The following is a 461,373-nucleotide window of genomic DNA, read 5'->3' on the forward strand; positions in this document are numbered from 1 at the left end:
GTTGCGCTGGCCGCGCGCGGGCGCGGTCTGCTCGCGCTCGATCTCTTGCCGATCTTCGTCAATGCGGCCTTGTGCCAGCTGTTCGCGCAAACCTTGTTCGGCGCGCGTGCGCCCTTGATCGCCCGCATCATCGAGGTGCTGGAAGGCAGCGAGCGGCTGACGCAGCCGCGCGTCGCGTCCTATGCGCGATACCTGACCCTGGCCTGGGCGGTTCTGTTCGGGCTGCAAGCTGTGGCGCTGAGTGTGCTGCTCCTGTGCGCCGTACCGGACGGCCTGCTCGCCGCATTCGGTCTGTCCGCGCCGATCGCGATAGAGGGTGCGGCTTGGCGCTGGTATCTGCACGTCGGCAGTTACGTGTCGGTGCTCGCCTTCCTCGTCGCCGAGTATGCGTTCCGCCGCGTCTACCTCGCGCATCTGCCGCATGCGCCGTTCGGCGTGTTTCTGGCGCAACTGGCGCGGCGTTGGCCGGCGCTGGTGCACCGCGTCGCTGACGAGCGATGAATGCGTCGGCGGAGGGCCGCGAATCCTTTCGCATCGATGCGCAGCATCCGTGCCTGCCCGGCCATTTCCCGGGCGCGCCGGTGGTCCCCGGCGTAGTCCTGCTCGATACCATCGCCGCCGCGCTCGAACGCGCCGGTGCCGGCACCTTCGCGCGCATCGCGGTGATCAAGTTCGTCTCGCCCTTGTTGCCCGAACAGGACGCGCAACTGCACTGGACTCGCGACGGCGCGCGTGTGCGCTTTCGCATCGAGCGTGCCGGATCGACGATACTGTCGGGCGAGGGGACACTGGCATGAACGAACACTGGAGCCGGCGCAAAGAAGGCGGCGGCCGCTTCGCGCTCTGGCTGATCCGCGCGATCGCCCTGAATCTGGGGCGCGGCGTCGCGCGCGCGGTGCTGTATCCGATCACGCTGTACTTCTATTTCCGGCGGTCTTACGAGCGGCGCGCGTCGGCCGCGTTTCTCGCGCGCGCGTTCGGTCGCCCGGCGAGCATCTGGCAGGTATTGCGCCACATCCATCGGTTCGGCGGCACCTTGCTCGACCGCATCTTCCTGCTCGCCGGCCGCTTCGAGGCGTTCGATGTGCGCATCGACGGCCTCGAACACCTGATCTCGCGCCTGCAGCCGCAGCGCGGCATGCTCCTGCTCGGCGCGCACGTCGGCAGCTTCGAGGCGCTGCGCGCGTTGGCGCAGCGGCCCGAGGCGCCGCGCGTCTGTGTGGTGCTCGACACGCAGAAGACGCCGGCGCAGACCGAGCTGCTGCACGCGCTCAATCCCGAACTCGCGCGCAACGTGATCGACGCGTCGCGGCCGAGCAACGAGATCGTGCTGGCGATGCACGAGGCGGTGCAGTCCGGCGCGCTGGTGACCTTGCTGGCCGATCGCGCGCGCGAACACGAAGCGACCGTGGTGGTCGATTTCATGGGCGCGCCGGCCGCGTTTCCGGTGGCGCCGTTCCTGCTCGGCGCCTTGCTCAAAGTGCCGGTCGTGTTTTGCTTGGGCTTGTATCGCGGCGGCAACCGCTACGATCTGCATTTCGAAGCCTTCGCCGACCTGCTCGAACTGCCGCGCCAGGGACGCGAAGCGCAGCTGCGCGCGATCGCGCAGCGCTATGCCGCGCGGCTGGAACACTACGTGCGGCAGGATCCCTACAACTGGTTCAACTGGCATGATTTCTGGAATCTCGAAGGTCTGCGCGAGTCTCGCTCTGCTCGCCGCGACGACGGCGGCAGCGAGCGCGCCGCCCACCGCGCCGCCTGATCCGTCGCTCGACGCCACGGCGATCGTCGGCCGCCTCGCGCGCACGCCGCCGGCGCGCACGCCGTATGCCGAAGTGCGCTATTCGGGCTTGCTCGAGCGTCCGCTGATCCTGCGCGGCGAACTGGAATACTTGGGTCCCGGCCGTCTCGGCCGTCGCGTCGACGAGCCGTATCGCGAGCAGACCACGATCGCCGACGGCAGCGCGACGGTGCGCCGCGGCGAGCGCGCGCCGCGCACTTTCTCGCTCGGCCAGGCGCCGGAACTCGAAGGCTTCCTGCGCGGCTTTTCGGCCCTGCTCGGCGGCGACGCGGCGGCGCTGCAGCGTGATTTCAGCTTGAGCGTCAGCGGCGACGCAGCGCATTGGCAGCTGCGGCTGAAGCCGCGCGACGAACGTCTCGCGCGCCGCGTGCGCGCGATCGAGGTCGACGGCAGCGACAGCACACCGCGCTGTTTCCGCACCCATGAAGGCGATGACGACCTGGTCTTCCTGTTGGTCGATGCGCTGGCCGCGACGAAGCTGACGACGCGCCCGGCGAAGGCGGAACTCGACGCGCTCTGCCGCGGCGCGTCCAAGCCGTGAACCACACCGGCGCGGAGCGCCGCGGTCTGGCGCGCCCGATCCTGCTGGCGATCTGGCTGCTCGCACTGGCGCTGCTGGCCTTCTTCGCGATCAGCCATTTGCGCATCAGCACCGATCTGCGCAGCTTCATGCCGCCGCCGCAGACGCCGGAGCAGAAACTCCTGCTCGAGCAGATCGGCGAAGGACCGGGTTCGCGCCTCTTGCTGCTCGCGATCGAAGGCGCGCCGGTTGCGCAGTTGGCCGAGCTGAGCCGCGGGCTGGTCGGCGCGTTGCGCAAGGACACCGTGCAGTTCGAGCAAGCGTTCAACGGCGCGTTCGATCCGTCCGCGCTCGACGACGCGCTCTTGCCGTACCGCTATCTGCTAGCGCCGACGCTGGACACGCAGACCTTCGACGCCGCCTTTCTCGGCGAACAGTTGCAGCAACGCGTCGAGGAACTCGGCTCGCCGGCCGCAGCTTTGTTGAAACCGCTGCTACCGCGCGATCCGACCTTGGAAATTCTGGCCTTGGCCGAGCGCTGGTCGCCGCCGAAAGCGCCGGCGCTGCGTGATGGCGTCTGGTTTTCGTCCGCAGGCGCTGCGCTCTTGCTGGCGCAGACGCGCGGCGCCGGTTTCGATCCGGCCGCGCAAGGCGCCGCCATCGACGCGCTGCGCGCCGCATTCGCCGCCTTGCCCGAACGCGGCGCGGCGCGCTTGACCATCAGCGGTCCGGGTTACTTCACTGTGTCGATCAACGCACAGACGCGCGCGGAAGCCGATCGCCTCGGCGCGATCAGCACGGTCGGTTTCGTGCTGCTGCTCTTGTTCGCCTATCGCAGTCTGGTCGCGCTGCTGCTCGCTGCGCTGCCGGTGCTGAGCGGAGGACTCGCCGGCGTCGCCGCGCTCGCATTCGGCTTCGGCCACGCGCACGGCATCACGCTCGCGTTCGGCTTCACCTTGCTCGGCGTCGCGCAGGAATATCCGATCCGCCTGCTCAGCCATCGCCGCGCCGGCGAAGACGCGCTGGTCAGCGCACGTGCGTTGTGGCCGTTGCTGGCGACTGCGATCGTCTCCGCCGCGATCGCCTATCTCGCGTTTTTCGCCTCCGGCGTGACCGGCTTGCAGCAGCTGGCCGTATTCACGATCGCCGGTCTCGTGGTCGCCGGCCTGTCCACGCGGTATCTGTTGCCGCGCGTGTTGCCGTTGCGCGTGCGTGACGTCGCCGACTCACCCGCGCTGGCGCGGGCGACGCGCTGGCTCGACCGCCTGCCGCGCCCGCGCTGGCTGCCGTGGGCGTTGTTGATCGCAGGTCTATTGGTGCTGTGGCGCGCGCCCGGGCCGCTGTGGCAGAACGATCTGGCCGCGCTGACGCCGCTGCCGGCCGATCTCCTGCAGCGCGACATCGAGCTGCGCGGCGAACTCGGCGCACCCGACGTGCGCTATCTGCTCGTCCTGCACGCGCCCAGCGCCGACGGCGTGCTCGCGCTGTCGGAATCGCTCGAACCCGAACTCGCCGCGCTGGCGCAGCGCGGGGCGCTGGACGCGGCCGAGCTGCCGAGCCGCTATCTGCCGAGCGCGGCGACGCAACGCGCTCGGCAAGCGAAGCTGCCACCGAGCGATGCGCTGGCCGCGGCGGTGGCGCAGGCGCAGCAGGAGCTGCCGTTTCGCGCCGACCTGTTCGCGCCCTTCCTCGCCGACGTCGAACGCGCGCGCACGCTGCCGCCGCTGGCGGCCGAGACGTTCGCCGCATCCCCGTTCGGCGCGCGGCTCGCCTCGATGCTGCTGCCGCGCGAGGACGGCTGGCTCGGCCTCGCCACCTTGTCCGGCGTGCACGACGCCGGCGCGCTGGCCGCGTTCGCCGAGTCGACGCAAGGACGCGCGCGGCTGCTCGATCTGAAAGCCGCCTCGGAATCGCTGGTGATCGCCTACCGCGAACGCATCCTGCAAGCACTGGCGCTGGCGCTGGTCTTGCTCGCGTTGACCGTGATCGTCGCCTTGCGCAGCCTGGCACGTGCCTGGCACGTGCTGGCGCCGATGTCGCTGGCGACCGTGCTGGTGTTCGTGGTCGAGCGCGCGGCCGGTCTTTCGCTGTCGCTGTTCCATCTGGTCGCGCTGACTCTCGCCGCCGGCCTCGGCCTGCACTACGCCCTGTTCTTCGAACGCCCGGTCGCCGATGCGGCCGAGGCGCGCCGCACCTTGCACGCGACCTTGGTCTGCGTGCTGTCGGCTCTGCTGGTGTTCGGCGTGCAAGCGTTCTCGTCCTTGCCGGTGCTGCGCGCGATCGGCCTCACCGTCGCGCTCGGCGTCGGTTTTCACTTCTGCCTGTCGATCCTGATGGCGCGTTCGGCGCGCCGAGCGGCGGACTAGCCGTCGAAGCCGTCGGCGAACAGCGCATCGGTCGGCAGCGGCGTCAGCACGAAGCTGACCACGCCGCCGTCGGCATCGCGGCCGCTGCCGACGATGACGCCGCTGGCGTTGATCGCCGAGGCGCTTTGGAAGCGCACCAGCGGACCCGGATCGTCGACGGCTTCGTACAGATCCTGCACCGTGCCGTCGCGCCAGACCCAAATCTTCTGCCCCGGCGCGCAGCCGCTGGCGGTGCCGATGCCGGCGCTGCCGACGATGACGCCGGCGTCGTTGATCGCCGAGGCGCAGCCGTTTTCCTGGTCGAGCGTGGCGCCGGCGATCTCGCTGAACGAACCGTCCGCGGCGAACACGACCGGCACCAGCTCGGGCGCCGCGACGGCCAGCCCGAGGCCGACCACGGTGCCGCCGGTGTTGATCGCGGCGGCGACGCTCGGGAACTCTTCGCTCATCGCGCCGAGCGAGAGGACCGCCGGCGTGCCGACCTGGCCGCCGATCGCGTGGATGGTCGAGGAGTGCACGTTCCACAGGCCGACCAAGCGGCCGGAGGCGTTCACCGCCAGCCATTGCGCCTGCTGGAATTCCACCGTTTCGTCCTCGACGCCGTAGTCGACCAGGCCGCCCGCGGCGGTCCAGACGAAGGCACGGCTGTGCGCCGGCAAGCCGAAGCCGCCGACGACCACGCCGGCGTCGTTGATGTCGGCCGGCGCGATGTTGACGCTGGCATCGTCGCTCAGGCGGCTGACCTGATCCGGCGTCGCCGCGTCCCACAGCACGCCGACGACCGGGTTCACGTAGTCGAAGAACGAACCGACGATCTGGCCATGATTGTTGATCGCCGAGGCATAGATGTCGCCGGTGCCCAGCACGCCGAGCGGGTGGGCGACACCGGCGGCGTCCCACACCACCGAGCGGCCGTTGAAATCGGCGTCGAGGTAGCTGCCGACGATCTGGCCGGCGTCGTTGATGTCGACCGCTTGGATCGAACTGCCGCCCGGCACCGTCAGCACACTGAGGTGATAGGTCGGGGTGCCGGCATAGGCGCTGCCGGCCCACAGGGCGATGGCGAGGGCGGCCGTCAGCCGGCGCGGCAGGAGGCGGGTCAGGGCAGGATTCATGGTCGGTCTCGGACGGGAGCGGGCCGCTCGCGGAACGCCGAAAGTCGGCGAACGCGCGTCGGTGCGCATGTAAAAAGCGTGTATCGGGCGTTGTGCGGACTTGTCGCGGCGGTTCAGCGGCGCGTCGCGACGACGTCGCGCACGCTGCGCTCGCCGGCCAGCCGGCGCGCACGCTCGATCGCGGCGGCCGCCGCGGCGTCGCGGCCGAGCGCGCTGTAGACCAGGGCTTCGCTCCAGGCGGCGCGCATGTCGCGTTCGGCCCACGGCGCGATACGGCCGTTGACCGAGGCGGCCTCGTCGCTGCGCCCGGCGGCGATCAGCTCGCGCACGTAAGGCAGGCCGACGCGGACCATCTCCTCGGGAATGCCGCGCGCGGTCGCGCGCGCCATCGCGTCGGCGTAGCGGCGCAGCGCGTCCTCGCGTTCGCCGGCGGCCGCGGCTTGCTCGGCCTCGGCCAGCGCCAGCAGCACCGCGGTGCCGGCATCGGGCACCGCCGCCGCCGCATTCCACTGCCGCAGCTGCGCGAGCTCGCTCGCGGCGGCGGTCAGATCGCCGCCTTGTTGCAGCGCCCGCACGCGCACCAGTCTCGCTTGGGCGTATTGCTCGCGATTGCGCGCCTCCAGATCGGGCGTCAGCGCGGCGGCCGCGAGTTCGGCCGCCCTGGCCGTGTCGCCGCGTGCCAACGCGATTTGCGCCGACAGCGAGTCGCCGAGCGCGCGCGCGAGCGCGTCGGCGCGCGCATCGCTGCCGTCGCGCAAGCCGGCGAGCAAAGCATCTGCCTCGCTCAGGCGGCCGACGCCGAACAGCGCAGCGGCGCGCGCGAAGGTGTATTGCCAGCGCTGGCGCGGATTGCCGGTGGCGGCCGCGGCCGCTGCGAAATGCTCGCTGCTGGCGAGCGCGTCGGCGTGGTCGAGCAGGGCGAGCTGCGCTTCGACCAGGACGATCTCGGTCGCCGCCAGCGCGTCGGCCGCGGCGTAACGCTGCAAGCGGCTGCGCACGTCCAGCAGCAGGGGCAGCGCGGTCGCCGGCTGCCCGCGCTGCATCGCGTTGATGGCGAGATTGAGGTCGACGGTGGCGACCCCGAACGGATCGTTGCCGAGCTCGTACAAGGTGCGGGCGCGGCCGTAGTCGGCCGCCGCACGTTCCAGCTGCAGGCGCTCGGCGGCGACATTGGCCAGACCCATATGAGCGGTCGCGAGCACCTCGGGCTCGGCATCGACCGGCAGGCGCGCCGCCTCGGCGAAGGCGGGTTCGGCCGCGTCGAAGCGGCCCTGGCGCATGGCCGCCGCGGCCAGCGTGTTGAGCGTGCGAGCGCGCAGGCCGGGCGGCGCGTCGGCCGGCAGCCGTTCGAGCAGGCGCTGTGCCTGCTCGCGGCAGCCGTCGTGGTCGCCCGAGAACAGCGCGACGCGCGCCCGCGCCAGCGCGATTTCCGGGCTCGCTTGTAAGGCCGGCGGCGCCTGTTCGATCACCTGCCGGGCGATGTCGAGCTGGCCGCTCAGCACGGCCGCGTTGACGCGCTGGCGCAAGGTGGTGGCGACGCCGCGCTCGTCCGGCGGCGGTGTGTGGCCGAGTTTGATCAGGAGTTCATCGGCCGCCGCGCGCGCGGCTTGCAGCGCATCGTCGGCATGCGTGACGACCTCGAAACTGCGTGCCGTGCCGGCGGCACGCAGGCGCACGGTCCACACCTCGTGCGCCAGCTCGGCGGTGGCGCGCACGCGCCAAGCGGCCGGCAGCGCGTCGGGCGCGTCGTCGGCGCCGCGTCCCTTCAGCAGCGCGACCACGGTTTCGCTCGGCGTCGTCGCCAGGCCGCCGCGGCGCAATTGCGTGGCGAGCAGGTCCATCAGGCCCAGGCGCAGCCAGGCCGATTCCTCGCCGGCCTCGATCGTCACCGGCAGCACCAGGGCCGACAACGGCGGTACTTCGGCGAGCGGCACCGGCGGCGGGCGCAGCCGCCACGTCGCGAGGGCGATCAGCGCGAGAGCGGCGAGGAGTGCCAGCGCTACCGCGTAGCGGCGGCGACCTAGCGGCGGCCGCGTCGCTGGTGCGGGCGCGGCGTGATCGGTCGGTTCGGCGGCCGCCGTCGCGGCCGGCTCGTCTTCATGCGCATCCAGCGCCATCACCCAGCGATAGCCGAGCCGCGGCACCGTGCGGATGTAGCGTTGCGCATTGCCGTCGTCGCCGAGCGCACGGCGCAGGCGCATGATCGCGTGGCTGAGCGACACCTCGCTGACGTCGACGCGGCCCCACACCGCGGCCGCGAGTTCGTCGCGTCCGACCGGGCGGTCGCGATGACGGATCAGATGGATCAGGCAGTCGATCGTGCTGAGCGGCAGGTCGATGCGTTGCCCGCTCTCGAACAATTCACGCGCGTGGGGGTCGAGCCGGAACGCGCCGAATCGAAAGAGCGATGTCGCCATGCGGTTAGGTTACCCGCAGGTTCGCCCGGCCGCATAATCGGCGCTGCTGTCTGCGCTGCCCGCCATGCCGACCGAAGTCCGCCCCGCATCGCCACTGCCCAAGTCCGAATGGGCCGCTTTGATCCCGCACGCCGGCGCGATGTGCCTGCTCGACGAGGTGGTCAGCTGGGATGCCAAAGGCCTGCACGCGCGCAGCGCCTCGCATCGCGCCGCCGACCATCCGCTGCGCAGCGACGGCCGCCTGCGCGCGCTGCATTTGTGCGAGTACGGCGCGCAGGCGATGGCCGTGCACGGCGGCCTGCGCGCGCGCGCCGCCGGCGAGACGGCCGAACCGGGTTATCTGGTGTCGCTGCGCGAGGTCGAGTTGCACGCCGCGCGCATCGACGATCTGCCCGATCCGCTCGACGTGCACGTGGAGCGCCTGCTCGACGGCGGCGGCAGTTGGCAGTACGGGTTTCGCGTCGAGCATGCTGGTGTGACGCTGGCCAGCGGGCGCGCGGCGGTGATGCGCGCTGCATCGCTTGCATCCGGCTAGAAGACGGCTCGGCGCACGGCTCGCCTCACGCGACACCAGCGGGGATAGATAGCCGAGCCATCGCGCAAGCGCAGCATGCGTTGCATGCGCCGTGCGCGCTACGCTGCACGCTTCTTCATGTCTGGGGCATTGCCGATGTCTTCTCCGCTGCTTCGTTCCGCCACGCTGTCCGTTGCGCTCGCCGCCGTGCTCGGCGCCTGTGCGCACTCCACGCGCCCGCCGGCGCCGCCGGCCGATTCGGTGGCGCCGGCGGCAACGGCGGCCAAGCCTCAGCTCGGCAGTTTCGGCTTCGACCTCACCGGGATGAACCGCAAGGTCGCGCCGGGCGACGATTTCTTCGAGTACGCCGACGGCGGCTGGGTCGAGCGCACCGAAATTCCGGCCGACCGTTCCAGCTACAACAGCTTCACCGTGCTCGCCGAGCAGGCGTTGCAAGACACGCGCGCGATTCTCGACGAGGCCGCTTCGGCCGGCGGCGCAAGCAAGATCGGCGACTACTACGCGGCTTTTCTGGACGAAGCCGGCATCGAGGCGAAGGGCGTCGCACCGGTGAGGGACGAGCTTGCGGCGATCGGCGCGATCAAGAACAAGCAGGCGCTCGCACGGACGCTCGGCGCTTCGCTGCGCGCCGACGTCGATCTGCTCAACGCGACCAACTACTACACCGATCACTTGTTCGGCTTGTGGGTGACGCCGAACCTGCGCCGACCCGATGCGTACGCGCCCTATCTCGTGCAGGGTGGTCTCGGCCTGCCCGATCGCGATTTCTATCTCGAAGGCGGCCGCATGGCCGAGCTGCGCACGCAGTACGCAGCCTACATCGCCCAGCTGTTCGAGTTGGCCGGCGTTGCCGATGGCGCCGCCAAGGCGCGGCGCATTCTCGCGCTGGAAACCGCGATTGCGCGCGTGCACGCCAGCCAGGTCGAGACCAACGACGTGCGCAAGGGCGCCAACGAATGGGCCGCGGCCGATTTCGCGCGTCGCGCGCCGGGGCTCGATTGGGCGGCCTTTCTCGACGCCGCCGGACTGAAAGAACAAGCGGCCTTCATCGTGTGGCAGCCGAAGGCGGTGTCCGGCATCGCGGCCCTGGTCGGCCAGCGGCCGCTGGCGAGCTGGAAAGAATATCTCGCCTTCCACGCGCTCGACCGCGCCGCACCGTACCTTCCGAAAGCATTCGCCGATGCGCACTTCGCGTTTCACGGCACCGCGTTGAACGGCACGCCGCAGCAACGCGAGCGCTGGAAGCGCGCGGTGGCGGAAACCAACCAAGCGCTCGGCGAAGCGGTCGGCAAGGTCTACGTCGAGCGGCATTTCCCGGCCGAGACCAAGGCGCACATCGAGGCGATGGTGAACAACGTCGTGGCCGCGTTCGGCCGTCGCGTCGACGCGCTGGAGTGGATGGCGCCGCAGACCAAGGCGCGCGCCAAGGCGAAGCTGGCCGGGCTGCGCGTCGGCGTGGGTTATCCGGAGACCTGGCGTGACTACAGCGCGCTGGAGGTGCGTCGCGACGACGCGCTCGGCAACGCGCAGCGCGCGAGCCTGTTCGAGTATCGCCGCAATCTGGCCAAGCTCGGCCGGCCGATCGACAAGGGCGAATGGTTCCTGCTGCCGCAGGAGGTCAATGCGCTGAACGTACCGATCGAGAATCGCCTGATCTTTCCGGCCGCGACCTTGCAGCCGCCGTTCTTCGATCGCGCCGCCGACGATGCGCTCAACTACGGTTCCATCGGCGCCACCATCGGTCACGAGATCAGCCACAGCTTCGACAACAGCGGCGCCTTGTTCGACGAGAGCGGCAAGCTCGCGAACTGGTGGACGCCGGAAGACTTCGCGCACTTCGAGGCCACCGGCAAGGCGCTCGCCGCGCAGTTCAGCGCCTACAAACCGTTTCCCGATCTCGCCGTCAACGGCGAGCTGACGCTGGGCGAGAACATCGCCGACGTCGCCGGCCTCGCCGCCGCCTACGACGCGTATCACGCGGCGCCGTCGGGCGTTGCGTCGGGCAAGCTCGACGGCTTCACGCCGGACCAGCGCTTCTTCCTCGGATGGGCGCAGGCTTGGCGCGGCAAGGCGCGCGAGCCGGCTCTGCGCAACATGCTCTTGACCAATGTGCATGCGCCGGGGCGCTATCGCGTGCAGACGGTGCGCAACCTCGATGCTTGGTACGGCGCCTTCGAGGTCAAGCCCGGCCAGTCGCTCTATCTCGCGCCGGAGCAGCGCGTAAAAGTCTGGTAGCCACCGCGCGGCGGGCGGCGCAAGGCCGCCCGCTGCGCATCATTCGCGTTCGAAGCGGGCGAGTTCGTCGAGCGCGGCTTGCGCGCGTCGGATGCCGCCGCCGGCGGCGTTGTCGTCGAGCCGGCGCCCGAAGGCGGCGCGGCGCGGCTGATGCGCCCAGCGGTGGAACACCCACGTTCCGACCAGGCCGACCACACCGATCGCGAGCTGGCCCCAGATCACCGACGGTGCGCGGTCGAGAATCGCGCCGCGCGTCAGCACGACCAAGAGCGGTGCGGTCAGAAACCACCACGGCAATCCGAGCAGCATGCCGCCGATGAGATAGGTGCGGCGCAGCTTGAGCAGCTTCTGCTGAATCGCCAGTACCGGCGCCGAGTAATTCACGCCCGCGATCAGCCCCTGCATGATTCCGCCGAGCACGATCAGGCCGATGCAGTAGGCGTGCAGAAGAACGCCGCAGACCTTCACCCACAGATCGTGCGTCGACGCCGGCGTGGTCCACAGCGGCAGCAGCCAGAACATCGCGACCGCGCCGATCAGCATGCCGAGCGCCTGCCCCAGCACGAGCGGGCGCAGGCCGCGGCGCATCGTGTCCAGGCGCTGCGTCTTGAGCAGCTCGAAGCCGAGCGCGTTCTGCTGCTGCAGGCGGCGGTCGAGGGTTTGCCAGGCGTGCTTGAGGTCGTCGAGTTCCATCGCAGGGTTCATCTCATTCACCGAGTTGTTGGCGGATACGATTCTTCAGGCGGCCGATCTTGGTCGCGACATTGCTCTCACCCAGGCCCAGCACATCGGCGATTTCGCGCAGCGGCCGCTCGTCGAGATAGAGCAGGAGCAGGGCGCGATCGAGCGGATCGAGCGCGGCGATGCAGCGGTGCAGGGCGCGGATGCCGTCGTCGCTCTCGCGTTGTGGGTCGAGGTCGACCGACGGCTCGGCGTCCAGCTCCTCGAGCGTCAGCGTGGTACGGCGCGCGTGACGGCGGACGTAGGAGATCGCGACGTTCAGCGCGACGCGGTACAGCCAGGTCGAGAACGGCCGCGCCGCATCCCAGGAAGGAAACGCCTGCCACGCCTGTGCGCAGATCTCCTGCACCAGGTCCTCGCGATCCTCGACGCGCCGGCCGTAAGTGTTGGCGACCTTGAACACGATGCCGCGATGGCTTTCCAGCAGTTGCTGGCAGCGCTCGCGCAACAGGCCGCGCGGTTTTCCGATCAGCACGCCTTCCACCTCGCCGCTCCCGCTCTCCGATACGGAACCATGATTCGCGCGAGCGTGCAAAAAATCACAGCCGGTCGCGAACCTCGCGCGGCACTGGTTTAGGATGGCGCCATGGCGTTCTTTCGGATCGGAATCGGCTTGCTCTTCGCTGCGCTGTCGGCGCCGGCCTGCGCGGCCGCGACGACGGACGACACGCGTTTCAAGTTGACGCCGTCTTGGTACGCCGACAGCGACGGCGACGACGCCTGGGATCTGAACCTGCGCGCGGACTTTGGCGATCAGAAAGCCTGGCTCGGCCAATATCGGGACCAGCGCGACTTCCGCCAGACGCGCGCGGGCTACGAGTACGACCCCGACTTCGGCTGGGTCAACCTGTCCTTGTCGGCACAGGCTGCCACGCGCGGCTTTCTCGGCGGTTCGGTGCAAGCGAACGTCGGCGGCGACCACTACGTCATCATCGGCATCGGCCGCACCAATCTGCGCCCTTACTACAACCTCAACTTCGATCCGAACGATGCGATCACCTTCGGCGTCGGCTCGAGCACCTTGCTGCCCCATGGCGAGATCTCGCTGTACCAGGTGCGCGACGATCGTCTGCACACCGGACAGCAGAACACGCACGCGCTGCTGAAGCTGCATCTGGGCGAGCGCTCGCGTCTGACCGTCGACGCTTCTTACAAGCGCGGCCGCGCCGACGACGGCGTGATGGTGCACGGCGGCGGCCTCTCGCTCGAGTACGACTACGGCCAGCTCTTCTGCAAGCTCGCGCGCGAGCAGGCGGTCAACTTCACGCACGTGGATCAGACGCGGATTTCGCTCGGTCTGCGCTTCTGAGCGCGACGCGCCGTGCGCGATCGGAGTATCGTGCCTCGCTCTTGCTGCCGCGGTGGACGCGCTCGTGTCGGAACTGTCGGTCCGGACGCTGCTGAAGACGCCTACGCTCGCGATCCGCGACGTCGTCTGCAGCGGTCATTGCCGTCATCGCAGCGCCGAAGAATGCTCCAGCCAAACGCACCTGGTGTTTCCGTATCGCGGCGTCTACGTGCGCCATCTCGGTAGCGACGACGCCGTCGCCGAGGCGAACCAGGTGCTGTTCTTCAACCAGGACGAAGGCTTTTCCGTCAGCCATCCGCTCGCCGGCGGCGATGCGTGCCTGGCGCTCGCGCTGGAAGAACCGTGGCTGCGCGAACTCATGCCGGCCGGCCGCTTGCGCGAAGGCGGCACGCTCGCGTTCCGGCGGCAGCGTTTGCGCATCGATCCGCGCGCGCAAGCCTTGGTCGCGCTGCTGCGTCACAGCCTCGAGCGCGGCGTGGCGGAAACGCTGGAAGCGGAAATCCTGGCCTTGACTCTGTTGCGCCGCGCGGTCGGCGAGCGCACCTCGCACGCAGCCGCTGCCAGCAGCGGTCGGCAGAAGCTGGTCGATCGCGCCAAGCTGGTGCTGAGTTCGGATCTGGCGCGGCGTTGGACCTTGGCCGAGATCGCCGCCGAAGTGGGGGTATCGCCGGTCTATCTCACCCAGGTCTTTCGCCAGGTCGAGGCGATGCCGTTGTACCGTTATCAACTGCGCTTGCGGCTCGCGCGCGCGCTCGACCTGCTCGACGAGTACGACGACTTGACGCGGCTGAGCGTCGATCTCGGTTTTTCCAGCCACAGTCATTTCAGTTCCGCGTTCCGCCAGGCCTACGGCCGCACCCCAGTGGAGTTCCAACGCGCCGTGCGTCCGCGCTGAACGCAACTCGCTAAAGTTTCCGACAGCGGCGACTGCCACCTGCATGGTCTCCTGTGCATGCCCGATCTGCGGGCGCATGTGGAGAGAGAAGGTGAACGAGAAGACTTGTGCGACTCACGACGGCCGTCGCAATGCGCGCGAGGCGCGGACATGCAATGGCACCCAGCGCCGCAGCGGCCGCAGCTTCGGTCCGTGGCACGGATTCCGCTTCGATCCCTCGCCGTGGCGTGCGGCGCAGCCGTTGTTCCGCGTCCGTGGCTGAGCGCGTCGCTAAAGATTTTGACAGCGGCGGCGGCGTGGAAAAGGTTTCCTATCCACACCCGGTTTCCGGGTCCATCAGGAGTGAGAATCATGACCGCAAAAACGTGTGCCGCCTGCGACTGCGAGTTGGATGCCGGCTCGATCAAGGTCGAGATCGCAGGCAAGACGGTCGAGGTGTGTTGCGAGGAATGCGCACAGGCCTTGAAGGAAGCGCATGGCGCCGCACGGGCGTCGAGCTGAAGGAAGATGTGGCGATCGGGGCGTGGTGTCACGTCCCGATCGCGAGTTTCACCGATCAGGCGGCCGATCGAGTATCGACGCGCAGCGCATCGATCCAATGTTCGAAGGCATCGAGCAATCGGCGCAACGAAGTTTCGCTCGCCGCATCGGTCAGGACGCCTCGTGCATCGAATGCTTGCGCGGCATCGCGTACGAACAGCATCGGCGCGGGCAGTACGTTGGATTCGCACGCCGCCAGCGTCTGACGCAAAGCCGCTTGCGCCAAGCGCGTGCCCCAGCGGCCGCTGCTGGCACCGAGGATCGCCGCCGGCTTGCCGGCCAGCACTTCGGTCGGAGCGGGCCGCGACAGCCAGTCGATCGCATTCTTCAGCACACCGGGAATCGACTGGTTGTATTCGGGGGTCGCGATCAGGAGCCCATCGGCGCGCTCCACCGCAGCGCGCAGCGCACGGACACCGGCAGGGCCTTCGGGATGGTCGCGTTCGAGATCTTCGTCGAACAGCGGTACTTCGCGCAGATCGAGCAGTTCGATGCGCAAGCTCGCCGGCGCGATGCGTGCGGCGTGTTCGAGCAAACGGCGGTTGTGACCTTGGCGACGCAGACTGCCGGGAATCGCGGCGATGCGCAGCGGCGAACGAGGGGACATGAGCTTCTCCTGAGAAAGATCAAAACGGCAGCAGGGCGTAGGCGCTGATCATCAGCGCCAGGCCGAAGCCGCGATCGAGGCGGCGGCGCGCGGTCTCGTTGCGCAGCAAGCGGCCGAGCAGACGGCCGCCGGCAGCCCACACCAATAAACAAATCGCGGGAATCGCGAGCACCAGCGGTACCAACCGCAGCCAGTGCAGAGGGGAGTCGTCCGGCAACGCGGCGACGAGGGTCAGCATCATGACCCAGCCTTTCGGATTGGCCAGCTGGAACGCGACCAGCGCCGGCCAGCGCTGCGGCAAAGCGTCGGAAGTGCTCTCGCCGTCGCGCGGCAGCACGAGCCGGAGGCCGAGCCAGGCGAGATAGAGCGCGCCGATCAACGTCACCGCGTCGCGCAGTGCCGGCACGCTCGTGAGCAGCGTGCCGAGGCCGGCACCGGCGATCGCCAGCACCAGCAGGCTGCCGAGCAGGATCGCGCCGATCGCAGGCACGGCGTCGCGCAGGCGCTCGCTCGCGGCGCGCATGACGATGAAGTTGTTCGGTCCCGGTGTGATCGCGGCGACGACCAGGGTGGCGGCAATGGCGACGATGGGATGCATGGATTTCTCGATGGCTGGGTGGTCTAGGAATGGACCGTTGCTGTTTCATAGCGGTCGATGTGAGCGCATTTTCTGCGCCGAAGACGGTGCGTGCCGGCACCGATCGGTCTAATATCCAGACCATGAAGGAGCTTCCGCTCAACGCGCTGCGCGCGTTCGCGCTGGCGCAGGCGCACGGCGGCGTGCGCGCCGCCGCACGCGAACTCGGCGTCGCGCATTCCTCGGTCAGCCGGCATCTGGACGAACTGTCGCGCTGGCTCGGCGTCGCCCTGTTCGAGCCCGGCGTGCGCCGCGGCTGGCAGCCGACGCCGCAGGCGCGTGCGCTCGGCGACAAGGTGCTGGCGTCCTTGCGCGAGATCGAGGCCGCCAGCGCGGCCGTGCGTGAGACGCGTTCGCCGTTCGCGGTGACGATCTCGACCACGCCGTCGCTGGCCGCGCGTTGGCTGCTGCCGCGGCTGCCGGCGCTGGCGCGCGCGCATCCGCGCATAGAAGTTTCGGTGCTGGTCGGCCAGCGCCTCGACGATTTCACGCAGGGCGAGATCGATCTGGCTCTTCGCATGGGCGCAGGCCCGTGGCCCGGCTTGCGCTGCGAGCCCTTGATGGACGATGCGCTGGCGCCGCTGTTGAGCCCGGCGCTGTGGAAGGGACACGGCAGTCCGCGCGATCCGGCGCGGCTGCAGGACCTGCCGCTGCTGCACGATCGCGACCCGCAGACCGGCTGGGAGCGCTGGCGCGAAGCCTTCGGCCCGCAGCGCCTGCCGCTGCAGCGCGGGCCGCGCTACGCTTCGTCCGACCTGGTGCTGCGCGCGGCCGTGCAGGGACAAGGCGTCGCGCTCGCGCGCTTGCGCCTGGCGATCGAAGAGATCGCGGCCGGCACGTTGCTGCGGCCGTTCGGCGCGCGCGAGGTAGCGCTGCCGCAGGCGTACTGGATCGTGCGGCCACTCGGCGTCGAACGTGTTGCGGTGGCGACGGTGGTGGACTGGCTCAAGCGGCACCTCGATTGAGCCGCAGCGGAAGGACCGAAAACGTAAGGACCGAAAACGTAAGGACGACAGACATGCAGACTCCCACGCGGCGCGCCCTGGTCACCGGCGGCAGCGGCGACATCGGCGGCGCGATCGCGCAAGCGCTGGCCGCCGACGGCTACGAAGTACTGGTGCACGCCAACTCGCAGCTGGCGCGCGCCGAGGCGGTCGTTGCGGCGATTCGCGCTGCCGGTGGTGCGGCGCAGGCGCTGAGCTTCGATCTGGTCGACGGCGCGGCGACGCGCGCGGCGCTCGATGCGCTGCTCGAAAGCGGACCGATCCCGCTGCTGGTGCACAACGCCGGCATCCACGACGACGCGCCGCTGGCCGGCATGCGCGAGGAGCAATGGCGACGCGTGATCGACGTGTCGCTGCACGGTTTCTTTCACGTGACCCAGCCCTTGCTGCTGCCGATGGCGCGTTTGCGCTGGGGGCGCATCGTCTGCGTGTCGTCGGTCGCGGCCGTGCTCGGCAATCGCGGTCAAACCAACTATGCGGCGGCGAAGTCGGCGCTACACGGCGCGGCGAAATCGCTGGCGCGCGAGATGGCGTCGCGCGGCATCACCGTCAACGTGGTCGCGCCCGGCATCGTCGCCGGCCGCATGAGCGCTGCTGCGTTCGGCGAAGCGGAGATCAAGGCGCTGGTGCCGGCCGGCCGTGCCGGCACGCCGGAAGAAGTCGCCGCGCTGGTGCGCTTCTTGTGTTCGGACGCGGCCGCCTACGTCAACGGTCAGATCATCGGCGTCAACGGCGGCATGGCGTGATGCACGGCACACTCGAGCAACGCCACGGTCACGGATGTTTCATGCGCGCGCGGCAAAGTCGATCGCGAAGGGGGCAACATCATGCGCGGCGCGAACGACGCACCGCGCGGGGAGTTCGCCATGCGCACGTTTTCCATCCTGCTCGCGATCGGTTTCGCCGCCGTGTCTAGCCTCACGGTCCATGCTGCCGATGGCGCGGAGGACTTGAGCAGCCGTCCGATCCGCAATGAGCCGCTCGTCATCGGCCATCGCGGCGCCAGCGGCTATCGGCCCGAACACACGCTGGCTTCCTACGAGCTGGCGATCGATCTCGGCGCCGACTTCGTCGAGCCGGACATCGTCTCCACGCGCGACGGCGTTCTCGTCGCGCGCCACGAGAACGAGATCGGCGGCACCACCGACGTCGCCGACCATCCCGAATTCGCCGCACGCCGCAGCACCAAGACGATCGACGGCAACGCCGTCACCGGCTGGTTCACCGAAGACTTCACCCTGGCCGAGCTGAAGACGCTGCGCGCACGCGAGCGTTTGCCGGATGTGCGCCAGCGCAACACGCTGTACGACGGCCGCTACGAGATCCCGACTCTTACTGAAGTCATCGCGCTGGTGAAGGCGAAGCAGCGCAGCTTGCGCCGCACGATCGGCCTGTATCCGGAAACCAAGCATCCGAGCTATTTCCGCAGCATCGGCCTCGGCCTGGAGACGCCGCTGGTGCGCACGCTGCACGCGGCCGGCTATCGCAGCGCGCAGTCGCCGGTGTTCATCCAGTCGTTCGAGGTGGGCAATTTGCGCGACCTCAGCCGGATGACGCGCTTGCCGCTGATTCAGCTGATCGACGCCAGCGGCAAACCGTACGACTTCGTCGTCAGCGGCGATCCGCGCAGCTACGCCGACCTCGTCACGCCGGCCGGCCTGCGCGAAGTCGGCCGCTATGCCAGCGGCGTCGGCGTCAACAAGAACCTGATCGTACCGCGCGATGCGTCCGGCGCACTGCTCGCACCGACCACGCTGATCGCCGACGCGCATGCGGCGCGCTTGCTCGTGCACGCCTGGACCTTCCGCAACGAGAACACCTTCCTGCCGCTCGATTTTCGCGCCGGCGACGCCGCCAATCCGGTCTACCCGACCCTGTACGGCAAGGCGTTCGACGAATACGCGCTGTTCTTCGGCCTCGGTCTCGACGGCGCTTTCAGCGACAACCCCGACACCGCGATCGCGGCGCGCGCGGCACTCGATCATTGATCGATCGGACGACCGGCACAGGGACGTGCCCGCGGCGCCGGCGGCGATAGCCGGCGCGCCTAGCTCAGCGGCGGGTCGATCACCAGCGGCGGCGTCGCGTGCGAGCGGCGATAGCTGTCGACGACGTGGCCGTAGTGGATCACGCGGCCGACCGTGTACAGCGTGATGCGGGTGACGTCGCGCACCGGGCGGAAATGGCTGCCGCGGAATTCGCCCTGGTAGCGCGACTCGATCGGCACCGAGACGATGCCGAGCTTCTTCTCGCGCGCCGCGGCGATCAGCAGCGCGGCTTCGAACACGAAATCGTCGGCTTCGAGATCGGCCAGTTCGAGCGCGCCGAGCGGGTAGTAGCGCTGGCCGCTCTGGGTGTCGGCGACCGGGATGCCGCAGCCCCAGGAAATGCCCCAGTCGGCGACCGCGTTGGCGCGCCGGCGCGCTTTGGGCTGATGCTCGCGATTGCGCAGGCGCGCGCCGACCACGATGTGCTCGGGGTAGCGCTGCGCGGCAGCGAGCAGGCGCGGAATGTCGGCGGCCAGGTGCTGGCCGTCGCCGTCCATCGCGACGACCGCGTCGAAACCGAGTTCGCGCGCCTTGCGGAAACCGTCGCGCAGGCCCTGGCCCTTGCCGAGCGGTCGCGCATGACGGATCACGGTGATCGGCAGATCGGCCACGCGTTCGAGGGTGGCGTCGGTGGAGCCGTCGTCGATCAGGATCACGTGCGGGCAGATCGCGAGTACCGATTGCACCACTTCGCGGATCGCGCGCTCTTCGTTCAGCGCGGGAATCACCACGGCGATGCGCGCGGCGTCGGTGGCGCTCATGGACATACCTCGACAAGCAGCGAATTCGCCGCGCCAGCCGGCAGGCGCAGCGTGGCCGTCTGCTTGCGCGCGAGGGTGCGCAGCAGCGGCAGCGCGAGCGCGACGGCCGGCGCATCCGAGTCGGTCGGCGTCGGCGAGGCTTCGCAGCGCAGACGTAGCGTCGAGCGCGTGCGCGCGTCGTCGCGCTCGGCGTTCAATACGAAGGCCGCGCCGAGCGTCGTCTGCGCGTGCACCACTTCGGCCAAGGGTCCGCTGGCGCCGACTTCGTAGGCGGCGAACAGCACCGGCCGGCCTTCGGCGCAGGCCTCCAGCGCCGCCTCGAGCAAGCCGGCGGCGAAGCTGCCCGCTCCGGCGGCGAGCGCGGTCGACGCTTCGCGGCAGCCGGTGGCGACGGTCCAGTAGCCGGCCGATGCGTTGTGCACGGAATTGTGGAAGCGCGTCGGCGAGACTTCGTGCGGCGCGCGCGCGAGCGTGGCGCAGATCGCGTCGGCGGTACCGACGTCGCCGTGCATCGAGGCGAACACGCACGGCAGTTCGGCCGGCGCACGTTCGGCCGCGGCGCAGGCTTGCGCGGCGACTTCGCAGGCGAGCAGGACCAGGTCCGGGGCGCGGCGGCGCTCGCCCGGCGCCAAGATGGCGGCGGTGGGCTTGGTCGCGTTGGCCGGCGCCGTCTCGATCTCGCCGCGCAGATGGCGTTCGGCGCTGGCCCAATCGGGCCATTGCGGCGACCACCAGCCGATGCCCTCGATGTGTACGCTCAAGGTTTCGTCCATGCTCAGTGGATCGCGCCGCGGCCGAACGCGAGGGTGCAGTTGTTGCCGCCGAAGCCGAACGAATTGCTCAGCGCGACGCGGATCGCGCGCGCTTCGTTGTCGAACGCAAACGCCGCGCTGCAGGCCGGATCCGGATTGGCGTTGTTCAAGCAGCCCGGCACCAGCTCGTGCTCCATCGCGAGCAGGGTCAATACGCTTTCGAGGATGCCGGCCGCGCCGAGCGTATGCCCGGTCCAGCCCTTGGTGGCGCTGACGCGGGTCGAGGCGTCGAACACGTCGGCGATCACCGCGGCTTCGGCGGCGTCGTTTTTCGGTGTCGCGGTGCCGTGCAGGTTGACGTAGTCGACCTCGCGCGGCGTCAGGCCCGCGCGCATCAATGCGTCGGCCAGCGCGCGGCGCGCACCCAAACCTTCCGGATGCGGCGTCGACATGTGATACGCGTCGGACGATTCGCCGTAGCCGAGCAAGCGCGGCACGTTCGCCTCGCCCTCGCGTTCGAGCAAGGCGAAGCCGGCGGCTTCGCCGATCGAGAGGCCGCGCCGGTCGGCGTCGAACGGTCGGCAGGCTTCCGGCGCGACCAGTTCGAGCGCGTTGAAGCCGAACAGCACGCTGTCGCACAGCGTATCCACGCCGGCCAGCACGACCGCATCGGCGACGCCGAGACGAAGCATGCGTTCGGCTTTGGCGAAGATCTTCGCGCTCGACGAGCAGGCGGTCGCCACCGTCAGGCACGGCCCGCGCGTGCCGAGCACGGCTTGCAGAAACGCGCCCAGCGAATGCGGCGTGTGCAGGGTCGGCGTGCGCAGCGGCGCGGGAAAGTGACCGTCGTCGAGCTCGCGATAGGCCTGTTCGGTCGCGCCGATGCTCGCGGTCGAGGTGCCGACCACGAGCGCGACGCGGCCGGCGCCGTAGCGCTCGATGCAAGCGCGCGCGGCGTCGAGGAAGTCGTCGGCGGCCAAGCCGAGCCAGGCGAGCCGGTTGTTGCGGCTGTCGTGCTCGGCCTGCGCACTCGGCAGCGGCATCTGCTCGAGACCGTCGACGCGACCGATCGCGCAAGTCAGCGCGTGCGTGGTGAAGTCGTTCGCACGCAGACCGCTGCGACGCGCCTGCAGCGCCGACAGCTGTGCCGCCCGCCCGCGACCGAGCGCGGAGGTTGCGGTGTAGGCGGTGATGGCGAGGGGGCGGATCGGGCTCGGCACGTGGCGACGGAGCGGTAGGAGTGCAGGAATTATGACACGCCGCCGTCGGCGCCTCGCCGCTGCGGCGTCGCGACGCGTCCGAGTCGAGCGACGCCCCTGCTACGATTCCGCTTGCCGTTTTCGCCCGAGTCCGTTGCGTGAGCGCCTCCGTTCCGACTTCCCGCCTCGACCAGGTCGCCGCGTTTCTCGGCGATTTGCAGGATCGCCTGTGCGCGGCGCTCGAACGCGCCGACGGCGGCGCGGCGTTCGTCGAAGATCTTTGGCAGCGCGGCGAGACGCCTGCGACGCCGGCAGAGGGCGCCGACCAGCGTCCGCCGACGGCCGCGCTTTCGCTCGGCGGCGGCCGCTCGCGCGTGCTCAAGCAGGGCGCGCTGTTCGAACAGGCCGGCGTCGGTTTCTCGCGTGTGGGTGGCGAGCGTTTGCCGCCGGCGGCGAGTGCGCAGCGCCCCGAACTTGCCGGGCGCGCTTGGACCGCGCTCGGCGTGTCGCTGGTCGTGCATCCGCGCAATCCGTACCTGCCGACCACGCACATGAACGTGCGTTACTTCGAAGCGCAGGCCGAAGGTCAGGCGCCGGTGTGGTGGTTCGGCGGCGGCTTCGATCTGACGCCGTTCTATCCGTTCGACGAAGACGTGCGTCACTGGCATCAAGTCGCCCACGATCTGTGTGCGCCGTTCGGCGGTGAGGTCTATCCGCGCTACAAGCAGTGGTGCGACGAGTACTTTTATCTGAAGCACCGCGGCGAGACGCGCGGCGTCGGCGGCTTGTTCTTCGACGATCTGAACGCGTGGGAATTCGAGCGCTGCTTCGCCTTCATGCGCGCGGTCGGCAACGGCTTCTTCGACGCCTATCTGCCGCTGGTCGAGCGCCGCAAGGCGACGCCGTACGGGGAGCGCGAGCGCGAATTCCAGCTGTATCGGCGCGGGCGTTACGTCGAGTTCAACCTCGTATTCGATCGCGGCACCTTGTTCGGCCTGCAGTCGGGCGGCCGTACCGAGTCGATCCTGATGAGCTTGCCGCCGCGCGTGCGCTTCGAATACGGCTACCGGCCGGAGCCCGGCAGTGCGGAAGAGCGGCTGGCCGACTATTTGCGACCGCGCGACTGGCTCGACCGATAACGCGGCGGAACTCGATCGCGCTCCGGCCGGTCTGGTCTGGATCGTCGGGGCGGGAGAGCGGGATGCGGGTACGGGGCTTCATGTTTTTCGCGGCGGTGATCTGGTCCCTGTGCGGCGCGACCGCGGCCTTCGCCGCGACGGCGGATCCAATGCGCGCCGCCGTGAAGTCACCTGAACTCGACCGCTTGATCGCCGACGTCTGCGCCAAGCCGGTCGTCCTGCTCGGCGAGGACGCCAATCACGGCAGCGGTCGCACGCTCGAACTGAAAGTGCAGCTGGTGCAGCGTCTGGTCGAAGAGTGCGGCTTCTCCGCGGTCTTCTTCGAAAGTCCGATCTACGACTTTCTCGATTTTTCACACGCGCTCGAGACCAAGACCGCCACGCCCGAACGCCTCGCCGATGCGCTCGGCGATCTGTGGTCGACGCCGAAAGAGATCGATCCGCTGGTGACGTTTCTGCACGAGAAGGCGGTGGCGGGACAGATCCGGCTGGCCGGTCTCGGCCCGGGTCTTGGTGAGGCGACGGCGCTGTATGCGCGCCGCCGCATGCCGGCGCAGCTGGTGCGCGAACTGCCGGCGCCGCACCGCGGCGAATGCGAATCGGCGCTGCTGCGCTACGCCAATTGGGAGTACGACGACGCGCATCCCTACGGCCCTGCCGTCGAGGCGCAACTGAAAGGCTGTGCGCACGACATCGAGGCGTCGGTGGCCAAGCGCCGTGGCACCGATGCGGCCGAAACGCGCCAGATGGCGATCAATGTCTCGCGCTATTTCCAGATGAGTTCGGACGGCGGCAAGAATCTGTGGGAGCAGCGCGATCGCGCGATGGCGGAGAACTTCCAGTGGGCGCGTGCGCGTCTGCCCAAGAACGCCAAAGTGCTGGTCTGGTGCGCCACGGTTCACGCGGCCAAGCAACTGCCGCCCGATTCGAAGCGACGCAATCCGATGGGCTCTTACCTGCATCGTTCGCTCGGCGACGCCGCGGTGGCGATCGGCTTCACGGCATTGTCGGGGCAGATCGAGCGGATGGGCGCATCGCCGCTGACGCTGGCCGACGCTGCGTCCGATTCGCTCGAACGGCGTGTGCTCGGCGCCGGCAGCGACGAGTTGCGTTATCTCGATCGCCGGCAGCTGGCGGCGTTGGGCACGCTGCCCGCACGGCCGCTGGATTATTCGAACGTGCAATCGGCGGACTGGAGCCGCGTGCTGGACGGCCTGATCGTGCTGCGACAGGAGCGAGCGCTCGAGCGTGTGCGCGCAGTCAAGCCTCAACAAGGCGAGTGAAGCGGAGCTGGGGCCGCGCGCGCGAGCGCGGCTCTTCCTCAAGCCCCGGCAGGGGCTTTCAATTCAAGCGACGCGTCACTTCCACTCGTACAGCGTGAAATACACCGGCGACACCGGCCCTTCGTGGTCGTCGCGCATCAACCGGCCGCTGCCGTCATCGTCGTAGAAGGTTTGCACCGGACCCTGCGGCTGGCGGATCTTGATCATCCACAGGCGGCCGTTCTGGCGGTATTCCTCGACCGTATCGTCGCCCTGTTTGCGCGTGGTCATCTCACTGGCGGCGACGCGTTCCGCGTTCGCCGCGCGATCGCGCGAGGCTTTGTCGCGCACCAGGCGCGTGTCGGGTTTGGGCAGCGGCGCCAACGGGTCCTGTACGGCCGGCGCCGCGTCCGGCGGCGGCGCGCCGTTCGGCTCGGCGGCCTGGGTGGCGACGCCGGGGTCGTTCAGGCCGGGCGGCGGCGGCACTTCGGCTTTCGGCTTGCGCTCGGCCGCATTCGCGGTGGCAAGGCCGAGGGCGCCGGCGACGAACAAGGCGGCGAACAATGGGCGAAGTCGGGTAGTCATCACGGCGCCTCCTCAAGATGCGGCGAGCCTAGCAGACCGCCGTGGATTTCGTTTGTGCACGGCGCACACGCATGCGGCGGCTCTATTCATGCATGGCGGCGGCGGTGGAGACTTGCAAGCGTGGTCGGGTCGGATTTGCGCACTCGTTTCGCGTACGGCCAGGAAGCGCGGCAGCGCGGGTCTGCGTGCAGCGCCACTCGCGCTGCCCATCGGCGTCGCGTACGGCGATAGAAGCGGGCAGCGGGCTAACGCGCGAGGTTTGTGGCGCCGCGCCGCGATCACCGGCGTATCGAAAGACGCCGCGTTGCAAACATGGCGGCCGCGCGCCAAGCTGCGGGCCCGCCGCCGTCCCGCACTGTCATGTCCGCACCGCGTCCGCGCCTCGTCCTGATCGACGGTTCCTCCTACCTGTATCGCGCCTTCTTCGGCTTGCCGCAGCTGACCAATGCGGCCGGTGAGCCGACCGGCGCGCTGTTCGGTGTGGTCAACATGCTGCGTGCGATCCTCAAGCAGAAGCCCGCCTATGCCGCTTTCGTGCAGGACGCGCCCGGGCCGACCTTCCGCGACGAGCTGTATCCGGCCTACAAGGCGACGCGGCAGGCGACGCCGGAGGATCTGATCGCGCAGGTCGAACCGATGACGGCGATCGTCTCCGCGCTCGGCTTTCCGATCTTGCGCGTCGACGGTGTCGAGGCGGACGACGTGATCGGCACACTGGCCAAGCGCGCCGTCGCCGCCGGCATCGACGTGACCGTTTCCACCGGCGACAAGGATTTCGCCCAGCTGGTCGAGCCGGGCATCGAGCTGGTCAACACGATGACCAACACCACGCTCGACAGTGCCGGCGTGATCGAGAAGTTCGGCGTGCGGCCGGAACAGATCGTCGACTACCTCGCGTTGATGGGCGACAGCGTCGACAACATTCCCGGCGTCGAGAAGTGCGGGCCGAAGACCGCGGCGAAGTGGCTGGCCGAATACGGCACGCTCGACGGCGTGATCGCGAACGCGGACAAGGTCGGCGGCAAGATCGGCGAGAACCTGCGCAAGGCGCTGACGCAACTGCCGTTGTCGCGCCAGCTGGCGACGATCAAGACCGACGTCGAACTCGATCGCGCTCCGAGCGAACTGCATTTGCGCGAGCGCGATGTCGATGCGCTGCGTGGGTTGTACAAGCGCTACGAGTTCAACGCGGCGCTGAAGGAGCTCGATGCGGCCGCCGCGGCGGCGCCATCGGCGCCAGTGCCTGCGTTCACCGAAGCGGGCGCGCAGGTCGATTCGGATTCCGGCGCACACAGTAACGACGGCGCGGCGGTCGTCGCCGACGGCGAGTTGACCGGCCCGGGCGTCTACGAGCTGGTCCTGACGCAGGCGCAGCTCGATGCTTGGGTCGAGCGTCTGCGCCGAGCGGAGCTGATCGCCTTCGACAGCGAGACGACCTCGCTCGATCCGATGCGCGCGGAGATCGTCGGGCTGTCGTTCGCGGTCGCGCCGAAGTCGGCCTGCTACATCCCGCTCGGCCACGACTATCCCGGTACGCCGCCGCAATTGCCGCGCGAAGAGGTACTCGCGGCCTTGCGCCCGATCTTCGAGGACGCCGGCCGGCGCAAGCTCGGCCAGCACGCGAAGTACGACGTCAACGTGCTGTCGGGTGCCGCTATCGCGGTACGCGGCATCGCGCACGACACGATGCTCGAGTCGTACGTGCTGCATTCGACTTGGCGGCACGACATGGACACCCAGGCCAAGCGCCTGCTCGGCTACGACACGATCCACTACGAGGACGTCGCCGGCAAAGGCGCCAAGCAGATTCCGTTTTCGCAAGTCGACATCGACACCGCCTGCCGGTATGCCGCCGAAGACGCCGACATCACGCTGCGGCTGCATCTCGCGCAGTGGCCGCAGCTGGAAGCCGAGGCCGGGCTGCGCTCGGTTTACGAAACGATCGAGATGCCGCTGGTGCCGGTGCTCGCGCGCATGGAGCAGCGCGGCGTGCTGATCGATGCCGTCGCGCTGAAACGGCAGAGCCACGAACTGGCCAAGCGCATGCACGAGCTGACCGAGCAGGCGTACGCGTTGGCCGGGCGCAACTTCAGCCTCGATTCGACCAAGCAGCTCGGCGCGATCCTGTTCGAGGAGCTGAAGTTGCCGGTGGTGGTGAAGACGCCGGGCGGACAGCCGTCGACCAACGAAGAGGCGCTCGAAGCGATCGCCGACCAGCACGAACTGCCGCGCGTGATCCTGGACTATCGCAGCCTCGCCAAGCTGCGCAGCACCTACACCGAGAAGCTGGCCGAAATCGCCAATCCGCGCACCGGTCGCGTGCACACCAGTTACGGTCAGGCGACCGCGGCGACCGGGCGGCTGTCCTCGACCGATCCGAACCTGCAGAACATTCCGATCCGCACCGAGGAAGGGCGACGCATCCGCCAAGCCTTCGTCGCACCGGAAGGCTGGCGCGTGGTCGCGGCCGACTATTCGCAGATCGAGCTGCGCATCATGGCGCATCTGTCCGGCGACGCCGGCTTGCTCGCCGCGTTCCACGGCGGCCAGGACGTGCATCGCGCGACGGCGGCCGAAGTGTTCGGCTTGCCGCAGGAGCAGGTCGATACGAATCAGCGCCGCGCCGCCAAGGCGATCAATTTCGGCTTGATGTACGGCATGAGCGCGTTCGGTCTCGCGCGTCAGCTCGGCGTGCCGCGCGGCGAAGCGCAGGACTATATGGCGCGGTACTTCGCGCGTTATCCGGGCGTGCAGCGATTCATGGAAGAAACGCGCGAGAAGGCGCGCCGCGACGGCTACGTGGAAACGCTGTTCGGTCGTCGCTTGCATCTGGACTACATCAACTCGCGCAATGCCGCGCAGCGCGCCGGCGCCGAACGCGCCGCAATCAACGCGCCGATGCAGGGCACCGCGGCCGACATCATCAAGCGCGCGATGATCGCGGTCGACGCCTGGCTGCTTGAAGAGGGCGAGGGCGCACATATGCTGATGCAGGTGCACGACGAGCTCGTGTTCGAAGTGCGTGCGGATCGCATCGACGCCATCGTCGCCGGCGTGCGCGATCGCATGGCGGCGGCGGCGGAGTTGGCGGTGCCGCTGGTCGTCGACGTCGGTGTCGGCGCGAATTGGGACGAGGCGCACTGAGCGGCGCACGCGTCTAGGCCGGAAGTCATGCGTTTCACAGGCATGAATGCTGGCTAAACGCGACCGACGCGACTCTGGAAACTTTTCAGCCGAATGCCCATCTATGTTTGCGGGCGCACGCAACGGCGCCCCTGGTTCACTCACCTCCCTGAGTGCAACCCCCGCGAAGGCCGGTCCCTCCCCAGACCGGTTTTCACCGCCCCGAGGGCTCCCCCTGGCCCTCGGGGCTTTTCTTTTTGCGGATTTGTTTTTGCGATCCATCCAGGATCGCTGTGATCTACAAATTTCTCGTGAGTCGTGAGATGGGTTGCCTTCGTGGCAGTCCAACCGCGGCCATCCATGGCCGCACTTTTCAATAAAAGCATTATCCAATCGTCGCTTAGCGCGATTGGAAAAGAAGTGCTTGCCATCCGTTCGTCATTCCCGAGGACGCTAGGGTCTGTGGGTTTTGCAATGTGAAACGCGGCTAGATGTCCGGCCGTTACGCGGCGACCGCGGTGGGTTCAATCGCCGCGGAGCGCGGCGAGGACGGCGGCGCGTGGGAGCTTGCCGGTTTCGTTGCGCGGCAGCGCGTCGAGTTTGCGCAGCGGGCGAGGGAGGAAGACCGGATCGACTTCGGCGCGCAGGGCGTCGAGCAACTCCGCCTCCGAACGATCCGGCGCGACCACCAGTGCGGCAATGCGTCGCACGCCGATCGCGTCGGGGTCCTCCTGCTGCAACACGATCGCGTCGCGCACGCCCGGGATCGCCAGCAGACGCCGCGTGAGATCGGCCAGCGATGCGCGCTTGCCGGCGATCTCGACCAGGTCGGCATGACGTCCGCGTAGGCGGAACGCGCGCGGTGCGTGCAGTTCGACCAAGTCCTGCAGCACGACCGGCTGATCGAAGTGCGGCGCTTCGACCAAGGTGCCGTCTGGTTGCGGGCGCAGATGGATGTCTGCGTAGAGATGCCAATCGGTTTCGCGCGCGGTGCGGCGGTGCGCGATCACGCAGGTTTCGGTCGAGCCGAACAGTTCGAGCACCGGCGCGCCGTAGCGTTTCTCGGCCGCCGCGGCGAGTTGCGCTTCGAGCGGCGCCGTCGCCGAGGTGATCGCAGCCAGCGCGGGCAGATCCGACGGATCGCGCAGCAAGGCGCGCAGATGCACCGGCGTCGTCACCAGTACTCGCGGTGCCGGCACTTCGGCCAAGGCGGCGGCGACATCGGCCGGAAACAGCGGTTGGCTCGCGTGCACGGCGAAAGGTCCGAGCAGCGGCAGCAGAACCGACAGCTCGATCCCGTACATGTGTTGCGGCGGCACCGTGGCGACCACGTGCGCGGTCGCACCGGGTGCCAGTGCCAGCGCATCGGTCAGAGCTGCGACGTTGAGCGCCGTGCTGGCGCGGAACGCGGCCCAGCGTTTCAGGTTCGCTTTCGGCTGGCCGGTGCTGCCCGAGGTGTAGCCGATCGCCGCGACGTGCTCGCTCGCGATCTGCGGCACCCGGCTCGTGCTTCCGCCGCGGAATGGCGGCAGCGTCACGAACGCGGCGAGCGCCGGTGTCGGCGCGTGTTCGCCGAGCGCATAGCTGCCTGGGTTGGCGGCCAGCACGTCCTCGATCGCCTGCGGTGCGCGCGAGGGCGGCAGCAGATTGGTTTGGCCGCGACTGAGCACCGCGCAGAACGCGACCAGAAAGGCGTAGCGATCCACGCACAGATTGACCGCGCCGCCGGCCGACGGCAGTACGGCCGCGACAGCGGCGACGTCGCTCAGAAATTCCTCGACGCGGATCGTGCGGCCGGCACGAACGGCCAGCGGGCGTTGCGCCTGGGCGAGGTCGAGCAACGGCAATGCGCGCGGGTTGCGTCCCGTGCGCGCGATGACAGCAACCATTGAACCCTCACCCCGAACTCAGTTTCGAAGAATCGCCCCGCTGATAGCGTCGCGGATTGGCGTCGGCCGCTCAAGTCCCCCGACGTTCTCGTTCAGGATCGCGTCGAGGCTGTCGCCGAAACGGGCGCGCACGTCGTCCGCGCTGCGTGCGGGCGCTTCGCCATGCCGGTTCGCGCTGGTGGACACCAGCGCTGCGCCGAACGCACGGCAGAGTGCGGCGGCCGGAGCATGTGCCGTCACGCGCACGGCGATGCCGGCATGCGCGCCGGCGACCCAGGCCGGAACCGAGGCGGCGCGCGGGAAGATCCAAGTGTTCGGGCCGGGCCAGCTCGCTTGCGCGCGCGCCAGCGCTTCGGCCGGCGTTGCGGCGAGATCGATGTAGGGTGAAAGCTGTTCGAAGTCGGAACCGATCAGCAGTACGCCCTGAGTCGGCGGACGCTGCTTCAGTGCGAACAAGCGCTCGAAGGCGCGTGCATCCCGCGGATCGCAGCCGAGGCCGAACACGGCTTCGGTCGGGTAGGCGACGACGCCGCCTTCGCGAAGCGCTGCAGCGCAGCGCTCTAAGTTCTCGCGGAAGTCCATTACGAGGTCGCCGTGATCGGATCGGGCGCGGTTCGTTCGAGGGTGAGCGACGTCGAGGGCAAATGTTCCCTCCTCTCCCGCGAGCGGGAGAGGAGGGAGGGGAGCTCGCATAGAGCGCTCATGCGCGCTTCGCAGCGGCTTTCTTGGCAGGGGCCTTCTTGGCCGGCGCTTTCTTCGCCGCGGCTTTCTTGGCGGGCGCCTTCTTCGCCGCGGCTTTCTTCGCGGCCGGTTTCTCGGCCGTGGCGGTTTTGGCCGCCTTGCCCTTGCCGAAGCGACCGCCGCCGCGCTTGGGCCGGTTCGGCGCCGCGGCGAGCAGCTCGACGCATTCGGCCTCGGTCAGCTCGCGCGGCTCCTTGTCCTTGGGAATGCGGGCGTTCTTGTCACCGTCGGTGATGTAAGGACCGTAGCGCCCGTTGAGCACCTGAATGCCGTTGCCGAAGTCGCGGATGATGCGGTTCGCCGCCGCTTCGATCTTGGCGCGGATCAGTTCCAGCGCGCGCGGCAGCTCGATCGTGTACGGATCGTCCTCGGGCTGCAGTGAGGCGTACATCGCCCCGTGTTTGACGAACGGGCCGAAGCGGCCGACGCCGACCGTGATCTCCTCGCCGTCCTCGGCCTTGCCGAGGTTGCGCGGCAGCTTGAACAGCTCCAGCGCCTCCGCCAGCGTGATCGTGTGCATGCTCTGGCCGGGGCGCAGCGAGGCGAACTTCGGTTTGTCCTCGTCGTCCTTGCTGCCGATCTGAGCGAACGGTCCGTAGCGGCCCAGTCGCACCTGCACCGGCTTGCCGCTCTTCGGGTCGGGTCCGAGTTCGCGCGCGCCGGTCGCTTCGGAGCGGTCGACGGTTTCGTTCTTGTCGTCGACGGTCGCCTTGAACGGCTTCCAGAATTTCTCCAGCAGCGGCACCCAGTCTTCCTCGCCGCGACTGACCGCATCGAGCTCGTCCTCGAGCTTGGCGGTGAAGTCGTAGTCGACGTACTGCGCGAAGTGCCCGGAGAGGAACTTGCCGACCGCGCGGCCGACGTCGGTCGGTCGAAAGCGGCGCGATTCGAGGATCACGTACTCGCGATTGAGCAGCACCTGGATGATGCTGGCGTAAGTCGACGGACGGCCGATGCCGTACTCCTCCAGCGTCTTCACCAGCAACGCTTCCGAGTAGCGCGGCGGTGGCTCGGTGAAATGCTGGTCGGCTTCGATCGCGGCCAACGGCACCGCTTCGCCGATCGTCATCGCCGGCAGCTTGCGGCCTTCGTCCTCGTCCTCGGCGTTCTTCGCGTCGCGGCCTTCCTCGTACACGGCGAGGAAGCCGGGATCGATCACGGTGGTGCCGCTGGCGCGGAACATCGATTCGCCGCCGGCGTCGAGGTCGACCGAGACGGTATTGAGCGTCGCGTGCTGCATTTGACTGGCCAGCGCGCGCTTCCAGATCAGCTCGTACAGCTTTCTCTGCTCGTCGCTGAGGTAGGACGCGATGTCCTTGGGCCGGTGCGCCGCGGAGGTCGGGCGGATCGCCTCGTGCGCTTCCTGCGCGTTCTTGGACTTGTTGCGGTAGAAGTGCGGCTGTTCGGGCAGCGCGCGCGGACCGTAGTCGCGGCCGATCACCTCGCGCAGTTCGGTGATCGCGTCGGCCGACAGTGAAACCGCATCGGTACGCATGTAGGTGATCAGGCCGACCACGCCTTCGTCGCCGAGCGCGACGCCTTCGTACAGGCCTTGCGCGATCTTCATCGTGCGGCTGGTCGAGAAGCCGAGCTTGCGAGCGGCTTCCTGCTGCAAGGTCGAGGTGGTGAACGGCGGCGACGGACGGCGCTTGCGTTCCTTCGATTCGATGTTGGCGACGACCAGGCGTCCTTGCGCCGAGCGCAGCAGCGCGTCGCGGGCGGCGTGCGCGTCGGCTTCGTTGGTCAGGTCGAACTGTTCGAACTTCTTGCCGCGCAAGCGCAGCAGGCGCGCTTTGAAGGCCTGATCCGGATGCGCGCAATCCGCTTCGATGGTCCAGTATTCGCGCGCCTTGAACGCTTCGATCTCTTCTTCGCGCTCGACGATCATGCGCAGTGCCGGCGACTGCACGCGGCCGGCCGAGAGCCCGCGCTGCACCTTGCGCCAGAGCACCGGCGACAGGTTGAAGCCGACCAGGTAGTCGAGCGCACGACGTGCCTGCTGCGCGTTGACCAGGTCCATCGACAGCTTGCGCGGGTGCGCCACCGCTTCCTTGATCGCGCGCGGCGTGATTTCGCTGAACACCACCCGATGCAGGTCGCGCCCGTCGAGCAGGCCGCGCGACTTGAGGATCTCGGCGATGTGCCAGGAGATCGCCTCGCCTTCGCGATCCAAGTCGGTCGCCAGATACAGGGATTCGGCCACCTTGGCCGCCTTGGCGATCGCGTCGACGTGCTTCTCGTTGCGTTCGATCACCTCGTAGTTCATTGCGAAGGCACGATCGGGATCGACCGCGCCTTCCTTCGGCACGAGGTCACGTACGTGGCCGTAGGACGCCAGCACGTGGAAGTCCTTGCCGAGGTATTTGTTGATCGTCTTCGCCTTCGCTGGCGATTCGACGATCAGGAGATTCTTTGCCATGACAGTCCTTGATCGGCGCCGGCCTGAGGCGGCCGGGCGAGCGCGCGGATCATGCGCGGATGCGGTAAAAACCAGGTGACGAACGCGTCGCGTTCTTCGCCGTTCCTTTTCTAGTGGATACATGCGGCCGCTGAGGTGTCAAGCGAAGCGGTCCGCGGCAGGCCGTCCCGGGAGGGGTGTGCCTGAGATATAACTATTTGTTTTTGTGAAGGAAAGATCGCGCGCGGTCAGCCGGCGACGCGCTTTGCATAAGCGCCGCCACCGGCCGCGACGACCTCGCCCTCCAGTTCCAGCATCAGCAGCATCGAGGACAGCGCCGGCACCGACAGGCCGGTGCGTGCAGCGAGCTGGTCGATGCCGAGCGCGTCCTGACCGAGCGCGGCGAGCAGTTTGGCGTATTCGGGGTCGTCCGCCCGCCCGGGGCGGGCGGGTGCCGGCGCCGGGGCGCCGGCGGGCGCTTCCGCCAATCGCTCGCGCAGGCGCAGGCCGAGGCTGCGTGCCAGCGGGGCCAGCTCGGCCACCACTTCCTCGACCGTTTCGACCAGCTTGGCGCCGTCGCGGATCAGCCGGTGGCAGCCGCGGGCGAGTGGGTTATGGATCGAGCCCGGGATGGCGAACACCTCGCGCCCGGCCTCGCTGGCGTGGCGTGCGGTGATCAGCGAACCCGAGCGCAGGCTGGCCTCCACCACCAGCGTCCCGAGCGCGAGCCCGGCGATGATGCGGTTGCGCCGCGGGAAGTGCAGGGGACCGGCCGGCGTTCCGGGCGGGAATTCGCTGGCCAGCGCGCCGTGCGCGAGGATGCGCGCGGCCAGATCGCGATGCCGCGGCGGGTAGACCAGATCCGGTCCGGTGCCGAGCACGGCGATCGTGCTTCCGGCCGCATCGAGCGCGGCGGCATGAGCGGCGCCGTCGATGCCTTCGGCGAGACCGCTGGTGACGACGAACCCGGCGTTCGCGAGCGCACGTGCGAATGCCGCCGCCGTGGCGAGACCGCCCTGGCTCGCATTGCGGCTGCCGACGATTGCGACCTGCGGCCGCCACAGCAGGTCGGCGTCGCCGGCGACGAACAGGGTCGCCGGCGCAGACGGCAACTCATGCAGCAGGTGCGGAAAGTCCGCGCTGTCGCAGGTCAGCAAGCTGTGGTCGGGTGCGGCCAGCCAGGCCAGGTCGGTCGCGATCGTGGCCGCATCAGGGCTGCGCAGCCAGTCGCGTGCGGCGGTGTCCAGCGGCCGCGGCAGCTCGCCCCGCCGTGCGGTGGCGAGCGCGGCGGGCGCCGAGCCGTACCTCCCGACCAGCTCACGCAACGTCGCCGGACCGATACCCGACGTGCGCAGGAGGATCAGCCAGGCTTCGAGTTCGGCGCGATGGGTTTCGACGTCCATCGCAGCAGTCTAGCCGCGGCCGGAGCGGCCACCGCGCGAAGATCCCCGAGCGAGATGTAGGAGAAGCGCCGGACCGGAGCGGAGAATCGACAGCGACGATCCCCCGCTTTTCCGAATCCCCAATCCCGGCCTTAAGGCGTCTTATCCGGATCGTGCAAGAAATCGCCGATGTGAATCGGCTTGACCGCATCCATGACCAGACCGTAGCTGACGCGCGGGAAGGTGCGGAACACCATCACGTGGCCGGTGAACTCGGGCGGTAAGGTGACTTTCGAATCGCGCGGATTGAAGAACTTGCGGAAGCTGCCTTCGGTGTAGTCGGTGCGGTCGACCACCTTCTCGCCGGGGTGGTAGATGCTGAAAGTGGTGCCGTTGTCGATTCCGTCTTCGCTGCCGCGCGAGAGCGCCACGACCTGACGCGGGCCGATCGCGTTCAAGGCATCGCTGAACGCGATCACGCGCATGTTTTCCGGCATCCGCGCCGGCGGATGCGGCCAATACTGGTCGTCGTAGGGCTTTTCGTCGATCGGCAGCACGTAGTCGCCTGGACGCACCTCGAAGTCGGAGTAGGTCACCAGAGCGGAGGAAACGTCCGCGCTGCGCGTCACTTCGACGATGCCAAAGTCGATCATTTCGTAGCCGAGGAAGCGCACGTTGCCGGCCAGGGTGCGTTCGATCGGGCCGTGGCGCCACAGCATGGCCGGGCGGCCTTCGCGCTCGTCCGGCGTCTGCCGGTAGACCTCGCGCGGACGACCTTCGTCTTCCGGTGGCATGTCGTAGTAGCGGCCGGTCGGCCGTACCAGCGCCAGTCGCTGGCCCGGCTGCGCTGCGAGGCCGCGGATGTAGATCAGCTGGCCGGCGCTGCCGCGCAGCTGATCTTCCTCGATACCCACCACGTGCGGCGCGTTCTCGTAGTCGTTCTCGCCGACGATGCGAGTGTGCTTGAGCCACTGCTTGAGCGCGGACAGCGGGATCGCCGGAATCGCGGCGTCTTCCTGGGTCGCACGCGCATGCGGACCGATCGAGCCGGCGCCGTGGCCGACGCGGCCGTCGTTGAAGACCAGTACGTCACCGGGATAGATCAGGTGCGGATTGCGCACCTGCTGGTTGTCCTGCCAGATCTCCGGCCAATGCCAAGGCTTCTTCAGGAAGCGTGCCGAGATGTCCCACAGCGTGTCGCCCTTCTGCACCACATAGCGGTCCGGGCGATGATCGGCCCATTGGCCAGCCGCCGCGTAGACGGTAAGGGTCACCAGCAGGCCCGCTGCAACCGCAAGCAATTTTTTAAGCATGGTCGCTAAACCCCTGTTCCCCCGTCGCTTGGGAAGTGTATATGAAAGGTTAAGCACGAAAAAACGACGGCCATCGCAAATCGTGCGTACCGGCCGGCGGCCGCACTGGCGCTAGAATCGCCGTCTCGACCCGCCTTGCGCGCGACGGCGACGGACCGCATCTGTGTCCGTGGCCTCATCGACGAGCAAGAAAATCAGGAAGCGAGCCTCCCGCCCGCACTTTCATCTATGTCCAAGCTGACCATCCTCGAGTTCCCCGATCCGCGCCTGCGCACCGTCGCCCAGCCGGTAACCGTGTTCGACGCCGCGCTCAAGCAGCTCGTCGCCGACATGTTCGAAACCATGTACGCGGCGCCCGGCGTCGGCTTGGCCGCGACCCAGGTCAACGTGCACAAGCAATTGCTCGTCGCCGACATGTCCGAGAACGGCGACGAGCCGCTCGTGCTGATCAATCCACGCATCCTGGAGAAGGGCGGCGAGCAGGTTTACCAGGAAGGCTGCTTGTCCTTCCCCGGCATCTTCGCCGACGTCGATCGCGCGCTGCGCATCAAGGTCGCCGCGCACGACGTCGACGGCAAGGAATTCACGCTCGAGGTCGAAGGTCCGCTCGCGGTCTGCATCCAGCACGAGATGGATCATCTGGTCGGCAAGCTGTTCGTCGACTACTTGTCGCCCCTGAAGCGCTCGCTGCTGCTCAAGCGGATGGAGAAAAAGCGCAAGCAAAGCGCTTGAACGCAGGGGTCGGGGAGGCGGGATTGGGGATTTGGAACAGCGTCGAGCGTGTAAGCTCTCGCGCCCATCCCATCTGAAGTTCCGTTTTTCTATGCGTCTAGTCTTCGCCGGCACCCCCGACTTCGCCGTGCCCGCGCTGCGTGCCTGCCTCGCCAGCGGCGCCGAAGTCGTTGCCGTCTACACGCAACCCGATCGCCCGGCCGGGCGCGGGCGGCGGCTCGCGCCGAGTCCGGTCAAGCAAGCGGCGCTCGAAGCAGGCATTGCGCTCGAGCAGCCGGAAACGCTGCGCGCCGCCGCCGCGCGCGAACGCTTGAGCACCTACGCAGCCGACCTGTTGGTCGTCGTCGCCTACGGCCTGATCCTGCCCAAGGCTGTGCTGGCGCTGCCGCGGCTCGGCTGCTGGAACGTGCACGCTTCGCTGCTGCCGCGCTGGCGCGGCGCGGCGCCGATCCAGCGCGCGATCCTCGCCGGCGACAGCGAAACCGGGGTCGACCTGATGCAGATGGAAGCCGGCCTCGATACCGGCCCGGTATTGCTCGAACGACGCACGGCCATCGCCGCCGCCGACACCGGCGGCAGCCTGCACGATCGGCTCGCTGCGCTCGGTGCGGACGTACTCGCCGAAGGACTCGCACGCGTGCAGCGCGGCGAGGCGCTCACGCCGACGCAGCAGGCCGCCGATGGCGTCACCTATGCACACAAGCTCGACAAGGCCGAGGCGCGCCTGGATTGGAACGAGCCCGCCGTCGCGCTCGCGCGCAAGGTGCGCGCGTTCGATCCGTGGCCGGTCGCGGAGGTGGAAATTCACGGTGAGCGCGTGCGCATCTGGTCGGCCGAGGCGATCGCACAAGCGAGCGCGGCCGCGCCCGGCAGTCTGGTCGCGACGCATCGCGACGCGATCGACATCGCCAGCGGCGACGGTCTGTTGCGCATCCGCGAGTTGCAGCGCGAAGGCGGTCGCCGCGTCGCCGTGCGCGACTGGCTCAACGCGCGCCGCGACGTGAAGCAATGAACCGCCCGCCGCCACGCAAGACGACGCGAGCGCGCAAAGCGGCGCCGCCTACGCCGGGAGCCGCGGTGCGCGCCGAGGCTGCGCGTGCGCTGGCTCGTATCGTGTTCGACGGCGCTTCGCTGCGCGCCGCGTTGAGCGAGGCGAACCCGCGCATCGCCGATGCGCGCGATCGCGCGTTGTTGGCGGCGTCGCTGTTCGAGGCTTCGCGCTGGTGGCTGCGTTTCGACGCTGCGGTCGCCTTGTTGACCGACAAACCGTTGCCACCGAAGGCGCGCGAAGTGCGCGCCTTGCTCGCGGTAGGCCTGGCCCAGCTGGCCGCACTCGGACTCGCCGACTACGCCGTGGTCGCCTCCTGCGTCGACGCGGCGCGCGTGCTGGGCCAGCCGCATTACGCCGGCCTGGTCAACGCCGTGCTGCGGCGCTGGATGCGCGAGCGGGCAGAACTCGAGCTGCGCTTGGACGCCGATCCGGTCAGCGCCAGCGCGCATCCGCGCTGGCTGATCGAAGCGATCGGGCGCGATTGGCCCGAGCAGGCCAAGGCGATCGTCGCGGCGAACAACCTCGAGGCCGCACTGACGCTGCGCGTGAATCGCCGCCGCGGCACGCGCGCCGACCTGCTCGAACGCTTGCAGGCCGCAGGCATCGAAGCCGCCGCGCACCCTGAGCTACCCGATGCGATCGTGCTCGCCGCCAGCGCCGACGTGACGCGCTTGCCCGGTTACGCCGAAGGCGCGTTCTCGGTGCAGGACGGTGCCGCGCAGCGAGTCGCCGAGCTGCTCGATTTGAGCGATGGTCAGCGCGTACTCGACGCTTGCGCGGCGCCGGGCGGCAAGGCGGCGCATGCGCTCGAAATCGCCGATGTGGATCTGCTCGCGCTCGACAACGACGAAACCCGCCTCGCACGCGTCGGCGAAAACCTGGCGCGTCTGGGCTTGCGTGCGGAGCTGCGCTGCGGCGACGCAACCCTACCCTCGACCTGGTGGGACGGCCGCCGCTTCGAGCGCATTCTCATCGACGCGCCGTGTTCGGCCAGCGGCATCATCCGCCGCCAGCCCGACATCAAGCTGCACCGGCGCGGCGCCGACATCGCGCCGTTGGCAGCGATGCAACAGCACCTGCTGCGCGCGCTGTGGCCTTTGCTGGCGCCGGGCGGGCGGCTAGTCTATGCCACCTGTTCGTTGCTGCGTGCCGAGAACGAAGCGGTGCTGGCCGACTTCCTCGTCGCGCATGCGGACGCCTCCGCGGCGGTGCTGCCGGAACATTTCGGACGCAGCGCCGGCGTCGGACGTCAGAACCTGCCGGGCGAGGGCGGCATGGACGGTTTCTATTACGCCGTACTGGAAAAGCACGCAGCGGAAAAGCATGCGTAGCCGAATCGGGCTCGCGCTGCTGCTCGTCTGCGCGCTGGCCGGCTGCGAGGTGATCCGTCAGCAGCAACCCGGCAGCCTGGTCGTGCGCAGCGCACGCCTGGTCGACAACGCCGGCAGCGCCGCGTTGGAACTCGGGCTCGACTGCCGCCTCAGCGGACCGGTGCAAGATGCGCTCGAGCACGGCATCCCGATCACCTTGCAGATCGATCTCAGCGCCGGCCGCTGGCCGCGTGCGCAGACGCAGCGGCAGCGCGTCGAGCTGCGTTACTTCCCGCTCTCGCGTCGCTACCAATTGCGCGAAGCCGGCAGCACCGAGCCGCGCAGCTATCCGACGCCGGCGTATCTGGTCGCCGCGCTCGGCGCGCTGCGTTTCGAGCTGCCGGCGAGTTTCGCCGCCTTGCCGCCGTCGACGCCGCTGACCGTGTCGGCCCGGCTCGATCCGGCCGCGCTGCCGGGCGCGCTGCGGTTGCCGGCCTTGTTCGAACCGGCTTGGCAACTGGCCGCAACGGACTACGCATGGACGCTCGCGGCGCGCTGAATTTCTTCTTCCGCCGCGTGCTGCCGGCGCTGGCCGTCGCGGCATTGCTGCTGGCGTCGTTGAAATTGGCCGAGGACGCGGCCAGCGACAGCGTGCGCTTCGCCGCCCACTACCGCTGGGTGCTGGGCGCGGCGATCGTGGCGCTGGCGGTGCTGGTGTTCGCAATCGCCCAGCGCCTGTGGCGTCTGCGCGGGGACATCCGCCGCGACACCCCCGGCGCGCGCCTGAACCGGCGACTGTTGAGCATGTTGATCTTGCTCGCGGTGCCGTCGATCGTGGTCGTGTACGGCTTCGCGCTGCGCTTCCTCGACGCGACGGTGGAGAACTGGTTCAGCGTGCGCCTCGAGCAAGGACTCGACGATGCGCTCGAGATCGGCCGCATCGTCGTCGAAGAGCGCTTGCGCGTGGCCGAAGCGGCGAGCGCGGAACTGGTCGCTCGGCTCGCGAGCGAGCCGAGCGAATCGGCGCAAGCGGCGCTCGACGCCGACATCGACCGCCTCGGTGCGACCCAGCTGACGGTGTTCGGCGACGACGGCCGCGTGCAGGCGACCGCGAGTTCCGATCCGCGCCATCTCGATCCGCCGCTGCCCGACAGCGCGCTCTTGATGCGCGTGCAGGGCGAACGTCGTTACGCCGCCGCCGAACCGATCGGCGATGCGCTGGTGTTGCGTGTGGTGCTGCCGATCGCCGCCAACGGCGCGATCGGGCGCAATCAAGCGCGGCTGTTGCAGGGCCTGTTCCCGTTGCCCGATCGCTTGCAACCGCTGACGCGCGGCATCGAGAGCGCCAGTTTCGATTTCCAGCGCCTGAAATTCCTGCGCGGCTCGCTCAAGCTGACCTTCGCCCTGATCCTCACCTTCGTGCTGCTGCTGTCGGTGCTGGTGGTCGTGCTGGCCGCGTTCGGCGTCGCGCGGCGCCTGGTCGCGCCGGTCGGACGCCTCGCCGCGGCGACGCGCGCGATCGGCGCCGGCCGCTACGACACGCCGCTGCCGCCGGCGAGCGACGACGAGCTGGGTTTTCTGGTGCGCTCGTTCGCCGAGATGACGCGCGAGCTGGAGTTCGCCGGCGCGCGCGCGCAAAAGAGCGCACGCGAAACCGAACAGCAGCGCGCCTGGCTCGAAGCCGTGCTCGAACGTCTGTCGGCCGGCGTGCTCGGTTTCGATCGCGACGGCCGCCTGCGTGTCGCCAATCGTGCGGCGGAGGCGATCCTCGGCGTGACCTTGGCGCGCTACGTCGGACGCGATCTGCTCGAACTGAAAGGAGCGCGCGCCGAACTCGCCGCCTTCGTCGATCCGCTCGCGCGGCACTTGCGCGAAAACCTGCGCGAGTGGCGCGAGGAAGTCGTGATCGACACCGTCGCCGGTCGCCGCATGCTGATGCTGCGCGGTGCGGCTCTGCCCGAGCAGGCCGGCTACGTCGCCGTGTTCGACGATCTGACCGTACTCAACCGCGCGCAGCGCGATGCGGCCTGGGGCGAGGTCGCGCGCCGTCTCGCGCACGAGGTCAAAAATCCGCTGACGCCGATCCAGCTCGCCGCCGAACGTCTGCGCCGGCGATTCTTGGGCCGCCTGTCGCCGGAGGAAGGCGAGCTGATCGACCGCGCCACGCACACGATCGTGAGCCAGGTCGAAGCGCTGAAGACGATGGTCAACGCATTCGGCGATTACGCGCGTCCGCCGCAGCTGGCGACGCGACCAGTCGGCCTGCATGCGCTGCTCGGCGAAGTGCTCGATCTGTACGAGAACGATCAGCGCATCGGTCTCGCGCGCCGCTTCGCGCCGGGCGAACCGCAAGTGCGCGTGGACGCCGTGCGCCTGCGCCAGGCGCTGCACAACCTTCTCAAGAACGCGCTCGAAGCGATCGGTGAAGCGCGCAAGCCGCAGATCCGCGTCACCACACGCCTGGTGCATGCCGACGAGCAGGATTGGGTCGAACTGGCTGTCGCCGACAATGGCCCCGGCCTGCCGGCCGACTTCGGCGAGCGCTGGTTCGAGCCGTACACGACGAGCAAACCGAAGGGCACCGGTCTCGGTCTCGCCGTGGTCAAGAAGATCGTCGAGGAGCACGGCGGCAGCGTGCGCGCCGGCAATCGCGCCGAGGGCGGCGCGGAGTTCGTATTGCGGCTTCCGCTCGACGGCGCGGTCGCACGAGCCAATCCGACGCCGTAGCGTCGGCTCGTTTCGGCCTCAGGCCGAGCGCGCGAGATCGTCGACCGCGGCGACCAGGCGGCGGCGGAAATCCGCATCGTTGCGCTCGTACCAGGCGCGGGCGTGATCGCTGAGCGATCGGCGCGCGCCGGCATCGAGGGCGAGAAGACGTTCGATCGCCGTTTCGAGCGCGGTTTCGTCGACGAAGTAGGTGGTCGCCAAGCGTTGCTCACCGGTGTGGCTGTAGGCCACGAGCGCGCCGCGTTCCGGCCGGATCAGTTCGTTCATCGGCGGCGCGTCGGTGGTCAGCACGATCGCGCCGACGCTGGTCGCTTCGACCAGGTGATGACCGAATCCCTCGGTCTCCGAGGGGCAAAGATGGAACAGATGCCGGTTCTGCAGATGGCGCAATTCCGCGTCCGGCAGATAGCGCGTCACGTAGTGCAGGTTGGCTGCCTGCGGCAACGGCTGGGGCAGTTTCTCGCGCTGCACGATGGTCAGCGCCGGCCACTGCGGGTGGCGCAACCACAACTCCACCAGCGGCTGCGTGCCTTTGTTGCCGCTGCGGCCGGCGAGGTGGAAGAAGATCGGTTCGCGCGGCACGCCGGCGAGCATGCGGTCGCCGCTGCTGAAGCCGACGTAGTCGGTGCGGCGGCCGAGCGCTTCGAAAATCGGTACGGCGTGGCGCGTCTTGGCGAAAACGCGATCGACCGCGCCGAAGTACGGCGCGTATTCGGGCTTGAACCATTCCGGATTGGGGATCAGCGCGCTGCGCCGAGCCAGCAGCGGATATTTGCGCCAAGCGCGTTCGAGCATGATGTTGACGTCGAAACGCCCCTGCGCCGCGCCGCCGCGCCAGCGCGCCAGCGCGAGCTTGGCGCGCAATTGCAGATGGCGCAGCTGCCGCCGCGCGCCGCCCTGGCCGATCGCGCTGATGGTGACGTCGAAGCCGGCCTCGCTGAGCGCGCCGGCGAGGATGCCGAGATCGCGCGACAGGCCGGCGCCGTTGTCGCGCGCGGCGACGTGGATGCGGCTCATGCGAAGCGCTCCGCCGGCGCGGTCGCGCCGCGCAGGTCCGGCGGGGGCGTGGTGAATTCGTGCGCGTGCAAGTCGAGTCCGCGTTCGCAGCGCACGCGTCCGCCGTTGCGTGTCTCGTGCAGGATGCGATTGTTCGGCATCGACAAGTCGTTGGGGTCGGGGGGCGCGCGCGAGGTGTGGTGCAGATGCACGGCGAGTCCGGCGAATTTCAGCTGCTTGCGCAGCACGCCGGCGTTCTCCAGCCGCGCGCCGAGTTCGAGGTCTTCGCTGCCATACCCTTCCATCGCCTCGTCGAAGCCGTTGACGCGTTCGAGGTCGCGGCGCCAGAAGCTCATGTTGCAGCTCATGATGCGGCCGCGCCGGCCGCGCGCCTTGCGCCGCGCCAGCCACGGCCAGCGCAGCGCGTGATAGCGGCGGAAGTCGTATGGCGCATCGAATTCGCCTTCCATCCAGGGCCAGAACACCGGCGCCGCGCCGTCGAGCAGGCGCGCGGTCGCGCGCTCGGTCGCGCGCAGGCGGCCGCCGGCGAGAAAGCGATCCGTCTGCGCAAAGGCCAGATGGTCGGCGAGGAAACGAGGATGCAGCAGCATGTCGCCGTCGACGATGACGACGTACTCGCCGCGCGCCGCAGCGATGCCGCGGTTGCGCGCGCGTGCGGCGCGAAAGCCGCTGTCCTCCTGCCACAGATACGCCAGCGGAAGCGGAAATCCACGCGCTTGGCGTTCGACCAGCGCGCGCGTGTCGGCGGTCGAACCGTCGTCAGTGACGATGACCTCGTCCGGCAGGCGCGACTGCCGCGCGATGCTGGTCAGAGTCTGCGCCAGCGCGCGCGGCCAGTTGTAGGTGAGTACGATCAGGCTGACGCGCACGCGCGGGTTCCGGGTCGGTGAGCTGCGAGGACGGGATAGGAGGCCTTTTCGTCGCGCACCCTAGAGGCGGCCGCCGTGGCCGAGCAGCCACAGCTTGATGAACTTCTGCCGCACGTAATTGGCCTTGACGTAGGCGTAGACCAGACCGCGCCAACCGTCGAGAAAGCCGGCGCGCAACACGTAGCCGCGGAAGAAGCGCCAGGACGGGTTGAACACGATGTTGGCCAGGCTCGCGCGACGCCCCTTCGCGTGCATGTGCTCGGCCATCATGCGTGCGTAGCGTTCGAGCCGGGCGAGCTGATCGGCCATCGAGCGATAGGACAGGTGTTCGAGATCGCCGGCCAAGGTCGCCACCTTGCCGTCGACACTGGCGTGCTCGTGGATTTCGCGCGCGCCGCGCCAGCCGCCGTGGCGGCGGTCGAATAGGCGCAGCACGCGATCGGGATAGGCGTTGCCATGGCGCAGCGGTGCGCCGAAGTATTCGCTCAGGCGCGCGAAGCGATAACCGGCGTGGCCGGCGAAGCCGGCCTCGCGCGCGCGTTCGATCGACTCGCGCAGCTTCGGCGTGACGCGCTCGTCGGCGTCGAGGCAGAGTACCCAGTCGTGGCGTGCAGCCTTGACTGCGTAGTCCTTCTGCGAACGATAACCGTCGAAGGCGCGTTCGAGCACGCGCGCGCCCTTGGCGCGGGCGCGGGCGTGCGTGTCGTCGGTCGAACCCGAATCGATCACGACGATCTCGTCGCAGAACGCGAGGGAATCGAGACAGGCGTCGATGCGGTCGGATTCGTTCAACGTGATGATGCAGGCGGAGAGGCCGGGTCTGGCGGACATGGGCAGGCGCGGATCGGAAAGGTGTGAGAAATGCGGCCATCGATGGCCGCGCTGGACGACAAGAGGAAATCGGCGCGCCCGCAGCACTCTCCTTCCCCCACGAGAGCGAACGCGGACGATCGCATGACAGACTCCATAGGGTAGCGAACGGCGATGACGCCCGCATGTGGGGCTTTTGTTCGCGCGGTGGAGGCTACATCCTAGGCTCGAAAGCCGGGGATGCGCCCGAGCCGCGAGCGGATTTGGGCGATGTGCAAGGACTGACGTGTCTCGATATCTGTTGTTTGCAACCGAACTGTACGCACTGCCGATTCTGCGGCCGCTCGAGGCGGCGATCCGCGCCCGCGGCGACGAAGCGGCCTGGTTCCTGCCGCAGGCCGCCGCCAGCCATCTGAACGGCGGCGAGCGTCGATTGGACGATGCGCGCGCCGTCGCGGCGTGGGCGCCGCAGGCGGTGCTGGCGGCGAGCAATTGGGCGCCGCATTTCTTTCCCGGCGCCAAGGTGCAGCTGTTCCACGGCTTCAATGTCGAGAAACGTGCCGATGAGCGCGGGCATTTCCGCATCCGCGGCTTGTTCGATTTGTACTGCACGCAAGGTCCGGCGACGACGGCGCCGTTCCGCCAACTCGCGCGCGAACACGGCCATTTCGCCGTGGTCGAGACCGGCTGGCCGAAGCTCGATCCGCTGTTCGCGCCGGATGCGAGCGCAGCGGCACAGTTGCGCTCGCCCGATGGGCGGCCGGTGGTGCTGTACGCGTCGACTTTTACCGAAAGCCTCAGCTCGGCCGCGCTGCTGTACGAGGAGATCGCGCGCCAGATCGCGCGCGGCGAGCACTATTGGCTGCTGACCCTGCACCCGAAGTCCGATCCGCACTGGGTGGCGCAATACCGCGCCCTGGCCGGACCGAACGCACGCTTCATCGAGGCCGATGTGCTGGTGCCGGCGCTGCGCGCGGCCGACGTGCTGGTGTGCGATACCTCCTCGGTGGTGTCCGAATTCGTCGTGCAAAGAAAGCCGGTAGTGACCTTACGCAACCGCGCGCCCAAGCCGCACATGATCGACATCGAGGCGCCGCAGCAGCTCGAAGCCGCGCTGGCGCAAGCGTTCGCGCCGACCGCCGCGCTGCAGGCCGAACTCGCCGCGTACGCCGACGCGATCCATCCCTGGCGCGACGGCCGTTCGAGCGAACGCGTGCTCGAGGCGGTCGCCGATCTGAATGCGGGACGCCTTGGTTCGCTGGCGCGCAAGCCGGCCAACTTGTGGCGCAAGTGGCAGATCCGTTCGCGTCTGAAGCGGTTTTGAGGTGACCTGCGCGGGCTCGCCTGCGCTATGCTCCGTGTCTCGTTTTTGCAACATGCGAGCGGAGAGAGCATGACGGGCGCACGCATCCTCGTCGTCGACGACGAGCCGGACATCCGAGCCACGATCAAGGACATTCTCGAAGACGAAGGCTATGCCGTCGATCTGGCCGAGTCGGCGGCGGCCGCGCGCGAGGCCCGCCGGCGCCAGCAGCCGGACGTGGTGCTGCTGGACATCTGGATGCCCGATCTCGACGGCATCAGCCTGTTGCGCGAGTGGAGCGAACGCGGCGGCCTGCCCTGTCCGGTGGTGATGATCAGCGGTCACGGCACGGTCGAAACCGCGGTCGAGGCGACGCGGCTGGGCGCCTGGGATTTCATCGAGAAGCCGATTTCGCTGACCAAGCTGCTGCTGGTGGTCGGGCATGCGCTCGAAGCCGGCCGGCTCAAGCGCGAGAACGAAGGCCTGCGCCGCCAATTGCCGGCACCGGCCGAGCTGGTCGGCACCGGCCGCGCGACGCAGGCGCTGCGCGGACAGATCGACAAACTGGCCGGGCACGATACCGGCGTGCTCGTGCACGGCGAGCCCGGGACCGGCAAGGAAACCCTGGCGCGCGCGCTGCACGAGCGCAGCGCGCGGCGTGCGGGTCCGTTCGTGACCGTCGCCGCCGGCGCGATCGCGCGCGAGCACGCGGCGTTGGCGCTGTTCGGCGCCGAGGACGCGAACGGCTTGCAGCAGGGCCTGATCGAACAGGCCAGCGGCGGCACCTTGTTCCTCGACGAAGTGGCCGATCTCGATCCGGAATTGCAGTTGCGCCTGTCCAGCGTGATCGAACGCCGCCAGCTGATCCGCTGCGGCGGTCACGAGCCGATCGCGATCGAAGCGCGCGTAATCGCGGCGACGGCGCACGATCTCGAAGCGCTGGTCGCGGCCGGGCGCTTCCGCGAAGAGCTGTACTACCAGCTCAAAGTGGTGCCGTTGACGGTACCGCCGCTGCGCGAGCGCAGCGACGACATTCCCGAGCTCCTGCGCTACCACGCCGACTGGTTCGCCAATCGCGACAAGCTGCCCTACCGCCATTTCCCGGTCGCGGTGCAGAACCGGCTGCGTCACTACGCCTGGCCCGGCAATCTGCGCGAGCTGCGCAATCTGGTGCAGCGCCTGTTGGTGCTCGGAAGCGGCGGCGAGGTCGGTCTCGACGAAGTCGAACGCGCGCTCGGCCAGAGTGCGCCCGTCGCGGCGACGGCGCCCGCCACGAACGCACCGGCGATCGACTTCGGCCTGCCCTTACGCGAAGCGCGCGAGCAGTTCGAGCGCGCCTATCTCTTGCATCAGCTCGACGTCGCCGGCGGCAGCGTCGGCAAGCTGGCCAAGGCCGTCGGTATGGAACGCACTCACCTGTACCGCAAATTGAAGGACCTGGACATCGACCCGCGCGCGACCATGCGCACTCTGGCCGACGCCTGAGATGAAGAGGCCGCCGACCGCTCGTTCAGCTGCCGTTTGCTGCAGTGCGGAACTTCGCTGTCATCGGGCGGTCACAGGAGGCAGCTTCATTTCACACTCCCATTAGCGCCGTCATGTACGGCGCTTTTTTTTTGATTTGCTGGGGCGATCGTCCGTGATCGCCGGTCCAATAGTCCGGCGCGTTCGCCTCAGGCCAAGCTTTCAAATTTTTGCATTCCCAAGCGATATGTTTGACGCAAATCCTTTTCGCGGCGGCATGCTCTTGTAGTCCCAAGGGCCTGCCGCATCTCTCGACTTCGCGGCGTCGTGCCGCACCAATGGAAGGATGAATCATGCGACTCGACGGCAAAGTGGCGATCGTGACCGGCGCGGCCAGCGGCATCGGCAAGCGCATCGCCGAGGTTTACGCGGAGAACGGCGCGGCGGTGGCGATCGCCGACATCAACCTCGATGCGGCCAACGCGACCGCCCAAGAACTCGCGGCGAAGGGCGCCAAGGCGCTCGGCGTGAAGATGGACGTGACCAGCGAGCAGGAAGTCGACGACGGCGTCGCCGCCGTGGTCAAGCAGTTCGGTCAGGTCGACATCCTCGTTTCCAATGCCGGCATCCAGATCGTCAATCCGGTCGACAAGTTCGCCTACGCCGACTGGAAGAAGCTGACCGCGATCCATCTCGACGGCGCGTTCCTGACCACACGCGCTTGCCTGCGCGCGATGTACGCACGCGGCAAGGGCGGCGCGATCATCTACATGGGTTCGGTGCACTCGAAAGAAGCCTCGAAGCTGAAGGCCCCGTACGTCGCCGCCAAGCACGCGCTGGTCGGCCTGGCCAAGGTGGTGGCGAAGGAAGGCGCCGAGCACGGTGTTCGCGCGAACGTGATCTGCCCCGGCTTCGTGCGCACGCCGCTGGTCGAGAAGCAGATTCCCGAGCAAGCCAAGGAACTCGGCATCTCTGAAGCAGAGGTGATCAAGAACGTCATGTTGAAGGAGACCGTCGACGGCGAGTTCACCACGGTCGACGACGTCGCCGCGGCCGCGCTGTTCTTCGCCGGTTTCGAAACCAATGCGCTGACCGGCCAGAGCTTGATCGTCAGCCACGGCTGGTTCATGCAATGAGCGCGTCGCGGCGCTCCCGCGGAGCCAGCACGCGCCGCGCCGCCGGCGAGCGCGCGGCGCGCGAGCCGCTGGCGGCGCGCCGCAGCGCAGCCAAGCCGAAGGAAACTCCGGCCGCTCACGCCGAGCAATACCAGACCGTCGCCCTGGTTCTGCAGGGCGGCGGCGCGCTCGGCTCATACCAGTGCGGCGTGTACGAGGCGATGCACGCGGGCGGCATCCGCCCGAACTGGTTCGCCGGCACCTCGATCGGCGCGATCAATGCGGCGATCCTGGCCGGCAACGCACCGGAAGACCGGGTCGAGCGCTTGCGCCAGTTTTGGCAGACGATCTGCGAACCGGCCGGCTCCTACGCGCCGGCGACGGCCTTCATGCGCAGCGCATTCGCCTGGCTGCCGGCCAGCCAGGCGCTGTCGGCATGGACGAACACGCTCGGTGCGCTCGACGCTCTGGTGCAGGGGCAGCGCGGTTTCTTCAGTCCGCGCACGCAGTCGCCGTTCCTGTTCGCCGACGGCAGCGCCAAGGCGACCAGTTTCTACGACACCTCGCCGTTGAAGACCACGCTCGAGCGCTTCGTCGACTTCGACCGCATCCATGCCGGCGGCGTGCGCCTTTCGGTCGGCGCGACCAATGTCGAGAACGGCAATTTCCGCTACTTCGACTCGGCCAAGGAGCGCATCGGGCCGGAGCACATCATGGCCTCGGGTGCGCTGCCGCCGGCGTTTCCGGCCGTGGCGGTGGGCGATGAGCAGTACTGGGACGGCGGGCTGGTCTCCAACACGCCGCTCGACTACGTACTGACCAGCACGCCGCGGCTGGACAGCCTGGTGTTCCAGGTGGATTTGTGGAGTGCGCTCGGCGACCGGCCGAAGACCTTGATGGAAGTGCTCGAGCGGCAGAAGGACATCCAGTTCTCCAGCCGCACGCGCTTCACCACCAACACCGTCGCGCGCATCCAGAAACTGCGCAATGCGATCGGCGAGCTGCTGCGCGAAGTGCCGAAGAAGAAATTGCGACCGGAGCTGATGGAAACGCTGGAGCCGTGGATCTGTGATCGCGTGTTCAACATCGTGCACTTGATCTATCAGGCCAAGCCGTACGAGGAACAGTTCAAGGACTACGCGTTCGGCCTCGGCACCATGCAGGAGCACTGGGCTTCGGGGCTGGCCGACATGCAGCAGACGCTGGAACACCCGCATTTCTTCGCCCGGCCCGAATCGGAATCGGGCGTGGTCACGCACGACGTGCACCGCATCGCGGCGGCGAGGCGGCGGCGCAAGTCTTGAAGGTGGAACCGACGCCGTCGCATGCGATGATCGGGTCATGACGACGGATTTCATCGCACGCCTGCGTGCGCAGATCGGCGGGCCGCGCGACGGCGCCTTGTTGCGCTTCTCGCTCGGCCAGGCCTTGCTCGGCCACGGCGACGCCGTCGGTGCGGCGGGCGTGCTGCGCGAGGCGGTCGCGTTCGATGCCGACTATTCGGCGGCGTGGAAATTGCTCGGTCGCGCCTTGATCGAGAGCGGCGACGCCGACGGCGCGATCGTCGCGTTCGAGCGCGGTATCGAGGTCGCGCAAGCGCGCGGCGACGTGCAGGCGGCGAAGGAAATGCGGGTCTTCCTCAAGCGCCTGGAAAAGACCGGCTAACCGTTTCGCTGCGCCGCCAGCAGCTCGTCGACGAGTTTCGTCGGCCAGCGTTTGTACGACCACTGGTACTGCGCGAATGCGAGCCCGACGCAGGCCTCGACGCCGCGATTCAAGGCGGCGCACGCACGGTCGAGATCGGGGTCCATCAGTTCCGGCGGCGCCGGCAGGAAATGCAGGCGAAAACCGATACCCCGCGGCAAGCGCTCGACGAAACTGAACAGCACACAGGCGCCGGTACGCTGCGCCAGGCGCGGCAGCAGCACCATCGTCGCCGCCGGAATCCCGAACAGCGGCGCCGACACGCCCTCGCCGCCGCGCGGCTGCTGGTCGGGCAGGATGCCGACCACGCCGCCGGCGCTCAGGCGCTTGTACAAGGTGCGCACGCCGGCGCCTTCCGCGCGCACCTGCTCGACCGGCAAGGCGCCGCGCACCTTCAGCAGCAAGGGTTCGGCAAAGTCGTGGCGCGGCGCGCGGTACAGGATCGCCAGCGGCGTCTGGCTGGCGAGCCAGTAGTTCAAGAGCTCCCAGCAACCCAAATGCGGAGCGGCGACGATCAGGCCGCGGCCGGCGGCGAGCGCGTCATGAAAGAGTCCTTCGTTACGGGTTTCGCGGATCAGCCCGAGCGCCTGGGCGGGGTCGTTGCCCCAGATCTTGGCGATCTCGCAGAACGACTTGCCCGTCTCGATCGCCGCTTCGCGACCGCGCGCGTGTCTGGTTTCTGCGCTCTGTTGCGTTAATACCAGGGCGAGATTGCGTTCGATGATGCGACGCGTGCGCCCCGGAATCCGCCAGAGCAGGCGCCCGAGCAGGGTGCCTGCGGCATGCAGCAGCGGCAGCGACAGGCGGCCGCCGAGGCGCAGGCTGGCATGCAGCAGCGCCGCCGGCCAAGTGAGCGAAGAGGGCTTCATGAGGACAGCGATTGTAGCGATCGAGCCGGAGACATTGACCGCGTGCCGCCGCGCTTGTGAGGATGGGCGGCCCGATCCAGGAGTTCGGCATGATCGCCCTGATCCAGCGCGTCAGCGAAGCGCGCGTCGACGTCGACGCGCGCACGGTCGGCGCGATCGGTGCCGGCTTGCTCGCCCTGATCGGTGTGCAGCCGGGCGACGGCGAGGCGCAGACGCAGCGTCTGCTCGAGCGCGTGCTCGGCTATCGCGTGTTCGCCGACGCCGAAGGGCGCATGAATCGCTCGCTGGCGGACGTCGGCGGCGGATTGCTGCTGGTATCGCAATTCACCCTCGCCGCCGATACGCGTTCGGGCATGCGGCCGGGATTTTCCACCGCCGCCGCGCCGGCCGAAGCCGAACGCTGGTTCAACCGCCTGGTCGAGCTCGCGCGGACGCGCCACCCAGGGGTGGAAATCGGGCGCTTCGGCGCCCACATGCAAGTGCACTTGGTCAACGACGGACCGGTGACGTTCCGCCTCGAGGCGAATTGAACGGATTGCCGCGACAGGGACGCCGCAGCGCCCGCCATCGACAGTCGCAAACGCAACGAATGGTGACACCGCGGCAGCCGCCGCGCAGGAACCACGTAACCAAGCTCCAGCAATGACTTAAGCCGACCTTGACGCGGCTCCTATACTTTCTTTCCTTTGCCGTACAGAGCTACCGGAACCCCACACATGGCCGCCGAACACAACCAGGAGCAGCAGTCCGAGATCAAGACCCTGATCATCAAGGGCAAGGAGCAGGGCTACCTGACCTATGCCGAGGTCAACGATCACCTGCCCGACGACATCGTCGATCCGGAACAGATCGAAGACATCATCGGCATGATCAACGACATGGGCATCGAGGTGCACGAAGTTGCGCCCGATACCGAAACGCTGCTGCCGGAAACGCCGGTCGCGACCGACGACGACACCGCGACCGAAGAAGCCGTCGCCGTGCTGAGCGCGGTCGACGCCGAAGTCGGCCGCACCACCGACCCGGTGCGCATGTACATGCGCGAGATGGGCACGGTCGAACTGCTCACGCGCGAAGGCGAGATCGCGATCGCCAAGCGCATCGAGGAAGGCTTGAACCAGGTGCAGTCCGCACTGGCGAGCTTCCCGTGGTCGATCCAGCTCTTGATCGAAGAATACGACCAGCACACCGAGGGCAAAAAGCGCCTGTCGGAAGTGCTCGCCGGCTTCGCCGATCAGGAGCAGCCGGAAGTCGTGATCGCCGAAGCCGCCGCCGATGGCGATGGCGCGGAGGAAGAGGAAGAGGACGCCGCCGAGGGCGAAGCGGAAGAAGCCGGGCCCGGCGATACCGGTATCGACCTCGTCGAAGTCGCGCGCCGCATGGACGAGCTGCGCCAGTTCTACGCGAAGTTCCAGAAGACCGCCGACAAGTACGGCGCGGCCGATCGCAAGTCGCAGAAGCTGCGCGACGAGATGGCCGAGGCCTTCCTCAAGCTCAAACTGCCGGCGATCATGATCGACAGCTTCGTCAAGAAGCTGCGCGACGTGGTCAACAACATCCGCCAGCACGAGCGCGTGATCGGCGATCTGTGCATCAAGCACGCGCGCATGCCGCGTAAGGATTTCCTCAAGCTGTTCCCGTCCAACGAGACCAATCTCGAGTGGGCGGACGAACTCGCGCGCAAGCGCCAGAAGTGGTCGCCTGCGGTGAAGGTGCAGCGCGACGCGATCGTCGGCGAGCAGGAGAAGCTGATCTCGATCGAGACGGCGCTCTATCTCGGCGTCGCCGACATCAAGGAGATCAACCGCGCGATGTCGATCGGCGAAGCGAAGGCTCGCCGCGCGAAGAAGGAAATGGTCGAGGCCAACCTGCGCCTGGTCATCTCGATCGCGAAGAAGTACACCAACCGCGGCCTGCAGTTCCTCGACCTGATCCAGGAAGGCAACATCGGCCTGATGAAGGCGGTCGACAAGTTCGAATACCGCCGCGGCTACAAGTTCTCGACCTATGCGACCTGGTGGATTCGCCAGGCCATCACGCGCTCGATCGCCGACCAAGCGCGCACGATCCGCATTCCCGTGCACATGATCGAGACGATCAACAAGCTCAATCGCATCAGTCGTCAGATGCTGCAGGAAATGGGTCGCGAACCGACTCCCGACGAGCTCGCGATCAAGATGGAAATGCCCGAGGACAAGATCCGCAAGGTACTCAAGATCGCGAAAGAGCCGATCTCGATGGAGACGCCGATCGGCGACGACGAAGATTCGCATCTCGGCGACTTCATCGAAGACTCGACCATCGTCTCGCCGGTCGATTCGTCTACCAACATCGGCCTGATGGAAACCGTGCGCGACGTGCTCGCCGGCCTGACGCCGCGCGAAGCGAAGGTGCTGCGCATGCGCTTCGGCATCGACATGAACACCGACCACACGCTGGAAGAGGTCGGCAAGCAGTTCGACGTCACGCGTGAGCGCATCCGTCAGATCGAGGCGAAGGCGCTGCGCAAACTGCGTCACCCGAGCCGTTCGGAACAGCTGCGCTCGTTCCTCGACCTCGAGTAAGCGCGCTATCACGCGAGCGAAAAGGGCGGGCCAGTGGCCCGCCCTTTTCGTTTCAGCACGCTCTAACCGACGTTGTAGAAGAACTGCTCGCGCACGATCTTGCCTTCGCGCACTTGGTACACGCAGATCTCTTCCATGTTGATGCGGCCGCGGTCCTTGAACGTCGCATCCATCGTCATCACCAGCGAGAACCAGTCGCCGGCCACGATCGGTTCGCCGACGCTGCCGCCGTGCACCGCTTCGATGCCGTCGTTGAACTGGCGGCTCTTTTCGCGAATCGCCTCCATGCCCTTCGCGTTGCCGATCGAACCGGGCGGCAAGCCGTCCATCTCGATGCTGACGGCGTCGTCGGCGTAGAGTTCTTCTTGGGCTTGGTCGTATTTGCCTTCGCGGCACAGCTCGACCAGGCGCTTGGCAACGGCTTGCGTGTTCATCGACGTACTCCTTGTAAGGGAGCGGCAGCGTAGAGAGGGGCTGCTGACAACGGACTGTCAGCAGAGAGCTGCAGCTGGCGGCTGCGCGATGCCTCGCCTATGATCGCGGCACGGGCCTATAGCTCAATGGTTAGAGCAGGGGACTCATCGAAAGGTGTCGCCGCGGCGAAAGCCACGGACGAGAACGGGATGAATTCAGGGAAACCGCAGCGGCAGCTCGCATCGATGCTGGCCGGCGGCAATCCTGAGCCAAGCCGGCGGTACACCGCCGGAAGGTGCAGAGACTACCTGAGGGCTGCAGCGCCCTTGATCACAGGCTAGAGCGTCCCGCACCCCACCAGCACGCGCTGCGGGTGAAGAGATAGTCCGCGCCGGACGGAAACGACCGGGTCACGCGAATCCCTTGGTTCCAGGTTCGAGTCCTGGTGGGCCCACCACATCAAGGCAAACGCTCCTTCGGCACCGACGGACGATCAAACATAACTTCGCATAGCCTGATAATCCGAGACGCGGGCTCCTCGAAGCGGAATGGTGGCCGGTAGCTCCTCTTCTGCAAGGCTGTCGGCAAATCGTTGGCCCTTACACGGGCGATCACTCGCTCGCCTACCCGACGGAAGTAACCGATCCGTCTGCCGATATCCGCCTTCAATGCCCCGAACGAAGACTCACTCCTCCTGTAGGAGAGCCGCGACCGCAATTGGCCCTGAACGTTCTAAGCAAATTGTTCACTTGCGCAACGCGCCGCTGCCAAAGAAACTAAACGCTGGGGTTCTTCTAGTTCGCTGAGATAGGGGAAAGCTGGGGTATTTAGGCTGCGCAAGAGGAATCGAAGCTGCGCCTATTGAAGAGGAGTCAGAGTCTAGCCAAGAGGGGTCTTGGTCGACGAGCTGACTGCGCCAGGGGTCCAAAACCCTTTACTGCGTTATTTTGGGGAGCCAATCGGCGAGCGATCACATTGGATCGGTCGCGCGCCGCACAGCACGAACTCAGTACGTCTACACGCTAATCCATCTCTGGAAGGAGAGGCGGCGCCTCTTCTATTTTTGATCCTCCTACGTCGATGCTCGTCGGGCTTGGTCATCAAGCCCTCCGGATTCGCTTGGCCAAAATAAGGGGATTTCGAGTGACTTTTGTCTTGAAACATTCATTCCCGTGCTTCTCGATCAAACGAAAGAAGCCTGTGCCCGTGGGCTTTTTAAGAATGGTATTGTCCGCTGCGGTGGCGATGACTTCGAGTGTCGCCTTTGCCCAGCTGTCCTCAAGCGACAACGACATACCCAATCGAGGCGTTGCTCCAACACAGCCCGATCGGCTGCTTTCGGCGTCCGTGCCCGCGTTCGTCGAGTACGAAAAGAAGCTCCTCTACGGAGAACAAGTTAATCCGCTGAGTTCGGATTTGTTCGGCGATGTGGTGTCACCGTACTTGGGGCAGACCGATTTCAGTGTCGTCGACATCGATCTTCCCGGCAACAGCCCGTTACCTGTGCAGCTGCGCCGCCGATTCGCCATCTCCATGCTGACCAAGGAGGCTCTGCGAGATCCCCGCGGAGGGGTGGGCAATCCGTATGGAGGTATCGGCAACTGGGACGTCGAAGTGCCCTACATCTACGGGACGTTCGACCTCAACAAGAAATGGCACTCCACGGAACCAGGTTATGTCGGGCGTTGCAGCACACCCGATGTTGCTCGGGGCGATCCGGGGTACACCTCGTTAGAAATCTGGTCGGGAAACAAGGTGCATATCCCCGGCCAAGGCGAGCTGGGCATGATGCGCGTGGATCCCACGTGGCCACCGCTCAACATTCGGCAAGTGGGTCAAGGCTGGACCACCAGCCGATTCGATGCCTTCGCCTGCATTCCCTCGACCAACGGTGAGGGGTTCAAGATGACAACGACGGACGGCATCACCTATACGTTCGATGTCTATCTTGAACGATGGTATCCCGCCGTTGTGCATTCGCAAGGGCCGGGCGGCGCCAATGCGCGGCTGATGATCTTCCTCTTGGCCAGCAAAGTCGAAGATCGTCATGGCAACAAAGTCGAATACTCCTACGACGGCGCAGGCCATCCCTGGAAAATTTCCTCAAACGACAACCGCGAAATCATCCTCAAGTACAACCCGAGCGACGCCAGTCTGCTCGACAGAGCGGAAGTGACTCTGAGTACGCCTGCGGAGACGCGAGTATGGAAGTACGGCTATCAGAACAGTCCGAGAGACGGCCTTCCGCAACTGACGTCGGTGACGCTTCCGAACAACACGCAGTGGACGTACACGTATTCCAATACCGACTACCTCTACGTCGGCTACGACCAAGACGATACACCGGGTCTGGAATGCAATCCGCTTTGGTTCAACTCGGGCGGAGACTTCAAGCTCGGCATCACTCACCCCTACGGGTCCCAAGCGACGTTCGAGTTCGATTTGCTTCGCCACAAACGAAATCTTCCTTCGTCGGGCGCTAACTGTGCACAGGGGCAATACATCCATCCCCCTTACATCGACACCTTTAGCCTGACGGCCAAGACTATTTCGGAGTCAAACAACACGTCTAGCACGTGGCGCTATAGCTACAACGACAACTTCTGCCAGGGCGCGGGGTGCAACACGGCGGTCAATCGCGTGACGCAGCCGGATGGCAGCGTGATCGAGTCGAAGTATTCGACGATGTACGAGGCCACAGGCCCCTTCGTGCCGGCTGGCTCCGCCATTGCAGGGCAGCTGCTCGGCGTCGAGTACAAGCCCGCTCTCGGCCAGCCGTCTTTGAGATCGGAGATTTATCAGTACGTCACAGGGATCGATGTAGATAGGCAGCCCTTTACCGGTTACCCCTTTCCGTCCCGCTACGGGGAGACATGGGGATCGGATGATGCGGCTTCCGGCAGTGTGCGCCCTTTGAAATCCCTGACGATCACTCAGGACGGCGTAACGTTCACTCGCACTAACGAAACCTTCGATGCTGTCGCGCGCCCTCTTAAGGTGACGCTCTCGAGCAAGGACACCGTTTCAGGCACGTTGAGAGATTCGAGGACGGAAACTACGGCCTACGAGGACAACAAACCGCTGTGGGTCATGGGTCAGATCAAGTCAGTGACGGAAGGGCCGACGGGATCGGGCCCACAAATGGTCTTGAATGCGTACGACTCGGCGACGGCAAACCTCTTGAACGTTCGCGAGTTCGGGGTGCTTAAACGGAGCATGACGTACAAGCCCTCGAACGGGACGCCGACGGCGGGCACGCTGTCGACGATCAACGATGGGCGATACACGACGACACTGGGAACATTCAAGCGAGGAATCCCGCAGAGCGTGAGCTATCCCGACGGCACTTCGGTCAGCGCGGAAATCGACGACGCTGGAAACATTCGTTCGACGACGAACGAGCTGAACAGCACGACCGAGTATGGCTACGACGTCCTCAATCGATTGACATCGATCACCTATCCAGATGGCGATAACGACGGGTCGAATTGGAACTCGACTTCGATCGCCTATCAGATGGTGGACAGCTCACCTGAGGTAGGTCTCAGCTGGAAGCATTTGCGACGGACACGCACGACCGATCAGGCCGTCCAAGTCACGCACTACGATCATCGTTTGCGCCCGATCCGGACGTGGGAGTACGACAACAACAATCAAACCGAGACGAAGCGCTATACCGCTCGGTCATACGACTTTGCCAACCGCGAATTGTTCGCTTCCTATCCGTCCAAGACCCTCAATCCCACCAATGGCATTACGACGACGTATGACGTACTCGGCCGAGTACGGACAACGACGCAGGCCTCTGAGTTGGGGGCACTGTTGACGAAAACCGACTACGTAACGCCCTTCACAAAGGTGGTCACCGATCCGAGCAACAACCGGGTCCAGACGACCTTCCAGGCTTTTGACGCGCCCGGCGAGGATGCGCCGAAGACGATCATCGAGTCGGTCAGTTCCACCGAAAACGTGACGACGACCATCGCGCGGGACGTATTCGGCAAACCGTTGAGCGTACAACGCCAGGGAACGTATAGCGGAGCCAACGTGTCGCAGACACGAACTTATGTCTACGATCCAGGACAACGCCTATGCAAGACGATCGAGCCGGAATCGGGCGCCACAGTGCAAGACTATGATGCCGCCGGCAACGTGGTCTGGGACGCACGAGGGTTGACGCTTCCCAGTACGACCGACTGCAGTCGTACCAGCGTGACGGCAGCCGACAAGACGACGTATCGGTACGACGAGCGCAATCGTCTAGCCGACTCGACGTTCCCTTCGGGCACCTCGCCGATCAATCGAACGTACCGGGATGACGGTGTGCTCAAGACGATCCAGAGCAACGGGGCGAAGTGGACCTATGACTACAACCAGCGCAAGCTGCTGACGAGCGAATCGCTTGAGTACGACGGCCAAACGTTCTTGCTGGACTGGTCCTACGATGGCAATGGATCAGTGAAGCAGCTGATGTATCCCGACAACTCGCTGATCGACTTTGCGCCAAACGCGTTGGGCCAACCGACCCAGGCGGGGACGCTTGCGACGGGGGTGAAGTACTTCCCGAATGGAGCGATGAGTGAGTTCACATACGGAAACGGGATCGTTCACACTTTGACGTCGAATCTCCGCCAGCTGCCCGCGCAAAGCAAAGACGTAAAACCCGCCGCTCCAGCGGTGACCAATCTCACCTACACCTACGACAAGAGTGCCAATGTCGAATCGATCGTCGATGGCCTGCCGTCGGCGACCGAATCGCGTGTCATGACCTACGACGGACTGGACCGTTTGAAGACGGCCAACGCCACAGGGATGTGGGGAGCTGCCAGCTTCGACTACGACCCCTTGGACAATCTTCGCGTCAGCAAGGTCGGAATTCGTAACTGTACGCATGCGATCGACGCCATCACGAACCGCCTGAATTCGATCTCGGGGCCGAATTGTTCCACCAAGAACTATGGATACAACACCCGCGGCAGCATGACCTCGAGCGGCACGCAGGAGTTTGTCTTCGACCGGGCAGAGCGTCTGATCGCGGCGACGGGCAAGGAGACCTACGAGTACGACGGCCTGGGCCGTAGAGTGGGGATCACGCGCTTGCCCGGAACTAACAAGGAGTATCAGGTCTACAGCAAAGAAGGGCAGTTGCTGTTCAGTTGGAACGCGGCTACCAACAAGCAGATCACCTATGCCTACCTCAACGGCTCCTTGGTGGCTCGACAAGAAAACGTCCCGGCGCCGCGCGTCCCGATCAATCTGGGGGCGTCTCCGAATCCCTCCACGTCGGGAAACTTCACGATCTCTTGGAGTAGTTCCGCCGGGGCAACGAAGTATCTGGTAACCGAGCGCAACACCGACGACAGCGTCTCGACGTTCGATGTGGGGACGTCCACCAATTGGTCGCCCTCCTCCCCAAGAGCGGTGGGGCGGTACACGTATCGCGTTCAAGCCTGCAATCAGGAGTGCAGTGACTTCAGCGACCCGATCACCGAGTGGGTTCGGCTGCGAACGCCGACAGGCCTGTCGGCGTCCCCCAATCCCAGCTTCACGGGCGAATTTGTGCTGACGTGGAATGGAGTACCCGATGCGGACGGCTATGAAGTCGAAGGAAAAGAAAGCACGGGTACAAACTGGACCCGGGTTTGCCGCGATACCACGAACAGTTGCGCAATGACGGTTGCCGTGGGAGGCACGTACTCGTATCGCGTCCGAGCGACCCATCCCACCGGCGCTAGCGACTACAGCACTTCGGTAGCGGTAACGGTAACCGCGGTCGACGTCGTCACCGTGGAGCCTTCTATTCCGACATGGGCCGTGGATGGAAACTACACCGTCAGCTGGACGCCGGTAGCAGGAGTGACCAGCTACAAGCTCGAAACCAATGTTCCTGGGGGCTGGCACGTGATCTCGACGCAGCCTGGAACAAACTGGATCAAAACCGACGATCGGGACTACGGTCGCAAGGAGTTCCGGGTGAGTGCGTGCACGACCCCAACGGTTTGCACGCCTCCGAGGTACAGCCGAACGGTGGTCGTACCGGAGCTGCCGTTCCCGCCAGCGTCTCTCGCAATCAGTTCGTGGAGTGGTGGTGGGGTGACGGGCGGGCGGCTGACGCTCACCTGGCCAGCAGTGGCAGACGCTCGAGCGTATGAGGTGCAGGAGCTGAGCGCCGACGGGGAGTGGCACGCCCTCGCAATGGTCCAGTCCGGCGTGTCGTACGTCGTCACCCGCGACAAGGGAACATACAGCTACCGGGTGAGAGCCTGTGGCGGAACTTTGTTCTTGTGGCCCGGAAAAGCGTGCAGAAATCTGTATTCACCCACCCGCACGGTCACGGTGACGCAGCTTGGGTCCAGTCGGACTCCGGAGATCGTCACCACATATGTGCACACAGACGGACTGCGTAGTCCCATCGTAGAAACGGACAAGGATGGCGGAGTGACAGCACGCTTCCTATACGAACCCTACGGAGCGCCGACGAACGCCACGTACTTCCAAGGGCCGGGATATGGTGGGCACGTCATGGATACGGCAACGCAGCTGGTCTATATGCAACAGCGTTACTACGATCCGATTGCGGGGAGGTTCTTGTCGACAGATCCGATGGCCGCAAACCCTGGAAGCTTCAATCGATATTGGTACGCCAATAACAACCCCTATAAGAACATTGATCCCGATGGGCGGCAGTCTTCGTTAAAGGATCATCCTTCATTGAGGGATGGCGTGAGGACGTACAATTTCAATGTTCCCCTTCAGCACTCCGATAAATTACCGCAGAAGATGTTGGAGTCTGCATATCGAGACCTTGAGGGGAAAGGTAAGGACGGCAAAGAGCGAGGAACCGTCGGATACCTCGACGATGGAGTGTATAGTTCTAAGGAGATGCCATCAGTCAGCAGGGGCGAGATTCCATGGACATTTACTAAGGGAGATCCCACAGTTTCCTACTTAAGTCATACGCATGGAGACGCGGTGGAATGGTATGAGGATTATTTCTCTAGAGACGATACAGCAGCCGCCAAGCAATATGCATTGCCTGTTTTTCTTTGGACAAGACATGATGAGTTCAAAGTATATACGTCTGATATGAAGACTGGCGGAAAGGTTCCAGGTGGTAGAAAACTAGCGCCTGACCAAGCTGTCGGAATAACTCTCTGCAAATCTCCATGCAATTAGTTGGAATTGAGCCATGAGACTATTTATAGTGTTCACGGTGATTAATTTACTATCCTCCACGGTTCTAGCTGATGAACTAGTAAATTTATCTGAGCTAAGTGTAGGAAAGCGTGTCGTGCTGTCCGGAGAGGCGCCGGAGTTCGTAAGAAAAATTAAGCTACCTTGTTCTGTCGCATGCGATGGGGTCGCTGACCCTAAGAATATAGATGGGGCCATAAGTCAGTTAGAGCATGGATTCGATGATTACGTACTGAACGTCGCTATTGATAAACTAAAGATGGCGTGTAAAAAATTGGGGCCCGAGTGTCGCCCGCAAAATAATATTCTGTGGGCTAACTTTTATGAGTCGCTCAAAGAGGTAGAGATTGAGCCGGACCATAGTTTTGGTGAGTATTTTAGCCAGCTTAATTACTCTCTGGCAGGCGCCTGGAATATAGAAAGAAAATGCTCATATGAAGCCAAATTGTGTGATTGGTTCTTTGTTCGCGTGCGAGCTTCTCCTTATATGATTTCGGAAATGATTGTTAGGGGGCTATTATTGAATATATCCGGAATTAAATATAGATTCGCCGACATCGTCCACAGCATGGGCGACTTGGTTGAGGTTAAGCCTCATATAAAATGAACTATCTGAGTTAATCGAGTGATAGTGGCGATTAGCCAATATATTCAAGCTTAGATGAATGATGCGAGATAAGGTTTAGAAATTTATTATGTACATACAAGCCCGGTTCCGGCTTATGTCCCGGCGCCGGGTTTTTTTGTTACACGCAAAATTGATCGAAGAGGAAACATTCTCGCGAAGGCTATAGGCAGCACTTCGTGGGTCTTAGGTATTTCGCTATGGCGCTTCTGCCCTCTCTTGAAACGCTGCCAAACGATGTTCCGGAGTACATCCGGCTCATAGCAGCTAATGAATGAAATTGAATAAAAATTTGGATCGCGGCCCAACTGTGCTTTCCAACCGCGTCCAAACTATCCTTTCACCCACACGTATGGGTGAACGCAGAGTTTGGCCGCAGAGAGCCCGACTCACGGACCAGCAAAGATTGCTGCTGCCCCATGCCTGCAAGCGGCGGTATCGGTGTCAGCTGAGATACCTAGCCGAGGCGCGCCTAGGACTGAAGTTCACGAACTCGGCCCGCTGAGAAGCGCCTCCGCCACAAGACTCGTTTGAACGTACAGACGACTCACCGCGCAACGGAATCCTGCTTCATCCAATACGACACCACTCGGATCTTGCCCGGACTTTTCCAGTGGATCGTCAGCGTGAAATCGGCCAGTTCCCAGCTATGGATGTCGTAGCGGCCGACACGGGTCGGTGCTCCCATCTTTCTCACGGCATCGTCCACCGTGTCGGAAAAACGCAGATCGTTCCACAACGGCCCCTTGTAGCTCTCGTATTCGGCCTCGTGCCCCCAGAAGCCAAAGTCCGATAGCAGGAGCGGTGCCTTGTCAAATTCCGGATACTCCTTCTCGAGCACCAGATGGGCATTCTTGGCAGAGAGGCTCAGACCCAGGGGCAGTGCCCCGATGGTGTAGATCTCCAGGTTCTTGTCGAGCTTGACGCCATCGGACCGGGTGATATCGAAAGGCATCAACACCTTTCTGCCCGGATCGCTGTCGAACGGTTGCGCGATGGCGGAGACGAAGTCCTGCGCATCCGGGTATCGATCAGGCACCTTCATGGGCTCGTTCCTTTGGGCTTGTGGATCACTTGCTTTCGATGATGCCGAAACGGCCGATGGTTGGCGCCACCACCCAACATCGGCTCGCATGAACTCCAATCCAAGCCTCAGAAGTCTTGACCGTGTCCGCCGCCCATCGCGGCGCCAACGGCCTTCGCTGCAGCTCGGCACCCAGAAGGTGGCTCACTGCGAGGAAGGCTGTCAAAGGCGACAGCCCGGCCTCTGCTCTAACGAGCGCGGCCTAAGGCCCGTCGGATTAGCAAAGTGGGAGAGGCCAGCAATTCAGCCTGCTTCCCAGCCGAGGTGCGTGCCTATCTCGGCGTGACCGTCGACGAGCAAGTCGGCCGGAAGAATTCCCAAGATGCTTTTCGGAGGCAGTCAGTGATGCGCGCCGGCATCGAGACACAGCACCTCGCGGTAGGCGCAGAGTGCGTCGATCAAGGGTTTTTCGTCGGCCAGGATTTTGGCCTTCTCCGTCGCGCCGACGAGTTGAATGATGTAGCTCTGCTCGGCGTTGCCTTGTTTGTCGATGAACGGGTTCAGCAGACTGGCAGGATCGTTGAGATTCGGGACCGCGCCGATATCCGTGTTGCTGACGCCTGGTGCGTAATACATGAAGTGCGGCATCACCATGGTGTGCACGCGCATGTCGGGCGGACCGATGTTGCGCATGATGGGCGACACCATGTACGACAAGCCGGCCTTGCTCGGGACGCGATAAGTCTTGTTGTTGAATCGGGCTGCGATCTTCTTTTTCAGCTCGGCCGCCGTCAGGCCTTGAGCGCGCAGCGCGGCGGCGTCCATGATGGCGCGAAGGTAGTTGGGAACGCCCGCGGCGTCGTAGCACAACGGGATGTAGATATCGTCGCGGTAATCATTCAACTCCCACCCGGTGCGTTCGACGATGCACTCGATGCCGTTGCTGGTTTCGCGAGCGCGCACGTAACCGGTTTTCGGATCGAGCAGGTACACGCCGGCCTTCTCGCGCAGCGCCGGCGGCAACGCGCTCAGCGCGTACTGCGTTTCCAGTTGCGCAGGCATGGCGGAGATCGTCGGCTCGGACGCTTCGGTAGTGAGCGGCACGACCGAAGCACCGACGGCGATCGTCATGGAGAGAATGGTCAGTAAGCGCGAAGCGTTCATGAGTCGGTCCTTGTGCAATCGTGGATGTATGAATCGGATTCGTGAGTGTCGCCAACTCACCTCGATGCCCTATTTGGAAATCGATTGCGGGGCTTGAGGAACGCTGCTTTTCGACGGTCCGGAGAGAAACGGCTCGGCCGCATCCAGCAGTTGCGGCGACGAAGAAATTTCGTAGTGCGTCACGCCCGGCAAGATCGCCAGGCGGTTCTTTGAAACCCCCTCGCGCTGCCATCCGCCATCACGTTTGCCGCCTCCGAGCAGTTGATAGAAAGCGATCTCGCTTTCGGGGCGGAACAGGTCACTGTCGCCGTAGACCAGCATGACCGGGCCTTGCAACTTCGGTACGTCCGCTGACCAATCGAATGGGCGCGACAGAAAACCGCCGATGGCGTCGAGCAGGCGCGGGAAGTCGGCAGGTTTGGGTGCCACCGCGACGTAAGATTCATAGATCGGAGTGCCCTTGAAGCCTTCGGCGGCGCTGGCGTTGATGCCCTTCTGTTCGCCGCCGATCGCGGGGTAGAACGCATCGTTGGAGTACGAAGAAGACACCAGCACCAACTTGCGCACGCGCGCAGGTTGTTGGACCGCCATGCGCAATGCGACGCCGCCGCCTAGCGAATAACCGAGGACGTCTGCGCTGTCGTAACCCAGGCGTCGAACGAGCGCGCCCATATCGTCGCCCATCCGTTCGACGCTGAATGCCCTGTCGCCCAGCGCAGTGCGGCCGTGACCCTGCAGATCGACCAGGATGACGGTGTGTCGCTTGGCCATTGCGTCCGCTACCGGCCCGAACATGGCGCCGCTGCCGAGTCCGCCGTGCAGCAGCAGCAAGGGTTCGCCCTGACCATGCAGCTCGTAGTAGTAGTCGACGCCATTGATCGGAAGAACGCCGCTGCGTGCCACCGCGGCCGCAGTGGTTCCTGTTTGTGCCGACGCAGTCCCACTGGATATTGCGGGAGGCGCAGCGAACGCTGAAGGTGATAGCGCGGCGAAGAGGCAGGTCAATAACAGGGAAGAGCGCATGGAAAACTCCAGAGAGTAGGTTGTGGACGAGCTTCGGCTTGGGCTTCCCTTCAGCAACGAACGGCCGCGATCCGGATCGACATCGCCAAGAAGAAAATCTCGGGACGTTTATTCGACTCCCGCTCTTTCAGGAGTGCGCTTCAGTAGGCGTAAGCAAGGAGTGTCCGGTGCAAGAGGGCATGACTACCCAACGCGCGAGCGTCGATTGCTCTCATCCATCGCGAGCCTTCCCCAGAGCTGTCCATCGAGGTGCCGGCATTCCCAGCAGCCACAGCTTTCGCACAACGATCGAAAGTCGCCTGCGCGGTGCTTTCGATCTAAGAGCAGGCAGCGCGCCACATCGCTTGAGGCTCGCTCGGTGCACTATCAGAAGCGGCAGGATTAGATTACCTTGACGATCAAGATAATTGCAAGAGGTGATGCCGTGCTCTCCGATCTCATCCCCATGACCCTCGATCCCGTCATCATCTGCTTGTCCGTGACGACTCTGGCCGCAGGCTCGTTACTCGGCGGTGGCGCCTATGAAATGCGAGTGCTCGATCCGGTGTGGCCGCGCCGAATCGACATCGTCCAGCCTCAACACGGCGGAATGTCGCGCAAGCGCTTTTGGATACCGGCGCATATCGTGTTCGAAAGTTTGCTCATTGCGTCGCTGGTTCTGACGTGGGAGTCGCCGCAAGTCAGGGACTGGCTGCTGGTGAGTCTGATCAGCCACGCCGTGATGCGCATCTGGTCGGCGTTCGACTTCATTCCCAAAGCCCTGGCATTCGAACGGGGCGATGTCACCAGCGACCGCGACGAATCGTTCAAGAGCTGGGTCCGGCGCAGCAAGTGGCGTCTGCCGTTAGACTGGACGACCTGCGGCGCGCTGGTCATCGCCTTGTCTCGCGTCAGCGGCACCTCGTGACCGGGCGTCAATCACTCCAACAGAGCCATGACCAAGCGAAGCAAGGCCCCATCGCCTCCCGATCCGTCCTTGGTTGAGCAGGTGGGCTTGTGCGTCCGAAAAATGGGAGCGCAAAGCGTTCTTACGAGCCAGACCATCGCAGAAATCTTCGCGATGCATACGACTGATCTCGAAGGGTTGGATCTCATTTTTTTGAGGAAGCAGGTATCTGCCGGACAGCTCGCGGAAGCGACCGGCCTGTCGACGGGATCGGTCACCGCCTTGATCGACCGACTGGCATCGGCGGGTTACGTGGAGCGAACCACGGACCCTTCGGATCGGCGCAAGGTACTGGTGTCGGTACGCCCCAAGGCGATCGAGCCGATCAAGGCGGTGTATGTCGACATGAAAAAGCGCATGACCGCGCTTTGGTCCGGCTACTCGACGAGCGAACTCGAACTCGTCTGCGATTTCTTGACGCGCAGTACGGCGCTCCAAGTCGAATGCGTCATCACCATCCGCGCCGACGCCGCATCCAAGCGCTCCAAGCGGAAATCGCCGCGAACTCGCACGGCGAATCCTGACGCGTGACGCTTAGATCATCGAGGTGCTTGAAGAAACCGGCGGATCGCTTGCATGCGCTCCATTGGAGCGGCAAGTTTGGTGACGCGATTCAGCTGAGCTCGCCGCGATCCCGCAACCAATCGAAGATGATCCGATCGACCGGCGCGCATCGCTCACTGTCCGCATACGTCAACCACGCGTACTCTTCGATCTCCGCGCTCGCGCGCAGCTGCCCGTCGTATTCGGCCGCGTAGCAAGCCATCCGTATCGTGACTCCGGCGGCCATGCCGTGCGCCTGCGCTTCGAAGGTGCCAAGGCTGCGAAGCGTTCCTGGTTTGAGACGGACGTCCAGCTCCTCGCCGATTTCTCGGCACAAGCACGCTTCATCGCTTTCGCCTGGCTCACGTTTTCCGCCCGGCAGGTAGTACGTATCCTTGCGCCGCGATCGCGTGCTCAGCACTCGGCCGTTTTGCGTGTATACCCACGCGACTTTATCGACGATTTTCATAGCCGCCGAATTCTACGCTCCTACTTGTCGCGCGCCATCCGACCAGTCGGCTCGACGCCTGGCCAGCGGCCTTCACGGCCGCTGTCATCGGAGGTCTCGGCTCGCCGCAGCGAAGGGCGAAATACGCGTCAGTCCGGCGTCGACGCCGACACGTAAGCTTCCTTCAGCTTGGTCGCACATTCCTCGCAGCAGACTTCGACCGTCCTGCTGCCGAGCTTCACCTTGATCAGGTTGTCGTCGAGCGGGCAGTCGCAAGCGGCACAGGTCTTCGGGATCACGGCAGTACTCCTCGGTAACGATGGGTGTAGGAATTTTGCATCAGGGACGAGGGCGGCGCTGTCGGATTCTTTAGCAATCCCGTCGTTCGCCACTCAGGCACCACGCGCGGCCAAACGGCGCCGCTCATTCTCGACGCTCGTCGCGCGGCCTCTTCCGTGCGATCACCGCCTCGCGGAATTCCGACGGCGAGCGGCCGTAGACCTGCTGGAAGGCCGCGCTGAAATGGCTGTGGCTGGAGAAGCCGAGTTCGAGCCCGAGTTGGCCGAGGTCGTCGATCTCGCCGAGCAAGTCGAGCGCGCGCGCCAGCCGCAGGCGCAACTGATAGCGATACAGCGGCAAGCCTTCGACCTGCTGGAACACTTGTGTGAGATAGACCGGCGACACGCCGATCTCGGCGGCGATATCGGCCAGCGTCCAACGTCGAGATAGATCGCCGGCGAGCACCAGCTTGACGCGATCGGCCAGACGCTGCCGGCCGATGGTCGAGCCGGCCGCGTGCGCGGTGCGCGGCCCGAGCGCGCGCTGCACCATGGTGAGGGCGAGACTTTCCGCTTCGAGCGGTTCGGCGAGCTTCTCGCGCAGGCTGTGACGCACCATCGCGACCAGCGCCTGCGCCCGCGCGTCGATGCGCAGGCGCAGCGGTTCGAAGTGGAACGCCTCCATGTCGCGCAGCAACGCACGCGGCGTCACTTCGCGCAGCATCGCCTCTTCCACCTGCACCACCAGGCTGGCGTCGCCGCCGCGCACCGGATGATGCGTGCGGTAGTGCGCCTGCGCGTTCGACAAGAGCACCTGCCCCGCCTCGGCCACGCACAAATCCTCGCCGTGGTGGCGCACGAACAGCCCGCGGTACGGAAAAAGAAGGTGCGCGGCCGCACTCCACGGCGCCGGATCGAGGTGATCGCCGTCGCCGTCGCAGGTTGCATCCCAGACGACGACGAGGGGGGTCTGCAGCAGTTGCTCGAAACGGAAGCCGCTCATGCGCGCATCCTGGCACAAGGCGCGGGCGCCGGTTCAAGCGTTCGCATAGGTCGCTTGCGCCAGCGACTGCAGCTGCCGCATGACTTCCGCATACGGACCCGGGCCGTGACTCACGCGTGCCACGCCGCAACGCGCGAGCGTGGCGAGCGGCGGCGTCGCCGAGGTCGCCATGATGTTGAGCGGCAGCGGCGAGGCCGCGGCGAGCGTCTCGATCAGTCCGGCATCGGCCAGTCCCGGCGCGAACAGTCCGTCGGCGCCGGCGTCGGCGTACGCGCGCGCTCGTTCGAGCGCGTGCGTGACCGCCGCGGCGTCGTGCGGCACGCCCTTCTGGAAGAACACGTCGGTGCGCAGATTGATGAAGAAGCGATACCCGTGCGCATCGGCCGCCGCACGCGCGGCACGCAGTCGCCGCTGCATCGCCCCGATCTCGCGCAGCGTGCCGTCGGCCGGATGGCTGTCCTCGAGGTTGCAGCCGATCGCGCCGGCCTCGATCGCGCCCACGATCGCAGCCGCGGCCGCGTCGTCGCCGTCGCCGTAGCCGCTTTCCAGGTCGACGCTGAGCGGCAGCGGCGTCGCGGCGGCGATGCGGCGCAGCTGCGCGAGGGCGAGATCGAACGGCAGTTGCTCGCCGTCGCCGAAGCCGTTCGCCGAGGCGATCGACCAGCTGCTGGTCGCCAGCGCCGGTGCGCCGCCGGCCGCGACCATGGCCGCGCTGCCGGCGTCCCAGACGTTGAGCAGGACGAACGGACGGCCGCGCACGTGCAAGGCGTGGAAGGCGTCGGCCTTGCGCTTCGTTGAATTGCTGTCGGAACGATTCATGCTCGTCTCCCTCACGCCGCGGCCAGCCAGTGAGCGCGCAGTTCGTCGTTGAATTCGCTCCAGCGCTCCTCCGGGAAGAAGATGCGCGCGCCGTCGAACTCGACGCGCTTGCGCGTGCCGGGAATCGTCTCGGCCAGCCAGCGCGACCAGGCCACGTCGAAGTAGATGTCGTCGGTACCCCAGGCCACCAGGGTCGGCGCGCGCAAGGTGCGCAAGCCCGGCTCCATGCGCAGCGTGTGCACCGGATCGAACGCGGCGAGGAAGCGTTCGAGATCGCGCGTGCGCTGCGCGTTGCGCACATGCGGCTGGAGATAGACCTCGATCGTCTCGTCCGACACCAGCGCCGGGTTCTCGTAGGCGGGACCGAGCGCTTGCTCGGCGCGGTAGACCGCCTTGTCGGCGAGCATCGCCGCGAGCACACCGGGCAGGCCGCCGGCTGCGGCGAGGTCGAGCACCGGCTTGAACGCCTGCGGCGGCCAGTTGTCGTGCGCGTCGCAGTTGGTCAGGGTCAGGCTGCGCACGCGCTCCGGCCAGGTCGCCGCAAAGATCTGCGCAATGCCGCCGCCGCTGTCGTTGCCGACCAGGTCGACCTGCTCGATACCGAGTGCATCGAGAAACTCGCGCAGCATGCGTGCGTTCGCCGTGACCGAGACGTCCTGCTCGGCTTCGATCTCGGTGTCGCCGTGCGCGAGCAGGTCCGGCGCGATGCAGCGGCGCAGGTCCGACAGCTGTTCGAGCTGGTGCCGCCACAGATGACCGTTGAGCAGAACACCGTGCACGAACAAGGCGACCGGGCCTTCGCCCTGTTCGGTATAGGCGATGCGGCCGGACGGCGTCTGGATGAAGTTTTTGCGGGAATGGCTCATGGCGTGGTCCTCGAATGGAAGGGGAGGCGGCGGCATCGCCCGGAACGATCGCGAAGCGCGTGATCCGGTGCGGGCCGACGCGTCGCAGTGGACCAGCCGCGGCGCTGCGGCCGCTATCAGGTTCTTTAGCGATCGCAGCGAGGCGGCACGGCGCCTTGCCCGGAGCCGTTCCGTTGGGGCTCGAACTTCACCCGGGGGAAGGTTCGATCGTCCGCGCCTAACGCTGGAGCGGGCGCTCGTGCGCGCGTCGATGGCGCGTCAGCGAGCGGGCCGGCTCTAGTCGTTACGGCGCAACGCTCCGTGCAGCAAGGGCACGAGCGCAAAGAGCACTTTTTTGGAGGAGATCGAAGAAGCGGTGTCACCGTGCATCTAACCGTGATGCCGGCATGGGCATCACGATCCTTGTGAATCACCGCGTCGCGTGACTGGCCGAACTATCCTTTCATCCACGGTTCGCCCGCTCAGTCGTCGAAGCCGTCGGCGAATATACGATCGAGCGGTTGCAACAGACCGTAGACGTCGACCTTGGTCGAGCCGATGCCGTCGTCCGGAAACGAGGCCATGTACACGCGGCCGCCGACCACGGTCGGTGGCGTGAACTTGGGCCAGTTGCCCATGCGGTCACGCGGGGCGTCTTGTTCGGAGTTCCACAGCTCGTGGCCGAGGTCGTCCGCGTCGAACGCGCGCAGGATGCCGGGATGAATGCCGCTGTTCGCGCTCGAGGTGCTGAAGGACATCGACGACCAGACGATGCCGGAGCCGGGTGTCGAGCCGTTCGCCGACAGCGTCAGTACGCCACCGGCCGAGGTGTTGGAGAAGACGGCGCTCTGCGAAACCGGCGTCGTCGTAAAGGCGGGTGTGCTGGGGCCGTAGTCGGCGTTGAATCGGTACGCGTTGAGCTTGCTGTGGCTGTCGGCCCACACGTACATCCAAGGTCCCACGCCGCCGTTGCGGTTCCAGTACACCGGCCCGCCTTTGATCTCTTGGCCGCCGTTGGAGAACGTTTGCACGATGTTGCTGTTGTCGATGTCGACGCCGAGCTTGCCCAGATCGGAGGTCTTGGTGACGTAGAAGGTGCCGCCCTTGCCGGCGCCGACGATGAGTTCCGTTCCGGGAATCAGGATCGGCCCTGAACCACCGAGGTCGACGTCGCCGGCGTTGAGGTCTTCGAATTCATTCGGCGTGAACCAGTCGAGCAACGGCGTATCCGGCGTCGCTCCGAACTTGACGAAGGATTCGCCGAAGTTGTCGACCCCATCGAACGGCCCGTTGCCGACGATGAAATAGACGTTGCCGTTGCGATCGATCGCCGGCGCACGGCCGGCCATCCAGATGCCGCCGCCGAAGTACTTCGAGCCGGACGGCGCCGGCGACCAGATCTTGGTCTGCTGCAAGGTCGCGGCGTCGTAGACCATGATCCAGCCGTGGTATTCGAAGCGATCGCTGTGCCCGGCCCAGGCGATGAACACGCGCCCGTTGGCGAGCGCGAGACTGGCGCGCTGATGCGCAATCTTCGGATCGAAAGTGACAGTGCCGCCGACGCTGCCGCCGCCGTTCCCCGGCACGCTGCCGCCGAGCACGACCGGGCTGCCCGCCTTTTCCATGAGCGTGCGGATATCGAGTGCGTGCAGACGCTGGCAGTACTGCGCGTTCGGCGTCGGAATCGGCCCGGGGTTGGGCGGAGTGCAGCCGTTCTGTTCGTAAGTGCGCGCGACCAGGTACATCGTCGAGGTGGCGAGATCGATCTGCGGCGTGCTCTCGATGCCGACGTTGCCGATGATGTTGTCGTTGAAGCCAAGAATCTCGAGGATCGTGTTCGCGCGCGAGCCGGCCACTTGGCTCGCGAGATTGAGCGAAAGCAGCGGGAGGTCGTTCTGCGAATCGGCGTCGAACGCATAGACCCAATCGTTCATCGTGACGACGTACAACACGTTGCGCTTGCCCTTTCCGGGAATCTCGACGTCGCGCACGTACAGAGGTTGCGCGAAGACCGAGCCGCTGACGGTGTAGGACCACAACTTGCCGAACGTCGCGACGTTCACGTTGCCGGCGGTCAACCGGGTTTCCGCCAGGTTCGCGCCGAGACGCGCATGGTCGTAGCGCTCGGTGATGACATCGATCTGCGCGAACGCCGGCCCGAGCGCGACGGCGCCGCAAAACGCTGCGATACAGCGCAAGGAGCGCAGCTGTTTGCGGCGCTGAGCGATGGCGTGGCTGCGGGCGCTCGCATCGTCATCACGGATGCGGCGTCGATCGGACAGCCATTGGATAGTCGTTCGCATTGCGGCTCCTTGATGAGTTTCCGTGACGATGGATCTGTCTTCCGACGGCGCGACCGGCATGCGCGGAAATCGTTCCTGCCGTGAGCGTTACTTGCACAGAGCGGATCGGCTCGCGGTCGCGCTCATTGTCATTGGATTGCGATGACGGAAAAGTCGACGTTGGGTTTCGAGCAGTAGCCGACCGGACAACGAGTTGAGACTGTTCAGTGCGCGGCTGGACGTCGCACTCTTCCTGCGCGACGGCTCTCGATGCCGGTCGTCGCGCAGTCATCCGGCGCAGTAAGGCGGCAGCGCAAGCAATCGGCCACTGCTTCTACGTCGCTTTCGACCATCTAGGGAGACGTCCGGCGGATGTCTCTCAAGCCTTCCGCCCCATCGCGATCTCTGCCGGCGACTGGCTCGGTCGGCGCGAGAAACGCCGAATCGCTCAGCGAAATTCCGATCTGCCGCGGAATGTCGCACTCTCCGTCTGCGGCACTTCGCGTTACCTGCTTCCCATCCGTCGCCTTTCCGTGGCCGCGGATGATAAAGGGACTTCGGCGAGCCAAGCTAGAAGCCGGTCGCAGGTTTGCGTTGCGAAACGTCCCGCGTCGCAGGGACGCGCGTCCCTCGCAGTGAGCGAGCGGCCGAGGGCTCTCTATCCGATCGGCCGGACCGGCTGTCGCAGGATCGTCCTGAGCCTCGACGGTTCCGTCTTGCGCGGATCGCTCAGATAGATTTCATGATGCAGGCCATCGAAAGTCATGCCCTTGCCCGGCATGACCTCGCGGTGAAGGCGAGCCAGAATCGGGCCTTCCTCGTCGTAACTTCCCACGTGCAGCGTCTGCAGCGATAAACCTTCCGCGTAGAGTTCCAGCCGGAGACTTTCCGGCGCGGGACCGAGTTTCTTGACGGTCTTCGCCGCCGCATCATCGAACAGGGCGCGAGGGACGAAGTCGGGGGCCATGATCATCATCGTCCAGCGCCAGCGATCCTTCTCCCGCGTGATGAAGGTGTTCGGATCCTCCGCCCACCACAGGCCTTCCAAGGGCGGCACCACATAGTCTTTTCCAAGCGCGGTTTTCGCGGCGAACTTCAGCGCGTAGCTGATCCCATACAGCCACGTGATCGCCGAGCGATAGGCGGGAGCCGAGTTGGGATCGCCTTCGCCGTCGATCTTGACGAACGGCATCTCCGGTACGTCGACGATGACGAATTCCGCAGCGGGCGGGCTGTAGAGCGGTTTGTGCAATTTCTTGAAATCGATTTTTTCCATGACCCACGCTCCGTCCGGAGTGGAAGTGCGTCTGGCAGGCGCATTTATCGGGCCGCCTAGTTTGGTCGAAGCGTAAGCCGCTTCGCGAGCGCAGAGGCGCGTTCGGCGAAGACCGAGAGCGCAGTGCGCGGCGCTATACTGCCGAGCCGGACGGGGGTAGTCGCAATGGCTCAGTTCTCGCTGGCGCTGGAAGAGCGCGAGCTGTTCGAACGCGCCTTGGGGGAATCGCGCGAACGGCGCTCGGCGTTTCTGGATCGGGCCTGTGCCGGCCGCGAGGAGCTGCGCGAGCGCGTCGAAAAGCTGCTGCGCCTGGCCGAGGGCAGCGACGGCTTTCTCGACCGCGGCGTGATCAAGTCGCGCGCCGCCGATGCAGCGCAGGAGAGCACCTACGCAGCGGGCCGAGCGATCGGGCCCTATCGCCTCGTGCACTGGATCGGTCGCGGCGGCATGGCGGAAGTGTGGCTGGCCGAGCGCAGCGAAGGCGGCTTCAAGCAGCAGGCGGCGATCAAGTTCCTGCGCGGTGCGCACGGCTCGCTGGGCCGGCAGTTCTCGACCGAACGCGAAGTCCTCGCCTCGCTCGAGCACCCAGGCATCGCACGGCTCTACGACGGCGGCGCGACGCCGGACGGCGCGGCCTACATGGTGATGGAGTACGTCGAAGGCGAACACCTGATCGAGTACGCGAACGCACGCCGGCTGCCGCTCGGCGAACGTCTCCCGCTGTTCATCCAGATCTGCGAGGCGGTCGCTTACGCGCACACCCGCCTGGTGATCCATCGCGACCTCAAACCCGCCAACATCCTGGTCAACGCCGAAGGCCGCGTGAAGCTGCTCGACTTCGGCATCGCCAAGGTGCTCGACGCCGAGCCGATGGAACGGGTGACGCGCACGGTGCATCTGTCGCCGGCCTATGCCGCGCCCGAGCAGCTCGCCGGCGGCTACATCGGTACCGCGACCGACGTGTACGCGCTCGGCGTGGTGCTGTTCGAACTCTTGACCGACAAGCTGCCGTGGTCGAGTGAGGCTTCGGCTCTGGCGACCGCGGTCAAACGCTTGCTGGACATGGAAGCGCCGGCGCCGAGCCGCGCAGCCGGCGCGGATTCACCGGTGCCGCTGCGCCAGCTGGCAGGCGACCTCGATGCGATCGTCGCACGCGCGTTGCGCAGAGAGCCGGCCGCGCGCTACCCGGATGCGCGCGCGCTGGGCGAGGACGTGCGCCGCTATCTGCAACACCGGCCGGTGCAGGCACGCAGCGGCGCGCGCACGTACGTCGCGCGCCGATTCGTGCGCCGCAATTGGCTGCCGCTCTCAACATTGATCTTGCTGTTCGCCGCCATGGCCGCCGCCACCGTCGCCATTGCGTGGCAAGCGAACAAGGCACGTGAAGCCGCGCGCCGCGCCGAGCGCGAAGCGCGCACGGCGACGGCCGTGCAGGAATTTCTCGGCGAAATCTTCCACGCCAATTCGAGCGCGCAAAGCGATCCGGTCAAGGCGAGGCAGACGACTGCGCGCGAATTGCTCGATCTGGGTGCGAAGAAGATCGAGACGGCGATGGCCGATGCGCCGGCGGCCAAGCTCGGCGTCTTGCAATTGCTCGGCGACCTCTACAAAGACCTCGCCATGCGCGAGGAGCGCATCCGCGTACTCGGCCAGGCCGTGGTTCTGGCGCGGAACGACAGTGCAGCCGGCTCGCCCGAGCTGGCCGCCGCCTTGATCGATCTGGCCGACGCTATGTACGGCTCGAGTGCAAACGAGGAAAGCGAGGCTTTGCTGCGCGAAGCGCAAGCCATCCTCGATCGCGATCACGACGACCATTCCGCTCTCCGCGCGCGCCTCTTGGCCGCGCAGGCGCAGTACTACCGTTTCGTCGACCCGCCGCTCGCGGACGACTACGCCGGCCGTGCCGTGCGCTTGTACGAAGCGCTTCCGCCGTCGCGCGATCTGGCCGATGCGCTGCAGCTGCAGGGCGGCGTGCAATGGGTCAGCGGCCGGCGCGAGGCGGCGATCGTCTCGATGCAGCGCGTGATCGAGGTGCTGGGCACGTTGCCGGAAGAACGCTTCGGCCTGGTCAACGCCTACAGCGATCTCGCCACGCTGCAGTACGAGCTGGTCGACGCCGCCGGCGCGGAAAAGAATGCGCGCCTCGCGTTGGCGACCGCCTTGGCCGTCAACGGCGAGCAGCACGTCGGCACGATCCTGGAGAAGACCTGGCTCGGCGGCACGCTGTTCGCGCTCGGCCACACGAAGGAGGGCCTCGATCTGCACGCGCAGGCGAAGCGGCAGATGCTCGCTTTGCCCGGAACGGAAAATCAGACCGAGATCGCCAGCGTGCTGGAGAACCGCGGCGCCGACCTCGCCGAAGCGGGCAATCTCGATGCGGGAATGACCGACTTGGACGCGGCGCTGGCGATCCGTCGGCGCGGTCCGAGAAACCTGGTGCTGGCGACCACACTGGACAACGCCGCCATCGTCCTGGCGGAGCTGGGGCGCTACGACGCGGCGCGCAAAGCCTCGGTGGAGGCCGCCGACATCCGCGCAACGACGGGCGGCGCGAGCGCCGTGACGTCGACCTCGGTGACCGACCTGCGTGTGCTGCTGCCGTTGCGCCAAGGCCACCTCGCCCAGGCGCGCGAGGCGCTCGCGAGCTATACCGTCACGAACGTGTCCGGGCAGCATTTGTCGCGCTCCGCGCTGCAGCGCTCGCTCTACGCTGCCGAGATCGAATTGCGTTCGGACGACTTCGATGCGACCGCTGCGGCGACGGCGAGCGTGCGTGCGACGATTCGAGCCGCTGCGCTCGACGCTTCGTTCAAAGGCGTGCTGGCGAGCGCCGACCTGTTCGACGGAATGGCCGAGTTGCAGCGGGGCGATGCTGCCGCCGCGCTGCCGCTGTTGCGCAACGCGTTGGCGCTGCGCGAAGGCGATTTGTTGTTGCCGATCAGCCCGAAAATCGCCGAAGCGCAAATCGCCCTGGCCGATTGCCAACTAGCACTCGGTCGAGTGATGCAGGCACGCGAACTCGCCGCCAAGGCGCAGGCCATCCATGCGCAGCACAAGGAGCTCGGCGAACATTACCGTGAACCTTTGCGCCGTCTGTTGCGACGCTTGGCCGCTAGCGCAGGCAACGCCAAAACGGCTTAGACGGCGTGGCTTTCGATGCGATCGTCGTCTTCGCTTGCATGGAGACGACGGCAGTGAAGCCGGCGCTAGGTTCCCAACGCCTCGTACAAGAGGGCCTTGGCCATCGTCCAGTCGCGCTGCACGGTGCGTTCGGCGATGCCCAGAGCGAGTGCGGTCTCTTTGTCCGAATAGCCGGCGAAGTAGCGGCACTCGACCACGCGCGCCAGTCGCGGCGAGGTCTGTTCGAGCGCGCTCAACGCTTCGTCGAGCGCGACGATGCGCTCGTCGCTTTCGGCCAGGATGTCGACCGACTCGATGTCGAGCGCCGCCTGTCCGCCGCCGCGCTTGTCGCGCAGGCGCGCGCGCGCGTGCGAAACCAGCGCGTGACGCATCGCCAGCGCCGCCGTGTTGAGAAAATGCGCGTGGTCCTTGAACGCCTCCTGCCGCGCCAGCTTCAGATAGGCCTCGTGCACCAGCGCGGTCGTACCGAGCGTCGCGGCCGGGTTGGCGAGGCGTCCGCGCTCGTGCCGCGCGATGCGCTGCAGGTCGGCGTAGAACAGCTGGACCAGCAGCTCGACGGCCTGCTCGTCGGACGGGGGGAGTGCACCCTGCATGGATGGATTGTGCAGGAAATCGGCTACCCCGGCATGTCGCGGGGAAGGAAGCAGGGAGGGGCAACCGAACGTATCCATTGGCCACTTCGCATGGGCGGTCGGCGCGGCGCTCGTCTTGGGCGCTTGCGCCGTGCGAGCCGCACGCTTCACTCCATCGCGGCAAGTTCGACAACGGCCGCTACGCCGTACGCCCGACCCCCTGCGTCAGCGAAAGCGCCAAGGCGCCCGCCGCTGGGCCTCAGCCGTCGAAGCCGTCCGCGAACAGCGGCGGCATGTACGGCAGCAGCCAGCGCATCTGCGGCGCGTCGACGCTGAAATTCGCCGTCGGTTCCAGCGTGAACTGGTAGTCGTCCCACCAAGGCCCGGCCGACCACCAGGCCCAGCCGAGCCAGACGTCCGCGTTCGTGCGCAGATGGTTGAGCGCGCTCTCGATCGTGGATTCGCAGTCGCTGTTGTCGCCGCCGGCGGTCTCGGCAAGGAAGCCGCGCAAGCCGTGCGCGCGCAGCCACGTGCTCATGTCTTGCAACTGCGCCGCGCCGGAACCCGGTTCGCAGGTTCCGAGTTCGCCGCCGTGGTCGTCATCGAAGTATTGATGCACTTCGAACGCATGCGGACCGGCATCGACGATCGACAGCATCGCCACGGCGTTGGGCGTGCCGTACCAGTCGTCGTTCCAGCTCCAGGCACCGGTCCAGCCGTTGCCGGGCACCAGGATCAACTGTTGCGCACCGGTCGCGCGGATTCCCGCGATCGCCGCGTTGGCGGCGGCCACCCATTGTTCGGTAGGTAGGCTGTTCGGTTCGTTCATCAGGCCGAAGACGACCTGGTCGTTGCCGGCGTAGTGCACGGCGAGGCGCGACCAGAAGTCGGCGAAGCCGCTGTTGGGCACGGCGGCCGAACCGATCACGTCTTCGTAATAGCGGGCGAAGTTCTGCGGATTGAGGATCGTGTGCACACCGACCGCGGAAGCGTGCTCGACCAGGCCGTCGAGCGCGGCCAGATAAGTTGCGTCGAACTCGCCGTTGAGCGTGGGCTGCAGACGCTCCCACATGAACGGGATGCGCACGATGTTCATGCCGCGGCTGCGGAAGTAATCGATCTCCTCGTTGGTCGGCCAGATGTAGTCGACGCCGAGTTCGCCTGGCAGCGGGACGCCGAATTCCGCGCCCGACAGATTGACGCCGCCGTAGCGATTGTTCGCCTCGGCCAGGCCGCCGATGCCGAAGCCGAGCAGCAGCGCCAGCGCGATGCCTTGGGTCGATGTGCGCATGTTTCGTTCCCCTTCCGTTGCGACGATGACTCTTGCAAGACCGCGCCTCAAGGCGTGATCTCGAGACGATTGGCGGTGCCCGCGAGATCGCGGTTCAGGGTGATCCACAATTCGCCGGCAGCGCTGCGTATCGACGGCAGATAGTCGGTGTCACGCCCCAGCGTCACCCCGTTGAGGCGCACGGCCGACGGCAGTGCGCCGGTATAGGCACGCACGATAAGCAGGGGATGTTTCAGCGTGCCGCTGCCGATCGCGATGTTCGCGTCGAGCCGGTTGCCGGCGGCCTGGAACGTCAGCGCACCGTAGACCGCGTCGTAGCCGGCGGGCTGATAGTTGCGCAGCGTTGCATCGGCGATGCCGGCTGCGCCCTGCGTGACGACGCTGCCGACGCTCGCGCTGAGAACGAGGCTCTGGATCGTTTCGACTTCGCGCACCTGGCCGCCTACCGGGTCCGAGCTGTGCGAACCGAGCACCACATAGACGGAATAACTCTTCTTCGGCCAGCCCGGCGCCATCGGATCGCCGGGCAGGGCGGTGCCGTTGTCGCCGCCGCCGTATTCGGCGTTGCCGCGGATGCGGTAGTGCTGCTGGCCGAGGAAGCCGAAGTTGGTGCCCCAAGCTAGGCGCGCGTTCTGGGTCGGGCCGTCGTACAGCTCGTAGTTGACCGACTGGAACGGCCAGTTGTAGTCGCACGGCATCGAGTAATTCGCGCCGGGGTCGCTGCAGCCTTGGCCTTGCGCACTGGTGCGGCCCCACAGGTCCTGGCCCCAATAGCCGCCGGCGTCCTGCTGGCGGATCGTCTGCGTCTGCACGGTACCCATCGTCGCGTCGACCCCGGCGGTCCAAAGTTTGACGAATGGAATCGTGTTCGGCTGGATCCAGCTCCAGCCGCTCGAGAAGGTGACCGGATTGGACGAGCTGGTGAACGCGTAGTAGTCGCCCCAAGCCACGCCGGCGATGGTCGCGCGCGCGTCGTCGTCGGCGGCGCCGTCGATGCGCAGCTGGCCGTAGGGTGCGCGCGAATCGTCCTCGAGCCGGTTCGCCGGCACGCCGGAGAGGTCCCAGGTGATCGACCACAGCGGGTTGTCGCGGCCGTCCGCGAACACCCAGTCGATCGTGACCGGCACGTCGTAGCGCTGCGCCGGCGCTGCGGTGGTGCAGTAGCGCGGATAGTTCTGGGTGAAGCGCAGGATCGCGTGGTGGCGCCCTTCGAACAGGCGTTGAAAGCGCACCGGCGTGAAATGCCCCAGGCTCGAGGAATCGCCGCCGCCGGTGCAAATGTCTTCGTGTGCGGTGTGCGAGACGACGTAACCGAAACCGCCGTAGCCGTCCGCGGTCGCCTGCACCACGCGTGTCGCCGCCGCGACCCGATAGCGGAACTCGCGCAGCTCGCCGCCGCGCGAACCGCCGCTGCCGCTGCCGCTGTGCGCGAGGACGGCCGCGCGCGGCAAGTTGGCGCTGTCGCGCCAGCCGAAGCGGTCGCCGTTGAGACCGTCGATCGGCACGTCGTGCGCGATGGACAGCAGCGCACCGCCGTCCAAGCCGTCGGCAAAAATCAGGTCGTCGGCGCTGTCGCTTCGTCCGGCCTGGTCGAGGTGCGGCGCCGGCTGCGCGTCGGCGATGCGGCCGTTCAATGCGATTGCGGCGAGCGCGAGAACGACACGAAAAGCAAAGGCGGCACGCGGCTGGTGCTGGGTCACTACGTTCTCCCTCGATCGAGAAGGGTGAGGCTGGGACTTGCGGCGTTTCCGGCGCGAGGCACGTGCGACGGTCGTACGCTACCTACGTCGTTTCGCGGCGACATCCGCCATCGTCGTTCCGACGCCTGCGTCGACGGCAGCCGGTCTGCGCACGGCGGTCCGAGCGGCGCATCGCTCTGTCGGGCTGGCTAGTTCGCCGGAAGCTGCCGGCCGCTGCTCCAGATACGGACGAGATTTCCGCAATCCCGCGTTCCGCGTAAAGCACGGCTTGATCGGGCGGCGCCGCCAACTGCCGATCTGTGCGGCAGTTCCTGCGTGGGATCGGCGCGACGGTTTTACTATAGAAGTACATTTCTTTTGCGGTCTGGAAATCCGAACGCCGCTGAAGCGCGAGCGGGAACTTCGTGACGGGGGAATGGATGCGATACCCACGATGAAAGCGATCTTCATGACCGCCGGCTCCGATGGCGACGTGCATCCGCACCTCGCGCTCGCCGGTGCGATGCGCGAGCGCGGGCACGAGGTCGTGTTTCTGTCGACCTACGAATATGTCGCGGCTGCTCGATCGCTTGGCTTGCGCTCGTTGTGCATCCTCGAAGACGAGGAGAAGCGCCAGTTCGCCGAAGAAGTGCGCCGCATGCGGCCGCTGCAGTGGATACGCGGCCATTTGCGCTTCTTCGCCAAGAAGGTCGCCGACTGCGCGCGTCTCGCCGCCAACGAGATCGACGGCGACACCGTGATCGTCAGCCCGCTCTCGGTGTCGGGTGTCGCGCGGCTGCTGCACGACCGCTACGGAACGCCGTACGTGTCGACGATGCTGACGCCGGCGGACCTGGTCTCCTTGCGCGAGCCGCAGTTCTACAAATCGCTGCGCCTCGTGCTCGGCTTGCCGCCGTGGTTGCGCGGTCCGACGTTCGCGGCGGTCGAGCGCTCGCTGATCGATCCCTTGTGCCGCAGCCTCCTGCGCGACGCGGCGCGCGAGTTCGAGCGCACGCTGCCGCGCCGGATGTACAGCCGCTGGTTGTTTTCGCCGCAGCGCATCGTCGGTTTGTTTCCCGAGTGGTTCTGCAAGCGTCCGCCCGATTGGCCGGCGCACCTGACGCTGAGCGGGTTTCCGCTGTATCGCAGCGCCGATACGACGCGCGAGTTGCCGCAAAGTCTGCTGCGATTCCTCGACGCCGGGCCGCCGCCGGTGGTGGTCGCACCAAGCACGGCAGAAATCAAAAGCCGTGCCTTCTTCGAAAACAGCATCGCCGCTCTGCAGGCCGCCGGCCAGCGCGGAATCCTGGTGAGCCGGCTCGCCGATCAGCTGCCGCCTTTGCCGGACGGCATCACGCACGAATCGTATCTGCCGCTCGACTTATTGCTACCGCGCGTCGGCGCGTTCGCGCATCAGGGCGGCATCGGCATGGCGGCGCTGGCTTTGTCGGCCGGCGTGCCGCAGCTGATGCTGCCCAAGTTCACCAACCAGTGGGACAACGCGCGCCGCGTCGCCGCGCTCGGATGCGGCATCAGCCTGGAGCGGAAACGCGATGCCGCGACGATTGCGACGGCGCTGCGCGAACTGACCAGTCCCGCCAGCATCGAGCGCTGCCGCGCCGTGCAACAGCTGGCCGAGCCCGGATCGGTCGGTTGCGCGCGCGCGATCGACGTCATCGAGCGTGCACAGCACGATCGCTAGATGAGTTCGTGCCAGTCCACCGGATCGTGCCGCGCGGTCGTCGGCCGGAGCGTGACGGTGCTTGTGGTCGGGTTCGCCTCCGATCGCTCGCTGCCGATGGCCGCGCATCGGTGCAGGGTATCGGTCAAGGCGCGCCCTAGCGCTTCGACTTGCTCGCGTGGCAGACAGGCCTCATCGCCGATGTAGGTGAAGTGCAGCTGCCCGTGCAGGGTATGGGCGGCGATGTCGAGCATCTTGAAGTAGAACGAATGCGCGTACGGAAAGAAGCTGTGCACGCGCAGCGGAGAGGCCGCCGCGTCGAGCGTGATGTTGCCGAGGTTGGAGAGCGAAATCCGGCTGCGCCCGCGCTTACGGCTCAAGCGATCACTCAGTTGCGCGATCCAGTTCAGTTTCCGGGTCGACGGCGGCGTCAGCATTTCGCAGAACCGGTAGTTGGCGGGAAGGCCGGCGATGCTGGCGTCGATTTTCCGCTGCATCTCTTCCGCCATCGCGCGCGCGCGTACCCAGAAATCGCGGCGCGTATCCTGTCGCGCAGCGACGCGGAAGGCGCTGCCGCCGAAAAACAGGCGGTCCTTCTTCAGCACGCGCGGTCGTCCGCGCCGCGCGCTGATCGGGCTTTCGATCTGCGCGGGCGCGCGCTTGCCGAGCACCGACAAGGCTTCGCCGAGCGCGACCAGCATCGCGGCATGCAGCGGCACCTCTTCGCTGGCGCAGCGTCGCCTCAGGCGCTCCGACGCTTCGGGGCCCATCGTCCATTGCAGATGCAGTTCCCGGTTGCAGGGAGCGCGGCTCGACGATGGAAGCAAGGCGAGCAGCGCATTGACCGCACGCGCCGCCAGCTTCCGTTTCCACGCGTGCCGCTCGGACAGATCACCGATAACGTCCTGCACGGTGAAGGCGGGATAGGGCGTCAGCGGCTCGTCCGAGTGCAATCCCTGCAGCAGTTCGCGGATGACGACGAACATGCTCAAGCCATCGCAGACGCGGTGCGCGCTGGTGATCAGCAGTTCGTCCTTTGCGTCGAGAACCTCGTGACCGCGTCGCAGCCAGACCACGCGCAGCTGCGGCTGGTCGTGCGGGAATGCCGCACGCACTTCGGCCTCACACTCTTGCGTGTGCTGTTGTTCGGAAACCCAGCCCACCACGCGCACCGGAATCGGCCCGGCCGCCTCGAGTTCGTACGACAACTCGCCGTTTTCCTCACGCATCAGCATGCGCAGCGCCGGATGCTTGCGCTGCAAACGGTCGAGCGACGCGCGCAGCCTTTCCGCCGTGATCTCGCCTTCGAGTGCGATGCGATAGCAGAGATTGGCTTCGATCAGGCGTTCGAGCGTGGACAGTTTGCGTTTCATGGTCCGCTGCGGCGTGCGCCTATTCCGCGGTGATGGTCGGCGCGCTGTCCGGCGCCGCCGTGTCGGTAGCGGTGCCGGTGCAGAACGAGAAAATCTTCGGATGCAGGCTTTCGAAGGTGCCGAGCTTGCCTCGCCGGCCGTCCAGGTAGCCGCAGAAGATCGCGGTGATCTTGCGCAGCCGCTGCGGTTCGAACAGCAGCACGCACAGTGCTTGATGGAAAGCCAACAGGCCACTCAGCCGATGCAGACTCCAGTTCGATTTGTACAGCTTCAAGGCGTGCACCGCATTGCGCGCGCCGTAGTAGCGGCGCCAAGCCGGATGATGTGTGGTGAACAGCTTGCCGTGGCGCACGATGCGCCCGGTGGTCTGGCGCATGGTCACGGCTGCGTTGAGATAGACAGGCACGCCTTGGCTGGATGCACGCAGGCCGTATTCGATGTCGATGAACTCGATGAAATAGTCTTCGCGGAATTCGCCCAGCCGGCGATAAGCGGCGGCGGAAATGGCCGAGCCGGAGGAGATGATGAAGAGCGTGGGGAACAGGCCCTCGGTTTCGTGATCGATGCGCTTGGGCTTGGGGAATCGCGGTCCCGGCGGAAAGATCGGCATGCATTTGCCGAGATTGATCTCGTGGATCTTCGGGCCGATCAGGAACGCGTCGGTGTCGAGCTGCGAACACGCCTGCATCATCTTCTCGAAGAACGCGGCGTCGATGTCCGAGTCCTGATCGAGCAGGAAGATCACTTCGCAGCCCCTGGCCAAGAGAACCTCGGCGCCGCGGTTGTAGGCGCCGGCGAGGCCGCCGCGGTTGCGGTTGAAGATCACGCTGGCGCCGTCTTGCCGCAGCACTTCGTGCAAGCCGAGGTCGGCTTCGGAGGAGTTGTCGACGGCGACGACGTGCGGGCACAACGCCTGCGCCTTGCGCAGGTTGCCGACGAACTCCGCCGAAGGGTGGTAGAGCACGAAGATCAGGCCGAAGCGGTTCGCGTTCATGCGATCTCCTTGGTCGGAACCGCAGCTGACGGCGAGGGGATCGCCGGTTCGCGATCGGCGATCGTTGCGGCCGGCCATAGCGCGCGTTCGCGCAGGGTCGTCATGACCGCATCGCGGACCGCGGCGGCCCGTTCGCGCGACAAGCACTTCTCGTCGGCGACGAAGGAGATGTCCAGGCACTCCGCGAAACGGCTGACCACGACCAGCGGACTCGGCATCAGCCGCGCCGAAGGGCTGTGCGCCGCCTCGATGCGGAACTCCTCGTAGTCGCGCGCCAGATCCAGCCGCCCGAGATAGCTCAGAGTCGGATTGAGCAGCGGGCGGCGCGAACGGGCGATCGCGAGCATTTTTTTGTAGACCGGATGCAAATGTTCCATCCCGAAAAGAAGGCGGCGAAATTTCGCGCCGAGCAGTTCGATCTTCTTCCACATGTCAGCTTTCAGGGTTTGGGCGAGGCGCCAGAACTCGGCGTCGCCGACTTCGCCGCTGCGCGGCGTTTCCAGCGGCAGAGTAACGGTAGGCGCGATCGGGAACAGTTGATCGGTCTGCAAGTTCGAAAGGAACTTGCGCGCGTCCACCGGCACGGTGAACTTGCGCACCGCGCGCGCTCCGCATACGTGGCGGAAGCCCAGGACGAACGCCACGCACAGCGCGCCGAACACGCTGATGCCTTCGGCTTCGCAGCGTCGCGTCAGCGCCTGCAATGTCGCTGCATCGATCACCCAGCGCAGCGTGTAGCGGTCGTCGTAGGTCAGCGCCGGGCCGGTCGGCACGCAGCGGATAAAAACGCGAAACAGCGCCGCCATCCAACGCGTCCGGCGCTGCAGGGTACGATCGTTCAGCACCGAATCGGGCAGCAGCTCGGCGATCGCGTGCAGGGAATCGTCGCGGCCGATGTCGCGTTCGGGCGTATCGTGCAGCAGCAGCAATTCGCGCAGGAGGGTGACGATCGAACGGCCGTCGCAGAGACAGTGGTGGCAGGTCAGCAGCAGTTCGCTCGCCATTTCGCCGCGCAGCCAGGTCAAGCGCACCAGCGGTTCGCCGGGGTCGAACAGGCGCGCTTCCTCCTCGCCGGTTTGCGCGAGCCAGTCGTTCGCACTGGCGCGCGCGAGGATGCGCAGCGCAATCGGCGGCGGCGAAGACTGCTCTTGATACCAAGGCCGGCCGTCCCGGTAGACGATCAGACAACGCAGCAGCCGATGCTTCTGTTGCAGCCGCGCCAGCGCGTGACGCAGGCGCGGCTCGGACAGGCGGCCGCGGATTTCGATCGGCAGCACGTTCGCGATCGGATCGCGCCCGTCCAGATACATGCCGCGTTCGGACAGGGTGAGCGGCCGCGCTTCCAGGGCGAGTGCGTTGTGCATCAGGCCGCGTCCCGCCGCGCCGGCAGCTGTTGCGTGCTGTCGTGCAAAAGTCCCCAGTCGCGCAAGCAGCGAATCGCTTCGCCGACGCCGTCTTCGGCTTGTACGCGACGGCCGAGCCGCTGCGCGGCCTCCTGCATCGAGGGGCGCGCTGTTTGTGCGAGCGCGGCGGCCAAGTCGTCCGGCTGCATCCGCTTGCGATCGAGTGCCGCGGGAGCGGTGCCCTGGTTGTGCAGACAGCGCGCCCAGAACGGCTGATCGCCGTAGAAGGGAACGATCACCGACGGAATCCCCGCGCGCGCCGCCGCCGCGGTGGTGCCGGCGCCGCCGTGATGCACCGCCGCCGCCATGCGCGGAAACAGCCAGTCGTGCGGCGCGCTGCGGATGAAGAAGGTGTTCTCGTCGCGCGCGCCTTCCGCGCCGTCCAGACCGCCCCAGCCGGTGGCGAGGACGGCGCGTTGGCCGCTCCTGCGCACGCCTTCGAGCACGGTTTCGGTGAACGCGCCGGCGTCGCCGCTGACCATGCTGCCGAAGCCGAGATAGATCGGCTTGGGGCCGGCTTGCAGAAAGTCGCGCAAGGCCGCGGACGGTTGCCATTGTGGCTCCTGCAAGAACCAGTAGCCGGCGATCTGCGCGCTGTGCGGCCAGTCGGCCGGCCGCGGCACCACGTGGCGGCTGAATCCGTAGACGACGCGGTTGAGCAGTTCGCGGCCGCGATCGAAGTAAGGGCCGGCCCAGGAATGCGCGGGCAACCCCAACTGCGGACGCACGATGTCGTTGATCGCCGGCTTCATCACGCGCCATACCAGCAATCGCAGCAGGTGATAGAGCGCGCGGTTCAACGCCGGCGGCAAGGAGCGACCGGAGCCGGCCAAGACCATCGGCGCAAGAATTCCGGAAGGCATCAGTGCCGGCTGCAGCTGCATGCTGACGAACGGCAGCGCGTGCGCTTCGGCCAAGGATTTGGCCAGCAAGGTGCTGTTGCCGACGCCGATCAAAAGACCCGCGCCTTCGATCGCCGCGCGCCCTTGTGCAACCCAGTCCACCGCCCAGCCGGCGTAGCAATCGCGAAAGATGCGCGCCATCTGACGCAGGTTCAGGCCCTTGTCGGCAATGCTGCGATCCGCGTCCAGGAACTGCTGGAAATCGCTGGTGAGCGGAAAGAATTCGAGCCCGTTGGCGCGGACGAGCGCGGCGAAGCTGGGATCGGTGACGATGCGCACCCGATAGCCGACGCGCTGCAGCCCCAGCCCTAACGCCACGCACGGGCGGATATCGCCCTGCGTGCCGACGGTGAAGATCGCGACCGCTGCGTTCATGTCGACGCCGCCGTACCTCAGCCGAATGCCGTAATCGGTTCTTGCCACGCCGCCGGAACCGGCATCGGGGCCATGCTCGGCGCCGCGCTTTGCCGATCGTTGAAGCGGCGCCGCAGGACGCGGCCGATTTTCGCCGCCGGTGCCGGATCCAGCATCGACTGATGGTGGCAATCGATCTCGTGCACTTCGAGGCGCCCGCCGATGTAGGAACGCCACGCCGCCGGGCTGTATTGCAGCAGCCCGTCGACCGCGCCGCCGTGGCGCTGGTCGGTAGCGCGGAAGAACACCACGTTGGCGTCGATCCGCGGCGGCCGGTAGCGGCGCGCCAAGGCCAGGTTGTTGCGCGTCACTTCGGTGACGTGCTCGAGCATGCGCGGATCGCGCTTGAGCAGGCTTTGCACCAGCGGCTGCGAGTGCACGCGGTATTCGCGATAGAGCAGTTCGGCCAGCGCGTCCATGCACGGCGGCGGATCGGTGTCGGCATGGCAGTGGAAACCGAGAAAGCGCAGGGCGGCCTGCACTTCCTGCGCTTCGTCGGTCGCGGTGTCGGTGGCGAAGAGATAGGAATCCATCATCGCCAACAGCTCGACGCTCTCGCTGTCGGCTTCCAGCTGCGCGACGATCGCGTGCCCGATCAATCCGCCCATCGACCAGCCGAGTAGTCGATACGGCCCCTGCGGCTGGACTTGCCGCATCTGCGCGAGATAGTCGGCGGCGATCTCCTCGATGCTGCCCGGCAAGGCCGCGCTGCCGTGCAGGCCGTGCGATTGCAGGCCGTAGATCGACAGATCGTCGTCCAGATGCCGCAACAGGCTGGTGAAGCCCCAGCTGAGGCCGGTCACCGGATGCAGGCAGAACAACGGCCGTCCCGGCGACTGTTCCTGCGTGGTCGCGCGCAGCGGCAGCATCGTCGCCAGCGGGTCGTCGTCCTGTTGTGCGCGCTGCAGATAGATCGCCAGCTGCGCGACGGTGGAGGCGTCGAACAAACTCGCCAGCGGCAGTTCGGTGGAGAAGAATTCCGAGGAGCGCGCGACCATCTCGGCCGCGGTGAGCGAATCGCCGCCGAGTTCGAAGAAGTTGTCGTGGATGCCGACACGCTCGAGATTGAGCACGTTCTGCCACAGCGCGACCAGCTTCTTCTCCACTTCCGTCACCGGCGCCACGTAACTCGCGCGACGCACCAGGTCCGGTGCCGGCAGCGCCTTGCGATCGAGCTTGCCGCTGGGTGTCAGCGGCAGCGCTTCGAGCAGGGTGAAGCTGGATGGGATCATGTGTCCCGGTACGCGCTTGGCGAGGTGAGTGCGTAGCGCATCCGGATCGAGCGCGGCGTTGAATTTCGGCACCAGATACGCCGCCAGCTGAGTGCTTTCCTCACTGTCGCGATGCACCGTGACCACGGCGGCGGCGACGCCGGCGCAGCCGAGCAACTGATGCTCGATGTCGCCGAGTTCGACGCGATGGCCGCGGATCTTCACTTGTCCGTCGGCGCGGCCGATGAATTCGATCAGGCCGTCGTCGCGCCAGCGCACCAGATCGCCGGTGCGATACATGCGGCTACCGTCGGCGGCGTAGGGGTCGGGGAGGAAGCGTTCGCCGGTCAGCTGCGGGCGATTGAGGTAGCCCTTGGCGACGCCGTTGCCGCCGATGTAGAGCTCGCCGACGCTGCCGGTCGGCGCCAGCCGGCCTTCGCCGTCGAGCACGTACAAGCGCGTGTTGAGCAGCGGCCGGCCGATCGGCGCGGGAATGCCTTCGAGCAGACCCTGCAGATCCTCGTCGGAAATCTCGTAAGCGCTCGACCAGATCGTGGTCTCGGTCGGCCCGTACATTTGGGTGACGCGCGCCGCTTCGCGCTTGAGCTTGACGGCGAGGTCCGCACTCAACGCTTCGCCACCGACGATCGCGTGAATCGAATCCAGCTGCATCTGCGGGCAGGTCAAGAGCACCCGCCACAGCGACGGCGTGGTCTGCAGATGAGTGGCGCCGCTCTCCTGCATCAGACGCGCGAGCAGCAGCGGGTTGTGCACGTCCTCGGTGCTCGCGATCACCACGCGCGCGCCCATGCGCAGCGGCAGGAACAGCTCCATCGCGGCGATGTCGAAGATCGTCGTCGTCACGGCGAGGAAACGATCGCTGGTCTTCAGACCGAACACGTCCTGTGCGCCGATCAGGAAGTTGTTGAGGTTGCGATGGCTGACGACTACGCCTTTCGGCCGACCGGTGGAACCGGAGGTGTAGAGGATGTAGGCCGCGGCGTCGGGTAGCGCGAAGTCGGGTTCCGCTTCGGTAACGAGACCGAGCGTTGCGCTGCCTTCGTCCTCCGGTACGAACATCAGCAGATCGGGCCGCGCCAGTCGCTTGCAGGTTTCGGGCTCGGCGACCAGCGCGATCGGAGAGGCGTCGTCGAGCATCATCGCGATGCGCTCGGCGGGCGCGTCGAGATCCAGCGGCAGATACGCAGCACCGGTCCGCATGATCGCGAGCAGCTCGATCAAAAGCCGTTCGCCGCGCGCCAAAGCGACCGCGACGACGTCGCCGGGCTGCACGCCGTCGGCGAGCAGGCGCCGCGCTTCGCGCACGCTGCGCTCGTGCAGCTCGCGATAGGTCAGCACGGTTGCGCCGAAAACGGCGGCAGGAGCGGTGGGCGTGCAGGCCGCATGGCGCGCGATCACGGCGGGCAGGCTGGTGTCGAGATCGAGTCCGGCTACGGCGCTGTCGTTCCATTCGACCAGCAACCGGTGACGCTCGCCGTCGCCGAGCACGTCGATCTGCCCGAGCGCCCGCTCGGGATCGGCCAGCACGGCATCGATCAGGCGCATCAGCCGCCGCCGATGTTCGTCGAGTTCTTCGATCGAATAGAGCGCGGGGTTGGCGTCGAACATCACGCAGGGATCGCTGCCGTTGCTGCGATCGAAGACGAAGACGATCAGGTCTTCCTGCGTGGTGTTGGAAAGATTGTGCGAGACGGTGCGCGCGCCGCCGAAGTCGAGTTGATAGTCGAACGGTTCGATGTTGATGCCGAGCCGGACGATCTGCTGCCCGCGTCCGACCAGGCCGAAGTCGCGGCGCAGATCTTCGTAGCGATATTGCTGATGTCGCAGCGCCTGCTGCACGCGTTGCGCCGCCTGCGCGAACAAATCGAGCGCGCTCATGCCGGGCCGGAAGGCGAGGCGGATCGGCACCAGGTTGGCCACCATGCCGGGGGAATGGCGCAGAACGTGATTGACGCGCCCCGACACCGGCATGCCGAAGACCAGGTCGTCGGCGCCGGTGGCGCGGTGGTAGTAGGCCGCGATCAGGGCGATCAGCACCTGCGGCAGGCTGGCCGCCGCGCGCTTGCCGAGTTCGGTGAGCGCGTTCGCCGTGGCGAGTGGCAGATAGCCGCTGCTTTGGCGCAGGCCGCCGGACTGGCGCGGAGAGCGGCGCGAAAGCGTGACCGCCTCGGGCAGGTCGGCGAGCCGCTCGTGCCAATAGGCGCGATCGCGACGCCGGCGATCCGAATCGCGATAGGCCGCCTCGGCTTCGATGAGTTCGGTCAGGCTGCCGAATTCGCGCGGCTCGGGCGCCACGCCGGCGACGTAGGCCGTGTACAGCTCGGCCACGCGCCGCGACACCATGCCTCCCGAGTAACCATCGAACGCGACGTGATGCGCGCGGTGATACCAAAAATAGTGATCTTCGGCGAGCTTGAGCAGGGCGCTGAAATACAAGGGATCGCGCGCCAGATCCAGAGGAGCGCTCAGATCGCGCTGCATCCACGCTTCGGCCACCGCGCGAGGATCGCTCTCGGCGCTGAAGTCGACGAAGGGAAACTCCCACTCGTAACTCGGGCGCACGATCTGTTGCGGCTTGCCGTCGCGTTCGACGATGCGTACGCGAATCGCCTCCACTTCAGCGGCGACTTGGCGCAGGGCATCGAGAAAAAGCGCAGGGTCGACCGCACCGAAGATCTCGATCGCCTCTGCAATATTCATCACCGCATCGCTGGCGCCGCCCCTTTCTCCCATCCAAGCTCCGCGCTGCGCGGTGGTGAGCGGGAGGCTGTTTCCATCGGGCCCGTTCATAGGCTGAATCCCTCGAAAAATTCCTTTTAAAAAGGAACAAGCTCCCCCTGCCGCCATCGCGCGTCGGCGCGTCAGCAACATTCTCTATACTTGGAATTGTTTATTTATCTTGCGAAATTTTATTGAGCGATTCTGTGAAGCCCCCGTGATACCCCCTTCACGGTTGTCTCGAATGCATCACAGAATCGGACAGGCGAATGGATCGATTCCGCATTTCCACATGTGGCGCGAGCATTAGTGCCGCGAGACTCGCCGAATGTGTGAGGAAATTCGCATAAGCAGGGAAATCGATTCGCGCGAATCCATCGTGAAAATATCGCGATGAATGGCGAAGCCTGGTGGCGTTTTTCGCGGCATGTTCGCCGCGGACGCATGAGCGTGCCGTCGAGGCTGCGCTGCGATTTTCGGTGACGGCGTCGACACTCCATCGCGAAGCGTCGTGCATCGAATGGCTGCGCCGTCGAGATCGCCGGCGGCGAATCGATCAGCCGTTCACGCTACGGATTCGGCGTGTATCGCGATCAGCCCGCTTCAGGATTTAGCACCACGAAAGCGACGGCGTGCGTACGCTCGTTTTACGATTATGTGACGGAGGTTCGATTGCGGCAGTTACGGCCGCTGTCGCCATGCGCGGTGAGGCGATCGAGATGCGAGGTCTTCATTGACCACCCAAGAAATGTGATCCGATCGAGATAAGACTCGATCGAATCGCGACGTTCGGCAGAAGACACCGCGAGCGCGTGCAAGCATGTGCCGCACGCGTTCCGTGGCGAGAACGAACGATCAAGCGCGCGCCGGCGGCGGCGACGGCAGCAAGCGGCCCGTGAACAGCAGCCACAAGGTTCCCGCGGCGATGCCGAGCACGAGCACGTTCGCCAGCACGAATAGCGCCGGTGCGAGTGCCGTCATCGCGCTGCCGGGGTCTGCGCTCGAAATCCGAATCGCGGCGCCCGCCAGTGCGGTGGCGCCGAAGGTGAAGGCCCAATGGCTGGCGCCGAACGGCTGCTCGGCGATCCAGCGGCCCATGCGGATCAGCAGCAAGGCCTGCAGCAGCGCGTAGCCGATCAGCATGTGCGCGATCAGATCGGCGTGTCCGCCGTTGACCGACAGATAACAGACGCAGCCGACGGCCGGCGGCGCGAGTTGAATGCCGAGCGTCGGGCGCAGCGCGGGCGGCAGCGTCGGCCCCGTATAGAGCCGATGCAGCAGTACCGACTCGATCGCCAGCCAAGTGAAGAACGCCGCGCCGAAAGCGAGCTGTCCCCATTGCGGCCAGCCGAGCGCGGCGGCGACGATGCCGGTGACGAATCCACCCGCACCGAGCGGCAGGTAGAGCACCGGCGTGGTCGCCGCGAGATCGCGCTCGCCGCGCCAGAGGATGCCCGTGCGCCACAGGGCGAAGCCGAGCGTGAAGAGGGCGCCGGCGAAGAACAGAGTGACGGCCGCGGCGTGCGAGTACGGCTGGATTGCCTGCGCGACCAGCATCGTCGCGACGCCGGCGAGGCCGATGAAGCAGCACTGCACCGGGTGCGCGACTTCTTCCTTCGCGGAGGTGTAAGCGGTCACCCATTTGCTCGCGTAGAGCACCACGATGATCAGCCAGGCCAAAGCCGCCACGGCGACCAGCGCCTCGCCGATGCCGGCCGGCAACGACCAGACGGCGTGCGCCACGCGCCAGTCGCCGGCTAAACCGGCGAGGCCGAGCACGATGCCGAAGAACGACGCCGGCACGCGCGGGAAGGAAGGGGTCGTCATCGGTTCACCCATGTTCGACGAGGAAGGCCGCAGCGCGGTCGAGCGCGCGGCGCGCGCTGAGCAGCTGCTCTACGTTGAGCTGGAACACGTGGTGCATGCCTTGCCACTCTTCCAGCACGACCTCCGATCCCGCGCCGGTCGCACGTTCGGCCAGTCGCCGCGAATCGTCAAGCAGCACTTCGTCCGAACCGACCTGGATCAAGCTGGGCGGCAGCTTCAAGTCCGCATCGAACAGCGGCGATGCGCGCGCATCGGTCGCCGGCGCCGATCCCAAATAAGCCGACGCCGACGCGCGCAGATAGTCGACGTCGAGCAAGGGATCGCCGACCGCGAAGTCGCGCGCACTGGCGCCGCTCAGGCTGAGATCGGTCCACGGTGAGAACGCGACCAGCGCACGTACCGGAATGCCGCGCCGCCGCGCTTCGAGCACACTGGCGAGCGACAGTCCGCCGCCGGCGGAATCGCCGACGACGGCCACCGAGGCGAACTGCGAACTCAGCCGTGCCAGCGTCGCCAGCGCGAGTTCGAGCGCGACGCCGACAGTCGCTTCGGGCGCCAGCGGATATTCGAGCGCGAAGACAGGAATGCGCGAACGCGCCGCGATCTGGCTGGCCAGGCCGCGATACGCGGCGGCGTGACCGAGCCCGTAGCCGCCGCCGTGGACGAACAGAATCGCGCGGTCCGGCACCGCGTCGGCGGGTTCGCACCACCAACCCGGTCCCGGATCGCTGTGCGCCTCACGCGTCGCGATGCCGGCGGCGATCGGCGTGGCGCCGATGAACTCGTCGTAGATGGCGCGAAACTCACCTTGCGCGGTCGACCAGAACCGCGCGAACTCGACGCGCAGCGCGCGCGCCGGCGCGATGTCGGCGTCGTCGATCGGAATGACGCTCATCGGCGCAGCGCTCCGGCGACCTGGCCCATCAAGACGGCGAACGGCATGTCGATCGCCGCATAGACGTCCATCGCCTTCGCGTCGGCGTTGTCGGCCATGATCTCGACCATCAGGGTCGCGTAGTCGGACACTTCGATACCGAGCGCGGTCAGGCGCGCGAGGCCGGCTTCGCGCTTGGCGGCCGAGAAGGTGCCGCAGGCGTCGATCGCGATGACGGGTTGGAAGCCTTCGTCGCGACACGCGATCGCCGGCAGCGAGGCGCACACCTCGAACGAAAGTCCGGCGAAGATCAGGTGATCGCGGCCGGTCGCCTTCACCGCGGCGACGAACCGCGCATCGTCCCAGGCGTTCACGGCGGAGCGATCCATGATCTCGCCGCCGCCCAAGGCCTCGACCAGTTCGGGCACGGTCGGTCCCCACATGCCTTCGCGCGCTGTGGTCACCGCCAGCGTCGGCAAGCCGAGCACGCGGGCGGCCTTCGCCAGGCCGACGAGATTGTGCTTGAGCTCGGCCACCGGCATGTCGCGCACACCGGTCAGGAGACCCACCTGATGATCGATGAAGAGAACCGCGGTGTTGTCGCGCGTCATGCGGGTGCGTCGGATCGTCATGGTCGTTACCGAAAGAAGAATCCGCCTATTCCGACAGGCGCGCCGCGCTCGGACAAGGAAGTGAAATGGGAATCAGCGTCCAATGCCTTGGACGATCGGCATAATGTGCGGCCCCGCGGCACCGGCGCACAGGAACGGCCATGCGCGATCTCAACGACTTCTATCTGTTCGTGCAGATCGTCGATCGCGGCGGCTTCACCGCGGCGGGGCAATCGCTACAAATTCCCAAGTCCACTTTGAGCCATCGCATCCGCCAGCTCGAAGCGCGCTTGGGCGTGCGGTTGCTCAACCGCAGTTCGCGCCGCTTCGGCACCACCGAGGCCGGCATGGAGTTCTACCGTCACGCGGCGGCGATGGTGCGCCAAGCCGACGTCGCCGAAGCGGCGATCCGTCTGCGTCTGGACGAGCCGGCGGGCTTGGTGCGCGTCACCGCCGCCGTCGCCACCATGCAGTTCGGCCTGCGCCGGATGCTCGGAAGCTTTCTCGAGCGCTATCCGAAAGTCGATCTGCACGCGCATGCCACCGATCGCTACGTCGACATCGTGGGCGACAACTACGACGTGGCGATACGCGCGCATTCCGAACCGCTGCCCGATTCCGGCTTGATCCAGCGCGTGCTGGCACCGACGCCGTGGTTCCTGTTTGCCGGCGCCGGCTATCTCGACCGCCACGGCGCGCCGGCGACGCCTGCGGAGCTGGCGCAGCGGCCGTCTCTGTTCATGATGCGCCGGGGCGTGGCGCCGCTGTGGCGCTTGCGCCATGCGGCGGGGGAGCATCCCGAAGTAACCGTGCCGCTGTCGCCGCGCGTGGTCAGCGACGACATGGTCAGCCTGACCCAGGTGGCGGTCGAGGGCTGCGGCATCGTCGCGCTGCCGGCTTACGTCTGCCGCGACAAGGTCGCTGCCGGGAGCCTGCGCCGGGTGCTGCCCGATTGGCTCGCCGGCGACGGCACGCTCACCGCGCTGCTGCCGTATCGGCAGGGCCTGCTGCCTTCGGTGCGCGCCTTCGTCGATCACCTCGCCGTCGAATTTCCGAAGGTGGTGCAGTTGTAGAGCGGCGACGCCGCTCTCTCGGGGGAACGGTAGCGGCCAAGCGATCGGAGCCGGCGCCGCGCGCGGCACATGAAATGTATATTTTTACGCTGTACGCTAGGGTCTCTAGGCTGGCTTAGGGGGCTGGCCGACGGGGAACGATCGGGGGATCGATGAACAAGTCGACTAGAGCGGCCTTTGGCGTGCTCGCGGGCATGCTTTTGGCTGGAAGCGGGCTGTTGCATCCTGCGCGTGCCGCGCACGTGGCCTATGAATTCACCGCGCCGACATCGATCGACGAGATCAAGGGGAGAGTGCCGCCACGGCCGCAGTCTTCCTCGAGTCCAGCGCGGGCGGCCACGCCCTATATCCCGTTCGGACAGGGCTACGGCGGCGAAGTCGAGCCGAACAACACGACCGCGCAGGCCTCTCCGATCGTCGGGACGAATACGGTGGTCCGCGCCAATCTGTATCCGAACGGCGACATCGACTTCTACAGCTTCTCCGCCAATGCCGGCGACCGCGTTTACGCAGCGACGATGACCTCGGCTTCCGCGGGCAGCAGCACCGACAGCCAGTTGACGCTGTTGGCCTCCGACGGAACGACCGTGATCGAATTCGACGACGACAACGGCAGCTTCGCCGCGCTGTCCTCGTCCATCGCCGGCGCGACCATCCCGACCACCGGCACCTACTTCCTCAAGGTCAACGACTTCACCGCCGGGACGACGACCGAGCGCGGCTACGAGCTGCATTTCCGCCTGCAGAGCGGTGCGCCGACGCCGGAAGTCGAATCCAACGACACGCCCGCCACGGCCAATCCGTTGCCGGCGAACGGCTGGGTCAGCGGCACGCGCAATCCCGCGGCGGCGACCGAGCAGGACTGGTACAGCATTCAACTCAATGCCGGCGACACGGTGTACCTGTCGCTCGATCTCGACCCCGAGCGCGATGGCGTGACCTGGAACGGCCGCCTCGGCTTCGGCCTGTTCGGCGACGCCAGCAATCAGATCCTGGTCGTCGACGACGCCGGTACCGGTGACGTGGCGCCCAATCCGAACGTGCCTTCCGAAGCGATGTTCATGACGGTGAAGCAGGCCGGCACCTACTTCGCCTTCGTCGATTCCGCCAGCGCCGCCGTCGGCGGCCCAACCGCCACCTACAACCTCAGCGTCAGCGTGCATCCGGCGGTCGACGAAGGGGTCAACTGCACCACCTACACCAGCACCGATGTGCCGAAAACGATTGGTCCCGGCACCGGACTGACCACCTCGACCCTCGTCGTGCCGGGCAATCCGCGCATCGCCGACGTCGACGTCAGCATCGTCTTGAACCATGCCTTGATGCAGGACGTCGACGCGCATCTGGTCTCGCCCGCCGGCAGCAACGTCGGCCTGTTCACTGACATCGGCTCCGCCGCGGTCGGCGGCCAGACGCAGATGGACGTCACCTTCGACGACGAGGCCGCCCTGCCGCCGTCCTTCACCGCGCTCAAGGGAACCCAGCTCAAGCCGGAGAACAACGCCACGGCCGGCACCGCCAGCACTTCGGGCGCGTATCGCCTGTCGTGGTTCGACGGCCAGAACGCCGGCGGTCAATGGACCTTGAACCTGTACGACGACACCGCCGGCGCCAACGGCGGCACGCTGACGTCCTGGAGCATTCGCGTGTGCGAGGCGCCGCCACCGCCGGCGTGTCCGCCCGGCTTCGGGCCGACCACCGTCTACAGCACGGACTTCGAGGCCGGCGCCGCGGGCTTTACCCATTCCGGCGCGCAGGACGAGTGGGAACTCGGCCTGCCGGCAACCGTGGCGACCACCACCGCGAACCCGATCGCGCCGTTCAATACCTGCAACAGCGGCGTCAATTGCTGGAAGACCGATCTCGACAATACCTACGACGCGAGCAGCAATCAGGACCTCTATTCGCCCGACATCAACTTGGCCGGCTTGTCGCCGCCGGTGATCGTCAGCTGGGCGCAGCAGCATCAAGTCGAGACGGCCAACTTCGATCATTTCTTCGTCGACATGGAAGAGGTCGGTGGCGGCGGCACGACGCGCCGTTTGTACGAATGGCTCGATCCGACCCCGATCGGCGCCAGCGCCGGTACCGGCAATCCGCAGAACAACATCGGCACGGCGATCGGCTGGGGCGTGCAGCGTGCGCGGGTCGATGAACTGGCCGGCCTCAACACGCGGCTGCGCTTCCACCTCGACAGCGACACCACGGTCCAGTTCGGCGGCGTCGCCGTCGACGACGTGTCGGTGACCGCCTGCCGTGCGCTGTCGGCGGATCTCGCGATCACCAAGACCGACGGCGTCACCACCGTCGTACCGGGCGGCAGCGCCACCTACACGATCACCGCCAGCAATGCCGGGCCGGACGCAGCCACCGGCGCGACGGTAGCGGACACCTTCCCCGCGAGCCTGACCTGCACCTGGACCTGCGTCGGCGCCGGCGGCGGCACCTGCACCGCGAGCGGCGCCGGCAACATCAGCGGCACGGTGAACATGCCGGCGGGCGGCAGCGTGACCTACACCGCGAGCTGCACGGTCTCGGCCGCGGCGAGCGGAACGCTGAGCAACACGGCCACGGTCGCCAGTTCGATCACCGATCCGTCCCCGGCCAACAATTCGGCGACCGACACCGACACGCTGACACCGCAAGCCGATCTCGCGATCACCAAGACCGACGGCGTGACCAATGCGACGCCAGGCGGCTCGGCGACCTACACGATTACGGCGAGCAACGCGGGCCCGAGCAATGCCGTCGGTGCGACGGTGGCCGATACCTTCCCGGCCGCGTGCGCGAGTCCGACCTGGACCTGCGTCGGCGCCGGCGGCGGCACCTGCACCGCGAGCGGCGCCGGCAACCTCTCCGACACGGTCAACTTGCCCGCGGGCGGCAGCGTGACCTACACGGCGAGCTGCCCGATCAGCGCCAGCGCGAGCGGTTCGCTCAGCAACACCGCGACGGTGGCGACGCCCGGCGGCGTGACCGATCCGACGCCGGCCAACAACTCGGCCACCGATACCGACACGCTGAACCCGAGCACGGATCTGTCGATCACCAAGACCGACGGCGTAACCGGCGCGACGCCGGGCGGCTCGGTCACCTACACGATCACCGCGAGCAACGCCGGCCCCAGCGACGCCAGCGCGGCAAGCGTGGCCGACACCTTCCCGGCGGCGTGCGTGAGTCCGACCTGGACTTGCGTCGGCGCCGGCGGCGCCAGCTGTACCGCCAGCGGCATCGGCGACATCGCCGACAGCGCGGATCTCCCAGCCGGCGGCAGCGTCACCTACACCGCGACCTGCCCGGTCGCCGCGAGCGCGAGCGGCAGCTTGAGCAACACGGCGACGGTGACGGCACCGGCCGGCGCGACCGATCCGACGCCGGCCGACAACTCGGCCACCGACACCGACACCTTGAGCGCGACGGCGGATCTGTCGATCACCAAGACCGACGGCGTCACCAGCGCGACGCCGGGCGGCTCGGTGACTTACACGATCACCGCCAGCAACGCAGGTCCCAGCAGCGCGACCGGCGCGACCGTGGCCGATACCTTCCCGGCGGCCTGCGCGAGTCCGAGCTGGACCTGCGCCGGTGCCGGCGGCGGCAGTTGCACGGCGAGCGGCAGCGGCAACATCGCCGATACGGTGAACCTGCCCGCGGGCGCTTCGGTGACCTACACCGCGAGCTGCGCGATCGGCGCCAGCGCGACCGGTTCGCTCAGCAACACGGCGACCGTAGGCGCACCCGCCGGCGTGACCGATCCGACGCCGGGCAACAACTCGGCCACCGACATCGACGCCTTGGGCGCCGCGGCGGATCTGTCGATCACCAAGACCGACGGCGTCACCAGCGCGACGCCGGGCGGCTCGGTGACCTACACCATCATCGCGAGCAACGCCGGCCCCAGCAGCGCGACCGGCGCGACCGTGGCCGATACCTTCCCGGCGAGCTGTGCGAGTCCGACCTGGACCTGCGCCGGTGCCGGCGGCGGCACCTGCGCGGCGAGCGGCAGCGGCAACATCGCCGACACGGTGAATTTGCCCGCGGGCGGCTCGGTGACCTACACGGCGGCCTGTCCGATCAGCGCGAGCGCAACCGGTTCGCTCAGCAACACCGCGACCGTAGCGGCGCCGGCCGGCACTACCGACCCGACGCCCGGCAACAACTCGGCCACCGATACCGACACGCTCGGTGCGACGGCGGATCTGACGATCAGCAAGAGCGACGGCCTGGTGAGCGTCCTGCCGGGCGCCTCGGTGACCTACCTGATCACCGCCAGCAACGCAGGCCCCAGCAACGTGACCGGCGCGACGGTGGCCGATACGTTCCCGGCCGAGTGCACCAGTCCGACCTGGACCTGCGCCGGTGCCGGCGGCGGTACGTGCGCGGCGAGCGGCAGCGGCAACATCGCCGACACGGTGAATCTGCCGGTGAGCGCCAGCGTGACCTACACGGCGACGTGTTCGGTCAGCGCCAGCGCGAGCGGCAGCCTGAGCAACACCGCGACCGTGGCGGCGCCGGCCGGCACCACCGATCCGACCCCGGCCAACAATTCCGCAACCGATACCGACACGCTCGGTCTGGCGGCGGATCTGTCGATCACCAAGAGCAGCGATGCGGCGACGGTGCAGCCCGGCAATGTGTTGACCTATACGATCGTCGCAAGCAACGCGGGACCGAGTGCGGTCAACGGCGCCACCGTGGCCGACGCGTTCCCGGCCGCCTGCGCCAGCGTGAGCTGGACCTGCGCAGCCACCGGCGGCGCTACCTGCACGGCGAGCGGCAGCGGCGACATCGGCGACACGACCGCTCTGCCGGTGGGCGCGACGGCGACCTACACGGCGGCCTGCACCGTCGCGGCGGCGACGCCGAGCGGTACCAGCATCAGCAACACCGCGACGATCCAGCCGCCGGCGACGGTGACCGATCCGACGCCGGCCAACAACAGCGCGACCAGCGTCGCCAGCGTGGTCGCGCTCGGCACCGGCGTCAGCGCGACCAAGACGGTGGCGGGCAGCTTCACGCCCGGCGGTGCGATCACCTACACGATCGTGATCGCCAACCAAGGTCCCGGTGCGCAGGGCGACAACCCGGGCGACGAGCTGGTCGACGTGTTGCCGTTGCAGCTGAGCCTGTTGTCGGCCAGTGCCAGCAGCGGCGTGGTGACGGCGACCACCGCCACCAATACGGTGAGCTGGAACGGCGCCATCGCCGCCGGTGCGAGCGTGACCATCGTCATCCAGGCCAGCATCCTGCCGACGGCCGCGGGCGAATCGATCAGCAACCAGGCCAGCGTCCACTACGACGCCGACGGCAACGGCAGCAACGAAGCGACGCTGCTCACCGACGATCCGGCCGTCGCCGGCGCTGCCAATCCGACCGTCATCGCCGTCATCCCCGGCGCTACGGAAGCCCAGCCGGTGCCGGTGCTGAACTGGCTCGCCTTGCTGGCGCTCTTGTTCGGGCTGGGCTGGATCAGCGCGCGGCGGCTCGGTTCGCGTTCGCCGTGATCGTTTGCGCGTCCGCCGGCTGCCGGCGGACGCGCGCTCACTTCGCCGCCTGACGAAAGGCGGGTGGAATGCCAAGGTGCGAGGGCCGGGCGAGATGCGCTCGGCCCGGTTCATCGGGCGCAGGTCTCGCCGTGAGGCGTTGACGAGCCGGGCCGCGTACGGCTCGGGCGATACCGTTCCGATACCTATTCGATGACGATCCGTGCCGACTTCCCGCCGCGGCCGCACTAGCCTGCGACGAGTTTCCTAGAGCGGCATCCGAACGCAACGGCGCAGCGGTCGACTGCAACAACGACGGCGCGCGCGCTTATTCCCTGTTGGCATGTTCCATCGGGGAGCCGAAGGCGAGATCTCCTTTCAAAGCCCGGCTTGGATGTGTGTCTCGACCCGCGCGGTCGCGACTGCCGCTCATCCCTCAATTCGTCGGAGTTCCAAGCGCCATGCAACCGTGGGCCGTGTTCGCGTCTGTCTTTCTTTCTGCAACGGCGTCCGTCGCCGTCGCCAGTTCCATGTCCTACGGCGTCAATCGAGTCGATACCGGCCCGATGCTCGAAGCCCGCTTCGGCCACAGCGCCACCCTATTGCGCGACGGTCGCGTGCTCTTGATCGGCGGCTCCGGGGTCGATCCAGACGGCACCATCGTCCCGCTTCGCAGCGCGGAGATTTACGATCCGGCGACGGATCGATTCACCGCGACCGGAGCGCCGTCGTTCTCCCATATCGGTCACGACGCGCGCACGCTGCTTCTGCACGACGGCAGCGTGCTGATCTGCGAAGGCACGGAAGAATCGCTGGACAGGGACTTGGGCGGCCCACGCATGGAGCGCTACTACCCCGACAGCGGAACCTTCCTGTTGGAGCCGCCGATGTCGCATCCGCGCACGAATACGACGACGGCACTGCTGCCCGACGGTCGCGTGCTGCTCGTCGGCGGTGATGCGCCGATATTTCAGCCGGCCGAGTGGACCAGCAAGGCGGAAATCTACGATCCGGTCGGCCATCGATTCGACGAGGTCGGCGAAGCCGGGTTCTATCGGACCCAACATTCGGTCACCACACTCCAAGACGGCCGCGTTCTCATCGCGGGCGGCGGATGCTCCAGTCGTTTCGACGGCGACGGCGATTTCGATTTCTGCTCCAGCGCAGAGCTGTACGACCCACAGACCAATACCTTCGCGCCGACCGGCTCGATGACGGTGCCGAGATACGCGCACCGAGCCACCCTGCTTGCGGACGGCCGCGTTCTGATCACCGGCGGTTACGACAACCACTACGGCGAAGACGAACACTCGTCTTTGGCGGCGGAGATCTACGATCCGGCGACCGGAACCTTCCGCAAGATCGCCAATGTGCTGTCGACGCCACGCGCCAATCACACTGCAACGGCGCTACCGGGCGGACAGATCTTGCTTGCCGGCGGCAATACCGGAACGGTGGTGCCGTCGGCCTCGCCGCTACTCGAAGCCTATGACGACACCGGCGAGCGCTTCCTCCGGGTCGGAAAACTGCTGCCCGAAGTGGGCGGCGTGCTGTTCTCGACTGCCACCTCGTTGACGGACGGGCGCGTACTGATTGCCGGCGGCTACTACCCATCTCGTCCGGGCTCACCTCTGCCCGGTGCGGTGAACAAGGCCGGCCTCTACGATCAGACCGTGCTCGATTCGATCTTCGGCGACGGCTTCGACGACTGAGCGGGCGGCGGCACCGAGGTTCCCAGGCCAGCGCCGGGAGCGGGAAACGGCGGATTCGGTGCCGAAATGGCGACCTCAGCGCCCTTACTTCGGCAAATTCGCCCGCTTCACCCCGGCCCCCGCCACGCGCCCGCGGCCGATCGTGTAGAATCCGCCGCCCAATCAGGCAGGCTCGAGCGTCCGGCCGTTATCGGCGGACTGGCCGTCGGCACGTCATCACGCCTACTTCGCCGCAGCGCATCGTCCTGCGGCGCGGGCGGCGGTGGCGTTGCGCCGGTTACGCGGCTTCGACAACGACAGGCACGAAGACCGGGCGCGCAGCGCACGGGCGTCGCGTTCGTCGCTTCGAATTCCACTCGCCCGATGAAGCGCAGCGGCGGCGACCGGGCGCTTGCGAACCCCGACACTTTTCGAGAGGCGGCACCATGGCAAGGCAGAAGGAGCTCAAGCTCTATCGCAACATCGGCATCATTGCGCACATCGACGCCGGTAAGACGACCACGACCGAGCGCATCCTGTACTACACGGGCAAGAAGCACCAGATCATCGACGTCCACGACACCAAGGACGGCAAGGGCTCGACCACGACCGACTACATGGAGCAGGAGCGCAAGCGCGGCATCACGATTCAGTCCGCCGCCGTCTCCGCCGAATGGAAGGGCTACCAGGTCAACGTCATCGACACGCCCGGGCACGTCGACTTCACGATCGAAGTGAATCGCAGCCTGCGCGTGCTCGACGGTGCGGTGGTGGTGTTCGACGGCGTCGCCGGCGTTGAGCCGCAGACCGAGACGAACTGGCGCCTGGCCGACCAGTACAACGTGCCGCGCCTTTGCTACATCAACAAGATGGACCGTATCGGCGCGAACTTCAAAAACGCCGTCGACGGCATCCGCAATCGCCTCGGCGCGAACGCGGTCCTGTGCGAAGTGCCGCTCGGCAGCCACGACGACTTCATCGGCTTCGCCGACCTGATCGCCAACTGCGGCTACATCTGGCAGGGCGACGACAAGGACAGCAAGTGGGACACCATCCCGCTCGATGAGCTCGCCAAGCATCCGCGCGTGCAGCAGTTCACCACCACCGCCGACACCGAATGGGTGGCGAATCTGGCCGCGCTGCGCGAGGCGAGCATCGAAGCGGCGGTCGAGATGGACGACACCGCGATGGAAGCCTACCTGGGCGGCGAGACGCCGTCGCTGGAAACGCTCAAGGCGTGCATCCGCAAGGGCTGCGTCACCGGCAAGCTGGTGCCGGTGTTCTGCGGTTCGTCCTATCGCAACAAGGGCGTGCAGCATCTGCTCGACGGCGTCATCGACTATCTGCCGTATCCGGGCGAGACCGGCGGCATCTCGATGGTGGACGAGGACGGCAACGTCGTCGGCGTGCAGGAAGTGAAGGACGACGCGCCGGCGCGTGCGCTCGCGTTCAAGGTCATCAACGACCAGTTCGGTACGCTCACCTTCACCCGCGTCTACTCCGGCGTGATCAAGAAGGGCGACACCCTGCTCAACTCGACGCGCGACAAGAAAGAGCGCATCGGCCGCATCGTCGAAATCCAGGCCAACTCGACCAAGGAAATCGACGAAGTGCGCGCCGGCGACATCTGCGCGTTCGTCTCGATGAAGGAAACCGAGACCGGCGACACCTTGTGCGATCCGGCCACCCCGGTGCTGCTCGAGCGCATGCGCTTCCCCGATCCGGTCATCAGCGTCTCGGTCGAGCCGAAGTCGCGCAACGACATCGACAAGATGTCGACCGCGCTCTACAAGATGGTCAAGGCCGACCCGAGCTTGCGCCTGGAAGTGGACAAGGAAACCGGCGAAACCGTGCTCAAGGGCATGGGCGAGCTGCACCTGGAAATCACCATCGACCGCATGCGCACCGAACTCGGTGTCGAAGCCAACATGGGCAAGCCGAAGGTCAGCTTCCGCGAGGCGTTCGGCGGTCGCGTCGAACACACCTACACGCACAAGAAGCAGTCCGGCGGTTCGGGTCAGTTCGCCGAAGTGAAGATGATCTTCGAGCCGGGCGAGCCGGGTTCGGGCGTCGAATTCGTCGATGAAATCGTCGGCGGCCGCATTCCGCGCGAGTACATCCCAGCGGTGCAGTTCGCGATCAAGAGCGAATCGCGCCAGGGCCAGATCGCCGGCTACGAAGTGGTCGACTTCAAGGCACGCCTGATCGACGGCAAGTACCACGACGTCGACTCGTCCGCGCTGGCGTTCGAAATCGCCGGCAAGCAGATGTTCCGCGAAGCGCACAAGATGAGCCGTCCGAAGCTGCTCGAGCCGGTGATGAGCTTGGAAGTGGTGACCGAGCCGGATTATCTCGGCGACGTCATCGGCGACATGAACCGTCGTCGCGGCTCGGTCAGCGAACAGGGCCAGCGCGGCCCGCAGGCGTTCGTGAAGGGCTTCGTGCCGCTGGCGGAAATGTTCGGCTACATCAACTTCCTGCGTTCGGCCACCAGCGGTCGCGGTACGTTCTCGATGACCTTCGACCACTACGAGGAAGTGCCCTCGAACCTGGTCGACAAGCTGATGGAAAAAGAAGCGAAGTAAGCGTTCGCTTCGAGACTCATCGCGCCGGCGCCGCATGCGACGCCGGTCGCGACGGCCGCCGGCGGCGCTTGTCGCGTCCGCCCGGCGCGCCTATAGTCATTCGTAAGAGATACGATCGCACGCGGCGTCACGGGGCGACATCATGGCCGAATCACCGGTGAGCGAGACCGGTCCCAGGCAGGCCGATCAACTGTTCGCGCTCGTCTACGAAGAGCTGCGCCGCATTGCGCGCAGTCGGCGCCGCCAGGCCGGCAATCCGGCCACGCTCGACACCACCGCGCTGATCAACGAAACCTGGCTCAAGCTCGCCTCCGCGCGTGAAGCGAAGGGCTATTCGCGCACGCATTTCCTGTCGCTGGCCGCGCGCGCGATGCGTCAGGTGCTGGTCGATCACGCGCGCAATCGCGGGCGGCAGAAACGCGGCGGCGACCTCGCGCCGGTCACGCTCGACCTCAACCAATCCGATCCGCACGGCGACCTGTTCGAAGTGCTCGCGCTCGACGCCGCGCTGGCGCGGCTGTCGACGCTGGATGCGAGTTTGGGCCAAGTGGTCGAGTGGCACGTGTTCGGTGGCCTCAGTCTCGACGAGATCGCCGACCTGCAAGGAGTCAACGTGCGCACCGTGTTCCGGCGCTGGCGCGCCGCGCGTGCGTTCCTGATGACGCAATTGGGAATCGCGAACGGGCAGGGCGATGGACAGCGTACGCTGGCAGCGGATAGCGGCGATCTTTGAACGTGCGGTCGAACTGACTCCGGCCGAGCGCAGCGAGCTGCTCGAGCGGGAGTGCGGCGACGACGCCGTGCTGCGCCGCGAAGTGGAACTGTTGCTCGCCGCCGACGCCACCGGCGACACCTTCGATCGCCACGCGCAGAACCTGCGCGGCAAGGCGGCGATCGACTGGGTCGACTGGAATGCCTCGTTCGACGGCCGCTTGATCGGCCCCTGGCGCGTCGTGCGCGAACTCGGCCGCGGCGGCATGGGGCTGGTGTTTCTGGTCGAGCGCGCCGACGGCCAGTTCGAACGCCGCGCCGCGCTCAAGCTGATCAAGCGCGGCATGGACAGCGAAGCGGTGCTCACCCGCTTCCTGCGCGAACGCCAGATCCTGGCGCGGCTCGAACATCGCAACATCGCACGTCTGTTCGACGGCGGCATCGGTGCCGACGGCCAGCCGTACTTCGTCATGGAATACGTCGACGGCGTGCCGATCTCGCAATACTGCAGCGAGCACACGAGCGATCTCACCCAGCGCCTGGGCCTGTTCTTCGGTGTCTGCGCCGCGGTGCAGTTCGCGCACCGGCAGCTGGTCGTGCACAGCGACTTGAAGCCGTCGAACGTGCTGGTCAACGCGCACGGCGACGTCAAGCTGCTCGACTTCGGCATCGCCAAACTGCTCGCCGGCGACGGCGCCGCCGCCACCCAGACGCGCGATCGTCCGCTGACGCCGGCTTACGCCGCGCCCGAGCAGATTCGCGGCGAACCTTTGACCACGGCGGCGGACGTGTACGCGCTCGGCTGCCTGCTGTACGAGCTTTTGACCGGCCAGCGTCCGTTCCGCCTGCACGACGAGCCGAGCTTCGAAGAGCTGCGGCGCATGCTCGATTCGACCGGTCCGGTCGCGCCGAGCCAGCTGCGCCTGGCCGATGCGCCGGTGCCGCCGCAGCGCCTGCGCGGCGATCTCGACACCATTGTGCTGAAGGCGCTCAAACGCGAACCCGATCGCCGCTACGTCACCGTCGACGCGCTGGCCGAGGATCTCAAGCGCTTCCTCGGCGGCCTGCCGATCGCCGCGCATCGCGACAGCCGGCTCTATCGCACGCGCAAATTCGTCGCGCGGCACTGGCTCGCCACCACCATGTCGGCGCTGGCCGTGCTCGCGCTGAGCGCGGCGATCGCGGTGGCCGCTTGGCAGGCGCGCGAGAAAGCGGCCGAGGCGCGCGCGTCGAACGAAGTGGCGGGATTTTTGGTCGGCCTGTTCGCCGCATCCGACCCGACCCACACGCGCGGCGCGATCGTCAGCGCGAAAGATCTGCTCGACCAGGGCGCGACGCAACTCGACCAGCGACGTCTGGCCAATCCGCTGTTGCGCGCGCGCTTCCTGCAGGCGATCGCGACCAGCTACGCGGCCTTGGGCTTGTACGACCGCGCGCTGCCGCTGGCCGAGCAGGCTCTGGCCTTGCGCCGCGAGCGTCTCGCCGCCGACGATCTCGCGGTCGCCGAAAGCCTCGACAGCGTCGGCCAGATCCGCGCCTTCATGACCGACTACGCCGACGCCGAGCCGCTGCTGCGCGAGGCGCTGACGGCACGCCGCGCCAAACTGCCCAAGGATGATCCGGCGGTGATCGAAAGCCTCGGTCACATCGGCAAGCTGCTGCAGGATCGCGGCGAGTTCGAAGCCGCCGATCAACCGTTCCGCGAAGCGCTCGATCGCGCGGAGCGCCGCTACGGCGCCGACGCGGTGGAAACCGCGCAGAGCCTCGACGACTACGCCACCAACTTGCAGAACATGGGCAAGCCGGTCGATGCCGAAGCGATGTTTAGGCGCGCGCTGGGGATCCGCGAGCGCCAGCTCGGCGAGAACAGCCCGGAAGTCGCCGCCTCGCAGCACAACCTCGGCGTCATCCTCACCAACGCCGGCAAGTACGTCGAAGCCGAGGACATGCTGCGGCATGCGCTGACGACGCGGCGGCACGTGTACGGCGAGACGCATCCTCTGGTCGGCTTCAGCGAGATTGAGCTCGCTTTCCTGCTCGAACTGCGCCGCGACCTCACCGCTGCCGAAGCGGCGGCACAACACGCGCTGGCGATCTTTCGCGGCAGCCTCGACGAGGCGCATCGCAGGATCAGCGACGCGTTGAACCTGCTCGCGATCCTGCGCGTGGATCAGCGCGCCTACGACGAAGCGGCGACGCTGTTTCGCGAGGTGGCCGAGCGGCATCGCCGCACTCTCGGCGCCGAGCATCCCGACACGCTGGTCGCCGAAGACAACCTCTCCACCAGCCTCTACTACGCCGGGCGCTTCGCCGAGGCCGAGACATTGCAACGCGAGCTGATGACCAAGTTCCGCGGCGACGCCGGCAGCGGCGCCAACGTGAAGAACCTGCAGCACCTCGCGCGCACCCTGGAGCAGCAAGGCAAGGGCGGCGAGGCGATACCGGTGGCGCGGCGCGCACTAGAACTGCAGCGCGAGCTGAGCGGCGAAAAGTCGCGACCCTACGCCTTGGTGCTGCGCGAACTCGCTCTGGCCGAATTCGCCGGCGGTGAGGAGAAAGCGGCCGAGGCGCACTATCGCGAAAGCGTCGCCTTGGCCGAAGAACTCGCCGTCGCCGGCGGCTTCGGCACCTACGGCTGGAAGATTCCATTCGCCGATTTCTTGGTCGGCGCCGGCCGTTGCGACGAAGCGACGCCGTTGCTGCAAGCGGCCACGCAGGAGCTGGACAAGGCCAGCAACGCCAATCCGATCTGGCGTCCGCAGGCGAATCTGCTGATGGGCATGTGCCTGCAACGCGCGGGCCGCTCGACCGAAGCCAAGCCGCTCATCGCCGCGGCGCGCTCGGGTTTGCGCGCGCTGCCCGCGATCGAACGCGATCTGTATCCGGCGGTGCGCCGCGAATATGCGGTCGCTGGCGCGCCGCAGCGCGACTAGAGGGCGATCGCTCCAAGCACGCGACGCAAGCGTGTCATGCATCCTGGGCCGGCGCGCAGATGCGCGATCGACCCGATCCCGCCCCTCAGTGGACCGTCGGCGGATCCATCGGCTTGGTGCCGCCTTGCGTGCTGCCGCCACCGCCTTCGTCCTTTGGCGGATTGTCTTGGGTCGGCGGCGTCGGATCGGGCGCGGCGCCCTTCTTGTTGCTGCGGCTGCCCGACTGCGCCATCAGCGTAGCGAGCGGCTGCCGGCGCACGGAGCGAGAGTCGGCGTCGTACATCGGTGGGGTCAACGTGGTGTTCATCAGGGAATCCTCTGGAATGTGCGGAACCGCCGGACGCGTCCACCGCGGCCGGGCACTAGGGGGATACGCGAAAAGGCCCTGTGAAGCGACATTGTGGCACTGTAGAAAAATCGCCGCAGCAGGCGCCGCGGTGCCGCGCCGACGTCGACCGCCGCCAGCCGATGCCTGCGACGCGCCAGCCGGCAGCCGTTACTTGGCCGGGAAAACGAGCTCGACGCGCAAGCCGCCGCCGGCCGCCTCCTCGAGCAGCAGCCGCGCCCGATGCAGCTCGGCGATGCGCGCGACGATGGCGAGGCCGAGGCCGCTGCCCTCGCCGGCGCCGCCATCGCCGCGGCGGAAGCGTTCGAGCATGCTCTGGCGGCGCGCCGCGTCGATGCCGGGACCGTGGTCGCGGATGGCGACGCGCACGCCGCCGGCCACGGCACTTGTGGCGATTTCGATGCGGCCGTGCTCGCCGCCGTAGCGCAGCGCATTGTCGAGCAGGTTGCGCAGCAAGCTGCGCAGGCCCGGCTCCCAACCCGCAACGAAACGCGCCGCCGGATCGAGCGCGACGGTGATCTCGCAATCGCGTTCGAGCGCGGCGCTGCCCAGTTCGGCCAATTCCTCCTCGATGCAACGGCCGAGGTCGACGCGTTCGAACGCCGGTGCCTGCGCCGCGTCCCAGCGCGCCAGTTCGAGCATCTGGTCGACCAGGCGGCGCAGCCGTTCCAGCCCGCGCGCGGCGTGTTGCAGCGATACCTCGCGCGCGGCCGGCGTCGCCGCAGCTTGCGCGTTCTCCAGCTGCAACAGCGCGCCGGCCAGCGGCGTGCGCAGTTCGTGCGCGGCGTTGGCGGTGAATTCGCGCTCGCGCTTGAGCTGGGCGCCGGCACGGCCGAACAGGCCGTTCAGCGCGGCGACCAAGGGTTCGATCTCGCGCGGCAAGGCGGAGCCGCCGATCGGCTCGTTGTCGTCCGCGCGCCGCGCGGCGACGCGCTCGGCCAAGACGCGCAGCGGCGTCAGGCCGCGCCGCACCGCCCAACCGACCAGCAGCGCCAGCAGCGGCAGTCCGACCAAGAGCGGCGCGATCGCCTCGACCGCCAGCGCGCGCGCGATCTCGCGCCGGCTGTCGTAGCGCTCGCCGACGCGAATCCAATGCTGGTCTTCGCCGAGCAGGGTGAACACGCGCCAGTGGCGTCCCTTGATCGGAATGTCGGCGAAACCGGCCGGCGCCGCATCCAGCGGAACCTCGGCGAAGTTCTCCGAGTGCAGCAGCGGCTGCTGCTGCGCGCCGCTCCAGTACTGGAAGCCGATCTGCATTTCGTAGGGATGGCCGCGCACGGTCAGCGGCTGGCGGCCGTGCTCGCGCCGCCACGCTTCGATCTGCAGCGGCGCGCTCGCCGCCAGCGCCGGTGCGCCGGCGGAGCCGACCAGGGCGCTGATCGTGCGCGCGTTCTGCGCCAGGCGCGCGTCGCCCAGTTCGTCGATTTCTTCCATCGTGAAGCGGTAGCTCAGCGCGACCAGCGGCAGCAGCACCGCGGCGAGGCAGCCGAGCACCAATGCGCCGATGCGCCGCTTGAGCGAGCTCATGCCGACTCCTTCACCAGCAGATAGCCCAGTCCGCGCACGGTGCGGATCGCGGCGGGCGACAGCTTTCGCCGCAAGGCGTGGATGTGCACTTCGAGCGCATTGCTCTCCACGCCCTCGTCGCCGTAGACCGCGCGTTCGAGCGTCTCGCGCAGCACCACGCGCCCGGCGCGCTCGGCCAGGGTGCGCAGCAGCAGGAACTCGCTGCGCGACAGTTCCAGCACGCGCCCGTCGTAGTGCGCTTCGCGCGTCTGCGGGTCGAGGCGCACTGCGCCGGCTTCGATCAGATCCTGCGCCAGCCCTTGCGCGCGCCGATGCAACGCGCGCAGGCGCGCGGCGAATTCGTCCAGATGGAACGGCTTGACCAGATAGTCGTCGGCACCGGCGTCGAGCCCTTCGATGCGTTGCGCCAGCGCGTCGCGTGCGGTCACGATCAAGACCGGCAGACGCAGCTTGCGTCGGCGCAACGTTTTCAGCACGTCGAGGCCGTCGATCTTCGGCAAGCCGAGATCGAGCACGACCAGATCGAACGTACCGTCGCTCGCCGCCGCCAGCGCGGCTGCACCGTCGCGCACCCATAGGCAGGTGTGCGACCAGCGCATGAGCGCGTCGCGCATGCCGGCGCCGAGCAGTTCGTCATCTTCGACTACGAGTACGTGCATGGACCACGGCCGTGAGAACAGCCGGCAGCGTAGCGATGCCGGCTTAGGCCAAGCTTAAGCGCGTCGCCGCGTTCAGTCCGATGCGACGCCGCCGATCCAGCTGCGCCGCACGCTGAAATCGCGTTCCAGCTCGACCAAGTCCGCACGCAGGCCGGGCGCGATGCGTCCGTGCGACTGCGAAAGGCCGAGGAAGTCGGCCGGATAACTCGCCGCCATGCGCGCCGCCTCGTCGAGTTCGAGCCCGAGCGTGGCGACCGTGTTGCGCACGGCCGCCGCCATGTCGAGAGCGGAACCGGCGAGCACGCCGTCGGCGCTGACGCAGCGGCCGTCGCGGCAGGTGATGGTTTCGCCGGCGAGTACGTAGCGGTCGCTGTGGCCGCCGACCGGCGGCATCGCGTCGGTGACCAGCAGCAGCTTGCCGCGCGGTTTGGCCGCCAGCGCGACGCGCAGCGCGGCCGCGTGCACGTGCTCGCCGTCGACGATGAGGCCGCACCAGCTGGCGCGATCTTCGAGCGCGGCGCCGACCACGCCGGGCGCGCGTCCTTGCAGCGGCGACATCGCGTTGTACAAATGGGTGAAGCCGCGCGCGCCGGCGTCGAGCGCCGCGCGCGCCTGCTCGTAGCTGGCCGCGCTGTGGCCGATGCAGACGAGGATGCCGCGCGCGGCCAGTTCGCGCACGCGTTCGAGCGCGACGCGTTCGGGGGCCAGGGTCAGCACGGTGACGCCGTTACGCAGCGAGCCGACCAATTCGATCTCGTGCGCGTCGGGCACGCGGAATTTGGCCGCATCGTGCGCGCCGCGGCGCTCCGGCGCGATGTAGGGTCCTTCCAGATGGATGCCGAGCACGCCGGGCACGCCGTCGGCGATCGCCGCGTCGACCGCCGCGATCGCGGCGCGCATGACCTCGACGTCGTCGCTGATCAAGGTCGGCAAAAAGCCGGTGGTGCCGTAGCGCCGATGCGCGGCGCCGATGCGGCGGATCGTCTCCACCGTCGGCGCGTCGTTGAACAGCACGTCGCCGCCGCCGTTGACCTGCACGTCGATGAAGCCGGGCAAGAGCACGTGGCCGCCGAGGTCGTAGCGGTCGGCGTCGCGTACGCGCGCGTCGCCGGCGTCGAGCAGGGCTTCGATGCGGCCATCTTCGAGCAGCACGGCGAGATCGTCGCGGAAGCCGTCCGCCGTCAGCACGCGGCCGTTGAGCAGGGCGGTCGTCATCAAACCGTCTCGGTGACCTTGTTCAGATGCGGCGGCGTATCCGGATCGCGCCCGCGCCGCAGCGCGAGCGCGTTGGCGGCGGCGTAGAAGCGATGCACGGCGACCAGCGGCGCGCAGACCGGATCGAGCGGTGCCGGCAGCGGCAAGGTATGACCGTAGTCGCTGCCGGCAACCCACACGCGCGCGCCGCGCGCACGAAACTTGGCCGCGACTTCGAGCGTACCCTCGCGACTGTCGTCGTCTTGCGTGAAGAACAGCACCGGAAAATCGCGCTCGACCAGGGCCATCGGCCCGTGCTGCACCTCGGCCGCGCTGAACGCTTCGGCGTGCAGACCGCAGGTTTCCTTCAATTTGAGCGCGGCTTCTTGTGCCGCGGCGAGGCCGAGGCCGCGGCCGACCACGAACAGATGCTGCGCTGAGACCAGTCCGTCGACCAGCGCCGACCAGTCGCTCGACCAGGCCGCATCGAGCGCCGCCGGCACGCCGGCGAGCGCGGTGCGCAGCGCTGCGTCCTGCTTCCATTCCGCCACCAGGTGCAGGAGCGCGGAGAGCGAACACAGAAAACTCTTGGTCGCCGCGACGCTGCGTTCGGGCCCGGCGCGCAGCGGCAGCGGGAAATCCGCCAGCTCCGCCAGCGGCGAATCCTCCACGTTGACCAGCGCCACCACGCGCGCGCCGGCGCGCTTGGCCGCTTCGGCCTGCTTGAGCAGATCCGGGCTGCGGCCCGATTGCGAGATCGCCAGGAACAGCGCGCCTTCGAGGTCTTGCGGCGCGGCGTAGATCGACTGCACCGACGGCGCGGCTGAGGTGGTGGTCACGCCGAGGCGCGTCTCGAACAAGTACTTCGCGTAGGTCGCCGCATTGTCCGAGCTGCCGCGCGCGCCGGTCGCGATCAGGCGCGGCGGCTCGGCGCGCAGTGCGGCGGCGAGGCTGCGCACCAGGCTCGCATTCGCTTCGAGTTGATGCGCGATGACGGCGCCGCTCTCGCGTGCCTCCTGGTACATGCGTGTCGTTTCCGGCGCGCGTGGGGCGGCGAGGGTCATGTCAGTCGCTCTTCAGTTCGGCGACGAAGTCGTAAGCATCGCCGCGATAGTGGGAATGGGTGAGTTCGACCACGCGGCCGTCGGCGAGAAAGCCGCGCCGCTCGATCAGAAGACCGGCGCTGCCGGTTTTCACGCGCAGCAGGCGCGCCGCTTCGTCGTCGAAGGCGACCGCGCGCAGCCGTTGCAAAGCGCGGCGCGGGCGCAGGCCGCGGCGATCGAGCGCCGCGTACAACGAATCGCCGACCTCGCGCGCGTTCGGCAAGGCGAACGCGGGCAAGACGCTGCGTTCGAGCGCGAGCGGCTGGTCGCCGCCGAAGCGCAGGCGGCGCAAGCGGATCACGCGCGTGCCCGGCGCCAGGTTCAGCGCCATCGCCTCGTCCGGCGTGGCCGCGCCGGCTTCGCTCGCCAGCGTCTCGCTGCGCGCGGCGATGCCGCGTGCGCGCAGTTCCTCGGAAAAGCTGGCCAGATGCGAGAACGGCCGCACGATGCGCGCGCCGACGAAGGTGCCCGAGCCGTGCCGCTGCACCAACAGCCCGTCGGCGACCAGGCCGGCGATCGCCTTGCGCACGGTGACGCGCGACACGCCGTGGCGCTCGGCCAGTTCGCGCTCGCCCGGCAGCGGTTGCCCCGGCACCAGCGCGCCCTGCTCGATCTGGCGTTGCAGCGCGCCGCGCAGATCGAGATAGGCGAGCGGACGGGTGGCGGCGGCGGTCATGCGGCGACTATACCACTTCAATACCAGTTTGTTCCGGCGCGCGCGCAACCTTTCGCCGAAGCGCTGCATCCAAGCGCAGCGGCGCGACCGTCCGTTTTCTTCTGGGAGTTTTTTCGATGCGTGCGAAATCGAGCCGGCGGCGTGCGGCTTTGCTCGGCCTGGCGCTGGCCTCGCTACTCGCCGCGATGCCGGCGGCGGCGACGTATTCGATCGTGGCTTGCGACCGCGACGGCAATTGCGGCGCGGCGGTGGCGACCAACAATCTCGCAGTCGGCGCCAGCGTGATCTACGCGCAGGCGCGCGTCGGCGCGTTGGCGACGCAGTTTGAAACCAATCCGAACTACGGCGCGAAAGGACTCGGCCTGCTCGCCGCCGGCACGGCGCCCGAAGCGGTGATCCAGCGGCTGCTCGACGGCGACGGCGGATTCGACGGCGGCACGATCGAAGAGCGTCAGCTCGGTCTGGTCGACGCCAAGGGCCGCTCGGCCGCGTACACCGGCGCTGCCGCGCAGCGCGCGAACTGGGCCGGTGCCGAGCACGGCGAGGGCTATTCCGCGCAAGGCAACGGGCTCGCCGGCGCGCAGGTGGTCGGCGCGATGCGCGAGACCTTCGGCCGCACGCAAGGAACGCTGGCGCAGCGCTTGTTGACCGCGTTGGAAGCGGGCGAGCGCGCCGGCGGGCAGAGCATCGGGCGCATGTCGGCGGCCTTGCTGGTGCGCACGCCCGAGGGCGCCTGGCAGGACGTCGACCTGCGTGTCGACGGCGCCGCCGAACCGATCCGCGATCTGCGCCGACTGTTCGATCAGCGCAGCGCGCACGATGCGATGCTGCGCGCCGAGCGGTTCGCGAAGAAAGGTGCGCGGCCCGAAGCGGACGCGGCGATTTCCGAAGCGCTGCGCTTGAGCCACGGCTGGGATCGGATCTGGCGGCGCGCGGCGCGATTGGCGATGACGCTCGGCGAGCGCGAACGCGCGCTCGACTGTCTCGGCGTGTTCGTCTCGATCAATCCGGCTTGGGCGCGCGAAGAAATGCGCGACGCGCTGTATCAGCCCTTGCGCGAGAACGCGCAGTTCGCGGCTTGGAATCGCTGATCGCGCTCAGGCCGCAACCGCTGTCGCCAGCCACGGCGCGACCAGGCGGAGCACAAGCTCGGCGTCCTCGCGATGCGGGACGTGACCGCAATCGGGCAAGAGTTGCATCGTCGAGCGACCGCGGACGCCGTCGGCGATGCGCTGCGGATGCCGCGCCGAACCGTATTCGTCGTGGCCGCCGTGCAAGACCAGGGTGGGGCAGGTCACCGCGTGCAAGTCTTCATCGAGATTCCAAGCGGCGAAATCCGCGGCCAGCCAGGTGTCGATCCACGCGCTGAGCACCCATGCCGCTTTGTCGCCGTGATATTTGCGCAGTCGTTCGATCTGGCCGGCGTGCGCGAACGAGTGTTGCGCCGCGCGGATGCCGGCGAGCGTGCGGTCTTCGACGAAGGCTTGCGCCGATTCGGTGATCAGCGCGCGGCACGCATTCGGATACGCGGCCGCGGCTCCGACCGCCATGCCGCCGCCGACGCTGTGGCCGAACGCGACGAAGGCGTCGAGCTGCAGCGTCTCGACTACGCGGCGGAAGTCGGTGCGCGCTTCGGCGTGAATGAAATCGCGCTTCAATCGATCGGGATGCGCATCGGAGCGGCCGAAACCGAGGCGGTCGTAGGCGATCACGCGAGCGCCGCAGGCGAGTGCGAGGCGCGCGGGAAAATCGCGCCAGAGTTCGCTGCAACCGAGCGAATCGTGCAAGAGAACGATCGGCGGCCGCGTCGCGTGCTCGCCCGCGGGAGTCCAGCACCGCGCGAACAGGCGGCCGCCATTGCCCTCGATCGAGACATTGCCGTCGATCCAGACATCGTGCGACTCGACCGACGGCATGGAGTTGCGAGCGTGCTGTATCAGGTCGACGCGGCGGTGCGCACGCGCGCGGTCGAATCGCGAATGACCAGTTGCGGGCTGAAGCCGCGATTGGCCGGCGGCGCTGCCGCGGCCGACGGCTTCAGTTCCGCGATCAGGCGCAGCGCGGCGTGGCGCGCGATGTCTTCGGTGGCCTGTTTGGCGGTGGTCAGCGCCGGCCAGCTTTGCTTGGAGAACGGGCTGTCCTCGAAGCCGGCGATCGACAACTCGTAGGGCACGTCGATGCCGTTCGCCTTGGCCGCGGCGAGCACGCCGGCGGCGATTTCGTCGTTGGAGCCGAAGATCGCGGTCGGGCGGTCGCGCAGCGCGAACAGCCGGCGCGCGCCGCGGAAACCGTCTTCGAAGGAATAGTCGCCGGGAATCACCAGCTTCTTGTCGAGCGGAATGTCGTAGGCCTTCAGCGCGGCCTCGTAGCCCTTGAAGCGCTCGGGGCTGGAGCGGTGTTCGACGCCGCCCCAGAGAAAGCCGATGCGCTGATGGCCGAGCTGGATCAGATGCTCGGTGATGTCGTAGGCGGCGTCGCGATCGTCGACGTAGACGCAAGGGTAGCCGTCGTTCGGATCTTCGGCCGCGGAGAGGATGCGCACCAGGCGAACGTCGTTCTCGGCCAGAAGACGAATCAGGTCCATCCGCTCGGACATCGGCGGCGCCAGCACCAGACCGGCCAGGCGCGCGCGGCGCACCAGGTCGAGCAACTCGTCGGCGAGGTCGGGCACGCGCGAGTCGCAGGGATGGATCTGCAGGCCGAAACCCTGCTCGCGACAGGCCGACAGCACGCCGTTCTGCACGCTGATGACGTAGTAAGGGTTGGGGTTGTCGTAGACCAGGCCTAGCGCGTAGGAGGTCGCGCTGCGCAGGCTGCGCGCGGACTGGTCCGGCTCGTAGTCGAGTTCGTCGATCGCGCGCTGCACGCGCTCGCGCGTGGCCTCGCGCACCGACAGCTCGTTGTTGATGACGCGCGAGACGGTTTTGAGCGACACCTTCGCGCGGCGCGCGACGTCCTTGATCGTGGGTCGGTTCACCGCGGTCCGCCTTGCACTGGTTGCGGCCATCCTAGCGGCCGCGCCCGGATCGTGAAACCGGTCACGTGCCGTCGCATAGGGTTTTTCCTAGCTAGGCCGCGGCCGTTTGGCCTGCGAAGCTGAAAGCATCGTCCGCAAGCTCGGGTGGTGCCATGTCCGCGATCAACGCCTACGACTCCACCTCCCGGCTGTCTTCGCTGCCGCCGCCCGATCCGCCGCGCTCCCAGCTGCAACCGCAATCGCAGCAGCCCGCGCCGGTCGGCGACGGCCGCTTCAGCGCCCAAGTCGGCGGCAAGGCGCCGCAGCAGCAGACCGATCTGCAGCTGGCGCAGATGGCGAACGACTCCTACACCCTGCCCAACGGCACCACGCACGCGACCGGCACGCAGTCGGAAGCGGAACTGAAGGCGGCCGGCTGGACGCGCCTGCAGCCGGCGCCGGGCGAGAATCCCGATCACCTGGTCGACGGCAACGGCAACCGCGTCAACATCGATCCGGCCGCGCTGGAAGATCCTTCGACCGGCTTCCGCGCCGCGATCTACCAGAACCAGCAGGGCCAGTACGTCGTCGCCTACGCCGGCACTGATCCGTCGCAGCTGCCCGACATCGGCGCCGATGCGACCCAGGCATTTGGTCTGGAGACCAAGCAGTACAACCAGGCGATCAGTCTGGCCAAGAAGGCCGAAGTCGCGTTCGGCGACGGCAACGTCGTGTTCACCGGCCACTCGCTCGGCGGCGGTCTCGCTTCCGCCGGCGCGCTCGCCACCGACGCTAGCGCGGTCACCTTCAACGCGGCCGGCCTCAGCAACGAAACGCTGCGTGGCCTCGGCTTCAATCCGAACGCGGTGCGCGACCAGGTCGCCGACAGCGGCCAGGTGCGCCGTTACACGGTCAATTCCGATCCGCTGACTCTGGCGCAGCAGGACATCCCGGCGATCCCGATTCCGTTCACGCCGCTGACCATCTCGCCGCCGAACGCGGTCGGTCACGAGCTGCGCATCGCGCTGCCGGAAGGCACCAAGCCGATCATCGGCGCGCACGGCGGCAGCGGCGACGGCACCTCCTACGTCGAAGCGCTGCGTACGCGCACGCCTTACGACGCGACCAATCCGGGCCTCTTGTCCAACACCGTACAGAACGTCAGCGAGTTCGAGTTCAACACGATCGGCAGCCTGATCGGCGGCGTCAAGAACGTCGTCACTGACGGCATCGACGTGGTCAAGAACACCGCCGGCGATATCCGCGGCGTGGTGCAGAACGAGTTCGCCAACGGCAAGTTCATCGAAGGCACCGCCAGCATCGCCGGCGACGTGGTCGACGGCGGCTTGGATCTGGCCGGCAAGGTCGTCGCCGACGGCGTATCGACGGTCGGCAAGGTCGCGCAGAACGTGACCGACACCGCCGGGCAGTTCGTGCGCGACGTCGGCAAGTCGGTCGGACTCGAAAAGCCGGCCAATTTCGTCGCCGGCCTGATCGAAGGCGGCGGCAACCTGCTCAGCAAGGGCACCGACGCGCTTGGCAAGGGCGTGTCCTGGCTCACCGACAAGGTCGGCGACGGCCTCGAATGGGGTCTCGACAAAGCCGGCGACGGCCTGCAGTGGGCCGGCGAGAAGACCGTCGAAGGCGCCAAGTGGCTGGGCGAGAAGACGGTCGAGGGCGCCAAGTGGGTCGGCGAGAAGACCGTCGAGGGCGCCAAGTGGGTGGGCGAGAAGACGGTCGAAGGCGCCAAGTGGGTCGGCGACAAGGCGGTCGACGGCGCCAAGTGGGTCGGCAATACGGTTTCCGACGGCGCCAAATGGGTCGGCGAGAAGGCGAGCAAGCTGCTGCCCTGGAACTGGTAAGTTCGCGCCATCGGTCTGATCGGGCACATCGGTTTCGTTATGCTCGCAGCCTCGCGCCGCGGCGCTTCGTTACGCCTTGATTCGGATCGATGACCCTGCGCCTCGCTTCCCTCGGGTTTTCGCGCGCGACTCGCTTCGCGCGTTGGGCCTGCCTTATGCTCCTCGTCTGCGGCGCCGCCTGCGGCCAATCGGGATCTCGTTCGATGACCACTCAACAGACTTTCACCGAGCCTGCGGCGGCGGCGCTGGCCGACGCGGTCAAGGCCGGCGACGAGCTGCGCATTCGCAAGCTGGTCGCCGACGGCGCCAATCCGAATGCGCAGGGCGCGCGCGGCCTGCCGCTGCTGCAATGGGCGATGTTGAACCAGAGCCGGCGCGGTTTCGAAGCGCTGCTCGCGGCGGGCGCCGATCCGACCCGCGGTGACGCCGGCGGCACCACCGCCGTGCATCTGGCGGCGCAGGCGGACACGCCGTATTGGCTGGAAACGCTGCTCGGACGCGGCGTCAGCCCGGATACGCCCAATACGATCACGCAGGCGACGCCGCTGATGGCCGCGCTGATGGCCGAGCGCGCCGAGAATGCCGATCGCCTGCTGCGTGCCGGCGCCAAGCTCGACCTCACCGATCGCCAGGGCGACACCGCGCTGCACGTCGCCGCGCAGATCAACGAATCGGGCCGCGTGCTGCAGTTGCTCGAGGCCGGCGCGAATCCGACCTTGAAGAACGTGCAGGGCGTGACCTTTCAGCGCTACCTGTTCATGACCAAGGACGCCGTGCTCGCCGCCGACGTGCGCCGCCAGCGCGATGCGGTGAAGACCTGGCTGCAGCAGCACGGCGTCGCGCTCGAAGGCGCGCACTGAGAGAGTTCACCTCTCCCGCGAGCGGGAGAGGTCGTCGCGCTTCGCGCGACGGCTGAGAGAATCCTCGCAACGTTCCACAAAGCTTCGCATCAGCCTTCCGCTCGAAGGCCGATGTCGTTCCCGCGCGCGGTGGAGACGTGTATCCCGTGCGTATCCGCTCTAGCGATGTCCGGCGCGATACCCGCGCAGCGCGTAGTACAGGATGTACAAGTAGCTCGGCAGCATGATCGCGATGAACACGAGCTGGAAATCGTGCTTCTCGCGCAGCAAGGCGAACAGCTGCGGCACCAAGGCGCCGCCGGCGATGCCCATGATCAACAGCGCCGAGCCGGTTTCGGTGAGCCGGCCCAGGCCCGCGATCGCGAGCGGAAAAATCGCCGGCCACATCATCGCGTTGGCGAAGCCGAGCGCGGCGACGAAACCGACCGAGACATAGCCCTTGCTGAAGAACGCGCCGAGCGAGAACAGCGCGCCGAGCACGGCCGACAAGGCCAGATAACGCGCCTGCGAGACGAAGCGCGGAATCGCGACCAGGCCGGCCAGATAGCCGGCCAGCATCGCCGCCAGGGTGAACGAGGTGAAGAACTTGGTTTCGTCCGCCGGCAGACCGAAGCTGCGGCCGTAGGTGCCGATCGCATCGCCGGCCATGACCTCGACGCCGACGTAGAGGAACAGGCACAGCACGCCGAGCCACAGGTGCGGATAGGCCGATAGGCCCTTAGTGTCGGCGCCGCCGTCCTCGCGTGCGCGGTTGACCTCGGACGCGCGGATCTCGGGCAGCGGCGAACGCACGATCCACAGTCCGAGTACAGCCAGCACGACCGCCATCGCGACGTAGGGCAGGTGGATGCGCGCGGCGAACGCATCGAGCAAGGCGGCCTTGGCGGTGGCGTCGGCGGTTTGCATCTGCGTCTTCAGATCGCCCAGGCCATGCAATACCAGCGCGCCGAGCACGACCGGCGCGAGGATGCCGGCGACCTTGTTGCAGATACCCATGAAGGCGATGCGCTGCGCCGCGCTGTCGATCGGACCGAGAATGCTGATGTAGGGATTGGCCGCGGTCTGCAGCAGAGCGACGCCGGCACCCATCACGAACAGGCCAAGCAGCGCGCCCGGATACCAGCGCTGCACGGCGAATTCGCCGAACGCGAGCGCGCCGGCCGCCATCACCAGCAGGCCGATCGCCATGCCTTTCTTCATGCCGGTGCGGCGCAGCAGCCACGAAGCCGGCAGAGCGAAGAAGAAGTAGGACAGGTAGAACACCATCAGCACCAGAAACGCGTTGACGGTGTTCAAGTCGAAGGCGAGCTCGACGAACTGGATCAGCGGACCGTTGAGCCAGGTCACGAAGCCGAAGATGAAGAACAGAAGGCCGATCACCAGCATCGGCGTGAGCGTGTCGCGCGGCTTCGAAAGAGCGGCGGCTGTCATTGTGCGGTTCTCCCCGTCGAGCTCCGTCGCGGCCGCCGTGCGGAGGCGCTTTCGGCCGCGGCGGAGACAGCGATGTATCAACGTTGTCATCGCGGCGTCCGATCGCCGCGTCGGCTGAAAAATCCGGCGCCTCTCCCTGGCAGGAAACCTCCGGCAGGCGCGCTCGTCCATATCCCGCGGGCGCGTCGACCAGCCCGGAACTTACCAGGTTTCCCATTTTGGTCATTTTGCAGTGCAAGATTGACAACGTTGTCATCGCATTCGAGACTGCCCTCCGCACGATCGCCGACGGGGCGGTGCGGCGAAGCGCGACGGAGAGGGAGACGGGTGAGCGGCGAACTCGGACAGCGGGTCCTTGCGCAGTCGGCGCGGTTGATCGCGGCGGACGTCGGCGGCACGCATGCGCGCCTCGCCCTGATCGATGCCGGTGCCGGCGGCGCATTCGCGATGCCGCACTACGAGAAGTACGCCTGCGGCGACTTCCCCAGCCTCGCTGCGATCATCGCGCGCTTCCGCGACACCCACGTGCATGCGCCGATCGAGCGCGTCGCGCTGGCGATCGCCGGTTACATCATCGACGACGCGGTGGTGAATCTGAGCCTGCCGTGGCGCGTGTCGATTTCCGCGCTGCGCGACGAGCTGGGCTTGGAAGAGCTCGCCATCGTCAACGATTTCGAGGCCGCCGCGCATGCGCTCGGCCATCTCGATACGAGCGAAACCAGCCTGCTCAGCGGGCCGCCGCAAGATGCGGCCGGACCGGTTCTCTTGGTCGGGCCCGGCACCGGACTCGGCGCCGCGGTACGCATCGCCCACCCTCGCCAAGGCCGCCCGCACGACGTGCTGGTGCTGGCGACCGAAGCCGGGCAGGCCACCTTGGCGCCCGACAGCGAACTCGAATTCGCGTTGCTGCAAGAGCTGCGCCGGCGCGGCGCGCGCGTGCTGATCGAAGACGTGATGTCGGGCACCGGCCTTGCGAATCTGCACGCCGCCGTGCGCGCGTTGCGCGGCGCCGAAGCGAATGCGTGGACGCCGGCGCAGATCACCGCGGCGGCGCTCGCGCGCAGCGATGCGCACGCGGTCGAAGCGGTCGAGGTGTTCTGCGGCTGGTTCGGCAGCGTGCTCGGCGATCTCGCCTTGCTGTACGGCGCCAGCGGCGGGGTCTACCTCGCCGGCGGCGTACTGCCGCAAATGAAACCGCTGCTGCTGCAAAGCCGCTTCGTTGAGCGCTTCCTCGACAAGGGCGTGATGCGCGAAGTGCTCGCGCGCACGCCGGTGCGGCTGGTCGAACACGCGCGCCTCGGCGTCATCGGCGCGGCCAGCTGGTTCTTCCAGCGCGGCGGCGGCGACTCCGAACACACCGATTGGAATACACGTCGCGCGAGCGACGCGGACAGGCCCGCGGGGACCGCGGCGCTTTCGAGCAAGGACCGGCAAGAACCGGCGAGCGGCGTGCAGCGAACGCGCCAGCAGACCACGACCTGAGGGGAACGAAGATGAAGTGCAAGAGAACGCTGTTGTCGGCGAGCATCCTCGCCGCATTCGCGCTCGCCGCCGTCGCGCACGCCGGTGAAGCGGTCGAGGCCGCGGCACCGGAAAGCCCGGGCGCCGATGCCGCACCGGCCGACGCGCCGGCCGGGCAGGAGATGGACACCATCGTCGTGCACGGCATCCGCGAGAGCCTCAAGCGCTCGCTCGAGACCAAGCGCGACGCGGACGCGATCGTCGATGCGATCACCGCCGAGGACATCGGCAAGTTCCCCAACACCAACGTCGCCGAAGCGATGGTGACGATTCCAGGCGTGACCATCGATCGCCGCTTCGGCCAGGGCGAGCGCGTCAGCATCGACGGCACCGATCCGAGCTTGAACCTGTCCTTCATCGACGGGCATCCGGTCGCGCAGGCGATCTGGCTGTACGGCGAGCAGCCCAACCGCGGCTTCGACTACACCTTGCTGGCGCCGGAAATCCTCGGCCGCCTGGAAGTGTTCAAGTCGCCCGAAGCGCGCCTGCCGGAAGGCAGCCTCGGCGGCACCGTGATGATGCACACGCGCCAACCGCTCGACCTCGAGGCGAACACGGTCTCGGGCTCGATCGGCTACAACTACAACGACCAGGCCGGCAGCGGCCGCCCGACCGGTTCCATCCTGTACAACTGGAAGAACCAGGAAAGCACCTTCGGCTTCAACGTCGCCGCGCAGCGCTACGAAGAAAAAGTCGATCGTCAGGGCATCGAGATCTTCAACTATCACAAGGTGTCCGAATACGCCGAGCACAGCACGGGCGTGGCCGGACAGGTCGCCCGCGGCGAACTCGATCCGAACGCGCTGGTGCCCGACGAGATCAACGCGGCCTACTTCCAGCAGACGCGCAAGCGCGACAGCGCGGTGGTCAACCTGCAGTTCAAGCCGAACGATCAGTTCGACGGAACCTTGAGCGGCATGTGGATTCGCGAGAACTTCGACAGCTACAACCAGTCGGTCTACAACTTCATCCACTGGAACGCCGGCACGATGGCGGCGGTCGACCATCTGACCCAGGGCAACAACGGTCTGGTCGTCGCCGGCCATTCCTCCGGCCCGAACGCCGGCATCATCTACGACAACCAGCTGCGTCAGTCCGAGGTCACCACCAAGGGCGCCGACCTGCGCTTGAACTACCACGGCGAAGGCTGGGGCTTGAGCGGCCAGGCCGGCGTGAGCAAGTCGGAGAACCCGAAGATCGGCCAGTACCTGCTCGAGCCGGTCTACTACGGCGACTTCAGCTGGACAATGCGCAACGGCTATACGCTCGACGATCCCGCGTCGGGTCGCGATCCGTCGCGTTGGGGCGGCGGCTGGCTCGGCAACAACGGCATCTTCTCCGCGAGCGCGAAGGAGACTTACGGCCAGCTCGATTTCAGCAAGGACCTCGGCGGCTTCTTCAACCAGCTGCTGGTCGGCGTGCGCTACAACAAGCACGACGAAGACTACGCATTGAACGTCTACGGCGGCGTCAATCCGGGCACGCTGGCCGACGTCGGCACGATCGGCTTCACCGACATCCTCGGCGAATACCCCGGGTTCTCGCCCGACCACGGACGTCACATCCAGGTCGGCCGCGGCAACATCCTGCGTTGGATCCGCAACAGCCCGCTCGATCGCGACCATCCCGATCCGGGCAGCTACCTCAACAACACCTGGGCGCTGACGCAGAAGAACACCGCCGCCTATACGCAGCTGAACTTCGGCGGCGACGGCTGGCGCGGCAACATCGGTCTGCGCTACGTGCACACCAAGACCGACGGCTCGGGCTTCAACCTGCCGGGCAGCATCGCGCCGACCCTGCCGGCGCAGCCGGGCTGGTGGCAGACCAAGAGTTCGACCCACAACAACGTGCTGCCGTCGTTCAACCTGGTCTACGACCTGCGCAGCGACGTCGTGCTGCGCTTCGCCGGCGCGCAAGTGATCGCCTGGGCGCCGTACAACCAGATGGTCAACAACACCTTCCTCAACGACACCGTGCTGACCGGCACCGGCGGCAACGCCGGCTTGAAACCGTACAAGTCGACCAACTTCAACTTGTCGGCCGAGTGGTATTTCGCCGAGCAGTCGGTGCTGGCGGCGTCGGTGTTCTTCAAGCACGTGCTGAACTTCATCGACACCACGCCCGCGAACGAGCGTCACTACAACTCGATCCGCGATACCGATCCGACGCAATGGGCGAGCATGGTCGGCAGCGGCGGCTGCACCGCCGACGGCTTCTGCGACTATCAGGTCTCCCGTCCGCACAACGCCGGCAGCGGCAAGATCAAGGGCGTGACCCTGAGCTACCAGCAGGCGTTCGGCGAAACCGGCTTCGGCGCGGTGGCGAACTACACCTATGCCGACGGCGAGACCAGCCAAGGCAACCCGATGCCGTACCAGTCGAAGAACTCGGTCAGCATCGGTCCGTACTACGAGAAGGGTCCGTTCAGCGCACGCCTGAGCTACAACTGGCGCAGCCATTACCTGGCCGGCGGTTACGTCGCGGGCGCGCCGCCGGCGGTGGTCGACGACTACGCCGATCTGAGCGCGAGTCTCGGCTGGCGCTTCACGCCGAACCTGATGGTCACCTTCGATGCGATGAACCTGCTCAACGAGAAGTACCATCAATACGCCGTCGGCAACAAAGACCAACTGTTCGCCAACTACACGACCGGCCAGCGCTACATGGCGAACCTGCGTGTGAACTTCTGATCTCCAACGCGATTGCGGGCCGGCGGAGTGCCGGCTCGCTTTTTTTTTGCGATCGTCCGTGATCGCGTCAGTCGGGTTGGGTGATGCGGTCGTCGGAATGTGCGGCTGCGGCTGGTCTACCCGCGGCCATCCCTGGCCGGAGGTTTGTTTTTGCGATCGTCCTTGATCGCTTCGATCGGGCTGGGTTGCTGGAGCCTTTGAAATTTACGGCTGCGGCTGGTCTACCGGCGGCCATCCATGGCCGCACTTTTCAAGAACAGCACATGTATTTGGGGTCCGGCATGAGCACAAAAAGAAAAGGGATGCGTGCGGTGCTGGTGGCCTTGTTCGCCGCGAGCCTTGTCGTTGGCTGCGCGAAGCGGGCGACGGTCGCGCCGGATGCGAAGTCGGCTTTGCCGCTGCTGCCGGTTCCGGCCGAGGTCGAGCGTCGGCCCGGTCGGTTCCTCGTGCGCGATGGCATGCCGCTGCTCGTCGATGCACGCGACGCCGAGGCGCTCGGGATCGCGCGTCGCTTCGCCGCCTTGCTCGCCGATACGCGCGGCTTGCGTCTCGACGTGCGGTCGGGGGAGGCCGCCGCCGACGGCGCTATTACGTTCCGCCTCGACGCCGACGCGCCGGCCGGTGAAGGCTACGAACTGCTGGTCGATGCGCAGCGCGTGCAGGTGCGGGCGCGCGAGACGCGCGGGCTTTTCTACGGCGGCGTCACGCTGTGGCAGCTGCTGAGCGGCGACACCGCACGGGCGAGCTCGATCGAACTGCCGGCGCTGCGCATCGTCGACGCGCCGCGCTTCGCCTGGCGCGGCGCGATGCTCGATTCCGCGCGCCACTACCAGCCGCCCGAGTTCATCGAGCGCTTCATCGATCAGCTCGCCCTGCTCAAGCTCAACACCTTCCACTGGCATCTGACCGATGATCAGGGTTGGCGCGTGGAGATCCGGCGCTATCCGCGCTTGACCGAAGTCGGCGCCTGGCGCCGGCCGGCCGGTGCGGCCGGCACCGACGCGAACGGACAGCCGGTTCGCTACGGCGGCTACTACACGCAAGAACAGATCCGCCGCATCGTGCGCTACGCGGCCGAGCGCAACGTGACGATCGTGCCCGAGATCGACATGCCCGGGCACATGCAGGCGGCGATCGCGGCGTATCCCGAACTCGGCTCGGCCGGCGATACGCCGGTGGTGTCGCCGGATTGGGGCGTGCACAGCTATCTGCTCAACGTCGACGAAGCGACCTTCGTCTTCATGCAGAACGTGCTCGACGAAGTGATCGAGCTGTTCCCGAGCCGCTACATCCACATCGGCGGCGACGAGGCGGTCAAGGATCAATGGCAGGCGTCGCCGCGCGTGCAGGCACGGCGGCGCGAACTCGGCGTCGCCGACGAGGCGAAGCTGCAAAGCTGGTTCGTCGGACGTTTGCAGCAACACCTCGCCGCGCGCGGCCGCCGCCTGATCGGCTGGGACGAAATTCTCGAGGGTGGTCTTCCCGCCGATGCGACGGTGATGTCCTGGCGTGGCGCGCAGGGCGGCATCGACGCCGCGCACGCTGGGCACGACGTGGTGATGGCGCCGAGTCCGGATCTGTATCTCAATCATTTGCAGAGCGATGCTGCGGGCGAGCCCGGCGGCCGCTTCGCGGTGCGCAGCTTGGCCGATATCTACGCCTTCGAGCCGCTGCCGCAGGCGCTCGAAAAAGAAGCGAGGGCACACGTGCTCGGCGCGCAGGGCAATCTGTGGACCGAGCATCTGCGCACGCCGGCCTTCGTCGAGCACGCCGCGTTTCCGCGCTTGGCCGCGCTGGCCGAAGTGCTGTGGTCGCCGCCGGCGACGCACGACTGGAACGCCTTCGTCGCGCGGCTGCTGCCGCAGATGCGGCGCTGGCACGCGCTCGGCGTCAACGCGGCGGACAGCGCGTTCGAGGTGCGGGTGGCCGAGCAGAGTCAGGCGCCGGCGGGCAGGGCGGGGATCGTGCTGTCGAGTCAGTCCGGTTTGCCGATTCGCTACACGCTCGACGGTCGCGATCCCGACGCCGGCTCGCCGGCGTATCGCGAGACGCTGTCGCCGGCGGCGTCGGGTGAGCTGCGTGCGGCGACCTTCCTCGGCGCCGAGCGCGCAGGTCCCGTGCAGCGCTTCGAGTTGAGCGCGGCGAGCCGGTTGCATCGCTCGGGCGATCGCCTGCAGCAATGCCGCGGCAAGCTGACCCTGCGCGTGGAGGACGACGCGCCGCGCGAGGGTTCTCGTGCGTTCTTCGACGTCGACCTGTTCGATCCGTGCTGGATCTGGCCGGCGGCGCCGCTGGACGGCGTCGCTGCGATCACGGCCGTGGTCGGGCAGCTGCCGTACAATTTCCAGTTGTGGAAAGAAATAAAAGACGTGGTGCCGCGGCCGCGGCCGATGTCCGCGCCGGGCGAGCTGCTGATCCGGCTCGACGGTTGCGAAGGCCCGCTGTGGGCGGCGTTGCCGCTGGCGGCGGCTGCGTCCAATCCGGCGTTGAGCACGCTGTCGGCGCCGCTGCCGCCGCGCAGCGGACCGCACGATCTGTGTTTCCAGTTCAGCGGCGAGGGCCACGATCCCTTGTGGGCGATCGACGAAATCCGCTTGCTGCCGGCGTCGTCCGCGACGCATTGAACGTCGGCGTGCGCAGCGGTCGCGATCTCGTCTTCGGCGAAGTGTGATCCCCTTCAAGCCTTTCGCGCCGTCTATGGCACGAAACTTGATTCACCTTTCGCGGAGCCAGGACGGCCGGCTGGCGAAAAGGACTTGATCCAAGCCGCAGTACGGATTTGGGCGGCGAACCGCAGGCGGGAAGGTGTTCCATGACGCGCTTGAACAAGCCTCACCTCGTCAGTGAGCGACAAATCACGGCAGTTTTTTCGACCGGCGCGGTGGCCTCGTCGACGCTCGCGGAGCGTGCGGCGGCCGCGCACAAAGGCGTGTGCGACACCGCGCGCGTCGACGTCGAAAGCTGGCACTCGCGTCGCTACTGGTCCGAACGTTTGGGTGTCAGCGATACGCAGCTGGTGCGCGCGGTGCGCGCGGCCGGGCCGGCGATCGTCCAGATCGAGCACTACTTGGCCGAACGTCGCGAACAGCGCAAACGGCGCCGGCGCGAAACGGTCGAGGGTTGATCGCGATCGCAGTCGCATTTCGGTGCGCTGCGCTATAGCAAGGCGGTCACCAAATTCCCGATACTGTACGGATCGGTTTCGGGAGTTTCGCTCATGCGCAGTCGGTCTTCGTTCGCTCTTTCCGCCAGCGCGCTGGCTTGCGTAGGCCTCGCCGCCTGCGCCACTTCGAGCGGTCCTCTCACCGATGCGCCGACGCGCGTGGAAGCGGCGCGCACGCCGACGATTCGCGCGCAGCGCGAGGAGACTCCGGCGAACTGGTTTCGCGACGGTGCCGCCGCTGCGCACGCCAACGCGCCGGCGCGCGCGCATGCTAAGAACGTGATCGTCTTCCTCGGCGACGGCATGAGCATTCCGACCATCACCGCGGCGCGCATCCTCGACGGCCAGCGCAAAGGCGGCAGCGGTGAGGAGAACCGCCTCAGCTTCGAGAATTTCCCCGCGACCGCGCTTTCCAAGACCTACGAAACCGACCAGCAGACCCCCGATTCGGCCGGCACCATGACCGCGATCATGACCGGCGTGAAGACGCGCGCCGGCTTCGTCGGCATCGATCAGATACCCAAAAGCTACAGCTGCGCCGACAGCAAGGGACACGAACTGGTCAGCGCGCTCGAACTCGCCGCCGTCGCCGGGCAGTCGACCGGCGTGGTCACGACCACGCGCATCACCCACGCGACGCCGGCTGCGACCTATGGCCATCTGTCGGAGCGCGATTGGGAGGTCGACGCCAAGATCCCCGAAGCCCAACGCGCCGCCGGCTGCATCGACTTCGCGCGCCAGCTGATCGAGTTTCCGTTCGGCGGCGGCGTCACCGTCGCGCTTGGGGGCGGCCGCACCGAGTTCATGCCGCCCACGCAGCGCGATCCGGAATACGCCGACCTGCCCGGCAAGCGCCTCGACGGCCGCGACCTGATCGCCGATTGGAAGAAGATGCCCGGCGCCGCCTACGTCTGGAACGCGCAGCAGCTCTCCGCGATCGATCCGGCCAAGACGCGCCATCTGCTCGGCTTGTTCGAGCCCGAGCACATGAAGTACGAGATCGAGCGCGCGACCGACCCGGCCGGCGAGCCGAACCTGGCCGACATGACGCGCGCGGCTTTGTCGATACTGCAGAAGAATCCCAAAGGGTATTTCTTGATGGTCGAAGGCGGCCGCATCGATCACGCGCACCACGCCGGCAATGCGCATCGCGCGCTGACCGAAACGATCGAGCTGTCCAAAGCGGTCGCGGTCGCGAACGAGATGACCTCGGCCGCCGACACGCTGATCCTGGTCACCGCCGACCACAGCCACACGTTGAATTTCGTCGGCTATCCGGCGCGCGGCAATCCGATCCTCGGCAAGATGCATTACCCCGAAGACGACGGCACGCCGAACAAGGAACTCGCGTCCGACGCGACCGGCCGGCCCTACACGACGCTGAGCTATGCCAACGGTCCCGGCTACACCGGCGCCAGCGCCAGCCAGCCGGAAGGCCCCAAGCGCTATCCGCACGACGGCAAAGGCTACCAACCGGCGCGCAACGGCCGCCCGGACCTGACCCAGGTCGACACCGAAAGCCCCGACTACCAGCAGGAAGCGCTGGTGCCGATGTCGGCGGAAACGCACGGCGGCGAAGACGTCGCCGTGTATGCGCGCGGCCCCGGCGCCTCCGCGGTGCGCGGTTCGATGGAGCAGAACGCGCTGTTCCACGTCATGGTGCAGAGCGCCGACGCCTTGCGCGAACAACTGTGCAAGCTCGGCTCCTGCGACAAGGACGGCGTGCCGGTCGAACAACCGACACGCGTGCACCTGCTCGAAGCCGCGGCGGCGCGCCGCGGCTCGTAGCGACGGCTCGCCGCGCTAGGGATCGAAGCCGTCGGCGAAGATCGCGTCGGCCGGCAGCGGCGTGGCGATGAAGCTGCCGACGTCGAAGTCGCCGACACGGCCGCTGCCGGCGATCACGCCGTGGTCGTTGATCGCGCTGGCCTTGAGCAGGTACGGATAACCGGCGTCGTCGTCGCTTTGCTGCAACAGGTCGTAGGCGACGCCGTCGACGTAGACGAAGGCCTTGAAGCTCAGGGTGGCGAAATTCTGCGCACGCCCGACGATGGTGCCGTCGGCGTTGATGTCGTAGGCGCCGCCGCTTTCGAGGCCGAGCAGGGCGCCGGGAATCGCGCTGGCGACGCCGTCGCGAAAGATCACCGGCACGGCGCTGCCGCTGCCGTCCACATCCATTTCGCCGACCGCGGTGCCGTCCTCGCCGATGTTGTTCGCCATGCTGGCGACCTCGTCGACGCCGGCGGCGATCGGCAGGATGCCGGGCGTGCCGAACTGGCCGGTGGTCGCGTGCGAAACGGCGAAGATCGCGTTCCAGCCGCCGACCATCGTGCCGGCGTTGTTGATCGCCGACCAATAGGCTTGGGTGTCGGCGCCGTTGGGCGGTACGCCGTCGTCGACCAGGCCGCCGGCTGCGCTCCAGCTGAACGCACGGAAGGCGCCTTCTTGCGAGGCGAGGCCGACCACGATGCCGAGGTCGTTGATGTCGGACGGGTTGAGCTTGTTTGCCTGGTCGTCGCCGATGACCAGGTAGTCGTTCGGCGCGGCGACGTTCCATACCAGCGCGGTGGTCTGCGCGCCGTCTTCGGTGATGGTGCTGGCGTAACCGACAATCTGGCCGGCATTGTTGATCGCGGTGGCCATGGCCTCGTCGCGGCCGGGCGGGCGCGGCAGGGTCACGACCTGGCCGCCGTCGAACAGGAAGGCCTGGTTGCTGCCCTGCTCGCCGATGTAGTAGCCGACGGCTTGACCTGCTTCGTTGATGTCGTTGACGTAGACGCCGCTGGCACCGGGAATGAGGATCGGCGTCAGGTGATAGCGCGGCGCCTCGGCCGCGTGCGCGGTCAGCGCCGGCAGGCTCAGCAGGGCGGACAGGGCGAAAGCGGAACGCAGCATGTCGGCAAACTCCTCAGGTCGTGGCGTCGCGGCGGACGGGGCTGCGCAGCCTGCGTCGTGTGCGTTGCGGCGGCATTCGGATCGCGCTCGGATCGTGCTCGGATCGCGTTCGCGCCGCCGTTTCAGGGCGGCGGCACGCCGAGCGCGCGCGGAATGGCGCGTTCGCCGGCCAGCCGGCGCGCCGTCTCCAGCGCCGCCGCCCAGGCCTCGCGCCGCCCCTGCGCGCGGGCCAGTGCGAGCTGCACCAGCGCGGCGTCGTAGTCGCTCGACGCCCACAGCGCGACCTGATTGGCGATCGCGGCGGCGTCGTCGACGCGCGCCTGCGCGAGCAGGAAGTCGACGTAGTCCTGCGCTACGCGCAGGATCGTCAGCGGCACGCCTTGGCTCTGCGCCAGCGCGAAGGCGGCGCCGAACGCGCGTGCCGCGTCGTCGTGACGCGCGGCGGCCCAGGCGCGATTGGCAGTCGCAGCAAGGCGGATCGGCGTGCGCGCGTTCGGCGCGGCGGTCGGATCGGGCGTGTCCACGGCCGTCGCCGCCTCGCGGCCGAGTGCACGATCGATGCGCGCGCGCAGCAGTTCGATGTCGGCACGGATCAAGTCGCTGTCGGCCGACGCCAATGCGCCGACCGGCACCGGCGCCAGTTCCGCCAGCGCGGCGTTGCCGTCGCCGCGGCGCCAGGCCAGTTCCGCGCGCAGCAAGCGGATGCGCTCGTTCTCGGCGACGTCGGCGGGGCGGCCGTCGTTGGCCGGATCGTCGAGCAGTTCGCTCGCTTCGTTGTGGCGACCCTGCTGCAGCAGCTGCTGCGTGCGGTAGAGGCGCATCGACAGGCGCGAGTACGGGCTCGGCACGCGTGCGCGCTGTTCCCACGAGGCGTCCATTGCTTGCCAGGCGCGCTCGTTGTCGAGCTGCGCGCGGCGCGCTTCGAACAACAGCTGCAGCTCGCCGATGCGCTCCTGCACCAGGCCGAGCGCTTCGAAGCGCGCGATCGCGGCGACCAGGTAGGGTTCGGCTTGCGCCGGATGCGCGCGCAGCAACTCCATCGCGCCGATGTTGCCGTCCACGCGTGCGACGCCGCCTTCGTCGCCGGCGCGTTGGAACGCATCGCGCGCGATGCCGTAATCGAGCAGCGCCGCCGGGTAATCTTCGAGTGACGTGCGGCTGACCCCGCGGCCGTTGTGCAGGCGCCCGCGCAGCTGCGGTTCGGCGGCGTCGCCGATCGCTTCGATGCCGTCGGCGAACCAGCGCCCGGCCGCCGCGTATTCGCCCGAGCGCACCGCGACCAGGCCGCGCACGGCATACAGCTGGCCGCGGAAAGCCGGCTCGCCGCCGCCGGCGTCGATCATCTGTTCGAGCGCGACGCGTGCCTCTTCGAGACGGCCCGCGCGAACGTCGACTTCGGCCAGTTGCAGGCGCAGTCGCGGCGCGTCGTGCGCCAGGCGCGCGTCGGCCAACAGGATCGAGCGCGCGGTGTCGGTCTGGTTGGCCAACAGCGCCGCCTGCGCGCGCTGCAGCGTCTCGGCCACGCTGTCGGTGTCCGCTGCCGCCGGCACGCGCCCGAGCGCGGCGACCAGGCGATCGGCCGCGCCGCGCACGGCGCCGATCGCGCTGCTGTCGTCGTGGTTCGCGATCGACGCCGGCCGGCCTTCGCGCGTGGCCTGCACACGGGCGAACCAGCGCGTCTGACGTTGCTCGATCGTGCCTTCGACCAAGGTCGCCGCGGGCGCGGCGCGGCGCAACGCAGCGGCCGTATCGCGCGCCACTGCGGGATCAGCCTCCTCGAGCGCGCGCAGTTGGCCGACCGTCTGTTCGCTCGGCTGCACCGTCAAGCCGCTGCGGCGCAGACGATCGGCGATCAGATCCATGCCGCCCAGGCGCAGCCACTGCTCGTCGCCGTCGCCGGCGGCGAGCGGCAGTACGACGATGCGCTCGGCGCTGGCTGCAGCGGGCGCGCTCGGTGTCTTTCGAAACACAGCGAACCCGATCGCGGCGATGACGAGCACAGTGCTTGCAGCGAGGCCGGCCAGAATCCATCCGCGGCGTGGACGTTGCGCCGGCGTCGTCGCGACGGCCATCGACGCGTCGGCGGGCTCGACGATCGGGGGCGGTGTCGGTGCCGGCACGTCGTCGACGCTCGTCGCCGCGGCCCATTGGTAGCCGAAACCGGCCACGGTGCGGATCGCCCATTGGCGCTGGCCGTCGTCGTCGAGCGCGCGCCGGCATTGCACGACGAGCTGGCCGAGTTGCACGTCCGAGGCGGCGCCGTGCCGCCACAGCGTGCCGATCAGTTCGTCGCGGCCGAGCGCGCGTCCGCGCTGCTCGATCAGCATCAAAAGACATGCGAAGGCGCGCGGCGGCAGCGCGATGCGCACCTCGTCTTTGCACAGCTCACGCGTCGCCGCGTGCAGCGAGTACGCGCCGAAGCGATAGACCGGAGCTGCCATGCCGGACGAGCCTACAAACACTCCAGCGCGGCGACCGACCGCATCAGGCGCGGCGCGAGGTAACTGTGCGAGCCGCACGGCAGCAAGCCGGCGGCGACGAACGCTTGGCGATACCAGGTCGGTGCGCGGGCGATGTAGCCGCGCGTATCGCCGCCGACGCGATCGCGCGCGGTGAACACTTCGATGAAGGCGAGGCCTTCGAGCAGATCGGCGAAGCCGCCGAGGCCGCGACGCAGTTCGGGCGCCGGCACGTAATGCAGCATGTCGGAGCAGACGATCAGGTCGAAGCGCGTGTCGAAGCGCAATTCGCCGAGCTGGCCGAAACGGGCCAGGCCGATGTTGCGCGCGCGGCCGTAGCGTTGCACCACGTATTCGCTCGAATCGAGGCCGCGGTAGTCGATCTTCGGGCGCAGGCGCTTGAGTTCCGCGCGCCACGGCGCCTCGCCGCAGCCGACGTCGAGCACGTTGCGCAGCGGCCGGCCGAGGTAGTACTCGGCCAGATGCACGGCCATCGCGGCCTTGCGCGCGAGTTCGCCGCGCGAACCGACGCGATCGCGCTCGCTGCGGTACCACTTGTCGAAGTAGGCGCGGTCGTAGATTTTGTTCATGCGGGGTGTGGCGATCGCGGAACGCGCTCGAAGATCATGCGGGTACGGGTAAGGAATCGGCGTTCATCGCGGCGCACGCCTCAGTGCCGCAGTCACAGCGCTGCCGCAGCGTTTCGCGGTGAACGCAGCCTGCGACCTTGATCGAAAGGTGACGCTTGCGCAAGCGGCGCTGCGGCAGCGTCACTTCGGCCGCGCGCGCGTCCGCGGCGGCGGGAACACGTTGCGCGCCGGCTCGATGCGGCCGGCATCGCTTGGGTCGTAGCCGGGCAGGCGCGCGATCTGTGCGCGCAGCTCCGGCTGGCCGAGTGCGAGCAGGAAATCGCGCATCACCGGCTCGTCGAGCAGCTCGTCGCGGCAGAGGAAGAAGTAGCGCTCGCTCAACAGCGGCACGAAGCCGAGGCCGAAGCGCCGCGCCGGCACTTCCAGGCCGAAACCGGCGTCGGCCATGCCGCTGCCGACGTAGGCGGCGACGGCGGCATGGGTGTATTCGACGTTCTCGTAGCCGTCGATCGCACGCGCGTCGACGCCGGCGCTTTGCAACGCCAGGTCGAACGCCAGCCGCGTGCCCGAGCCGGGCTGGCGGTTGACGAAGCGCAGGCCGCGCCGCGCCAGATCGGGCAGGCCGCGCACGCGCTTCGGATTGCCGGGAGCGACGATCAAGCCCTGGCGCCGGCTGGCCAGATGGATCAGATGCCAGTCCGCCTGGATGCGTGCGGCGTAGTGCGCGGCGGCCGCCGCTTCGAGTTCGCCGATCGGCAGGTGCAGGCCGATCAGATCGCATTGGCGGTCGATCAGTGCGGCGAGCACTTCGTCGGAGGTGCGGTATTTGAGGTCGATCGGGATTTCGTGATCGATCAGGAACTGGCGCAAGGTCTCGACCGCGAAGCCGTGGCTCGCCTGCAGGCGCAACACGGCCTGCGCTTGCGACAGGGCGCGCTCGATCTCGGCTTCGACTTCGGAGGCGAGGCTGTCGAGCATCGGCGCCAATCGCGCGGCGATGCGCTGGTCGGCCCAGGCCAGGCGTTCGCCCAGTGCTGTGAGGCGCGCGCCGCGTCCACGCTGGCTTTCGACCAAAGCTCGGCCGAACGCGCGCTCGCCCTCGCGCAACAGCCCCCATGCGTAGCGATAGGTCAGTCCGGTCGAACGGCACGCCGCCGCCAGCGTGCCGCCGCGCTGGATACCGACCAACAGCGCGGTCAAGCGCGGCACCAGCGTGGCGCCGTCGGTGCGGCGCAACTGCCAATGCGTATCGATGGCGACCTTGAACATGCGGACGGCGCCTGAGAGGCTGTCGAGAGCCTATTGTAGAGTTCCGGGGGCTGCGGCAGAGTCCACAGCGCAATCGAGATCGGGGCGGCGATAGGCTGTTGCAAGCCGAACCGGCGCCGGCGATTCCGCCTCGACGCTACGCCGTCCGCCGCGCTTCAAACACATGGCAGCCCATCCGCTACCCCTCAATCCTCCGCAGCGCCCCGGCGCCGGACTGGCACCGGCGATCGCGCAAGCGGTCGACGCCGCGCTCGCCGCCCATCGCGATCGGGCCGGTGCGCTGCTGCCGATCCTGCACGCTGTGCAGGACGCGCTCGGTTACGTGCCGCCCGAATCGCTGCCGCGCATCGCGCAGGCGCTCAATCTCACGCGCGCCGAAGTGCACGGCGTGGTCAGCTTCTATCACCACTTCCGCTCGACGCCGCCGGGGCGGACGATCGTGCGCCTGTGCCGCGCCGAGGCCTGCCAGGCGCTCGGCGCGCGCGCGCTCGAAGCGCATGCGAAGCGCACGCTCGGCATCGATTTCCATCAGACCACCGACGACGGCGCGATCACGCTCGAGCCGGTTTATTGCTTGGGCAATTGCGGCTGCGGCCCTGCGCTTTTGATCGGCCACGACGAGCTGCATGCGCGCGTGACGCCGGACGTGTTCGACCGGCTGGTGGCAGTGGCGAGGGCACCGGCGTGAGCGCGCCCTCGCGCGTGAAGGTCTACGTGCCGCGCGACGCGACGGCGCTGGCGCTCGGCGCGGAAGCGGTCGCGCGCGCGATCGCTGCGGAGGCGCAAGCTCGCGACATCGACATCGAGCTGGTGCGCAACGGGTCGCGGGGGATGTTTTGGCTCGAACCTCTGGTCGAGGTGGAAGCCGGGATTGGGGATTGGGGATTGGGGATTCGGACGGCCTACGGACCCGTAGCGGCTGGCGATGTCGGCGGGTTGTTCGACGCGGGATTTTTGCAGGGCGGTGCGCATGCGCAGCGCTTGGGCGCGGTCGAGCAGATGGACTGGTTCAAGCGGCAGGAGCGCCTGTGCTTCGCGCGCGTCGGCGTGACCGATCCGCTCAGCGTCGACGACTACGTCACGCACGGCGGCTATCGTGGCCTGCGCAAAGCGCTGGCGCTGAGTGGCGTCGAGGTCGTACGCCTCGTGACCGACTCCGGCTTGCGCGGCCGCGGCGGCGCGGCGTTCCCGACCGGCATCAAGTGGAAGACGGTACTCGACGCGGCCAGCTCTTCCCAATCCCAAATCCCAAATCCCCAATCCCGGCCCTTCATCGTCTGCAACGCCGACGAAGGCGATTCGGGCACGTTCTCCGATCGCATGCTGATGGAGGGCGATCCGCTCTGTCTGATCGAAGGCATGACGATCGCCGGCGTCGCGCTCGGCGCGAGTCAGGGCTACATCTATCTGCGCAGCGAGTATCCGCATGCGCAACGCGCGCTCCACGCGGCGATCGCGAACGCGTATGCCGCGGGCTGGCTTGGCGCCGATATCCAAGGCAGCGGCCGGCACTTCGATCTCGAACTGCGGCTCGGTGCGGGCGCCTACATCTGCGGCGAGGAAACCTCCTTGCTCGACAGCCTCGAAGGCAAGCGCGGTCAGGTGCGCTTCAAGCCGCCGCTGCCGGCGATCGCCGGCCTGTTCGGACGGCCGACCGTGATCAACAACGTGATCTCGTTCGCTTCGGTGCCGATCGTTCTCGACCAAGGCGCCGAGTTCTATCGCGACTACGGCGTCGGCCGTTCGCGCGGCACCTTGCCGATCCAGCTCGCCGGCAACCTCAAGCGTACCGGCCTGGTCGAAAAAGCCTTCGGCGTGAGCTTGCGCGAACTCTTGTACGACTACGGCGGCGGCTCCTATTCCGGCCGGCCGATCCGCGCGGTGCAGGTCGGCGGTCCGCTCGGCGCCTATCTGCCCGCGTCGCAGTTCGACACCGTGCTCGACTACGAAGCGTTCGCCGCGGCCGGCGCGATGCTCGGTCACGGCGGTATCGTCGCCTTCGACGACAACGTCGACATGCTGGAGCAGGCGCGCTACGCGATGGAATTCTGCGCGGTGGAATCGTGCGGCAAATGCACGCCGTGCCGGATCGGCTCGACGCGCGGCGTCGAAGTGCTAGACCGCATCAAACGCGACCGGAACGGCGCCGAGCGCGCGCAGAACTTCGCGCTGCTCGACGATCTGTGCCACACGATGCGCCACGGTTCGCTGTGCGCGCTCGGCGGACTGACGCCCGATCCGGTGGTCAGCGCCTTGAAACATTTTTCGGAAGACTTTGCCTGATCGTTCTCGTGCGAGAAGAAGGCAAGGCTGGAGCAAGACCATGCTGTCGATCGTCGAACTCGATTTCGGTACACCCAAGTCCAAAGCCGCGCAGACCGTCACGCTGAGCATCGACGGGCGCGAAGTCCGCGTCGCGGCCGGCACCTCGGTGCTGCGTGCGGCGGCAGAGGCCGGCATCGCGATCCCGAAGCTGTGCGCGACCGAGCTGCTCGATGCATTCGGTTCGTGCAGGCTGTGCCTGGTCGAGATCGAGGGGCGCCGCGGTTATCCGGCTTCGTGCACGACGCCGGTCGAGGCCGGCATGAAGGTGACGACGCGCTCGGCGCCGCTGCAGAAGATTCGGCACGGTGTGATGGAGTTGTACCTGTCCGACTACGCGCCCGGCGACGAGCGGCTGCCGACCGAAATGCGCGCGATGATCGACGCGATCGGCGTGACGGAAGTGCGCTATCAAGACGGCGCGAAATCTCAAGTCGAGCAACGCGAGTCAGGCGACCTCGCGCCGGCGCAGCCCGACCGCTCCAATCCGTACTTCAGCTTCGATCCCGCCGCCTGCATCGTCTGCTCGCGCTGCGTGCGCGCCTGCGACGAGCAGCAGGGCACGCTGGCGCTAACGGTCGAAGGGCGCGGCTTCGCCTCGCGCATCGTCGCCAGTCAAGACGAAGGCTTCATGCAGTCCGAATGCGTCTCGTGCGGCGCCTGCGTGCAGGCTTGCCCGACCACCGCGCTGAGCGAGAAATCGCTGCTGACGCTGGGGCCGGCGCAGACCAGCACGATCACGACTTGCGCGTATTGCGGCGTCGGCTGTTCGTTCCGCGCCGAGATGCGCGGCGAGGAACTCGTGCGCATGGTGCCGAACAAGGACGGTCATGCGAACCACGGCCACTCCTGCGTCAAGGGCCGCTTCGCGCTCGGCTACGCCACGCACAAGGATCGCATCGGCAAGCCGATGATCCGCGCGAAGATTTCCGATCCTTGGCGCGAAGTCTCGTGGGCGCAAGCGATCGACTACGCCGCGCAGCAGTTCAAGCGCATCCAAGAACGCCACGGGCGCGACTCGATCGGCGGCATCACTTCGAGCCGCTGCACCAACGAGGAAACCTATCTGGTGCAGAAGCTGGTGCGCGCCGGCTTCGGCAACAACAACGTCGATACTTGCGCGCGCGTCTGCCATTCACCGACCGGCTACGGCTTGAAGCAGACCTTGGGCGAATCGGCCGGCACGCAGGATTTCGATTCGGTCATGCAGGCCGACGTGATCTTCGTCATCGGCGCGAATCCGACCGACGGTCATCCGGTATTCGCCTCGCAGATGAAGCGGCGCCTGCGCGAGGGCGCGAGGCTGATCGTCGCCGATCCGCGCCGCATCGATCTGGTGCGCACGCCGCACGTGCAGGCCGACTTCCATCTGAAACTGCGCCCCGGTACCAACGTCGCGCTGTTGACCTCGCTCGCGCATGCGATCGTGGATGAGGGCCTGGTCGACGAAGAATTCGTGCGCGCGCGTTGCGAGGGCGAATCGTTCGAGAAATGGCGCGCCTTCGTCGCCGATCCGCGCCATTCACCCGAAGCGATGGCGGAGGCGACCGGCGTGCCGGCTGCGGAGGTGCGTGCCGCCGCGCGGCTGTACGCGACCGGCGGCAATGCCGCGATCTATTACGGCCTCGGCGTGACCGAACATTCGCAAGGTTCGACCGCGGTGATGGCGATCGCCAATCTGGCGATGGCGACCGGCAACGTTGGGCGTATCGGCGTCGGCGTGAATCCGCTGCGCGGACAGAACAATGTGCAGGGCTCGTGCGACATGGGTTCGTTTCCGCACGAGTTTCCCGGCTATCGCCACGTCAGCGACGCGACGGTGCGCGCGAGTTTCGAGCAGGCTTGGGGCGTGCCGCTGCAGGACGAGCCGGGCTTGCGCATTCCGAACATGTTCGAGGCAGCGCTCGAGGGCGAATTCAAGGGTCTCTACATCGAAGGCGAAGACATCGCGCAATCCGATCCGAACACCCAGCACGTGACCGCGGCGCTGACCGCGATGGAATGCGTCGTGGTGCAGGATCTGTTCCTCAACGAGACGGCCAAGTTCGCGCACGTCTTCCTGCCCGGCTCTTCGTTCCTGGAAAAAGACGGCACCTTCACCAATGCCGAGCGCCGCATTTCGCGCGTGCGCCGAGTGATGTCCCCGCGCAATTCCGACGGCACGCGCGGCTACGCCGACTGGGAGATCACCCAGCTCCTGTCGAACGCGATGGGGTATCCGATGCGCTACGCGCACCCGTCCGAGATCATGGACGAGATCGCGCGGCTGACGCCGACCTTCAGCGGCGTCAGCTACGCCAAGCTCGATCAGCTCGGCAGCTTGCAGTGGCCGTGCGATGAGATGGCGCCGGCCGGCACGCCGACCATGCACGTGGATCAATTCGTGCGCGGCAAGGGCCGCTTCATGCTGACCGAATACGTGCCGACGACGGAAAAGGTCAATGCGAAGTACCCGCTGATCCTGACCACAGGACGCATCCTCAGCCAATACAACGTCGGCGCGCAGACGCGGCGCACCGAGAACAGCCGCTGGCACGGCGAGGATCGGCTGGAACTGCATGCGCAGGATGCCGAGGACCGCGGCATCGCCGACGGCGACTGGGTCGGCATCGAGAGCCGCGCCGGGCAGACCGTGCTGCGCGCGACGATCAGCGAGCGCATGCAGCCGGGCGTGGTCTACACCACCTTCCACTTCCCGTTCTCGGGCGCCAACGTGATCACCACCGACAACTCCGACTGGGCCACCAATTGTCCGGAGTACAAGGTCACCGCGGTGCAGATCACGCGCGTCAGCCAGCCGTCCGACTGGCAGCAGCGCTATCGCGCGTTCAGCGAGAAGCAGCAGGCGCTGTTGGCGGAAGCGGTGGCGGCGAAATGAGCGTCGAGGTCTCGCGGCGCGAAGGCGGCGCGGCATGACTAGCACCTCCGACCCGCCGTCGTTGCCGCCCGGCGCCGCCGTGCGCGAGGTCGAGCGCCATCGCGACGAGAGCGTCGAGCGCTGTCGCGACGCGCTCGCCGAAGAAGTGCCGATCGCCTTGCTCTACAACGATCGTCCGCACGTGGTGATGATGGCGACGCCGTGCGACCTGGCCGACTTCGCGCTCGGCTTCAGCCTCAGCGAAGGCATCATCGACACCGCCGCCGAACTCGAAGAAGTCCACACGCAGGCTCTGCTCGAAGGCATCGAACTGCGTTTGCGCGTGCCGCCCGCTCGCGCGGACGCACTCGAAGCGCGCCGGCGCAACCTGACCGGGCGCACCAGCTGTGGCCTGTGCGGCGCGCAGGCGCTCGAAGACGCGCTGCGCCAGCCGGCGCCGGTTCGCGGCGGACCGCGCATCGATACGGCGACCCTGCGCCGCGCGTTGGCGCAGCTGCAGCAGCGCCAGCCATTGAACGCGGCCACCGGCGCCACCCATGCCGCCGCGTGGGCGAGTACGGACGGCGAGATCGCCTTGCTGCGCGAGGACGTCGGCCGCCACAACGCGCTCGACAAATTGATCGGCGCGATGGCGCGTGCGGGCACCGACGTGCAGCAGGGGTTTCTGATCGTCACCAGTCGCGCCAGCTACGAGATGGTGCAGAAGGCGGCGACGGTCGGCATCACCGTGCTCGCGGCGATTTCGGCACCGACCGCGCTGGCGATACAGTTGGCCGAGAGCGCCGGCTTGACCTTGATCGGTTTCGCGCGCCGCGAGAGCCAGGTCGTCTATGCGCAGCCGCAAAGAATCGCGCCGCGGCCGGAGCAGAGCGCATGAGCAGCACCGACCGCCTGGTCAAGATGGCCAACGACATCGCCGACTACTTCGCCTCCGAACCGGACCGCGCCGCCGCGATCGGCGGCGTCGCTGCACACCTGCGCCGGTTTTGGGAGCCGCGCATGCGCCGGCGCATCCTCGATCATCTGGCTGCCGGCGGCGATGGGCTCGGCGAGTTGGCGCGCGCCGGCGTGCACGAGTTGGCGGCGCTGGAGCGCGCTGCGCCCCGGCTCTAGGGCTCTAGTGCGAATCTAAGGCCCGAGCGCGAACGGACAGAGGTTGTTCCAGATCTGCCCGAGCTGCTGCACGGTGTAGCTGTGGCCGCCGGCGAACGCGGTATAGAAGAGGGTCTGGCCGCTGACCCAGCCGCCGTTCTGGAAGCGCACCGGATCGCCGGCGGCGGTGTAGGGCGGCGACGCCAGCGGATCGCTGTTGCCGAGATGGATGTCGACCGGAATCTTCGGCTGCGTGCCGGCCAAGAGCGCGGCGCAAGTCGGTGGAAACGAGCCGTCGTCGGTACACGCGTACTGTTCCAGCGAGCCCGCGCTGACGCCGTACGCGGCGAAGAAGTCGGTGTTGTTCAACGCTAGCGCATGGCCGTAATGGGCTCCGGCCGAGAAGCCCCACAAGTACACGCGGCTGCGCTCAATGTTGTAGGCGGCGAAGGCGTCGTCCAACGCGGCGCTGACTTCGGCGCCGTCGTTGGCGGCGCCCCAGCCGCCTTGGGTCGAAGTGCCGACCGTGGCGAGCACGACGAAGCCGCGGCTGTCGGCCGCGCTCGACCAGTCGCTGCGCACTTGCTGCGCGGCGGCCGCCATCGACGCCGGCGCCGCCGCGCCGCGCAAGGCCAGCAGCAGCGGCCACGATCGCGCCGGCGTGTAGTTCGGCGGCAGATGCAGGTAGTAGCTGCGATTGCCCGCGCCCGTCACGGTGACGGTGCGCGTGACGTTGCCGGGAAAGCTGCCGCCGCTGCCGTTGGAGGGGTTGTGCGGGATCGCGCCGGCTTGGTCGAAGCCGTCCACGAAGATTCGATCCGAGCCGGCGCACATGTCGGCCGGCAAACGCACGGTGCTCGCCGCGTGGGCGGCAGCCAGTGGGAAGAAGACGGTGATACCCAGGAGGAGGCGATGCATCCGGCCGATGATCGCGCGCACCGAGTTAGCGCCGGGTTAGATCGCGGTTAGCGGAATTGTCCGATACCGGCTCGACCGTGCTGCGGCGTAGGGTCGGAGCGCGCTGTGACGCCAAATGCCGCAGCGCACGATGATGGATCGGCGAATTTGCAGCTAAGATCGTTGCCTATTTGTTATAAACGCGCAAAGTGCGTTTGGAGAAGGAGTGTCTCATGCAGCGTAACCCCCGTCGTCCTCGGTTTGCCCCAGCGCTGGCCACGCTGCCTTTGGCGCTGGCAGCCGCTCTTGCAGGCCACGAGGCGCAGGCCAGTGCGTTCCAGTTGAAGGAAAACAGCACGCAGGGCCTCGGCCGCGCGTTCGCCGGCGAAACCGCCGCACCGGGCGATTGCGCGGTGGTGGTCAACAACCCGGCGGCGATGAGCGAACTGGGCGACGGCAACTGCGCGCAGGCCGACTTCAACATCATCAACTTCGAAACCAAGTTCAAGGGCAGCGGCAGCGACTTCCTCGGACGCCCCTTGACCGGCAGCGACGGCGGCGACGGCGGCGTGACCAAGCCGGTGCCGGCGACCTTCTTCACCCATCGGCTCAACCAGGACTGGGTCGTCGGCGCAGCGATCTACGCGCCGTTCGGCTTCGAGACGGAATACAAAGACGCTTGGGTCGGCCGCTACGAAGCGCTCAAGTCCAAGCTGCAGTCGATCGACCTGACCTTCTCCGCCTCCTACAAGCTGACCGACAGCTTCTCGCTCGGCGCCAGCTTCATCGTGCAGAACACCGCCGCCGAGCTGACCCAGGCGATCGACTTCGGCACCATCCTGGCGACGCCGACCGGCGGCGCGCTGCTGCCGCAGGAAGCGGACGGCTTCGGCGGCCTGAAGGGCAACGACTGGGGCTTCGGCTTCGGGCTCGGCGCATTGTGGAAGCCGACCGAGTCCGATCGCATCGGCATCAACTACCACTCGCAGATCGATCACACGATCGACGGCGACGGCAAGTTCAAAGTGCCGGTGAACCTGCGTCCGCTGCTCGGCAACGCCTTCGTCAACAGCGGCGGCAAGGCCGATTTCGATACGCCGTGGTTCGTCAACGCGAGCTGGTGGCACACGGTCAACGATCGCTTGAGCCTCGGCGTCAACCTCGGCTTCACGCATTGGTCGAGCTTCAAGCAGCTGGTCGTCGACTACGACAATGCGGCGCAGCCCAACTCGGTGTCCGAGTTCAAGTGGGACGATTCGTGGTTCTACTCGATCGGCGGCGACTATCGCCTGGACGATCGCTGGACCCTGCGTGCCGGCGTCGCCTACGACGAGACGCCCACCATCGACTCGACGCGCACCCCGCGCGTGCCCGATGGCAACCGCACCTGGGGTTCGATCGGCGTCGGCTACCAAGTCAACGATCGCTTCAAGATCGACGCCGCCTTCCTGCACATCTGGGTCGACGACGGCAAGGTCGACCACGAAGCCGCCACCTTCAGCACGCTGCAGGGCAAGTTCGCGAGCAAGGGTAACGTGCTCAGCGTATCGGGCCAGTATCGCTTCTGATTTTGCGGTTTGGGGAGAAGCGGCGGGCGCCTTCGGGCGCCCGCTGCCTTTTGCGAGTCAGCATTCCCAATAGCCGCTCAGCATCACGCTCGGGGCGCGGCCGCAGCCCGATACGCAGGTCAGTCGGAACTCGGGATCGCCGCGTTCGCACACGCTGTTTTTGACCGGCCGCATTTCGTAAACGGTCCCGGCCAATGGCGAATGCCCGCTCGCCGCGCAGACCAAGGCGCCGTACGCGTCCGCGTGCGGATGCGCAAGCGCGGGGTGCACCTGGCGGAACTCGCAAGGCTCCTGGTACAGCATCTGCGGATTCGCGAAGTCGCCGTCGCGCCACAGGCGGATCGTGGAGGGCTCGTCGAAATCCAAGTTCCAGCCGTCGCGGCTGCGGCCGCTGGTGGTGCCGTAACCGTCGGCTTGCGCCGCAGAGGAGAGGGCGAGACAGCAGGCGGCGGCGATGGCGGCGATACGCACGGCGATTGGACCTTGCGAGGACGATCGGCGAAGGATGCGCGCGATGGCTGACTTTTCCCTGCGCATCCCGAGGATTTCCCACGGCCGATCGTTTCGCCGCGCGCTCGAACCACGCTGTCAATCCTCGAAACCGTCGCGGAACAGGAAATCCCAGCTCTGATTCTCGTACGCACCCGGATCGCTGGCGCCGAAGCGCGCGCGCGGCCTGCCGTCGAGGTCGGCAAAGAACGGCGGCTGCGGCAGCGGTATCGCAGCCAGCCCGAGATTGATGAAGGGCGAATCGTCGCGCAGGCGATAGTCCTGGTTCGCCGCGTCGACGAAGCGCGGATCGCCTTGCAGCGCGTGGCTCGCGTTCAGCGCCAGATTGCCGCTGACGCGGCCGATCAGGCTGTAGTCGGCGTGCGCCTCGCCGTCGCCGAGGCCGATCACACTCATGCCTTCGATGTTGAGGTCGGAGATCTGGTTGTCGAAGAACAGGCTGTTGAGCACGTCCAGACGCACGCCGGCAGGCAGGCCGGCGCTGACGCCGCAACCGCGCGAATCCTGGCCCGGACAGCGGCCGCCGACGAAGCTGCTATTGGCGAGGATGACCGCCGCAGCGGCGCCGGCATCGTTCGCTAGCACCGTGGTCGAGAGGTGTCCGGTGGCGACGGTTTCCGAGCGGTTGTCGGCGAACAGGCTGTTGACGACGCGGATCACGCCGTTTTTGACGTACAGATTTGCGCCGCCGCCGAAGTAGCCGCTGTTGTTGGCGAGGATCAGGTTGTCGAGGCGGATTTCGCTGTACTGCTCGCCGTAGCTGCTGATGTCGAGACCGCCGCCGCGTTCGAAACGGCTTTCGTCGCCGCGGCCGTTGCGCAGGCTCAGGTTCTGCACGAACACGCTCGGCGCGCGCGTGGCGCCGTCGGCGGGCAGGTAGGTGATGCGCAGCACCGAGCGCTGGCCGGCGCCTTCGAGCACGGTGCGCGCGGCGTTCGCTTCCTGCCGCACGCAGTCGACGCCGTCGACCGTGACCCAGCCGCCGCTGATCGTCAGCCAGCCGGTGGTGCTGGCGGTGTAGCGGAAGCTTTGCGTGAACGTCGTATAGGCGCCCTCGCGAATCTTGATCTCGTCGTCGTTCGCCGAGGCCGCGGCGGCGTCGAGCGCCTGCTGCAGCTCGTTGCCGTCGCGCACGCAGTAGATCGCGGCGCCGGCGTGGCCGGCGGCGGCCAGCGCGAACAACGCGGCGGCGCAGCGGCGATGGATCGTTTTCATGCAGGCCTCTCACTTCGTTGCGATGCCTGTCGATACGCAAAACGAAGGGGAAAACCTCAAGCTCGGCCGACCCGGGCGCCGCGGCTCAGGTTTCGCGCCAGCGCCGCTGGAAACGCCGCGACTTGGCCGTGTTGCCGCACATGCGCATGCTGCACCAGCGGCGCGTCTGGTTCTTGCTCACGTCGTAGAACAGCCAGCCGCAGCCATCGGGCGCCGGGCATTGCTTGAGCCGTGCGAGATCGTCGTGCGCAAGCAGGTCGGCGGCCGAGACCAGCGCCTGCCAGGCCGGCAGCTCCAGCGCGTCGGCGTCGCGCCAGGCCCAACGCCAAGTCGCGCCGGCCGGCTGCAACCGGCGTTGCGCCAACGCGGCCTGCAGTTCGCGATCGAGTTCGGTGAGGTCGATATGTGCCGCCGCCTCGCCGCGCGCGACGCCGGCCAGCACGCGATACAGCCGCTCGCGCGTCGCACGCGCCTGCGCGAACGCGCTCGCGGCACGGCGCGGGTGCGCGGCCGCCTCGCTGCGCAGGCGCGCGGCGCCGGCCGCGTCGAAACCGTCCGCGCAGCCGCGCATCCAGCGCAGCAGGCCGGCGTAGTCGTCGAAGTATTCGCGCGCGTCGGCGGCGAAGTGCGAGCTGCGCGAGTTGACGAAGTCCAGACAGAGGCGGCCGCCGACCCGTTCGATCGAGTCGAGTTCGTCGCTCATGCGAATCGATTCCATGTAACCACTGAAGCTATCTTGACAGGTTGCATGCGGAAATGCACATTAACCATCGAATTGCATTTAGAGGGTTGATGTGATGCCGCTCTACGATCGCTTGGCCAGCCCGTCGCGCCGTCGCCTGCTGGGAGCGGCGTCCGGATTGCTCTGTCTGAGCGCCGCCGGCTTGCGCGCGGCGCCGCCGCCGATCGGGCTGCTCGGTGCGCCGTCCAATCTGGGGTTGCGTCCGTTGCGCGCCGGCCATGTGCCGGGCGCCGTGCATGCGCCGCGCGTGCTGCGCGAACTCGATCTCGCACGCCGGCTCGGTGCGGTTGACCACGGCGATGCGGCCGCGCCGGCCTATGCGCCGGCGCGCGATCCCGCCACCGGCTACCGCAACGGCGCCGCGCTCGCGGCGTACACGCGCGAACTGGCGCAACGCATCGGCCACGTGCTCGACAGCGGCGCATTCGCGCTCGTGCTAGGCGGCGATTGCAGCGTGGTGCTCGCCAGCACCTTGGCGCTGAAGAAGCGCGGCCGCTACGGCCTGCTCTTCATCGACGGTCACAGCGATTTCTATCTGCGCCCGTTGCAGGAAACCTCGTCCGCGGCCGGCACCGACCTCGCACTCGCCACCGGCCACGGCCCGGCCGGACTGGTCGACATCGACCACGCCGCACCCTACGTGCGCGAGGACGACACCGTCGTGTTCGCCTATCGCGACTACGGCGAGCCGGATCGCGCGGCGGTGCGGCGTTTCGAGCGCGCCGGATTCGCCCGTTTTCCGCTGGCGCAAGTGCGCGCTCGCGGCATCGCCGCGGCGATGAGCGATGCGTTGCCGCGACTGGAAAACTCGGCGCTAGAGGGCTTCTGGATCCATCTCGACGTCGACGTGGTCGATCCGGATTTGCTCCCGGCAGTCGATTCGGACGATCCCGGCGGCTTGCGCTGGAACGAACTCGAAGACCTGCTCGCGACCGCGCTGAGTTCGCCGCGCGTGCGCGGCATGGAAGTGACCATCTACGACCCGGATCTCGATCCGGACCGCCGCTACGGCCGCCAGTTGGTCGACTCGATCGCGCGCGCGTTCGTGCGCGCCGGCCGCGTGCAAGCAGGGAGTGCCGCATGATCCCGTCTCGTTTCGCGCTTACCTCGATCGCCGTCTTCTTTCTCGCCTTGAGCCAGTTTGCGTCCGGTACTCTCGCGGCGAAGGCGCCGTATGCGTCGGATCGGCCGATGCCGGAGGCGCAGGTGTTCGCGCCCGGCGTCATCTCCGGCGGCGACTACGATTCGCACCCGGCGTTCACGCCGGACGGGCGCACGCTGTATTTCATGCGCAGCGCGCCGAACTTCCGCTTCTACGCGATCCTCGTCTCGCACTACGAAAACGGCCGCTGGAGCGAGCCGAGCGTGGCGCCGTTCTCGGGCCAGTACGACGACGCCGATCCGTTCATCACCGCCGACGGCGAGCGCCTGTTCTTCGTCTCCAAGCGCCCGCACGGCGACGGCAAGCCGCGCGAGGATTTCGACATCTACGTGATGGAACGCACGCCGAAGGGTTGGAGCGAGCCGCGCAATCTCGGCAGCGGCGTCAACAGTCCCGAGGACGAGCTGTATCCGACGCTCGCCGCCGACGGCAGCTTGTACTTCGGCTCCGAGCGTAAGGGCGGCTACGGCGAGGCCGACCTTTATCGCGCGCGGCGCGACGGCGCCGGCTTCGCACCGCCGGAGAATCTCGGCAGCGCGATCAATACCGCGCAGGACGACTACGAACCCTACATCGCGCCGGACCAGAGCTTTCTGATCTTCATGGCCTGCGCACGCTCCGACAGCATCGGCCAGTGCGATCTGTATCTGAGCCGCAACCAGAACGGCGCTTGGAGCGCGCCGCGCAATCTCGGCCCGAAGATCAACTCGGCCGGCACCGAGTACTCGCCGAAACTGTCGCCCGACGGGCGCTATTTCTTCTGGGCCAGCGCGCGCAACCGCTTCACCGATCGGCCGCTGCCGCAGCGTCTCGACTACGCCGGTCTGATGAAGCTCTATCGCAGCGCCGGCAACGGGCTGTGCGATATCTTCCAGATCGACGTGTCGGAGATCGGGATCGATCCGCCCGCGCCCGTGCCGCAACGCTGACGCCGCGCGGACAACCTTCGCACGAGTCCGATTCCGACGCGGCCGCGGCGCTGCTACAGTCCTCGCATTGCGCGGTCATAGGGCGGTGAGGGCGATCGGATAGGATCGCGCTCGAGCGCAATCGGCACGAGCCGCAGGCGACGCCGTCGCGAGTTCGCACCGATTCCCGCTCGTCCGCTTCCGTTCCGAAACACGAGGTCCGTGCGTGGCATCCAGCCTGCTGCTCCTGCTCGACGACATCGCCGCGGTGCTCGACGATGTGTCCATCCTGACCAAGGTCGCGGCGAAGAAGACCGCCGGCGTGCTCGGCGACGATCTCGCGCTGAACGCGCAACAAGTCGCCGGCGTGCGCGCCGAACGCGAACTGCCGGTGGTGTGGGCGGTGGCCAAGGGCTCGATCGTCAACAAGGCGATCCTGGTGCCGGCCGCGCTCCTGATCGGCGGCCTGCTGCCTTGGCTGGTGACGCCGCTGTTGATGATCGGCGGCGCCTACCTCTGTTTCGAGGGCGTGGAAAAACTCGCGCACCGCTTCCTGCACAAGAAAGACCACGAAGCCGACACCGCGCAGCACGAGCGCGCGATGGCGGATGCGTCGGTCGACGCGGTCGCGCTGGAGAAAGAAAAGATCAAGGGCGCGGTGCGCACCGACTTCATTCTGTCGGCCGAGATCATCGTGATCGCGCTCGGCACCGTCGCCGGCAAGCCGTTCGGCGTGCAGCTGGCCGTGCTGTGCGGTATCGCCGCGCTGATGACGGTCGGCGTGTACGGCTTGGTCGCCGGCATCGTCAAGCTGGACGACGCCGGGCTTTATTTGAGCCAGCGCGAAGGCGCCGCGGCGCGTGCGTTCGGCCGCGGCATCCTGGTGGCCGCGCCGCTGTTGATGAAGGCGCTGTCGATCGCCGGCACGGCGGCGATGTTCCTGGTCGGCGGCGGCATCCTCGTGCACGGCGTGCCGGCGATCGCGCATTGGGTCGAAGCTTTGGCGGCGAGCGCCGGCGGTGTGCTCGGCGCCTTGACCTCGGCCGCGTTCAACGCGGTCATCGGCATCGTCGCCGGTGCGCTGGTGCTGGCGGTGGTCGAGCTGGGCAAGCGCGCGTTCGCGAAAAAACACTGACGCCGGCAGCGGCCGGCGTCGTGCGAGTCGCGCTATCTGCGGAAGGTCTCAGCGCGTGCCGACGGCGGTCGCCGCTTCGACGATCAGCGCCGACACCTCGTTAGGACGCGAAGCGAGTGAAGCGTGGCCGGCGTCGAGCGTGATGATCTTGCGCGCGCCGAGCCGGTCCGACATCCGCTGCTGATTCTCCGGCGCGATCATGCGGTCCTGGCTGGAAATCTGATACCACGACGGCTTGTGCTTCCAGGCCGGATCGGTCACCGGATTGCCGAACGTGGCCGCCAGCGGCGCCTTCTGCGTGACCGCCATGACGCGGCCTTCGTCGGCACTGAGATCCTGGCAGAAGCTTTCGTGGAACTTGTCCGGCTTCAACCACAGATAGCCGTCGCTGTCGGGCGCGAGATTGGGCGCGGCGACCGGCGCGTGCTGCTGGGTGATTGCGCCGGGACTTTCGCCGGCGTCCGGCGCGAACGCCGCGATGTAGACCAGACCGACCACGTTCGGCTGGTTGCCGGCTTCGGTGATCACCGCGCCGCCGTAGGAATGCCCGACCAGAAGAACCGGGCCGCCGACCTGCGCGACCATCTTGCGCGTGCGCTCGGCGTCTTCGGCTAGCGACGTCAGCGGCAACTCGACCGCGCGCAGGTCGTCGTAACCCAGGCGCGTCAGTTCGACGATGACCTTGCTCCAATGCGCGGCACCGCCCCAAAACCCGTGAACCAGCACGATCGTCGGCTTGCTGCTCATGACCTTCTCCGTCGGAAAGGCCGACCACGGTTGGTGCCAGCCGGTCGGCTCGGCTGCCCCAAGCGAGCAGTATGACACCGCCGAGTGACGGCTCTGCGGCCGCCGCCTCTCCCGCTTGCGGGAAAGGCCCGGGCGCGCGGCGTCCGGGCTGAGGGAGAGCTCGCGACGACATCGCGAGCCTTCCTTATCCGGCCGTGCAGGTCATTCTCAAAACACGCGCGAGCGCTACTCGCCCAAGGTCAGCAACGACGCGTTGCCGCCCGCCGCCGTGGTGTTGATCGTCAGCGTGCGCTCGGTCGCGAAGCGCAGCATGTAATGCGGACCGCCGGCCTTGGGGCCGGTGCCGCTCAAGCCTTCGCCGCCGAACGGCTGCACGCCGACCACAGCGCCGATCTGGTTGCGGTTGACGTAGCAGTTGCCGACGCGCGCGCGCTTGGTGATGTGATCGATGGTCGCGTCGATGCGGCTGTGGATGCCGAGCGTGAGGCCGAAGCCGGTCGCGTTGATCGCATCGATCACCGCGTCGAGCTGATCGGCCTTCCAACGGATCACGTGCAGCACCGGACCGAACACCTCGTGCGTGAGCAGCGACAGCGACGGCAGTTCGTACGCGCGCGGCGCGAAGAAGGTGCCGTGTTCGGCGTCGGCGGCGAGCTTGACCTGGGCGATCTTCTTCGCCTCGCGCTCCATCCGCTCGGCGTGATCGCTGAGCGCCTTCTTCGACGGTTCGTCGATGACCGGGCCGACGTCGGTCGAGAGCAGGGCGGGGTCGCCGACGACCAGTTCGTCCATCGCGCCGGCGAGCATCTTGACCACCTTGTCCGCGATGTCTTCCTGCACGAACAAGACGCGCGCGGCCGAGCAGCGCTGGCCGGCCGAATCGAAGGCCGAGGCGAGCACGTCCTTGACCAGCTGCTCGGGCAGCGCGGAGGAGTCGGCGATCAGCGCGTTCTGGCCGCCGGTCTCGGCGATCAGCGCCGCGATCGGCGCATTGCGCGCGGCCAGCGTGCGGTTGATCGTCCACGCCGTTTCGGTCGAGCCGGTGAAGCAGACGCCGGCGATCTCCGGCCGCGTCAGCAGCGTATTGCCGATCATCGAACCCTTCGCCGGCACGTACTGCAGGACGGCCTCGGGGACGCCGGCCTCGTGCAGCAGTTTGACCGCGGCGTGGCCGATCAAAGTGGTCTGGTCGGCCGGCTTGGCGATCACCGCGTTGCCGGCGGCGAGGCCGGCGGCGACCTGGCCGGTGAAGATGGCGAGCGGGAAGTTCCACGGACTGATGCACACGAACACGCCGCGGCCGCGCAGGAACAGCTGGTTCGATTCGCCGGTCGGTCCCGGCAGCTGCTCGGGCTGGCCGAACAGCTTGCGCGCGATGGCGGCGTAGTAGCGCAGCAGATCCGCCGCCTCGCGCACTTCGGAAATCGCGGCCGACAGCGTCTTGCCGGCTTCGTGCACGCACAGCGCGATGAACTCGGCGCGGCGTTGTTCGAGTAGGTCGGCGGCGTGCTCGAGGATCGCCGCACGGCTCGCCGCCGGCAGCGCGTCCCAGTCTTCTTGCGCGGCGACCGCGTTGGCCAGCGCTTTCTCGATCGTGGCGGCGTCGGCGTTGCGGCTCTCGCCGATCACGCGGCGGCGGTCGGCCGGATCGGTGACCAGGCGCAGTTCCGCGGTGCTGTTCGCGCCCGGCACCAAAGGCGCCGCTTTCCAGCCGGCCTTGTTCGCGTTCACCGCCTCGGCGAGGGCCCTCAATTCGTTGTCGTTGGCGAGATTGACGCCCATGGAATTCTTCCTGCGAACATAGTTGGGAGTCTGCGCAAGCGCAGAATCGTCACCGAAAAGACCGACCGGCAGCGGAATGCGCGGATGCGGTTTGGAGGGGAACGCGCGCACCGTTTCGCACGGGTCGGCGACGAGGTCGCGAATCGACACGTCTTCGTCGACGACTCGGTTGACGAACGAAGTATTGGCGCCGTTTTCGAGCAGGCGGCGCACCAGATACGGCAGCAGGTCTTCGTGCGAACCGACCGGCGCGTAGACGCGGCAGGGCACGTTGAGATTGTTGGTGCCGATGACTTCGCCGTAGAGATCCGCGCCCATGCCGTGCAGGCGCTGGAATTCGAACGGGCGGCCCTGCGCGTAGTGGTGGATCGCCGCGATCGTGTGCGCGTTGTGGGTGGCGAACTGCGGATAGATCGCGTCGCTGCCGGCGGCGAACAGGCGCTTGGCGCAGGCCAGATAGGACACGTCGGTGTTCGGCTTGCGCGTGTAGACCGGATAGCCGGACAGGCCCAGTTCCTGCGTGCGCTTGATCTCCGAATCCCAGTACGCACCCTTGACCAGGCGCACGCACCAGCGGCGCTTGGCCTTGTGCGCGGTTTCCGCCAGCCAGTCGATCACGAACGGGCAGCGCTTCTGATACGCCTGCACGGCGAGGCCGAAACCGTTCCAGCCTTCCAGCGACGGATGCGCGAACACCGCGCCGATCACGTCGAGCGAGAGTTCGAGGCGATCGGCTTCTTCGGCATCGACGGTCATGCCGATGCCGTTCTTCATCGCCAGCTGCGCCAGTTCGAGCAGCTTGGGCGTCAGTTCGGCGTGGGCGCGTTCGCGCTTGGCCACTTCGTAGCGCGGATGCAGCGCCGACAGCTTGACCGAGATCGACGGCGCATCGAGCAGGCTCTTCTCGTTCTGCTTGAGAGCGGCGCTGCGCTTGCCGAGTGCGGCGATCGCGTCCTTGTACGCCTGGTGGTAGCGCTCGGCGTCCGGCTGCGTCAGCGCGGCTTCGCCGAGCATGTCGTAGGAATAGCGATAGGCCGCGTTGTCCTTCTCGGCCGAACGCTCCAGCGCTTCCTCGATCGTGCGGCCCATCACGAACTGGTGGCCCATGATGCGCATCGCCTGGCGCACGGCGAGACGGATCACCGGTTCGCCGGCGCGGCCGACCAGGCGCTTGAGCGCGCCGGTGAAGTCGCGCCGTGTTTCTTCGGCCAGGTTGACCAGCTGGCCGGTCAGCATCAGGCCCCAGGTGGAGGCGTTGACGAAGACCGAGTCGCTGCCGCCGAGGTGTTTCTTCCAGTTCGCCTCGCCGAGCTTGTCGCGGATCAGCTTGTCGGCGGTGGCCTTGTCCGGAATGCGCAGCAGCGCTTCGGCCACGCACATCAGGAGCACGCCTTCCTCGCTGGAAAGATCGTACTGGCGCATGAAGGATTCGACCGCGCTCTGGTCGCTCGCCTTGCTGCGCACGCGCGCGACCAGCTCGGCGGCGCGCGCCAGTACCAGCTCGCGCTCGGTCGGCGGCAGGGCGGCTTGTGCCAGCAGTTCGTCGACGGCCTGGGTTTCGTTGCGCGACCAGGCGGCCGTGATGCGCGCGCGCGCCGGCTCGGTCGTGGCCGGCAGCTCGGGGTTGAAGAGTTCGCTCAAGGCGGTCGTACTCGCGGAGACGGAGGCGGCGCCAATCGGCGCCGCGGAGTCGCGTAGTGTAGTGACGCAACAGGCGGGAACCAAGGTCGAGCGCGCCCCTCCGGGCGCGCGAGGGCGGGTTGGAGCCGAGCGGGTTGCGCTCCAAGGACGGCTGCTTGGCTCAGTCTCCGGGCGTAAGAGGGCGAGGCAGGTCGAGCGCGCGCCTTGGGGAGCGCGAGGAGCGAGCTGCGTGCCCGGGATTGGCTGCTCGGCTCAGTTCTTGGGCGGGGCAGGGCGAGGCAGTCCGATCGCTCAGCGGGCCGCAGCGCCCGCCGGACCGCTTCGGCGCCCCTGCATACATCGGTCGGGGCGATGCGCGGAGCTAGCGGCCCAAGTGCCGAGGTCTCGGCGGAACGCAGCAGGCCAGCAAATCCGCAGCCGCCTGCGACATTTTCCCTCGCCGCGCAAGGGTGGCCGCAGGTTGCCGCTGTCGCGCACGGTCCACTATGATCGCTGGGTTTTCCTGCCGAAGTTCGGCGCGCCAGTGTCCGATCGACGCTGGCGACGCGGCGTCGGCGTCGCTGCGGTACGGCGGCACATCCGGGTTACTCGAGACAAGGTGATGGCGATGATTTCATCCGGTGTACGGCGCGCCAGTCGCGTCTTTGCGGCGTTCGCGTTGCTGGCGAGCGGCACGGCCTTCGCCAATCCGGAGCCGTGGCAGCTCAACATGACGCGCGGCGTCACGCCGATCTCGCAGCGCATCCACGACGTGCACATGATCGCGCTGTGGGTCTGCGTCGCCATCGGCATCATCGTGTTCGGCGCGATGATTTACGCGATGGTGAAGTTCCGCAAATCCAAGGGTGCGGTGCCGGCGAAGTTCAGCCACAACTCGACGCTTGAAGCGATCTGGACGATCGTGCCGATCATCATCCTGGTGGTGATGGCGTGGCCGGCGACCAAGCTCCTGGTCGACATGGCCGACGTCGAGAACTCCGACATGACGGTCAAGGTCACCGGCTACCAGTGGAAGTGGCGCTACGAGTACGTCGACTACTTCAAGAAGTCGACCGCGGTGAACTTCATTTCGAGCCTGGACGCCGAGTCCAACCGCGTCCGCCAGCCCGGCTCGGGCCTCGACCCGCATTCGGTCAAGGACGGCAGCTACGACAGCTATCTGCTCAATGTCGACAAGCCCTTGGTGGTGCCGACCGGCGTGAAGATCCGCTTCGTCATCACCGGCGACGACGTGATCCACTCCTGGTGGGTGCCGGCGCTGGGCTGGAAGCAGGACGCGATCCCCGGAATCATCAACGACCAGTGGACCCGGATCGAAACCCCGGGCGTCTACCGCGGCCAGTGCGCGGAACTGTGCGGCAAGGACCACGGCTTCATGCCGATCGTGGTCAAGGCGGTGCCGAAGGCCGAGTTCGAGCAGTGGCTGGCGACGCAGGAAGCGGAAGCCGCCGCGGCGAAGGCTCCGGCGACGGCGCAAGCCGCCGTGCCGGGCGCGACGCAGGGCTGATGTTCGCGCGAGCGGAATCACGACGCGGCCTCGAACGGCCGCAATCTTCGAAGACTTGAGGTTCAGGCCATGGCCGCTGCCAATCCCGCCATCCACGACGCGCACGACGACCACGATCACAAGCCGTACGGCTTCCTCAATCGCTGGCTGTTCACGACGAACCACAAGGACATCGGCACCCTGTACCTGGTGTTCGCGCTGCTGATGTTCTTCATCGGCGGCTCGATGGCGATGGTCATCCGCGCCGAGCTGTTCCAGCCGGGCCTGCAGCTGGTGCAGCCCGAGTTCTTCAACGAAATGACCACGATGCACGCGCTGATCATGATCTTCGGCGCGGTCATGCCGGCGTTCGTCGGCCTCGGCAACTGGATGATCCCGCTGCAGATCGGCGCGCCGGACATGGCGCTGCCGCGCATGAACAACTGGTCGTTCTGGATCCTGCCGTTCGCCTTCTTCCTGCTCATCTTCGAAATCTTCCTGCCGGGCGGCGGCCCGCAGGGCGGCTGGACCATGTACCCGCCGCTGTCGCTGCAGGGCGGCATGAACGTCGCCTTCATGATCTTCGCGGTGCACCTGATGGGCATCAGCTCGATCATGGGCGCGATCAACATCATCGCGACCATCCTCAACATGCGCGCGCCCGGCGTCGATCTTTTGAAGATGCCGCTGTTCGTGTGGACCTGGCTGATCACCGCGTTCCTCTTGATCGCGGCGATGCCGGTGCTGGCCGGTGCGGTCACGATGCTTTTGACCGACAAGTTCTTCGGCACCAGCTTCTTCAACGCCGCCGGCGGCGGCGACCCGGTGATGTTCCAGCACATCTTCTGGTTCTTCGGCCATCCCGAGGTCTACATCATGATCCTGCCGGCGTTCGGCATCGTGTCGGAGATCATCCCGACCTTCAGCCGCAAGCCGCTGTTCGGTTACCAGGCGATGGTCTACGCGGTCGCCTCAATCGCGTTCCTGTCGTTCATCGTCTGGGCGCACCACATGTTCTCGGTCGGCATGCCGCTCGGCGGCGAGCTGTTCTTCATGTACGCGACGATGCTGATCGCGATCCCGACCGGCGTGAAGGTGTTCAACTGGGTCTCGACCATGTGGCAGGGCTCGATGACGTTCGAGACGCCGATGCTGTTCGCGATCGCGTTCGTCATCCTGTTCACCATCGGCGGCTTCTCCGGCGTCATGTGCGCGATCGTGCCGGCCGACTTCCAGTACCAGGACACCTACTTCGTCGTCGCCCACTTCCACTACGTGCTGGTCACCGGCGCGGTGTTCTCGATCATGGCGGCGGCGTACTACTGGCTGCCGAAGTGGACCGGCAACATGTATTCGGAGAAGTGGGGCAAGATCCACTTCTGGTCGAGCACGATCTCGGTCAACGTGCTGTTCTTCCCGCAGCACTTCCTCGGCCTCGCCGGCATGCCGCGCCGCATTCCCGACTACAACGTCGCCTTCGCCGACTTCAACATGATCAGCTCGATCGGCGGCTTCTGGTTCGGCGCCAGCCAGCTGATCTTCGTCGGCGTGATCATCCATTGCGTGTACTTCTCCAAGCAGCGCGCCACCGCGCAGGTGTGGGAAGGCGCGCGCGGTCTGGAGTGGACGGTGCCCTCGCCGGCGCCGCACCACACCTTCACCACGCCGCCGGTGCTCAAGCCGGGCATGCTGGCGCACGATGATGTAAGTCATTGATGGGTGCGAACGATCCCTGATCGCCGCTCGATCAGGGATTGCGCGAATTGAAGTGTCGAGTACGAGCGGGATCCACAAGCGGCCATCCATGGCCGCACAGTTCAACTAAGAGCAACTTTCTAGCGACGTTTCCCAAAGAGTCATGGAGCCGACCACCACCGCCAACCGCAACGCGAGCGTGCTGAAAACCGGCGCGGTCGTGGTCGCGTGCGCGTTCCTGTTCGGCTTCGCGATGGTTCCGGTGTACCGCATCGTGTGCGAGCACGTGTTCGGCATCAAACTCGCCAACGGCGCGAGCGGGCCGACCAGCGTCGCCAACCTGGTCGAAGACACCAGCCGCACGATCACGGTGCAGTTCGTCACCAGCGTCAACAGCAAGCTGCCGTGGTCGTTCGCGGCCGAGCGCACCAGCGTCGACGTGCATCCGGGCAAGCTGATCGAAGTCTGGTTCGACGCGACCAACACCGGCCCGCAGGCGATCGTCGGCAATGCGGTGCCGAGCGTGGCGCCGAGCAACGCTTCGCTCTATTTCAACAAGACCGAATGCTTCTGCTTCACCGAGCAGGTGCTCAATGCGGGCGAGACGCGCCGCATGCCGGTGCGTTTCTTCGTCGATCCGCAGCTGCCCAAGGGCGTGCGCGAGTTGACGCTGTCCTATACGTTCTACCCGAACGAAGTCGCCACCCAGCGGCTTTCCGAAACCGGCTCGCCGCTTCCGGCGGCCGGTTGATCCGAATTCATCGCACGAGGCCCGCCGCCATGGCGCAAACACAAGGTGCTTACTACGTCCCCCACGGCAGCCACTGGCCGATCGTCGGCTCGTTCGGCTTGCTCGGCACGGTCGGCGGCGCGGCGATTTGGCTGAACGAGTCGACCATCGGCAAGCCGATCATGGCGGTCGGTATCGCGCTGCTCCTGATCATGATGTTCGGCTGGTTCGGCACGGTCATCCGCGAATCGGTCGGCGGCCTCTACAACAAGCAGGTCGACACCTCGTTCCGCATGGGAATGATGTGGTTCATCTTCTCCGAGGTGATGTTCTTCGCCGCGTTCTTCGGTGCGTTGTTCTACGCGCGCGAGCTGGTGGTGCCGTGGCTCGGCGGTTCCGGCAAGGGCGGCCTGACCAATTACTTCCTGTGGCCGGGCTACTCCGCGGCTTGGCCGACCAACGGCCCGGGTGAGGTCGGCGGTACGTTCGAGACGATGACGCCGTGGGGCATCCCGCTGCTCAACACGATGCTGCTGCTGACCTCCGGCGTCACCATCACGATCGCGCATCACGCGCTGCGCGCCGGCCATCGCGGCCGTCTCTTGGTGTTCCTCGCCTTGACCGTGCTGCTCGGCGCGATCTTCCTCGGCTTCCAGGTGTACGAGTACGCGCACGCCTACGGCCATCTGAACCTGACCCTCGGCAGCGGCATCTACGGCAGCACGTTCTTCATGCTGACCGGATTCCATGGCCTGCACGTCACCCTCGGCGCGATCATGCTGGCGGTGATCTGGTTCCGCTGCGCGAAAGGCCACTTCACGCGCGACAACCACTTCGGCTTCGAAGCGGTCGCCTGGTACTGGCACTTCGTCGACGTGGTCTGGCTCGGGCTGTTCTTGTTCGTCTACGTACTGTAAGAGCCGGGATTCGGGATTAGGGATTGGAAGAAGCGTCGGTTCGCACGCTACTCGCTTACCGAATCCCCAATCTCCAATCCCGGCCCTTTCAGCCGCCAATGCCGTGCGGGCGGATCAGTCCGGTCGCGATCGCGATGATCACCAGCACGATCAGCAGCACCGACAGGCCGATGCGGCGGGTCAGGGCTTTCAGGACGCGGTCGCTGCCGCTCTTGTCGGTCATCATGAAATAGAGACCGGCGCCGAGGTTGTAGATGATCGCCGCCAGAAAAAGCAGGACCAGGATCTTGCTGAGCATCTCGAAGGGTTCCACGCGGCCGCACGCCGCGGCGGCGCGTCGGAGTATACGCCGCCATGAGCACTAGACGCTGGCACCGGCCGCGCGCTTTCGCGTGGATTCTGACCCTGTTCGGCATCGCGTTCTTCCTCGCCCTCGGCAGTTGGCAGTGGCGGCGCGCGCAGGAAAAAGAGCAGCTGTTCGCCGCGTTCGATCGCGGTGCCGCGCAAGCGCCGGTGCCGTTCGAGCAAGCGCGGCGAGATACGGTCGGTGTGAGCTATCCGCACGTAAGCGTGCGCGGCCACTACGCAGATCCCGGCTACGAATACGAGCTGGAAAACCAGGTGCGCGAAGGCCGTACCGGCGTCATGGTCTACGCCCTGTTCGAACCGGCGGGCGGCGGCGCGCCGCTGCTGGTCAATCGCGGTTTCCTCCCCTACACGAACGATGCGGTGCGCTATCCGGCCCTGCCGCCGTTGCCGAGCGGTGAAGTCGCGTTGTCGGCGCTGTATGCGCCGCCGCCCGGTTCCGGCCTGCGTTTGGGCGGTAACGAACTCGGACGACAGAAGTTTCCGAAGAAGGTCATCTACGTCGATCTCGCCGAGATCGGTGCCGATCTCGAACGCCAGCTCGACCCGCGCGTGCTGCTCGCCTTGCCCGACGCCGCGCCGAGCGCGGGCTTCGTGCGCGAATGGCGGCCCGAAGTGTTTCCGCCCGAACGCCACTACGGCTACGCTCTCACTTGGTTCACGTTCGCCGCCGTCGTTGTCGCGACCTTCGCGATCCTGCACTGGCGCAAGGATCCCCAATGACTCCGCTCGCGCGCAAACGCCTCGGCTTGCTCCTGATCATCGCGCTGTTTCTGGCCCCTTTGATCGGCGCCTACGTGCTCAACGCGTTCGACTGGCGCCCCGAAGGCACGCGCAACTACGGCACCCTGATCGAGCCGCCGCAGGATCTCTCGGCCGCGCGCTTCGTGCTCGCCGACGGCCAGCCGCTGCAATGGAAGGACGCCGAATGGTCGTGGACGGTGTTCGCGCTGACCGGCCCGACTTGCGCGGAGAACTGCCGCGCGCGCATCGACGAATTGCGGCGTGCGCGCCTCACCTTGAATCAGAACGCGTATCGCGTGCGCGTGGTCGCGCTCGATGTCGATCTGACGGCGGAGCAACTGGCGCCGCTCAAGCCGGTCCAGCTCGCACGCGATGTCGATGCCAAGCTCGCCGCGTTGCGGCCGAACGGCGCCGATGAAGTCGCCGTCGCGTTCGCCGATCCGCACGGCTTCCTCGCCCTGCACTACGCGGCCGGCTACGACGCGAACCGCCTGCGCAAGGATTTGGCGCGGCTGGTGAAGCGATGAGCGCACGCGCCTTGCTGAGCCCGGCGCGCATCGCCGCGTTCGCCACCGCGTTCGCCTTCGTCGTCATCGTGTTCGGCGCGTTCGTGCGCCTGTCCAACGCGGGCCTGTCCTGTCCGGACTGGCCGACCTGCTACGGCAAGGCGACCTGGCCCGGGCACGAACACGAGATCGAGCACGCCAACGCGAACTTCCCCGAACGCCCGGTCGAGACGCACAAGGCTTGGCGCGAGCAGGTTCACCGCATGATCGCCGGCACGCTCGGCCTGCTCGTGTTCGCGCTCGCCTTGATCGCGGCATGGCGCCGGCGCGCGCTGATGGCATTGCTGCTGGTCGCGGCGCTGGCCGCGGCGCTCGGCGTCGTTCTGTACATCAAGCAGATGTACGCCGCCTCCGCGCTGCTTTCGGCGATCGCCATCGCGTTGCCGCTGACGGCGGCGTTGCGGCTCGATCGCGCCGCGCCGTGGCGCATCGCGGTGATCACCTTCGCCGTGATCATCTTCCAGGCCATGCTCGGCATGTGGACGGTCACGCTGCTGCTCAAGCCGGTGGTGGTGATGGCTCATCTGCTCGGCGGCCTCTTGACCTTCTCCCTGCTCGGCTACGTCGCGTTGCGGCTCAGTGCAACCAAGACACCGACGCCGGCGCAAGCGCGGCTCGCGCCGATGGTGGTCGTCGCGCTGGTGCTGCTGACCGTGCAGATCGCGCTCGGCGGCTGGACCAGCGCGAACTACGCCGCGCTCGCTTGCGGCATCGACTTCCCCCAATGCGCCGGCAGCTGGTGGCCGATGACCGACTTTCGCGAAGGCTTCGTGCTGTGGCGCGGCATCGGCGTGAACTACGAGGGCGGCGTGCTCGACCTGCCAGCGCGCGCGGCAATCCAGATCGCGCACCGCATCGGTGCTGTGCTGGTGTTCGGTCACGTGCTCGCGACCGTGGTGCTGGCCTGGCGTCGCGGCCTCAAGGGGCAGGGCGCACTGGTCGCGGCGCTGCTCGGTACGCAGATCGCGCTCGGCATCGCCAACGTCAAGCTGCTGCTGCCGCTGCCGGTCGCGACCGCACACAACGGCGTCGCCGCCTTGCTGCTGTTGTCCTTGATCGCGCTGCTGGTGCGCACGCAGCCGCCGTTGCCGGTCGCCGCATCCGTCCGAGCTGCGGCATAGTAGCGCCGTGAAGCCACGCTCCCGCGCCAGCCAGTATTTCGAGTTGACCAAGCCGCGCGTGGTCGCGCTGATCGTGTTCACCGCGGTGATCGGCATGCTGCTGGCGGTGCCCGGCGTGCCGCCCCTGCGCCAAGCCATCGCCGGCAGTCTCGGCATCTGGCTCGCAGCGGCTTCGGCGGCCGCGCTCAATCATCTGATCGACCAGCGCATCGACAAGCTGATGGCGCGCACCTCGCAGCGGCCGCTCGCAACCGGCAGTTTGACGCCGACCCAAGTGCTCGCGTTCGCGCTGATCTTGGGCACCTTGTCGATGGCGATCCTGATCGCGCTGGTCAATCCGCTGACCGCGGCGCTGACCTTCGCTTCGTTGATCGGCTACGCCGTCGTCTACACCGCCTACCTCAAACGCGCGACGCCGCAGAACATCGTGATCGGCGGCGCCGCCGGCGCCGCGCCGCCGGTGCTCGGCTGGGCCGCGGTGACGGGCGGCGTGCACGCCTATGCGCTGCTCTTGTTCCTGATCATCTTCATCTGGACGCCGCCGCATTTCTGGGCGCTGGCGATCTTCCGCCGCGACGACTACTCGCGCGCGCAGGTACCGATGCTGCCGGTCACGCACGGCGTCACCTACACGCGCTGGCACGTCTTGTACTACACCGTGCTGCTCTTGGTGATCACCGTACTGCCGTACCTGACCGGCATGAGCGGACTGTTCTATCTCGGCGGCGCGCTCGTGCTCGGCGGCGGCTTTCTGTACTACGCCATTCGCCTGCTGAACCCGCCCGACGACTTCTTCGCCATGCGCGTGTTCAACTACTCCATCATCTATCTGATGGCGCTGTTCGCGTTCCTGCTGATCGATCACTACTTGCCGATCGACCGGTTCGATCAAGGCGTAATGCTGCTGCGTCAGGTCGGTTGACCGTACTCGCTGCGCCGCGCGTAGCGCTGCGCCAGCACGGCGCAGGCCATCAGCTGGATCTGGTGGAACAGCATCACCGGCAGCACGAACATACCGAGCGCGGGATTGCCGGCGAACAGGATCTTCGCCATCGGCACGCCGCTGGCGAGGCTCTTCTTCGAGCCGCAGAACACGATCGCGATCTCGTCGGCGCGCGCAAAGCCGAGGCGGCGGCTGAGCCAAGTGGTCGCGATCAGCACGATCGCCAGCAGCAGCACGACGAAGGCGAAGGTGCCGAGCAGCGCCGGCGGCGGCACCTGCTGCCACAAGCCCTCGGCGACCGAGGCGCTGAATGCGACGTAGACGATCAACAGCACCGTGCCGCGGTCGGTCAGGCTGAGCACGCGGCGCCAGCGCTCGACCGTGGCACCGACCCACGGCCGCGCCAGATGGCCGAGCACGAACGGCACCAGCAGCTGCAGCACGATGTCGCCGATCGCGCGCAGCGGCGAGCCGCCGTCGCCGTGCGTGGACAACAAGAGCGTGACCAGCACCGGCGTGACGAACACGCCGACGAGGTTGGACAGCGAGGCCGCGCAAACCGCCGCGGGCACATTGCCGCGCGCGATCGCCGTGAACGCGATCGACGACTGCACCGTCGAAGGCAGGCAGCACAGGAACAGCACGCCGAGGTACAGGTTCGGCGTCAGCACCAGCGCAGCGAGCGGCTTCGACGCGAGGCCGAGCAGCGGAAACAGCGCGAAGGTGCTGGCCAGCACCAAGAGATGCAGGCGCCAGTTGGTCAGTCCCGCGAGGATCGCCTCGCGCGACAGGCGCGCGCCGTGCAGGAAGAACAGCACGGCGATGCCGGCGATGGTGAGGTAGTCGAAGGCGAGCGCGACGCGGCCTTCGCACGGCAGGAAGGCTGCCAGCGCGACGGTCGCGATCAGGGCGAGAGTGAAGCCGTCGAACAGAGTGCGCAGAAGTTTCATGGAAAGATTCGTGGAGTCCGAACGCGGTTACCTCTCCCGCGAGCGGGAGAGGGAGCACAACGCTAGCGTTCGTAGAACCTATTCCCCGATCAGATGCTTCTGCCAGAAGAGCATCGTCGCCGCGCGGAAATAGTCGACGTTCGTCTTCTTGCGGAAGCCGTGGCCCTCGTCCTTGAACTGCAGGAACCAAACATCACCGCCGTTGCCGCGCACGGTCTCGACGATCTGTGCCGCCTCGCTGGCCGGCACGCGCGGGTCGTTGGCGCCTTGCGCGACGAACAGCGGCTTGGTGATCGCCTTCGCGTTGGTGGTCGGTGAAATTTTCTCGAGGAAAACCTTCATCTTCGGTTCGCGCTCGTCGCCGTACTCGGCGCGGCGCAGATCGCGCCGGTAGCTCTCGGTGTTGTTCAAGAAGGTGACGAAGTTGGAGATGCCGACGATGTCGATGCCGGCGCGCAGGCGCGCGTCGTAGTGCGTCATCGTCGCCAGCACCATGTAGCCGCCGTAGGAGCCGCCGTAGACGGCGACGCGCTGCGCATCCAGCTCGGGCTGTTTGCCGATCCAGTCGAGCAGGGCGCCGATGTCCTTGACCGAATCCTCGCGTTTGAAGCCGTTGTCGAGCAGCAGGTAGCTTTTGCCGTAGCCGGACGAGCCGCGCACGTTCGGCACCAGCACGGCGATGCCGAGTTGGTCGACCATGAACTGAATCTCCGCGCTGAACGTCGGCCGCGCCTGTGCCTCGGGACCGCCGTGGATCTGAATCACCACCGGCAGCTTCTTCCCCGTCGCCGCCTTCGGGCGGTAGTAGAACGCCGGAATCTCGCGCGCTTTGCCGCGCACCTTGTCGAAGCTGGCAAAGCGCACCAGTTCGGGCGCGCTGAATTTCGCCGCGTCCAGACCGCCGACTTCGCTTTCGGTCCAGCGCTGCACCGTCGCGTCCGGATCGACCGTGTAGACATCGCTCGGCGACAGCGCCGAGTTCAGCGAGAACGCGATGCGGCGGCCGTCCGGCGCAAACTCGACCCCGCCGATCACGCCCTTTGGCAGCGCCGGCAGCGGCAGTTCCTTGCGTGTGGCCGCGTCCAGCAGATGCAGCACGCCGTAGCCGTCCTCGTTGCTGACGAAGGCGATGCGGCGGCCGTCGGGCGACAGCGCATAGTCCTCGACGTCCCAGGCGATGCCGGCGCTGAGCGTGGTGACCTGGTTGGTCTTGAAGTCGTGGAAGCGCAGCGTTCTGAACTCGCTGTTCTCATCGGAGGTGAAGTAGGCACCGCTGCCGTCGGGCGCGAAACGGAACGCGCCGAACGAGGCCTTGCCGCCGTCGACCGGAAACAGCGTCAGCTTGCCGCTGTCGAGATCGACCACGCCCGGATGCACTTCGTTGATCGAGACGTACTTCTGCACCAGGAGCTTTTTGCCGTCCGGCGAGAAGTCACTGGCGCTCCAGCTGCCGCCTTCGGTCACCAGCGGCTTGCGCTGGCCGCCGTCGACGTCGAGCAGCCAGACGTCGGTGTCCTTGCCGTTGCGTTCGGTGCTGCTGTAGGCGAGATGCTTGCCGTCGTGCGACCACTGCGGCGAGTCGTTGCGCGACTTGCCGTCGGTCAGCAGCTTGATCGCGCGCGTGTCGAGGTCGAACCAGTACAGCTGCCAGAACTCCGAGCCGCCGACGTCCTTGCCGAACACGAAACCGTTGCGCTTCGGATTGACCGCGACCGAGGCGATCGGCTCGTCGTAGAAGGTCAGCTGTTCGCGCGCAGCGCCGGGGCTCTTCACGCGATGCACCTGGGTCGTGTTGGCGAAACGCGTGCTGATCAACAAACCCGAGCCGTCGGCGATCCAGCCGCCGAGCCCCGCGCTGCGCGTGTTGGCGTAGCGCTGCAGGCGCTCGTTCAGCGCGGACGGAAGCTCGGGAATGTTCTGCGCGATGCGGTTGCCGCCGTCGGCGTGCGGCGCGTCGGCCGCAACGGCCGGCGCGACGGCGACGGCGCACGCGAGGGCGAAGAAGGAGAAGGCGAGCGAAGGCGCGCGATACATCGAGGTCTCCCGACCGGGCATGGAACGCGCAGCGTAGCGTGTCCGGGCGCGCCGGCAGAAGTCCGCTGCGGTTCGACTCAGGTGCCGCTCGGGCGTCGGCTCGGAGGCACGGCCCACAATACCTCGCCGCGGTTGCGCTTGCTCAGGCTTATGAGCCATATCGTACGAATCCTTTCATATGATTTGGAACGTCGTTACTATGCGGCGCAGGCGGGGTGCCGGCGACGGCACGTGACTTTGCAGCAGATTGCCATCCGGGAGTCATGCCATGGGGCGGATGCGAGCGAGATGGATCGCCGCGGCGACGGTATTGCTGTCGATCGGCGCGCAGGTGCGCGCGCAAGAAGCGCCGCCGGCGGAAGGCGAGAGCAAGGCGACGACCACGCTGCAGCCGATCCAGGTGCTCGGCTCGCACATCCGCAAGGTCGACGTCGAAACCCAGCATCCGCTGCTGACGATCGAGCGCGCCGAGCTGTTGCGCACCGGCCTGACCGATATCGCCGACATCCTGCAGACGCTGACCGCGAACGGGCAGTCGCTCAATCGCAACATCAACAACGGCGGCAACGGCGAGCTGCGCGTGAATCTGCGCAGCCTCGGCAGCCAGCGCACCTTGGTCCTGCTCAACGGCCAGCGTTGGGCTGCCGCGCTCGACGGCGGCGTCGACCTCAGCGCGATACCGCTCGCCCTGATCGAACGCGTCGAAGTGCTCAAGGACGGCGCCTCGGCGATCTACGGTTCCGATGCGATCGCCGGCGTGATCAACATCGTCACGCGGCGCGAATACAAGGGTGGCGAGCTCGGCATCTATCACGGCCAGTACGACCAGGACGACGGTCAGCGCCGCTCCTACGACCTGACTTTCGGTCACGGCGGCGAAGGCTGGAACGCAGCGATCGGGCTCGAGTACGAACACTACGATCCGGTGATGGCCGGTAGTCGGCAGATATCGAGCACGCCGTTCCCGAACTTGCCCGCCGCCGCGACCGGTTCCGCCGTCACGCCCTACACCAGCCTCACGCCGGACGGCTTCGATGCGGCTCTGCGTCTGATCGACGGCCGCTCGGGCCGCTCGCCGGACGATTTCCGTCCGTTCGATCCGCGCTACGACACCTACAACTATCAGACCACCAGCTACCTGCAGACGCCGTCGGAGCGCAAGGCGGTGTTCGCGCAAGGGCGCTATGAAATCCATCCCGGCCTCGCCCTGGTCGCCGACCTCTTGTACAACCGCCGCGAATCCTCGCAGCAGCTGGCGGAGCCGGTCTTGCAGTTCTCGCCGTTCGCGAGCGGACCCGAATCGCTGCTTTCGATCGCGCCGGACAATCTCTACAACCCGTTCGGCGTTCCGGTCATCGCGGCGCAGCGTCGCGTAGTCGAGGCGGGGCCGCGGCGCTTCGAGCAGAGCGTCGACACCAAGCGCGCGCACGTCGGCCTCGACGGCTTGTTCTCGCTCGCTGGTCGCGACGTGGCCTGGGGCGCGGATCTGACCTGGATACGCGCCGCCGAGCGCTCGGCCACCGATCCGTACTTCGACAACCGCGCGCTCGCGCTCGCGATCGGGCCGTCGTTTCGCGACGCCGCCGGTATCGCGCGTTGCGGCACGCCGAGCGCGCCGATCGCCGGCTGCGTGCCGCTGGATCTGTTCGGCCCGCCCGGCTCGATCACACCGGAAATGCTCGACTACATCGAGCGCGTCACGCACGCTCGGCGCCAGGCGGAGCTGCGCGACTTCAATCTGCACGCAAGCGGCAATCTGTTCGAGCTGCCGGCCGGAGCGCTCGCCGTCGCCGCCGGCTTCGAACACCGCAGCGAGCGTGGCTACGAGCAGATCGATCCGTTGATCCGCAGCGGCAACGCGAACGGCAGCGGCGGCGGTTCGCTCGAATCGACGCGCGGCAGCGATCGCGTCAACGAGGCTTACGTCGAGTTCGACGTGCCGCTGCTGCGCGAGCAGCCGTTCGTGCGCAGCCTCGATTTCTCGCTCGCCTCGCGCTACTCGCGTTATTCCGAATTCGGCAGCACCACCAATTCGCAGTTCGGCTTGCGCTGGAAGCCGTTCGAAGATCTGCTCGTGCGCGGCAACTATTCCGAAGGCTTCCGCGCGCCGAGCCTGTCGGAGCTGTTCGGCGGCGCACAGGTGTTCACCGGGCAGTTCTTCGATCCCTGCGTCGCCGCCAACCAGTCCAGTCCCGCCGTGCTCGCGCGTTGTCGCGCGCTCGGCGTGCCGGCCGACGTGGCCGATGCGCCGACGACCGAGGTCGTCGGCGGCGGCAATCCGAACTTGCAACCGGAGACGGCGACGACGCGCACGCTCGGCCTGGTCTATTCGCCGGGTTGGTTGGAGGGATTGGAGACGAGCTTGGACTGGTATCGCATCCAGCTGCGCGGTTCGATCCAACCGGTCGACGCCGGCTCGGTCCTGGACGCCTGCTACCAGCGCGCCGATACGCCTCGCTGCAGCCAAATCGTGCGCGCCGCCGACGGCAGCCTGCTCAGCATCCGGCAGATGCCGCTGAACCTTCCCGGCGGCTTGGAAACGGAAGGTTTCGATTTCGCCATGCTGTATCGCCGGCCGACCGCGATCGGCGATTTCACCCTGCGTTGGGAAAATTCCTACGTCAATTACTTCGGCGAGATCGGCCAGCCCAAACGGCTGACGCCGCTGGCGGACGGCTCGCTCGCGCAGGGCAACGCGGTCGGCCAGAATTCGTCCGCCTACGGCGTGATCTGGCGCTTGCGCTCGGTGCTCTCGCTCAACTGGCAACGCGAGAGCTGGAGCGCGAGCGCGGCCGCGCGCTACTTTTCCGCGATCCAGGAAGATTGCAGCGCCGTTTTGTTTTTCGCCCAGCGGCTGCGCGATCCGTCGGTCAGGCAGCTCTGCTCGGAGCCCGATCGCCTGGTCGATCTCGACGGTTCCGGCGTCGGCCAAGCGGCGCCGCGCAATCGCGTCGGCAGCACGACCTTCGTCGATCTCGATCTCGGCTGGACCGCGCCGTGGAAAGGCCGCTTCGCGCTCGGCGTGCGCAACGCGCTCGATCGCGGCCCGCCGATTTCCTACTCGGCCGGATTGCGCGGCTTTTTCGCCGACTACGACCTGCCGGGCCGGTTCTGGTACGCGAGCTATCGACAAAGTTTTTGAAGCGCGCGCGCCGACGGCGGAGCTTGCTCGCCGGCCGCTCGATCGCACTGGAGGAAAAACGATGACGACCCGACGCGATGTTCTGGCCATGGCCGCCGCAGCCGGCGCCGCCGGCCTGCTCGCCCGCAGCGGACTCGGCCGCGCCGCTGCCGCAGCGGCGCCGTGGCGGCCGTATCGCGACACCGTCGCGATCGACGGCGAAGGCGCGCTGTTCATGTTCTTGTCGGAAGGCGAGAACCCGACCGACGCGAACGAATTGGCCGCCGCGCGCGCCAGCGGTCTCAGCGGCACCTTGCTCACGGTCGCACCCAATTCGCGCTTCCGCTACGACCTTGAGGCGTTCGAGAAAACCAAAAAGATTCTGGCCAACACTCAGCGCAAGATTGCCGCGCATCCCGATCGCTTCCTGCTGGTCGACAAGGCCGCCGATCTGGAGCGCGCGCGCAGCTCGCAAAAGCTCGGCGTGATCCCGCGCTTCCAGGGCTGCGAGCCGCTCGGCGAGCATCTCGATCGAGTCAAGCTGTTCCGCGAGCTGGGCGTGCGCGTGATCCAGCTGACCCAAGCCAAGCGCAACCTCGCCGCCGACGATTGCATGGAGCCCAATGATGGTGGTCTCAGCGCGTTCGGGCAGGGGCTGGTGGAGGAGCTCAATGCGCAAAAGGTCGTCCTCGATCTCGCGCACGGCTCGCCGCGCACGATCGCCGAGGGCGTGCGCGCATCGAAGGCGCCGATGCTGATCAGCCACACCGGCTGCCGCGCGCTCGCCGACGTGCCGCGCAACACCAGCGACGAGAACCTGCGCGCGATGGCCGAGCGCGGCGGCGTCGTCGGCATCATCTTCTGGCCGTACTTGCGCACCGACCGCCAGCCGACCGCGCTCGATCTGATCGCCCACATCGAGCACGCGATCAAGGTCTGCGGTGAGGACCACGTCGGCCTCGGCACCGATTGCGCGATCGCGCCGGTCGATCGCGGCGGCGACTTCGAGCGGGAGAACCGCGAGAACATCAAAGGCATGATCGAAAGCGGCTACTTGAAGCAGAAGAGCCCCGACGGCGTGTACCTGTTCATCACCGAGCTCAACATGGCCAATCGCTTCGAAGTGCTGGCCGGCATGCTGTCGGCGCGCGGCCATTCCGATGCGCGCATCGCCAAGATCCTCGGCGGCAATTTCGCGCGTGTGTTCGCCGAGGTTTGGGGGTAGTAGACTCAAACCCTCTCCATCGCCGGCCGCGGGGCGAAATCATGACCACGATTTACGATTTCAGCGCGAACAGCATCGACGGCGACGAGCGTCGGCTCGACGCCTACCGCGGCAAGACCCTGCTGATCGTCAACGTCGCCTCCAAGTGCGGCTTCACCCCGCAATACACCGGGCTGGAAGCGCTGTACGAAAAATTCCAAGGGCAGGGCCTGGTCGTACTCGGCTTTCCGTGCGATCAGTTCGGCCATCAGGAGCCGGGCGACGAAGCCGAGATCAAGAACTTCTGTTCGCTCAACTACGACGTCACCTTCCCGCTGTTCGCCAAGGTCGAGGTCAACGGCGCCAACGCGCACCCTTTGTACAAATATCTGAAGAAAGAAGCGAAGGGCCTGCTCGGCAGCGAGTCGATCAAGTGGAACTTTACAAAATTCCTGGTCGACAAGGACGGCAAGGTGGTGCGCCGCTACGCGCCGACCGACACGCCCGAAAGCATCGGCAAGGATCTCGCCGCTGCGTTGTGAGGTCGACTTGCGCGCGTCGCGACGACGCGATGCGCATGCAAGCCGCCATCGACCGTGATCGCGTGCGCCGCCGCCGCGCTACACGGTTGACATCTTTTCATCGCTGACGCACTACGCCGCGCATGACCTCGGTCCCCTATCGCTTCGGCGCGTTCCAGCTCGATCCCGCGGCGCGCACCTTGCTGCGTGACGGCGTGCCGACGCTGCTGCCGCCCAAAGCGCTCGATCTGATCGTCTATCTGATCGAACGACGCGAGCGTGCGGTCGGTCGCGACGAATTGATCGCGGCGGTGTGGGGGCGGGTGGACATCACCGACAATGCGCTCGGCCAAGTCGTCTTGCAGGCGCGGCGCGCGCTCGACGACGGCGGCGAGACCGGCCAGCGCAGCATCGTCACGGTGCCGCGCTTCGGCTATCGCTGGGCGGCGCCGGTGAGCCTCGACAACGCGACGCCCGCCGCCGAGCCGATCGAAGAAATCGACCGCGCTGTGCCGGCGCCGCCCGCGCCGTCGGCACCGTCCGCCGCGGAGCTGCCGGCGACGAATGCGCCGCCGCCGCGCCGCTGGTTGTGGCCGGCCGTCGCCATTGCCGTGCTGGTCGCACTGGCGGCGACAGCCCTCGTTCTGCGCGGCCTGCAGCGACCGGCCGATGCGATCTCGGCGGCGGTCGTCGTGCTGCCGGTGGTGGTCGAGGCGCCGCCGGCTTCGGCCTGGGTGCGTCTGGGCGTGATGGATCTGGTCGCGCAGCGCCTGCGCGCGGCCGGGCAGGCGGTGGTGCCGAGCGACAACATCGTCGGCTTGGCCGCACGGCACACCGACGCGAACGGCGCGCTCGACGTCGACGCGCTCGCCACGGCCGCCGGCGCCGGCCTGGTCATCGACGCCAACGCGCGCCAGCTCGGCGAGCGCTGGCAAGTCGTGTTGCAGGCGCGCGGGCGTGCAGCGCGAGGCGAGGGTGAGGACGCCGACGTGATCGTCGCCGCACGTCTCGCCGCGGATCGGCTCGCGCTCGCGCTCGGTCTGCAGCCGGCCGGCGCCGACGCCGCCGGCGGCAGCGCGCGGCTCCTGCAGCAAGTGCGCGCGGCGATCCTGTCCGAACAACTCGATCTCGCGCGTCGCCTGCTGCTGGAAGCGGGCGCCGACGCCAGCGTGCAGCCGGCGGTGCGCTTTCATCTGGCGGAGATCGATTTTCGCGAGGGGCATTTGGAGGAGGCGCAGCGCGCGCTGACCGCGCAGCTCGCCGACGGCGGCGCGGACGAGCCCTCGCTGCATGCGCGCATCTTGAACACGCTGGCGAACATCGCCTACCAGCGCAACCAGCCCGGCCAGGTCGAGGAATACGCCGAGCAGGCGCTGCGCTGGCTGGCCGATCACGACGATCCGGAAGAGACCGGCCGCGCCTGGCTCGGCCGCGCCGGCGCGCGTACCGCGCTGCATCGCTACGACGCCGCCCTGGCCGACTACGCGCAGGCGCGTGTCGCGTTCGCGGCGGCCGGCGACCGCCGTGCCTTGGCGCGGGTGGATACCTACGTCGCCCTGCTCGACATCAACCGCGACCGTCCGGTCGAGGCGCTGCCGCTGTTGCGCGACGCGGTCGAGCGCCTGCGCAGTTTCGACGCGGTGGTGGAAGAGCTGCACGGTCGCGTCGGCATCGTGATGGCCGAATTGGCCCTGCTCGATGCGGCGGCCGCGCTGGAACAGTGCGCGCGGCTCGACACGTTGATCGCGCGTGTCTCCGATCCGCGCCGCAAGCATTACGCCGGTCTGGTCTGCGTCGATGCCGCCTTGGCCAACGGCAAGCTCGGCGAGGCCGGCGCGCGTCTGCGCGCGATCCGCGAGCAGGCACGCGAGCCGGGAGCCAGCTTGATGCATCAGTCCGAATTCCAGCTGCATCGGCTCGGCGCCGAGCTGGCCTATGCGATCGACGACCGCCAAACCGCCGCCAGCGAAGCGGCCGCGGCGGTGGCGCTGCCGCTCGGCTACGATTCGGCCGGCGCACGGGCGCGCACGCTGCTGTTGGCGATCCGCGTGCAACGCGCGCTCGGCAACGCCGCGGCCGCAGCGGAAACCGCGAACGCGGCGCGGCGCCTGGCCGCGGACAAATCCGACGAAGCCGATCAGCAGGTTTACATCGCCCTGGTCGAAGCCGAGCAGGCGCTCGGTCGAGGTGATGCGGCCGCGGCCGAGGCGGCCTTCGCCGATGCCTCCCGCGCCGCCGATGCCAGCCGCGTCCCGGCCAACGTGCTCGCTGCCACCCAGGCGCACGGCAGCTGGCTGATCGAGCGCGGCGAACTCGAGCGTGCCGGCATCGTGGTCGGCCGCATCGCGCGCTGGGCGACGCTGAGCTATGAGGCCGCCTTGCTGCAGGTGCAGCTGTACCGCGCGCTGGAGCAGCAGGCGCCGTGGCAGGAAGCGCTGCGCCAGGCCGCCGCCCTGGCCGGCGAGCGCGTGATTCCGCCGCGGCTGCGCACGCCGCGGCCCGCGTTACAACTGGATAACGACTCCGTAAACGGCGAACAAACGCCCCGCTAACGGAAACCGCATGCCGAGTCGCCGCATTCGCGCGATCTTCGGCCTCGGTCCATGGGTGCGCGGATGAGTCGAAGCACGGGCGGCGATCGCTTCCCCGAGCGCGTCGTTCGCCTCTCCTCCTCCTCCAATGCGGCGGCGCCTTCGCGCCCCCATGGGCCGGAACGGTCTTGGGGACCGTTCCTTTCTCATTCGCTTCGGGAGATGGTGGGAATGTCGGGTTCGGGCCACGGTTTCCTGGCGCGCTTTCGCCGCGCCGCATTATTCGCTTTGATCGCAACCGCTCCGGCGGCGCAGGCCGACGGCGGCTTCCTGCAGGTGGGCGACATGGCGTCGGCGCGTTCGCTGCACGGTGCCGCCGCGTTGCCGAACGGACGCGTGCTGGTGGTGGGCGGCATCGCCGACTTCGGCGCCTTCGTCGGTATCGCCGAGTTGTACGACCCGCTCACCATGAGCTTCGTCGGTACCGGCCTGCCGAACCGAGCGCGCATGCGTCCGACCACGGTCAGCCTCGCCGACGGCCGCGTCTTCGTCTACGGCGGGCAGGGCAACGGCGGCTACTACACCGACGCCGAAATCTACGACCCGGCGACCGGCACGTTCACGCCGACCGGCAGCACGGCCACGGTCCGCTACGTCACCACCGCGGTGCTGCTGGCCGACGGCAAGGTGCTGCTCGCCGGCGGCTTCAATCGTGACGACGGCCCGCTGTCGAGCGCCGAACTGTTCGATCCGGCCACCGGCACCTTCAGTCCGACCGGCAGCCTCAGCCGGCCGCGCATCCAGGTCAACGGGGCGGTGCGGCTGCAAGACGGCCGCGTGCTGATCGCCGGCGGCAACAACGAAGAAGACGGCCAGCTCGCCAGCGCCGAACTGTACGACCCGGCGACCGGCACGTTTTCGCTGACCGGCGCGATGCCCGAGCCGCGCGACGATCACGATGCGGTCCTGCTGCAGGACGGCCGCGTGCTGATCGTCGCCGGCGATTTCGGCACCGAGCCCTCGGGCTTTCCGCACTACCTCGCCGAGGCGCTCTTGTACGACCCTGCCAGCGGCCAGTTCAAGCCGACCGGCAGCCTCGCCCACACGCGCGTCTTCCCTGCCACCAGCCTGCTGCCGGACGGTCGCGTGCTGGTCGCCGGCGGCAACCGCGTCAGCGGCAATGCCGGCAGTACCACCGTCGCCGAAGCGGAAATCTACGATCCGGCGACCGGCAGCTTCAGCGAAGCCGGCACGATGGCGATACCGCGCGACGAACCGGTTGCGGCGCCGTTGCAGGACGGCTCTATCCTCTTGGTCGGCGGCTGGGCTTTCGGCGGCAATACCGTCGGCGACATTCCGAGCGCTACGGCCGAGCGTTTCGTGCCGTCGACGCCGGACAAGATTTTCGTCGACGGTTTCGAAGGCTTGCTCGATCGGCGCAAGTAGCCGCAGCCCGAGCCGGCAGGGTGCACACCTTGCCGGCGCGCCGCGCGTTCGTGTGAGAATCGCGCGATGACGACGGCGAACTACGACGCGATCCTAATCGGCGGCGGCCACAACGGCCTGGTCTGCGCGACCTATCTGGCCAAGGCCGGACTGAAAGTGTTGGTGTTGGAACGGCGCGAGGTGGTCGGCGGCGCCGCGGTGACCGAGGAATTCCATCCCGGCTTCCGCAATTCGGTCGCCGCCTACACCGTCTCGCTGCTGCAGCCGAAGGTGATGCGCGAGCTCGAGTTGGAGCGGCACGGCCTGCGCATCGTGCTGCGGCGCGCGAACAATTTCCTGCCGCGGCCCGACGGCAGCTATCTGCTGACCGGCGCCGGCCGCACGCATGCGGACGTGGCGAAGTTCTCACAGAAAGACGCCGACGCGTTGCCCGAATATGAGCGCCGCCTCGATGCGATCGCCGACGTGCTGCGCGCGCTCGCGCTGGAGCCGCCGCCGAACGTCAGCGACGGCGGCTGGTTGCGCGCGCTGCCCGAACTGGTGCGCGCGGGACGCCTGGGCAATCGCCTCGGTGCGCTCGATGCGACCTTGCGCAACGACTTGCTCGATCTCTTCACGATCTCGGCCGCCGAGTATCTCGATCGCTTTTTCGAGAGCGAACCGATCAAGGCCGTGCTCGGCTTCGACGGTGTGGTCGGCAACTACGCCAGCCCCTACACACCCGGCAGCGCCTACGTGCTGCTGCATCACGTATTCGGCGAGGTCAACGGCGTGAAGGGCGCCTGGGGCCATGCGATCGGCGGCATGGGCGCGATCACGCAGGCGATGGCGAAGGCGGCGACGGCGGCCGGTGTCGAGATTCGCATCGGTTGCGGCGTGCGCGAAGTCGTGGTCGAGAACGGCCGCGCGGTCGGCGTGGTCACTGCCGGCAGCGACACCTTGCGCGCACGCGCGATCGTCGCCAACGTCAACCCGAAGCTGCTCTACGAACGCCTGCTGGCGCCGGCGGTGGTGCCGGCCGCGACGCGCGAGCGCATGCGCAACTGGCGCTGCGGTTCGGGCACGTTCCGCATGAACGTCGCGCTTGATCGCCTGCCCGATTTTTCGTGCCTGCCCGGCGAGGGCGACCATCTGACCGCCGGCATCATCCTCGCGCCGAGCCTGGACTACATGGACCGCGCTTACCTCGACGCGCGCGCACACGGTTGGTCGCGCGAGCCGATCGTCGAGATGCTGATTCCTTCGACGCTGGACGACTCGCTCGCGCCATCGGGTCAGCACGTCGCCAGCTTGTTCTGCCAGCACGTCGCGCCGGTGCTACCCAACGGCGCCAGTTGGGATGCGCATCGCGAAGAAGTCGCCGACCTCATGGTCGCGACGGTCGATCGCTACGCACCGGGCTTCAAAGCCAGCGTGCTCGGTCGCCAGATCAAATCGCCGCTCGACCTCGAACGCGACTTCGGCTTGCTCGGCGGCGACATCTTCCACGGCGCGTTGAGCTTGAACCAGCTGTTCAGTGCGCGGCCGATGCTCGGTCAGGCGAATTATCGTGGCGCACTGCCGGGCTTGTACCTGTGCGGCGCCGGCACGCATCCGGGCGGCGGCGTCACCGGCGCGCCGGGCCACAACGCAGCCAAGGCGATCGCCGCGGACCTGCGCTAGCGGCGGTTTTCTCGATTCAAATCGCCGCGCCGCGCTTCATTCGTGTGCGGCTTGCGTGCGCAATGCGATCGTTGCGGCGATCGGTGTCGTCGCAGCGGGTGTGTAGGTGCTTTCCGTGGTCGCGGACGGAGTCGGCGCTGGCGTCGTATTCGGTGCCGCCAAGAACGACACCGTGATGCCGAAGCCGCGTCCGTCGAGGCCTACACCGGTGGCGACGACGGCGCCGTGCGAAGCCGCGATGCGTGCGACCAGCGAAAGCCCCAGTCCGCTGCCGCGCTGATTGCTGCCGGCGACGCGAAAGAAGCGATCGAAGATGCGTTCGCGATCGGCCGCGGCGACACCGGGACCGTCGTCGAGCACCTGCAGCACGGCACACGCGCCCATGCGCGTGCAGCGCACCGCGATGCGTCCGCCGACCGGCGTGTAGCGCACCGCGTTGTCGACCAGGTTGCCGATCAGGATGCCGAGGTCGTCGACGTTGCCGACGATCGCGCAGGGCTCGGCGTCGAGCGCGATCGACTGGCGCTTGTGCGCGGCGATCGCATCGATCTCGTGGGTGACGACGGCGACGATGTCGGCCAGTTCGAGTGGCGCACGCTCGCCGGCGTGGGCGGCGTCGAGGCGGGCGGAATCGAGCAGCTGCTGCGACAGGCGCGCGCTGCGTTCGACACCGTGCACGAGCTGCTGCAGGGGTTCCTTCGCTTCCTCCAGCGTTTGCGAGCGCTGCGCCACCTGCGCATGCGTGAGCAACGCGGCCAACGGCGTGCGCAACTCGTGCGCCGCTTCGGAGAGGAATTGGCGTTCGTTGCGCAGCGCGCGGTCGAGCCGCGCCAACAGCTGGTTGAACGACTCCACCAGCGGGCGCACTTCGTCGGGCAAGCGCTCGCCCGGCAGCGGCGCGAGATCGAGCGGGTCGCGCAGCGCGATCGCATCCTGCACCTTCACCACCGGCTGCAGCGAGCGGCGGATCACCCAGCGCATGGCGAAGGCGAGCACCAGCAGGAGCGGTACCGAGATGGCGAGTCCGACCAGCACCCAGCGGCGCAGTTCGGCGCCGAAGTCGCGCGCCGGCTTGGCGATCTGCACCTGCACGTCGCCGTCCGCGCTGGACAGCGCGTACACGCGCCACTCTTCGCCGCCGATGTTCTGGGTGGCATAGCCGTCGAGGTAGTCGGGTTTGAGCGGCGGCGTCGGCGCCTCCGGCGAACGCACGACAATCTCGCGTCGCGACTTGACCCACACCTGAAAGACGAAGCGGCCTTTGTAGCCGGTCTTCTCCGGGCCGTTGCCACCCACGCGCAAATTCTCAGCGCCGGAAAGACTGGCCACGTCGCCCGGCATCGACAGCAGCACCTGGCCGCCGATTTCCGCCAGCATGCGATCCCAAAGTCCGGTCTGCTCGCGCGAAACCTGCACCCCCACGCACGCCAGCGCGATCGCCCAGGCGGTCGCGAAAATGCCGAGCAGCACGATGAACAAACGCGTTCGCAGCGATTGCATCAGGATTCCTCGCCGAGGCGGTAGCCGTAGCCGTGCACGGTCGCGATCACCTCGTCGCCGAGTTTACGCCGCAGCTGATGCACGTAGACCGCGATCGTATTGCTTTCGATCGCACCGGCGCCGTCGTAGATCAGATCTTCCAGGCGATCGCGCGCGACCGCCTGGCCCTGGCGCTCCATCAGCGCCAGCAAGGTGCGGTATTCGTGCGTGCCCAATCGTACCGGCAGGCCGTCGCGAGTGACCGCGCGCCGCGTCGGATCGAGCACGATGTCGCGATAACGCAAAAGCGGCGCGACGCGGCCCTGGCTGCGGCGCAGTACCGCGCGCAGGCGCGCCAGCAGCTCGTCGATCTGGAACGGCTTGATCAGATAGTCGTCGGCGCCGGCGTCGAGACCGACGATGCGATCGCCGAGGCGGTCGCGCGCGGTGATGATCAGCACCGGCGTGGTGTCGTAGCGGTCGCGCATCGCGCGCAGCACGTCGAGCCCCGAGCCCTGCGGCAAGCCGAGATCGAGCAGCACGGCCGCGTAGGCGTGATCGGTCAGTGCGATGCGCGCGGTCGCCGCATCGCGCGCGCAGTCGACCGACCAGCCGTCCTGGCGCAGCGCCGCGGCGATCGCGGCGGCGAGCGGAGAGTCGTCTTCGACGAGCAAGAGATGGGGCAAGGCGGCCTCGCGACGATCGCGGTTCGACGACGGCGAACCTTGCCGTGGCGCGTTTAAAGAATTCTTAAATCCGGCTGCGCAGACTGCGCCGCATCGGGCACCGCCCGAACGCTGTCCCGCTCGCACCCGCCCAATGGGACCCATTCCCCGATGGGACGAAGGAACCCCGGCACGAACGGGTCGGGGTTCCTTCGGCTCCCGCCCGTGTGCGGGGCTCGATGCGGCGCGTCTGATCGCAACCGAGGAGTTCGAATGTCGTACGGTGTCGGCCACCTTATCACGCCCCTTCGCAGTCGTCCGATCGCCGCCGCGGTCGTTGCGATCGCCATGTCCGCCGCGCCTGCCGCACGTGCGCAGCAGGCGGACGCGGCGCAGGATCGAGGTTGGAACACCTCGCTGTCGATTTCCGACACCGAGCAGTCGGATGCGGACTTGGATACGGGCGGCGAACTCGGTGTTTCGCGCGCCGCGCTGGCGCTGTCGGCGCGGCGTCAGCTCGAGTCCGGGCTCGGCCTCGGCGTGGGTGTGCGTCTTTCGCGCGAGCGTTGGGATTTCAGCGATCCGCTCGCGTTCGGCGGCACGGCACCGTGGAAGGATATTCGTCGCGCCGGCGTGAGCGTCCTTCTGCGCGGCCGTCTCGACGAACGCTGGCAATGGCTGGTCGCGCCGACCGTGCAGTACGCCGGCGAAGAAGGCGCGAAGTCGAGCGATGCGATGAGCTACGGCGCCGCCTTCGGTTTTTCGCGCCGCTACGGTGCGGATCTCGATCTGACCTTCGGTGTCGCCGCGCTGCGCGACATCGACAAGAACCGCTTGCGCCCGTACGTGGCGGTCAATTGGAAGATCGACGAACGCTGGCGCATCGGCAGCCCCGAAGCGGCGACGCCGACGGGATTGGGCGGCATCGAGTTGGCGTACCGGCGCAATCCGGCCTGGGACTTCGGCGTCGGCTTGGGCGTCAGCGAGTACCGCTTCCGCCTCGACCGCGACGGTCCGACCGCCGGCGGCGTCGGCGAATCGCGTTCGCTGCCGTTGTACGGCCGCGTTTCGTTTCGGCCGAATGCGTCCATCCGTCTAGACGCCTATGCTGGCAGCAGCTTCAACAACCGCGTGCGACTGGAATACGGCGGCGGCCGCAGAATCTCCGAAGAGTACGACGCGGCGCCGCTGTTCGGCCTCGCCGTGAGCGTCTCGCCCTGAGGTCGCCGGCACGATGAATACCTGGCTGGTATCCAGCGGCCTGATGGCTCGCAACGATCGTTCGATGTATCTGCGTTCCTGGCTGCGCGATCCGCGCCGGATCGGCGCGGCGTGGCCGTCCGGACGCGCCCTGGCCGAGCTGATGACGCGCGAGCTGCGCGCGACCGACGGTCCCTTGGTCGAGCTCGGCGCCGGCACCGGCACGTTCGCGCGCGCGCTGATCCGACGCGGCGTGCCGGAGCGACGGCTCGCTCTGGTCGAGGCGAATGCGGAGTTCGCGCGCACCTTGCTGTTCCGCTTCCCGCAGGCGCGCGTGCTGCGCATGGACGCGGCCGCGATCGGCGAGGTCGATTCGTTCTTCGGCGGTCAGCGCGCCGGCGCCTTGCTCAGCAGCCTGCCGCTGTCGATGCCGCTGCGGCGACTGGTCGGCTTGCTCACGACCGCATTCGATCGCCATCTGCGCCACGGCGGTGCGTTCTATCAGTTGTCCTACTTGCCGTGGTATCGCTTGCGTGCGTCGACGCTGGATCGCCTCGGCTTGCAGGTGGAGCGTGTCGGTTGGACCGCGGCGAACCTGCCGCCCGCCTTCGTCTATCGCTTGCGCCGTAAGCACTGAGCATGATCGAACTGATCGTCAACGGCTGCACGCACCGGCTCGGCGCCAATCCGGCGACGCCGCTGCTGTATGCGTTGAGCGAGCACGTCGGCGTGACCAGCCTGACCTTCGGTTGCGGCACCTCCGCTTGCGGCGCTTGCGCGGTCCATGTGAACGGACGCGTCGTGCGCGCCTGCGAGGTCGCCTTGTCCACGGTCGCCGGCGCACAAGTCGTCACCATCGAGGGCTTGGCCGCCAGCGAAGGATTGCCGAGCGGCGTGCTGCATCCGGTGCAGCAGGCCTGGATCGACGCCGGCGTGCCGCCGTGCCGTTGCCGCCATTCCGGTTTGATGATGGCCGCCGCCGCTCTGCTCGCACGCCAGCCCGATCCCAGCGATGCCGACATCGACGCGGCGCTGGCTGCCTGCTGCCCGTGCGAGACGCGGCGCGAAGTGCGACATGCGATTCGCCTGTTGGCACAGCGTCTGGCGACCTGGTGAGCGGCGCATCGCGATGCGAGTGCGCTGAGGCATAATCTGGCGCGATTCGGATCGCATCGGAGTCGCTGTCGCAGCCGCATGAATGCCATTCCCGTTGCAGCCGCGGTACCGGCGGCCAATTCCACCCGGCGCGTGCTGTTCGCCAGCCTGATCGGCACCACGATCGAATTCTTCGACTTCTACATCTACGCCACCGCCGCGGTGCTGGTGTTTCCCAAGCTGTTCTTTCCGGCTGCCGATCCGACCTCGGCCTTGCTGTCCTCGCTGGCCACCTTCGCGCTCGCGTTCTTCGCGCGCCCGATCGGCTCGGCCGTGTTCGGCCACTACGGCGATCGCATCGGGCGCAAGGCGACCCTGGTCGCGGCGCTGTTGACGATGGGCTTGTCGACGGTGGTGATCGGCCTGCTGCCGACCTACGACACGATCGGGCTGCTGGCGCCGCTCTTGCTGATGCTGTGCCGCGTCGGTCAGGGCCTCGGCCTTGGCGGCGAATGGGGTGGGGCGGTGCTATTGGCGACCGAGAACGCGCCGCCCGGCAAGCGCGCCTGGTACGGCATGTTTCCGCAGCTCGGCGCGCCGATCGGCTTCATCTGTTCCAGCGGCGTATTCCTGCTCCTGACCGACTGGCTCGACGACGCGCAATTTTTCGCCTGGGGCTGGCGCGTGCCGTTCCTGGCCAGCGCGCTCCTGGTCGGCGTCGGCCTGTACGTGCGCCTGAAGCTGACCGAGACGCCGGCGTTCCTGCGCGCGATCGAGAACGACGAGCGAGTGCAGCTGCCGATCGCAACCGTCTGCGCGCAGCATTGGCGGCCGCTGGTGCTCGGCACGTTCGCGGCGTCGACGACCTTCGTACTGTTCTATCTGATGACCGTATTCGCGCTGTCGTGGGGCACCAGCGCGCTGCACTACGCGCGCAACGAGTTCCTACTGCTGCAGATGCTGGCGATGCTTGCGTTCGGGCTCGGCATCCCGCTGTCGGCGCTGTTCGCCGATCGACGCGGCCGGCGTGCGATGTTGTTGATCGCGACCGTGGCGATCTTGGCGTTCGGTTTCAGCATCGCTGCGTTGTTCGTCGCCAACGACCCGCTGCGGGTCGGCCTGTTCCTCGCCGGCGGTTTGTTCTTGATGGGGCTGACTTACGGCCCGCTTGGTACGGCATTGGCGGAGCTGTTTCCGACCGCGGTGCGCTACACCGGCTCTTCGCTCGCGTTCAATCTGGCCGGCATCCTCGGCGCTTCGCTGGCGCCTTACGTGGCGATGTGGCTGGCGCGCCAGTACGGCCTGTATGCGGTCGGCGGGTATTTGAGTGCGGCGGCGCTGATTTCGCTGCTGGCCTTGCTCGCGATCCGGCGCGGCGAGAGCGCCTAGCGCGCGCCCTTGTTCGCCAGCAGTTCGCGCAGTTCGCGCTTTTCGTTTTCGTCGAGCGATTCCTGCGCTTGCTTGCGTGAAAGCTCTTCCAGCCGCTGCTGCAGCATCTGCCGTTCGAGCTGGCGCAGCGCGCCGATGAATTCCTCGCGCGCCTCGTCCTCGCCGCCGGGGAAGTCGACCACGGCGAGCTTGCGCAAGGCATTGGCTTCTTCGCGTTCGGCGTAGTGTTCCAGCAGCGCGCCGGTACTGAGATCGGGGCGCGCGCGGCACATGCCGATCAACTCGATCAGGAGCGGAATGCCGGGCTGACGCAGCTCGGCGAACGTCCACGGCGGTTCGAGCGTGCCGGCGAGCTGCGGCCGCTGCACCAGCAGGGTGATGGCGGCGCGTACGAGCGAGCGTTGTTGCGGCTTGGCCGGACGGTTCGCGCTGGTCGGCGCGTTGGACCCGGGGCCTTGCACGGCGGTCTTCACGCCACTGAGGCGTTCGAGTTCGGCGTACATCAGGTCGCGAAACGCGCCGTCGGGAATCTGCGCGAGCAGGGGACGCGTGCGTTCGGCCAGGCGTGCCTTGCCGTCGAGGCTGGCGAGGTTCACGTCCTTGCTGTTCTCGGTGAAGAAGAATTCGCTCAGCGGCGTCGCATTCTTCAGGCGCAGTTCGAAGCCATCCAAGCCTTCCTTGCGCACGAGCGAGTCGGGGTCCTCGCCGTCGGGCAGGAACAGGAACAGCGCTTGGCGGCCGTCGCGCATGCGCGGCAGCACCGATTCGAGCGCGCGCCAGGCGGCTTGGCGTCCGGCGCGATCGCCGTCGAAGCAGAAGTAGACGTCGGCACACTGGCGGAACAGGATTTCGGCGTGGTCGCTGGTGGTCGCGGTGCCGAGCGTGGCGACCGCCTGCGTGAGGCCGTATTGATGCAGGCTGATCACATCCATGTAGCCTTCGACCACCAGCAGGCGCGGAATCTTCACGTGCGCCTCGCGCACCTGCCACAGGCCGAACAGCTCGCGGCCTTTGTGGAACAGCGGCGTTTCGGGTGAATTGAGATATTTGGGGCCGGGTTCGCTTTTGCGTGCGTCGGGCGCGCGAGAGTCGGGAGCCGGCGATCCCGCGCCGGACTTTTCGACGGCCGCAGAGTTCTGCGGGACGTCCGCATCGCTCGGCGCCGCCGATTTCGCTTTCGGGCTGGTCAGGATTCTTCCGCCGAACGCGATCGTGCGGCCGCGGCGATCGAGGATCGGGAACATCACTCGATCGCGGAAGCGGTCGTAGCGGCTGCCGCGATCGCCGCTGGTGAGCATGCCGGTCTTTTCCAGCGAGGCGATGCGTGCCGCGCTGGTGCCGAGCGCGTTCTTCAGCGCATCCCAGGCATCGGGCGCGTAGCCGAGCTGGAAGCGCGCCAGGATCGCCGGATCGAGTCCGCGCTGCGCGAAATAGCCGCCGGCTTTTTCGTTCGCCGCGAGCTGGCGCCGATAGAACGCCGTCGCCGCGTCGAGCAGGTCGTACAGATCGCCGACGTCTTCGCGCGGCGCGCTGCGGCCACCTTCGTAAGGCACTTTCAGGCCGGCGCGATTGGCCAGCTCTTCCACCGCATCGGGAAACTCGAGGCGGTCGTAATTCATCAAGAAGCCGATCGCGCTGCCGTGCGCGCCGCAGCCGAAGCAGTGATAGAACTGCTTGGCCGGGCTGACCGTGAACGAGGGCGAGCGCTCGTCGTGGAACGGGCAGCGCGCCGACCAGTCGCGACCGGCCTTCTTCAGCGGCACGCGCTCGGCGATCACGTCGACGATGTCGACGCGGGCGAGCAGTTCGTCGATGAATTTTTCGGGGATGCGGCCGGCCATCGAACGCTCAGCTAGATCGTCATTCGGAGCGGCGCCGCGAGGCTAGTCTTCCTGCGGGATCAGCAACCACAGCAAGAGATAGACCAGGATGCCGGGAAACGCGGCGGACAGAATCGAAACCAGCACGTAGACGATGCGCAGACCGCGCGCGTTGATGCCGAAGTGCTGCGCCAGACCGCCGACCACGCCGGCGATCATGCGGTTGCTGCGCGAACGGCGCAGGGGCGAGTTCGTCATCGAGGCGGCTCCGGGTGGCGGCGCCGCATTGTAGCGCCGCCGCCCGCGGCTCAGCCGCCGAGCTTCTGCTTGACCAGGGCCGAGACCTTGCCCATGTCGGCGCGGCCGGCGACCTGCGGCTTGATCAGGCCGACCACCTTGCCCATGTCCTTCGCACTGGCCGCGCCGCTGTCGGCGATCGCCTTCGCCACGATCGCCTCGATCTCGGCTTCGCCGAGCTGGGCCGGCATGTAGGCCTGGATCACGCCGACTTCGAACTCTTCCTTCTGCGCGAGATCCTCGCGTCCGGCGTCGCGGAACTGGCTGATCGAGTCGCGCCGCTGCTTGAGCATCTTCTCGATCACGACCAGCACCTGGGTGTCGTCGAGTTCGATGCGCTCGTCCACCTCGCGCTGCTTGATCGCCGCGTTGACCAGGCGGATCACGCCGAGGCGATCCTTGTCGCCGCCCTTCATCGCGGCCTTCATGTCTTCAGTGAGTCGGGCTTTGAGCGTCATTGCGGGTTCCTCGACACAAAACCAAAAAACCGGCAGCGCTCTCGCACTGCCGGTTGATGAACAGCCTCATCTTGAACGCGGCCCGAGCGGACCGCATTGCGAGAATCAGTACAGGCGCTGACGCTTGGTCACGTCGCGCGAAACGCGGCGAAGGTGACGCTTGACCGCGGCGGCGCGCTTGCGCTTGCGCTCCTGGGTCGGCTTTTCGTAGAACTCGCGCTTGCGCACTTCGGCCAGCACGCCGGCCTTCTCGCAGGTGCGCTTGAAGCGACGCAGGGCAAACTCGAACGGTTCGTTTTCGCGAACTTTGACGCTGGGCATACCTTCTCCGATCAAAACAAGCCCGGGGCTGTCGGGCGAGCCGTGTATTCTATCGCGATGAATCAAGACTTTGCAAAGGCGGTCCGGAGCGGTCCCGTACTCGGGGTCGAGACCTCGTGCGACGAGACCGGCGTAGCCGTCTACGACGCCGAGCGCGGCCTGCTCGCCCATACGCTGTACAGCCAGATCCGCATGCACGCCGACTACGGCGGCGTGGTACCGGAATTGGCCTCGCGCGACCACGTGCGCAAGCTGCTGCCGCTGGTGCGCGAAACCTTGACCCGGGCCAAGCTCGGCACTGCCGACCTCGGCGGCGTCGCCTACACGGCCGGGCCGGGCCTGGTCGGTGCGCTCCTGGTCGGCGCCACCGCCGCGCGCGCGCTGGCTTGGGCGCTCGGGCTGCCGGCGATCGGCGTGCATCACATGGAAGGGCATCTGTTGGCGCCGCTGCTGGAGGCCGACCCGCCGCAGCCGCCGTTCGTGGCCCTGCTGGTCTCGGGCGGCCACTCGATGCTGATCGAGGTGGCCGCGATCGGCCGCTACACCCTGCTCGGCGACACCCTCGACGACGCCGCCGGCGAAGCCTTCGACAAAACCGCCAAGTTGATGGATCTGCCCTATCCGGGCGGTCCGGCGCTGGCGCGGCTGGCCGAGCAGGGGCGTCCCGGCGCATTCCGCTTCTCGCGGCCGATGACCGACCGGCCCGGGCTCGATTTCAGCTTCTCCGGATTGAAGACCCAGGTCCTGTTGGCCTGGCAGGCCAGCGACAAGACCGAACAGACCAAGGCCGACGTCGCGCGTGCTTTCGAAGAAGCGATCGTCGAAACCCTGGCGATCAAGTGCCGTCGTGCGCTGGCCGCGACGGGCGCGAAAGCGCTGGTGGTCGCCGGCGGGGTCGGTGCGAACCGCCGTCTGCGCGCTCAATTGGCCGAAGCGGGTGCGCGCGAAGGCTTCCGCACCTATTTCCCGCGTCCGGAATTCTGTACCGACAACGGCGCGATGATCGCTTTGGCCGGCAGCCTGCGCCTGGCCGTCGGGCAGCACGAAACGCCGGCGATCAAAGTGCAGCCGCGCTGGGCCTTGGAGAGCTTGCCGGCGGTGTAGCGTTGGCCGCGCGCGGATGCGCGCGCACGAAGGCGAGCACGTCGTCCAGCACCGGCGCCTCTGCGCGCTGCGAGGGTGCCAGCGCGAACAGCACGCCGGAATGATCGATGCCGGGGTAGAGCTTGAGTTCGACCTCTTCTTGCTGCGCGCGCAGCGCCTCGGCCAGGAGGCGGCTGTTGGCCGGATCGACCTCGTCGTCGTCGAGGCCGTGCAGCAGCAGCATCGGCGGCTCGGCGCCACGCACGAAGCTGAGCGGCATCGAGCGTTCCTGTGCGCTCTGGTCGTCGCCGAACACGTCGAGCATCTGGTCGTCGTCGGAATCGGCCGGCAGGAACAGATAGACGCCGGCGAAACCGATGCAGCCGGCCAGATCGCGCGGCTGCAGATCGACCGCCGCCAGCCATTGCGGATCGGTCGCGAGCAGAGCGGCGATGTGGCCGCCGGCCGAATGGCCCATCACGAAGAGATCGTTCGCATCGCCGCCGAATTCGGCGGCATGCGCGCGCGCCCACGCCACCGCATGGGCGGCGTCGGCCATGAAGCCGTCCGGCGCGACTTCCGGCACCTTGCGATAGTCCGCGATCATCGCGACCAGGCCTTGCGCGGCGAGGGCGCGACCGACGAAGCGGTACCAGGCGCGCTCGCCATGCGTCCAGTCGCCGCCGTAGAAGAACACGATCACCGGCGCCGCCTCGGCGCGCGCCGGCCGATAGACGTCCAGCGCGAGGCGGTGCTCGGCGTCGAAGATCAGATCACGTCCCTGCTCGATGCCGGCCGGCGCGCGCGCGGAATTGAGCGTGGCGAACAGCACGCCCTGGCAAGCCGCCAGCGGCAGCCACGCACAGAGCATGGCGAGGCGGGCGCCAGTTCTCGCCCACTTCGCGATGCCGCTTCGCCGTTGCGCGTGCGCGCTCATCGGTGAAGTATGCCTTGCCGTCGGTCAAGGCTGTCGCCGCGAACGGAAAGCGGCGATCATCTGCTTGCGCTGTGCGACTCATCCTTCGGATGGGTTCCGTCGGCGCCTCCTTTCTCGTTACCGCCCACCTTCCGATTTCCGCCCCTATGGACCGCGTTTTCATCGAAGACCTGCGCATCGAAACGATCATCGGCATCTACGATTGGGAGCGCACGACGCGGCAGACCATCGCGCTCGATCTCGAGATGGCGTTCGACAACACCCAACCGGCGGCGACCGATCGCATCGAGGACACGCTGAATTACAAGGCGGTGTCCAAGCGTTTGATCGCGTTCGTCGAGGCGGCGCAGTTCGAGCTGGTCGAAACCTTGGCCGAGCGCTGCGCCGAGATCGTGCGTGACGAATTCGGCGTGCGCTGGCTGCGCCTGAAATTGTCCAAGCTCGGCGCGGTGACCGGTTCGCGTGCGGTCGGCGTGATCATCGAGCGCGGCGAAGCGTGAGCGTGCGCCATCGCGCCTGGCTCAGTCTCGGTTCGAATCTCGAGCCCGCGCGTCATCTGCGTGCGGCGCTGGCCGAATTGCGCGCGCGCTTCGGCGAGCTGGTCGTGTCGCCGGCCTATCGCTACGCCGCGGTCGGTTTCGACGGTCCCGATTTCGTCAATCTCGCAGTCGGCTTGGACAGCGACCTCGATCCGCATGCGCTGAACGACTGGCTGCACGCGCTCGAAGATCGCCACGGCCGCCGCCGCGACGTGCCGCGCTATTCCAGCCGCACGCTCGACGTCGACATCGTGCTGTTCGACGATCTCGTCCTGAGCGGAGCGGGCCACCTGGAGATTCCGCGTCGCGAGCTGGCCGAGGCGTTCGTGCTGCGGCCGCTGGCCGAGATCGCGCCGGAAATACGCGAGCCGCGCAGCGGCAAGACCTTGCGCGAGCTGTGGGCGGAAGCCGCTACTGGCGATGCCGGCGCGCCTGTCCATCTGGAAATTCCCTAGCTTACGCCGCGACGCCTGCCTGTGTTAAAGATCGCTACGGTCGCGCCCAGGGGTGTTCGACGCGCATGGGTTGGAGGAGGAGTCGTGGCACGTCTGCTCGAATACCTGTTCGCCACCGAGCCTGTGACGATGGCGTCTCCGCGCCGCGCGGGCGCGTCGGCAGCCGATGTGCCGGTCCGTTTCCGGCCGCGGCTGATCGCCGAATTGCTGCACGATCACGAGACTTTGCGCGCGCTGCTGCGTTCGCTGTTGAACGTCTGCCGCGGCCGTGACGAGGACGCCTGCATCACCGGCTTGCGTCAGGTCGCCGCGGCGTTCCGCCATCTGAGCCTGGCCAAGGCGACGCAGCTGTATCCGTATCTGCGCTGGGGCTTGGAAAACGATCGCTTCGCCGCGCGCCAGTTCAATGCGGTGCAGGACGAGGTGCTGCGCGCGGTGCGCCGCGTCGAGACGATCTTCGAGGACTACCTCGACGGTCCGTGGCTGGTCGAACAGCGCCAGCGTTTCGTCGCCGACGTGGTGCGGGCGGCGCGGCTTTTGGCCGGCGCGCTCAAGCACGAGGAGGCCGGCGTGTTTCCGTTGTATCTGCCGCCGGGCCAGTATCGTCACGTGCGCAATCACGCGGTGGCGTGAGGCGGCTTCGTTTCAAGAATTGAGGTTGCGGCCGCCGTCGACGCGGATGATCTCGCCGGTCACGAAGGCGGCATCGCGCAGCAGCCACAGCGCGGTCGCGGCGACGTCCTCGGGCGTACCCATGCGTCGCAGCGGCGTGCGTGCGATCAAAGCTTGCTGTTCGTGCGGCGGCTTACCCGCGTCGGGCCACAACACCGCGCCCGGCGCGATGCCGTTGACGCGCACGGCGGGCGCGAGTTCGAGCGCGAGTGCGCGCGTCGCCATCGCCAGCGCGGCCTTGGCCATGCCGTAGACGCTGTGCTGCGGCAGCGGGCGTTCGGCATAGACGTCGATCAGGTTGACGATCGCGCCGCGTTGCGCAGCGAGCGCGGGCGCGGCCGCCTGCGCCAGGAACAGCGGCGCGCGCGCGTTGGCGGCGAACAATTCGTCCCATTGTGCCGCGGTGATCGTGCCGAGCGGTGTCGGATAGAACGCCGAGGCGTTGTTGACCAGACCGTCCAGGCGCCCGAAGCGCGCCAGCGTGGCCTCGACCAGGCTCGGCAGACTCTCGACCTCGGCCAGCTCCGCCTGCAAGGCCAGCGTACTGTGTGGGCGCGCGCGTTCGAGTTCGGCGATCAGCGCATTGAGTTCGCTGCGCGAGCGGCGGCAGTGCAGGGCGACATCGTAGCCGGCCGCGTGCAGCGTGCGCGCGATCGTCGCGCCGATGCGGCGCGCAGCGCCGGTGACGAGCACGACCGGATGCGGATTCATCGTTGTGTTCTCCCGGCCGGTCGTTATGCTGGCCGCCTTTCGAGATTGCCGCAGAACGCAGCGCCGGACCAGCCTTGAACCCCGCCTTGCCCGAACCCGATGCCGACGAACGCGCGCATTCGGAGCGTCTCGCCGCCTCGATTCGCGCCGAGATCGCCGCCAACGGTCCGCTGCCATTCTCGCAGTACATGAATCGGTGCCTGTACGCGCCGGGACTCGGCTACTACAGCGCCGGCCGCACGAAATTCGGCGCAGCCGGCGATTTCGTCACCGCACCGGAACTCGGTTCGCTGTTCGCACGCAGCCTCGCGCACGCGCTCGCGCCGACTCTGCGCGAGCTTGGCGCTGCGGCCGATTTCGTCGAGCTCGGCGGCGGCAGTGGCGCGTTCGCGCTCGCCGCCTTACGCGAACTTGCAGCGCTCGATGCGCTGCCGCGGCGCTATCGCATCCTCGAACCGAGCGCCGACTTGCGCGAACGTCAGCGCGAACGCGCGACGCGCGAGCTGCCGCAAGAACTCGTCGCGCGCATGGAATGGATCGACGGTCCGCCGCCGCGATCCTGGCGCGGCGTGCTGTTCGCCAACGAGGTGGTCGACGCGCTGCCGGCGACGCGTTTTGCCGTGCTCGGCGGCGAGGTGTTCGAGGAGCACATCGGACTCGAGGGCGAGCGCTTCGTGCGCCTCGATCGTCCGGCCGATGGTCTGGTTACGGGCGCTGTGCGTGCGGTGGAGCGTGCGCTGGATGCGCCGTTCGCCGACGGTTATCGCTCGGAAATCCTGCCGCAGCTGCCGTACTGGATGCAGGCGATCACCGCCACGCTCGAAACGGGCGCGATGCTGTTGGTCGACTACGGCTACGTGCGGCGCGAGTTCTATCTGCCCGAGCGCCGCGACGGCACCCTGGTCTGTCATTACCGGCATCGCGCGCACGGCGATCCGCTGTTGTGGCCGGGACTTTCGGACATCACCGCCTTCGTCGATTTCACCGCGCTGGCCGAGGCAGGCGTCGGCGCCGGCTTCGATTTCGTCGGCTACGCGCCGCAGGGAACGTTTTTGCTCGCCAGCGGTTTGGCCGAGTTCGGTGCCACGGAAGAAGGCGGCACCGATCTCGAGCGCTTGCGCAGCGCGGCCGAGATCAAGCGTCTGACGCTGCCGGGGGAGATGGGCGAGCGCTTCCAAGCGATCGCGTTCGCGCGCGGTGTCGAGGGCGTGCTGCCCGGGCTACGCTCGGTCGATCGTTCGCGGCGGCTCTGAAGGTCACGCAGTATTCGATCGGCGCGCGGTCACCTCTCTCGCTTGCGGGAGAGACGACAGCGTCATTCCGATTTGAGTTTCTGCTTCACACCGTCGATAGCACGCACGCGCGCTTCGCGCACTGCCGCACCGATCGCGGTACCGGACAGGCCTTGCGCGACGAACGGCGCCGCCGCCACCGCGTCCGCCGCGGCGCGCGCGGCGCGCAAGTAGTCGGCCTGCGGATAGGTGCTTTCGGCGTGACCGAGGCGGCCGCGTTTGTCCGCTTCGCAGGCGAGCAGAAAGCCGCGCAGACGCTCGGGCCGGCGAAACGCGTCGAGTTTTTCCAGCAGCTCCAGCACCGTCGCCGCACGCAATTCGAATGCGCGATGCGCTTCCAGATGATGGCGGCAGACCAGCTCGGCCAGCGCGGCATGCTCGGTCGGCACCTTCAGCCGTGCGCACAGCGCGCGCAGCGGTGCGACGCCGTTGTGTTCGTGGCGCAGATGGCGCGGCAGCTCGTCCTTGGGCGTCAACGCCTTGCCCAGATCGTGGGTCAGCGCGCACCAGCCGATCAAGTCGTCGCCGGGCGCGAGCCGCGCGGCCATGTCGAGCACCAGTTCGACGTGCGTGCCGGTGTCGATCTCGGGATGGAATTCGGCGCGTTGCGGCACGCCGTAGAGCGCATCGACTTCCGGAAACACCACGCGCAGGGCGCCGCAATCGCGCAGGGCGTGCAGGAATGCCGACGGCATCGGTTCGGCCAGCGCCTTGCGCGTCTCGGTCCATACGCGTTCGGGGACCAGATGATCGATCTCACCGTCGGCAGTCATCTTGCGCATCAGCGCCAGCGTTTCGTCGGCGATGCGGAAACCGAGCGGCGCATAGCGCGCGGCGAAGCGCGCCACGCGCAGCACGCGTACCGGATCTTCGACGAAGGCCGGCGACACGTGACGCAGCACGCGCGCGGCGAGGTCGCGTTTGCCGCCGTAAGGATCGACCAGGTTGCCTTGCGCGTCCGCCGCCATCGCGTTGATGGTGAGGTCGCGGCGTTCGAGGTCTTGCTCCAGCGTGACGGTGGCGTCGGTGTGGAAGGCGAAGCCGTGATAGCCGCGGCCGGTCTTGCGCTCGGTGCGCGCGAGCGCGTACTCCTCGCCGCTGTGAGGATGCAGGAACACTGGGAAATCCTTGCCGACCGGCTTGTAGCCTAGGCGGCGCATGTCCTCCGGCGTTGCGCCGACGACCACGTAGTCGCGATCGACGACGGCCTTGCCGAGCAATTGGTCGCGCACCGCGCCGCCGACGAGATAGATCTGCATGCAGCCATTATGCGGCGTACGCATTCGACGCGGGAGGCGCTGCTGGCCGAATCGAGACGCAAGCCCTAGCATGCGCGACCGCACCGGACGGAGTTCGCATGCAACTACGCGCCTATCAGGATTCGGACTGGCCGCGATTGTGCGAGATCCACGATCGCGCGCGCCCGTCCGAGCTGCGCGCCGCCGGTTTGCTCGATGCGTTTCTCACCTTGGAGCAAACGGCGCAGAACGAAGGCTTGTTCGACGGCGTAGTCACGGTCGCGGTCGTCGACGGCATCGTGCAAGGCTTCGCGGCGATCGCCGGCGGCGAACTCACCTGGCTCTACGTGCATCCGGAGGCGTGGCGCCGCGGTGTCGGCCGCGCGCTGCTGCGCGAGGTGATCGACGCCAACCCAGGCCGCTTGTCGGCGGAAGTGCTGGTCGGCAACGAAGCCGCGCTCGCGCTTTACCTCGCCGAGGGTTTCCGCGTGATCAAACGCTCGGACGGCCGCTTGGCCGGCAACGAGAACTACGCCGCATCCGGCTACGTGTTGCAGCGCGAATCCTGAACCGAATCGGCGCGCGCGCCGCGTCCCGATGGCGGCTCCGCGATCAGCGGGGTTGCGACGGCGATCGTGCCACGATCGGCGCGAGCAAATTCGGCACGATCGTATCCATCGGCGTCGCGACGATGCCGAGTGCTGCCAGGCCGTCGTGGCTGCCGACCGAATCGAGCTTGAGCGAGCGGAAGTTGTCGCGCGAAATGGGCTTCCCGGGCAGCCATTCGCCGACGCGTGCCTGCAGCGCGCCGAGCGCATCGGGCAGCGGCAGCACCAGCCGGCGCTTGCCGATCATCCGTGCCGTCCAGTGCACCAGCTCGCCGAGCTCGATCGTGCGCGGACCGAACAGCTCGTAGAGGCGGCCGTGCGTGGCCGGATGCGCCAGCGCGCGCGCATACGCTTCGGCGACGTCGCCGACATAGACCGGCGCGAACTTCGACTGCGCGCGCGCCAACGGCAGCAACGGCAACAGGCGCAACAGAGCGGCGAATCGAAAGAACAAGCCATCGCCGTCGCCGAAGATCACCGACGGGCGAAAGATCGTCCACGCCAGCTTCGACGCTTGCACGCGTGCCTCGGCCTCGCCGCGACTCTTGAGGTAGTAGCTGTCGCCTTCACCGGCGCGCAGCGAACTCATCTGCAGCAGGCGGGGCACCTTCGCCTCGCCGCACGCGGCGATCAACGATTGCGTCAGCTCGACGTAAACCTTGTGAAACGCGCGGCCGTCGTCGCGCGGCTCGTTGAGAATACCGACCAGATTGATCGCGGCGTCGGCGCCGGCGAGCTCGCGCGTCAGCACCGCGTGGTCGTGCACGTCCGCGTTGACGACGCGCACGCGCGGCAGCACGCCCAGTTCGCGCCGTCGTTCGCGATTGCGTGAAAGCAGTTTGATCGTATGGCCGTCGCGCTGCAGGCGCGGCACCAGATGGCGGCCGACGAAGCCGGTGCCGCCGAGGATGACGATCTGCTGCGGATTCATCGGCGGCGCTCCGGAACGAGAACCTCCATTTAGCGCGTTTCGCCGCGATCTGCAAAGCGCAGTAGCTGCGGTTGCATGCGTCGCACCGAGCGAGCCTCAGCTCGTTCCGTTGCGGCGGCTCGGTGTATTCACGGTGAAGCGGCGCTCGCAGCCGGCGACTCCGGCGCGATGCAGGCGACCGCCTTGCGCGGCGTCTTCTCATCCGGCGCGCGATAAGCCTGGCCGATCTTGGGCAAGCGTGCGGACAGCGGCAGCGCCTTGCCGTTCATGCGCCAGTCGTAGATCACGCTGAAAACGAGCACGCGTGCGACGTATTCGCGCGTTTCCTTGTATGGGATCGTTTCGATGAAGAAATCCGGTTCCAGCGCCGAGCGCGCTTCCAGCCAGCGCCCTACCGGCGTGCCGCCGGCGTTGTAGGCGGCGCTGGCCAGCCACGGACTGTCGTCGTACTTGGCCGCCATCTGGCCGAGATAGCGCGTGCCGAGCTGCAGGTTGAGTTCCGCATCGAACAGGCTCTGCGCGTTCGCGTACGGCAGCCGTTCGGCCTTGGCCAGCTGTTTGGCCACCGCGGGCAGAAGCTGCATCAAGCCGTAGGCGTTCGCGTGCGAGCGAGCGTCGGTCATCCAAGCGCTCTCGGCGCGGATGATCCCGTAAACCCAGGCCGGATCGAGGCCGGCGCTGCGCGCTTCGCGTTTGACCTGCTTTTCGAGGCCGAGCGGGAAGCGCTGTTCGTATAAGCGCTGCGTTTCCGGATCTGCCGAGAAGGCGAATACCGCGCGGTCGTACCAGCCGCGGCGATAGGCGAGGTCGGCGGCGAGCCGGCGCTGGTTGACGTCGAGCTTGTCCATCGCGAAATCCCATTCGCGCCGCGCCTCGGGCAACAGGCCGAGTTCACGGAATTCGTAGGCGCGCTCGAGATCGGTCTGCTTGGCCAGCGTCGCTTCGGCGCTGTCGCTGCCGGCCAGTTTGCTCGGACAGATCGCGTAGGGTTGATCGCTCCAGTCGGCGGCGAGGAAGCCGTAGAAATTCGCTTCGCGCGCGAGGCTGGTGTAGATCGGCGCCGCTTCGGTCTTGCGTCCGAGCTTGTCGAGCAGGCGCGCGCGCAGGTAGCGCCAGCGCGGATCGGCTTTTTGCGTTTCGTCGAGGCCGTCGACCGCGGCCAGCGTTTCCGCATAGTCGCCGCCGCTGAGGGCGATGCGCACCTGCCATTCGCGCGTGGCGTCGTCTTCGGCTTCTTCCGGCAGCGCCTTCAGACGCGCGAGTGCATCGGGCGAATAGCTGGTCGAGCGATACAGCGCGATCGCGTGCAGGATGCGGTTCTTCTGCGCAGCCTCCCATTGAAAGCGCGTCTGCAGCTCGGCCCAGGCCGTTTCGGCGGCGGCGCTGTTGCTGCGCGCGAGGCGGGTGAAGGCGTAAGACACCGCATCGCGCGTGTGCGCAGTGTCGGCCCAGGTCTTCGCTTTGCTCAGCGTGCCGGATGGATCGCGCAGCGCGGCGACGATGCGATCGGCATCGGCGCGCTCGGCACCCTCGAGCAGGGGCGCGATCTCCGCTGCCGCTTCGGCATTGCCGGCGACGGCGGCGCGATCGAGACGCTCGCGGATGCGCGTGTCGCCAAGCACGCCGCTGCGATGCGCTGCGGCGAGCACCGGATCGCAGGCCGCGGGCAGCGCGCGCGAGCCCTGCCACAACGCGTCCAGATCGCGGGTGAAGTCGAGCTTGTCGCCGCCGGCCAGGCGCGCCTGCAGCGCGTTGCAACGCAGGTTGCGATCGGTGCTGTCTTTCCACAAAGCGCGAAACGCGGTCCAGTCGCCGCGTTGCGCCAGTTCGCGCAAGTACGCTTCACGCAAATCGCGTGCGGCGAGCGTATCGGGCCAGCGCTTGAGGAACGCCTCGATTTCGCTGCGTTCGATCTTGGCGACGCGCGGCTTCAGCGCCGCGAGTTCGATGTAGGGAGCCAACGGATAGTGCGCTTCTTCGAGCGCGGCGGCATACCGCTTCCAGCCGCTGTCTTGCGGCTTGGCGGCCAAGGCCAGCGCGGTGCGGAATTGCGCGCGTTGTTCGATGCGGTCGGCCGCGTGCAGCGGCGTCGCCGCCAGCGCGGCGAGAATCCAGGCGAAAGGGTGCAGCGCGAGTCTTCGAAACGGGGATAGAGGCATTACGCAAGCGGGCCGGCGACAGAGAGCGCGCCAAGTGTAGCGTTGCCGGCCTGGCGCCGATGGGCCGGCGGATGTCTCCGTGGAGGCCGAAATAGGGCGGGTTTGGCAGTTGAGGTAACGGTCGGTAGCAATATCGGATTCATTGTTTTACATTTTCTTTACGCTGCTCGGGGAGCCCGGCGGCATGCCAGGGGTGTTCTTTCGTACGGGAGAGATACGATGAAGTCACACCGATTGAAGCCGATCGCGTTCGCGCTGACCGGGTTGGTTGTGTTGGGGATGCGTGCGGCGCCGGCGCTGGCGCAGGAAAAAGGCGGCGACGACACGCAGGTGCTGCAAGCGATCGAAGTCACCGGATCGCGCATCAAGAAGGCCGAAATCGAAGGCCAGACGCCGGTAATGACGATCACCTCCAAAGACATCGAGGCGACCGGTCTCGGTTCGATCGGCGATGTGATTCAACGTCTCTCCGTCAGCGGTTCTTCGCTGAACACGAAATTCAATTCGGCCGGCAACTTCGGCTTCCCGCCCGACGGCGGCGGTGTCGGCTCCGGTTCCACCACGATTTCGCTGCGGAACCTCGGCGCCAAGCGCACCCTGATCTTGGTCGACGGCCTGCGTTGGGTCAGCGAGTCGTCCGCTTCGGGTGTGTCGGCCGCGGTCGACCTCAACACGCTGCCGGCCAGCGCGGTCGATCGCATCGAGATTCTGACCGACGGCGCTTCGTCGCTGTACGGTTCCGATGCGATCGCCGGTGTGGTCAACATCATCACCAAGAAAACGCAGGAAGGCGCCGCGGCGCGGCTCTACTACGGCGACTACTCCACCGGCGACGGCTCGACCCGCCAAGGCAATCTCTCCTTCGGCGGCAAGGGCGATCGCTTCGACTTCTTCATCGACGCGAGCTACTACAAGCAAGACGGCATCAGTTCGGCCGTGTGGGATCAGTCGCGCTATCCGACCGCCGGTATCGGTGGCCAGGTCAATCCCAATACGTGGAGTTCTGGCACGCCGGGCGGACGTTTCGTGTTCGCGCCGCCGGATCCAACTCAAACTTACGGCGGGCTATGCCCAATTGACCCAGATACGGGCCGTTCATTCTGCAATCTCGCCGGCACCTTCGGCGGCAACAATCCGAATCTGGGCAATTTCAAGCCATGGAGCAATGCGGATCGCTTCAATTTCGCTCCGTACAATTTGCTATTGACGCCGTCCGAGCGCAAATCGCTATTCGCGCAAGGCTCCTACAAGCTGACCGATCGCATCAGCTGGAACATCAAGGGAACCTATACCCGCCGCGAATCGGTCAACCAGGCCGCGCCCGAACCGATTTTCCTGGGTTCGGAGGGAGGCACCTACGGACTCGCCGATCGCGTCTCGATCGACGCGACCAATCCGTTCAACCCGTTCGGCGTGACGATCACTCCGGACGGCACTCTCATTGCACGCCGTCCGCTCGAAGGCGGTCCACGCGTCTTCAGCCAGGAAGTCGACACCAGCTACTTCAGCACCGGTCTGAAGGGTGACTTCAACATCGGCGAGCGTCTGTACTTCTGGGACGTCAACTACGTCACCGCCGAGAACAAGGCGGAGCAGACGGTTCGCGGCACCTACAACATCGCGCACATCCAGCGTGCGGTCGGCCCGATCAGCGAATGCACCGCGCCGTGCGTGCCGTTGAACCTGTTCGGCGGCGCCGGCTCGATCACGCCGGAAATGCTGAACTACATCCTGTTCAACGAGCATGACCGCAGCAAGCAGAAGCTGACCGACTGGACCGCGAACATCTCCGGTGATTTGTTCAATCTACCGGCCGGAGCGTTGGCCGTCGCCGCCGGATACGAGCATCGCAAGCAGAGCGGCTCCTACACGCCCGATGCGCTCGTCACCGCGGGCGAAGGGAACGGCGTGCCGTCCGCGGCGACGCGCGGCGACTACTCGGTCAACGAGTACTACCTCGAGCTCAACGCGCCCCTGCTGGCCGACAAGACCTTGGTCAAGCGGCTCGATTTCAGCGCCGCCACGCGCTATTCGGACTATTCGAACTTCGGCGGCACCACCAACAACAAGTTCGGTCTGCGTTGGCAGCTCAACGACGAACTCACTCTGCGCAGTACTTGGGCCGAAGGTTTTCGCGCGCCGTCGATCGGCGAGTTGTACGGCAGCTTCGCCCGCTTCGACGCCCAGATCACCGATCCGTGCAACCACGCGACGGGTCAGTTGGGGGCGAATTGCGCCACGCTCGGCGTGCCCGATCCGGCCAACTTCGAGCAGGCCAACTCGCAGATTTCCGTGGTCACCGGCGGCAACGCGAAGCTGAAGCCGGAAGAGTCCACCAGTCTGACGATCGGCACGGTCTACAGCCCGACTTGGGCGGAGAACACCTCGTGGTCGAGCAAGCTCGACTTCGAGCTGACCTACTATCGCATCCGCATCAACAACGCGATCCAGGCGTCGGACGCGCAGACCTTGCTCGATCGCTGCGTCGCCACGCTCGATCCGGTGTTCTGCGACAACATCGGCCGCTCCTCCGGCGGCAACATCAACCGGTTCAACAACACGTTGTTCAATCTCGGCAAGATCGACACCCGCGGCTACGATCTGGGCGTCAACTGGGTCGGCAACGAAACCGGAATCGGCACCTTCGGTGCATCGTTCCAGACGACGTTCCTGGACAAGTACGTCGCCATCGCGGTCGATTCGGGCTTGGCCGAGCCGCGCACGGTCGGCATCGAAGTCGCCGACAGCGGCATGCCGAAGTGGCGCAGCACGGCGCGTCTGAACTGGAACATGGGCGCCTGGTCGGCGGGCTGGACCGCACGCTACTACTCCGATCTGACCGAGAGCTGCGGCTCCGCAGCGGATTTCCCGATCTGCAACGGCCCCAACAGCACGCATCATCTGGGCGCGACCACCTATCACGACCTGCGCGCGAGCTGGACTCTGCCGATCGACGTGAAGATGACGATTTCCGCCGGCGTCAACAATGTGTTCGGCAAAGATCCGCCGGTCTGCCTGAGCTGCTCGTTGAACGGCTACGACGCGTCGACCTACGACTTGCCCGGCCGTTTCAGCTACGTGGAGCTGAGCGCGAAGTTCTAAGGCTGCGCGTTCGGAATCACCCAAAAAGGGCCGCCTCGCGCGGCCCTTTTTCTTTCAACTCCACCGGAGTCGGAGAATGCGGCGAGAGTCTTGATATACTTAGTGCCTTGTATATCAAGACGGAGGCGGCCATGCGGGTTTCCAAGTGGGGCAACAGTTTGGCCATCCGTTTACCCGCGGCGGTGGTCGAGGCATTGGAGCTGCGCGAAGGCGACGACGTCGAAGTGCGGATCGCCGAGGCGCGTGCGTTCGAGCTGAAGAAGAAGCCGGGCAGGGCGGAATTCCTCGCGCGGCTGCGCAAATTCCGTGGTCGCCTGCCGGCCGATTTCAGCTTCGATCGCGCGGCCGCCAATGAACGACGCTGAGGCTTTTGTCGACGGCAATGTGGTGCTGTACTTGCTGTCGGCCGACAGCGCCAAGGCCGACCGCGCCGAGGCGCTGATCGGTGCAGGTGCCGTCATCAGCGTGCAGGTGCTGAACGAGGTTGCGAATGTCGCGCGGCGCAAGCTCGGTATGTCGTGGGCGGAAACGAACGAGTTATTGGCTTTGGTTCGTTCTATCTGCTCCGTACGGCCCTTGACGATCGAGACACACGAACGCGCACTGCACGTCGCCGAGCGTTACGGCCTCTCCTTCTACGACGCATCGATCGTCGCATCGGCCTTACTGGCCGATTGCAAAACCTTGTACTCGGAAGACATGCACGACGGGCTTCTCGTCGATCGCCGCTTGCGCATTCGCAATCCGTTCCGCAGCTCTTCGACAAGCGAAGCGCCGCGATAAAGTCGATCAGACCGGCGGCGTACGTACGAGCGCAGCCGGCAGCCGCACACTCGCCGCGATCGGCAAGTGATCCGACACCGGATAAGGCAGCGCCCACAAGCGTTCGACCTCGAGCGCGCGTGAAACGAGGATGTGGTCGAGCGCGCGCGTCGGCCGCCAGCTCGGAAAAGTCGGCGGTGCTTGCGCGGGCCGCACCAGCGAGGTGCGCGCGTACAGCGTTTCGAGTTCCGCGCTGTCGGCCGGTGTGTTGAGATCGCCCATCAGGATCGCGTGCGCATGCGATCCGATCAGTTCGGCCAGAAAGCCGAGCTGGCGCGCGCGCGCGATCGCGCCGAGCGAAAGGTGCGCGACGACCACGATCAGCGCATCGCTGCCGTGGCCGAAGCGTGCCCACAGCGCACCGCGGCCGGGAATGCGGCCGGGCAGCGGATAGTCGAGCACTTCGTCGGGCTGGCGCCGCGCGAGCAGGCCGTTGCTCGAGGTGGCCAGGCGCGACACGCGCCGGTTCGGCTGATGGCTCCAGAACGGGAAACCGGCGGCTTCGGCGAGGTACTGCGTCTGGTTGAGAAAACCCGAGCGCAAGCTGCCGGCGTCGGCTTCCTGCAGGCCGACCAGGTCGAACTCGCCGATCACGCGCGCGAGGCCGTCGAGGTTGGCGCGCTTGCCGGTCGGCAGCACGTGTTTCCAACTGTGCGTGACGTAGTCGCGGTAGCGCTTGACGCTGCCGCCGGCGAGGATGTTGCAACTGAGCAGACGCAGCCGCGGTGCGCCGTCGTCGACGGCGGGCGCGGCGACGGCGGGCGCGGCGGAGGTCATGAGCGCAGGCTAGTCAGCGTGGATGACGCTCGCAAGCGCTGGCGGTCACGGATTTCAGGCAAGCGCGTTTATTTCTTCTTCGCAGCCTTGCCCGGCTTGGCGGTCGCGGCGTGTTCCTTCGCGACCAAGTAGTCGACCAGTTCGATCAGCTTCGGATAACCGCCGGCCGATTGCGCCGTGGCGCGGTACTTGCCCGCGACGATGATGCTCGGCGTACCGTCGACACCGAAATTCTTGATCAGCTCACGCGCGCGGCTGAGCTTGCTTTCGACCTCGAACGAACCGGAGGCGGCGAGGAACTTCGCTTTCTCCACGCCGTTCTGGGCGTAGAAGCCGGCGAGGTCGTCGATCGAGCGCAGCGGCAGATGGTCGCGGTGCAGGGCGTCGAACAGCGCCTGATGCGTCTTGTCGAGCACGCCGAGCGACTGCGCCGTGTAGTAGGCGCGCGCGAACGGCTCCCATTGCGCGTTGAACACCGCTGGCATGTAGCTGAAGCTGGCATAGGCCGGCAGCGAGGCTTTCACTTGCTCGGCATACGGCTGGAAGCTCGCGCAGTGCGGGCAGGCGTAGGAGAACACCTCGAGCACTTCGATCTTGTCGCCGCTGGCGGTCGGCTGCGGCGGATCGATCGCAAAGTAGTTCTTGCCCGCTTCCCAGTTCGTGGCCGGCGTCGCTGCCGGAGCGGCGGCGGTTTCGGCAACGGCGTTTGCGGCGAAGATCAGAACTCCGGCGAGCAGCAAGCCCAGGTGCTTCAGCATGGCTGTGGTCCTATTTCTTTGCGATCGTCCGTGATCGCTGAGTTGGTAACTTCGGAAGTGGATGTAGCGCTGCGCAGTGCCGGAATCCAGAAGCGGCCATCCATGGCCGCACTTTCAAAGGGGTTCTTGCGATCGTCCATGATCGCCGAGTAGGTGGCTTCGTTCGAGTATTCAGCGCTTGGCAGCGCCGGAATCCAGAAGCGGCCATCCATGGCCGCACTCTTCAATCCTTTTTACTTCTTGGCCTTCTTCGCTTCCTGCGCGACCAGGTCCTTGACGATCTCGACCATCTGCTCGAAGCCGACACCGGCCTCGCTGTTGATCGCGACGCGGTACTTGCCGTTGATGATCAGGGTCGGGGTCGAATCGACGCCGTAGGCCATTTCGCGTTGGCGGATCTGGTCGAGCTGGCCTTCGACCACGAACGATTGCGAGGTCGAGAGGAAGTTCTGCTTGTCGGCGCCGTGTTCGGCGTAGAAGTCGGCGATCTGGTCGATCGTGTTCAGCGGCAGGTTGTCGCGATAGATCGCATCGAACATCGCCTGATGCGTCTTGTCGAGGATGCCGAGCGACTTGGCGGTGTAGAAGCCACGCGCGAAGGTGACCCAGCGCGGCTGGAAGTCGGCCGGCATCAGGGTGAACTCGGCGTTCTTCGGCAGCGCCGCCTTGATCTTGTCGGCGAACGGCTGGAAATGCGCGCAATGCGGGCAGGCGTAGGAGAACACTTCGAGCACTTCGACCTTGTCGCCGGTGCTGGTCGACACCGGCGGATCGATCACGGCGTAGTGCTTGCCCGCTTCCCACTTCGGCGCGTCGGCCGCAGCAGCGACCGAGGCGATCAGGAAACCGGCGGCGAAGATCAGCGAACGCGCGAACATGGGCGGTACTCCTTAAGAGAATGGGCGCTGAGCGGACGGGGCGCGGCTACTTCTTCGCGGCGCTTTCCTTCTCGATCAGGAACTTGATCAGCGGAATCACCTTGTCGATGCTGCCGGCGGACGCCGCGGTCAGGCGATACTTGCCGTTGACGACCAGGGTCGGCGTCGAATCCACGCCGTAGGCCTTGATCATCGAGTCGGCGCGTTTCATCTTGGTGTTGATCGCGAACGAATTGGCGACGCCGACGAACTCGTCCGCCTTGATGCCGGCCTTGCTCGCGTAGAACGTGCCGACGTCCTCGATCTTGGGCATTTCCTTCACCGGCCGGCGCGTCTTCGGATCGCTGATGCGCAGCGTGCCGTCGTCCTTCCAGATCGCATCGAAGGTGGCGTCGTGGACCTTTTCGGCGATGCCCATCGCCTGCGCCGCATAGAACGCGCGCTGGAACACCGGCCAATCTTCGTCCGGACGAAACGCGGCCGGCAGATACACCAGCTCGGCATTCGCCGGCAGCGCCGCCTTCACCTTCGTCATCGTCGGCTGGAACATGTTGCAGGCCGGGCAGGCGTAGGAGAACACCTCGACCACTTCGATCTTGTCGCCGCTGTTGGTGGCCTGCGGCGGTTCGATCGGGAAGTAATGCTTGCCGGCCTCGAAGCTCTCTTCGGCGGCGTGGCCGAGCGCGCTGAAGGCGAGGCCGAGCAACAGGACGGACATTCTCTTGAACGTCGGGCGCTTGAACATGAAGCTCTCCGGAATCGATGGGCGGCGCGCGCAGGCCGCGAATCGGCACGGCGCAGTTCGGATCTTCGTTGCGATCGTCCCTGATCGCGGCGGCCCGTCGAGACTGCGGCTTAGGCAGGCATTTCGGATCGTCCAGCCGCAACCGTCCGTGGCTGCATTTCTCTCAAGAACGCGCCGCTGACGGCGATGGGACGACCGCGGCGGCGCCTTCGATCACTCGGAGGCGGTAGAGGTTCCCGCATTCGCCGTGTGCAGACCTTCGACGTAGGAGGCGACGGCATTGATGTCGGCCTCGGTCAACGCGGTCGCGATCGCCGGCATGATCTTGGCGTTGTTGTCCTCGCCCCAGCTGGTGCCGCCCTTCCAATCTTTCAGCTTGGCGGTGACGTAGTCGGCCCACTGGCCGCTCAGCTGCGGGTAGCCGGTGCCGGCCATGCCGCGTCCGGACGGACCGTGGCAGGCCATGCAGGCCGGCACGCCGAGCTTGGCGTCGCCGCCGCGGTAGAGCGCCTGGCCGCGCGCGAGCAGCTTGTCGTCGGCGACGCCGGGGAGGGCGGTCTTGGTCGCGAAGAACGCGCCGATGTCGTGCATGTCCTGCGTCGACAGCGTGGCGACGAAGCCGAGCATGATCGGGTTCTGGCGCTTCTGCGACTTGAACGCGTCGAGCTGGCGCGCGATGTAGGCCTCGTTCTGGCCGGCCAGCTTCGGATACTGCTTGTCGGTCGGATTGCCGTCGGCACCGTGGCAGGCGGCGCACACCGCCGCCTTGCCTTCGCCGGCCTTGGCGTCGCCGAGCACCGGCGCCGCCGTCTCGGAGGCTGCGGCCGCGCCGGCCATCAGCAGCGTCGCCAGCGCAAGCGCTTGTCGAACATGGGCGCGCGGAAAGCTCATACACTCGACTCCAAAAAAGGGGATCACGCAGGTCCTCGTCGCGCAGCCGCTTGCGGCGTACCGGCGGAAACCGCGGAATTATCTCCGTGACCCAAGAGGCGGTCAAACCGCCGCCAGCCAATTGCGAGCCCGATGCCCACCCATCCGTTCCGCCAGACCCGCTTCCTCACCAGCGCCAACCGCATCGAGCAGCTGCCGCCCGACGACGGTGCCGAGGTCGCTTTCGCCGGCCGCTCCAACGCCGGCAAATCGAGCGCGCTCAACACGATCTGCGACCAGCAGAGCCTCGCGCGCACCTCCAAGACGCCCGGCCGCACGCAGCTGTTGAACGTGTTCCCGGTCGGCGACGAGGCGCACCGGCTGATCGATTTGCCCGGTTACGGCTACGCCAAGGTGCCCGAAGCGATGCGCCTGCATTGGCGCGGCGTGATCGACCGCTACCTGCGCGAACGCGCCTCGCTGAAGGGGTTGGTGCTGGTGATGGACGCGCGCCATCCGCTGAAGGAATTCGACCTCGACATGCTCGCCTTCGGCGCCGCCAGCGGCCGCGCCTGCCACTGTCTTCTGACCAAATCGGACAAATTGTCGCGCAGCGAAGGCGCTCGCACTTTGGCGGTGGTGCGCAAGACCTTGGCGGCGGATTTTCCGAACGCGAGCGCGCAGTTGTTCTCGTCCCTGGCCAAGAGCGGCCTGGACGAGGCGCGCAGCACCGTCGCCGGCTGGCTCGGACTCGGCCCGGCAGCCGCCTGAGTCCGGCGCAGCTCGCGCCCTTTCAACTGCACAACACTAGCCCCATAGTGCGGGCTCTCCCGTTGAGGCTGCGTCGTGTCCGGACCTTCCGCCGTCAAAGAAACCCCGATTTCCGGTCGCGCCGAGCTGGTCGACTACCTCGCCTCCGGCGAGAAGCCGATCGACGCCTGGCGCATCGGCACCGAGCACGAGAAGTTCGGCTTCCGCCTGGCCGATTTGCGCCCGCCGACCTGGGAAGGCGAGCAAGGCATCGGCGCGCTGCTCGAAGGCATGACGCGTTTCGGCTGGCAGCGCGTGACCGAGCACGACAAGCTGATCGCGCTGCTGCGCGACAACGCGTCGGTTACGCTGGAGCCGGCCGGCCAGCTTGAACTGTCGGGCGCGCCGCTGGAAACGATCCACCAGACCTGCGCGGAAGTGTCGCAGCACCTGCGTGAGGTGAAAGAAGTCGCCGATGCGATCGGGCTCGGCTTCCTCGGCATGGGCTTCCAGCCCAAGTGGCGGCGCGAAGAAATGCCGTGGATGCCGAAGGGGCGCTACAAGATCATGCGCGAGTACATGCCCAAGGTCGGCAAGCTCGGCCTCGACATGATGACGCGCACCTGCACCGTGCAGGTCAACCTCGACTACGCCAGCGAAGCGGACATGGTGCAGAAGTTCCGCGTCGCGCTGGCGCTCCAGCCGGTCGCGACCGCGCTGTTCGCCGACTCGCCGTTCACCGAAGGCAAGCCGAACGGCTACCAGAGCTATCGCTCGCACATCTGGACCGACACCGACCCAGACCGCACCGGCATGCTCGATTTCGTGTTCGAGGACGGTTTCGGCTACGAACGCTACGTCGACTACCTGCTCGACGTGCCGATGTACTTCAGCTACCGCAACGGCGAATACGTCGACCTCGCCGGCAAGTCGTTCCGCCGCTTCATGGCCGGTGAGCTGGCCGAGCTGCCCGGCGCCAAGCCGACCCTGCGCGACTGGGCCGACCACACCACCACCGCCTTCCCCGAAGTGCGCCTGAAGAAATACCTCGAGATGCGCGGTGCCGACGGCGGCCCGTGGGGCCGGTTGTGTGCGCTGCCGGCGTTCTGGGTCGGCCTCTTGTACGACCAGACCGCGCTCGATGCAGCCTGGGACCTGGTCAAGGATTTCACCCGCGCCGAACTCCACGCGCTGCGCGACGGCGTGCCCAAGCACGCACTCAAGCTGCCGTTCCGCAGCGGCACGGTGCGCGATCTCGCCGACGAAGCCTTGAAGATCGCCGCCGAAGGCCTGCACCGCCGCGCGCGCCAGACGCCCTCGGGCGCCGACGAACGCATCTTCCTCGACACCCTGCTGCAGATCGTTGACGCCAATCAAACCCCGGCCGAGCGCAAGCTCGAGCTGTTCCACGGCGCCTGGAACGGCAGCGTCGATCCGCTGTTCCGCGAGTTCGCCTACTGATTGCGGCGCGCGTTCGCCGGGCCGCGATACCGGATTGGTCCGGCCGCGGACCGGACGCAACGCGTCTCTCGCCCCTTCGATCATTCCGGCGCCTCAGTTCGAGCGCGCTGCGTTCTCGTGCGAGAGCGTGGCCCGCTTCCGCACGATCTCCCGCGTAGCTATCGCGGTGCCGCCAGTCGCCGACGTCCGTCGGCCGGCGGTTCCGCATCTTTCCTACGCAGGAGGAACCCCATGAAATCGTGTATCCGATCCCTTGCTTTTGTCGCACTGGCGAGCGCGACGGCCGGCGCGTTCGCGCAGGAACGCGCGCCGCGTACGCTGGGCGACGCGCTCGTCGCCAGCGGCATGACCAAGGTCGACGAAGGCCTCTACGCCAAAGTCAGCGACAGTGACGATGCGCATTCCCAATCCTACGTCGCGGTCGGCGCGGCCGGTCAGCGCGCGCTGTTGTCCGAGCTGATCGCGCTTCGCGCGGCGCATTCGGGTGACGACGGCTCGGCCGATTCGAAAGCCGCCCTGATGGAGTCGGTCGACGAGTTGATCGCGACCCTGAGCGATACGAAGGCGGCGACGCGTGTGGTGCTCGACGGCGGCCCAGGCGGCGGTCGCGGTCCGTATCGCGGCGATTGCAACGGCGTCGACCAGACCAACAACGAGTCCGACCCGTTCTACTTGCAGGCATTGGCAGGCGGCGGACCCACCGGCTTGGGCGGCGCCAGCGCCGGCGTGTGGAATGCGAACCCCGCGCTGTACACGACGAACGTGGCCAAGGCGAAGGCGATCGACGCGGTCGGCGATCCGATCCACGAGCAACAAGTGGTCACCACCTATGGCACCGCTTCGGCCGTCGCTTCGCAGCTGTACGCGAACGGCTGCGCGGGAGTGTCCAGCGCGACCATTACCTGCCCGGGCCACACGCAGCCGTCCATTTCCGCTCTCGCCTACGGCTTCAGGAACAGGCCGGGCTGCAATAACTAGTGAGCGGGCAATTGCCGGCCCTGAAAGGCGAGCGGTGTCGGGAGAGGGCGCTGCCGTCTCTCGACATCGCTGCGCGGCTGCGCGGCGAGTGCGCGCCGCGCGGCCGTCTTCTCGCCGCGCAAAGGTGGCCCGCTTCGGCGTGATCTTCCGCGTCCTTATTCCGGTGCCGCCTCCGGTGCCGCTTCGATTCGCTGCGACGGTCTGCCTCGGCCGTCCGGCCTGGCATCGGCGCGGAGGCGGTTCCTCCCCTTTCCACATTCAGGAGCATTGCCATGAAATCGTTAGTGAGGAACGTCGTCGCGGTCGCGTTGTTGGGCGTACTGGCGAGCGCAAGCGCCTACGCGCAGAGCCGCGCAGCGCAGAACTCGGACGATGCCTTCGTGCAGCAGGGCATGACCAAGATCGACGAAGGCTTGTACGCCCAATTCGTCGATACGCCCCAATCGATCTCGGAAACCTATGTCGCCGTCGGCGCCGCCGGTCAGCGCGCGATGCTGGCCAAGCTGATTTCCATCCGTGACAGCCGCGCGAGCGCCGACATCGATGCGAAGCTCGCCTCCAAGAACGCACGTCTCGATCCGCTCGACGACCTGATCCAACGCCTGAGCGGCGCAGCCGCCAACGGTCCGGCACTCGACGCATTCGTATTCGGCGACTGCAGGGGCCCCGACCGTACCGATCCGCACAATCCGAGCGATCCGTTCACCGTCGAAGCGCTGGCCGGTGGCGGCCTCACCGGCTCGGCGGGAGCGAGCGCCGGTGCGTGGAATACCGATCCCTCGATCAATACCACCAACTACGCCTACGCCAGCGCAACCGGCGTCGACGGTCCGATCACTCCGCCGGCGAGCAATCCGGAATCGCGCACGACCCATGGCACGACGCCAGCGGTCGTCTCGCAGCTGTATCCGAATGGCTGCGGCGGCGCGTCGAACGCAACCATCACCTGTCCGGGAGCGCAAGTGGCGGCGATTTCGGTGTATGCGCACGGGACGTCGCTGCGGCCCGCCTGCATCAACTAGCCGCTGAAGCCTGCGGCTGCATAACGCGTACGCGCAGCGCCGCCCGTTCGCCGATTTTTTCGGCACAGCAGAGTGAAGAGACAGCCGGCCCGCACGCGCGGGCCGGCGTTCGCGGCGCGTGCTGCATCCGCGCCGCTGCGGGCAGCTGCTACGCTCTTCAGATGGCGGAACGCTTCCAATTCGGCGACTGCACGATCGACGTCGGCCGACGCACCCTGCTGCGCGACGGCCACGCCGTCGGCCTGCCGCCGCTGGCCTTCGATTGCCTGGTCTATCTGATCCGCCAGCGCGAGCGCGCAGTCGGCCGCGACGAGCTGGTCGCCGCGGTGTGGGGCAAGCTCAGCGTCAGCGATGCCGCGCTCGGCAAGACGATCCTGACCGTGCGTCGCGCGCTCGGCGACGACGGCGAGCAGCAGCGCCTGCTGCGCACGGTGCCGCGCTTCGGCTATCGCTGGAGCGCGCCGACGCAACAGCTCGACGTGACGTCCGAGCCCGCAGCGGCGGACGTCGCGGAGCCGGAACCTTTGCCGCTCGCGCCGCCGGCCGCGCCGCCGCGCGTGAGGCGCTACGCGTTATTGATCGGCGTTGCGGCGCTCGCTGCACTGGCTGCGTTCGGTATCTGGCGTCTGTTCCCACCAAAGCCGATCGCACCGCCGCCACCCACTGCAACCGCGACGACCGAATGGCCGAGCGGCGTGCTCGCGGTGCTGCCGGCCGAAGTCATGGCAGCGGCCGACGACGCCTGGCTGCGCCTGGGCGTGATGGACATCCTGGCCACGCGTCTTGGCGCCAGCGGACTCAAGGTATTGCCGAGCGACAACGTCGTGCGCCTGCTGCCGGCCGGCGTCGACCGCGCGCAAGCGCTGACGGCGCTGCGCGGCGTGACCGAACGCGGCCGCCTGATCGCTCCTCTGGTGCGCCGCTCCGGCAACGAGTGGATCGTGCGCGCCGAGCTGATCGATGCCGATGGCGATACGCAGGTGGTGCAGGCGCAGGCCGACAGCGCGATCGCCGCGGCCGGCGCGGCGGCCGAGCGTTTGCTCGAGCTGCTCGGCCAGCGTGCCGCGGCGGCACCCGCGACCATTGCACGCTTGTCCGAAACGGAACTGCTGCAACGCGTCGACGCCGCGCGGCTGGCGCGTCAACCGCAGCAGGCGCTGGCCTTGATCGAGGCGGCCGCGCCGATGTTGCAAGAGAGCGCGCCGGTGCGCCTGCGGCGTGCGCAGATCGCGGTCGATCTGGGCGACAGCGACGGTGCGCGCACTCAACTCGAAGCGCTCGTCGCCGGCGTTTCCGCCGAAGCCGATCCGGTGCTGCTGGCGCGCGCGCAACGCAGCTTGTGCGTGGCGCTGTCGCGCCTCGATCGCGCCGACGCCGCGCGGCAGGCCTGCGATCGCGCGATCGAATTGTTGGAAGGGCGCGAGCTGCCCGACGATCTCGCCCGCGCCTACAACAATCGCGGCGTGGTCGGACTGACGCGGCAACGCTACGACGAAGCGACGCAGGATTTCGCGCGCGCCAAGATCGCCGCGAATCTGGCCGTCGATCCCTTGCTGCTCGCGCAGATCGAAGGCAACGAAGCGAACACGCAGGCGCTGCAAGGTCGCTACGCCGAAGTCGCCGACACGCAGCAGCGGTTGGGCGAGCGCTTCCGCAAGCTCGGCCTGATCGATGAATACGTCATCGCCCTGATCAATCAGAGCAACGCCGAGGTGACCTTGCTGCGTCCGGCGCCGGCGCTCGAGACCAGCGGCCGCGCGCTGGCGCAGTTGCCGCAGGTCGAGCACGCCGGCACGCGGCTTTTGGCCTACCTCGAACGCGCCAACGCGTTGGAATTGAACGGACGTTTCGACGAAGCGCGCGGTCTGCTCGATCGCGTCGGCCGCGAGGCGACCGACGCCGACCTGGCGCAGGAGCGCGGGATCGGCCTCGGCATCGGCGCGCGGCTCGATCTCGCTCAGGCGCAGCCGGAAACCGCGCTGGCACTGGCGCGGCAAGCGCTGGCCGCGCTGCCGGCGCAGAGCGCCAACGTGCACCGCGCCGACGCCTGGCACAGCGTCGTCGCCGCCTTGATCGCGTTGCGGCGCGGCGCGGAAGCGAGCGGCGAAGTGCACGCGTTCGCCGCCTGGGCGGCCAGCTCGAACGATCCCTACGTCACTCTGCTGGCGCGCCTGACCGGCGCCGAGCAGTCCGCCGCCGCAGGCGACGCCAGCGCGGCGCGTGCCGCCTATGCCGACGCGCTCGAGCGCGCCCGGCGCTGGAGCACGCCCGACCTCTTGTGCGAGGTCGGCGCCGCCTACGGCCGCTTTCTGATAGGGCAGGGCGATCTCGACCAGGCCAGCACCGTCGTCGGCCAGCTCGCACGCTACGCCGAGGTCGACTTCGACGCCGCCGTCGCGCAAGCCGAGCTGTACCGGGCGCTCGGCCGCGAAACGGCCGCCGCCGGCGCGCTGGCCCAAGCGCGCCGCCTCGCCGGCGAGCGGCCGCTGCCGGCGTCGCTGACCGCGGCGGCCGCGGTTATCGCAAAGTCACCGTCCGGAAAAGATTCGGAAACGGACGCGCAATAGCGGCAACGGCAGCGACATGCGAGCGCCGCCGCGGCCGCCTAGGCTCGACCTCGGCCGCGTATCCGCCGCGCCGTCTTCCTTACTCCACCCGGAACCCCGATCCTCATGCGCAAGAGCTCGATTGCCCTCGGTCTCGCGGCCGCGTTGTCCGCCGCCGCGACCGTCTCCAGCCACGCTGCCCCGTCCGCGCCGCCGCGTGCCTCGTTCCATCCTCTCGCCACGGCGCAGCCGGCCGGCGGCAGCGCGATCCTGTACGGCCAGAGCGGCGACTACGACAGCGCGGTGTCGGCGATGACCTCGACCGCCGGCAACCCCTCGTTCGCGGCCGACGACTTCAGTGTCGGCGACGTCAACGGCTGGACCGTCAGCGCGTTCCATTTCGCGCTTTCGTATTCCAACAGCTTCTTCGGCCCGACCCACTTCACCTACACCGTGCACGTCTATGCCGACGCCGGCGGCAAGCCCGACGACAGCGGCGCGCCGCTGTGCGCAGCCGACGATCTCGACGGCACGCTCGACAATCCGCCGCCGTTCGCCACGCTCGGCGTGACCTTGCCGGTGCCGTGCTTGCTGCCGCAGGGGCATTACTGGGTGATGCTGCAAGCCAACTCGAACACCGATTCCTCGATTCCGTTCAGCCCGCAATCGGCCTGGCGCAGCTACGCGGCGACCCCGCCGCCGGGCGATCTGCCGCAATGGCGCAATCCGAGCGGCAGCACCTGCCCGAGCTGGGGCGCGACCACCGTTTGCGGCTGGCCGACCGCCAGCGCGCTCGGCTTCGAGGTCGTCGGCACGGTCGGCGGAGGCGGCGGCAACGGCCTCGAGTTGACGCTGACGGTGGCGCCGGACAACGGCGATCCGACTCAATGCGGCAGCGCCACCAGCCTCAGCGCCGTGGTCGGCGACAAGCTCAACCTCTGCTACACGATCAGCAATCACACCGGCGTCCAGCTCGACTACCACGGCCTGGTCGATTCGCTCGGCGGCCAGCTGTTCTCGATGCAGAACGAGCCGCTGGCCGACGGCGCCAGCCGCCAGTTCAACCGCCTCGTCACCGCCGAGCACGCCGCCGACGGCACCCTCACCAGCACCTGGACCGCGCAAGACGGCCGTCTGCCCGGCTACGACTACGACGACAGCGGCGCGTCGAACTTCGTCGACATCCGCGCCACCGGCACGCCGGTCGCCGACGATCTCGGCAACGACAGCACGCGCGGCATCGATATGCCGTTCTCGTTCAACTTCTTCGGCACCACCACCAATCAGCTCGGCGTCTCCAACAACGGCGGCCTGTTCGTCGGCATGGTGCGGCCGCTCGATGCGGTCAACACGGCGCTGCCGAACGCAGGCCTGCTCGGCCCGGTGCTGCTGCCGCTGTGGGACGACTTCGACGCCAGCAGCGGCGGCGTGGTCTACCAGACGCTCGGCGATGCGCCGGCTCGCCGCTTCGTCGTGCAGTGGTACGACCGCACCCACTACGACGGCGCGCAGAACAGCGACGGCGCGACCTTCGAAGTGGTGTTCGACGAGGCCAGCGGAACCTTCTCCTACGAATACGACGACGTCGACTACAGCGCCATCGGCGGCGGCGACGATCCGGCCAGCTGCAACGGCGGTCTGTGCGCCACCGTCGGCTTGCAGCAAGACGCGACCTACTACACGCAGTACTCGTTCGACACCGCCTCGCTCGCCGCCGGCAAGTCGATCGTGTGGCGGCCGCGCACGATTCCGGCGCCGTTCGCAGCGTCGGCGCAGATCACGCTCGACATCGGCGCGCCGGTGGTTTCGGTGGCGCCCGGCGCACTGGTCGCTACGGCCGCGCGCGGTGCGGTCGCGACCACGCAGTTCACGCTCGGCAACGTCGGCGATCGCCGGTTGGACTGGAACGTCGATCTCGCCGGCAGCGACGGCGCCGACGCGCAGGCGCATTTCCCGCCGATGGCCTACCACGCACCGGCGGCGACGCCCGCGAAGATCGCCGCGCTGACGGCCGCGCCCACGGCGATGGCGGATGCGGCGCGCGTCGAGCGCGCACCCGGCACGCTCGGTGGTTCCGCGTTGGCGGCAGCCAGCGTGCCGGCGTTCGCGCTCGGCGGTTACGGTCCGACCGGCGGCATCAATCCCGCCTACACCGCCTTCATCTCCTTCGATGCGGTGTCGCCCGATGCATTGAATCTGCTCAACGGCATGCCGCTGTGGCCGTACGCGGGCGGCGCGTTCGCCGACAACGACTTCAGCCACGAATACGTGATCGATCGCTACGGCAACGTCGACTCCATCGACACCACCACCGGCATGCGCACGGCGGTCGGATCGAACGGCGGCAGCGGCGTGTGGTTCACCGATCTGGCCTGGGACGCCGCCACGCACACGATGTACGCGACCGCCTGGGATCCGGTCGCGACCACGATCAGCTATTTGTATACGGTCGATCTGGTCAGCGGCACGGCCAGCCAAGTCGCGCGCGTCGACGGTGTCTATCTTGCCGGCGCCACCTTCGATCCGACCGGACATCTGTATGCGATCGATCCGCTCGGCGACCAGCTGATCGCCTTGGACAAGCGCAACGGCCTCTGGCGCGGCATCGGTCCGATCGGCTTGGACGTTTCCTCCACCGCGAACATCGACTTCGATCCGCGCACCGGACTGATCTGGTACGCCGGCCATCCGCTGCCGCCGAGCCCGGCGGTGCCGCCGGCGCCGGCGATCTACACGATCGACAGCGCGACCGGCCGCGCCGGCGAAGTCGGGCCGGTGGTCGAAAGCATCGATCTCGTCGCGTTCGCGCTGGCAGTGCCGTACGCCGGCTGTTCGCAGGCGAGCGAGGTGCCGTGGCTGACGATCACGCCGGCCAGCGGCACGCTCGAAGGCGGCAACGGTGCGCGCGTGACCGCCACGTTCGATGCGAGCGATCTCGCGGCCGGTGTCTATCACGCGAACCTGTGCGTGCGCAGCAACGATCTCTCCAACCGCATCGTCGGCGTGCCGGTCACCTTCACCGTCAGCAGCGGCACGCAAGGCGACACCTTGTTCGAGGACGGTTTCGAAGCACGCTGAGACCTGCGACCGGCGCAGCCGAACGCTGCGCCGGTCTCGCACGGTGACTTCTGGCGCAGGCGCGGACGCTTCATCCGTGCAACAAAGCGTTCAGTTTCCGTCCCGGAGGTCTCATGCCGCTGCGTCGTTGTCTTTCCCTTGCGATCCTCGGTGCGCTGGTCGCGCCGAGCGCGTTCGCCGGCACCAAATTGCTGCGTTTCCCCGATGTCTGCGGCGACAAGGTCGTCTTCACCTACGCCGGCGATCTGTGGACCGCATCCACGCAAGGCGGCACCGCGGTGCGTCTGACTGCCGGGCCCGGGCTGGAACAATCGGCGCGCTTCTCGCCCGATTGCTCGACCATCGCCTTCACCGGCGAGTACGGCGGCGACGATCAGGTCTACACCATCGCGGCCGGCGGCGGCGAACCGAAACAGCTCACGTTCTATCCGGCGCGCGGCCCGCTGCCGCAGCGCTGGGGCTTCGACAATCAAGTCTACGGCTGGACGCCCGACGGCAAGTCGGTGCTGTTCCGCTCGTGGGAGCAGTCGATCAGCGAATCCAATCCGCGCCTGTACACGGTGCCTGCGCTCGGCGGTCTGCCGACCGCGCTGCCGATGCCGGTCGCCGGTGTCGGCCGCTATTCGCCCGACGGCAGCAAGATCGTCTACTCGCCCAAGTACCGCGACTTCCGCACCTGGAACCGCTACGTCGGCGGCTGGGCACAAGACCTCTACATCTACGACTTCGCGGCGAAGTCGGCCAAGAACATCACCAACGATCCGAACACCGATCGCGATCCGGTCTGGATCGACGATGCGGTGTATTTCCTCGCCGACCGCGGCGAGCATCTGAACCTGTATCGCTACGACACCGGCAGCGGCGAGACCAAGCAGCTGACCGACTACAAGAACGTCGACGCGCGCTGGGCCAGCGGCGACAGCAAGGGCCAGGTCGTGTTCGAGGTCGACGGCGAATTGCACGTCTACGACACCAAGGCGAACAAAGACAGCGCGCTCGACATCACCGTGCCGAGCGATCTGGTGCGCGCGCGTGCGCAAGAACGCAGCGTCAAGGACAAGATCGAGGACTACGCGCTCAGCGCGAACGGCAAGCGCGCGCTGTTCACCGCGCGCGGCGAAGTGTTCAGCGTGCCGCTGAAAGACGGCATTACGCTCAATCTCACCCACACGCCCGGCGCGCACGAGCGCCAGGCGGAGTGGTTGGCGGACGGCAAGCGCGTCGTCTACGTGTCCGACCAGAGCGGTGAGGAAGCGATCTGGGTGCGCGACGCCGACGGCACCAACGCCAAGCAGCTGACGCAGGAAACCTTCGGCCGCCTGTATTCGCCGCGCTGGTCGCCCGACGGCACGCGCATCGCGTTCGTCGACAGCGCCAACAACCTGCGCATCGTCGCCGCCAGCGGCGGCCCGGCGCCGGTGATCGCGCACGAGCTGGCCTATACGCGGCGCGACCACACCTGGTCGCCGGGCGGCCACTATCTCGCGTACTCGCTCAGCGACAAGGACGATATCAAGCCGCGCCTGTACGTCTACGATCTCGCCGCCGGCAAGAGCGTGCGCGTGGGCGACGCGCGCTTCGATGCGTACTCGCCGACCTTCTCGCCCGACGGCCAGTACCTGTACTTCCTCGGCAACCGCGAGTGGGCGCCGCAGCTGTCCAACATCGAATGGAACTTCGCCGCCAATCGCAACAGCGGCCTGTTCGCGTTGGCGTTGCGCAAGGGCGTGGCCAATCCGTTCGCGCCGCGCAACGACAGCGCCGCGGCCGAAGATAAGAAGGAAGGCGAGGGCGACAAGAAAGACGAAGGCAAGCCCAAGAGCGCCGCCGAGATCAACGACCGCATCGACTTCGACGGCATCGACGCGCGCCTGGTGCGCTCGCCGATCGGCCCGGACAATATCGACGGTTACGAGATCACCAAGAAGGCGATCCTCTACGTCGTCAGCGACGCCAACTACTACGGTCGCGACGGTGCGTTCAAGAGCAAGCTGAAGTCGTGGTCGTTCGAGCAGCGCAAGAGCGAAGACGTGTTCGAAGGCGTCGACGGCCTGGCGGTCTCGCGTGACGGCAGCACCGCGCTGATCAAGAACGACGGCGCCTACAAGTGGGTCGACCTCAACGCCGGCAAACCCGAACCCAAGGACGTCAAGACCGACGGTCTGTTCGCCCTGGTCGATCCGAAGGCCGAATACGCCGAGATCTTCCGCGAAACCTGGCGCCGCTACCGCGACCATTTCTACGTGCACAACATGCACGGCTACGACTGGAACGCGATCCGCGCCAAGTACGAGCCGATGCTGACCTGGGTCGGCGACCGCAGCGATCTGAACTACCTGCTCGGCCAGATGGTGGCCGAACTCAACGTCGGCCACGCCTACGTCAGCGGCGGCGACATCGGCCTGCCGCCGAAGCCGAACGTCGGCCTGCTCGGCGCGCGCTTCGAACTCGACGCGGCCAGCGGCCAATACCGCATCTCGAAAATCCTGCAAGGCCAGAACGACGAGGAGCGCTACCGCTCGCCGTTGACCGAGCTCGGCACCGAGGTGAAGGAAGGCGACTACGTCGTCGCCATCAACGGCCAGCCGCTCTCCGCCAACGACAGCCCGTTCCGTCTGCTGCGCACCGCGCCGGGCCAGCTGGTGCAGCTGACCGTCAACGGCAAGCCCGGCAGCGAGGGCGCGCGCACCGTGCTGGTCAAGCCGATCGAGAGCGAGGAGTCGCTCAACTACTACGCCTGGGTCAGCCACAACCGCGAGTACGTGGCCAAGGCCAGCAACGGTGAGATCGGCTACCTGCACATTCCCGACATGGGCGCCGACGGCATCCGCGAATTCATCAAGTGGTACTACCCGCAGCTGCGCAAGCAGGGCTTGGTGATCGACGTGCGCGACAACGGCGGCGGCAACGTCTCGGCGATGGTCATCGAGCGCTTGTCGCGCAAGGTGCTCGGCCTCGACTACGGACGCAACGTCGACTTCACCGGCACCTATCCGAACGAGACCTTCCTGGGTCACCTGGCGGCGCTTTGCAACGGCACCACCGCATCGGACGGCGACATCTTCTCCTACATGTTCAAGCGCTCCAAGCTCGGACCCTTGATCGGCGTGCGCACTTGGGGCGGCGTGGTCGGCATCACCAGCTGGGGTCCGGTGATCGACGGCGGCGACGTCTTCGTGCCGCAGTTCGCCAGCGCCAGCAGCGAAGGCCAGTACGTGGTCGAGGGCCACGGCGTCGACCCGGACATCGTGGTCGAGCAGGACGTCGCCGCGCAGCTGCAAGGCAAGGACCCGCAGCTCGATCGCGGCATCGAGGAGTTGCAGAAGGCGATCCAGGCGGCGCCGGTCAAGCTGCCGCCGCGTCCGGCCGATCCGATCAAGGCGCCCGACAGCATGCGCGCGAAGGACGCGGCGCCGAAGTAACGCGATGCAGGACGCGTCCCGGCAGCGTCGCCCTCAACGGCGACGCTGCACCGGGCCGCACAGCGACGCGCTGCGCCGGAGCGCGACGTCGTGCGAATTGTCACCCAGGCAGTCGAGGTATTTCTTTTCCTCTTCGCGAGTCGCGGCCACGGGACCGGCTCCGACGTGCTCGATCGTCCTCGCGCCGATCTTCCAATCGATCGTCACCACGCCTTGCGCCTCGACGGGTACGCCGTAGCGCTCGCCCGGCCGATACGTGTAGGCCAGCGCGGCGGCGACCGAGGCGTCATCCAGGGACGGTGTGCCACTGGATCGATGAACGCGGGCATCGACCGGCCGTCCGTCCGCGGCGATCGTGACGACGACGTCGACGCTACCCTCTTGGCCGGCTCGAAATGCCGCCGCGGGATAGTCCGGAATGACTCGCTGTTTGACGCGCGGCGAGCGGAAGCGAGGACCCGTATACGTCCCGTTGCCGCGCAGGGCGAGCGAGGCTTGCGCGGCGTCTCCGCTCAGGCTCGCTGCGGTGGCGTCCTGCGATTCTCGGCCGACTTCGATCGGCGCACTGGCCGCGGGTGCGACCACGCTTTGCCTGGGTTGTCGGTCTGCCGTCCGGCGCGGCGAAGCGGCGACGCTCCTGTGCGGAGCGGCCGGTCGCCGCACGACCGGAGTCGCGGCCGGTCGTTGCGGCAATTGCTGAGCGAGCGGCGGTTCCCACAAATGGACCAGGACCATGCTCGCCGTGATCGGCAGGTCCGGTCGGCTCCAACCCGCGCTCAGCAACCAGAGGATCAGCGACGCGTGAACCAGGACGTCGACGATTGCTGCACGCCAGTCGAGCGGCGTGCGCCCGAAGCCGATCGATGAGCTGTAACCCAGCACCATGTCGACGCTCCCTCGACGAAGGACGCGTCGATCATAGACCCGCCGGCGCTGCCGCGCAGAATCCGAGGCGGTCTCAGGCGGAGCTGACGTCGCGCAGCGTCCAATGCTTGCCGATGAGCAAGGTCATGCGGTGCTGGATGATCGCGTGCGCCAAGGTCGTGATGACGGTGACGCTGACGTGTACGTCGGACTGATGCGCTTCCACCGTTGCCGCCGGATCGTTCTGGCCGAGTGCGGGATCGACCGCATCGGGATCGGCCTGCATCGCCTTCCAGCGCTGCCACAAGGTCGGCTCGCGCAACGATTGCTGCAACAACGTCGCGAAGCTTTCCGCCGAACCGCCGCTGAAGGAGAGTTCGTGCGATTCGCCGCGGGCCTTGGGCAGGTCGTCGATCGAGAAAATGAAGCGCTGTCGGGTAGCCATGGCATTCCTGCGTGGGGAGTGCCCGCCAGTTTATCAGCGCCGTGTCAGTGCGGTGACATCCAACATGTTCGGCGCGTGCCCGGGCGCGTACTCCAGCACGCCGAGCAGCGGCGCATCGAGGCGCGCGCGCAAGGTGGCGAGATTCTCCTCGGCGTGCGACATCGCCGGATCGATGCGGTTGGCGATCCAGCCGAGCAGGCTGCAGCCGTCGGCGCGAATCGCGCGTGCGCTCAGCAGCGCGTGATTGAGACAGCCCAGGCGCAGGCCGACCACCAGGATCACCGGCAGCTCGAGCGCCTGTGCGAGATCGGCCTGCATCAACGAATCGGACAGCGGCGCCATCCAGCCGCCGACGCCTTCGACCACCACGCAGTCGGCCTCGCGCGCGAGGCGCGTGTAAGCCTGGCGAATCGGATCGAGACGTACCTCCGTGCCGGCTTCGCGCGCGGCGATGTGCGGCGCGATCGGCGGCGCGAACGCGTACGGATTGCATTCGGCATAGGCCGGTGCCGGCGCGCTCGCCGCGATCAAGGCTTCGGCGTCGTCGTTGCGCAAGCCCTCCGGCGTCATGCGGCAGCCGCTGGCGACCGGCTTCATGCCGCTCGCGCGCGTATCGTGCGCACGCAGGCTCGCCAGCAGCGCGACGCTCGCATAGGTCTTCCCCACACCGGTGTCGGTGCCGCTGACGAACACGCCCCGTGTCATGCGCGCTCCGCAGTGGCGAGTGCGCGCTGCACGCGACGGCGCAACAGGATCGCGGTCGGTATCAGCAGCAGATAGCTCAGTCCCGGCAGCCAGATCGTGCCCGGCCGTTGCGCGAACGGCAGGGTCGCGGCGAGTGCGGCGGAGAACAGCGCGATCGCGGCGAACGCCGCATTGCGCAGGACGTGCTGGCGCGTCGTCAGTGTTTCGACCGGGTCCAGACCGATCGCGGTGCGCAGCGCGTAGGCGTGCCGATAGAGCAGCGCCAGCACGACCCAGATCGCGAAATAGCCCAAGCCGAACACCACGAACGCGGCGCGCAGCTCGAATTCGCTGTCGATGCCGATCGCGCGCTCGGCCAGCCAGCCGCCGCTGAGTCCGGCGAACATCAGTGAAAACAAGAGTCGCAGCGGATAGACGAAGATCAGCACCAGCAACACCAACAGCAGGCTGAGCGAGACCGCGCGGCCGTCTTCGAGATCGTAGTGGCGGCTCCAGTCGCGATGGCTCTTCCAGATGCGCGCGATCAAGAGGAAGCAGATCGCGAACGTCGGCATGCCGCGCAGCGCGTCCAGCATCTGCGGCACCGACTCGGGCACGTGGCCGACCGAGATCACCACCAGGGTCACGGCGAACGCGAACGAGGCGTCGACGAAACCTTCCAGCCGGGTCGGCTGGTGACGGCGCACGGTGAACACACTCGCAGCGGAAGCCATCGGCGGCGGACGGAACGGCGCACGCGATCCGTGCCGGCGCAGCATAGGCAATACCGTCGGGGCGGCAAAGGGTAGAATGGCGGTCTTTCCACCGTCGCCCGTTCCGATGTTCACCGCCACTGCGCCGCGCACCGACGACAAACCCGCGCTGTATGCCGAACTCGGCCAGCAGATGAGCGGCCTGTTGCACGGCGAGCGCGACCGTATCGCCAACGCGGCCAACTTCGCCGCGCTGGTCTGGCACGCGCTGCCCGACATCAACTGGTGCGGTTTCTATTTCTTCGACGGCCAGGAACTGGTGGTCGGGCCGTTTCAAGGCAAACCGGCTTGCGTGCGCATCGCGCTCGGCAAGGGTGTCTGCGGCACCGCGGCCGCTACGCGTGAAACGCAAGTGGTCGAAGACGTGCATGCGTTTCCCGGCCACATCGCTTGCGACGGCGCGTCCAATTCGGAGATCGTGGTGCCGTTGTACGATGGCGATCGTTTGATCGGCGTGTGGGACGTGGACAGTCCGAGCCTGGCGCGCTTCGACGCCGACGATCGTGTCGGCATGAAAGCTTTGTGTGCGATCTTCCTGCATTCGATCGCATGAGCCGGCGCTGGAGCAAGAACGCCAACTGGGGATGACGACAATGAGCAGTCGCGACACCAAGATCCGCAACGTCGGCCCGAAGTCGGCCGCCTGGCTGCGCCAGGTCGGCGTGCGCACGACCGAGGATCTGGCGCGCATCGGCCCGGTCGAAGCGTTCCTGAAGGTCAAGCGCGCCGGCTTCCGGCCGAGCCTGAACCTGCTCTACTCGATGGCCGGCGCACTCGCCGACTGTCACTGGGCCGAACTGCCCGAAGCACACAAGCAGGAACTGTTGTCGACCTTGGAGTCGGCCGAATCGGCCAATCCGATCCGCACGCGCTGGGAAAAGCAGAAAGCCGCGAGCGAGCCGGCGGTCGTGCGCAGCCACGGCAGCAGCGACGGCGAAGCCACCGAAGAGACGGCGAGCAGCAGCTTGTTCGACGATCCCGATCGCGACGAAGGCGGCGCGCACGCCGAGGTCGAACGCGACATCAGCCGCTTCGACTAGAAGCCCGTCCGGCTAAACGCCGCGCACGGCCGCATAAGCGCGCGCGTCCTCGCGCCAGCGCGGCGTCGCGCGGATGGTCGGCAGCACGTCTTCGACGCGTTCGACCAGCGACCACATCGCGAGATGATCGCGATTCATGAAGCGCTGCTCGACGATCTGCTCCATGAAGCGCTGCAAGGGCTGGTAGAAGCCGTTGACGTCGAGCAGAACGATCGGATTGAAGTACAGCCCGAGCCGCTTCAAGGTCAGCGCTTCGAACAATTCCTCCAGCGTGCCGCTGCCGCCGGGCAGCGCGATGACCGCGTCCGATCCGGTCAACAGCCGATGCTTGCGCTCGCGCATGTCCTCGACCACTTCCAGATTGGCCACGCCCGGGTGCTGCCATTCGACCTCGATCATGAAGCGCGGAATGATGCCGACGACCTCGCCGCCGGCGGCGAGCGTGGCGTCGGCCAAGGCGCCCATCAGCCCGATCGCGCCGCCGCCGTAGACGACCGTGCAGCCGGCCTCGGCCAAGCTGCGGCCGAGCGCGGCGGCGGCATCGTGGTAGACGCGATCGCAGTGCGCGCTGGAGGCGCAGTAGACGCAGACGCGCATGCAAACTTCTCCGTCGAACGGCGCCATAGCGTAGCGGGTCGGCGCCGCGATTCCACGCCTGCGAGCGTGCGCGAATCGACAATCGACCGTCATCCGCCGCGGCTATAGTGCGCGCGCGTTGCGTACGCACTGTCATTCGGGGAGACACCATGAAGAAGCTGCTTTCCGTCGCGGGCGCGCTGGCGCTCGCGTCCGCCGCCGTGCCGGTACAGGCCTGGCAAACCACCATCGTCGGCGGTCCTTCCTTTCAGCAGAATCTGGCGCCCGGCGCCGCGCTGGTCGCCGATGCCGGCGGCAAGGTCTGCCTGCTCAGCAACGACCGCGATTTCAGCACGATGGGACTGGCGCACGTCTACGGCTTCCAAGCCGCCGACGGCACGCCGGCGCCGTGGCAAACCTCGATCGGCTCGCGCGAGCTGACGACGTTCGGGATCGACTGCCGATCCGGCACGCCGATCCTCGGCTACTCGGCCTATGACGACTACGACTTGCGCCGCTCCAGCCGGCTGATCGGTTTCATGCCGATCGCCGGCAACCTCGGCCCGAGCTTTCCCTTGCCCAGCCTCGGCGCGATCGAGCCGGTGCGCGTGGGCGTGGACGCGGCACGGCATGCGGTGATCCAACGCGACAAGATCGGCGGCAGCGCGATCGATCTGCAAGCCTACGATCTGAACACCTTGTCGCCGTTGTGGCAGGCCAACATCGCGACGATACCGCTGTCCTATCCGCGCGTGCGCGAGATGCAGGTCGCGGCCGACGGCTCGATCACTTTGATCGGTACGGGCGATGAAATGAACACGCCGCGCATGGGTGTGTTTCTACTCAAGTACGACGCCAACGGCGTAACGATCGGGCCGGCCTTCCAGTTCGGCGATCCGGTCTTCGCGCAGGTCGGCGAGATCGCGCTGTCGCCCGGCGGCGTCGGCTACGTCGTGCGGCGCGATCGCGAATTCCTGCGCGATCAGTTGCTGCGCCTCGATGCGCAGATGCCGTGGGGCATGCCGCTCGACATCGGCTGCTGCAATGCGCGCAAGGTGCATGCGATCGCGACGCTGCCCGACGACGGCGTGCTCGCCGCATCCGCCGATGCCTTCGGCTGGGGCAGCTTGCTGTCGCGTTTCCGTGCCGACGGTTCGTTGCGGTGGAGCACCTATGGCGTTCCGCTGGATTTGCCGGGCATGCAGCTGGTCGGTCTGGTCGGCGATCGCGCCGGTCGCGCGCTCGCCGTCTTCACCGAGCCGACAATGCCCGGGCCGCCGCAGGCGCTGCGTACGCTGCGCCTGCGCGCGTATTCGGACACCGGCGTGGAAATCTGGACGCGCACGATCGACAACGTGCGCTTCGATGCCGGCACGCCGCTGCGCGCGGCGGTCAGCTCCGACGACATCGTCGTGCTCGCCGTCAACGTGTTCGACTACAACGCCGCCGCGTCGGGCATCCTCGTACAAGGTTTCAGGCTGGACCAGAGCCAGCCCTGATCGCGCCGGCTGTCGGAAAGAGCGGCGTTGCGCCGCTCTTTCCGGTACCGCTTATCGCTCGGGACAGTTGGGAACCGGGCAGACCAAGCGGCAGCACGCCGAGGTCGAACCGGGATTGTTGAAGCACTCTTCGCAATCGCTGGGCGAGCAGCACGGCAGCGCGAACGCGCTGCTGATGCCGAGCCCGAACGCGAACGCGCAACCGGCCAACAACAAAGCCAATCTATAGCTCGCTTTCATGCGGAACTCCTCCACGGTCGAAGTGAGCGCGGCGGCCGCTCCGTCGGCCGGCGGGCCCGTGAGTCGAATCGGCATGTCGTCGTTCGGCTCGTTGCGGCCGCGCTCCGTTCGCGGCCGATCCTGCTCGCGCGAGGTCGGTCAACGACGCAGCGCGGCCAGCGATTCGCGCATGAGGTTCTCGCGAAAACCGACGATGCGTTTGTCGCCGATGAAGATCTGCGGCACGCCGCCGCCGCCGAGCGCGTCGAACTGCGCTTCGGCCTCGGCCGACTGGTCGACGACGAAGTCTTGGAAATCCACGCGCTCCTGCGTCAAGAGTTCGCGCGCCTTTCGGCAGTAGGGGCAGGTCGAGGTCGAGAACATGACGACTTGCTTGCCGCTGTGGCGGTACAACGCGTCGTAGTTCCCGCTCGTGTAGGCCGCTTGCGGAAACAGGGTGTCGTAGGCGCCGCGCAGTTTCGGTCCGAGCCAAAATCCCGCGCCGAGAAACAAGGCGAACAGGGCCACGCCGAGCGCCGATTTGAGCGCGGCGGCGATCCATCGGCCGCCGGAGGCGGGTGCGTTCCCGGGCGCTTCGCCAGGCGATGAAGACCTATCCATTTCTTCTCCGCGCGTTGCAGATGCTGGCCGGTTGCGGCGCCTACGATCGATGGCGCGATCGCGCGGCATGCCTTACGACGCGGCCCGCGTCGGCGACGGTACGACGATCGATCGCAGCGGAATGGGAACGGCGACGCAGAATCGCGTGCCGCGCTGCAGCAGGCGCGGTGTCGTGTCGGCGCGGCTGAGGGATCGGGATTGCCAGTCGAGAATGGCGGCCCGCGAAAGCGGGAATCGCTATGCCCGCGTTCGCGGGCATAGCGTCGGATGGAGTGGCTCGGCGTTGCGCTGGCGCCGCCATGCGGCGCCCGATTCGCAGCGAACGCTCGATCGCCTCAGTCGAAACCGTCGGCGAAAATGCGGTCACGGCAGGCGAACACCTGCGCCGGATCGACCAGCACGTTGAACTCGGTGCCGAGCGGCATGCCCTCGTAGGCGAAGATCGTCCAATGGCCGTCGCTGGTGTAGGCCACGTCGTAGTGGCCGGCGACCGCCGTGCCGTCGAACAGGCGCGTCACGATCGGCCGCGCGCACGGCGTGCCGTCGAGCAGCGGATGATCGAGGTACAAGGTGGCCGAGCCTGGCCGGTTCGCCGGCGTGGCGGCAACGCGGAATGCGTTCGGGCTCGCTTCTTGCGCGTACACGCTGAAGCCGGCGCCGACCGGTATCGCGCCGCTGTCGGCGAGGTCGATATTGGCGAGGAACCACGAACCCGGCCCGCCGAAGGCGAGATAGAACACGCCGATCGGATGCGCGTTGTAGGCGCCGCCTGCGCTGAAGTTCTGCGTCGCCAGCACGATGCGATCGGGCAGGTTGTTGACGCTGCCGTCGTCGAGGCGCGAGGTCCAACCCGAAATGCTGTCGGCGCTGGCGCGGTGGCGGAACACGCCGCTGCCCGGCGCCGGCACGAACACGTTGAAGTGCGCGCCGAGCGGCATCGCGTTGGCGGTGTCCTGATTGAACACGCTCCATTCGCCGCCGGAGTACCAGGTGCCGAACGGATGATCGTAGGCGGTGCCGCCCGGCACGCTGCCGGCGTTGAAGTTCGGCGTGACGAACAGATCGGCACTCGGCGTGCCGTCGACGGCGGCATCGGCGAACCAGCTGATGTGACCGCCGACGTTGCTGCTGTTCGCCGTGTGCAGGAAGCCCATGTCGCCCCATTCGTAGGCGCCGATGTCGGCGCCTTCGCGCTTGAAGCGGCGCAGGCCGTCGGCGTCGGTGACCGGCAGCGCGTTGAAGATCAAGCCGAGGCCGAGCGTGCTGCCGTCGGCGGCATCGATCGCCGGCGAGGCCGCGCTCAGTCGCGGATATTCGTCGCTGACCAGCGCCGCCGGCGCGGTGATCGTGTGCGCGCCCGGTGTCAGATTCAGCGTGGTGCCGTTGAGCAGGTTGTAGTCGTTGTCGAGGCCGGTGGCGATGCCGGCATTGAGGTATAGCGCGCGTTCGGCGCGCACCAGATTGTTCTTGACCAGACCGTCGACCTGCGGAGTGGTCGCGCCGTCCCAATTGCTCGCCAAGATGCCCGTGCGTACGCGCGTGACGGTGTTGTTGATCAGCTGTACGTCGATGTGACCGTTGTTGGGCACCAGGCTGATGCCGGTGCCGCCGTCGCCGCCGTTGCCGACCACGACGTTGCTGTAGACGCGCGCATCGAAGCTCACCGCCGTGCTGCTGAACAAGCCTTCGGAGAGGAAAATGCCGGCGCGCGCGAAACTGCCGCGCACTTCGTTGCCGTGCAGCTTGACCGTGCCGCCCGAGCCGGCGCCGGCGTAGTCGACCAAGATGCCGGCGCCGTCGACCCAATCGCCGCTGCCGGTGCTGGCGATGTGGTTGTAGTACGCACTCGCATCGAGCATGCCGCCGCGCGCGGCGAACGTCACCAGGCCGTCGTTCAACGACGCCGGCAAGCCGCTGATGCGGTTGTCGTACAACATCGCTTCGACCGTGCCGCCGTTGGCGACGATGCGGATGCCGTTGCCGGTTGCGCCGGGCGCGCGCGTCAGCACCAGTTCGCGCAAGTCGACCGTGGCCGTGCCGCTGCCGTAGTTGTTCAGCATGACCCAGCCGTTGTCGAAGCGGAGGCGGCTCAGCCGCAGCGTGATGTTCGTGCCGCCACCCGCGTCGTCGGCGAGCACGCCGGCACCGAGGAATCGCGGTTGGTAGCCGTCCGCTGCGGCCAGCGTGAGGCGGCGGCCGCGCATCGCGACGCTGTCGGTGATGGGTGTTTCGGTCGTTATTTCGATGCGATCGTCGTCGGCGGCCGCGTCGATGCAGGCTTGCAGGGTGCCGTTGCAGGGGGCAGCGCCCGGCCAGGTGCGGGTTGCGGCCGCGGCCAGGCCGGCATGGATCGCGGCGAGCGCGAACAGATAACGCAGGAACGACATGGAAGCTCTCTCCCTCGGGGCTTGGCCGTGCTAGCGCAAAACGGCGGCGGGAGAGGACAGGGCTCAGGACAAACAGTCAGCGCAAGGTGCGGCTGGCGACGCTCAGCTCCTCCGGTGCGAACGGCAAGGCCGTGACGGCGGACTGCGCGGTGTGCACGGCTTCGTCGGCGCCGTCCGCGCGCGTCGCGCGCAGGCAGCGCGCGCGTTCGACTGCGAGCCAGGCGCGATCGACGCGGCCGGCCGCACCGGCGCCGGCGAGTTCGCGCTCGGCCGCCGCGAGCTGCGGCAAGGCGCCGGCGCAGTCGCCGCGTGCGGCAGCGATGCGCGCCGCGACCAGGCGCAGCTTGCCCAGGCGCGGATGTCCGGCCGGAAACGCGCGCTCGCCGGCGGCCAGCGCCGCAGCGGCCTCGCGTTGTGCGGCGTCGAGCTGGCCGTTCTGGCGCAGCGCTGCGGCGAGCGCGGCCTGCGCTTGCACGCTGTCTTGATGCTCGGCGCCGAGTTTGGCCGCGAGCAGTGCGTGTGCCGCGCGCAGCTCTTCCAGCGCGGCGTCGCTGCGGCCGCGCTCGGCCAGGGTATTGCCGAGTCCGAGCTGCGCGATGCCGACGAGGTAGTGCTCGGCACCGACTGCGGTGATCGTCGTCGCCACCGCCGCGCGCGCATTCGCTTCGGCCGCCTCGTAGCGGCCGGCGCTGCGTTGCATCGCGGAGAGGTTGTTCAACATCGTCGCGACGGTCGGATGTTGCGCGCCGTAGGCCGCGCGCGCGACCTGCAAGGCCTCGTCGAGGCGTTCGATCGCAGTGTCGAGATCGCCTTGCTCGTAGGCGATCACGGCGAGCGAATTGAGTCCGTTGGCGACGCTCGGATGATTCGGTCCGAGCGCGGCTTTCTGCAACGCGACCGCGTGCGTGATGCGCGCGGCGGCAGCAGCGAGGTCGCCCTGCCGGCGCAGCGCGGTGCCGAGATTGAATTCGCTGTCGGCCGCATCCGGATGCTCCGGCCCGAGCAGCTCGCGCCGCGTCGCCAGTGCTTGCTCGAACAGCGTCGCGGCCGCTTTGGCGTCGCCTTGCTGCAACACCACCACGCCCAGATCGTGTTCGACCGCGGCGGTCTGCGTGTGCAGCTCGCCGCTGCGCGCGCGACGCAGGGCGAGCGCTTCGCGCAAGGTCGTCGCTGCGCCGTCGAGATCGCCGGTGCGGAAGCGGATGCCGCCGAGCGCGGCCAGCGCGCGCATTTCGGTTTCCGCATCGTGCCCGCGTGCGCGCTCGAGCACCGCTTCGGCCAGCGTGCGCGCATCGGGCAAGGCGCCGCGCTCCGATTGCACCTCGGCCAGGCGCAGCTCGATCTCGCCGCGTCGCGGCGGCGAGAGCGCCAGCGCGGCGCGCAGCTCGCCCTCGGCCGCTTCGTACTGGCCTTGTGCGGCCAAGGTGCGGCCGCGTTCGAGCAGAGCGGCCGCGCGCGTCGGTGCATCGCCGGCGTTGGCGAGCGCGCGCCGGCTCAACTCGTCGGCGCGTGCGTACGCGCCGAGCTGGCGATAGGCGCCGGCCAAAGCGGTCGACAATTCCGCTTCCAATTCGGGCTGCGTCGCCAAGGTTTCCGACAGCCGCAACGCGCCGCGATCGAGCAGCTCGCGGGCCGACACCGTGCGGCCCTTGCTCTCGTCCGGGGTAACGCCGCCGAACAAGGCCAGCATGAAATCGCGCGCGGCGTCGGCGCGCTCGGCTTCGGCGCGCGCGACTCTCGCCTGCCACGCCGTCGCGCCGAGACCGGCCACGATCGCCAGCGCGAACGCGCCGGCGAGCGCCAAGCCGATGCGGTGGCGGCCGACGAATTTCCACGCGCGATAGCGGCGCGACGGCGCGCGTGCGCGGATCGGCACGCCGCGCGCGTGACGTTCGAGGTCGGCCGCAAGTTCCGCGGCGCCGGCATAGCGCTGGGCCGGATCGCGTTGCAATGCCTTGGCCACGATCAGATCGAGTTCGCCAACGAGGCGCCGGCGCAGTGCGGGCGGATCGCTCGCGCGCGCTTGCGCCGGCGCAGCCGCCGCGGCGCCGGTCAGCGCGGCCGACGGCGCGCGCAGGCTCGCATCGCTGCGCCAGTGCGGGCGGCTGCCGGTCAGGAGCTCGTGCAGCAGCACGCCGAGCGCGTAGACGTCGGTGGCGGTTGTGATCGCGCCGCCCGCGCTTTGCTCGGGCGCGGCGTAGGCCGGCGTCAACAGGCGCGCTTCGGTGCGCGTCGCCTCGTCGCCGTCGTCGAGCAGTTTGGCGATGCCGAAGTCGAGCAGCTTGAGCGCACCGTCGCGGCGCACCAGGATGTTCGAGGGTTTCAGATCGCGATGCACGATCAGGTTGCGATGCGCGTAGTCGACCGCCTCGCAGACCTGGCCGAACAGGCGCAGGCGCGCGCCGAGATCGAGCCGCTGTGCGTCGCAGTGGTCGGTGATCGGCTCGCCGTCGACGTATTCGAGCGCGAACCAAGGCACGCCTTGTTCGGTCAGCCCGCCGTCGAGCAGGCGCGCGATGTAGGGATGATCGAGCCGCGCCAGAATCGCTCGCTCGCGCGCGAACCGTTCGCGCGCATACGCCTCGTGCAGACCGTAACGCAGGATCTTGATCGCGACGCGCTGCGCATAGGCGCCGTCGGCGCGCGTCGCCGCGAACACGCTGGCCATGCCGCCCGCGCCGATCGGTGCGCCGACCTGCCAAGCGCCGAGGCGCTGTCCTTCCAGCCCCGGTTCGCTGCCGATCAGCGCCGCGGCGAGTCCGCCGCTGCCGCGGTCGAGCGGCGTCGCCCGTTCGGCGCGTTCGAGCAGTTCGCTCAGCGCGTCGCGCAGTTCGCTGTCGTCGATGCCGGCGAGAAAGTCGGCGCGCTCGCTGCCGTCGAGCTCGTAGGCACGATCGAACAGCGGCCCGAGTTCGAGCCAGCGCCGCTCGATCGCACCGGCGCCGCTCATCCGATCGCTTCTTGCAGAAACACGCGTGCGCGCGCCCAGTCGCGCACCACGCTGCGCGCGACGATGCCGAGCGCGGCGGCGGTTTCCTCGACCGAAAGACCGGCGAAGAAGCGCAGCTCGACCACGCGCGCGAGGCGCGGTTCGAGCGCATCGAGCCGATCCAGTGCGTCGTTCAGCGCCAGCATTTCGGCGGCGGCGTGCGCGACCGGGATCTCGACCGCGTCCAGATCCAGCGGCGTCTCGTTGCCGCCACGCTTTTGCGCCAGGCGCCGGCGTGCGTGGTCGACCAGAATGTGGCGCATCGCGGTGGCGGCGTAGGCGTAGAAGTGCGCGCGGTCGTTGAAGCCGGGCACGCCGTCGGCGAGATTCAGCCAGGCCTCGTGCACCAGCGCGGTCGTGTCCAGCGTCTGCGCCGCGCGCTCGCCGGCGAGCTGGCGCCGCGCCAGCTCGCGCAGGCGCTGGTAGACCTGCGGCCGCAAGGTCGCATCGAGGTCTGCCCCATCGTCGCGCGGGGGCGTGACCGGATCGGGATCGCGCATGAGGGCTCCGTTGACGGGCGCATGCTAACCCAGGCGGGCACCGGCCGCGGCGCGGCCTCGTCAGCGCGGGCTGCGTTCGAACGCCGCCAAATCCTGCTCCAACCGCCATTGCAGCCGCGCTTTCGGATTGGCGTTCAGAAACCGCATGCACGCCGAACTCGGAATATCGATCGAGGCCGCGCAGGCGGCGACGCGCGCACCGCCCGCTTCGGAATCCCATAAGCTCGCCCCTGCGAGAAACGCGTACTGCAGGCTGTCGCGCGCGATTCGCTTGAGGTCGAGGTAGCGCAGGCCGTGCTGCTCCGCGGCGCGCTGGTATTCGTGGGTGAGGTCGCTGCGCAGGATGCCCTGGTCATCGGTCGACAGCACGATCGGAACGCCGGCCTGCCGATACAGCGCGAGCGGATGGCGCGTGCCCTCGACGCCGAGGATGACCGCATTGCTGCTCAGGTTGATCTCGACCGCGATGCGTTCTCGCGCCATACGCTGCAGCAAGGCCGCCGCGTCGGTTTCGTAGCCGATGTCGACACCGTGGCCGATGCGGCGCGCGCCGGCGACGGCGACGGCGTCGTGGATGTGGAAGCGCAGGTCGGGCGGCGCGACCAGGCCCAGTTCCAGCTCGCCGGCGTGCAGCGACATCGGCACCTGCGGGTACTTGGCGTGGAAGAACGCCAGCATGCGCATGTGCAGGGCGTAGTCGCGCAGCGAGATCGGATCGTGCTCGGCGCCGGCGATGTTGACGCCGACGAAGCGGCGGTCGGCCTGCACCAGCGCGAACGCGAAGGCGAGTTCGGCGAACACGCGCGCCGGCGGCTGGTTGCGGCGCGCGGCGGCTTGGTAGCCGAGTTCGACCGCGCACGATGGCGCCGGCGTCGCGGTGCCGCAGCGGCCGAGCGTGGCGATCTCACTTTCGTAGCGATCGAATTCGGCGCGTCCCTGCGCGAGGGCGCCGGGTAGGAGCGGCGCGATCTGCGTGAACGCCGCGGCGAAGTCGATCGCATCGTCGGCATCGGCCGCAGCGAGCAGCGGCTGCGCCGTGCGCGGCTTGGCCATTACTTCGACGTAGGCGACGCGGTCGCGTGCCGCGCTGTCGCGCACGGCGGCGAGCGCACGACCGCTGTTGCCTTCGGCCGCTGCGCGAAACCCCTCGAACGCGGCGAAGAAACGCTCGTACCCGGGAACCGACGCGGCCGCGCCGCCGCGCTCGAAACCGCGCGTCGACAGCGCGTCGACGGCACGCGCGTACAGCGTCGGGTTGGCGGCGAGATCGCGTGCCGGCACGCGCGCCGGCGCGGAGCACGGCGGCGCGACGATGTACGCACGCTCGGTCTCGATGCACAGCCCTTGCTCGGCGGCCCAGCGCAGCCAGTCCTCGGCGTAGACCGAGCCGCCGATGTGGCTGTGCAGGTAGGCGCCCTTGGGCATCGCCTGCAGGAACAGCCGCAGCGCCGGCGCGTTGCCGACGATGCGATCGAAATAGGCGGCGGTGCGCGCTTGGGCGTCCGGCGGAGGCGGCTCGGCTGCGGCCGTCGCGCAGGCGAAGGCGAGCAACACAGCGCACGCCTGCCTGCGCGCGTGCGCCATCTCAGCGCGCTTCAGGCACATGTTCGGCATAGCGCGGCCACTGCCCGGCGAGTTCGTGCACGACCTTGCTGCCGACTCGATACGCCGCTTCGTACGCCGGCAGGCCCTTGCCGGCATGCGTGGCGCTGGCCGAAGCGAAGCTGCTGCGTCCGGGCGGCGCCATCGTGTAGTTCGCCGCCGTGCGCAGCACCAGCACGCGCTTCGCGTCCGCCGCACCCATGCGATCGAGGCGCGCCATCGCAGCCATGATCGAGGAATCCTCCATGTCGCTGACCGTGAAGGTGGCCGTGCCGCCGGTGTACAAATGCACCCAGTCGCGCGCCCACTGCGTGTCGGCTCGGCCATGCCAATACTGATTCGAGGCGAGGCTGGCGCCGAGGCGCACGCGCGGCGATTGTTGCGCGGACGGGAATCCGCTCCAAGCGGCGCGCACGCGCGCCATCTCGGGCGAGTCGTACAAGGCGACCTCGTGCGTCAGCGCCAGCGCCCATCGCGTCAAGCCGGGGTTCGCCGGAAACACTTGCGCGTAGCGTGCGAGCGGGCCGTAGTCGAGCTTTTCGTCCGGCAGGCGGCCGGCCTGGGACGAACGGAACGGATAGCGGCCGTAGGGCCAGTTGGCCGGCGCCTCGCGCGAGTCCATCGATCTGGCCAGATCGTTGACCACGGTGTCGACCCACACCGCATCGCCGATCGCGCCGATTTTAGGGTCGATGCCGGCGACGCCGGCGACCAGCCAGTACGCCTTGCGCACGTCGAAGCGCGGATCGAACGCGAGCGCCATCACCGAGGCACCGGCGTTGACCAAGCCCATGCCGCTGACCATCGCGACGATCGAATGGTCGGCCGTGCTGCGCAGCGGGCGCACGCCGCCGGGAAAGTCGATGCGTTCGCTCAGCGGCTCGCGCTCGACCCACAGCTGCAGTTCGCCCGGCGCATCGCCGCTGTCTTCGCCGTTCTCGTAGGTCGTCACCACGACGACGCGAACCGGCCACGGCGCGTTCGCCGCGGCCGCGGCGATGCCTGCGTTCGGCGCGATCGAACTCGCCGCGAGCCAGGCGAACAGCAGTGCGAATCGTGCGGGCGGCATGGCGATCCTCGTCGGTTCGCGGCGAAGCGCGGCGGCGCCCACGCAGCGCATCGGCGCAGGATCGCATCAGCGGATAGCAGGATATGACAGCAGCATTTTGCGTCGGCGCTACGGCAATTGCGCGCTCGCTGCTCGAATGACGCTGCGACGCGCTCCGCTACGCCGCTGCGCTCGTACGGCGCGCGCACGGCTTGCGCGCACACAGCGCCACGCCGTCTTCGGCGATGCGCAGCAGCCGGTTGTACTTGCTCATGCGCTCGGCGCTGCGCACCGAGCCGACCTTGATTTGACCGGCGTCGGTGCCGACGGCGAGATCGGCGATGAAGTCGTCCTCGGTTTCGCCCGAGCGCGCCGAGACGATGGTTGCGTAGCCGTAGGCGCGCGCCGTGGCGAGTGCTTGCAAGGTGCCGCTCAGGGTGCCGTTCTGGTTCGGCTTGATCAGCACGGCATTTGCGGCGGCGCCGAGGAAGCCGCGCTCGATCCGCTGTGTCTGGGTCGCGAAAAGATCGTCGCCGACCAGTTGCGCGTGGCCGGCACGTGCGGTGAGTTCCTGCCAGCCGTCCCAATCGTCTTGATGCAGCGCGTCCTCGATCGAAATCACCGGATAGCGGCGCAGCCAGTCCTGCATCGTCGCGATCATCTCTTCGCGCGACAGTTCGCGCCCTTCGCGGCGCAGCTGATAGCGACCGTCCTGGAACAGCTCGCTGGCGGCGACGTCGATCGCGATGGCGAGATCGACGCCGGGCTCGTAGCGCGCGCGGCGGATCGCCTCGACCATCAGCTCCAGCGCCTGCTCCGCGCGGGCGAAGCCGGGGCTGAGGCCGCCTTCGTCGGCGAGCAAGGTGCTGAGGCCGCGTTCGGCCAGCAGCGTGCCGGCCGCCTCGCGGACTTCGAGCACCATCCGCAGCGCTTGCGCGTAGTCGGCCGCGCCGAGCGGGACGACCAGAAAATCCTGCACGTCCATGCTGCGCCCGGCGTGCGCGCCGCCGCTCAGGATGTTGACCATCGGCAGCGGCAGACTCGGCTGCGCGGTCTGCGACAGCTCGGCGAGGTAGCGGTACAGCGGCAGCCTGCGTGCGTGCGCGGCGGCGCGGCAAGTCGCGAGCGAGGTCGCCAGCACCGCGTTGGCGCCGAGCCGGGCGAGATTCTGGCTGCCGTCGGCCTCGCGCAGGCGCGCATCGATCGCCGCTTGTTCGGCGCCGTCGCGGCCGGCCAGGCACGCGGCGATCTCGCCGTTGGTCTGCGCTACCGCCTTGCTCACGCCGCGACCGCCGTACGCGGCTGGGTCGCCGTCGCGCAGTTCGCGCGCTTCGTGGCGGCCGGTGGAGGCGCCGGCCGGTGCGGCGGCGCGGCCGCGCGCGCCACCGGCGAAGGTCACTTCGACTTCGATCGTCGGGCGGCCGCGCGAATCGAAAATCTGTCGTGCGTGAACGCTTTCGATGCGGGTCGTGCTCATGCGTTTGCGCCGATCGATAGGAAGGGAACCGCTGCCGGTTCGCGCACGAGCGCGGTAGCGAAGGATTTCACGTCGGCCAACGGCAGCTCGTCTCGATACTCGACCGGCGAGTCGCCTTCCAGCCGCGCCAGCAGCAGGCAGCCGAGCTGGCGCACGAAGTCGGCGTCGAGCACGGCCGGACCGTACTCGCGGTAGCCGGCGAGAAACCGCAGCGCGGCGGTGTGAAACAGCGCCGCCGGCGCGCCGCGCCGATACGATTTCAGCAGCAGGTGCGCGAGGCAGAACGCGACGTCGAAGCGCGCGTCGCCCCAGTGCGCGACTTCGCAGTCGAGCACGACCACTTCACCGCCGTCGACGAGCAGGTTCTTCGGGCTGTAGTCGCCGTGCACGAGCGCGTTGCGCGTGCGTTCGAGCTGCGCGATCGCCGCGGCGATCTCGGCAGCGAGCGCGGGATTGCGTGCGGCGACACGTTCGAAGAACGGCTTGATGCGCAGCTCGACGAAGATGCGGCGGTCGTCGAACTCCGCCGCGAAGCGCACATCGCGCGCGGAGCGCGTGTGCAGCTGGCCGAGCAGGATTCCCGCCGCGTGCGCGCTGGCGCAATCGATGCGGCCGGCGAGCAACTGCTGTTTCCAATTCAAGTAACGCGGCGCGATGCGTTCCATCGCGAACTCGTGTTTCGCCTCGTCGCACCAGAGCACGCGCGGCACATGCGTGGGGCCGAGCAGCTCGGCCAATGCGCGCAGGCCGCGCACTTCGGTAGCCGAGCGCGCCGGATCGCAGAACCAGTCGGCCTGCACGCGCAGCTTCGGCAGCGCGCGCTTGACCACGATGTCGCCGTCGGCGCCGTGCACGATGCGGATGTCGCTCGACACGCCGCCGGCGAGCGCGTCGATGTCCTCGCCGGTGCGAGCGGCGCCCGGGCTTCGCGATCCGGACGCCGTCTCTTGCTTCGATGCGGCGCTGCGATCGTTCAAGGCGTGACGTCGGTCGAGACGACCACGCGGCCGAGCACGTTGCTGCCTTGCACGATCTCGATCGGCACGATCGCGCGTCCGAGCTTGGGGAAGCCGGCCAAGGACAGGGTGCCGTTGACCGTGCTGCCCGCGACGGCCGTCACGCTGACACTGCCGTAGTCGCTGCGGAAGGTGATCGCACCGCTCGGCGCACCGGCGGCGGCGCCGTTGACCGACACCGCGATCGACAGCGCCGTGTTGCGCACGACGCTGGCCGGCGCACTCGCCGCGAACGCCGGCGGCGCGGCGACGCTGGCGCCGGTAATGCCGCTGCCGTCGAGATAGACCGGATCGGGGCCGAGGCTGAGGGTGACGAGGCCGGCCGTCGGCGTCAGCGTGGTGACGCGACCGTCCCAGCGCGTCAGGGTGACCGCGGCCGTGCTCGACAGCGCGAGTGTGGTGTTGCCGGCCGGCGCCCAGGCGATGCGGCGGCTGGCCGAGCCGTTGGCGAAGCGGATCGAATAGACGCCGCTGCCCCAGCTGTCGCTGCTGGCGTAGCTGTAGCCGGCCAGGCTGCGCGCGAGCACCGAGTAGGCGGTGAAGCCGGGTTTGGGCGCGACGATGCCGGCGCCTTCGCCGATCTCGTGCAGCATGCCGAAGCGGCACAGGCCGTTGCCGGCGTCGGCGCAATCGTCCATCAGATCGTAGAACTGGTATTGCGTCAGGCCCGCGCGCAAGGCCAGCGCCGCGTCGCGCACGACGTACTGCGCCTGCTCGACTTCGGTGACGATGCCGGTGAAGGTCGGCCAGCCGGTTTCACCCAGCCACAGCGGCATCGTGCTGCCGCCGGGATAGCTCGCGACCAGGCTGCGGATCGCGTTGATAGCGAGATCGTTGTTGCCTTCCGGCGGCGTCACCACCGGCCAGGTGTAGTTGTGGAACGCGAGCGCGTCGATGTAGGCGAGCGCGCCGAGGTCGAGCAGGCGCTTGAGCCAGTTGTACGAATCGGGCGTGCTGCCGGTCCAGTCCTGGGTGAAGCCGCCGGTGGACGCGCCGATCACGCGCGCGCCGGGTACGGCGGCGTGGATCGCGTTGGCGGTCGGCACCAGCAAGGCGTAGTAGCAATCCGCGCTGGTACCGCAGGCGCTCGTGTTGGTGGCGGCGACGTTGAATTCGTTGAACACCTCGTAGTCGACCTTGCTGCCGAAGTGACTCGCGGCCGCGGCGGCGTAAGCGGCATAGGCGGCGAGGCCGCCGCTCGTGCTCGGCGTGAGGCCGCCGTCGTAGAGCGGGTTGGCGTAGCCGAGCACCATCACCGGGCGAATGCCGGCACCGACGAAGTAGCCGACCAAGGCGTCCTCGGCCGCATCCCAGGTGTACACGCCGGCGCTCTTTTCGACCTGCTCCCAGCGCAGGTCCAGACGCACGTTGGCGAGGCCCCCCGCGGCAGCGGCGCCGACGTGCGCAGAAGTCGCGCTCCACGGATGCATGGTCGCGCCGAACGGGTTCGGCTTGGCGCTGTTGTTGATCCAAGCATTGTTGACGACGCTGAAGGCCGAATCGGCCGCGGCGCCGCTCGGCGTACTCAAATGCAGCGAATACCAGCCGGGTCCGACCGATGGCAGCACGATCGTGCCCGGACCGCCGCCGGTGCCGACCGAGCCGCTGCCGACGCTGACGCCGTTGAGATCGGCCGCGACCCAATTCACCGTCGACGCGGTCGAGGCGACGCTGAGCCAGGCACCGCCGGCAGACAGCACGGTATGGCTGGGCGAGAGCAGGGTGATCGAATCGGTCGAGGTTTCGAAACCCGCGTTGGCGAGCAGATTGGTGCTGGTGCCGTCGCGCACGACGATGAGATCGTCGAACCACAAGGTGCCGACGTTGACGCTGTAGAAGCCGAGGCTGAGAGCCGGCTCGCTCGGGCCGGTGGTGTAGTTCCAGTTCATCTGCTGCCAGCCGTAGGTGCCGGTCGGCGCGCAGGTGAGGGTAGCGAAATTCTGGTTGATGCCGAAGCAGTTGCTGATGCCGGCGGCGACGCCGCTGCCTTTGACCCACGCCGAGAGGTGGTACAGCGTGGAGGGCTGCGCCGGCACGGTCTGGAAGTAGCCGCCGTTGTTGGGCGCGAGCGAGGTCGTGTTGACGAACTTCAGCGACTGCGCGCCGCCGTGGAAGGTGCTGGTGTCGGCGGTGAGCGTCACGTCGGCGCCGGCGGCGTACGGCGTCCAATTCGGAAACACCTGCGATTGCGCCAGCGTCGCCTGCGCGAACGGACTCCACAGGCCGCCCGCGGCGAGCGCGAGTACCGGCAAGAGGCGCGCGGGAAACACGGTGCCGGCGCGAGGACGTACAGCCTGCATGCGAAGCATGAGCGACTCCTTCGAAATGGGCCGCCGAGCGGCGGGGCGCGATTAGGTCATTGCGCGGCGCTCGCAGCCACGCGCCAGTTGATGCCGATCAGATGGCGGCTTGGCCGGCGCGCTCAGCCCTCGCCGCGATAGAACTCATAGCGCGTTTCGTGGCGATACGATTCGCCCGCGCGCACGGTGATGTCGGGGAAATTCGGCTGGTTGATCGCGTTCGGAAACGCGTGCGGCTCCAGGCACAAGCCGCTGCGCGCGCGAAACGGAATCGGCGCGGCGGCGTCGAGCTGGTTGCCGGAATAGAACTGCAGGCCGCGCTGGTTGGTGCGCAGGCGCAGGCCGAGCGCGGTGGCCGGACTGTAGAGATCGGCGGCGACGGTGCCGACGTCGAGGCCGCTCCGATCCAGCCCGCTCGTATCCAGCCCGCTCGTATCCAGCACGTAATAGTGATCGTAGCCGCCCGAAATGCGCAGCTGCGCATGGCCGTCGTAATGCGCCGCGCCGATGGCTTGCGCGCGGCGGAAATCGAACGGCGTCGCCTCCACGTTGAGCAAGCCGCCGGTCGGCAGGCGGTCCGCGCCGAGCGGCAGGATGTGCGCGGCGGCAATGCGCAATCGGTGCGAGTCGATGCTGGCGTCGGCATCGCCGTCGAGGTTGAAGTAGGGATGCAAGGTCAGGTTCAGCGGCGTATCGGCGTCGCTGCGCGCTTCGAGCACCACACGCAGCGTGCAATCGCCGATCAGGGTGAACTCAGCTTCCACCGCGACCTCGCCCGGATAGCCGTCTTCGCCGCGCGGCGAGCGATGGCGCAGCCGGACCGTAGGCTCGCTATCGTCCGTGCTGGCGGCGACCTGCCACAGGCAATGGCTGAAGCCGGTGACGCCGCCGTGCAGATGATTGGACTGCTCGTTGCGCGTCAGCGGCAGACGCGACTGCGCATCGGCCGCGGTGCGGCCGGCGACGCGGCCGATGGTGGCGCCCAGATACGCGTTGCCGCGGGTGTAGTCGGCCAAGCTCGGATACGACAGCACCGCATCGACCAGGCGGCCGTCGCGCGCCGGCACGCGGATCGCGCGAATCGTCGCGCCGTATTCGAGCACCTCGACCGCGAAGCCGCTGCGCTCGTTGCACAGCACGTGGCTGCCCACGCTGCGGCCGTCCTGCAGACGGCCGAACGCCTTACGTATGACCGGCATCCCTTCGGGCTCCTCGCGTGCGTGCTGGCCGGTCGTGCCGCCGGCCTCGTGCACGCTAGGAGTCGCGCGTGTTGCGCGCTACACGATTTTTATCCATACGCCGACTTTGGTTTTGCATCGGCGCGCGTCAAACCGGTACCGCCGCGGCGTCAAGTGAGTGCTGTCGGCGTCGTCGCCGCGTTCTTAGCATGAGCGCACTTCGGAGGGCGCACATGAGCGGCAAGCTTGCGGGAAAAACCTGTCTCGTCACCGGCGCCGGCCAGGGCATCGGCCGCGCGATCGTCGAGCGCTACGCGGCCGAGGGCGCGCAGGTGATCGCCGGCGACATCAACGCCGACAGCTTCGGCCAGCTGCCGCCGGGCGTGCGCGGCGAACGTTTCGACGTCACCGACGCTACGGAGATCGCCGCCGTCGCCGCGCGCCATCCGCACATCGACGTACTGGTCAACTGCGCCGGCTACGTCGCCGTCGGCGACGTGCTCGAATGCGAGGCCGACGACTTCGCGCGCAGCCTGCGCATCAACGTCGAGTCGATCTACCTGATGATCCGCGCGGTGCTGCCGGGCATGCGCGCGCGCGGCAGCGGTTCGATCGTCAACATCGCCTCGGTGGTGTCGACCACGATGGCGGCGCGGCGCCGCTTCGTCTACGCCGCGAGCAAGGGCGCGGTGATCGCGATGACGCGCGCGGTCGCGCTCGACTTCGTCGGCGACGGCGTGCGCTGCAATTCGATCAGCCCCGGCACGGTCGATACGCCGTCCTTGGCCGGGCGCATCGGCGTCGCCGCCGATCCGGTCGCGATGCGCGCGGAGATGATCGCACGCCAACCGATGGGACGCCTCGGCCAGCCGCACGAAATCGCCGCCGCCGCGGTGCTGCTCGCCTCCGACGAGAGCGCCTTCATGACCGGAGCCGACGTCGTCATCGACGGCGGCTGCGCCCTCTGAGCGGCGCGCGACGATGCGGCTCTTGCGTTACGGACCCCGCGGCAGCGAACGCCCGGCCCTGCTCGACGCGCACGGCGTCCTGCGCGATGCCGCGGCGATCGTGCCCGACGTCGTCGCCGCCGACCTGGTCGAGACCTTGCGCCGCTTGCGCGAGGTGGTGCCGGAAACCTTGCCGCGCGTCGACGGCGCGCCGCGCCTCGGCGCACCGCTGCGCGGCGTCGGCAAGATCGTCTGCGTCGGCCTCAACTACGCCGACCATGCGCGCGAAACCGGTCAGCTGCCGCCGCCCGAGCCGATTCTGTTTCTAAAGGCGCCGTCTTCGATCACGGGTCCCAACGACGACGTCGTGCTGCCGCCGGACGCGCACAAGGGCGATTGGGAAGTCGAACTCGGCGTGGTCATCGGCGCCGAAGCGCGCTACGTGCCGATCGAACACGCGATGCAGCACGTCGCCGGCTTCTGCCTCATCAACGATTTGTCCGAACGCAGCTATCAGCTCGAGCGCGGCGGGCAATGGGACAAGGGCAAGGGCTGCGACACCTTCTGCCCGCTCGGGCCGTATCTGGTCACGCCCGATGCGATCGGCGAGCTCGATGCGCTCACTCTGCAATGCAAGGTCAACGGCCGCATCATGCAGCACGGCAACACGCGCGACATGATCTTCAGCGTGCCCTATTTGGTGCACTACGTCAGCCAGTTCATGAGCCTGCAGCCGGGCGATCTGATCAGCACCGGCACGCCGCACGGCGTCGGTCTCGGCATGACGCCGCCGCGCTGGCTGGCCGAAGGCGACGTGATCGAATTGTCGATCGACGGGCTCGGCACGCAGCGGCAACGTGTGGTGCGCTACCAAGCGGAGACGGCGGCATGAGCGCGTCGTCGCGCTGGGCTGCGGTGACCGGCGGCAGCAGCGGCATCGGGCGCGGCATCGCGCTCGCGCTGGCGCACGAGGGTTGGGATCTCGCGGTCAGCTACGTCGACGACGAGCACGGCGCGGCCGCGCTGGCCGCGGAGATCGCCGCGCTCGGCCGGCAGCTGCACATCGCCGTCTGCGATGCCGGCGTGTACGCGCAAGTGGACCTGTTCTTCGAGCAAGCGGTGCAGCGCTTCGGCGCGCCGCCGCGCCTGCTGGTCAACAACGCCGGTGTGCAGACCTGGAGCCCGCTGCTCGAGCTGCGCGAAGCGGACTGGGATCGCGTCTTGCGCACCAACCTCAAAGGCTGCTTCCTCAACACGCAGAAGGCCGCAGGCCTAATGATCGCCGCCGGGCGCGGCGGCGCGATCGTCAACATCGGCTCGGGTTGCAACAAGATTCCGTTCCCGAACCTGGTCGACTATTCGGCCTCGAAGGCCGGCATCGACCAGTTCACGCGCAGCGCCGCGATGGAACTCGGACCGCACGGCATCACCGTGAACTGCATCGCGCCGGGTGCGATCGAGGTCGAGCGCACGCGGCGCGAAGCGCCCGACTATGCCGCGGTGTGGTCGCGCATCACGCCGCTGCGGCGCGTCGGCACGCCGGCCGACGTGGCCGCGGCGGTGCTGTTCCTCGCCAGCGACGCGGCCAGCTTCGTCACCGGACAGACGCTCGGTGTCGACGGCGGCGTGTTCACGCAGCCGAATTGGCCGTACTGATCTCGAGCCTTTTCATCCAAGCGCGCCATGCACTTCGCCTCTCCCGCGTGCGGGAGAAGCTGGCGCGCGCAGCGCGCCGGGCGAGGGGACATTTGCGAGAACTTCTCGGCGAAAGCGGCGCCTGCCGCACCCGGCTCAGTGCGCTTCCACCACCCGCCGCGACGCTGCATGCTCGCCGCCGAAGCGCTTCGCGTTCTGCTTCAGCCGCTGATGCCGCTCGCGGTACTGGCTCGGGTTCATGCCCTTGAGCGCGAGGAACTGGCGGTTGAAGTTCGCGATGTTGTTGTAGCCGCAGTTCATCGCGATGTTGGTGATGCACTCGCTGCTCTCGGTCATCGCGCGACAGACTTCGTTGACGCGCAGGATGTTGACGAAGCCGACGAAGGTCTGCCCGGTGGCGCGGCGGAAGAAGCGGCTGAATGCCGGCGGCGTCAGCCCGACCAGCTTGGCCACGTCGGACTGGTTGATCTCGCAGGCCAGGTTCTGGCGCACGTGGCGATGGATCAGCTCGATGCGCTGCCGGTTCATCTCGGTGATGTCGTTGGTGATGTGGTAGTCGGCGCTGGCGAGATAGCGCAGGTCGTGTTCCGACTCGGCCAGCACGCGCAGGATGTCGAGCAGGCCGATCAGGCGCGCCAAGCCCTTGCTCTCGAACAGCGCGCGCAGGCGCGTCTGTACCGCGGCGGCGGTTTCGCCGTCGATGTGCAGGCCGCATTTGGAGGCGCGGAACAATCGTTTGACCGGCTCGAACTCGGGCAGGTCGAGCAGGTCGCGGCCGAAGCTCTCGGGGCGGAACTGGATCACCACCGCTTCGGGCTTGTCCTCGCCGCCATCGCTCTCGCTGTGCCAGCAATGCGGCAGGTTCGGCCCGGTCAGCACCAGATCGCCGGCGCGATAGGGTTCGATGTTGTCGCCGACGAAGCGCGTGCCGTGACTGTGCACCACCCAGGTCAACTCGAATTCGGGGTGGTAGTGCCAGGTGTGGTCGTCGGCGAAACTGCTGCAGGTGAACCACATGCTGCGAAAGGAACTGGCGGCGTCGATTTCCACCGTCTCGAATCTCGGTTCCATGGTGTGCCTCCCGATGCCGCAGGTCGCCGCGTACGGTCGCCTGCGTCGTTATTGGATGAGTACCGATCAAAAGATCGCAAAAACACGGCATCCTGCACGAATCGACTATCCATTACGCCTCTTCGAAATTGCAAGTGACGAAGGTCTGCGCCAGCGCCGGCCGGCCGCGATAGCGCGCCGCAGCAAGACCGACGCGGCCGACCGCCGCCTCGAACAAGCCGCCGGCGAGCGGCTGCGCCGCGAGCGCGGCCGCATCGAGTCCTTTGCGCGCTGTGGTGATGAACAAGCGCTCGAAGCCGGCGCCGCCGAAGGCGCACTTGGTGGCGTTGGCGACCGGCAAGCGCACGCGGTCGGTGGCGCGGCCGTCGGCGTCGAAGCGCGTCACGCAGCCGCCGCCGAAATGCGCGCACCAGACGCCGCCGTCGGCATCGAGCGCGAGTCCGTCCGGATAGCCCTCGCCGTCGCCGATCTCGGCGAACGGCGCGAACGCGCCGGCGAGCCGGCCCTTTTTCAGCGGCGCGCGCAGGATGCGCCGCGCCAAGGTGTCGACGAAGTAGCCGGCCGTGCCGTCCGGCGCGAAGGCGGGACCGTTGGTGATCGCAAAGCCGGCGCCGATGCGTTCGAGCGTGCCGTCCGCATCGAGGCGGAAGAAGTCGCCGAGCGGCGCACGCTCGGCGCAATCGAGCGTGCCGAACCAGAACGCGCCGTCGCTGCTGCAGGCGGCGTCGTTGATGCGCACGCCGGCGTCATCGATGCGCGGGTCGATGAGCGCATGCAAGCGGCCGCTGTCGAGATCGAGCCGATGCAGTTGCTGCTCGCCGCTGCACAAGAGTGCGCCGCTCGCGGCCGGCGCCAGCGCGGTCAGCGCGAACGGCAATGCGCAGCGTTCGGCGCGCGCGTCGTCGGGACGATAGCGATGCATACGGCGGCCGAGGATGTCGACCCAATACAGCGCCGCGTCGTCGCTCGACCACAGCGGCCCTTCGCCGAGTTCGGCCGCGGCCGGTACCACGCAGCGGGCGTCGTGTTCGCGCATCAGTGCGAGTTCCGCGGCGTGCCGAAGCGCTCGATCAAGCGCGTGTAGCGGCCGCGCGTGGTCAGCGTCGCCCCTTCGTCCAAGGCCGATACGCGTTCGCGATAAATCTCCTGCCACGGCGTCTGATCGACCAGCGCCGGCGCCGGCAACGCGGCGCGGCGGCGCGCCAGTTCCGCGTCGTCGAGCAGCACGTCGACGCGGCCCTCGCGCAGATCGACGTCGATCAAGTCGCCGTCGCGCAGCAAGGCGAGGCCGCCGCCGGCGGCTGCTTCGGGTGAAACGTGCAGGATCGAAGGGCTGGCCGAGGTGCCGCTCTGGCGTCCGTCGCCCATGCACGGCAGCACCGTCACGCCGCGCCGGATCAGTTCGCGCGGCGGCGCCATGTTGATCACTTCGGCCGAGCCTGGATAGGCGATCGGTCCGCAGTTGCGCATCACCAGGAGAGACAACTCGTCGATGCCGAGCGCGGGATCGTCGATGCGCGAGTGATAGTCCTCCGGACCTTCGAACACGACCGCGCGTACGCGGAAGCGGTCCGGCTGCGCCGGATCGGACAGGTAGCGCGCGCGGAAGTCGGCGCCGATCACGGAGGTCTTGATCAGCGCGGAGCGGAACAGGTTGCCGCAGAGCACGCGAAAGCCGGCGTGTTCGCGCAGCGGCGCTTGCAGCGAGCGGATCACGCGCGCATCGCTGCTGGCGCAGTTCGCGTAGGCTTGCGTGAAGCTTTGTCCCGAGACCGAGCGCGCGGCGCCGTCGAGCAGGCCGCCGCGCAAGAGCTCGCCGATCACCGCCGGCACGCCGCCGGCGCGATGGAAATCCTCGCCGAGGAATTCGCCGGCCGGCTGGCAGTTGACCAAGAGCGGCACCTCGAAGCCGTGCTGCTGCCAGTCGTGCAGCGACAGTTCCGTGCCGGCGCATTGCGCGATCGCCTGCAGGTGGATCGGCGCGTTGGTGGAACCGCCGATCGCCGAGCAGACCTTGATCGCGTTGAGGAAGGCCGTGCGCGTCAGCATCGCCGAGGGGCGCAAGTCTTCGCGCACCATCTCGACGATGCGTCGGCCGGTTCGGTAGGCGATCTGCGCGCGTTCGCGATACGCAGCCGGGATCGCCGCGCAGCCGGGCAGCGACATGCCGAGCGCTTCGGCCAGCGCATTCATCGTCAGCGCAGTGCCCATGGTGTTGCAGTGGCCGATGCTCGGCGCGGCGGTGGTCACCTCGGTCATGAAGCGATCGAGATCGATCGCGCCGGCGGCGAGGCGATCGCGCGCCTCCCACAGGCTCGTGCCCGAGCCCATGCGGCGCTCGCCCTGCCAGCCGTTGAGCATCGGGCCGCCGCTGAGCACGATCGCGGGCAGGTCGAGCATCGCCACGCTCATCAGCTGCGCCGGCGTGGTCTTGTCGCAGCCGGTGGTCAGCACGACACCGTCGAGCGGATAGCCGTGCAGGATCTCGGTCAGCGCCAGCGCGCACAGATTGCGATCGAGCGCGGCGGTCGGGCGACGCCCGGTTTCCTGGATCGGGTGCACGGGAAATTCGAGCGCGATGCCGCCGGCGTCGCGGATGCCCTCGCGCACGCGCGCGGCCAGTTGCAGATGATGGCGGTTGCACGGCGACAGATCGCTGCCCGATTGCGCGATGCCGATGATCGGCCGCCCCGACTGCAGCTCCTCGCGCGTCAGGCCGAAGTTGACGTAGCGCTCGAGGTACAGCGCGGTGTCGACCGGATGGGATGGGTCGTCGAACCAGTCGGCGCTGCGCAGCTTGTTCTTGGTCTCGTCGGCCATCGGATCGTTTCGCCTCGCGTGAAGCATCCTCGCGCTGCGTGTATCCGAGCGACCACGCATGGTTTATCCGGCCGGCAATACAAACGTCCGTTGCACCGCCGCATTTCCCGACGTCAATCGAACGCGCGCGCGAACGACCCTCGCGCCAGACGCATGCGTCGAACACGGCCGCAGCAAAACCCTATCGGCTGCGCATCAATTGCGTCGTGGCTGCACACGCGTCGGCGGCGTAGCGTGCGGCATGCTCGGGGAGAACGTCATCGCCGGGCGCTCGCACCATTGAGCGGTACGACGACGGCGCCGTGCGAACGGCCGGCTGTCGCCGTCGACCGCGATCGACCGTCGCAACGAGGGGAATCACATCATGCAGAAAACGAGTCGTCGTACGCGTATCGCGATGCAGGCCGCGCTGTTGTTGGCGCCGCCTTTGCTGGCGCCGTCGATCGCGAGCGCCATCACGGTCAACAACTCGACCTTGCTGTTCGAACCCGGCGCGGCCGTGGTCACGGTCGGTTCGCTGTTCCCGGTGAACTGGGTGGTGAAGAAGCTCGACGGCACCACCGTCGCCAGCGGCACGGCGAACACCGGCGGCTCGACCGGCACGATCAATCTCAACGCGCTCGGTCCGGGCTACTACCAGCTGCAGCTCGGCGCGATCTTCCAGAGCTCGATCGACACCAGCATCGGCATCATCAGCAACCTGTCCACCTTCCCGAGTACGATCGCGGCCAAGCTCGGCACCACCGCGCACCCCGAACTGCTGCCGTCACCCAACTACGCGGATCTGGTGACCAAGGCCGGCCTCGCCAACTTGCGCTTCGACATGCGCTGGCAGCAGATCGAGCCGAGCGCCGGCACCTACACCTTTGCGCCGACCAGCCCGAACCCGATCAACTACGACACCTTGATCAGCTCGCTCACTACCGCCGGCGTGAAGCCGCTGATCGTGCTCGGCTACAACAACCCCGCCTACGACAGCAATGCGCGGCCCAATTCCCTGGCCGGCATCGCCGGCTATGCGAACTACGCGGCGGCGATCGCCGGCCGCTACGGCACCGCGATCGATTACGAGGTGTACAACGAGTACAACATCGACAGCGGCGTCACCATCGGCTCCTGCGGTCTCGGTCCGAACTGCTACATCTCGCTGGTGCAGGCCGCCGGCAGCGCGATCCACAGCGCGGCGCCGGGCGCGCGCGTCGTGCTCACCGGCATCGCCGGCTGGACCCAGCATTGGCTCGGCGGCGACACCCAGACGCCGGCCAACAACTTCATCTCCTACGACTGGCTGAAAGGCTTTCTCGATCTCGGCGGTGCGGGCGATGTGGACGTGTTCAATTTCCACAACTATCCGACCATCGTGACGCCGAACGGGCTCGCCTTCGACCGCCCTGAGAACGACAACGAAGCGATCGTCGATTCGCTGCAGTCCTTGCTCGCCAACTATCCCGCCGCCGCCGGCAAGCCGCTGTGGATGACCGAGACCAGCTGGTCGACCTACGCCACGGCGCCGGGCATTTCCGAAACGCTGCAAGCCGCCTACCTCGTGCGCGATCAGATCCTCACGCTGCGCCAAGGCCTCGATCGCTACCAGTGGTACGACCTGTTCGACGACACCGCGGCCAACAACGTGCAGGGACGCTGGGGCCTGTTGCGCAATCCGGACGCCTTTCCGGCGATCGCGCCGAAGCCGAGTTTCGTCGCGCAGGCGGTGCTGACGCGCCAGCTCAACGGCTACACCTACTCGACCGAAGACGCGGTGCAAACCGGCGTCTACTCGCTGCAGTTCACCAAGACCGGCTCACCGCTCAAGCGCGTGCTGTGGTCGGGCGGCGGCCTCTCGACCGAGATCGACATCGCCACCAGCTCGGCGATCACGCTGACCGACACGCTCGGCTTCGTCTCCACCCTGACGCCGACGGCCGGTGTGGTCCACTACACGCTGAGCGCCAGCCCGGTGTACCTCAGCGGCGGCAGCATCAGCGGCATCAGCTCGGCCAATCTCGCCTTCGGCAAGAGCGTCACCGCGAGCAGCAACGACGGCACGCATCTGCCGGCCAACGTCGTCGACGCCGATGCGCAGAGCTATTGGCAGGGCGGCTACAACCTCTATCCCTCGTCGGTGACGATTGATCTCGGCAGCGCGCGCAGCGTGAACCGCCTGCGCCTGTCGACACCGCCGGACTGGTTCTGGCGCTACGAGAACTTCTCCATCGAAGGCAGCACCGACGGCAGCAATTTCTCGACCTTGGTCGCCAACGCGCAGTACACGCTCGCGCCGGAAACCGGCAACACGGTCAACCCGACCTTCACCGCGACGTCGGTGCGCTACGTGCGCGTGTCGGTCAGCGCCAGCACCGACTGGAATGCACGCGCGGGACAGTTCTCCAACATCGAGGTGTTCGGGCCGTAAGCGGGGATCGTGAGCGCAGCCGCCGATGAGCGCCGTGTGCGCAAGGCCTGAGAAACCCGCCGAGAATACGCGCTCGATCGTGTGGATCAGCGCGGTCGCCACGCTCGGCGGCTTCCTGTTCGGCTTCGACAGCGGGGTCGTCAACGGCACCGTCGACGGCCTGCGCCAGGCGTTCGCGTCGAGTTCGGCCGGCGTCGGCTTCGAGGTCGCCTCGATGCTGCTCGGTTGCGCGCTCGGCGCGTTCTCGGCCGGGCGCCTGGCCGATCGTTACGGACGGCGCAGCGTGCTGATCGCCGCGGCGCTGTTGTTCTTGTGTTCGGCGCTCGGCGCCGGCGCGGCGACGACGTCGATCCTGTTCGTCGTCGCGCGCGTGCTCGGTGGCTTCGCGGTCGGCGCGGCCAGCGTGATGTCGCCGGCCTACATCGCCGAAGTCGCACCGGCGCGCTACCGCGGACGGCTCGCCACCTTGCAGCAGATCGCGATCATCGGCGGACTCTTCAGCGCCTTCCTCAGCAACTATCTCTTGGCGCAAGCGGCCGGCGTCTCGACCGCGCCGCTGTGGTTCGGCCAGGCGGCCTGGCGCTGGATGTTTTGGATGCAGGCGCTGCCGTCGCTGGCGTTCCTGCTGCTGTTGCTGCCGATACCCGAGAGCCCGCGCTATCTGGTCGCGACCGGCCGCGTGAGCGAGGCGCTGGCGGTGCTGACGCGGCTGTACGGCGCCGATGCGGCGCGGCGCAAGGGCGCGGAGATCGAAGCCTCGCTCGCGCACGACCGCCATCGGCCGCGCCTGTCCGATCTGATCGACGCCTCGACGCGACGCCTGCGGCCGATCGTGTGGGTCGGCATCGGACTTGCGACCTTCCAGCAGCTGGTCGGCATCAACGTCGTGTTCTATTACGGCGCGGTGTTGTGGCAGGCGGTCGGTTTCTCAGAGAGCGACGCGCTGCTGATCAACGTGTGCTCCGGCGCGCTCAGCATCGGCGCCTGTCTCGCCACCGTGTTCCTGATCGATCGCATCGGGCGCAAGCCCTTGCTGTGGATCGGCTCGCTCGGCATGGCGGTGTCGCTCGCCGCGGTCGCGTTCGCTTTCGCTAGCGCGTCGCTTGGTGCAGACGGTGCGCTCGCGTTGTCGCCGGCGGCCGGGCGCAGCGCGCTGGTCGCCGCGCATCTGTACATCGTCTTCTTCAACCTGTCGTGGGGGCCGGTGATGTGGGTGATGCTGGGCGAGATGTTCCCCAACCAGATTCGCGGCTCCGCGCTGGCGGTGGCCGGCGCCACGCAGTGGCTGTCGAACTTCGCCATCACCGTGAGCTTTCCGATCCTGCTCGCCGGCATCGGCCTCGGTCGCGCCTATGGCTTCTACATGGTCGCGGCGGCAGTCTCGGCCTGGTTCGTGCTGCGTTTCGTGCACGAGACGCGCGGCACCGAACTCGAGCAAATGCGCGGCTGAAATCGCCGCCGCGATGCTGCGTTGCGGCACGCCGCAGCGACGATTAAGCGCGTATCCGAAGCCGGCAAATTGACGCGTAGCCGCCGCCGGCCGCCGCATGCATAAATCGTGTCGCCATCGCGGCGTCGAATGCGACGGCCGCCACAAAACGAGAACGAACATGCGCAAGACCGAGGGGACACGATGAGCCAGGCCACACCTCCGCTGCCGCTGTCGCGGCTGTCCGTCGCGGTGCGCAGCGCGCTGCTCGCGCTCGCCGTACTGGCCGCACCGGCCTGGGCCGACGAGGTCGACAGCGCCGCGCCGGCAGCCGGCACCACCGCACCGGTGTCGGACGCGGCGAGCCCAGCCGACGCCGCGCAGACGAGCAGTAGCGACGCGCAGACCGGCAAGAGCACGCCGGCCGCCGATCCGAACAAGCCGTCGCTGATGGGCGAGATCAAGGTGGTCGGCTACCAGACGCGTTCGGCCACCAGCGCCACCGGCGTGGTCACCGACATCATCGACACGCCGATCTCGATCTCGGCGATCAACCACCAGTTCCTCGGCGACATCGGCGCTTCGCAATCGATGCAGGCGATCGGTGCGCTGACCGGCGTGACCGGACAATCCAACAGCGGCGAGACCCTGACCAATTTCGCCGTGCGCGGCTACAAAGTGATTCCGCAGGTCGACGGCTTCGACTCGCTGGCGATCGTCTCGGGCGCCGGATCGACCGCCGGCGTCGATCGCATCGAAGTGTTGAAGGGGCCGTCGGCGGTGTTCAACGGCAACGTGCCGCCGGGCGGCTCGATCAACATCATCTACAAGAAGCCGACCTTCAACTCGAGCCCGACGTATTTCGAAGGGGAGGTCGGCAGCTGGTCGTATCGCAGCGGCGAGTTCTTCTCCTCCGGTCCGATCAACGACAAGTTCGCCTACCTGGTCGATCTGTACAAGAAAGACGCCGACGGCTGGGTCGATTGGACCGAGCAGAAAGAAAAGACCGCGATCCTCGGCGCCACCTTCCGCCCGATCGACACGCTCAGCCTCAACCTCAACTACCGGCGCATCCAGAACGACGGCCAGATGTCGACGCTGCCGGTCAGCCATCCCGGCTTCATCGGCTCGGGCGCGCCGCAAGACACCTATCTCGACGTCTGGGTCGCGCAGAATTTCGGTCCGAACGCCGCGCCGCAGACCATCACCGTGCCGCAGTACCTGCCCGGCGGCCGCCGCTACAACGTGCTCGGTCCGCAGAACTACAACAAAGAAACGTTGCAGATGTGGAGCGGCGAAATTTCCTGGCAGGCGAACGAGCACGTCGAGATCCGCGACACCTTCGCCAGCACCGACTACACCTGGGGCCTGCTCGGTCTGTTGCAGAGCGGCGCCAAGGTGCTCGGGCCGGACGGTCGCGCCAGCACGTTCTTCGGGACCTCCGGCTTGCTCGCCGGCGAGCAGGAAGGCAGCGGTTGGGAGAACAAGCTCGAAGCGGTGTTCTACTTCGACACCGGCCCGATCAGCCATTCGACCCTGGTCGGCTATCAAGCCTCCGGCTCGCAGACCGACGTGTTCAAGGCCTGGGTGGGACCTGCGCAGATCAACAGCCAGGGTCAGCCGTGGGATTTCTTCAGCGACGGGCCGATCCTGCTGCAGAACCAGTTCGACGCGCTGCGCCGCGTGTTTCCGACGCCCAACTACGCCAACCAGCGCGACACCGGCCGCGTGCTCACGCATGCGTTCTACGTCGCCGAGCAGATGTCGATGTTCGACGATCGCCTGCACGCGCTGCTCGGCGTGCGCCACACCGAAACTTCGACCGACGGCGCCGGCGTCAGCGACACCACTCCGCAGATCGGGCTGATCGGCAAGCCGTTCTCGCCCGATTCGTTCTTCGCCGACACCGCGTTCTTCGTCAACTATTCGAAATCGTTCACGCCGTCCGGCCTGCTGCAGCCGGGCACCACGCAGGTGGTGCCGCCGGCCAAGGGCACCGGCAAGGAGTTCGGCGTGAAGACCGCCTGGCTCGACGGCGCCGTCACCGGCACGCTGTCGTTCTTCCGCGACGACCTCGCCAACATCGCCACACCCGACTATTCGCATCAAGGCCAGAGCGACCAGCTGGTGCTGTACAACCTCGGCGGCGTCGGCCGCGCGCAGGGCATGGAGGCGGAAGTCACCTGGACGCCGACCAAGACGCTGCAGCTGTCGGCCAATTTCACCAACCTGCCGGTGGCGAAGTACCTCAAGTACCCCGGGGTGCCGCAGCAGATCGGTCTGCGTTTCGGGTCGGCACCGCGCCAGCAGGCCAACTTCACCGCCAAATACAGTTTCGAGGACGGCGCGCTCGCCGGTCTGTATCTCGGCGGCTGGATCCACGCGCAAAGTCCGACCCGCGGCACGCTCGGCGGCGACTGGCACTACGACGTGTCGCTGCCGGGTCTGGTGCAGGTGTCGGGGTTCGCCGGCTACAAGATCGGCCAGTTCGATCTGCGCCTGAACATCGACAACCTGACCGGCCGCGGCGGTTACGTGATGAACAACGCGTTCCAGCCGCAATCGCCGCGCGCGTACTACTTGACGGTGAAGTACACGCTGTGAAACCGTCGGGCCGAATCGGACCCATCGATGGGGGGATGGTGAACGAAGGGCGCAGGCGCCTTCTGCGGCAGGTCGGAGCGGGTGCTTTCATCGCCGGGTTCGGTCACGGCCTGCCGTCGTGGGCGTTCGCCGATACCGCAGCGACCCCCGAATCGCTCGGCGTGTCGTCCGCCGCGGTGCGCGCCTTCATCGCCGCCGCAGCCGCCGCACCGGCGCACGAACTGCACAGCGTCGTAGTCGCGCGCAAAGGCCGCATCGCCGCGCGCGGTTTTTGGGCGCCGTATCGCGCCGACGTACCGCACAGCCTGTATTCGCTGAGCAAGAGCTTCACCTCGACCGCGGTCGGTTTCGCCATCCAGGAAGGACGGCTGAAACTGTCGGACAAGGTGGTCGACTTCTTCCCGCAGCAAGCGCCGGCCGCGATCGACGAGCACCTCGCAGCCCTGCGCGTCGAGCATCTTCTGACCATGGCGGTCGGCCACGCCGCCGACTCGACCCCGGCGGTCACGCGCGAGCAGGATTGGGTCAAGGCGTTTCTGGCGCAGCCGATCGTGCATGCGCCCGGCAGCGTGTTCCAGTACGACAGCGCGGCGACCTATCTGCTCTCGGCGATCGTGCAGAAGCGGAGCGGCGCGAAGCTGGTCGACTATCTGCGCCCGCGCCTGTTCGAGCCGCTCGGCATGGGCGCGATGCGTTGGCAGGAATGTCCGCGCGGCATCAACGCCGGCGGCTGGGGTCTGTACGCGACGACCGAGTCGATCTTCCGGTTCGGCCAGTTCTATTTGCAGAAGGGCCAGTGGAACGGCCGCCAGTTGCTGCCGGCCGCCTGGATCGAGCAAGCGACCGCGTTCAAGATCCAGCAGCCCGCGCCGGCCGGGCAGGATCTGGCGACGCTCAAGCCCAACAGCGACTGGCATCAAGGCTACGGCTATCAATTCTGGCGCTGTCGTCACGACGCATTCCGCGGCGACGGCGCATTCGGCCAGTTCTGCATCGTGCTGCCCGAGCTCGACGCGGTGATCGCCTTGACCGGCCGCACGCTCGATCTGCAAGGCGCGCTCGATCTGGTCTGGAATCATCTGCTGCCCGGACTGCACGATGCGCCGCTGCCCGAAGATCGGGACGGCGCGAAAGGTCTGCACACACAGCTCGCGCAACTTGCGTTGACGCCGCCCGCGGGTGCGCGTTCGTCGGCGCGCGCGACGCGGCGCGCGAGCTACGCCGTCGCGCCGAACGCGCTCGGCATCGAGCGGCTGACGCTCGCGTTCGACGCCGACGCCTGCACGCTCGAATTCGGTGCCGGCACGCACACGCACGCGATCGCCTGCGGCCTCGGCCGTTGGCGCGACGGCACGACCGAGCTGCCCGGCACGCCGCCGGAATTCACCGAGCTGGTCGGCAATACCGTGTTGCCGAAGGGCGCGGTGCGGATCGCCGCGGCCGGCGCATGGAGCGATGCCGACACCTTCCGCATGGAATGGCGCTACACCGAAACGCCGCACTTCGACAGCGTGACGCTGAAGTTTTCAGGCGACACGATCGAAGTGAGCTTTCTCAACAGTCTCACGCAGATGGCCGCGACGGTGCATCCGGAAACGCGGCCGGCGCTGCACGGCAAGAGGTCCTGACGCATGGCATTCATCGACGCCGACGCGATCGCCAAGACCGAGTACGACGTCATCGTCGTCGGCTCCGGTGCAGGCGGCGGCCAGTCCGCCTACACCCTGGCGATGGGTGGCGCACGCGTGCTGATGCTCGAAGCCGGCCGTCACTACGATCCGCAGCGCGAAACGGCGATGTTCCAGACGCCGGAAATGGCGCCGCTGCGCGGCAGCGGCACGCCGGAGAAACCGTTCGGCTTCTACGACGCCACCGTCGACGGCGGCTGGCAGGTGCCGGGCGAGCCGTACGTGTCGGCCAGCCAGGACGACAGCGGCCGCTTCGACTGGTGGCGCGCGCGCATGCTCGGCGGCCGCACCAACCACTGGGGCCGCATCTCGCTGCGCAACGGCCCCTACGACTTCAAGCCGCACTCGCGCGACGGTCTCGGCTTCGATTGGCCGATCGGCTACGACGAGCTGGCGCCGTACTACGACAAGGTCGAGATGCTGATCGGCGTGTACGGCGCCAACGACGGCCTCGAGAACACGCCCGACTCGCCCGAAGGCTGCCTGCTGCCGCCGCCCAAGCCGATCGTCAGCGATCTTTTGATCCAAAAACACAGTCCGAAAGTCGGCGCGCGCACAGTCGCTTGCCATCGCGCCGTGCTGACCCAGCCGCTCGATTGGAAGAACTCGCCGGCCAAGCTGCATCCGGGCAATCCGAACGCGCAACGCATCCTCGCCGACGACATGCGCCGGCGCGCCAGCTGCTTCTGGGCGACGCCGTGCGGGCAGGGCTGTTCGATCCGCGCGAACTATCAGTCGACCACGGTGCATCTGCCGCCGGCGTTGGCAACCGGCAAACTCGACATCGTCACCGATGCGATGGTGGCCGAGGTCATGCTGGCGAAGAACGGTCGTGCCGACGGCGTGCGCTTCGTCGACCGGCGCAGCGGCCGCTCGCGTACGGCGCGCGCGCGCGTGGTGGTGCTGGCGGCGAGCGCGTGCGAGACCGTGCGCATCCTGCTCAATTCCAAATCGGCGCAGTTCCCGCAAGGGCTGGCCAATTCCAGCGGCAAGCTCGGCAAGTACCTGATGGACACGGTCGGCAGCGGCCTGGCCGGGCAGATACCGCTGCTCGAAAGCCTGCCGCCGCACAACGAGGAAGGCGTCTCCGGCTGCCACATGTACATGCCGTGGTGGGGCTACGCGGCACAGAAAGCCGGCAAGCTGCCGTTCGCGCGCGGCTATCACGTCGAATTCGGCGGCGGCCGCCGCATGCCGCAGTTCCACACCATCGGCGGCATCGAATGGCTCACCGGCGGCAGCTACGGCAAGAAGCTGAAGGAAGACGCGCGCCGCTACTACGGCTCGATGGTCTACTTCGCCGGCCGCGGCGAGATGATTCCGAACGAGAACTCCTACTGCGAGATCGATCCCAGCACGAAAGACCGCTGGGGCATTCCGGTGCTGCGCTTCCACTGGAAATGGTCGGACCACGAAACGCGCCAAGCCGCGCACATGCAGAAGACCTTCGCCGAACTGATCGAAGCGATGGGCGGACGTCTGCAAGAGCCGCCCGAGACCGACGGCGCCAAGGCGATCGCGCCGGGCGGCAGCATCATCCACGAAGTCGGCGGCGCGATCATGGGCGAGGACCCGCGAAGCTCGGTGGTCGACAAATGGTGCCGTGCCTGGGAAGTGAAGAACCTCTTTCTCACCGACGGCGCGGTGTTCCCGTCGAACGCGGACAAGAACCCGACTTTGACGATCATGGCCAACGCCTGGCGCGTGGCCGATCGCATACTCGACGGCATGAGCCGCAAGGAGCTGTGATGGACCGGCGCACGACGCTCAAGTGGATAGTCGCCGCGGCCAGCGCCTTGCCGCTCGGCCGCCTGGTGCCGGCCAGCGCCGCCGAAGCCGTGCGCGCCGCCAAGCCCTACGGCGCCGACCCGCGCCTGATCGATCCGTATCATCCCGGCGAACTGTGGCCGCTGACCTTGTCGCCCGAGCAGCGCGAACTGGCGACGATCCTGTGCGACACGATCGTGCCGGCCGATGCGCATTCGCCGAGCGCCTCGGCGGTCGGCGTGGTCGACTTCATCGACGAATGGATCAGCGCGCCGTATCCGACCCAGCGCGAGGATCGCCGCGTCGTGCTCGAAGGCCTCGCCTGGTTCGACGCCGAAGCGAAGCGGCGCTACGCCAAGCCGCTGCGCGCGCTCGACGCGTCGCAGATCGGTGCGATCTGCGACGAGATCTGCTATCTGCCGAAGGCGAAAGCGGACACGATCGAGGCGGCGAAGTTCTTCGCGCGCTACCGCGACCTCACCGTCGGCGGCTTCTACACCACGCCCAAGGGGCGCGAAGATTTGCAGTACATCGGCAACATCCCGCTGCCGCGGTTCGACGGACCGCCGCTCGAAGTCCTGAAAAAGGTAGGTCTCGCGTGAACGATTCGACGTTTCTTGCGCGCCGCCGTGTGCTGCGCGGCATCGCCGCGGCCGCTGCCGGCGCCGCGTTCGCTCATCCCTTGTTGTCCGCCGCGGCGGGCAAAGCCGGCGCCGGCAAGGCGATCCCGTGGGCGCCGGGACTTGAGCTGTACACGCTCGGGCTGACGCCGAAAGACGACATCGCCGCCGCCTTCAAGGCGATCGCCGCGATCGGCTATCGCGAAGTCGAATTCGCCGGCCACTACGAGCGCCCAGCCGCCGAACTGCGGCGCGCGCTCGATGCGGCGGGCCTCAAGGCGCCGGCCGCGCATGCGATTCCGCGCCCGGGCAAGGGCGCCTGGGATCTGCAAGATCTCTCCCGCTTTTCCGACGACCTGCACACGCTCGGCGTGCGCTACGCGGCGGTGCCGATTCCGCTCTTGCCCGATCGCATCTACGACGTGCTGCAGAAGCCGCCGGCGGGCTGGAATGTGGAAGCGGTCTCGCGCCTGTTCGCCACGCTCGACGCGGACGACTGGAAGCGCACCGCCGACCTGCTCAACGAGAAGGGCGCGGCGCTGGCGAAATCCGGCATCCGGCTCGCCTATCACAACCACGGCATCGACTTCTCGCCGCTGCCGGGCGACACCAACGGCCTGCGCATCCTGCTCGAACGCACCGAGGCCAAGCTGATCGACATCGAGCTCGACATCGGCTGGGTCGCCGCCGCGGGACAGAAACTGGCGCCGTGGTTCCGCGCCTGCGGCGAGCGCTTGAAGCTGCTGCATCTGAAGGACGCCAAGCAGCGCTCGAGCAGCGTGATGCAGATGCCCTCGACCGACGCCGGCAGCGGCATCGTCGATTGGAACGAACTGCTCGAACTGCTGCGCGGCAGTCACGTCGAGCACATGTTCGTCGAGCACGAAGAGCCGTTCGCGACCACGCCGATGGACGCGGCGCGCGCCGACTACCAATTCCTGACCCGGCTGTTCGCCGGTCGCGCGTCGAAGCAGAGGACCTCATCGTGAAGCCGTTTCCCGTTCGTACTCTCGGCGCGCGCTGCGCCGTTCTCACCGCCGCTCTGCTGCTCGCCGGCCTCGCCGGTTCGGCGCTCGCTGCGAGCCGCGACAAGAGCGAGGCGCCCGGCAGCGTGGTCGAGCTGAAGCCGTTCGCCGACATCGATCCGGTCGTACGCGATCTCGGCGGCGAATCGATGCGCGTGCTCTACCGCTCCACCTCCAGCGACGGCAAGCACACCGTCGTCTCGGGCACGCTGTTCGTGCCGGCCGGCACGCCGCCCAAGGGCGGCTGGCCGGTGCTCGCGCATGCGCACGGCACCACCGGCATCACCGAGGAATGCGGGCCGTCGCTGTCGCCCAATCTGCTCGGCATGGCCGGCATGGTCGCGGGTTACTTGAAGGCCGGCTACGCGGTCGCGTTCGCCGACTACCAGGGCCTCGGCGCGCCGGGCCTGCACGTGTATCTCGACAACAAGACCGAGGCCTACAACGTGATCGACTCGGTCCGCGCGCTGCGCAACGCGAAGCCGGGTCTGATCTCCGATCGTTGGGTCACCTTCGGCGGTTCGCAGGGCGGCGGCGCCTCGTGGGCGGCGGCCGAGCAGGCGCCGGTGTACGCGCCCGAGTTGCACCTGGTCGGTGCGGTCAACGCGGTGCCGGCGGCCGACATCGCCGGCTACGCCAAGCTCGCCGAAAGCGGAACGATGACGCCGACACAAGCGGCCGCCTACACGGCGCTGTTGATCTCGCAGAGCCGCGCGCATCCGGAACTGGACATGGATCTTTATCGGCGCGGCTCGGTCAAGGCCAACTGGGACGCGCTCGGCCAGTGTCTGCCGGCACGCCAGGAGGCGCGCGGCAAGGCGGTCATGCAGATCAAGCCGGAGGAGCTGAAACCGTCCACGCCGGCGGCGACGCGCAAGCTCGAACAGCTGCTCGAAGCGATGGCCGTGCCCAAGCGCAAGACCGACGTGCCGATGCTGGTCATCTACGCCGGCAAGGACGAATACATCAAGGCGGAGTGGACCCAACAGGCGATCGCCGACGCCTGCCGTCTCGGCACGCGCGTCGAGATCGACTTCCAGGCCGACAAGTCGCACGGTACCTTCGACGGCAGCCGCATGCTCGATTGGGCACGCGACCGCTTCGACGGCAAACCGCTGACGAAGTCGTGCCAGATCTGAACGCGACCGCTGCCGAGGGACATTCGATGACTCCGATCCTGCATTCCGTCGTGCGTGGCGCGTTCGCCGCCGCGCTGAGCTTCGCCGCCGCCGCCGTGTGCGCCGAAGAAGAAAAGTACCCGACCGGCTACACCGACACGCCGCAGCTGCCCGGCAGCCGCTGGCGCGTGCACGACGACGAGCGGCCGCGTCCGCGCGTGGTCAAGCCGGGCGATGCGCTCGGCCAGCCGCCGGCGGACGCGACGATCCTGTTCGACGGCAAGAATCTGGATGCGTGGCAGTCCGAGCAGGGCGGCGCGGCCGGCTGGAAGGTCGAGCACGGCTACATGGAAGTGGTCGCCGGCGCCGGCGACATCGCGACCAAGAGCAAGTTCGGCGACTACCAGCTGCACGTCGAATTCAGCGAGCCGTCGCCGCCGAGCAGCAAGAGCCAAGGGCGCGGCAACAGCGGCGTATTCCTCGCCGGAATGTACGAAGTGCAGGTGCTCGACAGCTACGACAACCTCACCTACGCCGACGGCCAAGCCTCGGCGATCTACGGTCAGACGCCGCCGCAGGTCAACGCCTCGCGCGCGCCCGGGCAGTGGCAGAGCTACGACATCGTGTTCGAAAGTCCGCGCTTCGCCGACGGCAAGGTGACCTCGCCCGGCTACGTCACCGTGTTCCACAACGGCGTGCTGACGCAGAACCACACGACCCTGCTCGGCCCCTCTGTGCATCACGCGCTGCCGACCTGGAAGCCGCACGATTTGGCCATGCCGCTCAAGCTGCAGGACCACCACACGCCGGTGCGCTTCCGCAACATCTGGATTCGTCCGCTCGTCGCGCAATGACCGGAGCCGCCGTGGACAAGTCCAAGTTGTTCGTCGCCAGCTGCGTCTCGCTGGTCACCACCTCGATGGTGTTCGCGATCCGCGGCGACATCGCCAACGAGATGGCGGCGGCATTCCATCTGAGCAACGAACAGCTCGGGCTGATCTTCAGCCCGGCGTTCTGGTGCTTCACTCTGGCGATCTTGATCAGCGGCGCGCTGGTCGATGCGGTCGGCATGCGCGCGCTGCATATTCTGTCGGCGCTCGGCTATTTCGTCGGCATCGGCCTGGTCGTGTTCGCGACGCGGCCCGTGGCGCCGGTCGCTTCGATCTTCGATCATCCGGGCACCGCGATGCTCTACGCCGGTTTCATGATCATGGGTTTGTCGCAAGGCCTGGTCGAAGGCGTGATCAATCCGCTGATCGCCACCGTCTACAGCGAGCGCAAGACGCAACGCCTGAACATGCTGCACGCGTGGTGGCCGGGCGGCATGATCATCGGCGGCCTGCTCGCGGTCGCGCTGACCTCGCTGTTTCAGGCATCGTGGCAGCTCAAGCTCGCGACGATCCTGGTGCCGGCTTTGATCTATCTGCTGATGGCGCTGCGCCTGCGATATCCGCAGACCGAGCGCGTGCAGCAGCAGGTGTCCGACCGCGACATGTGGCGCGAGGCGCTGCGCCCGGGCTTCGTGCTGCTGTTCGGCTGCATGTGGTTGACCGCCGCGATCGAGCTCGGCCCGGACCAGTGGTTCCCGGCGGTGATGCAGACGCTCGCGCCGCAGATGCAGGGCGTGCTCTATCTGGTCTACACCGCGGGTCTGGTGTTCGTGCTGCGCACCTTCGGCAGTGGCATCGCGCATCGTTCGCCGATCGCGACCCTGCTGGTCTGTTCGCTGCTCGCCGGCGTCGGCTTGTTCTGGCTCGGCAGCCTCGAGGCGGGCAGCGGCGCGGTGACGGCGTTGGCTGCGGCGACGGTGTTCGGTGTCGGCAAGGCGTTCCTGTGGCCGACCATGCTCGGGGTGACGTCCGAACGTTATCCGCGCGGCGGCGCCCTGCTGATGTGTTTGATGGGCGGCGCCGGCATGTTGTCGGTGGCGGTGGCGCTGCCGCTGATGGGCGCGCGCATCGACCAGTTCGGCGCCGGTGCCGCGCTGCGCATGATGGCCGGCCTTTCGATACCGCTGGCGATCGTGTTCGCCGGCATGGTTTTCTACTATGCGCGGTCGCGTCCAGCGCAGACCGCGCACTGACGGAGCGCGAGCGATGACGCGCAAACTGCGCATGGGCCTGATCGGCGGCGGCCCCGGTTCCTTCATCGGCCGCATCCACCGTCTCGCCGCCGAACTCGACGGCGAGGCGGAACTGGTCTGCGGTGCCTTCAGCAGCTCGCCCGAACGCTCGCGCGAGGCCGGCGCGTCCTATCACGTGCCGGAGGCGCGCGCGTATGCGAGCTACGAGCACATGATCGAAGCGGAGCAGGCGCTGCCGTCCGGCGAGCGCATGGATTTCGCCGCGATCACCACGCCGAACCATCTGCACTACGAACCGGCGCGACGTTGCCTCGAGGCCGGTTTCCACGTCATCGTCGACAAGCCGCTGTGCTTTTCGCTGGAGCAAGCCGAGCAGCTCAAGGAGACCGTCGCGCGCACGCGCCGCCTGCTCGCGGTGACCTACACCTACAGCGGCTATCCGCTGGTCAAACAAGCGCGCGCGCTGGTCGCGGCCGGGCGTATCGGCGCAGTGCGCAAGGTCTATGTCGAATATCCGCAAGGCTGGCTCGCGACCGACGTCGAACGCAGCGGCCAGAAACAAGCGGAATGGCGCACCGATCCGGCGCGCTCAGGCGCCGGCGGCGCGGTCGGCGACATCGGTACGCATGCGGCGCATCTGGCCGAGTACGTCAGCGGCCTGCGCATCGTCGCGCTCGATGCGACGCTGGCCAGCGTGGTCGCCGGGCGCCGGCTCGACGACGACGCGGCGATGCTGCTGCGTTTCGACAACGGCGCCGGCGGCGTCTTGTTCGCAACCCAGGTCGCCGCCGGCGAAGAGAACAACCTGCGCCTGCGCGTATACGGCGAAACCGGCGGCATCGAGTGGCAGCACGCCGATCCCAATTCGCTGATCCTGCGGCCGCTGGATGCGCCGGTGCAGATCTGGCGCGCCGGCACCGGCTATCTCGACTCCGCCGCAGCCGCCGCCACGCGCACGCCGCCCGGCCATCCGGAAGGCTATCTGGAAGCCTTCGCCAATCTCTACGCAGGATTCTTCCGCGCCGTGCGCGATCATGCGCGCGATCCCGCCGTCGACCTGCGCGACTACGACGTGCCGACGGTGGACGACGGCGCGCGCGGCATGGCCTTCGTCGACGCCGCGATCCGTTCCTCCCGCAGCGAGCGCAAGTGGACCGTTCTGCCATGAAGACGATCAAAGGCCCCGCCATCTTTCTCGCGCAGTTCATGGGCGAGCGGCCGCCGTTCGATTCGCTCGACCGCATCTGCGCGTGGATGGCCGCGCTCGGCTATCGCGGCGTGCAGATCCCGAGCTGGGACGCGCGCTGCATCGATCTCGCGCGCGCGGCCGAAAGCAAGGACTACTGCGACGAGATCAAAGGCGTCGTCGCCGCGCACGGCCTCGAGATCACCGAGCTTTCGACCCATCTGCAAGGCCAGTTGGTCGCCGTGCATCCGGCCTACGACGCATCGTTCGACGGCTTCGCGCCGGAAGCGCTGCGCGGCAATCCGGCTCGGCGCACCGCCTGGGCCGTCGAGCAGCTGCATCTGGCCGCGCGCGCCAGCCGCAACTTGGGCCTGGTCGCGCACGCGACTTTTTCCGGCGCGCTGCTCTGGCACATGGCCTATCCGTGGCCGCCGCGGCCGCCGGGCTTGGTCGAAGAAGGCTTCGCCGAACTCGCGCGCCGCTGGAGGCCGATCCTCGATGCGTTCGACGCGGTCGGCGTCGATGTCTGCTACGAGATCCATCCGGGCGAGGACCTGCACGACGGCGTCACCTTCGAGCGTTTTCTCGCCGCCACCGGTACGCATCCGCGTTGCCGCATGCTGTACGACCCGAGCCACTTCGTGCTGCAGCAGCTCGACTACCTCGCCTACATCGACCACTACCACGAGTTCATCCGCATCTTCCACGTCAAGGACGCGGAGTTCCGCGCGAACGGAAAATCCGGCGTCTACGGCGGCTATCAGAACTGGATCGATCGCCCCGGCCGCTTCCGCTCGCTCGGCGACGGCCAAGTCGATTTCAAGGCGGTCTTCTCCAAGCTCGCGCAATACGACTATCCGGGTTGGGCGGTGGTCGAATGGGAATGCGCGATCAAGCACCCCGAAGACGGTGCGCGCGAAGGCGCCGCGTTCGTGCGCGACCACATCATTCGCGTGACCGAGCATGCGTTCGACGACTTCGCCGGCGGTGGAGCGGATCGCGCCTTCAATCGGCGCTTGCTCGGGCTCGAGTAGCCGGAGTGCTGCGACGCTGCGGCGCTAGAGGCGGCAGCGCGCCCTGACGCCTGGTCGGACTTGATAGGTGTTCGTCGCCGCATCGTAGGAGCGGTAGCGCTGCGCGCAGGCGCGCTGATGCGGCGTGAGCGGCTGCGTCGCGGCCTTGCGTTGCTGTTGCCGCTTCTGCTGGATGCGCTGCTGGTGGCGGCGCAGGTTGTCGTAACGCTGCGCGTCCAGTTGCGGGCCGAGCCACTGCGCGCTCGCCGGCGACGAGTGCAGGATGAGGGCTGGGATCGCAAATATCGCGGCGGCGCTCAAGAGCAACGGGTATCGATTCATCGCCTCACTCCGGATGCCGATCGCGGCGGCCTTCCTGCCGACACGCTGACGGCAGGGTAGGGTCGGTGGCGGCGCGAGTCCACTACGGTGTCGTCCCGATGTTCGACATCCAGCGTCGCACCGCGCAATCCGAAGACGGCGCGGTTTGATCGCAGCTGTGAGCGGAGACGATCAACGCACGCGGCGCAGTTGGCGCAGGAAATGAACGCCGCCGCTGTCGCCCTCGATGGTTAGCACGTCACCGGCGATGCGGAACGGCCGCGGCTGATCGGTGCCGGTGTAGCTCGGCATCAAGCTGCCTTCCACCTTGTGCACGACAATGCCTTTCTGCGCATCGACGTGATAGGTGCCGAAGTAGGCGACATAACCCTGATAGGCCGCGCGAACTTCCGCATCGGTGCCGGTGGCATCGTCGCCGGAAGCGAACGGCGCGGTGGCCGGCGTACGCATGATCTGCACATGCAGATGGCCGGTCGCGTCGTAGACGATGTATCCGAGCGGATGCTCTCCGTATGGATAGGAGGTCTTTCCGGCCGCATCGGTGTCGGCAATCCGTTCGATTCGCCAAGTCCCGACCAGCGCCTTGGAACGGTCCGCCGCCGCTGCCGGCGCGCTCGCCGACACGCCGATCAACGCCGACAGCAAGAAACCTGCAACAACACCAACACGAGCCTGGTTCATATCTAGCCTTTGCAGTGGAAGCGGCCATCGCTTGGTCGATTGTGCGTTTCCGGGAGCAGCTCATGCGCTCCGGCGAGCGGGCGCGGAGCCGAGGCCGTATCGGGAAAGAGGGTCATCGATCGAGCGAACGCCGCGTGGAAGAACCGCTCAAGTCTAAGGCTTCCTCGTGTCGGAATTCCGCGCCATATCGCGGTGCGATGGATGCTTCCGATGTGCAGCGCCGTGCCATCCAATGGAAGCCCAGCAGGGCCGGCTGAGAGACTCACCGGCGCGTTCGCCGCAAACCACGAAATGCTCGACGCTGCGGAACTACGCCGCCCCGGACGCAGTCCTAGCGCAGTCGTCAGGGCGGGGCGACCCAGCGCAAGCGCCATCGCTTGCGGCCGATCTTGAACCGGACATCCATCGGAACACGGGGTTCTCATGCGTTCTTCTTTGCTGATTCTCGGCTCGTTCGCGGCCGTCACGGCCGTTGCCGCCACGCCGCAGGAAACCGCCCAGCAGGCGGTCGCCGCGCTGGCGCCGACGATCAAGGTCGACGCGGTGCAGGAGTCGAACGTGCCGGGCTTTTATGAAGCCATGGCCGGCGGCCGCTTCTTCTACGTCAGCAAGGACGGCCGCTACCTCGTCGACGGCAATGCTTATGACGTCGCCAACAAGCGCGATCTGACCGCGCAGTCGCAGGCCAAGGTGAGCAAAGCGGCGCTCGACAAGGTCGGGCCGGAGAAGCGCATCGTGTTCGCGCCGCAGGCGCCGGTGCAGACCAAGCACACGGTGACGGTGTTCACCGACATCGACTGCCCGTTCTGCCGCCGCTTCCATCAGCAGATCGCGGCTTACAATGCGAAGGGCATCGCGGTCGAATACTTGTTCAATGCGCTCGTGATCCATCCGCAAGCGGACGAGAAGGCCGCAGCGGTGTGGTGCGCGAAGGATCGTTCGGGCGCGTTCACCGCCGCGATGGGCGGGCAGGACCCGGGCAAGGCGACTTGCCCCAATCCGGTGTCCGAACTCACCCAGCTGGCGCAGTCGCTCGGCATCAACGGCACGCCGACGATTCTCGCCGCGGACGGTTCGCAGATTCCGATCCAGATCGCGCAGTCGCCCGATCAGCTCGCCGCCGAGCTTGATCGCCGGGCGCAAAAGTCGACCGCCACGGCTTCGGTGACGCAAGCGTCGCCGCTCGACGTCAGCGCCGACGGCGCCGCACGCAAGGCCATGCAGACCCTGGTGCCGCAGGCGAAGATCGACCAGATAGAGCCGGCGCCGGTTTCGGGCTATCGCCAGATCCTGGTCGGCAGCCAGATGGTCTACGTCAGCGACGACGGTCGTTACTTGATGCAAGGCGCGCTGCACGACACGCGCAACAAGCGCGACCTGACCGCCTCGCGCATCGCCGTGCAGAGCAAGGCCAAGCTCGACGCGGTGCCGCCCGGCCAACGCATCGTCTTCCCGGCCGAAGGCGGCAAGCCGAAGTACAAGGTGACCGTGTTCACCGACATCGACTGCGGCTACTGCCGCAAGTTGCACTCGCAAATCGCCGAGTACAACAAGCGCGGCATCGAGGTCGACTACTTGTTCTTCCCGCGCAGCGGGCTCAACACGCCGTCCTACGACAAGGCCGTTTCGGTCTGGTGCGCGAAGGACCGCAACGCCGCGTTCACCGCGGCGAAGACCGGCAAGGACGCGACGCCGGCCAAATGCGACAACCCGGTCGCCGAGCAGTTCACGCTCGGCACCCAGATCGGCGTCGATCGTACGCCGACGATCTTCGCCGCCGACGGCAGCAAGATCATTGGCTATCTGCCGCCGGAGCAGATGGTGGCTAAGTTGCAGTCGCTGGATGCGGTGTCTTTGGCCGATAACTGAGATTGCTGAAAGGTTGAGGTCGTACCGCGGCGAAATCAGCCGCCCTCTGCGGCCACCATCACCTTGGCAGTCATGATTTCTCCTTGGCTGGAGATGTTCTGCAGAGAAAATCCACTGGATTTTCCCGAGTAATAGTTCAGCGACTCGCTCGCCGAAGCGTGCGGCGCCCAATACAGAATCGCTTCGCAGCCGGTGCCGTCTCCGGGCAGCACGAGATTGCAGTCGGAGTTGAGTGGCGCCTCGACGACGTTTCCCTGATGCTTTCCGGGCACGTAGGCGTTGAACGTATTGGCGACCTGCGTGCCGACGTTGGCATCGATGTGCTGAATCAGAATGCCGCCCGATCCGCTCCCGATCAGGGATGCCAAGCCGGCATCCCAGCCGACTTGAGGCCGGTTTTCGACCAGCCAGTACTCGCTCGAACTCGCCGCGAAATTCGCCAGTAAGATCGCCGAAGCCGAATCGGTAACCGAGCTGGAGAGCGAAACCTCGCCCGTCGAGGTGATGGTCCTGGGATTGGACCAGCCCAAGTAGTGCCGCGTCCAAGCATCCAGACCGACCGGCGTGGTTGAGCGGGTTTCTCCTTGTCGTGCACCCCAGTTTCCGACCGACATCAAGCTAAAGCCGCCCAGGCCTCCGTTGAAACCATTCTTGTCGTAGAGATCCGGCAAACCGGCCATCGCATGTCCCATCTCGTGGGCGACCAGGCCCATGCCGATGCGGGTCTTGGCATCGTACATCTCACCGTTTACCGCCCAGTTCGAGATGCTCTTTTTGCCCGCCGGAATGCTTTGTCCGCCCCATTGATGCGCCCAGATGCTGGGCGTCAAGTTCGTCGCGGCCGCCGTTTCGTATCCACCTAGAACGAAGTAAATCAGGGTCTCGTCGATGGAGATCTCTCCGTCGAGATCGATATCGAGGTCATCGAAATCGACGAAGCGGCTCGCAGCGGCGAGAGCGTCTCGAATCCAAGGAACTTCGTTCTCATAGGTGTAGTTGTTGCCGTAGTTGGGATGCTGGATCGGAAGCGAAACCGTCACGACACCTGTCACGCCGCCCGGCTGAGTGACCGGCACCGGGACGATGGAAACTTTGCCGTAGGAATTCTCGCGGTAGTAGGTGGCGACCGACGGCCCGGGCGCACCGAAGGCGAGGTTGCTCCAGTACTGAGCGGAACCCTTCCGCAACGGCGCATCCTCGAAGCCGATCAGGACGAGCAGAAGGCGTCGTTCCCCCACCACCGGCTGCGGCGCCCACGTTCCGGTGATACCGGGAAGGCCCGCTGTATTTGCCGGCGCCGTCGTGAACGACCAATTCTGCCCACGAAGATTCTTCAGCTTGATTTGACGCTCAATAGTTCGAATCCAGTCGGTTCTCTGTTTTTGCAACAGAAGATCCTGCTGCTTCTCCCGTTCGATATAGCGGCGCGGACGTAGATGTTTGGGAAACAGGAGCCAAGGACTCTGGGCGCCCGCTCCTGTGTGCTCGGGCATCAGCGTTTCGCGTGCGACGATCTCTGACGGCACCAAGCCGCCCGTGTCGCCGCCTTGGCCCGGCTCTCCCCGGCGTGCGTAGAAGAAGGTTTCGCCGGCGCCCTTCAAAATCGTGTAGCCGTCCAAAGTTTCACGCCAGGCTTGGTGCTCGTCTCCGCGCAAGACGGTATGAACCATCTTGCCGTCGGGTTGCTTGACCGCGATGACGGCTGGATTGGCCGGCGATGCCAGCGCGTTCGCGCAAGCGGCTAAGGCGAACGTCGCGACCACAGGCGCCTTGAGGTGCGTGAAGACATCGATCATGTGGAGCACTCCTGGTAGCGGTCGGCTGCGGGAACGGAATGCTTGGCGACGTGAAGTGACACCCAGCACCGTCGCGTCTACTCGCACGCCGCAGTTATCGCGGACGCATCGCCTGTGGCCAACGCTTTCGCACATTGCGCAGCTTTCCACTGCTGATACATGAGGGCAGCTTTGTTCTTGCCGGCGGCTGCCTCATTGGTGCGCGCGGCGCCGATCTTCTCGAATAAGCTGCCGACCGCGCCGAAGTATTCGCTGATCACGTTCGCGGGAATCTTCGCCGCGGCCAGGACTTCGCTGTCCGCTTTGGGGGAATAGCCGGTCGGCATTCCGTCGACGAAAGTCAGCGTCGCACTCGCGTCCGCGAAGACTCCGATTGGAATCTTCAGGTAGTTGGCCTGCAGCGCATCGGGAATGAATGCGAGGAACGAACGCTCCATGCCGCCGTTCACCGGAGCGGCCGTCACTCGATACGGCACCAGTTGTCGGTAGAACACACCCGATCGCGAGCGAGTCGGAGGTGCGCTTGGATAGTGTCCGTCGCCGGAGCGGGCATCGACTCTGGAAATAGTGAATACGTAGTCGCAAAGCTTTTGCGTGACGACGGGCGAATCCCAGGGGGGAGAAAAGGGATCGATGTTCCTGGTATAGGTTCCCTGCTCGCTGCACGCTGGTGGTCCGGGCGGCTTCGCGCCGGGAACCGCCGGTGCGCTCCTCGCCGCCGCCATGGACTTCGCCAGTTCCGCCGCGATGTCGCTGATCGAACTGGTCATCGTCGCGGTCGCGCTGGTGATCAGCCCTTTTTCGTTGATGGCGATGACCATCTCGTTCTTCGACAGCAGACCTCTGCTGTAGTTGAGGAGAAACGATGCGGTGAGATCCGGATACGCGTCGGTGACGGCGACGCCTGGAGTAGCGGAATCCGCCACGGTCACGCTGAGCAGGATGTCCTTCTTAGGAAGGTGATATTCGAGCCCCTCGCTGTAGCTGGGTGGCTTCGACCCCGAGATCATCGATGACTTGAAGGCCGCGCACGATGAAAGCAGCACCAACGCCGCGAGCAGCAACAGTCTGCCGCAGTTATCTCCGAGCGCATCCATATTTCCCCCTTTCGCGATGCCGCCTGGGCATACCGGCACAGCAACGGCAGGAGGCGGAAATCCCGCCGCGCGCTGCTCAAACGAAAGTCCCTCGACCCCGCAGCCATGTTGGCGGGTACCGCAGCGTCGGGAAAGATGCCGGCGCGCGCTGAGGCGCTCAGTTCGGCTGCTCAATCACGGGAAGGCTGTCGCGAAAGCCCATGGTTGAAAGCCGCCGCAGCGAGACTGAGCAAATTCTTCAAGAGTCGCTGAGCGCTCAGCACAGCTGGGCAATGCTCGCCGCTGGAAAGGAATGGGCGACCGCGCACTGTGCGGACGCCGTCAGGCGCATTTCGAGACGACCGAGAGACGATCTGGGGCCAGACGCCCGAGAGCAAACTAGTCGGCTCGCACTCCACGAGCTTTCGTTCCAGTTCGCTCTCTACGAAGCAAAGCAATCGGAGCGGCTTCCGCGTTTGGCGGTTCCGATTGGTGCGGTAGATGCCGGGCGGACATTTCGCCCCTGGTCGTGGGGCGAAAACAGGCGATGGACACGGCGGCCTGTTTGGTGGTCACCCGCAATTGCTCACTCCACCGTCACCGACTTCGCCAAATTCCGCGGCTGATCCACGTCGGTCCCGCGCAGCACGGCCACGTGGTAAGCGAGCATCTGCAGCGGCACGGTGAACACGGCCGGCGCGATCAGGTTGCCGCCGGAGGCGATCTTGAGCACGGCGCCGCGATCGCCGTTCTGCGCCATCGGCGCGTCGGTGTCGGCGAACACGAACAACTCGCCGCCGCGCGCACGCACTTCCTCGAGGTTGGATTTCAGTTTCTCGAGCAGCTGATTGTTCGGCGCCACCGTGATGACCGGCATGTCCTCGTCGACCAGCGCGAGCGGGCCGTGTTTGAGTTCGCCGGCCGGGTACGCTTCGGCGTGGATGTAGGAGATTTCCTTCAGCTTGAGCGCGCCTTCCAGCGCGACCGGGTAGTGCACGCCGCGGCCGAGGAACAGCGCGTGGTGGCGCGGCACGAAGCGTTCGGCCAGCGCGGCGATCTCGGGTTCGAGCTTGAGCACTTCGCCGATCACGCGCGGCAGCGTGGCCAGCTCTGCGACCAGGCGCGCGTACTTGTCCGCAGCGAGGCCGTTGATGCGCGCGAGTTCGAGCACGAGCAGGGCGAGCGCGGTCAGCTGGGTCGTGAACGCCTTGGTCGAGGCGACGCCGATTTCGGGACCGGCGCGCGTCATCAGCACCAGGTCCGATTCGCGCACCAGGCTCGATTCGGGCACGTTGCAGATCGCCATCGAGCCGAGATAGCCGTGCTGGCGACCGTCGCGCAGCGCGGCCAAGGTGTCGGCGGTCTCGCCCGACTGCGACACGGCGAGAAACAGCGTGCCCGGCTGCACCACCGCGCGGCGGTAGCGGTATTCGCTGGCGACTTCGACGCTGCACGGCAGACCGGCGATGCCTTCGAGCCAATAGCGCGCGACCATTCCGGCGTGGTAGCTGGTGCCGCAGGCGACGATCTGCACGTGCTTGACCTGCGCCAGCAGCGCTTCGGCGTCCACGCCGAAGATATTGGGCAGGATGCGGTTCTCGCTGATGCGGCCTTCCAGCGTATCGGCGACCGCGCGCGGCTGCTCGTGGATCTCCTTGAGCATGTAGTGGCGATATTCGCCGCGCTCGACCGCGTCGGCGGACAGTTCGCTCTTGCGGATCGTGCGCTCGACCGGGTTGCCGTCGCCGTCGCAGATCTCGAAATGCGCGTGGCTGATTTCGACCACGTCGCCCTCGTCGAGATAGACGAAGCGGTTGGTCTGACGGATCAGCGCCTGCACGTCGGAGCCGAGGAAATGCTCGCCCTCGCCGACGCCGACCACCAGCGGACTGCCGCGGCGCGCGCCGACGACGCGATCGGGCTGGTCGCGATTCATCACCGCGATCGCGTAGGCGCCGTGCAGGCGCCGCGTCGCCGAAAGCACTGCCGCGCGCAGATCGGCGCCTTGGCCGAGCGCGTGTTCGACCAGATGGGCGATGACTTCGGTGTCGGTTTCCGATTCGAAACGGTAGCCGCGCGCTTTCAGTTCCTCGCGCAGTTCGGCGTGGTTCTCGATGATGCCGTTGTGAACGACCGCGACACGTTCGCTTGAAACGTGCGGATGAGCATTGACCGTGTTCGGCACGCCGTGCGTGGCCCAGCGCGTGTGCGCGATGCCGGTGAAGCCGGCCACCGGCGCCGATTCGTACAGCGCCTCCATGTCACGCACCTTGCCCTTGGCGCGTACGCGCGCGAGGCGGCCGTCTTCCAGCACCGAGATGCCGGCGGAGTCGTAACCGCGGTATTCGAGCGCCTTGAGGCCGGCGATCAGTACCGGCACCACGTCACGGCCGGCGGTGGCGGCTACGATTCCACACATAGAAGTTCCTTGGCTGATGACTGAACGCGCAGAGCTCGCCGCCTTGCTGGGAAGGGGGCGGCGCTGCGAAGATGATAGGCCCTCGGCGCATTCTCGCGTGCGCACGATAGGGCGGAAGGGCGGCACAAATGCGATCGACGATGGGTGTCGAGCGCGACGAGAGCTGCCGAGCGGGTTTGCGGGACCCGTCGAGGAGAACCAATCCGATGTACCAGTTGCTGCGCCAACGCTCCACGCGCTGGCTGTTCCTGCTGGCGTTGCTCGAACTCGTGTTGCTGGCGTTGTGCGTGAAGGTCGCATCGCACCTGCGCTACATCGCCGACGAGCCGAGCCTGGCCGGATTTTCCGAATACGTCTGGCCGCGCGCGTTCCTGTTCGCGGCGGTCATCGCGGCCGGCATGGCGGCGCTCGGTCTGTATCAGGTGCATCTGCGGGAGACCTGGTTCGGGTTGCTCGCGCGCCAAGCGGTCGGCTTCGTGCTCGGCGGCATCGCGCTGATTGTCATCTACTACGTCTTTCCGCTGGCTTACATCGGGCGCAGCGTGTTCGGCATCGCGCTGGTGTTCGGCTTCGTGGTGATCGCCGCGTTCCGTGTCGTGTTCACGCGCCTGGTCGACACCGAAGCGCTGAAGCGGCGCGTGCTGGTGCTGGGTAGCGGCCGTCGCGCCGCCTTGATTCCGCAGCGCATGCGCCGGCGTTCGGATCGGCGCGGCTTCAGCATCGTCGGCTTCGTGCGCATGGGCGAGGAGCCGGTGATGGTGCCGGAAGACCGTCTGCTCGTGCTCGACGGGCCGCTGCGCCTTTGGGCCGAACGTCTGCAGATCGACGAGATCGTGGTCGGGCCGGACGACCGCCGCGGCGGCTTGCCGATGGAAGAACTGCTCGACTGCAAGCAGGCCGGCGTCGCGATCACCGATCTGCCGACCTTCTTCGAACGCGAATCGGGCAAGGTCAAGCTGTCCTTGATCGAGCCGTCGTGGCTGGTGTTCTCCGACGGCTTCGACGCATCGCCTCTGCGGCTCGCGATCAAGCGCGTGTTCGATCTGACCACCGCACTGATCGTGCTCGCGCTGACCTGGCCGCTGATGCTGTTCACGGCGCTGGCGATCCGGCTCGAATCGGGCAAGGGCCAGCCGATCCTGTACCGGCAGGATCGCGTCGGCGAGCGCGGCCAAGTGTTCGCGCTGACCAAGTTCCGCAGCATGCGCACCGACGCCGAACGCGACGGCGTCGCGCGCTGGGCCACGCGCAACGACGATCGCGTCACCCGCGTCGGCCGCATCATCCGCAAGACGCGGCTGGACGAGCTGCCGCAGCTGGTCAACGTGCTGCGCGGCGAGATGAGCCTGGTCGGGCCGCGTCCGGAGCGGCCGCAGTTCGTCGCGGAACTGGCCGAGAAGATCCGCTACTACAACCTGCGCCATGCGGTGAAGCCGGGCCTCGCCGGCTGGGCGCAACTGCGCTATCCCTACGGCGCGTCGGAAGAGGACGCGACCGAGAAGCTCAAGTACGACCTGTTCTACGTCAAGAACCACAATCTGCTGTTCGACTTGATGATCTTGATCCAGACCGTCGAGGTCGTGCTGTTCGGCCGCGGCGCGCGCTAGCGCTGCGCCGAGCGGCATTTCCCCGGCCGCTCATTTCGCCGCCGGCCGCGGCTTGGAAACCTTCAGCGGGCGCAGGCGCGAGCTGTACCAGTCGCTGACGCGGCCGTGTTCGAATTCGACCCAGGACGGCCCATAGTCCCAGCGTTCGGCGCTTTCCATCACCGGCCGCCCCTCGATCGTGCGCACCGCGGCCGCCTCCATGCCGAGCTCGATGCGCACCGTGTTTTCGTGGGCGAGTTCGAACGGCTGCGATGGAATCTCGACGAAGCGCGGCTCGTCCGCGGGATCGTCCATCAGCGGCGCCTGGCTGCCGCCGATCTGCGTCCAGCCGACCCAGCCGATGGCGGCTGCCGCCAGCGCGATGAAGACGACCCGGCGCAGCCCGGTGCGGCGGGTGGCGTCGGGCGGACGGGCGCTCGGGCGGGCCGTCTCCGCCGCCGGCTCGTTGCGCGCGCGGGCGCCTGGGAGGCGGCCGTGGCGGCGCTCGAACGCGACGGCGGCCTGGTAGGCCGCGGTCAGTTCCTGCAGCTCCGCCGCCGCCGCAGGCTGCGGATTGCGGTCCGGGTGCAGCTCGGCCACACGGCGGCGATAGGCGCTCTTCAGCTCGGCCAGGCCGCCGTCAGGCGCCAGTCCGAGCTGTTGATAGAGCCAGACGAAGTCGGTCGGTTGGTTGCTCATGCTCGCTTTCGGGGCCGGAAGGCCGAGGATCGAGGGTCCAAGAGCCGCTCGCAAAGAGTGCGCCAACGACGCTAAAATGTGAACTGCTTCGCAGTTTTTGTGGACGCCCCTACGGGCGCCGCGACAGCAGGGGGCCGCCGCAGAGCACGGCGGAACGAGGCAGCGACAGGGTTTGCGGGCAGAAAATGGCGATCTCCAAGCTCGGTTCAGTGGCGCAGATCAAGGGCGCACGTCCCGCGGCGTCGCCGTGGGTCGAGCGCGTGCACGGCCTCGGCCTGGCCGACTTCGTCCGGCGCTACCGCAAGCCGCGGCGACCGGTCGTGCTGACCGACGCGCTGCGCGACTGGCACGCGCTCGGGCGCTTCACGCCGGAGTTCTTCCGCCGCGAGTTCGCCGATGCCAAGGTCAGCGTGCGCGGCCGCAGCTGTCGTCTCGGCGAGGTCATCGCGATGCAGCAGGCTTCCGATACCGCGCATCCGGCACCGTACCCGTGCACCTTGTCCGACTGCGGCCGGCTGATGGCCGACCTCACTCCGCGTTTCGACTACAGCCTGCCGAACCGGCACACCAGTGCCTGGATGCCGCGTCACGTGTTCGAGCTGGTCAACCATCTGGAACTCTTTTTTGGCGGTCCGGGCGGCGAATTCCCGTATCTCCATTACGACATGTTGCGCCTGCACGCCTGGATCGCCCAGGTCTACGGCGACAAGGAGTTCACCTTGTACGAGCCGGGCCAGGAACATCTGCTCTACGTGCACCCCGAAATGCCGTGGCTGTCGCGCGTGGACGATCTGCACGACACCGAGCGTTGGCCGCTGTTGCGGCAGGCGCGCCGCCATCGCGTGGTGGTGCGCACCGGCGAAGCCTTGTTCATCCCTTCCGGCGTCTGGCACAGCGCGCGCTGTCTGAGCATGAACATCACCGTCGCCTTCGATCAGCTCGAAGCGAGCAATTGGCGCGGCTTCGTCGACGACGTCGTGGTCGAGGAGCGCCGCCGCGGCCATCCGCTGCGCGCACTGGCGATGCACGCCTATCTCGGCCTGCTCGGCCCCTTGTTCAGCGTGGCCGAATGGTTCGGCGCGAACCGTCTGGCCGGTTGGGGCGTGTGACGCGCATGCGCCGGCGAACTCCGATCATCGACCGCCATGTACTGCGCCACTCGCGCGGCGCGAGGGCGTGCGCCGGATTTCTCCACACGGTCGCGTGTGAGCGGAGCGCGGCATGAACGAGATCGCGCCGAGCGCCGCCGATGTGCTGCTGTCGCCGCTGCTGGCGCAAGCGGCCGCGACACCGCAAGCGGTGGCGATTCGCGCCGGTGCACGCACGCTCGACTACGCCGGCCTGCTGGCCCAGACGCGCACGCTGGCGGCGGCGCTGCGTCGCGCCGGCGTCGGCTCGGGCGAAATCGTCGCGCTCGCCGCCGAGCGCCGGCCGGAAACGGTGGCGGCGATGCTGGCGACGCTGGCCTGCGGCGCGGCCTATCTGCCGCTCGATCTGGATTTTCCCGCGCCGCGTCTCGCCGCGATGCTCGAAGACGCACGCCCGCGTTGCGTGCTCGGCGACGCCGCGCTGCGCGCGCGTCTGCCGCAGGATTTGCTCTGGATCGAGCGCAGCGCCGCGCTCGCCGCCAAGGCCGATGCGCTCGCGCTGGCCGAGGGCGAACTCGCCTACGTGCTGTTCACCTCCGGCTCGACCGGCCGCCCCAAGGGTGTTGCGATGCGCCGCGCCGCGGTCGCGCAGCTGATCGGCTGGCATCGCGAGCACGCGCGCCTCGGCCAGGCCGCACGCACGCTGCAGTTCGCGCCGCTCGGCTTCGACGTTTCGTTCCAGGAAATCTTCTCCACCTTCGCCGGCGGCGGCAGTCTGGTGCTGCCGAGCGAAGCGGAACGGCGCGATCCGTACGCCTTGCTCGACCTGCTCGCACGCGAAAAGGTCGAGCGTCTGTTCCTGCCCTACGTCGGCTTGCAGGCGCTGGCCGAGGCGGTCGCGACCGGCGCACCGGCGCCGGCCACGCTGCGCGACGTGATCACGGCGGGCGAAGCGCTGCGCGTGACGCCGGCGATCCGCGCGCTGTTCGCGGCGCTGCCGGGCGCGGTGCTGCACAACCACTACGGTCCGACCGAAACGCACGTGGTCACGGCGTATGAGCTGTCCGGCGATCCGCGCACGTGGCCGGAACTGCCGCCGATCGGCGCGCCACTGCCGTGGGTGGCGACACGCATCGTCGATGCTGACGGCCGCGCGGTTTCCGCGGGCGATGAAGGCGAACTCCTGCTCGGCGGCTGCTGCCTCGCGGCCGGCTACATCCATCGGCCGGAACTGACCGCCGAGCGTTTCGTCGAGCAGGACGGCGCGCGTTGGTATCGCAGCGGCGACCGCGTGCGCATCGCAGCTGATGGCGTACTCGACTATCGCGGCCGCCTCGACGAGCAGCTCAAGCTCGACGGTTTCCGCATCGAACCGGCCGAAATCGAAGCGGTGCTGTGCCGCCACGCTGCCGTCGCCGAAGCCGCCGTCGTCGCCGCCGGCGAGGACGGCGCGCGCCGGCTCGTCGCGCACGTGGTGCCGCGCGACGCACGTGCCGACGCGAGCGCGCTCGCCGCCGCGTTGCGCGCGCATTGCACGCAGACTCTAGCGAGCTATCTGGTGCCGCAGGAATTCGCGCTGCACGCGGCCTTGCCGCTGACCGCGAGCGGCAAGATCGATCGGCGCGAACTCGCGCGCCAAGCCGGCGCAGCCGCCTTGCAATGGCGTGCCGGCGCGCCGTTGCAACAGCAACTGGTCGAACTCTGGCAGCAACTGCTCGGTCTCGCCGCGCTCGATCCGCACGAGAACCTGTTCGACCGCGGCGCGCGTTCGCTGCTGGTGGTGCGCGCGCTGACCGAGCTGCGCCGCCACGGCCATACGCTGAGCGCGGCGCAGATGTACGAGCATCCGAGCGCAGCGGCGCAAGCCGTCCTGCTCGGCGCCGCGGTATCGCCGACGGCGGTCGCAGCGGAAGACGTACAACAACGCGGTGAGCGTCAGCGCGCCGCGTTCGCGCGCTTCGGTCCGCGCGACGGAGGGGTGCGATGAGTGAAGCCGCGACCGATGGCGTCGCGATCGTCGGCATGGCCGGGCGTTTTCCCGGCGCCGCGTCGATCGAAGAACTGTGGGCGAACCTGCTCGCCGGCCGCGAGAGCATCACGCGTTTCGGCGCCGAGCAGTTGTCGCCGTCGGTGCCGCGCGAGTTGCGCGAGCATCCGCGTTACGTGCCGGCGCGCGGCGTGGTCGCCGATGCCGATCGTTTCGACGCGGCCTTCTTCGGCATCTCCGCGCGCGAAGCACAGCTGATCGATCCACAGCAGCGTCTGTTCCTGGAACTGTGCTGGAACGCGCTCGAACACGCCGGCATCGATCCGGGCCGCGCGCCGGGCAGCATCGGCGTCTACGCGGGCACTTCCAACAACAGCTATCGCAAGCTGGTCGAAGCGCGTCCCGATCTGATCGCCGCCGCCGGCGAGTTCGCCGCGATGCTGGCGAACGAGAAGGACTATCTCGCCACGCGCGTCGCGCACAAGCTCGGTCTGACCGGGCCCGCGATCAGCTTGTACACCGCCTGTTCGACTTCGCTGGTGGCGATCGCGCAGGCCTGGTATTCGTTGATGAGCTGGCAATGCGACGTCGCACTGGCCGGCGGCATCAACATCGCGGTGCCGCAGGAAGCGGGCTATCTGCCGGCCGAAGGCGCGATCGAATCGGCCGACGGCCATTGCCGTCCGTTCGACGCCGACGCCAGCGGCACCGTGTTCTCCTCCGGCGCGGGCGTGGTGGTGCTCAAGCGGCTGGCCGACGCGATCGAGCACGGCGACACCATCTGGGCGGTGATTCGCGGCGTCGGCGTCAACAACGACGGCGCCGACAAGGCCAGCTTCAGCGCACCCAGCGTGCGCGGCCAAGCCGCCGCGATCCGCCTCGCGCTGGCCAGCGCCGGCGTGGAGGCCGACTCGATCGGCTACGTCGAAGCGCACGGCACCGGCACGCCGCTCGGCGATCCGATCGAGATCGAAGCGCTCGCGCGCGCGTTCGCCGCCGAACGCAGCGGCGCCGCGCCGACCTGCTGGATCGGTTCGCTCAAGGGCAATCTCGGCCATCTGGTCGCCGCCTCCGGCGTGGCCGGCTTGATCAAGGCGACCTTGGCCCTGCATCACGGCCGCATTCCGGCCACGCTGCACTATCGCGCGCCCAATCCGGAGATCGATTTCGCGCGCACGCCGTTCAAGGTGGTGCAGCGCGCGAAGGCGTGGACGCGCAAGCTGGCGCCGCGTCGCGCCGGCGTCAGTTCGTTCGGCGTCGGCGGCACCAATGCGCACGTCGTGCTGGAAGAAGCGCCGCAGCGCGCGCCGTCCGCCGCCGGTCGCGCCGTCACCCTGCTGCCGCTGTCGGCGCGCGACGCCGAAGCCTTGCGCCGGCGCGCGAGCGAACTGGCCGATGCGCTCGCCGCACATTCCGACGCCGACCTCGCCGACATCGGCGCGACGCTCGCATTCGGGCGCAAAGCGATGGCGCTGCGCGGCGCAGTAGTTGCGCGCACCGTGGCCGAAGCGCGTGCGCGTCTGACGCGTCTGGCCAGCGGTCGCGCCGGCAAGCCGGCGCTGGTATTCCTGTTTCCGGGCCAAGGCTCGCAACACGCCGGCATGGCGCGCGAGCTGGTCGCCACCGAGGCGAAGTTCCGCGAGCCGTTCGAGCAGTGCTGCGCGCTCGCCTCCGAGCATCTGCAGCTGGACCTGCTCGCGCTGATCCTGCCGCCGGCGGGCGAAGAGAAGCGCGCGAATGCGCAGCTGGCGCAGACGCGCTGCGCGCAGCCGGCCTTGTTCGCGATCGAATACGCGCTGGCGCGCTGGTGGGAATCGATCGGCCTGGTCGCCGACGCGATGATCGGCCACAGCATCGGCGAATACGTGGCCGCGACCCTGGCCGGTGTGTTCACCTTGGAAGACGCGATCACCCTGGTGTGCGCGCGCGGCAGCGCGATGCAGGCGCAGCCGCCCGGCGCGATGCTGGCGGTGCGCGCGGCCGAGCGTGAGGTATCGGCGCGCTTGCCGGCGGACGTCAGCTTGGCCGCGGTGAATGCGCCCGAACAGGTCGTGGTGGCCGGCAGCGAAGCGGCGCTGGACGCGTTCGAGCAGTCGCTCGAAGCCGAGCGCATCGCCGGCACTCGCCTCAAAGTCAGCCACGCCTTTCATTCCGCCGCGATGGACGGCGCGCTGCCGGCGTTCGAGCGTGCCTTCGCGCGCGTGCGCCTGGCATCGCCGACGCGGCCGTTCCATTCCTGCGTCAGCGGCCGCCCGATCACGCCCGAGCAAGCGACCGATCCGCAGTATTGGCTGCGTCAGTTGCGCGAGCCGGTGCGCTTCGCCGACGCGCTCGCCGACGTGCTCGCCGGCGGTCCCAGTCTGTGTCTCGAAGTCGGCCCGTCGCAGGCGCTGACCGGATTTGCGCGCGCGCAGTTGCGCGAGGGCGATGCCGCGATCGCCTCGCTCGGCGCTGCCGCGCGTGCCGGCAGCGATGCCGAGCACCTCGCCGCGGCGGTCGGCGAGTGCTGGCGCCACGGCCGCGAGCCGGATTGGCAGGCCTATTACGCCGGCGAGAAGCGCCAGCGTGTCGCACTGCCGGGCTATCCGTTCCGCGGTGAGCGATACTGGATCGATGCATCGGCGCCGGTTGCGAGTGGCGCCCCCGGAGCCGTCGAGATGAGTCCAGCTGCCGCACCCGTTCCGCCGCCCGCCGTACAGCGCGGGGCGCGGCTGCGCGCGGAATTGCGCGAACTGGTCGAGAGCCTCAGCGGCGAAGCGGTCGGCGCGGCGCAAGACGGCGCCAGTCTGCTCGAACTCGGCCTCGATTCGCTCGCGCTGACCCAAGCCGCGCTCGAACTCGAACGGCGCTACGGGCTGAAGCTGAAATTCCGCCGTCTGATGGAAGATCTCGACAGCATCGACAAGCTGGCCGGCCTGCTCGACGCGACTCTGCCGCCCGATGCCGTCGCCGCTGCCGCGCCGATCGTCGCGGCGCCGCTGCCGGCGAGCACCGATTCCTCGCTGTTGGCGCTGATCCAGAACCAGATGGCGATGCTGCAGCAGCAGGCGCAACTGCTGGCGACGCTGGCCGGCGCTACGGCGGTAGCGACAACGACGCCGTCCGCAACAGTCGCCGCACCGGTTGTGGCGGAAGAAAAGGCGAATCTGATCGAGCGCCCGTTCGGCGCCTCGGCGCGCATCACGCTCAAGCGCGAACTCACGCTGAGCGCCGAACAGCGCGCCTTCGTCGACGACTTCACGCGCGACTACAACGCGCGCACCGCGAAGTCGAAGGCGTTCAGCCAAGAGCATCGCGCGTTGATGGCCGACCCGCGCGTGGTCACCGGCTTCAATCCGCTGTGGAAGGCGCTGGTGTATCCGATCGTGGTCGAGCGCTCGAAGGGCGCGCGATTGTGGGACATCGACGGCAACGAATACGTCGATTGCCTCAACGCGTTCGGCGCAAACTTCCTCGGCTATCAGCCCGACTACGTTTCCGCCGCACTGAAACAGCAGATCGATGCCGGTTTCGAGGTCGGTCCGCAGCATCCGCTCAGCGCCGAAGTGGCCGGGCTGATCGCCGAGATGACCGGCATGGCGCGCGTCGCGTTCTGCAACACCGGCTCGGAAGCGGTGATGGGCGCGATGCGTATCGCGCGCACCGCGACCGGGCGCAAGACGATCGCGATCTTCAGCAACTCCTACCACGGCATCTTCGACGAGGTGATCGTGCGCGGCACGCGCAGCCTGCGTTCGATCGCCGCGGCGCCGGGCATCCTCGCCAATGCCGTCGAAAACGTCTTGGTGCTCGACTACGGCAGCGAGGAATCGCTGCGTGTCTTGCGCGAACGCGCGCACGAGCTGGCCGCGATCCTGATCGAGCCGGTGCAGGGAAAGAATCCTTCGCTGCAGCCGCGCGAGTTCGTGCGCGCGCTGCGGCCGATCTGCGACGAGGGTGGTTGCGCGCTGATCTTCGACGAGGTGATCACCGGCTTCCGCGTCGCGCCGGGCGGCGCGCAGGAGTTCTACGGCGTGCGTGCCGACCTCGCCACTTACGGCAAGATCATCGGCGGCGGCCTGCCGTTCGCCGCGATCGCCGGCAGCGCGCACTGGATGGACGCGCTCGACGGCGGCGACTGGCGCTACGGCGACGACTCCTATCCGGAAGCCGGCGTGACCTATTTCGCCGGCACCTTCGTGCGCCACCCGCTAGCGCTTGCCGCCGCCAAAGCCGCGCTCTTGCACTTGAAGCAAAGCGGGCCTGCGTTGCAGCGGCGTTTGAACGAGCGCACCGCGGCGCTGATCGAACGCTTGAACGCGATCTTCAATGCGCACGCGGCGCCGCTGCGTGCGGTCGGCTTCAGTTCGCTCTGGCGCATCGTCGCCGACGACGGCCAGCCGTTCGCGAGTCTGTTCTGGTACGCGCTGCGCGCGCAGGGCTTGCACCTGTACGAACAGTTCAACTGCTTCCTGACCGAGGCGCACGCAGACGACGACGTCGAGCGCATCGTCGCCGGCGTCGAGGCCGCCACCGCGCAGATGATGCGCGAGGGTCTGTTGACGTCGCGCACCGATGCGGCGGTACCGCTCATCAACAACGCTGCTGCGGCGACCGACACGTTCCCGTTGACCCAAGGCCAGCTCGAGAAATGGCTCGGCGGCCAGTACGGCGGCATCGCCGCCTTGGCCTACAACGAAGCGGTGGTGCTGCGTTACGACGGTGTGCTCGACGTCGCTGCGTTGAAGCGCGCGTTGCAGCACGTGTGGTCGCGTCACGAAGCGTTTGGTCTGGTGATTGCCGCGGATGGGCGCACGCAAAGTCTGCGCCCGCTGCCGCCGCTGCCCTTGCGCGAATTCGATCTCTCTCTGGAGACGGACCCTGAAGCGCGTCTGCAAGATTTCTGCAGCGAGCAGATGCGCCAGCCGTTCGATCTCGCCACGCCGCCTCTGCTGCGCCTGCACTTGATCCGCCTCGGCGCACGGCGGCATGCGCTGCATCTGATCATGCATCACCTGGTCATGGACGGCTGGTCGCTGGCGGTGTTCTGCAGTGAACTCGAAAGCGCCTACAACGCGTTCGCGAGCGGACACGAGCCGCAGCTGCCGCCGGCGCAGAGTTGGCGCGCCTACGTCTTGGCCGAACGCGAACGGCGGCAAGCCGACAGCGCGCCGATTCACTACTGGCAGACGCGCTATCTCGAACCGCCGCCGCCGCTGTCGTTGCGCCGCGATCACGCGCAGGCCGATGCGGCCGACTTCGGCGCCGACAGCGAACGCCACGCCTTCGCGCCCGAACTCACCGACGCGCTGCGCCGCGCTGCGCGCCGCCGCGGCGCGACCTTGTACGGACTGCTGTTGGCTGCGTTCGCGGCCTGGCTCGCGCGCGCCTCCGGTCAGCGCGATCTGGCGATTGCGATTCCGTTCGCAGGGCAAGCTCTCGCCGGCAGCGGCGCGCTGATCGGCGATGGCGTCAACACCTTGCCGCTGCGTCTGACGATCGAGGAGAGCGCGAGCACCGACGTGTTGATCGCAGCCGCGCAGCGCGCCTTGATCGACGCCGCCGAACACCAGGACCTGACCCTGCTCGACATCGTGCGCGCGTTGAAGGCGCGCCGCCGCGATGCGCAGGGCGCGCTGGCCGAGGTCGTGTTCAATCTCAATCCGCGCGTGCGCGCGCCGGCTTACGACGGGCTCGAGGTCAGTTGGCAGGACTGCCGTCACGCCGCGCTGCTGTGGGATCTGTTTTTCAACCTCAACGACGACGGCGATCGCCTCAGTCTCGATGTGCACTACCGCACCGCGTACTACGACGCGGCGACGATCCGTCGCTGGATCGGCGCGTTCGAGCAGATGCTGTCGGTGTTCGTACAAGACGCGCCGCTGGCGCCGCTGCTGCGCGAAGTGGTCGCGCCGGCGCTGCCAGCCGCCGCGCCCGCGGCGTCTGGTGCGACCTTGCTGTCGCTGATCGAGGCGCAGGTGCAGCGCTCGCCCGAACGCATCGCGATCGAAGGGGAGGGCGGTGCGCTCGGCTACGCGCAGCTCTGGCGCGACAGCGCCGCGTTCGCGTCGAACCTGCGCCGCGCCGGTGTCATGCGCGGCGATTTGGTCGGCGTTTGTCTGCCGCGTAGGATCGAGCTGTTACCGGCTTTGCTCGGCGTGCTGCGCGCGGGTGCCGCCTACGTGCCGCTCGATCCGAGCTTCCCCGATGCGCGTCTGCGCACGATGATCGAGCAAGCGGCCTTGCGTCACGTGGTCGTGCAAGAGGGCATAGAACTGCCACCAGCGGTGCGCGAAGGCGGTTTCGCGCGCGTGATCTATTCCGCGCTCGCGCCTGCTTCGTCCGCCGACGAGCTGCCGCACATCGACGGCGACGATCTCGCCTACGTGCTGTTCACCTCCGGCTCCACCGGCGTGCCCAAGGGCGTGCGCGTGTTGCAGCGGAACTTGGCCAACTTCCTCGTTTCGATGCGCGAGCAGCCCGGCCTCGACGCCGACGACGTGCTCGCCGCCGTGACCACGCTGTCGTTCGACATCGCCGGGCTCGAGCTGTATCTGCCTCTGATCGTGGGTGCGCGCATCCGCTTGCTCGACGAGCTGGAGACGCGCGATCCGCTCGAACTTGCCCGCGCATTGCGCGCCGCCAGCGCCAGCGTGCTGCAGACCACGCCGACCTTGCTGCGCCTCTTGCTCGACGGCGCCGGCGATGCGGCCGTGCGCGGACTCAAGCTCCTGGTCGGCGGCGAAGCGCTGCCGCGCGATCTGGCCGAGCGTGCGCTGGCGCAAGCGCGCGAGGTGTGGAATCTGTACGGACCGACCGAGACCACTATCTGGTCGACCCTGGCGCGCGTGGAATCGGGCAGCGGCGCGGTGCCGCTCGGCCAGCCGATCGCGAATACGACGGTGCACGTGCTCGACGCCGACTCCAAGCGAGTCAGCCACGGCGCGGAAGGCGAACTCTGGATCGGTGGTGCCGGTGTCGCCGACGGCTATCTCGGCCGCGCCGATCTGAGCGCCGAGCGTTTCCGCCCCGATCCGTTCGCCGCCGACGGCAGCCGCATGTATCGCACCGGTGATCTGGGGCGTTTGCAGGACGGGGTGCTGTATTTCCACGGCCGCAGCGACGACCAGGTCAAGCTGCGCGGCCATCGCATCGAGCTCGGCGACATCGAAGCCGCCGCGCGCGTCGAACCCGAGGTGCGCGAAGCGGCGGCGACGGTGCATCAGTTCGGCGAGCAGGATGCGCGCTTGCTGCTCTACGTCGGCGCGCCGACGGCGGCCGACGACCTCGCGCAACGCCTGCGCGAGCGCCTGCGCGAGGCGCTGCCGCCGTACATGCGGCCGCAGCAGATCGAAGTGCTCACGGCTTTGCCGAAGACACCGAACGGCAAGATCGATCGCAAGGCGCTGCCCGCACCGAGCGCCACCGCGACCGTCGCGGCGGCGCCAGCCGGCACCTCGCAGCGCGACTACCTCGCCGCGATCTGGCGCGAGCTGATCGGCGTCGCCGAGATCGGCGGCGAAGACAACTTCTTCGAGCTCGGCGGCGATTCGCTGCTCGCGGTCGACATGATGGCGAGAGTCGAGCGCGACACCGGCGTGCGCTTCGGCGTGTTGGCGATCGCGACCGGCACGCTCGACAGCCTCGCCGCTCAGCTCGAAGCGAAAGCCGACGCGGGCAGCGGCGGCTGGTGGTCGCGCCTGCGCGGCAGTCTGACCGGCGCCCGCGCGTCATGAGCAAGGCGGCGGCTTGGAGGCCGCTATGGATCGGGGCACCGCAACGGCAACTGTATGCCGCGCTGCATCCGGCGGCCGCGCCGCAGGCGCGCATCGGCCTGGTGCTGGCACCGCCGCTGCTGCACGAACAGCCGCGTAACCGGCGCGTCTTGGTCGAGGTCGCCAATCGGCTCGCCGCGCTGGGCATCGATTGCCTGCGCTTCGACTATTTCGGTACCGGCGACTCCGCCGGCAGCGGCGAGCAGCACGATCTGGCCGGCATGCGGCGCGATCTGGATACGGCCGCCGCCGCGTTGCGCACGCAGGCGCGCGTGAGCTCGATCGCGGTGCTGGCCTGGCGCGCGAGCGCGCTGGCGGCGTGGAGCTGGGCGGCGACGCGCGAGGATCTGCTGGCACTGGCGCTGTGGGAACCGGTGGTCGATGGTGCGGCGTGGCTGGCCGCGCTGGAGGCGGCCGACCGCGCCGAGCGCATGAGCCGCTACGGACAATTGCACGACGAGATCGGCGACACCCATCTGATGGGTTTTCCGGTCGCGCCGTTGTGGCGCAACGGCATCGCCGCCGCGCGCCTCGACGGCGCGGCACCGGCGGCGCCGGTGTGGTGGCTGCATCGCGGCGACGACGAGGCGACCCTGCCGCCGGCCTTGCAGCACCGCTTCGAGCTGCCGCCGGACGCGCCGCGCTTCGATGGCGGCGTCGGCGTCGAGTCGGTCGCCTTCCTGTCGCGCAAGCTGCAGAGCGTGGTCGACGAGTTCGGCCGCGCGCTGCTGCAGGGAGACGCGCCTTGATGCAGAGCTTCGAGCATTTCGGCCCGGAGGCGAGTCTGCTCGGCGTGCTCAGCGGCGCCGCCGATCCGGCGCGGCCGCTGCTGCTGTTGCCCAATGCCGGCCTGGTGCCGCGCGCCGGGCCGTTCCGCTTGCACGTCGAGATCGCGCAGCGGCTGGCCGCGCGCGGCGTGCGCACTTTTCGTTTCGATTTGCCCGGCGTCGGCGAAGCGGCCGTGCGCTCGGATCTGGATGCGCATGCGGCGACGCGCGCGGCGATCGATCATCTCGCCGCGCGTGGCCTGGCGCAGCGCTTCGTCGTCGGCGGCATCTGCAGCGCGGCCGATCGCGGCTGGGCCGCGGCGGTCGACGACGCGCGCGTGGTCGGCGTGCTGATGCTCGACGGCGTCGCCTACGGCGGCCCCTGGTTCCAGCGCGCGCGCATCGCCGGCGTGCTGGCGCGCCCGGCGCGCGAATGGCTCGGCGTGTTGCGGCGTCGCGCCAACGTGCTCGGCGGCGACGACGGCGAGCCGATCTCGGCGGATTTCCGCGATTGGCCGACACGCGCGCAGGCGCGTGCGCAGATCGACGCGCTGCTCGCGCGCGACGTGCGCCTGCTGTGCCTGTACACGCGCGGGGTGGCCGACTATTTCCGCGATCCGCGCCAGTTCGCCTGGAGCTTCGGCGCCAAGGCGGCGGCCGATCCGCGCGTGCACTTCGAGTTCTGGCGCGACTGCGACCACACCTTCTATGCGCGCTTCGCGCGCGAACGTCTGCTGCTCACGCTGGAACGGTGGTACGTCGATGCGTTCGGATGAGAACGTATCGCGCCGGGGAGATTCGATGACGACGCCAGACAGCTCCGCCTCGCCGCCGTTGCCGCCCGCGCGTCCGCTGCCCGTGCGCACGCCGTTGTATCCGCCGAGTGCACGCGGGCGCGCGCCGCTGCGCGTGGTCGTGCTCGCGCCGCTGGAAGTGCCGGCGTGGCTGGCCGCGTTCCTGCGTTTCGCCGCCGAGAACGATTGGATCGAGGTGTCCGTGCTGCTGGCGCCGCTGGCGCCGCCGCCGCAGGAGCGGCCGCGTCTGCCGCCGGATCTGTGGCTCTATCTCGCGCTCGAACGTCTGCGCCGGCGCGGCGACGACGGCATGCTCGCGCGCGTGGACATCGCCGAACGCGCGCGCTCGACGCGCTCGCCGCTGGCCGCCGGCGCCGACGATCTGGCCGGCTTGCGCGGCGAGATCGACGCGCTCGCGCCCGATCTCTTGTTGTTGTTCGGCGACGCCGCGACCGCCGTCGCGCTGGCCGGTTGCGCGCCGCAGGGCTGTTGGCGCATCGGCGCGGAGTTGGCCGATCCGCTCGGCGCCGCGCTCGGCTTGTTGCCGCCGCTGTTGCAGGAAGATTTGGCCACCGCGGTCGAGCTGCGCCTCGGCTTCGACGGCGCGGAGCCGGTGTTGTTGTCGGCCGGCAACAGCGCGACGCGGACCGGTTCGTTCGGGCTGCAGCGCGAGCAGGCGCTGCGCAAGCTGCCGGTGCTGCTGTTGCGCGGCCTGCGCGATCTGCACGAAGGCCGCCTGCCGTTGCCGCCGCGGCGCGCCGCCGACCTCGGCTTGCAAGCCGCGCCGGCGCCGTTCGCATTCGGCAGCGGCTTGCGCGCGTTCGCGGTCTCCGCACGCAACACCGTGCGCTGGTGGCGGCGCATCTGGCACGGCGAGGACCCGTGGTTCCTCGCCTTGCGCGAAGCGCCCGATGCGCTCGATCCGGCGGCACCGAACGTAGGCGCGACCACCGCGCTGGTGGCGCCGGCCGGGCGCTACTGGGCCGACCCGTGCCTGGTCGAGGACGGTGATCGTCGGCTGCTGTTCGTGGAGGAATACGGTTATCGCGACAGCAAGGCCGCGATCGCCTGCCTCGACCTGCGCAAAGACGGCCGCGCCGAGCGCATCGGCATCGCGTTGGAGGAGCCGCATCACCTGTCCTATCCGCAGGTGTTCCGCCACGAAGGCGTCTGGTACATGACGGCCGAGTCCGGCGCCGCGCGCCACGTCTGGCTGTATCGCGCGGCCGGCTTTCCGTTGTTCTGGGAGCCGGTGGCCGAGCTGCTCGGCGGCTGCCTTTGCGTCGATCCGACCCTGCATCGGCACGAAGGCCGCTGGTATTTGTTCGCCAACGTGTCGGAAAGCGGTTCGGGCAATACCTGCGACGAGTTGTTCCTGTTCGTCGCCGATTCATTGAGCGGGCCCTACCTTCCGCACCCGGCCAACCCGATCGTGCGCGACGTCCGCAACGCACGCCCGGCCGGACGCCTGTTCTCCCACGGCGGCCGCCTGATCCGTCCGGCGCAGGACTGCACGCCGGACTACGGCGCTGCGATCGTGTTCAACGAGGTGCTGGAATTGAGTCCGACCCGCTATCGCGAGCGCAGCTTGTCGCACTTGGGGCCGTCCTGGATGCCGGGACTGTGGGGCTGCCACACCTATTCGATCGCCGGCGGCGGCGAAGTGCTCGATGCGCGCGGCCATCCCGCGCCGGGCACACCGCGCATGCAGGTGGTCGATGCGGCCGCGGCGATCCGCACACGCGAGGACGGCGGCAGCGCACCGGTGGTCAGCGTGCTGGTGCCGGTCTACAACGGCGAACGCTTCCTGGCGCAGGCGCTCGACAGCGCGCTCGCGCAGAGTCTGGCCGAGATCGAGATCCTGGTCGTCGACGACGGCTCCAAGGACCAAAGCGGCGCGATCGCCGATCGCTACGCCGCCGCGCATCCCGATCGCGTGCGCGTGATCCACCAGGTCAATCAGGGTTTGCCGCTGGCGCGCAATGCGGCGATCGCGATCGCGCGCGGCCGCTACCTCGCCTTGCTCGACGCCGACGACGTGTGGTTGCCGCAGCACTTGGCCGAATGCGTCGAGGTGCTCGAACGCGACGCGCGCATCGGCCTCGTGCACGCGAATGCCGAAGACATCGACGCCGACGGCCGCCGCATCGACTACGGCGCCGACCATCCGCGCTGGGGCCCGCGCGAACGCGATCCTTACGAGGCGGTGCTGCTGCGGCGCCAGCACATCGTCTGCCCGACCGCGGTGTTCCGGCGCAGCGTGGTCGAGAACGTCGGCGCGTTCGACGCCGCGTTCAACCGGCTCGGCTGCGAGGATCGCGATTTGTGGTTGCGTATCGCCGAAGTGGCCGAGGTGGTCTATCTCGACCAGCTGCACGCGCAGTACCGCATCCACGGTTCCAACATGAGCGCCAACAGCGACCGCATGTGGCGCGCGCGGCGGCTTCTGGTCGACAAGTACGCGCGGCGTCCGCGCGGTCGTCGCCTGCGCCGGCGCGCGCTCGCCGCGATCGACGCCGATCTCGGTCACGAACTCGCGCTGGCCGCACCGGCGCGGCCGGCATTGGCCGCGTTCGCGCGCGCGCTGCTGCGTGATCCGACCCGCGTCGATGCTTGGAAAGGGCTGATCCGGCGCCTGCTGATCGGACGCCGGCCCGGCGTCATCGTTCCGCGTTGAGCGATTTGCCGTCGAGCATCCGGCCGCGCCGGCCGAGTGCTTCCGCGTAGGCGGCGACGGTGTCGCCGACCCAGCGTTGCATCGAGAACAGGCGCTCGACCCGCGCGCGGCCGGCGCGGCCGAGCCGTTCGCGTTCGGCCGCATCGCCGAGCAGCGCGTTCAACGCGGCGGCGAGCTGGTCGGGCGAGTGCGGTTCGACGATGCGCCCGGTTTCGCCGTCGGCGACCAGTTCGGGCAAGCCGCCGACGCGGCAGGCGACCACCGGCCGTTCGGTCGCCATCGCTTCGACCGCGACCAGTCCGGCTGGCTCCTGCCACACCGACGGCACCACCACCACGTCGGCCATGCCCATCAGGCGCTGCACGTCCGAACGCAGACCGGTGAAGCGCACGCGTTCGGCGATGCCGAGTTCGGCCGCGAGTGCTTTCAGCGCCTCGGCCATCGGGCCGTCGCCGACGATCACGAGGTAGGCGTCCGGCGTCGTCGCGACGACTTGTTGCGCCGCGCGCAGCAGATCGTCGACGCCTTTCTCCGCGATCAGATAGGCCGCGCACAGCGCGACTCGTGCCGTCGGCGGCAGCTCGAGTTCGCTGCGCAAGCGGCGGCGCTCGTCTTCCTCCAGCCGCGTGAAGCGTTCGAGGTTGACGCCGTTGTGCAGGGTGCGGATGCGCTGCGGCGCGACCTCGTAGCAACTGGAGAGGATGCGCGTGACGTGATCGGAAACGCCGTACAGGCGCACGCCGAGCGGTGCCAGCACGAGCCGGTCCCATAGCCGCAGCGCGAATTGGAATGCCGGTTTCAGCGTCTTCGGCACGCGCGTGTGCTCGGTGAACAGCACCGCGCGCACGCCGGCCGCCTTCGCCACCAAGGGCAGCAGCGAGAACGGCGAGACGAAATGGAAGTGCACCAGATCGGCGCGCTGCCGCCGCAACAGGCGCCACAAGGCGAGCGAATTCGCCGGCGCGCCGGGATGCGGCAGCACGTCGAACTCGGCGCCGCAGTCGGCGAAGCGCGGCGCGATCGCCTCGGCCAGCGGCGCCGAGAACGCCAGCACGCTGCGCGCACCGCGCTCGTGCAAGACGCGCGACAGCGCGACCGTGTATTCCTCCATCGAGCCGAACTTGCGCGGATTGAGGTAAAGAATCGAAACGACGCTGACAGGTTCGGCCATGGTTCGACGTTTCCGCGATGAGGTGCACGGTGCGCCCGGGCGTACCGTTGCGATGGAGGAGAGAACGAGTGCGGCCGGCCCCCGTTGCAGCCGGCTTGCCGCAATCATTTTGTAGCAACCGGGCGATTATCGCGCAGCGGCGGACTCGGTATGCTCGCGCATCGAAACGAAGGCTTGGGAGCGAGGGCAATGGCGAACGCGGATACGATCCTGGTCACCGGCGGTGCCGGCTACATCGGCAGCCACGTGGTGTTGAAACTGGTCGAGGCCGGCCGCCGCGTGGTCGTGCTCGACGATCTCAGCACCGGCTTCCGCGAGGCGGTGCACGGCGCCGAGCTGGTGGTCGGCGATTGCGGCGACCGCGCCCTGGTCGAGCGCCTGCTGCGCGAGCACGGCATACGCACCCTGCTGCACTTCGCCGCGCGCACGATCGTGCCCGAATCGGTCGCCGATCCGCTGCGCTACTACGGCAACAACACCTGCGCCACGCGCAGCCTGCTCGCCTGCTGTGCCGCGGCCGGGGTCGAACGCATCGTGTTCTCCTCCACCGCCGCGGTGTACGGCATTCCGCCCGAAGGCAGCGCGCGCGAGGACACGCCGACCGCGCCGATCAATCCCTACGGCAGCTCCAAGCTGATGAGCGAATGGATGCTGCGCGACCTCGCCGCCGCCGGCGGTCCGCGCTACGTCGCGCTGCGTTACTTCAACGTCGCCGGCTGCGATCCGCAAGGCCGCATCGGGCAGTCGACCAAGAACGCGACCTTGCTGGTCAAGGTCGCCTGCGAAGCCGCGCTCGGCAAGCGCCCGCACGTGGCGGTGTTCGGCACCGACTATGCGACTCCAGACGGCACCGGCGTGCGCGACTACATCCACGTCGACGATCTCGCGCAGGCGCACTTGGACGCGCTCGCCTATCTCGCCGACGGCGGCGCCAGTTCCGTATTCAACGTCGGCTACGGCCACGGCTATTCGGTGCGCGAAGTACTGGCCGCGGTCTCGCGCGCGCACGGCGCGCCGGTGCCGTTCGTCGAGCAGCCGCGCCGCGCCGGCGATCCGCCGGTGCTGGTGGCGGAGGCGCAACGTATTCAAACGACGTTGGGGTGGAGGCCGCGGCACGACGATCTCGATGCGATTGCGCGTACGTCGCTGGCGTGGGAGCAGCGTCCGGGATATTGAGCTTCGGTGTATGCCGTATGGGACGCGCTAGAAATGAAGAAGATACTGCCTGACTACAAGTTCCAAGCACCTCCAATATTTGATGATCCCAGTGATCCGAATAGGTATCCGTATATTCGGAAGAGTTTGCGGGTTTGCGTGGCAATTTGCGGCGTAGTTGTTTTGCTCTATCTCATCTGGGAGAGGGCTTTGAACGGCTAGTCATGCGCGAACCATTGGTGTGGAAGATGCAGCTCAGTGTTTGGCTGGCACGTCCAACGAAGTCGGCGACCAGAGCTGTCATTGTCGTAACGAAGTGAGGCCTAAGATTTCGGTTCGTCGAACACCCGCTCGCGCAACCACTTCGTCGCGATCCACTTCTCGCCGGCGAGTACCGGCGCACCGCCGTGCAGAGTCTGCGTGGACGGATCGGGCCGCGCGTAGTTGAAGAACACCGCATTGCCTCGCTGCGGCATCACGTCGAGGCCGATCGCGGGAAACGTCGTCGCGCCACCGTGTTCGGGCGTGTTGAGGTACATGATCAGGCTGGCCAAGCGCTGGCCGCCGTTCTTCAGCAGCGCCGGCGTGCCGGGATCGGCCAGATCGAAGTAGTCGTAGTGCGGTTCGTATTCGTCGCCCGCTTGGTAGTGCAGGATCTGCAAGCCTTCGCCGCGTTCGATCGGCCAATTCAACAAGCGCGCGATGCGCTGCTCGACGCGCTCGATCAACTCGCTCTCGCCGCGCCGGAAGAACATGCCGCGGCTGGTGCGCGCGCTGTCGACCTCGGCGCGGCCGGTGCGCCGATTGGCGGTTTCCGAGCGCTTCAAGCGCGGCTCGGCCGCGGCGATCAGACCGGCGCATTCGTCCGCATCGAGCAGATCGCCGAACACGACCACTTGCGGCGTGCGCACCGACGACAGCACGCGCACGCGCCGATCGCCGCCGTCGACGGCGAGCGGCGATCGATCCAAGCTGGGAGCCGGCAGCGACGACGCCGACTCGTTCACCGACAGCGCGACGCGCGCGCGCGTGTTGTCGCCGACTACGGTACGCAGCGCATCCACCGCCGCCTGCCGATGCCAGCCGCCGGCGACGAGCTCAGCGACGACGACGTCGACCGTCGCGCCGGCGAGCAGGCGATTGAGGATCCACTGGCGCGCTTCGGGGGTGATCTTGGCCATGAGGGTCAGGGTACGGGACGTGGATGGCTGCGTTCAATCCGCACGCCAGCGATACATCGCATCCCCGACCAACTCATGCACCGCCGCATCCGCTTTGCGCAACGCCGAGGTATGCGGCAAGAAATACCCGATATCCCCTGGCGGCAAATGGTCCGAACCCGCATCGAGCGGACAAACCTCGAACCCGGCCGCGTGGAACGCGAGCGCGGCGCGCGCGAGATGCAGGCGCGAGGTCGTGAGCCAGATGCGTGAAGGCGGCGGTGGTGTTAGCGCCTTCAGATGCTGCGCGTTCTCCCAAGTCGTGGTCGAGTCTGTTTCGGTGCTAATCGTTTCCGCCGCGACGCCGAGGCGTTCGGCCAGTCGCGCCGACAGCGTGCTTTCCGCGATCGTCCACGAACTCGCACCGAGCAGATAGAGATGCGCGCCGGGTTGTGCGCGCAGTTGCGCGAGACCTGCGTGCAGGCGGCGCAGGCCGTTGGCGGACAAGGCGGCGACGTCGCTGTCGTCGCGCGGCTCGCGTTCGAGTCCGGCGCCGAGTACAACGATCGCTTCCGGCGGATTGGCATTGCATTCGGCCGCAGCCTGCGGTGCGCGCGCTTCAATCAGGCGCACCAGCGCGTTTGCGCCGAGCGGCGTCATGAGCACCGTCGCCACCACGACCAGCGCGAAGGCGGCGCGACGCAGCCAGCGGCCTCGACGCAGCACGAGCAGTCCGAGCAGGCCGGCGAACAGCCAGGTCAGCGGCGACAGCGCGAAGTCGATCATCTCATTCGCCTTTCGCGGCGCGGCGCCGCAGCCAGCCTTGCACGTAACCGCGCAGTACCGGGTCGAGCAGGATTGCGGGCACTACGAACAGGAACACGGCCAGCGGTCCCATCGCGAAGAAGCGGAACACCGGACGTTCGAGGCCGAACAGGTTCGTGCCGATGGCGACGGCGTACAGCAGCACGCCGAGCGCGACCGCGGTCGCCGCGGCGCGCGGTGCCGGCAGCGCACGCAGTTCGCGCGGGCAGAACAGGAATTGGCCGAGGCCGAGCACGGCGAAGCCGGCGAAGGTCGCGTAGATCGCGCCGGTGACGCCGTAGCGCGGAATCAGCGCGAGGTTGACTAGCGTGGTGACCACGGTCGCGACCACGTTCAAGGCGAGCACAGTCTTCGAGCGCTTCAGCAGCAGGAGGCCGGAGCCGGCGAGGTCGACCAGGCCGTAGAGGAGGTAGCAGCAGCCGAGCGCGACGAATACCGGTGCCGAGGCGGCCTTGTCCGCACCCGACAGCATCAGGAGAAAATCGCCGCCGACACAGATCAGGCCGGTGCCGAGCAGCACCACCGCGTAGACCATCACGCGCAAGGTGTCGCGCTTGGTCTTGACCACGACGGCGGCGCCTTCGAGTGCGAATTGGCGCATGCTGACTTGGGTGAACGCGACCGACATCGCCTGGTTGATGACCATGTTCAGGGTACCGGCGAGGCCGGCGCCGATGGCGAAGATGCCGACCGGCACGAAATCGTCGAGCACGTGCTTGAGCATCACGCGGTCGAGCAGACCGAGCAGGGAGCCGGAAATCTCGTTGGCGATCAGCGGCACGCTGTAGGGCAGGGTCGCCATCCACTCGCTCGGCTGAGCGTCGCCGAGCCGCGGTGCGTGATGGCGGTACAGCCAGCGCAACAGCCACAAGGCGAGCGCGACGCCAACGACGACGCGCGCGGCGTAGGCGCCGACCGCGCTGCGCTGCAGGAAGTACACCGTGCCGACGATCGCGATCATCTCCAGCCAGCGCTGCGCCACCGCGATGCGCATGTACAGCGAGGAGCGTTCTTCGATGCCGATCAGCGCATTGACGTAGCTGGCCCAGACCTGCGGCAGCAGCAGTGCCATCATGCACCAGCCGACCGTGCGCACTTCCGGTTCGAGGTCGCGGCTGATCAGGTAGTAACCGCCCAGCAGCAGCAGCCACAACGCCGCGCCGTAGCGGATCGGTGCGAGCAGGAAGCTGGCGACGAAGCGGCGCACCTCTTCTTCGGGCCGGCCGTGCGGGTAGAAGCGGATGATGGAATGCTGGCCGCCGAGCTTGACCACGGCGAGCAGCACCAAGAGCCAGGTGTCGAAGTAGCCGAAGATGCCGTACTCGCGGTTGTCGAGCAGGCGCGTCAGCACCGGAAACGAAATGAAGCTTGCGATCAGCACCAGCACGTTGCCGGTGAGATAGCGCGAGTAGTGCGTGACCAGGCTCGGTTTCGCGGGGGCGGACATGCAGGCTGGGAGAGTCGGCTGGCCGCGGAATCGGCCGCGCATTGTAGCTGCGTCCGCTGCGGCGGGCCGCGCGCCGCGGCGTCCGATCGGGCATCATGGGCGCCCGTCGCGATGCGTGTCAGCGGCGCGCGCCGGATGACGTAAAACGAACCAGGTCGGAACGAGGTTGCAGCCCCCGTGAATCGCATCAGTGTGGTGATTCCGACCTACAACTGCGCCCCTTTGCTCGAACGCGCACTGCGCTCGGTCGCCGCGCAGACGTTCGCGGCCGAGCGCATCGAAGCGGTGGTGGTCGATGACGGTTCCAGCGACGACACCGCCGAGCGCGTGCGCCTGCTGCAGCAGAGCTTGCCGATCGCGATCGTCTACCAGCGCCAGGAAAACGCCGGGCCAGCCGCCGCACGCAATCGCGCGCTCGGCATGGCGCGCGGCGAGCTGATCGCCTTCCTCGACGCCGACGACGTCTGGACCGTCGACAAGCTCGAACGTCAAGCGGCCAAGTTCGATCGCACGGAAGTCGGCCTGGTCTATTGCGACGTCGCCTTCGTCGACGCCGCCGGCGCCGCGCTGAGCGACTATCCGCGCAAGATTCCGCTGCTCGAAGGCGACATCCTGCTCGAGCTCTATCGCGAGTTCTTCCTCCTCACCTCGGCCGTGGTCATGCGCCGCGAGCTGGCCGAGCGCGAGGGCGGCTTTCGTGCGGACCTGCCGGTCGGCGAGGACTACGATTTCTTCTTGCGCGTGCTTCGCCATGCTGACGCCGGCGTGGTCGCCGACAAGCTCTTGTTGCGCACGGTGCGGCCCGACAGCCTGAGCCGGCAGGACTGGCGCCTGGATGCCGAGATCGATCTGGCGACCTTGCAGCGCTTCGCGGCCGACAACCCAGCTTTCGCGTCGGCGAACGCGGCGGCGATCGGCCGGCGCCTGGCCGAGTACCGCGCCGGGTTCGCCTACGAACTCCTGGCGCGCGGGCAGCGGCGCGCCGCCGCCGGCGAGGCGCTGCGTTCGCTGCGCGAGACGCCGAATCTGCCGGCGCTGAAGACGCTGGTGCGCGCGGTGCTGCCGTGAAAGCGGTGCTTGCGCTCGCGCTGGGTCTGCTCGTGTGTGCGCTCGCGTGCGCGCGCCCGGCCCTCGCCGCGACGACCTACTACGTGCGCAGCGACGGTGGCACCGCCGCGCAATGCAGCGGCAAGGCCGATGCGCCCTATCCGGGCAACGGCAGCGGCCGCGCTTGCGCTTGGGTGCATCCGTTCATCGCGTTGCCGCCGACGAGTCCTGAACATCCGCAGGCCGCGCGCATTGCCGGCGGCGATACGTTGATCGTCGGTCCCGGCAGCTACATGATGGGCCTCGGCGCGACGCCGGAAGGCTCGCCCGAGATGAGCGCGTGCTGGAAAGGCTACGCCACCGACTGCCGCATGCAGCCGTTGCCGCCGGGGCCGGACGCGCAGCACAAGACGCGCCTGCTCGGTGCCGGTTGGGACAGCGGCTGCAGCAAGCCGCCGACCTTGTGGGGCACGCGCGGCGAGTACGTCATCGTCGATCTCGCGCGCAGTTCCAACAGCGTCGTCGCATGCCTGGAACTGACCGATCGTTCCTCCTGCATCCAGAACCACTGCCGGCTCGACAATTGCACCGGCGGCGCCAAAGAGATCGACCGCTGCCCGGACAACGAGGGCACCTGGGCGCGCACCGGCTTGATGGCGACCGACGCAGCCAACGTCGAGCTGTTCGATCTCAACATCCACGGCCTTAGCCAAGGCGTGCACGCGGGCCGCATCAAGGATTGGAACGTCGAGCGCGTGCGCCTGTGGGCGAACAGCTTCGCCGGCTGGAACGCCGATGTCAGCAACGACGGCACCGCGCCGACCTCGAGTTCCGGCACCTTGCGCTTCAGCCGGCTCGAAATCGGCTGGAGCGGTTGCGGCGAGCGCTATCCGGGCGGCGAGATCTTCGGCTGCTGGGGCCAGCAGGAAGGCGGCTACGGCGACGGCTTCAGCACCGGACGCAGCGGCGGGCACTGGATCTTCGAAGACAGCCACATCCACCACAACACGCAGGACGGCTTGGACCTGCTCTATCTCGACGCCAGCGGCTCGGTCACGATGCGTCGCGTGCGCGCCGAGGCGAACGCCGGCAACCAGCTCAAGGCCAGCGGCGAGGCGACCATCGTCGACTCGATCGTCGACGGCGATTGCGCCGCGTTCCGCGGCGTCGGCAACATGCAGGAAGGCGATCACTGCCGCGCCGACGGCGGCGCGATCGCAATCGCGTTGATGGACGGTAAGCGCAGCTCGGTCGAAAAGACGCAGGTCAGCGGCGAAGGCGGTTGCTTGATCGTCGGCAGCGGCGGCGGCAAGGACGCGCTGCTGGTGCTGCGCGACAACACGCTGAACGGACGTCCGCGCTGGGACGACAAGAACACGCTCGCTTGCGGCTACTACCTCTACGAAAGCGGCGGCCGCGTCGAGGCCGACGGCAATCGCATCAGCAACGTGAAGACGTCCTCGCTGCTGCAGGAACGTTGCGCCAATCACGCCGCCGATTCGATACTCGGCGGCGCTTGCCGTAAGCTGCGCGACTGGTACCGCTCGTTGCGCGGCAGCGCGGCGAGCGACGCGATCGCGCGCGGCTGAGTCGATGACGACGCCTCCCACCCGATCCGATCTCGATGGCGGCGCGCTCGTGCGCCTGCGCGCGTTCTTGGACCGAAGTTTCGAGCTCGAACGCGGCCGCGCCGACAATCTGCCGTCGATGGAAGGGCTGCGCGGCTACGCGGTGCTGCTGGTGTTCCTGGTCCATTACGCCGCCCTCAGCGCACCGTGGGTCGGTGCCGACACCGCCACCGCTGCGGTGGCGGCGTTCCTGCATCAGGCCGGCTCGATCGGCGTCGATCTCTTCTTCGTGCTGAGCGGCTATCTGATCTACGGCACCTTGCTGCATCGGCCGACGCCGTTCTTCAAATTCATGCGTCGTCGCGTGCGTCGCTTGTATCCGGCCTTCCTCTGCGTATTCGCCCTGTACCTGATGCTGTCGTGGCTGTTCCCGCAAGAGAGCAAGATTCCGTCCGGCCTCGGCGCGGCGCTGAGCTACATCGGCGCGAACCTGCTGCTGTTGCCGGGCATGTTGCCGATCGAGCCGATCATCACGGTGGCGTGGTCGCTCAGCTACGAGATCTTCTACTACCTCGCCGTGCCGCTCCTGCTCGCCGCGCTGCGCCTGCGCGCGTGGTCGCCGCGCGCGCGCGCCGTGCTGTTCGTGCTGCTCGCGATTGCGCTGGTCGCTGCGATTCCGCTGATCGGGGGCCGCGCGCGGCTGGCGCTGTTCTTGAGCGGCGTGCTCTTGTTCGAGGCGGTCGATCGCGGCGTGCGTTTGCGCTATCCGGTGGCGGTCGGCGCGTTCGCATTCGCGCTGTCTCTCGTTGCGATGGCGCCGGCGCTGGATGGGTACCTGGATTTGGCGGCGCGCATCGGCGTGTTGTTCGTCGCGTTCTACGCGCTGTGCCTGGCCTGCTTCACGGCCCCGCACGGCGCGCTCGCACGCACCTTTTCACGGACGCCGCTGCGTTGGCTCGGCAACATGAGCTACTCCTACTACCTGATACACGGGCTTACGCTGAAGGCGCTGTTTCTCGCGCTGTCTCGGTTTTTGCCCGGACACGGCGGTCAGGATGCGCTGTTCTGGTGGCTGCTGCTGCCGGCGTTCGCGGCGACCTTACTGGTTTCGTCCGTGCTCTTTCTGGCGATCGAACGGCCGTACTCGCTGCGCGTACAGCATCGCTCGGCGACGCCGCAGACGCCGTTGCCGGACGCGGCTCATTGAGGCCTTGCACGGCGGCCGGCCAAGACGGCAGTCGTGCAGGCAACGAGAGAAAGCGAGCGCCCGGTCGAACTAGTTGGCGGTGCCGGTGCCCTCGAACCCGTCTCCGAACGTGATGTTGTCGGGCGAGTTGAGGCCGCGATACTCCACCGCGCCGAGATCGGTGCCGCCGAGTTGCGGCCGCTCCACGCCGCGGCTGTCGAGATCGCTGGCTTCGAGTGAATTGGAGGCGTTGATGATCGGGCTGTCCGGCTTGGGCAGCGGGCTGAAGCCTTCGAGCACCTGGTTGTTCAATTTCGGATCGAAACACAGGCTGCCGGGCGGGCACTGACCGTTGCGCACGTCCCAGAACAAGTTGTTGTCGAACACGACCTGCGCGTTCGGCGCACCGTTTTCCTGCCAATAACCGAATCCGCAGGTGCGGCGCACGCCGCCGCCGGTGGCGAAGGTCAGCCAGTCGTTGCTCCCGCCATAAAGGATGTTGTTGGACAGCACCATGCGGCTGGCGCCGTCGCCGCGAAAACCGGTGACCAGGCAGTTGCCTTGGCCGGTGATCGTGTTCTGCCGCAGCGTGGTGGTCTTGCCGGCGGCCAGGCTGACCGCGATCGCGTCGCCGCTGGCGCGGCAGGTGCCGCTCAGCTCCATGTTGTAGCGGCCGGCGAACTGCGAGGGGTGGTAGTTGTGCTCGTCGGCGTAGTTGTTGGGCGGAAAGGTCGACCACGGCAGCGCGCAGGAACCGATCACCACCGAATCTTCGATCAGGCCGCCGCCGGCCAGCTTGAGCTGGTTGCCGGCGTTGCCCTCGGCGCGCACGCGTCGCATCGTGACCGAGCCGCTGCCGTTGGCGTAGAGCAAGTCGAGGCCGTCGGAGACGTTGTGGTGGATGTAGCTGTCTTCGAAGATCCAGTCGCCGCCGGTCGGGCCGGTGCCGAAGCCGTCGCCGTAGCCGCCCTCGTTCTGGTCCCAGCAACCGAAGATCTCGCCGCCCGGGTAGCGTTCGCCGCAGCCGTTCCAGGCGATCTCGACGTTGCTGAAATAGAGCGTGCCGTGCATCGAGGTGTCCGCGCCGGAGTTGCCGTTGCGTGCGTCGAGGTCGACGCCGGCGAAGCCGTTCGCCCACACACGCACGTTCTGCACGGTCCAGTCGGTGATGCGGCCGCCGTGGATGCCTTCGCCGGCGAGGCCGTGGATATTGATGTCGCGCAGAACGACGTTGCTGGCGTCGGTGATCCAGATGCCGTTGTTGCCCCAGTTCGGCGTGTTCGCCACGCACTTGTCGATCTGCTGCGGCTGGCAGTTGAGGCCGCTCTGGCAGTGGTTGACGATGCAGCCGGAATGGTCGGTCAGCTCGAAGCCGGCGATTTCGGCGTTCGAGCTCTTGGTCAGGTTGATCATGCGGTAGGCGCCGCCCGAACCCCACAGCTTGACCGCGCCGCGCGCGAGCATGCGCGTCGGATGCTGAGCGTCGGGGCCGGCCGGCAGCGCCTGCATCGCGCAGTCGGATTGGAATGCGGCCGAGCAGTAACGCATGTCCGGCGTGGCCGGGTCGTAGCCGATCTTGTAGCTGCCGGCGTCGACGATCAGGGTGTCGCCGCCGCGTATGCGTGGCGGCGGATTGGGCGGATCGGACTGGCCGTAATTGGTCGGCGGCAGCGCGACGAACGGATGCGACCAGGCGCAGGCTTGCGCGCTGCCGCTGCCCGGATAAGGCGCATCGGCGCGGCCGCTGCATTGCTCGGCGTTGCCGCCGTCGATGCGCACGTAGTAGGTGTCGGCGTGACAGAGTCCGGCGCCGAGCATGAGCAGCGTGCAGGCGAGCGGGAGAGCCGCGCGGCGGCGGCGATCGGAGCGAATCCGATCCGAACGAAATTCGTACAACATATAGTTATGGCCTTTCCTATCGAATACTGCTTAATGGCACCGCCGCAATCGCGCTCCCCCGCGAGGCGGTGCCGGTCACTATCGAGACCGCGCCGGCGCTGCTTTGTCGATTCAATCACAGAAACCATGACCGTTCGGATCGGCGGCCCGCGTTCTGCGAACTGGTGCGCACGGTGCGCATGCGAAATCACGATTATTTGATAATCGTAAATCTGCATTTTCGGGCGATTGCACAGAGGCGCCATTCGGCGCGCGCAAAGCCTTCGCAATAACACGCTCAGGAGCGATCGGAGTGGTGGCGCAACGCGGGATCGCGCGGCGGTGCGGGCGGCCGCATGCCGGCGGCGCGCGCGGCGAGCGGAAAGCGCTCGGCCATCGAGGGCGCGGTGGAGGCGGGCGTCGCGGCAGTGGCGAATTCCGGCTGCTTCAGCGCGATGTAGCGTTCGAGCAGGCCGCACAACATCCAGAAGTTGCCCATCACGGCGCCTTCCGAGAACGGACTGCCGTACAGATTGCCCATCGCCATGCAGACGATGAAGGCGCCGAAGCCGAGCGTGAGCCCTTGCGCTTCGGCGTCGTCGGGCGGCGCGCGCTGGCGCAGGCGACTGGCCGTGCGCAACAGTCGGTAGAGCAGCCAGAACAACGCGGCGATGCCGAACACACCGCCCTCGCTCATCGTCAGCACGTAGTAGTTGTGCGCGTCGTAGCCTTCGTAGGCCGGCGCGTAGCGGCCGATCGTGTCCTTGAAGCGGTTCAGGCCGACGCCGAACGGATACTCCGGCCACATCTGGCTGGCGCCGGCCCAGATCTCCCAGCGGCTGGCCGTACTGGCGTCGACCTCGACGCCGCCGCTGGCGCCGCGCTGCTGCGTTTCCTGCACGCGTTCGGTCACGCTGCTCGGCAGATAGCCGACCATCACCGCCATCGCGCCGGCCAGGAGCACGGACAGGGTGAAGCTGCGGCGCAGGAAGACCAGGGCGATGCCGACCAGGGCGATGCCGTAGGACTGGCGCGAGTAGGTGAACAGGATCGCCATCGACATCAGCACGACACCGGCAATGCCGGCCATGCGCCACAGCTTCTGGCGCCGGAAGCACAAGGCGATCGCGGCGAACATCGGCACGTACATCGCATAGTAGACGCCGGCGCGGTTGGCCATCGCCGAGGTCTTGCCGAAGGGACCGGAGGCGCGATGGGTTTCGACGAAGTTGCCGATGCCATAGTCGAAGCCCTGCCGGATCGCCTGCACCGCCGCCAGCGAAGCGATCGCGAACACCAGGATCAACAGCTGCCGCGTCTGCTTGAGGTCGAGCCGCGCGCGCAGGCCGATGACGTAGAACAGCGGATAGAACAGCGCGTTCTTCAGATACGTCACGTCCGTCATCAAGTCGCCGCCGCCGCGCAGGCGCCCGATCAGGAACGCGGCGATCATCGACAGGCCGAACACGATCAGCGCGCCCTTCAGCTCGGCGCGCACGCCGACCATCGGCGCCTGCTCTTTACGCGAAAGAATGCCGATCGCGATCGCGCCGAACAGCAGGTTCGACGCATTCACCGCGGGAATGCCGGTATCGAGCGGCCAGTGCAGCGAATAGACCACGTAGAAGATCAGGACCGCGAACAGCAGGCGCAGCATCTCAGTCGCTCCGCCCGTCGACGTAGCGGCGCGCCCACAGTTCCAGCGACAGGATCAGCCACAAGGTCTCGCCGTAGTCGGCCGCGCCGGCGACGTGCAGGCCGAGGTAGCGCTCGGCAGCGGCGGCGCGCATCAAGCCGCGCTCGCGGAATGCGCGGCTGGCGAAGGTATCGGCGGCCAGCGCGCGCAACGGGCCGCGGAACCAGCTCGCCAGCGGAATCGCGAAGCCTTGCTTGGGTTTGTCGAGCACGCTCGCCGGCAGCCAGCGCCGCGCGACCTGGCGCAACAGGTGCTTGCCGCGGCCGTTGCGGATGCGCAGCGACGCCGGCAGACGCGCGGCGAAGTCGACCACGCGATGATCGAGCAGGGGCGAGCGGCCTTCGAGCGAGTTGGCCATCGCCATGCGGTCGAGCTTGACCAGGATGTCGTCGGGCAGATAGCCGTCGATGTCGAGTGCGACGATGCGGTCGAGCGCATCGTCGCCGCCGTCGGTCAGCCGTGGCGCGGCGGCGTAGTAGTCGGCGCCGCCCACGGCTTCGCCGAGCAGTTCGCGCGCGATGTCCTCGCGCGTCAGCGCGACGCCGCTCAAGTAGTCGGCCGGAAACGGCAGGCGCAGGCGCTCGCCGACGCGGCCCAGGCGATAGCCGCGCGGACCCGGCAGCAGCGCGCCGCCGAGCCGGGCCGCCGCGGCGGCCAGCGGTTTGGCGGCGCCGAGGCGCTGCAATTTCAGATAGCGCAGATAACGGTCGTAGCCGGCGAAGGCCTCGTCGCCACCATCGCCGGTCAAGGCCATGGTCACGTGCCTCCGCGCCAGCCGCGAAACCAGGAAGGTCGGCACCGCGGAGGAGTCGGCGAACGGTTCGTCCAGATACCAGACCAGCTGCTGCAACAGCGCGGCCGCGTCCGGCTCGACCACCAGCTCGTGATGTTCGGTACCGAGATGTTCGGCGACGACGCGCGCGTCGGACAGCTCGTTGAACGCGGCTTCGCGAAAGCCGATCGAGAAGGTCTTCACCGGCTGGTTCATGCGCTGCGCCATCAGCGCGACGACCACGCTGGAGTCGAGCCCGCCGCTCAGGAACGCGCCGAACGGCACGTCCGAGACCAGGCGGCTGCCGACCGCCTCGTCGAGCAGCCGCGCGAGTTCTTCTTCCGCATCGGCCTCGCTCAGTGCGAGTTTCGGCGCGAACGCGAGCGTGTAGTAGCGATGCAGGCTGGCACGGCCGTCGGCGTAGCGCAGGTAGTGACCCGGCGCCAGCTTGGCCACGCCGGCGAAGATGCTGCGCGGCGCCGGCACGTAGCCATAGCAGGTGTAGGCGCGGATCGCCTCGGGGTCGATGTCGCGCGGAAAGCCGGGCAGGGCGAGCAGCGACTTCAGTTCGCTGGCGAACGCGATGCGGCGGCCGTCGTCGCGATAGAACAGCGGCTTCTCGCCGAAACGATCGCGCGCCAGCAGCAAGGTTTGCGTGCGCGTGTCCCACAGCGCGATCGCGAACATGCCGTGCAGGCGCTCGAAACAGGCCTCGCCCCAGGCCTCGTAGGCCTGCACGATCACTTCCGAGTCGGACTGCGAATAGAACGTGTGGCCGCGCTCGGTCAATTCCGCGCGCAGCTCACGGTAGTTGTATATCTCGCCGTTGAAGACCAGCTGCACGCTGCGATCGGCGTTGTGCATCGGCTGGTGGCCGCCGGCGACGTCGATGATGGCGAGCCGGCGCATGCCGAGCAGGGCGCGCGCGTCGCGATAGAAGCCGTCGTCGTCGGGACCGCGATGACGGATGCGCTCGTTCATCGCGCGGCCGATGTCTTCCGATGGCGCGATCTGGCCGGGTGCTGCGACGACGCCGATGATGCCGCACACGGCTCAGGTCCTTTCGAGCGGCGCGGCCGCCCAGTCGAGGTGGCGCAAGCTGGCCGGATCGGCGCCGCGGTAGAGCTGCAGCAGACGGCCGACGACGCTGTCGAGGCTGGCATAGGCGGCGATGTCGGCGCGCGCCTGCCGCCCGCGCGCGGCGAGTTCGGCGCGCGGCAGCGCGGCGGCTTCGCGCAGCGCGGCGGCGAGCGCGGCGGTGTCGAGCGGTTCGAACGACCAGCCGTTGCGACCGTCGACGACCACGTCCTCGCTGCCGCTGACGCGGCTCGCGAGTACCGGCAAGCCGGCCGCCATCGATTCGAGCAAGGTGTTGGACAAGCCTTCGGTCAACGACGGCAGCACGCCGAGGTCGGCCTGCGCGAGCAGCGCCTGCACGTCGTCGCGATGGCCGAGGAAATCGATGTCGGCGGCGATGCCGAGCGCATCCGCCTGGCGGCGCAGATCGGCTTCCAGATAGCCGCCGCCGACCAGGCGCAGGCGCGCGCGTCCGCGCTCGGGAAACGCGGCGGCCCAGGCGTCGAGCAAGGTGGCGAGGTTCTTCTCTTTGACCAGGCGGCCGACGAAGACGACGTCGAGCGTGCGTGCCGGATCGACGTTCGCACGGTGCTCGGCGAAGCGCGCGACGTCGACCGCGTTGGGCAAGGCGAGGATGCGTTCGCGCGGAAAGCCGTGCCGCAGCAATTCGCCGCCGATGCGCCGGCTGATCGCCTGCAAGGCGCTCGCGCGTTGCAGCCAGCGCGCGAAGCGGCGCGCCAGTGCGCCGGCATTCGGCGCGAGCAAGCCGCGTTCGAGTTCCCACCAACCCGAGATCTTCACCACCACCGGCGTGCCGGCGGCGAGACGGCAGGCGATCGCGCCGAGATAGTGGCCGATGTGCACGTGCCAGGCGTGGTAGCGCGCGCCGCGCCGGCGCAGGAACAAGGCCATCTGCAGCCACAGCGCGAAGCGACCGACGAGGCGCACTTGCGGATAGGCGAGCCGGCACACCGGAATGCCGTAACAACGTTCGACGCGCGCCTGCGGACCGCCCGGAATGCGCGGGGTCAGGATCGTCACACGATGGCCGCGGCGCTTGAGCTCGAGCGCCAGCGTGCGTACCTGCGATTCGGCGCCGCCGCCGCCGCGCACCGGGAAATCGCTTTCCAGGATCATCAACACGCGCAGCGGATCAGTCGGCATCGACGTACTTCCGCAGCCACAGCTCGAGCACGGCCAGCTGCCAGATCGCCACCGCATGATCCCAGCTGCCGCGCAGATGCTCGGCGATCAGCCGCTCGACGAAGGCCGCCTCGAACCAGCCGCGCGCGAGCGTGCGCGGATCGAACAGCACCTCGCGCAAGGCCTGCTGGAACGCCTCGTCTTCGCGCAGCCAGATCGCGATCGGCAGGCCGAAGCCCTGCTTCTTCTTCTTCAGCGTTTCTTCGGGCAAGACACCCTTCATCGCGCGCTTGAACAGATAGCGCTTGTCCAGGCCGCGCACCTTGTAGCGCTGCGGCAAGCGACCGACATGCGCGACCAGGATCGGATCGAGATACGGAAAGCGCGCGCTGATGCCGGCGGCTTTGCACGCGCCGTGCACCTTGACCAGATCGTTCTGCGCGATCGCCATCAGAAGATCGAGACGCATGATCCGGTGCAGCGGACTGGCGGCGCCGCCGAGCGCGTAGACCTCGCGCATCAGGTCGAGCGAAGCGGGCGCGGCGACTTCGCGGCGGAATTCCGGCGTCAACAGTTCCGCGTAGTAGTCGGAGGCGAACGAGTCGTCGGTGTAGAAGCGATCGGGATTGGGCAGCGAGCTGCGCTGCACGAAGTTCTCGACCCGATTGAGCAGATGCGAGGAACTCTTGCCGGCGAGGCGGCCGACGCCGCGGCCGAGCGCTTTGACCACGCCGGGCAGGCGGTAGTACGCCTGCATGACCTGGTCTTTGGCGTAGCGCTGATTGCCGCCGAACACCTCGTCGCCGCCGTCGCCGCCGAGCAGCACGCGCGCGCCGAGATCGGCGGCGAGGTTGGCGCAAGCGATGGTCGGAATCGCCGAGGGATTGCCGAACGGCTGATCGTAGGCGGCGACCACCTGGTGGATCAGTTCGAGCGCGTCGCCGCGCTCGACGCGGCCGGTTTCCGGCGTCGCGCCGCAAGACTCGGCGGCGAGCCGCGCGTAGTCGAGTTCGTCGTAGCCCGCTTCGGAGAAGCCGATCGAGAACGTACGCACCGGCGTGCGCTCGCGCGCGAGCAGGGAGACGATGCTGGAACTGTCGGTGCCGCCGGAGAGGAAGCAGCCCCAGTCGGGACCGTCGTCTGGGCGGTAGGCGCGCACGCTGCTGCTGATCTGCGCGATCAAGCCGGCGGCGAGTGCGCCTTCTTCGCCGGCGAGATCGTCTGGATAAGCCGGAACGTAGTAGCGCTCGTGGTGCAGCGCGCCGCTGCGCCAGACCAGGCGCGTGCCGGGCTCGACCCGGCGCACTTCGCGGCAGATCGTCGCCGGCGCCGGAATGCAGCCGAAGTTGAGGTAGTGATAGATCGCGGTCGGATCGACCTCGCGCCGCGCCGCGCCGCAAGCGAGGATCAGACGCAGGTCGGTCGCCAGCAACAGATTCTCGCCTTGCGCGAACACGTACAGCGGCAGGCTCGAAAAATGATCGGTGAGGGCGATCACCTGCGCGCCGGACGGGTCCCACAAAAGCTGCACGAAGCGCCCGCGCCAGGCCGCCTGCGGCGCGTCGCCGGCGAACGCCGCGATGCCTTCGCCGCAGCGGCCGCCGACCAGATCGCCGATCGCCAGCCAGCGCACGGCGCCGTGTGCCGCGCCGGCAGCCTCGCCGCGCTGCACCGTGCCGCGTGTCGCCAACGCCACGGCATCTGTGAATTCGTGTTCGAAGCCGGTCAGCGCGCCGATCCATTCGCGTGCGCGCGGGCCCACGGCGAAGGCGAAGTCGCCGGTCACGTCGATACGGGCGGAAACGGGACGGTCCATCAGGTTCTCGATTCGGCGTTGACGGCGGCGGCGCGTGTCTGCGGCCGTTCGCCGAGCACGCGTTCGTACACGGCTTGGGTGGACTGCACCAACGCGGCCACGCTGTGCGCGCGTTCGGCATGCCGGCGCGCGGCGGCGCCGAGCTGCGCGCGCAGCGCCGCTTCGCGTGCCAGCGCGAGCAGATCCTGCGCGAGCCGTTCGACATTATCCGACGGAAACACCAGGCCGGTGACGGCGTGTTCGACCAGTTCCGGATTGCCGCCGGCATCGGAGGCGAGCACCGGGCAGCCGGCCGCCATCGCTTCCAGCAGCACGTTGGACAAACCTTCTTCACGCGAGGGCAGCACCAGGAAATCGGCCACCTGCATCAGCGCCTGCGCGTCGCGGCGCTCGCCGAGCAGGCGCAGATCCTGATCGAGCCGCAGAGTTTCGCGTTGTGCCAGCACCTCGGACCGCAGCGGTCCGTCGCCGGCCAACAGCAGCAGCGGCCGTGCCGCGGGTTCGATGCGCGCGAGCGCGTCGAGCAGGAGCGGCAGGTTCTTCTCCACCACGAAGCGGCCGACGAACAGTCCGAACGCGCGGCCGGCCGGGATGCCGAGATCCGCGCGCAAGCGTTCGCGCGCGGCGGCGTCGATCGGCGCCGGCATCTCGACGCCGTTGGCGATCACGTCGATCGCCGCCAGCGGATAGCCGGTGCGCTGCGCGGTCATGCGCGCGCCGGCGTGCGCGTTGGCGACGACCGCATCGGCGCGCCGCACGATCCAGCGCTTGAGGCGCCATTGCCAATCCGGATAGACCAGGCACAGGCCGCGCACCGAGGCGATGAACTTCGTCGGCGGCAACAGCGGCAGCAAGGCGCGCACCCACAATTCCGCGGTCAGCGAGAACGCGTGCACGAGATCGTAGCGGCCCTCGCGCAGGAGCGCGTGCAGGCGCCGCACGAAGCCGATGTCGATGCGGCCTTCTTTGGGCAGGTGATGCGTGCGCACGCCGCTGGCTTCGAGCTGGTCGACCAGGAACGAGCGCTGGCGGAAATAGAGCAGCTCCGGTGTCCAGCGCGTGCGGTCGAGGCCGTTCAAGAGATGCACGATCTGGCGCTGGCTGCCGCCGACTTCCATCTCGTCGCTGACCACCAGCAGGCGGCGCGGTGCGGCGGCGCGGCTCATGCGCGTTCCTCCAGCGCCGGCGTGGCGTCGGCGGCACCGGCGACCGTTGCGCGCATCAGCGCGAGCAGGCGCAGCGCTTCGTTGCGCGCATCGAATTCGCGTTCGATCTTGCTGCGTGCTGCCGTCGCCAAGCGCTCGCGCAAGGCGGCGTCGCCGAGCAGCCGCGCCAGCGCATCGGCCAGCGCAGCGGCATCACGCTCGCCGACCAGAAGTCCTTCGGCGTCATCCTCGACCAGCTCGGGCAGGCCCGACACGCGCGTGGTGACGACCGGCGTGCCGGCTGCCATCGCTTCCATCAGCGCGACCGGAATACCGTCGCGATTGCCGTCGGCGGCGACCACGCAGGGCAGCGCGAACAGCGCCGCTTCGCGCAAGTTTGCCTGCACCTCGGCTTGGCCGCGCGCGCCGGCGAGTTCGACCTGGGCGCCGAGATCGTGGCGCGCGATCGCCGCTTCCAGCTCGGCGCGCTGCGGACCTTCGCCGATCAGGCGGCAGCGGAACGCGACGCCGCGCCGGCGCAGCAGGGCGAGCGCTTCGATCAGCACGTCGAAGCCCTTGATCGGATCGAGTCGGCCGACGCCGAGCACGAGCGCATCGCTGCGCCCGTCGCGCCGATACGGCGTGGCGGCGAGGTCGACGCCGCAATGCACGATGCGCAGGCGCGCGCGCGCGGCCGGCGTGACTTCGGCGCTGAGCCAATCGACGTTGTAGCGCGAGATCGTCAACGGCAGCTCGGCGCGTTCGAGTTTGTCTTTCAGCAGATGATCGTCGACGAAGATGTCGTGCGCGTGCGCGGTGAAGCCGAACGGTTTGCGCATTGCCTGCGCCAGCGCCATCGCGACGGTCGAGGGATAGGTGGCCCAGTGCGCGTGCACGAACTGCGGATCGAACGCTTGGATCTGGTCCAGCCGGGCGATGCCGCGGCCGAGCGCGACCAGCGATTTCGCCGCCGCCAGCGGCTGCGCGCGCAGCCGCCAGAGAATGCGCGCGGCACTCGTGCCGAACACCAGCGGATGGCGCAGCCAGCCGCCGATCTGCTTGAAGACGGCACTGACGCCGCGCGCCGGATGTTGCACACGCGCGAGCAGGGCGGCGGCTTCCGGCTGCACCAGCTTCTCGCTCGGCGGCTTCAGCGACAGGATACGCACGTCGACGCCGGCCGCGATCAGGGTCGCGATCTCGCGCACGATGAAGGTTTCCGACCAGCACGGAAACAGCGACACCACGTACAGCACGCGCAGCGGCGCGGCAGCCGTCATGGCGTGCTCGTCTCGGTGCGGCGCGTGACCGACCACAAATGGGCCGAGCCACCGCGCAGGAAATCGAGCAGGCCAAGCACGGCGTAGCCGTTCATGCGCACGAAGGTAGTGGCGAGGCGCAGCGGCAGGTAACGCGTCAGCGCAGGTCGCCACAGACCGACCAGCGCGCAGGCATACAACGCGAGCTGCGCCGACAGCAGCAAGGCCCATTTGGGCGAAGTCGGCGCGAGCACGATATTGGTGAGCAGCGCGATGGCGAGCAGCCACGGCGCCAGCAGGCGCAGCCACTTGTGACCCCACAGACGCCAGCCGAGCGGGTGCGTCCAGGGCAAGAGCAGCGACGGCTCGCGTGCGATCAGTTGAAAGTTGCCGGCCAAGGTGCGTCGCTTGCGTTGCGCTTCGAGCGCGGCGTCGCCGGAGGGGCGATCCCAGGCGCGCGCATCGGCGGCGAACACGACCCGCGCACCGTGCCGCGCGATCTGCAGCGGAATCCACAGATCGTCGAGGATCAGGCCGGGCGGAATCGCTGGCAGCAGGGTGCGTCGCGCGGCGTACAGCGCGCCGCTGACGCCGACCACCGAGCCGCTGTCGGCTTCGCTGCGCCGGATCAGCTTCTCGTAGCGCCAGTAGAAATCGATGCCGCCGGCGACATCGCCCTCGCCGCGTTCGAACATCAGCTCGCCGCTGACCGCGCCGACGGCGGGATCGGCCAGCGGCCGCAAGAGCGCACGTATCGCATCGGGTTCGAGGCGCTGGCGTACGTCGGCGAATACCACGATCTCGCCGTCGAGTTGGGCGACGACGTCGCCGAGGCAGGCCGATTTGCCGCGCCGCGTCGGATAAATGTACGTGCTGAGGCGCGCATCGCTGCAGTCGCGCAGCAGTGCCGGCGTCAGATCTTCCGAGCCGTCGGAGGCGATGTGGATGCGCAGGCGCTCGGCCGGATAATCGAGCGCGCGCAGGTTGGCCAGCTTGGCCGGCAGTTCCGCCGCCGCGTTGTAGGCGACCACGACGAGATCGACGTACGGTTGCCAGTCGGCCGCATCGACCGCGCGCGGCGTGAAGCGCGCACGCAGCCACATGACGACGGCATAGCCGACGAAGGTGTAGCCGAGCGCGAGTACGCTGAGCGCGAACCAAAGACGCATCAGGTCTCGCTCCGTCCGAGCAGGCGCGCGCGCAGGCGCTCGTAGCCGCGATTGCCGAGCATGCGCTTGGCCAAGCCGAGGGTGGCGTAGCGCAGGCGCGCGCGGGCCAGGCCGCGGCCGTCGAGCCAGCCGTCGAGCGTGGCGGTGTCGAGCTCGGCGGTCACCGCCATGCGCGGCAACACGCTGCCGTGCACCGCGTGCAAGCGCCCCGGCCGCGAGCTCAGCACGTGGGTGTAGCCGCATTCGCGCGCGACCGCGGCGAGATGGGAGGGCATGCGTCCTCCCGGCGGTGCGAGCAGACGCACCGGATAGCCGATGTGGTCCTCGATTTCGCGGCGCGAGCGCGACAGGTCTTCGCGCAACGCGGTCGAGCTCAATTCGGTGAAGTAGCGATGGTCCCAGCCGTGCGATTGGATCGACAGGCCGCGTTCGGCCATCTCGCGCAGTTGGCGCCAGTCGGCGAAACCGGGTGTGCCGACGCGTCCCGGGTTGACGAAGAAATCCGCACCGATGCCCGCTTCGAGCAGGGCCGGCATGGCCAGCGAATAGTTGCTGAGATGGCCGTCGTCGAAGGTCAGCAGCGCGGCGCCGTTACGGCCGTGGGCGAGCCAGTCGCGTGCGCTGACGCCGCCGCCGCGCCGCGTCAACACGGCCAGCTGCGCGGCGAACTGCGCTTCGGTCACGCTGTAGTGCGCGTCCTGCCCCTCGCGCGGACTGTCGCGACCGCTGAGCGCGTGATACATCAGCGCGACGGGAGTGGTGGCGGCGGGCATGGTCGCTCGGATCAGCGTCGGTAGGTGACCGACAGCAGCACCGAGTTCTCCTCGTAGCTGCCGTCGACGCTGTCGCTGTCGCGGCGCTGATGGCGCGCCTGCAGCGTCCACAACCAGTGGCGCGTGCGCTGCAGATTCAGCGAGGCGCCGTAGAGCAGATCGTCGTCGGTGCGCGCGATCTCGGTGTACTTGCGCCGTTCCTGCCCGGCGAACAGATCCAGCCACAGCGTGGGGCGCAGGTAGTAGGCGAAGTTGCCGAAATAGCCGCGCGAGTTCTGGTTCGCGCTGAAGTCGTCGACGTAGTCGAGCTTGCGCCAGAACGGCGCGAAGCTGACGCGGTACTTGTCCTCGACGTGATTGAACTCGAGCCGCGCCTGCTTCTCGACGTAGACCTGCGGCGCGATCACCGCGCCGCTGATGCCGCTGCCGATGCCGACATTGCCGATCTGGCTCGGCGTGAAGACCAGATCTTGCGAGGCGTCGGAGTATTCGCGCTCGAGGCTGAAGGCGAGGTTGGTGCGTTTGGTCGGCGTCCAGCGCGCGGTGCCGCGCAAGAGCGCGCCCGAGCGGGTGTCGCCGTGTTCTTGGTCGAGCCAGCTGTAGCCGCCGGCGAACTCCAAGGTGAAGTTGCGCGTGACGCGCTGGTAGCCGAGGTAGGCGTCCTTGCGGTCGTAGTCGAACGCGGCGGAAGCCGATTCGATGTAGCGCACGCGCGAAGCGGTGACCGAGCCGCTCAGCGTATTGCTCGGGTCGAGCTGATAGAGCAGGGTGCCGAGCGCGCCGTAGCGGTTGCTGTTGAAGTTCTTGCTGGAGTCGGCGTAGCTGTTGGTGTAGCGCAGGTCGAGCTGGCCGCGCAGGGTGTCGGCGAACTTCGCGCGCAGCGTCGGTCCCGTGCTGAACACGTTGGTCTGCTGCATGTTGTTGGGCGCGTCGCTGCGCAGCGTGTCGATCGGCTGGCGGCTGATGTTGTCTTCGAACACCCAATCCAGCCGCTCGGGGCTGATGTGCCAGTTGGCGAAGCCGGCCGCGGTGGTGCGGAACTCGTTGCCGAACGCGCCGCCGAGATAGTCGCGGTACTCGACCGTGCCGGCGGCACTGGCTTCGAGGCTGGAGCCTTGCTGGGTCAGCTTGAACGACAGCCGCGGCGTCAGCACGGTCTGGCTGATCGGATCGCGCTCGCTGTAGTTGATGTTGTCGCTGTGCTCGAGCGTGGCGCCGACGCTGTAGTCGAGCACCGGTTCCGCGCCGGCGAGGCGGGCGGCCAGAGTCGCGCCGAGCGCGGCGGCGAGAACCGTAGGTTTCGGCATCACTTCGTTCTCCCTCCCGACCCGACCACGACCAGCGATACGCCAAAGCATTCTTCGTTCAAGGTCTCGCCCGTTCGACCGGTGTGCGCAGCGCGCCGGGTGAGGGAGCTTCTGCGACGCACTGCAAGAGTTCCTTCATCCGCCTTCGGCACCCTTAGCCCGCCTGAGGGCGGGCTTCGATCCCGCGAACGGGAGAACGGAGAAGCAAACCCAGAAACAAAAAGCGCAACGACCGCAGCTCGCGCTACGGCAACTGATTGAACACGACTCCCGCAAAGCGATTCGGATCGAACGCCGCGGCGGCCTGCGCGATCGCCGCCGGCGTGTCGCGGCCGTAACCGGCGACGAGCACGACGAAGTCGGCGAGTTCGGACAGGATGCGCGCGTCCGGCGAACCCTTGGTCGCGGGGCCGTCGAGGAACAGATAACGATCCGGATAGCGGCAGCGCAGCGAATCGAGCACCGCGCGCATGCGGAACGAAGAGAAATATTCGCCGCTCAGCTCGCGCGGCTTGCCGGCCGGGATCAGGCGCAGGCGCGGAATGCCGGTGCGATGGATGATCGACTCGACCCCGATCGCCGGATGGTCGAGGTAGTCGATCAGGCCCGGGCTGGCTTCGACGCCGAGCGCCTTGTGCTGCGCCGGATAGCGCGGATTGCAGTCGATCAGGAGCGCGGTCTTCGCTTCGTCGAAGGCGAACGCGGTGGCCAGGTTGCGCGCGACGAAGCTGCCGCCGCAGCCGCTGCTGACCGGCACCACCATGGTGACGAAGTTCTGCTCGCCGCCGAGGGCGAGCAGGCGCGTGCGGATTTCGCGGAACGAGTCGGCTTGTGCGCGCGCCGAGTCGTCGCGATGGATCAGGCGGCGTTCGTCGAGCTGGCGCGGCGACAGCTCGCGCGACTCGCTCATGCGCGCAATCGAGCGGCTGGCCGCGCGGCGTTCGGCCAACGCGCCGGAACCGGTGTCGGCGCGCTCGGGCAGCGTTGCGTCGTCGTCGGCCGTCACGGCAGTACCTCCATGCGCACCCAGTACATCGCGACGTAGGCGACGCCGACTGCGGCAATGATCGCGAGCAGCACGCTGGCGTGCACGAAATGGCGGCGGCGGTCGCCCGGCGTCGCGTAGACCGGCACCGTCGCCAACACCGGCACGCCGGCCATGCGTTCGATCTGCGCGGCCGAGCGCGCGCGCGGATCGAAGCGCGCGTAGCCGAACAGCAGGCCCAGCGGCAGCACGATGCCGAGGCCGAGGCCGGCCATCGCGAAATGCATCAGGCGCAGGCCGGAAGGCCGCAGCGGCATCACCGCCGGCTCCTGGATGCGGAAAGTCAGGCCTTGCTGCTTCTGGTCGAGATCCATCGACACGCGCGCGTTCTCGCGGCGCTTGAGCAGGTCTTGGTAGATGTCGCGGTTGACTTCGTAGTCGCGCGTCAATTCCGACAGCGCATTCTCGGAGCTGGCGATGCGCTTGCTGCGCTCGAGCTCGTCGTTGAGCATGGCCTGGCTGGCGGCCAGGCGCGAGGAGGTCGCGCCGTGGTTGCGGCGCGCTTCGTTGAGCTTGCTGCGCAGCTCGGTGTAGAGCGGGTTGTACTGCACGGTGCTGTCGAGCGAGGACGGATTGGTCGCTTTCGCGGTCTTCTGCGCCTCGTTGCGCTTGAGCGATTCTTGCAGGTCCTGCATCTGGTGACGGATGCGCACGACGTCGGGGTAGTCGTTGGTGTACGTCAGCAGCAGCTTGTCGAGCTGACCCTGCAGCTCGGCCAGCTGGGCGCGAATCTGACCGTCGCGCGTCTGCACCGCGGTCACTTCCGACTCGCCCGAAACCTGCGCCACCAGCGCGCTCTCGCGCGAACTCTGTTCCATCATCTCCATGCGCGCCTGCTCGACCTGGCTGCGCAGCTGCGCGATGCGCGCGTTGCTGTCGGCCTCGCCGCCCGGGCGCGCGTCGACGTTGGCTTCGCGATACGCCTTCAGCTTGTCCTCGGCGTCGGTGAGTTTCTTGTGGTACGCCTCGACCTGGCCGTTGATGAAGTCGAACGCGTTGCGACTCTCGCGTTCTTTCGCGGCGAGGCTTTCCTGGATGAACGATTCGGCCAGGCGCTGGGTGACGCGATAAGAGCGCGCGGCGTCGCCGTCGGAATAGGAGATGTCGATCAGGTTGTCGCGCGGGCTGGTGATCTTGGTGCGATTGGTGACCGACTCGATCATGCGGTCCTGCTCGACCGGCGACAGCGGCGGCTGCCGCGCCATCCAGCCGCCGACTTCGAGGATGTCGGCCATGACCTTGCGGCTGAAGATGACCTCGCGTGCGATCGAGGCGCGGTCGGACACGGTGGTGGCGACCGCGCGGCCTTCCATCAGGCCGGTGACGATGTTGCTCTCCTGCACCAGGATGGTGGTGGAGGATTCGTAGCGCTTGGGCCAAGTCGCGCCGATCACCAAAGCCGCCAGCGCGATCAAGGCGAACAGAGTGCCGAGCGTGAGCATGCGCCGCCGTGCCTCGGTGGCGAGGATCGGCGCGAGTTCGCTCAGTGGAGCCAGGGAGTTGGCCATGGGTTCGCTGTGGTTGTGTGCGCGGGCGGCGCGGAACTGCTTAGAACGCGCGCTCCGGCACGGTGATGACGTCGCCCGGCTGCGCCGGGTAGTTGGTGGCGAGGTCGCCCTTCTGCAGGATGCGATCGAGCCGTACCGCGTAGGCCTGGGTCGCACCGTCCGCGTGGCGGCGGTACAACTCGGTGCGGTCGCCGGCGGCGAATTCGGTGGTACCGCCGGCGGCCAGCACGGCGTCGAGCACGGTCATGCCCTGGCGGTAGGGCACCGAGATTGGCTGCCGCACGGCGCCGGTCACGCGTACGCGCGAGAGGTATTCGTGGCTGCGCAGCTCGGTCAGGATCACTGCGACCTGCGGATCCCGCAGGTAGGCCTTGAGCTTCTCGGAGATCGCCGCGGAGACTTCCTCGGGCGTCTTGCCGCCGGCGGCGACGTCACCGATCAGCGGCACCGAAATCATGCCGTCGGGGCGCACCGGTACCTTCGCGTTGAGGTCGGGGTTGTGCCAGACCGACACTTCGAGGATGTCGTCGACGCCGATGCGATAGACGTTGACCGCCTGCGATTCCGGATTGACCGCGGGTGGCGAAGCGACACTGCCGCCACCGCTGGCGCATGCGCTCAGCAGAAGAATCACAAATAAGACAACGGCTTGGCTGAAAAAGCGCATGACTTCCCCCTTCCCAAAAAGTGTGAAGTACTTCACATTTTACCTTGTCGCGGCCCGCCCGCAAGCAGCCCCGCCGGGAAGCAGCTAGGCGCGTTCAGACACCGTAGAAGTCGCGATACCAGTCGACGAAGCGGCCGATGCCGACCTCGACCGGCGTCGCCGGCGAATAGCCGGTATCGCGCGACAGTTCCTCGACGTCGGCATAGGTGTCGGGCACGTCGCCCGGCTGCAGCGGCAGCAGGATCTTCTCGGCCTTGCGGCCGAGCTTGGCTTCCAGCACTTCGATGTAGTGCGCCAATTCGACCGGGCGATGGTTGCCGATGTTGTAGACGCGGTACGGCGCGGTCGACGAGGCTGCGCTGGGGGCGAGCGGGTCGAACGCCGGATCGGCCGCCGGCACGCGGTCCAGGGTGCGGATGACGCCTTCGACGATGTCGTCGACGTAGGTGAAGTCGCGCGTGTGCTTGCCGTGGTTGAACACCTCGATCGGCGTGCCTTCGAGAATCTTGCGCGTGAACAAGAACAGCGCCATGTCCGGCCGGCCCCAGGGACCGTACACGGTGAAGAAGCGCAGGCCGGTGGTCGGCAGCGAGTACAGATGGCTGTAGGTGTGCGCCATCAGCTCGTTCGCCTTCTTCGTCGCCGCGTACAGGCTGACCGGGTGGTCGACCGAATCGCGCACCGAGAACGGCAGCTTGCGGTTGGCGCCGTAGACCGAGCTGGAAGACGCGTAGACGAGGTGTTCGACGCCGCCGTGACGGCAGGCTTCGAGCACGTTGATGAAGCCGACCAGGTTCGCTTCGACGTAGGCGTAGGGATTGGTCAGCGAATAGCGCACGCCGGCTTGCGCGGCGAGATTGACCACGCGCTGCGGGCGGAACTCGGCGAACGCGCGCTCCAAAGCCGGACGATCTTCCAGCGCGGCGCGCACGAAACCGAACTGCGCGTGCGGCGTCAGCCGCGCCAGGCGCGCTTCCTTCAGGGTCGGATCGTAGTAGTCGTTGAGATTGTCGTAGCCGAGCACCTCGTCGCCGCGCGCGAGCAGGCGCTGGCTGAGGGCCGAGCCGATGAAGCCGGCGGCGCCGGTGACCAGAACACGCATAGCCACTCCGTAGTTGCGGATCTTCGAGAGGGTTGTTCATTCCCGCGCAGGCGGGAACCCATGTACTTCGCTCAATCCTTTCGCCCGGCGATCCAGGTCGACCTCAAAGCCGGTCGTCGACCTTCTCGCGCGGCAGCACCTGCTTGACGTCGAACAGCACACTGCCCGGCTTGCCGAGCGCACGGATGCCGTCGGCGCCGAGTTCGATGAACTGCCGGTGCGCGACCGCCAGGATCACCGCGTCATAACGGCCAGGCTCCAACTCCGATACGAGATCCAGTCCGTATTCATGACGCGCTTCCGCCGCACTGACCCACGGATCGTAGATTTCGATCTCGGCGTGGTAGCTGGCGAGCTCGGCCACCACGTCGACCACGCGCGTGTTGCGCAGGTCCGGGCAGTTCTCCTTGAAGGCGAGGCCGAGCACCAGGATGCGCGCGCCGGAGGTGTGGATGCGCCGCTGCGTCATCAGCTTGACCACCCGATGCGCCACGTGTTCGCCCATGCCGTCGTTGATGCGGCGGCCGGACAGGATCACCTCGGGGTGGTAGCCGATCTGCTGCGCCTTGTGCGTCAGATAGTACGGATCGACGCCGATGCAGTGGCCGCCGACCAGGCCGGGCTTGAACGGCAGGAAGTTCCATTTGGTGCCGGCTGCGGCGAGCACTTCGGAGGTGTCGATGCCGAGGCGGTGGAAGATCAGCGCGAGCTCGTTGATCAGCGCGATGTTGAGGTCGCGCTGGGTGTTCTCGATCACCTTGGCCGCCTCGGCCACGCGGATGCTCGAGGCCTTGTGCGTGCCGGCGGTCACCACCTGGCGGTACAGCGCGTCGACGAAGTCGGCCACCTCCGGAGTCGAACCCGAGGTCACCTTGAGGATCGTTTCCAGGCGGTGCTGCTTGTCGCCCGGATTGATGCGCTCGGGGCTGTAGCCGGCGTAGAAATCGACGTTGTACTTGAGGCCCGACTCGCGCTCGATGATCGGCACGCAGACTTCTTCGGTCGCGCCCGGGTACACGGTCGATTCGAACACCACCACCGCGCCGCGGCCGATCGCCTTGCCGACCGTACGGCTGGCCGATTCGAGCGGGCTCAAATCCGGCCGCTTGGCGTCGTCGATCGGCGTCGGCACCGTCACCACGAACACGTTGCAGGCGGCGAGGTCGGCGGCGTCGGCGCTGAAGCGCAGCTGCGCGGCGGCCTTGAGTTCCTCGGGCGAGACTTCCAGCGTGTGGTCGCGGCCGGCCTGCAATTCCGCGATGCGCGCGGCGTTGATATCGAAGCCGAGCGTGGACTGCTTGCGACCGAAGCCGACCGCGAGCGGCAGGCCGACGTAGCCGAGGCCGATCACGGCAACGCGTGTCTGTTCAGGACGGGGCAGGGCGGCAGCGTCCATCACGGGCTCCGATTCGAGGGGGCGCAAGTCTAGCAAGAGCGGAGCGCGAGCCGAGAACGGCTCGGCGCGCTTACGCGAGACTCAAGTCTTCTTCGGCCTGTGCCAACCCGGAATCGTCGTCTGCCGTGCACGTGCAACCGTCAGCTCGCCCGCCGGCGCTTCCTTGCTGATGACCGAGCCGGCGCCGATGGTGGCGTCCTTGCCGATGCGCACCGGTGCGACCAGGGACGAGTTCGAGCCGATGAAGGCGCCGTCTTCGATCGTGGTCGGGTGTTTGTTGGCGCCGTCGTAATTGCAGGTGATGGTGCCGGCACCAATGTTCACGTCGGCGCCGATCTCGGCGTCGCCGAGGTAGGAGAGGTGGTTCGCCTTCGAGTTCTCGCCCAGGCGCGCCTTCTTGGTCTCGACGAAGTTGCCGATGTGCGCGCCGGCGCCGAGTTCGGTGCCCGGGCGCAGGCGCGCGAACGGGCCGATGTCGCAGGGGCCGTGCGTGACCACGCCGTCGAGGTTGCAGTGCGAGTGCACCACGGTGCCGGCGGCGAGGGTCGAGTTGCGCACGCGGCAGAACGGCCCGATGCGCACGTCGTCGCCGAGTTCGACCAGCCCTTCGAGGATCACGTCGACGTCGATCTCGACGTCGCGGCCGACGCGCACGTCGCCGCGCACGTCGAAGCGCACCGGATCGGCGAAACGCACGCCGGCGGCGGCCAGATGAGTCGCGCGCATGCGCTGGTAGGTGCGTTCGAGCGCGGCCAGCTGCCACGGATCGTTGGCGCCGAACACTTCTTGTGCGTTGATGCACAGGCTCGCTTCGGCCGGCTCGCTTTCGTCGTTGGCTTGCGCGAACACGTCGGTGAGGTAGTACTCGCGTTGCGCGTTGTCGTCGGTCAGCGCTTCGACCCAGGCGCGCAGACGGCGTGCGTCGGCGGCGAGGATGCCGCTGTTGACCCAGGTGATCGCGCGCTGCTCGGCGCTGGCGTCTTTCTCTTCGACGATCGCACGTACGCGGCCGAGGCCGTCGCGCACGACGCGGCCGTAGCCGTAGGGATTTTCGAGCTGGGTCACCAGCGCGGCCAGCGGCGACTCCAGCGCGAGCAGCTTGCGCAGGGTGTCGACGCGGATCAGCGGCACGTCGCCGTAGAGGATCAGCACGCGCACGTCGTCGGGCACGCGCGGCATCGCGAGTCTGACCGCATGCCCGGTGCCGCGCTGTTCGGGTTGGTGCACCCAGTCGAGGTCGCCCAGATCGGTCAGTGCAGCGCGCACCTGCTCACCCAGATGACCGTAGACCAGGTGGATGCGCGCCGGCTGCAACGCGCGCGCCGTGTCCAGTACGTGCGCCAGCATCGGCCGTCCGGCCAACGGCATCAGCATCTTCGGTTTGGCCGATTTCATGCGTTTGCCCTCGCCGGCGGCGAGGACGATCACGTGGAGAGCGCTGGTCACGATATTTCCCTATCGAGAAGTGGGGGTTATTCTAGTGCGATCGTCCTTGATCGCGATGGTCGGGGAGAGCTGCTGGTTTCGGCACGAGAGCGTCTTCGGACGGTCCACCCGCGGCCATCCATGGCCGCACTTTTCAACTAAGTGCGATCGTCCTTGATCGCGATGGTCGGGGAGAGCCGCTGGGTTGGCACGAGAGCGTCTTCGGGCGGTCTACCCGCGGCCATCCAAGGCCGCACTTTTCAATTTGTCCAGGCTGCTAACTCCCTCCGGGAGCGTATCGCTCGCGTTCCCTAGTAAGCTGCCCGGCTGTCGTTTCAATTGAGCGATCGACCGGCGCCATGACTTCGCTGCCACCACCCCCCGACTCCGGCGACGCGCGCCTGCGCGGCCTCGCGGGGACGGCTTTGCTCTACCTGCGCCAAGGTCAGCGCAGTTTCGATGCCGGCGACGACCGCGCCGCCGAACGCTGCTTCGCGCTGGCGCTCGGCGAAGCGCCCGAGCACCCTGAGCTGCTGCGCCTGCGCGCGCAGGTGCTGCATCGCCTGCAGCGGCCGGCCGAAGCGATCGACTTGCTGCGGCGCGCACTGCGGCAGCGGCCGGACGACGCTCTGATCCACAACGCGCTCGGCAGCGCGCTCGGCGAAGTCGGCCAGCATGCGGCGGCCGTCGAAGCACTGCAGCACGCCTGCATGCTCGATCCGATGCTCGCCGCCGCGTTCGCCAACCTCGGCAACGTCTTGACTCTGATCGGTCGTATCGAGGAATCGGAAGCGCCGCTGCGGCGTGCGCTGGAACTCGATCCGTCCTTGCAGTCGCCGCGCTTCCTGTTGGCGGAAGCGATGATGATGCTCGGCCGCATCGACGAGTCGGTCGCGCAGTATCGCGAGCTGCTGCGCCGATACCCGGCCTCCGGTCAGGCCTGGTGGGGCCTGGCCAATCTGAAGTCGGTGCGTTTGGACGAAGCGGACGTGCAGGCGCTGCGCGCGCTCGTGCGCCGCAGCGATCTGCCCGAGACCGAGCAGCTCACCGCGCGCTTCGCCTTGGCCAAGGCGCTCGAAGACGGCGCTCGCCACACCGACGCGTACGCCGCCTACGTCGAGGCGAACGCGTTCGCGCGGCGTGGTTTTCGCTGGGATGCGGCGGGATTCGAGCGCTGGCTGCAACAAGTGCGGATGCGCTTCGATCGAAGCTCGGCGCGTGCGGCGCAAGACGAGCTCGGTCGCGAAGTGATCTTCTTGGTCGGTCTGCCGCGTTCGGCCTCGACCTTGACCGAACAGATACTCGCCGCGCATCCGCAGGTCGAAGGCGCCAGCGAGCTCGGCGATCTGGGCGCGGTGATCGGCGAAGAGTCGCAGCGCCGCGCGCGCGCGTTTCCCGACTGGGTCGCAGAGGCCGACGCCGACGATTGGGCGCGGCTCGGCCGCCGCTATCTCGAGCGCACCGCGCACTGGCGCGCGCAGCGTCCTCGCTTCACCGACAAGGCGCCGAGCAACTGGATGCTGACCGCCGCGATCGGGCGCATGCTGCCGGGCGCGCGCATCCTCGACTGCCGCCGCGATCCGTTGGAAACCTGCTGGTCGTGCTTCCGCCAGATCTTCTGGAGCGGTCACGAGTACAGCTACAGCCTCGACGACTTGGCCGCGTATTGGCACGTCTACGACGTGGCGATGCGGCATTGGACGGCGCAGTCGCCGATGCGAATCCGCACTCAGGTCTACGAAGAGCTGCTGGCCGCGCCGGAAGCACAGACACGCGCGCTGCTCGACTTCTGCGGCCTGCCGTTCGATCCGGCCTGCCTGCGTCCGCACGAGGCCACGCGCAGCGTGCGCACCGCCAGCGCCGCGCAGGTGCGCGAGCCGTTGCGCCGCGACACCGCGCGCGGCGCGCGCTACGGCGACTTGCTCGATCCGTTGCGGCGCCTGCTCGCGCGCTGAGTTAGGAAGCCGCCTTGGTCGAAACGGCGGCGCCTTGCTCGGCTACGTGCACGCGACGGATCGCGCGCCCGGACGGATCGGCGTTGCCGGCGAACTCCTGCGACCAGCGATAGGCGGTCGGCGTCGAGCAGGCGATGCTCGGACCGCCCGGTACCAGCTGCGCGGCGCGCTCGCCGGGGAAGTGCTTCTCGAACAAGGTGCGATAGAAATACGCCTCCTTGCTCGCCGGCGGGTTGAACGGGAAGCGCTGCGCCGCGATCGCCATCTGCGCGTCGCTGACCTGCGCCTCGGCGTAGGCCTTGAGCGAATCGATCCAACCGTAGCCGACGCCGTCGGAGAACTGTTCCTTCTGCCGCCACAGGATCGAGTCGGGCAAGAGGCCGCGCCCGGCTTCGCGCAGGATGTGTTTCTCGATGCGGCCGCCGACCGGGCGTTTGGCCGACGGCGCGGTGCGCATGGCGACGTCGAGGAACTCGCGATCGAGGAAGGGCACGCGCGCTTCCACGCCCCAGGCCAGAGTCGACTTGTTCGCGCGCAGGCAGTCGTAGGAATGCAACGCGTCGAGCTTGCGCACGAGTTCTTCGTGGAACTCGCGGTCGTTCGGCGCCATGTGGAAGTACAGGTAACCGCCGAAGATCTCATCGGCGCCTTCACCCGACAGCACCATCTTGATCCCCATCGCGCGGATGCGGCGCGCGAGCAGATACATCGGGGTCGAGGCGCGGATCGTGGTGACGTCGTAGGTCTCGATGTGATGAACCACGTCGGACAGCGCGTCGAGTCCTTCCTGCACGGTGAAATGAAACTCGTGATGCGCGGTGCCGAGATGCTCGGCGACGGTGCGCGCGGCGGCCAGATCGGGCGAGCCGTCGAGGCCGATCGAGAAGGTGTGCAGGCGCGGCCACCAGGCTTCGGTGCGGTCGTCGTCCTCGATGCGGCGCGCGGCGAAGCGCGCGGTGATCGCGGCGATCAGCGAGGAATCGAGGCCGCCGGACAAGAGCACGCCGTAGGGCACGTCGGTCATCAGATGGCTGTGCACCGCGCGTTCGAGCGCCGTGCGGATTGCCGCGGCGTCGCTTGGGCCGTGCTCGACCGCGTCGAACTCGCGCCAGTCGGGTTGATAATAGGACTGCGGCGCGGCCATCGCGCGCGTCTGGTAGCTGCCGGGCGGGAACTCTTCCACGCTGACGCAGACTTCCTGCAGCGCCTTCAGCTCGGAAGCGACGTACAAACGCCCTTCCGCATCGCGGCCGGTGTAGAGCGGAATGATGCCGATCGGATCGCGCGCGATCAGCCAGTCGGACGCCGCCTTGTCCCACAGCGCGAACGCGAACATGCCCTTCAGCTCGTTGAGGAAGCCGGCGCCTTGCGCGCGATACAGCGGCAGGATCACTTCGCAGTCCGAGTCGGTGCGGAACGGGTAGCCGCTGGCCAGATGCGCGCGCAGCTCGCGGTGGTTGTAGATCTCGCCGTTGACGGCCAGCACCTGGTTGCCGTCGCTCGCCAGCAAGGGCTGCGCGCCGTTGTTGACGTCGACGATGGCGAGGCGCTCGTGCGCCAGCACCGCCTTCGCATCGGCGTAGACACCGCTCCAGTCCGGACCGCGATGGCGCAGCAGGCGCGCTTGGCACAGCGCGGTGGGGCGTAGCGCTTCGGCGCCGCCGGCGGGGTCGAACAGGCAGAAAAAGCCGCACATGCCGAGCAATCCTGGGTCGTAGGAACCGCAAGCACACTACGCCGTAGTCGCGCCTGTCAAATGGGGATTGACCATCAGCGCACCCACTGCGACGTGTATCTCAATGCGCCGGCGCTTGCGCGTCGACCGATGGCTTGCCATCGACCTGCGCGAACCGGAACGCGTAGTCGAGGTGAAAAGGCAGGTTGCGTTCGCGTTCGCGGTATTCGGTCCAGACCGTACCGTCCGCGTCCGTCGTCTTCACCGGCACCCGCGTGCGTTCGATCAAGGGCGAAAAACGCCATCGCGCACAAGCCGTCCGAACGCTGTCGACGAAGGCGTCTGCGGCTGCATCCGGCGCGGAATCCAGCGCTAGGACTTGGTCGACGCGTCCATCGGGATCGACGATCAGCCGCGCGCGGATCGAGCGTTCCGGCAATCGTTCGGCGAGCAAGGCCGGCGGATAGTCGGGCATGGCATTTTCCGCGTGCGCCTGCGGCCGCTCGTAGCGGATTTCGTCGGACTGCTCGTAGCGATCGCCGGCATCCGCCGCCAACTGCTGCGCTCGTACGGTGCCGCTGGGGCGCTCGGGCGGTTTGGGTGGTGAGGTGCGGCAAGCCGCCAGCGCGAGCAGCAATACGCAAGCGGCAGCGGTTCGCGCGCCGAGATTCCATCGCTGTTTCATGCCGACCATCGCTCGATGGTAGACGGACGGCGGCGCCGTTTGCAGCGACGGCTCAGTCGAAACCGTCGCGGAACACCGGGTCGTTGCGCTCGATCGCGCCGATGTCGGGCGCGGCTCCCGCGTAGCCGTCGTTGATGCCGGGCAGGATCGCGCCGCGGTCGATCAGCGCGCTGGCCGGCGTCGGGGTGAAATCGCCTTGCGCCGGAGCGGCCAAGGCCGGCGGCGCTTGGATGCCGTGCGCTTCCTGGCCGGTGCCGGCCTGCAAGGCGGCCAGATTCGCGTAGTGCGCGCCCTGCCAGTAGACCAAGGTCGGGCCGTCGGCGGCGAGCGCGTCGTAGTCGAGGTCGAGTCCGATCGGGTTGTCTTTGACGAAGGCGCGATCGGTGCCGGCGTAGACGTTGTTGCGGCTGACCAGGCCGCTGCTGTAGCCGGGCGGCATCAGGAAGATCGCGTCGGTCGCGGGCGCGGTGGTGAGGAAGGTGTTGTGGTAGACGAAGGTCGGTCCGACCGGCGTCGAATAACCGCTGTTGATCTTGATGCCGCTGGCGACCTGGCCGTCGTCGAGGCCCGAGCGCGTGTTGCCGATGTCGTAGGCGAGATTGCGCAAGATCCATACCGGTCCCATGCCGGCCGGCGCGATCGCGAAGGCCATCAGCGAATTGCGCACGCGGTTGTTCCACAAGCGCACGTTGGCGCAGTAGCCCTCGGTTTCGGTGGCGTCGTCGGCGTGGTCCTGGAAGCTGTTGTCGTAGATGTCGGTCTCGCTGCTGAAGCCGGCCGGCGGCGGCGCGCTGCCGCAGGAACCGATGCCGTTGAAAGTGCCGCGGATCGCGTTGCGGCGGATCACGTTGCCGCGGCCGATCTCGTCGGTGAGCACGATCGCGTTGTTCTCCGCGCCGCTGCCCTTGCTCATGCCCCACGGCCAATGCGCGATCGAGCTGTCGCTGATGTCGTTGCGCTCGATCAGGTTGCGCTCGCCGCCCTTGATCCAGACGCCGGCCGAATCGATGCCGTGAATGCGATTGCCGGCGACCGTGCAGTCGCTGCTGTAGCGCAGGTAGACGCCTTTGCCGTAGGCGTCCGTACCGTAGTTGCGAATCTCGAAGTTCTCGATGCGCACATAGCGGCGATCGGCCAGGTTGAAGCCTTCGTTCAAGCGCGCGACTTGGATCTGGTGCTGCGCCGGTGTCGAGCCGTCGCTGAATTTGAGCGACACCGTGTTGCCGTCGAAAACGAAGCCGCCCGGCGCGCCGGCCGCCAGCGTACGCAGCTCGGCCAGGTTGGCGTAGCGGTACAGGCGGCCCTGATCGGTCAGCACGTGTGCGGTGGCGAAGCCGGTCGCGCGCGACCACACACCAGCACCCCCGTCGGTCCAACTCGTTCCGGCCGCGATCGCGGCGTCGGCGCCGTCGAGCACGGCGCCGGGCGCGCCGCGGAAGACGATCGGCTGCGCCGCCGTGCCGGAGGTCGGCACGCGCACGCTTTCGCGGTAGACGCCGGCCGCGACCGAGACCAGATCGCCGGCACGCGCGAGATTGGCGGCGCGTTGGATCGTCTTCAGCGCCTGCGCGGGACTGCTGCCGTCGCGCCCGTCGTCGCCGTTCGGCGCGACGTACAGCGTGCGCGCGGGTGCGAAGGCGCCAGCTTCGGCGCGTGTGGCGAAAGCGGCGGTTCGGCTCGCGGTCGCACCGGTGCCGTCGGGATCGCCGAAGGTCACGCGTACTTCGTAGCCGGTGCCGGCATCGAGTTGAAACAGGCTGCCGACGAAATGGGTCGCGTCGACGCGCACCAGCGGATGGCCGTCGCGGAACGCCGCTTCGCCTTGCCGCCGCCATTGCAGGCGCGCGCTGGCGTTGCGGTTGGCGTCGCCGCTGACGCCGGCGACCACGCCGCCGGCTTGCAGGGTGCCGTAGGCGTCGAGTTGATCGAAGCCGATCGCGTTTTGCGCGCAGAGCGGAGCGGAGGCGGTCGCGAGTACAAAGGCCGTAAGGAAACGTCGAAGCATCGAATGCGTGGCGGCGGGAAAACGCGCGATGCTGCCACGCTGCGACGTCGAGGGTGTGAGGTGAGTGTTAGCGGCGCTCAGCGCGTGCTTGCGACCAGATGCCCGTCGCGCTGCATCGTCAGCGCAGCCGTTTCGCCGGGTTCGACCAGGCTCACGCGTCCGGCAATGGGCATGCCGCGATAGCTCGGCACGCCGATGAGGAGGCGACCGATCATCCAGCGGTCGCTCTCGTCGGCCGGGACGATGCGCAACGGCGCGGACGTGGTCGACAGCAGCGCGACGAGATCACCATAGAAAGTCCGTTGCACGATGCCGATGTCGCGCATGCGCCACTGGATCGTGACGCCGTGCGCGAGCGCCACCGCGGTGACGAAGGCGAGCGCGATCCGCGGCGCGCCGCGCAACTGCGGCCAGGCCGCGGCCGCGATGCCGACGGTGGCGGCACTGGCGAGATAGGCGTACTGGCCGTAGCTGATGGCGAGGATCAGCACCGGCGCCAACAGCGCCGCGAACAGCGCCAGCCACGCCACCGGCCAGCGCCAGCCGTTCGTCGCCAGTGCCGCCAGCAGCGCGATCACGCAGGCCGCCGCCGCGGCGAGGCGCGCCGGGCTCTTGGCCAGGCTCGGGCCGACTTCGAACAGCGGCGGCAGGAACGGAAACAGTAGGTATTCGGCGAAGCGGCGCGGAATATGGCCGAGCGCCCAGGCGTAACTCTCGTTGCCGGTCGGCGTGGCGAGCAGGAGCGGCAGCCGCAGCAGCAGATAGATCGCGACCGGCAGCGCCGCGATCGCGACGGCGGTCAGTACGGCGCGCGGCCGCGGATGGCGATAGACGGCGGCGAGCAGAATCGCCGGCACCACCACCGCCGACTCCTTGCACAACAGCGCGACGGCCACCAGCGCGGCGACGCCCGTGGCGACGACGAGGTCGCGGCCGACGGAACGGTGCGCCATCGACTGCAGCAGGCGCAGTCCGAGCAAGGCCATCAGCAAGGTCAGAAGATCGGCCAGAGTCCCGACCCAGCCGTGCGTGTAGGCGACGTAGGGCGTCAGCACGAACACGAACGCAGCGACGACGGCGATGCGGCGAGCGACGCCGGCGCCCTCGATGCAGCGACCGAGCAGCACCGCGTTGACGCTGCCGAGCGCGACGACCGCCGCATGCAGCGCGTAAGGCCAGTCGGCCAGGGTGTAGGACAGCGCGAGCCAGAGATTGAACGTCAATGGGCGGTACTGGAATACGCCGAAATCCGTCCACGACTCCCACGGCAACGCGGCCCAGCCGGAGACGTTCGCGCGCGCCCACCACTGCAGCTCGTCGTGGCTGAAATAGCCGGGGTTGCCGATCAGCGGCCCTTGCAGCAGCAGGAGGACGGCGAACACGCCGGACCAGGGCAGCCATGGGGAGGCGGATTTCATCGGTGCGAGTTCGCCACGTTCGCTCGGTCGCCGCAACTGCGGCGGTGGCCGCGCGTGATGCAGTTGCGGAGCATAGAAACGAAAACGCCGGCATGCGCCGGCGTTTTCGCTTGCACGAGCGGATTCAACCGCTCAGTGCTTGAGCGACTGGCGCAGTTTTTCCAGCGCCTGCAGCTGTGCGAGCGCCTGCGCGAGTTGCGCCTGCGCCTGCGCGACTTCGAGCGCGTCGGTGCGGTTGGACAGCGCACGTTCGGCCTCGTCCTTCGCCTTGCGCGCGGCGGACTCGTCGAGATCCTTGGCGCGGATCGCGGTGTCGGCGAGCACGGTGACCACGCTCGGCTGCACTTCGAGCATGCCGCCGGAGACGTAGAAGAACTGCTCCTCGCCGCTGGCCAGCTGCACGCGCACCTGACCCGGCTTGAGCCGCGTGATCAGCGGCGCATGGCGCGGCGCGATGCCGAGCTCGCCCATTTCGCCGGTCGCGATGACCATTTGCGCCTCGCCGCTGAAGATCTCTTCCTCGGCGCTGACGATGTCGCAGTGGATGGTGCTCATGTCTCTCTCACTTCGTTCGATCGACGGGATTGGGGATTGGTGATTGGGGATTCGGAAAAGCGAGGAACGGCGGCTTTAGGCTCTACCGAATCCCCAATCCCAAATCCCCAATCTCGGCCGTTAGGCCGCCTTCTTCTCCATCGCCTTGGCCTTCTCGAACGCCTCGTCGATGCCGCCGACCATGTAGAACGCCTGTTCCGGCAGCTGGTCGCATTCGCCGTCGCAGATCATCTTGAAGCCGCGGATGGTCTCTTTCAGCGTGACGTACTTGCCCGGCGCGCCGGTGAACACCTGCGCCACCGTGAACGGCTGCGAGAAGAAGCGCTCGATCTTGCGCGCGCGGTAGACCGTGTTGCGGTCGTCTTCGCTGAGCTCGTCCATGCCGAGGATCGCGATGATGTCCTTCAGTTCCTTGTAGCGCTGCAGGATGCCCTGCACGCGACGCGCGGTTTCGTAGTGCTCCTGGCCGATCACCAGCGGGTCGAGCTGGCGGCTGGTCGAAGCGAGCGGATCGACCGCCGGGTAGATGCCGAGCGAAGCGATGTCGCGCGACAGCGCCACGGTGGAGTCGAGATGCGCGAACGTGGTCGCCGGCGACGGATCGGTGTAATCGTCCGCCGGCACGTAGACGGCCTGGATCGAGGTGATCGAGCCGGTCTTGGTCGAGGTGATGCGCTCCTGCAGCACGCCCATCTCCTCGGCCAGGGTCGGCTGGTAGCCCACCGCCGACGGCATACGGCCGAGCAGCGCCGACACTTCGGTACCGGCCAGCGTGTAGCGGTAGATGTTGTCGACGAAGAACAGCACGTCCTTGCCCTTGCCGCTCGCGTCCTTCTCGTCGCGGAAGTACTCGGCCATGGTCAGACCGGTCAGCGCGACGCGCAGGCGGTTGCCCGGCGGCTCGTTCATCTGGCCGTACACCATCGCGACCTTCGACTGCGTCTTGTCGTCGAGCTTGACCACGCCCGCGTCGATCATCTCGTGGTAGAAGTCGTTGCCTTCGCGCGTGCGCTCGCCGACGCCGGCGAACACCGACAGACCCGAGTGCTGGGTCGCGATGTTGTTGATCAGTTCGAGCATGTTGACGGTCTTGCCGACGCCGGCGCCGCCGAACAGGCCGACCTTGCCGCCCTTGGCGAACGGGCAGACCAGGTCGATGACCTTGATGCCGGTTTCCAGCAGCTCGTTGGCCGCCGCTTGGTCGTCATAGGACGGCGCGCTGCGGTGGATGACCCAGCGATCCTGCTCGCCGATCGGACCGGCTTCGTCGATCGGATTGCCGAGCACGTCCATGATGCGGCCGAGGGTGGCCTTGCCGACCGGCACCTTGATGCCTTCGCCGGTGTTCTTCGCGACCAGGCCGCGCTTTAGGCCGTCGGTGGAGCCGAGCGCGATCGTGCGCACGACGCCGTCACCGAGCTGCTGCTGCACCTCGAGCGTGATCGGGGCGGCCGCGCCCTCGACATTGAGCGCGTCGTACACCTTCGGCACGGACTCGCGCGGGAATTCGACGTCGACGACGGCGCCGATGATTTGTACGACTTTGCCCTGGCTCATTGGGATGCTCCGGATGACTCTTTCGAATTTGTCGTGGCGCCGCTGGACGTCGCCGCTGTTTCAACGAGCAACTGCGGTTACACCGCAGCAGCTCCTCCTACGATCTCGGAAATCTCTTGCGTGATCGCCGCCTGGCGCGCCTTGTTGTAGACCAGGGTCAGCGAACCGATCGCCTTGGTCGCGTTGTCCGACGCGGCCTTCATCGCGACCATGCGCGCGGCGTGTTCGCTGGCGAGGTTCTCCAGCACCGCCTGATAGACCAGCGATTCGATGTAGCGCGTCAGCACGTGCTCGAGCACGGTCGCCGCGTCCGGCTCGTAGATGTAGTCCCACGCGTGCGTGCTGGCCAATTGCTCGGACGGCGGCAACGGCAGCAGCGCGTCGATGGTCGGCTTCTGCGTCATCGTGTTGACGAAGTCGTTGTAGGCGAGGTTGAGGCGGTCGACGCGACCGGCCGTGTACTCGTCCAGCATGACCTTGATCACGCCGATCAGCTCGGCGATCTGCGGCCGCTCGCCCAGATGCGTGACCGAGCCGACCAGGTTGACCTTGAGGCGGCGGAAGAACTGCGTCGCCTTCTGGCCGATGCAGACGACGTCGACTTCGACGCCCTTGTTCTGCCACTCGCGGATCTCGCCGAGCAGGCGGCGGAACAGGTTCGTGTTGAGGCCGCCGCAGAGGCCGCGGTCGGTCGACACGACGATGTAGCCGACGCGCTTGACCTCGCTGCGCTCGATCAGGAACGGATGCTTGAACTCGACGTTCGCATGCGCGATGTGGCCGATGACTTGGCGCATCAGGCGCGCGTACGGACGCGAGGCCCTCATCAGGTCCTGTGCCTTGCGGATCTTCGACGCCGAGACCATTTCGAGCGCGCGCGTCACCTTGCGCGTGTTCGCGACGCTCTTGATCTTGGTGCGGATTTCTCTTGCGCCTGCCATGGTTCTTGCTCGCTACGCTCGCTTCGACGGGATTGGGGATTGGAGATTGGGGATTGGAGAAAGGCAGGTTTTCGCGGACGGCGGGCGATCGCTCTGCCCAATCCCGAATCCCCAATCTCCAATCACGGCATCACCAAGTACCAGTCTTCTTGAATTCTTCCAGGCCCTTCTTGAACGCGCCTTCGATGTCGTTGTTCCAGTCGCCGCTGTCGACGATCTTCTTCATCAGATCGCCGTAGTTGCTGTGGAAGTGCTGGTGCAGCGCGGCTTCGAACGGCAGCACCTTGTTCATCGGCAGATCGTCGAGGTAGCCCTTCTCGGCCGCGTAGACCGACAGCGCGAGTTCGGCGATCGACAGCGGTGCGTACTGCTTCTGCTTCATCAGCTCGGTCACGCGCTGACCGCGTTCGAGCTGGGCGCGCGTGGCGGCGTCGAGGTCGGAGGCGAACTGCGCGAACGCAGCCAGCTCGCGGAACTGCGCCAGCGCGAGCTTCACGCCGCCCGACAGCTTCTTGACGATCTTGGTCTGTGCCGCACCGCCGACGCGCGACACCGAGATGCCGGCGTTCACGGCCGGGCGGATGCCGGCGTTGAACAGGTCGGTCTCGAGGAAGATCTGGCCGTCGGTGATCGAGATCACGTTGGTCGGCACGAACGCGGACACGTCGCCGGCCTGCGTTTCGATGATCGGCAGCGCGGTGAGCGAGCCGGTCTTGCCCTTGACGGCGCCGTTGGTGTGCTTCTCGACGTACTCCTCGTTGACGCGCGCGGCGCGCTCGAGCAGGCGGCTGTGCAGGTAGAAGACGTCACCCGGATACGCTTCGCGGCCCGGCGGGCGGCGCAGCAGCAGCGAGATCTGGCGGTAGGCCCAGGCCTGCTTGGTGAGATCGTCGTAGATGATCAGCGCGTCTTCGCCGTTGTCGCGGAAGTACTCGCCCATCGCGCAACCGGCGTACGGCGCGATGTACTGCATCGCGGCCGATTCGGAGGCCGAGGCGGCGACGATGACGGTGTGCGCCAGCGCGTCGTTCTCTTCCAGCTTGCGCACGACGTTGGCGATCGACGACTGCTTCTGGCCGATGGCGACGTAGATGCACTTAATGCCGGAGCCTTTCTGATTGATGATCGCGTCGACGGCGAGAGCGGTCTTGCCGGTCTGGCGGTCGCCGATGATCAGCTCGCGCTGGCCGCGGCCGATCGGAATCATCGAGTCGACCGACTTGTAACCGGTCTGCACCGGCTGGTCGACCGACTTGCGCCAGATCACGCCCGGCGCGACCTTCTCGACCGGCGAGCTGTGCTTGGCGTTGAGCGGGCCCTTGCCGTCGATCGGATTACCGAGCGCGTCGACGACGCGGCCGAGCAGTTCGCGGCCGACCGGCACTTCGAGAATGCGGCCGGTGGTCTTGGCGGTGTCGCCTTCACGCAGGTGCTCGTAGTCGCCGAGCACGACCGCGCCGACCGAGTCACGCTCGAGGTTGAGCGCGAGCGCGTAGGTGTCGCCGGGCAATTCGATCATTTCGCCCGACATCACGTCGTTGAGGCCGTGCACGCGCACGATGCCGTCCGACACGGAGGTCAACGTGCCTTCGTTGCGCGCTTCGGCGGACAGCTTGAACTGTTCGATGCGGCTCTTGATGAGTTCGCTGATTTCGGACGGATTGATCGTAGTAGCCATGGTGGTGGTTCCTGCTCGTGCACCCGGGGGATGCGACGTGGGTCCAAGGGTTCGAAAGTGAAAAGTCGAAAATCAACGCTGCAACCAGGCGCGGCGGACCGCGGTTGAGCTTCGACTTTTGACCTCCGACGTCGAGTTGCAAACCGACCCGTCGACGCATCCGGCGTCGACGGGTCGAAAATCCATCAATGCGTGAGCGCTTGCTGCAGTCGCGCCAGGCGTCCGCGCACGGAACCGTCGATGACGATTTCGCCGGCGTCGATCACCACGCCGCCGAGCATGCCGTCGTCGATCGACTGCTCGATCTCGATGTCGCGGCCGAAGCGGCGCTTCAACGCGTCCTTCAGCTTGGCGGTTTCGGCTGCGTCGATCGGCGCAGCCGAGCGCAGATTGACCTTCAGCACTCGCTCCGCTTCGTGCTTGAGCTCTTCGAACAGCGCGCCGATCTCCGGCAGCACCGGCAGGCGGCGGTTGTCGGCCAGGACACGCAGGAAACCTGCGAAGGCCGAATCCGCCGGCTCGCCTTCCGGCGTGACCAGGGCGGCGAGATCCTTCTGCGCCACACGCGGATCGCCGAACAGCACGGTGACGCGCGGATCGGCGGCGACTTGCGCGGCGAACGCGAGCTTGCCGGCCCAGTCCCCGAGCGAATTGCCGGAACGGGCCAGTTCGAACGCGGCGCGGGCGTAAGGGCGTGCGAGGGTGAGGGCGCTGGACATCGTCAGATCTCGGTGACGAGCTGGTCGATCAGAGCCTTGTGCGCGTTCGCGTCGATCTCGCGCTTCAAGATCTTCTCGGCACCGGCGACCGCCAGCGTGGCGACCTTGCCGCGCAATTCCTCGCGCGCCTTGTGCGCCTGCGCCTCGATGTCGGCCGCGGCGATCGCTTTCTGCTTGGTCGCCTCGACGATCGCGTCCTGCTTGGCCTTGTCGACGATCTGCGCGGCCTGCACGTGCGCCTTGTCGATGATCGCGACGGCTTCGGCACGCGCCTTTTTGATCTCTTCGGCCACGCGCGCGTCGGCGTCGGCGAGCTCCTTGCGCGCCTTCTCCGCTTGCGACAGGCCTTCGGCGATCTTGTTCTGGCGCTCTTCGATCGCCGCGATGATCTGCGGCCAGCCGAATTTCATGACCAGCCAGACCACCAGGAAGAACGCGACGCCCTGGATGACCAGAGTGAGATTGGGAATCATGGAATGCTCCTGCGGCGCGACGGCCATGGCCGTCGCGCGGTCGCTGCGGGGTTCTTACTTGACGCCGAGGTAGCCGAGCAGCGGGTTGGCGAACAGCAGCAGCAGGGCGATCGCGACGCCGATGATCGGCACCGCGTCGAGCAGGCCGGCGACGATGAACATCTTGGTCTGCAGCATCGGCGTCAGTTCCGGCTGGCGCGAAGCGCCTTCGATGAACTTGCCGCCGAGCAGCGCGAAGCCGATCGCGGTGCCGAGCGCGCCGAGGCCGATCAGAAGGCCGGCGGCGATGACGGTCATGCTCAGCAGACTGCCGATCTGGGCGATGTTTTCCATGGTGTTCTCCGAGGTTCTAGGCTAAGTGAAAAGAAAGCGGGTACTGGTGAAGCGATCCAACGAAGACAGCTCTTAGTTGAAAAGTGCGGCCACGGATGGCCGCTTTTTGATCTTCGCGATCACGGACGATCGCACAGACAACGAAACCCTTGTGACGGCCTGCTCTTAGTGATGCTCCGCAGCCATGCTGAGGTACACGATCGTCAACGTCATGAAAATAAACGCCTGCAACGTGATGATCAGAATGTGGAACGCGGTCCAAGCGAAGCCGGCGATGACCTGACCGAAGCCGAGCAGATAGGTCGAGAAGTGCGACAGGCCCGCGCCGAGCGTCATCACTGCGATCAGGATGAAGATCAGCTCACCGGCGTACATGTTGCCGAACAGTCGCAGGCTCAGCGAAACCGGGCGCACGCATTCTTCGATCACGCGCAAGAGGAGATTGGCCGGGAAGGCGTACTTGCCGAACGGCGCGGTGAACCATTCCTTGAAGAAGCCGCCCAGCCCCTTGTGCTTGATGCCGACGTACTGGATCAAGAGGAACACGGTCAGCGCCATGCCGAGCGTGGTGTTGAAGTCGGCGGTCGGCACCACGCGCAAGTAAGCGTGCGCGGGATCGTGGCCGGCCAGCGCGTGGCCGCTGCCCCATACCCACGGCAGGAAGTCGACCGGGATCATGTCCATGAAATTCATCAGGAACACGAGGCAGAAGATGGTGACCGCGAGCGGCGCGATGATCTTGCTGTCGCCGTGGAAGGTCTCTTTGACCAGGCCGTCGACGAACAGGACGACCATCTCGATCGCGCACTGCAGCTTGCCCGGCACGCCGGCGGTGGCCTTGCGCGAAACGCGCAGGAACAGGAACAGGAAGATGAAGCTGGTCAGTGCGGTGAAGAACAACGTATCGAGGTTGATCTTCATGAACACGCCGTCGCCGACACTCAACTGCAGATGATGCAGGTGGTGTTGGATGTATTCGGTCATGTTGGCCGAACCGGCTTCTTCACTGGCCATGGGCTTACCTGGTTGCGATGAGGGCGATCCAAAAAGCGACTTGCGCTGCCAAAATCCCGGCGATCAGCCCCGGAAACGGCAGTTTCCACACGGCGATGGCGAGATACAGCATCGCGCACAGCCAGAACCACTTCAGCGCTTCCGCGGCGTAGGCGGAGCGCAGCGCGCTACGCGCCGACACGACTCCGCGGCCGAACAGACGCAGCGCGAAAAACCCGTTGCCAGCGGCGATGATCAGACCGCCGATCAGCGCCGCGACGCCGGCGCGCCAGCCCCAGGCTGTCGCTGCCAACGCCGTGATCATGCTTGCACCGACCTGCAGGAGCACCGTGCGCAGCGCCATGTGCCAGCCATGGGCGATGGAATTGCGCACTGGACGTTCCCACGGACGGGAGAAGGGGCTGCGGCGCGCGTCTCCCGGCGCGACCCACCTCTCCACAAAGGATTTCAAGTTTATCAATGGCGGCGGCGCCGCTGCAATCGGGATTCCGGCGAAAACCCGCCGTCCCGCGCCACAGCTCGATTTGCGAACCCCCATCACCAAGCGGCATATCGCCGCACGCGCCGCAGTGCAGCAAATGCAACCTCGTTTGATTGCTCTTGATGAAGAGTGCGGCCATGGATGGCCGCGTTGGATCCCAAGGAAAATCGCGCTTCGCACAGATGCCTCGACCTTCCGAGACGCAGCGGTCACGGACGACCGCACAAACAAACCCGCAAAAAAAAGGCCGGACAAAGTCCGGCCTGGAATAGGCACAGCCGCGGGGGAGGGGGATGCGGCTGTGCTCTCTCTGACGTGGTTACGCCAATCAGCGCGCGCCGGTCGCCTTCTTGGCAGCATTGACCTGCTTGGTGATCGTCTCGTTGGTGGTCTCGAACGAGCCCTTGGCCAGCGCGCCGATCGCTTCGGAGGTCTTCAGCGAGACGCCGAGGACTTCCTGGCTGTTGGCATAGAACTTCTCGGCATTTTCCTTGGCCAGCTGCACGCCCTTCGGCCAGATCGCCTTGGCGCCTTCGAGGTCACGCACTTCGGCCGCTTCGGACCAGAAGTCGACCGAAGCCTTGATGCGCTCTTCGAACGTCTTGAGGTTCAGCTCGGTGATGCGCTCGAAACCGGCGAGGGCCAGGCCCTGAGCCTTGACGAAGGTATCGGCGTAGCTCTTGCCCAGAGCCAACGACTGCGAATTGATCTGCTCGAACATGGTGTTGCCTCGAAAGGGAATGGGGGGATGTGGCAAGCATCCTAGCAGCGTCTTTGTTGCGATGCAACAAGTTTCGCTCACGGACGTGCCAGGCCGGCCTAGACTCGCGCCGAAACGGTTACCGATCAGTTACTTTGATGTGAACCCGGCGGAAACCGAGAAGCCGGTTGCAGATTTGCGCGAGGCCGCAGTTGCGGCATCCGCACAAGAATCCGGCCGACGCGCGCCAGCGGCGCTGCGCGGCAAGCGGGATTCAGTCTTCCGGCCCGGAATAGCTGCAGGCCGAGGTGCAGGTCTCGTGCACGACGATGCGCGCCAAGAGCGGCAGCTCGGGCCGCAACCGGTCCCAGATCCAGCGCGCGAGAATCTCGCTGGTCGGGTTTTCCAGGCCGGGTATTTCATTGAGATAACGGTGGTCGAGCTGCTCGAACAGCGGCGCGAACGCGCTCTTGATGTCGGCGAAGTCCATCACCCAACCCAGCTGCGGATCGAGCGGACCGCGCACGTGCACTTCGATGCGGAACGAATGCCCGTGCAGGCGCGCGCATTTGTGTCCTGCCGGCACGTTGGGCAGGCGGTGCGCGGCTTCGAGGTGGAAAGTCTTGGAAATTTCCATGGGCGCGAAGTCTACATCGGCGGCTTGCGCGTTCGCGGCGGATCGAGCGTTTGTCCATAGGACGTACAACTCCTGCCTCTCGCGCGCCTGCCCGGGCGTAGGAGGTTGGTACAAGTAGCCGTCCCTGGAGCGCCGCCGCTCGGCATCCTGCCTCGCCCGCGCCCGCCCGGAGGGGCGTGTGGACTTGGTACAAGGAGCCATCCTTGGCGTGCAGCCGCTCGGCATCCTGCCTCGCCCACGCCCGCCCGGAGGGGCGTGTCAGGTATGCACAAGTAGCCATCCTTGGCGCGCCGCCGCTCGGCATCCTGCCTCGCCCGTATCCGCCCGGACGGGCGGATACGACCATGCCCTTTGTCACGTGACTTGGCCGGCCGGCTTCGACAACATCGCCGCTTCACGAGCGATCAAGCCGCGAAAAACAAACCTCGGAGGGGCAATGGACAGACGCGATTTCCTGAAGATCACCGGCGCGAGCCTGGGCGGTCTGGTGATTCCCACATTCTACGGGCGCGCGATCGCGGCCGAGGAATTGCTCAGCCAGCTCGACGTGGCGAGCAAGAAGAAACTCGCCGACGTCGCGCTGAATGCGGCCAAGGCCGGCGGCGCGACCTACTGCGACGTGCGCCTGGGCCGCTATCTGCGCCAGTTCGTCGTCACCCGCGAAGACAAGGTACAGAACGTGGTCAACACCGAGTCGGCCGGCATCGGCATTCGCGTGATCGCGAAGGGCTCGTGGGGCTTCGCCGCGACCAGCGACCTCTCCACCGATGCGATCGCCAAAGCGGCGGCGCAGGCCGTCGCGATCGCCAAGGCGAACGCGCGCCTGCGCAGCGAGCCGGTGCAGCTGGCGCCGGTGAAGGGCGTCGGCGAAGTGTCGTGGAAGACGCCGATCGTGAAGAATTCGATGGCGGTGCCGATCAAGGACAAGGTCGATCTCCTGCTCGGCGTCAACGCCGAGGCGATCAAGGCCGGCGCGAACTTCGTCAACTCGACCCTGTTCCTGGTCAACGAGCAGAAGTACTTCGCCTCCACCGACGGTTCCTACATCGACCAGGACGTGCATCGCATCTGGGCGCCGATGGAAGTCACCGCGGTCGATCAGAAGAGCGGCAAGTTCCGCACGCGCGACGGCCTGTCCGCGCCGCGCGGCATGGGCTTTGAATACCTCGACGCGAAACCGAGCGACAAGATCGAGCTGCCCGGTGGCGCCGTGGTCTATCGCGACTCCTACGACATGAAGGCCGATGCGATCGCCGCGGCCAAGCAAGCTAAGGAAAAGCTCACCGCACCGTCGGTCAAGCCGGGCAAGTACGACCTGATGCTCGACCCGACGCACACCTGGCTGACGATCCACGAATCGGTCGGCCATCCGCTCGAGCTCGACCGCGTGCTCGGCTACGAGGCGAACTACGCCGGCACCAGCTTCGCCACGCTGGACAAGCTGAAGGACAAGTTCAAGTACGGCAGCGACAAGGTCACCATCTTCGCCGACAAGGTCCAGCCCGGCTCGCTCGGCGCGGTCGGCTACGACGACGAAGGCGTCAAGACGCAGAAGTGGGATCTGATCAAGGACGGCACCCTGGTCAACTATCAGGTCATCCGCGATCAGGCGCACATCCTCGGCCTGAAGGAATCGCAAGGCTGCTGCTACGCCGACTCGTGGTCGAGCGTGCAGTTCCAGCGCATGGCGAACATCTCGCTCGCGCCGGGCAAGGACAAGCTGTCCCCGGCCGACATGATCAAGAACATCGAAAACGGCATCTACATCGTCGGCGACGGTTCGTTCTCGATCGATCAGCAGCGCTACAACGCGCAGTTCGGCGGCCAGATGTTCTACGAGATCAAGAACGGCAAGGTGACCCAGCCGATCGAAGACGTCGCCTACCAGATCCGCACGCCGGAATTCTGGAATTCCTGCGTCGCGGTCTGCGACGAAAGCGACTACCGCCTCGGCGGCTCGTTCTTCGACGGCAAGGGCCAGCCCGGCCAGGTGTCCGCGGTTTCTCACGGTTCGAGCACGGCGCGCTTCAACGGCGTCAACGTCATCAACACCGCGCGCAGCCTGGGATGAAGCCGGGCTTTGAGATGGGTGATTCGGGATTGATAAGAGCGTGCGCTGCGAGCGCCGCTATCACGGGAGACATCGGATGACGATTTACAGCGAAGAACAAGCCAAGGCGATCCTCGACAAGGCGATCAAGTTTTCCAAGGCGGACGAGTGCACCGCCACGCTGACCGGTTCCAGCGGCGGCAACGTGCGTTACGCGCTCAACAACGTGTCGACCAGCGGTTACGTCAGCGACGCCGATCTCGCGATCGAAGTCGCGTTCGGCAAGCGCGTCGGCACCGCGACGATCAACGCGTTCGACGACAAGTCGATCGAAACCGTCGTGCGCCGCGCCGAAGAACTGGCCAAGCTCGCGCCGGAGAATCCGGAATTCGTGCCGGCCATCGACAAGCAGAACTACAAGCCGAGCTCGACCTTCGTCGAGAAGACCGCGGCGATCACGCCCGAGTACCGCGCCCAGGTCGCGGCGGACTGCATCGAGCCCTGCCGCAAGGAGAAGCTGATCACGGCGGGCTTCTTCGCCGATGGGCAGAGCTTCGTCGGTCTGGCCAACAGCAAGGGCAACTTCGGCTACCAGAAGTCCGCCTCGATGGACTTCACCTGCACCGTGCGCACCGAAGACGGCAAGGGCTCGGGCTGGGTCGCGCGCAATCTCGCCGACGTGTCGAAGTTCGACGCCAAGAGCGAAATCAAGACCGCGATGCAGAAGGCCAAGGGTTCGGCCGACGCGAAGGCGCTGGAGCCGGGCAAGTACACCGTGATCATGGAACCGGCGGCGACCGCGGGCCTGATCTCGTTCATGATGTTCGGCTTCGACGCGCGCCGCGCCGACGAAGGCCGCAGCTTCCTGGCCAAGAAAGGCGGCGGCAACAAGGTCGGCGAAAAACTCTTCGACGAGCGCGTGACGATCTACGCCGATCCGTGGGACCCGAACGCCGCCGTGCTGCCGTGGGACAACGACGGCCTCGCGCGCGAGAAGACCTCGATCGTGACCAAGGGCAAGGTCGACTACCTGCACTACTCACGCTACTGGGCGCAGAAGCAGGGCAAGAAGGCGGTCGGCCAACCCGGCAACCTGATCATGCTCGGCGGCGACAAGTCGACGATGGATCTGGTCAAGTCGACCAAGAAGGGCATCCTCGTCACGCGCACCTGGTACATCCGCATGGTCGATCCGCAGACCGTGCTGCTCACCGGTCTCACGCGCGACGGCACCTTCTACATCGAGAACGGCGAGATCAAGTACCCGATCAAGAACTTCCGCTTCAACGAATCGCCCCCGATCATGCTCAACAACATCGAAGAGATGGGCAAGCCCGAGCGCGTGGGCGACGACGAGTCGCCGTTCGTGATGATGATCCCGCCGATGAAGATCCGCGACTTCACCTTCACCTCGCTGTCCGACGCGGTCTGACGAAGTAGCGGCGGTTTCGCGCGAGCGCCATGGAAGAAGCCGCATGAGCGTACTCGACGAAGCCGCCGCCAAAACGATTCTGGATCGAACGATCGGCCTGTCCAAGGCCGATCAATGCGTCGCGCGCCTGAGCGGCGCGCGCACCGGCAACGTGCGCTACGCCGCCAACACCGTTTCGACCAGCGGTTCGGTCGACGACGCGACGCTCACGATCGAAGTCGCGTTCGGCCGGCGCGTCGGCACTTCCAGCGTGAACCAGTTCGACGATGCCGCGCTGGCCGCGGCCGTGCGCCGTGCCGAAGAGCTGGCGCGGCTGGCGCCGGAAAATCCCGAGTTCGTGCCGGCGCTCGAACGCCAGACCTACGCGCCGAGCCAGACCTTCGTCGCCGCCAGCGCCGCGGTCACGCCGGAATATCGCAGCCGGGTCGCGGCCGAATGCATCGAACGCTGCCGCAAGCGCGGCCTCGTCGCGGCTGGCTTCTTCACCGACACGCAGGCGTTCGCCGGCGTCGCCAGCAGCAGGGGCAATTTCGGCTTCCAGCGCAGCACCACGATCGACTTCACCTGCACCGTGCGCAGCGCCGACGGCAGCGGTTCGGGCTATGTCGCGCGCAACGTCGCCGACGTCGCCGCGTTCGACGTGCGCGAGGCGGTCGAGGTCGCCGCGCGCAAGGCGCAGGAATCGGTCGGCGCACGCGCGCTCGAACCGGGCAAGTACACGGTGATCCTCGAACCGCAGGCGTTGATGCCGATCATGTATTGGCTGACCAGCGGCGGCTTCGACGCACGCGAGGCCGATGAGGGGCGCAGCTTTCTGACCAAGAAGGGCGGCGGCAACCGTCTCGGCGAAAAGCTCTTTGACGAGCGCGTGACGATTCACGCCGACCCCTGGGACGCGCGCGTCGCGACGCTGCCCTGGGACGAGGAAGACGTGGCGCGCCGACGTACCCCGATCGTGACTCGCGGCAAGGTCGATTTCCTGCGCTACTCGCGCTACTGGGCCGGCGTGAAGGGCAAGTCGCCGAGCGGCGGCATCGGCAACGTCGTGATGGCCGGCGGCGACAAGTCGACGCAGGATCTGATCGCGTCGACCAAGAAAGGCCTCCTGATCACGCGCACCCACTACGTCAACATGGTCGATCCGCAGACCTTGCAGCTGACCGGATTGACGCGCGACGGCACGTTCTACATCGAAGACGGTCGCATCAAATACCCGATCAAAAACTTCCGCTTCAACGAATCGATCGTGGTCGCGCTCAACAACGTGGAGGACGTCGGTCGTTCCGAGCGCACGGTGTTCTTCTTCGACCTCGGCTTTCCGATGCTGTTGCCGGCGCTGAAGCTGCGCGACTTCACCTTCACCTCGCTGTCCGACGCGGTGTAGCCGAGATTCGAGATTGGGGATTCGGGATTCGAAAAAGAAAGCCTGCATGCCATGTGTCACTTGCTCCATCCAAACCCCAATCCCGAATCCCCAATCCCCGCTCCCCCATGACGCGCAACGAATTCCTCCGCCTCCTCCTCGCCGCTGCCGGCGGACTCGCCGCAGCGCCGCTGGCACGGCATGCGCGCGCGGACGAGGCGGCGTTCGATTTCTGGTTCACGCGTCTGATGTACGAGTCGGGCGACTGGGACGTCGACGCGCGCATGCCCTCGAACCTGCTCGATGCGCTGATCCAGTACACCACCTTGCGCGTCGATCCGAAGGAGCGCGTCCTGCCGCTGGCCGATGCGCGCATGCTGGCGGCGCCGTTCTGCTATCTCGCCGGGCACAAGCTGGTCGAGTTCAATCCCGACGAGCGGCGCAACTTCGAGCGCTACGTGCGCAACGGCGGCTTCGTCTTGGTCGACGACTGCAACCACGACATCGACGGCCTGTTCGCGAAATCCTTCGAACGCGAGATGGCGACGATCTTCGGCGCCGACGCGCTGCAGAAACTGCCGAAGAAGCATCCGTTGTTCGATGCGTTCTTCAAGTTCGACGGCCCGCCCAATACCGCGTTCGAATTGAACGGCTGGGGCGACGACATCGTGCACGAGTATCTGAAAGGAATCGAGATCGGCGGTCGTCTCGGCCTGCTCTACAGCAACAAGGACTACGGCTGCGAATGGGATTACGACTGGCGCAACAAACGCTTCCTCGCCGAAGACAACACCAAGTTCGCAGTCAATGTCGTGGTCTACGCGCTGACCACGTGAACGATGGCGATCACCTCTCCCGCTGGCGGGAGAGGCCGCCGCGAAGCTGCGGGTGAGGGAGAAATCGGAATACAGCAGCAAGCTAATCGTCGTCCGCCCCTTCAAAACACCTATTCCACAAGTGGGAGTAGGGAAATCAACGATTCCTGCAGAACACCAAAGCAATGAACGACGCAATCACCGAACAATCCGTGCAACACCAGCTCACCAAGCTCGCCGCACTGCGCGTCGCGATCGCGCAAGTCGTGGTCGGCCAGCGCGAGGTCGTCGAGCAGCTCCTGATCGGCCTGCTCGCCGGCGGCCACTGCCTGCTCGAAGGCGTGCCGGGCCTGGGCAAGACCTTGCTGGTGCGTTCGCTCGGTCAAGCGCTGGCGCTCGACTTCCGCCGCATCCAGTTCACGCCGGACCTGATGCCGAGCGACATCGTCGGCACCGAGATCCTCGAAGAGGACCACGGCACCGGCAAGCGCTACTTCAAGTTCCAGAAGGGGCCGGTGTTCACCAACCTGCTCTTGGCGGACGAGTTGAATCGCACGCCGCCGAAGACGCAATCGGCCCTGCTCGAGGCGATGCAGGAGCGCACGATCAGCTACGCCGGCACCACCCACACCTTGCCGCGACCGTTCTTCGTGTTGGCGACGCAGAACCCGCTCGAACAGGCCGGCACCTATCCCTTGCCGGAGGCGCAGCTCGACCGCTTCCTGCTGCACATCCGCGTCGACTATCCGGACGAGTCGGAGGAGCGCGAAATTCTCGCGCAGACCACCGGCAGCGCCGCCGCCGACATCGCCGCGGTGATGGGCGCCGAAGAAGTGCTCGCGGTGCAGAAGCTGACGCGCGAGGTGCACGTCGGTGCGGACGTGCTGGCTTGGATCACGCGCCTGGTGCGCGCCTCGCGTCCGCAGACCAGCGAACTGGCCGAAGTGCGCGAGTGGGTGCGTTGGGGCGCAGGTCCGCGCGCGGGGCAGTCCTTGGTGCTCGCGGCGAAGGCGCGTGCGCTGATCCACGGCCGCCTGGCGGCGACGCGCGAAGACGTCAAAGCACTGGCCTCGCCGGTGCTGCGCCATCGCCTGTTGCTGTCGTTCGCCGCCGAAGCCGAACAGCGCAGCACCGACGACGTCGTCGCCGCGCTGCTGCGCTCGGTGCCGTTCCCATCCTGAGCGCCGCGTTTCGTGTTCACGGCGCCCACAACGAAACGTCGCCTACCTCTTCCGCTCGCGGCAGAGGTCGCCGCGCATCGCGCGGCGGGTGAGAGAAGCATGGCAACCACGTTTCAAATTCTTCCTCGCCCGTTCTCGCCGCCGCGCGCCGATCTCGCATGCACGAGAACAAAAATCGCAGCCGCCGCGGGCGCCCGCCGATGACGCAACAGATCCCGCCCGAGCTGCGCGCCCATCTGCGCGACCTGCGCCTGACCGCGCGCAGCGGTGCCGGCGGCGACGGCCTCGGCCAGCATGCCAGCCGCAGCCGCGGCGCCGGGCTCGAATTCGCCCAATACCGCGCCTACGAACCGGGCGACGAATTGCGGCGCATCGATTGGAAGTTGTACGCGCGCTCGGATCGGTATTTCGTGCGCGAAGCCGAGCGCGACAGCCCGCTGACCGTGTGGGCCGTTCTCGACGCCAGTGCCTCGATGCGCCAAGCCGATGCGGCACGCGCCGATTACAGCAAGCTCGATGCGGCGAAGACCCTGGCCGCCTGCGTATTCGAGTTGGCCCTGCGCCAGGGCGATCGCTTCGGCCTGGTCACGTGTGCGGGAGCCGCCCCCGCTTTCGCCACCGCCGCGACGGGCGCGCGCCAGCGCGACCGCTGCCAGCTCGAACTCGCGCGCGTGCAAGCGGCCGGCAGCTGGCCCGAAGCGGCGACGCAGCGGCCCTTGTGGGAGCGCCTGCAACCGCCGGCGATCGTCTTGATGCTGTCGGACTTCTTCGACGAGGCCGCCGTCGAACTCGCCGTGCGTCTCGCCGCGGCGCGACGGGAAGTGCTGACCGTGCAACTGCTCAGCGCGGAGGAGCGCGATTTTCCGTTCGCCGGCGGACACCGCTTCCGCGATCCGGAATCCGCCGCCGAGCGCCGCGTCGAAGCGGCCGCGGTGCGCAAGGACTATCTCGAACGTTTCGCCGCGGCGCGCGCGGAACTGGCGCGGCGCTTCGAAGCGGCCGGAATCCGGCACGTCGAATACATGCTCGACCGCCCCTTGCAAGAACCCCTGCGCGCGCTGTTCGGCGCGAACGGCGCACGCAGCGGAAGGCTGAGCGCATGAGTCTGACCTTGCTCGCACCGCTCGGCCTCGCCGCACTGGCGGCGCTCGCTCTGCCGCTCTTGATTCACTTGGTGCGCCGGCTCGAACTCAAGACCACCGAGTTCGCCGCGCTGCGTTGGATCGGCGAGCGCCTGCGCCCGCAACGGCGTCTGCGTTTCGAGCGGCCATGGCTGTTGCTGCTGCGGCTGCTGCTGCTCGCGTTGCTGGCCGTGTTGCTGGCACGGCCGGTGTGGCATGGCGACGCGGAACCGGCGCGATCGTGGGTGGTGGTCGCGCCCGGCGTCGCGCTCACCGATGCGCGCGCGGTGGTCGGCACCACCGATGCGCAATGGCATTGGCTGGCGCCGCAATTTCCCGGCATCGACGACGCGTCGCCGTCCACGGACGTGCCGGTCGCCAGCCTGTTGCGCGAACTCGACGCGCAACTGCCGCGCACCGCGCCGTTGATCGCCGTGGTGCCCGAGCAATTGGGCGGGCTCGACGGCGAACGCTTGCAACTGACGCGCGCGATTGATTGGCGCATCGTGCCCGGGCGTTCGCCGGATGCACCGGCCGCCGCCGCCGCGGATCGAATTCGCCTCGCCGTGCGCTATGCGCCGGAAGCCGAGCCTTCGTTGCGCTATCTGCGCGCAGCAGTCGCGGCCTGGAACCAAGGCGAGCCGTCGCGCTACGAACTCGACGCGCAAGCCGGCGACGCAGTGCCGGGCGACGAGGTTCGCTGGTTGATCTGGCTGGCCGCGCCATCGCCGGCGCTGACTCAATGGCTCGATCGCGGCGGCACCGCCGTGGTCGCGAACCGCGGCGAGGTCGACGGCGCGCCGCTCTGGCGCGATGCCGACGGACGCGTGCTGGCGCGCAGCGTGGCGAGCGGCCGCGGCCGTCTCATCGCGCTGGCCGGCGCGTTCGATCCGGCGCAGTTGCCGTTGCTGCTCGAGGCGGATTTTCCCGCGCGCCTACACGCGGCGTTTGCCGGTGCGGCGGTGCCGCCGTCGCGCGCGCCGGCCGCATCGATGCATCCGCGCGGTGAAGGCGCCGGCAGTCTCACGCCGCTGCGTTCGCCGGCGAACCTACGTCCGCTCGACGCCTGGTTCGCCCTCGCGATCGCCGGCTTGTTCCTGCTCGAACGCATCGTGGCGACGCGGGGCGCGAAAACGTCGTACGCGGACGATGCCGATACGCCCGTTGCCGCCGATGGACGCGAGGGGCGCGCATGAGTCTGGATCCTCGCCTCGATCGTCTGCGTGCAGCAGCGGCGCGGCGCCGACTCGCGATCGTCGCTTGCGCCGCCGTGCCGCTGATGATCGCGCTGACCGCTCTCGCAGCACGCGGCGGCGGCGCGATGGCGGCCGGCATCGCGCTGATATTCGCCTTCGCGCTGGCCGCGGTGGTGGCTTGGAGCGCTTGGCGCGGCGTCGACGCGAGCTGGCTCGCACGCCGCCTCGACGCCGGCTCGGTGCAGATGGACGACAGCGCCGCCTTGCTGTTCGCCGACGCTGCGACATTGACGTCGCTGCAGCGCTTGCAGCAGGCCCGCGTGCAGGCGCGTCTGGCCGAGACCGCGCCGGATCTGCGACCGGCGTGGCCGTGGTCGCGCTTGCTGCCGGCCTTCGGCGTCGCGCTCGTGCTGCTGCTGGCCGCGGCGCTGTGGCAGCCGCGCAGAGGTACCGACACACAGACCGATCGCGCCGCCGCCGGCACTGCGGCGACATCGACGGCGCTGCTTCGCACCCAGATCGAGATCGAGGCGCCGGCCTACACGCGCATCGCGTCGCGCAGCGAGCAAGCGCTCGAAGCGAAAGCGGCGGAAGGTTCGCGCTTGCGCTGGAGTCTGCGCTTCGATCCGGTACCGAGCGCCGCCGCGCTGAGCTTCCACGACGGCAGCCGCGTCGAGCTGGTGCGTGAGGGCAGCGACTGGCGCGGCGAACGCACGTTGTCCGCATCGACCCTGTATCGCATCGTGCTGGAAGGCGCGCCGCCGCCTGCGGACGATCGCCTGCACCGGCTCGACGCGATCGCCGATCGCGCGCCCGAGGTGCGCGTGCAGGAACCGACCAAAACTCTGACCCTGCTCGAAGCGCAGCAGAAGAGCTGGAACCTCGCCTTCGAAGCGGACGACGACTACGGCATCGCCGACGCGCAGTTGCAGATCACCCTGGCGCAAGGCGGCGGCGAGAACCTCACGTTTAAAGAACAGACGATCGCGCTGCAGGGCGAGCCGATCGCGGCCGGCGGATCGAGAGTGGCGATGCGCTATTCGCACACGCTGGATCTCGCGGCGCTCGGTTTGGCGGTCGGCGACGACGTCATCGTGCGGCTCGCGGTATCGGACAACCGCGAACCGAAGCCGAACGTCACGCGCAGCGCGAGCTTCATCCTGCGCTGGCCGCCCGAGGCGTCGAGCGAAAGCGCCGGCCTCGACGGCATCGTGCAGAAGACGATGCCGGCGTATTTCCGCAGCCAACGCCAGATCATCATCGACAGCGAAGCGCTGCTGGCCGAGCGCAGCCAACTCGCCGAGGCGGCTTTTCTTGCGCGCTCGGATGCAATCGGCGTCGACCAGAAAATCCTGCGCCTGCGCTACGGCCAGTTCCTCGGCGAGGAATCGGAGACGCACGCCCAGCATGCGCAGGCGCAAGAGCAGGCGGCGCAATCCTCCGACGAGCATGCCGGCGAGCACGAGGAACACGAAGCGCACGACGAGCACGCGCAGGCGGCCGAAGCGCACGATCATCACGGCGGTCGTGCGCGCGAAGAGCCGTCGAAGTTCGGCCAGGAAGGCGACATCGTGGCGGAGTTCGGCCACGTGCACGACATCGCCGAAGCGGCAACCTTGCTCGATCCGGAAACCAAGGCGATCCTGAAATCCGCGCTCGGCGAAATGTGGCAGGCCGAATTGCATCTGCGCCAGGGCCGCCCGGACGAGGCGCTGCCGTACGAGCATCGCGCGCTCGAATTCATCAAGCAGGTGCAGCAGTCCACGCGCATCTATCTCGCGCGCGTCGGCCTCGAGCTGCCGCCGCCGGACGAATCGCGCCGGCTCAGCGGCGAACGCAAGGGTGTCGACGATCGTCCCGGTTCGCTGGTCGCGGCGACGGACGATGCGGCGCCGATCGTCGCCTTGTGGCACGCCTTGGCGACGGGTTCCGCGCTGGATTGGAGTGCCGCGCAAATCTGGCTGCACGCACGCGAAACCAGCCTGCCCGATGCGCTGGCGGTGATCGCCGCGATCGATCGCGCGCAGCGCGAGCCGGCTTGCGCCGAATGCCGCAGCGCGTTGCGCAATTTGTTGTGGGCTCTGCTGCCGGCACCTGCGGCGGCGAGCGCGCCGCGAGCGCTGCCGGACGCGGCCGGTCGAACCTATCTCGACGCGCTGCAGAAAGACACGGGAGCTTCGCCATGAGTACGGCGATGCTGGTCGCGTTCGTCCTCGTACTCGCCGCCGCGTTCGGCAGCTGGTCTGCCTGGCGTGCGCCGCGGCGGCGCGGGCTGCGCATCGGATTGCAGTGGCTCGCCGCGGCGCTGTTGTACCTGTGCCTGTTTCCGCCGCTCGCGCAGGAACCGTTTGCTGCCGACGAACTGGTCGTGCTGACGCCGGCTGCGACTCCGGCGCAAATCGCAGCGGCGTCGGCAGCCAATCGCGTCGCACTGCCCGGTGTCGACACCGCCGCCATCGAGCGCGTGCCGGACCTCGGCACCGCGTTGCGCCGGCATCCGGAGGCGCGCCGTCTGCACATCGTCGGCGGCGGTCTGCCGAGCCGTGATCGCGATGCCGCGCGCGGACTGGTCGCCGCCTTCGATGCGGCGCCGCTGCCGCGCGGCCTGGTCGAACTGAACGTGCCCGGCGCGGTGCGCGCCGGCAGCCTGTGGCGCGCGAGCGGCCGTGTCGAAAATTTGCCGAGCGGTCGCGTCGAGCTGCGCGATCCTTCCGGCGCGGTCGTCGCCACGCAAGCGCTCGATGCGCAGGGGCGTTTCGATCTCACCGCGAGCGCGAAAGCCGAGGGCATGGCGGCGTTCGCGTTGAACGTGTTCGATCGCGACGGCGTGCGCGTCGACCAGGCCACCTTGCCGCTGGCGGCGCAGGCCGGCGCCGCTTTAAAAATTCTGCTGCTTGCCGGCGCGCCGGATGCCGAACTCAAGTATCTGCGTCGCTGGGCGGCCGATGCCGGTGTGGCCTTGGACAGCCGGATTGCCTTGAGCGATGGCGTCGCCTTGCACGAAGGTGCGCTCGAGTTCGATGCCGACACTTTGCGCGGCGCCGATCTGGCGATCCTCGACGAACGTTCCTGGGCCGCGCTCGACACACAGCGAAAGGACCTGCTGCGCAACGCCGTGCGCGAAGGGCTGGGCTTGTTGTTGCGCGTAACCGGTCCGCTGCCGGCACCGGTCGCGGCCGACTGGGCCGAGCTCGGCTATCGCGTGGAAGCAGCGCAGGCGGCGCCGCCGGCCGCGCTCGATCGCGCACTCGGGCTGAGCGATTCGGGCTACAGCTTCGCGCGCCGCGCGATCACCGTCGATGCAACGCAGGCGGCGCCGCTGCTGCGCGCCGACGACGGCGCCGTATTCGCCTGGGTCGGCAATTCGGGCCGCGGCCGCATCGCGTTGTGGCTGCTCGCCGACAGCTATCGTTTGAACCTCGGCGGTGCCGCTGCCGCGTTCGGAACCTTGTGGAGCGAGAGCTTGGCCGCCGTCGCGCGTGCGCGCGGCGAGGCAGCGCCGCAGCTGCCGACCGATGCGCGCGTCGACCAGCGCGCGGTGTTATGCGGTCTCGCCGACGCGGCGGCGGTCGAGGATGAAACCGGCGCGCGCACGGCCTTGTTCGCCGATGCCGCGCGCTGCGCCGCGTACTGGCCGGCGCAACCCGGCTGGCATGTTCTCGTCAGCGGCGGCGCGCGATGGCCGTTCTACGTGCGCGCCGCCGGCGAATCGACTGCGCTCGCCGCCGGCGCCACCGAGCGTGCGACGCGCGCACTGCTCGGCGCCTCGTCCGTCACCGCGGCGAGCGCCTCGCGCGAGGTGCCGTGGCCGCGCTGGCCGTTCTTCCTCGCTTGGCTCGCCGCGGTAGCGGCGCTGTGGTGGCTCGAGCGCGGCAGCGCCGTGCAGTGACGATCCGCACATTGCCGCTGCGCGCTCGAGGCGCTAGGGTCGCCCGGGTCCAATCCAGGGAGAATTCCGATGCGTCGCCTGCTCTTGGTCAGCGCCTGCGCGCTGGCCTGCGTTTCGATCGCCGCTCCATTCGTGTCCGTCGCCAAAGAGGCGAATGCGCCGGCGAAGTCCGCCGCCGCGGTGCGTCAGGCCCCTGACTGGGTCAAGCGCAGCAATGAACTGGCGCAGCCGCTGTTGAAGGTGCAGGCCGAGTTCGCGCCGGAATTCGCGTCGTTCTTCGGCCTGCCCGGTTACGACGATCGTGTTGCCGATTTTGCGCCGAACGCGAACGAGCGTCAGCGCGCGGCGATGCGCAGCGCGAAAGAGACGCTGCAGAAGGACGCCAAGACCGAAGAAAATCCGTTCGTCCGCCAAGACATCGACATCATGATCGGTGCGGCCGATCAGCAGATCGAAGGCAGCGAGTTGAACGAGCGCCTGTTGCTGCCGTTCGCCGACATCGGCCAGCTGGTGTTCCAGGGCGAGCAGACGCTGTTGCAGGACCAGACCGAGCCGGCGCGTCGCGCCAAGGCGCTCGATCGCCTGCAGCGCTACGTCGGCCTCGCCCCCGGCAGCACGCCGATCACCACGCTGGCGCGCCAGCGCTACGAAGAGAAGCTGAAGAATCCGGCCCTGCTCAAGCCGACCAAACTCGAAGTCGAGCAGGCGCTGCGCAATGCCGACACCTACGCCGACGGCATCCGCAAGCTGTTCGCCAAGTACAAGATCGAAGGTGGCGACGCGACGCTCAAGGCGATGGATCAGCAACTGCGCGAGTACGCCGAGTGGGTGCGCAAGGATGTGCTGCCGGTCGCGCGCACCGACACGCGGCTGCCGCCCGAGCTGTACGCGTTCAAGCTCAAGCAAGTGGGCATCGACATCGCGCCGGCGCAGCTGGTCCAGCGTGCGCAGCTCGAATTCATGGAGACGCGCAACGCGATGCAGCAGCTGGCGCCGCTGGTGGCGAAGGCGAAGGGCATCCAGGCGACCGACTATCGTGCGGTCATTCGCGAACTGAAGAAGAAGCAGCTCGGCAAGGAGTCGATCGAGGGCTACTACAAAGGCACCGTGATGCCGGAGCTCGAAAAGCAGATCGCCGCCAACAAGGTGGTCGACCTGCCGCAGCGGCCGATGGTGATGCGCCTCGCGTCGGAAGCCGAATCGGCGGCGCAGCCGGCGCCGCACTTCCTGCCGGCACCGCTGATCGGCAACACCGGCCAGCAAGGCCAGTTCGTGCTGCCGCTCGGCAATCCGGCCTCGGGCAAGGACGGCAAGGGCGCCGCCTACGACGACTTCACCTACGAGGCCGGCGCCTGGACGCTGACCGCGCATGAAGGCCGCCCCGGCCACGAACTGCAGTTCACCGCGATGGTCGAGCGCGGCATCTCGCTGGCGCGCACGCTGTTCGCCTTCAACAGCGTCAACGTGGAAGGCTGGGCGCTGTACGCGGAAGCGGAAATGGTGCCCTACGAACCGCTCGACGGTCAGCTGATCGCGTTGCAGCTGCGCCTGCTGCGCGCGGCGCGCGCGATGCTCGACCCGATGCTCAATCTCGGCCAGATCGACCGCGAACGCGCCGGCCAAGTGCTGACCGAAGACGTGATGTTGTCCGAGCCGATGGCGCGGCAGGAACTGGATCGCTACACCTTCAACGCGCCCGGCCAGGCCGGCAGCTACTTCTACGGCTACAGCCGGATCATGGAGTTGCGCATGGAAACCGAGCTTGCGCTCGGCAAGCAGTTCGATCGCCTCGCCTACAACAACTTCCTGCTCGATCAGGGCCTGTTGCCGCCCGAGCAACTGGCGAAGGCGGTGCGCGAGCAGTTCGTGCCGGCGCAGCGCGCACGCAAGTAGGTCAGCAAGTGTGACGCCGATGCTGGCTTTCGCCCCGGCATCGGCCTTGCGGTAGCGATCGCCACGCGCTCGGGCTAGGCTGCGCGCGGCGACGGTTGCGCGCGCTGGCGCGTCTTCGTCCGACTCGGCGAGGACGGAACCCCATGTTGGCGAACGCGCGCACCGACTCTTCCGACCTCGCGGACGCACCGCGTTGGCCGCTGTTCTTGTACGGCGCGATCGCACTCGCCGGCGCGGTACTCGCCTTCGTCGGCCTGTCGGCGTCGGGCTATTGGGTCGACGAGCTGTTCACGATGTACATCGTCGATCCGCGCATCGATCTCGCGCAGAGCATGCAGCGCATCCTGTTCGACGTGCATCCGCCGCTGTACTACTTCGTGCTGGACGGATGGATCGCTTTGTTCGGCCGCTCCGAAACGGCGACGCGCGCGTTCAGCGCGATCTGCGCGGTGGCGGCCTTGCTCGTGTTCGCCTGGGCCGCGCGCCGCGTCGCGCGGCCGCTTGCGATCGCCTTCGCCTGCGCGATCGCGACGAGTTCGCTGTTCTGGTTCGAGCAGGCGCAGAACGCGCGCAGCTACGCTTGGTTGATGCTGCTGACCGCGGGCTTGTTGGCGGCCGCCCTGCATCTGCGGCGACGCCAACGCGAGAGCGTCGACTTCCCGTGGAGCGCTTGGCTGCTGGTGAGCCTGCTCGGCCTCGCCGCCAGCCAGACGCATTCCTATCTCTTGCTCGGCACCGGCATGCTGTTGCTGTACCTGATCGCGACCTTGCCCGATCTGCGCCTGCGCATCGCGCTGGCGGCATCGGGTCTCGCGATTCTCGGCGCCTATCTGGTCTTCCTCTGGTTCCAGCTGCACGCGACCGAGCACGACTTCGGCGCGAGCTGGTTTCGCAGCGATTTCGGTTTCATCGGCCGCCACCTGATGCAGGCGGTTCGCAACGGCATGAGCCGCCAGGCGATGCTGGTGGTCGGCGTGCTGCTGGCGGTGTGGTTGCTGCGGCGCTGGCGGCGGCGCGCTGCGGCAGAGGATCGAGACGCCGCATTGCACGACGCCGATTGGGCCGCTGGGCTGGCCGCGTTCGTACTCGTCGGCGGCATCGTCAGCGGCATCGCGGTGACCAAGCTGGTGACGCCGTCGTTCTCGTTCCGCAATGTGCTGACCTTCGCGCCGTTCGCGTGGTTGCTGTTGGCGCGCTTGTACGATCGGGTCGGACCGCGCGCGCGCAGCGGCATGAGCGCGGCGGCGGTGATCCTGATCGCCGTGCTGCTCGCCTGGCAGCAAGTCGTGCTCGCGCGTGGCCGCCCGCTGCCGCGCAACGAACCTTGGCGCGAGTCAGCCGCCTATGTGCGCACGCTGCCGGCCTGCACGGCCGAGCCGTTGCCGGCGGTCGCCTTGCCGGAAGCCTACAGCGGCCTGTCCTCGGGCCTGCGCAGCCTGGTCGCCGATCACTATCACGGCTATTACTTGCCGGCCGGCGAACGCGTCGAGGTGTTCACGCCGACGGAGTTGTTGCAGAACGAACGCGACCGCAGCGATACGGCCGCGGCGGCCTGCCCGTTGATCGCCTGGAACGTGCACGAGCTGGGCGAAGGCCGCGCGGTGACCTTGGCGATGCTCTTGGCAGAGCAAACCGACCCGAACGGCCTGGGCATCGTGGTGCAGGAATTCTCGAGCTACGAGCTGAAACGATTTTCGTGGCGCGCGAAGGCCGACGGCTTCGTATTCCTGCGCGCGGCGCCGGCGGCACCGAGCTCGCCGCTCGGCGATCGTCTCGTCGTCGTGCGCGAGCAGGCGGGACTAAACGGCACGCGCGCGTTCCGCGTCGAACGCTGGCGCGGCGGCCGGCAAGTCGACGCCGAACGTGCGCTGCTGCCGATAGCGGCGCTGACGCCGGAATCCTTGCGCGACTGGCGCAAGATCGCGACGGTGATGAAGGTCGCGCCGCGCTGAGCGGCGCTCAGTGCTCGGCGGTTGGCGCGGGAGCCGGTGCAGGAGCCGGCGCCGGCGCTGGCGCAGCACTCGTGGCGCCGAGGCCGAGCACGACGATCTTCGCGTTGACTTGCGGTGTCGGCCAGATCGGCGAAGTCATGCCGGCGGCGACCGCGATGCGCTGGCCGTGTCCGTTGTCGTAGCTGATCACGCCGCCGCCGACCGCGCCGCCGAGATCGCGCGACCACAGCTTCTTGCCGGTCGCCGCATCGAAGGCGTACAGAGTGCCGCCGACGTCGCCGAACAGGAGCAGGCCGCCCGAGGTCGGCGTGACGCCGCCGAGCAGCGGGAACGGTGCCTTGAACTGCCAGCGGCGCTTGCCGCTGGTGGCGTCGCTGGCGGTCATCCAGCCGGCCCATTTCTGCGCGTCGTCCATCTGACCGAAGCCGTCCGGCGAGCCGCTCCACGGTTTGCCGTCCGGCGCAGTGGCGAGCGTTTCCTGCACACCGTCCTCGACGCGCACGGTCGCACACCAGTCGACCTGACCGGTGAAGATCAGGTCGTGTTCGGGGTCGTAGGCCGGCCCGTTCCATTCGGCGCCGCCTTGCGTACCGGGGCAGAAACGCGTGCCCTTGGCGGTGAACGGCGAATCGGTGTTGAACACGCGCGTCATCGGCCGGCGGTACAGCGTCTTGCCGTTGCCGAGATCGATCACGTACAGATGACCGTCTTTCGGTGTCACCGCCATCAGCTTGCGGCCGTTCTTGCCGGCGATCAGCGCCGGCGCGGCGGCGACGTCCCAGTCGTGTACGTCGCGCGGGACTAATTGGAAATGGCGCTGGTAGGCGCCGGTCTTGGCATCGAGCACGACGATCGAACCGGTGTAGAGGTTGCTGCCGCCGCGCGTCGCAGCGGCGAAATCCGGCGCAGGATTGCCGACCGGCACGTAGATAAAACCGTTGTCGGCGTCGAGCGAGTAGCTCGCCCAGCTGGCGCCGCCGGTGATCGGAATGCCGGCCGCGTTCTTCCAGCTCGCGGCGAGATCGTCGGCCGCCGGCGCGGCCGGGCCGCGCGCGAAGTCGCCGGCCTCTTTCGGCACTAAGTAGAACTCCCACACGATGTGGCCGTCCTTCGCGTCGAGCGCGTACATGCGGCCCTTGACGCCTTTGTTGTCGCCGCCGGCATTGCCGATGAAGACGAGGCCGTTCCAGGCGATCGGCGCCGCCGGAACCGATTCGCCCTTGGCCGCGTCGGCGATCGTCGCCGCCCACAAGCGGCGTCCGGTTTTCGCCTCGTAGGCGAGCACGCGGCCGTCGCTGCTGCCGCGGAACACGCGTCCGTCGGCCCAGGCCAGGCCGCGATTGACCTTGAGCGTGCCGGGCGCGAATACCTCGTGAGCGCGCCAGTTTTCCTTGCAGGTGTCCGGATCGACCGAGAAGGTGTCCTGCTCGGTGGTGCCGAACAAGGCGCCGTCGACCTGGATCAGACCGCTCTGGAAGCTGACCTTCTGGCCGGTGTCGTATTCGCACAGGACGTCGAGCCCGGACACGTTCTTGGTGTCGATCGCATCGAGCGCGACGTAGCGTTCCGAGGTCAGCGTGCGGTTGTAGCTCGGCCAGTCGGTTGCGGCCTGCGCAGAAGCGGCGAGAACGGCGAAAGCGATGGCGGTGATGACAGGGCGCGGCATGGGCGTCTCCCGGGCAGAGTAGGACGAGCGCGGCGGAACGCATCGTCGAACGGATCACGGCGATGGTATACCGGCAGCCGCTCCGCTCCAGCGTTGCGACGGCCTTTGCCTACGACTTTCGACCGATGCGGCGGCATCCGCCTCACCCTAGCGTGCCACACCGTCTGTCGCCTGAACGAGACCTCGATGCTTCGTTTTCCGCTCGCATTGCGCGGCTTGTTCGTCAAGTTGACGGCGACGTTCTTCCTCGTCTGCGCCGTGTCGATCGCGGTCGTCGGCTGGCTCGACGTGCGTTTTTCCAGCGCACGTTTCGAGCGCGACGTGCGCACGCTGCTGGCCGCGCTCGCCACCGAGCGCTCGTCGTCGGCGCAGCCAGCGGTCGATCTTGCCGACGCGGCACGTTGCCGCGAGTTCGCCGACGATCTGTTCCGCCGCACGGCCGAACGCGGCAGCGCGAGCATCGCCGACTTCGATGCGATGCTCGGTTACTTCTACAGCGGTCGGCTGCACGTGCGCATCGTCGCCGGCGCGCGGAGCTTGTGCAGCAGCGACGTCGCGCCCTTGCCGCTGCTCGCTGCCGCGCTCGAACAAGCGGCGCATTCCTCGGCGCAGCCGGCCTTGCGGCGCGACGGCAAAGAATGGGCGTTGGCTGCCGCGATTGATCTCGGCGGCGCGCCCGCTGCGCGCGCGCTGGTCGGCTTGCAGTACTGGCCGGCCTGGGGTACGCACAGTGTGATCGCCTACGACATGCTGCGCACGCTCGTGTTCGTCGGCGTGCTCGGCATCAGCTTCACGGTCGCGGTGGTCTGGTTCGTGCTGCGGCGCGTGCGCCGCGCGACGCGCGCGGCCGATCGCTGGGCGGCGGGGGATCTGTCGGTGCGCATCCACGACGATGCGGGCGACGAATTCGGCGCGCTGGCCGCGCGTTTCAACCGCATGGCCGACGCGCTCGCGCGCACGATCGAGATCGAGAAAGCTCTGGCCGCCTCGGTCGAACGCAACCGCATCGGGCGCGACCTGCACGACACCGCCAAGCAGCGCAGCTTCGTACTCGGCCTCAAGTTGACCGAGTTGGAACACGAGGCTCGCGCGCAGCGCGAGCTGACCGGCACCATCGCCGAGGCGCGCCGCCTCGCCGATCACTTGCAGCAGGACTTGATCCGCGCGGTGTCCGGCTTCCGCCTGCCGGCGATCGCGGAAGCGGGACTGCGCGCCGCGCTCGAGCGCAGCCTGGGCGATCTTCTGTCCGCATCGAACATCGTCGGCCGCTTAGAGCTGACGCCAGCACAGGAGCAGGCACTGCAAGCGCAGCCGGCGATCGCGCAGGAACTGCTCGCGATCACGCAGGAAGCAGTGGCGAACGCGCGCCGGCACAGCGGCTGCCGCCACATTCAAGTACGCGCGGTTGCGGGTGCGCGCTGGCGTTGGAGCATCGAGGACGACGGTCGCGGTTTCGAGCCGCAGCGCGTCGCTCACGGCATGGGCCTGACCAATCTGCGCTGGCGCGCGCAGAGCCTGCCCGGCGGCGAACTCCTGCTGGAGTCTTCGCCGGCCGGTACGCGTATCGTGGTGTCGTTCGTGCTCGATCCGGGAGAAGACGCATGAGCATCTCGATCCTGCTGGCCGACGATCACGCGGTCGTGCGCGAAGGAATTCGTGGCCTGCTGCGGCTCAGTCCACGCTTCCGTATCGTCGCCGAAGCCGCCGACTGCGACGAGGCGGTCGCGCTCGCCAGCGAGCACGTGCCCGATGTCGTGCTGCTCGATCTGATGATGCCGGGCAGCGGTGCGGTCGCGGTCACGCGTGCGATCCGCGCGGCCAGTCCGCGCAGCCACATCATGGTGCTGACCTCCTCCGACGACGACGAGCTCGCGTTTGCCGCGATCGAGGCCGGCGCGCATTCGTTCCTGTTGAAGTCGATGCGCGGCGAAGCCTTGTTGCAGGCGATCGAACGCGCCGCAACGGGCGAAGCGACTCTGCACCCGGCGGTCGCGCAACGCATCCTGCAAGCCATGCAGCGTGCACGCCAGCCGGCGGCCGATCCGTTCGCCGCACTGACCGAACGCGAGCTGGAGGTGCTGCGCAATCTGGCCGAAGGCGGCAGCAATGCTAAGATCGCCGCGCGCCTGGGCATCAGCGAGAAGACGGTCAAGGCGCATTTGGGCAGCGTGATGTCGAAGCTGTATCTGTCCGACCGCACGCAGGCCGTCGCCTTCGCTTGGAAAGAGGGCCTGATGTCGCCCGAGCGCTGAAATGACGGCGGCCCGCGCTCGCACGCGGGCCGCCGCGGCGCTTACGGCGCGCCGGCCAGCTGCGCGGCGTGCAGCACCGCTTTGGCGTGCCCGTCGTCGAAGTCGTCGGCAGGGAACACCTCGAATTCGACCTCCGGCACGATGCCGCGCGCCTCGTGCACGACACCCTGCGCATCGCGCAGCACTTCGTTGGGCATGCCGAACTCCCAGCCGTTGGGCAGGCCCTTGCCGACGCCGCCGTTGAGCGCGCCCTGGGTCGCTTGGCCGACGTGTCGAACCTGCGGAAGGGCGCGCATCGAAAGAGTGAACCGTTCGCCGGCGCTGACCGTCAATTCGCTGGTCAAGAGCAGCACCGGCTTGAGGTAGCGCGATTGCCCGGCCGGCGACACGTAGTAGGGTTGCGCCGCGATACCGCGCACGCCGGGCACGCTGGTGCTGTAGGCGAGCCGCTTGCGGTCGGCGAAGCGCGCGGCGAAATCGGCGGCGACTTCGGCGTAGCCGCCGAGGTTGGTCGCGACGTCGACGATCAGCGCGTCGGTGTCCTGCAACGAAGCCAGTGCGCGGTCGATCGCCGCGCCGGCCAGTGCGCGTTCCTCGGCGAGATTGCCCGTGGTCGAGTAGCCCATCATCTGGCCGATCGACAGGTAGCCGATGTTGCCGCCGCGCAGAACGCCCCAGCGCATGAAGCCGTTGAGGGCGGTGCCGCTGCTGCGCACCGGATCGAACAAGGCGCTGACGGTCTGGTCGTCCGCGGGCTGCCAGTCGAGCGCGGCCCAGAAGAAGAAGTCGTCGGTCGAGCCGCTGTCGGCGTAGCGCGCGCGCAGCCGTTCGTAAGTCGGCTTGCCCGGTTGCGAACCGATGCTGAAAGGCTCGTCGCCGACCTGGCCGTTGATGCCGGTGTGCGGATCCTCCAAGCCCTGCAGGAACGCTTGCAGGATTTCCTTCAACTGCGCCGGCGAGGCGGCCATCTGCGCGCGCGGCCGCAGCGCCGCACGGCGTTGTGCCAGATCGATCCGGCGCTCTCGCGCGTAGGGATAGAACTCGACGAACGAGGAGGTGATCGCATCGAACGTGTACAAGAGCGAGCTGCGATCGGCTCGGCGCGTGCATTGCCACGGCGCGAACGGCAGCCACTGCGCGTGGAACTGGCGTCCGTCCGGCGCGTTGGCGAAGGCGGTGTCGAAATTGCGCCACGAACGCGCGTAGTAACCGACCAAGTTGTTCGCATCCGCGCCGGAGGCGAGCGGGTCATGCCAGCACATCGCGCCGGTGTAGTCGTAGACGTCGATGTCGGCGGCGCCGCGATGGATGTCGAAGACGCTGCCGTAGCCGGGCAGATTCCAGGTCGCGCGGACTTCGGCGATGTGCTCGCCGTTGACGAGCGTCGGCTTGAACGCGGTTTCGGGAAAGGGCTGCAGCGGATGCGCTGCCGCTGCGCCGGCAGCGGCGAGCGCGGCAATCGCCAGCGCGGTGCGCGCGCGCCGCGGCGGACGGCCAGCGACGGTGGCGTTCGACCGCAGTGGATTTGGTTTCATGAATGGTTCCAGCAATGACATCGCCCAGTGCGACGAGGTCACTGTAGGAAGCGCGCGGGCGGCGTACATCGGGTGAAGGTCGCGCTGCGCGCCGCGAAAGGTCGCCTTGTGCCTAAGCCTTTCGTCTCGGTGCGGTGGGTTTGGCGCGAGGGCGGGCGGGTTCGCTGTCCGCTTCGGCGCGGAATGCCGCCGCTTCGGCCAGCAGCCAGCTGCGGAACGCTTTGAATCCGGGTTGTTCGAGCGAGCGCTTGGGGTAGACCAGAAAATGCGCGTAGCGCGCCGGCATGCGCTGCGGAAAGAGCGCGACCAGACGGCCGGTTTCGAGCAACGGCCGCGCCATCGTCAGACGGCCGAGCGCGACGCCCATGCCTTCGGCTGCGGCGCGTTGCATCGTTTCCGAATCGCTGAAGGTGGCGACGTAGCGCGTCGGCTCCTTCCCGCCGAAAGTCTGAAACCAGCGCGGCCACGGATCGTCCGGGCTCAACAGCGGCCATTCGCCGAGCTGGTCCAGACGCGGCCGCTTGCGCCCCTTCAGCAACCCGGGACTGACGATCGGCGTCAGCCACTCTTCGAACAACAGCTCGATCTCGATATCGGGCCAGCGCCCGGCGCCGTAGCGCAAAGCGCCGTCGAAGCGGCCGTCGGCGAAGTCGACCGGTTCGACCGAGGAGTCGAGATTGAATTCGAGCTCCGGATTGCGCGCGAAGAAGTGCGGCAATCGCGGTACCAGCCAGCTCGAGGCCATCGACGGCAGCGCGCTGATGCTGAGCTTGGTGTCGCTGCGTGTGCACAAGGGCCGCAGCGCGGCCTCGATCGCGTCCAGATGCGGGCCGACGCGCTGCAGCAGCAGCGCGCCTTCGGCGGTCGGCTTGAGGCCGCGCGGACCGCGCACGAACAAGGTGCAGCCGAGGCGTTGTTCGAGCAGACGCACCTGATGGCTGAGCGCGCTGACGGTGAGGTGCAGGCGCTCGGCCGCGCGCGTCAGGTTCTGCGCGCGAGCGGCGGTGACGAACACTTGCAAGGCGTTCAGAGGAGCGCGTTCCATGTTCGATATTCCTCAAGTCAGGCTATCAAAGATGTCGCTACCGCTGCGGTTCGAGCCGGCCTATCTTGACGTCACTGCAACATCATCGCAATCGAAGGAGGACGTGCCATGTTGAGTAAATTGAACAGCACGACGTACGACCTGCTGGGCTTGCACGGCTATCCGGTACCGCCGGCTCGGCCGGCGCCGGCAGCGGCGGAGCCGGTGCGCAAGCAGCCGCAACCGCGACGTGTCGCGGCGGCGACCCGGCCGGGTCTGCGCGGTGCGATCGCGAGGATGTTTCTCGCCTCCTCGATGGGTCACGTGTTCTGGTAAGCGACCTCACAATGAATATTCCGCTGCGAAATTCTCCCGCCGTGCTGCCGTTGCTCGCTGCTGGGCTGACTGTCGTGTTCTGGTCGTCGGCGTTCGCCGCGATCTCGTTCGGCTTGCACGCATTCACTCCGGCCGAGCTGTCGCTGCTGCGCTTCGGCGTCGCCTCGCTGTGCCTCGTGGTGCCGGTCGCGCTCGGCTGGATCGAGCTGCCGCCGCGGCGCGACTGGCCGGCGGTGGCGGCGCTCGCCCTGATCGGCATGACCGTCTATCAGCTCGCCTTGGGCTATGCGATGACGCGCATCCCGGCCGGCGCTGCCGCGGTGATCATCGCGCTGGCGCCCGGCGTGACCTCGGCGCTGGCCGCGCTACGACTGGGCGAGGCGGTGACGGTGCGCATGGGCGCAGGTCTCGCCGTCGCGTTCGCCGGCGTGGTGCTGGTCACGCTCGGCAGCGGGCATGAGGTGCGCTTCGAGCCGATGGCGCTCCTGGTGCTGGTCGCCGTGGTCGCGACCAGCATCTACTTCGTCTGGCAGAAGCCGCTGCTGGCGCGCACCAACGCGCTCGGCTTCACCACCGCCAGCATCTTCGCCGCCACTCTCGGCCTGCTGCCGTTCGGTCTGCATCTGCCGCAGAAAATCGCGCTCGCCTCGACGCCGCAGCTCGTCTCCGCGGTCTATCTCGGCATCGTGCCGACCGTGCTCGGCTATCTGTGCTGGAACTGGGCCTTGTCGCGCACGACGGCCTCGACCGTATCGAGCTTCATCTATGTGCAGCCGTTGCTGGCGAGCCTGATCGCCTGGGTGTGGCTGGGGCAGACGCTGAGTGCACTCGCGATCGCCGGCGGCGTGCTCGCGATCGGCGGCGTGGTGTTGACGATCCGCGGTGCGCGGCCAGCCGCACCGTTGCCGCGCAAGGGGCCTCTCGTCGGCGCCGAAGCGCGCTGAGCCTTGCGACCCTGCACGGTGCGGCGGGGCGCGTGAAGGGGATGTCGATTCCGCGCTCTGCCGCCCCTGCAAGATTGCGCAGCTGGCGTCGCCGCGGCCGCAGCGACCATGCTGCGATCGCGATATCGACCGAGGCCGCGTCCGTGACGAACATCCGCTCTTTCCACGGCTTCACGCCGGTGGTATCGCCCCGCGCCTATGTCGACCCGGCCGCGCAGGTGATCGGCAACGTCGGCATCGGCGAGGACAGCTCGATCTGGCCCTGCGCGGTGGTGCGTGGAGACGCGCATGCGATCCGCATCGGCGCGCGCTCGAACGTGCAGGACGGGGCGCAGCTGCACGTCACCCACGATGCGCAGTACACGCTCGGCGGCTTCGCGCTGTCGATCGGCGACGACGTCACCATCGGGCACGGCGCCGTGCTGCACGGCTGCACCGTGCAGGAAGCGAGCCTGATCGGCATGCAAGCGACGATTCTCGACGGTGCCCTGGTCAAGAAGCACGCCATCGTCGGCGCCGGCGCCGTGGTCACCCACGGCAAGATCGTCGGCAGCGGCGAGCTTTGGTTGGGCAATCCGGCACGCTGCGCCCGCATGCTGAGCAACGAGGAGATTCAGCAGATCCTCTACGCGGCACGCCAGTACGTGAAGCTCGCGGTGCAGTATCGCGACGTGCAACGCCCGCTGGTCGCCGGCGCCGCGCGGTAGCCGCAGCGCGGCGACGTTCCTTCGCGCTGCACCGTCTTTTCTCCCGGACCGGTCTTGCGTCGCGTCGCGCCTTCCATTGCGCGCGTCCGACATCTGACATCTGCGTGCGCGATGATCGGCAGCGGCACGCTAGCGCTGTGCGATTGTTCGGAGAAAAGCGTTGCAAATCGATAAAATCGCCGATCAGGCGAGAGAGTTTCGCGTGCATCTCGATCGGCTGAAGGAGCGCCTCGCTCCGAATGAATTCTCCTGGTACCCCTACGGCACGCTCGACAATTTCTATCTGATCGAGAAGCTGCTGCAAGGCCATTCACGTCGCCTGCTCGACTTGATCGGCAACGAGCCGATCGTGGACATCGGCGCCGCCGACGGCGACACCGCGTTCTTCATGGAGTCGCTGGGCTGCCGTGGGGACATCGTGGATTTCGCGCCGACCAACTTCAACGGCTGCCGCGGCGCGCGTGCGCTGAAAGAAGCGCTGGGCTCGAACATCTCCATTCATGAGACCGACCTCGACACGCATTTCGCGTTGCCGCGCGAACGCTACGGCTTGGCCTTCTTCCTCGGCATCCTGTACCACCTGAAAAACCCGTACCGCGCTTTGGAGGGACTCGCGCGGTGCGCGCGCCATGCGCTGGTCAGCACGCGGGTGGTGCGCTACAACCTGGCTCCGGGCGCGCGTGGAAGCGGCGCGGTCAATGCCGCACGAGTCGAGCTGCACACGGTGCCTGCGGCGTATCTAGTCGATCCGCGCGAGACCAACGACGACAATACCAACTACTGGATGTTCAGCGACGCCGGCCTGCGCCGAATTCTGCATCGCTGCGGTTGGGAGGTCGTCGACTTCATGACGGTCGGCAACACGACCCAATCGGATCCGGCTACCCACGCCGGCGACGAGCGTGCCTTCTGCTTGGTGCGCAGCCGGCACGTCTGACATCCGGTTTCAGATCGGCTCGCCGCCGTCGAACAAGCCCGATTGCAAGGGTGTGTCGTCGGCGTCGACGAAATTGGCCAGGCCGACGCCGGCGAGGCGGTACAGCGTGGTCGGCGGCGCGTCGACATGGCCGCGCAGTTCCAGCGCGAGTTCGGTTAGTTCCGCCGCCGAGCGCGGCGGCACGCCCGGCGTGCGGCTGCGCGTGAGGATGCGGAAGTCCTTGGTCTTCAGCTTCAGCACCACGGTGCGGCCGATGCGCTCGGTCTTGCACGCGGCGGCCCAGACGCGCACGGCGAGTTCGCGGATCATCGTCTCGGTAGCGGCCAGCGGCTGGTCGGTCGCGAAGGTGTCCTCGGCCGAGATCGATTGCGTCGGGCGGTCCGGCTTGACCTCGCCGCGGTCGATGCCGTGCGCGAGTTCGGACAGGCGCCGGCCGTAGCGGCCGAAATGGCGTTCGAGTTCCGCCACTTCGACACGGCGCAGCTCGCCGACCGTGCGCAAGCCGAGCGCGGTCAGCTTGCCTTCCATGACCTTGCCGACGCCGTGGATGCGCGCTACCGGCAAGGGTTCGAGGAACGCTTCGACTTCGTGCGGGCGGATCACGAACAAGCCGTCCGGTTTGCGCCAGTCGGAGGCGATCTTGGCCAGGAACTTCGCCGGCGCGACGCCGGCCGAGGCGGTCAGCTGCGTCTCCTCGCGAATCTGCTCGCGCACGCGCCGCGCGATCGCGGTCGCCGAAGGCAGCTCGGATTTCGCCTCGGTCACGTCGAGATAGGCCTCGTCCAGCGACAGCGGTTCGACCAGCTCGGTGTGGCGCAGCAGGATCTCGCGTACCTGGCGCGACACCGCGCGATAGCGCGTGAAGTCCGGCGCGACGAAGACCGCGTCCGGGCACAGCCGCTCGGCGCGCATCGCCGGCATCGCCGAGCGCACGCCGAACCGGCGCGCCTCGTAGCTGGCCGCGCAAACCACCGAGCGCTGCCCGCGCCATGCGACCACCACCGGCCGGCCGCGCAAGGACGGATCGTCGCGCTGCTCGACCGAGGCATAGAACGCGTCCATGTCGACGTGGATGATCTTGCGCATGCAAAAGCGGCGGACCGGCTAACGTCGGCATCGTACTCCGTCGGGCCGGTGCGTCGAGGCTCGTGCGAGCGATGCGGGTCGAGTCGAAACCGTTCTCGGGGGCGCGAGATTTTCCTACGTCGCGACGCGTGCTTCGCGCATCGCGGCGAAACGGTGCGCACGGCAGCATGCGCTATCCACTTTCGGAGCCCGCGCATGCCCGTTCACGCGATCCTCGCTCGTTCGCTGTCGAGACTCGGCTGGCTGTTGTTGTGCGCGGTCGCGCTCGCCGAAGCCGAGCCGGTGTACCGATGTCGCGCCGCCGACGGTGCGATTGCCTATCAAGACCGCGCCTGCGCACCTTCGCAGGGGCAGACTCAGGTGAACTTGGCGCCGGCGCCGCCGGCAGCGCCTTCGCCTGACTACGGGAGTGCGGCAGCTGCGCGAACGGCGTCGTCGCCGCGCCGATCGCGCAGTGCCTCGCGTGGCAGCGCGCAAGCCGAGCCCACCTCCTACGAATGCCGCGGCGCCAACGGCGAGGTGTTCTATCGCCACTCCTCCTGTCCGAAGTCGATCGCTCGGCGCGGCGAGGCAAGCCGCGGCAGTTCGCGCTCGACGCCGGTCTCGGCGACGCCGCTGTCGCGCTCGGAAGCGTGCAAGCGGCTCGCTCGCGGCGGGCGCAACGGGCGCGAATTCGACGAAAGCGTTTCGACCTACGAACGCAACGCCGGCCGCGACCCCTGTCGCCGCTACTGATTTCGCGGCGCACTTTGCGGATATGTAACGCCGTCGCGTTTACGATGCCGCCGATTCCTGCGGAGTGAGCCGATGCCTGCCAACTGCCGAGTCCTGGCCTTGATCCTGCTCGCCGCCTTGCCGGCCGCGTGCTCGCGCTCGACGCCGCCGGCGCAGACCCCGGCGGCCGCGGCGCCGGCCGCCGAGACGCAAGGGACGAAGGAGCTGGCTCTGTATCGGCAACTGCAGCAGGAAAAGGCCTACGAACTCGCAGCGCCGATCGGCGCCGAGATCGTGGCGAAGTATCCGCAGAGCGCGGCCGCCAAAGAAGTGCAGGAGACGCTGGCCGACGTCACCGCCAAAGGGACTGCGCTGGCGACGCGGCGGCGGCTGGAACGCCTGTGGTCGTACCAGTCTGGCAAGGAATCGGGTGGTACGCAGAACACCGCCTCGATCTACAGCGGCGATCCGACCGAGACGCGTGTGCGCTTGGTGCTGCGCCGGCACTCCGCCTGGGGCCAGAGCGTGTATCTGTTCGGCAACGGCAAGGGCTTCGAGTGCGGCAAGAGCTGCACGGTGAGCGTGCGTTTCGATGAACAGCCGGTGCGGCGCCTGAAGGCCTATCTTCCGGAAACCGGCGAGCCGGCCGTTTTCATCTCCGACGACAAGGCCTTCCTCGAGCGCCTCGGCAGCACGCAGAAGATTGCGATCGAGGTGATCGAGAAGGAGCGCGGTCCGCGCACGTTGACGTTCGAGGTCGGCGGTTTCGAAGCGGACAAGTTTCCGCCGGTGAAGAAGGGATAAGCGTGGCGCGCAGTGTGGCGGCGACGGTGGATGCGTATCTGCGGGAGCTGCCCGCCGAGCGTCGCGCGATCGCCGAAACTTTGCGCAAGCTGATCGTCGACCATTTGCCGAAGGGCTACGTGGAGACGATGAACTGGGGCATGCCGAGCTACGAAGTGCCGCTCGCGCGTTACCCCGACACCTACAACGGCCAGCCGCTCGGTTACGCCGCGTTCGCCGCGCAGAAGAACGCTTACTCGCTGTACTTGACCGGCATCTATCTCGATCCGCAACGCGAGGCTGCGCTGCGCGACGCCTTCGCCGCGGCCGGCAAGAAGCTCGATCTCGGCAAAAGCTGCCTGCGCTTCAAGCGGACCGAGGACTTGCCGCTGGAGGCGATCGGCCAGCTGATCGCCGGCATGCCGGTGGACGAATTCATTGCCCGTCACGAGCGCAGCCGGCAGGGTTGACCGCGGCTAGATCGCATCCGGATCGTGCGCTTCCAGCCGCACGCCGGTGGCGACCACTTCGTAGTGGCGCTTGGACAGCACGCGCAATTCGCCGCCGTCGGCCAGACACACCTTCGCCAGGCGCTCGATGTGCGCATTCTCGTGGCTGGCCGGCTCGACATAGACGTGGATCTCGTAGTCTTTGCCGTCGCTGCCGTGCGCGTGATAGAGGCGTTTCAGGACCAAGACGATGCTCCGCCGCGCCGCGTGCAGGTCGATGCTAACAAACGCCGATGAACGATTTCGCGCCGTGCGCCGGTCTGTCTTCACGCAGCGTTAGACTGCGCTTCCCATCCTTGCGCCCGACGCGGCGCACCCATTGCAAGGAAACCGATCATGAAACGCCTGTTGATGCTTCTGCTCGCACTGCTGGTCGCGGCACCCGCGTTCGCCGCCGAAGCAGACGCCGGTCCCGCGGTCGGCCAGGCTGCGCCGGATTTCCGCCTGCAGGATCAGAAGGGCGATTGGCACACGCTCGCCGGCGAAAACGGAAAATGGGTCGTTCTGTACTTCTATCCGAAGGATTTCACGCCCGGCTGCACCACCGAGGTGTGCGCATTCCGCGACGACATCATCGAGTTGCGCAAGGCTGGTGCGGACGTGTTCGGCGTCAGCCTCGACGACGTCAAGTCGCACGCCGAGTTCGCCGAGAAGTACAAGGTGCCGTTCCGTCTGCTGTCCGACGCGGATTCGAGCGTGGCCAAGAACTACGGCGTTTTGACCTCCAAGCTCGGCAAGAGCTATGCGCGCCGCGAAACCTTCCTGATCGATCCGCAGGGCAAGGTCGCCAAGCGCTACCTCGACGTCGATCCGAAGGAGAACTCCAAGCAAGTGCTGGCCGATCTCGCCGCGTTGAAGAAGGCAAAAGGCTGAGCGGCATGGGTTCGCCCAAGCGCGGCGCGGCGAAGACGGCCGCTCCGCGCCTGCGCCCCGACGCGGCAAGCCCGATCGTCGAAAGCTTCCCGCCGCAGGTCGGAGCCGGCTGCCGGCTGCTCTTGCTCGGCACCGTACCGAGCGTGGCTTCACTGGCGCAGCGGCAGTCCTACGCGCATCCCTACAACCTGTTCTGGCCGTTCATGGGCATGTTGTACGGCGCCGGGTCGGAACGGCCGTACGCCGAGCGCATCGCGTGTCTGCACGCACTCGGCATCGGTATCTGGGACGTGCTCGAACGCTGCGAACGTACGGGCAGCCTCGACAGCGGCATCGTCGCTGCCAGCGAAGTCCCCAACGACATCTCCGGCTTGCTGCGCACGCACCCGAGCATCGCCGCGATCGCGCTGAACGGGGCCAAGGCGCAGCAGGTGTTCGCGCGCCGCATCGCGCCGACGTTCGATGCCGCGACGCGCGCACGGGTAGCGATCCTGGCGCTGCCTTCGACCAGTCCTGCCAACGCGTCGATGTCGCGCGCGCTCAAGTTCGAGCGCTGGCGCGAACTGGAGCGATGGGTTTCCTCGCCGACGGCGGCCGACGGCGCTGCATGACAGAGGCTTCACCTCAGTTCTCGCTCGTTCAGCTAATCTGCGACAACCTTTGGGCCCCTTTCACCCACAAGGAGCAATGCTGATGAAATCGTCTCTCGCGGTACTGGCTGCTGTCGCGTTCGGTTTCGCTGTCCTCGCCCCGCAGCGCGCGAGCGCAGAAGAGGCGGACCTCGACTGCAAGCTGCGCTTCTCGTTGACCGGTTGGTCGCTGATCTACAAGCACGCCGAAGGCCACGGCGTGGTGACTTGCGCCAACGGCAAGTCGATGCGCGTGAAGATCGAATCGAAGGGCGGCGGCTTGACCGCCGGCAAGTCGCACATCGACAACGGCAGCGGCCGTTTCACCGACGTGCGCAAGATCGAAGACGTGCTCGGCACCTACGCCAAGGGCGACGCCAGTGCCGGCGCGATCAAGGCCGGCACCGCGCAGGTGTTGACCAAGGGCACGGTGTCCTTGGCTCTGGCCGGCGCCGGTGAAGGCATCGAACTGGGCGTGAGCGTGGGTGCATTCACGATCAGCAAGGCTGGTGCCAAGGCGCACAAGGACGCCAAGCAGTAAGCCGCGTCGCAGCCGTTGAGTTCGTCGAAAGCCCGCGCCGTACGGCGCGGGCTTTTGTTTGCATGAAGAAGGCGGATTGCGTCTGGCCCGGACTAGCGATCGGGGCGAGCTTCGGCGATAAGCGAGCGATCGTCGTTACACGTGCTGGTCGACCAGGACCGGATTGCCGTCCGGGTCGAGGGCGAGGAAGCTGGCCGGGCCGCTGCCGTTCTCATCCGCTTGCGTGATCAGCTCGACGCCTTGCGCCTTCAGCCGGCGCTGCAGCTCGCGCACGTCGGTGAACGCGGCGAGTTTTTGTGCATCACTGTTCCAGCCGGGATTGAAGGTCAGCATGTTGCGTTCAAACATGCCCTGGAACAGGCCGATGATGCAGTCGCCGTTTTTCAGGATCAGCCAGTTCTGCGCGGCGTCGCCGCCGAAGGCTTCAAAGCCGAACTTCTCGTAGAACTGCTTCGAAGCGTGGATGTCCTTGACCGTCAGGCTGATCGAAAACGCGCCGAGTTGCATCGCAGTCTCCCGCTGGGTGGTGGAAACGCCGCCGCGCGCCGCGGCATCGCGGCGACACGATACCCCAGCGAGCAGCACCGGCCGACCGCATCGCGACGGCTACAGCGTTTTCTCGTAGCGCCAAACATCTAAGGGGAAGGGGCCGTCGGAGGTGACGACCGGAATCGCCTCGACGCCGCGCCGCTGCCAGCCGTTCTTCTCGTAGAAGCGCGCCGCGCGTTCGTTGCCGATCGCGCAGGCGAGCCAGGCGGTGCGGACACCGGCCGCGGCGAGTCGTGCCTCGCCGTCGGCGAGCAAGATCGCGGCGACGCCCGAGCCGCGTGCGTGCGCGGCGACGAAGAGCTGATACAGCTCCTCCTCGTGGATCATGCAGAAACCGCTCGGTGCACCGAGCGGGCCCGTCGCGCGCACGCTCGCGAGCCCTTCGGCGAGCCGCTCGCGGAAGCTTTCGAACGTGCGCAGCAGCACCAGTTCCGGCGGCATCAGGTGCGCGTGCGCGTCGCGCCAGGCGTCGTGCCAGAGCCGCGCCAAGGCATCCAGTTCGTCCGCCTCGGCGGCCCGCACCATCAAAACACTCGCGCTCGATTCGGGCGATGCGACGCGCGCGCCGGGCCGCCGGTCTTCGACGTGCAGCACGCGCAGTTGCTGCGCATCCTGGTCGCGCTTGCCGCGGCCGAGCAGACCGATCACCAGATCGCCGGAATCCGCATCCGCCTCGTCGTGTCCGACCAAGCTGAGAATATCGCTGTGATGGCAGGTGACCACCCAGCCACAGCCGTTCTCAAGTTCGATGCTGTCGAAATCGCCGGACGAGGTGCCGATTTGGACCGGTCCGAACTCGCGTAACAACGCTGTCGCCTGCACCGCGAGATCGGCTTGCGGTTGCATTAGGATCACACAGGTGCCGTTCTCGAACAGTACCCACGACTTGTCCGCTCCTTGGATGGTGGAACGCCAGGCTTCGATCAGCTCGGGGCCTTGCACGAGATCCTCCTGCATCAGTTCAAACTCGATTTCGTTCGCGGCGCCGCCGAATGCGCGTGGCCGCGTTGCCACTACATCGGCGCGGTGATCGGTGCCTGTCGCGCGCCCTGCGGCCGGCGCTCGAATACGACCACGCTGTCGTAGCAGGCGATGCAGTCGGTGCCGCGCGTGAACGGCGAGATCGGTACGGCACCGCCGGTGTAGTTCGCGTTGATCTCGTCGAGCCGGTGCTTGACCATTTCCATGAAGCTGCCGCGGCGCCCGAGCCCGCCGTCGAACTGATCCCAGTAGCAGGTGTGCGTGTCCTCGACCATGTAGACGCCATTGGGCTGCACGCGGTCGTACATCAGCTCGAACGACGCGATCATGTGCTTCATCACGTGACTGCCGTCGTCGAGCACGATGTCCACGGTCGGGTACTTGGAGAAAACCGCATCGATCAGATGCGGGTCGTCCTGGCTGCCGATGAAGATCTCGATGCCGTCCGCTTCGTGCTTCTTGCATTCCGGATCGATGTCGATGCCGACGATGCGGCTACCGGGCCCGAAGTATTCCTTCCACATCTGCAACGATCCGCCGGCCCATACCCCGATCTCGATCATCACCGGGGAGGTGCCGCGGAAGCGCGCGAAGTGACGTTCGTAGATGTCGAAATAATGCAGCCACTTGTGCAACGGCTTGCGCGCGTTGTTGAGGAAGTACTTGTGCAGGAATCCTTCGTTCATCGCAGTGGCCTCTTCGCGGGGTGCATGCGGGTGCCGATCGTTTCTGGCGCCTACTTCAGGCGAGTCTCGAACAGCTTGTAGATGCGCTTGTACTCGTCCAACCAGGCATCGGCGTGCACGAAGCCGTGGCGTTCGAGCGGATAGCCGGCGAGTTCGAAGTCGTTCTTCTTCAGCTCGATCAGCTTCTGGTACAGCCGCACCGAGTCTTCGAACAGCACATTGTCGTCGATCATGCCGTGCGCAATCAGCAGCGAGCCCTTGAGGCCGTCGGCGAACTCGATCGGCGAGGAGCGCTCGTAGGCGATCGGATCGAGTTGCGGCGTGTTGAGGATGTTGGAGGTGTATTCGTGGTTGTACTGCGCCCAGTCGGTGACCGGGCGCAAGGCGGCGCCGGCCTTGAACTGGTCCGGTGCGCGGAACATCGCCATCAAGGCCATGAAGCCGCCGTAGGAGCCGCCGTACAAACCGACACGGCCCGGATCGGCCGCCGCATTCTTCTCCAGCCAGTGCACGCCGTCGATCAGGTCTTCCAGTTCGGGATGGCCCATCTGGCGGTAGATCGCGGTGCGCCAGTCGCGGCCGTAGCCTTCGCTGGCGCGATAGTCCATGTCGAGCACGACGTAGCCGTGCTCGGTTAGGAGGTTGTGGAACATCTGCTCGCGGAAATACGCCGGGAAGCCGAGGTGCACGTTCTGCAGATAGCCGGCGCCGTGCACGAACAGCACGGCGGGGTATTTCTTGGAGGCGTCGAAATCCTTCGGTTTGTAGAACTTCGCGTAGATCGGCAGCTTGGTGTGCGAGGAAGGCACCGCGACGATTTCCGGCGCGAGCCAGCTCATCGCCTTGTACTCGGCGGTGCGCGTATCGGTGAGCTCGCGCGGCGTCGCATTCGACTCCGCCGCGGCGACGGAAAGCTGTGCCGGCACGTAGGCGCTCGAATGCAGCAGCGCGAGCTGGCTGCCGTCGGGCGACAGTGCGAACTGTTGCGCCGCCTTGTACTGGGTCAGGCGTTCGAGCGCACCGCCGCTGACCGCGACGCGATACACGTCGTAGGCGTACGGCGCTTCGACGTTGGCGCGCAGATAGAACCAGCGGCCGTCCGGCGACAGTGTCGGTGACGAAACTTCGAACTGGCCGTGCGTCAACGCGGTCGCCTTGCCGCCTTGCGTCTTCGCATACAGCTGCGAATAGCCGCCTTCTTCGGACAGGTACCACAGCGTGCGGTTGTCCTTCTGCCAGCCGAAGTCGTTGAAGCCCCAGTTGATCCAGGCCGCATCGGTCAAGCGATGCTGCGGCAGCAGTTTGGCGCGGTCGAAGTCGACCGTCGCGATCCAGCGGTCCTTGTTGTCGATCGCGCGAATCTGGATCGCCAGCGCGGCGCCGTCCTCGCTCCAGGCGATACCGCCGCCGCCGCCGTCCTCGCTGTCGGCGACGATGCGCACGGCGCGGCCTTTCGCGTCTTCTTTCTTTTCGTTCTTCTTCTCGGATTTCTTTTTGTCCTTGCCGTCGCCGTCCGCTTTGGCGTCGAGACCGAGTTCGCGCCGGCGCTTGTCGTTCTCTTCGCGCACCGCCTTGAGCGGGTCGTCGTGGATGCCGGGAAGATCTTCGTAGGCGAGAGCGTGTTGTTCGTGCTTGGCGAGATCGAGCAGCAGCAGCGATTGCGGCGCCGGATTGTTGCGACCGACGCGCGTGCGCTCTTCTTCCTGTTCCTCGTAACCCGACTCGGTCACGAAACGCTGCAGCTTGCCGGCGCGACCTGCTTCGTGATTCTTGGGCGAGGTCACGACCAGCAAGCGCCGGCCATCGGGCGACAACGAGGTCGCCTCGATCTTGACCTCGTCGCCGAGATAGAACGGCAGTGGCGCGCGTGTCGGATCGCCGCTGGCGAATTCTTCGGCGTGCTTCTTCTGCGCTTCGCGATCGGATTTGAGCTTGCGCAGGGTGGAGAAGTAGCGCAGCTGCTGCTGGGCGAGATCGTCGGGCTTCTTCGCTTCGGGGTCTTTCTCGGCGCGCACCAGCGCGGCCGGTCCGGCGACGCCGGCGGCGATGTCGTAGACGAACCAGTCGCTGCCGCTGCGGTAGTGCAGCGCGCGGCCGTCGGCGGAGAACTGCGGCGAGGCTTCAGCCTGCGGCGTACGCGTGACCTGGGTCAGGCGACCGCTGCCGAGGTCGCGCAGGAACACGTCGCCGTTGCGCACGAAGGCGGCGCGGCGGCGCGCGCGGTCGAAAATCGCCTCCGGGCCGTCGGCATTCGCCATCGCCGCCGGGTCCACGATCGTGTCCTTGCCGTCGGCGAGATCGATCCGATGCAGGTCGCGCACCGGCGAACCGCTGCGCTTGAGGCGGTAATACACGCTGCGTCCGTCGACGCTCCAATACGGTTGCTGCACCGGCGCACCGATCCAATCGGGATCGGCCATCGCCTGCTCGATCGTGACCGCGCGTGCGGGCGCGGCGGCGAGGCTGAGCAGGGCGACCAGGGAGGCCGTCGCGAGCTGCCGCCCGAGCAGCGCGGCGCTACCGCCGGTTGCGCCGATCCGGCTCGTTTGCCGCGGGCGGGTTCCCTCTCGGCGGTCCGGCGCGCGAGGGGAATGGGCGGGCCAGCCTGGGCTGTCCGATGCGGGAATGGTGGCGGCGCGCTGCATGCGGTTTCTCCGAACGGCGAGACAAAGCGCGCAGCATAACGGCTGAACGGCGTCGGTCTATCCGCCGAAAGTCAGCCGGCGCCGCCGGCGAGCCTCAGTCCGCCTCGAAACCGTCCGCGAAGACCGCTTCGTGGTCGGCACGGATCACGCGCAGGGCGTCGAGCCGAGCGCTGCCGGCGCTGCCGTTGGCGAAGACGAGGTCGAGCACGCCGTCGTCGACCTCGACGTCGAAGCGGCGCACAACCGCGGTATCGGGGCCGTAGGCGGCGATGATGTCGAAGTCGTCCAGCACGCGAACGCCTTCGACCGAGACGTCGAACACGCGCTGGCCTGCCGCGGTGTTGTAGGTGTCGGCGAACTGCAGCTCGACCCGATACGGTCCGGGCGGCAACGGCAGGTGGTAGGCGAAATTACCCCAGCGCCAGTCGTTGTAGAGCGCGTCGTCATCGGTGCCGCCGACCGCGTGCGCGGAGACCTGGGTGGTGCCGCCCTCGAATGCGGTATCGGCGACGTACGACGTGCCGTCCGCGGCCATGTACGCGGCGCCGCCGGCGTTGATCGCGGCCATCACGGTGCCGGGTTCGGGTGCGGGTCCGTTGTCGCGCGTCACGCGCAGTTGATCGTTGAAGCTGGTGTTGCCGCCCCAACCGGTGCGGCCCGCCGGTCCACTGGCGATCACGCGGATCGGATTGGCACCGGAATGGAGAGGGATTGCAGCCTCGCTCCAGCTGGTGCTGCCGCCGGCGCTGCCGCTGGCACCGCCGGCAATCTGCCAGCTCACCGCATCGATCGCGAAGCTGCCGTGGCTGGCACTGCCGGCGAGATCGACGCTGGCCGCTTCGGTCGACCAGGCGGCCGCGGCGGTCGGTTGCGTGATGCGCAGGATCGGCGGCGCGGTGATGCTCGGTGTGCCGCGCCGCTGCGCGACCATCCAGTCGAACAGCAGCGGGTGGATGTAGGCGCTCGGCCAGATGCCGTGGCCGCCGGTGTCGTAGCGTGTGTAGATGGTGTTCGCCCCCGCGTTGCGCAGCGCGGCGACGAGCGCGTCCGAGCCGCCGACCCCGACGGTCGTGTCGTTGTCGGCATGGAAGAACCAGAACGGCACGCCGGCGACGCGCGCGACCACGCTCGGTGTGGTGTCGCCGTTGCCCGACATCGGCACCACCGCGGCGAAAAGGTCCGGATGCGAAGTCGCCGCCGCCCAGGCGCCCATCGCGCCCATCGACAGGCCGGTCAAATACACGCGGTCCGGATCGATGTGGTACTCGGCCGCGATCTGGCCGACGATCGCGACCGCGGTTTCGAGCGGGGCGCCGCCCCACCAGCCGTTGGTGAAACACTGCGGCGCGATCATGAAGACCGGCTGGCGTGCGAGGTTGGCGTCGTCGAGCAGGCGCATCGCGCCGTTGGCGTTGTTGCCGAGTTGCGCTTCGTTGTCGCTGCCGCGCTCGCTGGCGCCGTGCAGGAACAGGATCACCGGATACGCCTGCGCCGGATCGTAGTCGGGCGGCACGAAGTAGCGGAACTTCAAGGTCGTGCCGCCGGTGTTGCTGACCCCGTAGAGAAAGTCGCTGCTGGTGGCGGCGTGTACGAGTGTCGTCGTAATCGACAACGCAAAAGCGGCCAATCGGGCCGTGTATCGGCTGTGCAACATGGCGATCCCCCCAAAGGATACTGAGCCGCGACGCTAGCACGCGTCGTGTTTCACGATCTGTGGCATGACCGGCGCTTGGCAAATGCGGGCCGATCCGGCAGCCTTCGCCGACTTTCCCGGGCGCCCCGATCATGACTCTCCCTTGTGTCGAAATCGAAACCGCGCCTCAGCCGCGCTACGCGATCGTCTGGCTGCACGGTCTGGGTGCCGACGGCAACGATTTCGCGCCGATCGTGCCCGAGCTGGTCGATCGCGCCTGGCCGCCGCTGCGCTTCGTGTTTCCGCATGCGCCGGTGCGCCCGGTCACCATCAACAACGGCATGCCGATGCGCGCCTGGTACGACATCAAGGGCATGGCGATCGCCGACAAGCAGGACGAAGCCGGCATCCGCGCGTCGATCGGCGAGCTCGACGCGTTGATCGCACGCGAAGAGGCGCGCGGCATCGCGCCCGAGCGCGTGCTGGTCGCCGGCTTCTCGCAGGGCGGCGCGATCGCGCTGGCCGGTGGCGTCCGCCATGCGGCGCGGCTGGGCGGCATCGTCGCGCTGTCGACGTATCTACCGCTGGCCGAGAAGACGCCGGCCGAGCGCAGCACGGCCAATCGCGGCGTGCCGATCTTCATGGCGCACGGCAGTCACGACCCGGTCGTGCCGCAGCCCTTGGGCGAGTTCAGCCGCGACGCGCTGGCCGGCTTCGGCTACGCGGTGCAATGGCACAGCTATCCGATGGCGCACCAGGTCTGCGTGGAAGAGATTGCGGACCTGCGCGAGTGGCTCAGCGCGCGACTGACCGCGGCCTAGCCGCAAAAGCGCGACCGTCGGCGCAGGCCGCGATGGCGGCGCGCTCTATACTCGCCGCATGGCAGCGGGGGAAGCGGGCACAGAGGCGGCGCGCGCGGGCACGAGTCCCGCGCCGAACTGGCTGCCGCAGTTTTGCAGCGCACCGACCTTGTTCGCCGTGATGGTGGTGGCCGAGCTGGTCGCCCTGCTGGTCGTGCTGGCGCCCGAAGCGCAAGCGCGCGCCTTGCTGCCGCGGCTCGGCGTCGCCACTGTCTACGTGCAATGGCTGGCCTTGTTGAACGTGGTCGTGCTGTGTTCGCTGCGCCAGCCGCTGGCGCGGCTGGACGTACGCGCGGGTTATCTCATCGCGTGGGCGCTCGGCGTCGCGGTGACGGCCTTGGCCGCGGCGGTGGTGTGCCGCATGGATCAGGCGCTCGGGCTCGGCTTGAGCGTGCCGGCCGAGGCGAGTTCGCGCTTCGTGCTCGCCAACGCGGCGATCAGCGCGTTGATCGCCGCGGCGCTGCTGCGCTACCTGTTCGTGCTCGAGCAATGGCGCGAACGCGTGCGCGCGGCTTCGCGCGCGCAAGTCGACGCCTTGCAGGCGCGTATCCGCCCGCATTTCCTGTTCAACAGCATGAACACCATCGTCAGCCTGATCCGCACGCGCCCGACCGAAGCCGAGCGCACGGTCGAAGATCTGGCCGATCTGTTTCGCGCCGCGCTCGGCTCGGAAGGAGCGCTGGGTACGCTTGGGGAAGAGCTCGATCTGGTCGACCACTACCTGCGCATCGAACAACTGCGTCTGGGCGAACGCCTGCGCATCGAGCGCGACTTCGCCGGCGCGCCGCGCGATCTCGCGCTGCCGCGACTGCTGCTGCAGCCCTTGGTCGAAAACGCGGTCTATCACGGCATCCAGCCGCTGGCCGACGGCGGCACCATCGCGTTGCGCGCAGGCGCGCACGCGGGCGGCGCCGAAATCGTGATCGAAAATCCGCTGCCGCCCAACGCGCCGGTGGCGCGCAACGGCGTCGCGTTGGCGAACATCCGCGCGCGCATCCAATATCATTTCGGCGCGCGCGCCGAGCTGCGCGTCGATGCCGGGTCGCCGATTTTTCGGGTGACCTTGCGCCTGCCGGGGGAACTGCAGAAATGAAGGTGCTGTTGGCCGACGACGAGCCGCTGGCGCGCGAACGCCTGGCCGCCTTGCTCGCCGAGATCGAGGGCGCCGCCGTGGTCGGCGAAGCCGGCAACGGCCGCGAAGCGCTGGAGGCGGCGGCGCGGTTGCAGCCGGACGTGGTGCTGCTCGACATTCGCATGCCGGTGATGGACGGGCTGGAAGCGGCGCGACATCTCGCCACGCTCGAAAACCCTTCGACCGGGCAGGCGCCGGGGCTGATCTTCTGCACCGCATTCGGCGATCATGCGTTGGCTGCGTTCGAAGCGAACGCGGTCGACTACTTGGTCAAGCCGGTGCGCGCCGAGCGCTTGCGCGCGGCGCTGGCGAAAGCGCGGCGTTGGAACGGCGAGGGCGCGCGCGTGCTCGACGCGGTCGAACCGGCGCGGCGCCGCACGCACTTGTGCGCACGCGTGCGCGGCAGCCTGGTATTGGTGCCGGTGGCCGACATCGAGTATCTGTTGGCCGAGGACAAGTACGTGATCGTCCGCCACACCAAGGGCGAAGTGTTGATCGAGGAACCTTTGAAAGCACTGGAACAAGAATTTTCGGGAAGCTTGGTGCGCATCCATCGCAACTGCCTGGTCGCGCTGGCGCGACTGAGCGGCCTGACGCGCACGCCGGACGGGCGTCTGTTCGCCAACATCGGCGGCGTGGCGACCACGCTGGAAGTGAGCCGGCGCAACTTGCCGGCTTTGCGCAAGCTGGTGCGCACGCTGTGAAGACCGTGCGCATCGCCACGCGGCGCAGCGCGCTGGCCTTGTGGCAGGCCGAACACGTGGCGACGCGCTTGCGCGCGCTGCACCCCGAGTTGCAAGTCGAACTGGTCGCGATGACCACGCGCGGCGATCAGATCGTCGATCGTCCGTTGGCGGCGATCGGCGGCAAGGGGCTGTTTCTGAAAGAACTGGAAGTGGCGATGCAGGAACAGCGCGCCGACCTCGCCGTGCACTCCTACAAAGACGTGCCGATGCAGCTCGAGCCGGGTTTCGCGATCGCGGCCGTGCTCGAACGCGCCGATGCGGCCGACGCCTTCATCAGCAACGACTACGCACGTCTGCGCGATCTGCCGCACGGCGCGCGCGTGGGCACTTCCTCACTGCGCCGGCAAGCGCAGCTGCGCGCGCTGCGGCCCGACCTCGAACTGGTCGACTTGCGCGGCAATGTGAACTCGCGCCTGGCCAAGCTCGACGCCGGCGACTACGCCGCGATCGTGCTCGCCTGCGCCGGCATCGAGCGGCTCGGCTTCGGCGCACGCATGCGCGAGCGGCTGGCGCCGCCGGATTGGGTGCCTGCAGTGGCGCAGGGAGCGATCGCGGTGGAATGCCGTCAGGGCGATGCCGAGATGGCCGAGCTGCTGCGTCCGCTGGATGATGAAGCGACGCATCGCTGCACCTCGGTCGAGCGCGCGATGAACCTCAGCCTGCACGGCAGCTGCACGGTGCCGGTCGCCGGCTACTGCGTGGAAACCGAAAGCGGCCTGGCGTTGTGGGGCTTGGTCGGCGACGCCGCCGACGGGCGCCTGATTCGCGCGCACGCGGCGGGTCCCACCGACGAGCCGGAGGCGCTCGGCGAACACGTCGCCGCCCTGCTGCGCGAGCAGGGCGCCGACGCGATGCTCGGACGCTGACCTAGGATCAGTGACCGAAGTTGTAGACCAGGTTGGTGGTCATCAACTGATCGTTCTTCTTGATACCGGCGGCCACTTCGGAGTTGTGGCGGATCTGGTAGCCGACCTTCAGCGCGAACGACTTGTTGATCGCGACCTGCAGGCCGGCGTCGTTCTGGATGAAGGTGTTGTTGCTTCCCGATTCGATCAGCAGCGTGTTCACGAACGAGGTCGTGTCGCTGAAATTGTGCTTGTAGGCGATCAGGCCGCGGCCGACCACTTCACCGTCGGCATCGAAGGTGTGGCGCACCTGACGGCCGTCGACGACTTCCGGACCGAGCACGTCGATCGGGCGGTAGCGCTTGTAGCCGGGGCCGGCCTCGAAAGAGAGCTCGTCGCTCTGATTCTTCAGCACCGTGTAGCCGTAGCCGAGCGAGACGACCGCCTGGTAGTCGAACGGCGAGAAATCGTCGTTCTCGTAGCGCAGCGCGCCGACGATGTAGCTGCGCTCGTCGAGCTTGTAGGCCGAGGACAGGCCGGTTTCGTAGCGGTTCGCATTCAGTTCGTAGTCTTTCTTGAACGCGATGTTGCCGTTGCCGTCGAGGTAGGGACTCTTGACCTCGCCCTTGGCGCGCAGCGCGGTCAGGTAGAAGTTGTGTTTCCAGGTGTCGTCTTCCTTGGCGAACTGCAGCTTCGCGTTGAGGTTCTCGGACTTCGCGTTGCCGCGCGCGGCGGCGAAGCCGACTTCGCCCGAACCGGACCAGCCGTTGTCTTCGGCGGCGACGGCGCCGAGCGGCAGCGCGGCGAGCAGGGCGAGCGGGAGCAGATGCTTGTTCATCGGGGTTTCCTTGTGATCTACGGGACGAAAAGAAAACAAAAAGTGCAGCCACGATTGCGAACAGGCCACGAAAGCCGAGCCGGCTCGCAAGCAAAAAAAAACCGCAAGACGGGGCTTGCGGTTGGGCGGCATGGTATGCACGCGGACTAAACCTCGCGTGAACCGTTTCGTGAACAAGCGTGGCGGGCGCGGCGGTTCAGCGACCGTAGTAGGCGATTACGGTGTGCCGAGCCTCGGCGAAGAACAGCCAGCGTTCGACCAGCAGACCGAGCGCTCCGCTGGCAAACGCGAGCCAGGCTGCAGCCGCCTGCGTGGCCGGCGCGAGCAGGCCGAGCACGGCGAGCAGAGCGGGGATCAGGAACGCCGTCAGCAGCGCGATCCTGCGCAGTTTGCGCGAGTGCTTGCGCGCCAGCGCGAAGCCCATTTCGTGCGTGAGATAGTTTTCTTCGGTATGCGGCTGCTCGAATGAACGCACCGTGCCGAGCGATTCGAGGCCGGTCGCGTGACCCGCGCCGATGAGGGGCTGGGCTTCGATCGAACGCCAGTAGCGCCGCTTGAGTCCGGCGCAGACCAGCGCGAGCGCGATCACGCCGCCGGGCAGAACGAGGCGTTCGATCGATGACGGCACGCCGGTGCTGCTGCCGGCCCAGAGCAAGAGGCCGCCGCCGTACACGGCGAGCAGCAGATACGCCGGCACGACATGGCGCTCGTTCCATGCGCGAATCGGCTTCAAGCTCGAATAGATGTGCGCGGTGCAGTAGACCGTCGCGAACGCGCCGAGTGCGAGCAGCAGGCCGAGCGAACGCAAGATCACAACGTCGCAGCACGCCGCATCGGCGATGGCGCGGTGCGTGAATGCCAGCAGGCACAGGGGCAGCGCGGTCGCCGGCAGGAAGGTCAGCAGCGCGGCGACGCCTTCGCGCGAGAGCCACGAGCTGCGCCATTGCGAGAGCGCACGCCAGGCGCGTTGCGGCTTACCCAAATGCCCCATCGAGGCGAGCAGTCCGGCCGCGACGAGGGCGAACGCACCGAAATAGCCGACGGCGGACCAGAAAAACGGCGTGTGGCGAAAAGCGAGGAGGCCGGCGAGCGCGGGGGGATCGGCCAGCGGACCCAGCGCAAACGCGAGACCGATCAGAAACCAGGCGCCGTAACCCAGCCCCGACAGCACGGTGAAGGCGATGATCGAGAACGTCGGTCGCATCGCGTCTTCAGCGCGACAGCACGCGGTCGAGCCAGCGCAGCACGCCGGGCAGCTGCGCCGGATCGAGCGTTTCCGCGCGTTCCGCCGCGACTTGCGTTTCGCGTCCGTCGCGGCGCGGGCGCGGCGGCAGATAGCGGTTGACCGGCTGGTAGCCGAACTCCGGCATCAAGGCGTAGCCGTCGCGTTCGGCGACGCGTTGGGACACCGGCGAATCCGGATCGCCGAGGTCGCCGAAATGGCGTGCGCGCGTCGGGCAGGCCAAGACGCAGGCCGGCTGGCGGTCCGCTTCGTCCAACGTCTCGTTGTAGATGCGATCCACGCACAGCGTGCATTTCTGCATCGTGCCTTTGCGCACGTCGATCTCGCGCGCGCCGTACGGGCAAGCCCACGCGCACAGCTGGCAGCCGATGCATTTGCTGTCGTCGACCAGCACGATGCCGTCCTCGGCGCGCTTGTAGCTGGCGCCGGTCGGACACACGGTGACGCAGGCCGGCGTCTCGCAATGCAGGCACGAACGCGGAAAGTGGACGGTGAGGCTGGGATTGGGGATTGGGGATTGGGGATTGGGAAGAGCGCGCGTGTCTCGTGCCGAATCCGCTTTACCGAATCCCCAATCCCCAATCCCCAATCCCGGCTCTACGGCATAACTGTGCACGCGATTGAACCAGACCCCGTTCGGCTCGCTGCCGTACGGGTTCTGGTCCGGCAACGGGCCGAACTCGCCGCCGTCGTTCCATTCCTTGCACGCGACCGCGCAGGCGTGGCAGCCGACGCAGATGTCGAGGTCGATGACCAGACCCAACTTCTTCGGCGAGGGCGGCGGCAGCGAGGTCATCGATCAGGCGGGTTTGCGCAGCAGGAAGTAATTGGACATGTGGCCGATACGCAGTTCCGGGATCGCGTGTTCGAGCACCTCGACCGGCTGCAGGCCGTGCCGTGCGGCGATGCGCAGCACGTCCTTCTGCGGCAGTACGTGCATTTCCATGTCGAGTTTGTCGGAGCGCGCGCGCAGGTACGACTTGGCGGCGAAGCGGTAGTTCGCCTCGTAGGTCGGCACCTGGAAGTAGGCGATGCCGCCCGGCTTGAGCTGCGCGAACACGCGATCGAGGATCGCCGCGATCACCGGTGGTGGATTGTGCTGCAGCACGATCGCGGTGAAGAACACGTCGATCGGTCCGACCGCGCTGAGCTCGTCGATGTGCTTGAGCTGGCGCAGCTCGACGTTGCGCACGTGCTGCGCGTCGAGATGCTCGCGCGCGAAACGCAGGTGGCCGGGCGACACGTCGATGCCGACGACTTCGGCGCAGACTTCGGCGAGGCGCCGCGTGATGCGTCCGACGCCGCAGCCGATTTCGAGGCAGCGCGCGCCGCGCGGCACGCCGAGCCCGTTGCGTGCGAGCGTGGCCAGGAAGCGCCGGATGTCCTCGTCGGCGGTTGCATAGAAGACGTCGAGATTGGCGTCGATGCGGTCGGCGTGGAAACCCTCGTTGGTCAGCACCGACCAATGCGCGTCGGTCTCGCCCATGTGGCTCCAGCTCTGCGCGATGTGATCGAACAGCTGCTGCAGCCGTTGCGGTTCCTCGACGGTTTCGATGTCGAGCGCCGGTTCGGAGCCGCTCATGCTCGGGCGCGCGATGCCGCCGAGCTGATTTTGGAATTCCTCGCTGCCGATGAAGCCGCGGCGCAGCTCGCCGAGGTTGCCGGAGGTGGCGAGGTGGAAGCGGATGGCTTCCTCGCTCTCCGGTTCGCGATTGAGAAAGATGCGATACGCCCAGCGCACGGTCTCGGCATCGAGGGGGAGGGAATCGACGTACTGATGACTCATAAGCTCGGTGGGCTCGTAAAAGGAAAAGGAAGGAGAACGACCGCGTATTCTGACTCAGATCGGCGCGCGCTTCGAACGCACCGGTCCCATTTCGACGCGATGGCCGCTTTCGCGCGGCGCCGGGTCGCGCTCGATGCGTACGCGCAGGTCGAACCAGGCGGCTTGGCCGGTGACCGGGTCGGCGTTGGCGTAGCTGGCGTCGTCGAGCGCCTCGCCGATCAGATGGTTGAGCAGGAAGCCGTCGCGGTTCTCCGGCGCGCGCGCGGCGAGTTTCCAGGCGCCCTTGCGCTTGCCGATCGCGTTCCAGGTCCAGACCGTGCCGGGCGCGGTGCCGGTGTGGTGCCGCGCCTGCACGCGAATGCGCGCGCGCGGCGAGGCCAGCCAGATCCAGTCGCCGTCGTCGACCCCGTGCGCGGCGGCCGTGTGCGGATGCAAGTAGAGAAAATTGCGCGTCGCGATCTGGCGCAGCCAGGAATTCTGCGAGCCCCAGGCGTGGTACATGAACATCGGTCGCTGGGTGATGGCGGCGAGCGGGAACGACGGCGCCTGATCGAGCGAGCCGTACCAGAACGGCAGCGGATCGAAGTACTTCGTCACGCGGACGCGGTCTTTTTGCGGCGGTCGCGCCGCACCGTGCCCTTGCGCGGCGAGTCGGAATCGCTGCAGCGATTCGGCGTAGAACTCGAGCACGATGGGCGCATTCGAGCCGACGAAACCGAGCGCTTTGGCCCAGTCCAGATAGTCGCGATTGGCCATCTTGTAGTAGCGCGCCGCGGCGGGCACCTCGCGATGCCAATGGCAGTTGTGCTCGATGTAGCGTTCGAGCTGGTGCGGATTGGGCAGGCCGACGCCGGCCTTGGCGCCGTCCGCGCCGCGCCAGCCGGCGAGCAGGCCGACGCCGGGCGCGCGTTCGTGTTCGACGATGTACTGCGCGTAGCCGCGCGGATAGATCGGCGCACCGTCTTCGTCGACCAGGCCGGGCAGGCGCAAGCGCGCGCCGAGTTCGAGCAGCACGTCTTGGAACGCACGCACGTCGCGATCGGGCGCGACCACCGGACGGCGGATCGCATCGCTGGCACCGTCGGCGTCGGAGATCGGCCGATCGAGCAGGCTGATGCAGTCGTAGCGTTCCAGATAGGTCGTGTCCGGCAGCACCAGGTCGGCGAACGCGACGGTTTCCGAATCGTAGGCGTCGACGTAGATGATGCGCGGGATCGCGTACTCGCCGCTGGCCGGGTCGCGTGCGCACAGCATCTCGCGCGTCGCGCTGGTGTTCATCGCCGAGTTCCAGCCCATGTTGGCCATGAACAGCAACAGCGTGTCGATGCGGTACGGATCGCCGGCGACCGCGTTCGCGATCACGTTCTGCAGCATGCCGTGGGCGGCGAACGGATGCTCCCACGAGAACGCCTTGTCGATGCGGCGCGGGCGGCCGTCGGCGTCGACCAGGAGATCGGCCGGCGTGTGCACGTAGCCGAGCGGAGCGGCGTCGAGCGCGCCGTTCGGCTTGCGCGTCTTGCCCGGCCGGTTCGGCGGCGGCGCCGGCTTCGGATACGGCGGCTGGTAGCGGAAGCTGCCCGGCGTATCGATCGCGCCGAGGATCATCTGCAACAGATGCAGCGTCCGGCAGGTGTGGAAGCCGTTCGCGTGCGCGCTGATGCCGCGCATCGCGTGCATCGCGACCGGGCGTCCGAGCATCTGCGCGTGCTCGCGTCCGTGCGCGTCGGCCCAGCGCTGATCGAGCGTGATGGCTTGCTCGAACGCGACCTCGGCCAGTTCGCGCGCAAGGCGGCGGATCGTCTGCGCCGGCACGCCGCACTCCGCAGCGACGGTGTCGGGCGCGTAGTCCTGCGCCATGTAGCGTTCGGCGAACAGGTGGAAGGCGGGGACGGCGTGGCGGCCGTCGGGCAGGGTGTATTCGCCGACGACGAGGGGCGAAATGTCGGCGGCGTCGGCGCGGACCAGTTCCACGTCGGGGCGCTCGACGTCGCTTTCCCTCACCCGCGCCTGCGGCGCGACCTCTCCCGCTTGCGGGAGAGGGGCGGGATGAAAGGAAGCTTGTGCAGACGCCGCGCGCGCGCGAATCGCGCACAGCGGATTCCCCTCCGCATCGCGCGCGATCAACCCATCGTCCGCTGCGCCGGGCGCTCGAACCACCAAGTGATGCGCATTCGTGTAGCGCACGAGGTAATCCAGATCGACGCGGTCCGCGTGCAGCAGTTCGTGGATCAGTGCGCCGGCCAAGAGGCCGTCGGTACCCGGGTTGATCGGCACCCATTCGTCGGCGATCGCGCCGTAGCCGGTGCGCACCGGATTGATCGCGACGATCTTCGCGCCGCGTGCCTTGAGCTGGCCGAGGCCGAGTTTGATCGGATTGGAGTCGTGGTCTTCGGCCACGCCCCACAGCATCAGGTACTTCGTCAGCGCCCAATCGGGTTCGCCGAATTCCCAGAAGCTGCCGCCGAGCGTGTACATGCCGGCGGCGGCCATGTTGACCGAGCAGAAGCCACCGTGCGCGGCGTAGTTGACGGTGCCGAACTGTTGCGCCCACCAACCGGTCAGGGCCTGGCTCTGGTCGCGGCCGCTGAAAAAAGCCAGTTCGTCGGGATTGCGCGCGCGGATGTCGCCGAGCCATTGCGTGGCCAGCGCCAGCGCCTCGTCCCATTCGATCTCGCGGAATTCGCGCGCGCCGCGTTCGCCCACGCGCAGCAGCGGTTTGGATAATCGCGCCGGCGAGTAGTGCTGCTTGATTCCGGCCGAACCCTTGGCGCAGATCACGCCGCGGTTGACCGGGTGCGCGGGATTGCCGTCGATGTAGCGGACGCGGCCGTTCTTCAAGTGCACGCGGATGCCGCAGCGGCACGCGCACATGTAGCACGTGGTCGTCTTGACCTCATCGCCGGTCGGCAGATTGAGATTCAGCTGAGCGTGCGGCACGTCGACAGTGGGCGGCTGGCCATGCGGCGGATGGTAACGGATGCGCCGGCGCGGCTGGCTAGAATGCCGTTTTGCGCCAACGCCGCTACCGACCATGACGAAGCCGCACATCCTGCCGCGCGCCTTCTATCGGCGCGACCCGCGCGAGGTCGCGCCGGACCTGCTCAACAAGCTCCTGCTCGGAGCGGACGGGCGGGTCGGGCGGATCGTCGAAACCGAGGCGTACTGCGGCGCGATCGATCCGGCCGCGCATACGTTTCGCGGCCGCACCGCGCGCAACGCGACCATGTTCGGGCCGCCCGGTCATCTGTACGTGTACTTCACCTACGGCATGCACTGGTGCGCGAACGCGACCTGCGGCGAGGCCAACGCGGTGCTGTTGCGTGCGCTGGAGCCGGTACACGGCATCGAACGCATGCGCCAGAGCCGGCCGCGTGCGCGCACGGAGCGCGACCTGTGCAGCGGACCGGCACGCTTGTGCCAGGCCTTCGAGATCGATCGCGCCGATGACGGCACCGACCTCCTGCGCGGCCGCGTGCGCATCGCCAGCGACGGCATGCCGCCGCCGGCGGTGCCGGCGGTCGGGCCGCGCATCGGACTCACGCGCGCGGTGGACCTGCCGTGGCGCTGGTACGTGGCGGGCAACCCGCACGTATCGCGCTGAGCGAGGTCCGGCGAAGGCGGCCGCTGTGACACACTAGCCGGATCGTCGTTTCCGACCTACGCGCCCCGCCATGGACCGCTACGAACGCATCCTGACCCTGCACCGCATCCTGAAGTCGGCGCGCTATCCGGTGCCGTTCGCGCGGCTGAAGGAAGAACTGGCTTGCTCGCGCGCGACGCTGTACCGCGACATCGCGTTTCTGCGCGACGCGCTCGGCGCACCGATCGAAAGCGGCGGTGACGAGGCGACCTTCCACTACGCCGCCGACGAAGCCGAGCGTTTCGAACTGCCCGGCTTGTGGCTGACCAGCGAAGAGCTCGCCGCGCTGCTCGCGCTGAACGAGCTCCTGGTGCGTTCCGATCCGGGTGTGCTCGCCGGCGCTCTGGCGCCGTTCCGGGCGCGCATCGAACGCTTGTTGTCGGACCATTCCAGCGGGCGGACCCTGCCGGTCGAGCGCATTCGCGTGCTCGCCAGCGGCGCGCGCAAGCTCGATCAGGCGGCGTTCCGTGCGGTCGCCGGCTCGCTGTTGAACCGGCATCGCCTGAAGTTCCGCTACCGTGCGCGTTCGACCGACGCGCAGACCGAGCGCACGGTGTCGCCGCAGCGCCTCGCGCACTACCGCGACAACTGGTATCTCGACGCTTGGGACCACAGCCGCGATGCTTTGCGCAGCTTCGCGCTCGATCGCATCCGCGATCCGCAGCCGCTCGATGAGCCGGCCTTGGACCGCGAAGGCGCCGAACTCGATGCGCACCTGGCTTCGAGTTACGGCATTTTCTCCGGCGCGCCCAAGGCCTGGGCGACGATCCGCTTCTCCGCGCACGCCGCGCGCTGGGTCGCCGACGAGCATTGGCATTCGCAGCAGCAGGGCGCGCGCCTGTCCGACGGCCGCTACGAATTGAAGCTGCCCTACTCCAATTCGCGCGAGCTCTTGATGGACGTGCTCAAGTACGGCCCGGACGCCGAAGTGGTGGCGCCGGTGTCCTTGCGCGAGGAAATGAAGATTCTGCTGCAGCTCGCGCTCGGCGCTTATTCCGCCAATCCGAACTGAACTCAGGCGGCGGCCGGCGTCGATGCGGGCGCCGCGCCGCGTGCTTTCTGCGCCAGCTCGCGAAATTTGGTCGAGGTCGATTCGAGCTTTTCGCTCCACTCCGGGCTCGGCGTCTGGCCCTGCGTGACCTTGTCGTAGATCTGCAGCAGGGCGACCGTCGCGAACGGGTCGATCAGCGCCGCCTTCAGGCTCAGCGCCGCGATCACCGCGATCGCGAACGTCCATACGCCGGCGGCGTGCGGATAAAACCGCAGCGCCGCCGCGGTGGGGCCGATCACGAGCAGGAACAGCACCAGGGTCAGGCCCCAAATGACGAAGGTCAGGAACGCGGCGTTCTTCAGCACGCTGCGATAGTTCTGCGCGTACAGCACCATGCTGTCGCGCGCGGTCGCCCACGGATTGGCGGTCGGCCGGCGCAGGATCTGCGCGAGGATGACCTGATCGAGATGGCTGAGCGAGGTGTTGATCACCGCATCGACGAGCTTGACCAGCGAATCGAGCCCCGGAATCGGCAGCCACGAGGCGATGCTCACGGTCAGGCGGTTGAACACGCGCAGGATGCCGCGGATCAGTTGGTTCAAGCCGAACAGCATCGAGGAGGTGGCGAAGTGCTGCCGGACCACGCCGTTGGCGTAGTCGATCTGGCCCTTGCCGCGCGGAATCTCGCGGCCGTCCATCAGCTCGACGAGCACGGCGATGTGTCCGGCCTTGACCAGGTACAACACATATTCGCGCGCCCAATAAAGAACGCCGCTGACGACGACGAAGCCGGCCAAGCCGCCCCAGAACGCCCCTGCGCCGCCGTTGTTGCCGACCTTACCCAACAACAAGCCCAATCCGCCGCCGATACCGGTCACGACGACGTAGGTGACGGCAATGCCGAGATAGACGCACAGACGCAGCGCGAGGAACGGCAGCGTGCGCGCGAGCAGGGAGAAAATCTTTCCGGTGCGAAAGTCGAACATGGCGGCTCCGACGAAGACCCGAGTGGTGGCATCCACGAGCGCCGATTTTTCATCGGCGCACGTCGATGCGGCATGATATTGGCCGTGGCTACGACGAACGGCGCGCGCGCATGACATCCCCTCTTTCAGTTTCGCTGGTGCTCGGTTCGGGCGGCGCGCGCGGCTATGCACACATCGGCGTGATCGAGGAACTCGAGGCGCACGGTTATGCGATCCATTCGATCGCCGGCGCTTCGATGGGCGCGCTGGTGGGCGGCATCTACGCGGCCGGCAAGCTCGCCAGCTACGTCGACTGGGTGCGGCCGCTGCAGCGCTTCGACGTGCTGCGCCTGCTCGACTGGACCATCAGCGGCGGCGGCTTCATCAAGGGCGACCGCATCATCGGCGTGCTGCGCGATCTGGTCGGCGACACCAATATCGAAGACCTGCCGATCCCCTACACGGCGGTCGCGGTCGATCTGGAGCAGCAGCGCGAGGTGTGGTTCTCAAAAGGGCCGCTGTTCGACGCGATCCGCGCCTCGATCGCGATTCCGACCCTGATCCGCCCGTATCACCATCAAGGCCGCCTGCTGGTCGATGGCGGTCTACTGAATCCGCTGCCGGTCTCGCCGACCTTGCGCGATCTCACCGACGCGACCATCGCGGTCGACGTCAACTCGGCGCCCGAGCCCTTGCCCGGCAGCAGCGAGGCGGATGTCGGCGGCACGCCGGACATGGCGCAGGCGCCGGTGCCGCGCCGCCGTCATCGCATCGCCGAATTCATCCAAGCGCAGTTCGCCAAGCGCGCGCAGCACGGCACGGCCCACGAGCCGGGCGCGTTCGAACTGTTCGCGCGTTCGCTCGACATCGTGCAAGACACGATCACGCGGCTGAAGCTCGCGGCGCAACCGCCGGACCTCTTGATCACGATTCCGCGCAACGCCTGCGCCTTCTACGAATTCCACCGCGCCGAGGAGCTGATCGAACTCGGCCGGCTGCGCACGCGCGAGGCGCTGGCGCGCTGGTCGAAGCCGCCCTCCGGCGGTTGAGAACGAGCCATGGATGGCGAACCGGAAGCGCTCCATAGATGGATGCTTGCGTGCCGCCTTCTTTTGCGGGCAGATCAAATAGAGCGTTTTCGAGGCGCGCGACGGCGCATCGCCTGTTCCGAATGCCCGAAGACCGGCTTGCGCCGGTCTTCGGGGAGGAGCGCTGGGGCTGGGTTCAGCCGCCGCGCTTCATCGACGAGAAGAACTCGTCGTTGGTCTTGGTGTTCTTCATCTTGTCGAGCATGAATTCCATCGCGGCGAGCTCGTCCATCGGATGCAGCAGCTTGCGCAGGATCCAGATCTTCTGCAGCTGGTCCGGGTCGATCAGGAGTTCTTCGCGGCGCGTGCCGGAGCGGTTGATGTCGATCGACGGATAGACGCGCTTTTCGGAGATACGGCGGTTCAGGTGCACTTCCATGTTGCCGGTGCCCTTGAACTCTTCGTAGATCACTTCGTCCATCTTTGAGCCGGTGTCGATCAGCGCGGTCGCGATGATGGTCAGGCTGCCGCCTTCCTCGACGTTGCGCGCCGCGCCGAAGAAGCGCTTGGGGCGTTGCAGCGCGTTGGCGTCGACGCCGCCGGTCAGCACCTTGCCCGAACTTGGCACCACGGTGTTGTAGGCGCGCGCGAGGCGCGTGATCGAGTCGAGCAGGATGACCACGTCCTTCTTGTGTTCGACCAGGCGTTTGGCGCGCTCGATCACCATCTCGGCGACCTGCACGTGACGCACGGCCGGCTCGTCGAAGGTGGAAGCGACGATCTCGGCGCGCACGCCGCGCTGCATTTCGGTCACTTCCTCGGGACGTTCGTCGATCAACAGGATGATCAGGTGCGCATCCGGATGGTTGTGCACGATCGCCTGCGCGACGTTCTGCAGCATCATCGTCTTGCCGGCCTTCGGCTGGCTGACGATCAAGCCGCGCTGGCCGCGGCCGATCGGCGCGACCAGATCGAGGATGCGGCCGGTGATGTCTTCCGACGAGCCGTTGCCGCGCTCGAGGTGGAACGACTTGCGCGGGAACAGCGGGGTCAGGTTCTCGAACAGGACCTTGTTCTTCGACGCTTCCGGCGGCTCGCCGTTGATGTTGTCGACCTTGAGCAGGGCGAAATAGCGTTCGCCTTCCTTCGGCGGACGCACGCGGCCGGTGATGTAGTCGCCGGTGCGCAGGTTGAAGCGTCGGATCTGGCTCGGGCTGACGTAGATATCGTCCGGACCTGCGAGGTAGGAGGCATCGAAGCCGCGCAGGAAGCCGAAGCCGTCCTGCAGGATCTCCAGCACGCCTTCGCCGTAGATGCCGCCGCCGGCGCGCGCATGCGCCTTCAGGATCAGGAAGATGATGTCTTGCTTGCGCGCACGCGCGACACCTTCCTGCACGCCCAGGCTCTCGGCCAGGGTGAGCAGATCGGCGGCCGACTTGCGCTTGAGTTCGTTCAGGTCGATCAACGGGCCGTTGCCACCGCCATTGCGCTCGTCGTATTCCTCGTCGAGGTTGGGGTTGTTGTGGCCTTGCGGGTTGTTGCCGTGGCGGTTGCGCCGGTCGCGGCGGCCGCGACGGCCACCCTGACCTTGCGCGCCCTGGCCCTGACCCTGGTTGGGGTTGCCATTGCCGGAGCCCGGCTGCTGCCCGGGCGCTGCGGTATTGCCGTCCGCGCCCGCAGTGGGCGCCGACGACTCGCCGGCATCGGCGCTGGCTGGCGAATCGCCGGCCGGCGTTTCCTGCGGCGGTGCATTCTGTTGATTACGCGGCGCGCGCTGGCGCGGCTCGCGACGGCCTTCTGCACGGCCTTCTGTTACGGCGACGGGGCCGTTTTCGTTCGTTTCGTTTTCGGACACGGGCAATCCTCGCTGGGCGCCGTTGGTGAAGCTGGGGAGGGAAGATTCGGGGAGAAGCGGGCGAGGCGGCTCGCGGCCTCGGGCGCTCGAGAACTAACTTAGCACCGCCGTTGGCGGGCGTAAAGCGGTGGAGCCGGGATTGGGGATTGGGGATTCGGGATTGGGAGGAGCGAAAGCGGCAGCGGTGCGCGCTTCCAACGAATCCCTAGTCCCCAATCCCGGCTCCTCAGGCAATGGCCTTGTCGATCAGCTGCGCCAGGGCGGACTTGCTGACCGCGCCGATCTGGGTCGCCTGGACCTTGCCGTCGCGGAACACCATCAGGGTCGGAATGCCGCGGACGTTGTAAGTGCGCGGGGTCTTCTGGTTGTGGTCGACGTTGATCTTGGCGATCTTCAGCTTGCCCTGGTAGGTCGAGGCGAGATCGTCGAGCATCGGCGCGATCATCTTGCACGGACCACACCATTCGGCCCAAAAATCGACCAGGACCGGCTCGGAGGACTGCAGGACCTGCGCCTCGAACTGATCGTCGCTGATGTGTGAGATGAGTTCGCTCACGATAAATCTCCGAAATTAAAGGGATTGCCGACCGTCGCGCGCCAGAGGCGGGGTTCCGCTACAATCGCGTGGTTGGGCGGCACGGAAAGGGATGCGACGGGGCGCAAAACTGACGTCCCATTTGAGCCCAAACCCTGACCTGCTGCAAGTTGGGGATGCCGCCACGCATTGCAAGATCGACGCCGCGCCGCCATCTGGTGCCGGCCTCCCGCCGCACGGCGCGCCCCATCGCGCCGCGCCCGATGAAAAGCCCGGCAGACGCCGTGTGCTCTATCCCGCCTTACGAATCGAGTCATGTCCCAACATCCCCTCACCGATATCACCTTCGAAAGCTTCGACCTGCATCCGCGCATGTTGTCGGGCTTGAACGCCGCCGGTTTCACGCGCTGCACGCCGATCCAGGCGCTGACCTTGCCGATCGCGCTGACCGGCCGCGACGTCGCCGGTCAGGCGCAGACCGGCACCGGCAAGACCGGCGCCTTCCTGGTCGCCGTGCTGAACCGCCTGCTGACCCAGCCCGCCGTGGCCGATCGCAAGCTGACCGACCCGCGCGCGGTCATTCTGGCGCCGACGCGCGAGCTGGCGATCCAGATCGACAAAGACTTCCGCAACATCGGCCGCGACACCGGCCTGACCTCGGCGCTGATCTACGGCGGCGTCGACTACGAGAAGCAGCGCGACGCGCTCAAGGCCGGCAGCGACCTGATCATCGCCACGCCCGGCCGCCTGATCGACTACCTCAAGCAGCACGTGTTCTCCTTCAACGCGATTGAGGCGGTCGTGCTGGACGAAGCCGATCGCATGTTCGACCTCGGCTTCATCAAGGACATCCGTTTCCTGTTCCGCCGCATGCCGCCGCGCGAGCAGCGCCAGAGCATGCTGTTCTCGGCGACCTTGTCCCAGCGCGTGCTGGAACTCGCCTACGAGCACATGAACGAGGCGGAGAAACTCACCGTCGAGACCGACAACGTCACTGCCGACCGCGTGCGTCAGGTGGTTTATTTCCCGGCCAAGGAAGAAAAGCTGCCGTTGCTGATTGGCCTTCTTTCGGGCGTCGACGCGCATCGCAGCATGGTGTTCGTGAACACCAAGATCGCCGCCGAGAAGGTCACGCGCTCGCTCGAACGGCAAGGCTTCTCGGTCGCCACGCTGTCGGGCGACGTGCCGCAGGCCAAGCGCGAGCGCCTGCTCGCCAAGTTCCAGCGCGGTGAGATCGAGCTTCTGGTGGCGACCGACGTGGCCGCGCGCGGCCTGCACATTCCCGATGTCAGCCACGTCTTCAACTACGACCTGCCGCACGACGCCGAAGACTACGTGCATCGCATCGGCCGCACAGCGCGCCTGGGTGCCGAGGGCGATGCGATCAGCTTTGCCTGCGATCTGTACGCGATGGGCTTGCCCGATATCGAGTCCTACATCGGGCAGAAGATTCCGACCGCGTCGATCACGCCGGACTTGCTGGTCGCGCCGCCGCCGCGGCCGCGTGCACAGACGGCTCAGAGCCATGCCGCCGAAGACGAGGCTGCCGACGATGCGCGCAACACCGCCGGTCCGCCGCCGAAAGCGGGTCCTAGCCGCTCGCGCAGCGGCGAGAGCCGCGGTGGTGAGCGTGGTTCGCGTCGTGGTGGGCCCGGCGCCGGGCCGCGCTCTCGATCGCAGGGCGGTGAGTCGCGTCGTGCGCCGCCCGCCGCGGCTGCAGCCGCGCCGGTTGCGTCGACCGACAACGGCGCCGCATCGGCAACGCCGGCACCGATCGCGCTGAACCCTGACGGCACGCCGCGCAAGCGCCGCCGCCGCGGGGGGCGCGGCCGCAACAAGCGCAATGATGGCGAGGCGACGAATCTGAAGACGGCGTCGGGGAACGAGAGCGCGACGCCCGCACACAGCGCGGATCGCAAGCCGCGCCACGAGCACGCGCCGCGCAGCGAGCGCACCATGCCGACGCTGCCGCCAGGTCCCGTCGAAGCCAACAGCACGCCGCCCAAGCAAGGTTTCTTCCGTCGTCTGGTGCGGATGTTCACCGCGCGCTGAGCCCGCGTTTGCGGCGAGAAGTCGAGCCACACGATCCGATCGTCGAATCGGATCGTCACGGCGCTTCGATCTTCTCCCGCAGCGGCGCCATCAATCGAATATAGGCTTGCCCGCTTCTGCCGGCCGCGTCGAACAGAGCGACGGCCTGCGCGACGTCGGCGCGCGCTTCGGACCGCCGTCGTTCCGCCAGATGCACTTGGGCGCGCGCGCGATAGGTCGACGCGAGCAGGATCTTGTTGTTCGCGTAGCTCGTCAGCGCGATGTCGAGCGCGGCTTGCGCCAGCGGCGCGGCCTCGGCGCTGCGACCGAGCGCGGCATACAGCTCCGCCAGCGATACGCGCGTCGTCACCGCGAGCGGACTGCGCTCGCCGTTTTGTCCGATTGCGATGCGTAGGGCTTGCTCCAGATTCGGCAGCGCTTCGTCGTAGCGATCGAGCCGGGTCAGCACGACACCGAGGTTGTTCAGCGAGGCCGCGAGCTTGGGCGTTTCCCCATACAGCGCGCGCGTCACCTCGACCACGCGGCGATAGTCCTGCAGGCACTGCTGGTTGCGGCCCATCATCAGCGCCGCGTTGCCGCGGCTGTTGAGCGCGGCCATACCGCCGTCCGATTCCGCCTGGCTCAGTCGCTCGAACACGCCATAGCTTTCGTTGGCGCGCGCCTCGGCCTCCTCGTAGCGCCCTGCCTGGGTCAGCGCGTTCGACAAGGTATTGAAGAGGCTGCCGGTGGCGAAATCGTCGTCGCCCTTGAGCCGGCGGCGTTCGGCGATGGCTTCCTGCAGCGTTTGGATCGCCACATCCACCTTGCCTTCGGCGCGCTCGATCTTCGCCTGCGTCGACCGGCTTTCGTTGAGAATGTCGCGCTCCGTGTCCGACTCGCCGCTCCAATACGCTTGGGCCTGGTCGAGCAGCTCGCGTGCGCGCGCAGCGTGGCCACGCACGACTTCGACCTGGGCCAGGTTGTAGCGCGCATTCGCCTGCACCTTCGGATTCGCCTCGATCCCCGGCCATTGCAGCAGCCGCTCGAGCAGCGGTGTCGCGCCTTCGACGTCGCCGAGCTGGATGTACAAGTCGCTCAGCATCAGCGCGGTGGTCTGGCCGGCTTGCGGCTGATCTTTGAATCGGTCGAACAGCTTGTCGGCGCCGGACTGGAATACCTCGCGCACGTTCACTCGGGTCGCGTCTTTTTGCGCTGCTGCTTCGCGGAACATCAGCATCAGATATTCGCGCACCGCATCGGAGCGCTTCGCTTCGGCCAAAGCGGCGTCGCGCTGGATGCGCGTCTCGCGCGTCTGGAATGCCATGCCGATGAGTCCGGCGAGGACGGCGAGCGCGGCCAGCGCGGCGAAGCCGACGGCGACGCGGTTGCGTCCGATGAACTTGCGCGCGCGATAGCCGAACGCGTTGCCCGACACGCGCACCGGCGCGCCGGCGAGCCAGTGCGAAAGATCGTCGGCGAAGGCGCCGACGCCGGCGTAGCGGCGTTCGGGCTCCTTCGCCAAGGCCTTGTCGAGGATGCGCGAAAGGTCCCCGCGCACCGTCTTGCGGTAGCCGCCCAGACCGACGTTGCGCGCGGCCAGCCGTCGCGCGCTCGCCTCGCTTCCGTCGCGTGCGATCGCCTGCGTCAAGGTCTGCGGCGGCTGCTCGCGGATGATCCGCTCCGCGGCGGCGAGATCGTGGCGATCGATCCGATACGGCAGCACGCCGGCGATCAGCTCGTACAGAATCGCACCGAGCGCATAGACGTCGGTGGCGACGCCGGCTGCCTCGCCGCCGAATTGCTCCGGTGCGGCGTATTCGGGCGTCAGCAGGTCGCGCCGACCGATCGTGGTCAAGTTGGTGCTGGCGTCGTCGTCGCCGAGCAGCCGCGCGATACCGAAGTCGAGCAAGCGCACGCCGCCGGCAGCATCGACCAAGATGTTGCCGGGCTTGAGGTCGCGGTGCACGACCAGCTGCGCATGCGCGTACTGCACCGCCGCGCAGACCTCGAGGAAGCGCTCGACACGTGCGCGCAGGTCGAGCGCGTGCGCATCGCACCAGCGCGTGATCGGTTCGCCGCGGACGAATTCGAGTGCGAACCACGGGCGTCCGTCGGGCGCGACGCCGCCGTCGATGAACCGCGCGAGGCCGGGGTGCGACAAACGCGCCAGGATGCGCCGTTCGCGCAGGAAGCGCGCGCGGATGTCGTCGAAATCGAAGCCGCGGCGAATCAACTTGAGAGCGACTTCTTGCGCGAAGTCGGCACCTACGCGCTCGCCGCGATAGACCACGCCCATGCCGCCGCGACCGATCCGTTCGATCACGCGGAACACACCCAGTTGGGTACCGAGCAGCGCATCCGCGTCCGTCGCGGGCGTTTCGGCCGGCGCATCTTCGTCGGCGATTTCGCCCTCGGCGATGCCGTGCAGCAAGACGGCGACGCGTTCGCGCAGAGCAAGGTCGTCGCCGCAGCGTCGTGCCAGATAGCTGTCGCGTTGCTCGGGCTCGGTGTCGAGCGCGTCGCGCAGGATCTGCAGGGTCAGCTGTTCGCGTTCGTCCATTGCGGCTTCCCCTTCGTGCGACGTGCGCGGCGGCTCAGGTACGCACGTCGTCCGCGGCCGTGCCTTGCAGGCGCATGCGCAACCACTCGCGTGCGGCAACCCAGTCGCGCCGCGCGGTGCGTTCGGTCACGCCGAGCGCGGCCGCGACTTCGGTCACCTCGAGGCCGACGAAGTAGCGCAGCTCGACCACTTTGGCCATGCGCTCGTGCGCCGATTCGAGCTCGTCCAGAGCGCGATCCAGCGCGGCCAGGTCGGTGCCGTCGGGGATGGGCAGCTCCAAGGCCGCGGCGAAGTCGTCGCGCTGCCAGCGGCCGCCGCGCTTCTCGCTCTGCGCCTTGCGCGCGCGATCGACCAGCACTTGCCGCATCATGCGCGCCGAGGCGTTGAGCAGGTGCGCGCCGCTTTCGAACGCCGCCGGCGTGCGGCCGAGCAGGCGCAACAGCACTTCGTGCACCAGCGCGGTGGTCTGCAAGGTCGCGTGACCGGGCGTCGAGCGCAGCAGGCCGGCGGCGATGCGGCGCAGGTCGGCATAGACCAGCGGCAGCAGGCGATCGAGCGCCGCCGGCTCGCCTTCGCTCCAGCGCTGCAACAGCCGCGTGACGCTGTCGTTCCCCGCTTCCGCCATGGACGCAAGTTAACGCGTCCGGCGGCGAGCCGCCAAGCGGCCTCCCATATTTGCTGGCGACATCGCGCATGGACGCCACTGCGGGCGATCGGATCAATCGAAACCGTCGGCGAAAATCCGATCGCGGCTGACGCGGGCCGTTGCGAACATCAGCGTATGCCCGGTACTCGAATCGCGCGCATCGCCGGTCACGCTGAAGCTGCCGTCTCCATTGGCGACGATTCCGTAGAGTGCGCTGGAGGAAGTAAACGTGGCCCACGGCGGCTCGATCGGGCTGGCGAACCGCTGCAGCAGGCTGCCGCTGTCGGCATCGACGAGGAAAACGGCGGCGGAAGGGACGAAGTCGGGGCCGACTTCGGCGTCATCCTGTCCCGCGATCGCAAGCGTGGTGCCATTGCGGGCAATCGCGAACGGCGCCGCCGGCCCGTACACCGCGCAGGCTTGCGCATCGTTCGGATCGTTCCAGCCGCCGAACAGCAGCTTGCCGTTGCCCAAGAAGCCACCGAAGCTGGGGATGTAGTGGCCGTCCTGATCGAGCTTTCCGATGCCGGTGCCGGATGCGCAGGCCTGCGCGACGCTGACGACCGCGTAGATCTCGTCGCGGTAGGGCAGCGTCGGCGTGCCGAACCCGGTAGTGCGAACCGCGATGCCGCGGTTGCGATCTTCGCGTGTGCCGAGGTCGAACTGCACGAAGGCGAAGCCGCCGCCGCCGCTCGCGCCGGTGCCGGAGCCGAAATCGGTCTGCAGTTGACCGCTGTTGCTGAGCTTGATCACGGCGGCGTCCCAGTCGTTGCGGCCGCTCGGCAGGTCCGTGTACTGGCGGTCGGCGCCGATGTAGATCGGCCCGGTGTCGCCGAAGAAGCCGCGGAAGCCGCTCGCCACGCTGCGCGCGATGATCGGGCAGGCACCGGCGGTGGCGACGCTGGTCGAGCAACCGCCGCGGTCTTGGCGCAGGAAGATGTTGCTGGTGCCGAAGGTCGTATCGAACTGGAAGTTGTTCGCACCGCCGATGTCGTAGCGCACCACTTGGATGTAGTTGCCCGAGCCACCGTAGACGGTGCCGACGGCGATCATTCGATACGGCGCCGCGCCGACGATGTTGTTGCCGAACACGATCATCTCGGCGCCGTCTTCGTTGAACGGGCTGGTGAACAGATCGTAGTGGCCGACGAAACGGCCGCCTTCGCCGGCTGCGTCGGAGAAGATCAACATCTGCACGTCGCGGCTCTCGCCGTCGGGCGTGTGGTCGGCCATGACGTAGATGCGATCGCCGATCGTCTTGACGTCCTTGATCGCGGTGAAGCGCGGGGTGAGCTGCCCGGACGTATTGCCGCCCGGATAGATCAGGTATTGATTGCCGAAATTGCCGTAGGGGGACGGGAAGGTCCAGGCGACGCGTCGACCGGCGGCGTTGTAGCGCACCAGCCCGACGTGGAATTGGCCTTCGGGCGGGTCCGGCTGGTTGTAGGCCGGCACCAGGCCGACCACGACGACATCGCCATTGGACAGCCGCGCGATCTTGCGGCCGCGATAGTTGGCGCTGTTGGGTCCGGCGAAGCGATCGAGAAAGAACGCGCCGTCGTTGAAGCCGGCATCGAGGCTGTAGCCGCCGGCGGCCTGGATTCCCGCGGCGCTGGTCACGTCCGCTTCGGAAGGCTGCTGCGCGGCGGTGAAGCCGCCCGACAAGAATAAGGTGAGAGATACGGCGGCTCGAACGATTCGGTGACGCATGGCGTAATCCTCTGGCGTGGCCCGGCTTGCGGGCCGTTCGTTCGGGGATACGCAGAATTTCGAGCCCGGCGGACATCGGCAGAAACGAAAGCGCCACCGGCAGTGGTCAGCCGGTGGCGCGAGGTTCGTTCGAAACCGACGCCACGCAACGACGCGACGCCCGCTCGGGACGCCGCGCCGTAGCGATCTCCGCGCTACTCGAAGGCGTTGCGGAAGATGGTGTCGCTGGCAACGCGGCGATAGGCGAGAGTGAAGCTGCCTTGCGCGGCGAGGTCGTAGCCGCGAATGCTGATGGTGCGGGTGGTGGTAGAGCTGCTGGTGAATGCGATTCGCGAGGCGAGGCCGCAGTAGTCGTCGTTCGAAGTGACGCCGACCACTTCCATCACGGTGTCAAAGCTGGCGGAGCCGCCGCCGAGATCGCCGCACAAGGACAGCTCGTATTCGCCGCCGGCGACCACCGGCAGCAGCAGCTCCCACGAACCCAACGGACCGACCCGACCCACGCTCCAGGTGCGCCAGGACTCGATCGGATCCAGCGTCGCGGGAACGTTGCGGATCGTGGCGGTCAGGTTCGGCGAGGAGGCCGCGGTGTTGTTGGCGGGCACCTCGTCGCCGTTCAGGCGCAGATAGATCGAAGGGAAGTAGCGGCCGGTCGGCACGGTGTCGGGAATCGTCGTCGGATTGACGATCAGGCCACGCGTGCTCGAGGGATCGACCGTCATCGAATACGACGCAGTGCGCAGAAAGTAGTAGCTGTCCGTCCACGAACGCCAGTTCTGTGCCAGATAGATTTCCACCTGCGGATCGGTGAAGGCGAGGGTGCCCGGGTTCTCGACCTGGATGTTGCCGAGGGTCAGGTTCTGGCCGTGGTAGATCGTGGTCGAGGAGGGGAAAGCCGACGTATAGGTCGCGTGCATCGAGCTCGCGTTGTCGGTGGTCTGGTACAGGCTGATCAGGCCGTCCGTATTGATCGTGGCGCCGGGATAGGAAACGCGCGCCGCGTCGGTGTCGTCCTCGTGCAGGAACGGAGGACGGAATTGCTTGGGCGCGTAGTTCATCACCGAATCCCACCACACGTTTTCCGATTCCCACGGATGCGCCAAACCCCAGGCGTGACCGAGTTCGTGCAGCGTGCTCTGGTCGACGCCCCAGCAGGTGTCGTCGCCGTTCGCGCTCCTGGATTCGTCCAGCGTCCAGCAATAAGCGGGGTTGAGGGCGATGTCCGATTCCAAGATCACGCCCGAACCGTTCCAGCGCGACCAGGTGATCGCCAGCGTGGTGGCGCCCCAGCCTGCGCCGAACTGCGCGATCATGGTGGCGTTGTCGGGCCAGCCGACCATTTCGAAGCGGCCGTTGCCCCAGCTCCAGGTGCCGAGTTCCGCACCGCTGACGCGATTGAGATTGTTGGCTATGCCGTTCCAGGTCGACATCATGAATTGGTCGTGCGAGGCGACCCACCAGTCGTGCGGCCACTCGTCCCACACGATCGGACGGTTGGCGATCGCGAAGCGGTGCCAGTTGGGCGAGGTCGGCGCTTGCGCGAGTTGCGCTCCCGGCTGCGGATCGGCGACCGGTGCGGCCAAGGCGTCACGCAGCTCGGGGCCGAGCGGCGCGTCCTGTTGCAGCGGCGCGAAACTGCCGCTCGGGGCCGGCGCCGCGAACGGGGCGCGCAGCGGCACCGCCGTCTTGGACGGGTAGCTCACGCCGGCGGGCGCGCCGGCGCGGCGGAAACTCGGCGGGGCGTTGCCGCGCTTCTGCACGCGCGTGTCGATCTGGGCGATCAGCGTGTCGAGCGGAAGGCTCTGCTGGCCCGACAGCGCGCGCGCCACGTTGTCGTCGGCGACGCGATAAATGCCCTGGTCGCCGCCCATGAACGGGCAGAACACCTGGTTCGCTTGCGGATCGAGAAACGTCACGTAGCGCTCGCCGACGAACAGTTCAGGATTGGAACTGAGCTTGTGCGTTTCGCCGTCGAGAGTGCCGCCGGCCTGGGTCACCACGAACTCGGTATTGCCGACGCCGCCGTCGATCAGCACACGCTGAACGCGGAAGCGGTAGTCGGTGAGGATCAGATTGTGCTTGTCGTTCCAGCGTGGCTGCGCCGAGATCAAGGTGGCTTCCACGATGGAGGCGGAGCCGTCGACCAGTTCGTCGAGGGTGACCGGCACGTAGTGCTGCGCGAACGAGAGGCTGCTGTTTGCGGCAGCCGAGAGGGCCACCGCGAAGCCGAGCGCGAAGCGCAAGAATCGTTCGATGCGCCGGGTTCGATTCGCGGGCGGATGGTTTCGTCGAGCGGCGCGGTCGTGTCGCGGCGCAAGGGTCGAAGACTGGGCGGCGTCGCTCGCAAGCGAAGTCGGGTTGGATGCGTTCATGTTCGGATCTCCCCATTCCGATGCCGGCCGGATGGCCGGTTCGTAGTGGGTTACGCTAAAACGCAGGGGATTACGCCAAATCGCAGGATCGCCTTGTGGATCGTGGTGACGATCGGATTACCCGCCGTGCATCGCGACATCGTCGGGCTCGACTGCGTCACCCCGCACGCGGCCTGCGTTTGCTACCCTTGCGCGTCTTTTGCCGCAGGGGGCGTTGCGCATGGCGCGACGCGGGTTGGTCATCGATCGCAATCGCTACGCCGAAACGGCGGCCTGGGCCTGTTGCGCCGTGCTCGGCGTATTGGCGTTGTGGCTGCTAGTGCGGTTGGTCGGCCTGTTCCTGCCGAGCGGCGATGCGGCGGCGGCGGCGAGCGCCCAGCCGGTGTTGGCGGCGGGTGCGCCGACGCGATCGATCGCGAGCTGGCACTTGTTCGGCGAAACGCCGCGTCAGCCCGGCGCCGCTGGCGACAGCGCATCGACCTCGGGGCTGATCCTGCGCGGTACCGTCGCCGATGGCGATCCCAAGGCCGGCTTCGCGGTGGTCGCCGGTAACGACGGCAGCGAACGCGCGTTCCGCATCGGCGAAGAGGTCATCGCCGGCACTCGGCTCGCCGCGGTCTATCCCGATCGCATCGTGTTGTCGCGCGGCGGCACCGAGGAAACCTTGCGTCTGCCGCGCGAGCGCAATCTCGCGCCGGCCGACATCGTGCGCGCGCCGCCCGCCTCGGTCAGCAACCGCATGCCGCGCCTGGCTTCTTCCGCTGCCGCTGCGCCGGCGCCTGCCGCAGCGAGTTCCGCCCAGACGGTGAAGGTGCCCAACGACGCGCAGCAGACTCTCGCGCGCCTGCGCCAGAATCCGGACGAGCTGCTGCAGCGCGTGCAGATCGCGCCGGTGCTCGACGGCGGTCGCTTGACCGGCGTGCGCGTGGCGGCGGGTGCGGACGCGGCTCTGCTCAGCCAGTTCGGCTTGCGCCCCGGCGATGTCGTCACCTCGGTCAACGGCCAGGCGGTCGATTCGTTCGCGCGCGGTCAGCAGATTCTGGCGGGACTGGCCAGCGCGAGTTCGGCGCGCGTGACGGTACTGCGCGACGGCAAGCCGGTCGAACTCAGCGTCGGTTTGCAATGAACCCATTTCGTCACGAAGGATTTTTCGCAATGCGTCTTCTGCCGCTCGCCTTCGTTCTTCTCGCGGCGCTGCATGGAGCGGCCGGATTCGCGCAAGGCGCGCCCGAGGCGCAGCCCGGCCACGCGCGTACGAACGACGGTCGGCATACGCTGAACCTCAAGGACGCCGACATCCAGGCGCTGATCGCGACCGTCAGCGAAATCACCGGCAAGAACTTCATCGTCGCGCCGAACGTGCAAGGCAAGATCACCGTGGTGTCGGCGCAGCCGATGCGGCCGGATGAAATCTACGACGTGTTCCTGTCGGTGCTGCGCGTGCACGGATTCGCCGCGGTGCCGTCCGGCAGCATGATCAAGATCGTGCCGGAGGCGGCAGCGCAGGCAGACGGCAGCGCCGGCCTCGGCAGCACGCGGACCGCGGAATCGGCCGACGAGGTCGTCACCCAGATCATTCCGGTCAAGCACGTGCCGGCCACCGAACTGGTCGCCATCCTGCGGCCGCTGCTGCCGCAGGGCAGCCAGCTGATCGCGCACGCGACCTCCAATTCGCTGGTCGTTTCCGATCGCGGCAGCAACGTGCGCCGCCTGATCGACATCGTGCAGCGCATCGACACCGTGTCCGATGCGCAGGTCGAAGTGGTGCCGCTGCGCCATGCCAACGCGGCCGAACTCGCCCGCACGCTGACCTCGCTCGCCGACGACAAGACCGCACAGGCGAACGGCGAAAGCTCGCGCGTGTTCGCCGACACGCGTACCAATTCGATTCTGCTGGCCGGCTCCAAGACCGGTCGTCTGAAGCTGCGCGCGCTGATCGCGCATCTGGACACGCCGGTCACCGACGGCGGCGACACCCAGGTGGTGTATTTGCGCTACGCCAATGCGAAAGACCTGGTGCCGATCCTGCAGGGCGTCGCCGCGACGCTCAGCGGCAGCGCGCCGCCGACCGCGGCGAAGGCCGCCGAAAGCGCCGGCGGCACGCCGTCGCCGGCGACGATCCAGGCGCACGAGGAAACCAACTCGCTGATCATCAGCGCGCCGCCGGCGATTTTCCGTTCGCTCGCCGCGGTGGTGCGCCAACTCGACATCCGCCGCAGCCAGGTGCTGATCGAGGCGGTGATCGCCGAGGTCGCCGACCAGACCGCGAGCGAACTGGGCGTGCAGTGGCAGGTGGCCGGCGACAAGCACGTCATCGGCGGCACCAATTTCACCGGCAGCTCGCCCGGCAACAACATCCTCAATGCCGCGCGCAATCCGTTCGGCATCGGCAACGGGTTCAATCTCGGCTACGTCGCCGGCACCATCAACGGCCCGGACGGCAAGCCGATCGCCCAGCTCGGCGCGCTGATCACCGCGCTGCGCGCGGACGGCAAGTCCAACATCCTGTCCACGCCCTCGGTGCTGACCTTGGACAACCAGGAAGCGCAGATCAAGGTGGCGCAGGAAGTGCCGTTCCTGACCGGCCAGTACACGACCAACGCCTCCGGCACGGTCAACGGTGGCGGCACCACGCCGAGCAACGGCATCACCAACCCGTTCCAGACGATCGAGCGCAAGGACGTCGGCATCGTGCTGAAGGTCAAGCCGCAGATCAACGAGGGCGAAGCGGTGCGGCTGGACATCCATCAGGAAGTATCCAACTTGCTGCCGCCGGTGCAGGGCGCGGTCGATCTGGTCACCAACAAGCGCGAGTTGACCACCAGCGTGCTGGTGAAGGACGACGCCTTGCTCGTGCTCGGCGGCCTGATCGACAACCAGCTCAAGGACAACGTGCAGAAGGTGCCGGCGCTGGGCGACATTCCGCTGATCGGCAATCTGTTCCGCTACCGCACCAACGATCACCAGAAGCGCGATCTGATGGTGTTCTTGCATCCGAGGATCTTGCGCGACGAAGCGACCGAGGCGTCGGTGTCGAGCGAGAAATACAACTACATGCGCACCGAGCAGTTGCAGATGCGCCAGGAGGAATGGCCGATCACGCCGCGCACGCAGCGCCCGCTGCTGCCGGACGTGCACGACTTCCTCGAAAGTCCCTCGCTGGACGGCCAGCCCGGCACGGCGCAGCCGCCGGCGCGCCCGGCTCCGGCACGCTCCACTCCGCCGCGCCGATGAGCGATGCCGTCGCCGCGAAGCATCCGTCGCGTCCGAGTTTCGGCTTCGCGCGCCGCCACGGCGTGGCGCTGACCGGTTGGCACGGCGGCGTGGCGCAGATCGCTTGCCGCGCCGACGCGCGCGCCGAAGTGCTGGCCGAGCTGCGTCGTCATTTCGGTGCGCCGCTGGCGTTCACCGCGTTCGCGGCGCCGGAGTTCGAGCGCCTCTTGCGCGATCTGTACGAGCAGGGCGACGACGCGCGCACGATGGTGTCCGATCTGGACGAGCGGCTCGACCTCAAGGCCGTCGCCGACGAATTGCCCGAGCCGGAAGACCTGCTCGAGAGCGAGGACGATGCGCCGATCATCCGCCTGATCAACGCGCTGTTGACGGAAGCGGTGAAAGAGGGCGCGTCCGACATCCACATCGAGCCGTACGAGAATCGCCTGGTCGTGCGCTTCCGCATCGACGGTGTCTTGCGCGAAGTGCTGGCGCCGCAGAAGGCGATCGCCAGCGCCGTGGTCAGCCGCATCAAGGTCATGGCCAAGCTCGACATCGCCGAGCGGCGCCTGCCGCAAGACGGCCGCATCGGCTTGCGCATCGCCGGGCGGCCGGTCGACGTGCGCGTCTCGACCATTCCGGCCGGGCGCGGCGAACGCGTCGTGCTGCGCTTGCTCGACAAGCAGGCCGGCAAACTCGATCTGGCCCAGCTCGGCATGGACGAGGCCATGCGGCTGCGCCTGGAAGACTTGATCGCGCGCCCGCACGGCATTCTGTTGGTCACCGGGCCGACCGGCTCGGGCAAGTCGACCACGCTGTACGGCTCCTTGCTCAAACTCAACGACAGCTCGCGCAACATCATGACGGTCGAGGACCCGATCGAGTACTACCTCGACGGCGTAGGCCAGACCCAGGTCAATTCACGCGTCGACATGACGTTTGCGCGCGGCCTGCGCGCGATCCTGCGGCAGGACCCCGATGTCGTCATGGTCGGTGAAATCCGCGACCTCGAAACCGCCGAAGTCGCCGTGCAAGCTTCGCTGACCGGCCATCTGGTGCTGTCCACCTTGCACACCAATTCCGCCGTCGGCGCGGTCACGCGTCTGCGCGACATGGGCGTCGAGCCGTTCCTGTTGTCTTCGAGCCTGATCGGCGTGCTGGCGCAGCGCTTGGTGCGCGTGCTCGATCCCGCCACGCGCGAAGCGTATGCGGCGACGCCGGCGGAACTCGCCGCGTTCGGCCAGCCGGTCGATGCCGCCGTAACGCTGTACCGTCCGCGCAGTGGTCTCGCGGACGGCGGGCGTCACGCCGGCTACCGTGGCCGCACCGGTCTGTACGAGCTGGTTCCGGTCGACGACGCCATGCGCCGCCTGATTCACGAGGGCGCCTCCGAAGCCGAACTCGAGCGTCGGGCACGCACGCATTCGGCCTCGATCCTCGAGGACGGTTGGCGCAAATGCGTGGCCGGCGTCACCTCGACCGAAGAAGTGTTGCGTGTGACGCGAGAGGAGTGAGCGGCGCTCCTGACCCGCGGCGAGGCTGGAAGGGAAATGCGAGCCGGCTGCCGTGGATTCTGTTGCCGGGAATGGACGGCAGCGGGCAACTGTTCGAGGACTTCGTCCACCTCCGGCCGCAGATGGACTTGCGCGTCGTGCGCTATCCGTTCGATCCGAGTTGGCGCCTGGACGACTATGTGGCGCATGCACGAGCGGTCATTCGCGCGGCCGGTCCTTGCGTCGTCCTGGCCGAGTCCTTTTCCGGTGCGGTCGCGCTGCGGTTGGCGCGGCTGTGTGAGGAGATCGTCGGCATCGTGTGGGTGGCGAGCTTTCTGCGCTGCCCCAATCCCTTGTTGAAGCTCACACCGCTCGCAGCGATCGGCGAGGGCATGCAGCGACGAGTCACGTCGTTGGCGCTCATTCGCCTGCTGTGCCTCGATTTCCGGGTCGCTGATGTTCGCGTGCAGGCGGTTCAGCACGCGGTGCGGGCGCTGCCGGTCGAAGTGCTCCGCTCGCGTTTGCGTTTGTTGCGCGACCTCGACGAAGAAACAGCGCTGTCCGGCTTGGAAGTGCCGTGGCTGGCCCTGACCGCGAGTCGCGATCGCTTGCTCATGCCCGCGGCCTTTCCGTCGGCGCGAACAGGGACGGTAGTCAGCGTCGACGGCCCGCATTTTTTGCTGCAAGCGCAGCCGCAAGAGTGTTGGCAGCGCATCGACCGTTGGCTGGCCGAACTCGAAGACTGATCGGCTTGCTTTTCCGAGCCGAACGTCATACGTCTATGACACTCCGCGAGCCTCTGCCATGACGTCGACCGAACTTCGCATCAAAGCGTGCCTCGCCGGTGAGGACCTACGTCGCTGCCGCAGGCTGCAGAAGCGCGAAGGCTCGTCGCCGGTGACACTCGCCGACGAATTGGAGGAAGGTCGCATGCTTTCGATCGATCAGCGCGACTTCGGCGGCGATCACTGGAAGAATACGCATCCGTTCCGGAACGTGCCGTCGTACTGATGCCCGCCTTCGCCTACCAAGCGCTCGACGCGAGCGGCAAGACACAGCGCGGCGTGCTGCAGGGCGACACCGCCCGTGCGGTGCGCGGTTCCTTGCGCGAACGCGGCTTGAATCCGCTCAACGTCGAGGAGGTGCGCGAAGGCGCACAACGAACACGCAGCGCGTTCTCGCGACACGGGCTGAACGCAGTTCAGTTGGCCCTGCTCACGCGCCAGCTGGCGACGTTGATCGGCGCCGGTCTGCCGATCGACGAAGCGCTGGCGGCCCTGTCGGAACAGGCGGAGAACGAGCGTCAGCGCGGACTGACGATGAGCCTGCGCGCGCGCGTGATGGAAGGCGCCAGCCTGGCGCAGGCGCTCGGCGACTTCCCTGAAAGCTTTCCCGAAATTTTCCGCGCGACGGTCGCGGCCGGCGAGCAGTCCGGCCGGCTCGAATCGGTACTCGACAAGCTGGCCGACTACGCCGAAGCGCGCGATGCGCTGAAGCAGAAGATGCTCGCGGCTCTGGCCTATCCGCTGCTGCTGACCCTGGTCGCGGTCGCTGTGGTAACGGGCCTTTTGACCTGGGTCGTGCCGCAGATCGTCGGCGTATTTCAGAACCTGCATCAGACGCTGCCGTTGGCGACGCGAGCGCTGATTGCGCTGTCGGCTTTTCTGCGCGGCTGGGGCTGGCTGATCCTGCTCGTGCTGGTCGTCGCGATCGTCGCCGCGCGTGCCGCGCTGCGCAGCGACGCGATGCGCTATCGCTGGCACGAATTGCTGCTGCGCCTGCCCCTCGTCGGCCGGCTTACGCGCGCGGCGAACACCGCGCGTGCGACGCGCACCTTGGCACTGCTCGCGAGCAGTGCGGTGCCGCTGCTCGATGCGCTCGGCATCGCCGCGCAGGTGGTACCGAATCTGCCGTTGCGCGAAGCGCTCAGGCGCGCAGCGTTCAAGGTGCGCGAAGGCAGTGCGTTCTCGCGAGCCTTGGGCGAAAGCGGCCAGTTTCCGCCGGTCGCGCTGCGCTTGATCGCCAGCGGCGAACGTTCCGGCGAACTGCCGCGCATGCTGGAAGAGGCTGCGGCCCAGCAACAGCGCGAACTCGACCGCTGGCTGACGGCCCTGACCGCCGTGCTCGGACCTGCGGTCATTCTTGCGGTCGGCGCGATGGTGCTGTTCATCGTGCTCGCGATTCTGCTGCCGATCTTCAATCTGAATCAGATGGTGAAGTAGGTGTGCGGCATCGCGGGGTGCTGGGAGCCCGGAGCCGGTCGCGACGCGCCTGCGCTCGCGGCGTTGGCGCGGCGCATGGGGCAGGCCTTGCGCCATCGCGGGCCGGATGACGATGGCGTCTTCGTCGACGCCGGCACGGGTCTCGCGCTCGCACATCGGCGCCTGGCGATTCTCGACCTGAGCCCGCTCGGGCATCAGCCGATGCAGTCCGCCGACGAGCGTTACGTCATCGTATACAACGGTGAGATCTACAATTTTGAAGAGGTAGGGAAGGAGCTGACCGCTCGCGGCCATACGTTCCGCGGTCACTCCGATACCGAAGTGTTGCTCGCCGCGGTGGTCGAATGGGGCATCGAGGGTGCGCTCGCACGATGTGACGGCATGTTCGCGTTCGCGTTGTGGGATCGCGCCGAGCGGCACCTGTGGCTGGCGCGCGACCGTGTCGGCAAGAAGCCGCTGTACTACGGCCGCACGCCTCATGGGCTGGTGTTCGGCTCCGAGCTGAAAGCGCTGCTCGCTCATCCGCGCTTCGAGCCGCAGATCGACGCCGATGCGCTGACTTCGCTGCTGCGCCTGGACTACATTCCGGCGCCGCGCTCGATCTATCGCGACGTACGCAAGCTCGAGGCCGGCCGTTTGATCCGGTTCGACGAGAACGCGCTGCGCGGATCGGACTGGCCGCCGACGCAATCTTATTGGGATGCGCAAGCGCGCATTCGCAACGCGCTCGCGCATCCTTTCCAAGGCAACGAGGAAGACGCGCTGACGTACCTCGACGAGCGCCTGCGAGCGGCGGTGCGTTTGCGGCTGCACGCGGACGTACCGGTCGGCTTGTTTTTGTCCGGCGGCACCGATTCGTCCTTGGTCGCGGCGCTGGCGCAGCGCGAGAGCGCGCAGCCGGTCCAGAGCTTCACGATCGCGTTCACCGATCGCCACGACATCGACGGCGTTTATGCGCGCAAGATCGCCGCTCGGCTCGGTACCGCGCACACCGAGTTTCCGGTCGGCGGCGCCGATGCGCTCGCGCTGGTGCCCAAGCTTCCGGAAATCTACGACGAACCGTTCGCCGACGTATCGATGATTCCGAGCGTGCTGGTCGCCGCGTTGGCGCGCACGCAGGTCAAGGTCGCCTTGTCCGGCGACGGCGGCGACGAGCTCTTCTTCGGTTACTCGCGCTACCTGCGCGCACTGCGCAACTGGCGCTGGCACAAACGCCTGCCGCGGTTGCCGCGCCGTCTGCTCGGACGCTGGCTCGCGCGCGGCGATCTGGAGGCCGCGCGCACGGGCGGTCTGCGCACGCTCGGCATGGAGCTGGCAGCGGAGGACATCGACGGCATTTATCTCAACCGCATCAGCCGCTGGCGCGCGCCGTTGCGCGTCGTGCGCGGGGCGGAAGAACCCGCGACCGCCTACGTTTCCCATCCGCTCGCCGATGCGAACTTGTCCTCTGCCGGGCGCATGATGGCGCTGGATTTCCTGTGCTATTTGCCGGAGGACATCCTGGTCAAGCTCGACCGCAGCGGCATGTCGGTCGGCTTGGAGGCGCGGTCGCCGCTGCTCGATTCGCGCGTGGCCGAATTCGCTTGGTCGTTGCCGGACGCGCTGCGCGTGCGCGAGAGCGAACCCAAGCATTTGCTCAAGGCGTTGCTGCGGCGCTACCTGCCGGGCGAACTGGTCGATCGCCCGAAGGCCGGCTTCGGTGCGCCGGTCGGAGCCTGGCTGAGCGGACCGTTGCGCGAATGGGCCGACGACCTGCTGTCGGAAGAGCGGCTCCGTCGCGATAATCTGCTCGATGCGTCGTCGGTGTTGCGGCGCTGGAACGCGTTCAAGCGCGGCGAACGCAAATGGCATACGCACCTGTGGAGCATCGTGATGTTGCAGAGCTGGCTGACGTGGCAGCGGGACTTCCGCGCCGCACAGAGGAACGAATGATGCGCATTGGCGACGCCGAGGAATTCCGCGCGTGATTCGCTTCGAGCAGGTCGGCAAGCGCTATGCGTCGGGCCAGGACGCCTTGGTCGATCTCAGTTTCGAGATCGGCGCGGGCGAAATGGTGTTCGTGACCGGCCATTCCGGTGCCGGCAAGAGCACGTTGTTGAAGCTGATCGGGTTGGTCGAACGGCCTACGCGCGGCCGCGTCGTCGTCAATCACGCCGATCTCGCGCGGGTGCGCCGCGGCGGCATTGCGCACACGCGGCGCGGCATCGGCATGGTGTTCCAGGATCATCGTCTGCTGATGGACCGCACCGTATTCGACAACGTCGCGTTGCCGCTCTTGATCGCCGGTGTCGCACGCGAGGAGCTGGGCAAGCGCGTGCGCGCCGCGCTCGACAAGGTCGGCTTGTTGGCGAAGGAAAAAGCGGCGCCGGTGACGCTCTCGTCCGGCGAGCAACAACGCGTCGGCATCGCGCGCGCGATCGTGGCCAAGCCGCCGGTGATCATCGCCGACGAGCCGACCGGCAATCTCGATCCGCAGCTGTCGGCCGAGATCATGGGTCTGTTCGCCGAGTTCGGCCAGGTCGGCACGACCGTGCTGATCGCCAGCCACGACCTGATGTTGGTGCGGCGCCTGAGCAAGCGCGTGCTGGTGCTCGACCACGGCCGTTTGATCGACGATTTCAGGCCGCCTTCGAGCCGACCGGAGCAGAGCGCATGAGCCGGCAGGCCGAACGCAACGTGCGCCGTGCGCCGGCACCGAAATCCGCTGCGGAACCGCGGCGTGCGCGCGTGCCTTGGCGCGAGCGCCTGGGCGCTTGGCGCGACCAACATCTGTACAGCTTCTTCTCCAGCCTCGGCCGACTGGCGGCGCGGCCGTGGGCGAACGCGCTGACCGTGCTCGTGCTCGGTTTCGCGCTGGCGCTGCCGTTGTTGTTCTTCCTCGTATTCGACAACGCGCGCGACCTCTCGGGCGGCCTGCGCGAGGCGCGCGAGATTGCCGTGTTCCTCAAGCCCGCGATCGACACCAAGGGCGCCGATGCGCTCGCCGACGAGCTGCGTCGCCGCAACGACGTCGCCGAGGTGCTGATCCGCACGCCGGAGCAGGGACTGGCCGAGTTCCGCCAACTGTCGGGTTTCGGCGAGGCGCTCGACGCACTGAGTTCCAATCCGCTGCCGAGCGTCTTGGTGGTCACGCCGGGCGCGAAAACCGATCTCGACGCGCCACCGCTGCTGACGGATCTGAAGGCCGACGCGCGCGTCGATCTGGTGCAGTACGATGCCGCCTGGCGTCGTAAACTTTCCGACATTCTCCACTTTGGCGAACGTATCGTCGCAGTGATCGCGGCGCTGCTGGCGCTGGCGACTCTGCTGGTGATCGGCAATACCGTGCGCATGGACATCCAGGCTCGAAGCGCCGAAATCTCGGTGACGCAACTGATCGGCGCCAGCGATGGTTTCGTGCGCCGTCCTTTTCTGTACGCCGGTTTCTGGTACGGATTGCTGGGCGGAATGTGCGCGCTCGCGATCGTGGTCGCGATCGAACTGGCGCTGGCGTCACCGGCGCAGCGCCTGATCGAAAGCTACGGCGGTCGCTTCGCGCTGCACGGCGTCGGCGTGCTGGTCGCGCTGGCCGTGATCGCCGCCAGTGCGGTGCTCGGCTGGGTCGGCGCCTTCGTCGCGACGGCGCGCCATCTCTCCGCAGGACAGCCGCAAGCATGAGCGAATCGGTTCGGCTGACGCGACACATCAGCAGCGATGCGCCGCGCGTGCTCGTCGTCGACGGTTCGCGCGTCGCGCGTCAACTGATCGAGCGCGTGCTGAAGTCCGAGCTGCCCCAGGCGGTCGTGCTCGGTTGCGGCAGCGGCGCGGAAGCGCGTCGCATCTTGGATGCCGGTGTCGTCGATCTCGTCACCACGGCCTTGGGTCTGTCCGACATGGACGGACTCGAACTCGCGCGTCACGTTCGTGCCAGCGCGCTGCAGGCGTACATCCCGGTCGTGGTCGTGTCCGGCGACGTGCAGGAGCGTTTGGTCGCACGCAAGCTGTCCGATGAGGTCACCGACTACTTCGACAAGTCGCTCGGCTTCGAGGCACTGGCCGCCTTCATCCGCGGTTACGTGCGGCCGGCCGAAACGATCGGCGGCGAAGTCTTGTACGTCGAGGACAGCCGCGTGGTCGCGCTGGCGACGACGCGAATGCTGCAAAAAAGCGGATTCACGGTGACGCACGTGCTGAGCGTGGAAGCCGCACTCGAACGATTGCAGGCCTTGCGCGAAGTGGCGGGCACGCCCGCGGTCGATCTGGTCCTGACCGACGTGAACCTGAAAGGCGAATTGAGCGGCGGCGATCTGCTCGATCGCATCCGCGACGGCTTCGGCTACTCGAAAGGTGAGTTACCGGTGCTGGTGATGACCGGCGACGACAATCCGGCCAACCAGGCCGCGTTGTTGCGCGCCGGCGCGAACGATCTGGTGCACAAGCCGATCGAAGAGCGGCTGCTGGTGACCAAGCTACAGTTTCAGCTGCGCGTGTCGCGGCATCTGCGCGAACGAGTGCGGGGCACGCTATGAGCGAGGACAGGGTCAAGCTCGAAGCGTCGTGGAAGGCGCGTGTCGGCGCGTACTTCGAGCGGCCGGAAATGATCGCGCTGGCCGAGTACCTGCGCGAGCAGAAGCGCGCAGGCAAGACCATCTATCCGCCGGGGTCGAAAATCTTCGCTGCGCTCGACGCCACTCCGTTCGAAGCGGTCAAGGTCGTCATCCTCGGCCAAGATCCGTATCACGGTCCCGGGCAGGCGCACGGACTGTGCTTCTCGGTACCGCCGGGCACTGCGCCGCCGCCGTCGCTGGTGAACATCTTCTCCGAGCTGCAGCGCGAGCCGGGCATTCCACGGCCCGACCACGGCTGTCTGATTCCCTGGGCACGGCAAGGCGTGCTGTTGCTGAACTCGGTGCTGACGGTCGAGCACGGGCAGGCCGGCTCGCACGCCGGTAAGGGTTGGGAGGGCTTTACCGACGCGTGCATCGAGGCGCTCGATCGCGAGCGGGAAGGGTTGGTCTTTCTGCTCTGGGGTAGCTATGCGCAGCAAAAGGGCAAGCTGATCGACCTGCGTCGCCATCGGGTGCTGAAGGCACCGCACCCCTCGCCGCTGTCAGCACACCGGGGTTTCATCGGCTGCGGCCACTTCGCACGGGCGAACGAGTATCTGCGCAGCCAAGGCCTGGCCCCCATCGACTGGGCATTGCCGCCGCGCAGCGAGCTGCGCCTCGATTGAGGCGAATTCTGCCGTCTGCCGGGCTTCCGGCAGTAGGAAATCGTTCTTTTTCAGAGACTTAAGGTTTCGCGCCGTGGGGCGAACACTGCGTCGCCGCAGTTAAACGAAAAAACACGTGCAATTAACGAACTTTCGGGTACTATAACTGTCAGTACAGTTATCCCCGAGCGCGGTAGCGCGCCGGAACTCTGTAGGCATTTAGCACTCTAAGGACGCGAGTGCTAGCATGCGTAGCCAATCGGGAGTTCATATGAGCAATGCCCTGGTCGCCAGCAATTTTCCGGTTCCGAGTGCTTTGGGTAGCCTCGAAGCCTATGTAAGTGCCGTTCACCAGATTCCAATGCTGACGCAGGAAGAGGAGCAAGACCTCGCCCGTCGTTTCGTGGCCGAGTCCGACCTCGCCGCCGCCAAGCAGATGGTGCTCGCGCACCTCCGCTTCGTCGTGCATGTGGCGCGCGGTTACTCCGGCTACGGCCTGCAGGTCGGCGATCTGATCCAGGAAGGCAATATCGGCCTGATGAAGGCGGTCAAGCGCTTCGACCCGAATCAAGGCGTGCGCCTGGTGTCGTTCGCCGTGCATTGGATCCGTGCCGAGATGCACGAGTTCATTTTGCGCAACTGGCGCATCGTCAAGGTCGCCACGACCAAGGCGCAACGCAAGTTGTTCTTCAATCTGCGTAAGTCGAAGAAGCGTCTGGGTTGGATGAACGCCGAGGAGGTCAATACCGTGGCGCGCGAACTCGGCGTGCCGGCAGCGACCGTGCTCGAGATGGAAGCGCGTCTGAACGGTCGTGACGTCGCTTTCGACACGCCGGTCGACGCCGACGAGGACGAGCGTCCGTCGCCGGCCGCGTTCCTGATCGACCATACGGCGGATCCGTACGGGATGGTCGAGAGCGAATCCGAGGAGGAGTCCAGCCTCGATACGCTCGCACGCGGCCTGGTCAAGCTCGACCAGCGTTCGCGCGACATCATCCAGCGCCGCTGGCTGAAGGACGGCGAGAAGTCGACGTTGCAGGAGCTGGCAGACGAGTACGGCGTCTCGGCCGAGCGCATTCGCCAGATCGAGGCGAACGCAATGAAGAAGATGCGCGCGCTGTTCGTGGCCTGAGCCCAAGAAAAGCACTCCGCCGGTTCGGGTTTCCGAGCCGGTCGGCAGTGCAGCTTCTACACTCATCTACTTGTACACCATGGTACGGAACGGCCCCCACGCGGGGCCGTTCGCATGTGCGGGAGTCTGAAACCGGCGTACGAAATTCGTGCGCGAAGGCGCCGAAGAGGGAACGGCCGTTTATACCGCCGGGCTGCGTCTAACACTCCGACCGCTGCGGCGGTTTGCGGGAGGGGCAGCTTGGCGCCGTCCGTCCGCTCGACTCCCCACGAGTGAGACGGGCGCTCCGAAGCGCCGAGCGTCCCGGGAAAGGCCGCCTCCGGTACGAGCGAACCGGAGGCGGCCGGACTCGTCAGTACGTCGGCCGCACGCTAACCTCGCCGGATGGTCTTTGAGGTTTACGAGTTCGGAGCGTTCCGCTTCAACCCGTCCACGCGCGAGCTGTGGCGCGGAGAGCAGCGCATCGAGTTACCGCGCCGCTCGTTCGAATGCATCGAACATCTGATCGCCCATCGCGGCCGCGCGGTCGGTCGCGATGAACTGGTCGAGGCCGTGTTCGGGCGCTCGAACGTATCCGATGCACAGCTCGGCCAGGTCGTGCTGCGTGCGCGCCGCGCACTCGACGACGACGGCAACGCGCAACGCGTGATCCGAACCATTGCAGGCTACGGCTATCGCTGGGTGGCCGAGGTGCATGCCATCGCTGTGGACGAGGTCGAAGCCGAGACGGCGACACCGACAGCGAACGAGGATGTTTTCGATACGTCGGACCAGATCACCGTTTCGCCGTCACCGCTGCGAGCAGACGCGCCGCGCGCCTCATTCATGCGGCGCTGGGGCGCCGTCGCGGCCTTGTCGATACTGACCGCGATCGTCGCATCGACCTGGCTGATCCATCGCACGTGGAGACCGGAGAAGCCGGCATCGCGCAGCGAGCAGACCGTGCGCGGCGACGGCATCGTGGTATTGCCGCTGCAAGTCGATGGCTTGCGCGACGACGCCTGGGTGCGTCTGGGCGCCATGGATCTCGTCGCCGAGCGACTGCGCCAAGCCGGCTTTCGCGTGCCGGTCAGCGAAAGCGTGCTCGCACTGCAGAAGTCGGCGCCGCAAGCCGCGGCCGGCGAGGAGCCGCCGACGCTGCGTGCGGCGACCGGTGCGCGCCTGGTCGTGCGCGGCACGGCCAAGCGCGATGCGGCAGGCTGGCAGATCGAATTGACCGCCACGCCCGAGCACGGCATCGCGGTGCCGGTCCGCTTCGTCGAGCGCGACGCGATGCGCGCGACACGCGGAGCGGCCGATCTGCTGCTCGCCGCACTCGGCCGCAATGCGCCGATCGAGGGCGAGCGCGATGCGAGCTTGGACGAAACCCTGCAACGCGCGCGCGCCGCGATGCTCGCCAACGAACTCGATACCGCGCGCGAGATCCTGACGGCGTCGCCGCAGCTGTCGGCGTCATCGTCGCAGCTCGCCTATCGGCTCGCGCTGGTGGATTTCCGCGCCGGTCAACTCGACCGCGCCCAAGCCAGCTTGGACCGCCTGCTGCCGCTGCCGGACGTCGAAGGCGACGCGCATCTCCACGCACAGATTCTGATCGCGCGTGCGGCGATTCGCATGCGGCGCGGCGAATTCGGCGACGGCAGTCGCGACTTCGACGCTGCACTCGCCTTGCTGACGCCGGGCGAACACATGTTGGAGATCGGCCAAGCCTTGATGGGGCGAGCCAACGGCCGCGTGCCCGAGCGCCGCTACGACGAAGCCCTGGCCGATTTCGGTGCGGCGCGTACGGATCTGGAAAGCGCCGGCGATCAGCTCGGCGTCGCCCGTGTCGATGCGAATCTCGGTCTGCTCGAATTGTTCCGCGGCCGGCCGGCCACGGCGCTGGCGTATCTGCAACCGGCAGCCGATCGCTTTCAGTCGTTCGGCGCCTTGCACGAGCTTCTGATCAGCCTGACCGGCGTGGTGCAGGCGCAACTGGCGATGTTGCAGCGGGAAGAGGCCGCTGTGACGGTCGAGCGAGGCCTGACCCTACGCGAGCGCATCACCGATCCGGATCAGCGCGTCGACCTGCTGCTGAATCAAGTCGAGCTGTATACCGGCAACGGACGCTATCGCGAAGCCGCCGCCGCACTGGCGCAAGCACGCGCGAGCGCGACCTCGGGCAATCGCGTCTTGCTCGCGCGTCAGAGTGCGCTCGGCGCACAACTCGCCTTCGCGCAGGACGACTGGCGAACGGCCGCCGAGGACGCCGCCGCGGCGTTGGCCGGTTGGCCCTCGAGCGGTGCCGACGAGCAACGCGGCTGGGTCGTGCTGCTACGTCAGCGTGCGCTGCTCGCTCTCGGTGAAACGGCGCCGTCCGAAGCTCCGATCGAGCGCCGGCGCGAGCCGCCGGACCAGGTTTCCGATGCGCCCGACGCTGTCGCCGATGCGCTCGCGACGGCGGAATGGGCACATCACGCAGGCGAGCGCGAACGTGCGCAACGCTGGTTCCGTTTCGCCGCCGCGAGCGCAGACCGGCGCGGGGTGCCGGTCGAGATCGTCGCAGTCGCCATCGCCTGGACGCCGACCTTGCTTGCCGCCGGCGACACCGCCCGGGCCGCGATCGCCGTCGGTCGCGTGGCGCCGTGGGCGGCGCGCGATTTCGACTGCGCCCTGCTGCAGCTGCGTCTGTTCCACGCTTTGAACCAGCGTGAGCCGTGGCTCAATGCGCTGCGTCAGGCGCAGGCACTGGCCGGGGAGCGCTCGATTCCCGCGGCCTTGCTGGAGCCGCGAGCGGCCGACGGCAGCGGCCCGCTGCAGCTGAGCGAACGCGCGCGATAGCGACGCTCTTGCCCTGCGCTGCGTCTGCAACGCATCAGGAAATTCTTTCCTGCGCAGTTGTCACGCGATTGGAGCGCTCTTGGAGTGACCGGCGCGAGCGCGCTGCGCAGGCTCATCGGCCGATGCGGCAGCCTGCGTGCGGCCGCTCTGTCGCCGATCGCCCGCAGGAGTCTTCGATGAAAACACGTGTTGTGCGTCGCTTCCGGTTGCCTCGCTGGGTTTACGCAAATTCCGCTTGGCTGCTGCTGGCGGCCGCTGGCTCGGCGCAGGCCGGTACGGCACCGCCGAGCTTCACCGCGGCCGCGATGCATATTCCCAATTGTTGTTTCGCCGTGTCGGTCGCTGCGGCGGACTTGAATGGCGACGGTAAGCCGGATCTCGTCACCGGCAATTCAATGAGCGGTGATTTTTCGGTAAGCCTGAGCGATGGCAGCGGCGGCTACGGCGGTCCCGTTCCGACCCAGATCACCGACGGTCCGGCGCGCGCGGTCGCCGTCGCATTGGCGGATCTGAACGGCGACGGCAAACTCGATCTGGCCGTCGCCGGCTACGATCAGAACGAAATCCGCGTCTATTCGGGTGACGGTACCGGCGCGTTCGGCACCCCCAACCTGCTCGACGTCGGCAGCGGCGTGTGGCCGACGGCTATCGCGCTGGCCGACGTAACCGGCGACGGTAAGGTCGACATCGTCGTTGCGAACGGCGAGAGCGGCAGCATCGCGGTGCTGGCGGGTGACGGCAGCGGCGCTTTCGCGGCCGCGCAGAATTTCCCGACCGGCGCCTGGCCCGAATCGCTGGTCGTAGCCGATTTCGACGCCGACGGACATCCCGACCTCGCCACCGCCAACGTCGACAGCAAGGACGCTTCGATTCTGTACGGCGACGGCAGCGGCCATTTCACCGCGCCGCAGAACGTTTCGGTCGGCGCCGAATCGGAACCCTTCGCACTGGCCGCCGCCGATGTCGACGGCGACGGCCATCCGGATCTGATCGTCGCCAATGCCGCGACCGGCGGGCAGGAGTTTCCGCCGCCGGAGTTGCCGGGAACGGTCGCTTTGCTGCTCAACGGCGGCAGCCGCTCGTTCGCGCCGGCGCAATTGCTGCCGGCCGGTCCCGGCGAGGGCCGTGCACACGACGTCGTCGTGGCCGACATCACCGGCGACGGCAAGCCCGACATCGTCGTCACGCGCCCGAATGCGAATGCCGTGTCGGTGCTGGTCGGCGACGGCAGCGGCGGTTTCGCCGCTGCGGTGAATCGGCGCGTTGCGCAAGGTCCGGGCCCGCTCACGGTGGCCGACGTGACCGGCGACGGCCACCCCGACATCGTCGTCGCCAACGCAGTGGCGCCGAGCATTTCGATCCTGCCGGCGGACGGTGCCGGCGGCATCGGCTTCAGCGCCAACTTCGACGCCGGTAACTTCCCGCATGCGGTCGCCGCCGGCGACTTGAACGGCGACGGTCGTGCCGATGTGGTCAGTGCGAACGCGCAAAGCAACGACGTCTCGGTCCTGCTCGGCGACGGCCACGGCGGCTTCGCCAGCGAAGTGCGCTACGCGGTCGGCGCGTCGCCGACCGGTGTCGTCATCGGCGATATGAACGGCGACGGCAAGCTCGACATCGTCAGCGCGGACTTCGCCGGCGGTACGGTTTCGGTCCTGCTCGGTCACGGCGACGGCAGTTTCGGAACGGCCGTGAGCTTCAGTGTCGGCGGCACCTGGGAAAGTCCGTACGCGCTTGCGCTCGGCGACGCGAATGGTGACGGCAAGCTCGACGTCGCCACCGCCAACACCAATATCTCCAACGAAAGCCTCTCGTTCCTGGCCGGCAACGGTGACGGCAGCCTGGCCGCGGCAGTCGTGCTGCGCGCCGGCGACGCCGGCGCTTTGCGCGATCCGCGCGGCATCGCGATGGCCGACGTCACCGGCGACGGCAAGCTCGACATCATTTCGGCCAACAGCGTTACCAGTGACGTCTCGATCCTCGCCGGCGATGGCGCCGGCGGTTTCGCGGCGGCGACGCACGTGGCGACCGATGCCGGACCGGTCGGGGTCGAGGCGAGGGACGTGACCGGCGACGGCTTCGTCGACCTCGTCACCTTGAACACGACCGCGCAGGACATCTCGGTGCTGATGGGCGACGGCCACGGAAACTTCGCCAAAGCGATCAACTATCCGATCTTTCCGGCGCAGAGCGTGATGGACTACGCGCCGTGGCCGTGGGCGATGACGCTGGCCGACGTCGACGGCGACGGCAAGGCCGACATCGTCACCGCGAACACGCAGAACGACACGATTTCCGTACTGCTCAACGACGGCCACGGCCGCTACGACAACTACGCCTGGTTCGATACCGGCGCGCTGCCGGGCGGTGTCGCGGTGGCCGATTTCGACGGCGACGGTCGTCCGGATGTGGTCAGCGCCAATCGCGAGAACCGCAGCATCTCGTTGCTGTTCAATCGCGGTGAGCGCAACGACCGCATCTTCGGCAACGGCTTCGAAGTCGTGCCGTAACCGCTGCCGAGGCGCGCGGCCGAAGAAGACTCGCGCGCCTCAATACAAGTCGACCGGATCGACATCGATCGACCAGCGCAACGCGCGCGACGTGGGCAACGCGCGCAGCGCGTCGAGCCAGCGCGGCAGGAACGCTTGCAGCGCGCTGCGTGCCGGCGCTTCGAGCAGGATCTGGCCGCGATAAGCGCCGGCTCGGCGCGGCATCGGTGCGGCCAGCGGGCCGTGCGCGTTCGGATCGCCGGCACGGATCTGCGCCATCGCCGCCTGCAGAAATGCATCGAGCACGGCGCGGTCCTTCGCTTCAGCGCGCAGCAAGGCGAATTGCGCGAACGGCGGCAAGCTGGCGCTGCGGCGATCGCGCAACAGTTGCGCGGCGAGTGCGCGATAGCCGCCGTCGAGCAGCACCGCGAGCAACGGATGCGCCGGGTCGTGCGTTTGCAGGATCACGCTGCCGGGTCGTTCGGCGCGTCCGGCGCGTCCGGCGACCTGCACGACGAGTTGGCCGAGCCGTTCGCTGGCGCGGAAGTCGACGCTGAACAAACCTTCGTCGACGCCGACCACGACCACCAGGGTCAGGTGCGGCAGGTCGTGGCCCTTGGCCAGCATCTGGGTGCCGATCAGGATGCGCGCGCCGCCTTCCGGCAGGCGATCGAACAGCGCGTCGCGCGCGTGGCGGCCGCGCGTGGTGTCGCGGTCGACACGCACGATCGGGGTGCCCGGGAAACGCTCCGACAGCGCGTCCTCCAGCCGCTCGGTACCTTGCCCGAGCGGATTGAGGGCGAGTCCGCCGCAGTCGGGGCAGGCACTCGGCAGTGCGCGTTCGTAACCGCAGTGGTGACAGCGCAGGCGGCCGTCGCGACGATGCAAGGTCAGCGCGCGCTCGCATTCGGGACACTGCGCACTCCAGCCGCAGTCGTGGCACAACAGCACCGGCGCGTAACCGCGACGGTTCTTGAATACCAGCACTTGTTCGTCGCGAGCGAGGCAGTCGGCGATCGCGTCCAAGGTGCTTGCGGCGAGGCCGTGCTGCAGCCGTTGCCGGCGCAGGTCGACCACGCGCAATGCCGGCGGCTGTGCCAGCCCGGCGCGATGACGCAGGCGCAGCAGGCGATAGCGGTCGGCTTCCACATTGGCGAGGCTTTCCAGCGACGGCGTGGCCGAGCCGAGCACGACCGGCACGCCGAGCGCCTGCGCGCGCAGCACGGCCAGGTCGCGCGCGTGGTAGCGGAAACCTTCCTGCTGTTTGTAGGAGGCGTCGTGTTCTTCGTCGACGACGATCGCACCAGCCTGCGGCAGGGGCACGAACAAGGCCGAGCGCGTGCCGAGAATCACGCGTGCCTCGCCGCGAGCGGCGGCGAGCCAGGCCTGTGCGCGCGCGGTTTCGTTCAAGCCCGAATGCAGGGCGGCGACCTCGACACCGAGCCGTTCGCGAAAGCGCCGCAGCGCCTGTGGCGTCAGCGCGATCTCCGGCACCAGCACCAGCGCCTGCCGCCCGCGTGCGAGGCAGGCGCGGATGATCTCGAGGTAGACCTCGGTCTTGCCGCTGCCGGTCACCCCATCGAGCAGGAAGGCGGCATAGCCGTCGCTGACGAGGACGGCGTCGGCCGCGGCACGCTGTTCCTCGTTCAACGGTGGACCCGGCATCGGCACCGCCGCCGTGACCGGTGCACGCAAGCGCAGGCGTTCGACCCAGCCGCGGGCGAGTGCCGTGCGCGCGGCCGCGGCGACGTCGCCGAGCGTCGCGTCGAGTTCGGTCGTCGTATGTGCGCCGTCGGCGAGAGCGTGCAGCAGCGCTTCGACGCGGGTGCCGCGGCGTCGTTTCGGATCGTTACCCGCGTTCTGCCCGGCTGCGGTCAGCCGCAGCGCCGGCAGACCGGCCTCCGGTAGCGCGCGCGCCGAGCGCAGCGCGACCGGCAACGCCGTCTGCAGCACCTCACCGAGCGGGTGCTGGTAGTAGCGCGCCGCACGCCGCAGCGTGGTCATCAGTTCGAGGGTCAACAGCGGCTGCGGGTCGAGCACGCGCTCGATCGTCTTCAACTGAGCCGGGTCGAGGTCGCTGCCGGCGGCGGATTCGACCACCACGCCGACGATCTTGCGGCGGCCGAAGGGAACCAGCACGCGGCAGCCCGGCGCCGGGGTCTCGGCCGCCGTGGTCCGGTAGTCGAACCAGGTGTGCAGAGGGACCGGCAGGGCGATGCGCAGGATCGGATTCATAGCGGGACGGCGGCGCGAACCGCGCTGCAGCGAGTGTAACGTGACGACGACGGCCGGCTACGGCCGTTTGCAGCCAGTTTCTTATGAAACTTTCAGAAAGAAAGCTTAACTGGATGCCCTGTCAGAGATTTTTCGCTTATCCACAGCAAATGTGGATAACTCTGTGGAAGAACGCCTGCGAGCGGGGTCAGGAAGCGCGCTGTGAAGCCTCCGGACTCGGGTTGGCGAATCTTTAATCAATCTGTAATGCACTTGGAATTTCAACGACTTGTATTGTTACAGCGGTTGTCACACGCGGATTTGTCGGGGCGCGGCCAGCGCGCGGGAGCGCAGCCTGCCTCCTGTGCACAACCGCTTGACATAGGGGGATGCGCTCGTTCCTCCAGCGCTGGCGCGGGCTGCGGACCGAGGCGAGCGAATTCAGGCCAAGGTCAGGGTCGCGACCAGGGCCCCGGCGAGGCCGAAGCAGAGCAGAATCAGGTAGGACACGCCGATCAAGCTGTACTTGAACGTCGTCATGAACCAGCCCTGCTTGTAGACCTTCTTCTGCATCAGAAACAGGTAGATCGGCAGCCAGGTCCATACGCCGGCTTCGGTCAGGGCGGCCGCCGCGCGCAGGGTGCCGTTGCTGGTGGCGCCCTTGAGCAGACTCAGCAGGGCGATGAAGAGCAGCGACAGAAAAATGAACGCGTGGCTGTGCAGGGCGACCATCAGGTGTTCCATGTACAGCCGGCGCTTGAAGATGTAGACGATCTTCAGCAGCACCGCGAACAGCGGCATCAGCACGAACAGGGTCTGCGGCAGCACCGAAAAGATACCGGCGATCAGATGGCGCGGGTCGCTGCGGGCGGCCTTGATGTTGTCGCGCGCGCGCACCGCCATCTCGTTGAGTTTGCTGTTGGCGAAGGCGGGCAGCCAGCCGACTTGGATCGGGTGGGCGACCGGATCCCAGGGCGAGCCGTCGAAGTTGAGATCGTCCTTGTCCACGTTCGGATCGGCCGGTGGCGTCTGGCCTTTCGACTCGGCTTCCTGCTTCCGCTTGATCCAGGCGCGGCGCTTGTCCGCTTGTTGGCGCAGGTTGGTCATGACCTGATCGAGCTCGGCCGCGTCTTCGGCCGGCAGCGAGGGCACCTTGCGCGCGTCTTCCAGCCGGCCGAGCGCTTCCTTCAGGTTCTCGTCGAGCTGGGTCTCGTTGATCGCTTGTTCGATGTTGCCGCGCCCGGCGGCGACCTTGAGCAGATCGAACTTCGCGTCGTTGAGGTTCAGCGCGAGCTGGATCGCGAAGAAGGAGATCACGCACAGGAAGAAGAACAGCCGGAACGGCGTCACATAGCGCGTGCGGCGACCGACGAAGTATTCGGTGGTCAGAAAGCCGGGGCGGAAATACAGCGGCAGGATGCTGCGGAAGATGCGCGAATCGACATTGAAGATGGTGTCGGCGACATCCGACATGACGCTGGCGAGATGGCGCACCATGCCCTTTTCGGGTTGGCCGCAGGCGTAGCAGAACGGTCCCAGCATCGGCGCGCCGCAATTCGCGCACGGCTTGTTCGGCGGCGCCGGCGGAACGGCCGCGGCGGCCGCGTCTGCGGATTGGGTGTTCATGCCTTCACTGTCCCCTGCGCAAAAACTCGAAACCGCGCGCAGAGCGGGGCTTCGGATAGAATGCAACGCTTGCGAACGCGGTTTTCCGTTCCGACCCGCTCGGCGGCGTCGCGAATGCCGCGTCGCATCGGTCGCATCCTGCACGACGCACTCGAGGCGTCGGCAAGCCGATCGATTCGGCGGTTGCTCGAACCGCCCGCCGCGCCCAGGTATCCCGCATGAATTCCATTCTACATCGCCAGCCGTCGGCGCTTGCGCGCGAGCTGAAGGAAACCATCGTGCTCGCGCTGCCGCTGGTGCTGAGCCAGTTGATGGCGGTCGGCTTGAGCGCGATCGATGCGCTGCTGGCCGGCCATCACAGCGCAGTCACGCTCGGCGCGGTCGCGGTCGGCGCCGGCATCTGGTCGATCGCTTTCGTGGTCGCGATCGGCGTGACGATGGCGGTGCCGCCGTCGGTCGCGCAGCTGTACGGCGCGGGGCGCATGACCGAGGTCGGCAAGGTGTTCCGCCAAGCGCTGTGGCTGGCCCTGGGCTTGGGTCTTCTGTGCTGGCTCGGTGTGCGCTCGAGCGGTCCCTTGGTGCGCCTGATCGGAGTCGATCCGCACCTTTTCGACGAAGTCGACGGTTTCTTGCGCGGCGTTTCCTGGGGCGCACCGGCGATCGCGGTGTTCTTCACCATCCGCGGCATGAGCGCCGGTGTCGGCATCACGCGGCCGACCATGTACTTCAGCCTGATGTCGCTGCTCTTGCTCGGGCCGATCGCCTATGTCTTGCTGCATGGCAAGCTCGGCTTCCCGGCGATGGGGGCCGGCGGCATCGGTGTCGCCACAGCGATCGTCATCTGGCTGGAGACGCTGGCGTTCGGCGTCTATCTGGCCGTCCATCGCGGCTACGCGCCGTACGCGCTGTTCGCGCGCTTCGAACGCCCCGACGCGCGCGCGATCGGCGAGCTCTTGCGCATCGGCGTGCCGATGGGCGTGACCGTGTTCATGGAAGCGAGCCTGTTCATCGCGACCACCCTCGCGATGGGCACGCTCGGCACCGACACCGTGGCCAGCCACCAGGTCGCGCTGAATGTCTCCGCCTTGTTCTTCATGATCCCGCTCGGCATCGCGATGGCGGCCACCGTGCGCATCGGTCACGCGGTCGGTCGCGGCGACGCGGCCGGCTTGCGCACGGCCGGCGCCGCCGGCTTCGTGCTGGCGCTGGCGACGCAGACTCTGTCGGGCAGCGTGATGGCGCTGTTCCCGACGACGATCGCCGGCTGGTATTCGAAAGATGCCAGCGTGATCGCGCTGGCCGCGCAGCTGCTGTTGCTGGCGGCGGTGTTCCAGTTCTCCGACGGCATCCAGGCGGTCGCCAACGGCGCGCTGCGCGGGCTCAAGGACACGCGCGTGCCAATGCTGATCACCACGTTCGCGTATTGGGGCGTGGGCATGACGGTCGGCTGGTGGCTGGCCTTTCCGCACGGCCTGGGCGCGCGCGGCATGTGGATGGGCCTGATCGCCGGCCTCAGCGTCGCTGCGGTACTGCTGACCTGGCGCTTCTGGAAGCAGGCGCGGCGGCCGTTGCCGGCACCGTCCCGGGCATGACTTGCGCGGCATGCCGGGCGCCACGATATCCGGTAGGCTGAATCCACTCGAGAGTACGCGGCACTCGGCGCCGCATGGAGCGATGCGATGTCGAAAGAGAATCCCGGCGTGATCCGCCGTCTGTTCCGCGGCCTTTGGAATGCGTTGAATTTCACGCGCCGGCTGGTCTTGAACCTGATCTTCCTGGTCATCCTGATCGCGATCGCGGTGGCGCTGTTCGGTGGCCGCGCGACGATCGCGCCGCGCACAGCACTGGTGTTCGATCCGAAGGGCGCGATCGTCGAGCAGTACTCCAACGATCCGGCCGACCGCGCGCTCGCCAGCGTGACCGGCGCCGAATCCAAGGAAGTTCAGCTGCGCGACCTTCTGCGCGTGATCGAGGCGGCAGCGAAGGACTCGCGCATCGAACGTCTGGTGCTGATCCCCGACGAGATCGACCGCGCCGGCCTGTCCACGCTGCGCGAACTCGGCGCCGCGCTCGATCGCTTCAAGGCGACCGGCAAGGAAGTCGTCGCCGTTTCCGGCGGCATGGGCCAGAGCCAGTACTACCTCGCCGCGCACGCGAACCGCATCCTGCTCGACCCCGAAGGCGCGGTGTTACTGGAAGGCTTCGCCAACTACCGCAGCTACTTCAAGGACGCGCTCGACAAGCTCGGCGTGCAGGTGCACCTGATCAAGGTCGGCACGTTCAAGTCGGCGGCCGAACCGTACGTGCAGAACCAGGCATCCGATGCGGCCAAGGAAGCCGACACCTATTGGATGGGCGGTTTGTGGCAGGAATACCTCGGCGAGATCGCCGCTCTGCGCAAGATCGACGCGGCCAAGATCGGCGAGGACATCGCGCATTACGACGAACGCGTCGCGGCGCAAGGCGGCGATCTGGCCAAGCTCGCGCTGGAGCAGAAGCTGGTCGACCAGCTCGCCACGCGTGCGGAAGTGCGTGCGCTGCTGCGCGCGCAAGGCGTGGCCGAAGGCAACGACGGCTTCCGTCAGGTCGACTTCAAGAAATACTTCGCCACGCTGGCGCCGGAGAATCTGCCCAGCGTCGGCACCGCGCAGGTCGCGGTGGTGGTGGCGCAGGGTGAGATCGTGCCGGGCGAGCAACCGCCGGGCATGATCGGCGGACGCTCGACCGCGCAGCTGGTGCGCGCGGCCCGCGAGGACGACAAGGTCAAGGCGGTCGTGCTGCGCGTGAATTCGCCCGGCGGCGATGCGACCTCGTCGGAGCTGATCCGGCGCGAGATCGTGCAGACGCGCGAGGCCGGCAAGCCGGTCATCGTCTCGATGGGCGACGTCGCCGCCAGCGGCGGCTACTGGATCGCGATGGACGGCGATGAGATCTGGGCGCAGCCGAATACGATCACCGGTTCCATCGGCATCTTCGGCCTGTTCGCGACCGTGCCCGAGACGCTGGCGAAGATCGGCGTGCACACCGACGGCATCGGCACCACGCCGCTGGCCGGCGCGCTCGACATCCGGCGCCCGCTGTCACCGCAACTGGAGACGATCCTCAACAGCGTGATCAAACGCGGCTACGGCGAATTCATCGGCAAGGTCGCCAAAGCGCGCGGCAAGACGCCCGAGCAGATCGATGCGATCGCACAGGGACGCGTGTGGAGCGGCAGCCAGGCGAAGGAGCGCGGACTGGTCGACAAGCTCGGCGGTCTCGACGACGCGATCGCCGCCGCCGCCGCGCGCGCGAAGCTCGGCAGCGGCTACCAGGTGCGCTATGTGGAACGCGAACTGGGCGCGTGGGAGCGGCTCGCGCTCAGCTTCAGCAACAGCGAAGCGCTGGTCCGCGTGGTGCGCTGGACCGGTTTCTCGCTGCCGTCGGGGTTGGTCAATGCCTCGGATCTGCGTCAACTGTCGGGCATGGTCGAATCGCTGCGTGGCAAGCGCTACGGCGCGTTCGCGCATTGCTTCTGCGAACTGCCCTGAGCGATCGCGAGCAGGAGCACGCCGGTCGCGATCGGCGCGGCGAGCTCCTGGACGCTTTTCGCTGACCGTTGCGCTGAAGTCCGGCTGGCCGCCGTTGTCGGCGGCCTGATCCGGATCGCTGTTTCCTATTCGAACTCCCAGGGTTTCCAGACGTCCTTGCTGGCAGGTCCTTCAGGTCCGTTTTCCAGCCGACACTGTTTGCCGATGATCGGCGCGTCGGCACAGCCGCGACTTTCGTTGCCCCAGCGGTAGATCGGTCCATTGGCCGGGTGCTGTGAGGGCTTGGTGCCGGCGTTCTTGAAATCTACGCTCATCCAGACCGGCCAGGGCTGGTTGATGCCGTCCCTCGCGGTGTAGTCGAACGCGGCCAGCTTCTCCCACGTATTCCACAGCGCGCCGTCGCTGCACTGGTCGACGAGCTTGACCACACCGTAGTTGCGGTAGACGTGATCTCCCGGCTGCGACCAGATGCCGTGCGAACCCTTGGCCGAATACACCACCGGATGCGTGGTCGGGATGAATTTTCCGATGTCCGACCAGGCCAGCTGTTCGCCGCCGTCGTGCGCGGACAACGCCACCTTGAGCGGTGTCGGCCGCCATACGCCGTTCTTGATCGCCCATTGCAGGCGCACGGTCAGGTGCTCCCAATCGCTGACGTGGTTGCCCCAGATCGTGTTGGCCACGGACTTGCCGCGGTTGTAGGGGAAAAAGAAGAAGTAAACGATGTCGGTGATCAGCCCCGGCTTGTTTACCCAGAACGCGTACACCGGCACCGAGCGCAGATCGCTCTGTCCGCGGAAGTATTTCGGGCTGTCGTCGGAAGGGCTGTCGAGCGTCTGCTTGGTGCGGATCCAGTACTTTCCACCGTCGTCGTCGTTGCGGAAGCGATCCATGTTGCCGAATGCGAATTCGACCGATGAGGGGTGGTACTCCTCGTCCACGGCGAGCACGACCATCGGCGCGAAATCCGACATCGCCTGCAGCTTCGCTTCGCGGCTCAGCAGCGGCGCGTCGATGAGCACGAATTTCTCGTCGTCGCCGACGCTGCGGCTGGCGTTGACGACTCCGCCACGCGGGTGGGCTTGGTCGACGCCTTTCGCCTCGGCGCGCAGATAGACGCCGGGAAACTTCACCGACGCGATCGAAACCGTGCCGTCGCCGTGGCGTTCGAGCGCGAATTTCTCCCAGTCGCCCGCTCCATACTGGCAATTGACGGTGCCGCCCGAGCCGCCGTGGGGAACGTTTCTGCCGTCGAGACGAAGGTAGACGCCGGGATACTCGCGCGAGCCGATCGCCACCACGTCGTTTCCTTTCGCATCCTTGCCGTGCGGCTCGAGGTTAAACTGCCATTGCGGGCTGGCGCTGTAGCAGCACTGCGCAGAGCCGCCGCCGTGCTCCAGCCACTTGTTGATGTGGTCGGCGTTCATTTGCAGAAAGCAGTCGGGGCGCGCGCGCAGCGCGATCATCGTGGCGCGTTCGGGCGTTGCGGTCGCGTCGGCGGGCACCGCAGCGTCGTCGGCGGTCGAGGTCGTGGACATGAGGCTCTCCTTGGGGCACGCGAGTGCAGAAACGCGAACGCTAGGAGAGACGTTGTCTGGATGCGGTGAATTCCGCCGCCGCACGACGCCGGATGTCGTCGAACGGAGCCTGGCCGCGGCGCGGCCGGCAGCGCCGCGCGCTCGCCGCGCTCAGCGCAGCAAGGAGTTGATCTTCTGCAACGCCGCTTGCCCCGGGCAGAGTTCGCCGGCGCCGAGCGTATTCAGCGGCTGCGCAGTGGTGTTGAAGTGTTCGTGCAGGTCGTGCGCGTCGGGGTCGACGTAGAGCAGGCCGGTGACGACTTCGCCCTTGGCCTGGCGCGCATGCACGTAGTTCATCGCGGCGACACGATCGTGCGCATTGAAGTCCGCGCTGAGCTTGCGCAGACGCACGATGCTGCCGTCGTGCTGGGTCACGTCGACCAGTTCGCCCTCGGCGTAGTCGACCGTGATCTCGGCGCGCACGTCGATGAAATCGAGCCGGTTGACCGCCTCGTTGTGCTCGCGCACGTACTCGTAGCTCTTGGTGCTGCCAGGGTGGTTGTTGAAGGCGACGCAAGGGCTGATCACGTCGATGAAGGCGGCGCCCTTGTGCGCGATCGCGCCCTTGATCAGCGGCACCAGCTGCTTCTTGTCGCCGGAGAATCCGCGCGCGACGTAGGTGGCGCCGAGCTGCATCGCGAGTCCGATCAGGTCGAGCGGGCTGTCGGTGTTGACCACACCTTTCTTCGACTTCGAGCCCTGATCGGCGGTGGCCGAGAACTGGCCCTTGGTCAGACCGTAAACGCCGTTGTTCTCGACGATGTAGACCATGTTGACGCCGCGGCGAATCGCATGCACGAACTGGCCGATGCCGATCGAGGCCGAATCGCCGTCGCCGGAGACGCCGAGATAAAGCAGGTCGCGATTGGCCAGGTTCGCACCGGTCAGCACCGAGGGCATGCGCCCGTGCACGGTGTTGAAGCCGTGCGACTGGCCGAGAAAGTAGTCCGGCGTCTTCGAGCTGCAGCCGATGCCGCTGAGCTTGGCCACTCGATGCGGCTCGATGTCGAGTTCCCAGCACGCCTGGATGATCGACGCCGAAATCGAATCGTGCCCGCAGCCGGCGCAGAGCGTGGAGATCTTGCCTTCGTAGTCGCGCCGCGTGAAACCGATCGCGTTGCAGGCGAGCGTCGGATGATGCAGCTTGGGTTTGGTGATGTAGGTCATGAGTGGGAACCCGGTTGCATGATCACGCCAGCTTCTCCTTCCGCGCAGTCGACGACATCTGCGCCGCGATCGCGCCGGCGATGAATCGCGCCGTGATCGGCGTGCCGTCGTAGTGCAGCACCGCCACCAGTCGCGCCGGATCGATACCGAACTCGTTGATCAGCAGCGAGCGCAACTGGCCGTCGCGGTTCTGTTCGACGACGAACACGCGCTCGTGACGGCGGATGAATTCGCCGATGCTGTCGGGGAATGGGAACGCGCGCACGCGCAGCGTGTCGAGCAGGAGACCTTGTGCGCCGAGCAGCTCGATCGCCTCCATCATCGAAGGGCTGGTCGAGCCGTAATAGATCACGCCGTCGAGCGCTTCGCCGCTGGTGCCGTGCAGCAGCGGTTGCGGCACCAGTGACTTGGCGGTGTCCCACTTCTTCAGCAGGCGCTCCATGTTGTAGACGTAGTCCGGTCCGCGTTCCGAATAGCGCGCGTAGGGATCGCGCGAGGTGCCGCGCGTGAAGTAGGCTCCGCGCTCGGCATGCGTGCCGGGGTAGGTGCGGTACGGAATGCCGTCGCCGTCGACATCCTTGTAGCGGCCGAAATCCTTGCCCGCTTCAAGCTCGGCCGCCGTCATCACCTTGCCGCGGTCGTACTCGCGCGCATCGTCCCAGGCGAACGGCGCGGTCAGGCGCTGGTTCATGCCGATGTCGAGATCGGTCAGCACGAACACCGGCGTCTGCAGGCGGTCGGCGAGATCGAGCGCGCGTGCGGCGAACTCGAAGCATTCGTGCGGATCTTCCGGAAACAACAGCACGTGCTTGGTGTCCCCGTGCGAGGCGTAGGCGCAGGCGAGCACGTCGGATTGCTGCGTGCGCGTGGGCATGCCGGTCGAGGGCCCGCCGCGCTGCACGTCGATGATCGTCACCGGAATCTCGGCGAAGTAGGCGAGGCCGATAAACTCGTTCATCAGTGAGATGCCCGGGCCGGCGGTGGTGGTGAACGCGCGCGCGCCGTTCCAGCCGGCGCCGACGACCATGCCGATCGAGGCGATCTCGTCCTCCGCTTGCACCACGGCGAAGCGGTTGCGGCCGCTCTCGGCGTCGACGCGGTACTTCATGCAGTAGCTCTGGAACGCCTCGGCGAGCGAAGAGGAAGGCGTAATCGGATACCAAGCGCACACCGTCGCACCGCCGTAAACACAGCCGAGCGCCGCGGCGACGTTGCCGTCGACGAAGATCTTCTCGCCGACGTTGTCGGCGCGCCGCACGTGCAGCCCGATCGACGGCAGCTGCTGCGCGGCGTGTTCGCGCCCGAGTTCGAGCGCCTGCACGTTCGAGTCGAGCAGCTTTTCCTTGCCCTTGTACTGCTCGGCGAACAAGCGCTTGATCTCCTCCGCATCGATGCCGAGCAGCACCGACAACGCACCCAGATACATGATGTTCTTGAACAGCTGGCGCTGCCGCGCATCGGCGTAGGTGCGATTGCAGATCGCGGTCAGCGGCATGCCGATGACGTGGACATCATCGCGGAACTTCGACGGTGGCAGCGGCCGCGTCGAGTCGTAGAACAGATACCCGCCCGGCTCGATTTCCTTCAGATCCGCATCCCAAGTCTGCGGATTCATCGCGACCATCAGGTCCACGCCGCCGCGCCGGCCGAGCCAGCCGCGCTCGCTGACGCGCACTTCGTACCAGGTCGGCAGGCCCTGAATGTTGGAAGGGAAGATGTTGCGCGGGCTGACCGGCACGCCCATGCGCAGGATGGAGCGTGCGAACAGTTCGTTCGCCGAGGCCGAGCCCGATCCGTTGACGTTGGCGAATTTGACGACGAAATCGTTGACCGCTTCGATGCGCGCGCGCGGCGCGGTTTCGATCTGCGCGTTCATGCCGCCACCTTCGCGGCGCGCTTGTGGCAGCCCGGCCCCGCCTGCGTCGTGTCGAGCAGGAACTTGCGCATGTCCCAGGCGCCGGTCGGACAGCGCTCGGCGCACAGGCCGCAGTGCAGGCAGACGTCTTCGTCCTTGACCATCACCCGTCCGGTCTTGAGCGCATCGGACACATACAGCGATTGGGTCAGATTGAGCGCCGGCGCGGTCAGCTGCGTGCGCAGCTCGGCTTCCTCGTCGTTGAGAGTGAAGCTGATGCAGTCCATCGGGCAGATGTCGACGCAGGCGTCGCATTCGATGCAGGCGTCCTTGGTGAACACCGTCTGCACGTCGCAGTTGAGGCAGCGCTGCGCCTCGTGGAAAGCGGTCTCGCGCGTGAAGCCGAGTTCGACTTCGATCTTGATGCTCTTCAGCGTCGCGTCCTTGTCGCGCCACGGCACCGCGTAGCGCAGATCGTTGGAGACGTCGTTGTCGTAGCTCCACTCGTGGATGCCCATCTTCTGCGAGATCAAGCTGACCGCAGGCTCGGGCCGCTCGTGGATGTCCTCGCCGCAGAGCATCTTGTCGATCGACACGGCCGCCTCATGCCCATGCGCGACCGCCCAGATGATGTTCTTCGGCCCGAACGCGGCGTCGCCGCCGAAGAAGACCTGCGGCAGGGTCGACTGCATCGTTTCCTTGTCGACCTTCGGCATGTCCCACTCGTCGAAGGCGATGCCGAGATCGCGCTCGATCCACGGAAACGCGTTCTCCTGGCCGACCGCGATCAGCACGTCGTCGCACTCGAAGAACGCGTCCGGCTCGCCGGTCGGTACCAGCTGGCGGCGACCGTTGGCGTCGCGCTCGGCGCGAACCTTCTCGAACGTCATGCCGATCAGCCTGCCGTCGCGATGTTCGAAGGTTTTCGGCACGAGGTAGTTGAGGATCGGGATACCTTCGTGCATCGCGTCCTCTTTTTCCCACGGGCTCGCCTTCATCTCTTCGAAGCCCGAACGCACGATCACTTTCACGTCTTCGCCGCCGAGGCGGCGCGAGGAGCGGCAGCAATCCATTGCCGTATTGCCGCCGCCGAGTACTATCACGCGCCGGCCGATCGCGGTGATGTGCTCGAAGTAGACCGAGGCGAGCCAGTCGAGCCCGATGTGGATGTTCGCCGCGGCTTCGCGGCGGCCGGGCAGCTCGAGATCGCGTCCGCGCGGCGCGCCGCTGCCGACGAAGACCGCGTCGTAGTCTTGCGCGAGCAGATCGCGCATCGAATCGATGCGCACGCCGCCGCGAAACTCGACGCCGAGATCGAGCACGTAGCCGACTTCCTCGTCGATCACCGCTTCTGGCAAACGGAAGCGCGGCACCTGAGTGCGCATGAAACCGCCGCCTTTGCGTTCGGCTTCGAATACGGTCACCTCATAGCCGAGCGGTGCGAGATCGCGCGCGACGGTCAGCGCGGACGGCCCGGCGCCGATGCAGGCGATGCGCTTGCCGTTCTTTTGCGCTGCCGGCTTGGGCATGCGCGCGCGCACCGCGGCGTCGTCCTTGTTGTCGGCGGCGACACGTTTGAGGCGGCAGATCGCGACCGGTTCGGCCTTGCCGTCGGCGCTCTCTTCGACGCGGCCGCGGCGGCAGGCCGGCTCGCACGGTCGGTCACAAGTGCGGCCGAGGATGCCGGGGAACACGTTCGAGCGCCAATTGACGAGATAGGCCTCGTCATGGCGGCCGGCAGCGATCAGGCGGATGTACTCGGGGACGGGGGTATGGGCTGGACAAGCCCATTGGCAATCGACGACTTTGTGGAAATAGTCAGCGTCGCGGATATCGGTTCGCTCCACCACAGGCCTCTTTGCGCGCTCTCTGGTGAGCGCCGAGCCTAATCCTTGATGAGTCGCGAAGCAAAGGGCAGTGCACCATAGGCGGACGCGATCGACTCGAACGGCGCTCGCGGCCCTACCCGGCGAACGCGAATCGGCGAGCGGCCGGTGCGGTTTCGCCGCCGGCCGAACTCAGAGCGGCCCGCGCTGGCGCAGGCGTTTCTGATAGTCGAGGACCGCATCCTTCGCCGTCTTCAGGTTCGCGCCGGTAGCCTCGCGATAGCGCTTGATCGCCTGGATCAGATGGCCTTGCACGAGCAGCTCGCGCAGTTCGGTTTCGAGGTCGGCCGGCAGTGGCTGCGGCCGCACGTTGGCGGAAGCCGACGAACGTCCAGGCCGGTCGGGGTCCGATGCGACGTTGCGCCGCGAACCGCGCTCGACGCTGAGGCGGCCGATCACGAAGAACACCAGCGCGACCAACAGATAGCCCCAAAGATCCGCCCAGGCAGGCATCGCTCAGCCGCCCGCGTCGTCGACCGCCTTCTGCTGCGCCTTCGCCGCCTCGTCGACCGTCTGCTGCACGGCTTTGGCTTTTTCCAGCGCCTTCAGCTGATCGTCGAACACGGTCTTCTGCTTCGCGGGGGCCGCTGCGGCCTGCGGCGCGGCCGGCTCCTCGGCCTTGCGGCCGGAACACGCCGCCATGGCGCAGGCGCAGAGAAGCGGGACGATGATCGAACGCAACATGGCATGCTCGACACGGCAGGATTGGCTAGAGTCTGCGCCGCACGATGGGTGCGTACAAGCCGGAGGATCGCCCGATGCACAATCCGTCACGCTGGCGGCTCGACGGCCGCGTCGCGCTGGTCACCGGCGCGAGCAAGGGCATCGGCCTGGCCTGCGCGCGCGAGCTGGCGACGCTCGGTGCCGACGTGCTGCTGATCGCACGCGACGAGGCCGCGCTCGACATCGTGCGCGCCGAACTCGAGGACGAAATCGCCGGACGCGAGTTCCACGCATTCGCAGCGGACCTGTCCGATCACGAACAGCGCCTGGAAGTGTTCGACTGGATCGCCGACCTCGACGTCGAGCTGTCGCTCCTGGTCAACAACGTCGGCGGCAACGTCAGCAAGCCGGCGCTCGACTACGGCCTGGACGAAGTGCGCGCGCTGGTCGAGACGAACCTGCTCGCCGCCTTCGAGATGAGCCGCCTGGCGCATCCGCACCTGGCCGAACACGGCAATGCGGCGATCGTCAACGTCGGTTCGGTGTCCGGCCTCACCCACGTGCGCACCGGCGCGCCGTACGGCATGACCAAGGCCGCGCTGCACCAGCTCACGCGCAATTTGGCCTGCGAATGGGCCGACGACGGCATTCGCGTCAACGCGGTCGCGCCGTGGTACATCCGCACGCAGCGCACCGAGGGTCCGCTCGCCGACGTCGACTATCTCGAAGAAGTGCTCGCACGCACGCCGGTCGGCCGCATCGGCGAACCGGAGGAAGTGGCCGCCGCGGTGGCGTTCCTGTGCCTGCCGGCGTCCAGCTACGTGACCGGCGAGTGCATCGCGGTTGACGGCGGCTTCCTGCGCTACGGCTTCTGACGATTTCTCGCCGCGCTTGACCACGGCCGCGATATCGGGTAATTAATTAAGTAATTTCCTAACTACAGAATCGCCATGGAACGCGTCTTCGAAGCCCTCGCCTCGACCGCACGGCGCAAGATCCTCGCCTACTTGAACCAGGGCGAGCTGACCGCCGGCGAGATCGGCGCGCGTTTCGACTTCAGCAAACCGGCGCTGTCGGGACATCTGCGCGTGCTCGAGGAAGCCGGCCTGATCGCGCGCGAGAAGCGCGGGCAGTTCGTCTACTTCCGCCAGGTGCCCGACCGTCTTGCCAACACGCTGTTCGCCTGGGCGGCGGAAGTGTGCCCGGTGGCCGGACCGCTCAAGCGCGAAAGCCGCGCTCGCGCGAAGAAGCGTTGAGCGAGGGCCGTCCGATGTCGACCGCCCAATCCGCACATACCGCCCACACCTTCCCGGCTGCACGCATCCGCCCGCCGCACGGCGGTCCGGCGGTCGAAGTCAGCGTGATCGCATCGCTCGGCCGCCGCGGCGGCGATCGGCTGATCGAAAGCGCGTGGGCACGCCAGCGCGCGCACGAGCACTTCGTCGATGCGCTGGACGAACCCTCCGCGCGCATCGGCGCGACCGATCTGCGCCATGGCGACGCGACCGCTTTGTACACCTTCGCAGTCGGCACGAACGGGCATCCGTTTCATCGCCACGCCGGCCACCGCGTGTTCACTGCGGTCAGCGGCAGCGCCGGCGCGCGGCTGCGCTTCTCGACCGCCTCGACGGCGGAGATCGAACACGATCCGCAGGCGTTCGTCGCCGCTCTGCACCACGTCGACATCCCGCCGGATTGCTTGTTCAGCGTGCGCTTCGGCGGCGATACCTGGCATCAGTTCCTGCCGCTGCGCAAAGGCGGCGCACATCCGACGCTGTTCGCGATCTCGTGCCACACGAACGAACTTGGCGGCGCACTGACGCCGGAGCAGCACCAGCGCGTGCTCGCCGGCGAAGCCGACATTCCGAGCTTGACCGAACTTCTCCCAGACAGCGTGAAACATCTGCTCGATAGCGCGACGTTCGATGCGACAGGCATACCGACGACCATGCTGTCGTTGGAGACCACTGCTGCTTCGCCGTTGGCGCGCTGCCGCGTGCTCTGGCAGCGGACGCTCGGCCGGCTGCGCCGGATGCGTTCGTCGCGTTCCGACGGCATCCGCGTGCGCTCGCTGGCAGCGGTGCCGCAAGCCTCGCTGCTGCGGACTCAGTTGAACGGCGCGCCGCTGCACGAAGACACCTTCGAGTGCATCGTCGCGGCGGACGCCTTCGCGCAAGCCTCGGCGAGCGCGGCATTGGCGGCGTTGCTGCAAGGCTTTCTCGACAGCCGTCCTTCCGGCGTGTCCTATCTGATGGCGCTGCGCAACGCCTTGGTCAAGCCGCTCGGCCTGCGCACCTCGCCGCTTGGCTGCCCGGCCTCGTCGCTGCTGTCTGCTACCGCGCCGTCCTTGTTCGCCGGACGCTTTCCCGTGCTGGCGCAGCGCATCGACGCCGCCGGCACCTGCGCGGAGGTGATCCTCGGCGCGGACGACAAGCACCTGGTATTTCGTTCCTGCGTCGGCGTCGAGCGCTTGCCGGATGGGCGCCTGCGCTGCAGCCTCGGCACGCGCGTGCGCACGAGCAACCGCTTCGGCCGTTTCTATCTGGCGGCGATCGATCCGGTCCATCGGTGCTACACCACGTCGGCCATGTTGCGGCAGGCGGTCGCGCATGCGGGAGCCTCGTTGCGCGGCGCGAACGGCGCACCATTGACAGCCGAAAACGGCGAGTCGGAGCTGGCGATCGGCGTTAGCATGGCCACATGCCGACCTCCGATTCCACCCATCGTCTCGACCCGCGCGTCTACGAGCGCGCCCGCCTGACGCGCGACGCGCGCTTCGACGGCCTGTTCTTCATCGCAGTGACCTCGACCGGCATTTATTGCCGGCCGGTCTGTCCGGCGCCGTCGCCGAAATCGCGCAACGTGCGCTACTACGACAGCGCCGCGGCCGCCTCGGCGGCGGGTTTCCGTCCTTGCCTGCGCTGCCGGCCGGAGGCGGCGCCGGGTTCGCCCTTGCATCGCGCGAAGAGCGACCTCGTCGCCGGCACATTGCGGCTGATCGAGCAGGGCGCGCTCGACGAAGGTTCGTTGCCGGAGCTGGCCGCGCGCGTCGGCGTCGGCGAGCGTCATCTGCGCCGCTTGTTCGCCGACGAACTCGGCGCCAGCCCGCTCGACGTCGCGGCGACGCGACGCCTGTTGTTCGCCAAGAAGCTGCTCGGCGAAACGGCGCTGCCGATGACGACGATCGCGCAGGCTTCCGGCTACGCCAGCTTGCGTCGCTTCAACGCCGCGTTCGTCGCGACTTACGGCAAGCCGCCGCGCGCATTGCGCCGCGCGCCCGCGATCGTGCGAGCGAACACTTCGGCCAACCCCGACTCTCCCATCTCCAATCCCGGCTCCATCGACCTGCGTCTGCCGTATCGCGCACCCTACGATTTCGCGCACCTGCTCGAGTTCTATGCGCGCCGCACGATCCCGGGTGTCGAAGCGGTCGACGCGGACGGCTACCGGCGCAGCTTCGTGCACGAGGGCGCGCCGGGTTGGTTCGCGGTCGCGCCGGTGCACGGCGCTTCGGCGCTGAGCTTGCGCGTGCATCATCCGCACAGCAGCGCGCTCGGCGTCCTGGTCGCGCGCGTGAAGCGCATGTTCGACGTCGATGCGGATCCGCGCGCCCTGGCGGCGGTGTTCCGGCGCAGCGATCTGCTCGCGCCGCTGATCCGGCGCTGGCCGGGGCAGCGCCTGCCGGGCGCTTGGGATGGTTTCGAACTGGCGGTGCGCGCCGTGCTCGGGCAGCAGGTCAGCGTCGCGGCGGCACGTACTTTGGCGGCGCGTGTCGCGACCGCCTACGGCACCCCGTACATGGACGGCGCCGCGGCGGGACTGACCGCGTTGTTCCCGACGCCGCAAGCCTTGGCCGAGGCGCCGCTCGAGCAGCAGGGCATCACGCGCGCACGCGCGGCGACGATCCGCGGCCTCGCGCAAGCGGTCGCCGACGGCAAGATCGCGTTCCGAGCCGAGCAGCCGCTGGCCGAATTCGAACGCGATCTGGTCGCCTTGCCCGGAATCGGTCCGTGGACCGCGCACTACATCGCGATGCGCGCGCTGGCGCAGCCCGACGCGTTCCCCGCCGCCGACCTGATCCTACGCCGCACGGCGGGGCAGGGCCGCACCCTGTCGACGCGCGAACTGGAAACGCTGAGCGATGCATGGCGGCCCTGGCGCGCGTATTCGGTGATGCTGCTGTGGCGCGCCAGTTGACGACGTAACTTGGGAGACATTCGTGGAATACGACTATCTCGAAACTCCGATCGGCCGCTTGCTGCTGATCGCCGACGAAGGCGGCCTGCGTCACGTCGATTTTCCGAACCAGGATCAGGAGGCGCGCATCGAATCGGGCTGGCAGCGCAGCCGCCGCTTTCTCGGCCCGACCATCGAGCAGCTCGATGCCTACTTCGCCGGCGACCTGCACGCTTTCGATCTCGCGCTCGCGCCGAGCGGTACCTCGTTCCGCCGTCGCGTCTGGGAAGAGTTGCTGCGCATCCCTTACGGCGAAACGATCAGCTACGGCGAACTCGCGCGGCGCATCCGCCAGCCGAGCGCCAGTCGCGCGGTCGGTGCGGCGAATGGCGCGAATCCGTTGCCGATCATCGTGCCTTGCCACCGCGTGATCGGCAGCACCGGCAAGCTGACCGGTTTCGGCGGCGGCTTGCCGATCAAGCAATGGCTGCTCGAACACGAGCGGCGCTACGCCGCGCCGGCACCGTTCGCTTTGCAGTGAGGCGGATGCGTTTCAGCAGCCGCGCAAACGCGTGCGCAGGTCGCGCTGCTCTTGTTCGAGCTGCGCCTGCGTATCGCTGAAAGCGCGCCTGAGCTTATCGCGTACGCGGTCGAGTTCGCCGCGCAGATAGGCGCAGGCTTCCGCCGGTGCGGCGTGGTGGCATTGATCCTGGACTTGCACGTACGTCGTCGCCAGCGGCGCTTCGCTCGCGGGAATATTGGGGATTTGACGCAAGCCCGGCGCGGACACGCCGATGCCGTCGCGGCCGCCGTAGTTCTGAGCGAGGCCGCGTCCCGATCCGCCCAATAGACCGTATGGCACCGCGTAGCTCGTACCGATGCCGCTGTCGCTCATGTAGCGACTGCCGTCGTAGCGCAGGCATAGGAAGAAACTCGGCGGCGGCTCGCGCGGCACGGTCGGAGCGATCGGATTGGAGTCCGGTTCCGCCGCCGGCGCTGCATCGTCCGTCGCCGTCGATGTTGCAGGCACGGGTGGCGGCGCGTAGTCCGGCAGACGCAGGCGCTGTTGCTGCGCGGGATTGCGGCAAGGACGGTCCTGGAAACTGACCGTGCCGTCGGCCGCCGTGCATTTGTAGGCCTCGGCCGCCGGCAACGACGCCGGCAGCGCGAGCAGCACAATCAGTGCGGGAATCGAGCGGCGGCGCATGCGCGCAGTCTACGCCGCCGGCTCGATCCGGGCAGACTCACCAGGGCAAGGTCTGGCCGAGGTAGCTGAAGCTGCCGTTCGGGCCGTCGGCACCGATCAGGGCGAGCTGGACGCTGGACTTGGCGCCTTCGGGAATGTCGATGCTGCCGTTGCCGTGGTTCATGTCGGTCTTCACGTAGCCGGGGTGGATCGCGTTGACCTTGATCGGCGTCTCGCGCAACTCGTAGGCGAGGTGCACGGTCCACGAATTGAGCGCGGACTTGGAGGCGTTGTAGGCCGGGATCTTGAAATCGTAGATGCCCGAAGTCGGATCGCTGTGCAGCGTCAGGGAGCCGACGATGCTCGAGACGTTGACGATGCGCGCGGCGGCCGACTGCTTCAGCAGCGGCAGGAATGCCTGCGTGACGGCAACGACCGCGAACAGATTCGTGTCGAACGTCTCGCGCCAGACAGCGGACGTCTGCTGCGACGGCTTCTTGGCCGCGTCGTCGAGCAGGATGCCGGCATTGTTGACGAGGATGTCGAGGCGGCCGTGCTTGCGCTCGACCTCCTTCGCCGCCGCCGCGATGCTGTCGGTGTCGTTCACGTCGAGCGCGATCGGGTCCACCGGCAGTCCGTCCTGTTGCAACTGTTGCGCTGCCGCGGCGGCCTTGGCCGGATCGCGGCCGGCGAGCAGCACGTGGACGCCGTTCTGCGCGAGCTGGCGTACGGTTTCAAAGCCGATGCCGCGCGTAGCGCCGGTGACGAGTGCGATTTTTTGGGTCATGACTGTCTCTCCGTCGAATGAAGGAACCGCAGCGCATCGTCGCGCTCAGGTATTGCAAGAAACCGTATCGGGACACGGCGTGCCGGCGAGCGCCTGCGGCGCCGCTGCAGCGCGGCGTCCCGTGGCGCCGAAGACGAGACGGCTCAGCACCGACAAGGCGAGCACGCCGAGGCCGCCGTACAGCAGCACCCAGCCGAATCCGTGCGTCAGCGCGGCGTGTGCCGCGGCGTCGGTTGCATCGAGATTGCCCGCGGCAATGCGCTCGGCCATCGCGCGCAGCTGCAGCGAATCCGCGCTCGAACCGACCGCCGCTGCGAGGTAGGCGCGCACGCCTTCCTGCAGCAACAAACCCATCACGGCGATGTTGATCGCGAGCGCGATCAGACGCGCGCTGACGTCGATGCCCGAGGCCATGCCGGCGCGATCGCTCGACACCGAGGCGGTGGTGGTGTTCGTCACCGGCGTATTGGTCAGACCGATGCCGATGCCGGCGAGCAGGGTGCCGGGCAGGATCGTCCAGCCGTTCGCGTACGCGACCGTGCTGCCCCAATACATCAAGAGCAAGCCGCTGCCGATCGTGGCGAGGCCGAACGGCACGGCGAAGCGCGCGCCGTAGCGCAGCAGCAGATGCTCGGCCACCGGCGTCATGATGAGATACGGCAAGGTGTAGGCGAGCAGGAACAGGCCGGCGGTGGTGCTGTCGTAGCCGAGTACGCCCTGGAAGTAGATCGGCAGGTAGATCATCAGCGGCCAATAGCTGAAGTTCATGCCGACGCAGCCGACCACCGCGCCGGAGAACGGCCGGATCTTGAACACCGAGAAATCGAACATCGGATGCGAATGGCGCCGCTCGACCCAGACGAAAGCGGCGAACGCGATCACGCTGGTGGCGAAAATCGCGAGCGTGGCCGGGCTGGCGAAGCCGAGATCGGGACCTTGCGTGATCGCATAGGTCAGCGCGAACACGGCGATCGACAAGGTGACGATGCCGGCCAGATCGAGCCGTTCGGCGTTCGGATCGCGCGATTCGCGCACGTGCGCCGCGGCCAGCAGCAGGGCCACGATCGCGAGCGGCAGCTGGATCAGAAAGACCCATTGCCAGCTCGACACCGCCACGATCATGCCGCCGATCAGCGGACCGAAACCGAGGCCGACGCCGCTGATCATGCCCCAGGCGACGAAGGCGCGGCTGCGCTCGGCGCCTTCGCGGAATTGATGCGAAAGCACCGCGACGCTGCAAATCAACATCGCACCACCGGCCATGCCTTGCAGGAAGCGGCCGACGATCAGCACCAGCGTGTGCGTGGCGATTCCGCACAAGAGCGAGGTCAGTCCGAACGCGGCGATGCAGAGCAGGAATACGCGGCGGCGGCCGAAGCGGTCGGCCAAGGTGCCGGTCGCCATCAAGACCGTGGTGCAGGCGATCGTGTAGGCGTTCATGATCCACTGCAGGTCTTTGAAGTCGGCCCGCAGCACCTTCTCCAAGGTCGGCAGAATCACCGGCACGCTGGAGATTTCCAGGCCGAACATCAAGGCGGCGAGACAGATCGCGATCAGCGCGATCGCGTTGTGACGGGAGTCGGTGGCGGCGGTGGTTGAAGCCATCGGTGGATCCTCGAAAGCGTGTGGATCGTCATGCTGTCCGACGCGGTGCGGGCCGGCTGGCCGTTTTCGGCCTTCAACGTGCCGGCTGCGTTCGCGCCGCGCCGGCGCCGGTAGCGATGTCGCAGCTCAGATCACGAGTGCGTCGCTGCGTTGGCGACACCGGAATGCAGCGGAATTCGGCTCGCGTAGGCCAGCACCAACAAAGCGCCGAGGAAGGCCGCGCCCGCGCTGAGCATCAGCACGGGATCGATGCCGCGATGGTCGACCAGCCAACCGCCGAGCAGAGCGCTACCGCCGATCATGACCTGGAAGGCGACCACCAAGGCCGAGATGCCGCGCTCGGCCTTGTCCGGCGCGGTCACGAACATCCAGGTGTTGGCGAGCATCGGAAAACAACCCCAAGCAATGCCCCAGAGACTGACCAGCGCAACGATCGCGATCGTCGAGGCGGCGAACATCGTCAAGAGACCGATGCTGAGCATGAGGGCGATCGCCGTGGCCAGAAATCCGTAGCGCACGTCCTTGCTGCCGAGATGTCCGCCGATCCACGTACCGACGACGCCGCCGATGCCGAAGATGAGCAAAGTCGTGGCGATCAGGTCGACGCCGAAATGCGCCGCCTGCTGCAGGAACGGCGCCAGATAGGCGTAGGACAGGAAGTGCCCGGTGCCGACCAGCAGGATGGCGACGAACCCGACCCGCGGCGGCATCGAAGACAGCAGCAGACCCATGTCGCGCAAACGGAAGCGGTCGAGCGCCGGCACGCGCGGCATGAAGCGCAGCAAGGCCAGCATCGCCACGACGCAGACGAGGCTGATCAGCGCGAACGCAGCGCGCCAGCCGATCGCACCGGTCAGCCAGGTCGCGAGCGGCACGCCGAGCACGGTCGCGCCGGTGACGCCGAGCATGTAGACCGACATCACTTTCGCGATGTGGATGCCTTGCGGTGCGACGCGCGGCACCACCGCCAGCGCGATCGACCAGAAGCCGCCGACCGCGATGCCCTGGAACACGCGTCCGGCCAGCAACCAGGCGTAGTTCGGCGCCACCGCGGAAATCAGATTGCCGAGCACGCTGGCCAGCACGGTCAGCAGAATCAGATCGCGGCGATCGGCACCGCGCCCGAGATACGGCGCCAGGATCGCCGCCAGCGCGGCGGAGATGCCGGGCAGCACGATGGTGGCGCCGGCGGTGCCGGCGCTGATGCCCAAGTCGGCCGACAACACGTTGAGAATGCCGACCGGCAGGAATTCGCTGGTGACCAGAATGAACGCGGTGACGCTCATGGCGATCACCGCCGCCCAGCGCTGCACTGGGCGGCAATCGTCGTTGCACGGAATCGCGAGAGTATCGGACATGCGCAGATCTCGATGACGGAAGAATGGCCGGGGCTTAGTGGCTAGTCGCCGGTTCCAGTGCCGCCGCCGCTGCGGCGGCGCGCCGGCCGCGGCGGTTGCGCACCAAGAGATAGAACACCGGCGTCAGCAGCAAGCCGAAGAACGTCACCCCGAGCATGCCGGAGAACACCGCCACGCCCATCGCGCGGCGCATCTCGGCGCCGGCGCCGGTGGCCAGCGCGAGCGGCACCACACCCATCACGAACGCGAGCGAGGTCATCAGGATCGGACGCAGACGCAAGCGGCACGCGTCGAGCAAGGCCTGCCAGACCGATTCGCCCTGCGCCTCGCGATCCTTGGCGAACTCGACGATCAGGATCGCGTTCTTGCAGGCGAGTCCTATCAAGACGATCAAACCGATCTGGGTGAAGATGTTGTTGTCGCCGCCGGTGAGCTGCACGCCGAGAATCGCGCAGAGCAGGGTCATCGGCACGATCAGGATCACCACCAGCGGCAGCGACACGCTCTCGTACTGCGCGGCCAAGACCAGAAACACCAGCAGCACGACCAGCGGGAAGATCACGATCATGGTGTTGCCGGCGAGGATCTGCTGGTACGTCAGATCGGTCCATTCGTAGGCGAAGCCGTTCGGCAGTTCCTGCGCCAGCACTTCCTCGATCGCCGTCTGCGCCTGGCCCGACGAGTAGCCGGGTGCGGCGCCGCCGTTGAGTTCGGCGGCGAGAAAGCCGTTGTAGTGCGGCACGCGATCGGGGCCGGAGGTTTCGCGCGCGGTGACGAAGCTCGCCAGCGGGATCATGTCGCCGCGTGCGTTGCGCGTCTTCAGTCGGCCGATGTCGTCGGCGCTGAGGCGGAAACCCGGCTCGGCCTGCGCGTTGACCTGATAGGTGCGGCCGAAGCGGTTGAAGTCGTTGACGTAGAGCGAGCCCAAGTACATCTGCATGGTGTCGTAGATGTTCTGCAGCGGCACGCCGGCGGACTTCGCCTTCTCACGGTCGACGTCGACCTCGATCTGCGGCACGTTGACCTGGAAGCCGGAGAACAGGCCAGCCAGCTCGGGCCGCTTCGATCCCGCTGCGATCACGTTCTGCAAGACCTTGTACAGCTCGTCCGAACCGCGGTTCGCGCGATCCTCGAGCTGCAACTTGAAGCCGCCGACCACACCGAGGCCCTGCACGGGCGGCGGCGGGAAGATCGCGATGAACGCGTCTTGGATCTTGGCGAATTCGGCATTCAAGGACTGCGTGATCGACATCGCCGACTTGGACGCATCGCGGCGCTCTTCGAACGGCTTCAGCGGCGTGAACGCGATGCCCATGTTCGGCGCGTTGGTGAAGCCGTTGATCGACAGTCCCGGGAACGCCGGCACCGACTCGACGCCCGGCGTCTTTAGCGCGATCGCGCCCATGCGGCGGATCACTTCGCTGGTGCGGTCCAGCGTCGCCGCTTCGGGCAGCTGGGCGAAGCCGACCAGGTACTGCTTGTCCTGCGCCGGCACGAAGCCGCTCGGCGTGCGCACGAATGCGAACGCGGTGACCGCGATCAGTCCGGCGTAGATGAAGATCGCGATCGAGCTGCGTCCCAGGATGCGGCTGACCGTACCCACGTAGCCGTTCGAAGCGCGCGTGAAGAAGCGATTGAACGGGCGGAAGAACCAGCCGAGTGCCGCGTTGAGGAAGCGCGTGAAGCGGTCCGGCGGCGCGTCGTGCGCTTTCAGCAGCAGTGCCGACAGCGCCGGCGACAAGGTCAGCGAGTTGAACGCGGAAATCACGGTCGATATCGCGATCGTGATCGCGAACTGCTTGTAGAACTCGCCCGACAGGCCGCTGATGAAGGCGGTCGGCAGGAACACCGCACACAGCACCAGCGCGGTCGCGATGATCGGGCCGGTCACTTCCTTCATCGCCTGCACGGTGGCGTCGAACGGGGCGAGGCCTTCGCTGATGTTGCGTTCGACGTTCTCGACCACGACGATCGCGTCGTCGACGACGATACCGATCGCGAGCACCAGGCCGAACAGAGACAGCGTGTTGAGGCCGAAGCCGAGCAGATGCATCACGCCGAGCGTGCCGATCAGGGACACCGGCACCGCGAGCAGCGGAATGATCGACGCGCGCCAGGTCTGCAAGAACACGATCACCACGATGACCACGAGCAGGATCGCTTCGAGCAGGGTGTGCAGCACCGCTTCGATCGAGCCGCGCACGAACACGGTCGGATCGTAGGCGGGGTCGTAGTCGATGCCTTCGGGGAAGGATTTCTTCAGCTCCGCCATCTTCGCGCGCACCGCGTCGGAGATCGCGATCGCGTTGCTGCCGGGGCGCTGGAAGATGCCGACGCCGACCGCGGTCTGGTTGTTGAGCATCGCGCGCAGCGCGTAGTTGTCGGAACCGAGTTCGACGCGGGCGACGTCCTTCAGCCGCGTGATCTGGCCGTTGTCGCCGGTGCGCACGATGATGTTGGCGAAATCTTCTTCGTCGACCAGACGGCCTTTGGTGCTGACCGCGACCTGGAAATTCGGCCGGGCCGAACCGTCGGAGACGGACGGCGTCGCCGGCGAGCCGAGCTGGCCGGCGGCGACCTGCACGTTCTGTTCGCGGATGGCGGCGGCGATGTCGCCTGCGGTCAGGCCGCGCGCGGCGACCTTCTCCGGGTCGAGCCACACGCGCATCGAATAGTTGCCGCCGCCGAACTGCTGCACGTCGCCGACGCCGTCGATCTTGGCCAGCTCGTCTTTGATGTTGAGAACGAGGTAGTTGGCGAGGTAGTTGAGGTCGTAGCGTCCGTCCGGCGAGATCAGGAACACGCCCATCGTGATGTCGGGCGTGGACTTGTTCACGGTCACGCCGATGCGCTGCACGTCCTGCGGCAGCTTGGGCGTGGCTTGGGCGACGCGGTTCTGCACCAGCTGCTGCGCCTTGTCGACGTCGGTGCCGAGCTTGAAGGTGACGGTCAAGGTCATCACGCCGTCGGCGGTCGCCTGCGAGAATTGATAGAGCATGTCCTCGACGCCGGTGATCGCCTGTTCGAGCGGACCTGCGACGGTGTCGGCGATGACCTTCGGATTGGCGCCCGGATAGGTCGTGCGCACGACCACGGTCGGCGGCACCACTTCGGGGTATTCGGAGATCGGCAGATGCGGAATCGAAACCAGGCCCGCGATCAGGATCAGCGCCGACAGCACGCCGGCGAAGACCGGGCGCGAGACGAAGAATTGGGAAAGGTTCATGGGAGTTTCTTCTTCTTTACCTTCTCATTGGGGAGAAGGCGGATGAGGGGAGTTCGCTCGGTATTTCGATGTCGCGGCAGCGGGCGAAGGCCATCCCTCGTCCGCCGCCGTTGCGCGGCGTTCTCCTGCGGGGAGTACGCCGCGCCAGGGCTCAGTTCAGGCCGGTGCGCGAATTGCCGCTCGCGGTCGACGCAGTGCGATTGGACGGCGTCACCTGGCCGAGCGCTGCCGTGTTGGCGGTCATTTCCACATGCGTCGGCTTCACCGCGCTGCCGGGACGTACGTGTTGCAGGCCGTTGACGACGATCACGTCGCCGGCGGCGAGTCCCTGCTTGACCACGCGCAGGCCTTCGAGCGGAGCGCCGAGTTCGACGAATCGGCGTTCCAGCGTGTTGTCGGACTTCAAGGCCAGTACGTACTTCTTGCCGAGGTCGGTGCCGACCGCGCGGTCGTCGATCAGCACGGTCTCGCGGCTGTCGCCGCTGACCAGCTTGACGCGTGCGAACAAGCCCGGCGTGAAGCGGCCGTCCGGGTTGTCGAACACGGCGCGGCCGCGGATCGTGCCGCTCTTGGCGTCGACCACGTTGTCCAGAAAGTTCAACCGCCCTTCGTGCGGATAGCCTTGCTCGTCGACCAGCCCCATGAACACCGGGCTGTCGCCGCGGCGACCGTCACTGCCGAGGCCGCCCTTGTGCGCGAACTTCAGATAGGTGTGCTCGTCGGCGTCGAAGTAGGCGTAGACCGGGTTGTCCGAAACCACCGTGGTCAGCACGTTCGCATTGGAGACGAGGTTGCCGGCGGTGATCAGCGCGCGCGAGACACGGCCTTCGATCGGCGCGCGCACCTCGGTGAACTCGAGGTTCAGCTTGGCCGCATCGAGCGCGGCTTCCGCCGCGCCGGCGGTATCGGCGCCGGTCGCGTCGGCCGTGGCCAGCTGGTCGAAATCCTGCTGCGAGATCCAGTGCTGGCCGAGCAGACGCTTGCCGCGATCGTGGTTGGACGCGGCCAGCTGCTGCTGCGAGCGCGAGCGCTTGAGTTCGGCGGCGAGGCGATTGACCTCGGCACGGAACGGGCGCGGATCGATGCGGAACAACAGATCGCCCTTCTTCACGCGCGCGCCTTCGGCGAAATGGACCGAGTCGATGAAGCCGCTCACGCGCGGCCGGATTTCGACGCTGTCGACCGCTTCGAGGCGCCCGCTGAATTCCTCCCAGTCGCGCAGCGGCTGGCTGATGACCGTGGCCACACTGACCTCGGGCGCCGGCGGCGCTGCCGGCGCATTGTTCGCTTGCGAGCGGGCGCAACCCGCCAAAACGAGCGCGGCGAGCAGCGGAATGACGGCGAGACGGATGGTATTCATGGTTCTGTCCTTGGGCTGATGCGAACCGGATCGAAACTTGCTGCGACCGCGATGCGCCGGGCGGACCCTGTTGCATCGCGGCTTGACCGGGGGCTGGAATGCCGCAATGCTCTTGCGCAGTGAGTTACCGGTCAGTAACATGTGCGAACGTTACTGACTGGTAACTCACATGTCAAGCGGTTCGGAATTCCGGTGACGGCCTGCGGTCTGAGCGCGCAGCCGTTGTTTGATAAGGTGGCTGCAGGCCGGTATCACGGCAGCAGCGGCGGAGCCGAACCCGCCTGTCAGCGCGATCCAAGGACGGTGCGCGCGCGGAACAGCGATTGTCATCGCGGCTCCGTTCGGCGCGGTCCAGCGGCTCAGCCGCCGCCGCGCGTCTTTGAGAAGGGGCTGGACTGCCTTTTTTCAACAATCTATGAAGGAGTGGTGTCATGAACGCAAAAACCGCCGTCGCCGACAGCGCCGCACACGCCGACAAGCCGCGCGTGCGCGACCGCATCCTCGACGCGGCCTGCGACCTGTTCTACCGGCACGGCATCCGCGCGGTCGGCGTCGACGCGATCGCGAACGAGGCCGGTACGAACAAGATGAGCTTCTATCGCAGCTTCCCGTCCAAAGACGACCTGGTCGCGGAATACCTGACCGATCAGGAGCGCGAATACTGGGCGCGCTGGGACGAGACGATCGCGCCGTACGCGGGCGATCCGCGCCGCCAGGTCGAGGCGCTGGTCGCCTCCGACATCGACCTCGCCCTGCTGCGCGCGAAGGCGGTCGAAGGCTGCAAGACCAGCCGCGGCTGTGCGCTCGGCAACGCCGCCGTCGAGATCCCCGAGAACAACGAACGGCTCGGCGACATCGTACACACTTATAAAACGGAAATTCGCCGCCGCCTGCGCAAGCTGGCGCGCGAGATGGGCGCACGCGAGCCGGAAGTGCTCGGCGATGCCTTGATGTTGCTGCGCGAAGGCGGTTACTACACGCGCCTGACCTTCCCCAACAACACCGGTCCGATCGCGGCGATCGTGAAAGCCGCCCGCGCACTGATCGACGCCCATGTCGATTGAGGGGGCGGCAAGCAGTCCGGCAGGTGAGAAGTGGTGAACTGTGTGAAGAAGCGTTTCGGCTGACGGCCTACCGACGGGGCCTTAAGCCCCGTGGTGGCATCATCCGCGCGTGTTGCCACTGCTTGCTCGTCAACCGCGCTGCAGGCTCGGCAATCCATTCTGGGAAAAGCGCGCCGTGGATCGTCGGCACACCCGCATCATCGTCTGGCTCAGGGCACTCGCGTTCGCCCTGCTGCTGACGAGCGTCGCCTGCGCGCAGGCCAGCGCGATCGTGGTCGAGCGCTTCGATCCGGGCGATCTCGTCGTCGATCCGGCGGCGCTCGCGGCCGGCGCGAACGACGACCGCTTCGTCGCGCAGCCGTATGCGGCAATCACCCCCTCGCGCGACCGCTCCGTCTGGTATCGCATTCGCCTGGTCGAAGACTGGGCCGACGCCGATCGGCCGGTCTTGTCGATCTTCGATCCGCAAGGCCTGCGCGTCGCGGCCTACCTCCCCCCCGACCGCTCCGAGGCCCTGCATTCGATTTACCGGGCCGAGGCGAACGCAGGATTCACGCGCCACGCCTTGGTGTTCGAACTGTCGCAAGACCTGAAGGCGAACGCGTCGATCTATCTGCAAATCGCGCCGGATAAGGCGCTGCCGCGCCGCATCGAAATCACACCGATGCTAGACGCACTCGTGCGCGACCTCGCGCGCGCGCGCCTGGACGTGCTGTTTCCCTCGATCCAGATCGCCACCGTGCTGGTGATGGTGTGCTTCTTCCTCGCGCTGCGCGAGCGCATGTACGTCTACTTCGTCGGCCACGTCGTCTTCATCGTGCTGTACGAGCTGTACCTGTTCGGCATCGGCTACGAGTACGCGCCGTTCCGCTGGCTGGCGCCACTCGGCGGGCGTGCGGCCTGGCTGAGTATGGCGATCGCGACGGTTCTGCTGATCCAATTCTCACGCCAGTTCCTCGAACTGCGGCGCGTCGCGCCGGGCTTGGACAGCGCGCTCGCCTTCGCGCGCTGGCCGCTGGCGACCCTCGCGGTAATCGCGGTGGTGCCGCTGCTGCCGGACTGGGCGATCGAATTCGCCTTGGCCGGCTTGCTGCTCGTGCTGGCGCCGCTGCTGCTCGCGGTCGGCCTGATCGCCTGGCAGAAGGGCGGCCGCAGCGGCGGCTTTTTCCTGAGCGCTTGGGTGCCGGGCCTGTTGTTCGTGATCCTGCGTGCGCTGCAGCTGTTTCTGCATTGGCCGCTGCCGGTCTGGCTCGAGTTCGCCTTGCCCGCCGCGTTCGCTTACGCGAGCCTGGTGCTCGCCTACGGCCTCGCCGATCACACGCTGTCGATTCGTCACGAGCGCGACGTCGCGCATCGGCTGGCCGAACACGACGCGCTGACCGGCGTATTGAACCGCCGCGCGATCCTGGCGCGTCTGCGCGCGGCCTTCCTGCAAGCACGCGAATCGACCGAACCGCTGTCGCTGCTCTTCCTCGACCTCGATCATTTCAAGCAGGTCAACGACACCTACGGCCATCACGTCGGCGACCAATGCCTGCGCGCCCTGGTCGATCCGATCACCAGCGAGCTGCGCCAGGGCGATGCGCTCGGCCGCTACGGCGGTGAGGAATTCCTGGTCGTGCTGACTGGCGCCGGCGCGGCCAATGCCGAGATGGTCGCCGAGCGCATCCGCAAGCGCGTCGAAGAAATGCCGATCCTGGTTTCCGGCCGCCGCATCGGTCTGACCCTCAGCATCGGTGTCGCCGCGGTCGACGACGACGTGCTGACGCCCAACGACCTGATCGAACGCGCCGACGCGGCGCTGTACCGCTCCAAATCAGGCGGACGCAATCAGATCAGCATGCACGAGGGCGATACGCCCAAGCCGATCGGCGAATTCCTCACCGAATCCTAGCGTCAGCGCGCGCGCTGCACGCCGGGCAATGTCGCGATGCGCGCATATTCGCCGGCGCTGAAGCGCGCGGGATCGGCGAGCCAGTCCTCGATCATCGGCGTCGCGTCGTTGCCCCAGAAGAGCTCGTCCCCGATCGCAAGCGTCGGCACGCCGAACACGCCGCGTGCGAGCGCCTCCTGCGTGTTCGTACGCAACGTGTGCTTCACGCTGTCTTGCGCGATCGCCGCGGCGACGTCGTCGATGCCGAGGCGACGGCCGACCTCATTCAGCGCATCGGCGCTTCCGCCGTCGTGCCAGAGGTGATCGAAGATCGCGGCCACCGCCGGCCAGTCGCTGCCGGCCGCGATGCACAAGCGCAAGGCCGCCAGCGGATTGAACGGATGCGCCGGCGGAAAGCGCAGCGTCAACCCGTCGCGCTCGGCACGCCACTGCACATAGCGATAGGTGAAATGGCGCTTGCCCGGAATCTCGGCTGGGCCGAGCTGGCCGTGATGCTTGAGGACAGCGCCGAACACGATCGGCTTGGGCACGATGTCGATGCGTTCGGCCAGCGCGCGCACCTTCGCGCACTGCAGATACGCGAACGGCGAGATGAAATCGAAGTACCAAATCGCTGGGGTCATTTCAGTAGCACCACGAACGTTGCGGCGGACGATTGCCGATGCGGATGTCGAGCCGCGCCTGAGACTTTTCCGGCACGCTGCCTTCGCTGCAGCCGGGTTTCTCCAGCGCGTACTCGACGTTGCTGTTGCGGAAACTCCAGCGGCGATGGAAGCAGGCGCCGGTGCCTTCGCTGCTGGCGCGCCCGCGCAGTTCGATCGCTGGCGGGTCGGGCGGCGCGTGCGGTTTGTTCCAGGCGCGATAGCGCGGCGCACTCTCGTCGCCGTCGATGACGATGCGGAATTTCTCCGTACTGCAAGCGAGTGCGACTCTCGCCGCTGCAGGTTCGTCCTGTGCTGCGCTATCGGCGGGTAGGTTCACCGCGACGACGCGAAATTCTGCGGCCCCCGCTTCATCCACCCGATTCGCCCACAGCGCGCCGTTGCCGTACATCACGCCGTCGGCTTTGCAGAATAGCTCCGCGGTTTTCTGCGCGAGCACGCCGGCGCGCAGCGCCGAGGGAAACGCTTGATCGAAGCGCTGCCGCAGCGCTGCGTCGTCGTCGAGCGAGCTGTGACGACCGCCGCCGTCGTTGATTCGCAGCGGAAACCGCACCAGTTTCGCCAGCGCCGCGGCGTCGGATCGGTCGAGTGCTGCGCGCAACGCCGCGTCGAAGCGCAGGAACTCCGAAGTGTCGTCGGCGCCGAGCACGGCGAGGTCGCAGCTTTCACCGAGGCGCGTGTCGGCCGCCGCCGGCAATGCCGCGGCGAGGAAGGAGAACGACAAAACCAATGCGCGCACGATCGGTTGCGGCAAGATGGCGACTCCGATGAGGAGGCGAAGAGTCTAGACCGAAACGGCCGCCCGCACCGTGCGGAGCTTTGCGTTCGATCTTGACGACAGTGCTCAGCGCGGCTTCGATTTGCGCGCAGTCTTGGCCGCTGGCCGAGCTTTTTCCGGCGCCTGCGCCTCTTCGCCGTGCAGCGACAGCAGCGACTGCATCAAGCTCTCATCGGCGCTGGACATCACCGCGAGCACGACTGCTTCGTCGCATTGCTCGGCGAGGTAGGCATGGCCCATGTTGCTGTCGATGTAGATCGATTCGCCCGTGCGCAGCACCACCGGATCGTAGAACTCGGTGTGCACCTTGATCGCGCCTTCGAGCACGTAGATGTATTCCTCGCCCGGATGACGCACCAGTTCGCCGAATTCCTGCACGTTCTTGGCGCGGATGTGGGTGATCGCCGGAATCATGCGTTTGCGGCGCAGTTCCGGGCAGAGGTAGTAGTAGTCGTAGTTGCGCGTGTTGACGCGCACCGCGTCGTCGATGCGGCCGAAGCTGCGCCGCGCAGTCACGCCGCCCTCGGCGGTCGCGTCGGGATCGACGAACAGGTCCGACATGCGCATGCCGAGGCGTTGGCTGAGCTGCTGCAACTTGTCGTAGGTCAGGGTCAGGCGGTCGTGTTCGACCTTCGACAAGGTCGACACCGGAATGTCGACGCGCTCGCTCATCTCCTTCAGCGTCCACGCATTGCGCGCGCGCAGCGAGCGCAACAGGCTGCCCAGGGTCGGGTGGCGGTCGGTCGAGTCCATGCGATTTCCTGCTTGCGTTCCTGGGAGGCGAGCCCTGCGGAGTTTTCCGATCAGGACAAAGCCGGCGTTTTTGCACTGCAACAGCATACGCCCGACGCGCTTTGCGTCAATGTTTGTCCTGATTAGAAAATTATTGTTGACAGTTTTCTAAATAGGACTACATTGTCCCGACAGAGACTGATCGCTTGGGGATAGGGCATGTCGCATCAGGCTTTCCGCATCGACCGCCGCCGCCTGCTCGCGGCGGCCGGGCTCGCCGCCACGTCGTCGCTGCTGCCGCGCTGGGGCTTCGCCGCCGCCGCGCCGGCGCCGACACGCAAGAGCTATCCGAACAAGGTGACCGAACTGGTCGAGCGCTCGCTGGTGATCGACATGCTGGCGCCGCTGAAACTCGACTTCCGCCCCGAAGCCTTTGCCGAGCCGCTCAGCGCGGCGGACGCCGAGATGTTTCGCAGCAGCGGCATCACCGGCTTCCACAACTCGATCGGCGTCGGCGGCGCCAGCGCGTACGACGACGCGCTCACTTTCCTTGCCGCATGGAGCGGCTTCGCCGGCCGCAATGCGGACGTGTTCAGTCTGGTCGGCACCGCGGAGGATCTGGACAAGGCGAAACGGCAGCGCAAGATCGCCGTGATCATGGGGCTGCAGAACGCGGACCAGTTCCGCGAAGCGAAGGACGTCAAGGGGTTCCACCAGCTCGGCCTGCGTTGCGCGCAGCTCACCTACAACACGCAGAACCTGATCGGCAGCGGCTCGACCGACCGCATCGACGGCGGCGTCAGCGACTACGGCGTCGAGATCATCCAAGCGATGAACGAGGTCGGCATGCTGATCGACGTCTCGCACTGCGGCGACCGCACCACGCTCGACGCGATCGAGCTGTCGCCGCGACCGATCGCGATCACCCATTCCAACTGCCGCGCGCTGGTCGATCACCCGCGCTTGAAGACCGACGAGGCGATCAAGAAGCTCGCCGCCAAAGGCGGCGTGATGGGTATCACCGGCGTGCGCATGTTCGTCACCGGCAAGGAGCCGACCACGGTCGAGCACATCGTCGACCACATCGACCACGTCGCCAAGCTGGTCGGCATCGAGCACGTCGGCATCGGCTCGGATGCCGATCTGATGGGCTACGACGACATGCCGCCCGACCAATACAAGCAATTGAAGGCGTCCTACAAGGCCAGCTACGCCTTCCGCGAAAAGATCGACACCGACGGTTTCGACCATCCGCTGAAGATCTACGACCTGACCGCCGCGCTGCTGCGCCGCGGTTACCGCGAAGAGCACGTGCAGGCCGTGCTCGGCGGCAATTTCCGCCGCCTGCTCGGCGAGAGCTGGGTGCCGCGGCCGAAGAAAGTCGAGCCGGCGACCGAGGCCAAGCCGCAGGCCGCGTCCGAGGAGAAACGATAATGTCGAGCACGATGCGTTTCGTGCGCACGCGCCTGGCCGGCGCCATCGCGCTGCTCTCTACGTGCGCCTTCGCTGCGGAAGAAGCGCCTGCACCGGCGTCCGAAGACGATTCGCAAACCTTGGCGCCGATCATCGTCAGCGCGCAGAAGCGCAGCGAGAACGTGCAGAGCGTGCCGATCTCCATCAGCGTGATCGGCAACGAACAGCTCGAACAGATGCACGCGACCCAGCTGTCCGACTACGTCAACTACGTGCCGGGCTTGCAGATGATCAGCGGCGGCACGCCCGGTGTCGGCGCGGTCGTCGTGCGCGGCATCTCGCCGCTCGGTTCGAACTCGACCGTCTCGACCTACATCGACGAAACGCCGCTCGGTTCGAGTTCGTTCTACGCCCGCGCCGCCGGCAACGTGCTCGACCTCTTGCCCTACGACGTCGACAGCTTCCAAGTATTCCGCGGCCCGCAAGGCACGCTGTGGGGCGCCGGCGCGCTCGGCGGCGTGATCCAGTACGTGACCAAGCAGCCCGATCTCGACCAGCGCTCGGTGCGCATCGGCGCCGACGCGTTCAGCCTCGACGGCGCCGGCGACCTCGGTGTCGGCGGGCGCGCGAGCGTCAGCCTGCCGCTGGTGCCCGGACGGCTCGCGCTGAGCGCGAGCGTCGCGCGCCAGGAAACGCCTGGCTACATCGACAACGTGCGCACCGGCGAGAAGGACCAGAACGGCTACTCGCAGAGCGCCGGGCGCGTCGCCTTGCACTGGAAGGCGAGCAACGACGTCGACGTCATGCTGGCGGCGCTCAAGCAGAAGGTCGATTCCGACAGCGACACCAATGTCGCGCTCGATCCGCTCAGCCTGCGCCCGCTCTACGGAAAGCATCGCAACGACAATTACGGTCCCGAAAAAAACAAGCGCGATCTCGACTACTTGAGCGGCACGGTGAACTGGGACCTCGGCTTCGCCGACTTCGTCTCGGCGACGAGCTACTCCTACATGCAGTACGACTCCTCCGTCGATGCCACGGCGAACTACGGCGAGCTGTTCGGCGGCCGCTCGGATTTCCTGCTCAAGCTCAATCTGTACAAGACGACGCAGGAATTCCGCCTCGCCTCCAAATCCGACGACCGTTTCGAATGGCTGGTCGGCACCTTCTACACGCGCGAGAACAGCCGCAACTACCAGTTCGTGCGCGCGCAAAACGCCGACGGATCGCCGGTGGTCGGCCTCGATCCGCTGGCGCAGGCGCAGCTGCCCTCGACCTACGACGAATACGCGCTGTTCGGCAACGTGACCTGGAAGTTCAACGAACGCTTCGATGTCACCGCCGGTCTGCGCTGGGCGCGCAACGAGCAGGATTTCACCCAGATCAGCTCCGGTCAGATCCTGCCGACCACGGTGACGCCGGGCAGCTCGGCCGAGAACGTGCGCACCTGGTCGTTCGGTCCGCGCTGGTACATCGGGCGCGACACGATGATCTATGCGCGCGTCGCCACCGGTTATCAGCCGGGCGGCCCGAACGTCGTGCTGCCCGGCATTCCGCCGACCGTCGGTTCGTCCACGCTGACCAACTACGAGGTCGGCATCAAGTCGATGCTCGCCGACGGCCGCGTCGTCCTCGATGCCGCCGTGTACGACATCGACTGGAAGAAGATCCAAGTCGGCGCCGTGCAGAACGGCTCGACCTATCTCGTCAACGGCGGCAAGGCGAACAGCAAGGGCTTCGAAGGTTCGATCGTGTACGCACCGGTGACCGGCCTGCGTCTCGGCTTCAACCTCGCCTACACCGATGCGAGCTTGTCCGAAAACGTGCCCGCGATCGGCGGTCTCGACGGCGACCGCCTGCCGTACATCCCCAAATGGAGCAGCTCGCTGACGGTCGACTACCTGTTCCCCTTGCGCAACAACTGGAGCGCGCGCGTCGGCGGCGGCCTGCGTTACGTCGACAGCCGCGTCACCAGCGTCACCCACGATCCGACCGCGCAGCCGCTCGACAGTTATGCGGCGCTCGATCTCAACGCCGACCTCAGCAACGAGCACTGGACCTTGCGCGTGTTCGTCAAGAACGCGACCAACAAGAACGTCTACGTCTCGCTGAGCCCGCAGGTCAGCGCGGCCACCGGCGTGATCGGCGTGGTGCGCGGGGTTCCGCTGCAGCCGCGCGTGATCGGCGTCGGCTTCGACTACAAATTCTGAAGGACCAGACCGCATGCAGACCAAGCCGCAATCGCGCGACTCCTCGATCGAGCCGCTGCCTTCGCCCTATCTTCTGTTTCTCGGCGACACCACCGAGCCCGGCTACGCCAAGACCGCGTTCGGTCTGCGCGACTGGGCCGGCGATCGCTGCGTCGGCGAATGGTCGACACCGGCGGCGACGGTCAGCACCGGCCTGCCGCGGCTGACACCGAAGGAAGCGCGCTTGCGCGGTGCGCGCGGTTTGGTGATCGGCGTCGCCAACGTCGGCGGCGCGATCGGCGCGAGTTGGCTGCCGTACCTGATCGAAGCGCTCGAGGCGGGTCTCGATCTGGTCAGCGGCATGCACCATCGTCTCGGCGACGTGCCGCAGCTCGCGCAAGCGGCCGAGCGCTACGGACGCCGTCTGATCGACGTGCGCGTGCCGCCGCCGCGGATTCCGATCGCGAGCGGACGCAAACGCAGCGGCAAGCGGCTGCTCACGGTCGGCACCGACTGCGCGCTCGGCAAGAAGTACACCGCGCTGGCGATCGCCAAAGCCTTCGCCGAGCGCGGCGTCGACGCCGATTTCCGCGCCACCGGACAAACCGGCATTCTGATCGCCGGCAGCGGCGTGCCGATGGACGCGGTGGTGTCCGATTTCGAAGCCGGCGCGGCCGAGATGCTGAGTCCGGATGCGGCACCGGCGCATTGGGACGTGATCGAAGGGCAGGGCTCGCTGTTCCATCCGGCCTACGCCGGCGTCTCGCTCGGCCTGCTGCACGGCAGCCAGCCGGACGTGATCGTGGTCTGCCACGAAGCCGAACGCACGACGGTGATGGGCTATCCGGACTACGCGCTGCCGAGCCTGGTGGAGACGATCGAAATGAATCTGCGGCTCGGCCGCCGCACCAATGCGGCGATCCGCTGCGCCGGCGTCAGCGTGAACACGGCGAGTCTCGACGAGCCGGCCGCGCGCGCCTGGCTCGCGCGCGAAAGCGATCGATTGGGACTACCGGTGGCCGATCCGATGCGCGGCGGCGAGGCGTTCGACCACCTCGTCGACGCGTGCCTGATCTAGCGCGGCCGGCGCAACGACTATCCATACGACCTTCGTCCTTGCAGAACGACGGACACGAACGACTTTGCGGATGCTTGCGGGAGGAAAGGCTGTGAAGAAGATCAACTGGCTGGTCGCGGCGCTGGCCGCACTGGCGACGATTTCCGTATCGGCGCAAGCGCCGACCGAACCGGCGCCGGCTGCTGCGCAGCCGCCGAGCGCGGCGCTCGTGCCGACGCCCGGCGACGCGAACGGCGTCGCCCTGAGCAAGGCCGATCTCGACGCCTGGCTCGACGGCTACATGCCCTACGCGCTCGCCACCGGCGACATCGCCGGCGCGGTGGTGGCTGTGGTCAAGGACGGTCAGATCGTCAGCGCGCGCGGCTACGGCTACGCCGACGTCGCCGCGCGCGCGCCGGTCGATCCGAAGACGACCTTGTTCCGTCCCGGCTCGGTGTCCAAGCTGTTCACCTGGACCGCGGTTATGCAGCAGGTCGAGCAGGGCAAGCTCGATCTCGACGCCGACGTCAATCAATACCTCGACTTCAAGATTCCCGCGCGCGACGGCAAGCCGGTCACGCTGCGCCAGATCATGCAGCACGTCGCCGGTTTCGAAGAGCAGGGCAAGGACATCATGTCCGCCTCGTCCGACGCGCCGACGTTCGAAGCCTTGCTCAAACGCTGGACCCCCGAACGCGTCTACGCACCCAACTCGACGCCGGCATACTCCAACTACGCCACCTCGCTCGCCGGCTACATCGTGCAGCGCGTTTCCGGCGAAGGGTTCTACGATTATCTGGACAAGCACGTGCTGGCGCCGCTCGACATGCGCCACTCGAGCTTCCGCCAGCCGCTGCCCGAAGCGCTGGCGCCGTCGATGTCGAAAGGCTACGCGCGCGGCTCGGAAGAACCCAAGCCGTTCGAATTCGTCGGCCCGGCGCCGGCCGGTTCCTTGTCCGCGCCCGGCGAAGACATGGCGCACTTCATGATCGCCCACCTCAACGGTGGCGAATACAACGGCCAGCGCATCCTGCGTGCCGACACCATCGAGACGATGCACAACAGCCCGCTCGACGTGCTGCCGCCGCTCAACCGCATGGAGCTCGGCTTCTTCGAGACCAACCTCAACGGCCGCCAGGTTATCGCCCATCTCGGCGACACGCAGTGGTTCCATACCTCGCTGCATCTGTTCTTGAAGGAGAACACCGGCTTCTACGTCTCCTTCAACAGCGGCGGCAAGGAAGGCGCGGCCGGCACCTTACGCGAAGCGCTGTTCCAGGACTTCGCCGATCGCTACTTCCCCAATCTCGCGCCGAAGGACGGCGCGGTCGACGAGAAGACCGCAAAGGAACACGCGGCGATGCTGGTCGGCACCTGGATCAACTCGCGCCGCTCGCACTCCAACGTAATCGCCGCGCTCGAGATCGCCTCGCAGACGAAGATCGCAGTCGACGGCAAAGGCGAGCTGGTGATTCCGATCAACGGCGCCAACGGCAAGCCGCGGCAATGGGTGGAAATCGCGCCGTTCGTCTGGCGCGATCGCAACAGCCACGACCGTCTCGCTGCGCAGGTGGTCGATGGCAAGGTGGTGCGCTGGAGCTTCGACTCGATCTCGCCGTTCATGGTGTTCGACCGCGCTGCCTGGTACCACGACACCGGCTGGTTGATGCCGGCGTTGATCGCGAGCTTGGCCGCGCTGCTGCTGACGGCGCTGCTGTGGCCGGTCGCCGCGATCGTGCGCCGGCGCTACGGCGCCACGCTCGCGCTCGATGCGACCTCGTTGCGCGCGTTCCGCTGGAGCCGCATCGCGGCGATCGCGATCCTGCTCGGCCTCGCGCTGTGGACGTTCGCGTTCGCCCGAATGTTCGGCGATCTGAGCAACTTCAGTTCCCGCTTCGACGGCGTGATCTGGTTCGCCGAGATCTTCGGTACGCTGGTCTTCGTCGGCGGTTTCCTGCTCATGCTGTGGAACTTCCTGGCGGTCTGGCGCGGCCGCCGGCGCTGGCCGGCGAAGGTCTGGAGCATCGTGCTGCTGCTGTCGGCCTTGGTCGTGTTGTGGATCGCGTTTGCGTTCAAGCTGATCCACTTCGGAGTGAACTTCTGATGCCCGCACGCCGGCTGCGCGTCGCGATCGAAGCCTTGCCGTTCGCGGCGCCGTTTCGCATCGCCGGCTACACCTTCGAGAAACTGGACGTCGTCGTGGTCGCGATCGAGGAAGGAGCGCACTGCGGCCGCGGCGAGGCAGCCGGCGTCTACTACCTCGGCGATACTGCGGCGAATCTATTGGCCGAGATCGAACAGCATCGCGGTGCGATCGAAGAGGGCCTCGATCGCGCCGATCTTCAGTCCCTGATGCGCGCCGGCGGCGCGCGCAACGCGGTCGACTGCGCGCTGTGGGAGCTAGACGCCAAGCGCAGCGGCTCCAGCGTCTGCGCACTGGCCGGCCTGCCGCCGCCGCAGCCGCTGGTCACCGCCTTCACCCTCGGCGCGGAAGCACCGGCGGCGATGGCGGCCGCCGCGACGCAGCGCTTCGCCGCAGCGCACTCGCTCAAGCTCAAGCTGACCGGCGCGATCGAACTCGATCTCGCGCGTGTCGCCGCAGTACGCGAGGCGCGACCCGATGCCTGGATCGGCGTCGATGCGAATCGCGGCTACCGCATCGACCAGCTCGACACGCTGATCGACGGCCTCGCCGCGGCGCAAGTCGCGCTGCTCGAGCAGCCGCTCGAACGCGGGCGCGAGGCTGATCTCGACGGCTACCGCTCGCCGATTCCGCTCGCCGCCGACGAAAGCGCGCTGACCCTGGCCGATCTCGCCAACCTGATCGGCCGCTTCGATGTCGTCAACATCAAGCTCGACAAATGCGGCGGTCTCACCGAAGGCCTCGCCATCGCGCGCGAAGCACGCCGGCTCGGTCTGCGCGTGATGGTCGGCAACATGACCGGCACCAGCCTGGCGATGGCGCCGGGCTTCGTGCTCGGCCAGCTGTGCGACTTCGTCGATCTCGACGGCCCCTTGTTCCTCGCCGACGATCCGCCGCCGCGCGCTCGCTACGCCGACGGCACGATCTGGTGCGGCAGCGAGCTCTGGGGCTGAGTGCCGGCCATGTCTTCGCGCTTCCAACGCTTCCTCTTGCCCGGCTTCGCGTTCAAGGCCGTGGTGATCGGCGGCGGCTACGCGACCGGGCGCGAGCTGGCCGAATTCTTCCTGCCGAGCGGACCCTGGGGCGGCGTCGCCGCGATGCTGCTCGCCACCTTGGTGTGGAGCGCCGTGTGCATCGCGACCTTCGTGTTCGCACGCGTGTACCAGGCGCGCGAATACCTGAGCTTCGTGCGCGCCCTGCTCGGGCCGGGCTGGATCGTGTTCGAGATCGCCTACGTCTTGTTCGTGGTCCTGATCCTGGCCGTGTTCGGCGCTGCCGCCGGCGCGATCTTCGCAGCGAGTTTCGATCTACCGCGACTCGCCGGCACGCTGGCCTTGATGGCCGGCATCGCGCTGTTCACCGCCTTCGGCAACGCTTCGGTCGAGCGTCTGTTCAAGTACGTCTCGTTCCTGCTCTACGCGGTTTACGTCTTGTTCGTCGTGTTCGCGTTCGCGCGCTTCGGCGATCGCATTCTGGCCGGCTTCGCCACGCCGGCGCCGAGCACCGGCTGGGCGCTCGGCGGCTTGACCTACGCCAGCTACAACATCATCGGCGCGGTGGTGATCCTGCCGGCGCTGCGCCATTTGACCAGCACGCGCGACGCGGTCGTCGCCGGCGCGATCGCAGGCCCTCTTGCGATGCTGCCGGCGCTGCTGTTCTTCATCTGCATGGTCGCGTGGTATCCGCAGATCGCGAACGAAACACTGCCGTCCGACTTCCTGCTGCAGAAACTCCAACTGCCCGTATTCCACCTGCTGTTCCAGCTGATGATCTTTGCGGCGCTGCTGGAAAGCGGCACCGGCGCGGTGCACGCGATCAACGAGCGCATCGCCAAGGTCTGGCGCGCACGCGCCGGCGCCGATCTGTCGGCCGCGGCGCGCTTGTCCATCGCGTTGGCTCTGCTGGTCGGCTGCATGCTGGTGGCCGAGCGTTTCGGCCTGGTCGCGCTGATCGCCAAGGGCTACCGCGCGCTCGCCGCGATCTTTCTCGCCGTCTACGTGCTGCCGCTGATGACGCTCGGTCTCGTGCGTCTGTGGCGCCGGCGCGCACCTACCCCCGCCGCGGAGGCTTCGTGAAGAGACATTTCATAGCGTTGTGCGCAGCTTTGTTCGCAGCCTCCGCGTTCGCCGCGCCGCCGGCCGATTTCGATGCGCGCGTGGAAACGTTGCGCCAGCGCATCGGTGTGCCAGGTATGGCGGTGGCGATCGTCGAGCAGGGCCAGGTCACGCTGGCCAAGGGTTACGGCGTGCGCGCGCTCGGCGGCAGCGAAGCGGTCGGTGCCGATACGATCTTTCCGACCGGCTCGACCGGCAAGGCGGTGACCACCGCCGCGCTGGCGGTGCTGGTCGATCGTGGCCAGATCGGCTGGGACGACAAGGTGATCGACCATCTGCCCGGTTTCGCCATGTACGACGCCTGGGTCACGCGCGAGATCACCATTCGCGATCTGCTCGTGCATCGCAGCGGGCTCGGCCTCGGCGCCGGCGATCTCTTGTTCGTGCCGCGCTCCGATCTCTCGCGCGCCGAATCGGTGCGCCGCCTGCGCTACTTGAAGCCGGCGAGCAGTTTCCGCAGCGGCTTCGCCTACGACAACGTGCTCTACATGGTCGCCGGGCAGTTGATCGAAGCGGTCAGCGGCAAGAGCTGGGAGAAGTTCGTCGCCGAGGACGTGTTGCGCCCGGCCGGCATGCTGCACTCGACCAGCGACGACGCGGTGCGCTTCGGCGTCGCCGATCGCGCCTATCCGCACGCGCGCATGGACGGCGGCCTGCGCGGCGTCGGCCGGCAGGAACGCCTCGACGAACGCGACGTGCTCGGTCGCAACGCCGCGCCCGCGGGCGGGCTCGCGGTCAGCGCGAGCGACATGGCGCGCTGGCTCTCGATCCAGCTCGGCCGCGGCAAGCTGCCCGGCAGCGCGGGCCGCCTGTTCTCCGAAGCGCAAAGCGCGCAGATGTGGAAGCCCGAGGTGCTGCAGCCGATCGATCCGCTGCCCGAGCCGCTGCAGGCGACCGTGCCGATGTTCAGCGCCTACGCGCTCGGCTGGGACGTGCAGGACTATCGCGGCACGCGCATCGTGCAGCATGGCGGCGCGGTGCTCGGCTTCAAGACGTTCGTCGTGCTGATTCCCGACAAGAACATCGGTTTCGCCATCGAGATCAACAGCGAGGACGGCGAGATTCTGCGCGGCCTCGCGTACGAACTGCTCGACCACTATCTCGGCTTCCCGCCGAACGACTGGCCGGCCAAGTTCGCCGCCTACAAGCAAGAGAAGCTGGCGAAAGGTCTCGCGGCGTACAAAGCGGTCGCGACGAAGCCGGCCAAGGTCGGGCCGTCGCTGCCGCTGGCGCGCTACGCCGGTACCTACGCCGATCCCTGGTACGGCCGCATCGAGGTCGCTCAAGCGAACGGCAAGCTCGCGATCGATTTCAAGTCGACCCCGCGCATGAGCGGCGCGCTCGAGCACTGGCAGTACGACAGCTTCGTCACCCGCTTCACCGACAAGACGATCGAGCCGGCCTACGTGACCTTCGCGCTCGATGCCGACGGCAAAGTCACCGGCGTGACGATGAAGGCGGTGTCGCCGCTGGCCGACTTCAGTTTCGACTATCAGGACTTGTCGTTCGTGCAGGTGGAAAAGTAAAAATGCTCACTTTCCCGCAGCCGCCCCCAAACACCATGAAGATCGTTCGCCGCCACGTCGTTCGCTTCGCCTGTCTCGCTGCCGCCATCGCCGTCGGCCCTGCTTCGTTTGCCGCCGAAAGCGACGCGGCCCTCGCCGCGCGTGTCGAGCGCGTGCTCAAAGCGACGCCGCTGATCGACGGCCACAACGACCTGCCGTGGGGAATCCGCGACCGCTTCGGCCACGCCGACGGCATCGATCTGCGCGCCGATACCGCCGGACTGCCACGGCCGGCGAATGCACCGGAGGACTGGGTGCCGCTGGCAACCGACATTCCACGCTTGCGCAAAGGCCACGTCGGCGGCCAGTTCTGGTCGGTCTGGATTCCGGCCACGACCACCGGCGCGGCGGCGGTGAAGACGACGCTGGAGCAAATCGACCTCGTGCACACGATGGTCTCGCGCTACCCCGACGACATGGTCATGGCCTACACCGCCGACGACGTGCTGCGTGCGCGCAAGAGCGGGCGCATCGCCGCGCTGATCGGCATCGAAGGCGGTCATCAGATCGACAACTCCCTGCCGGCGCTGCGCCAGATGTACGCGCTCGGCGCGCGTTATCTGACGCTGACCCACTCCTTGAACACCGACTGGGCCGACTCCGCCACCGACGCGCCCAAGCACAATGGGTTGACCGCGTTCGGTCGCGCGCTGGTGCACGAGATGAATCGGCTCGGCATGCTGGTCGATCTCAGCCACGTCTCGCCGCAGACGATGAAGGCCGCGCTCGAGGTGTCGACGGCGCCGGTGATCTTTTCCCATTCCGGCGCGCGCGCGCTCGACGATCACCCGCGCGACGTACCCGACGACGTGCTCGCTCTGGTTGCGCGCAACCGCGGCATCGTGATGATGAATTTCGCGCCGCAATACGTCTCCTTCGAGCGCGCGCGTTGGGAGTCCGACCGCGCCGCCGAGCAGACTCGCTTCAACGCGCCGCCGTTCGCCGGCCTCTACATCGGCCAGCCCGAGCGCGCCAAGGCCGCCTTGGCCGAATGGGACAAGGCTCATCCGGCGCCGGTGGTGACGGTCGCGATGGTGGCCGACCACATCGAACACATCCGCGACGTCGCCGGTATCGACTGCGTCGGCATCGGCTCCGATTTCGACGGCATTCCGTCGGCGCCGCAGGGCCTCGATGCGGTCGACAAATATCCGGCGCTGTTCCTCGAACTGGCGCGGCGCGGCTGGGACGACGCGGCGCTCGGCAAGC

364 protein-coding genes (2 of these 364 cut by a window edge) are annotated in these 461,373 nt (G+C 67.4%); 185 read left to right on the forward strand and 179 right to left on the reverse strand.

The genetic code is table 11. The annotated features are described in order from the left end of the window. The 5 genes in view from AC3QL3_RS00990 to AC3QL3_RS01010 are tightly spaced (each overlapping or abutting the next) and all read left to right on the forward strand, a layout consistent with a single transcriptional unit that may run on beyond the window. Positions 1–501, forward strand: partial view of a COG4648 family protein gene (locus AC3QL3_RS00990; RefSeq protein WP_492896379.1) — the 3' portion only. It extends 231 nt beyond the left edge of the window; 501 of the gene's 732 nt are visible here — the last part of the coding sequence; the start codon falls outside the window, past its left edge; the stop codon is at positions 499–501. Continuing rightward, on the forward strand, positions 498–797 hold the full coding sequence (locus tag AC3QL3_RS00995; RefSeq protein WP_492896380.1) for an ApeI family dehydratase: 300 nt from the start codon (positions 498–500) through the stop codon (positions 795–797). Before AC3QL3_RS00990 ends, AC3QL3_RS00995 begins: the two co-directional genes overlap by 4 nt. Further along, positions 794–1,762 carry a lysophospholipid acyltransferase family protein gene (locus AC3QL3_RS01000; protein ID WP_492896381.1) on the forward strand — a complete coding sequence of 323 codons (969 nt, stop codon included), beginning with the start codon at positions 794–796 and terminating at the stop codon, positions 1,760–1,762. Before AC3QL3_RS00995 ends, AC3QL3_RS01000 begins: the two co-directional genes overlap by 4 nt. Then, the gene (locus AC3QL3_RS01005; RefSeq protein WP_492896382.1) at positions 1,671–2,342 is read left to right on the forward strand and encodes a LolA-related protein; all 672 of its coding nucleotides are present in this window, start codon (positions 1,671–1,673) and stop codon (positions 2,340–2,342) included. The genes AC3QL3_RS01000 and AC3QL3_RS01005 overlap by 92 nt, the downstream gene beginning before the upstream one ends. Continuing rightward, the gene (locus AC3QL3_RS01010; RefSeq protein WP_492896383.1) at positions 2,339–4,687 is read left to right on the forward strand and encodes an MMPL family transporter; all 2,349 of its coding nucleotides are present in this window, start codon (positions 2,339–2,341) and stop codon (positions 4,685–4,687) included. Before AC3QL3_RS01005 ends, AC3QL3_RS01010 begins: the two co-directional genes overlap by 4 nt. On the opposite strand, the gene AC3QL3_RS01015 is transcribed toward AC3QL3_RS01010, so the two are convergent. Next, entirely contained in the window at positions 4,684–5,802 is a 1,119-nt protein-coding gene (locus AC3QL3_RS01015) for a hypothetical protein (RefSeq protein ID WP_492896384.1), read from the reverse strand. The genes AC3QL3_RS01010 and AC3QL3_RS01015 overlap by 4 nt on opposite strands. Positions 5,803–5,915: 113 nt before the next feature. Next, the gene (locus tag AC3QL3_RS01020; protein ID WP_492896385.1) at positions 5,916–8,219 is read right to left on the reverse strand and encodes a winged helix-turn-helix domain-containing protein; all 2,304 of its coding nucleotides are present in this window, start codon (positions 8,217–8,219) and stop codon (positions 5,916–5,918) included. A 64-nt stretch (positions 8,220–8,283) separates the two neighbouring features. On the opposite strand from AC3QL3_RS01020, the gene AC3QL3_RS01025 reads away from it, so the two are divergent. Then, on the forward strand, positions 8,284–8,754 hold the full coding sequence (locus AC3QL3_RS01025) for a hotdog family protein (RefSeq protein WP_492896386.1): 471 nt from the start codon (positions 8,284–8,286) through the stop codon (positions 8,752–8,754). Positions 8,755–8,889: 135 nt separating this feature from the next. Then, positions 8,890–10,989, forward strand: coding sequence for a M13 family metallopeptidase (locus AC3QL3_RS01030; protein ID WP_492896388.1), 2,100 nt, complete (start codon positions 8,890–8,892; stop codon positions 10,987–10,989). Positions 10,990–11,028: 39 nt separating this feature from the next. On the opposite strand, the gene AC3QL3_RS01035 is transcribed toward AC3QL3_RS01030, so the two are convergent. Both AC3QL3_RS01035 and AC3QL3_RS01040 read right to left on the reverse strand, forming a co-directional pair. Continuing rightward, positions 11,029–11,694 carry a hypothetical protein gene (locus tag AC3QL3_RS01035; protein WP_492896389.1) on the reverse strand — a complete coding sequence of 222 codons (666 nt, stop codon included), beginning with the start codon at positions 11,692–11,694 and terminating at the stop codon, positions 11,029–11,031. Position 11,695: 1 nt separating this feature from the next. Then, positions 11,696–12,205: an RNA polymerase sigma factor gene (locus AC3QL3_RS01040; RefSeq protein WP_492896390.1), complete on the reverse strand. Its 510-nt coding sequence runs from the start codon at positions 12,203–12,205 to the stop codon at positions 11,696–11,698. A gap of 111 nt (positions 12,206–12,316) precedes the next feature. Here AC3QL3_RS01040 and AC3QL3_RS01045 point away from each other — a divergent pair, with 111 nt between their 5' ends. The 4 genes from AC3QL3_RS01045 to AC3QL3_RS01060 all read left to right on the forward strand — a co-directional run bounded on the left by AC3QL3_RS01045 (position 12,317) and on the right by AC3QL3_RS01060 (position 14,435). Next, on the forward strand, positions 12,317–13,039 hold the full coding sequence (locus tag AC3QL3_RS01045) for a hypothetical protein (protein ID WP_492896391.1): 723 nt from the start codon (positions 12,317–12,319) through the stop codon (positions 13,037–13,039). A gap of 64 nt (positions 13,040–13,103) precedes the next feature. Continuing rightward, positions 13,104–13,934, forward strand: a complete 831-nt coding sequence (locus tag AC3QL3_RS01050; protein WP_492896392.1) for a helix-turn-helix transcriptional regulator — start codon at positions 13,104–13,106, stop codon at positions 13,932–13,934. A 91-nt stretch (positions 13,935–14,025) separates the two neighbouring features. Beyond that, positions 14,026–14,196: a hypothetical protein gene (locus tag AC3QL3_RS01055; protein ID WP_492896393.1), complete on the forward strand. Its 171-nt coding sequence runs from the start codon at positions 14,026–14,028 to the stop codon at positions 14,194–14,196. An 89-nt stretch (positions 14,197–14,285) separates the two neighbouring features. Next, positions 14,286–14,435, forward strand: a complete 150-nt coding sequence (locus AC3QL3_RS01060) for a hypothetical protein (RefSeq protein WP_492896394.1) — start codon at positions 14,286–14,288, stop codon at positions 14,433–14,435. 55 nt (positions 14,436–14,490) lie between these two features. Here AC3QL3_RS01060 and AC3QL3_RS01065 read toward each other — a convergent pair whose 3' ends face one another. Both AC3QL3_RS01065 and AC3QL3_RS01070 read right to left on the reverse strand, forming a co-directional pair. Then, positions 14,491–15,081, reverse strand: coding sequence for an NADPH-dependent FMN reductase (locus tag AC3QL3_RS01065; protein ID WP_492896395.1), 591 nt, complete (start codon positions 15,079–15,081; stop codon positions 14,491–14,493). 19 nt (positions 15,082–15,100) lie between these two features. Then, a complete protein-coding gene (locus AC3QL3_RS01070; RefSeq protein WP_492896396.1) occupies positions 15,101–15,679 on the reverse strand; it encodes a LysE family translocator in 579 nt (192 codons plus the stop codon). 59 nt (positions 15,680–15,738) lie between these two features. Between AC3QL3_RS01070 and AC3QL3_RS01075 the strand changes: the two genes are divergently transcribed. The 3 genes from AC3QL3_RS01075 to AC3QL3_RS01085 all read left to right on the forward strand — a co-directional run bounded on the left by AC3QL3_RS01075 (position 15,739) and on the right by AC3QL3_RS01085 (position 18,710). After that, on the forward strand, positions 15,739–16,683 hold the full coding sequence (locus AC3QL3_RS01075) for a LysR substrate-binding domain-containing protein (protein ID WP_492896397.1): 945 nt from the start codon (positions 15,739–15,741) through the stop codon (positions 16,681–16,683). Positions 16,684–16,736: 53 nt separating this feature from the next. Then, complete coding sequence (gene fabG / locus AC3QL3_RS01080; protein WP_492896398.1) at positions 16,737–17,468, forward strand: 3-oxoacyl-ACP reductase FabG; 732 nt, start codon at positions 16,737–16,739, stop codon at positions 17,466–17,468. Between the two features lie 120 nt (positions 17,469–17,588). Next, positions 17,589–18,710, forward strand: a complete 1,122-nt coding sequence (locus tag AC3QL3_RS01085) for a glycerophosphodiester phosphodiesterase (protein WP_492896399.1) — start codon at positions 17,589–17,591, stop codon at positions 18,708–18,710. 59 nt (positions 18,711–18,769) lie between these two features. Here the strand turns inward: AC3QL3_RS01085 and AC3QL3_RS01090 are convergent, their stop codons facing one another. The 3 genes from AC3QL3_RS01090 to AC3QL3_RS01100 are packed head-to-tail and all read right to left on the reverse strand — an operon-like array spanning position 18,770 to position 21,503. Beyond that, positions 18,770–19,531 carry a glycosyltransferase family 2 protein gene (locus tag AC3QL3_RS01090; protein WP_492896401.1) on the reverse strand — a complete coding sequence of 254 codons (762 nt, stop codon included), beginning with the start codon at positions 19,529–19,531 and terminating at the stop codon, positions 18,770–18,772. Beyond that, entirely contained in the window at positions 19,528–20,304 is a 777-nt protein-coding gene (locus AC3QL3_RS01095; RefSeq protein ID WP_492896402.1) for a beta-ketoacyl synthase chain length factor, read from the reverse strand. The genes AC3QL3_RS01090 and AC3QL3_RS01095 overlap by 4 nt, the downstream gene beginning before the upstream one ends. A 2-nt stretch (positions 20,305–20,306) precedes the next feature. Beyond that, positions 20,307–21,503 (reverse strand): beta-ketoacyl-[acyl-carrier-protein] synthase family protein, encoded by a 1,197-nt coding sequence (locus tag AC3QL3_RS01100; RefSeq protein WP_492896403.1) that lies wholly within the window; start codon positions 21,501–21,503, stop codon positions 20,307–20,309. A gap of 137 nt (positions 21,504–21,640) precedes the next feature. On the opposite strand from AC3QL3_RS01100, the gene hemF reads away from it, so the two are divergent. Then, positions 21,641–22,621 carry an oxygen-dependent coproporphyrinogen oxidase gene (gene hemF / locus AC3QL3_RS01105; protein ID WP_492896404.1) on the forward strand — a complete coding sequence of 327 codons (981 nt, stop codon included), beginning with the start codon at positions 21,641–21,643 and terminating at the stop codon, positions 22,619–22,621. Between the two features lie 62 nt (positions 22,622–22,683). Next, the gene (locus AC3QL3_RS01110; protein ID WP_492896405.1) at positions 22,684–23,904 is read left to right on the forward strand and encodes an erythromycin esterase family protein; all 1,221 of its coding nucleotides are present in this window, start codon (positions 22,684–22,686) and stop codon (positions 23,902–23,904) included. A gap of 75 nt (positions 23,905–23,979) precedes the next feature. Here the strand turns inward: AC3QL3_RS01110 and AC3QL3_RS01115 are convergent, their stop codons facing one another. Continuing rightward, the gene (locus AC3QL3_RS01115; protein ID WP_492896406.1) at positions 23,980–24,468 is read right to left on the reverse strand and encodes a DUF2782 domain-containing protein; all 489 of its coding nucleotides are present in this window, start codon (positions 24,466–24,468) and stop codon (positions 23,980–23,982) included. Positions 24,469–24,828: 360 nt separating this feature from the next. Between AC3QL3_RS01115 and polA the strand changes: the two genes are divergently transcribed. After that, on the forward strand, positions 24,829–27,612 hold the full coding sequence (polA, locus tag AC3QL3_RS01120; protein WP_492896407.1) for a DNA polymerase I: 2,784 nt from the start codon (positions 24,829–24,831) through the stop codon (positions 27,610–27,612). Between the two features lie 503 nt (positions 27,613–28,115). On the opposite strand, the gene AC3QL3_RS01125 is transcribed toward polA, so the two are convergent. The 5 genes from AC3QL3_RS01125 to AC3QL3_RS01145 all read right to left on the reverse strand — a co-directional run bounded on the left by AC3QL3_RS01125 (position 28,116) and on the right by AC3QL3_RS01145 (position 35,314). Further along, the gene (locus tag AC3QL3_RS01125) at positions 28,116–29,480 is read right to left on the reverse strand and encodes an AMP-binding protein (RefSeq protein ID WP_492896408.1); all 1,365 of its coding nucleotides are present in this window, start codon (positions 29,478–29,480) and stop codon (positions 28,116–28,118) included. Positions 29,481–29,498: 18 nt separating this feature from the next. Then, positions 29,499–30,062 carry an L-threonylcarbamoyladenylate synthase type 1 TsaC gene (gene tsaC / locus AC3QL3_RS01130; protein ID WP_492896409.1) on the reverse strand — a complete coding sequence of 188 codons (564 nt, stop codon included), beginning with the start codon at positions 30,060–30,062 and terminating at the stop codon, positions 29,499–29,501. A 118-nt stretch (positions 30,063–30,180) separates the two neighbouring features. Continuing rightward, positions 30,181–32,640 carry a DNA topoisomerase I gene (locus AC3QL3_RS01135; RefSeq protein ID WP_492896410.1) on the reverse strand — a complete coding sequence of 820 codons (2,460 nt, stop codon included), beginning with the start codon at positions 32,638–32,640 and terminating at the stop codon, positions 30,181–30,183. A gap of 227 nt (positions 32,641–32,867) precedes the next feature. After that, positions 32,868–34,022: a DNA-processing protein DprA gene (gene dprA / locus AC3QL3_RS01140; RefSeq protein ID WP_492896411.1), complete on the reverse strand. Its 1,155-nt coding sequence runs from the start codon at positions 34,020–34,022 to the stop codon at positions 32,868–32,870. A 131-nt stretch (positions 34,023–34,153) separates the two neighbouring features. After that, positions 34,154–35,314, reverse strand: coding sequence for a LysM peptidoglycan-binding domain-containing protein (locus AC3QL3_RS01145; RefSeq protein ID WP_492896412.1), 1,161 nt, complete (start codon positions 35,312–35,314; stop codon positions 34,154–34,156). A gap of 228 nt (positions 35,315–35,542) precedes the next feature. Between AC3QL3_RS01145 and def the strand changes: the two genes are divergently transcribed. From def to AC3QL3_RS01170, 5 genes are all read left to right on the forward strand, one after another. After that, on the forward strand, positions 35,543–36,046 hold the full coding sequence (def, locus tag AC3QL3_RS01150) for a peptide deformylase (RefSeq protein ID WP_492896413.1): 504 nt from the start codon (positions 35,543–35,545) through the stop codon (positions 36,044–36,046). Positions 36,047–36,137: 91 nt separating this feature from the next. Continuing rightward, a complete protein-coding gene (fmt, locus tag AC3QL3_RS01155) occupies positions 36,138–37,058 on the forward strand; it encodes a methionyl-tRNA formyltransferase (protein ID WP_492896414.1) in 921 nt (306 codons plus the stop codon). After that, entirely contained in the window at positions 37,055–38,428 is a 1,374-nt protein-coding gene (rsmB, locus tag AC3QL3_RS01160; RefSeq protein ID WP_492896415.1) for a 16S rRNA (cytosine(967)-C(5))-methyltransferase RsmB, read from the forward strand. The genes fmt and rsmB overlap by 4 nt, the downstream gene beginning before the upstream one ends. Next, entirely contained in the window at positions 38,421–38,966 is a 546-nt protein-coding gene (locus AC3QL3_RS01165; protein ID WP_492896416.1) for a DUF4390 domain-containing protein, read from the forward strand. The genes rsmB and AC3QL3_RS01165 overlap by 8 nt, the downstream gene beginning before the upstream one ends. Then, positions 38,945–41,134, forward strand: coding sequence for a sensor histidine kinase (locus tag AC3QL3_RS01170; protein WP_492896417.1), 2,190 nt, complete (start codon positions 38,945–38,947; stop codon positions 41,132–41,134). Before AC3QL3_RS01165 ends, AC3QL3_RS01170 begins: the two co-directional genes overlap by 22 nt. 18 nt (positions 41,135–41,152) lie before the next feature. Here the strand turns inward: AC3QL3_RS01170 and AC3QL3_RS01175 are convergent, their stop codons facing one another. The 3 genes from AC3QL3_RS01175 to AC3QL3_RS01185 are packed head-to-tail and all read right to left on the reverse strand — an operon-like array spanning position 41,153 to position 43,851. Then, positions 41,153–42,151, reverse strand: coding sequence for a glycosyltransferase (locus AC3QL3_RS01175; RefSeq protein WP_492896418.1), 999 nt, complete (start codon positions 42,149–42,151; stop codon positions 41,153–41,155). Continuing rightward, positions 42,148–43,020, reverse strand: coding sequence for a glycosyltransferase family 2 protein (locus AC3QL3_RS01180; RefSeq protein WP_492896419.1), 873 nt, complete (start codon positions 43,018–43,020; stop codon positions 42,148–42,150). The genes AC3QL3_RS01175 and AC3QL3_RS01180 overlap by 4 nt, the downstream gene beginning before the upstream one ends. 60 nt (positions 43,021–43,080) lie before the next feature. Continuing rightward, positions 43,081–43,851, reverse strand: a complete 771-nt coding sequence (locus AC3QL3_RS01185) for a glycosyltransferase family 2 protein (RefSeq protein WP_492896420.1) — start codon at positions 43,849–43,851, stop codon at positions 43,081–43,083. A gap of 265 nt (positions 43,852–44,116) precedes the next feature. Between AC3QL3_RS01185 and AC3QL3_RS01190 the strand changes: the two genes are divergently transcribed. From AC3QL3_RS01190 to AC3QL3_RS01210, 5 genes are all read left to right on the forward strand, one after another. Then, on the forward strand, positions 44,117–45,154 hold the full coding sequence (locus AC3QL3_RS01190; RefSeq protein WP_492896421.1) for a CDP-glycerol glycerophosphotransferase family protein: 1,038 nt from the start codon (positions 44,117–44,119) through the stop codon (positions 45,152–45,154). A 69-nt stretch (positions 45,155–45,223) separates the two neighbouring features. Further along, on the forward strand, positions 45,224–46,618 hold the full coding sequence (locus AC3QL3_RS01195) for a sigma-54-dependent transcriptional regulator (RefSeq protein WP_492896422.1): 1,395 nt from the start codon (positions 45,224–45,226) through the stop codon (positions 46,616–46,618). Positions 46,619–46,947: 329 nt separating this feature from the next. After that, entirely contained in the window at positions 46,948–47,733 is a 786-nt protein-coding gene (locus tag AC3QL3_RS01200; RefSeq protein WP_492898826.1) for a 3-hydroxybutyrate dehydrogenase, read from the forward strand. Continuing rightward, the gene (locus AC3QL3_RS01205) at positions 47,730–49,016 is read left to right on the forward strand and encodes a DUF3734 domain-containing protein (RefSeq protein WP_492896423.1); all 1,287 of its coding nucleotides are present in this window, start codon (positions 47,730–47,732) and stop codon (positions 49,014–49,016) included. The genes AC3QL3_RS01200 and AC3QL3_RS01205 overlap by 4 nt, the downstream gene beginning before the upstream one ends. Positions 49,017–49,053: 37 nt before the next feature. After that, a complete protein-coding gene (locus AC3QL3_RS01210; protein ID WP_492896424.1) occupies positions 49,054–49,377 on the forward strand; it encodes a tetratricopeptide repeat protein in 324 nt (107 codons plus the stop codon). Here AC3QL3_RS01210 and AC3QL3_RS01215 read toward each other — a convergent pair. Beyond that, the gene (locus AC3QL3_RS01215; RefSeq protein WP_492896425.1) at positions 49,374–50,285 is read right to left on the reverse strand and encodes an LpxL/LpxP family acyltransferase; all 912 of its coding nucleotides are present in this window, start codon (positions 50,283–50,285) and stop codon (positions 49,374–49,376) included. The two genes, AC3QL3_RS01210 and AC3QL3_RS01215, sit on opposite strands and share 4 nt — an antisense overlap. Positions 50,286–50,374: 89 nt before the next feature. On the opposite strand from AC3QL3_RS01215, the gene dtd reads away from it, so the two are divergent. Continuing rightward, positions 50,375–50,815 carry a D-aminoacyl-tRNA deacylase gene (gene dtd / locus AC3QL3_RS01220; protein WP_492896427.1) on the forward strand — a complete coding sequence of 147 codons (441 nt, stop codon included), beginning with the start codon at positions 50,375–50,377 and terminating at the stop codon, positions 50,813–50,815. Between the two features lie 186 nt (positions 50,816–51,001). Then, on the forward strand, positions 51,002–52,849 hold the full coding sequence (gene rpoD, locus AC3QL3_RS01225; protein WP_492896428.1) for an RNA polymerase sigma factor RpoD: 1,848 nt from the start codon (positions 51,002–51,004) through the stop codon (positions 52,847–52,849). 62 nt (positions 52,850–52,911) lie between these two features. Here the strand turns inward: rpoD and AC3QL3_RS01230 are convergent, their stop codons facing one another. Then, positions 52,912–53,283 carry a SnoaL-like domain-containing protein gene (locus tag AC3QL3_RS01230; RefSeq protein ID WP_492896429.1) on the reverse strand — a complete coding sequence of 124 codons (372 nt, stop codon included), beginning with the start codon at positions 53,281–53,283 and terminating at the stop codon, positions 52,912–52,914. A 1,123-nt stretch (positions 53,284–54,406) separates the two neighbouring features. Between AC3QL3_RS01230 and AC3QL3_RS01235 the strand changes: the two genes are divergently transcribed. Further along, positions 54,407–60,439: an RHS repeat-associated core domain-containing protein gene (locus tag AC3QL3_RS01235; protein ID WP_492896430.1), complete on the forward strand. Its 6,033-nt coding sequence runs from the start codon at positions 54,407–54,409 to the stop codon at positions 60,437–60,439. 13 nt (positions 60,440–60,452) lie between these two features. Then, entirely contained in the window at positions 60,453–61,064 is a 612-nt protein-coding gene (locus AC3QL3_RS01240; RefSeq protein ID WP_492896431.1) for a hypothetical protein, read from the forward strand. 565 nt (positions 61,065–61,629) lie between these two features. Here AC3QL3_RS01240 and AC3QL3_RS01245 read toward each other — a convergent pair. The 3 genes from AC3QL3_RS01245 to AC3QL3_RS01255 form a co-directional block, all read right to left on the reverse strand. Beyond that, entirely contained in the window at positions 61,630–62,127 is a 498-nt protein-coding gene (locus AC3QL3_RS01245; RefSeq protein ID WP_492896432.1) for a hypothetical protein, read from the reverse strand. A 378-nt stretch (positions 62,128–62,505) separates the two neighbouring features. Next, positions 62,506–63,270 (reverse strand): hypothetical protein, encoded by a 765-nt coding sequence (locus AC3QL3_RS01250; RefSeq protein WP_492896433.1) that lies wholly within the window; start codon positions 63,268–63,270, stop codon positions 62,506–62,508. A gap of 69 nt (positions 63,271–63,339) precedes the next feature. After that, a complete protein-coding gene (locus AC3QL3_RS01255; RefSeq protein ID WP_492896434.1) occupies positions 63,340–64,293 on the reverse strand; it encodes an alpha/beta fold hydrolase in 954 nt (317 codons plus the stop codon). Between the two features lie 391 nt (positions 64,294–64,684). Between AC3QL3_RS01255 and AC3QL3_RS01260 the strand changes: the two genes are divergently transcribed. Together AC3QL3_RS01260 and AC3QL3_RS01265 are read left to right on the forward strand one after the other, a co-directional pair. Next, positions 64,685–65,200 (forward strand): hypothetical protein, encoded by a 516-nt coding sequence (locus AC3QL3_RS01260; protein WP_492896435.1) that lies wholly within the window; start codon positions 64,685–64,687, stop codon positions 65,198–65,200. A 27-nt stretch (positions 65,201–65,227) separates the two neighbouring features. Continuing rightward, on the forward strand, positions 65,228–65,770 hold the full coding sequence (locus AC3QL3_RS01265) for a MarR family winged helix-turn-helix transcriptional regulator (RefSeq protein ID WP_492896436.1): 543 nt from the start codon (positions 65,228–65,230) through the stop codon (positions 65,768–65,770). An 82-nt stretch (positions 65,771–65,852) separates the two neighbouring features. Here the strand turns inward: AC3QL3_RS01265 and AC3QL3_RS01270 are convergent, their stop codons facing one another. The 7 genes from AC3QL3_RS01270 to AC3QL3_RS01300 form a co-directional block, all read right to left on the reverse strand. Beyond that, positions 65,853–66,251: an NUDIX hydrolase gene (locus AC3QL3_RS01270; protein ID WP_492896437.1), complete on the reverse strand. Its 399-nt coding sequence runs from the start codon at positions 66,249–66,251 to the stop codon at positions 65,853–65,855. A gap of 128 nt (positions 66,252–66,379) precedes the next feature. After that, on the reverse strand, positions 66,380–66,529 hold the full coding sequence (locus tag AC3QL3_RS01275) for a hypothetical protein (protein WP_492896438.1): 150 nt from the start codon (positions 66,527–66,529) through the stop codon (positions 66,380–66,382). Between the two features lie 124 nt (positions 66,530–66,653). Further along, complete coding sequence (locus AC3QL3_RS01280; RefSeq protein WP_492896439.1) at positions 66,654–67,511, reverse strand: helix-turn-helix transcriptional regulator; 858 nt, start codon at positions 67,509–67,511, stop codon at positions 66,654–66,656. 33 nt (positions 67,512–67,544) lie between these two features. Then, positions 67,545–68,330: an isocitrate lyase/PEP mutase family protein gene (locus tag AC3QL3_RS01285; RefSeq protein WP_492896441.1), complete on the reverse strand. Its 786-nt coding sequence runs from the start codon at positions 68,328–68,330 to the stop codon at positions 67,545–67,547. 11 nt (positions 68,331–68,341) lie between these two features. Next, positions 68,342–69,196, reverse strand: a complete 855-nt coding sequence (locus AC3QL3_RS01290) for an alpha/beta fold hydrolase (RefSeq protein WP_492896442.1) — start codon at positions 69,194–69,196, stop codon at positions 68,342–68,344. 461 nt (positions 69,197–69,657) lie between these two features. Next, positions 69,658–71,478: a hypothetical protein gene (locus AC3QL3_RS01295; RefSeq protein WP_492896443.1), complete on the reverse strand. Its 1,821-nt coding sequence runs from the start codon at positions 71,476–71,478 to the stop codon at positions 69,658–69,660. A 637-nt stretch (positions 71,479–72,115) separates the two neighbouring features. Beyond that, entirely contained in the window at positions 72,116–72,733 is a 618-nt protein-coding gene (locus tag AC3QL3_RS01300; RefSeq protein ID WP_492896444.1) for a GyrI-like domain-containing protein, read from the reverse strand. Between the two features lie 165 nt (positions 72,734–72,898). Between AC3QL3_RS01300 and AC3QL3_RS01305 the strand changes: the two genes are divergently transcribed. Beyond that, positions 72,899–75,874 carry a protein kinase domain-containing protein gene (locus tag AC3QL3_RS01305; RefSeq protein WP_492896445.1) on the forward strand — a complete coding sequence of 992 codons (2,976 nt, stop codon included), beginning with the start codon at positions 72,899–72,901 and terminating at the stop codon, positions 75,872–75,874. Positions 75,875–75,939: 65 nt separating this feature from the next. Here AC3QL3_RS01305 and AC3QL3_RS01310 read toward each other — a convergent pair whose 3' ends face one another. From AC3QL3_RS01310 to AC3QL3_RS01320, 3 genes are all read right to left on the reverse strand, one after another. Continuing rightward, the gene (locus AC3QL3_RS01310) at positions 75,940–76,467 is read right to left on the reverse strand and encodes an ECF-type sigma factor (protein WP_492896446.1); all 528 of its coding nucleotides are present in this window, start codon (positions 76,465–76,467) and stop codon (positions 75,940–75,942) included. Between the two features lie 238 nt (positions 76,468–76,705). Next, positions 76,706–77,737: a glycoside hydrolase family 5 protein gene (locus tag AC3QL3_RS01315; protein ID WP_492896448.1), complete on the reverse strand. Its 1,032-nt coding sequence runs from the start codon at positions 77,735–77,737 to the stop codon at positions 76,706–76,708. Between the two features lie 47 nt (positions 77,738–77,784). Continuing rightward, positions 77,785–79,437 (reverse strand): hypothetical protein, encoded by a 1,653-nt coding sequence (locus tag AC3QL3_RS01320; RefSeq protein WP_492896449.1) that lies wholly within the window; start codon positions 79,435–79,437, stop codon positions 77,785–77,787. A gap of 433 nt (positions 79,438–79,870) precedes the next feature. Between AC3QL3_RS01320 and AC3QL3_RS01325 the strand changes: the two genes are divergently transcribed. Further along, positions 79,871–81,118: a glycosyltransferase gene (locus tag AC3QL3_RS01325; protein ID WP_492896450.1), complete on the forward strand. Its 1,248-nt coding sequence runs from the start codon at positions 79,871–79,873 to the stop codon at positions 81,116–81,118. Here AC3QL3_RS01325 and AC3QL3_RS01330 read toward each other — a convergent pair. The 8 genes from AC3QL3_RS01330 to AC3QL3_RS01365 all read right to left on the reverse strand — a co-directional run bounded on the left by AC3QL3_RS01330 (position 81,115) and on the right by AC3QL3_RS01365 (position 93,466). Beyond that, positions 81,115–82,470: a condensation domain-containing protein gene (locus tag AC3QL3_RS01330; protein WP_492896451.1), complete on the reverse strand. Its 1,356-nt coding sequence runs from the start codon at positions 82,468–82,470 to the stop codon at positions 81,115–81,117. The genes AC3QL3_RS01325 and AC3QL3_RS01330 overlap by 4 nt on opposite strands. Positions 82,471–82,489: 19 nt before the next feature. Then, positions 82,490–83,464, reverse strand: a complete 975-nt coding sequence (locus AC3QL3_RS01335) for a glycosyltransferase (protein WP_492896452.1) — start codon at positions 83,462–83,464, stop codon at positions 82,490–82,492. Then, positions 83,461–84,828 carry a condensation domain-containing protein gene (locus AC3QL3_RS01340; RefSeq protein ID WP_492896453.1) on the reverse strand — a complete coding sequence of 456 codons (1,368 nt, stop codon included), beginning with the start codon at positions 84,826–84,828 and terminating at the stop codon, positions 83,461–83,463. Before AC3QL3_RS01340 ends, AC3QL3_RS01335 begins: the two co-directional genes overlap by 4 nt. Continuing rightward, positions 84,828–86,144 carry a glycosyltransferase gene (locus tag AC3QL3_RS01345; RefSeq protein ID WP_492896454.1) on the reverse strand — a complete coding sequence of 439 codons (1,317 nt, stop codon included), beginning with the start codon at positions 86,142–86,144 and terminating at the stop codon, positions 84,828–84,830. Before AC3QL3_RS01345 ends, AC3QL3_RS01340 begins: the two co-directional genes overlap by 1 nt. 17 nt (positions 86,145–86,161) lie before the next feature. Then, positions 86,162–90,262: an amino acid adenylation domain-containing protein gene (locus AC3QL3_RS01350; protein WP_492898828.1), complete on the reverse strand. Its 4,101-nt coding sequence runs from the start codon at positions 90,260–90,262 to the stop codon at positions 86,162–86,164. A gap of 726 nt (positions 90,263–90,988) precedes the next feature. After that, positions 90,989–91,960 (reverse strand): dicarboxylate transporter/tellurite-resistance protein TehA, encoded by a 972-nt coding sequence (gene tehA / locus AC3QL3_RS01355; RefSeq protein ID WP_492896455.1) that lies wholly within the window; start codon positions 91,958–91,960, stop codon positions 90,989–90,991. Positions 91,961–91,964: 4 nt separating this feature from the next. Beyond that, positions 91,965–92,855, reverse strand: a complete 891-nt coding sequence (locus AC3QL3_RS01360) for an alpha/beta hydrolase fold domain-containing protein (protein ID WP_492896456.1) — start codon at positions 92,853–92,855, stop codon at positions 91,965–91,967. Then, positions 92,852–93,466, reverse strand: a complete 615-nt coding sequence (locus AC3QL3_RS01365) for an isochorismatase family protein (protein ID WP_492896457.1) — start codon at positions 93,464–93,466, stop codon at positions 92,852–92,854. The genes AC3QL3_RS01360 and AC3QL3_RS01365 overlap by 4 nt, the downstream gene beginning before the upstream one ends. Before the next feature lie 140 nt (positions 93,467–93,606). Here AC3QL3_RS01365 and AC3QL3_RS01370 point away from each other — a divergent pair, with 140 nt between their 5' ends. The 6 genes from AC3QL3_RS01370 (at position 93,607) to AC3QL3_RS01395 (ending at position 107,921) form a co-directional block, all read left to right on the forward strand. Then, positions 93,607–94,518 carry a LysR substrate-binding domain-containing protein gene (locus AC3QL3_RS01370; RefSeq protein ID WP_492896458.1) on the forward strand — a complete coding sequence of 304 codons (912 nt, stop codon included), beginning with the start codon at positions 93,607–93,609 and terminating at the stop codon, positions 94,516–94,518. 152 nt (positions 94,519–94,670) lie between these two features. After that, positions 94,671–100,022 carry a proprotein convertase P-domain-containing protein gene (locus AC3QL3_RS01375; protein WP_492896459.1) on the forward strand — a complete coding sequence of 1,784 codons (5,352 nt, stop codon included), beginning with the start codon at positions 94,671–94,673 and terminating at the stop codon, positions 100,020–100,022. Positions 100,023–100,339: 317 nt separating this feature from the next. After that, positions 100,340–101,713 (forward strand): Kelch repeat-containing protein, encoded by a 1,374-nt coding sequence (locus AC3QL3_RS01380; RefSeq protein WP_492896460.1) that lies wholly within the window; start codon positions 100,340–100,342, stop codon positions 101,711–101,713. A gap of 425 nt (positions 101,714–102,138) precedes the next feature. Next, positions 102,139–104,277 (forward strand): elongation factor G, encoded by a 2,139-nt coding sequence (gene fusA / locus AC3QL3_RS01385; protein WP_492896461.1) that lies wholly within the window; start codon positions 102,139–102,141, stop codon positions 104,275–104,277. A 157-nt stretch (positions 104,278–104,434) separates the two neighbouring features. After that, on the forward strand, positions 104,435–105,010 hold the full coding sequence (locus tag AC3QL3_RS01390; RefSeq protein WP_492896462.1) for an ECF-type sigma factor: 576 nt from the start codon (positions 104,435–104,437) through the stop codon (positions 105,008–105,010). After that, positions 104,970–107,921 (forward strand): tetratricopeptide repeat protein, encoded by a 2,952-nt coding sequence (locus AC3QL3_RS01395; RefSeq protein ID WP_492896463.1) that lies wholly within the window; start codon positions 104,970–104,972, stop codon positions 107,919–107,921. Before AC3QL3_RS01390 ends, AC3QL3_RS01395 begins: the two co-directional genes overlap by 41 nt. 85 nt (positions 107,922–108,006) lie before the next feature. Here the strand turns inward: AC3QL3_RS01395 and AC3QL3_RS01400 are convergent, their stop codons facing one another. From AC3QL3_RS01400 to AC3QL3_RS01425, 6 genes are all read right to left on the reverse strand, one after another. Beyond that, entirely contained in the window at positions 108,007–108,228 is a 222-nt protein-coding gene (locus AC3QL3_RS01400; RefSeq protein WP_492896464.1) for a hypothetical protein, read from the reverse strand. 189 nt (positions 108,229–108,417) lie between these two features. Beyond that, positions 108,418–109,794: an ATP-binding protein gene (locus AC3QL3_RS01405; protein ID WP_492896465.1), complete on the reverse strand. Its 1,377-nt coding sequence runs from the start codon at positions 109,792–109,794 to the stop codon at positions 108,418–108,420. Then, on the reverse strand, positions 109,791–110,453 hold the full coding sequence (locus AC3QL3_RS01410; protein WP_492896466.1) for a response regulator: 663 nt from the start codon (positions 110,451–110,453) through the stop codon (positions 109,791–109,793). Before AC3QL3_RS01410 ends, AC3QL3_RS01405 begins: the two co-directional genes overlap by 4 nt. Before the next feature lie 72 nt (positions 110,454–110,525). Next, complete coding sequence (nagA, locus tag AC3QL3_RS01415) at positions 110,526–111,668, reverse strand: N-acetylglucosamine-6-phosphate deacetylase (protein ID WP_492896467.1); 1,143 nt, start codon at positions 111,666–111,668, stop codon at positions 110,526–110,528. Then, positions 111,668–112,711 (reverse strand): SIS domain-containing protein, encoded by a 1,044-nt coding sequence (locus AC3QL3_RS01420; protein WP_492896468.1) that lies wholly within the window; start codon positions 112,709–112,711, stop codon positions 111,668–111,670. The genes nagA and AC3QL3_RS01420 overlap by 1 nt, the downstream gene beginning before the upstream one ends. Before the next feature lies 1 nt (position 112,712). Continuing rightward, positions 112,713–113,426 carry a GntR family transcriptional regulator gene (locus AC3QL3_RS01425; protein ID WP_492896469.1) on the reverse strand — a complete coding sequence of 238 codons (714 nt, stop codon included), beginning with the start codon at positions 113,424–113,426 and terminating at the stop codon, positions 112,713–112,715. A gap of 116 nt (positions 113,427–113,542) precedes the next feature. Between AC3QL3_RS01425 and AC3QL3_RS01430 the strand changes: the two genes are divergently transcribed. After that, positions 113,543–114,517 (forward strand): DUF1028 domain-containing protein, encoded by a 975-nt coding sequence (locus AC3QL3_RS01430; RefSeq protein WP_492896470.1) that lies wholly within the window; start codon positions 113,543–113,545, stop codon positions 114,515–114,517. Positions 114,518–114,523: 6 nt separating this feature from the next. Here the strand turns inward: AC3QL3_RS01430 and AC3QL3_RS01435 are convergent, their stop codons facing one another. Together AC3QL3_RS01435 and AC3QL3_RS01440 are read right to left on the reverse strand one after the other, a co-directional pair. Next, on the reverse strand, positions 114,524–115,342 hold the full coding sequence (locus AC3QL3_RS01435; RefSeq protein ID WP_492896471.1) for an alpha/beta fold hydrolase: 819 nt from the start codon (positions 115,340–115,342) through the stop codon (positions 114,524–114,526). 20 nt (positions 115,343–115,362) lie between these two features. Next, complete coding sequence (locus tag AC3QL3_RS01440; protein WP_492896472.1) at positions 115,363–116,433, reverse strand: LacI family DNA-binding transcriptional regulator; 1,071 nt, start codon at positions 116,431–116,433, stop codon at positions 115,363–115,365. A 122-nt stretch (positions 116,434–116,555) separates the two neighbouring features. On the opposite strand from AC3QL3_RS01440, the gene AC3QL3_RS01445 reads away from it, so the two are divergent. Together AC3QL3_RS01445 and AC3QL3_RS01450 are read left to right on the forward strand one after the other, a co-directional pair. Further along, positions 116,556–118,244 (forward strand): Tle-like phospholipase domain-containing protein, encoded by a 1,689-nt coding sequence (locus AC3QL3_RS01445; RefSeq protein WP_492896473.1) that lies wholly within the window; start codon positions 116,556–116,558, stop codon positions 118,242–118,244. A gap of 203 nt (positions 118,245–118,447) precedes the next feature. After that, positions 118,448–119,104 (forward strand): ankyrin repeat domain-containing protein, encoded by a 657-nt coding sequence (locus AC3QL3_RS01450; RefSeq protein ID WP_492896474.1) that lies wholly within the window; start codon positions 118,448–118,450, stop codon positions 119,102–119,104. A 159-nt stretch (positions 119,105–119,263) separates the two neighbouring features. Here the strand turns inward: AC3QL3_RS01450 and AC3QL3_RS01455 are convergent, their stop codons facing one another. After that, complete coding sequence (locus AC3QL3_RS01455; protein WP_492896475.1) at positions 119,264–120,535, reverse strand: sugar MFS transporter; 1,272 nt, start codon at positions 120,533–120,535, stop codon at positions 119,264–119,266. 327 nt (positions 120,536–120,862) lie between these two features. Between AC3QL3_RS01455 and glk the strand changes: the two genes are divergently transcribed. The 5 genes from glk to AC3QL3_RS01480 all read left to right on the forward strand — a co-directional run bounded on the left by glk (position 120,863) and on the right by AC3QL3_RS01480 (position 129,700). Next, entirely contained in the window at positions 120,863–122,017 is a 1,155-nt protein-coding gene (glk, locus tag AC3QL3_RS01460; RefSeq protein ID WP_492896476.1) for a glucokinase, read from the forward strand. An 11-nt stretch (positions 122,018–122,028) separates the two neighbouring features. Then, a complete protein-coding gene (locus AC3QL3_RS01465; RefSeq protein WP_492896477.1) occupies positions 122,029–124,749 on the forward strand; it encodes a TonB-dependent receptor in 2,721 nt (906 codons plus the stop codon). Positions 124,750–125,030: 281 nt separating this feature from the next. Next, positions 125,031–127,373 carry a beta-N-acetylhexosaminidase gene (locus AC3QL3_RS01470; protein ID WP_492896478.1) on the forward strand — a complete coding sequence of 781 codons (2,343 nt, stop codon included), beginning with the start codon at positions 125,031–125,033 and terminating at the stop codon, positions 127,371–127,373. 155 nt (positions 127,374–127,528) lie between these two features. After that, complete coding sequence (locus AC3QL3_RS01475) at positions 127,529–127,873, forward strand: DUF3606 domain-containing protein (protein ID WP_492896479.1); 345 nt, start codon at positions 127,529–127,531, stop codon at positions 127,871–127,873. A gap of 93 nt (positions 127,874–127,966) precedes the next feature. Continuing rightward, on the forward strand, positions 127,967–129,700 hold the full coding sequence (locus AC3QL3_RS01480) for an alkaline phosphatase family protein (RefSeq protein ID WP_492896480.1): 1,734 nt from the start codon (positions 127,967–127,969) through the stop codon (positions 129,698–129,700). A gap of 15 nt (positions 129,701–129,715) precedes the next feature. On the opposite strand, the gene AC3QL3_RS01485 is transcribed toward AC3QL3_RS01480, so the two are convergent. The 4 genes from AC3QL3_RS01485 to AC3QL3_RS01500 form a co-directional block, all read right to left on the reverse strand. Beyond that, entirely contained in the window at positions 129,716–130,807 is a 1,092-nt protein-coding gene (locus tag AC3QL3_RS01485; protein ID WP_492896481.1) for a hypothetical protein, read from the reverse strand. Positions 130,808–130,929: 122 nt separating this feature from the next. Further along, on the reverse strand, positions 130,930–133,248 hold the full coding sequence (locus tag AC3QL3_RS01490; protein ID WP_492896482.1) for a winged helix-turn-helix domain-containing protein: 2,319 nt from the start codon (positions 133,246–133,248) through the stop codon (positions 130,930–130,932). 11 nt (positions 133,249–133,259) lie between these two features. Then, entirely contained in the window at positions 133,260–133,856 is a 597-nt protein-coding gene (locus AC3QL3_RS01495; protein WP_492896483.1) for a class I SAM-dependent DNA methyltransferase, read from the reverse strand. A gap of 180 nt (positions 133,857–134,036) precedes the next feature. Beyond that, positions 134,037–135,125 (reverse strand): substrate-binding domain-containing protein, encoded by a 1,089-nt coding sequence (locus tag AC3QL3_RS01500; RefSeq protein ID WP_492896484.1) that lies wholly within the window; start codon positions 135,123–135,125, stop codon positions 134,037–134,039. A gap of 163 nt (positions 135,126–135,288) precedes the next feature. Here AC3QL3_RS01500 and AC3QL3_RS01505 point away from each other — a divergent pair, with 163 nt between their 5' ends. From AC3QL3_RS01505 to AC3QL3_RS01525, 5 genes are read left to right on the forward strand one after another with little or no spacing between them, the layout of a single operon-like run. Beyond that, positions 135,289–135,813 carry a formate dehydrogenase subunit gamma gene (locus AC3QL3_RS01505; RefSeq protein WP_492896485.1) on the forward strand — a complete coding sequence of 175 codons (525 nt, stop codon included), beginning with the start codon at positions 135,289–135,291 and terminating at the stop codon, positions 135,811–135,813. Next, entirely contained in the window at positions 135,810–137,408 is a 1,599-nt protein-coding gene (locus AC3QL3_RS01510; RefSeq protein ID WP_492896486.1) for a formate dehydrogenase beta subunit, read from the forward strand. Before AC3QL3_RS01505 ends, AC3QL3_RS01510 begins: the two co-directional genes overlap by 4 nt. 40 nt (positions 137,409–137,448) lie before the next feature. Then, complete coding sequence (gene fdhF / locus AC3QL3_RS01515; RefSeq protein WP_492896487.1) at positions 137,449–140,325, forward strand: formate dehydrogenase subunit alpha; 2,877 nt, start codon at positions 137,449–137,451, stop codon at positions 140,323–140,325. 34 nt (positions 140,326–140,359) lie between these two features. Then, a complete protein-coding gene (gene fdhD, locus AC3QL3_RS01520; protein WP_492896488.1) occupies positions 140,360–141,202 on the forward strand; it encodes a formate dehydrogenase accessory sulfurtransferase FdhD in 843 nt (280 codons plus the stop codon). Further along, positions 141,199–141,438 carry a formate dehydrogenase subunit delta gene (locus AC3QL3_RS01525; RefSeq protein ID WP_492896489.1) on the forward strand — a complete coding sequence of 80 codons (240 nt, stop codon included), beginning with the start codon at positions 141,199–141,201 and terminating at the stop codon, positions 141,436–141,438. The genes fdhD and AC3QL3_RS01525 overlap by 4 nt, the downstream gene beginning before the upstream one ends. Positions 141,439–141,453: 15 nt before the next feature. On the opposite strand, the gene AC3QL3_RS01530 is transcribed toward AC3QL3_RS01525, so the two are convergent. Continuing rightward, a complete protein-coding gene (locus tag AC3QL3_RS01530; protein WP_492896490.1) occupies positions 141,454–142,335 on the reverse strand; it encodes an alpha/beta hydrolase family protein in 882 nt (293 codons plus the stop codon). Between the two features lie 212 nt (positions 142,336–142,547). Here AC3QL3_RS01530 and AC3QL3_RS01535 point away from each other — a divergent pair, with 212 nt between their 5' ends. Then, a complete protein-coding gene (locus tag AC3QL3_RS01535) occupies positions 142,548–143,882 on the forward strand; it encodes an OmpP1/FadL family transporter (protein WP_492896491.1) in 1,335 nt (444 codons plus the stop codon). Positions 143,883–143,939: 57 nt separating this feature from the next. Here AC3QL3_RS01535 and AC3QL3_RS01540 read toward each other — a convergent pair whose 3' ends face one another. The 3 genes from AC3QL3_RS01540 to AC3QL3_RS01550 form a co-directional block, all read right to left on the reverse strand. Beyond that, positions 143,940–144,353, reverse strand: coding sequence for a hypothetical protein (locus tag AC3QL3_RS01540; RefSeq protein ID WP_492896492.1), 414 nt, complete (start codon positions 144,351–144,353; stop codon positions 143,940–143,942). Between the two features lie 117 nt (positions 144,354–144,470). Further along, entirely contained in the window at positions 144,471–145,607 is a 1,137-nt protein-coding gene (locus tag AC3QL3_RS01545; protein WP_492896493.1) for a hypothetical protein, read from the reverse strand. A gap of 85 nt (positions 145,608–145,692) precedes the next feature. Further along, positions 145,693–146,310, reverse strand: coding sequence for a CGNR zinc finger domain-containing protein (locus AC3QL3_RS01550; protein ID WP_492896494.1), 618 nt, complete (start codon positions 146,308–146,310; stop codon positions 145,693–145,695). A gap of 94 nt (positions 146,311–146,404) precedes the next feature. On the opposite strand from AC3QL3_RS01550, the gene AC3QL3_RS01555 reads away from it, so the two are divergent. The 3 genes from AC3QL3_RS01555 to AC3QL3_RS01565 all read left to right on the forward strand — a co-directional run bounded on the left by AC3QL3_RS01555 (position 146,405) and on the right by AC3QL3_RS01565 (position 149,554). Then, positions 146,405–147,433, forward strand: coding sequence for an arginase family protein (locus AC3QL3_RS01555; RefSeq protein WP_492896495.1), 1,029 nt, complete (start codon positions 146,405–146,407; stop codon positions 147,431–147,433). Beyond that, on the forward strand, positions 147,430–148,440 hold the full coding sequence (locus tag AC3QL3_RS01560; protein WP_492896496.1) for a TolB family protein: 1,011 nt from the start codon (positions 147,430–147,432) through the stop codon (positions 148,438–148,440). The genes AC3QL3_RS01555 and AC3QL3_RS01560 overlap by 4 nt, the downstream gene beginning before the upstream one ends. A 205-nt stretch (positions 148,441–148,645) precedes the next feature. After that, positions 148,646–149,554, forward strand: a complete 909-nt coding sequence (locus AC3QL3_RS01565; RefSeq protein ID WP_492896497.1) for a DUF808 domain-containing protein — start codon at positions 148,646–148,648, stop codon at positions 149,552–149,554. Positions 149,555–149,602: 48 nt separating this feature from the next. Here the strand turns inward: AC3QL3_RS01565 and AC3QL3_RS01570 are convergent, their stop codons facing one another. Both AC3QL3_RS01570 and putA read right to left on the reverse strand, forming a co-directional pair. Next, the gene (locus AC3QL3_RS01570; RefSeq protein ID WP_492896498.1) at positions 149,603–150,301 is read right to left on the reverse strand and encodes an alpha/beta hydrolase; all 699 of its coding nucleotides are present in this window, start codon (positions 150,299–150,301) and stop codon (positions 149,603–149,605) included. Between the two features lie 225 nt (positions 150,302–150,526). Next, positions 150,527–153,760 (reverse strand): bifunctional proline dehydrogenase/L-glutamate gamma-semialdehyde dehydrogenase PutA, encoded by a 3,234-nt coding sequence (putA, locus tag AC3QL3_RS01575; RefSeq protein WP_492898830.1) that lies wholly within the window; start codon positions 153,758–153,760, stop codon positions 150,527–150,529. 571 nt (positions 153,761–154,331) lie between these two features. On the opposite strand from putA, the gene coxB reads away from it, so the two are divergent. The 4 genes from coxB to AC3QL3_RS01595 all read left to right on the forward strand — a co-directional run bounded on the left by coxB (position 154,332) and on the right by AC3QL3_RS01595 (position 158,552). Next, a complete protein-coding gene (coxB, locus tag AC3QL3_RS01580) occupies positions 154,332–155,231 on the forward strand; it encodes a cytochrome c oxidase subunit II (RefSeq protein ID WP_492898832.1) in 900 nt (299 codons plus the stop codon). Positions 155,232–155,300: 69 nt separating this feature from the next. Beyond that, positions 155,301–156,926 (forward strand): cytochrome c oxidase subunit I, encoded by a 1,626-nt coding sequence (gene ctaD / locus AC3QL3_RS01585; protein ID WP_492896499.1) that lies wholly within the window; start codon positions 155,301–155,303, stop codon positions 156,924–156,926. Between the two features lie 142 nt (positions 156,927–157,068). Continuing rightward, on the forward strand, positions 157,069–157,656 hold the full coding sequence (locus AC3QL3_RS01590) for a cytochrome c oxidase assembly protein (RefSeq protein WP_492896500.1): 588 nt from the start codon (positions 157,069–157,071) through the stop codon (positions 157,654–157,656). Between the two features lie 29 nt (positions 157,657–157,685). After that, complete coding sequence (locus AC3QL3_RS01595; protein WP_492896501.1) at positions 157,686–158,552, forward strand: cytochrome c oxidase subunit 3; 867 nt, start codon at positions 157,686–157,688, stop codon at positions 158,550–158,552. Positions 158,553–158,640: 88 nt separating this feature from the next. Here the strand turns inward: AC3QL3_RS01595 and AC3QL3_RS01600 are convergent, their stop codons facing one another. Further along, positions 158,641–158,850, reverse strand: coding sequence for a twin transmembrane helix small protein (locus AC3QL3_RS01600; protein ID WP_492896502.1), 210 nt, complete (start codon positions 158,848–158,850; stop codon positions 158,641–158,643). A gap of 56 nt (positions 158,851–158,906) precedes the next feature. Here AC3QL3_RS01600 and AC3QL3_RS01605 point away from each other — a divergent pair, with 56 nt between their 5' ends. Genes AC3QL3_RS01605 through cyoE form a run of 4 tightly spaced genes read left to right on the forward strand, consistent with a single transcriptional unit; the run spans position 158,907 to position 162,271 of the window. After that, positions 158,907–159,641 carry an SURF1 family protein gene (locus AC3QL3_RS01605; RefSeq protein ID WP_492896503.1) on the forward strand — a complete coding sequence of 245 codons (735 nt, stop codon included), beginning with the start codon at positions 158,907–158,909 and terminating at the stop codon, positions 159,639–159,641. After that, complete coding sequence (locus AC3QL3_RS01610) at positions 159,638–160,189, forward strand: redox-active disulfide-containing membrane protein (RefSeq protein ID WP_492896504.1); 552 nt, start codon at positions 159,638–159,640, stop codon at positions 160,187–160,189. Before AC3QL3_RS01605 ends, AC3QL3_RS01610 begins: the two co-directional genes overlap by 4 nt. Beyond that, positions 160,186–161,349 carry a COX15/CtaA family protein gene (locus tag AC3QL3_RS01615; RefSeq protein ID WP_492896505.1) on the forward strand — a complete coding sequence of 388 codons (1,164 nt, stop codon included), beginning with the start codon at positions 160,186–160,188 and terminating at the stop codon, positions 161,347–161,349. Before AC3QL3_RS01610 ends, AC3QL3_RS01615 begins: the two co-directional genes overlap by 4 nt. A 7-nt stretch (positions 161,350–161,356) precedes the next feature. Next, entirely contained in the window at positions 161,357–162,271 is a 915-nt protein-coding gene (gene cyoE / locus AC3QL3_RS01620; RefSeq protein WP_492896506.1) for a heme o synthase, read from the forward strand. On the opposite strand, the gene AC3QL3_RS01625 is transcribed toward cyoE, so the two are convergent. Both AC3QL3_RS01625 and AC3QL3_RS01630 read right to left on the reverse strand, forming a co-directional pair. Then, positions 162,259–163,242, reverse strand: coding sequence for a bile acid:sodium symporter family protein (locus tag AC3QL3_RS01625; protein ID WP_492896507.1), 984 nt, complete (start codon positions 163,240–163,242; stop codon positions 162,259–162,261). The genes cyoE and AC3QL3_RS01625 overlap by 13 nt on opposite strands. A 78-nt stretch (positions 163,243–163,320) precedes the next feature. Further along, positions 163,321–165,276, reverse strand: a complete 1,956-nt coding sequence (locus tag AC3QL3_RS01630; protein WP_492896508.1) for a S9 family peptidase — start codon at positions 165,274–165,276, stop codon at positions 163,321–163,323. A 268-nt stretch (positions 165,277–165,544) separates the two neighbouring features. On the opposite strand from AC3QL3_RS01630, the gene AC3QL3_RS01635 reads away from it, so the two are divergent. The 6 genes from AC3QL3_RS01635 to AC3QL3_RS01660 all read left to right on the forward strand — a co-directional run bounded on the left by AC3QL3_RS01635 (position 165,545) and on the right by AC3QL3_RS01660 (position 175,761). Next, a complete protein-coding gene (locus AC3QL3_RS01635) occupies positions 165,545–168,418 on the forward strand; it encodes a TonB-dependent receptor domain-containing protein (protein ID WP_492896509.1) in 2,874 nt (957 codons plus the stop codon). A 61-nt stretch (positions 168,419–168,479) separates the two neighbouring features. Next, positions 168,480–169,622 (forward strand): dipeptidase, encoded by a 1,143-nt coding sequence (locus AC3QL3_RS01640; protein WP_492896510.1) that lies wholly within the window; start codon positions 168,480–168,482, stop codon positions 169,620–169,622. Between the two features lie 41 nt (positions 169,623–169,663). Then, complete coding sequence (locus AC3QL3_RS01645; RefSeq protein WP_492896511.1) at positions 169,664–170,143, forward strand: glutathione peroxidase; 480 nt, start codon at positions 169,664–169,666, stop codon at positions 170,141–170,143. 122 nt (positions 170,144–170,265) lie between these two features. Further along, on the forward strand, positions 170,266–172,674 hold the full coding sequence (locus AC3QL3_RS01650; RefSeq protein WP_492896512.1) for a winged helix-turn-helix domain-containing protein: 2,409 nt from the start codon (positions 170,266–170,268) through the stop codon (positions 172,672–172,674). Positions 172,675–172,884: 210 nt separating this feature from the next. Then, positions 172,885–174,099, forward strand: coding sequence for a Kelch repeat-containing protein (locus AC3QL3_RS01655; RefSeq protein WP_492896513.1), 1,215 nt, complete (start codon positions 172,885–172,887; stop codon positions 174,097–174,099). Between the two features lie 66 nt (positions 174,100–174,165). After that, positions 174,166–175,761 (forward strand): phytoene desaturase family protein, encoded by a 1,596-nt coding sequence (locus tag AC3QL3_RS01660; protein WP_492896514.1) that lies wholly within the window; start codon positions 174,166–174,168, stop codon positions 175,759–175,761. A 36-nt stretch (positions 175,762–175,797) separates the two neighbouring features. Here the strand turns inward: AC3QL3_RS01660 and AC3QL3_RS01665 are convergent, their stop codons facing one another. Both AC3QL3_RS01665 and AC3QL3_RS01670 read right to left on the reverse strand, forming a co-directional pair. Beyond that, positions 175,798–177,261: an ATP-binding protein gene (locus tag AC3QL3_RS01665; protein WP_492896515.1), complete on the reverse strand. Its 1,464-nt coding sequence runs from the start codon at positions 177,259–177,261 to the stop codon at positions 175,798–175,800. Next, on the reverse strand, positions 177,261–177,926 hold the full coding sequence (locus AC3QL3_RS01670; RefSeq protein ID WP_492896516.1) for a response regulator: 666 nt from the start codon (positions 177,924–177,926) through the stop codon (positions 177,261–177,263). Before AC3QL3_RS01670 ends, AC3QL3_RS01665 begins: the two co-directional genes overlap by 1 nt. Positions 177,927–178,253: 327 nt before the next feature. Here AC3QL3_RS01670 and AC3QL3_RS01675 point away from each other — a divergent pair, with 327 nt between their 5' ends. From AC3QL3_RS01675 to AC3QL3_RS01690, 4 genes are all read left to right on the forward strand, one after another. Then, on the forward strand, positions 178,254–179,126 hold the full coding sequence (locus AC3QL3_RS01675; RefSeq protein ID WP_492896517.1) for a PorP/SprF family type IX secretion system membrane protein: 873 nt from the start codon (positions 178,254–178,256) through the stop codon (positions 179,124–179,126). Positions 179,127–179,139: 13 nt separating this feature from the next. Next, positions 179,140–179,742: a class I SAM-dependent methyltransferase gene (locus AC3QL3_RS01680; protein WP_492896518.1), complete on the forward strand. Its 603-nt coding sequence runs from the start codon at positions 179,140–179,142 to the stop codon at positions 179,740–179,742. Positions 179,743–179,744: 2 nt separating this feature from the next. Then, positions 179,745–180,221 carry a (2Fe-2S)-binding protein gene (locus tag AC3QL3_RS01685; RefSeq protein WP_492896519.1) on the forward strand — a complete coding sequence of 159 codons (477 nt, stop codon included), beginning with the start codon at positions 179,745–179,747 and terminating at the stop codon, positions 180,219–180,221. 78 nt (positions 180,222–180,299) lie between these two features. Beyond that, positions 180,300–181,589 carry an MFS transporter gene (locus AC3QL3_RS01690; RefSeq protein WP_492896520.1) on the forward strand — a complete coding sequence of 430 codons (1,290 nt, stop codon included), beginning with the start codon at positions 180,300–180,302 and terminating at the stop codon, positions 181,587–181,589. On the opposite strand, the gene AC3QL3_RS01695 is transcribed toward AC3QL3_RS01690, so the two are convergent. The 4 genes from AC3QL3_RS01695 to rpsU form a co-directional block, all read right to left on the reverse strand. Beyond that, positions 181,586–183,430 carry a DNA primase gene (locus tag AC3QL3_RS01695; protein ID WP_492896521.1) on the reverse strand — a complete coding sequence of 615 codons (1,845 nt, stop codon included), beginning with the start codon at positions 183,428–183,430 and terminating at the stop codon, positions 181,586–181,588. The two genes, AC3QL3_RS01690 and AC3QL3_RS01695, sit on opposite strands and share 4 nt — an antisense overlap. A gap of 42 nt (positions 183,431–183,472) precedes the next feature. Further along, positions 183,473–183,667, reverse strand: coding sequence for a PspC domain-containing protein (locus AC3QL3_RS01700; protein WP_492896522.1), 195 nt, complete (start codon positions 183,665–183,667; stop codon positions 183,473–183,475). 50 nt (positions 183,668–183,717) lie between these two features. Further along, entirely contained in the window at positions 183,718–184,164 is a 447-nt protein-coding gene (locus AC3QL3_RS01705; RefSeq protein ID WP_492896523.1) for a GatB/YqeY domain-containing protein, read from the reverse strand. A gap of 105 nt (positions 184,165–184,269) precedes the next feature. After that, on the reverse strand, positions 184,270–184,485 hold the full coding sequence (gene rpsU, locus AC3QL3_RS01710) for a 30S ribosomal protein S21 (protein WP_131996031.1): 216 nt from the start codon (positions 184,483–184,485) through the stop codon (positions 184,270–184,272). A 57-nt stretch (positions 184,486–184,542) separates the two neighbouring features. On the opposite strand from rpsU, the gene tsaD reads away from it, so the two are divergent. Continuing rightward, positions 184,543–185,589, forward strand: a complete 1,047-nt coding sequence (gene tsaD / locus AC3QL3_RS01715) for a tRNA (adenosine(37)-N6)-threonylcarbamoyltransferase complex transferase subunit TsaD (RefSeq protein ID WP_492896524.1) — start codon at positions 184,543–184,545, stop codon at positions 185,587–185,589. Here the strand turns inward: tsaD and AC3QL3_RS01720 are convergent. Beyond that, the gene (locus AC3QL3_RS01720; RefSeq protein WP_492896525.1) at positions 185,543–186,439 is read right to left on the reverse strand and encodes an alpha/beta hydrolase; all 897 of its coding nucleotides are present in this window, start codon (positions 186,437–186,439) and stop codon (positions 185,543–185,545) included. The genes tsaD and AC3QL3_RS01720 overlap by 47 nt on opposite strands. A 212-nt stretch (positions 186,440–186,651) precedes the next feature. Here AC3QL3_RS01720 and folB point away from each other — a divergent pair, with 212 nt between their 5' ends. The 3 genes from folB to AC3QL3_RS01735 all read left to right on the forward strand — a co-directional run bounded on the left by folB (position 186,652) and on the right by AC3QL3_RS01735 (position 188,132). Further along, on the forward strand, positions 186,652–187,005 hold the full coding sequence (gene folB, locus AC3QL3_RS01725; RefSeq protein ID WP_492896527.1) for a dihydroneopterin aldolase: 354 nt from the start codon (positions 186,652–186,654) through the stop codon (positions 187,003–187,005). Next, positions 187,002–187,499: a 2-amino-4-hydroxy-6-hydroxymethyldihydropteridine diphosphokinase gene (gene folK, locus AC3QL3_RS01730; protein ID WP_492896528.1), complete on the forward strand. Its 498-nt coding sequence runs from the start codon at positions 187,002–187,004 to the stop codon at positions 187,497–187,499. The genes folB and folK overlap by 4 nt, the downstream gene beginning before the upstream one ends. 84 nt (positions 187,500–187,583) lie before the next feature. Further along, positions 187,584–188,132: a hypothetical protein gene (locus AC3QL3_RS01735; RefSeq protein WP_492896529.1), complete on the forward strand. Its 549-nt coding sequence runs from the start codon at positions 187,584–187,586 to the stop codon at positions 188,130–188,132. Positions 188,133–188,144: 12 nt separating this feature from the next. On the opposite strand, the gene AC3QL3_RS01740 is transcribed toward AC3QL3_RS01735, so the two are convergent. Then, a complete protein-coding gene (locus AC3QL3_RS01740) occupies positions 188,145–188,882 on the reverse strand; it encodes a pteridine reductase (protein ID WP_492896530.1) in 738 nt (245 codons plus the stop codon). A gap of 74 nt (positions 188,883–188,956) precedes the next feature. Between AC3QL3_RS01740 and AC3QL3_RS01745 the strand changes: the two genes are divergently transcribed. Next, positions 188,957–190,135 carry a class I SAM-dependent methyltransferase gene (locus tag AC3QL3_RS01745; protein ID WP_492896531.1) on the forward strand — a complete coding sequence of 393 codons (1,179 nt, stop codon included), beginning with the start codon at positions 188,957–188,959 and terminating at the stop codon, positions 190,133–190,135. A 62-nt stretch (positions 190,136–190,197) separates the two neighbouring features. On the opposite strand, the gene AC3QL3_RS01750 is transcribed toward AC3QL3_RS01745, so the two are convergent. After that, entirely contained in the window at positions 190,198–191,433 is a 1,236-nt protein-coding gene (locus AC3QL3_RS01750; protein WP_492896532.1) for a multifunctional CCA addition/repair protein, read from the reverse strand. A 98-nt stretch (positions 191,434–191,531) separates the two neighbouring features. On the opposite strand from AC3QL3_RS01750, the gene AC3QL3_RS01755 reads away from it, so the two are divergent. Next, a complete protein-coding gene (locus AC3QL3_RS01755; protein ID WP_492896534.1) occupies positions 191,532–191,981 on the forward strand; it encodes a GNAT family N-acetyltransferase in 450 nt (149 codons plus the stop codon). 43 nt (positions 191,982–192,024) lie between these two features. Here AC3QL3_RS01755 and AC3QL3_RS01760 read toward each other — a convergent pair whose 3' ends face one another. After that, positions 192,025–192,951 carry a complex I NDUFA9 subunit family protein gene (locus AC3QL3_RS01760; protein ID WP_492896535.1) on the reverse strand — a complete coding sequence of 309 codons (927 nt, stop codon included), beginning with the start codon at positions 192,949–192,951 and terminating at the stop codon, positions 192,025–192,027. Positions 192,952–193,079: 128 nt separating this feature from the next. Further along, positions 193,080–195,110: a transglycosylase SLT domain-containing protein gene (locus AC3QL3_RS01765; protein WP_492896536.1), complete on the reverse strand. Its 2,031-nt coding sequence runs from the start codon at positions 195,108–195,110 to the stop codon at positions 193,080–193,082. Between the two features lie 219 nt (positions 195,111–195,329). Here AC3QL3_RS01765 and AC3QL3_RS01770 point away from each other — a divergent pair, with 219 nt between their 5' ends. The 3 genes from AC3QL3_RS01770 (at position 195,330) to AC3QL3_RS01780 (ending at position 198,995) form a co-directional block, all read left to right on the forward strand. Then, the gene (locus AC3QL3_RS01770; protein WP_492896537.1) at positions 195,330–198,212 is read left to right on the forward strand and encodes a TonB-dependent receptor plug domain-containing protein; all 2,883 of its coding nucleotides are present in this window, start codon (positions 195,330–195,332) and stop codon (positions 198,210–198,212) included. A gap of 131 nt (positions 198,213–198,343) precedes the next feature. After that, positions 198,344–198,577: an AbrB/MazE/SpoVT family DNA-binding domain-containing protein gene (locus AC3QL3_RS01775; RefSeq protein ID WP_492896538.1), complete on the forward strand. Its 234-nt coding sequence runs from the start codon at positions 198,344–198,346 to the stop codon at positions 198,575–198,577. Between the two features lie 22 nt (positions 198,578–198,599). Further along, positions 198,600–198,995 carry a PIN domain-containing protein gene (locus AC3QL3_RS01780; RefSeq protein ID WP_492898834.1) on the forward strand — a complete coding sequence of 132 codons (396 nt, stop codon included), beginning with the start codon at positions 198,600–198,602 and terminating at the stop codon, positions 198,993–198,995. Positions 198,996–199,001: 6 nt separating this feature from the next. Here the strand turns inward: AC3QL3_RS01780 and AC3QL3_RS01785 are convergent, their stop codons facing one another. The 6 genes from AC3QL3_RS01785 to AC3QL3_RS01810 all read right to left on the reverse strand — a co-directional run bounded on the left by AC3QL3_RS01785 (position 199,002) and on the right by AC3QL3_RS01810 (position 203,083). Next, the gene (locus AC3QL3_RS01785) at positions 199,002–199,811 is read right to left on the reverse strand and encodes an endonuclease/exonuclease/phosphatase family protein (protein WP_492896539.1); all 810 of its coding nucleotides are present in this window, start codon (positions 199,809–199,811) and stop codon (positions 199,002–199,004) included. A gap of 68 nt (positions 199,812–199,879) precedes the next feature. Then, entirely contained in the window at positions 199,880–200,569 is a 690-nt protein-coding gene (locus tag AC3QL3_RS01790; protein ID WP_492896540.1) for a thiol:disulfide interchange protein DsbA/DsbL, read from the reverse strand. Beyond that, a complete protein-coding gene (locus AC3QL3_RS01795) occupies positions 200,563–200,781 on the reverse strand; it encodes a hypothetical protein (RefSeq protein ID WP_492896542.1) in 219 nt (72 codons plus the stop codon). Before AC3QL3_RS01795 ends, AC3QL3_RS01790 begins: the two co-directional genes overlap by 7 nt. 21 nt (positions 200,782–200,802) lie before the next feature. Continuing rightward, on the reverse strand, positions 200,803–201,447 hold the full coding sequence (locus tag AC3QL3_RS01800) for a thiol:disulfide interchange protein DsbA/DsbL (protein ID WP_492896543.1): 645 nt from the start codon (positions 201,445–201,447) through the stop codon (positions 200,803–200,805). 46 nt (positions 201,448–201,493) lie between these two features. Then, a complete protein-coding gene (locus tag AC3QL3_RS01805) occupies positions 201,494–202,192 on the reverse strand; it encodes a thiol:disulfide interchange protein DsbA/DsbL (RefSeq protein ID WP_492896544.1) in 699 nt (232 codons plus the stop codon). 213 nt (positions 202,193–202,405) lie between these two features. After that, the gene (locus AC3QL3_RS01810; protein WP_492896545.1) at positions 202,406–203,083 is read right to left on the reverse strand and encodes a c-type cytochrome; all 678 of its coding nucleotides are present in this window, start codon (positions 203,081–203,083) and stop codon (positions 202,406–202,408) included. Between the two features lie 132 nt (positions 203,084–203,215). Here AC3QL3_RS01810 and yihA point away from each other — a divergent pair, with 132 nt between their 5' ends. The 7 genes from yihA to AC3QL3_RS01845 all read left to right on the forward strand — a co-directional run bounded on the left by yihA (position 203,216) and on the right by AC3QL3_RS01845 (position 216,319). Beyond that, positions 203,216–203,833, forward strand: coding sequence for a ribosome biogenesis GTP-binding protein YihA/YsxC (yihA, locus tag AC3QL3_RS01815; protein WP_492896546.1), 618 nt, complete (start codon positions 203,216–203,218; stop codon positions 203,831–203,833). Positions 203,834–203,908: 75 nt separating this feature from the next. Next, positions 203,909–205,273, forward strand: a complete 1,365-nt coding sequence (locus tag AC3QL3_RS01820) for a glutamate--cysteine ligase (RefSeq protein ID WP_492896547.1) — start codon at positions 203,909–203,911, stop codon at positions 205,271–205,273. Between the two features lie 231 nt (positions 205,274–205,504). After that, a complete protein-coding gene (locus AC3QL3_RS01825) occupies positions 205,505–206,251 on the forward strand; it encodes a hypothetical protein (RefSeq protein WP_492896549.1) in 747 nt (248 codons plus the stop codon). 272 nt (positions 206,252–206,523) lie between these two features. Further along, positions 206,524–207,273, forward strand: a complete 750-nt coding sequence (locus tag AC3QL3_RS01830; RefSeq protein WP_492896550.1) for a hypothetical protein — start codon at positions 206,524–206,526, stop codon at positions 207,271–207,273. A 161-nt stretch (positions 207,274–207,434) separates the two neighbouring features. Next, positions 207,435–209,840 carry a winged helix-turn-helix domain-containing protein gene (locus AC3QL3_RS01835; RefSeq protein WP_492896551.1) on the forward strand — a complete coding sequence of 802 codons (2,406 nt, stop codon included), beginning with the start codon at positions 207,435–207,437 and terminating at the stop codon, positions 209,838–209,840. Positions 209,841–209,945: 105 nt separating this feature from the next. Further along, positions 209,946–212,897, forward strand: a complete 2,952-nt coding sequence (locus AC3QL3_RS01840; protein WP_492896552.1) for a BACON domain-containing protein — start codon at positions 209,946–209,948, stop codon at positions 212,895–212,897. A 113-nt stretch (positions 212,898–213,010) separates the two neighbouring features. Further along, the gene (locus AC3QL3_RS01845; protein ID WP_492896553.1) at positions 213,011–216,319 is read left to right on the forward strand and encodes a S41 family peptidase; all 3,309 of its coding nucleotides are present in this window, start codon (positions 213,011–213,013) and stop codon (positions 216,317–216,319) included. A 33-nt stretch (positions 216,320–216,352) separates the two neighbouring features. Here AC3QL3_RS01845 and AC3QL3_RS01850 read toward each other — a convergent pair whose 3' ends face one another. The 4 genes from AC3QL3_RS01850 to AC3QL3_RS01865 form a co-directional block, all read right to left on the reverse strand. Beyond that, the gene (locus AC3QL3_RS01850) at positions 216,353–217,204 is read right to left on the reverse strand and encodes an energy transducer TonB (RefSeq protein ID WP_492896554.1); all 852 of its coding nucleotides are present in this window, start codon (positions 217,202–217,204) and stop codon (positions 216,353–216,355) included. 73 nt (positions 217,205–217,277) lie between these two features. Then, a complete protein-coding gene (locus AC3QL3_RS01855) occupies positions 217,278–217,628 on the reverse strand; it encodes a hypothetical protein (RefSeq protein ID WP_492896555.1) in 351 nt (116 codons plus the stop codon). Between the two features lie 33 nt (positions 217,629–217,661). Then, positions 217,662–218,333 carry a dethiobiotin synthase gene (gene bioD, locus AC3QL3_RS01860; RefSeq protein ID WP_492896556.1) on the reverse strand — a complete coding sequence of 224 codons (672 nt, stop codon included), beginning with the start codon at positions 218,331–218,333 and terminating at the stop codon, positions 217,662–217,664. Continuing rightward, on the reverse strand, positions 218,330–219,046 hold the full coding sequence (locus tag AC3QL3_RS01865; RefSeq protein ID WP_492896557.1) for a TMEM175 family protein: 717 nt from the start codon (positions 219,044–219,046) through the stop codon (positions 218,330–218,332). Before AC3QL3_RS01865 ends, bioD begins: the two co-directional genes overlap by 4 nt. A 106-nt stretch (positions 219,047–219,152) precedes the next feature. On the opposite strand from AC3QL3_RS01865, the gene AC3QL3_RS01870 reads away from it, so the two are divergent. Both AC3QL3_RS01870 and AC3QL3_RS01875 read left to right on the forward strand, forming a co-directional pair. Further along, complete coding sequence (locus tag AC3QL3_RS01870; RefSeq protein WP_492898836.1) at positions 219,153–219,638, forward strand: GAF domain-containing protein; 486 nt, start codon at positions 219,153–219,155, stop codon at positions 219,636–219,638. 40 nt (positions 219,639–219,678) lie between these two features. After that, a complete protein-coding gene (locus AC3QL3_RS01875; protein WP_492896558.1) occupies positions 219,679–220,125 on the forward strand; it encodes a TfoX/Sxy family protein in 447 nt (148 codons plus the stop codon). A gap of 12 nt (positions 220,126–220,137) precedes the next feature. On the opposite strand, the gene AC3QL3_RS01880 is transcribed toward AC3QL3_RS01875, so the two are convergent. Then, the gene (locus AC3QL3_RS01880; RefSeq protein WP_492896559.1) at positions 220,138–220,722 is read right to left on the reverse strand and encodes an LOG family protein; all 585 of its coding nucleotides are present in this window, start codon (positions 220,720–220,722) and stop codon (positions 220,138–220,140) included. 149 nt (positions 220,723–220,871) lie between these two features. Between AC3QL3_RS01880 and AC3QL3_RS01885 the strand changes: the two genes are divergently transcribed. Continuing rightward, positions 220,872–222,200, forward strand: a complete 1,329-nt coding sequence (locus tag AC3QL3_RS01885; RefSeq protein WP_492896560.1) for a hypothetical protein — start codon at positions 220,872–220,874, stop codon at positions 222,198–222,200. Positions 222,201–222,251: 51 nt separating this feature from the next. Here AC3QL3_RS01885 and AC3QL3_RS01890 read toward each other — a convergent pair whose 3' ends face one another. The 11 genes from AC3QL3_RS01890 to AC3QL3_RS01940 form a co-directional block, all read right to left on the reverse strand. Then, positions 222,252–222,515: a hypothetical protein gene (locus AC3QL3_RS01890; RefSeq protein WP_492896561.1), complete on the reverse strand. Its 264-nt coding sequence runs from the start codon at positions 222,513–222,515 to the stop codon at positions 222,252–222,254. Between the two features lie 63 nt (positions 222,516–222,578). Then, positions 222,579–223,040: a glutaredoxin family protein gene (locus AC3QL3_RS01895; protein ID WP_492896562.1), complete on the reverse strand. Its 462-nt coding sequence runs from the start codon at positions 223,038–223,040 to the stop codon at positions 222,579–222,581. Between the two features lie 335 nt (positions 223,041–223,375). Then, the gene (locus AC3QL3_RS01900) at positions 223,376–225,427 is read right to left on the reverse strand and encodes a DUF7452 domain-containing protein (protein ID WP_492896563.1); all 2,052 of its coding nucleotides are present in this window, start codon (positions 225,425–225,427) and stop codon (positions 223,376–223,378) included. A 76-nt stretch (positions 225,428–225,503) separates the two neighbouring features. Continuing rightward, on the reverse strand, positions 225,504–228,377 hold the full coding sequence (locus tag AC3QL3_RS01905) for a serine/threonine-protein kinase (protein ID WP_492896564.1): 2,874 nt from the start codon (positions 228,375–228,377) through the stop codon (positions 225,504–225,506). Continuing rightward, positions 228,374–228,916: an ECF-type sigma factor gene (locus AC3QL3_RS01910; RefSeq protein WP_492896565.1), complete on the reverse strand. Its 543-nt coding sequence runs from the start codon at positions 228,914–228,916 to the stop codon at positions 228,374–228,376. Before AC3QL3_RS01910 ends, AC3QL3_RS01905 begins: the two co-directional genes overlap by 4 nt. A 60-nt stretch (positions 228,917–228,976) precedes the next feature. Then, a complete protein-coding gene (locus tag AC3QL3_RS01915) occupies positions 228,977–230,470 on the reverse strand; it encodes an adenosine deaminase family protein (protein ID WP_492896566.1) in 1,494 nt (497 codons plus the stop codon). 31 nt (positions 230,471–230,501) lie between these two features. After that, entirely contained in the window at positions 230,502–231,587 is a 1,086-nt protein-coding gene (locus AC3QL3_RS01920) for a purine nucleoside permease (RefSeq protein WP_492896567.1), read from the reverse strand. Positions 231,588–231,744: 157 nt separating this feature from the next. Next, positions 231,745–233,043, reverse strand: coding sequence for a phosphopyruvate hydratase (eno, locus tag AC3QL3_RS01925; protein ID WP_492896568.1), 1,299 nt, complete (start codon positions 233,041–233,043; stop codon positions 231,745–231,747). Beyond that, on the reverse strand, positions 233,040–234,020 hold the full coding sequence (locus tag AC3QL3_RS01930; RefSeq protein ID WP_492896569.1) for a phosphotransferase family protein: 981 nt from the start codon (positions 234,018–234,020) through the stop codon (positions 233,040–233,042). Before AC3QL3_RS01930 ends, eno begins: the two co-directional genes overlap by 4 nt. After that, positions 234,017–236,368 (reverse strand): hypothetical protein, encoded by a 2,352-nt coding sequence (locus tag AC3QL3_RS01935; RefSeq protein WP_492896570.1) that lies wholly within the window; start codon positions 236,366–236,368, stop codon positions 234,017–234,019. The genes AC3QL3_RS01930 and AC3QL3_RS01935 overlap by 4 nt, the downstream gene beginning before the upstream one ends. Before the next feature lie 113 nt (positions 236,369–236,481). Then, positions 236,482–237,558, reverse strand: coding sequence for an aldose epimerase family protein (locus tag AC3QL3_RS01940; protein ID WP_492896571.1), 1,077 nt, complete (start codon positions 237,556–237,558; stop codon positions 236,482–236,484). Positions 237,559–237,770: 212 nt separating this feature from the next. Here AC3QL3_RS01940 and AC3QL3_RS01945 point away from each other — a divergent pair, with 212 nt between their 5' ends. From AC3QL3_RS01945 to AC3QL3_RS01955, 3 genes are read left to right on the forward strand one after another with little or no spacing between them, the layout of a single operon-like run. Beyond that, positions 237,771–238,505, forward strand: coding sequence for an SDR family oxidoreductase (locus tag AC3QL3_RS01945; RefSeq protein WP_492896572.1), 735 nt, complete (start codon positions 237,771–237,773; stop codon positions 238,503–238,505). A gap of 13 nt (positions 238,506–238,518) precedes the next feature. Then, on the forward strand, positions 238,519–239,376 hold the full coding sequence (locus tag AC3QL3_RS01950; protein ID WP_492896573.1) for a fumarylacetoacetate hydrolase family protein: 858 nt from the start codon (positions 238,519–238,521) through the stop codon (positions 239,374–239,376). Beyond that, on the forward strand, positions 239,373–240,140 hold the full coding sequence (locus AC3QL3_RS01955) for an SDR family NAD(P)-dependent oxidoreductase (protein ID WP_492896574.1): 768 nt from the start codon (positions 239,373–239,375) through the stop codon (positions 240,138–240,140). The genes AC3QL3_RS01950 and AC3QL3_RS01955 overlap by 4 nt, the downstream gene beginning before the upstream one ends. A gap of 135 nt (positions 240,141–240,275) precedes the next feature. On the opposite strand, the gene AC3QL3_RS01960 is transcribed toward AC3QL3_RS01955, so the two are convergent. The 3 genes from AC3QL3_RS01960 to AC3QL3_RS01970 form a co-directional block, all read right to left on the reverse strand. Next, a complete protein-coding gene (locus AC3QL3_RS01960) occupies positions 240,276–241,211 on the reverse strand; it encodes an AraC family transcriptional regulator (protein ID WP_492896575.1) in 936 nt (311 codons plus the stop codon). Between the two features lie 112 nt (positions 241,212–241,323). Beyond that, positions 241,324–242,247, reverse strand: coding sequence for an SMP-30/gluconolactonase/LRE family protein (locus AC3QL3_RS01965; protein WP_492896576.1), 924 nt, complete (start codon positions 242,245–242,247; stop codon positions 241,324–241,326). Next, positions 242,247–244,031, reverse strand: a complete 1,785-nt coding sequence (locus tag AC3QL3_RS01970; protein ID WP_492896577.1) for an IlvD/Edd family dehydratase — start codon at positions 244,029–244,031, stop codon at positions 242,247–242,249. Before AC3QL3_RS01970 ends, AC3QL3_RS01965 begins: the two co-directional genes overlap by 1 nt. Positions 244,032–244,395: 364 nt before the next feature. Between AC3QL3_RS01970 and AC3QL3_RS01975 the strand changes: the two genes are divergently transcribed. The 12 genes from AC3QL3_RS01975 to AC3QL3_RS02030 all read left to right on the forward strand — a co-directional run bounded on the left by AC3QL3_RS01975 (position 244,396) and on the right by AC3QL3_RS02030 (position 260,998). Beyond that, positions 244,396–246,444: a discoidin domain-containing protein gene (locus AC3QL3_RS01975; RefSeq protein ID WP_492896578.1), complete on the forward strand. Its 2,049-nt coding sequence runs from the start codon at positions 244,396–244,398 to the stop codon at positions 246,442–246,444. Positions 246,445–246,469: 25 nt separating this feature from the next. Beyond that, a complete protein-coding gene (locus tag AC3QL3_RS01980) occupies positions 246,470–247,894 on the forward strand; it encodes a sugar porter family MFS transporter (protein WP_492896579.1) in 1,425 nt (474 codons plus the stop codon). A gap of 183 nt (positions 247,895–248,077) precedes the next feature. Continuing rightward, positions 248,078–250,477 carry a TonB-dependent siderophore receptor gene (locus AC3QL3_RS01985; RefSeq protein ID WP_492896580.1) on the forward strand — a complete coding sequence of 800 codons (2,400 nt, stop codon included), beginning with the start codon at positions 248,078–248,080 and terminating at the stop codon, positions 250,475–250,477. 35 nt (positions 250,478–250,512) lie between these two features. Next, positions 250,513–252,105 carry a serine hydrolase domain-containing protein gene (locus tag AC3QL3_RS01990; RefSeq protein WP_492896581.1) on the forward strand — a complete coding sequence of 531 codons (1,593 nt, stop codon included), beginning with the start codon at positions 250,513–250,515 and terminating at the stop codon, positions 252,103–252,105. Between the two features lie 3 nt (positions 252,106–252,108). Further along, positions 252,109–253,914, forward strand: coding sequence for a GMC oxidoreductase (locus AC3QL3_RS01995; RefSeq protein ID WP_492896582.1), 1,806 nt, complete (start codon positions 252,109–252,111; stop codon positions 253,912–253,914). Continuing rightward, the gene (locus AC3QL3_RS02000; protein ID WP_492896583.1) at positions 253,914–254,534 is read left to right on the forward strand and encodes a gluconate 2-dehydrogenase subunit 3 family protein; all 621 of its coding nucleotides are present in this window, start codon (positions 253,914–253,916) and stop codon (positions 254,532–254,534) included. Before AC3QL3_RS01995 ends, AC3QL3_RS02000 begins: the two co-directional genes overlap by 1 nt. Continuing rightward, complete coding sequence (locus tag AC3QL3_RS02005) at positions 254,531–255,541, forward strand: sugar phosphate isomerase/epimerase family protein (protein WP_492896584.1); 1,011 nt, start codon at positions 254,531–254,533, stop codon at positions 255,539–255,541. Before AC3QL3_RS02000 ends, AC3QL3_RS02005 begins: the two co-directional genes overlap by 4 nt. Then, positions 255,538–256,716, forward strand: a complete 1,179-nt coding sequence (locus tag AC3QL3_RS02010) for a lipase family protein (RefSeq protein ID WP_492896585.1) — start codon at positions 255,538–255,540, stop codon at positions 256,714–256,716. Before AC3QL3_RS02005 ends, AC3QL3_RS02010 begins: the two co-directional genes overlap by 4 nt. Before the next feature lie 26 nt (positions 256,717–256,742). Next, on the forward strand, positions 256,743–257,549 hold the full coding sequence (locus AC3QL3_RS02015; RefSeq protein ID WP_492896586.1) for a 3-keto-disaccharide hydrolase: 807 nt from the start codon (positions 256,743–256,745) through the stop codon (positions 257,547–257,549). Positions 257,550–257,560: 11 nt separating this feature from the next. Continuing rightward, the gene (locus AC3QL3_RS02020) at positions 257,561–258,778 is read left to right on the forward strand and encodes an MFS transporter (RefSeq protein WP_492896587.1); all 1,218 of its coding nucleotides are present in this window, start codon (positions 257,561–257,563) and stop codon (positions 258,776–258,778) included. Positions 258,779–258,791: 13 nt separating this feature from the next. Beyond that, positions 258,792–259,946: a Gfo/Idh/MocA family protein gene (locus AC3QL3_RS02025; protein WP_492896588.1), complete on the forward strand. Its 1,155-nt coding sequence runs from the start codon at positions 258,792–258,794 to the stop codon at positions 259,944–259,946. Beyond that, positions 259,943–260,998: a sugar phosphate isomerase/epimerase family protein gene (locus AC3QL3_RS02030; protein WP_492896589.1), complete on the forward strand. Its 1,056-nt coding sequence runs from the start codon at positions 259,943–259,945 to the stop codon at positions 260,996–260,998. The genes AC3QL3_RS02025 and AC3QL3_RS02030 overlap by 4 nt, the downstream gene beginning before the upstream one ends. A gap of 24 nt (positions 260,999–261,022) precedes the next feature. Here AC3QL3_RS02030 and AC3QL3_RS02035 read toward each other — a convergent pair whose 3' ends face one another. Both AC3QL3_RS02035 and AC3QL3_RS02040 read right to left on the reverse strand, forming a co-directional pair. After that, complete coding sequence (locus tag AC3QL3_RS02035; RefSeq protein ID WP_492896590.1) at positions 261,023–261,319, reverse strand: BA14K family protein; 297 nt, start codon at positions 261,317–261,319, stop codon at positions 261,023–261,025. 171 nt (positions 261,320–261,490) lie between these two features. Next, a complete protein-coding gene (locus AC3QL3_RS02040) occupies positions 261,491–262,000 on the reverse strand; it encodes a lipocalin-like domain-containing protein (RefSeq protein ID WP_492896591.1) in 510 nt (169 codons plus the stop codon). Positions 262,001–262,423: 423 nt separating this feature from the next. Between AC3QL3_RS02040 and AC3QL3_RS02045 the strand changes: the two genes are divergently transcribed. Then, positions 262,424–263,869 carry a thioredoxin fold domain-containing protein gene (locus tag AC3QL3_RS02045; RefSeq protein ID WP_492896592.1) on the forward strand — a complete coding sequence of 482 codons (1,446 nt, stop codon included), beginning with the start codon at positions 262,424–262,426 and terminating at the stop codon, positions 263,867–263,869. Between the two features lie 35 nt (positions 263,870–263,904). On the opposite strand, the gene AC3QL3_RS02050 is transcribed toward AC3QL3_RS02045, so the two are convergent. The 3 genes from AC3QL3_RS02050 to glmS all read right to left on the reverse strand — a co-directional run bounded on the left by AC3QL3_RS02050 (position 263,905) and on the right by glmS (position 269,160). Then, a complete protein-coding gene (locus AC3QL3_RS02050) occupies positions 263,905–265,665 on the reverse strand; it encodes a M6 family metalloprotease domain-containing protein (protein ID WP_492896593.1) in 1,761 nt (586 codons plus the stop codon). Positions 265,666–265,742: 77 nt separating this feature from the next. Then, positions 265,743–266,762, reverse strand: coding sequence for a hypothetical protein (locus tag AC3QL3_RS02055; protein WP_492896594.1), 1,020 nt, complete (start codon positions 266,760–266,762; stop codon positions 265,743–265,745). A 565-nt stretch (positions 266,763–267,327) separates the two neighbouring features. Then, positions 267,328–269,160, reverse strand: coding sequence for a glutamine--fructose-6-phosphate transaminase (isomerizing) (gene glmS / locus AC3QL3_RS02060; RefSeq protein WP_492896595.1), 1,833 nt, complete (start codon positions 269,158–269,160; stop codon positions 267,328–267,330). 206 nt (positions 269,161–269,366) lie between these two features. Between glmS and AC3QL3_RS02065 the strand changes: the two genes are divergently transcribed. Further along, on the forward strand, positions 269,367–270,767 hold the full coding sequence (locus AC3QL3_RS02065) for a TIGR03013 family XrtA/PEP-CTERM system glycosyltransferase (RefSeq protein ID WP_492896596.1): 1,401 nt from the start codon (positions 269,367–269,369) through the stop codon (positions 270,765–270,767). A 30-nt stretch (positions 270,768–270,797) separates the two neighbouring features. Here AC3QL3_RS02065 and AC3QL3_RS02070 read toward each other — a convergent pair whose 3' ends face one another. Beyond that, the gene (locus tag AC3QL3_RS02070; protein WP_492896597.1) at positions 270,798–271,445 is read right to left on the reverse strand and encodes a J domain-containing protein; all 648 of its coding nucleotides are present in this window, start codon (positions 271,443–271,445) and stop codon (positions 270,798–270,800) included. A 185-nt stretch (positions 271,446–271,630) separates the two neighbouring features. Between AC3QL3_RS02070 and AC3QL3_RS02075 the strand changes: the two genes are divergently transcribed. The 6 genes from AC3QL3_RS02075 to AC3QL3_RS02100 all read left to right on the forward strand — a co-directional run bounded on the left by AC3QL3_RS02075 (position 271,631) and on the right by AC3QL3_RS02100 (position 286,512). Further along, positions 271,631–272,554: a cupin-like domain-containing protein gene (locus tag AC3QL3_RS02075; RefSeq protein ID WP_492896598.1), complete on the forward strand. Its 924-nt coding sequence runs from the start codon at positions 271,631–271,633 to the stop codon at positions 272,552–272,554. Between the two features lie 112 nt (positions 272,555–272,666). Further along, positions 272,667–274,520, forward strand: coding sequence for a non-ribosomal peptide synthetase (locus AC3QL3_RS02080; RefSeq protein WP_492896599.1), 1,854 nt, complete (start codon positions 272,667–272,669; stop codon positions 274,518–274,520). Continuing rightward, entirely contained in the window at positions 274,517–282,235 is a 7,719-nt protein-coding gene (locus AC3QL3_RS02085; RefSeq protein WP_492896600.1) for a hybrid non-ribosomal peptide synthetase/type I polyketide synthase, read from the forward strand. The genes AC3QL3_RS02080 and AC3QL3_RS02085 overlap by 4 nt, the downstream gene beginning before the upstream one ends. Continuing rightward, complete coding sequence (locus AC3QL3_RS02090; protein ID WP_492896601.1) at positions 282,232–283,023, forward strand: alpha/beta hydrolase family protein; 792 nt, start codon at positions 282,232–282,234, stop codon at positions 283,021–283,023. The genes AC3QL3_RS02085 and AC3QL3_RS02090 overlap by 4 nt, the downstream gene beginning before the upstream one ends. Further along, on the forward strand, positions 283,023–283,817 hold the full coding sequence (locus AC3QL3_RS02095) for an alpha/beta hydrolase (RefSeq protein ID WP_492896602.1): 795 nt from the start codon (positions 283,023–283,025) through the stop codon (positions 283,815–283,817). Before AC3QL3_RS02090 ends, AC3QL3_RS02095 begins: the two co-directional genes overlap by 1 nt. Positions 283,818–283,842: 25 nt before the next feature. Further along, entirely contained in the window at positions 283,843–286,512 is a 2,670-nt protein-coding gene (locus tag AC3QL3_RS02100; protein WP_492896603.1) for a glycosyltransferase family 2 protein, read from the forward strand. Here AC3QL3_RS02100 and AC3QL3_RS02105 read toward each other — a convergent pair. Continuing rightward, complete coding sequence (locus AC3QL3_RS02105) at positions 286,496–287,683, reverse strand: glycosyltransferase family 4 protein (protein WP_492896604.1); 1,188 nt, start codon at positions 287,681–287,683, stop codon at positions 286,496–286,498. The two genes, AC3QL3_RS02100 and AC3QL3_RS02105, sit on opposite strands and share 17 nt — an antisense overlap. Positions 287,684–287,872: 189 nt before the next feature. Between AC3QL3_RS02105 and galE the strand changes: the two genes are divergently transcribed. Further along, positions 287,873–288,859, forward strand: coding sequence for a UDP-glucose 4-epimerase GalE (gene galE, locus AC3QL3_RS02110; RefSeq protein WP_492896605.1), 987 nt, complete (start codon positions 287,873–287,875; stop codon positions 288,857–288,859). 302 nt (positions 288,860–289,161) lie between these two features. Here the strand turns inward: galE and AC3QL3_RS02115 are convergent, their stop codons facing one another. From AC3QL3_RS02115 to AC3QL3_RS02125, 3 genes are read right to left on the reverse strand one after another with little or no spacing between them, the layout of a single operon-like run. Next, positions 289,162–290,019, reverse strand: a complete 858-nt coding sequence (locus AC3QL3_RS02115) for a 2OG-Fe(II) oxygenase (RefSeq protein ID WP_492896606.1) — start codon at positions 290,017–290,019, stop codon at positions 289,162–289,164. A 33-nt stretch (positions 290,020–290,052) separates the two neighbouring features. Then, positions 290,053–290,784: a YdcF family protein gene (locus tag AC3QL3_RS02120; protein WP_492896607.1), complete on the reverse strand. Its 732-nt coding sequence runs from the start codon at positions 290,782–290,784 to the stop codon at positions 290,053–290,055. 1 nt (position 290,785) lies between these two features. After that, entirely contained in the window at positions 290,786–292,270 is a 1,485-nt protein-coding gene (locus AC3QL3_RS02125) for a lipopolysaccharide biosynthesis protein (protein ID WP_492896608.1), read from the reverse strand. 177 nt (positions 292,271–292,447) lie between these two features. On the opposite strand from AC3QL3_RS02125, the gene AC3QL3_RS02130 reads away from it, so the two are divergent. From AC3QL3_RS02130 to AC3QL3_RS02140, 3 genes are read left to right on the forward strand one after another with little or no spacing between them, the layout of a single operon-like run. Then, a complete protein-coding gene (locus AC3QL3_RS02130; protein ID WP_492896609.1) occupies positions 292,448–293,338 on the forward strand; it encodes a glycosyltransferase family 2 protein in 891 nt (296 codons plus the stop codon). Further along, positions 293,335–294,906 (forward strand): right-handed parallel beta-helix repeat-containing protein, encoded by a 1,572-nt coding sequence (locus AC3QL3_RS02135; protein WP_492896610.1) that lies wholly within the window; start codon positions 293,335–293,337, stop codon positions 294,904–294,906. The genes AC3QL3_RS02130 and AC3QL3_RS02135 overlap by 4 nt, the downstream gene beginning before the upstream one ends. 4 nt (positions 294,907–294,910) lie before the next feature. Then, positions 294,911–296,092, forward strand: a complete 1,182-nt coding sequence (locus AC3QL3_RS02140) for an acyltransferase family protein (protein ID WP_492896611.1) — start codon at positions 294,911–294,913, stop codon at positions 296,090–296,092. 69 nt (positions 296,093–296,161) lie between these two features. Here the strand turns inward: AC3QL3_RS02140 and AC3QL3_RS02145 are convergent, their stop codons facing one another. The 16 genes from AC3QL3_RS02145 to glmU all read right to left on the reverse strand — a co-directional run bounded on the left by AC3QL3_RS02145 (position 296,162) and on the right by glmU (position 317,270). Beyond that, positions 296,162–297,970 carry a choice-of-anchor Q domain-containing protein gene (locus AC3QL3_RS02145; protein ID WP_492896612.1) on the reverse strand — a complete coding sequence of 603 codons (1,809 nt, stop codon included), beginning with the start codon at positions 297,968–297,970 and terminating at the stop codon, positions 296,162–296,164. Between the two features lie 277 nt (positions 297,971–298,247). Then, the gene (locus AC3QL3_RS02150) at positions 298,248–299,606 is read right to left on the reverse strand and encodes an O-antigen ligase family protein (RefSeq protein WP_492896613.1); all 1,359 of its coding nucleotides are present in this window, start codon (positions 299,604–299,606) and stop codon (positions 298,248–298,250) included. A gap of 1 nt (position 299,607) precedes the next feature. Next, positions 299,608–301,467 carry an asparagine synthase (glutamine-hydrolyzing) gene (gene asnB, locus AC3QL3_RS02155; protein WP_492896614.1) on the reverse strand — a complete coding sequence of 620 codons (1,860 nt, stop codon included), beginning with the start codon at positions 301,465–301,467 and terminating at the stop codon, positions 299,608–299,610. Between the two features lie 3 nt (positions 301,468–301,470). After that, positions 301,471–302,658 carry a glycosyltransferase gene (locus AC3QL3_RS02160; protein ID WP_492896615.1) on the reverse strand — a complete coding sequence of 396 codons (1,188 nt, stop codon included), beginning with the start codon at positions 302,656–302,658 and terminating at the stop codon, positions 301,471–301,473. Then, on the reverse strand, positions 302,648–304,453 hold the full coding sequence (locus AC3QL3_RS02165) for an asparagine synthetase B family protein (RefSeq protein ID WP_492896616.1): 1,806 nt from the start codon (positions 304,451–304,453) through the stop codon (positions 302,648–302,650). The genes AC3QL3_RS02160 and AC3QL3_RS02165 overlap by 11 nt, the downstream gene beginning before the upstream one ends. After that, complete coding sequence (locus AC3QL3_RS02170; RefSeq protein WP_492896617.1) at positions 304,453–305,619, reverse strand: glycosyltransferase; 1,167 nt, start codon at positions 305,617–305,619, stop codon at positions 304,453–304,455. The genes AC3QL3_RS02165 and AC3QL3_RS02170 overlap by 1 nt, the downstream gene beginning before the upstream one ends. After that, entirely contained in the window at positions 305,616–306,878 is a 1,263-nt protein-coding gene (locus AC3QL3_RS02175) for a glycosyltransferase (protein WP_492896618.1), read from the reverse strand. The genes AC3QL3_RS02170 and AC3QL3_RS02175 overlap by 4 nt, the downstream gene beginning before the upstream one ends. Continuing rightward, the gene (locus AC3QL3_RS02180; RefSeq protein ID WP_492896619.1) at positions 306,875–308,026 is read right to left on the reverse strand and encodes a glycosyltransferase family 2 protein; all 1,152 of its coding nucleotides are present in this window, start codon (positions 308,024–308,026) and stop codon (positions 306,875–306,877) included. Before AC3QL3_RS02180 ends, AC3QL3_RS02175 begins: the two co-directional genes overlap by 4 nt. Then, on the reverse strand, positions 308,026–308,799 hold the full coding sequence (locus AC3QL3_RS02185; RefSeq protein ID WP_492896620.1) for a polysaccharide deacetylase family protein: 774 nt from the start codon (positions 308,797–308,799) through the stop codon (positions 308,026–308,028). The genes AC3QL3_RS02180 and AC3QL3_RS02185 overlap by 1 nt, the downstream gene beginning before the upstream one ends. An 11-nt stretch (positions 308,800–308,810) precedes the next feature. Continuing rightward, positions 308,811–310,106, reverse strand: coding sequence for an outer membrane beta-barrel protein (locus AC3QL3_RS02190; protein ID WP_492896621.1), 1,296 nt, complete (start codon positions 310,104–310,106; stop codon positions 308,811–308,813). A 244-nt stretch (positions 310,107–310,350) separates the two neighbouring features. Then, positions 310,351–311,112 carry a P-loop NTPase family protein gene (locus AC3QL3_RS02195; RefSeq protein WP_492896622.1) on the reverse strand — a complete coding sequence of 254 codons (762 nt, stop codon included), beginning with the start codon at positions 311,110–311,112 and terminating at the stop codon, positions 310,351–310,353. Then, on the reverse strand, positions 311,109–312,659 hold the full coding sequence (locus AC3QL3_RS02200) for an XrtA system polysaccharide chain length determinant (protein ID WP_492896623.1): 1,551 nt from the start codon (positions 312,657–312,659) through the stop codon (positions 311,109–311,111). Before AC3QL3_RS02200 ends, AC3QL3_RS02195 begins: the two co-directional genes overlap by 4 nt. A gap of 40 nt (positions 312,660–312,699) precedes the next feature. Further along, complete coding sequence (locus AC3QL3_RS02205; RefSeq protein ID WP_492896624.1) at positions 312,700–313,326, reverse strand: XrtA/PEP-CTERM system exopolysaccharide export protein; 627 nt, start codon at positions 313,324–313,326, stop codon at positions 312,700–312,702. Positions 313,327–313,420: 94 nt separating this feature from the next. Beyond that, entirely contained in the window at positions 313,421–314,428 is a 1,008-nt protein-coding gene (locus AC3QL3_RS02210; protein WP_492896625.1) for an NAD-dependent epimerase, read from the reverse strand. A gap of 103 nt (positions 314,429–314,531) precedes the next feature. Next, positions 314,532–315,824, reverse strand: a complete 1,293-nt coding sequence (gene tviB, locus AC3QL3_RS02215) for a Vi polysaccharide biosynthesis UDP-N-acetylglucosamine C-6 dehydrogenase TviB (RefSeq protein ID WP_492896626.1) — start codon at positions 315,822–315,824, stop codon at positions 314,532–314,534. Positions 315,825–315,905: 81 nt separating this feature from the next. Continuing rightward, the gene (glmU, locus tag AC3QL3_RS02220; RefSeq protein WP_492896627.1) at positions 315,906–317,270 is read right to left on the reverse strand and encodes a bifunctional UDP-N-acetylglucosamine diphosphorylase/glucosamine-1-phosphate N-acetyltransferase GlmU; all 1,365 of its coding nucleotides are present in this window, start codon (positions 317,268–317,270) and stop codon (positions 315,906–315,908) included. A gap of 338 nt (positions 317,271–317,608) precedes the next feature. On the opposite strand from glmU, the gene AC3QL3_RS02225 reads away from it, so the two are divergent. Then, positions 317,609–319,204 carry a tetratricopeptide repeat-containing sulfotransferase family protein gene (locus AC3QL3_RS02225; protein ID WP_492896628.1) on the forward strand — a complete coding sequence of 532 codons (1,596 nt, stop codon included), beginning with the start codon at positions 317,609–317,611 and terminating at the stop codon, positions 319,202–319,204. Position 319,205: 1 nt separating this feature from the next. Here AC3QL3_RS02225 and asnB (AC3QL3_RS02230) read toward each other — a convergent pair whose 3' ends face one another. The 15 genes from asnB (AC3QL3_RS02230) to queD form a co-directional block, all read right to left on the reverse strand. Continuing rightward, positions 319,206–320,900 (reverse strand): asparagine synthase B, encoded by a 1,695-nt coding sequence (gene asnB / locus AC3QL3_RS02230; protein WP_492896629.1) that lies wholly within the window; start codon positions 320,898–320,900, stop codon positions 319,206–319,208. 100 nt (positions 320,901–321,000) lie between these two features. Then, the gene (locus AC3QL3_RS02235; protein ID WP_492896630.1) at positions 321,001–321,564 is read right to left on the reverse strand and encodes a hypothetical protein; all 564 of its coding nucleotides are present in this window, start codon (positions 321,562–321,564) and stop codon (positions 321,001–321,003) included. A gap of 52 nt (positions 321,565–321,616) precedes the next feature. Continuing rightward, the gene (locus tag AC3QL3_RS02240; protein ID WP_492896631.1) at positions 321,617–323,569 is read right to left on the reverse strand and encodes a right-handed parallel beta-helix repeat-containing protein; all 1,953 of its coding nucleotides are present in this window, start codon (positions 323,567–323,569) and stop codon (positions 321,617–321,619) included. A gap of 77 nt (positions 323,570–323,646) precedes the next feature. Next, the gene (locus AC3QL3_RS02245; protein ID WP_492896632.1) at positions 323,647–324,987 is read right to left on the reverse strand and encodes a hypothetical protein; all 1,341 of its coding nucleotides are present in this window, start codon (positions 324,985–324,987) and stop codon (positions 323,647–323,649) included. A gap of 132 nt (positions 324,988–325,119) precedes the next feature. Beyond that, positions 325,120–325,542: a F0F1 ATP synthase subunit epsilon gene (locus AC3QL3_RS02250; RefSeq protein ID WP_492896633.1), complete on the reverse strand. Its 423-nt coding sequence runs from the start codon at positions 325,540–325,542 to the stop codon at positions 325,120–325,122. A gap of 120 nt (positions 325,543–325,662) precedes the next feature. Beyond that, positions 325,663–327,099 carry a F0F1 ATP synthase subunit beta gene (atpD, locus tag AC3QL3_RS02255; RefSeq protein ID WP_492896634.1) on the reverse strand — a complete coding sequence of 479 codons (1,437 nt, stop codon included), beginning with the start codon at positions 327,097–327,099 and terminating at the stop codon, positions 325,663–325,665. Positions 327,100–327,176: 77 nt separating this feature from the next. Continuing rightward, a complete protein-coding gene (atpG, locus tag AC3QL3_RS02260; RefSeq protein WP_492896635.1) occupies positions 327,177–328,040 on the reverse strand; it encodes a F0F1 ATP synthase subunit gamma in 864 nt (287 codons plus the stop codon). 130 nt (positions 328,041–328,170) lie between these two features. Continuing rightward, complete coding sequence (atpA, locus tag AC3QL3_RS02265) at positions 328,171–329,718, reverse strand: F0F1 ATP synthase subunit alpha (protein WP_492896636.1); 1,548 nt, start codon at positions 329,716–329,718, stop codon at positions 328,171–328,173. Between the two features lie 185 nt (positions 329,719–329,903). Next, a complete protein-coding gene (locus AC3QL3_RS02270) occupies positions 329,904–330,437 on the reverse strand; it encodes a F0F1 ATP synthase subunit delta (RefSeq protein ID WP_492896637.1) in 534 nt (177 codons plus the stop codon). Between the two features lie 2 nt (positions 330,438–330,439). Further along, complete coding sequence (locus tag AC3QL3_RS02275) at positions 330,440–330,910, reverse strand: F0F1 ATP synthase subunit B (RefSeq protein WP_492896638.1); 471 nt, start codon at positions 330,908–330,910, stop codon at positions 330,440–330,442. A gap of 54 nt (positions 330,911–330,964) precedes the next feature. Next, positions 330,965–331,243: a F0F1 ATP synthase subunit C gene (gene atpE, locus AC3QL3_RS02280; protein ID WP_492896639.1), complete on the reverse strand. Its 279-nt coding sequence runs from the start codon at positions 331,241–331,243 to the stop codon at positions 330,965–330,967. Positions 331,244–331,408: 165 nt separating this feature from the next. Further along, a complete protein-coding gene (gene atpB, locus AC3QL3_RS02285) occupies positions 331,409–332,257 on the reverse strand; it encodes a F0F1 ATP synthase subunit A (RefSeq protein ID WP_492896640.1) in 849 nt (282 codons plus the stop codon). Between the two features lie 4 nt (positions 332,258–332,261). Continuing rightward, positions 332,262–332,630 carry an ATP synthase subunit I gene (locus AC3QL3_RS02290; protein ID WP_492896641.1) on the reverse strand — a complete coding sequence of 123 codons (369 nt, stop codon included), beginning with the start codon at positions 332,628–332,630 and terminating at the stop codon, positions 332,262–332,264. Positions 332,631–333,066: 436 nt separating this feature from the next. Further along, complete coding sequence (locus tag AC3QL3_RS02295) at positions 333,067–333,459, reverse strand: phasin family protein (protein WP_492896642.1); 393 nt, start codon at positions 333,457–333,459, stop codon at positions 333,067–333,069. Between the two features lie 253 nt (positions 333,460–333,712). After that, on the reverse strand, positions 333,713–334,075 hold the full coding sequence (gene queD / locus AC3QL3_RS02300; protein ID WP_492896643.1) for a 6-carboxytetrahydropterin synthase QueD: 363 nt from the start codon (positions 334,073–334,075) through the stop codon (positions 333,713–333,715). Positions 334,076–334,511: 436 nt separating this feature from the next. Here queD and AC3QL3_RS02305 point away from each other — a divergent pair, with 436 nt between their 5' ends. The 11 genes from AC3QL3_RS02305 (at position 334,512) to AC3QL3_RS02355 (ending at position 350,967) form a co-directional block, all read left to right on the forward strand. After that, on the forward strand, positions 334,512–336,146 hold the full coding sequence (locus AC3QL3_RS02305; RefSeq protein ID WP_492896644.1) for a TldD/PmbA family protein: 1,635 nt from the start codon (positions 334,512–334,514) through the stop codon (positions 336,144–336,146). 76 nt (positions 336,147–336,222) lie between these two features. Further along, complete coding sequence (locus tag AC3QL3_RS02310; RefSeq protein WP_492896645.1) at positions 336,223–337,557, forward strand: TldD/PmbA family protein; 1,335 nt, start codon at positions 336,223–336,225, stop codon at positions 337,555–337,557. Positions 337,558–337,600: 43 nt separating this feature from the next. After that, positions 337,601–338,941 (forward strand): TldD/PmbA family protein, encoded by a 1,341-nt coding sequence (locus AC3QL3_RS02315; RefSeq protein WP_492896647.1) that lies wholly within the window; start codon positions 337,601–337,603, stop codon positions 338,939–338,941. Between the two features lie 107 nt (positions 338,942–339,048). Then, positions 339,049–339,756, forward strand: a complete 708-nt coding sequence (locus AC3QL3_RS02320) for a DUF4159 domain-containing protein (protein ID WP_492896648.1) — start codon at positions 339,049–339,051, stop codon at positions 339,754–339,756. Between the two features lie 164 nt (positions 339,757–339,920). Then, the gene (locus AC3QL3_RS02325; protein ID WP_492896649.1) at positions 339,921–340,916 is read left to right on the forward strand and encodes an AAA family ATPase; all 996 of its coding nucleotides are present in this window, start codon (positions 339,921–339,923) and stop codon (positions 340,914–340,916) included. 200 nt (positions 340,917–341,116) lie between these two features. Beyond that, entirely contained in the window at positions 341,117–342,019 is a 903-nt protein-coding gene (locus AC3QL3_RS02330; RefSeq protein WP_492896650.1) for a DUF58 domain-containing protein, read from the forward strand. Beyond that, positions 342,016–343,233: a BatA domain-containing protein gene (locus AC3QL3_RS02335; RefSeq protein WP_492896651.1), complete on the forward strand. Its 1,218-nt coding sequence runs from the start codon at positions 342,016–342,018 to the stop codon at positions 343,231–343,233. The genes AC3QL3_RS02330 and AC3QL3_RS02335 overlap by 4 nt, the downstream gene beginning before the upstream one ends. Then, positions 343,230–345,419: a hypothetical protein gene (locus tag AC3QL3_RS02340; protein WP_492896652.1), complete on the forward strand. Its 2,190-nt coding sequence runs from the start codon at positions 343,230–343,232 to the stop codon at positions 345,417–345,419. The genes AC3QL3_RS02335 and AC3QL3_RS02340 overlap by 4 nt, the downstream gene beginning before the upstream one ends. Then, positions 345,416–347,122 (forward strand): carboxypeptidase regulatory-like domain-containing protein, encoded by a 1,707-nt coding sequence (locus AC3QL3_RS02345; protein ID WP_492896653.1) that lies wholly within the window; start codon positions 345,416–345,418, stop codon positions 347,120–347,122. Before AC3QL3_RS02340 ends, AC3QL3_RS02345 begins: the two co-directional genes overlap by 4 nt. Before the next feature lie 69 nt (positions 347,123–347,191). Further along, the gene (locus tag AC3QL3_RS02350) at positions 347,192–349,015 is read left to right on the forward strand and encodes a DUF885 domain-containing protein (RefSeq protein ID WP_492896654.1); all 1,824 of its coding nucleotides are present in this window, start codon (positions 347,192–347,194) and stop codon (positions 349,013–349,015) included. A 143-nt stretch (positions 349,016–349,158) separates the two neighbouring features. Then, on the forward strand, positions 349,159–350,967 hold the full coding sequence (locus AC3QL3_RS02355; protein WP_492896656.1) for a hypothetical protein: 1,809 nt from the start codon (positions 349,159–349,161) through the stop codon (positions 350,965–350,967). A gap of 7 nt (positions 350,968–350,974) precedes the next feature. Here the strand turns inward: AC3QL3_RS02355 and AC3QL3_RS02360 are convergent, their stop codons facing one another. Further along, positions 350,975–352,633 carry a pyrroloquinoline quinone-dependent dehydrogenase gene (locus tag AC3QL3_RS02360; RefSeq protein WP_492896657.1) on the reverse strand — a complete coding sequence of 553 codons (1,659 nt, stop codon included), beginning with the start codon at positions 352,631–352,633 and terminating at the stop codon, positions 350,975–350,977. 186 nt (positions 352,634–352,819) lie between these two features. Between AC3QL3_RS02360 and AC3QL3_RS02365 the strand changes: the two genes are divergently transcribed. Together AC3QL3_RS02365 and AC3QL3_RS02370 are read left to right on the forward strand one after the other, a co-directional pair. Then, complete coding sequence (locus AC3QL3_RS02365; protein ID WP_492896658.1) at positions 352,820–354,238, forward strand: sensor histidine kinase; 1,419 nt, start codon at positions 352,820–352,822, stop codon at positions 354,236–354,238. Continuing rightward, complete coding sequence (locus AC3QL3_RS02370; RefSeq protein ID WP_492896659.1) at positions 354,235–354,885, forward strand: response regulator; 651 nt, start codon at positions 354,235–354,237, stop codon at positions 354,883–354,885. The genes AC3QL3_RS02365 and AC3QL3_RS02370 overlap by 4 nt, the downstream gene beginning before the upstream one ends. A 41-nt stretch (positions 354,886–354,926) precedes the next feature. Here AC3QL3_RS02370 and AC3QL3_RS02375 read toward each other — a convergent pair whose 3' ends face one another. Further along, positions 354,927–356,420 (reverse strand): S41 family peptidase, encoded by a 1,494-nt coding sequence (locus AC3QL3_RS02375; protein ID WP_492896660.1) that lies wholly within the window; start codon positions 356,418–356,420, stop codon positions 354,927–354,929. 112 nt (positions 356,421–356,532) lie between these two features. Then, positions 356,533–357,465: a LysR substrate-binding domain-containing protein gene (locus AC3QL3_RS02380; RefSeq protein WP_492896661.1), complete on the reverse strand. Its 933-nt coding sequence runs from the start codon at positions 357,463–357,465 to the stop codon at positions 356,533–356,535. A gap of 108 nt (positions 357,466–357,573) precedes the next feature. Here AC3QL3_RS02380 and AC3QL3_RS02385 point away from each other — a divergent pair, with 108 nt between their 5' ends. From AC3QL3_RS02385 to AC3QL3_RS02400, 4 genes are all read left to right on the forward strand, one after another. Next, complete coding sequence (locus AC3QL3_RS02385) at positions 357,574–357,780, forward strand: hypothetical protein (protein WP_492896662.1); 207 nt, start codon at positions 357,574–357,576, stop codon at positions 357,778–357,780. 11 nt (positions 357,781–357,791) lie between these two features. Next, positions 357,792–358,724, forward strand: coding sequence for a DMT family transporter (locus tag AC3QL3_RS02390; protein ID WP_492896663.1), 933 nt, complete (start codon positions 357,792–357,794; stop codon positions 358,722–358,724). 143 nt (positions 358,725–358,867) lie between these two features. After that, a complete protein-coding gene (locus AC3QL3_RS02395; protein ID WP_492896664.1) occupies positions 358,868–359,431 on the forward strand; it encodes a gamma carbonic anhydrase family protein in 564 nt (187 codons plus the stop codon). A gap of 160 nt (positions 359,432–359,591) precedes the next feature. Beyond that, complete coding sequence (locus AC3QL3_RS02400) at positions 359,592–360,368, forward strand: class I SAM-dependent methyltransferase (protein WP_492896665.1); 777 nt, start codon at positions 359,592–359,594, stop codon at positions 360,366–360,368. A 9-nt stretch (positions 360,369–360,377) separates the two neighbouring features. On the opposite strand, the gene dinB is transcribed toward AC3QL3_RS02400, so the two are convergent. Then, the gene (gene dinB, locus AC3QL3_RS02405) at positions 360,378–361,454 is read right to left on the reverse strand and encodes a DNA polymerase IV (protein WP_492896666.1); all 1,077 of its coding nucleotides are present in this window, start codon (positions 361,452–361,454) and stop codon (positions 360,378–360,380) included. 195 nt (positions 361,455–361,649) lie between these two features. On the opposite strand from dinB, the gene AC3QL3_RS02410 reads away from it, so the two are divergent. From AC3QL3_RS02410 to AC3QL3_RS02420, 3 genes are all read left to right on the forward strand, one after another. Further along, positions 361,650–362,189, forward strand: coding sequence for a DUF4124 domain-containing protein (locus tag AC3QL3_RS02410; RefSeq protein ID WP_492896667.1), 540 nt, complete (start codon positions 361,650–361,652; stop codon positions 362,187–362,189). Between the two features lie 72 nt (positions 362,190–362,261). Next, entirely contained in the window at positions 362,262–362,972 is a 711-nt protein-coding gene (locus AC3QL3_RS02415) for a hypothetical protein (protein ID WP_492896669.1), read from the forward strand. A gap of 2 nt (positions 362,973–362,974) precedes the next feature. After that, the gene (locus AC3QL3_RS02420) at positions 362,975–363,421 is read left to right on the forward strand and encodes an iron chaperone (protein WP_492896670.1); all 447 of its coding nucleotides are present in this window, start codon (positions 362,975–362,977) and stop codon (positions 363,419–363,421) included. 6 nt (positions 363,422–363,427) lie between these two features. Here the strand turns inward: AC3QL3_RS02420 and AC3QL3_RS02425 are convergent, their stop codons facing one another. Continuing rightward, the gene (locus AC3QL3_RS02425; RefSeq protein WP_492896671.1) at positions 363,428–363,646 is read right to left on the reverse strand and encodes a hypothetical protein; all 219 of its coding nucleotides are present in this window, start codon (positions 363,644–363,646) and stop codon (positions 363,428–363,430) included. Between the two features lie 150 nt (positions 363,647–363,796). On the opposite strand from AC3QL3_RS02425, the gene AC3QL3_RS02430 reads away from it, so the two are divergent. The 3 genes from AC3QL3_RS02430 to AC3QL3_RS02440 all read left to right on the forward strand — a co-directional run bounded on the left by AC3QL3_RS02430 (position 363,797) and on the right by AC3QL3_RS02440 (position 365,503). Beyond that, positions 363,797–364,333, forward strand: a complete 537-nt coding sequence (locus tag AC3QL3_RS02430; protein WP_492896672.1) for a peroxiredoxin — start codon at positions 363,797–363,799, stop codon at positions 364,331–364,333. Positions 364,334–364,338: 5 nt separating this feature from the next. Then, on the forward strand, positions 364,339–364,944 hold the full coding sequence (locus tag AC3QL3_RS02435) for a DNA-deoxyinosine glycosylase (protein ID WP_492896673.1): 606 nt from the start codon (positions 364,339–364,341) through the stop codon (positions 364,942–364,944). Positions 364,945–365,026: 82 nt separating this feature from the next. After that, positions 365,027–365,503, forward strand: a complete 477-nt coding sequence (locus tag AC3QL3_RS02440) for a hypothetical protein (protein WP_492896674.1) — start codon at positions 365,027–365,029, stop codon at positions 365,501–365,503. Positions 365,504–365,638: 135 nt separating this feature from the next. On the opposite strand, the gene AC3QL3_RS02445 is transcribed toward AC3QL3_RS02440, so the two are convergent. The 5 genes from AC3QL3_RS02445 to AC3QL3_RS02465 form a co-directional block, all read right to left on the reverse strand. After that, complete coding sequence (locus AC3QL3_RS02445; RefSeq protein WP_492896675.1) at positions 365,639–366,010, reverse strand: VOC family protein; 372 nt, start codon at positions 366,008–366,010, stop codon at positions 365,639–365,641. 99 nt (positions 366,011–366,109) lie between these two features. After that, positions 366,110–367,009 (reverse strand): GNAT family N-acetyltransferase, encoded by a 900-nt coding sequence (locus AC3QL3_RS02450; RefSeq protein WP_492896676.1) that lies wholly within the window; start codon positions 367,007–367,009, stop codon positions 366,110–366,112. A 56-nt stretch (positions 367,010–367,065) separates the two neighbouring features. Next, complete coding sequence (locus AC3QL3_RS02455; RefSeq protein WP_492896677.1) at positions 367,066–367,719, reverse strand: class I SAM-dependent methyltransferase; 654 nt, start codon at positions 367,717–367,719, stop codon at positions 367,066–367,068. 50 nt (positions 367,720–367,769) lie between these two features. Continuing rightward, positions 367,770–370,364, reverse strand: coding sequence for a S9 family peptidase (locus AC3QL3_RS02460; RefSeq protein WP_492896678.1), 2,595 nt, complete (start codon positions 370,362–370,364; stop codon positions 367,770–367,772). Positions 370,365–370,458: 94 nt separating this feature from the next. Beyond that, a complete protein-coding gene (locus AC3QL3_RS02465; protein ID WP_492896679.1) occupies positions 370,459–372,018 on the reverse strand; it encodes a malectin domain-containing carbohydrate-binding protein in 1,560 nt (519 codons plus the stop codon). A gap of 131 nt (positions 372,019–372,149) precedes the next feature. On the opposite strand from AC3QL3_RS02465, the gene AC3QL3_RS02470 reads away from it, so the two are divergent. The 4 genes from AC3QL3_RS02470 to hemC are packed head-to-tail and all read left to right on the forward strand — an operon-like array spanning position 372,150 to position 375,601. After that, the gene (locus AC3QL3_RS02470; protein ID WP_492896680.1) at positions 372,150–372,818 is read left to right on the forward strand and encodes an alpha/beta hydrolase; all 669 of its coding nucleotides are present in this window, start codon (positions 372,150–372,152) and stop codon (positions 372,816–372,818) included. Positions 372,819–372,876: 58 nt separating this feature from the next. After that, complete coding sequence (locus AC3QL3_RS02475) at positions 372,877–373,950, forward strand: sensor histidine kinase (protein WP_492896682.1); 1,074 nt, start codon at positions 372,877–372,879, stop codon at positions 373,948–373,950. Then, positions 373,947–374,693 carry a LytR/AlgR family response regulator transcription factor gene (locus tag AC3QL3_RS02480; RefSeq protein WP_492896683.1) on the forward strand — a complete coding sequence of 249 codons (747 nt, stop codon included), beginning with the start codon at positions 373,947–373,949 and terminating at the stop codon, positions 374,691–374,693. Before AC3QL3_RS02475 ends, AC3QL3_RS02480 begins: the two co-directional genes overlap by 4 nt. Continuing rightward, positions 374,690–375,601: a hydroxymethylbilane synthase gene (hemC, locus tag AC3QL3_RS02485; protein ID WP_492896684.1), complete on the forward strand. Its 912-nt coding sequence runs from the start codon at positions 374,690–374,692 to the stop codon at positions 375,599–375,601. Before AC3QL3_RS02480 ends, hemC begins: the two co-directional genes overlap by 4 nt. 7 nt (positions 375,602–375,608) lie before the next feature. On the opposite strand, the gene AC3QL3_RS02490 is transcribed toward hemC, so the two are convergent. The 5 genes from AC3QL3_RS02490 to AC3QL3_RS02510 all read right to left on the reverse strand — a co-directional run bounded on the left by AC3QL3_RS02490 (position 375,609) and on the right by AC3QL3_RS02510 (position 382,384). Beyond that, on the reverse strand, positions 375,609–376,418 hold the full coding sequence (locus AC3QL3_RS02490) for a DUF481 domain-containing protein (protein WP_492896685.1): 810 nt from the start codon (positions 376,416–376,418) through the stop codon (positions 375,609–375,611). 196 nt (positions 376,419–376,614) lie between these two features. Further along, the gene (locus AC3QL3_RS02495) at positions 376,615–377,622 is read right to left on the reverse strand and encodes a dimethyl sulfoxide reductase anchor subunit family protein (RefSeq protein WP_492896686.1); all 1,008 of its coding nucleotides are present in this window, start codon (positions 377,620–377,622) and stop codon (positions 376,615–376,617) included. A gap of 7 nt (positions 377,623–377,629) precedes the next feature. Beyond that, complete coding sequence (locus AC3QL3_RS02500) at positions 377,630–378,457, reverse strand: 4Fe-4S dicluster domain-containing protein (protein WP_492896687.1); 828 nt, start codon at positions 378,455–378,457, stop codon at positions 377,630–377,632. Positions 378,458–378,460: 3 nt separating this feature from the next. Next, positions 378,461–379,447, reverse strand: a complete 987-nt coding sequence (locus tag AC3QL3_RS02505; RefSeq protein ID WP_492896689.1) for a class I SAM-dependent methyltransferase — start codon at positions 379,445–379,447, stop codon at positions 378,461–378,463. A 54-nt stretch (positions 379,448–379,501) separates the two neighbouring features. Beyond that, entirely contained in the window at positions 379,502–382,384 is a 2,883-nt protein-coding gene (locus AC3QL3_RS02510; protein WP_492896691.1) for a molybdopterin-dependent oxidoreductase, read from the reverse strand. Between the two features lie 94 nt (positions 382,385–382,478). Here AC3QL3_RS02510 and AC3QL3_RS02515 point away from each other — a divergent pair, with 94 nt between their 5' ends. Together AC3QL3_RS02515 and AC3QL3_RS02520 are read left to right on the forward strand one after the other, a co-directional pair. Further along, positions 382,479–383,048, forward strand: coding sequence for a DNA-3-methyladenine glycosylase (locus AC3QL3_RS02515; protein ID WP_492896692.1), 570 nt, complete (start codon positions 382,479–382,481; stop codon positions 383,046–383,048). Between the two features lie 70 nt (positions 383,049–383,118). Continuing rightward, entirely contained in the window at positions 383,119–384,099 is a 981-nt protein-coding gene (locus AC3QL3_RS02520; RefSeq protein ID WP_492896693.1) for a helix-turn-helix transcriptional regulator, read from the forward strand. Between the two features lie 2 nt (positions 384,100–384,101). Here the strand turns inward: AC3QL3_RS02520 and AC3QL3_RS02525 are convergent, their stop codons facing one another. Beyond that, positions 384,102–385,064, reverse strand: coding sequence for a hypothetical protein (locus AC3QL3_RS02525; RefSeq protein ID WP_492896694.1), 963 nt, complete (start codon positions 385,062–385,064; stop codon positions 384,102–384,104). Between the two features lie 110 nt (positions 385,065–385,174). Here AC3QL3_RS02525 and AC3QL3_RS02530 point away from each other — a divergent pair, with 110 nt between their 5' ends. Continuing rightward, the gene (locus AC3QL3_RS02530) at positions 385,175–386,092 is read left to right on the forward strand and encodes a patatin-like phospholipase family protein (protein WP_492896695.1); all 918 of its coding nucleotides are present in this window, start codon (positions 385,175–385,177) and stop codon (positions 386,090–386,092) included. Positions 386,093–386,267: 175 nt separating this feature from the next. Here AC3QL3_RS02530 and rho read toward each other — a convergent pair whose 3' ends face one another. After that, positions 386,268–387,932 (reverse strand): transcription termination factor Rho, encoded by a 1,665-nt coding sequence (gene rho, locus AC3QL3_RS02535; protein WP_492896696.1) that lies wholly within the window; start codon positions 387,930–387,932, stop codon positions 386,268–386,270. Positions 387,933–388,152: 220 nt separating this feature from the next. Continuing rightward, complete coding sequence (trxA, locus tag AC3QL3_RS02540) at positions 388,153–388,482, reverse strand: thioredoxin TrxA (RefSeq protein WP_492896697.1); 330 nt, start codon at positions 388,480–388,482, stop codon at positions 388,153–388,155. Between the two features lie 294 nt (positions 388,483–388,776). On the opposite strand from trxA, the gene rhlB reads away from it, so the two are divergent. Further along, positions 388,777–390,513, forward strand: coding sequence for an ATP-dependent RNA helicase RhlB (gene rhlB, locus AC3QL3_RS02545; RefSeq protein ID WP_492896698.1), 1,737 nt, complete (start codon positions 388,777–388,779; stop codon positions 390,511–390,513). Positions 390,514–390,568: 55 nt separating this feature from the next. Here the strand turns inward: rhlB and AC3QL3_RS02550 are convergent, their stop codons facing one another. The 4 genes from AC3QL3_RS02550 to AC3QL3_RS02565 all read right to left on the reverse strand — a co-directional run bounded on the left by AC3QL3_RS02550 (position 390,569) and on the right by AC3QL3_RS02565 (position 397,651). Continuing rightward, entirely contained in the window at positions 390,569–393,052 is a 2,484-nt protein-coding gene (locus AC3QL3_RS02550; RefSeq protein WP_492896699.1) for a serine/threonine-protein kinase, read from the reverse strand. A 34-nt stretch (positions 393,053–393,086) separates the two neighbouring features. Beyond that, entirely contained in the window at positions 393,087–393,677 is a 591-nt protein-coding gene (locus tag AC3QL3_RS02555; protein ID WP_492896700.1) for an ECF-type sigma factor, read from the reverse strand. Between the two features lie 93 nt (positions 393,678–393,770). Beyond that, complete coding sequence (locus tag AC3QL3_RS02560; RefSeq protein ID WP_492896701.1) at positions 393,771–395,408, reverse strand: hypothetical protein; 1,638 nt, start codon at positions 395,406–395,408, stop codon at positions 393,771–393,773. 194 nt (positions 395,409–395,602) lie between these two features. Continuing rightward, positions 395,603–397,651 carry a zinc metalloprotease gene (locus AC3QL3_RS02565; protein ID WP_492896702.1) on the reverse strand — a complete coding sequence of 683 codons (2,049 nt, stop codon included), beginning with the start codon at positions 397,649–397,651 and terminating at the stop codon, positions 395,603–395,605. 349 nt (positions 397,652–398,000) lie between these two features. Here AC3QL3_RS02565 and AC3QL3_RS02570 point away from each other — a divergent pair, with 349 nt between their 5' ends. The 14 genes from AC3QL3_RS02570 to AC3QL3_RS02635 all read left to right on the forward strand — a co-directional run bounded on the left by AC3QL3_RS02570 (position 398,001) and on the right by AC3QL3_RS02635 (position 416,358). After that, on the forward strand, positions 398,001–398,906 hold the full coding sequence (locus AC3QL3_RS02570) for a type II secretion system protein N (RefSeq protein ID WP_492896703.1): 906 nt from the start codon (positions 398,001–398,003) through the stop codon (positions 398,904–398,906). A gap of 29 nt (positions 398,907–398,935) precedes the next feature. After that, the gene (gene gspD / locus AC3QL3_RS02575) at positions 398,936–401,014 is read left to right on the forward strand and encodes a type II secretion system secretin GspD (protein ID WP_492896704.1); all 2,079 of its coding nucleotides are present in this window, start codon (positions 398,936–398,938) and stop codon (positions 401,012–401,014) included. After that, positions 401,011–402,507, forward strand: a complete 1,497-nt coding sequence (gene gspE, locus AC3QL3_RS02580) for a type II secretion system ATPase GspE (protein ID WP_492896705.1) — start codon at positions 401,011–401,013, stop codon at positions 402,505–402,507. The genes gspD and gspE overlap by 4 nt, the downstream gene beginning before the upstream one ends. Beyond that, a complete protein-coding gene (locus AC3QL3_RS02585) occupies positions 402,504–403,232 on the forward strand; it encodes an alpha/beta fold hydrolase (protein WP_492896706.1) in 729 nt (242 codons plus the stop codon). Before gspE ends, AC3QL3_RS02585 begins: the two co-directional genes overlap by 4 nt. Positions 403,233–403,290: 58 nt before the next feature. Beyond that, on the forward strand, positions 403,291–403,497 hold the full coding sequence (locus AC3QL3_RS02590) for a PIN domain-containing protein (protein WP_492896707.1): 207 nt from the start codon (positions 403,291–403,293) through the stop codon (positions 403,495–403,497). After that, positions 403,497–404,708: a type II secretion system inner membrane protein GspF gene (gene gspF / locus AC3QL3_RS02595; RefSeq protein ID WP_492896708.1), complete on the forward strand. Its 1,212-nt coding sequence runs from the start codon at positions 403,497–403,499 to the stop codon at positions 404,706–404,708. Before AC3QL3_RS02590 ends, gspF begins: the two co-directional genes overlap by 1 nt. Beyond that, on the forward strand, positions 404,709–406,640 hold the full coding sequence (gene asnB / locus AC3QL3_RS02600; protein ID WP_492896709.1) for an asparagine synthase (glutamine-hydrolyzing): 1,932 nt from the start codon (positions 404,709–404,711) through the stop codon (positions 406,638–406,640). It begins immediately after the preceding gene. A gap of 31 nt (positions 406,641–406,671) precedes the next feature. Next, the gene (gene ftsE / locus AC3QL3_RS02605; protein WP_492896710.1) at positions 406,672–407,364 is read left to right on the forward strand and encodes a cell division ATP-binding protein FtsE; all 693 of its coding nucleotides are present in this window, start codon (positions 406,672–406,674) and stop codon (positions 407,362–407,364) included. Then, positions 407,361–408,365: a permease-like cell division protein FtsX gene (ftsX, locus tag AC3QL3_RS02610; RefSeq protein ID WP_492896711.1), complete on the forward strand. Its 1,005-nt coding sequence runs from the start codon at positions 407,361–407,363 to the stop codon at positions 408,363–408,365. Before ftsE ends, ftsX begins: the two co-directional genes overlap by 4 nt. Continuing rightward, the gene (locus AC3QL3_RS02615; protein ID WP_492896712.1) at positions 408,362–409,216 is read left to right on the forward strand and encodes a response regulator; all 855 of its coding nucleotides are present in this window, start codon (positions 408,362–408,364) and stop codon (positions 409,214–409,216) included. Before ftsX ends, AC3QL3_RS02615 begins: the two co-directional genes overlap by 4 nt. Then, positions 409,213–409,920 (forward strand): uracil-DNA glycosylase, encoded by a 708-nt coding sequence (gene ung, locus AC3QL3_RS02620; RefSeq protein WP_492896713.1) that lies wholly within the window; start codon positions 409,213–409,215, stop codon positions 409,918–409,920. The genes AC3QL3_RS02615 and ung overlap by 4 nt, the downstream gene beginning before the upstream one ends. Positions 409,921–410,170: 250 nt before the next feature. After that, positions 410,171–411,031 (forward strand): RNA polymerase sigma factor RpoH, encoded by an 861-nt coding sequence (rpoH, locus tag AC3QL3_RS02625; protein WP_492896714.1) that lies wholly within the window; start codon positions 410,171–410,173, stop codon positions 411,029–411,031. 384 nt (positions 411,032–411,415) lie between these two features. Continuing rightward, positions 411,416–413,848, forward strand: a complete 2,433-nt coding sequence (locus AC3QL3_RS02630; protein ID WP_492896715.1) for a winged helix-turn-helix domain-containing protein — start codon at positions 411,416–411,418, stop codon at positions 413,846–413,848. Between the two features lie 176 nt (positions 413,849–414,024). Beyond that, on the forward strand, positions 414,025–416,358 hold the full coding sequence (locus tag AC3QL3_RS02635) for an FG-GAP repeat domain-containing protein (protein WP_492896716.1): 2,334 nt from the start codon (positions 414,025–414,027) through the stop codon (positions 416,356–416,358). Between the two features lie 39 nt (positions 416,359–416,397). On the opposite strand, the gene AC3QL3_RS02640 is transcribed toward AC3QL3_RS02635, so the two are convergent. Both AC3QL3_RS02640 and AC3QL3_RS02645 read right to left on the reverse strand, forming a co-directional pair. Further along, the gene (locus AC3QL3_RS02640) at positions 416,398–418,572 is read right to left on the reverse strand and encodes a primosomal protein N' (RefSeq protein WP_492896717.1); all 2,175 of its coding nucleotides are present in this window, start codon (positions 418,570–418,572) and stop codon (positions 416,398–416,400) included. Positions 418,573–418,992: 420 nt separating this feature from the next. Continuing rightward, the gene (locus AC3QL3_RS02645) at positions 418,993–420,177 is read right to left on the reverse strand and encodes a DUF3667 domain-containing protein (RefSeq protein WP_492896718.1); all 1,185 of its coding nucleotides are present in this window, start codon (positions 420,175–420,177) and stop codon (positions 418,993–418,995) included. Between the two features lie 218 nt (positions 420,178–420,395). Here AC3QL3_RS02645 and AC3QL3_RS02650 point away from each other — a divergent pair, with 218 nt between their 5' ends. Both AC3QL3_RS02650 and sppA read left to right on the forward strand, forming a co-directional pair. Then, complete coding sequence (locus tag AC3QL3_RS02650; RefSeq protein WP_492896719.1) at positions 420,396–421,769, forward strand: MATE family efflux transporter; 1,374 nt, start codon at positions 420,396–420,398, stop codon at positions 421,767–421,769. Positions 421,770–421,856: 87 nt separating this feature from the next. After that, on the forward strand, positions 421,857–423,707 hold the full coding sequence (gene sppA, locus AC3QL3_RS02655; protein WP_492896720.1) for a signal peptide peptidase SppA: 1,851 nt from the start codon (positions 421,857–421,859) through the stop codon (positions 423,705–423,707). Positions 423,708–423,832: 125 nt separating this feature from the next. Here the strand turns inward: sppA and AC3QL3_RS02660 are convergent, their stop codons facing one another. The 6 genes from AC3QL3_RS02660 to AC3QL3_RS02685 form a co-directional block, all read right to left on the reverse strand. Continuing rightward, positions 423,833–425,245: a fascin domain-containing protein gene (locus AC3QL3_RS02660; RefSeq protein WP_492896721.1), complete on the reverse strand. Its 1,413-nt coding sequence runs from the start codon at positions 425,243–425,245 to the stop codon at positions 423,833–423,835. A gap of 150 nt (positions 425,246–425,395) precedes the next feature. Further along, positions 425,396–426,451, reverse strand: a complete 1,056-nt coding sequence (locus AC3QL3_RS02665; RefSeq protein ID WP_492896722.1) for a 2-oxoacid:ferredoxin oxidoreductase subunit beta — start codon at positions 426,449–426,451, stop codon at positions 425,396–425,398. A gap of 22 nt (positions 426,452–426,473) precedes the next feature. Further along, entirely contained in the window at positions 426,474–428,327 is a 1,854-nt protein-coding gene (locus tag AC3QL3_RS02670; RefSeq protein ID WP_492896723.1) for a 2-oxoacid:acceptor oxidoreductase subunit alpha, read from the reverse strand. Next, positions 428,324–430,153: an FAD-dependent oxidoreductase gene (locus AC3QL3_RS02675; protein ID WP_492896725.1), complete on the reverse strand. Its 1,830-nt coding sequence runs from the start codon at positions 430,151–430,153 to the stop codon at positions 428,324–428,326. Before AC3QL3_RS02675 ends, AC3QL3_RS02670 begins: the two co-directional genes overlap by 4 nt. A 171-nt stretch (positions 430,154–430,324) precedes the next feature. Then, entirely contained in the window at positions 430,325–430,645 is a 321-nt protein-coding gene (locus AC3QL3_RS02680; RefSeq protein ID WP_492896727.1) for a hypothetical protein, read from the reverse strand. A 3-nt stretch (positions 430,646–430,648) separates the two neighbouring features. Continuing rightward, positions 430,649–430,876, reverse strand: a complete 228-nt coding sequence (locus tag AC3QL3_RS02685) for a hypothetical protein (RefSeq protein WP_492896729.1) — start codon at positions 430,874–430,876, stop codon at positions 430,649–430,651. Between the two features lie 74 nt (positions 430,877–430,950). Here AC3QL3_RS02685 and AC3QL3_RS02690 point away from each other — a divergent pair, with 74 nt between their 5' ends. The 5 genes from AC3QL3_RS02690 to AC3QL3_RS02710 all read left to right on the forward strand — a co-directional run bounded on the left by AC3QL3_RS02690 (position 430,951) and on the right by AC3QL3_RS02710 (position 435,572). Beyond that, entirely contained in the window at positions 430,951–431,730 is a 780-nt protein-coding gene (locus AC3QL3_RS02690; RefSeq protein ID WP_492896731.1) for an SDR family oxidoreductase, read from the forward strand. A gap of 75 nt (positions 431,731–431,805) precedes the next feature. Then, positions 431,806–432,111, forward strand: coding sequence for a metalloregulator ArsR/SmtB family transcription factor (locus AC3QL3_RS02695; RefSeq protein ID WP_492896733.1), 306 nt, complete (start codon positions 431,806–431,808; stop codon positions 432,109–432,111). A 14-nt stretch (positions 432,112–432,125) separates the two neighbouring features. Beyond that, entirely contained in the window at positions 432,126–433,616 is a 1,491-nt protein-coding gene (locus AC3QL3_RS02700) for a DUF2867 domain-containing protein (protein ID WP_492896735.1), read from the forward strand. Continuing rightward, positions 433,556–435,052, forward strand: a complete 1,497-nt coding sequence (locus AC3QL3_RS02705; protein WP_492896737.1) for an AlkA N-terminal domain-containing protein — start codon at positions 433,556–433,558, stop codon at positions 435,050–435,052. Before AC3QL3_RS02700 ends, AC3QL3_RS02705 begins: the two co-directional genes overlap by 61 nt. A gap of 22 nt (positions 435,053–435,074) precedes the next feature. Next, positions 435,075–435,572, forward strand: coding sequence for a methylated-DNA--[protein]-cysteine S-methyltransferase (locus AC3QL3_RS02710; RefSeq protein WP_492896739.1), 498 nt, complete (start codon positions 435,075–435,077; stop codon positions 435,570–435,572). A gap of 12 nt (positions 435,573–435,584) precedes the next feature. Here the strand turns inward: AC3QL3_RS02710 and AC3QL3_RS02715 are convergent, their stop codons facing one another. The 6 genes from AC3QL3_RS02715 to AC3QL3_RS02740 form a co-directional block, all read right to left on the reverse strand. Next, a complete protein-coding gene (locus tag AC3QL3_RS02715) occupies positions 435,585–436,238 on the reverse strand; it encodes a DUF4124 domain-containing protein (RefSeq protein WP_492896740.1) in 654 nt (217 codons plus the stop codon). A 37-nt stretch (positions 436,239–436,275) separates the two neighbouring features. Beyond that, positions 436,276–437,004, reverse strand: coding sequence for an SDR family oxidoreductase (locus tag AC3QL3_RS02720; RefSeq protein ID WP_492896741.1), 729 nt, complete (start codon positions 437,002–437,004; stop codon positions 436,276–436,278). Between the two features lie 45 nt (positions 437,005–437,049). Next, the gene (locus AC3QL3_RS02725; protein WP_492896742.1) at positions 437,050–438,609 is read right to left on the reverse strand and encodes an MFS transporter; all 1,560 of its coding nucleotides are present in this window, start codon (positions 438,607–438,609) and stop codon (positions 437,050–437,052) included. A gap of 131 nt (positions 438,610–438,740) precedes the next feature. Beyond that, positions 438,741–439,967: an MFS transporter gene (locus tag AC3QL3_RS02730; protein ID WP_492896743.1), complete on the reverse strand. Its 1,227-nt coding sequence runs from the start codon at positions 439,965–439,967 to the stop codon at positions 438,741–438,743. A gap of 34 nt (positions 439,968–440,001) precedes the next feature. Then, on the reverse strand, positions 440,002–443,193 hold the full coding sequence (locus AC3QL3_RS02735; protein WP_492896744.1) for an efflux RND transporter permease subunit: 3,192 nt from the start codon (positions 443,191–443,193) through the stop codon (positions 440,002–440,004). A gap of 151 nt (positions 443,194–443,344) precedes the next feature. Beyond that, positions 443,345–444,553 (reverse strand): efflux RND transporter periplasmic adaptor subunit, encoded by a 1,209-nt coding sequence (locus tag AC3QL3_RS02740; protein WP_492896745.1) that lies wholly within the window; start codon positions 444,551–444,553, stop codon positions 443,345–443,347. Between the two features lie 431 nt (positions 444,554–444,984). Between AC3QL3_RS02740 and AC3QL3_RS02745 the strand changes: the two genes are divergently transcribed. Then, positions 444,985–445,617, forward strand: coding sequence for a TetR/AcrR family transcriptional regulator (locus AC3QL3_RS02745; protein WP_492896746.1), 633 nt, complete (start codon positions 444,985–444,987; stop codon positions 445,615–445,617). 175 nt (positions 445,618–445,792) lie between these two features. Then, entirely contained in the window at positions 445,793–447,511 is a 1,719-nt protein-coding gene (locus AC3QL3_RS02750) for a sensor domain-containing diguanylate cyclase (protein WP_492896747.1), read from the forward strand. Positions 447,512–447,513: 2 nt separating this feature from the next. On the opposite strand, the gene AC3QL3_RS02755 is transcribed toward AC3QL3_RS02750, so the two are convergent. The 3 genes from AC3QL3_RS02755 to AC3QL3_RS02765 all read right to left on the reverse strand — a co-directional run bounded on the left by AC3QL3_RS02755 (position 447,514) and on the right by AC3QL3_RS02765 (position 449,704). After that, positions 447,514–448,134 carry a 2-hydroxychromene-2-carboxylate isomerase gene (locus AC3QL3_RS02755; RefSeq protein WP_492896748.1) on the reverse strand — a complete coding sequence of 207 codons (621 nt, stop codon included), beginning with the start codon at positions 448,132–448,134 and terminating at the stop codon, positions 447,514–447,516. A 1-nt stretch (position 448,135) separates the two neighbouring features. Further along, a complete protein-coding gene (locus AC3QL3_RS02760; RefSeq protein ID WP_492896749.1) occupies positions 448,136–448,927 on the reverse strand; it encodes a hypothetical protein in 792 nt (263 codons plus the stop codon). Positions 448,928–449,017: 90 nt separating this feature from the next. Further along, the gene (locus AC3QL3_RS02765) at positions 449,018–449,704 is read right to left on the reverse strand and encodes a helix-turn-helix domain-containing protein (protein ID WP_492896751.1); all 687 of its coding nucleotides are present in this window, start codon (positions 449,702–449,704) and stop codon (positions 449,018–449,020) included. A 198-nt stretch (positions 449,705–449,902) separates the two neighbouring features. Between AC3QL3_RS02765 and AC3QL3_RS02770 the strand changes: the two genes are divergently transcribed. From AC3QL3_RS02770 to AC3QL3_RS02805, 8 genes are all read left to right on the forward strand, one after another. Continuing rightward, a complete protein-coding gene (locus tag AC3QL3_RS02770; RefSeq protein ID WP_492896753.1) occupies positions 449,903–451,117 on the forward strand; it encodes a dipeptidase in 1,215 nt (404 codons plus the stop codon). Next, a complete protein-coding gene (locus AC3QL3_RS02775; protein WP_492896754.1) occupies positions 451,117–453,306 on the forward strand; it encodes a TonB-dependent receptor in 2,190 nt (729 codons plus the stop codon). The genes AC3QL3_RS02770 and AC3QL3_RS02775 overlap by 1 nt, the downstream gene beginning before the upstream one ends. A 13-nt stretch (positions 453,307–453,319) precedes the next feature. Beyond that, the gene (locus AC3QL3_RS02780) at positions 453,320–454,363 is read left to right on the forward strand and encodes an N-acetyltransferase DgcN family protein (protein WP_492896755.1); all 1,044 of its coding nucleotides are present in this window, start codon (positions 453,320–453,322) and stop codon (positions 454,361–454,363) included. A gap of 91 nt (positions 454,364–454,454) precedes the next feature. Next, complete coding sequence (locus AC3QL3_RS02785; RefSeq protein ID WP_492896756.1) at positions 454,455–456,446, forward strand: serine hydrolase domain-containing protein; 1,992 nt, start codon at positions 454,455–454,457, stop codon at positions 456,444–456,446. Further along, on the forward strand, positions 456,446–457,438 hold the full coding sequence (locus AC3QL3_RS02790) for a dipeptide epimerase (RefSeq protein ID WP_492896757.1): 993 nt from the start codon (positions 456,446–456,448) through the stop codon (positions 457,436–457,438). The genes AC3QL3_RS02785 and AC3QL3_RS02790 overlap by 1 nt, the downstream gene beginning before the upstream one ends. Before the next feature lie 9 nt (positions 457,439–457,447). After that, positions 457,448–458,560 (forward strand): YkvI family membrane protein, encoded by a 1,113-nt coding sequence (locus AC3QL3_RS02795; protein WP_492896758.1) that lies wholly within the window; start codon positions 457,448–457,450, stop codon positions 458,558–458,560. Continuing rightward, the gene (locus AC3QL3_RS02800; protein ID WP_492896759.1) at positions 458,557–460,125 is read left to right on the forward strand and encodes a serine hydrolase; all 1,569 of its coding nucleotides are present in this window, start codon (positions 458,557–458,559) and stop codon (positions 460,123–460,125) included. Before AC3QL3_RS02795 ends, AC3QL3_RS02800 begins: the two co-directional genes overlap by 4 nt. A 35-nt stretch (positions 460,126–460,160) precedes the next feature. Then, a protein-coding gene (locus AC3QL3_RS02805; RefSeq protein ID WP_492896761.1) for a dipeptidase crosses the window boundary here: on the forward strand, positions 460,161–461,373 show its 5' portion. It continues 128 nt past the right edge of the window; the window shows 1,213 of its 1,341 coding nt (coding positions 1–1,213); its start codon is at positions 460,161–460,163; the stop codon falls past the right edge of the window.

Source organism: Dokdonella sp. GW821-FHT11D02 (assembly GCF_058808595.1).

Bases quoted from the DNA above. Each gene is read 5' to 3' on its own strand.
- AC3QL3_RS02340 (WP_492896652.1), top strand. From the start codon at position 343,230: ATGAGTCTGGATCCTCGCCTCGATCGTCTGCGTGCAGCAGCGGCGCGG.
- AC3QL3_RS01450 (WP_492896474.1), top strand. From the start codon at position 118,448: ATGACCACTCAACAGACTTTCACCGAGCCTGCGGCGGCGGCGCTGGCC.
- AC3QL3_RS01800 (WP_492896543.1), bottom strand. From the start codon at position 201,447: ATGTTCGCGCGTTCGCTGATCTTCGCCGCCGGTTTCCTGATCGCCTCG.
- AC3QL3_RS02465 (WP_492896679.1), bottom strand. From the start codon at position 372,018: ATGTTGCACAGCCGATACACGGCCCGATTGGCCGCTTTTGCGTTGTCG.
- AC3QL3_RS01290 (WP_492896442.1), bottom strand. From the start codon at position 69,196: ATGAGCCATTCCCGCAAAAACTTCATCCAGACGCCGTCCGGCCGCATC.
- AC3QL3_RS01975 (WP_492896578.1), top strand. From the start codon at position 244,396: ATGCAGAAAACGAGTCGTCGTACGCGTATCGCGATGCAGGCCGCGCTG.
- AC3QL3_RS02335 (WP_492896651.1), top strand. From the start codon at position 342,016: ATGAGTCTGACCTTGCTCGCACCGCTCGGCCTCGCCGCACTGGCGGCG.
- AC3QL3_RS01895 (WP_492896562.1), bottom strand. From the start codon at position 223,040: ATGGATAGGTCTTCATCGCCTGGCGAAGCGCCCGGGAACGCACCCGCC.
- sppA (WP_492896720.1), top strand. From the start codon at position 421,857: ATGTCGAAAGAGAATCCCGGCGTGATCCGCCGTCTGTTCCGCGGCCTT.
- AC3QL3_RS01555 (WP_492896495.1), top strand. From the start codon at position 146,405: ATGCCGCTCTACGATCGCTTGGCCAGCCCGTCGCGCCGTCGCCTGCTG.
- AC3QL3_RS01005 (WP_492896382.1), top strand. From the start codon at position 1,671: ATGATTTCTGGAATCTCGAAGGTCTGCGCGAGTCTCGCTCTGCTCGCC.
- dprA (WP_492896411.1), bottom strand. From the start codon at position 34,022: ATGGACGTCGAAACCCATCGCGCCGAACTCGAAGCCTGGCTGATCCTC.
- fabG (WP_492896398.1), top strand. From the start codon at position 16,737: ATGCAGACTCCCACGCGGCGCGCCCTGGTCACCGGCGGCAGCGGCGAC.
- AC3QL3_RS01345 (WP_492896454.1), bottom strand. From the start codon at position 86,144: ATGAACGCAGCGGTCGCGATCTTCACCGTCGGCACGCAGGGCGATATC.
- AC3QL3_RS02460 (WP_492896678.1), bottom strand. From the start codon at position 370,364: ATGCAGCGCGCCGCCACCATTCCCGCATCGGACAGCCCAGGCTGGCCC.
- AC3QL3_RS02440 (WP_492896674.1), top strand. From the start codon at position 365,027: ATGAAATCGTCTCTCGCGGTACTGGCTGCTGTCGCGTTCGGTTTCGCT.
- AC3QL3_RS01550 (WP_492896494.1), bottom strand. From the start codon at position 146,310: ATGAGCGACGAACTCGACTCGATCGAACGGGTCGGCGGCCGCCTCTGT.
- AC3QL3_RS02370 (WP_492896659.1), top strand. From the start codon at position 354,235: ATGAGCATCTCGATCCTGCTGGCCGACGATCACGCGGTCGTGCGCGAA.
- AC3QL3_RS02045 (WP_492896592.1), top strand. From the start codon at position 262,424: ATGCGTTCTTCTTTGCTGATTCTCGGCTCGTTCGCGGCCGTCACGGCC.
- AC3QL3_RS01640 (WP_492896510.1), top strand. From the start codon at position 168,480: ATGACGACCCGACGCGATGTTCTGGCCATGGCCGCCGCAGCCGGCGCC.
- AC3QL3_RS01045 (WP_492896391.1), top strand. From the start codon at position 12,317: ATGGCGTTCTTTCGGATCGGAATCGGCTTGCTCTTCGCTGCGCTGTCG.
- fusA (WP_492896461.1), top strand. From the start codon at position 102,139: ATGGCAAGGCAGAAGGAGCTCAAGCTCTATCGCAACATCGGCATCATT.
- AC3QL3_RS02375 (WP_492896660.1), bottom strand. From the start codon at position 356,420: ATGAAACCAAATCCACTGCGGTCGAACGCCACCGTCGCTGGCCGTCCG.
- AC3QL3_RS02735 (WP_492896744.1), bottom strand. From the start codon at position 443,193: ATGAACCTTTCCCAATTCTTCGTCTCGCGCCCGGTCTTCGCCGGCGTG.
- AC3QL3_RS01865 (WP_492896557.1), bottom strand. From the start codon at position 219,046: ATGGCTTCCGCTGCGAGTGTGTTCACCGTGCGCCGTCACCAGCCGACC.
- AC3QL3_RS02690 (WP_492896731.1), top strand. From the start codon at position 430,951: ATGCACAATCCGTCACGCTGGCGGCTCGACGGCCGCGTCGCGCTGGTC.
- AC3QL3_RS02665 (WP_492896722.1), bottom strand. From the start codon at position 426,451: ATGACCTACATCACCAAACCCAAGCTGCATCATCCGACGCTCGCCTGC.
- AC3QL3_RS01835 (WP_492896551.1), top strand. From the start codon at position 207,435: ATGGCGGAACGCTTCCAATTCGGCGACTGCACGATCGACGTCGGCCGA.
- AC3QL3_RS01295 (WP_492896443.1), bottom strand. From the start codon at position 71,478: ATGCGAACGACTATCCAATGGCTGTCCGATCGACGCCGCATCCGTGAT.
- AC3QL3_RS01240 (WP_492896431.1), top strand. From the start codon at position 60,453: ATGAGACTATTTATAGTGTTCACGGTGATTAATTTACTATCCTCCACG.
- AC3QL3_RS01280 (WP_492896439.1), bottom strand. From the start codon at position 67,511: ATGAGCGGCTTCCGTTTCGAGCAACTGCTGCAGACCCCCCTCGTCGTC.
- AC3QL3_RS02035 (WP_492896590.1), bottom strand. From the start codon at position 261,319: ATGAATCGATACCCGTTGCTCTTGAGCGCCGCCGCGATATTTGCGATC.
- AC3QL3_RS01810 (WP_492896545.1), bottom strand. From the start codon at position 203,083: ATGAGCTTTCCGCGCGCCCATGTTCGACAAGCGCTTGCGCTGGCGACG.
- eno (WP_492896568.1), bottom strand. From the start codon at position 233,043: ATGAGCACGACCCGCATCGAAAGCGTTCACGCACGACAGATTTTCGAT.
- AC3QL3_RS01635 (WP_492896509.1), top strand. From the start codon at position 165,545: ATGGGGCGGATGCGAGCGAGATGGATCGCCGCGGCGACGGTATTGCTG.
- AC3QL3_RS01420 (WP_492896468.1), bottom strand. From the start codon at position 112,711: ATGACCCTCGCCGCCCCACGCGCGCCGGAAACGACACGCATGTACCAG.
- AC3QL3_RS01985 (WP_492896580.1), top strand. From the start codon at position 248,078: ATGAGCCAGGCCACACCTCCGCTGCCGCTGTCGCGGCTGTCCGTCGCG.
- AC3QL3_RS02680 (WP_492896727.1), bottom strand. From the start codon at position 430,645: ATGCCTGCCTGGGCGGATCTTTGGGGCTATCTGTTGGTCGCGCTGGTG.
- AC3QL3_RS01245 (WP_492896432.1), bottom strand. From the start codon at position 62,127: ATGAAGGTGCCTGATCGATACCCGGATGCGCAGGACTTCGTCTCCGCC.
- AC3QL3_RS02145 (WP_492896612.1), bottom strand. From the start codon at position 297,970: ATGTTGTACGAATTTCGTTCGGATCGGATTCGCTCCGATCGCCGCCGC.
- AC3QL3_RS01840 (WP_492896552.1), top strand. From the start codon at position 209,946: ATGCGCAAGAGCTCGATTGCCCTCGGTCTCGCGGCCGCGTTGTCCGCC.
- nagA (WP_492896467.1), bottom strand. From the start codon at position 111,668: ATGACGACCGCCCTGCTCAACGGCCGCGTGCTGACGGCGGACGGCTTC.
- AC3QL3_RS02615 (WP_492896712.1), top strand. From the start codon at position 408,362: ATGAGCGAATCGGTTCGGCTGACGCGACACATCAGCAGCGATGCGCCG.
- AC3QL3_RS01940 (WP_492896571.1), bottom strand. From the start codon at position 237,558: ATGCCGGTCATACGTAAGGCGTTCGGCCGTCTGCAGGACGGCCGCAGC.
- AC3QL3_RS01135 (WP_492896410.1), bottom strand. From the start codon at position 32,640: ATGGCAAAGAATCTCCTGATCGTCGAATCGCCAGCGAAGGCGAAGACG.
- AC3QL3_RS01445 (WP_492896473.1), top strand. From the start codon at position 116,556: ATGTCCGCGATCAACGCCTACGACTCCACCTCCCGGCTGTCTTCGCTG.
- AC3QL3_RS02315 (WP_492896647.1), top strand. From the start codon at position 337,601: ATGAGCGTACTCGACGAAGCCGCCGCCAAAACGATTCTGGATCGAACG.
- AC3QL3_RS01495 (WP_492896483.1), bottom strand. From the start codon at position 133,856: ATGAACAAAATCTACGACCGCGCCTACTTCGACAAGTGGTACCGCAGC.
- AC3QL3_RS02120 (WP_492896607.1), bottom strand. From the start codon at position 290,784: ATGATCGACTTCGCGCTGTCGCCGCTGACCTGGCTGTTCGCCGGCCTG.
- AC3QL3_RS01625 (WP_492896507.1), bottom strand. From the start codon at position 163,242: ATGAAACTTCTGCGCACTCTGTTCGACGGCTTCACTCTCGCCCTGATC.
- AC3QL3_RS01960 (WP_492896575.1), bottom strand. From the start codon at position 241,211: ATGGAACCGAGATTCGAGACGGTGGAAATCGACGCCGCCAGTTCCTTT.
- AC3QL3_RS01660 (WP_492896514.1), top strand. From the start codon at position 174,166: ATGACGACGGCGAACTACGACGCGATCCTAATCGGCGGCGGCCACAAC.
- AC3QL3_RS02380 (WP_492896661.1), bottom strand. From the start codon at position 357,465: ATGGAACGCGCTCCTCTGAACGCCTTGCAAGTGTTCGTCACCGCCGCT.
- AC3QL3_RS02115 (WP_492896606.1), bottom strand. From the start codon at position 290,019: ATGGCCAAGATCACCCCCGAAGCGCGCCAGTGGATCCTCAATCGCCTG.
- AC3QL3_RS01500 (WP_492896484.1), bottom strand. From the start codon at position 135,125: ATGTTCAAGGTCGCCATCGATACGCATTGGCAGTTGCGCCGCACCGAC.
- AC3QL3_RS02345 (WP_492896653.1), top strand. From the start codon at position 345,416: ATGAGTACGGCGATGCTGGTCGCGTTCGTCCTCGTACTCGCCGCCGCG.
- AC3QL3_RS01025 (WP_492896386.1), top strand. From the start codon at position 8,284: ATGCCGACCGAAGTCCGCCCCGCATCGCCACTGCCCAAGTCCGAATGG.
- AC3QL3_RS02070 (WP_492896597.1), bottom strand. From the start codon at position 271,445: ATGAGCAACCAACCGACCGACTTCGTCTGGCTCTATCAACAGCTCGGA.
- AC3QL3_RS02205 (WP_492896624.1), bottom strand. From the start codon at position 313,326: ATGCGCTTTTTCAGCCAAGCCGTTGTCTTATTTGTGATTCTTCTGCTG.
- AC3QL3_RS01600 (WP_492896502.1), bottom strand. From the start codon at position 158,850: ATGCTCAGCAAGATCCTGGTCCTGCTTTTTCTGGCGGCGATCATCTAC.
- AC3QL3_RS02695 (WP_492896733.1), top strand. From the start codon at position 431,806: ATGGAACGCGTCTTCGAAGCCCTCGCCTCGACCGCACGGCGCAAGATC.
- AC3QL3_RS02470 (WP_492896680.1), top strand. From the start codon at position 372,150: ATGACTCTCCCTTGTGTCGAAATCGAAACCGCGCCTCAGCCGCGCTAC.
- AC3QL3_RS02125 (WP_492896608.1), bottom strand. From the start codon at position 292,270: ATGTCCGCCCCCGCGAAACCGAGCCTGGTCACGCACTACTCGCGCTAT.
- AC3QL3_RS02225 (WP_492896628.1), top strand. From the start codon at position 317,609: ATGACTTCGCTGCCACCACCCCCCGACTCCGGCGACGCGCGCCTGCGC.
- AC3QL3_RS02770 (WP_492896753.1), top strand. From the start codon at position 449,903: ATGTCGCATCAGGCTTTCCGCATCGACCGCCGCCGCCTGCTCGCGGCG.
- AC3QL3_RS01365 (WP_492896457.1), bottom strand. From the start codon at position 93,466: ATGACGATCCGACGCACCCGCATGACGCGCGACAACACCGCGGTTCTC.
- AC3QL3_RS01545 (WP_492896493.1), bottom strand. From the start codon at position 145,607: ATGAAAACGATCCATCGCCGCTGCGCCGCCGCGTTGTTCGCGCTGGCC.
- atpB (WP_492896640.1), bottom strand. From the start codon at position 332,257: ATGGCCAGTGAAGAAGCCGGTTCGGCCAACATGACCGAATACATCCAA.
- atpA (WP_492896636.1), bottom strand. From the start codon at position 329,718: ATGGCTACTACGATCAATCCGTCCGAAATCAGCGAACTCATCAAGAGC.
- AC3QL3_RS02140 (WP_492896611.1), top strand. From the start codon at position 294,911: ATGACGACGCCTCCCACCCGATCCGATCTCGATGGCGGCGCGCTCGTG.
- AC3QL3_RS00995 (WP_492896380.1), top strand. From the start codon at position 498: ATGAATGCGTCGGCGGAGGGCCGCGAATCCTTTCGCATCGATGCGCAG.
- AC3QL3_RS01255 (WP_492896434.1), bottom strand. From the start codon at position 64,293: ATGCGCTCTTCCCTGTTATTGACCTGCCTCTTCGCCGCGCTATCACCT.
- AC3QL3_RS02330 (WP_492896650.1), top strand. From the start codon at position 341,117: ATGACGCAACAGATCCCGCCCGAGCTGCGCGCCCATCTGCGCGACCTG.
- AC3QL3_RS02075 (WP_492896598.1), top strand. From the start codon at position 271,631: ATGGCGATCTCCAAGCTCGGTTCAGTGGCGCAGATCAAGGGCGCACGT.
- AC3QL3_RS01705 (WP_492896523.1), bottom strand. From the start codon at position 184,164: ATGACGCTCAAAGCCCGACTCACTGAAGACATGAAGGCCGCGATGAAG.
- AC3QL3_RS01210 (WP_492896424.1), top strand. From the start codon at position 49,054: ATGACGACGGATTTCATCGCACGCCTGCGTGCGCAGATCGGCGGGCCG.
- AC3QL3_RS02025 (WP_492896588.1), top strand. From the start codon at position 258,792: ATGACGCGCAAACTGCGCATGGGCCTGATCGGCGGCGGCCCCGGTTCC.
- AC3QL3_RS01440 (WP_492896472.1), bottom strand. From the start codon at position 116,433: ATGGCCGCAACCAGTGCAAGGCGGACCGCGGTGAACCGACCCACGATC.
- AC3QL3_RS02185 (WP_492896620.1), bottom strand. From the start codon at position 308,799: ATGCCCGCCGCCACCACTCCCGTCGCGCTGATGTATCACGCGCTCAGC.
- AC3QL3_RS01465 (WP_492896477.1), top strand. From the start codon at position 122,029: ATGAAGTGCAAGAGAACGCTGTTGTCGGCGAGCATCCTCGCCGCATTC.
- AC3QL3_RS02065 (WP_492896596.1), top strand. From the start codon at position 269,367: ATGTACCAGTTGCTGCGCCAACGCTCCACGCGCTGGCTGTTCCTGCTG.
- AC3QL3_RS02515 (WP_492896692.1), top strand. From the start codon at position 382,479: ATGACGAAGCCGCACATCCTGCCGCGCGCCTTCTATCGGCGCGACCCG.
- AC3QL3_RS02455 (WP_492896677.1), bottom strand. From the start codon at position 367,719: ATGAACGAAGGATTCCTGCACAAGTACTTCCTCAACAACGCGCGCAAG.
- AC3QL3_RS02180 (WP_492896619.1), bottom strand. From the start codon at position 308,026: ATGCGTCTTTGGTTCGCGCTCAGCGTACTCGCGCTCGGCTACACCTTC.
- AC3QL3_RS01205 (WP_492896423.1), top strand. From the start codon at position 47,730: ATGAGCGCGTCGCGGCGCTCCCGCGGAGCCAGCACGCGCCGCGCCGCC.
- gspD (WP_492896704.1), top strand. From the start codon at position 398,936: ATGCGTCTTCTGCCGCTCGCCTTCGTTCTTCTCGCGGCGCTGCATGGA.
- AC3QL3_RS01535 (WP_492896491.1), top strand. From the start codon at position 142,548: ATGCAGCGTAACCCCCGTCGTCCTCGGTTTGCCCCAGCGCTGGCCACG.
- AC3QL3_RS01630 (WP_492896508.1), bottom strand. From the start codon at position 165,276: ATGTATCGCGCGCCTTCGCTCGCCTTCTCCTTCTTCGCCCTCGCGTGC.
- AC3QL3_RS01880 (WP_492896559.1), bottom strand. From the start codon at position 220,722: ATGCGCGTCTGCGTCTACTGCGCCTCCAGCGCGCACTGCGATCGCGTC.
- AC3QL3_RS01755 (WP_492896534.1), top strand. From the start codon at position 191,532: ATGCAACTACGCGCCTATCAGGATTCGGACTGGCCGCGATTGTGCGAG.
- AC3QL3_RS01425 (WP_492896469.1), bottom strand. From the start codon at position 113,426: ATGACCGCCGCCGCCACCCGTCCGCTCGCCTATCTCGATCTGCGCGGC.
- AC3QL3_RS01325 (WP_492896450.1), top strand. From the start codon at position 79,871: ATGAAAGCGATCTTCATGACCGCCGGCTCCGATGGCGACGTGCATCCG.
- AC3QL3_RS01270 (WP_492896437.1), bottom strand. From the start codon at position 66,251: ATGAAAATCGTCGATAAAGTCGCGTGGGTATACACGCAAAACGGCCGA.
- AC3QL3_RS01805 (WP_492896544.1), bottom strand. From the start codon at position 202,192: ATGTTCAAGCGCCCGACGTTCAAGAGAATGTCCGTCCTGTTGCTCGGC.
- dinB (WP_492896666.1), bottom strand. From the start codon at position 361,454: ATGCGCAAGATCATCCACGTCGACATGGACGCGTTCTATGCCTCGGTC.
- AC3QL3_RS01590 (WP_492896500.1), top strand. From the start codon at position 157,069: ATGGAGCCGACCACCACCGCCAACCGCAACGCGAGCGTGCTGAAAACC.
- AC3QL3_RS02430 (WP_492896672.1), top strand. From the start codon at position 363,797: ATGAAACGCCTGTTGATGCTTCTGCTCGCACTGCTGGTCGCGGCACCC.
- AC3QL3_RS02295 (WP_492896642.1), bottom strand. From the start codon at position 333,459: ATGTTCGAGCAGATCAATTCGCAGTCGTTGGCTCTGGGCAAGAGCTAC.
- AC3QL3_RS02745 (WP_492896746.1), top strand. From the start codon at position 444,985: ATGAACGCAAAAACCGCCGTCGCCGACAGCGCCGCACACGCCGACAAG.
- AC3QL3_RS02670 (WP_492896723.1), bottom strand. From the start codon at position 428,327: ATGAACGCGCAGATCGAAACCGCGCCGCGCGCGCGCATCGAAGCGGTC.
- AC3QL3_RS02275 (WP_492896638.1), bottom strand. From the start codon at position 330,910: ATGATTCCCAATCTCACTCTGGTCATCCAGGGCGTCGCGTTCTTCCTG.
- AC3QL3_RS01850 (WP_492896554.1), bottom strand. From the start codon at position 217,204: ATGGTGCTGGGTTACAGCTCATCGATCGGCTTCGGGCGCACGCCGCTC.
- AC3QL3_RS01950 (WP_492896573.1), top strand. From the start codon at position 238,519: ATGCGGCTCTTGCGTTACGGACCCCGCGGCAGCGAACGCCCGGCCCTG.
- AC3QL3_RS02495 (WP_492896686.1), bottom strand. From the start codon at position 377,622: ATGCGACCGACGTTCTCGATCATCGCCTTCACCGTGCTGTCGGGGCTG.
- AC3QL3_RS02015 (WP_492896586.1), top strand. From the start codon at position 256,743: ATGACTCCGATCCTGCATTCCGTCGTGCGTGGCGCGTTCGCCGCCGCG.
- AC3QL3_RS02040 (WP_492896591.1), bottom strand. From the start codon at position 262,000: ATGAACCAGGCTCGTGTTGGTGTTGTTGCAGGTTTCTTGCTGTCGGCG.
- AC3QL3_RS01285 (WP_492896441.1), bottom strand. From the start codon at position 68,330: ATGAATCGTTCCGACAGCAATTCAACGAAGCGCAAGGCCGACGCCTTC.
- AC3QL3_RS01905 (WP_492896564.1), bottom strand. From the start codon at position 228,377: ATGAGCGGCGCCGGTGCGATCGAGCGGCGCTGGCTCGAACTCGGGCCG.
- rpsU (WP_131996031.1), bottom strand. From the start codon at position 184,485: ATGCCCAGCGTCAAAGTTCGCGAAAACGAACCGTTCGAGTTTGCCCTG.
- AC3QL3_RS01395 (WP_492896463.1), top strand. From the start codon at position 104,970: ATGGACAGCGTACGCTGGCAGCGGATAGCGGCGATCTTTGAACGTGCG.
- fdhF (WP_492896487.1), top strand. From the start codon at position 137,449: ATGCTGTCGATCGTCGAACTCGATTTCGGTACACCCAAGTCCAAAGCC.
- AC3QL3_RS02415 (WP_492896669.1), top strand. From the start codon at position 362,262: ATGCCTGCCAACTGCCGAGTCCTGGCCTTGATCCTGCTCGCCGCCTTG.
- AC3QL3_RS01685 (WP_492896519.1), top strand. From the start codon at position 179,745: ATGATCGAACTGATCGTCAACGGCTGCACGCACCGGCTCGGCGCCAAT.
- galE (WP_492896605.1), top strand. From the start codon at position 287,873: ATGGCGAACGCGGATACGATCCTGGTCACCGGCGGTGCCGGCTACATC.
- AC3QL3_RS01765 (WP_492896536.1), bottom strand. From the start codon at position 195,110: ATGCCTCTATCCCCGTTTCGAAGACTCGCGCTGCACCCTTTCGCCTGG.
- AC3QL3_RS02490 (WP_492896685.1), bottom strand. From the start codon at position 376,418: ATGAACAAGCATCTGCTCCCGCTCGCCCTGCTCGCCGCGCTGCCGCTC.
- AC3QL3_RS02105 (WP_492896604.1), bottom strand. From the start codon at position 287,683: ATGGCCGAACCTGTCAGCGTCGTTTCGATTCTTTACCTCAATCCGCGC.
- rsmB (WP_492896415.1), top strand. From the start codon at position 37,055: ATGAACCGCCCGCCGCCACGCAAGACGACGCGAGCGCGCAAAGCGGCG.
- ftsX (WP_492896711.1), top strand. From the start codon at position 407,361: ATGAGCCGGCAGGCCGAACGCAACGTGCGCCGTGCGCCGGCACCGAAA.
- AC3QL3_RS02505 (WP_492896689.1), bottom strand. From the start codon at position 379,447: ATGAGTCATCAGTACGTCGATTCCCTCCCCCTCGATGCCGAGACCGTG.
- AC3QL3_RS01885 (WP_492896560.1), top strand. From the start codon at position 220,872: ATGAAGAAGCTGCTTTCCGTCGCGGGCGCGCTGGCGCTCGCGTCCGCC.
- AC3QL3_RS02740 (WP_492896745.1), bottom strand. From the start codon at position 444,553: ATGAATACCATCCGTCTCGCCGTCATTCCGCTGCTCGCCGCGCTCGTT.
- AC3QL3_RS02795 (WP_492896758.1), top strand. From the start codon at position 457,448: ATGTCTTCGCGCTTCCAACGCTTCCTCTTGCCCGGCTTCGCGTTCAAG.
- AC3QL3_RS02365 (WP_492896658.1), top strand. From the start codon at position 352,820: ATGCTTCGTTTTCCGCTCGCATTGCGCGGCTTGTTCGTCAAGTTGACG.
- coxB (WP_492898832.1), top strand. From the start codon at position 154,332: ATGATTTCATCCGGTGTACGGCGCGCCAGTCGCGTCTTTGCGGCGTTC.
- AC3QL3_RS01655 (WP_492896513.1), top strand. From the start codon at position 172,885: ATGTCGGGTTCGGGCCACGGTTTCCTGGCGCGCTTTCGCCGCGCCGCA.
- AC3QL3_RS02030 (WP_492896589.1), top strand. From the start codon at position 259,943: ATGAAGACGATCAAAGGCCCCGCCATCTTTCTCGCGCAGTTCATGGGC.
- AC3QL3_RS02090 (WP_492896601.1), top strand. From the start codon at position 282,232: ATGAGCAAGGCGGCGGCTTGGAGGCCGCTATGGATCGGGGCACCGCAA.
- AC3QL3_RS02305 (WP_492896644.1), top strand. From the start codon at position 334,512: ATGGACAGACGCGATTTCCTGAAGATCACCGGCGCGAGCCTGGGCGGT.
- AC3QL3_RS01305 (WP_492896445.1), top strand. From the start codon at position 72,899: ATGGCTCAGTTCTCGCTGGCGCTGGAAGAGCGCGAGCTGTTCGAACGC.
- AC3QL3_RS01945 (WP_492896572.1), top strand. From the start codon at position 237,771: ATGAGCGGCAAGCTTGCGGGAAAAACCTGTCTCGTCACCGGCGCCGGC.
- AC3QL3_RS01490 (WP_492896482.1), bottom strand. From the start codon at position 133,248: ATGGCAGCTCCGGTCTATCGCTTCGGCGCGTACTCGCTGCACGCGGCG.
- AC3QL3_RS01350 (WP_492898828.1), bottom strand. From the start codon at position 90,262: ATGGCGGCAGGGGGAGCTTGTTCCTTTTTAAAAGGAATTTTTCGAGGG.
- AC3QL3_RS02325 (WP_492896649.1), top strand. From the start codon at position 339,921: ATGAACGACGCAATCACCGAACAATCCGTGCAACACCAGCTCACCAAG.
- AC3QL3_RS01110 (WP_492896405.1), top strand. From the start codon at position 22,684: ATGCGGGTACGGGGCTTCATGTTTTTCGCGGCGGTGATCTGGTCCCTG.
- AC3QL3_RS01480 (WP_492896480.1), top strand. From the start codon at position 127,967: ATGCGCAGTCGGTCTTCGTTCGCTCTTTCCGCCAGCGCGCTGGCTTGC.
- gspF (WP_492896708.1), top strand. From the start codon at position 403,497: ATGCCCGCCTTCGCCTACCAAGCGCTCGACGCGAGCGGCAAGACACAG.
- AC3QL3_RS02250 (WP_492896633.1), bottom strand. From the start codon at position 325,542: ATGAGCACCATCCACTGCGACATCGTCAGCGCCGAGGAAGAGATCTTC.
- AC3QL3_RS01505 (WP_492896485.1), top strand. From the start codon at position 135,289: ATGGCAGCCCATCCGCTACCCCTCAATCCTCCGCAGCGCCCCGGCGCC.
- AC3QL3_RS01875 (WP_492896558.1), top strand. From the start codon at position 219,679: ATGAGCAGTCGCGACACCAAGATCCGCAACGTCGGCCCGAAGTCGGCC.
- AC3QL3_RS02170 (WP_492896617.1), bottom strand. From the start codon at position 305,619: ATGAGCCGCGCCGCCGCACCGCGCCGCCTGCTGGTGGTCAGCGACGAG.
- AC3QL3_RS02450 (WP_492896676.1), bottom strand. From the start codon at position 367,009: ATGCAGGAGGATCTCGTGCAAGGCCCCGAGCTGATCGAAGCCTGGCGT.
- AC3QL3_RS01720 (WP_492896525.1), bottom strand. From the start codon at position 186,439: ATGCTCTGTGCGTGGCTGCCGCTGGCGGCTTGCCAGGGCGTGCTGTTC.
- dtd (WP_492896427.1), top strand. From the start codon at position 50,375: ATGATCGCCCTGATCCAGCGCGTCAGCGAAGCGCGCGTCGACGTCGAC.
- AC3QL3_RS01370 (WP_492896458.1), top strand. From the start codon at position 93,607: ATGCGCGATCTCAACGACTTCTATCTGTTCGTGCAGATCGTCGATCGC.
- rhlB (WP_492896698.1), top strand. From the start codon at position 388,777: ATGTCCCAACATCCCCTCACCGATATCACCTTCGAAAGCTTCGACCTG.
- AC3QL3_RS01330 (WP_492896451.1), bottom strand. From the start codon at position 82,470: ATGAAACGCAAACTGTCCACGCTCGAACGCCTGATCGAAGCCAATCTC.
- AC3QL3_RS01145 (WP_492896412.1), bottom strand. From the start codon at position 35,314: ATGCTTAAAAAATTGCTTGCGGTTGCAGCGGGCCTGCTGGTGACCCTT.
- AC3QL3_RS01430 (WP_492896470.1), top strand. From the start codon at position 113,543: ATGCGTGCGAAATCGAGCCGGCGGCGTGCGGCTTTGCTCGGCCTGGCG.
- AC3QL3_RS01825 (WP_492896549.1), top strand. From the start codon at position 205,505: ATGAAATCGTGTATCCGATCCCTTGCTTTTGTCGCACTGGCGAGCGCG.
- AC3QL3_RS02640 (WP_492896717.1), bottom strand. From the start codon at position 418,572: ATGAATCCGATCCTGCGCATCGCCCTGCCGGTCCCTCTGCACACCTGG.
- AC3QL3_RS01375 (WP_492896459.1), top strand. From the start codon at position 94,671: ATGAACAAGTCGACTAGAGCGGCCTTTGGCGTGCTCGCGGGCATGCTT.
- AC3QL3_RS02650 (WP_492896719.1), top strand. From the start codon at position 420,396: ATGAATTCCATTCTACATCGCCAGCCGTCGGCGCTTGCGCGCGAGCTG.
- AC3QL3_RS01980 (WP_492896579.1), top strand. From the start codon at position 246,470: ATGAGCGCCGTGTGCGCAAGGCCTGAGAAACCCGCCGAGAATACGCGC.
- AC3QL3_RS01405 (WP_492896465.1), bottom strand. From the start codon at position 109,794: ATGAGCTCGCTCAAGCGGCGCATCGGCGCATTGGTGCTCGGCTGCCTC.
- AC3QL3_RS01435 (WP_492896471.1), bottom strand. From the start codon at position 115,342: ATGCCGTCGGTCGAGTCGCACGATGTCTGGATCGACGGCAATGTCTCG.
- AC3QL3_RS01650 (WP_492896512.1), top strand. From the start codon at position 170,266: ATGACCTCGGTCCCCTATCGCTTCGGCGCGTTCCAGCTCGATCCCGCG.
- AC3QL3_RS02210 (WP_492896625.1), bottom strand. From the start codon at position 314,428: ATGCGTGTTCTGGTCACCGGCGCCGCCGGCTTCATCGGCTCGGCCCTC.
- AC3QL3_RS02320 (WP_492896648.1), top strand. From the start codon at position 339,049: ATGACGCGCAACGAATTCCTCCGCCTCCTCCTCGCCGCTGCCGGCGGA.
- AC3QL3_RS01700 (WP_492896522.1), bottom strand. From the start codon at position 183,667: ATGACGAACTCGCCCCTGCGCCGTTCGCGCAGCAACCGCATGATCGCC.
- AC3QL3_RS01790 (WP_492896540.1), bottom strand. From the start codon at position 200,569: ATGCTGAAGCACCTGGGCTTGCTGCTCGCCGGAGTTCTGATCTTCGCC.
- AC3QL3_RS02360 (WP_492896657.1), bottom strand. From the start codon at position 352,633: ATGCCGCGCCCTGTCATCACCGCCATCGCTTTCGCCGTTCTCGCCGCT.
- fmt (WP_492896414.1), top strand. From the start codon at position 36,138: ATGCGTCTAGTCTTCGCCGGCACCCCCGACTTCGCCGTGCCCGCGCTG.
- fdhD (WP_492896488.1), top strand. From the start codon at position 140,360: ATGACTAGCACCTCCGACCCGCCGTCGTTGCCGCCCGGCGCCGCCGTG.
- tsaC (WP_492896409.1), bottom strand. From the start codon at position 30,062: ATGGACTTCCGCGAGAACTTAGAGCGCTGCGCTGCAGCGCTTCGCGAA.
- AC3QL3_RS02390 (WP_492896663.1), top strand. From the start codon at position 357,792: ATGAATATTCCGCTGCGAAATTCTCCCGCCGTGCTGCCGTTGCTCGCT.
- AC3QL3_RS02700 (WP_492896735.1), top strand. From the start codon at position 432,126: ATGTCGACCGCCCAATCCGCACATACCGCCCACACCTTCCCGGCTGCA.
- AC3QL3_RS02730 (WP_492896743.1), bottom strand. From the start codon at position 439,967: ATGTCCGATACTCTCGCGATTCCGTGCAACGACGATTGCCGCCCAGTG.
- AC3QL3_RS01675 (WP_492896517.1), top strand. From the start codon at position 178,254: ATGTCCGCCGCGCCTGCCGCACGTGCGCAGCAGGCGGACGCGGCGCAG.
- AC3QL3_RS01070 (WP_492896396.1), bottom strand. From the start codon at position 15,679: ATGCATCCCATCGTCGCCATTGCCGCCACCCTGGTCGTCGCCGCGATC.
- AC3QL3_RS02705 (WP_492896737.1), top strand. From the start codon at position 433,556: ATGCCGACCTCCGATTCCACCCATCGTCTCGACCCGCGCGTCTACGAG.
- AC3QL3_RS01770 (WP_492896537.1), top strand. From the start codon at position 195,330: ATGAAGTCACACCGATTGAAGCCGATCGCGTTCGCGCTGACCGGGTTG.
- AC3QL3_RS02235 (WP_492896630.1), bottom strand. From the start codon at position 321,564: ATGAAACAGCGATGGAATCTCGGCGCGCGAACCGCTGCCGCTTGCGTA.
- AC3QL3_RS01605 (WP_492896503.1), top strand. From the start codon at position 158,907: ATGAGCACTAGACGCTGGCACCGGCCGCGCGCTTTCGCGTGGATTCTG.
- AC3QL3_RS02270 (WP_492896637.1), bottom strand. From the start codon at position 330,437: ATGTCCAGCGCCCTCACCCTCGCACGCCCTTACGCCCGCGCCGCGTTC.
- AC3QL3_RS01300 (WP_492896444.1), bottom strand. From the start codon at position 72,733: ATGGAAAAAATCGATTTCAAGAAATTGCACAAACCGCTCTACAGCCCG.
- AC3QL3_RS01315 (WP_492896448.1), bottom strand. From the start codon at position 77,737: ATGCGCACATCGACCCAAGGCATCGCGCTGGCGCTGCTGCTCGGCTTC.
- AC3QL3_RS02190 (WP_492896621.1), bottom strand. From the start codon at position 310,106: ATGCCGAAACCTACGGTTCTCGCCGCCGCGCTCGGCGCGACTCTGGCC.
- AC3QL3_RS01360 (WP_492896456.1), bottom strand. From the start codon at position 92,855: ATGAGCGTCATTCCGATCGACGACGCCGACATCGCGCCGGCGCGCGCG.
- AC3QL3_RS01175 (WP_492896418.1), bottom strand. From the start codon at position 42,151: ATGAGCCGCATCCACGTCGCCGCGCGCGACAACGGCGCCGGCCTGTCG.
- AC3QL3_RS02630 (WP_492896715.1), top strand. From the start codon at position 411,416: ATGGTCTTTGAGGTTTACGAGTTCGGAGCGTTCCGCTTCAACCCGTCC.
- AC3QL3_RS01065 (WP_492896395.1), bottom strand. From the start codon at position 15,081: ATGTCCCCTCGTTCGCCGCTGCGCATCGCCGCGATTCCCGGCAGTCTG.
- AC3QL3_RS01680 (WP_492896518.1), top strand. From the start codon at position 179,140: ATGAATACCTGGCTGGTATCCAGCGGCCTGATGGCTCGCAACGATCGT.
- AC3QL3_RS02150 (WP_492896613.1), bottom strand. From the start codon at position 299,606: ATGCTGCGCCTGCTGTTCGCGGTCCTGATCTTCTACGTGGTCTATTCG.
- AC3QL3_RS01525 (WP_492896489.1), top strand. From the start codon at position 141,199: ATGAGCAGCACCGACCGCCTGGTCAAGATGGCCAACGACATCGCCGAC.
- AC3QL3_RS01595 (WP_492896501.1), top strand. From the start codon at position 157,686: ATGGCGCAAACACAAGGTGCTTACTACGTCCCCCACGGCAGCCACTGG.
- AC3QL3_RS01615 (WP_492896505.1), top strand. From the start codon at position 160,186: ATGAGCGCACGCGCCTTGCTGAGCCCGGCGCGCATCGCCGCGTTCGCC.
- AC3QL3_RS01400 (WP_492896464.1), bottom strand. From the start codon at position 108,228: ATGAACACCACGTTGACCCCACCGATGTACGACGCCGACTCTCGCTCC.
- AC3QL3_RS02560 (WP_492896701.1), bottom strand. From the start codon at position 395,408: ATGCGTCACCGAATCGTTCGAGCCGCCGTATCTCTCACCTTATTCTTG.
- AC3QL3_RS02475 (WP_492896682.1), top strand. From the start codon at position 372,877: ATGGCAGCGGGGGAAGCGGGCACAGAGGCGGCGCGCGCGGGCACGAGT.
- queD (WP_492896643.1), bottom strand. From the start codon at position 334,075: ATGGAAATTTCCAAGACTTTCCACCTCGAAGCCGCGCACCGCCTGCCC.
- AC3QL3_RS02780 (WP_492896755.1), top strand. From the start codon at position 453,320: ATGCAGACCAAGCCGCAATCGCGCGACTCCTCGATCGAGCCGCTGCCT.
- atpE (WP_492896639.1), bottom strand. From the start codon at position 331,243: ATGGAAAACATCGCCCAGATCGGCAGTCTGCTGAGCATGACCGTCATC.
- AC3QL3_RS01035 (WP_492896389.1), bottom strand. From the start codon at position 11,694: ATGAACCCTGCGATGGAACTCGACGACCTCAAGCACGCCTGGCAAACC.
- AC3QL3_RS02755 (WP_492896748.1), bottom strand. From the start codon at position 448,134: ATGACCCCAGCGATTTGGTACTTCGATTTCATCTCGCCGTTCGCGTAT.
- AC3QL3_RS01455 (WP_492896475.1), bottom strand. From the start codon at position 120,535: ATGACAGCCGCCGCTCTTTCGAAGCCGCGCGACACGCTCACGCCGATG.
- atpG (WP_492896635.1), bottom strand. From the start codon at position 328,040: ATGGCAGGCGCAAGAGAAATCCGCACCAAGATCAAGAGCGTCGCGAAC.
- AC3QL3_RS01030 (WP_492896388.1), top strand. From the start codon at position 8,890: ATGTCTTCTCCGCTGCTTCGTTCCGCCACGCTGTCCGTTGCGCTCGCC.
- atpD (WP_492896634.1), bottom strand. From the start codon at position 327,099: ATGAGCCAGGGCAAAGTCGTACAAATCATCGGCGCCGTCGTCGACGTC.
- AC3QL3_RS01965 (WP_492896576.1), bottom strand. From the start codon at position 242,247: ATGCGCGAACACGACGCCCGCTGCGTGGTACCGGCCGCGGCCGAACTC.
- rpoH (WP_492896714.1), top strand. From the start codon at position 410,171: ATGAGCAATGCCCTGGTCGCCAGCAATTTTCCGGTTCCGAGTGCTTTG.
- AC3QL3_RS01935 (WP_492896570.1), bottom strand. From the start codon at position 236,368: ATGCTTCGCATGCAGGCTGTACGTCCTCGCGCCGGCACCGTGTTTCCC.
- AC3QL3_RS01195 (WP_492896422.1), top strand. From the start codon at position 45,224: ATGACGGGCGCACGCATCCTCGTCGTCGACGACGAGCCGGACATCCGA.
- AC3QL3_RS02410 (WP_492896667.1), top strand. From the start codon at position 361,650: ATGCCCGTTCACGCGATCCTCGCTCGTTCGCTGTCGAGACTCGGCTGG.
- AC3QL3_RS01610 (WP_492896504.1), top strand. From the start codon at position 159,638: ATGACTCCGCTCGCGCGCAAACGCCTCGGCTTGCTCCTGATCATCGCG.
- AC3QL3_RS01125 (WP_492896408.1), bottom strand. From the start codon at position 29,480: ATGGTTGCTGTCATCGCGCGCACGGGACGCAACCCGCGCGCATTGCCG.
- AC3QL3_RS01740 (WP_492896530.1), bottom strand. From the start codon at position 188,882: ATGAATCCGCATCCGGTCGTGCTCGTCACCGGCGCTGCGCGCCGCATC.
- AC3QL3_RS01410 (WP_492896466.1), bottom strand. From the start codon at position 110,453: ATGCACGTACTCGTAGTCGAAGATGACGAACTGCTCGGCGCCGGCATG.
- tviB (WP_492896626.1), bottom strand. From the start codon at position 315,824: ATGGACGCTGCCGCCCTGCCCCGTCCTGAACAGACACGCGTTGCCGTG.
- AC3QL3_RS01015 (WP_492896384.1), bottom strand. From the start codon at position 5,802: ATGAATCCTGCCCTGACCCGCCTCCTGCCGCGCCGGCTGACGGCCGCC.
- AC3QL3_RS01000 (WP_492896381.1), top strand. From the start codon at position 794: ATGAACGAACACTGGAGCCGGCGCAAAGAAGGCGGCGGCCGCTTCGCG.
- AC3QL3_RS01690 (WP_492896520.1), top strand. From the start codon at position 180,300: ATGAATGCCATTCCCGTTGCAGCCGCGGTACCGGCGGCCAATTCCACC.
- AC3QL3_RS01095 (WP_492896402.1), bottom strand. From the start codon at position 20,304: ATGGACGAAACCTTGAGCGTACACATCGAGGGCATCGGCTGGTGGTCG.
- AC3QL3_RS01855 (WP_492896555.1), bottom strand. From the start codon at position 217,628: ATGGCTACCCGACAGCGCTTCATTTTCTCGATCGACGACCTGCCCAAG.
- AC3QL3_RS02555 (WP_492896700.1), bottom strand. From the start codon at position 393,677: ATGGCGGAAGCGGGGAACGACAGCGTCACGCGGCTGTTGCAGCGCTGG.
- AC3QL3_RS02080 (WP_492896599.1), top strand. From the start codon at position 272,667: ATGAACGAGATCGCGCCGAGCGCCGCCGATGTGCTGCTGTCGCCGCTG.
- AC3QL3_RS02100 (WP_492896603.1), top strand. From the start codon at position 283,843: ATGACGACGCCAGACAGCTCCGCCTCGCCGCCGTTGCCGCCCGCGCGT.
- asnB (WP_492896629.1), bottom strand. From the start codon at position 320,900: ATGTGCGGCTTTTTCTGCCTGTTCGACCCCGCCGGCGGCGCCGAAGCG.
- AC3QL3_RS01165 (WP_492896416.1), top strand. From the start codon at position 38,421: ATGCGTAGCCGAATCGGGCTCGCGCTGCTGCTCGTCTGCGCGCTGGCC.
- AC3QL3_RS01530 (WP_492896490.1), bottom strand. From the start codon at position 142,335: ATGCATCGCCTCCTCCTGGGTATCACCGTCTTCTTCCCACTGGCTGCC.
- AC3QL3_RS01115 (WP_492896406.1), bottom strand. From the start codon at position 24,468: ATGACTACCCGACTTCGCCCATTGTTCGCCGCCTTGTTCGTCGCCGGC.
- AC3QL3_RS02480 (WP_492896683.1), top strand. From the start codon at position 373,947: ATGAAGGTGCTGTTGGCCGACGACGAGCCGCTGGCGCGCGAACGCCTG.
- tehA (WP_492896455.1), bottom strand. From the start codon at position 91,960: ATGACGACCCCTTCCTTCCCGCGCGTGCCGGCGTCGTTCTTCGGCATC.
- AC3QL3_RS01485 (WP_492896481.1), bottom strand. From the start codon at position 130,807: ATGCTGCGTTCCGCTTTCGCCCTGTCCGCCCTGCTGAGCCTGCCGGCG.
- AC3QL3_RS02240 (WP_492896631.1), bottom strand. From the start codon at position 323,569: ATGCTTCGACGTTTCCTTACGGCCTTTGTACTCGCGACCGCCTCCGCT.
- AC3QL3_RS02660 (WP_492896721.1), bottom strand. From the start codon at position 425,245: ATGTCCACGACCTCGACCGCCGACGACGCTGCGGTGCCCGCCGACGCG.
- AC3QL3_RS02175 (WP_492896618.1), bottom strand. From the start codon at position 306,878: ATGACGGCTGCCGCGCCGCTGCGCGTGCTGTACGTGGTGTCGCTGTTT.
- rpoD (WP_492896428.1), top strand. From the start codon at position 51,002: ATGGCCGCCGAACACAACCAGGAGCAGCAGTCCGAGATCAAGACCCTG.
- AC3QL3_RS02570 (WP_492896703.1), top strand. From the start codon at position 398,001: ATGGCGCGACGCGGGTTGGTCATCGATCGCAATCGCTACGCCGAAACG.
- AC3QL3_RS01335 (WP_492896452.1), bottom strand. From the start codon at position 83,464: ATGAACGCGAACCGCTTCGGCCTGATCTTCGTGCTCTACCACCCTTCG.
- AC3QL3_RS02725 (WP_492896742.1), bottom strand. From the start codon at position 438,609: ATGGCTTCAACCACCGCCGCCACCGACTCCCGTCACAACGCGATCGCG.
- AC3QL3_RS01785 (WP_492896539.1), bottom strand. From the start codon at position 199,811: ATGACCTCCGCCGCGCCCGCCGTCGCCGCGCCCGCCGTCGACGACGGC.
- AC3QL3_RS01775 (WP_492896538.1), top strand. From the start codon at position 198,344: ATGCGGGTTTCCAAGTGGGGCAACAGTTTGGCCATCCGTTTACCCGCG.
- AC3QL3_RS01310 (WP_492896446.1), bottom strand. From the start codon at position 76,467: ATGCAGGGTGCACTCCCCCCGTCCGACGAGCAGGCCGTCGAGCTGCTG.
- AC3QL3_RS01090 (WP_492896401.1), bottom strand. From the start codon at position 19,531: ATGAGCGCCACCGACGCCGCGCGCATCGCCGTGGTGATTCCCGCGCTG.
- AC3QL3_RS01665 (WP_492896515.1), bottom strand. From the start codon at position 177,261: ATGCAATCGCTGCGAACGCGTTTGTTCATCGTGCTGCTCGGCATTTTC.
- AC3QL3_RS02645 (WP_492896718.1), bottom strand. From the start codon at position 420,177: ATGAACACCCAATCCGCAGACGCGGCCGCCGCGGCCGTTCCGCCGGCG.
- AC3QL3_RS01170 (WP_492896417.1), top strand. From the start codon at position 38,945: ATGGACGCTCGCGGCGCGCTGAATTTCTTCTTCCGCCGCGTGCTGCCG.
- AC3QL3_RS01760 (WP_492896535.1), bottom strand. From the start codon at position 192,951: ATGAATCCGCAGCAGATCGTCATCCTCGGCGGCACCGGCTTCGTCGGC.
- AC3QL3_RS01470 (WP_492896478.1), top strand. From the start codon at position 125,031: ATGAGCACAAAAAGAAAAGGGATGCGTGCGGTGCTGGTGGCCTTGTTC.
- AC3QL3_RS01970 (WP_492896577.1), bottom strand. From the start codon at position 244,031: ATGGCCGACGAGACCAAGAACAAGCTGCGCAGCGCCGACTGGTTCGAC.
- AC3QL3_RS01870 (WP_492898836.1), top strand. From the start codon at position 219,153: ATGTTCACCGCCACTGCGCCGCGCACCGACGACAAACCCGCGCTGTAT.
- AC3QL3_RS02165 (WP_492896616.1), bottom strand. From the start codon at position 304,453: ATGGACCGTCCCGTTTCCGCCCGTATCGACGTGACCGGCGACTTCGCC.
- AC3QL3_RS01900 (WP_492896563.1), bottom strand. From the start codon at position 225,427: ATGTCGTTCCTGCGTTATCTGTTCGCGCTCGCCGCGATCCATGCCGGC.
- def (WP_492896413.1), top strand. From the start codon at position 35,543: ATGTCCAAGCTGACCATCCTCGAGTTCCCCGATCCGCGCCTGCGCACC.
- AC3QL3_RS02635 (WP_492896716.1), top strand. From the start codon at position 414,025: ATGAAAACACGTGTTGTGCGTCGCTTCCGGTTGCCTCGCTGGGTTTAC.
- AC3QL3_RS02720 (WP_492896741.1), bottom strand. From the start codon at position 437,004: ATGACCCAAAAAATCGCACTCGTCACCGGCGCTACGCGCGGCATCGGC.
- AC3QL3_RS01185 (WP_492896420.1), bottom strand. From the start codon at position 43,851: ATGTCCGCCAGACCCGGCCTCTCCGCCTGCATCATCACGTTGAACGAA.
- AC3QL3_RS01955 (WP_492896574.1), top strand. From the start codon at position 239,373: ATGAGCGCGTCGTCGCGCTGGGCTGCGGTGACCGGCGGCAGCAGCGGC.
- AC3QL3_RS02085 (WP_492896600.1), top strand. From the start codon at position 274,517: ATGAGTGAAGCCGCGACCGATGGCGTCGCGATCGTCGGCATGGCCGGG.
- AC3QL3_RS02160 (WP_492896615.1), bottom strand. From the start codon at position 302,658: ATGCCGACTGATCCGCTGCGCGTGTTGATGATCCTGGAAAGCGATTTC.
- AC3QL3_RS01910 (WP_492896565.1), bottom strand. From the start codon at position 228,916: ATGCGCGATCCCGATCCGGTCACGCCCCCGCGCGACGATGGGGCAGAC.
- AC3QL3_RS02590 (WP_492896707.1), top strand. From the start codon at position 403,291: ATGACGTCGACCGAACTTCGCATCAAAGCGTGCCTCGCCGGTGAGGAC.
- AC3QL3_RS01920 (WP_492896567.1), bottom strand. From the start codon at position 231,587: ATGCCGCCCGCACGATTCGCACTGCTGTTCGCCTGGCTCGCGGCGAGT.
- AC3QL3_RS01995 (WP_492896582.1), top strand. From the start codon at position 252,109: ATGGCATTCATCGACGCCGACGCGATCGCCAAGACCGAGTACGACGTC.
- AC3QL3_RS01215 (WP_492896425.1), bottom strand. From the start codon at position 50,285: ATGAAGCCCTCTTCGCTCACTTGGCCGGCGGCGCTGCTGCATGCCAGC.
- AC3QL3_RS02445 (WP_492896675.1), bottom strand. From the start codon at position 366,010: ATGCAACTCGGCGCGTTTTCGATCAGCCTGACGGTCAAGGACATCCAC.
- ung (WP_492896713.1), top strand. From the start codon at position 409,213: ATGAGCGAGGACAGGGTCAAGCTCGAAGCGTCGTGGAAGGCGCGTGTC.
- AC3QL3_RS01830 (WP_492896550.1), top strand. From the start codon at position 206,524: ATGAAATCGTTAGTGAGGAACGTCGTCGCGGTCGCGTTGTTGGGCGTA.
- AC3QL3_RS02530 (WP_492896695.1), top strand. From the start codon at position 385,175: ATGACATCCCCTCTTTCAGTTTCGCTGGTGCTCGGTTCGGGCGGCGCG.
- polA (WP_492896407.1), top strand. From the start codon at position 24,829: ATGTCCGCACCGCGTCCGCGCCTCGTCCTGATCGACGGTTCCTCCTAC.
- AC3QL3_RS02000 (WP_492896583.1), top strand. From the start codon at position 253,914: ATGGACCGGCGCACGACGCTCAAGTGGATAGTCGCCGCGGCCAGCGCC.
- AC3QL3_RS02350 (WP_492896654.1), top strand. From the start codon at position 347,192: ATGCGTCGCCTGCTCTTGGTCAGCGCCTGCGCGCTGGCCTGCGTTTCG.
- AC3QL3_RS01560 (WP_492896496.1), top strand. From the start codon at position 147,430: ATGATCCCGTCTCGTTTCGCGCTTACCTCGATCGCCGTCTTCTTTCTC.
- AC3QL3_RS02790 (WP_492896757.1), top strand. From the start codon at position 456,446: ATGCCCGCACGCCGGCTGCGCGTCGCGATCGAAGCCTTGCCGTTCGCG.
- AC3QL3_RS01085 (WP_492896399.1), top strand. From the start codon at position 17,589: ATGCGCACGTTTTCCATCCTGCTCGCGATCGGTTTCGCCGCCGTGTCT.
- AC3QL3_RS02685 (WP_492896729.1), bottom strand. From the start codon at position 430,876: ATGTTGCGTTCGATCATCGTCCCGCTTCTCTGCGCCTGCGCCATGGCG.
- AC3QL3_RS01060 (WP_492896394.1), top strand. From the start codon at position 14,286: ATGACCGCAAAAACGTGTGCCGCCTGCGACTGCGAGTTGGATGCCGGC.
- AC3QL3_RS01795 (WP_492896542.1), bottom strand. From the start codon at position 200,781: ATGGATGGCCGCTTCTGGATTCCGGCGCTGCCAAGCGCTGAATACTCG.
- AC3QL3_RS01645 (WP_492896511.1), top strand. From the start codon at position 169,664: ATGACCACGATTTACGATTTCAGCGCGAACAGCATCGACGGCGACGAG.
- AC3QL3_RS01845 (WP_492896553.1), top strand. From the start codon at position 213,011: ATGCCGCTGCGTCGTTGTCTTTCCCTTGCGATCCTCGGTGCGCTGGTC.
- AC3QL3_RS01230 (WP_492896429.1), bottom strand. From the start codon at position 53,283: ATGAACACGCAAGCCGTTGCCAAGCGCCTGGTCGAGCTGTGCCGCGAA.
- AC3QL3_RS01750 (WP_492896532.1), bottom strand. From the start codon at position 191,433: ATGCAGATCTATCTCGTCGGCGGCGCGGTGCGCGACCAATTGCTCGGC.
- gspE (WP_492896705.1), top strand. From the start codon at position 401,011: ATGAGCGATGCCGTCGCCGCGAAGCATCCGTCGCGTCCGAGTTTCGGC.
- AC3QL3_RS01340 (WP_492896453.1), bottom strand. From the start codon at position 84,828: ATGCACAACGCACTCGCCCTGGAAGCGCGGCCGCTCACCCTGTCCGAA.
- AC3QL3_RS02245 (WP_492896632.1), bottom strand. From the start codon at position 324,987: ATGAAATCCGCCTCCCCATGGCTGCCCTGGTCCGGCGTGTTCGCCGTC.
- AC3QL3_RS02715 (WP_492896740.1), bottom strand. From the start codon at position 436,238: ATGCGCCGCCGCTCGATTCCCGCACTGATTGTGCTGCTCGCGCTGCCG.
- yihA (WP_492896546.1), top strand. From the start codon at position 203,216: ATGCCCACCCATCCGTTCCGCCAGACCCGCTTCCTCACCAGCGCCAAC.
- AC3QL3_RS02525 (WP_492896694.1), bottom strand. From the start codon at position 385,064: ATGTTCGACTTTCGCACCGGAAAGATTTTCTCCCTGCTCGCGCGCACG.
- AC3QL3_RS02055 (WP_492896594.1), bottom strand. From the start codon at position 266,762: ATGGATGCGCTCGGAGATAACTGCGGCAGACTGTTGCTGCTCGCGGCG.
- AC3QL3_RS01890 (WP_492896561.1), bottom strand. From the start codon at position 222,515: ATGCCGATTCGACTCACGGGCCCGCCGGCCGACGGAGCGGCCGCCGCG.
- AC3QL3_RS02095 (WP_492896602.1), top strand. From the start codon at position 283,023: ATGCAGAGCTTCGAGCATTTCGGCCCGGAGGCGAGTCTGCTCGGCGTG.
- AC3QL3_RS02765 (WP_492896751.1), bottom strand. From the start codon at position 449,704: ATGGACTCGACCGACCGCCACCCGACCCTGGGCAGCCTGTTGCGCTCG.
- tsaD (WP_492896524.1), top strand. From the start codon at position 184,543: ATGAATCAAGACTTTGCAAAGGCGGTCCGGAGCGGTCCCGTACTCGGG.
- glmS (WP_492896595.1), bottom strand. From the start codon at position 269,160: ATGTGTGGAATCGTAGCCGCCACCGCCGGCCGTGACGTGGTGCCGGTA.
- AC3QL3_RS02200 (WP_492896623.1), bottom strand. From the start codon at position 312,659: ATGGCCAACTCCCTGGCTCCACTGAGCGAACTCGCGCCGATCCTCGCC.
- AC3QL3_RS02310 (WP_492896645.1), top strand. From the start codon at position 336,223: ATGACGATTTACAGCGAAGAACAAGCCAAGGCGATCCTCGACAAGGCG.
- AC3QL3_RS01570 (WP_492896498.1), bottom strand. From the start codon at position 150,301: ATGAGCAGCAAGCCGACGATCGTGCTGGTTCACGGGTTTTGGGGCGGT.
- AC3QL3_RS02050 (WP_492896593.1), bottom strand. From the start codon at position 265,665: ATGATCGATGTCTTCACGCACCTCAAGGCGCCTGTGGTCGCGACGTTC.
- ctaD (WP_492896499.1), top strand. From the start codon at position 155,301: ATGGCCGCTGCCAATCCCGCCATCCACGACGCGCACGACGACCACGAT.
- AC3QL3_RS01020 (WP_492896385.1), bottom strand. From the start codon at position 8,219: ATGGCGACATCGCTCTTTCGATTCGGCGCGTTCCGGCTCGACCCCCAC.
- AC3QL3_RS01265 (WP_492896436.1), top strand. From the start codon at position 65,228: ATGACCAAGCGAAGCAAGGCCCCATCGCCTCCCGATCCGTCCTTGGTT.
- AC3QL3_RS02550 (WP_492896699.1), bottom strand. From the start codon at position 393,052: ATGGACGAACGCGAACAGCTGACCCTGCAGATCCTGCGCGACGCGCTC.
- folB (WP_492896527.1), top strand. From the start codon at position 186,652: ATGGACCGCGTTTTCATCGAAGACCTGCGCATCGAAACGATCATCGGC.
- AC3QL3_RS02500 (WP_492896687.1), bottom strand. From the start codon at position 378,457: ATGACCTCGCTGCCGCCGCCCTCGCCGAAGAAGTTGGGTCTGGTCATC.
- AC3QL3_RS01990 (WP_492896581.1), top strand. From the start codon at position 250,513: ATGGTGAACGAAGGGCGCAGGCGCCTTCTGCGGCAGGTCGGAGCGGGT.
- AC3QL3_RS01250 (WP_492896433.1), bottom strand. From the start codon at position 63,270: ATGAACGCTTCGCGCTTACTGACCATTCTCTCCATGACGATCGCCGTC.
- AC3QL3_RS01695 (WP_492896521.1), bottom strand. From the start codon at position 183,430: ATGGCCGGCCGCATCCCCGAAAAATTCATCGACGAACTGCTCGCCCGC.
- AC3QL3_RS02775 (WP_492896754.1), top strand. From the start codon at position 451,117: ATGTCGAGCACGATGCGTTTCGTGCGCACGCGCCTGGCCGGCGCCATC.
- bioD (WP_492896556.1), bottom strand. From the start codon at position 218,333: ATGACACGGGGCGTGTTCGTCAGCGGCACCGACACCGGTGTGGGGAAG.
- AC3QL3_RS02435 (WP_492896673.1), top strand. From the start codon at position 364,339: ATGGGTTCGCCCAAGCGCGGCGCGGCGAAGACGGCCGCTCCGCGCCTG.
- AC3QL3_RS02355 (WP_492896656.1), top strand. From the start codon at position 349,159: ATGTTGGCGAACGCGCGCACCGACTCTTCCGACCTCGCGGACGCACCG.
- AC3QL3_RS02520 (WP_492896693.1), top strand. From the start codon at position 383,119: ATGGACCGCTACGAACGCATCCTGACCCTGCACCGCATCCTGAAGTCG.
- AC3QL3_RS02385 (WP_492896662.1), top strand. From the start codon at position 357,574: ATGTTGAGTAAATTGAACAGCACGACGTACGACCTGCTGGGCTTGCAC.